This window comes from Marichromatium sp. AB31 (assembly GCF_003718685.1).
In the GTDB taxonomy this organism is placed as follows: Bacteria; Pseudomonadota; Gammaproteobacteria; order Chromatiales; family Chromatiaceae; genus Marichromatium; species Marichromatium gracile.
In genome coordinates this window covers 169,964-508,560 of the sequence record NZ_RHFI01000001.1, presented here as the reverse complement: position 1 = coordinate 508,560, position 338,597 = coordinate 169,964, and the positions used below count along the sequence as shown (strand labels likewise).

The window sequence follows — 338,597 nt, the reverse complement described above, 5'->3', positions numbered from 1 at the left end:
CTATTTTAAAGTAAAAAGTCAGTCTGTCAAGTCCTTTTTTTCGCTGCCGTTTCCGGCTGGTTGCTCGCGATCCGTTGCGAGCCGCTTATTAAACTGGATTCCGTATTCCGTGTCAACCGTCTTTTTTCCGGTCAACCCCGAATCGGTTGGTGATCCGGGCCGCTCTGCCCTGAGCGAGCTGCGCATTTTAGACTCTTCTCGAAAAACGTCAACACTTTTTTTGAAAAAACCTATCCCGGCCTTCCATGGCCCGGGATAGGCCTTCCGGCCATCTTAGGAAACGCGCACGCGCGCGAAGCGCCGCTTGCCCACTTGGTAGACGTGCTCACTGCCCGAGACACAAGCCAGACGCGGATCCTCGATGCGCTCGCCGTCGATGCGCACCGCGCCCTGGCCGATCATGCGGATCGCCTCGGAGGTACTCTTCACCAGCCCGGCCTCCTTGAGCAGGTTGGCGACCGGCAGGACATCATCGTCCTGCGGAGCCACCGTCAGCGATTCGATCTCCTCGGGCATCGCTCCCTTCTGGAAGCGCGCGATGAACTCTTCCTGGGCACGACGCGCCGCTTCCTGGCCATGGAAACGCCCGACCAGCTCGAGCGCGAGCTCGAACTTGATGTCACGCGGATTGGCCCCCTCCTCGACCGCGCGCTGCCACCCCTCGATCTCGGCCATCTCACGCCGACTGAGCAGCACGAAGTAACGCCACATCAGGGTGTCGGACACCGACATGATCTTGCCGAACATCTCTCCCGGCGCATCGGTGATGCCGATGTAGTTGCCGAGCGACTTCGACATCTTCTGCACACCATCGAGCCCCTCGAGGATCGGTACGGTGATCGCCACCTGCGGCTCCTGGCCGAAGCTTTCCTGGAGCTGACGCCCCACCAGCAGGTTGAACTTCTGATCGGTACCGCCGAGCTCGACGTCAGCCTTGAGTTGGCAGGAGTCATAGCCCTGGATCAGCGGATAGAGGAACTCGTGCACGGCGATCGGCTGACCACCCTTGTAGCGCTTGGCGAAGTCATCGCGCTCGAGCATGCGTGCAACGGTGTGCCGCGCGGCGATCTGGATCAGGCCGGCGGCGCCGAGCTCGTCCATCCACTGCGAGTTGAAGACGACCTGGGTGCGCTCGGGGTCGAGGATCTTGAACACCTGCTCGCGATAGGTAGCGGCATTCTCCATGATCTGCTCGCGGGTGAGCGGCGGGCGAGTGGCGCTCTTGCCGCTGGGGTCGCCGATCATGCCGGTGAAGTCGCCGATCAGGAACAGCACCTCGTGGCCGAGATCCTGGAACTGACGCAGCTTGTTGATCAGCACGGTGTGGCCGAGGTGCAGGTCGGGCGCGGTGGGATCGAACCCGGCCTTGATGCGTAGCGACCCTCCACGCGCGAGCTTCTTGCGCAACAGATCCTCGACGAGGATCTCATCGGTACCGCGCTTGATGAGCGCGAGGGCGTGGTCGAGTGCTTCCATCGTTATCGTGTCTTCTCAGCTGTGGCGCGCCCTTGAGGCGCAAAGAGAAGAGCCTACGACGCCACCCAGGGGGACTCAAGCGCAATCGCTACCGACCGGGCACGGGCGCACCCATCCTTGTGAGAAGCCGTTCTTTGGTACTACACTAGGACTCGAAAATAAAGCCCTACATCATTGTAAATAAAAGACATTATGCGCGACTACAAATTCAGGCAGAGCGATATCCCGCTTCGCCCCCGCCGCAGACGCGGACCACGCGTGTTCCCGATCCTGCTGTTGCTCACGGTGGTCGGGGGCGCTGGTTATGGTGCCTACTGGTGGTTCGAGCACATGCCTCAGGGCCAGCCCCAGGCGGTCGACACCGACGCGCGCGTCATCCCGCTGGAGCTGCCGCCGCTGCAGGCCGAGCTGACCGAACTCCCGCAGAGCGGGACGACGACCGCCCCGCGCTGACCGCACTCAGGCCGAGAACGACGACCCGCAGCCGCAGGTGGTTGAGGCATTGGGGTTGCGGATCACGAACTGGGCGCCGTGCAGCCCCTCGGTATAGTCGATCTCGGCCCCCATCAGATATTGCATGCTCATCGGATCGACGAGCAGCTTGACGCCGTCGGTGACGACCTCGGTGTCGCCGTCCTCGGTACGCTCCTCGAAGGCGAAGCCATACTGGAAGCCGGAACAGCCGCCGCCCTGGATATAGACGCGCAGCATCAGCCCCGGGTTGCCCTCCTCGGCGATCAGCTCCGCCACCTTCGAGGCGGCCGACGTGGTGAAGACCAGTGGGGCATCGGTAGCGGCATCGGCGCTCATGACATGGACATCCTCGTGATGATGGTGATGTCTGCCGAGATGCGTCCCGCCGGGAGCAGGTTCAACCACGCGCCGGACACGGCAGCGCCCAGCGCCGGGTCAGTCGATCAGCTCCAGCGGCCAGGGGAAGGAGGCGCTGGTCGCGGCCAGGCGCTCGCCATCCGGCTCGATCTGGATCACCACCAGCTGCGGGGCGAAGCCCTCGGGCAGCATGAACCAGCCCGAGCAGTGCTGATAGTGTTCGAAGTCCATGCCGATCGTCGCCGGCTCGGCAGTCAGCTCATCGAGTCGCAACCGCGCCGGCTCATCGCCGCGCACCCCCTCGATGACCAGCACCACCCGCCCCTCGACCTGCCCCACCCCGTCGACGAGCTGGGTGAGCAGGAAGTCATAGCCATAGCGACGCGGCTGCGATTGCGCCGACAGCCGCAGATCGTGTGCGCGAACCGCCCCCTTGTCACCGGCCTGCAGCAGACGCTTGAGATAGGAGAGTTCGCGCGCCTGCTCGAGCCGCGCATCCTGTGCCGCCTCCAGGCGCGACTGCAGCACCCGCACCGTCTCGCGCTCGATCGTCCGGTCGCGTTCGAGGATCAGCGCCTGCTGGCGTGCCGCATCGAGTTCGCGAGCCAGCGTCTCGCGCTCGACCGCGAGCCTGGCCAGCTCCGGGCCGAGCTCGGTGCGCGCCGGGATGCGACCGAGTTCGTAACCGACGCCGCAGGCGAGCGCGATGAAGAACAGACACGCCAGCAGCGCGAACCCCCGGGCCGAGCGCTCGCCACGGCTCGCCATCGGCTCAGGGCAGCAGCGCCAGGGCATCGAGCCCGAGCGACTCGTCGAGCCCGAGCATCAGGTTCATGTTCTGCACCGCCTGACCGGCCGCGCCCTTGACCAGGTTGTCGATCACCGACTGGACCACGACCACCCCCGAGTCGCCCTGACGGGTGACGGCGATACGGCACAGGTTGGAGCCACGCACGGTACGGGTCTCGGGGTGCGAGCCGGCCGGCATCAGGTCGACGAAGGGCTCGTCGGCATAGCGGCGCGCATAGATCGCCTCGAGATCCCGGCCGGGCTCGAGTTCGCGGGCATAGAGCGTCGCTTCGATACCGCGCACCATCGGCACCAGATGGGGTACGAAGGTGAGGTTGACCGGCGAAGCGGCTGCGGCGTTCAGGTTCTGGGTGATCTCCGGGCCATGGCGATGACCACCGGCGGCATAGGCCTTGAAGCTCTCGCCGACCTCGGCCATCAGCTGACCGACGTTGGCCTTGCGCCCGGCGCCGCTGACCCCCGATTTGCCGTCGGCGATCAGCCACGACGGATCGACCACACCGGCCTCGAGCAGCGGCAGCAGACCCAGCGTCACCGCCGTCGGGTAGCAGCCGGGATTGGCCACCAGACGCGCCTCGCGGATCGCCGCGCGGTTGACCTCGGGCAGACCGTAGACGGCCTCGGCCACCAGCTCGGGACAGGCGTGCGACATGCCGTACCAACGCTCCCACTCGGCGATGTCCTTGATGCGGAAGTCGGCGGCGAGATCGACCACCCGGGTCCCGCGCGCCAGCAGCTCCGGCACCAGCTTCATCGCCGTGCCGTTGGGGGTGGCGAAGAACACCAGATCGCAGCCGCCGAGGGTCTCGGCATCGGGCGCGCTGAAGCACAGGTCGACATGACCGCGCAGATGGGGGAAGAGCTCGGCGACCGGCAGCCCGGCCTCGCCGCGAGAGGTGATGACCGCGATCTCCACCTCGGGGTGACGCGCCAGGATGCGCAGCAGCTCGGCACCGGTGTAACCGGTACCACCAACGATTCCAACCTTAAACATGCTCAAGCCTCCATGCACGGACCAGCGAGGGGCCGCGCACGACGAGAATCCTTATAGAGGACAGCGGGCGGTGACCCACGCCATCGATCCGGCCCGACGGCGGGAAGGACGACGACCGGGGACACCGGACCTCGCCGCATCGATGATCGGGCGAGGACGGAACGCGCGGGGATCGGCGTCACGCCGATCGCGGCAGCGCGACCGACGGACTGGTGACGCACCCGGGGGGTGCTCGCCTGACGGGTTCGGCGCAAAGGCCGCCGGAAGGCGGCCTCGCGAGTGCCGGGCGGGGCCGGCACCAGCGGATCCGGGACGGGATCAGCTGCAACCGCTGCCGGAACCACAGCTGGAGCAACCACCGCCCTGGACCTGGGGGAGGTTGTTGAAGACGAAGGTCGCGGTGCCTTCGCCATCATCGGAGAAGTCGATCTCGACGCCGCGAAGATACTCCAGCGTGCCATCGTCGACCACGACCTTGAAGCCGTCGCACTCGAGCACGCCATCGTTGTCGTTGATGGCATCGGTGAAGGTCATGCCGAAGCTGACGCCGCTGCAACCGCCGGGCGAGGCGAACACGCGAACCCCCTGCACGGTCGCGTCGACCTGTGAGAACAACTCCTGCATCTTCGCCTGGGCCGGTGCCGTCAGGGTCAGCTCCGCGTCGGTGAGCGCTGCGGACATGTGGGGCGAACCTCTTCTTCAGAAAACGGAAAAATAGTTCTTGAGCATAGCAAAAGCACTCAGGGGCATCCAGCAAGCGCGCCCGGCCTCAAGCGATCGGGGGCCCCGCTCAGAGCCGACCGTCGGCGATCAGCATGGAGAGATGACGCTCGGCGTCGAGCAGATGACGCGACCAGTGCAGCTCATAACCCGCGCACCAGGCCGCCAACGCCCACTCCGGGTCCTCGTCGTAGGCACAGAGTCCGGCCTTGAGTTCGCAGTAGATGTCGGTCAGGTCATCGGCGAGGCTGCCGGACATGGCCTCGCGCCCCTCACTGGCGAGATCGAACTCGAGCCAGTAACCGTCAAGATCGGCGAGCAATCGGCGCAGATGGGAGAAGAGCTCGAAGCGGGCATCGAGATCGACCGGCGGCACGTGACCGGCGCCCAGTCCAGCCGCGCTCAACGGGGCGATGAGCGCATGCAGCCTGGGCAGCAGCACCGCCAACTCGGGCAGCCAGTGCAGCCGACCACGGGTCGATGACTCGATCAGGCTGCAGTAACGGCGCACCAGCGAGACGAGCTCGCCGCAGGGCGCTTCGGAGACGGGCGATGGGCGGGTGAGGACTTCCATGCCAAGGAGTGTAGCCGAGAATGCGGCCAAGTGACCCCAACTTGATCCAACCCCTTCGATCAGGACGCGATCCTCACACCTCGACCATCTCGAAATCCTCCTTGCCGGCGCCGCACTCGGGGCAGCGCCAGTCGGCCGGGACATCGGCCCAGCGGGTGCCGGGCGGGATGCCGTCCTCGGGCCAGCCCTCGGCCTCGTCGTAGATCAGTCCACAGACAATACAGAGATAGGTCTTCATCGGGGTGTACGACCTCAGGCTACTCCGCGCACCGAGCGGCCATGGTGTCGACACCCGGCCAGCACGCGCGGTTAAATACTGCCAGACACAATCGGGGGAGACCCCGCGGTTTTCAACGTCGACGACCGTCCCGACGGGTTCGGGACCGTGCCCGCGACGCGCTCGCGATCACCATCGATCGGCGGCTGATCATGCCCCTGATCGCCGCCGGGCGCAGACTTGCCGGGCAATCGTCGTCATCACGCCCGGCGCATCGACACCGGGCCTCTCGCGGAGATATCTCGAATGATCAATGACAGCCCTGAGCGGGCGGTGGTGCTCTGTATCGGCGGCCACGACCCGAGCGGCGGCGCCGGCATCATGGCCGATGCCGAAACGATCGCCGCGCACGGCGGCTTCGCGGTGAGCGCGATCAGCGCGCTGACCGACCAGGACACCTGCGGCGTGCGCGCCATCCACGCCCAGCCGGCCGAGCAGCTCGAGGCCCAGTGCCGCACCCTGATCGCCGACAGCGCGCCGCGCGCGATCAAGGTCGGGCTGCTCGGCAGCTCGCGCGCGGTCCGCGTGATCTCCACCCTCGCCGACGAGCACCCCGAGCTGCCGCTGGTGCTCGACCCGGTGCTCGCGTCGGGGACCGGCCAGCGTGTCGCCGACGCCGCGGTGCTCAACCAGCTGCGCCATAACCTGATCGCACGCAGCACCCTGGTGACCCCCAACCTGCCCGAGGCGCGCACCCTCACCGACCTCCAGGACCCGGCGCGATGCGCCGAACGGCTGCTCGGCAGCGGTGCGCGCTGGGTGTTGATCACCGGCACCCACGACACCACCGAGCATGTCACCAATCGTCTCTACGGTCGCAGCGGCGCGCGTCACCAGTGGGACTGGCCACGCCTCCCCGGCGAATACCACGGCTCCGGCTGCACCCTGGCGAGTGCCATCGCCGTGCGCCTGGCCAGGGGCGAGTCGATGGTCGATGCGGTGACCGCGGCCCAGGAGTACACCTGGAACGCACTCGATCAGGCCTTCCGCACCGGGCGCTGCCAGCTCACCCCCAACCGCTTCTACGCACAGTCGCACCCATGAGCCAGGCGTTGCACGGGCTCTATGCCATCACCCCCACCGCCCCGCACCCGCGCCCGCTCACCGAGCGCGTGGCCGAGGCCATCGCCGGCGGTGCGCGGCTGATCCAGTTTCGCGACAAGGGGACGGATGCGCGGGCGCGCGAGCAGCAGGCCCGCGCCCTGCTCGACTGCTGCCGCGCCGGCGGCGCGCGACTGATCATCAACGACGACCTCGCGCTCGCCGCACGCATCCACGCCGATGGCGTCCATCTCGGGCGCGACGACGGCGACCCGCGCGACGCGCGCGCCTTGCTCGGCGAGGGGGCGATCATCGGCGTCTCCTGCTACGACGCGCTCGAGCGCGCCCGCCGGGCGGCGGCGGCGGGCGCGAGCTATGTCGCCTTCGGCAGCTTCTTCGCCTCGCCGACCAAGCCCGCGGCGGTACGCGCCACCCCCGAACTGCTCGACGCCGCACGGCGCGAGATCCCGCTGCCGCGAGTTGCGATCGGTGGGATCACGCCACAAAATGGCGGTTTGCTGATCGCAGCGGGAGCGGACATGCTCGCCGTCGTCAGCGGAGTCTTCGCGGCGCCCGATGTCGCCGTCGCGGCCCGCGCCTACACCTCACTGTTCCCCAAGGAGTCATCCTGATGAGCCGATCCCATGAACTCTTCGAAGCCGCGCAGCGCCACATCCCCGGCGGCGTCAACTCGCCGGTGCGCGCGTTCCGAGGCGTCGGTGGCGACCCGGTGTTCTTCGAGCGCGCCGAGGGCGCCTACGCCTACGACGCCGACGGCAAGCGCTATGTCGACTATGTCGGCTCCTGGGGCCCGATGATCCTCGGCCACGCCCACCCCGAGGTGCTCGGCGCGGTCGAGGAGCGGATGCGCAAGGGCCTGTCCTTCGGCGCCCCGACCGAGGTCGAGACCCAGATGGCCGACACCGTCTGCGAGCTGGTGCCGAGCATGGAGATGGTGCGCATGGTCAGCTCCGGCACCGAGGCGACGATGAGCGCGCTGCGCCTGGCGCGCGGCTACACCGGTCGCGACAAGGTGGTGAAGTTCGAGGGCTGCTACCACGGTCACGTCGACTCGCTGCTGGTCAAGGCCGGCTCCGGCGCCCTGACCTTCGGTGAGCCCAACTCCCCCGGCGTCCCCGCCGCACTCGCCGAGCTGACCATCACCCTGCCCTACAACGACATCGCGGCGGTGCGCGAGACCTTCGCCGAGATCGGCTCCGAGATCGCCTGCATCATCGTCGAGCCGGTCGCCGGCAACATGAACTGCATCCCGCCGCTGCCGGGCTTCCTCGAGGGTCTGCGCGAGGTCTGCACCGAGCACGGCGCGGTGCTGATCTTCGACGAGGTGATGAGCGGCTTCCGCGTCTCACTCGGCGGCGCCCAGGGTCACTTCGGCGTCACCCCCGACCTCACCACCCTCGGCAAGGTCATCGGCGGCGGCATGCCGGTCGGCGCCTTCGGCGGCAAGCGCGAGATCATGGAGCACGTCTCCCCGGTCGGCCCGGTCTACCAGGCCGGCACCCTCTCGGGTAATCCGATCGCCATGGCCGCGGGCCTCAAGACCCTCGAGCTGATCAGCGAGCCGGGCTTCTACGACCGTCTCACCGCCACCACCAGCGAGCTGCTCGCCGGCCTGCGCGAGCGCGCCGCCGCCGCCGGGGTGCCCTTCACCACCAACCAGGCGGGCGCCATGTTCGGCCTGTTCTTCAGCGCCGAGCCGGTCACCGGCTTCGACCAGGCGACCGCCTGCAACCAGGAGCACTTCAAGGCCTTCTTCCACGGCATGCTCGAGCGCGGTGTCTATCTCGCGCCCTCGGCCTTCGAGGCCGGCTTCGTCTCGATCAAGCACGGCGAGGCCGAGATCCAGGCCACCCTCGACGCCGCCGCCGAGGTGTTCGCCGAGATCGCCGGCTGACCCGGGGCGACCGCCCCCTCACCCGGACGGGCCCCGCCCGTCCGGGTCTTCTCACCGCCAAACCCCACCCGACACCGGCAGCCGAGCCACCGCGCCCCGGCAACTGCCGCGACCGCCACACGCACACGCAACGCAACCGCGCGCACCGAACGAAGCGCGACGCGGACACGAAACGAAAACACCGCGACAGACCTCCCTTCCCGGCCATCAACACGATCCGCTGACAGCGCCTCGAAAAGACCGGCCTCCAGGCGAATGAAACACGCCCTCGAGCCCAGCGCCGACGCACACACCTCAATCCACTCAGGGTGACATGCCGGACGGTCACGGCACGAATCATCACCGCCGCCGCTCACGACAATTCAGCAGCCACCGAAAGCCTTAAAAAATCGCCATAAAAACAGCAATATAAATTCATCGTACAGGCTTTCGCGCGCGATATAACCGGGTCCAGAACAGAGATCAACCCCCTTCGCCCTATACGAAATATTCGCTTTGCTAATTCACTCATCAACGACCTCGACAGCCTCTCGGGCGCGACCTGCAGTCATTGACGGAATGATTGCAAATTCGTTTACACGGCACTAATGTCGCCACGCATCGAGTTCCACGAGGCCTTCCATCGATGTAGTGGAGGCCCAGATCTCAACACAGAGGATAGAGCGATGGACTATCAGAGCGTCTACAAGCATTCGATGAAAGACCCCGAGGCCTTCTGGGCGGAGGCGGCCAGCCTCATCGACTGGGACAAGCCGTGGGACAAGGTGCTCGACGACGCCAACAAGCCCTTCTACCGCTGGTTCAGTGGCGCGATGATGAACACCTGCTACAACGCGGTGGACCGTCATGTGATCGCCGGTCGCGGCGACCAGGCGGCGATCATCCACGACAGCCCGGTGACCGGCAGCAAGCGGGTGATCACCTACGCCGAGCTGCAGCAGCAGGTCGCGAAGATGGCCGGCGCGCTGCAGGCGCAGGGCGTGACCAAGGGCGACCGGGTGATCATCTACATGCCGATGGTGGCCGAGGCGCTGATCGCCATGCTCGGCTGCGCGCGCATCGGCGCCATCCACTCGGTGGTGTTCGGCGGCTTCTCCTCGCACGAGCTGGCCACCCGCATCGATGACGCCAAGCCGAAGATGATCGTCGCCGCCTCCTGCGGCATCGAGCCCAACCGCGTGGTGCACTACAAGCCGCTGCTCGACGAGGCGATCGAACTCTCCACCCACAAGCCCGAGCACTGCCTCGTGCTGCAGCGCCCCGAGGAGCCCGGTACCCTGGTCGAGGGTCGCGACCTCGGCTGGGCCGAGGCGCTCGCCGCCGCCGAGCCGGCCGATTGCGTCTCGGTGGCCGCCACCGATCCGCTCTACATCCTCTACACCTCCGGCACCACCGGCCAGCCCAAGGGCGTGGTGCGCGACAACGGCGGTCACGCCGTAGCGCTGGCCTGGAGCATGGGCAACATCTACGACGTCCAGCCCGGCGAGGTGTTCTGGGCCGCCTCCGACGTCGGCTGGGTGGTGGGTCACTCCTACATCGTCTACGCCCCGCTGCTGCGCGGCTGCACCACCGTGGTCTACGAGGGCAAGCCGGTCGGCACCCCGGATGCCGGCGCCTTCTGGCGGGTGATCGAGGAGCACAAGGTCAAGGTGCTGTTCACCGCGCCGACCGCCTTCCGCGCGATCAAGGGCGCCGACCCCAAGGCCGAGCATCTCGGGCGCTACGACACCAGCTCGCTGAGCGCGCTGTTCCTCGCCGGCGAGCGTTGCGACCCCGACACCCTGCACTGGGCCGAGGACATCCTCAAGCGCCCGGTGATCGACCACTGGTGGCAGACCGAGACCGGTTGGGCGATCGCGGCCAACTGCATCGGCATCGAGCAGCTCCCGGTCAAGGCCGGCTCGCCGACCTGCGCCGTCCCCGGCTACGACATCCAGGTACTCGACGACGAGGGCGAGCCGGTCAAACCGGGCAACATCGGCCGCATCATGGTGAAGCTGCCGCTGCCGCCCGGCTGTCTGTCGACCCTGTGGGGCAACGACACCCGCTACGTCCAGTCCTACCTCTCGGCCGAGCCGGGCTACTACCTCACCGGCGACGCCGGCTATCTCGACGAGGACGGCTACGTCTTCGTGATGAGCCGTATCGACGACATCATCAACGTCGCCGGTCACCGGCTCTCGACCGGCGCGATGGAGGGCGTGCTCGCCTCGCACCCGGACGTCGCCGAGTGCGCGGTGATCGGCGCCGCCGACGAGCTCAAGGGCGAGCTACCGCTCGGCCTGGTGGTGCTCAAGTCCGGGGTCGAGCGCGATCACGACACGATCAAGAAGGAGTTGGTCAAGCTGGTGCGCGAACAGATCGGTCCGGTCGCGGCGTTCAAGACCGTTGCCGTGGTCGAGCGTCTGCCCAAGACCCGCTCGGGCAAGATCCTGCGCGGTACCATGAAGGCGATCGCCGACGGCACCACCTACAAGCAGCCGGCAACCATCGACGACCCCTCGATCCTCGACGAGATCACCAGCTCGCTCAGCGCCATCGGCTACGGCCGTCACGACTGATCCCCCCGCGACGACCGTCCGCACGGACGGTCGCGTGCGCCGCCCGCCCCACCGGGCGGCGCACCCCACGCCACAGCTCCTCCGTCCGCCCCTCCCCAACACCCCCGACAAGATCGACTATCAGCCTGCTCAATCCGCAGCATTGTCGACAATCAGGATTGACATCGATAAAAAACACGCTATCTTCGCTGTCATTCTGTTGAAGTGTCGACAATCCAGATGACAAAGGCCTCCAACGCCTCAACCGAGCCCAGCTCCACCATCGCCGATCGCATCTTCGACCAGATGCGTCAGGCGATCGTCGAGGGCGGCATCCCCGCGGGCAGCAAGATCAGCGAGCCGGTGCTCGCCGCCCGCTACGGGATCAGCCGCGGGCCGCTGCGCGAGGCGCTGCGTCGGCTTGAGTCGATCAAGCTGGTCGAGCGCCGCGCCAACGTCGGCGCCCGGGTGATCCAGCTCAACAGCGACCAGCTGCTCGAGATCTACGACGTGCGCGAGGCGCTCGAGGGCATGGCCGCGCGGATCGCCGCCGAGCGCATGCCGGAGGGCGCGATCGAGGAGCTCAAGGCGCTGCTGGCGCATCATCGCGGCGACATCGCCCGCGACGACTGGCAGACCTACTTCCAGGAGGAGGGCGATCTGGATTTCCACTTCCGCATCGTCCAGGGCGGCGGCAACCGCCGACTGGTCGACATCCTCTGCAACGACCTCTACCACCTGGCGCGGATGTATCGCTGCCAGTTCGGGATGCGGAGCGAGCGGGCGCGGGACGCGCTCAAGGAGCACGAACTCGTCGTCGACGCCATCGCGGCGCGGGACGGCGAGCTGGCGGAGTGGCTGATGCGTCGCCACATCCGCGCCTCGCGCGAGGCCATCGCCCGGCGCCTCGTCCCATAGCGCGGACGACGACCGCGGGCCGGGTCCGCGCATCGAAATCACCACAGTCACGGACGCCGCACGCGTCCGGGCGGTTCAAGGAGACCCAACACCATGAGCGACACCATGACGGCCGGCGCACGACTGCGACTCGCGGTCCAGGAAGAGAACCCCCTGCAGATCATCGGCGCAATCAACGCCTATCACGCGATGATGGCCGAGCGCACCGGCTACCGCGCCATCTATCTCTCCGGCGGCGGTGTCGCCGCGGGCTCCTACGGCCTGCCCGACCTGGGCATGACCAGCCTCGATAACGTCCTCGAGGACGTGCGCCGCATCACCGACGCCACCCAGACCCCGCTGCTGGTCGACGCCGACACCGGCTGGGGCGGCGCCTTCAACATCGCCCGCACCGTGCGCCTGCTCAACCAGGCCGGCGCCGCCGGTTGCCACATCGAGGACCAGGTCGCGGCCAAGCGCTGCGGTCACCGTCCGGGCAAGGCGATCGTCTCGCAGGCCGAGATGGTCGACCGCATCAAGGCCGCGGTCGACGCACGCCGTGACGACTTCGTGATCATGGCGCGCACCGACGCGCTCGCCGTCGAGGGCATGGACGCCGCCATCGAGCGCGCCGTGGCCTGTGTCGAGGCCGGCGCCGACATGATCTTCCCCGAGGCGATGACCGAACTCGAGCAGTACCGTCAGTTCACCGCCGCGGTCAACGTCCCGGTGCTCGCCAACATCACCGAGTTCGGCGCCACCCCGCTGTTCAAGACCACCGAGCTCGCCGAGGTCGGCGTCTCCATGGTGCTCTACCCGCTGTCGGCCTTCCGCGCCATGAACAAGGCCGCGCTCAACGTCTACCAGGCGATCCGCAACGAGGGCACCCAGGCCGGCGTCATCGACACCATGCAGACCCGCATGGAGCTCTACGATTACCTCGGCTACCACGCCTTCGAGCAGAAGCTCGACGCCCTGTTCGAGCAGAACAAACCCGAGTAAATCCCTGACGCAGGAGACGCCCGGCCACGCCTCGGCCAGCGTCTCCCGCCCCGTCGCACGCGCCGCGTCCGGGGCCAACCCGATCCGAGGAGAGAACCATGGCCGAGACCTCGCAGACCCAGCTGCCCAAGCCGAAGAAGTCCGTCGCCCTGTCCGGCACCGCCGCGGGCAACACCGCCATCTGCACCGTTGGCCGCACCGGCAACGACCTGCACTACCGTGGCTACGACATCCTCGACTTCGCCGACCAGGCCGAGTTCGAGGAGATCGCCTACCTGCTCATCCACGGGCGTCTGCCCAACCACGCCGAGCTGGCCGCCTACAAGCGCAAGCTCAAGAGCCTGCGCGGCCTGCCCGCGGCGCTCAAGACCGCGCTCGAGCAGCTGCCGCCCTCGGCCCACCCGATGGACGTGATGCGTACCGGCTGCTCGGTGCTCGGCACCCTCGAGCCGGAGAAGGACGACATGTCGGTGGCCGGCGCACGCGACATCGGCGACCGGCTGCTCGCCAGCTTCGGCTCGATGCTGATGTACTGGTACCACTTCTCGCACAACGGGCGGCGCATCGAGGTCGAGACCGACGATGATTCGATCGGCGGTCACCTGCTCCACCTGCTCCACGGCGAGACCCCCTCGGACGAGTGGGTGCACGCGATGCACACCTCGCTGATCCTCTACGCCGAGCACGAGTTCAACGCCTCGACCTTCACCTCGCGCGTGGTCGCCGGCACCAACTCCGACATCTACTCGGCGATCACCGGCGCCATCGGCGCGCTGCGCGGTCCCAAGCACGGCGGTGCCAACGAGGTCGCCTGCGACATCCAGAACCGCTACGCCACCGCCGACGAGGCCGAGGCCGACATCACCGAGCGGGTCGCACGCAAGGAGATCATCATCGGCTTCGGCCACCCGGTCTACACCATCGCCGATCCGCGCAACAAGGTGATCAAGGCCGTGGCCAAGCGTCTCGCCGAGGGCAATGGCGACATGCGCATGTTCCAGGTCGCCGAGCGTCTGGAGACGGTGATGTGGGACCTCAAGAAGATGTTCCCCAACCTCGACTGGTTCTCGGCCGTGTCCTACGCGCAGATGGGCGTGCCCACCGCGATGTTCACCCCCTTCTTCGTGATCTCGCGGACCACCGGCTGGGTGGCACACGTCATCGAGCAGCGCCAGGACGGCAAGATCATCCGCCCGAGCGCCAACTATGTCGGTCCCGAGGACCTCAACTGGCTGCCGATCAAGCAGCGCTGAGCCAGCTACCAGCTACCAGCTACCAGCTACCAGCTACCAGCTACCAGCTCGAGGCTGGAGCTGGTGGCCGGCGGCTGCAAGCCACCGCATTCCCAACCCACTGGAGACCTCATTCAAATGAGCGCACATATCGCCGACGCCAACGTTCGCCCCGATCCGGACCAGGAACTGGTCGCCATCGCCGACTACGTCTGCAACACCGAGATCGACTCGGCCGAGGCCATCACCACCGCCCGTCACTGCCTGATGGACTCGCTCGGCTGCGCCATGCTCGCGCTGCAGTACCCCGAGTGCACCAAGCACCTCGGCGCCATCGTCCCCGGCACCACCGTGCCCAACGGTTCGCGCGTGCCCGGCACCGCCTTCCAGCTCGACCCGGTCAAGGCCGCCTGGGACATCGGCGCCATGGTCCGCTGGCTCGACTTCAACGACACCTGGCTCGCCGCCGAGTGGGGCCACCCCTCCGACAACCTCGGCGCCATCCTCGGTCTCGGTGACTATCTCTCGCGCAAGGCGGTGGCCGACGGCGCCGCGCCCCTGACCGTGGGCGACGTGCTGCAGTACATGGTCAAGGCACACGAGATCCAGGGCGTGCTCGCCCTCGAGAACAGCTTCAACCGCGTCGGTCTCGACCACGTGCTGCTGGTCAAGGTGGCCTCGGCGGCGGTCTCGGCGCTGATGCTCGGCGCCGATCGCGACCAGGTCATCGACACCCTGTCGCAGGCCTGGGTCGACGGCCAGGCGCTGCGCACCTACCGTCACGCCCCCAACACCGGCTCGCGCAAGTCGTGGGCGGCGGGCGATGCCAGCTCGCGCGCGGTGCGTCTGGCGATGATGGTCGATCGTGGCGAGATGGGCCTGCCCTCGGTGCTGAGCGCGCCGACCTGGGGCTTCTACGACGTGCTGTTCAAGGGCAACAAGTTCGCCTTCCAGCGCGACTACGGCAGCTATGTGATGGAGAACATCCTGTTCAAGATCAGCTTCCCTGCCGAGTTCCACGCCCAGACCGCGGTCGAGTGCGCGATGCGCCTGCACGACCAGGTCAAGGACCGCATCGACGAGATCGAGCGCATCGAGCTGGTCACCCAGGAGTCGGCGATCCGCATCATCAGCAAGGACGGCCCGCTCTACAACCCGGCCGACCGCGACCACTGCCTGCAGTACATGGTCGCCGTGCCGCTGATCCACGGTCGTCTCACCGCCGCCGACTACGAGGACGGCGTCGCCGCCGATCCGCGCATCGATGCGCTGCGTGAAAAGATGGTGGTGCGCGAGGATCCGCGTTACACCGCCGAGTACCTCGATCCCGAGAAGCGCTCGATCGCCAACGCCGTGCAGGTCTTCTTCAAGGACGGCAGCAGCACCGAGCTGGTCGAGGTCGAGTACCCGATCGGTCACCGTCGTCGTCGCGCCGAGGGCATCCCGGTGCTCGAGGCGAAGTTCCTCGCCGCACTCAAGACCCGCTTCCCCAAGGGTCAGGCACAGCGCATCTACGACCTCTGCCAGGACGAGCAGCAGCTGATGCAGACCCCGGTGCACCAGTTCATGGACCTGTTCATGATCTGACCCCGGTCGCGCGCCCCCGCCGGGGCGCGCCCCGAGCGGGGTGGCCGAGGCCACCCCGCGCCCCTCTCTCCACCCCCCGCCGCCCCCCGTCCCACTTGGCGTGCCACCCGCACTGGGCCATGCTTGTTAGAGAGCGCTCCCGTGCACGACCCACTGGCGCCGAATCTCGCCATCGGTCGAGCGGGCCTCGTCCCGGGCCATCGCGCAGCATCTCTATCCATATCGGTCAAGCCGCACCCCGACTGCGGCATCTCGCGGAGGCAGTGGTCAATGCATCCCCCCGGCCCCGACAGCGAGCAACTGCGTATCGAGAACGCCGCGCTGAAGCGCCGTATCAAAGAACTCGAACGAGCGCAGCACAGGACGCGCGGCCCCGACACCGCCGCCCTGCTCGATAACTTCCCCGGCATGGCCTACCGCTGCCAGAACGACAGCAACTGGACCATGGACTACGTCAGCGCCGGCTGCCTGGCGCTCACCGGCCACCCCCCCGAGGCGCTGATGCGCTCGCGGGTCATCTACTCAGACCTGATCCACCCCGAGGATCGCAGCCGGGTGTGGGATCAGGTCCAGCTGGCGCTCGGCGAGCAACGCACCTTCGAGGTCGAGTACCGCATCAACCACATCGACGGCGAGATCCGCTGGGCCTGGGAGCGCGGCTGGGGACTGTGGTCCGATCACGGCGAACTGTTCACCCTCGAGGGCTTCATCACCGACATCTCGGCCTACAAGCGCGCCGAACAAGCACTGCGCGACCATCAGGCGACACTGCGCGCGCTGCTCGATACCCCCGAGGACTCGATGCTGCTGATGGACGCCACCGGCAAGCTGATCGCCTGCAACGACATGACCGCGCGCCAGCTGCGCTGCGACCGCCAACAGCTGATCGGCAGCAGCCTGTTCGCGCGGCTCCCGACCGAGGTCGCCGCCAACCTGCACCGTCAGCTCAGGAAGGTGATCGCCAGCGCCGAGCCGATCCGCTTCCAGGAGCAATATCGCGACCGCTGGTTCGACCACACCCTCTACCCGGTCTGCAACGCGCACCGTCAGGTCTCGCAGCTGGCGCTCTATTCACGCGACATCACCGAGCAGAAACAGCTCGAGCGCACCCTTGAGCAACTGGCCATCTCCGACCCTCTGACCGGCTTGTTCAACCGCCGTCAGTTCTGGTCGCTGGCCGAGCAGAGCCTGGCCCAGGCGGCGCGCAAGCGCACGCCGACCAGCGCGCTGATGATCGACATCGATCACTTCAAGTCGATCAACGACCGTCACGGCCACCTCATCGGCGATCAGGTGCTGCAGACCATCGCCAGCGAACTCAAGCTCAACCTGCGCCACAGCGACATCCTCTGTCGCTACGGCGGCGAGGAGTTCGCCGCGCTGCTCCCCGAGACCGACCTCAGCACCGCCAGCGAGACTGCCGAGCGGTTGCGTCAGTGCATCGCCGACACCCCGATCGAGACCGACCAGGGAGCGCTTTCGCTGACCATCAGCATCGGCGTCGCCGAACTCGTCGGTGGATTCAGGACCAGGGTCTCGACCCTGCTCGAATGCGCCGATCGCAAGCTCTACGCCGCCAAGCAGGCCGGACGCGACCGGATCGCCTGCTGGACCCCCTCGGACGACGAGCTACAGCGCCTCGCCGGCAACGCTCACGGACTCTGAGGCCGACTCAGCGCATCAGCGCCTCGCGCACCCGGGACCAGGGGAAATTGCCCGCGAACCCCGGATAGGCGCCGCCGGGATCGACCTTCGACTTGTAGCGCCGCCCGCCGCAGACGAAGCTGCGGGTATCGAGTTCGCCATGACCACGTATCTGCGCCGGGGTCAGGTCATGGGCGACGAGCAGCGGGCGCAGCAGCGCGATCAGCGCCTGGATCTGGACCTCGGGAAAGGGGTCGCGACCATCGCCGTCGTTGACCAGCTCGATGCCGACCGAGCGGGCATTGTGACCGCGGGCGTGATGGGCGACCTCGGCCACCGGCGTCCCCGTCACCGTGGTGCCGTCGCGACCGATCAGATAGTGATAGCTGATGCCCGGGTTGCGGGCGAAATGACGCCGGTTGGACTCGAGCGTACCGCCCCCGGAGTGCCACAGCCGCCCCGCCTTGCAGCCCGGACCGCCGGTGGCATGGATCACCACCAGATCGATCTCGCGCGCCGGCGTCGCGCCGAGCCCGAGCAGCAAGAGCAGGCCGAGCAGCCAGCGCCCGTATCTCGCCATCCCCCCCATGCCCCACCTCCGGCGGCCTCGGCCGCATCTCGAGCACGCCCACGCAGGCGATCTCGGCTATGCTGGAGGGCTTGAATCCGCCTTGCAGGAGGATCCGGCCATCCTCTCCCTGACCGATCTCGCCACCCTCGTCATCCTCACCGTCGCCGCCTTCGCCCACGGCGCCCTCGGCTTCGGCTTCCCGTTGCTCGCCACCCCGCTGCTGGCGCTGGTGATGGACCTGCGCATGGCGATCCTGCTGACCCTGATCCCGACCATCCTCATCAACCTGGTGAGCATCGCCCACGAGCGACACTGGCGCGAGGCGCTGCGCCGTTTCTGGCCGCTCCCGGTGAGCACCATGATCGGCAGTCTGATCGGCACCCAGTTGCTGCTCAGCATCGACCCGCAGCCCTTCCAGATCCTGCTGGCGCTGGTGCTGGTCGCCTTCCTGCTGCTCGAGCGCCGTCAGGGCAGCGGCCCGGAGCGCCAGGTGCCGCACTGGGCGCTGGCACTGCTCGGACTGAGCATGGGTCTGCTGGCAGGGCTGATCAACATCTTCGCCCCGGTGGTGGTGGCCTTCGCCCTCTACACCCGGATGAACCCGGTGCTGATGGTCGCAACCTTCAACCTCAGCTTCATCACCAGCAAGAGCGGCCAGGTACTCGGCTTCGCCAGTCGCGATGCGCTCGACCCCGCGGTGCTCGGTCTGGCGCTGGTGCTGCTCCCGGCGGTGCTGCTGGCGCTGTGGATCGGCATCCGGGTGCGGCGCCATCATGGTGGGACGAGCTACCGCAACTGGCTGCGCGGCGCGCTCTGGGCGATCGCCGCACTGCTGATCATCGAGGCCTGGTGAGACGGTTCAGTCGGCCTCGGCAAGCGAGTCGAGATCGATCTCCCAGCGCTCGAGGATGCGCCGATAGATCGCCAGCTCGCTGTCGGCGAAATGGCCGTCGGCGCGCGCCACCAGCAGCAGGACTCGCGCGAGCAGACGCCGTCGCGAGACCTCGGTGACCGGGGCGAGCACCGCGTCGATCCACTCCGGGTCGTTCAACCCGACATAGCGCGCGGTGCCGGCATGGGCGATCAGGTCGTCGCAATAGGCATCGAAGACCTCGGCGAAACGGTTGTGGTCGACGCCCAGGGTCTCGAACACCCCGAGATCGTCGAGGATCTCCAGCTCACCGTCGGCGACCTCGCCGTCGCTGACGATGAAGAGGGTGATCACCCGCAGCAGCGCCTCGGCGCTGTTGTCGGGATAGGGAGTGAGTTCGAGCGTCGACATACCTGCTCCAGCTGATGACGAATGGGACTGCCACGATCATCGCACAGACCCCGGATCCGGCACGAGTCATCATCAGTCGCCTTTAGTCTCCAGCCGCCAGCCATCAGCCTCCAGTGGGCGGTCGTCCTCGACCACCGTCGCGGAAGCGAGGCGTCGCGCCCCGCCTTTGCTGGTCGCTGGCTGGCGACTGGCGACTGGCGGCTGATGGCTGATGGCTGGTGGCTGGTAGCTGATGGCTGGCGACTGGTGGCTGGTGGCTGGCGGCTAATGGCTGATGGCTGGCGGCTGGTAGCTGATGACTGGCGACTGGTGGCTGATGGCTGGTGGCTGGCGGCTAATGGCTGATGGCTGGCGGCTAATGGCTGGCGGCTGGCGGCTGGCGGCTGGAGACTGAAGACGGCTGATAGCTGACTCCGCCGATTGCACCTAACCGTCGAGTGGCACCACAATGGGGCGAGCCCAGACGGGTCGCGGCGTGACCTGCATCGCGCCGCCCGCTCCACGCCGACCTTAAGCTTTAGAGGTGACGGAGCGGCCGCTCGACTTGCCGGACCCGTGCAACCGCGATCATCCAGGAGCCCGCATGTCCAGATCCCTGACCTCATTCGCCGCGGTGGCGCTCGCCACCATCGCCACCTCCGCGCTGGCGGCCAATCCCCGTGTCGCGATGGACGTCTCCATCGGCGGCGAGCCGGCCGGCACCGTCACCCTGGAGCTGTTCGCCGACACCACCCCGAAGACCGCGGAGAACTTTCGCGCGCTCTGCACCGGTGAGCGCGGGGACGACCTCGCCTACGCCGGCAGCCCCTTCCACCGCATCATCCCCGGCTTCATGATCCAGGGCGGCGACTTCACCAACGGCAACGGCACCGGTGGCCGCTCGATCTATGGCGAGCGCTTCCCCGACGAGAACTTCGAACGGCGTCACGACCGCCCCGGCATGCTGTCGATGGCCAATGCCGGCCCCGACACCAACGGCTCGCAGTTCTTCATCACCGTCGCTCCCACCCCCTGGCTCGACGGCAAGCACGTGGTCTTCGGCCAGGTCGTCGACGGCATCGAGGTCATCAAGGCGATGGAGGCCGAGGGCTCGCGCTCCGGGCGCACCCGGACAGCGGTGATGCTGGAGGACTGTCGGGCACTGTGACCCCCGGGGGGGGGTGGGCCCTTGGTCTGGTGTCCACCACCCCCACCCTTAACAACAAGCTACCAACCGACGCGAACGAGGACTCAGCCATGCGTATCCCAGACCCTCGCGACACCTTCCTCGACCCACGGCGCCAGCCGCGCGAGCAGGCACCCGAGCGCCAGCCGCGTCTGCAGACCTGGAGCGAACTCGAGACCGTGCACCCGCACGGCGCCGATCGCGAACACCCCCATGCCCGCCAGATCGAGGCGGCGATCCTGCGCACACTGCGCTAGCCTGCGATGGCGCAGGGACGCGCCCCAGCCCCCTCACTCCTCCGCCGTCCGCACCCGCAGATAACGCGCAAAGCGCGGAATGCCGTTACCGGTGTAGCCCTGATACCTGAAGGTCACCCAGCTGCCGATCGGCGGCGGCGCCTGCCGTTCGGCATCGCTCAGACCGCTACCGAGACGAAAGCGCCGCCCCTCGGCATCCTCCACCAGCAGCGCCCCGACCATCCCGCGCAGCCGCCCCTTGCCGGGCAGGTGGGCGATCACCCGCGCCTCGGCGTCGAGATAGGGCTTGAGCTTGAGCAGATCATCGCCGCGCCCCGCCCGATAGGGCGCAGCGGCGCGGTGCAGCATCAGCCCCTCGCCCCCGGCGGCAACCACCCGACGCAACCGCATCATCAAGTGCGCATGATCGCGGCCGCGCCACTGCTCGATCAGCTGCAGCGACGCCGGCTGCGGCACGGCGAAGAGCTGGCGCAGTGCAGCCAAGCGGCCATCGAAATCAAGCCCGCACCCGGGCAGGTCGAACACCATGTAACGCACCGCGCGCCACGCGTCCGGGTCGGGCCGTTGACGACGCACGATCCCGGACAGCCGGTCGAAGGTCCCCCGCCCCATCCACAGCTCACCATCGAGCGCGAGTCGCGGCCAGCCGGCGGTGAACTGCGCCGGCGCGACGATCGCCCGACCGCCGCGACTGACCAGACGCCGCCCGTCCCAGTAGGCGCGCACCCCGTCGAGCTTCTCGCTGACCCAATAATCGGCGACGGGCAGGCCCCGCCGATAGACCCCGGCCAGGGTCAGCGCCGGGGGCGCCTCGCCACCACGCTCACCGATCGGCGCACCGGGCGTGCAGCCGACGGGCCATGCGTCGGTCGTGGCAAGAGCGGAGGCCGGCACGAGCAAGACGGCCAGCAGCAGCGGTCGCAAGAGCATTTTGTCGTCCCCGGTTCGCCCTCATGATGATCCGGACAAGGCTAGTGCAGCGCCGCTTGATACGAGGCCGAATCGGACGGGCGCACGGACACGGGGCGTGCCGCAGATACGCCGTCCACCGGAAAACCGGTAAACTGCCCTCCTCTTTCAGCACCGCATCAACCGGACGCACCTGGGCCAGCACGCAGCAGCCATCCCGCCAGGAGCCTGCCTTGAACACGCAACGCACCCCGCAGAAACGCCGTCTGGCCGAATGGGTCGAGTTGATCCAGCATCACGAGATGCCGATCTTCAACAACACCGTACATCAGGTGTTGCGTGTCTCCGAGGACGAACTGGCGCCCGCCGCCGCCCTGGCCCAGGTGATCATGCAGGATCCCTCGCTCACCACCCGCATCCTCAAGCTCGCCAACTCCGTCCATTACAACCCGGCCGGCGCCAGCACGGGCCACAGCCTGACCACGGTCAACCGCGCCGTGGTGGTGCTCGGCTTCAATGCCGTGAGCAACATGTGCCTGGCCGCGACCCTGGTCGACGACACCATCGAGGGGGCGACCCGCGAGCGTGTCGCGCGCGAACTGGCGCGCGCCCTCCACGCGGCGATCCAGGCCCGTTCGATCGCCACCGCGCGCGAGGACAAGGCCCCCGAGGAGGTCTTCATCGCCGCCCTGCTCCACCGCATCGGCGAGCTGGCCTTCTGGTGCTTCGGCGGCGAGCAGGCCGAGGCGCTCGACCAGCTCTACCGCCAGCAGCCCACCACCCTCCCCGAGCGCGCCCAGGAGCGCATCCTCGGCTTTCGTCTCAACCAGCTCAGCGGCCAGCTGGCAAAGGTATGGAACCTCAACGAGCTGGTGCGCGAGGCGATCGTCACCCCCAGCGTGCTCGACGAGCGGGTCCAGACCGTGGTGCTCGGTCAGCAGATCGCGCTCTGCGCCGAGGACGGCGGCTGGCATACCGAGCCGATGGAGAAACTGGTCAAGCGCGCAGCCAAGATGATCGACCTGGCGATCGGCGAGACCCACAAGATGCTGCAGCACAATGCCAGCGAGGCGGCCGAGGTGGCCGCCGTCATCGGTGCCCAGATCGCTGCCCCGCACATCCCGCAACAGCAGGAGACGTCAGACCAGCCGACGCCCGAGACAGCCACCGAGACAGCAGCAGCGGCGACGACGACGACAGACGCCGAGAGCACCGCCCCCGAACCCGACGCCCAGCTCCAGCTGCGCGTGCTGCGCGAGCTCTCGACGCTGATCGAGAGCGGCACGGCCAGCCTCAATCAGGTGATGACCCTGGCGCTCGAGGGCATCCACCGCGGCGTCGGCATGGATCGGGTGGTGTTCGCCCTGATCACCCCGGACAAGCGTACCCTCAAGGCCAGATACACGCTCGGCAGCGAATCCGAGCGATTGCTCGCCCGCTTCCAGTTCACCCGCCTGCCGGGTCAGAACCATCTGCTGTTCACGGTCATCGAGCGCCAGCAGGCACGCTGCATCCGTGGCGAGGCGCTCGCCGACGTACCGGCCACGGTGATCCAGGCGCTCGGTCGCACCCCCTTCATGATCGCCCCGATCGAGATCGCCGGACAGGGCATCGGGCTGCTCTACGCCGATCGCGCCAGCAGCGCGCGCGCCCTCACCGAGCCATTGTTCGAGGACTTCCAGCACTTCGCCAAGCAGGCCAGCCAGGGGCTGACCCTGGCGGCACGGCGGCGCGCGCGCTGACCCGCGTCGCGGGCGCTGGAATGTATACTAGAGGCCCGACTCAACCCCTTTTCGCGTGAGACGCTCCAATGCTCTGCTGGGCCCGTTATCTGTTCATCGCCATCATCCTGGTGCTCGGGACCGTCAGCATGCTCGGTGCATGCGGCCAGAAGGGCCCGCTCTATCTGCCCGAGCCGGAGCCGGCAACGCCAGCCGCCACCGGCGGAGACCTGCCCGACGTCACCGACGCCGCCGTCCCCGCCGCCGATCAGCCCTAGCCGAGCACCACATCGACGCCGCATGGATCACTTCAACTATCGAGACGACCTGCTCCACGCCGAGTCCGTCCCCCTCACCGAGATCGCCGAACGCTTCGGCACCCCGTGCTACATCTACTCCAGGGCGACCCTGGAGCGTCACTGGCACGCCTTCGACCGCGCCTTCGGCGAGCATCCGCACCTGGTCTGCTTCGCCGTCAAGGCCAACTCCAACCTCGCCGTGCTCGACACCCTGGCGCGGCTCGGCTCGGGCTTCGACATCGTCTCGGTGGGCGAACTCGAACGCGTGCTCGCCGCCGGCGGCGATCCGTCGCGGGTGGTCTTCTCCGGGGTCGGCAAGCGCGCCGACGAGATGCGTCGCGCCCTCGAGGTCGGCATCCGCTGCTTCAACCTCGAGTCCGAGGCCGAACTCGACCGGCTCGATCAGGTCGCCGGCGAACTCGGCGTGATCGCCCCGGTGTCGCTGCGGGTCAACCCCGACGTCGACGCCCGCACCCATCCCTACATCTCCACCGGACTGCGCGAGAACAAGTTCGGCATCGACATCCGCACCGCCGAGGCGGTCTATCGCGACGCCGCCGCGCGGCCCAACCTGCGGGTCACCGGCATCGACTGCCACATCGGCTCGCAGCTCACCGACCTCGCCCCCTTCATCGACGCCCTCGACCGGGTGCTCGCCCTCGCCGACCGTCTCGCCGAGGCCGGTATCGCCATCGAACACCTCGATCTCGGCGGCGGGCTCGGCATCCGCTATCGCGACGAGCTGCCGCCCGATCCGGCCGCCTATGCCGCCGCCATCCGTCACCGCCTCGCCGGCAAGCCCTACGAGATCCTCATCGAGCCTGGGCGCGCCATCGCCGGCAACGCCGGCGTGCTGCTCACCCGCGTCGAGTACCTCAAGCCGACCGAGGCGCGTCACTTCGCCATCGTCGACGGCGCCATGAACGACCTGCTGCGCCCGGCGCTCTATCAGGCCGAGCAGGAGATCGTCCCGGTCCACCTCGACCCCACGCTCGAGACCCAGCGCTACGACCTCGTCGGCCCGGTGTGCGAGACCGGCGACTTCCTCGGCAAGTCGCGCCAGCTCGCCATCCGCCCCGATGATCTGCTGGCGGTGCGCGGCAGCGGCGCCTACGGCTTCACCATGAGCTCGAACTACAACAGCCGGCCCCGCGCCGCCGAGGTCATGGTCGACGGCGATCAGGCCCACCTGGTGCGCGAGCGCGAGTCGATCGAGTCGCTGTTCGCGGGGGAACGGAGACTGCCGTGAAGCGTCGCCCCGAGCCCGAGTTGATGGACACCGAGGAGCAGGCGCAAGCCTATGCCGAGGCCGACTTCTCCGACTCCAACAGCCTGTTCATGCGTCTCCTCGCCCGTCAGGCGCGGGGCGGATTGCCGGGCTCGGCGGCGCTCGACCTCGGCTGCGGCCCGGCCGACATCGTGTTGCGCCTGCTGCGTACCTATCCGCGGCTGCACTGCGACGCGCTCGACGGGGCCGCGACCATGCTCGAACGGGCCCGCGCCACCCTCGAGGACGCCGCCGATCTCGACGGCCGCTGGCAGCTGGTGCACGATCGCCTGCCCTCGAGCCGGCTCGCAGACCGCCGTTACGACCTGATCCTCTCCAACAGCCTGCTCCATCATCTCCACGATCCCCAGGTGCTGTGGCGGACGGTGCGCGCGCACGCCAACCCCGACGCCCTGGTGCTGGTGATGGACCTGCTGCGCCCGCCCTCGGCGGGCTGGGCCGAGGCGCTAGTCGAGACCTATGTCGCCAATGCACCCGAGGTGCTGCGCAGCGACTTCCGCAACTCGCTGTTCGCCGCCTACGAGCCGCGCGAGGTGGTCGAGCAGCTCGCTGAGGCCGGGCTCGAGGGGCTGGAGGTCGGCGTGGTCAGCGACCGGCATCTGGCGATCTGGGGACGCGTGCCGGGATGAGCCCGACGGCGACATGCAGGAGATCGAATCGATGAAGGTCCGCTTCACCAAGATGCACGGGCTCGGCAACGACTTCGTGGTGTTCGACGCGGTGCGCCAACGCATCGCGCTCGACCCCGAGCGGTTGCGCCGGCTCGCCGATCGGCGCTTCGGCGTCGGCTGCGACCAGATCCTGCTGGTCGAGCCGCCACGGCTGCCGGGCACCGAGTTCCACTACCGGATCTTCAACGCCGACGGCTCCGAGGTCGAGCAGTGCGGCAACGGTGCGCGCTGCTTCGCCCGCTTCGTGCGCGAGCAGGGGCTGACCGAGCACGACGAGATCCCGGTCGGCACCGCCGCCGGGGCGATCCGGCTCCATCTCGAGGCCGACGGCCAGGTCCGGGTCAACATGGGTCGGCCGCGGCTGGCGCCGGTCGAGATCCCCTTCCAGGCCGAGCACGAGGCGCCGCTCTACGACCTCGAGGTCGCCGGCGAGCACCACCAGATCGGCGCCGTCTCCATGGGCAACCCGCACGCGGTGCTGCTGGTCGAGGACGTCGAGACCGCGCCGGTGGCGCGCCTCGGGCCGGCGATCGAGCATCACCCGCGCTTCCCGCAGCGGGTCAATGTCGGCTTCATGCAACGGCTCGCCGGCGACGCAATCCGTCTGCGGGTGCACGAGCGCGGCGCCGGCGAGACCCTGGCCTGCGGCACCGGTGCCTGCGCCGCGGTGGTCAGTGGGCGGCTACGCGGTCTGCTCGATGAGCGCGTACGCGTCGACCTGCCGGGCGGAGGGCTTATAATCGACTGGCGCAGCCCGGATGACGTCGTCTGGATGACCGGGCCTGCCGAATCAGTGTTCCACGGGGAGATCGTTCTATGAGGGGTCAATCGTGATCACACAGGCAGAGCAGCCCGGGACCAGGGACGAGGCGCTGGAGGCCACGGTCGCCGCCTATCTGCAGCGCCATCCCGACTTCTTCGAGCACCACCCGGAGATCCTCATCACGCTGCGGATCCCGCATCCCACCGGCGACGCCGTCTCGCTGATCGAGCGCCAGGTGCGGGCGCTGCGCCAGGAGCTCGATACCGAGCGCCAGCGTCTCGGCCAGCTCATCGCCCGCGCCCGCGAGTACGAGTCGCTGTCGACCCGATTGCACGCGCTGGTGCTGCGGCTGATCGCGATCAACGATCCCGACCGGCTGTGCGAGGAGACGCGCGAGACCCTACTGCAGGAATTCCGCGCCGACGCCGTCACCCTCAAGCTGTTCCCGCTCGACCCCGAGACCGCCGCACCAGACCCGCTCACCGCCGCCTTCAAGGACTTCCTTGCACGCAAACACGCGCTCTGTGGGCCACTCGACGCCGACAAGGCCGAGGTACTGTTCGGCGAGGCCGCGGCGAGCGTGCGTACCGCCGCCCTGGTCCCCATCCGCACCGCGGAACGCTCCGGCGTACTCGCCATCGGCAGCAGCGACCCCGAGCGCTTCCGCCCCGAGCTCGGCACCGACCTGCTCGACCGGCTCGGCGAGATCATCGCCCACAAGCTGAGCGCGGTCACCATCGAACGCTGCGGACGGGACTGAGTCGCGCATGGCCGGCGAGACCTCAGCCCAACTGCTCGCGCGCTTTCTCGACCACCTCGCCCACGAGCGTCGGCTGGCGCCGCTGACCGTCGCCAACTATCGCCGCGACCTCGAGCGTCTCCTCGCCTGGCTGCAGGCCCACGCCGAGGTGACGATCGAGACCATCGACGGCGAGACGGTGCAGCGCTATATCGGCGCGCGTCATCGCGAGGGCATCGGCGGGCGCACCCTGCAGCGCGAACTCTCCAGCCTGCGCGCCTTCTATCGCTGGTTGCTGCGCGAGGAGCTGGTCACCGCCAGCCCCGCGCTCGACATCCGCGCCCCCAAGACCCCGCGCAAGCTGCCCAGGACGCTCGAGGCCGATCAGCTCTGCGCGGTACTCGACCGTCCCCGCGAGGAGGTGCTGGAGATCCGCGACGGGGCGATGATCGAGCTCTTCTACTCCGCCGGGCTGCGCCTCGCCGAGCTGGTCGCGCTGGATCTCGCCGAGGTGCCGCTCGATGTCGATGAGCTCGAGGTCGTCGGCAAGGGCGCCAAGACCCGGCGCGTACCGGTCGGGCGCAAGGCGCGCGAGGCGCTGCGCCAGTGGCGACTGCTGCGTCCCTTTGTCGCCGCGCCCGAGGAGCCGGCGCTGTTCGTCAGCCTGCGCGGCACCCGCATCCACCCGCGCACCGTCCAGGCACGGCTGACACAGTGGGCCCAGGTCCAGGGGCTGGCCCAGGGGCTGCATCCGCACATGCTGCGCCACAGCTTCGCCACCCACCTGCTGGAGTCCTCGGCCGATCTGCGCGCCGTCCAGGAGCTGCTCGGCCACGCCGACATCGGCACCACCCAGATCTACACCCACCTCGACTTCCAGCACCTCGCGCAGGTCTACGACCAAGCGCATCCACGCGCCAAGCGCCGGCGCTGAAGCCGGGGATAGAACACCGGCGCCGCGCGCCGCCCGCGCCGGAACCGCTCCACAGCCCCAGAGACCCTCATGCTGCTCTCGCCTCGCTATCGTTTCCTCTTCGTCCACATTGCCAAGACCGGCGGCACCAGCGTGCGCGCCGCACTCCAGGGGCTGCGCTGGCGCGACCCCTGGTACTACCCGATGTTCCTGTGCAGCCGCATGAGCCATCTCAGCGGTCATCGCATCGGCACCAAGCTGCCGCGTCATGCCAAGGCGGTGCTCGCCCAGGAGCTGCTGCCGCGGCCCTTCTACGACTCGCTGTTCAAGTTCGCCTTCGTGCGCAACCCCTGGGACCTGCAGGTCAGCTCCTTCCATCACATCCGTCGCGAGCGCCCGCACTATCTCGGCGGCCACCAGGAGTTCGCCGACTTCCTGCGCTGGAAGCTCGACCCCGAGCGCCCCTACCAGTACCACGTCGACACCTCGATCACCCGCCAGAGCGACTATCTGGTCGACCTCCACGGCGAGGTCATCGTCGACTTCATCGGTCGCTACGAACAGCTCCACGACGACTTCGCCACCGTCTGCGCGCGCATCGGCATCACCCAGCCGGCTCTCCCTCACGCGCGCAAGGCGACCGATCGCAAGCGCGACTACCGCAGCTACTACGACGACGACACCGCCGAGCTGGTGGCGCGCCACTTCGCCCGCGACATCGAGCTGCTCGACTACCGCTTCGACCCCGACTGAGCACCCGGCTCAGTCGCGCGGCACCAGGTCACGATAGGCGTGCCAGGTGGCGTGCCCGAGCAGCGGTACGGCGACGAACAGCCCGAGCTGCAGACTCGCCAGCCCGAGCCCGACGATCACCACGATCAACCCCGCCCACAGCAGCATCGGCGCCCAGTTGACCCGCACCGCGGCGAAGCTGGTGCGCGCCGCGGTGAAGGCATCGACCGGACGGTCGATCAGCATCGGCACCGTCACCGCAGCGATACAGAAGGCCGCGGCCGCGAACACCGCCCCCACCGCGACCAGCACCGCCACCAGCCCGAGATGATCCCCGGAGAGGAAGACCACGGCGACGAAGCGCTCCCAGCTCGGCAACGGATCGGTGAACAGCATGATGAACAGGAACACGGTGGCGAGGATCCACAGCTGCAGGATCATCAGCAGGAAACCGGTGGCGATGCCCAGCTGCCCCTGGTTACGACGAAAGGCCTCGAGCGCCTGACAGCGTTCGAGCGACTCACCGGCCTCGAGGTGCGCGCTCATCTGGTAGAGCCCGATGGCCAACAGCGGCGCGACCAGATAGAAGGCGGCGAGCAGGAAGGGCACCAGGAAGGCGAGGCGCCCGAGCGCCAGCGGCACGGTGATCGCCAGGCTGATCAGCACGATCCCGGCACCGTAGCGCAGGCTGTAGCCGGGGGCGGCGCGCAGATCACGCCAACCGGCGCGCAGCCACTGCAAGGGCTGACCCGGGGCGACCCGGTTGACCCCGGGCGGCGGACGAACGGCGGACTCGGACGAGGTGGACGGCTGCATGCGGGCATTCCTCCGCGCTGGATCGACCCCCGATAGCTGGTGGCGGAAGCGCGAACCGCAACGCCAGCGGCCAGGGGATTGAACTGCAACGTCGAAAAGGACGCGACGGGTAGAGAAGGGCTTTCAGCGGCCGGCCGAATCCCCTGCACGATCAAGCCATTGGCGAGCGCATGGACGAGACCGAGGGGTGTGCCCCGGAACCACCAATGGTCTTGTCCACTGGGGCGTCAAGCGCCCAATCCGCCACAAGTGTCCTAAACTCCTAAGTATGAATCCAACCCCATTGAGGGGCTACCGCCCACACTGCGTCGGAGGCAGTCAGCACCAGACCACCCACAGTCAGCAGACCCGATCCATTAGGCCAAAGGGCGGCATTGCCTCGTTGCGCGGCACCTCATCCACGAGGCGGCATCCCGGTTGACCTGTTCATACTCGTCACATCGCGCAGGAAACCGTCATGGCACTCGTGAAGACCCCTAGCACACCCCGCCCCCAATCGACCGGCGAGACACGCACCAACGCGGCAACCGCCCGCGAGGCAGAGGCACAGCGCAGGCGCGCGCGCACCCTGGCGAAGCAGCAGCAGGCCGCCGAACGCGTCGCCTCGGCGACCGCCCAGCTCTCGTCCGGGATCAACGAGGCAGCCTCCGCGGCCGAAGAGCTCAAGCGCTCCTCCGACCAGATCGCCACCGGTGCCGAGGAGGCGTCCGGAGCGGCGCAGGAATCATTGGCGGCCTTCAAGCAGGTCAGCGCGGCACTCGACCGCCAACTCGACAACGCCAGCCTGTCGCAGACCAAGGTCGAGGCCTCGCAGACGCTGATCACCAAGGTCAGCGCGGACGTCACCGGCATGATCACCAACGTCGGGGTGGCCGCCCAACGCCAGGGCGAGTCGGTCAGGATGGTCGCCGAGCTGGAGCAGCAGGCGGCCAACATCGGCGACATCGTCAAGGCCGTCGCCCGCATCGCCGACCAGACCAACCTGCTCGCACTCAACGCCGCCATCGAGGCGGCGCGCGCCGGCAAGCATGGCAAGGGGTTCGCCGTGGTTGCCGACGAGGTCCGCACGCTCGCCGAGACATCGGAGAAGAGCGCCAAGCAGATCCAGGATCTGGTCGGCCAGATCCAATCCGAGGTCAAGGTCATCTCCGACGGCATCAACGACTCGGCCACCAAGGTACAGGGCGAGGTCGAGAACGGTCGGGCGGTCAACTCGCAGCTCGAGCAGATTCGCGCCGACGCAGTCGAGATCACCCGCGCGGTCCAGGAGATCGCCGCCAGCGCCCAACAATCCAACACTGCTGCGGGTCAGGCACTGAAGGGCGCCGAGGAGATCGCAGCGGCGGCCGAGGAACAGTCGGCGGCCTCGGAGGAGTCGGCCAAGACCGTCGCCGAACAGACCCAGGCGCTGGCCGAGTGCGAGCAGGCCGCGCAGAACCTCTCCGAGCTGGCCGAAGACCTCAAGAACTCCACCGACATCACCAAGAGCGCCGAGGAGGTGGCCTCGGCCGCCGAACAGCTCTCGTCGGCGGTACAGGAGATCAACCGCTCCGGCACCCAGATCATGGCCGCCGTCGAGCAGATCCGTAAGAGCACCCAGGTACAGGCCTCGGCCACCGAGGAATCGGCAACGGCGATCACTCAGATCGAGAAGGGCGTCGACGACTCGCTGCAACGCTCGCGCGCATCCGGCGAGAGGGTCGGCGCCATCAGCGAGTTGCTGACCAATAACAAGAGCAGCATCGACGCGCTCATCGCCGGCGTCGCGGATTCGGTCGAGTCATCGCGCCTGAGCCTGCGTCAGATCAAGGACCTGGAACTGGTCTCGCGACGCATCGACAAGATCGTCGACGCCATCACCACCGTCTCCATCCAGACCAACATGCTGGCGGTCAACGGCTCGATCGAGGCCGCGCGCGCCGGGGAGTTCGGCAAGGGGTTCGTGGTCGTCGCCACCGACATCCGCAACCTCGCTCACGATTCGGCGGAGAACGCCGATCGCATCAAGGACCTGGTGAAGGCGGTGCAGGACCAGATCGGTGTCGTCGGACGCGACCTGGAGGAGATCATCTCGGCGGCGATCAGCGAGGCGGAAAAGGCCAAGTCGATCACCACGGGACTGGAGACCATCGAGACCGATATCGCCGAGGTCAGCCGCTCATCGACGGAGATCGAGGCCGCGGCCAGCGAGATCTCCGCCGCCATCGCACAGGTCAAGGTCGGAGTCGATCAGATCGCATCGGCAGCCCAGGAGGCCGAGAAGGCCTCGACCGAGGCTGCGGCCGCGGCACGCCAGCAATCACAGGGGGCGGAGGAGCTGGCGGCAGCCATCGAGGAGATCGCCTCGCTGGCCGACGAGCTGCAGAGCGCTTGAGGCCCATCGCGGTTACGCGGGAGACAGTCATGACCCAAGACCTGGTCAAATCGTCACCCCCCGCCGCGCCGAGCGGCGAGGATGTGGCCACAGAGGGGCAGGAGCACGACCTGCGTCAGTTCGTCATCTTCGTGTGTGGCAGCGAGGTCTTCGCCGTCGACATGGCGCCGGTGCAGGAGATCATCCGGGTGCCCGAGGTGGTTCGGGTACCGCTCGCGCCCCCCACCCTGGAGGGCCTGGCCAATCTGCGCGGCAAGGTCTTGCCCATCATCAACCTGCGCCGTCTGTTCGGCCTCGAGGAGCGCGACGATGACGACGCCACCCGCGCTCTGGTGATCGATCTCGGTCAGCCACTGGGGTTCGTTGTCGATCGCGTCAGCAGTGTGGTCGGGGTCGAGCCCTCGTGTATCGAGGAGGTTGGATCGCTGGCGGCAACGGTCAAGACCGACCTGCTCTGCGGACTGATCAAGGATGTCGGCGGCTTCCCCATGGTGATGGAACTTGACTTCAAGCGCCTGATCGAAAAAGAGTTCAGCGCGATCACCACCCTGGCGCGGCATGGCGCCGCGGCGCTGGCCGAGACGAGGGATGTCGAGGAGGAGGAGGAAGAGGACGCAGACGAACTCCAGCTGGTCAGCTTCGAGGTCGCCGAACAGGAATACGCCATCCCGATCGAGAACGTGCAGGAGATCGTCCAGTTCCCCGAACAGGCGGTACAGATCCCGCGCACCGAGCCTCACGTGATCGGGCTGATGACACTGCGCAACCGCTTGCTGCCCCTGGTCTCTCTGCGTTGTCTGTTCGGTCTGCCGCCACGCACCGCCGACGAACACAGCCGCATCCTGGTGGTGCAGCTCGGCGAGTGCGCCGTGGGCCTGGCGATGGACAGCGTCAACGAGGTGCTGCGCGTCCCCTGGTCGGCGGTCGACGCCATGCCCAAACTGCTGGCGCAGCATGATGACCTGTCGGACATCGAACAGATCTGCCGGCTCGATGAAGGGCAGCGTCTGGTCTCCATCATCTCGACAGACAGACTCTTTCGTCACTCATCGATCCGGGAGGCCTTGAGCAGCGTGGAAGACATCGACTACGACAACCGGAGCGGTGACGACATCGAGGACGACGAGCAGGACGACGATGAGGAACAGATGGTGGTGTTCCGGCTCGACAAGGAGGAGTTCGGTGTCCCCATCGAAAGCATACAGGAGATCGTCCGTCTCCCCGACGAACTCACCCACGTCCCCAAGGCGCCAGACTTCGTCGAAGGAGTCATCAACCTGCGCGGCTCGGTACTGCCGGTGATTGACCAGCGCCGCCGCTTCGGTCTGGCGACGGTGGCACGTAACGACCGACAGCGCATCATGGTGTTCCTGCTCGATGGCGTACGTACCGGCTTCATCGTCGACTCCGTGGCCGAGGTGCTCAAGATCCCGAGGACGGCGATCGAGCCAGCGCCACAGCTCTCCAGCGAGCAGGCCAGATTGATCGCGCGGGTGGCCAATCTGGAGGGTCAGAAGCGTATGATCCAACTGATCGAACCCTCCCAGCTGATCGCCAAGGAGCAACGCGCCGAGCTGGAAGAGCTAGCCGAAACGTCCGCCTAGGACGTCGCGGCACAGGCCCATCGACCAGGAGCTCACGTGATCAAGCTGTTGATTGTCGACGACTCGGCGCTGATGCGCCGCCAACTCAAGGCACTCTTCCTGGCCGAGGGCGATTTCGAGATCCGCGTCGCCCGCAACGGTCAAGAGGCGGTCGCCGAGAACATCGACTTCGCCCCGGATGTCGTCACACTCGACATCAACATGCCGGAGATGGACGGCCTGACCGCACTGTCGCTGCTGATGGCCGAGCGACCGGTACCGGTGGTGATGGTCTCCTCGCTGACCGAGAAGGGGGCCATCGCCACCTTCGAGGCACTCAACCTCGGCGCCGTGGACTATATCCCCAAGCCCGGCGGCACCATCTCGCTGTCGATGGTCGAGATCGAGTCCGAGATCGTCGCCAAGGTGCGCGCGGCGGCACGCGCACGCATCCGTACCGCCCGCGGGCTGGCCGCACGTATCCGTGGCGACACCCCGTCACGCCCGCAACGTCCCCGAACCGAACCGACCAGGGCTGCGCCCGACGACACACCGGCCAGCGGCAGCGGTGTCGTGGTGATCGGGGTCTCGACCGGCGGTCCACGCACCCTCGAGGACATCCTCCCCCGACTCCCCGCCGACTTTCCCTGGCCGGTCCTGGTGGCGCAGCACATGCCGCCAAGCTTCACCCTCCCCTTCGCCGAACGCATGAACCTGCTCTGCCAGCTCGCCGTCTCCGAGGTCAATCGCCCCACCGCGGTCGCCGCCGGCAACATCTATATCGGCAAGGGCGGCGCCGACATGATCCTGGCACGACGCGGCGGCAGATTGACGGCGCTGGCACGCCCCGAGGACCCGACCAAGCTCTGGCACCCGTCGGTCGAACTGCTGGGGCGCTCGATGCTCGAGCACTGCGACCCGACCCGGGTCATCGCGGTGATGCTGACCGGCATGGGACACGACGGCGCCCAGGCATTCACCGAGCTCAAGCAGCGCGGCGCCCGCACCATCGCCGAATCGGAAGAGAGCGCAGTGGTATTCGGCATGCCGGCCGAACTCATCTCGCGCGGTGGCGCGAGCCTGGTGTTGCCGGTCGAGCGCATCGCCGACCAGCTGCAGATCTGGGTGGAGCGCTGAGCCGATGACGATCATCGGCGCCGTCACGACACCACCCCCGCGAGCGACATCGCGTGACGACGGGAGGTCGGAGCCCCGGCACCCACCTCGGACACGCCCCCCAGACCAACCGAGGAGCACGATGGCATGGCACTCAAGAAACCTGCTCCGGCAGCGCCATCCAGCGATGACGAGCGCCGCCTGGCGCGCGATCTCCCAGGGCTGCTGAGCGCACTCGAGGCGGCCGATCCGCTCGCACGCCGTTGGGCGGCACGCGACCTGGCCGATCACCCGGACGCGTCACGCGCCCTGGTCGAGCGGCTCGGAATCGAGACCGAGCCGAGCGTCAGCCAGGTGATCCTGACGACACTGACCCGACTCGGCGACGAGATCGCGGTCGCCGGCCTCACCGAGTGTCTGCGCAGCGAGGACGCCATGCTGCGCAACGCCGCCATCGAGGCGATGAAGCAGCTCCCCGACGAGGTCGCCCCGGTCATGGAGCAGCTGCTGAAGGATCACGACCCGGACGTGCGCATCTTCGCCGTCGACGTGCTCGAATCGCTGCGCCACCCCCGCGTCGAGGAATGGCTCATCCGGGTCATCGCCGAGGATCCGCACGTCAACGTCTGCGCCACCGCGGTCGACCTGCTCGGTGAGGTCGGCTCCGAGCGCGCGGTGCCGACCCTGCACGCGCTCAAGGCCCGTTTCGTCGACGAACCCTATATCCAGTTCGCCGCCGATCTGGCGCTGAAACGCATTGCACAAGGCTGACCCCGGATGACACAGGCGCGCATGATCAGCGACGAAGATTTCCGCAAGTTCCGGGAGTTCTTCTACCGCAAGACCGGCATGCTGTTCGAGGACAGCAAGCGTTACTTCGTCGACAAGCGTCTGCTCGAACGGATGGATGCCACCGACTCGGAGAGCTTTCGCGCCTACTTCACCATGGTGCGCTTCCAGGCCTCCGGCGAGGAACTGCAGACGCTGATCAACGCGATGACGGTCAACGAGACCTACTTCTTCCGCGAGGAGTACCAGTTCCGCTGTCTGGTCGACTCGATGCTGGAGGAGATCGTCACGCACACGAGGCAAAAACGTGCGCTGCGGATCTGGTCGGTGCCCTCCTCGTCGGGCGAGGAGCCCTATGGCATCGCCATCTATCTGCTCGAACACTGGCCGCGGCTGGACGACTGGGACATCGAGATCGTCTCCTCCGACATCGACACCGAGATCCTCGCGCAGGCCAGGCGCGGTCGTTATACCCACCGCTCGATACAGAACCTGCCACCGTCGCTGCTGGCCAAGTACTTCAGGCGCGACAGGGATCACTACCTGATCGACCAGGAGCTGCGCGAGGCGGTCGACTTCACCCGGGTGAACGTCAGCGACGCCGCGGACATGCGCAGACACCGTCACTTCGACATCATCTTCTGTCGCAACCTGCTGATCTATTTCGACGATCTGTCGCGCAAGCAGACCGCGGAATCCTTCTACGACGCACTCAATCCGGGCGGCTTCGTCTGTCTCGGTCACTCCGAATCGATGAGTCGGATCTCATCGCTGTTCCGGGTACGCAAGTTCCCCGAGGCCATCGTCTATCAGAAACCCTGGGAGGCCCGATGAAGCGGATCCTGGTCATCGATGACGCCGCGACGGTGCGGCTCTATCACCGCAGCATCCTGGAAGAGCTGGGCTTCGAGGTAACCGAGGCGGTCAACGGCCTCGAGGCATTGGAACGGGTGGCCGAGGGCGACTTCGACCTCTATCTGGTCGATATCAACATGCCCAAGCTCGACGGCTACGGCTTCCTGCGCGAGCTGCGCGGCAAGGACATGCCGCAGGCACCGGCGATCATGGTCTCGACCGAGGCCGGCGCCAACGACCAGAAGCTCGCCTTCCTGTCCGGCGCCAACCTCTATATCGTCAAGCCGGTCAGACCCGAACGGCTCGCCTCACACGTATTGACCCTGCTCGGTATGACACCGAACGGCCGGGGAGCGCCGTCATGAACCCACTGCTCGATCAATTCATCACCGAGGGACGAGACATCCTCCAGACCATCGGTGAACGCCTGCTCCAGCTCGAGGACACCCCCGACGACAGCGCCCTGATGGGCGAGCTCTTCCGCCTGGTCCACACCCTCAAGGGCAACAGCGGACTGTTCGACCTGCCGGAGATGACCCGCGTCCTGCATGCCGCCGAGGACCTGATGGACGCGGTACGCGATGGCAGGCGCCCCTTCGACCGTCCGGTGGCCGACAGACTGCTCGAGGCGATGGACTTCGTGCTCGCCCTGATCGACGAGATCGGCGACAGTGCCGAGGCGGCGCCACCGAATACCGCGCGACACGCCAACGACGCACTCGAACTCGCCAACGCGCTGCGGGGCCTGCTCGCCGCTGCCCAGGCCACGACACCAACCGCCGCCGAGACCGAGCCAGCGGCCACGCCAGCGCCTTCCCCTGCGCCCGCGGCGATGCCGCTCGAGGCGCTCCCGAGCAGGATCCAGCAGGAGCTGACCCAGCGCCTCGAGGCCGGCGAACCACTGTGCTGGCTGACCTACGAGCCCGAGGAGGAGTGCTTCTTCAAGGGCGAGGACCCCTTCCACCAGATCCTGCAGCTCGGCGAACCCTGCTGGCGCCGGGTGAGCAGCCGCGAGGACTGGCCGCCCCTGGCCGAGCTCGACGCCTATCGCTGCATCCTGCGCTTCGAGGCGATCCTGAACACCCCGGCCGAGGCGCTGCACGAACACTTCCGCTACATCCCCGAACAGGTACGGATCATCCCGCTGCAACCGCCAGCGCCGACCTCCGCGTCCTCATCCGAGCCACCGCCCGATGCCGAGACCACCTGGTCCTTCAACGTCGTGCTGGAGGCACAGCGCGAGATCCTCGGACTGACCGACAACCCGCCGTGGCTGAGCGGTCGACTGCGTGCCGTCGCCACCACCCTGGAGGCGGCCTTCGCCAGCATCGGCCAGGTGGTGGAGCGCGACGCACTGGAGCAGGCACTGCACTCGGCCGACGCCTCACACTCCTCACAGCCTCTGCTGAATTGGCTCGACGAGCAGCAGCGTCGCGGCGACACCCAGCTCCCGACCGCGGCCTCCCCGCCCGGTGCCCCCGCCGAAGACATCGCCCCTCCCCCGGAGGCGCAAGAACCGCAGGAGCCGATCAAGTTCGGACGACGTGCCGAGGACCGGCTGGCCGGCCACACCCTCAAGGTCGATCAGGCCAAGGTCGACCGACTGATGAACCTGATCGGCGAGATGGTGGTCACCAAGAACGCCCTGCCTTATCTCGCCAACCGCGCCGAAGAGGTGTTCGGAACACGCGAGCTGGCCCGCGAGATCAAGGCACAGTACGGGATCATCAACCGCATCGCCGAGGAGATGCAGGACGCCATCATGCAGATTCGCATGATGCCCGTCTCCTTCGTGCTGCAACGCTTCCCCCGCCTGGTCCGCGACACCGCCCGCAAGCTCGGCAAGGAGGTTCGGCTGGTGATGGAGGGCGAGTCGACCGAGGCCGACAAGAACATCATCGAGGCCCTGGCCGACCCGCTGGTGCACATCGTCCGCAACAGTCTCGACCACGGACTCGAGTCCCCCGCCGAGCGCAGCGCCGCCGGCAAGCCGACTGAAGGACGGCTGACCATCTCCGCCCGCCAGGAGTCCGACCGGGTGGTGATCGAGATCAGCGACGACGGCCGCGGCATCGACCCGGATCGGATTCGGCGCAAGGCATACGAGCGCGGTCTCATCGGCGAGCCCGAGCTGGAACGACTGACCGACCAGGAGGCGATCAATCTGGTGTTCGCGGCGGGCTTCTCCACCGCCGAGCAGGTCTCGGACCTGTCCGGGCGGGGCGTCGGCATGGACGTCGTGCGCAACGCCATCGCCTGCGTCAACGGCGCCGTCGAGCTCCACAGCCAGCTCGGCCAGGGCACCCGGCTGCGACTCTCGCTGCCGCTCTCGATGGCGGTGACCAACGTCATGATCATCGAGTCGGCCGGGCAGCGCTTCGGCGTGCCGATGGACAGGGTCGCAGAGACCGTCAGGGTCGCGCGCAACGACATCCGCACCATCAAGCGCCGTCTCACCACGGTGCTGCGCGGACGCCTGGTACCACTGGTCACGCTCAACGACCTGCTGGCGCTCACCATCGAGCAGATCCCCAACGACGACGACGAGTTCGCCGTGCTGGTGGTCCGCATCGGCGCGGACCATCTCGGCATCATCGTCGACGACTGTCGGGAAACGGTCGACATCATCCTCAAGCCACTCGGCGGGGTCCTGGCCGGGCTGGGCGGCTACGCCGGCTCCGCGCTGCTCGGTGACGGCTCGGTGCTGCTGGTGCTCAACCCGAGGGAGTTGCTCTGATGGCGCTCGAATTCAAGAAGGTGACCGCGGTCGTCAGTGAACAGATGACGGTCGAGGACGCCGAGATCCTGCTCGACTGGCTGATCAAACACCCACGTGGCCGGATCAACCTATCCGCCTGCACCCATCTGCACGCCGCCAACCTCCAGGTCCTGATGGCCGCGCGGCCGAGGATCTCGGCCTGGCCACGCCATGCGCCGCTGGCCGCGTGGATCAAGGCGGCCCTGACCCCATGAGGAGTTCAAGAGCATGTCCAAGACGATACTGGTTGTAGACGATTCGGCAACCATGGTGATGAGCCTCAAGGCCAGCCTGGAGATCGCCGGCTTCACCGTGGAGACCGCGGGCGACGGCGTCCAGGCGATCTCCAAGCTCAAGTCCGGGATCAAGCCGGACCTCATCCTCACCGACATCAACATGCCCAACATGGGCGGCATCGACTTCATCCGCAACGCGCGAGCCCTGCCCGGCATGCGCTTCACCCCCATCCTTGCGCTCACCACCGAGAGCCAACAGGCCAAGCGCGACGAGGCCAAGAAGCTCGGCGCGACCGGCTGGCTGGTCAAGCCCGTGGGTGGGGCCGATCTGATCAAGGTCATCAAACAGGTACTGCCGGGGGCCTGAGGACCTCAGACGATGCCCATCACCAACCAACACCAAGTGGTGATCGATGCGAATCTGGCGCAGGCCCGCATGTTGCGGCGCACCATGGGCTGGATCAACCTGCTCGGCAGCCTCGCCATCACCATCCTGGTGTACCTGACGCACGACTGGTTGAACCTCGGGCTGCAAACGGCCGGCTCCAACGCCGCGCTCATCCATGCCCTGATCTTCGGTGGCGCCGTGCTCGGCACCAACTTCATCGCCGGACTGGTGTTCTTTCGCTTCAGCTTCCGCGTCAACAGCGCCCTGTGCCAGACCTGGGACCGGGTGATCGAGGAGTTTCGCCAGGGCCAGCAACGGATACAGGGGGACAAGGAGGCGCGCGCGCTCACGGTCGAGCAGGACCAGGCCATCGAGCAGCAGCTCGGCGAGACGGTCGCCGAGACCGAGGCCTCCACGCTCGACGTCATCGAGCGCACCACCAAGCTCAATGCCGACGCGGCCCATCTGCTGGACTATCTGAAGAAGTCCACGGGCAATGCCAAGTCGATGGAAGAGGACATCTCCGGCAGGCTCGAGGACATCACCGAGATCGCCCTCCTGGTACAACAACTACCCACGCGCATCCAGGCGGACATGGAGGCCATCGAGAAGGTCCTCAACGACATCCGCCAGCTCGGCGGACTGACCAGCTCGATCAAGCAGATCAGCAAGAAAACGCGACTCCTCGCGCTCAACGCCGCCATCGAGGCGGCGCGGGCGGGCGAGGCCGGACGCGGCTTCGCCGTCGTCGCCGGCGAGGTACAGTCGCTGGCCGACCACGCCACCGAAACGGCCGACACCATCGAGGACGGGCTCAACCGCGCGCTCCAGAACGTCGAGAAAAACCTCCAGTTCACCCTGCTCGAGGGCTCCGAGGAACAGCTGGCGCAGGCGAGCCGGGCAGTGGAATCGATCCATCGTCTCCGCGACAACTACGAGGACATGCGCCAGTTCTACAAGGTGCTGTTCTCGGTCATCACCCATCACAACACCAGCCTGGCCGACCAGATCTCGGACATCCTCGGGCTGTTGCAATACCAGGACGTCACCGGTCAACGACTGGAGCGCATCCGCACCACCCTCAACCACCGCGCCAGTGTCCTGGTGGGCGCCGATGACGATTCCAGACAACTGCCGAGCCAGCTCAGGGCGGTGTTCGACGAGTATCTGCGCAACGAGTCGAGCCATGCACGCTCGCAGACCAGTCACGTGACAGAGGACCCGAGCGAGCCACGGATAGAACTCTTCTAGCAACCGGCCCTGGCGCCAGAGAACCAACCCGCGCGCGACACTGCCAGGCCGAGATAGCGCCGCCGACAAAACGCCCCGGATACCATGACGAACGCACTCGGACACCTCTTACAAGACCAACGCAACACGCTATTCACGGCCTGGTTGGAACAAATCAGGGCAATGCTGCCCTCGTCATCCTCGCTCACCAGCACAGCGCCAACGCCCCCAGGACATCACCTGCGCACCATCTTCGACGGCATCCTCGATACCCTTGAGCAATCACCCTCCGAGGACTTCACCCTCGGCGCCACGGACCCACTGACGGATCATCTACGTCAGCTCGTCAGCGACCAGGCACGCCACGGCGGCAGCGCCAACGAGACGATCGCGATGCTACTCGCGCTCAAGCGGCTGATCACGGCCCGCTCGATCACCTCCGGCACGCCCCCGGAGGTCGACGGCTTGCTGTGGCTCGACCGCGTCTTCGATGGACTGACGCTCAGCACCTTCGACGCCTTCGTCGAGGTCCGCGAACAGATCATCACCCAACAGAGCCTGTCGCTACTGGAGCTCTCGACCCCAGTGCTGCGACTGTGGAACCGCATCCTGCTGCTGCCGCTGGTCGGGGTCATCGACACCATCCGCGCCCGCCAGGTCACCGAGCGACTGCTGGAGGCGATCGCCCATCACGAGGCACGGGTCACCATCATCGACCTCACCGGCGTGCCGATCCTCGACACCAGCGTCGCCCAGCACCTGATGAAGACGATCGACGCCGCGCGCCTGCTCGGCACCCGCATCGTCATGACCGGCATCAGCCCGGAGGGTGCGCAGACCCTCACCAAGCTCGGCATCCGCTTCGACGACGTGCTCAGCCGCGCCACGCTGCGCGCGGGCATCGCCGAGGCGCTGCAGCTGATCGGACTGCGCATCGGCCCGATCGAGGATCGACACCCATGAAGATCCCGATCCTGCGACTGGGACGCACCCTGCTGGTCTCCATCCAGGACGACCTGACCGACAACGACGCCATGCAATTCCAGTCGGACCTGGTCGAACGCGTGGCCGAGATCGAGGCGCTCGGCGTGGCGATCGACATCACCGCACTGGACGTGGTCGATTCCTACATGGCGCGCGTCATCAACGACACCGCCTGCATGGTCGGACTCCTCGGCGCCGAGGTGGTGATCTGCGGCGTTCAGCCGTTCGTGGCGATGACGCTGATCGAGATGGGACGCGACCTGCTCGGCGCCAACTGCGCGTTCAACCTCGAACAGGGTCTGGAGATCCTCAACCGTCGTATCGCTACACGTGGCGACATTCACATCGACGAGGACGAGGATGACTGAGGCCTTTGCCAGCGAATTCATCCCGATCCGCACGCCGACGGATATCGTCACCGCACGGCGTGCCGCCCGGACCCTGTGCGAGCGTCTCGGCTTCGGCAAGGCCGATCAGACACGGCTCGCCACCGCCGTCTCCGAGCTGACCCGCAACGTCATCCAGTACGCCCGCGAGGGCAGTTGCCAGATCAGCGACACCTCGGACGCCGGATACCGGCGCATCCGCGTCCTGGTCGAGGACCACGGCCCGGGGATCCCCGACATCACCCTGGCGCTCACCGACGGCTATAGCACCAGTGGCGGACTCGGTGCCGGCCTGCCCGGCACACGACGTCTGGTCGACGACTTCGGCATCGAATCGGCACCGGGGCTCACCCGGATCACCATCGCCCTGCAGAAGCCGTTGTGATCACCTCACCATGACTCCAGGCGGTGACATGCATCAAGACCGACCCACTCCTCCAGCGCCCGCGCACCCCGGCCCCGGCATCGTCGCCACCAGCATGCGCATCGATACCGAATCCGATGTCGCGGCCGTCTGCCGCGTGGTCCGTGCCCTGGCCGAGCACATGGCATTCAGCCGCAGCGCGGCCTACTCGCTCGCCACCGCCGCGTCCGAGCTGGCGACCAACCTCCTGATCCATGCCGGCGGCGGCCAACTACAGGTCGCCCCGCTCCCCGGCATGCGCGCCGGCATCGAGCTGCTGGCCGAGGACCACGGACCGGGCATCGACGACCTCAGGCTTGCGCTGACCGATGGCTACAGCACCGCCGGCGGTCTCGGCTGCGGCCTGCCGGGTGTCGAGCGGCTGATGGATCTTTGCGACATCGACTCCGTGCCAGGCCACGGTACCCGGGTCAGGGCGGTCAAATGGCGCTGAACCCTCCGCCCCTCCAGCCGTCCGTCGGTCAGGCGCTGCGTTCACACCCGGACGAGCTGCACTGTGGCGATCAACTCGGCTGGTGGACACGACCCGATCGGCTGCGCCTGGCGCTTGCCGACGGTCTGGGCCACGGGCACGAGGCCGAGATCGCGGCCAGCGCGGCCATCGCCCAGGTCGCGGCCATGCCCGAGCATCACCTCGAGGAGATCTTCCTCGCCTGCGATCAGGCCCTGCGGGACACGCGCGGCGCCGCGCTCGCCATCGTCGACATCCACCCCCAGCTCGACCGACTCCGCCATGCCGCCGTCGGCAACATCCGCAGCGTCATCGCCCGCAGCGGCCTCATCAGACGCCTGAGCAGCTCCCGAGGCATCGTCGGCGCGGGCTACAGGGATCTGCGCGCCGAGTCGTTCACCATCACCGCCGGCGACTGGCTGACCCTGTTCACCGACGGGATCCAGGAGAGCGCCGAGGTCCTCAGCGGCCTCGACGATGCCACGGTCTCGGACCGTCTCGCCGAGCAGCTCATCGAGCGCTGGGCCGACGGGCACGACGATGCCGGCATCCTCATCTATCGCCATGCCTGAACCCAGAGCACCACAACACACCGGGGAACTCGGTCAGCGCTACACCGAGTTGTTACGCCGTGCCGTCTTCGCCGAGGACCCACTGGTCTCGGAGGCGGCGCTGGCCGAGGCGGCCGATCTCGGGCGCACCCTGATCGCTCGCGCCGTACCACTCGAGGAGGTCGGAGAACTCCATCACGAGGCACTCATCCACCTCGCCCGCCACCATCCCGACCTGCCATTGAGCCAGGTCGCCGGGCAGATCACGGCGCCGCTGATGGAGGCCTACATGGCCTACAGCCTCGCTTTGCGCGAGCAGCTCGAACGCCGCGCCGAGGCCATCGTGAACGCCCGTCTCGAGCAATCGCGTCGTCTGGAGGCGATCGGCACCCTGGCCGCCGGTATCGCCCACGATTTCAACAACATCCTCGGGGCCATCCTCGGCTTCAGCGAGTTGCTCGGTGACGAACTCCCCGCCGACTCGGCAGGCCGCCATCACCTTGCACACATCCAGCAGGCAAGTTTCCGCGCGCGCGACCTGATCGCCCGCATGCTCACCTTCGCACGGGCGATGGCCGACACCCCGAGCGCCGTCGAACTGGTCTCACTGACCGAGGAAACGCTCAAGCTACTGCGTGTCTCGCTACCGGCGACCATCCAGCTCGCATTCGCGCCGCCCGACCGGGACGCCTGGGTCCTGGCCGAGCCGAGCCAGCTGCAGCAGATCGTGATGAATCTTTGCATCAATGCCGCCGACGCCATCGGCGACCGACCGGGCAATATCCAGGTCACCATCCAGCCCATCGCCACCGCGGCCGGCGCAATGATCAGACTCAGGGTCGAGGACGATGGTGAGGGCATGAACGGCGAGACCCTGGAGCGGGTCTTCGACCCCTTCTTCACCACCAAGGCACCCGGCAAGGGCAGCGGACTGGGGCTATCGGTCGTGCACGGACTGGTCACCAAGCTACAGGGAACGATCGAGGTCGAAAGCACCCTCGGCAGCGGCACCCGCTTTCTCATCGATCTACCTCGCCTTTCCCACCCCGATACCACCGCGCCGCCCACCGCCACAGGAGAAGCGCCATGACCAAGATCCTGATCGTCGACGACGACGACCTCTTTCGCACCATGCTCGTGGAGATGGTGCGTCGCGAGGGCTACGAGGTCAGCGCCGTCAGCAACGGCAAAGAGGCACTCGAGCACATCGAGCACGATCGTCCGCAGCTCATCATCACCGACATCCTGATGCCGGAAATGGATGGCATCGAACTCATCATGGAGCAGAACAGGCGAGGCAACACCATACCGGTCATCGCCATCTCCGGGGGACGGCGCGCCATCAGCCTGGAGTTCAACCTGGAGTCGGCCGAACTCATGGGCGTGCGGGCGACGCTACCCAAGCCCTTCACCCGCGAACAACTCAGGAGCGCCATCACCGAGGCCCTGCAATGAGCCCCGGCGCAAGGCGGCCAGCGGCCAGCGGCCAGCGGCGCTGCACTCAACGATCGATGCCTGGATCGTGCGCCACGGCTGACAGCGGGCGGTGCCGTGGTCGAAAGCGCACACCCGCTGGCGACTGAAGGCCGATCGCCCGAAACTTGAATCTTCGCGCTCTTCGCGGCTTTGCGGTTCAATTCGCTGGTGGCTGGCGGCCAGGACGTTGAACCGCAAAGTCACAAAGCGCGCCAAGGATCTCGAAAGCGGCCTGTCGTCAGTGCTCAATCGATAACGGACACGCACAGGTCGTGAGGTCAAACGGCAAGAGGACACCACAGCACAACTCACCATCGCGTTCTTTGCGGCTTTGCGGTTCAAACGACTGACGACTGACGACTGACGACTGGTGGCTGGCGGCTGGCGGCTGGTCGCTGGTGGCTGCCAACCGACGAAGCCGTTAGACTCGGGCCGCTGAACCCTTGTCAGGATAAGGAACGGAGAGCCCATGTCGCACGCCCCCTTCCAACAGGTCGCCGAGGATGTCTACTGCATCGAGACCGGCCTCTATCGCCACGGACTGGCCGCCTGCTATCTGGTCCGCTCGAACGATCGTCTCGCCTTCATCGACACCGGCACCGATCACACCGTGCCGGCGCTGCTCGAGGTCATCGCCGAGCTGGGGCAGACCCCGGCAGACGTCGACTATGTCATCCCCACCCACGTCCATCTCGATCATGCCGGCGGCAGCGGCTCGCTGATGGCCGCCTGTCCCGAGGCGCGGCTGGTGGTGCACCCGCGCGGCGCCCCTCACCTGATCGACCCCGAGCGGCTGATCGCCGGCGCCACCGCAGTCTACGGCGAGGAGGGCTTCGCCAGCGACTACGGCACCCTGCGCCCGGTGCCCGAGTCACGCGTGATCGCCGCCGAGCACGGCCAGACCTTCCAGCTCGGCGCGCGCACCCTAACCTTCCTCGACACCCCGGGACACGCCAACCACCACGGCTGCATCCTCGACTCGCTCACCCGGGGGATCTTCACCGGCGATACCTTCGGCATCTCCTACCGCGAACTCGACACCGAGGCCGGCCCCTGGCTGTTTGCGCCGACCACCCCGGTCGCCTTCGACCCCGAGTCCTGGTTCGAGACCCTCGACCAGCTGATGGCGCTCGAACCCAAGGCGATGTACCTGACCCACTATGGTCGTGTCGATCGCCCCGCCGAGCTAGTCGGGATGCTGCGCGAGAGCATCCGCGCGCTGGCCGATCTGGCGCTGGCCGAGGAGGGACGCGACGACCCGCAGCGCGGCGAGCGCCTGACCCGGGCGGTCGCCGACTGGCTGATCAGCGGCGCACGCGCGCACGGCGTCGCCCTCGACGAGGCCCGGCTGCGCGAGCTGCTCGCGGTCGATATCGGGCTCAATGCCCAGGGACTGGAGGTGTGGCTGAAGCGGCGCGAGAAGCGGGCCGCGCGTTGACCCCAAGGCGCCCCGCCGCAGGGTTGCAGGCGGGGCGCGGGATCAATCGACGAGCTGATAGCTGGCGCCGCAGTAGGGGCAGGTGACGCGACCGTCCGGGGCATCGGCGATCGGCAGATAGACCCGCGGATGGAGGTCCCATACCGGGGTCTCCGGTCGCGGACAGGCGAGCGGCAGTTCCGCGCGCGTGACCGCGATCGGCGCCTCTTGCTGGGGTTGACGGGTAGCGGGATTGGCCATGGATCGAACCTCCGTGATCGTGGGCGCCGTGCCCTCGACGGACACGGCGCGAGTCGCACTCAGACCAGGGTCAGCCACTCGGCGCGGGCCGCGTCGCGACCGTGGACCAGGTCGAAATAGGCCGACTGCAGCCGCTCGGTGATCGGTCCGCGGGTACCGGCACCGATCGCCCGGCCGTCGACCTCGCGGATCGGGGTGACCTCGGCGGCGGTGCCGGTGAAGAAGGCCTCGTCGGCGATATAGACCTCATCGCGGGTGATGCGCTTCTCCACCACCTCGATGCCGAATTCCTTGGCCAGGGCGATCACGGTGCGACGGGTGATGCCGTCGAGCGCCGAGGTCAGGTCCGGGGTGTAGAGCACGCCGTCGCGGACGATGAAGACGTTCTCGCCGCTGCCTTCCATCACATAGCCCGAGGCGTCGAGCAGCAGCGCCTCGTCATAGCCGTCGCGCTGCGCCTCCTGCAGCGCCAGCATCGAGTTCATGTAGTTGCCGTTGGCCTTGGCGCGGCACATGGTGATGTTGACGTGATGGCGGGTGAAGGAGGAGAACTTCACGCGGATGCCGTTGCGCATGTTCTCCTCGCCCAGGTAGGAACCCCAGGACCAGGCGGCGACCACGCAATGCACCTTGAGGTTGTCGGCGCGCAGGCCCATGCCCTCCGGGCCGTAGAAGCACATCGGGCGCAGATAGGCCGAGTCGAGACCGTTCTCGCGCACCACCGCGCACTGCGCCGCGTTGAGGGTGTCACGATCCCAGGGCATGTCCATGCCGAGGATGTGCGCCGAGTTGAACAGCCGGTCGGTATGTTCCTGGAGCCGGAAGATGGCCGCGCCCCGATCGGTCTGATAGGCGCGAACGCCCTCGAAGACCCCCATGCCGTAGTGCAGGGTATGGGTCAGTACGTGGGTCTGGGCCTCGCGCCAGGGCACCATCTCACCATCCAGCCAGATCAGACCGTCGCGGTCCGCCATCGTCGTCATATTCTGCTCCGTATCTCCCGGGCCCAGGCTCGGGTCCGGTCACCATAATGAGGGCCCGGGGGCCCCGATCGGTCCGCGCAAGGCGGACCCCAGATAACATGTGCGCGGCGATACCCGGCCAGGCCGGGTCGTCTCGACACCCCATTGACTGGCGCGTCTGTCGGTCCTGCGCCCGGCGACGGAACCGAGGCGCGCCCGAAACGATCGGTTCCGCCGCCCGCTCGGGGCGCGACGGACCGCTCGACAGGCCGGCGCCGGAGACGCCGGCCGATCCCCGGCCCACATCGGGACCGGACACAGACACCCGCCCGCCATCCGGTCGCGCCGGGGTCACGGTGGGAGGGGTCTGGAATGCGTGGGCAGCCGCTAGCCGCACTCCTCCATCAGCTCGCACCACAGCGCCCGGACCCGCGCGCGCTCGGCCAGCAACTGGTCGTCGGCGATGGTCTTGGGCTGTTCCTGCAGGGCGCTGCGATGATAGGCGGCACGTAAGACCTTGTAGGCCTCGGCGAGGTTCTCAGCGGTGTCTCCCGGCAGCAGGTCGATGCGTGCCAGGGTATCGAGCAGGCGGACGTTGTCGGTCCAGTCGGCGAGCTCCGGGTGATCGGCAGCCCAGCGCAGTACAGCGTATTGAACCATAAACTCGATATCGGCAATACCACCAGGACCTTGCTTGAGATCAAAGCGCCCGTCGCCGCTGCGATCGAGGTTGGCGCGCATCTTGGCGCGCATCTCGCGCACGTCGCGACGCAGCTGCTCGGGATCGCGGCGACGACAGAGGATCTCGCGGCGCACCTCGGCGAAGCGACGTGCCAGCTCGGGGTCGCCGGCGACCGGACGGGCGCGCACCAGCGCCTGATGCTCCCAGGTCCAGGCGTCCTTGTCCTGATAGGCGGCAAAGGCGCCGATCGAGCGCACCAGCATCCCCTTGCCGCCGTCCGGGCGCAGCCGCATGTCGACCTCGTAGAGCGTTCCCGAGGGGGTGCGGGTGGTCAGCATGTGGATCATCCGCTGACCGAGACGGGCGTAGAACTGCTCGTTGCTGATCTCGCGCTCGCCGTCGGTCATCGCCGTCATCGAGTCGCTGGCATGGACGAACACCAGATCGAGGTCGGAGCCGTAGCCGAGCTCGATGCCGCCGAGCTTGCCGTAGCCGAGCACCAGGAACCCCGAACCCTCGCCGGGGATCGCGGTGGGACGACCATGACGCGCCTGCAGGTGCGTCAGGGTCAGCTCGAGCACCCGCGTCACCGTGGCCTCGGCGATCTCGGTGAGATAATCGCTGACCACCATCAGCGGGATCACCCCGGTGAGATCGGCCGCCGCCACCCGCAGCATGTTGCCCTGGGCGAACTGACGCAGCCGCTCCATCTGCTGCTCGAGGTCCTCGGGGTCGACCGGACCGAGCAACACGTCGAGTTCCTCGTCGAGTCCCTCGCGGCGCAGCGGGTCATAGAGCCGGCGCGGGTCGATCATCTCGTCGAGCAGCAGCGGCTGACGCGACAGCCGGTCGGTGAACCAGGGACTCATCCCCGCCAGTCGCGCCAGCTGCGAGAGGATGCAGGGGTGCTCGACCAGCATCGCCAGATAGGAGGTGCGCCGCGCCACCGCCTCGAGCAGGCGCAGCACCCGCTCGAGGGCGAGATCGGCGTGTTCGCTGGCGGCGACGATCGGCAGCGCCAGCGGCATCAGCTGCGCCAAACGCTCGCTGCCGCGGCGGCTCACCTTGCGCTCGATGGTGTCGCGGAAGGCATCGATGTGCACCAGCGCCGACTCGGGGCTGGCGAAGCCGGACTCGGCGAGCAGCGCAAGCGCCTGCTCGCGCTCGTACTCACCACGCCACAGCGCCGCCAGCTCATCCTCGTGCTCGTGGTCGGCCGGCTCGTCCTCACCGCTCGGCGGCGCGAACACCTCGTCGAAGTGGTGCTGCACCCGTTCGCGGTGCGCGGCGAGCACCGGGGCGAAGCTCGCCCAGTCGGCGAAGCCCATCGCGCGCGCCATCCGCTCGCGCGCCGCCTCGTCCTCGGGCAGGGTGTGGGTCTGGCGATCGCGCCAGGCCTGCAGCCGGTTCTCGACCCGGCGCAGGAAACAATAGGCGTCATCGAGTTCGCGCACCGCCTCGGGCGGCAGCAGCTCGCGCTCACCCAACAGCGCCAGCACCTCGCGGATCGGACGGATCTGCAACTCCGCATCGCGCCCGCCGCGCACCAGCTGGAAGGCCTGACCGATGAACTCGATCTCGCGGATGCCGCCGGGACCGAGCTTGATGTTGGCGTCCATGCCGCGCCGATACAGCTCCTTGGCGATCAGCCGCTTGAGTTCGCGCAGCGACTCGATCGCGCCGAAATCGAGATAGCGCCGGTAGACGAAGGGCCGCAGCATCGCCTCGAGCTGGGCGATGTCCTCGGCGTCACCGCACACCGCGCGCGCCTTGATCATCGCGTAGCGCTCCCACTCGCGCGCCTGCGACTGGTAGTAGTCCTCCATGGCATCGAAGCACATCGCCAGCGGACCCGACTCACCGAAGGGACGCAGCCGGGTGTCGACGCGGAACACGAAGCCGTCGACCGTCTGCTGGCCGAGCGCCTGCACCAGACGCTGACCGAGCCGGGTGAAGAACTGCTCGTTGCTGAGCGCGCGCGGCCCGTCGCGCACCTCGCCGCGCTCGGGGAAGGCGAAGATGAGATCGATGTCGGAGCTGAGATTGAGCTCGCGCGCACCGAGCTTGCCCATCGCCAGCACCACCATCTCCAGGGCGCGCCCCTCGGCATCGCAGGGCACGCCGAGTTCGGCGCGGGTCCAGTCCTGGAGCTTGCCGAGCGCCTGACGGATACAGCAGTCGGCCAGTTCCGAGAGGTCCTCGAGCACCTCCTCGAGCGCGCCCTCGCCGCTGAGATCACGCCACACGATGCGCACCTGCTCGCGGCGCCGGAACAGCCGCAGCGCGCGCGCCAGCGCCTGCTCGTCGTCGACCTCGGCGAGCGCCCGGGTCAGCGCGCGATCGAGATCCCCCGGGCCATAGGCGCGGAAGAGATCGCCGCTGGCCAGCAGCTCGGCGAACATCTCGGGGTGACGCTGTACCTCCAGCGCGACGAACTCGCTGCCGTCCCACACCGCGGCGCGGGCGCGCGCGAAGACGGGGGTATCGGGCACCTCGACACCCGTCTCGGCGGCCCAGGCCAGCCAGTCCTGCCAGTGACTCTCGGTGACGGGTTCGGTGCTCATCGGTTCGTTCATCGGCGCTACAGGGTCTCGATCTGGTAGTCGGCACCGATGCGGCTTGCCGCGCCCGGCGCCAGGTTGAGGGTCTCGGAGGCGGTGTTGACCGTCTCCACGCAGAGGAAGCGGCGCGCGTCCTCGGGCGCGAGGTCGTCGGCAAAACGGTGGATCTCGGTCGCGCCCGGGTTCCACACCACCCAGGTACGGCTGCCGCGCGCGCGCACCCGGATGCGTCGCCCCAGCACCGGGTCGTCGAGCCACAGCGGACCGGGGGCGTCGAGATAGATACGATTGACCTCCTCGCCGCCAGCGCTCACCGGACCTTGCTGCCGACATGGCGCAACCGGCGCGCCCCGTGCCTTGTCCAGATAACACCGACCGTCGAGCCCGTGCAAGCGAACCCGGTCGGACGCGCCGACGCGCAGATAGGTGTGCAGCCCCTGGGTGAGCGTCCAGGGGTGATCGGCCTCGTTACGGGTCTCCAGCGTCAGCCCCAGGGTCGCCCCGACGCGAATCTCCAGCAACAGCGCGCAGGGGTGCGGCCAGGCGGCGAGGGCCCCGGACTCCGGCACCAGACGCAGCCGCACCGCCCCATCGGACTGGGGCGCGCAGTCGAGTAGCCGCCAGTCGGCGGTGCGGGCGAAGCCGTGGATCGGACCGCCGTCCGGGTCGACCCCGAACCAGGGCCAGCACAGCGGGACCCCGCCCATGCGCTCGCGCCCGGGACGGAAGGCGGCGCGACTGCCGACGAACAGCAGGTCCTCGGCGCAACCGCGCGGTCGGTAGGCGAGCACCTGGGCCCGACGGACCGACACCAGCGCCTCGGCCAGCGGCGTCTCGATCCGGGCGAGCAGATCGCCCGCCGCGGTCGCGACCAGCCGCACCCCGGCGCAGACCGCCTCCCCCACCTCACCCATCAGCCCCGCCTCCACACGACGCGGACGAGCACCATCGACAGACGAGGGAAAGCGGGCACGGACATCGCGGAAACCTTCACGAATGCGGATTCGATCGATTATACGCCGCATGACGGGAGCGAGCGGCCAGCGGCCAGCGGCCAGCGGCCAGCGGCCAGCGGCCAGCGGCCAGCGGCCAGGATGTTGAACCGCAAAGCCGCAAAGTACGCAAAGGATCTCGAAAGCAGCCAGTCGTCAGTGGATTACATGCGCTCTGGCTACTTGATCACTGCCATTCAGCAATCTTGGCTTGCCGAGCCGCAGGAGAAGTAAGGAGAAAAAACCCAACTCACCTTCGCGTTTTTCGCGGCTTTGCGGTTCAACCTTCCGTTGGCTGACGGCTGACGGCTGACGGCTGGCGGCTGGTAGCTGGTAGCTGGTAGCTGACGCCTGGTAGCTGAACGCTTCCCTTAGCCCCAAACGAAAAAGGCCCCGCCGAAGCGGGGCCTTTCTTATGGTGCGACGAGCGCGCCGGGCTTACATCATGCCCATGCCGCCCATGCCGCCCATGCCGCCCATGTCAGGTGCGGCCGGAGCGTCGTCCTTCGGCTCATCGGCGACCATCGCCTCGGTGGTGATCATCAGACCGGCCACGGAGGCGGCGTTCTGCAGCGCCGAGCGGGTGACCTTGGTCGGGTCGAGGATACCCATCTCGACCATGTCGCCGTACTCGCCGTTGGCGGCGTTGTAGCCGAAGTTGCCCTCGCCCTCGGCGACCTTGTTGAGGATCACCGACGGCTCCTCACCGGCGTTGGCGACGATCTGACGCAGCGGCTCTTCCATCGAGCGACGGGCGATCTGGATGCCGACGTTGCGATCGTGGTTGTCGTCGGAGAGATCCTTGATCGCGATCAGAGCGCGCACCAGCGCAGTACCACCACCGGGGACGATGCCCTCCTCGACGGCGGCGCGGGTGGCGTGCAGCGCGTCCTCGACGCGTGCCTTCTTCTCCTTCATCTCCATCTCGGTGGCGGCACCGACCTTGATCACGGCCACACCACCGGCGAGCTTCGCCAGACGCTCCTGGAGCTTCTCGCGGTCGTAGTCCGAGGAGGTCTCCTCGACCTGCGCGCGGATCTGCTCGCAACGGTTCTTGATGTCGATCTCGGCGCCGGCGCCGTCGATGATGGTGGTCTCGTCCTTGCCGACCTGGACCTTCTTGGCGGTGCCCAGCTCGTTGAGGGTGGCCTTCTCCAGCGACAGACCGACCTCTTCGGCGATCACGGTGGCGCCGGTGAGGATGGCGATATCCTGCAGCATGGCCTTGCGACGATCACCGAAGCCCGGGGCCTTGACGGCGCAGACCTTGACGATGCCGCGGATGGTGTTGACCACCAGGGTGGCCAGCGCCTCGCCCTCGACGTCCTCGGCGATGATCAGCAGCGGCTTGCCGGCCTTGGCGACGGCCTCGAGCACGGGGAGCAGATCGCGGATGTTCGAGATCTTCTTGTCGAACAGCAGGATGTAGGGGTCGTCCAGCTCGGCGCTCTGGCTCTGCTGGTTGTTGATGAAGTAGGGCGAGAGGTAGCCGCGGTCGAACTGCATGCCCTCGACGACGTCGAGCTCGTTGCTCAGCGAGGTGCCGTCCTCGACGGTGATGACGCCTTCCTTGCCGACCTTCTCCATCGCCTCGGCGATGATCTTGCCGATCGACTCGTCGGAGTTGGCCGAGATGGTGCCGACCTGGGCGATCGACTTGTTCTCGGTGCAGGGCTTGGAGAGGTTACGCAGCTCGGCGGTGGCGGCCTCGACGGCCTTGTCCATGCCGCGCTTGAGGTCCATCGGGTTCATGCCGGCGGCAACCGCCTTCAGACCCTCGCGGACCATCGCCTGAGCGAGCACGGTCGCGGTGGTGGTGCCGTCACCGGCGATGTCGGAGGTCTGCGAGGCAACCTCCTTCACCATCTGCGCGCCCATGTTCTGGAACTTGTCGGTGAGCTCGATCTCCTTGGCCACGGAGACGCCGTCCTTGGTGACGGTCGGTGCGCCGAAGGACTTCTCCAGCACCACGTTGCGGCCCTTCGGACCCAGGGTCACCTTGACCGCGTCGGCGAGGACGTTGACGCCCTCCATCATGCGGGCGCGGGCGTCACCACCGAACTTCACGTCTTTTGCAGTCATTGTCTAGCTTCCTCGAGTATGAATTCTGGTCGTATCGGAATGGATGCGGGGGAGCGCTCGGCTCAACCCTCGACGACACCCATGATGTCGTCCTCGCGCATCACCAGGAACTCCTGGCCGTCGAGCTTGACCTCGGTGCCGGAGTACTTGCCGAACAGCACACGGTCGCCGACCTTGACGTCGAGGCCACGGGCCTCACCGTTGTCGAGGATCTTGCCGTTGCCGACAGCGACCACCTCGCCCTGGATCGGCTTCTCGGTGGCCGAGTCCGGGATCACGATACCGGCGGCGGTGGTGCGCTCTTCCTCCATGCGACGGACAACGACGCGATCATGCAAGGGACGGATGTTCATTCAAGGGCTCCTCGTAACGGTTGAGAAGTGGATCTATCTGTATCTAGAGCGCCACAGCGGTGGTGACCGGAGGTCTGTTAGCACTCACCTGAAACGAGTGCTAATAGTAGAGACAAAATCCATGCTGTCAAGGGTCCGATGACGGGGCGATCTCGACTGCGGAAGGCAGAGACCACAACGCCGGAGCAAGGGCTGGGGGTGGCGGCGGAGAGGCGGGCGGCGAGCGGCGGGCGGCATCGTCACGACCGGAGCCGTGACGATGCGCGAGAGGGGCGCGGATCAGTCCTCGCGACGGTAGTCACCCTCGATGACGCGGGGTTCGTCGGGCGAACGGAAGGGGTCCTGCCCCTGCACCGTGGTCACCGAGATCCCGCGCACGTAGCGCAACACCAGCGCCCGGCGCAGCGGCGGCACCAGCAGCAGGAAGCCGACCACGTCGGTGAGGAATCCGGGCAGCAGCAGGAAGAGTCCGGCGACCAGCAACAGGGCGCCGTCCATCATCTCGAGCGCGGGCACCTCGCCGCGGTCGCTCAGCTCGCGGACCCGCAACAGCACGCCGAAGCCCTGGTGACGGACCAGCCAGGTCCCGATCACCGCGGTGAGGATCGACAGCATGATGGTCGACAGGGCGCCGATCTCGGAACCGACCTCGATCAGCAGATAGATCTCGATCAGCGGCAGCCCGATGAAGAGCACAAGAAAAAGCAGCACGGCGTTAGTCTCGATCAGGGTGGAAGACCAGGATCCCGGGGACCGGGACCGGCGAGCGCCCGCGCCAACCGGGCAGCGGGCATATCGGCCCTCCCGCGACCAGGTATCGGGGAGGCGACTGGAGGAAGGACGGCAGCATAGCCATGCCCTGCAGCATAGTGCATCGCACGCCCCGAATGGAACCGGCGACGGTCAGCGGTGACAAGGCGCCAGTTCCCAGCTCCCAGCTCCCAGCTGCCAGTCGCCAGCTCCCAGCCTCCAGTAAGGAAAGCCAGGAGCTGACAGCTAGGGCTGACGACTGACCGCTGGCGGCTGGCGACTGATGGCTGGCGGCTGGCGGCTGGCGGCTGGCGACTGGCGACTGGCGGCTGGCGGCTGGCGGCTGGAAGCCATATTGACAGCACGCGCCGGCGCCACTCAGGATGCCGCAACACCCCGGCGTGAACCATCGGCGGACGCGGCGCACCAAGAAGGATCAGGCCATACCCGCAAGGAGACCCAGAGCATGCACCCGGACCCCCGCCATCACCTGTTGCTGTGCACCTGTCCCGATGTCGCCCAGGCGACCCGGCTCGCCGAGCAGCTGGTCGAGGAGGAGCTGGCCGCCTGCGTCAATCTGGTCCCCGGCCTGACCTCGATCTATCGCTGGGCGGGCGAGATCGCGCGCGAGCGCGAGGTCCTGCTGCTGATCAAGACCAGCGCCGAGCGCAGCCGGGCGCTCATCGACCGACTCGCCGAACTCCACCCCTACGAGACCCCGGAGGCGATCGCCGTCCCCATCACCGAGGGGCTCGCCGACTATCTGAACTGGATCGACACCGCCACAGGAGCGCACCGCTGATGTCCCGCCTCGCTCACCTGTCACGTCACCTGCCGCTGCTCGTGCTGCTCGCGCTGCTGCTCCCGGGACTCGCGGCCCAGGCCCGCGACGACTTCCTGCTCCCGGATCAAGCCTTCCAGCCCAGCGCCGAGGCCATCGACGCCGACACCCTGAAGGTGCGCTGGCGCATCGCCGAGGGCTACTATCTCTACGCCGCCAAGTTCGCCTTCACCACCGACACCGCCGGCATCACCCTCGGTGAGCCGGTACTGCCCGAGCCCGAGATCAAGCAGGACGAGTTCTTCGGCGAGGTCGGCATCTATCGCGACACGGTCGAGATCACCCTGCCCGTGACGCGCTCCGCCGCGGCCCCCGAGGTGCTCACCCTGGAGACCACCTCACAGGGCTGCGCCGACGCCGGACTCTGCTACCCGCCGCACCGCCAGCGCGTCCAGGTACGCCTGCCCGCGCCGCCGCTCGCCCCACCGGCCCCGGCGATCCCGCTGCCCGGACTCGATGCCGGCGCCAGCATCAGCCGCGCCCTCGGCCTCGACGACGAGATCCTCACCGTCGACCAGGCCTTCGACCTCCAGGTCGAGGTGCTCGGCCCCGAACGGGTGCGGCTGCACTGGGAGATCGCCCCCGGCACCTATCTCTATCGCGACCTGGTCGAGGTCGCGCTCGACGACGCGCGGCTCGCGCTCGAGCAGCCGGCGCTGCCGCCGGGCGAGATCAAGCACGACTCGGTGCTGCCCGACGGCAGCATCGGCGACGTCGCCGTCTATCACGACCGTCTCACCCTCGACCTGAGCCTGCGCCGCGCCACCACCGAGGCGCTCGACACCACCCTGGTGGTCGGCTACCAGGGCTGCGCCGAGCGCGGCATCTGCTACCCGCCGCAGCACCGTCGACTGACCCTCGCCCTCCCCGCCGGCGGCAGTGCCGCGCCCATCGCCGCCGCCCCGGCGCCGGCTGCGCCTGCGCCGAGCGCGGCGCCGGTCTCCGAGCAGGACCGGCTGGCCTCGACCCTGGCCAACGCCAGCCTGTGGACCAGCGTGGCGTTGTTCTTCGGCCTCGGCCTGCTGCTCGCCTTCACCCCCTGCGTGTTCCCGATGATCCCCATCCTCTCCGGGATCATCGCCGGCCAGGGTGCCGGCATCACCACCCGCCGCGCCTTCGTGCTGTCGCTGGTCTACGTGCTGGCGATGGCGCTGACCTACACCGTCGCCGGGGTGCTCGCCGGGCTGTTCGGCGCCAACCTCCAGGCCGCCTTCCAGGACCCCTGGATCCTCGGCGCCTTCGCCCTGGTGTTCGTCGCCCTGGCGCTGTCGATGTTCGGCTTCTACGACCTCCAGCTGCCGGCCAGCCTGCAATCACGCCTGGCCGCGCTCAGCAACCGCCAGCAGGGCGGCACCCTCGCCGGGGTGGCGATCATGGGCCTGCTCTCGGCGCTGATCGTCGGTCCCTGCGTCGCCCCGCCGCTGTTCGGCGCGCTCATCTATATCAGCCAGACCGGCGATGCACTGCTCGGCGGCGTGGCGCTGTTCGCGCTGAGTCTCGGCATGGGCGCACCGCTGATCGTCATCGGCACCTCGGCGGGCAAGCTGCTGCCCCGCGCCGGGGCCTGGATGGAGGCGGTCAAGGCGGTGTTCGGCGTCGCCCTGCTCGCCGTCGCCATCAGCCTGATCGAGCGGGTGATCCCGGCGGCGGTGGCGATGCTGCTGTGGGGCCTGCTGCTGATCTGCTCGGCGGTCTATCTCGGTGCGCTCAGCCCGCTCGGCCACGAGAGCGGCGGCTGGCGCAAGCTGTGGAAGGGGCTAGGGGTGGCGCTGCTGGTCTACGGCGGCCTGATGCTGATCGGCGCCGCCGCCGGCGGCAAGGACACCCTGCAGCCGCTGCGCGGGCTCGGCATCGGCGGCGGCGGCGAGGCGGCCCATGCCGAGTTCACCCGGGTCAAGACGGTCGCCGATCTCGACCGCGAACTGGCCGCCGCCAGCGCCCAGGGCCGCCCGGTGATGCTCGACTTCTATGCCGACTGGTGCGTCGCCTGCAAGGAGATGGAGCGCTACACCTTCAGCGACCCCGCGGTGATCGCAGAGCTCGACCGCTTCGTGCTGCTGCAGGCCGACGTCACCGCCAACGACGCCGCCGATCAGGCGCTGATGCAAGGACGCTTCGGCATCCCCGGACCGCCGGCGATGCTGTTCTTCGGCGCCGACGGCGCCGAGCGCACCGGCTTCCGCCTGGTCGGCTTCACCCCCGCCGAGGCCTTCGCCGATCACCTGCGCCGGGCCGCACCATGAGCCCGGCCAAGGTGGTGCTGGTCACCGCGTTGGCCGGCGGCATCAGCATCGGCGCGGCGGTCCTCGGTCAGCGCTGGCTCGACCAGGGCGCCGACCGCGACCGTCACGCCGGGCTGCGCGGCGGCACACTCGACCAGCTGCCGGACTTCCGCCTCCCCGACCTCGGGGGACGCGAACACACGAGCAACGCCTGGGCCGGCCGCCCGCTGATCCTCAATTTCTGGGCGGTGTGGTGCCCGCCCTGCGCCACCGAGCTGCCGTTGCTCGAGCAGTTCGCCCGCACCCACGCCGAGACCGGGATACGGGTGGTGGCGATCGCCGTCGACCGCCCGGAGACGACCCGCGCCTTCCTCGCCGAACACCCGCTCGATCTCACCGTGCTGCTCGCCGATCTCGAGGCCATCGACCTCGCCCGGCGCCTCGGCAACCGCGTCGAGGGGCTGCCCTTCACCGTCGCCTTCGACGCCCGTGGCCGACGCATCTTCAGCCACACCGGGGCACTCGATCAGGCACAATTCGAGCAACTCGCCGCCCGACTCGCCGACGACCCCGCGAGCGCCCGCTGAGGGGGCGTGAATTCGCCGAACCAGCTGGACATCATCCCGTAAAATACGGACAATTCGCAGCGGTTCACTACTATTCAAAGCCGAAATAGTGGATCCGAAACCGTTGCAACCTTCGGCGAGGCAGCTGGCGACATGGCCGCGATCCTGGTCCTGAACGGACCCAATCTCAACCTCCTCGGAACCCGCGAGCCCGCGCACTACGGCAGCACCACGCTGGCCGACATCGAGCGCGAGCTCCAGCAGATGGCTGCACGGGCGGGACACGACCTCGCCTTCCTGCAGAGCAACGCCGAGCACGTCCTGGTCGACGCAGTCCACCGCGCGGCACACGAGAACGTGCGCTTCATCATCATCAATCCGGCCGCCTTCACCCACACCAGCGTCGCCCTGCGCGATGCGCTGCTGGGGGTCGCGATCCCCTTCATCGAGGTGCACCTGTCGAACGTGCACGCCCGCGAGCCGTTTCGCGCCCACTCCTACTTCTCCGACATCGCGGAGGGAGTGATCTGCGGGCTCGGGGCCGAGGGATACGCACTGGCGCTGCGCGCTGCGCTCACCCGCGTGGCGCAAGACCACACGAACGAGAAACACTGACCATGGACATCCGCAAGGTTAAGAAGCTGATCGAGCTGTTGGAGCAATCCGACGTCGCCGAGATCGAGATCCACGAGGGCGAGGAATCCGTGCGCATCAGCCGCCACGGCAGCACCGCCATGCCGGTCTACACCCCGCAGCAAGCCGCGGCGCCGGCCCCGGCTGCACCCGCGGCGAGCGTTGCCGCGAGCAGCGCCGACGAGGGCGATGACGAGGCCCCGCTCGAACTCCAGGGCGAGGTCGTGCGCTCGCCGATGGTCGGCACCTTCTACCGCGCCCCGGCGCCGGGCGCCAAGTCCTTCGTCGAAGAGGGCCAGTCGGTCAAGACCGGCGAGACCCTGTGCATCATCGAGGCGATGAAGATCCTCAACCAGATCGAGTGCGAGCAGGCGGGCACCATCAAGCGCATCCTGGTGGAGAACGGTCAGCCGGTCGAATACAACCAGCCGCTGTTCGTGATCGAGTGATCGAGTGAGGGGACGCCCCCTCACGCGAGCGTCGACCCTGCGCCACCTCGGTGGCGCAGCCTGGCAACCGCTACAGAAGACACTGCAATCATGGCTGCAATGATCGAGAAGGTTCTGATCGCGAACCGCGGCGAGATCGCGCTCCGGGTGCTGCGCGCCTGCCGCGAGCTCGGCATCAAGACCGTCGCGGTACACTCCGAGGCCGACCGCGACCTCAAACACGTGCTGCTGGCCGACGAGGCCGTGTGCATCGGCCCGGCGTCGTCCCAGCAGAGCTACCTCAACATCCCGGCGCTGATCAGCGCCGCCGAGGTGACCGACACCGTCGCCATCCACCCCGGCTACGGCTTCCTCTCGGAGAACGCCGACTTCGCCGAGCGCGTCGAACACTCCGGGTTCATCTTCATCGGCCCGCGCCCCGAGACCATCCGCCTGATGGGCGACAAGGTCTCGGCGATCGAGGCGATGAAGGCCGCCGGCGTGCCCTGCGTCCCCGGCTCGGGCGGCCCGCTCGACGACAACAAGAAGCGCACCCTGGAGCTGGCGCGCGAGATCGGCTACCCGGTGATCATCAAGGCATCGGGCGGCGGCGGCGGACGCGGCATGCGCGTGGTGCACTCCGAGGCCACCCTGCTCAACGCCATCTCGCTGACCAAGGCCGAGGCCGCCGCGGCCTTCGGCAACGACATGGTCTACATGGAGAAGTACCTGGAGAACCCGCGTCACATCGAGTTCCAGGTACTCGCCGACCAGATGGGCAACGCCATCCATCTCGGTGAACGCGACTGCTCGATGCAGCGCCGCCACCAGAAGGTGGTCGAGGAGGCCCCGGCCCCCGGCATCACCGAGGAGCAGCGCCGCACCATCGGCGAGCGCTGCGCCGAGGCCTGCCGCACCATCGGCTACCGTGGCGCCGGCACCTTCGAGTTCCTCTACGAGAACGGGCAGTTCTACTTCATCGAGATGAACACCCGCGTCCAGGTCGAGCACCCGGTCACCGAGATGGTCACCGGCATCGACATCATCAAGGAACAGATCCTGATCGCCGCCGGCGAACCGCTGCGCTACCGTCAGGAGGACATCGAGATCCGCGGACACGCCATCGAGTGCCGGATCAACGCCGAGAACTCCGAGACCTTCATGCCCAGCCCGGGCAAGATCACCGAGTTCCACGCCCCCGGCGGCCCCGGCGTACGGCTGGAGACGCACATCTATTCCGGCTACACGGTGCCCTGTTACTACGACTCGATGATCGGCAAGCTGATCACCCACGGTGAGGATCGCGACGCCGCCATCGCACGCATGTGCAGCGCGCTGCGCGAGACCATCATCGACGGCATCGACACCAACATCAAACTCCAGCGCACCATCATGCGCGACGGCGCCTTCCTCGCCGGTGGACCCAACATCCACTACCTCGAGAAGATGCTCGGCCTCTGAGCCACCGGGGCGGGCAGCCGCCCGCCCCGCTCGCTCCAGCCTCCAGCCTCCAGCCTCCAGCCTCCAGCCTCCAGCCTCCAGCCTCCAGCCTCCAGCCTCCAGTCAGATTGTGAACCGCCAAGCGCGCGAAGATGAAGAAAGGCTTCCAGCTGCCAGCCTCCAGTGAGGGGCTGGGGTGTCTCGTCGCGTCGCGGTTGATCGCACACCGACACTGGAGACTGTTTACTGAAGGCTGATCGCTTTCTTCGCGTCCTTTGTGTCTTGGCGGTTTGGACCAGCTTCCAGCGATCGGCTTCCAGCCTCCAGTCGGGAAGGCTGGTGTGCATGATCAGCGATTGACGGGCAAGACGGTATCTTGGCGGTTCAATCTCCCGGCGGCTGGCGGCTGACAGCTGGTGGCTGGTCCAAACCGCCAAGACACCAAGGACACGAAGGGTTTTTGGGCGTGGATGACGGTCGATTCCCGGCCAACAGCGACCCGTCCCGTAGGCCGGGCAAAGCGCAGCGTGCCCGGCGCCTGCGTGCGCCTCGATGGGCACGCTGCGCTTTGCCCATCCTACGACGCTGGCAGCAAGTGGCTGGTGGCTGGTAGCTGGCGGCTGGCGGCTGGCGGCTGGCGGCTGGAAGCTGATCGCCACCCGCCCCAGCCTCGCGCGCGGATGCTATGATTTCAGGTTTGTTTCAGAGGACGCTCGCCCCATGCCCTGGCTTCAGCTCAGATTCGATGCCCCCCGCGAACAGGCCGAACGGCTCGCCATCGAGCTGGAGGAGGCCGGCGCGCTGTCGGTGACCTTCGGCGATGCCGGCGACGAGCCGCAGCTCGAGCCGGGGCCGGGCGAGACCCCGCTGTGGACCGAGGTGACGACCACCGCGCTGTTCGAGGACGATGCCGCCAGCCGCGCGCTGGTCGCCGCGCTCGTTGGCGACCTCGGCACCCGTCTGCCGGTCCCGCCCGTGGTCGAGCGGCTGGAGGATCAGGTCTGGGAGCGCGTCTGGCTCGACACCTTCAAACCCACCCGCTTCGGTCAACGGTTGTGGGTCTGTCCGCACGGCCAGTCGCCCGAGGCCGCTGACGCGGTCATCGTCGCGCTCGACCCGGGGCTGGCCTTCGGCACCGGGCACCACGCCACCACCGCGCTCTGTCTGGAGTGGCTCGACGGCGCCGACCTCGCCGGCAAGACGGTGCTCGACTACGGCTGCGGCTCGGGCATCCTCGCCATCGCCGCACTCAAGCTCGGCGCCGCGCGCGCCGTCGCCGTCGACCACGACCCCCAGGCGCTCCAGGCCACCCGTGACAACGCCGCGGCCAACGACGTGGCCGAGCGCATCGAGTGCCATCTGCCCGACGCCCAGCCCGAGGGCGAGGCCGACATCGTGCTGGCCAACATCCTCGCCGGCCCGCTGGTCGAGCTGGCCCCGCGGCTGATCGCAGCGGTTGGCGACGGCGGCGCGCTGGTGCTCTCCGGCGTGCTCGCCGAGCAGGCCGAGACGGTGCGTGCGGCCTATGCCGAGACGATCGCGCTCGATCCCACCTGTCAGCGCGAGGACTGGGTACGGATCAGCGGACGCCGCTCGACATGAGCGCCAGCCCCTTCCGGATCGGCCCGCACCGACTGGAGAACAATCTGGTGCTGGCGCCGATGGCCGGCATCACCGATCGCCCCTTCCGCACCCTCTGCCGCCGTCTCGGCGCGGGGCTCGCGGTCTCGGAGATGATCTCGGCCAACACCGCGCTGTGGGGCACCCGCAAGTCGGTGCGCCGACTCGACTTCGGCGACGAGCACGGACCGGTCTCGGCGCAGATCCTCGGCGCCGACCCCACGGCCATGGCCGAGGCGGCGCGGATCAACGTCGCCCACGGCGCCGACATCATCGACATCAACATGGGCTGCCCGGCGAAGAAGGTGTGCAAGGTCGCCGCCGGCTCGGCGCTGTTGCGCGACGAGTCGCTGGTGGCGGCGATCCTCGAGGCGGTGGTGGCGGCGGTGGAAGTACCGGTCACGCTCAAGATCCGCACCGGCTGGGCGCCGGAGGCGCGCAACGCCCCGCACATCGCCCGCATCGCGCACGAGAGCGGCATCGCCGCGCTCACCGTGCACGGGCGCACCCGCGCCTGCGGCTATGGCGCCCCGGCCGAGTACGACACCATCCGCGCCATCCGCGAGCAGGTGCCGATCACCCTGATCGCCAACGGCGACATCGGCGACGCGCGCTCGGCGCGCGCGGTTCTGGACTACACCGGCGCCGATGCTATCATGATCGGGCGCGCGGCCCAGGGACGCCCCTGGATCTTCCGCGACATCGCCACCGCACTGGCCACGGGCGACACGTCCGACCCGGCCCCGCCCCCCCGAACCTGGATCAGGGACCTCCTGCGCGAACACCTCGAGCAGCTCTACCAGTTCTACGGCGACCACGGCGGGGTGCGCATCGCGCGCAAGCACATCGCATGGTACAGCCGCCACCTCCCCGGTGCGGCGCGCTTTAGAGACCAAATCAACCGGACCGAGACGCCGGCGCAACAACTCGCGCAGGTGCTCGCGTTCTTCGATCAATGCCCCGACACGGAGACAGACGCAGCATGAAGACAGAGGCTGCAGGCAACGCATCGGAGCCGAACTCGACGGGGCTCCGGGTGACGGACGCCAACCACTCCGACCCGCTGAACAAGTGCGTGCGCCTCGCCCTGCGCGCCTATCTCGACAACATGGGCGACCATGACGTGCATGATCTCTACGCCCTGGTGATGGAGGAGGTCGAGCGTCCGCTGTTCGAGACCGTGCTCCAGCACACCGGCGGCAATCTCAGCCAGGCCTCGCGCATGCTCGGCATGACCCGCACCACCCTGCGCAAGCGGCTGAACGACTACGGGGTCGAGCGCGAGCGTTGAGCGCACCCCCGCCGGCGTCGACCGCGACGCCGACCGATTGATTCCCCGCGGGGAATCGATCAGCATCCATCCAGTACCAACCAACCGATCCGGACCTACACCAGATGCAACCCATCAATCGCGCCTTGATCAGCGTTTCCGACAAGACCGGCCTGGTCGACTTCGCCCGGGAGCTGGCGGCCAGAGGCGTCGAAATCCTCTCCACCGGCGGCACCGCGCGACTGCTCACCGAGCAGAACATCGCCGTCACCGAGGTCTCCGACTACACCGGCTTCCCCGAGATGATGGCCGGGCGCGTCAAGACCCTGCACCCGAACATCCACGGCGGCATCCTCGGTCGTCGCGGCACCGATGACCGGGTGATGCGCGAGAACGGGATCAAGCCGATCGATCTGGTGGTGGTCAACCTCTATCCCTTCGAGCAGACCGTGGCGCGTCCCGACTGCGACCTGCCGACGGCGATCGAGAACATCGACATCGGCGGCCCGACCCTGCTGCGCGCAGCGGCCAAGAACCACGCCAACGTCACCGTGGTGGTCGACGCCGCCGACTACGCCCGCGTCGGCGCCGAGCTGGCCGAGCACGGCGGGGTGAGCGACACCACCCGCTTCGACCTCGCCGCCAAGGCCTTCGAGCACACCGCCCGCTACGACGGCGCCATCGCCAACTATCTCGGCGCCCGCGCCGAGGCCCGGAGCGAAGGCGAGGAGGCCCCGGTGGCCCTGCCGCGCACCCTCTCGCTGCAGCTGGTGCGTCACCAGTCGATGCGCTACGGCGAGAACCCGCACCAGAACGCCGCCTTCTATGTCGAGCACCAGCGCGCCGAGGCCGGCATCAGCACCGCCCACCAGCTCCAGGGCAAGGCGCTGTCGTTCAACAACATCGCCGACACCGACGCCGCGCTCGAGTGCGTCAAGCAGTTCGACGAGGCCCCGGCCTGCGTCATCGTCAAGCACGCCAACCCCTGCGGCGTGGCCATCGGCGCGAACATCCGCGAGGCCTACGAGCGCGCCTTCTCGACCGATCCCGAGTCGGCCTTCGGCGGCATCATCGCCTTCAACCGCGAACTCGACGCCGAGACCGCGAAGCTGATCGTCGAGCGTCAGTTCGTCGAGGTGATCATCGCCCCCAGCGTCGCCCCCGAGGCCGCGGTGGCCGTCGCCGCCAAGAAGAACGTGCGTCTGCTCGTCTGCGGCGAGTGGTCGGCCCAGCCCGGCGCCCGGCTCGACTACAAGCGCGTCAACGGCGGCCTGCTGGTGCAGGACGCCGACCTCGCGCTCCACGACGCGCTGCGCACCGTCACCACCCGCGAGCCCAGCGAGCAGGAACTCACCGACCTGCTGTTCGCCTGGCGGGTGGCCAAGTTCGTCAAGTCCAACGCCATCGTCTACGGTCGCGACGGCATGACCATCGGCGTCGGTGCCGGCCAGATGAGCCGCGTCAACTCCGCGCGCATCGCCGCGATCAAGGCCGAGCACGCCAACCTCCAGGTCGCCGGATCGGTGATGGCCTCCGACGCCTTCTTCCCCTTCCGCGACGGCATCGACCAGGCCGCCGAGGCCGGCATCACCGCCGTCATCCAGCCCGGCGGCTCGATGCGCGACGAGGAGACCATCGCCGCCGCCAACGAGCACGGCATGGCCATGGTGTTCACCGGGATGCGCCACTTCCGCCACTAGGCCGGCGCATCAATCTGAACCGCAAAGACGCGAAGCACGCAAAGCGATCTTGAGGGAGGCCCTGGGCGCATCCCGACACCGGGGGCGGCAACAGGCCGCTCCCGGAGAAGAGCCTTGGCGTCCTTTGCGCCTTTGCGGTTCCATCTGCATCGGAGCAGCGGATTCGAACCATGCGCATCCACCCCACCGCCATCATCGAGGACGGGGCCGAGATCGACCCCAGCGTCACCATCGGCCCCTACTCGATCGTCGAGTCCGGCGCCGTGATCGGTCCCGAGTGCCGTATCGAGAGTTGCGCGCGCATCTACGGCAACACCCGCATGGGCGCGCACAACCGCGTCTGTCACGGCGTCACCCTCGGTGCCGAGCCGCAGGATCTGAGCTTCACCCCGGAGCGCGCCACCCCGCTGGTGATCGGCGACCACAACCATTTCAAGGAAGGGGTCAACATCAGCTGCGGGATCAAGTCCGAGCAGGGCACCCGCATCGGCGACCACAACTTCTGGATGGCCTTTTCCCACGCCGGACACGACGCCCAGGTCGGTGATCACAACATCCTCGCCAACGGCGCCACCCTCGCCGGTCATGTCACCGTCGAGGACCACTGCTTCGTCTCCGGTCAGGTGGCGGTCCACCAGTTCGCCCGTATCGGCGCCTACGCGATGATCGCCGGGGTCACCGGGGTGTCGCAGGACGTGCCGCCCTACGCCCTCGCCGACGGCCACCGCGCCCGCTTCGTCGGGCTCAACGTGGTCGGGCTGCGCCGCGGCGGCTTCGATCAGGCGCAGCGCAGCCGCATCAAGGCGGTCTACCGGCTGGTGTTCCGCTCCGGGCTGCGTCTGGCCGAGGCGCTGGTGCGCGCCGAGCGCGAGCACCCCGGCCCCGAGACCGAGCACATCGTGCGCTTCATCCAGTCGAGTCGACGCGGGCTGATCTCGCTCGGCTGAGCCGCGAACCGAACCCAACCCACACAGCCAATCGCGCGGCCAGCGGCCGCGTCTGGAGCAACCCCATGAAGATCCTCATCATCGGTGGCGGCGGGCGCGAACACGCGCTGGCCTGGAAGGCCGCCCAGTCCCCGCTCGCCGAACGCGTCTACGTCGCCCCCGGCAACGGCGGCACCGCGCTCGAACCCAAGATCGAGAACGTGGCGATCGCCGCCGAGGACATCGCCGCGCTGGTCGACTTCGCCCGCGCCCAGCAGATCGGCCTGACCATCGTCGGCCCCGAGGCGCCGCTGGTCGCCGGCGTGGTCGACGCCTTCGCCGAGGCCGGGCTGGCCTGCTTCGGCCCGCGCCGCGACGCCGCCCAGCTGGAGGGCTCCAAGGCCTTCACCAAGGACTTCCTCGCCCGTCACCAGATCCCCACCGCCGCCTACGGCGTGTTCACCGAGATCGAGCCGGCGCTCGCCTATCTGCGCGAGATCGGCGCGCCGATCGTGGTCAAGGCCGACGGCCTGGCCGCCGGCAAGGGCGTGATCCTCGCCGATGATCTGGCCACCGCCGAGGCCGCGGTGCGCGACATGCTCGACGCCGGGCGCTTCGGCAGCGCCGGGGCGCGGGTGGTGATCGAGGAGTTCCTGCGCGGCGAGGAGGCGAGCTTCATCGCCATGGTCGACGGCGAGCACATCCTCCCCTTCGCCACCTCGCAGGACCACAAGGCGCGCGACGACGGCGACCGCGGTCCCAACACCGGCGGCATGGGCGCCTACTCGCCGGCACCGATCGTCACCCCCGAGATCCACGCCCGCATCATGCGCGAGGTGATGGAGCCGACCGTCGCCGGGCTCGCCGCCGAGGGCACGCCCTACACCGGTTTCCTCTACGCCGGGCTGATGATCGACGAGCACGGCACCCCCAAGGTGCTGGAGTTCAACTGCCGTCTCGGCGACCCCGAGACCCAGCCGCTGCTGATGCGTCTCGACTCCGACCTGATCGCGCTGTGTCAGGCCGCGCTCGAGGGTCGGCTCGACCGGATCGAGGCCGCCTGGAACCCCAACCCCGCGCTCGGCGTGGTGATGGCCGCCGGCGGTTATCCGGACGGCTACGAGAAGGGCAAGGAGATCCTCGGTCTGGAGGCCGCCGCGGCCACCGGCGCCAAGGTGTTCCATGCCGGGACCACGCGCGAGGGCGAGCAGGTGCGCACCAGCGGCGGGCGCGTGCTCTGCGTCACCGCCATCGGCGAGAACGTCTCGGCGGCCCAGGCCGCCGCCTATGCCGGGGTCGACCAGATCTGCTGGGACGACTGCTTCTGCCGTCGCGACATCGGCCACCGCGCCATCGCCCGCGAGCGCGCGGACGACTGAGCGCTCGGCCAGCGCGCCGGGCCCGCGCCCGGCGCGACTCAGAGCCCGTCGAGCAACCGCGCCAGCCCGGCCAGCTCGGGATGGCGCGCGGCGACCGTGCGCAGCGCGTCGAGCACCCGTGGCAGGTCGTCGAGATACTGCCGCTTGCCGTCGCGCAGCGCGAGCCGGGCGAAGATCCCGCACACCTTGAGGTGACGCTGCACCCCCATGAGGTCGAACCAGCGCAGGAACTGCGCCGGGTCGCGACCGCCGGCGCTCGCCGCCGGGAGGACGCCGCGCGCCAGCGCGTGCCGGCGGAAGTCGAGCGCCCAACCCTCGACGCGCGCCTCCGGCCAGCTGATATAGGCGTCGCGCAGCAGCGACACCAGGTCATAGGTCAGCGGCCCCAGCACCGCGTCCTGGAAATCGAGGACGCCGGGGTTGTCGGCGGCCAGCCACATCAGGTTGCGCGAGTGATAGTCGCGATGCACGCAGACCTGCGGCTGTTCGAGCGCGCTGTCGATCAGCACCCGGTCGAGCGCATCGAGCAGCGCCGTGGTCGCCGCGTCGGGCGCGCGCCCGAGATGGCGTTCGAGGAACCAGTCGCGGAACAGCCCCAGCTCGCGTCCGAGGAAGGCGGCGTCGTAGCGCGGCAGGTCGTCGGTCGCCACCGCCGTCTGCAGCGTCAGCAGCGCGTCCATCGCCTCACCATAGAGCCGGTCGGCGTTGGTCTCGTCGAGCACCTGCAGATAGGGCCGCTCACCGAGGTCGTCGAGCAGCAGGAAACCCTGCTCGATCGCCGCGGCGTGCACCCCGGGCGCATTGAGCCCGGCCTCGCGCAACCGTCGCGCCAGGCGCGCGAAACGGCCACAGTCCTCGTGCTCGGGCGGGGCGTCCATCGCGATCAGGGTACGATCGTCGAGATGGACCCGCAGATAGCGCCTGAAGCTCGCGTCGGCCGAGGCCGAGGTGAGCAGGAAGGGCGCCCCTTCGAGCACCTGATCGAGCCAGGCGTGGAGCGCTGCGTCGCGGTCGGCCAAGGGGGAACTCCGGTGGGTTGTCGGTGAAAACACAGAGGGAGACGCAATGATCCAGCCACCAGCGCGTGCGCGCAACGCCGGGATCGGCTCCGGGACGGCCCAGCTCGCCGTTCGACGGGGCATGATCGCGATTGATGGTATGGCCCAGATATGACATCGTTGCAGCCTCCAACCGGATCCGTCCACCCGCTCACCAACCAGCCCGTCAGACGCATGGCGACCATGGTCGACTTCAAACAGGGCGTGCGCGCCTCACTGCTGGCGACCCTGCTCGCCGTCTCCGCGCCGGGCGCGGCGAACTGCACCCAGGACTGCCCGGAGTCCGAATCCAGCGATGGCGGCACCCTGGCGACGCTGCGCGCCATGCTCTCGGCGATCCGTCTGCCCGATCTGGTCGCGCTCAGCCCGCTCGCCCCCGATGACAGCCTCCCGGCCGAGCCCGAGGAGCCCGTCCCGCAGCCCGGCGCGGCGCGCGCCAGCGTCGATTATCTGCACCGGGGGCTGGAGTGGGATCAGTGCGGCCCGCGCAAGGGCGCCAACGTCTCCATCCTCGGCAACGAGGACGACACCACCCCCATCGACATCGTCGCCGACCGGGTCGACTACGACCGTCGGGGCGAGCGCATCGAACTGCGCGGCACCGTCGAGATCACCCGCCCGGGCCAGCGTCTCGAGGCCGACCGCGCCACCTACGCGAGCGCCAGCGGCCAGACCGAGGCCAGCGGCGACGTCTTCCTCGACTATCGCGGGCTGCGTCTCCAGGGCGATCGTGCCGACTACAACCTCGACACCCAGACCGGCGAGATCGAGCACGCCCGCTACCGTCTCTCCGGCAGCGCCAACCTGCGCGGCAGCGCCACCCGCGCCGAGCTGCTCGACCCGGCGCGCAGTCGCTACGAGGACATCGTCTACACCACCTGCGCGCCCGGCAACGACGACTGGTCGATCCGCGCCTCCACCCTGGAGCTCGACCGCGACAGCGGCATGGGCGTGGCGCGCAACGCGCGGCTGCGGGTGGCCGACGTGCCGGTGCTCTATACCCCCTATCTGCGCTTCCCGATCGACGATCGGCGGCGCAGCGGCCTGCTGATCCCCTCGTTCGGCTCGTCGAGCGAGACCGGCACCGATATCACCATCCCCTACTACTGGAACATCGCGCCCAACATGGACGCGACCCTGATGCCGCGCTACATGAGCACCCGCGGGCTGATGCTCGGCGGCCAGTTCCGCTATCTCTCGCCCCACCAGCAGATCGAGATCAACGCCGAGCTGCTGCCCGAGGACCGCAAGAACCCCGAGGAAGGGGTGCGCGGCGCGCTGCGCGTGCTGCAGAACGGCTACTACGCCGGCTGGTACAGCTCGATCGACTACGCCTCGGCCTCCGACGACCAGTATCTGGAGGACTTCGGCAACCGACTCGACGTCACCAGCCTGCGCAACCTCTCGCAGCGTGCCGACTTCGGCTATACCGGCGAGGGCTGGCGCACCCTGATCCGGTTGCAGCAGTTCCAGACCGTCGACACCAGCATCACCCCCGAGAACCGTCCCTACGGCCAGCTCCCGCACCTCGAACTCGAACTCGACCCGCAGCGCTGGAACGGCCTGCTCGAGTACCGCTTCCAGGGCCAGTACGACTACTTCGACCACAGCAACGCCGTCCACGGCAGCCGCCTGGTGGCGGTGCCCTCGGTGCGCATCCCGATACGCCGCAGCTTCGGCTATCTCATCCCCCAGGCACGGGTCTACTACACCGGCTACGAGCTGCAGGACCAGCAGGACGGCCTGCCCGAGCGCCCCTCGCACCTCATCCCCAGCTTCGATCTCGACGGCAAGCTGGTCTTCGAGCGCGAGACCAACTGGTTCGGCAGCAGTGCGCTGCAGACCCTGGAGCCGCGCATCTACTACCTGCTCACCGCCTACGAGGACCAGTCGGACACCCCGCGCTTCGACACCACCGCGCTCGACTTCAGCTTCGCCAGCCTGTTCCGCGCCAACCGCTTCACCGGCTACGACCGCATCGGCGACGAGAACCGTCTCACCCTCGGCCTGACCTCGCGCACCATCGCCGACGACAGCGGGCGCGAACTGTTCCGCGCCAGCATCGGCCAGATCTACTACTTCGACTCGCGCCGCGTGCGACTCTACGGCGACGAGGCCGAGGAGGACGTTAGCTCCTCGGTCGCCGGCGAGTTCGCCGCCCGTCTCAGCCAGGACTGGAGCGCACGGGCGAGCGTACAGTGGAACCCCAACGAGACCGAGGACCCGTGGGAGAAGCGGGTGCTGCAGCTGCGCTACGCCCCCGAACCGAACCGTCTGGTCAACCTCAGCTATCGCTACAACCTCGGCAACCAGACCGGATCCGAACGCTACGAGGACGCCGACCTCTCCTTCCAGCTCCCGCTCGGCGACCGCACCCGGCTGGTCGGGCGCTGGCTCTACTCGATGCTCAACGACGAGACCATCGAGGCCTTCGCCGGCATCGAGTACGGACGTTGCTGCTGGCGCCTGCGCCTGCTCGGACAGCACCTCAAGACCAGCTCCGAGCGCGACGGCAGCACCAGCGTCATGTTGCAACTGGAGCTTGCCGGTCTCGGTTCATTCGGCAACCCGATCGACAAGCTCCTGGAAAGAGGAATCTATGGGTACCACACGGACTAACCGGCCCGCCCCCTGGGCCGGCCTGCTCGGCGGCCTCGCGCTCGCCCTGGCGCTCGCGCTCGGCGCGACGCCCGCCACCGCCGCGGTCGAGGCGCTCGACGCCATCGTCGCCGTGGTCAACGACGACGTCATCGTGCAGAGCGAGGTCGAGCGCGAGATCGAACTGGTGCTGCCGCAGATGCAGCGCGCCGGCACCGCCGCGCCGCCGCGTCCGCAGCTCGAGAAACAGGTGCTCGATCGCCTGATCCTCAAGCGGCTGCAGCGCCAGCAGGCCCGCGCGCTCGGCATCGAGGTCGACGAGGCCACCCTCAACGAGGCGCTCGGCGACATCGCCGCGCGCAACGGTCTCACCATCGCCGAGCTGCAGGCCACGCTCGAGACCGGCGGCATCGACTTTGCCGACTTCCGCGAGGACACCCGCGACCAGATCCTCACCAGCCGACTGCAGAACCAGGAGGTGGTGAGCAAGATCCGCATCACCGACCAGGAGATCGACCGCTTCCTCGAGCGCGAGTCGAGCCTGCTGATCGAGCGCGAGCGGGTGCGTCTCCAACACATCCTCATCGCCCTGCCCGAGCAGCCCGACGCCGAGCAGGTCGCACGCGCCGAACGCAAGGCCAAGCAACTGGTGGTCAAGCTACGCGGCGGCGCCGACTTCGCGGCACTCGCGGCACGCGACTCCGACGGGCGCAACGCGCTGCAGGGCGGCGACCTCGGCTGGTTCGAGATCGGCGCCACCCCGACCCTGGTCGCCGACCTGGCGCTGACCCTCAACGAGGGCGAGATCAGCGACCCGATCCGCAGCTCCAGCGGCTATCACATCATCAAGCTCAGCCAGATCGAGGGCGCCAAGCCGGGCAACCTGCAGCAGACCCATGTGCGCCACATCCTCATCCGCACCAACGAGCTGGTCTCCGACGCCGACGCCAAGCGCCGTCTCTCGGTGCTGCGCCAGCGCATCCTCGGCGGCGACGACTTCGCCCTGCTCGCCCGCGCCAACTCCGACGACACCGGCTCGGCGCTGCGCGGCGGCGACCTCGGCTGGGTCAATCCCGGCGACACCGTGCCGGCCTTCGAGGAGGTGATGGACAGGCTCGGGCCGGAGCAGCTCAGCACCCCCTTCCAGAGCCCCTTCGGCTGGCATCTGGTGCAGGTGCTGGAGCGCCGCACCCAGGACTCGGCCGAGGGTGCGATGCGCATCAAGGCACGCGAGGCGCTGCAACAGCGCAAGGCCGAGGAGGCGATCGAGCAGTGGCTGCGCCAGCTGCGCGACGAGGCCTATATCGAGATCAGGCTCGACGACCTCGAGCCCTGAGCGGACGAAGACGGCGCCGCGTGGATGCGGCGCCGGAAGGAGACGGGATCGTGACGGGCGCGCCGCGCGGCGCGCCCGGGGCGAGAGGCAGGTCGCGACTCAGGCGCCGGCCTCGAGCTGGGCGACCTTGTCCATCACCAGCTTCTCCAGGTCGCGCTTGTACTGCGCCACCCGCTCGCGGATCTCGGGGTCGGACGCGCCGAGGATCTGCGCCGCGAGCAGCCCCGCGTTCTTCGCCCCGTTGATCGCCACCGTCGCCACCGGCACCCCGGCGGGCATCTGCACGATCGACAGCAGCGAGTCCTCGCCCGACAGGGTCGAGGTCTTCACCGGCACCCCGATCACCGGCAACGGCGTCAGCGAGGCGGCCATGCCCGGCAGGTGCGCCGCGCCGCCGGCACCGGCGATGATCACCTGCAGCCCGCGCGCGACGGCCTGCTCGGCGTACTCGTAGAGCCGACGCGGGGTGCGGTGGGCCGAGACGATGGTCATCTCGTAGGGGATGCCGAGACCGGCCAGGCTGTTGGCCGCCTCCTGCATCACCGGCAGGTCCGAATCGCTGCCCATGATGATGCCGACTCGCGCGCGCGCGCGTTCCTGAACCTGGCTCATGCCTGCTCCTCCCCGGTGATCTCGATCAGCTCGCGTACCCGCAGCGCCTTCTCGCGCGCCTGTTCGATGTCGGTATCGAGCACGGTGACATGGCCCATCTTGCGAAACGGCGAGGTGGTGGCCTTGCCGTAGAGGTGCACGCACACGCCCGGGATGGCGAGGGCCTCGGCCATCCCCCGGATCACCGGCCGGCCACGATAGCCGGGCGCGCCGAGCAGATTGATCATCGCCGCCGGCACCAGCTGGTCGGTCGAGCCGAGCGGCAGCCCCACCACCGCGCGCAGATGCTGCTCGAACTGGTCGGTGACGCAGGCCTCGATGGTGTGATGGCCGGAGTTGTGGGTGCGCGGCGCCACCTCGTTGACCAGCAGCGAGCCGTCCTCGGCGAGGAACATCTCGACACCGAACACCCCGACGCCGCCGAGCGCCTCGACCGTGCGCACCGCCAGGGCGCGCGCCGCCTCGGCCTCGCTGTCGTCGATCGCCGCCGGGGCGAGCAGCATGTCGAGCACGTTCTCGCCGGCGCGGAAGCACATCTCCACCGGCGGGTAGCAACGGCAGGCGCCGTCGCGCCCACGCGCCACCAGCACCGCGACCTCCTTGCGCGCCGGCACGAAGCGCTCGACCAGCGAGGGCGCCGGCAGGTGACGGTCGAAGTCCTCCGGACGCTTGATGATCGACACCCCGCGCCCGTCGTAACCACCGCGTCGCGCCTTCTGCACCAGCGGATAGCCGAAAGCGGCGAAGGCCTCGGGCGTGGGCTCGGGCATCGGCACGAAGGGCGCGGTGGGAATCCCCGCCGCCTCCAGCGCCTGCTTCTGGGTGAGCTTGTCCTGGATCAGCGCCAGCACCCCCGGCGCCGGATAGATCGCATGCCCCTCCTGCTCGAGTTCGACCAGGGTCTCGGTGCCGATGTCCTCGATGTCGAAGGTGAGCACGTCGCAGGCATCGGCCAGCTCGCGCAGCTTGGCCGGATCATGATAGTGACCGACGATCTGCTGACCGGCGATCTGCGCCGCGGGCGAACCCGGCTGCGGATCGAGCACCACGCAGGTGCAGCCGATCCGCTTGGCGGCCTTGGCCATCATGCGGCCGAGCTGGCCACCACCGATGATGCCGATACGGGCAATGGGTAAGGAAAATCGATCCATAGTGCAATGATCGGGGATGTGGAAGAAATTGGAAAGCCCTAAAGAATACAGGGGAGTAGTCAGGACAGCGCGTGGACGTATCGGCTGGGTCGGGCGACGGTCGCGGGGACGCTGAGACGACATGGTATCGGCTGCGCCCGCGAGTCTCCAGTCTTACCTTCCGTGCAAAACCTCGCGCCCGAGACGTCTGCGGATGCCAACAAGCCTCAATCTCGCCGAAAAACGGGGGGCGACTTGTCGTAACGGCTGGCAGGTCGTCGACAGGGCTTGAGCCCTGCCAACGGGCGCTCGGTGGCGTTGCGATCGCGGGATTTGCGAAACGTCCGCAGGCAGCCAGCCGCAGCGGCGCTTACGCCCTCTTCTTGTCCGCCGCCAGCGCCGAGACGCATGGCACGGACCGGCGTCGAGTCGATCATCCAGGTCTCCCGCCCGATCCCCCGGTCTCGGGTTGCCGGAGGTGCAACCGCTCCAGGCCCTTGGGCAAGGTGTCGCCCCAGGCCAGCCACGCCATGCCGCCACCGGGCACAGCCCCGGAAGAGACCCTTGAGCGAAGAGACCCTTGAGCATCGGGCGAGCGCACCGGCACCGCTGGCTGCAATCAACGCCCAGGGCTTCAAACCTGTGCGATCGAGCCCCCCGTCAGAAACAAGGATCGCCAAACAGACGCAGGACGAAAACCCCTTACTGGACAAGAGACTGGAACTCGCCGCGGGCCTTGAGCTTGGTCATGAACAGCGAAGCGCCAAACTCAGTCCAGTGCAGTTGGTCAAAATACGAAAACTTGTTGTTTTCATAGAATGGACATCCGCCAGCACAGAAAACCTCTTCGGTGTCGATAAAGTCGACACCCAGACGACCTGCCATGCTCCTTGCATAATCCGTTTCTTCCGGTCTCAACCATCTCTTCTCGTTGAGCGATGCGTTCATCAAGGGCAACGATCTTTGCCCCTTGGTGATCGCATTGATGGATAGCCATGTCTCTCCGATCAATGGCTTCGGACCGAAAAAGACAACCTTTATCTCAGGATTGAGAGCCTTTATTTCCGCGACGGCCTGGCGATAGAATGCTTCCGCATCTTCCGGCTCGCCGGCCATTTGCCAATGAGCGGCATAGACAAATATTTCAGCGTCCTGTATCTCCGGCGAGGAGATCATCGTCGCAAAGTTCTGACGACACGACTCCGCGTTCTTTTCAGCCCCCCACTTCGGCATCATGAAGGCGGCGCACTCAAAGCTGGTCTGATAGATCTTCAGACCAAAACGATCGTCGTTCGCCAATGCCTTGTAGATATCGAATGCCTGACTATCCCCGAAGATCAGTATATTCGTCGCATCGTCACGGAAACCGCTGCCCGAAATCTCCGACCAATACTGCTCCCGCTCCTGCTTTATCGCCTGCTCATCCATCGCAAGATTGGAATTCAGCCTGAATCCAAACCCGTTACCCAGATAGGTGGCAAGCCCAACCAGGCCAATGCCCGACATGGCGAAAACCAGCACCAGGATCTTCTTTCCACCGACCCTGGAGCGAACCCTTTTCTCGACGAACTGGTAGGTCAACCATGCCAACAGGAAGGCCCCGGCGACACCGAGCAGCCGGGTCGCCACGGCAGGCGAGCCGTCCTCGAGGATATAACCGAAGGAAAGGATCGGCCAATGCCACAGATAAAGCGGATAGCTGATCAGGCCGACCCACACGAAGAGTCGGCTTGAAAGCACTTTCTCGTTGACCCATGCCTGAGGCCCGGCAGCGATTATCAAGACGGCGCCAAGTACAGGGAACAGCGCCCAATAACCCGGAAACTCGGATCGTTCGTTGATTTGTGTTACGGCAACGATCAAAAACAGCACGCCAACCAAGGAAAAAACATTGGCCTTGTTTAGAAATGCCTTGCCCTTGCCCGTCTCGACGGCACTGCCAACCGGCTCGGCATACAATTTCAGCCAGGCCAGCAGACTCCCGGCAAGCAGCTCCCAGAAGCGGGTCAGCGGAAGGTAAAAAGCGGCTTCCTCGTTGTTTTTTGTCGTGACGATACCGAGAGAGAAAGACACGACAAGCACGCCAACGATCAGCCAGGCAAGGCTTACCCCTTTTCGCCATGCCAGCATGACCAGCAGGGGCCAGAAGATATAGAACTGTTCCTCGACACCCAGACTCCACAAGTGCAGCAAGGGCTTTAGTTCGGCGGCACTATCGAAATATCCCGACTCCGTAAACAGAACGATGTTGGAGATGAAGGCAGCACCAGAGGCAATATGCTTGCCCAGCTGCTCGTACTCGTTCTCCAGCAAGAAATACCAGCCAAAGAGATAACTCGAGAGCAGCACCAGGAAAAGCGCCGGAAAGATCCGCTTCACCCGTCTGCCATAGAAATCGGACAGACTGAAAGCACCGGCATCAACGCTCTTGAATATGATCGAGGAGATAAGAAAACCGGATATCACAAAGAAAACGTCAACGCCAACGAAGCCACCCCTCAAATGGCTGGGAAAGGCGTGAAAAAGAACGACAAAAAGAACGGCGACAGCCCGGAGCCCGTCAATATCTGGACGATATGCGGGATGACAGCCAGAATCTTTACTTGGACGCTTTTCTTTTTCCATCAAAAACAACCTGCCCCCTGCCTGAAAAGCAAGAGGCACAAATCATGAATATTCGAAAAGCGAAAGGATCTTCACTTCCCAACAAGAGGCATGGCCGTCAACGCTCACACGAGCCCTTGAGCCTTTTCAAAAGCCGCAAGGTCTTCCCGAGCCCGCTCCTCAACCACGACGGTAGTCTCGGACTGCTCGCGACCTTGATGAGCGAATACTTGAAAAAGGCATACGCGGCCATTTTATAGGTCGACTGAGGGTTGATGTAGATGGCTTCTTTTGCCAGTTGTCTGGGCCCCGCCTCGAACAGGGCCTGTCCTCTTGCCACCGGCGCCACCGGAAGGAGCCTGTGGTAATCCGCCACCATCCCGTCCAGGGTGCGCGGCGGAGTCTGTTCGAGCCGGCCACGTACCCTGGAGAGAACCTCCCTGTCGTCATCGAGAGCGCGCATCAGTTCGACAACCGCCCCGGCATCCAGGTCACACAGAAAACCGGTTTCACCATGATCGATGCGATCGACAAAACTCCCCACTCGGGTGGCAACGACAGGTATGCCATAGTGCTGCAGCTCGCCAAGCGTGTAGGAAAAGGTTTCCGGGACCAGAGAACAGAGCAAGCCGACATGCGGGCGCAAGGCGGAAAGCTCGGCCTGAATCTCTCCCCGGGCATAGTGCTCGACGAGATGAACGCCGGGAATGCTGGAGAACACATGGCCGCTGACACCACAGCCGATCAGGTAGATGTCGGCGAACCGAGCCAGACGCGGCAGGACCTGCTCGAGCAGCCTCAAGCCCTTCGCCTCACTCAGTTTTCCCGGAATCACAACACGCAACCGCCCCGCATCCTCTCCCGCGAGCGATGGGCTGGGCGACAACCCCAAGCCGTGCGGAATGACATGGGCAGGCAGGGACTCGAGCTGAGGCATCTGGGTACGCCATCGCTCGAGCACGGAACGGACCGGCGTGACCAGCGTGACGGGGTTGTCCTGCAAGACCCCGACAAAGGCTGCGCGCAACGCCTCCCAGTCCTCCGGGGCACGACTGGTAAAGAATTGATGGCCAGGATTATCCTTCATGCACGCCCGAAGCCTTTCGCCATCACAGCGGGCGCAGACATCGTTGAACCGGGAATACAGCGCGATACAGAAAGGATAATGGTCATGAGCAACCAGCAAGGTCGGGAGGCCGGTGCGAAAGACATCGAGCGAGTGACCGATCAGCGAAGAGACGATAACGCCCTGGACCTGATACTCCGAGAGGATCTCGCGCAGAACGGCGCGATAATCCAGATTGGCCAGTGCCGTCTCCGTGATTGGCGTGGTCAGTGACCAGACACGGAGCGGCGGCATCGCACTGTAGCTGCTGTAAAGCTCGAGACGCTGCCCGAACTCACCCCAGGACCCGATCGACTTCAAGACCAGGTTGACGCGACTCGAATCACCGGCGATGAAATCATCCACCCAGTGACCGAGCCCGCCGCCCCAGCTATGAGCGATATGCAGCTGAACCGGCTGCGATGAACGGACTGCTGCGGAATCGATGGCTGGCGCATGCCCCTCGTCAAGCCTGGTGCGCAGCCATCCGAGCAGCTTGCTGGATTTCGACGCAGACTCGATGTAGGCCGAGAGCGCGCTTGACTCACCCAGGCCTCGCTGTTTCGCGGTCAGCAAATTCAGCGCGACCAAGCTGACGAGACCGGCGCGCTCGAGACAAACGACCGGGTCCAGGCCCCTGTCTGCCGCCCGTAGAGCGGACAGCCCTTGCGCGGTCAAGTAGCAGCACTGGGGGAACAGGATGGGAAGCTGTAGGTGTTGCGTTGCGCCGAGCGCCGCAACCAGCCGGTCGTTGTCCAGCCACGCGGTCATGGCGGCCGCATCGACCGCGCCCGTTGAACTCGATCCACGCGCGGAGAGACCAGCGCCGTCATCGAGGGGCGGCACCCCCATGCAAAGCGGAGAAATGCAGCCGATCAGGGCGTCGTCCTTGGCGATGGAGCGCAGCCGTGTATCCCACCCGGGCGGCACCAGGAAACCGGCGCCGACAACCATCACCTCGCTGACCGAGGCCGGCAGCGTGCTCAGGATGTCGGAGAGACCGTTGCTGACCTGCGGGTGGATCTCGATGCGATCATCCCGCGCGAGATCCAGGCCGACCCGGCTGGAAAGCTCGCTGCAAAACGCCTGCTCTTCCCGCTCGCTCATCCCCCGGCTAAACCCAGGCAGATAGAGTCGAATCCCGGTCGCGTAGGCAGTATTCGACAACAGCAGGCGCAGGCTCTCGACCAGACAGTCATCCCGCACCGTCAAGCCTGTTGTCGCAGGGCCCCCATCAAAGCAAAGCACGCGTTCCACGGTAGCATCAGCGCCGGAGCAACCGGGCACCTCGACTCACCAGACGGGCCAGCTTCCAGCTACGTGAATGCTTGATGCGACGCAGCTCATCGAGCGCCTCGCTCAACTGTGCCCGCAGCGCCTCGGCGGGAAGCTCGTCGAAGTCCGTTGGTGCCGGACCATTGACACGGAACCAGTCGTAATAGGACTGATGGAGGTCTGAGGTGTCGAATGGATCGGGGAAGGCGTCCTGCAGATCCTGACGGTTGCGATAGACGATCCTCTGCAGCTTGGTGATCGTCTCCCCGTTGCTGTAGCAGGCAAACTTGCACGGCAGCTTGCCGAGCGCGTCCTGACCGTTCTTGCGACACTCCTCGATATACCAGTCGCGCAGCTTGAAGAGCACCGGGCTGGATTTCCCGTAACGCTTCAGCATGGCCTCCTGGGCGCCGCTGTCGAACCCGGAGAAGTGATAGAAGCTCAAGGGCTGGCCATTGATCTCGATGCCGTTCTCGATCGACCCCGTTGCCTGTCGGTGGCTGATGTTCCAGGTTGCGACATTGTATTGAGGATCACGCAGAATCAGCACGTCCTCGAAGAAGCCGGGCGCCAGATCGACCCACCGCTGATCGGTGAACAGTCCGTTGGGGATATCGTCATAACAGAAGTCCACCAGCCGCGCCGCCCACCAGTCGAGAAAACGCCGTCCCTCGCTGCTGGCGGTGTTGACGCCGACGAACCCCAGATTGTAGATCCCGTGCTTCAGGGCACTGATCTCGTTGTCGAGAATCCCCTGCAGATCCTCCTCCGGGGCGGTCAGGTGAGGCGTCAGGGCGACGCTGTGCCCGGCAAGCTTGCCGCTGAGTTCATCCAGACCACCGAAAACAACCATGTCGGGGTCGAAATAGAAGACCTGCGCCGCATCATGCCGTCGTGCGATCTCCTGTGCCGCCAGGCCTTTCACTGCGGTGCAAAGCTCCACCACGCTGTGCTTGAACACCCAGGCATTGACATCGGCGACCGGCAGATCCTCGATCTGCAGCACACTATCGAACGGCTCCGCCGCCAGATCGAAACCGCTGGGCGGCGTGTCGCTGAGCATCAAGTGGAAACCAGCATCGGGGCAGACCCGCTTGATCGACGAAGCCAGCACACGAGCCTTCGGCAGATAGTTGCTCGTAATGCTGGTAAAGCAGTGAGGCGATGATTTCATTTTTTACGCAGAATCCTCGTATAACGCCAACTACGGCTGGCATGAATGGCGGCCAACTCCGCCTTGTGCGCGGCCAGGGCCGTCTCGCGCTCTGCCAGTTTGGCCTTCAGCAAGGCCACTTCTTGCTGGCGAGTGCTCGACTCCAGGTCGAGCGCATCACGCAGCAGGGCCACGTCAGCCTCGCGATCGCGCACGAAGCGCTCGACGCGTTGCTCACCCAGCTCCCGCCAATGGCGACGCAGATGGCGATGATTGCGGTGCATGGCTGCCAGCAGCGCGCGCGGGACACCGAAGCGCTCGCGGAGTATCCCTCGCTGCATGCGTTCGATCTCCGCGCCACCGCGCAGCGCGCCCGACAAAATCGTATTGGCGCCGTGAAGGCGATAATCGAACAGGGGCTCGTCGATCAGATAGGTGAATCGCTCCGGCGCCTCGAGCGCGGCCCGCAGCGCAAACTCCCAATCGACGACATAGCGATATTCCCTGAGACCGCCGATGCGATCCAGCAGCGCGCGCCTGAAAAAGAAGTTCGAGGTCGAGGCCGTATAGTTGCCGTACAGCAAGCCGGCCACGGGGCCATCGGCCCTCGCGTACTGACGGAACCCTTCGATCATCGTATTGAACCAGTGCCCGGGGTCGCTCACGACGCCCCCGTCCTGGTCGATCAGGCGCAAATCGCTGACCAGGAAGTCGTACCCCTCCCCCGCCACCGCGAGCAGACGCTCGAGACGATCCGGGTGATAGCGGTCGTCGGAATTCAGGATGGCGACCCACTCCCCGCGGGCCATCGACAGCCCGCGGTTGATCGTCGCATGCGAACCGGCGTTGTCCTGGCGCAGCAGCCGGGCGCGCGGATCATTGGCCAGGGCACGCTCGGCAACCGCCGCCGTGTCATCCGGCGAGCCGTCATCGATGACGATCAGCTCGAGGTCATCGAAGCTCTGCCGCAGCACACTGTCGATGGCCTCGGCGATGAACGCCTGATGACGGTAGGCCGGAATCACGACACTGACAGATGGGGTCTTGCTCATGATTCATCTCTGTTGAAAACGGCAGTCATCATCACTCATCCCCCTTTCGCCGCAAGCCGCTCACCCGCCGCACCAGCCGGCGCAGCGGTGCGGTCATGGTCCAGGATCGGGAGGACTGGATGTCCCGCAGTGCGGCCTCGGCCGAGGCATGTCGCGACTGGCTCAGGTCGAGCGCCTGGTTGACCGACGCCAGCTCGGCGCGCTGACGTGCGACAACATCCTGCAGCGTCTCGACGTCGCGCTGGAGCTGGTGACAGATGGCAACATGGCGCTGCCAGAAGAGATCCGTCTCGCCGGTGAGACGCAGATACGCGGAGAGTTCCGGGGCGCCCGCGGCCACGGGCTCGCCGGGCGCAAGCGCCCGATGAAGGATCTCCAGGGCCAGCGCGCGATGAGCCGGCGTCCCGATCGCCAGGGCGGTCCAGGCCAGGCGCAGGCGCGGCGACGGCTCGTCTTGCGGCTGCGCCGGATGCGGCAGCGGAGACACATGACCGTCGAGACCGTCGGTCAGATAGTGACGCAAGACCTGCAACCGCTCCCAGGGCTCGCGAGCAAGCACCTCGGGACGCGCGGCGCTGGCATTGCGCTCGCCGTCGAGGATGCGGAAGTCGACCAGCTGCGCATCGAGGATATGGATCTCGTAATGCGCGCAGAGCCGCACCCACATGTCCAGATCGGGCAACTGGGCCAGACGCGGGTCATAACAGCCGACATGGTCGTAGCATGAGCGCCGGATCAGGACCGAGGGGTGACACAGACAGTTTCCGGCATGAAAGAAGTGATCCAGCCATGCCTGACGAGAACGGTTCGCCTCCTCGAAGATCAGATAGTCCTTGTGTCCCGCGTCGGTGAAGGGCGCGCCGCGTTCGTCGATCAGGCGCGGCTTGGCAAACACCGCGCCGCACTCGGGGTGGCGCTCGAGAAACGCCACCTGAAGCGCCAGCTTGTCCGCTCGCCAGCGATCATCGGAGTTGAGCACGGCGATGAACTCGCCGCGCGCCCGCGCGATGGCATCGTTGACCGCGATGCAGGCCCCCTGATTGACAGCAAAACCGTGAAAGCGGATGCGTCGATCCGAGGCGGCAAGCTCGCGGAGGATATCGGCGGTGCCGTCATGGGAACCGTCGTCGGTGACGACCAGCTCCCAATCGGTGAAGGTCTGGGCCTGCACGCTCTCGATGCATTCACGCACAAAGGCGGCATGGTTATATGCAGCGACAACAACGCTGACTCGTGGACTACTCATGATCGATCCATCTCAGTACTCGGCGCCAAGGCCTGCCCCTATCCTGCCCGCGGCGGCCAGGACTCCATGTCCTATCGCGGCGCGTCCTCGCCAAGCAACGCCGCCTCCAGTCGCAGCAGCTCGCGCGAGCGCTCCTTGACGCGCCGCGCCGGGCGACCGGCATAGACGCCGAACGCCGCGCAGCGCTTGGTGACCAGACTGAGCGCGCCGACCGCCACGCCCTCCTCCAGCGTCACCCCGGGCAGGATCACGCTCCCGGCACCGACGATCGCATGCCGTCCGAGCCTCACCTCGCCGTGGGCAACGGCCCGATAGCAATCGGGCACCGTCGGATTGGTCAGCGCGGCGCCGGAGTAGTCATCGCTGCTCGAATACACCGACACCCGCGAGGACAGACCGCTGAAGTCCTCCAGACTGATCCGCGCCGCGCCGATCAGGGTACAGCCGACGGCAAGATGCACATGGCTGCCGATCTCGATGCCTCCGGCACCCGCCGACACCACGCAGAAGTCATCGATGCGCACCGCATCGCCCAGGGTGATGCGCGATGCGCCATAGAACACCGCACGCTCGGAGATCTCGACGTCACGACCGACGCCGGCGAACCCCAGCGCCTCGACCTCGGCACGCTCAAGCATCGCCATCGCCGGCCTCCCGCAAGACCGCGATCACGCGCGCCTGATCCTCCGCCTCGAGATCCGGGTAGAGCGGCAGACAGAGCACCTGTTCGGCCGCACGCACCGCGTTCGGCAACAGGTCGGGCTGCGCCGATGGCAGCCCCCGGTACATCGGGAACGCCGAGATCAGCGGATAGAAATAACGCCGGGCATGGATGTCTCGCGCCTTGAAGCGCTGGTACAGGGCATCGCGATCGATGGGGTATGCCGACTCCACCATGATCGGGAAATAGGCATGATTCGCCCCCTCCGGCACCGGGTCCGGGTGACAGCGCAGTCCGGGGATCTCGTCGATGGCCGCGCGATAGATCCGCGCCAGCTCCGCGCGACGCGCCAGCGCGGCATCGACGTGCTCGAGCTGCAACAGGCCGAGTGCCGCGCAGAACTCGTTCATCTTGCCGTTGATGCCGGGGGCCACCACCGTCACCTCGTCGACGAAGCCGAAATTCTTCAGCCGATCGATACGCTGCTTGGTGCGCGCGTCCGGGCAGATGATCGCCCCGCCCTCGAAGGTGTTGAAGACCTTGGTGGCGTGGAAGCTCAACACCGACAGGTCGCCATGATCCACCAGACTGCGCCCCCCCACCCTGGCCCCGAAGGCATGCGCGGCATCATAGATCACCCTCAGGTTGTAGGTGTCGGCGATGCGCTCGATCGCATCCAGATCGCACGGATGGCCATAGACGTGCACCGCCAGGATCGCCGTGGTCTGCGGCGTGATCGCCGCCTCGATGCGCGCCGGGTCCAGGTTCAGCGTCACCGGATCGACATCGACGAACACCGGCTTGATCCCGTTCCACAACAGCGAGTGCGCCGTCGCCACGAACGAGTAAGGCGTGGTGATCACCTCCCCGGTGATGCGCAGCGCCTGCAGGGCCGTGATCAGCGCCAGCGTGCCGTTGGCGAACAGCGCCAGATGCTCGACCCCCAGGTACTCGCCCAGCGCGGCCTCGAAGCGCGCGTGGAAGGGACCTGCGTTGGTCAGCATCCGCGCATCCCAGATCTGCTCCAGATAGGGCATGAACTCCCGCAGCGGCGGAAGGGCGGGTTGCGTCACATAGAGGGGTCTGGAGGAGGACATGAGTGCCGATCAGCAGAGGTTAACGGAGAGATCCCGATGTCTCGCAGACGCTGCGGGCGCGCACCAGAGGCCGTCGGCAAGCGGGGCCGCGGCGACCGACGCGCGGTCGCGGCGACAGCCCCGGACAGCGCCCCTACGCCTCGCCCTCGAGCGTGCGGTGTGCCACCTCGTTCTGCCAGTGACAGGCGGCATGCAGCGGCAGGGTCTCCCCCCGCACCACCTTGAACGCCAGCGCGATGGGCACGAAGTCACACACATCGACCTGAGCGATCTCGAGATTCTCCGGGATCGACAGCATCGCGGCGATCGAGTAATCCCCCTCGCGCAAGCGCACGGTAAAGCGCCAATCCGTCTGCACCACCTGGCCGGCGCGCAGATCGGTGATGGGGCGCGACTCGATCTCGGTGTCGGAGTAGATGATGTCATACCCCGTGCGATCGCGCACATGGTAGGCCATGCCGGCCAGCGCGATCGCCTGATTGGCGCGAAACAGCATGCGCAGCACCACCGTCTGGCCGAACTCGACGCACTCCAGCGGCTGGCCGTCGAGATCCGTCAGCCGCACATCGAGAAACTCCGCCTGACCGTTGCGGATGCGCTGAAAGTCCGCGCGCCGCGCGAACTCGGCCTGCGCCTCGAGATCCGCGGGATCGAACAGATCCTGCGCGGGCAGCTCGGGCGAGGCGGCCTCCGGCGCCGGTCTGGCGGCGCGCTCCGCCTGTACGCGCGCGCTGTAATAGGCCTCCACCACCCCGGCGGTCTCGCCCAGCGCCACCGGCTGCCCCCGGTCGAGATAGAGCGCGCGCTGGCACACCGACTTGACCGCGCCCACATCGTGGCTGACGAACAGCAGGCTGACCCCGTCGTCGATCAACCGCTGGATGTGCGCCATGCACTTGGCCTGGAAATACATGTCGCCGACGGCCAGGGCCTCGTCGACCACCAGCACGTCGGCATCGACGTTCACCGCCACCGCAAAGGCCAGACGAACGTACATCCCGCTCGAGTAGGTCTTCACCGGCTGGTCGATGAAGGCGCCGATATCGGCGAAAGCGGCGATGCGCTCGAAACGCGCGTCGACCTCCGCCTGCGTCAGCCCCAGCACGCTGCCGTTGAGATACACGTTCTCGCGCCCGGTGAACTCCGGGTTGAACCCCGCGCCCAGCTCCAGCAGCGCGGCGATCCGCCCCCCGGTCTCCACCCGCCCGGTGGTCGGCGCCAGGGTGCCGCAGAGCATCTGCAGCAGCGTCGACTTGCCCGAGCCGTTGCGCCCGATGACCCCGAGCGTCTCCCCCCGGCGCAGCTCCAGCGACACCTCGCGCAGCGCCCAGAACTCGCGATAATACTGCGGCGGCGGCTGCCCCCGCAGCCCGCGCCAGCGCGCCACAACCGACTGCTTGAGCCGGTCCTCCGGGCGCTCGTACACCCGATAGCACTTACCCAGCCCCTCGGCACGGATCATCATCGGCTCAGACGACATCGGCAAACCCTCGGCGCGCCCGCTGGAACCACCAGAAACCGCCCCAGGCCACCATCACGCTGATGACCGAATAGACCAGCAGACCGCCCCAGTGCGGCAACTGACCAAACAGCAACACCCGCCGGCTCTCCTCGATCACCAGCGTGAGCGGGTTGAGATACAGCAGCGTCTGCCCCAGCTCGGGCAGCGCCGAGAGCGGATAGAAGGTCGGCGACAGAAACAGCATCACCGTGGTCAGCAGACCGATGCTCTGCCCGATGTCGCGCAGATAGACCCCGGTCGCGGCCAGGAACCAGCCGCACCCGAGCGTCACCAGCAACAGCGGAGCGACCACCACCGGCAACAGCAGCGCGGTCCAGGGCAGCGACTGCGTCAGCAACCACTGCCCCGCCAGCAGCACCACCAGACTGATGCCCATGTGGAAGAGCGCCGAGCCCAGCGCCACCCAGGGCAGCACCTCCAGCGGAAACACCACACGCTTCACATAACTGACATTGTCCAGGATCAGCCGCGGCGCGCGATTGGCCACCTCGGAGAACAGCGCATGCACGATCAGCCCGGCGAACAGCACCAGACCGAAGGCCGCATGCCCGTCCTCCACCGGACCGCCCCAACGCGCCTTGAACACCACCGAGAACACGAAGCTGTAGACCAGCAGCATCAGCACCGGGTTGAGCACCGACCAGGCCAGCCCCAGCCACGAGCCGCGGTAGCGACTGCTGATGTCGCGCCGGACCAACTGGAGGACCAGCCCCCGGTTGCGCCACAAACTCGCCGGCAGGGCCGACGGCGCGGTGGTGGATAGATCGGAGTACGGAGAGTCCATCGGCAGCTTTGGGAGGTCGGGTGAGCGGGTGACGGCGGGCCGCGCGGGACACGCCAGGGCAAGTCAAGGGATTCAGTGTAGCGATCCGGGGCGGGCGGGACAATCTTGCGCACCACCAGCGGTCGTCCCGCGTGATGCTAAAAAGAGACACGTTTCAATATAGTGTCAGCCGCGCACTTTAAGGCTTGTTTTATGGAAAAACTTGAGTAGAATTTAGCCGTGCTCGTATCCAATGTTGCTTTTTGGGGACACCAAGATGAGTTCCTGGTACAGGTCGGCACAGCGGAGTCGGGCGCACCAAAGCCTGTTGGCGCCACCGCCCGCGCTGATCCGCTCTGGTACAGCAACTCGACGGCCGAGTGCTTGCGCCATGGCGTGAGTTGCTGATAGCGTCAGGCTGCGTTAGCCTAGCCGAGTTTCGGGCTCACCCACCACCCTAACATCCCACCGTAAAGGACTAAAACTCATGGCTCTCCAGACCTTCGATCAAGAATACTATCTGCAGCAGAACCCCGACGTCCTCCAGGCCATCCTGCAGGGTGCCTTCACCAGTGCCGAGCAGCACTACACCCTCTACGGCGAGGCCGAGGGTCGTCAGCCCAACCCCTACTTCGAGCCGACCGGCTACTACACCCAGAACCCGGACGTGCTCGCCGCCGTGCAGGCCGGCAGCTTCTCCAGCGCGCTGCAGCACTATGAGCTGTACGGTGCCACCGAGGGCCGTCAGCCCGGCGCCGACACCTTCAACGAGGCCACCTACCTCGCGGACAACCCCGATGTCCAGGCCGCCGTCGACGCCGGCACCTTCACCAGCGGTTACCAGCACTTCGTGCTCTTTGGTGCGGCTGAGGGGCGTGCCTCGGGTGGGTCTGAGAGCCCGTCGACTGGGGAGACGTTTACGCTCACTACCGAAGCGGGCGAGATCATCACGGGTACGGCCGGTGATGATACGTTTAATGCGCTTGTCGGTACCGGCGCCACGCTTAATGCATTTGACGCTATTGATGGTCGCGGGGGCAACGACACCGCCAACATCGTTGCTGACGCGTCGGTGACAGCAGCCCAACTGGGGCAGTTCAGCAACGTTGAGACGTATGTCATCAAACAAAGCGGCACGCAGGCCAGCACCGACGTATCCGGTATTTCTAGCCTCAAGTCTCTTGATGTTCAGGGCATCATTACACAGGCTGCACAGTTTACAGTTGGCGAAGGTGTAACCATCAAGCTTGCGGCGGACGCTACCGATAACGACATCGATGTGATTGCTGCTAAGGACGTAACCGCGCTCAACATTATCAGCGGCGACACTGACACGGACGCTGTGGTCACCAGTGAGACCAATGCCAGCGTTAAGACCGTGACAGTATCTGGTGAAACCTCTGGTACTGTTGCAGTCACGGCGACGGCTTCGACCGAAACGCTTAACCTTGACCTGTCTGAGGATGTCGCGCTTACGGTAGCAGGCGGTGCTTTGGAAACGCTGAACATGTCGGCTTCGACCGGCGACATCAGCGTTACGCTTCTGGCGAACATCACCTCTGTCACCGGCGGTTCGGGTAGTGACACGATTACTGATAAGACTGGCGCTTCCACGCTGGCCACAGATCTTGGCGCTGGCAACGATACCTTTGTGATCGCTGCCGGTGATGCAACGGAAACCGTCAGCATTACACTTGGCGCGGGTAACGACACGGTTGATGTCAATGCTCTTGCCAATGCGGACGCAGATGCGCTTGCTGATACCATGATCACGATCACGGACTTCTCAGCTGCGAATGATGTGCTTGATCTGTCTGGTCTTGATGGTGGTGGCACCGCAGTGTACAACTCGCTGAATAATACGCAGCTTGGCAATATTGCTGCTGAAGATAATCTTGAGGATGCTGCAGCAGCAGCTGAGGCACTCCTCGGCGGCGCTGATGGCTTCACTGCCTTCAACTACGGCGGCAATGCGTACATCCTGAAGGGTGACGGCAATGGTGGTCTCGACGATGCCGATGGCATCATCCAACTGACTGGTGTGAGCCTCGACAACTTCGACGGCTCTAACTTCATCACCGCCTAATCCATCCATCTTGGATCACACTATTGGACCGGCCCTTCGGGGCCGGTTCTTCTTTTTCAGGCGGAAGAAAAGGGAAGAAGGGAAAAAAAGGACACCCGGGAAGAAAAGGACACCCACTTACCTTTGACTTCCCTCCCCGCCTCTCCTACCTTCCCTTCATCACCCCTCGCGGAGAGACCTCATGGAAGAAAAGGACACCCACTTACCTTTGACTTCCCTCCCCACCTCTCCTACCTTCCCTTCATCACCCCTCGCGGAGAGACCTCATGACTCGTCCCCGCGCCTCGCTCGTCTCACTCTCTGATACGCTTTGGTACCACCTCGTCACGCGCTGCGTGCGGCGGGCCTATCTCTGTGGCTTCGATCGGTTGACCGGACGGAGCTTCGAGCATCGGCGCGGCTGGGTGGAGTTGCGGTTGCGTCAGCTCGCCGGGGTGTTCGCGATCGATGTCGCGGCCTATGCGGTGATGAGTAATCACGTGCATCTGGTGGTGCGGCTCGATGCGGAGCGTGCTTCTCAGTGGTCGGATGAGGAGGTGTTACGGCGCTGGCGATCTCTGTTCCGCGGGCCGGTGGTGGTGGAGCGCTTCCTGTCGCCTGCGACGCGGGCGGGGATGACCGAGGCGGAGCTGGATGGTGTCGCGGGGCTGGTCGCGACCTATCGGGCGCGGCTGGTGGATCTCTCGTGGTTCATGCGGGTGCTCAACGAATCGATCGCGCGGGCGGCGAATCGGGAGGATGGGGTGCGGGGGCGGTTTTGGGAGGGACGCTTCCGTTCGCAGGCGATCCTCGACGAGACGGCGCTGCTGGCGGTGATGGCCTATGTCGATCTCAACCCGATCCGCGCCGGGATCGCGGAGACGCCGGAGGCGAGCGCGCACACCGGGATCGCGGCGCGGATCGCCGACTTGCAAGGGGATGGGGGTGAAGCAGAAGCGGCACCACAGCCCCGGCAAGGCTCATCGCATCCACCGCCCACCCCAGCGACAGCATCGACGCCGCCAGAGACCGAGGATACGGAGCCCACGGCAGACGCACGTCGCGCTGAATTCTGGGAAGCCGCCCTCAACCGTCTGCCACCTGCCCCACTGATGCCATTCGGCAACCCCGCCGAATGCCCCGCCACCATCCCCTTCACCTTCGACAATTACCTGATCCTGGTCGACTCGCTCGGGCGCGCCCTGCATCCACGCAAGCGTGGCGCGATCCCGGCGGAGTTGCCCGACATCCTCGCCCGACTCGGCATCGCGCCGGAGCGCTTCGTCGAGCACGCGGGTTTCCTGCTCAAGGGTTTCGGCGCGGCGATCGGTGCGCCTGAACGAATGACGGCGCTCGCCGCACAGCGGGAGTGTCGCTATCTGCGAGGCGTGCGACGCGCCAAGCAGTTCTTCACGGCTGCCGCCGCCACGGCCTGACATATCGATCGCCCATCAGCCGGGGTCGTTTCGTGGGCCCAGCCTGACCCCACCCTGGGTCCAACGCGCCCCAACCCCTGGGGTCAGGCTGGCCCCTGAACGGACGAATCCGAAGGCACGAATGATCGCTCCCCCGTGGCCCCCTCGGGGCGGGAGGATGAACGGGCGGAGATACGGCGAATGCGGGAGACGCCAAGGGTTGGCGCGGAGATGGGGAGGCTCGACAAGCCGGACTGGGCGAGGGTAGGATGGCCACCGTCGCGGGGGTGTTGACGCACCTGACCGCGTAAAGCCCCGACTGACACAGAGTCGAGCGCACCAGTGGCCGGCGGTATTCTAGCAAAGTCCCCCAGGGGCTGGCATGTGCCGTACTGCCCGTTCGCGATCCCTCTCAATCCAGTCGGTGGTCTCCGTTTCCGTATGCTGGAGATTGCCGAATGTCCATTCAGTTCGCTACCTCGCCGGTGGAGATCCTGGCCTGGCAGCGCCGCGTGCTGTCCGAGCCGAGGCTGAGCCATACCGCCAGCCGCATCGCCACCAGTCTGTCGCTGCACATCAATTCGCACTCCGGCGTCGCCTGGCCGTCGCTGCGTACGCTCGCGCGGGTGTCGAACACCTCCTACAGCTCGGTCAAGCGCGCCATCCGCCGCATGGTCGAGCTACAGCTGCTGCAGGTCGAGCGCGGCGATGCCAGACGGGCGAATCGTTATCGGGCGATCCTGCGGCGCGACCCACCCCGGCCCGCGCCGCAACGCGCGCCCGACCCTGCGCCCAGACAGCAGGCCGAGCCGCGTCCCGTCGATGACGCCGCCATCGCGCGGGTCGTCGCCCACCTCAACCGCGCGGCCAACGCCTGCTTCCCCGACGCGCCGGGCACCGCGACCTACCGCATCCTGCGCCGCGCGCTGCGACGACACGCCCCGGAGACGCTGTGCGCCGTGGTCGACCTGAAGACCGCCCAGTGGGGCCGCACCGAGCAGGCGCGTTATCTGCGCCCATCGACGCTGTTCACCCCGTCCCGGCTCGAGGGCTATCTCTCCGAGCTGCACCAGCGCGGACGACCGGCCTCGCCCCCTCCCCCACCGTCACCCGAGCCCCCGCGCGACCCCGACCGCACCACGCGCCCGCCGACCGCGCCGGGCAAGGTACGGCGCCATCTCGATGCGATGCGCCATATCCTCGGGCCGAGTCGCTCCTGAAAAGGACACCCACTTACCGGGCTAGGAGGGGCTACGTTTTGTACGAAAACCCTGCTGGAAAGAAGAAAGGGACACCCAGTTAACGGAAGGCTAGTAGAAAGGGACACCCAGTTACCCATGCGCGGATGCTGAAACGACATCACCCCCTTCCCCGGCGAGATCGCACCGCGCACTCGCCCTTGCGTGTCCAACACGCGCCCGAAACAGCGAACAGCACCTCAGGACGACAAGAAATCGTCCACAGTCATTCCCCATCGATCGACATCCGTCATCGGACGTGTTCGACTGGCTCCGGCACTTGCGCCTTTGTGACCGCCCCGATCGACAGGGGTTGGTCGACAACGGCGCATCGGCCCTCGAGCCCGGACGGCTCGATCTCCTCCCCGACCATCACGGCGGGGAGGATTGTCCCGAACCCCGGTGCGCACGATGACGCGCACGATGGAGAGATCGCAGATGGTTAGGTTTTTCGACGAAGACTTTTACTTGCGCAACAACCCGGATGTCGCGGCGAGCGTACAGGCCGGCACCTTCACCGCTGAGGAACATTTCGAGCAATACGGACGTTTCGAGGGACGCAACCCCAACGCCTTCGTCGATCTCGACTTCTATCTGCAGCAGAACCCGGATGTTGCCGAGGCGGTCGCCAATGGCAGCACCACCGCCTACGACCATTTCGTCACCTACGGCGCGCAGGAACAGCGCCAACCCTCGCCGCTGTTCGATCCAGCCTTCTATCTGGAGCAGAACCCGGATGTCGACAGCGCCGTGACGGCGGGCACGCTGACACCCTTCGCGCACTTCTTCGACCACGGCCAGGGCAACGGCGAGCTTCGCGCCCCCGCCCCCGGCATCGATCTGCAGGCCTATGCCCGGGCCAACCCCGATGTGCTGGCGCAGGCCGAGGCCGGACAGATCGGCATCGCCGAGCACCTGTTCACCTACGGCTTCGCGGAAGGGCGTGATCTCGGCAACGGTCTGAATCTCGCGGACTTCGCCAACGACCCCGAATTCCAGGCCGCGGTGGCCTCCGGCAATGCCGCGGCCGCGCTCGCGCGGGTCAACGAGGTCGCGCCCTTCCTGCCCGCGTTCACCCCGCCCGAGGGCTGGACACCTGCCGCCGACACCCCGATCCCGGTCGACTTCATCCCCACCGAGGGCGTCAGGCTAGAGGTCCCCCAGGGCATCGAGATCCCGGACGACATCGAGCTGCCCGACACCTTCGAACAACCCGGCTCGCCGGAGACCCCGGAGGAGCCCGGCAGCGGTGGCGGCACGCCTCCGCCCCCGACGTTCAGCGTCACCGAGAGCGGCACCTCGCCCAACATCTCCCTGACCTTCGCGGGATCGGCGACCGGTGACATCACCGTCACCGAGAACGCGGGCGCACTGACCTTCACCCGCGATGGTCACGAGGCCAGCACCAAGCCCGACCTCACCGACCTCGCCGCCGCCGGCATCACGGGGCCGCTGACGATGAGCGCGGCTACCTTCGCCGTGACCGGCCTGGCAGCCAAACTCGCCGCTGGCGCCACCAAGGTCGACGCCAGCGGCGCCACCGCGGCGCAGCTCACGGCGCTGTCGGACAATGCTGCCAAGCTCGTCGCCGACGGACTCAGCAACCTGACCCTGACCGACACCCAGAGCGCCACCGAGATCGGCAACCTGCTCGGCAAGGCCACGGACGCGCAGGTCACCGCCACCAACATGGACGGCACCGACCTCGCGGCGGTATCCACCAATATCGCCAAGGTCGCCACCAACGGCATCACCGGCACCCTGGCGCTCTCCACCACCGGGCTCGACGAGACCGACATCGACAACCTGCTCGGCACCCAGACGGCCGATGCCGCCACGGTCAACGTCGACGCCGCCAGCATGACCGCCCCCGAACTCGGTGCGCTCAACACCGGCATCGCCAAGGTCGATGCCATCACCAACCTCACCCTGACCGACACCCAGAGCGCCGCCGCGATCGGCAACCTGCTCGGCAAGGCCACGGACGCGCAGGTCACCGCCACCAACATGGACGGCACCGACCTCGCGGCGGTATCCACCAACATCGGCAATGTCGCCAACAACGGCATCACCGGCACCCTGGCGCTCTCCACCACCGGGCTCGACGAAACCGCTATAAGCAACCTGCTCGGCGCCAAGACGGCCGACGCTGCCACGGTCAACGTCGACGCCGCCAGCATGACCGCCCCCGAACTCGGTGCGCTCAACACCGGCATCGCCAAGGTCGATGCCATCACCAACCTCACCCTGACCGACACCCAGAGCGCCGCCGCGATCGGCAACCTGCTCGGCAAGGCCACGGACGCGCAGGTCACCGCCACCAACATGGACGGCACCGACCTCGCGGCGGTATCCACCAACATCGGCAATGTCGCCAACAACGGCATCACCGGCACCCTGGCGCTCTCCACCACCGGGCTCGACGAAACCGCTATAAGCAACCTGCTCGGCGCCAAGACGGCCGACGCTGCCACGGTCAACGTCAACACCGCCAGCGACAGCGGGATGACATCCGCGGAGCTGACCGCGGTCGCTCAGGGTCTCGCCAAGATCGACGCCCTCACCATCGACACCACACACCAGATGCAGGGGCAGGGGCAGGCAGCCGACATCAGCGGCCGGAGCTTCTCGCTGACCGGCACCGACACCACCACCGACTATCTGCAGCTGGGCACGACCTCGGGCGACGACACCATCACGCTGACCAACGCCACCACGACGAGCGCGAGCGTGATCGTACACGCCTCGACCGGCACCGACACCATCGCCTTCGGCACCGGCACCTTCTCCGTACTGTTCGACCACACCGCTGATGGCACCGGCGGCAACTCCATCACCGGGTTCGATGTCGGTGACGGCGGCGATGTGCTGGCCTTCAAAGACAATACCGATCTCGACCTCAGCGGCACGGCCAGCGAGACCTTCGCCAAGGGCAACATCGGCATCCCCAATCAGGTGTCGGGCAATGTCATCGTCGCCACCAACGCGATCACCGGGGCCAGCGACATCGAGACCATGCTGGCCAACCAGAGCGGAGTCACCGGCGGCGCCGTGGTGGTCGCCTACAACACCAGCACCACCCGGACGGAGGTGTACTTCGACAGCGATGGCGCCAACGACGGCAGCGGCGCCGAGGTCACCCTGCTGGGCGTGGTCGACATCACCCAGGCCGACGTCGCCAACCTGACCGCCTACAACTTCCACGTCATCTGACGACAGCCCGCGCCCGCGACGGCGCCCCGAGCTACGGGGCGCCGCGCACGATCCGGCCACCGAAGACGGCGACCGAGCTACACTCCCGAGATGAACCAGGCGCAAGCGCGCGTGGTCATATCGTCCATTCATCCCCGTAGCGAAGCCCCGCCATGGTCAGCACCGTCACCCGCGCGAACGATTCCACTCATCGAGCCGTCCCCGGCCTCGGCTACGACGGCGTGGTCAAGGTCAGCGCCGGCGGCTATTACGGCACCGGCGTACTGTTATCCGACGGGCAGGCGGTGCTCACCGCCGCGCACCTGTTCGATCCCGGCGTGACCTCGGCCAGCGTCACCTTCGAGACCACCGCCGGCAGCGAGACGCTGACGGCGAGCCGGGTGACGCTCCACCCCGACTACGACCCGGTCAACGGCAACCACGATCTGGCGCTGGTCTGGCTCGACCAGTCGGCCCCGGTCACCGCCGAGCGCTACGGGCTCTATCGCAGCCCCGACGAGATCGGGCAGGTGTTGACCCTGGTCGGCTACGGCACCCCCGGCACCGGCGCGAACGGGACCATCGATTCCTATTCCGGCGAGTCGTTGCGATTGATGGCGTTCAACACCTTCGATGCCGGGATCGAGACCCTGGACGCGCGCTTCGGTCGCATCCTCACCTGGGAGCCGGCCAGCGGCACCCAGCTGATCGCCGACTTCGACGACGGCAGCAGCCGACACGACGCGCTCGGTCAGCTGCTCGATCTCGACCATCTCGGCATCGGCGTGAACGAGGGGCTGATCTCGCCCGGCGACAGCGGCGGGCCGGCCTTCGTCGACGGGCGCGTCGCCGGGATCGCCAGCTATACCGCCAGCATCAACACCTGGCTCACCCAGCCCGATGTCGACAACCAGGTCAACAGCAGCTTCGGCGAGATCGCCTCCTGGCAGCGGGTGAGCCACTATCAGCAATGGATCGACCTGAGCCTGCGCGCCAATTACACCGACGCGCCGAGCAACGTGACCGAGGTCTCGCCGATGGTCCAGGAGGGCGACAGCGGTACCAGTCACGCCTATTTCCTGCTGGAGTTCAACGGCACCCGCAGCGGCCCCGAGGCCTGGCTGAGCGTCGACTACGCCACCCGCGACGGCACCGCCGTCGCCGGCCAGGACTATCTGCCGGTGAGCGAGACCCTGGTGCTCTATCCCGGCGAGGATCAGGCGGTGATCGCCGTCGAGGTGATCGGCGACACCACCCCGGAAGAGGCCGAGACCTTCTTTCTCGATGTCTTCAACCCGGTCGGCGCCGACTTCGGCGCCGGCGTCACCCAGCTGAGCGCCACGCGCATCATCGTCGACGACGACTGGTGGGGCTGAGGCCGCGCCGCCGCGCCGACCTGCAGCGATCGCACCATCCGCGTTATCATGATCGCCTGACTCGAACGCCCGTGCGCCAGGACCGACGCGCCGGTCGGCGACGCCCGGGATCGGCGCGTCCGATCCCCGCTCCAGCCGCGCCCTCGGCCACGCGCCACCCAGCCCCCATCTTCATCCGAGGTCGAATCCATGCCCAAGATCGCTGCCTTGTCACGCGAGCGCCACGCCGCTCGGCGCTGGAAACGCTATGACTCCTATGCCTTCGCCCGGGGCGCGGCGCTGGTCGATGTGGTGGCCGCCGAGCTGCCCAAGGCGACCATGAGCCTGCCGCTGGCCTTCGTCCGCCAGGGCGAAGGCTTCGCGCTGAGCGCGGTGCTGGGGCTCGCCCCCGGCCGCAACCTGTGCGTGACCCAGGAGGGCCGCTGGGTCGGCGGCGGCTACATCCCGGCGGCGCTGCGCGGCTACCCCTTCCGCCTGGTGCGCACCGAGGGCGACCAGCTGGTGCTGTGCATCGACGAGGACAGCGGCCTGCTCACCGACGACCCCGAGGACGAGGCGCTGTTCGACGACGAGGGCAAGCCCTCGGCGGCGATCACCAAGGTGCTCGAGTTCCTCCAGCAGGTCGAGACCAACCGCCAGACCACCGCACGCGCCTGCGCCGCGCTGGCCGAGGCCGGGGTGATCGCGCCCTGGCCGATCAAGGTCCAGGGCGACGAGGGTGAGCGCGAGATCGAGGGGTTGTTCCGCGTCGACGAGGCCGCGCTCAATCAGCTCGACGCCGAGACCCTCGCCGGGCTGCGCGCCAGTGGTGCGCTGTCGATGGCCTATTGCCAGCTGCTCTCGATGCAGCACCTGCAACGGCTCGGCCTGCTCGCCAAGGCCCACGCCCAACACGACGAGGCCGCGGCCAGGCAGGCGCGGGCGATGCTCGACCAGCCCGAGGAGGAGAGCTTCGAGTTCGACTGGGACGCGCTGACACGCTGATCCCGACACCGCCAACCGCTTGACCCGACAAGACGATCGCGCGCCGCCCGGCAGGTCCCCGCCGCGGTGGCGCGGACACGGGCGAGGCACGCCCTGTGCTAAAATTGCCCGTTGATCAATCGAGGAATCCCCATGGCCGAACTGCAGCCCGCGAAGACCCTCAAGGAAGCAATGGCGATCTGCCGCAGCTCCTTCTACGGTGCCGGTTTCTTCAGCCTGTTCATCAACTTGCTGATGCTGGTCCCGCCGCTGTACATGCTGCAGATCTACGACCGGGTGCTGGCCTCGTCGAGCGTCTCGACGCTGATGGCGCTGACCGTGCTGGTCGCCTTCCTGATGCTCACCATGGGGCTGCTCGAATGGGTGCGCTCGATGGTGCTGATCCGCGTCGGCGCCCGGCTCGACGGGGTGCTCAGCCAGCGGGTGTTCGACGCCACCATGGATGTCGCCGCGCGCCAGCCCGGCCAGGGCAGCGCCCAGCCGATCAGCGATCTCGGCGGCTTTCGCCAGTTCATGACCGGCAACGGGCTGTTCGGCTTCTTCGACGCGCCCTGGATCCCGGTCTACATGGTGGTCATCTTCATGTTCCACCCGCTGCTCGGGGTGATCGCGCTCGGCGGCGCGCTGATCCTCATCGCGCTGGCCTTCCTCAACGAGTTCCGCACCCGCAAGCCGCTGATGGCCGCCTCCAACCAGGCGATCCGCGAGCAGCACGTGCTCAACGCCAAGCTGCGCAACGTCGAGGTGATCGAGGCGCTGGGGATGCGTCCGCAGATCCAGCAGCGCTGGCACGACCACCACGCCCAGACCATCGGCTGGCAGGCGCGCGCGAGCGAGGAGGCGGCGCTGCTGATGGCCACCAGCAAGTCCTTCCGCATGTTCCTGCAGTCGCTGATCCTCGGCGCCGGCGCCTGGCTGGCGATCCAGCAGTCGATCACCCCCGGCGTGATGATCGCCGCCTCGATCATGATGGGCCGCGCGCTGGCCCCGGTCGACCAGATGATCGGCTCCTGGAAGGGCTTCGTGAACGCCCGCGCCAGCTATGGCCGGCTGCAGAAGCTGCTCACCGAGATCCCGCCGGGCAGCCGTCACATCAGCCTGCCGGCGCCGACCGGCGCGCTCCAGCTCGAGGGCGTGGTGGCCGCGCCCCCCGGCGCGCGCAAGCCGGTGCTGCGCGGGATCTCGCTGGAGATCGCCGCCGGCGACGTGGTCGGCATGATCGGCCCCTCGGCGGCGGGCAAGTCGACCCTGGCGCGGGTGATGCTCGGCATCTGGCCCCTGGCCTCGGGCGCGGTGCGGCTCGACGGCGCCGATCTGGCGCTCTACAACCGTGACGAGCTCGGTCCGCACATCGGCTATCTGCCGCAGGACGTCGAGCTGTTCGACGGCACCGTGGCCGAGAACATCGCCCGCTTCGGCGAGATCGAGGACACCGAGGTGGTGGCCGCGGCGCAACGCGCCGGGGTGCACGAGCTGATCGCGCAACTGCCCAACGGCTACGACACCCGGCTCGGCGGCGGCGGCGTGATGCTCTCCGGCGGTCAGCGCCAGCGCATCGGGCTCGCCCGCGCGCTCTACAAGAACCCCAAGCTGGTGATCCTCGACGAGCCCAACTCCAACCTCGACGACCGCGGCGAGGCGGCGCTGCTCGAGGCGATCGACAACCTGCGCGCCACCCACGCCACCGTGGTACTGATCTCGCATCGCCCGAGCGTGCTCAAGGCGGTCGACAAGGTACTGGTGATCAAGGACGGCCGCATCGAGGCCTATGGTCCGCGCCAGGAGGTGCTCTCGCGCGTGCTCAAGCCACGCTCGGTCCAGCCCGCGTCGCTGGACGCGGCCTCCAGCGCCAGCGCCTGATCCGAGAAACGACCGGCGCGGGCAGCCGCCCGCGCCATGCCCCGCTCTACCCCACCCTCCCACTGACAGGTGACCCGACGTGTCGCAAGCATCCGATTCGACCACCCAGGCCCCGCAGGCCCCGCAGGCCAGCATCCAGGATCAGCGCATACGCTGGTTCGGCATCAGTGTCATCCTCGTGATGTTCGGCGGCTTCGGGAGCTGGTCGGCGATGGCGATGCTCGACAGCGCCGCGGTGGCGCCGGGCGTGGTGACGGTGGAGTCCTACCGTCAGGCGGTGCAGCACCTCGAGGGCGGCATCGTCAGCGAACTGCTGATCACCGAGGGCGATCTGGTCGAGGCCGGCGACCTGCTGGTGCGGCTCGACGACACCCAGTTCTCCTCCCAGCTCGAAGCGGTACGCAGCGAGCTCGGCGCCCTGCTCGCGCTCGAGGCGCGACTGCAGGCCGAGCGCGATCGCAACGAGGCGATCGCCTTCCCCGAAGAGCTGATCGAACAGGCCGAGCACGACTCCCGGCTGCAGGAGTTCATGGAGACCCAGCATCAGGTCTTCATCGCCCGCCGCGACGACCTCGATGGCCGCGTCGGGGTGATGGAGCAGCGCATCGAGCAGCTGCGTGAGCAGGTCAACGGGTTCTCCGAGCAGGAGCGCAAGTTCGAGAAGCGCATGGCGCTCTACGAGGACGAGCTCAAGGGGCTGCGCGCACTCTACAAGGACGGCATGAGCGACAAGGTGCGGATGCTCGCGCTCGAGCGCGATCAGGCCGAGGTCGAGGGCGATCTCGCCGCGGTGCGCTCGCAGCGCGCCAGCGCCACGCTGCAGATCGACGAGACCCAGCTGCAGATCGACCAGGCGTGGCGCGAGTTCCTGCGCGACGTGGTCACCGAGCTGAGCTCGGCGCAGGAGCGCCTGTTCGACGCCCAGCAGCGCCACCGCGCGCTCGCCGACCGGGTGCGCCGCACCCAGATCCGCGCGCCGGTCTCGGGCAAGGTGGTGGGGCTGCAGGTGCACACCCTCGGCGCGGTGATCTCGCCCGGCGAGCGGGTGATGGACATCGTCCCCGACAATGACCTGCTGGTGATCGACGCCCAGGTCACGCCGCAGGACATCGACAAGGTGTTCCCGGGGCTGGAGGCACAGGTGCGCTTCACCGCCTTCAACTTCCGCACCACCCCGACCCTCACCGGGCAGGTGGTCACGGTCTCGGGCGACCGCCTGATCGACGAGCAGAACGGCCATCCCTACTTCCTCGCCCGCATCGAGATCCCCGAGGACCAGAGCCAGCGTCTCGGCGACCTCAAGCTGCTGCCGGGCATGCCCGCCGAGGCGATGATCGTCACCGGCGAGCGCACCTTCCTCGACTATCTGCTGCGCCCGCTCAAGGATGCCCTGGCGCGTTCGATGCGCGAGGAGTGACCCGCAGGGGAATCGACCGCGGGCCGCGGCGCCGGTGGTCGATCCCGTCTCGAGCATCCTCGTACCCGCGACAGGATAAGGCTCGCTCTGGCCGCTGTTCCTGCCTTTTGAGTATCGCCATCCTCTTGTGAAGGCCATCATCACGGTGCGCTCGACTCGGGGCTGCTCGCGATCGCTGTATGGCCGTGCCGACTGGCGTGGCAGTCGTTTTTTCATCCTCGCCGAGGGTGTGTGATCAAGGTCAGGGGCCGATTGCTGGCGTCGGGATGTGACCTCGTCCGCCGTTGGTGACCACCGGCGGCATTGTGCCGCTTCGAAATCCGTGTGCTCGTTGCGCCGGACGATGCCATGACACCTGCCCGGATTCCCGCCAACAGATAAAAACAACATCCATGTAGTTGCCGAGATGCTTTTCAATTCATCTGCGTTCATCTTCGCCTTTCTGCCGATCACCTTCTTCGTCTATTTCGCATTCAACAGTAGGCGCTGGGTGGCCGCGGGACGATTTTGGCTAGTCTTCTGCAGTCTGTTCTTTTACTCCTACTGGAATCCCATCTACTTGCCGTTGATCCTCGCGTCGATGGCGGTCAACTATTTCCTGGGAGGCGCGCTCAAGCCAGGAAAGAGCAACGATTTCGTGTTGCTTCGGCCTTTCTCGGCTGCTCGCAGGAAGCAGGTCATTCTCGGTATCGGCGTCGCTTTCAATCTCTCGGTACTGGGATACTTCAAGTACGCGGATTTCTTTATCTCCAACCTCAACCATCTCGGTGCCGATCTCGATCTGCTCGGGATCGCGCTGCCGCTGGCGATCAGCTTCTTCACCTTCCAGCAGATCGCTTATCTCGTCGACAGCTTCCGTGGCGAGACGCAGGAATATCGCTTCATCAACTATGCGCTGTTCGTGACCTTCTTCCCGCAGTTGATCGCCGGACCAATCGTTCACCACAAGGAGATGATGCCGCAGTTCGCATCGACGCGTCTGCTGGTGATGAACTACAAGAACATCGCCCTGGGACTTTTCATCTTTTCGCTCGGGTTGTTCAAGAAGGTCGTGATCGCCGATTCTTTCGCGGTCTGGGCCGATGCCGGGTTCTCTTCTGCGGTACCCCTGGTCTTTGTCGAGGCCTGGACCACCAGTTTGAGCTACACCTTTCAGCTCTATTTCGACTTCAGTGGTTATACCGATATGGCTATCGGTGCTGCCCTGCTCTTCAATATTCGCCTGCCGATCAATTTCAACTCGCCTTACAAATCCCTTGATATTCAGGATTTCTGGAGACGCTGGCACATCACCCTCGGTCGTTTCCTCAAGGACTATATCTACATCCCGCTCGGTGGCAATCGCAAGGGCAAAACGCGGACTTACATCAACCTGTTTGTGACCTTCCTGCTCGCGGGGCTGTGGCATGGTGCGAGCTGGATGTTTGTGTTGTGGGGGGCGCTCCACGGGATGGCGCTGGTCATCCACCGCTTTTGGAAAGGGCTGGGACTGTCCTTACCGGCTCTGGCTGCGTGGCTGGTGACCTTCAACTTCGTCAATCTTGCCTGGGTATTCTTCAGGGCGCCGGACCTGGCGACAGCGACCAATGTCATCTCCGGCATGTTCGGTCTGAACGGTTTCGGTGGGGTCGGTTATGAGCACTTCACCACCGCACAGTTGGCCTGGCTCGGAACCATCCCCGATGCCCTGAGCGGTACTCAGCTGATATTGCTGACCAATGCCATCCCGCTCTTCGCCAGCGTTCTGGCGTTGGTGCTGATCTTCCAGCGCAATACGATCCAACTTGCCCGGGAACGCTTGACCATGATCCGGATCTCGTTGGCATCGTTGTTTTTCTCCATTGCCGTTATGATGATGGTGAACAGCGTCAGCAATGTCTTCCTGTACTTCAATTTCTGATCAAGATGAAGAAAAAAGTCATCGTTTTCTTGTCGTTGGCGGTATTGCTATTGGCGATTCTTCCCGTGACCAACGTGGTTTATCTGCTGCGTTCCGATCAGGAGGTCAAGAGCAAGTTACTCTATCGTCTCGATCCCATACTGCCTGACCTGAGTGCGGTGATAAGTCGCTTTGGGATCAGCCTGTTCCCTTCCCAGGTCATCATCGGCAAGGATGGCTGGCTCTTTCTGGGCGACAAATACTCAGAGGCCATCACGAAAAAAAGGGTTGGCGCCGAGTCAGAGCACACCGAACGTGCAAGGGTCTCTGGCGCTACCCTGGAGTCGTGGCGGACTCATCTGTTGGCGACGGGGGTGAAGGATGTCGTGCTGATGCTCGCGCCCGACAAGTCGACCATCTATCGCGATTACTTGCCTGAGTGGATGCGTCCGGCCCCGGTGACGCTGGCCGATGTCTTTGTCGGCTCGGTGTCGAGCGATGCCTGTATCGATCTTCGCGGATTCATCGCGGAAAGGTCCCGTCAGGAAGATCGTCTCCTTTACTACAAGACAGACACCCACTGGAACAACCACGGGGCTTGGCTGGGTTACGACTTTTTCATGACCGAGGTGTCGTCCAGGCACCCTGAGATCACATATGACTTGACTGGGCACGTGAGCGATGAAAAGACCATTCCCGGTGGGGATCTTTCACTCTTTCTGAGATTGGGTGACGTGGTTGAAGACGTTTCTCCGGTGCTTCAAGTCGAGCCGGAAAAACAGATCGATGCCAAGCAAATCGATTTTCAATCCAAGGCGGTCAAATCGGCGACAGGGAATCCTCCCGTAGGCGTCCATCTTGAACCTTTGCTGGTCGTTTCCAGTGATGCCGAAAACGATTTGAAGGTTATATGGCTGAGGGATTCTTTCGGGATAGCGCTCTCACCCTATGTCGCGCGATCCTTTCGTGAGGTTTTGCAGGTACATTATTCTGTCATGACACCTGCAAAGCTCGATGCGCTGGTTGAGGTGTTCCGGCCCGACTACATCTTCATCACGGGCGTGGAAAGAGATATCACGACATTTTTCGCCTACTTTGCCGATCATCCGTTCAGATGAGCTCAGCCGAGCTGGACTGCCCCCAGCGGTATTCAATCCATGACTTCGTCGGCTGGGTCGCCGTTTGGCAACCCAGCAAGGCGTCGGTACTGGGGCCACGAGGCGATGGCAAGGTTGGCCCCGTGGCCCAATCGCTATCACCGCATCTCAGTCGCCGAGGTCGTCGAGCCTGATCTCGATATAGGCCTCGTCGCACAGCTGACGCAGCCACAGCAATCGGTGCACAGCGAACTCGGCGCCTTGCTCGCGCTCGAACGTGATCAGGCCGAGGTCGAAGGGGATCTCGTGGCGGTGCGCTCGCAACGCGCCAGTACCGAGCTGCAGATCGATCAGGCGTAGCGCAAGTTCCTGCGTGACGTGGTCACCGAGCTGAACTCGGCGCCCAGCAGCGCCACCGCCCGCTCGCCGACCGGCTGCGCCCGCTCAAGGATGCCCTGGCGCGTTCGATGCGCGAGGAATAATCATCCGCCACCCCGGGCGCGGTCATCGATCGACGCGCCCGGGGGCCGGCACGACGCCTCCCATCGTTCCGCCAGCCCGCTTGGCAGCACCCCGCATCGCCCCAACCCATGCCATAACCATGGGCATCGCCCATGATGGTCATCCGCACAGATCGCAGGGCACCTAGCCCTCAAGGACAGGCACGATGGAGCATCTCTCACGCATCCTCTATGTCAGCCGCACCAGCCAGGGGGTCGGCGAGGCCGAACTCAAACAGATCCTCGAACAGTCGAATCGGCACAACAAGGAGCAGAGGATCTCCGGCATCCTCTGCGCCGGTGGCGGCCACTTCATCCAGGTGCTGGAAGGACCGCAGGAGGCGGTGTTCCGGCTCTATGGCCGTATCCTCGACGATCGTCGTCACTACGACAGCGTGCTGATCGGCGTCGCCCCGATCAAGCAGCGGATGTTCCAGGGGTGGTCGATGGGCTATCTGTCCAACCCGCCGGAGGTGATGGAGGCCAGGCGCAAGCAGCTGCTGGCGATGTGGGAGAGGCGCGCCGAGGCCGACGAGCTGGTGGTGCTGATGCGCAAGTTCCTCGAACAGCTGCGCGGCTGAGGCCTCAGCCCCCGCCCATGCGTCGGGCACGGGCGGGGAGACGGGGAACGCACACGACCGCGCCCGCTCAGGAGTGCTGGGCGGCGGTCTGGGGAACCACGGCGGGGGCCGACCACAGCCGCTCGAGGCTGTAGAAGTCGCGGACCTTTGGCAGCATGACGTGGAGCACGATGCCGTTGAGGTCGACCAGGGCCCACTCGCCCTCGGCCACGCCCTCGGTGCCGAGCGGCGCCTCGCCGGCGTCCTTGGCGCGGAAGGCAACGGTCTCGGCGATTGCCTTGACGTGACGATCCGATGTGCCGGAGGCGATGATCATGAAGTCGGTGACGGCGGTCTTGCCGCGCACGTCGATGACCTCGATGTCATTGGCCTTCATGTCGTTCAGGGTCTCCACGACCAGTTCCCGAAGTTGCTCGAGCTGCATGCGATCTCCTCTGCTTTGAGAGTGTTTGGGGTGCCTGTGCACCGGTCACGACAGGTCGCGATCATCGCGACGCCTGCCCTCCTGGCCCTGGCCGGTCGACGACGTTGCAAGCGTGATCGCCGGCGCCGCGCCATCCCTGGCGCGGCCTTGTCGGACGGGGAACGCCCCATCCCGCGGAAAAAGACTGACTCAGGCGGGCAGCTCGCCCATGCCGCAACCGTCATAGACGCCGGTGCGCGCGATATAGGCGCGCACCGGCTCGGGCAGCAGGTAGCGCGGGCTCTGCCCGGTGGCGAGCAACCGCCGGATACGGGTCGCCGAGATATCGATCTGGGTGACCTCCTGGAAGAGGATGCGCCCACCCGGCGCGCGCGCGAGTTCGGCGCGCGTGTCGCTGCCGCGACGCGCGTACAGCGCCTCCAGCTCGGGATCGACCAGCGCCCGGTGACCGGGACGACGCATCACCACCAGATGCGCCAGCTCCAGGATCTCCTGTGGCCGGTGCCAGCGCAGGAAGGCGGCGAAGGCATCGGCGCCGACCAGCAGACACAACGGCCGCTGCGCGCCGAGCTCGGCGCGCAGCGAGGCCAGGGTGTCGTAGGAGTAGGAGCGTCCGGGACGCTCGAGCTCGCGCGCATCGACCATGAACCTCGGCTCGTCGGCAATGGCCGCCTCCAGCATCGCCAACCGGGCGGCCGGCGAGGCGCAGGGCTGGGGCCGATGCACCGGAACCTTGAGCGGGATGAAGCGCAGCTGCTCCAGATCCAGTCCCTGCAGACACTCCAGTGCGGGTCGAAGATGGCCGAAGTGGACCGGATCGAAGGTACCACCGAAGACGCCGATCATCGCTGCCGCGGTCCTGACGCCAGGGCGACGACGATGACTCGGGGGCGGACGCGACCGACCCCGAGCGGGGCGCGCGCGTGGACCGGGACGGTCACTGACGGACGATGGCGAGCGGCGAAACGGGCCTGTTGCAAGGTCTCCTGTCCAGATCGGTGGGTGATCGATACATGGATCGAACGCTAGCAGAAAGCGCGGCCTTTGTCGCCATCTTCCCCCCGCCAGAGCGCGCACGCCAAGGCACGACTTTTGCCGCCGAGGATCGTTCGGCTACACTCCACCGAGGATCGAGACCACCCGGATGTCGGCAGCCGGCGGCCTGCCGCCTCCCCGACCCGTGTCACCAGGAAGACCATATGTCATGAAAGCCATCCACTCCCTTCTGCTCGCACTCGGCCTGCTGGCGCCGTTGCACGTCGTCGCCGACTCACTCGGCGGCTATCCGGACAACTGCGGCACGGCGAGCGACGAGGCCTACGGCAGCGGCTTCGAGGCCGGCGTCTCGTCCTGCTACTCGGACCCCGGCAGTTGCGGCATCAGCCTCTCATCCTGCCTGCCCGCGCCGAGCTTCGGCGAGACCGAGCCCAACGACAACCTGGTGAGCGCCGACCCGCTCCAGCTCAACGCCAATTTCTGGGGCCAGAGCTACGGCCCGCAGGACCAGGACTGGTACTACACCCAGACCACCAGCCCCAACCAGAACATCATCGTCAACTTCTCCACCCCCGGATCGGCCGATCCCTCGGGCTGGAAGGTGACCATCCGCGATGCCGCCGGCAACATCTTCGCCGAATTCGACACCGGAGTGACCGGCTCTGGCGGCACCGCCGGCGACACCATCGTCTACCGCGCCACCCTCGGGCTGGTCGGCAGCTACTACGTGGTGGTACAGCCCTACGACAGCGCCAAGGTCTACAGCGCCTACCAGCTCGCCGTCTCGCTGCAGGACTCGGGCCTGGGCACCCCCAACTACGTGGTCGGCTTCCACGACGTCGAGACCGAGCCCAACGACTTCCCGAACATCTCCGATCCGCTGGCGACCAGCGTCACCATGTACGGCGTGGTCAACCTGAGCTTCAACGACACCGTCCCACCGAGCGATGGGGAAGACCCGGACGCCACCTACACCTGGGGCCAGGGGGAGGAGGACTGGTTCGTCTATTACAGCCAGGGCAACGAGCTGATCTCGGTGACCTTCTGCGAGCGCGAGGGCTGCGGTCTCGGCGACTGGCAGATGGAGGTCTATAACATGGCCACCGCCACCCAGATCGTGAACGGCGTCCCGCGGACCTCGGTGGTCCCGTTGCTGTCATTCAACACCAAGAACACCGACTCGGACGGCGATGCCGTCGACCCCGAGACCTTCCTGCTCGGGCTCGACCAGCCGGGCTATTACTTCGTCCGGGTCAGTCACAAACGACTGTTCACCGCACCTTGTGAAAACTACAACTTCGTCTCCGACAATATGCCGGGAGGACATGGCGATACTTGTGGTCCATGCGACCCGAGCAACGGCAACAGCTGCTACGTCCCGGTCGACAGCGCAAGCTGCAGCGCTGGCCTGACCTGTCGCAACGAGACGGTCGACGAGTGTGTCCCCGGCATCGAGACCGGGTGCGTCCTGGACGGCGCCTCCGGCTCCTACTACAAGACCACCGCACTCTGCGGCTGCTCGGTCTTCGGCGGCGTGGTCGAGGTCCCCGAAGGGGCCTACACCAGCCCCTACAACTTCACCTGGTTCGCCACCCAGCTGCCGCCGAGCACCATCAACACCGACGCCTATCAGGACTTCATCAACCGGGCCAACCCCTACAACTGAGGCCCTGACGACACGAGGCCGCCCCGGTCCACCGGGGCGGCCTCGTCGTGTCCGCTCAGCCGATCGATCGCCCGGTCGCGCCGCGCGACCGGGTCACGCCGTTCAGCCGCGCACCTGGCCGTCGCCGAGCACCACGAACTTGAGCGAGGTCAGGCCCTCCAGCCCGACCGGGCCACGGGCGTGGAACTTGTCGGTGCTGATACCGATCTCGGCACCGAGCCCGTACTCGAAGCCGTCGGCGAAGCGGGTCGAGGCGTTGACCATCACCGAGCTGGAGTCGACCTCGCGAAGGAAGCGACGCGCGCGGGCGTAGTCCTCGGTGACGATCGACTCGGTGTGCGCCGAGCTGTGCCGGGCGATGTGGTCCATCGCCGCGTCGAGACCGTCGACCACCCGGATCGAGAGGATCGGCGCCAGATATTCGGTATCCCAGTCGGTCTCGCTGGCGGGCAGCGCCGCGGGCAGCTGCTCGCGGGTGCGCGCGCAGCCGCGCAGCTCCACCCCGTGCTCGGCGAAGGCCGCGCCCAGGCGCGGCAGGATCTGCCCGGCGACGGCGGCGTCGACCAGCAGGGTCTCCATGGTGTTGCAGGTGCCGTAACGCTGGGTCTTGGCGTTGAGCGCGATGGCGAAGGCCTTGTCGAGATCGGCGTGGGCGTCGATGTAGACGTGACAGATGCCGTCGAGGTGCTTGATCACCGGCACCCGCGCCTCGCGGCTGATGCGCTCGATCAGCCCGCGGCCACCGCGCGGGATGATGACGTCGATCGACTCGGGCATGGTGATCATCGCCCCGACCGCGGCGCGGTCGGTGGTGGCGATCACCTGCACCGCGTCGGCCGGCAGCCCGGCCTCCTCCAGCCCGGCGTGGATGCAGCCGGCGATCGCCTGGTTGGAGGCGAAGGCCTCGGAGCCGCCGCGCAACACCGTGGCGTTGCCCGACTTGAGACAGAGCGCGGCGGCGTCGGCGGTGACGTTGGGACGCGACTCGTAGATGATCCCGACCACGCCGAGCGGCACCCGCATGCGCCCGACCTGGATGCCGGAGGGACGATAGTCGAGGTCGCTGATGGCGCCGACCGGATCGGGCAGCGCGGCGATCTGGCGCAGCCCCTCGATCATCGCGTCGATCCGCGCCGGGGTCAGTTCGAGCCGATCGAGCAGCGCGGCATCGAGCCCCTTGGCGGCACCGGCCTCGAGGTCGCGACGGTTGGCCGCGGCGAGCTGGTCGCGCGCGGCATCGAGCCGCGCAGCGATGGCGAGCAGGGCGCGGTTCTTCTCGGCGGTGGTGGCACGCGCCAGGGCGCGGGCGGCGGCGCGGGCGCGCACGCCGAGATCACTCATGTAGGCGTCGATGTCGTGGATGCTGGATTCGCTCATGTCGATGACCTTCGATGGATGGAAAAGGCGTTCAGTGCGCGTCGCCCCGGGCGAGATCGTCGGCGATCGCGGCCAGCCGCTGCCAGGGATCGCCCGGAGCAAGCCCCTTGATCGCCAGATCGGCCTCGGCGCAGCGCCGCAACAGACCGTGGAGCTGACCCGACGAGCGCGCACGCAGCGCGCGCTCGACCACCGGCACCCGCGGCCTGGGCACCCGGTGAGCGGCCAGCACCGTCGCCGGCGACTGGTGCCGGGCGACGGCCTCGGCGGCCTCGGCGAGCATCCGCAGCTCACGCGCCAGTACCCACAGCACCAGGCTCTCGGCGCTGCCCTCGGCGCGCAGCACCGCGATGATCCGCTGCACCCGGGCGCGATCGCCGGCGAGCGCGGCGTCGGTGAGGGCGAAGAGGTCGAAACGGGCGCTGTCGGCAAGGGTGCCGAGCAGGTCGTCGAGCCCGAGCGGGCCCGGCTCGCCGAGCAGGCGCAGCTTCTCGATCTCCTGGGAGGCGGCCAGCAGGTTACCCTCGGCGCGCTCGGCAAGCAGCGCGGCAACGCCGCTCGCGGGTGCGAAACCGGCCGCGCGCAACCGCTGCTCGACCCACTGCTCCAGCTCGCGCCCCTTCAGCGGCCACACCTGCAGCACCGCACCGCATTCCTCGACCGCACCGACCCAGCGCGCCTTCAGCTCCTTGCGCTCGAGCCCGGGGGCGAGGATCAGCAACAGGTTGTCGGCACAGGGGCGGGCGCAGTACTCGCGCACCGCCGCGCCGCCCTCCTTGCCGATGCGCGCCCCACCCAGACGCAGCTCGATGAGCTTGCGGGTGGAGAACAGCGACAGCGCATCGGCCGCCGCGCCGAGCGCGTTCCAGTCGAAGCCGCCGTCCTGGTCGAGCACCTCGCGCTCGGCGAACCCGGCCTTGCGCGCCGCGGCACGGATCAGCCGCGCGGCCTCGTCGAGCTGGAAGGGCTCCTCGCCGCAGAGCAGATAGACCGGCGCGAGTCCGCGCGCGAGCTGGGCCTGGAGTTGATTGAAACGCAGACGCATGATTTACCAGGGGTCCGGGACAAGGGGAGAGCGCGCACCGGCTCGGGGCACGGCGCGCGGCGGAGGTCACGCGAGATCAGCGCAGCGCCACCCGCAACCGGGTGAGGATACGATCGGCGGCCTCGATGGCGAAGTCCTCGAAGATCAGGTCCTGCTCGAGCCGCTTGCCGAGGACCTCGACATCGGGGTTGTCGAAGGTGCGCACCAGATCCAGACCCTGCGGCGCGACCAGCTGCACCCCGGCCTCGCCGAGGGCGTCGAACTGCACCATGTAGTGCAGCTCGTAGGCCAGGGTCTTGCCGTTGATATCGACCGCGGCGACCCGCGAGGAGCTGGTCTCGGCAAGGATGCGCAGCACCATCCGCGCCTCGGTGGCGTTGCGGGTCACCTCGACGTCGCTGCCCGCGAGCAGATCGAGCAGGGCGCGCCGCACCGGCGAACCGGCATCGGCCTGGATATAGAGCGGGTTGAGCGTCGGCGGGATCTCGACGCTGCCGCGCAACTGGAAGCCACAGCCGGCGAGCGCCAGCAGCACCGCCGTCAGCAGCACCATCCATGGACCCCGGCCACCGGGCATCGATCGACTCATTCGTTGCTCACTCCGTCTCTCCTCTATCGCGCCGGCCCTCGCCGGAACCCGGCCCCGGCGAGGGCCACGCCTCAGGCGACGATGTTGACCAGCTTCTTCGGTACCACGATCACCTTGCGGATGGTCTTGTCGCCGATGAACTTGCGCGCGTGCTCGTCGGCCAGCGCCGCGGCCTCGATCGTCGCCTTGTCGGCGTCGGCCGCGACCTTGATCTTGGCGCGCACCTTGCCGTTGACCTGCACCACGTACTCGATGCTGTCCTGCACCAGCGCCGACTCGTCGACCTCGGGCCAGGGGGCGGCGAGGATGTCGTCGCCGAAGCCGAGTTCGCGCCACAGATGATGGGTGACGTGCGGCGCGATCGGGCCGAGTAGCCGCAGCACGATGCTCACGCCCTCGCGCAGCACCTGCGCCCGCGCCGCCGACTCCAGCCGGTAGAGGGTGTTGACCATGCTCATGCAGCCCGACACCACGGTGTTGAACTGGTTGCGCTGATAGTCGAACAGGGCCTTCTTGAGTGCGCCGTGGATCTCCAGACGCGCGGCCTTGGCCGCCTCGTCGAGGTCGGCCGGCGCAGCGCCGGCGCGGATCGTCTCGGCCTCGCCGGTGCCGAGCGTCCACAGCCGCTTGATGAAGCGGAAGGCGCCCTCGACGCCCTCGTCGTTCCACTCCAGCGACTGGTCCGGCGGCGAGGTGAACATGGTGTAGAGCCGCACCGTGTCGGCGCCGTAGCGCTCGGTCAGGCTCTGCGGATCGACGCCGTTGTTCTTCGACTTCGACATCTTCTCGATGCCGCCATAGGTCACCGGCTCGCCGTCGGCCTCGAGCACCGCCGAGACCACCCGACCCTTGTCGTCGCGCACCGGCACGACTTCGGCGGGATTGAACCACTGCTTGCGCCCGTCGGCGTCCTCGCGATACCAGGTCTCGGCCACCACCATGCCCTGGGTGAGCAGCTTGGTGAAGGGCTCGTCGCAGTCGACCAGGCCCTCGTCGCGCATCAGCTTGTGGAAGAAGCGGGCATAGAGCAGGTGCAGCACCGCGTGCTCGATGCCGCCGATGTACTGATCGACCGGCAGCCAGTACTTGGCGCGCTCGTCGAGCATGGCGGTGTCGCAGTCCGGCGAGCAGTAACGGGCGTAGTACCAGCTCGACTCGAAGAAGGTATCGAAGGTGTCGGTCTCGCGGGTCTCGCCGTTGCCGAGCTCGGAGAACTCGGGCATGCGCTTGAGCGGCGAGCCCGAGCCGTCGACCACCACGTCCTCGGGCAGACGCACCGGCAGCTCGGTCTCGGGACGCGCCTCGCCGTCGGCGCCGTTGACCACCGGCAGCGGACAGCCCCAGTAGCGCTGGCGCGACACGCCCCAGTCGCGCAGACGGAAGTTGACGGTGCGCTCGCCCTTGCCCTGCTCGCTGAGCCAGGTGGCGATGGCGTCGAAGGCCTGCTCGGAGGTCAGTCCGTCGAACGCGCCGGAGTTGAACAGCACGCCCTTGTCGGTGAAGGCCGCGGCGCTGATGTCGCAGCTCTCGGCATCGGCCGGGCGGATCACCGCGCGCTTGGCGATGCCGTAACGCTCGGCGAACTCCCAGTCGCGCTGATCGTGCGCGGGGACGGCCATCACCGCGCCGGTGCCGTAGCCGATGAGCACGAAGTTGGCGGCATAGATCGGCACCGGCTCGCCGGTGATCGGATGGATGGCGTCGATGCCGAGGGGATATCCCTTCTTCTCCATGGTCTCGATCTCGGCCTCGGAGATCCCGCCCTGGCGACATTCCTCGATGAAGGCGGCGAGCGCCGGATCGGTCTCGGCGGCGCGACGCGCCAGCGGGTGCTCGGCGGCGACGGCGACATAGGTCACGCCCATCACGGTGTCGGGGCGGGTGGTGTAGATGCCCAGCGTCTCGTCGCTGTCGGCCACACCGAAGGTCATGTGCACACCCTCGGAGCGCCCGATCCAGTTGCGCTGCATGGTGCGCACCCGCTCCGGCCAGCCGTCGAGACCGTCGAGCGCGTCGAGCAGCTCCTGGGCGTAGTCGGTGATGCGCACGCACCACTGGGTGATCTCGCGCTTCTCGATCGGCGCGCCGGAGCGCCAGCCGCGCCCGTCGATCACCTGCTCGTTGGCGAGCACGGTCTGGTCGATCGGGTCCCAGTTGACCATCGCCTTGGCACGATAGGCCAGCCCCTTGTCGATCAGTCGGGTGAACAGCCACTGCTCCCAGCGGTAGTAGTCGGGGTCGCAGGTGGCCAGCTCACGGTCCCAGTCGTAGCCGAAACCGAGCTTCTTGAGCTGGTCCTTCATGTAGGCGATGTTCGAGCGCGTCCACTGCGACGGCGGGATGCCGTGGGTGATCGCGGCGTTCTCCGCCGGCAGGCCGAAGGCGTCCCAGCCCATCGGCTGGAGCACGTTCTTGCCGAGCATGCGCTGGTAGCGCGCGATCACGTCGCCGATGGTGTAGTTGCGCACGTGCCCCATGTGCAGCCGCCCCGAGGGATAGGGGAACATGGACAGGCAGTAGAACTTCTCGCGCGAGGTGTCCTCGACGGCCTTGAAGGACTGGTGCTCTTCCCAATAGCGCTGGGCCGCGGCCTCGACGGCGCACGGATCGTAATCGGTCTGCATGGGTCTTCGGTCTTGTGACAACTGGGGTTGGAATGATGACGAAAGCATAACCCAGCTCGATGATGCACGGCGACCGGGGGGAGGTCGTGGGTAGCCACCAGCCGCCAGCTATCAGCCGCCAGCTATCAGCCGCCAGTGGGTGGTATCGCGAGCGCAAGGCGCAGGGCGGCCACGCTCGCGCTTGGCAAGGCTTTCTGGCTGCCCCGCTAATCCGTAAGCACGCCGGCATCATCTCGTCCACTGCCCCCCCCTCGAAGACGTTCCCCTTCGCCTCAAGCATTCTTCATGGCTCGACCCTGCCCCCGTCACCGTTTACGCACCCCATCCGTCCCGCGCGGTCGTTCGCAGCCCCCACCCACTGGCAGCTGGTGGCTGGTGGCTGGCGATCGGCGCCCGCCGAGTCCCGCTAGCGCCCTTTTGCTATGCTGGAGTCGACGCGATCCACACCGGGTGTCGCCCGATGCCCGCTGTCTTCGCCCCGGGCCGATGCCGGCCCAAGATGGTCCGCTGGACCACTGGAGAGACAGATCATGAGCGATCAAGACAGGAACCCGAAGGACGACCGGCTGGTGCGCGCCTACGAGCGCATGCTCGAGGACGCCCACGAGGCGATCGAGCAGGCGCAGAACGAGACGGCACCGCGGTTGCGCGAGGTGCTCGACAAGACCCGCGACAACCTGGTCGAACTCGGCGAACTCAGCCGCGAGGAGGCGCAGCGCGTCGCCGACTACATCCGTCGCGACATCGAGGACGCCGCCGGCTTCGTCGCCGAGACCGGCCAGGACATCCGCGACTGGTGGCGCTTCGATCTGGAGCTGATGGAGCGACGGCTGTTCGAGGCCTTCAGCCAGGTCGCCGACCAGACCCGGCTGCAGCTCGCCCAGATCGCCGAGACGGCGCGCCGGATGAGCCTCTACCAGGCCGGCGAGATCACCGGCCCCGGCACCCTGGTGTGCGACAAGTGCGGCGCCGAGACCCACTTCGTCAAGGCCGGTCGCATCCCGCCCTGCGCCGAGTGCGGCGCCACCAGCTTCCGCCGCAACCCGGTCGGACGCGAGGACCAGCAGGGCTGAACCACCAAGGCGCGCGCGGGTGCGAGCCCGCGCGCGGGGCTGGAAATCGACCGGGGGCGCGCTTATAGTGGCCGCTCGTGTCATGTCCCGCGGGAGAGACCGGCAGCTTCGCCGGCGCCGAAGGCGCAACATCGCCCGGAATCGCTCAGGCAAAAGGACTGCGGGAACGAGGACCGACTCTGGAGAGTGGCCGCCACAGGCGCGGCCCACCGACGGGGCAGCGGCGGAACCACCCGGTCACCGTCAGCAAACTCTCAGGTCTAAGACAGAGGGGCGATGCCGTGGGTCGAACTGACCCGCGGCGTCGTTATCATGGCCGCGCGCGCGGCACCCCGAACAGTCTAGCGGAGAGTCGAATGGGATCACGTACCCCCCTGTTTGCAGAGCACGTGCGTCTGGGCGCGCGCATCGTCCCCTTCGGCGGCTGGGACATGCCGCTGCACTACGGCTCCCAGCTCGAGGAGCACCACGCGGTGCGCCGCGCCGCGGGCATGTTCGACGTCTCCCACATGCGTCCGGTCGACATCGAGGGTGTACAGGCGCGCGACTTCCTCCGCCACCTGCTCGCCAATGACGTCGCCCGTCTCAACCAGCCCGGCAAGGCCCTCTACAGCTGCATGCTCAACCCCGAGGGCGGGGTGATCGACGACCTCATCGTCTATCTGCGCGGCCCCGAGCACTATCGCCTGGTGGTCAACGCCGCCACCGCCGCCAAGGACCTCGACTGGATGGCGCAACAACGCGCCGGCTTCGCGGTCGACATCCGGCCGCGCGAGGACCTGGCGATGATCGCCGTGCAGGGCCCCGAGGCCCGCACCAAGACCCTCCCGCTGCTCGCCGCGCCGCTGGCCGAGCAGGCACAGGCGCTCGCCCCCTTCTTCGCCACAGAACACGAGGACTGGTTCGTCGGGCGCACCGGCTATACCGGCGAGGACGGCTTCGAGATCATGCTCCCGGCCACCGAGGCCGCCACGCTGTGGCAGGCGCTGGAGCAGGCCGGGGTACAGCCCTGCGGCCTGGGCGCGCGCGACACCCTGCGTCTCGAGGCGGGGATGAACCTCTACGGTCAGGACATGGACGAGGAGACCGGCCCGCTCGAGGCCGGGCTCGGCTGGACCGTCGCCTGGGAGCCGACCGAGCGCGATTTCATCGGTCGCGCCGCGCTCAGCGCGCAGCGCGAGCGCGGCGGACTGCGCCGCTTCGTCGGTCTGGTGCTGGAGGGGCGCGGCGTGCTGCGCGGCCACCAGCAGGTGCTGATCGACGGCGAGGTCGCCGGCGAGATCACCTCCGGCGGCTTCGCCCCCACCCTCGGCGGCTCGATCGCGCTGGCGCGCGTCGCCCCGGCGATCGGCGAGCGCTGCGCGGTGCTGATCCGCGACAAGGCCGTCCCCGCGCGCGTGGTCAAACCGCCCTTCGCGCGTCACGGCAAGGCATTGATCGACCTCGCCTGAACCCCGACCCCTATCCGAACCTGCCGGGTCTCTCCCGGCAGCCATGACATCGAGCGTCTGCGTGCAGACCGCAACGGAGAACCCCCAATGAGCGACATCCCCGCCGATCTGAAATACACCAAGAGCCACGAGTGGGTGCGCGACAACGGCGACGGCACCGTCACCGTCGGCATCACCGATCACGCCCAGGAGGCGCTCGGCGACATCGTCTTCGTCGAGACCCCCGAGGTCGGACGCCAGGTCGCCGCCGCAGAGGCCTGCGCCGTGGTCGAGTCGGTGAAGGCCGCCTCCGACATCTACGCCCCGCTCGCCGGCGAGGTGGTCGAGGCCAACGAGGCGCTCGGCGACGCCCCCGAGCTGATCAACGCCAGCGCGCACGCCGAGGGCTGGATCTTCCGTCTCGCGCCGAGCGACGCCGCTGCGCTCGACGCCCTGCTCGACGCCGCGGCCTACGCCAAGGTGCTCGAGGAAGAGGACTGAGCCCAGCCACCGGCCCCGATCGGGGCCGGCACCTCGCCCGGCGCGCGCGGCGCGCGCTGGTCCCGTTCAAGGCAGACGCGCCCGCGCCGCGGGCCCCGGAATCCAGATCATGCCCTTCATCCCCCACACCGACGACGACGTCGCCGCGATGCTCCAGGCCATCGGGGCCCCCTCGATCGAGTCGCTGTTCGACGAGATCCCCGCGGCGCTGCGCAGCGGCGAGCGCGCCGAGATCCCGCCCGCGCTCTCGGAGCAGGAGATCACCCGGCTGATGCGCCTGCGCGCCCAGACCGACGAGCAGCCGGCCTGCTTCATCGGCGCCGGCGCCTATGATCACTACATCCCGGCGGCGGTGTGGCAGATCGCCACCCGTGGCGAGTACTACAGCGCCTACACCCCCTACCAGGCCGAGGCCAGCCAGGGCACGCTGCAGGTGCTCTACGAATTCCAGTCGATGATGACCGCGCTCACCGCGCTGGACGCCTCCAACACCTCGCTCTACGACGGCGCCACCGCGCTCGCCGAGGCGCTGCTGATGGCGGTGCGCGCCAACCGTCGCTGCAAGTCCAGGCGCGTGCTGATCCCGCGCGCGCTGCACCCGCTGTACCGGAGCACGGTACGCACCATCGTCGAGCCGCAGGGGCTGGAGCTGGTCGAGGTCGACTTCGACGCCGCCGGCGGCCAGACCCCGGTGGAGCGCTGCGCCGCGCTCGCCGGCGACCAGGGCGTGGCGGCGGTGGTGATCAACCAGCCCAACTTCTTCGGCGTGCTCGAGACGGTCGACGCCCTCACCGACTGGGCCCACGAGCAGGGCGCCCTGGCCGTGGCGGTGGTCAATCCGCTGGCCCTGGCGCTGCTCACCCCCCCCGGCGAGTGGGGCGCTGCGGGCGCCGACATCGCCTGCGGCGAGGCCCAGCCGTTCGGCATGCCGCTGTCCTCGGGCGGTCCCTACGCCGGCTTCCTCTGCTGCAAGCAGGCGCTGGTGCGCCAGCTGCCGGGACGGATCGTCGGGCGCACCCTCGATGCCGACGGCAAGCCCGGTTTCACCCTCACCCTGCAGGCGCGCGAGCAACACATCCGCCGCAGCAAGGCGACCTCCAACATCTGCACCAACCAGGGGCTGATGGTGACCGCCGCGACCATCCACCTGGCGCTGCTCGGCGCCGAGGGGCTGGAGCAGGTCGCGCGTGCCTGTCACGCCAACACCCTGGGGCTCGTCGAGCGGCTCTGCGCCCTCCCCGGGGTCGAGCCGGCGTTCACCGGCGCAATCTTCCACGAACAGGCGCTGCGCCTGCCGCGCGCGCCGCGCGAGGTGCTCGGACGGCTCGCCGCCGAGGCCGACGTGCTCGGCGGCTTCGCCCTCGGCGCCGACTATCCCGAACTCGACGACGCGCTGCTGGTGTGCGCCACCGAGCAGCGCAGCGAGGAAGAGATGCGTCGCTACGCCAGCGCCCTCGCCGAGATCCTCGAGGCCGGCTGAACGCCCGGCCACGGCTTCCAACCGCAGCGGAGACATCACCCATGGCACAGACCGCACTGCAAGGCTCGCCCGTCACCCTCACCGGCACCCTGCCCGCCGTCGGGCAGCAGGCCCCCGACTTCACCCTGGTCGACAAGGACCTCAACGATCGCACCCTGGCCGACTTCGCCGGGAAGAAGAAGCTGCTCAACATCGTCCCCAGCCTCGACACCCCGGTGTGCGCGCTCTCCACCCAGCGCTTCAACGCCGCCATGGCCGAGCGTGACGACGCCGTGGCGCTGGTGATCTCGGCCGACCTGCCGTTCGCCATGGGCCGCTTCTGCGGCGCCGAGGGCATCGACAACGTGATCCCGCTGTCGCTGATGCGCTCGCAGGCGTTCGCGCGCGACTACGGGGTGCTGATCGCCGACGGTCCGCTGGCCGGGATCTGTGCCCGCGCCGTGGTGGTGCTCGACGCCGAGGACCGGGTGGTTCATTGCCAGCTGGTCCCCGAGATCACCGAGGAACCCGACTACGCGGCCGCCCTCGCCGCGCTCTGAACCGACCCGTGCCGCGCCGCCGAGACGCGGCGCGGTCCCAGCTCCCGGGCCCGCCCGCGCGGGCCGCACCACCCGACGGACCCTATCGCCATGCTGATCCACGACCAATCCCGCCCCGGACGCCGCGCCAACGTCCTGGCCCCGAGCCACACCCCAGAGCCGAGCGACATCCCGCAGGCGCTGCGCCGCCGCGCGCCGCCGCGGCTGCCCGAGGTCTCCGAGCTGCAGGTGGTGCGTCACTACACCCGGCTGTCGCAGCAGAACTTCTCGATCGACACCCACTTCTACCCGCTCGGCTCCTGCACCATGAAATACAACCCGCGAGTGTGCAACAGCCTGGCCGCGCTGCCCGGCTTCGCCGAGCGTCACCCGCTGGCGCCGGTCGAGCACGGTCAGGGGGTGCTGGCCTGTCTCCACGACCTGCAGGAGATCCTCAAGGCGGTGACCGGGATGAGCGCGGTGTCGCTGGCGCCCGCCGCCGGCGCCCAGGGCGAGCTGACCGGGGTGGCGATGATCCGCGCCTATCACCTCGCGCGCGGCGATCACGCCCGTACCGAGATGCTGATCCCCGATGCCGCCCACGGCACCAACCCGGCCTCGGCGGTGATGTGCGGCTACCAGGCGCGCGAGATCCCCACCGGCCCCGACGGCGACGTCGACGTCGAGGCGCTGCGCGCGGCGGTGGGACCGCAGACGGCGGGCATCATGCTCACCAACCCGAGCACCGTCGGGGTGTTCGATCGCAACATCGAGGAGATCGCCCGCATCGTCCACGACGCCGGCGGCCTGCTCTACTACGACGGCGCCAACCTCAACGCCATCCTCGGCAAGGTGCGTCCGGGCGACATGGGCTTCGACGTCATCCACATGAACCTGCACAAGACCTTCTCCACCCCGCACGGCGGCGGTGGTCCGGGCGCGGGTCCGGTGGGCGTCTCGGCGCGGGTCGCGCCCTATCTGCCGGTGCCGCTGGTCGAGCGCGAGGGCGACGACTACCGCTGGCTGACCGAGGCCGACCGCCCCGAGACCATCGGTCGCATGACCGCCTTCGGCGGCAACATGGGCATCCTGCTGCGCGCCTATGTCTACGCGCGGATGCTCGGGCGCGAGGGCATGGCGCGGGTGGCCGACTTCGCCACCCTCAACGCCAACTATCTGATGGCGCGGCTGCAGGCGGCGGGCTTCGAGCTGGCCTACCCGGAGCGGCGCGCCAGCCACGAGTTCATCGTCACCCTCAAGCGCGAGGCCAAGGAGTACGGCGTCACCGCGATGGACTTCGCCAAACGGCTGCTCGACTACGGCTTCCACGCCCCGACCACCTACTTCCCGCTGCTGGTGCCCGAGTGCCTGCTGATCGAGCCGACCGAGACCGAGACCCAGGAGTCGCTCGACGGCTTCGTCGAGGCGATGATCGCGATCCGCCGCGAGGCCCAGGAGGACCCGGAGAAGCTCAAGGGCGCGCCCTACACCATGCCGCGGCGCCGTCTCGACGACGTGCGCGCGGCGCGCCAACTCGACCTCGCCTGGACCCCGCAGCAGGCCGACGGGGGCGGCGATGGCCAATAACGGCGGCAACCTCGGCTGGCGCCGGGTGGTACGCGCCTTCGGCTACTCGATGAAGGGCTTCCGCGCCTGCTACGAGCTGGAGGAGGCGTTCCGCCAGGAGCTGTTTCTGCTGATCCCGCTGGTCCCGCTCGGGCTGTGGCTCGGCGAGACCCCGGTCGAGCGCGCCCTGCTCGTCGGCAGCCTGCTGGTGGTGCCGATCGTCGAGCTGCTCAACTCGGCGATCGAGGCCAACGTCGACCGCATCGGCACGGAGCGCCACGAACTCTCGGGACGCGCCAAGGACATCGCCTCGGCGGCGGTGTTCTCCAGCATCACCCTGTGCGTGGTGATCTGGGCCCTGCTGCTGGTGCCCAAGCTCTTTTGACCGCAGCGGCCAGAGTGACCTAAGCCGCCAGCGGCCAGCTACCAGCCGCCAGCCGCCAGCCGCCAGCCATCGAGACCGGTGGCTGGGAGCTGACGGCTGGCGGATGGTTCAAGCGACGCTCCCCAGCGGACGTCCGCGGGTAGCGACCATGAGCGGCAGCGGACCGCCGCGCCTCACTGGCGGCTGGTGGCTGACGACTGGCGGCTGACGGCTGGCGCAAACGACGCTCGATTGCCTGAAGCGGCCACCCAGCCGAAACATCCTTGCTTCGCGCGCTTGGCGTCTTTGCGGTTCGAATCAGCATCCAGCCGCCAGCGCCCAGCCATCAGCCCCGGCGACTGGCGGCTGGCGGCTGGTAGCTGGCGGCTGGCGGCTGGCGGCTGGTAGCTGACACCCCCTTGCCAGCCCCGCAGCGGGCGGCGATGATGGTTCGACGCGTGGCGTGTACACGCCCGTCTCGGATCACTGAGCCCGCAAGGAGTCCGCATGTCCCAGACGACCGGATCGCCCGAGTTCCTGCCACTGCGCATCGCGCTGATGACCGTCTCCGACAGTCGCGACCTCGCCAGCGACACCTCGGGGGCGCTGCTCGAGGAGGCCGCGCGCACGGCCGGGCACCAGGTGGTGACGCGCTGTGTCGTCGCCGACGACATCTACCGACTGCGCGCCCAGGTCTCGCAGTGGATCGCCGACCCCGCCGTCGATGTCGTGATCAGCACCGGCGGCACCGGGGTGACCGGCCGCGACAGCACCCCGGAGGCGCTGCGCCCACTGCTCGACAAGGAGATCGAGGGCTTCGGCGAGCTGTTCCGTCACTACTCGCTCGCCGAGATCGGCCCCTCCACGCTGCAGTCGCGCGCCTTCGCCGGGCTGGCCAACGCCACCTTCCTGTTCTGCCTGCCGGGCTCGACCGGGGCCTGTCGCACCGCCTGGGAGCGCATCCTCGCCCCCCAGCTCGATCGCCGCACCCGCCCCTGCAACTTCGCCCAGCTGCTGCCCCGTCTCCACGAACGTTGAGGTCCGCGATGTCCGCCAGTTGTCCCGCCTCTCCCCGCGCCCTGTCACTCGACGCCGCGCTCGCGCGGCTGCTCGAACAGGCGCCGACACCCAGCACCAGCGAGCCGGTGGCGCTCGCCGCCGCGCTCGGTCGGGTGCTCGCCGCACCGCTGCGCAGCCCGCTGGCGGTCCCGCACTGGGACCACAGCGCGATGGACGGCTATGCGCTGCGCCATGCCGACCTCGCCGCCGCCGCAGACGGCTGGCTGCCGATCGGCCAGCGCATCACCGCCGGCACGGTCGGCGCGCCGCTCGCGCCGGGCAGCGCGGCGCGGATCTTCACCGGCGCCCCGGTGCCCGAGGGCGCCGACACCGTGGTGATGCAGGAGCAGTGCGAGCGCGACGGCGAGCGGGTGCGCATCCCGCCCGAGTGCAAGGCGGGCGGCAACATCCGCCGCGCCGGCGAGGATTTCACCGCCGGCACCGAGGTGATCGCCGCCGGCACCCGGCTCGGCCCTCAGCACCTCGGGCTCGCCGCCAGTCTGGGGTTGGCCGAACTCATGGTGCGGCCCCGGCTACGGGTGGCGATCTGCGCCAGCGGCGACGAGCTGGTCGCGCCCGGCGCCCCGCTCGGCCCCGGCCAGATCTACGACTCCAACCGTCTCACCCTGGGGGCGATGCTCACCGCGCTCGGCTGTGAGGTGATCGATCTCGGGCGCATCCCCGATGACCTGGAGGCGACCTGCGCGACGCTCGCCCGCGGCGCCGACGCGGCCGATCTGGTGATCGCCAGCGGCGGGGTCTCGGTCGGCGAGGAGGATCATGTACGCCCGGCCGTCGAGCGCATCGGCACGCTCGCGCTGCACCAGGTGGCGATCCGCCCGGGCAAGCCGGTAGCCTTCGGGCGGATCGCCGACACCCCGTTTTTCGGCAGCCCCGGCAACCCGGTCTCGCTGTTCGTCACCTGTGCGCTGCTGGTGCGCCCGCTGGTGCTGCGGATGCAGGGCGTCGGCGGCGACCTCGCGCCGCGTCGGCGACGCCTGCCCGCCGCCTTCGCCTGGCCGCGCCCGGACAAGCGTCGCGAGTTCCACCGTGCCCGGCTGGTCGAGGACGACAGCGGACAGCCCCGGGTCGAGGTCTTCGCCAGCCGCTCCTCGGCCTCGCTGCGCTCGCTGGTGTGGGCCGACGGGCTGGTCGACCTCGCCCCCGGGGTGGCGATCGCCCCGGGCGACCCGGTCGAGTTCATCCCCTTCACCGAGCTGCTGCACTGAGGGCGCGATGATCCACGTCCGCTACTTCGCCAGCCTGCGCGAACGCATCGGTCGCGACGAGGAGCGCATCGAACTCCCCGCCGGGGTCGACACCCTGGGCGCGCTGGTCACGCACCTGAGCGCGCGCGGCGCCCCCTGGCGCGAGGCCCTCGAGGCCACCCCGCGGCTGATGATGGCGCGCAACCACACCCTCGCCCGCGCCGAGACCGAGATCAGCGACGGCGACGAGATCGGGCTCTTCCCGCCGGTGACGGGGGGGTAGCGACCAGCCATCAGCTGCCAGCTTTCAGCCGCCAGCAGGCACCTCACGCGCACATGACCGACGGTTGTTAGCTGGATGCTGGGAGCTGGTCGCTGATGGCACACAACCAGCCCCACCGATCCCGGGATCGACGACGCCGACGGCGAGGTCGGACTCTTCCCCCATTGGAGCAGGTCAGTGAAAGCCACCAGAGGGCATCCTCACTCGGACACCACCAACAACTGGCGGCTGGTAGCTGGTAGCTGGAGGCGGACCGCTGGTTGGGTTGCCGCCCTGGCAACCCAACCGACGTACCGGCAGTTGGCGGGACGATCAGCCGGTGGCGCGGCGGATCCACTCGACGCGCTTGTGCATCACGCCGTAGTAGACCACCGGGATCACCACCAGGGTGAGGACGGTGGAGACGAACAGGCCGAACAGCAGCGACACCCCCAGCCCGGAGAAGATCGGGTCGTCGAGGATGAAGGCCGCGCCGGCCATCGCCGCGACCGCGGTGAGCGCGATCGGTCGGGCACGGACCACCGCCGAGTCGATCACCGCGGTGGCGAACGCCTTGCCCTCGCGCACCTGCTGGTTGATGAAGTCGACCAGCAGGATGGAGTTGCGCACGATGATGCCGGCCAGGGCGATCATGCCGATCATCGAGGTGGCGGTGAACTGGGCGCCGAGCAGGGCGTGCCCGGGCATGATCCCGATGATGGTCAGCGGGATCGGCGCCATGATCACCAGCGGCACCAGATAGCTGCGGAACTGCGCCACCACCAGCAGATAGATCAGGATCAGGCCGACGCCATAGGCCGCGCCCATGTCGCGGAAGGTCTCATAGGTGATCTGCCACTCGCCGTCCCACTTGAGGCTGTACTCGTAGGGGTTGTCCGGCTGCTGCAGGAACCACTGCTCGAGCCCAAGCTCTTCATCGAGGGCCGCGGAGATGGCGAACATGCCGTAGAGCGGGCTGTCGGTGGCCCCGGCGACGTCCGAGGTGACATAGACCACGGGCAGCAGATCCTTGTGGTAGATGCTGTGCTCGCGCTCGGTCTCGACCACCTCGACGATCTCCGAGAGCGGCACCAGCGCCCCACTCTCTGCACGCACCCGCAGCGCCAGCACCTGCTCGACGTCGGCCTTGTCGGCCTCGCTGTACTCGACGCGGATCGGCACCGCGTACTTGACCCCGGCGCCGTGCAGATAGCTCATGTCGTCGCCGTCGAGCACGCTCGCCAGCGCCTGGGCGATGCTCGATTGCGCCACCCCGAGCCGCGCGGCCTTGGCGCGATCGACCACCACCACCAGCTTGGTGGCCGGGTACTCGACCGAGTCGTCGACGTCGACGACGCCCGGGGTCGACTCGAACAGCGCCCGCACCGCCCGCGCGGTCTTGATCTGACCGGCATAGTCGAGCCCGTAGACCTCGGCGACCAGCGGCGAGAGCACCGGCGGACCGGGCGGGATCTCGACGATCTTGGCCACTCCGCCGTGACGTTCGGCGATCTCCTGCAGCGGCGGGCGCAACGCCAGCGCGATCTCGTGGCTCTGGCGATCACGATGGTGCACATCGACCAGGTTGACCTGCAGATCACCGAGATGCGCGCCCTCGCGCAGATAGTACTGACGCACCAGACCGTTGAAGTTGATCGGCGCAGCGGTGCCGGCGTAGGACTGGAAGTCGGTGACCTCCTCGACCCCGGAGAGATAGTCGCCCATCTCCGCGAGCACCTGGGCGGTGTGCTCGAGACTGGTGCCCTCGGGCATGTCGAGCACCACCTGGAACTCGCTCTTGTTGTCGAAGGGCAGCATCTTGAGGATCACGGTGCGGTTGACCGCGAGGCTCACCGAGGCGGCGATCAGCGCAAAGATGCCGAACAGCAGGAACCAGCGGTTGCGCCAGCCGCGCCGGCCCTCGAGGAAGGGCGTCATGATCCAGGTGAAGAAGCGCGCCAGTCGAGCGCCAGCCGCGCCCTCCTCCTGATGACCGGCCGCGGCCTGCGGGTCGGCGTCGTAATGACGCGCGAGCATGGCGTTGGTCATCCACGGGGTGAAGACGAAGGCCACCACCAGCGAGATCAGCATGCCCATCGAGGCATTGATCGGGATCGGGCTCATGTAGGGGCCCATCAGGCCGCTGACGAAGGCCATCGGCAGCAGCGCCGCGATCACCGTGAAGGTGGCGAGGATGGTCGGTCCGCCGACCTCGTCGACCGCGCCCGGGATCAGCTCGAGCAGGCGTCGGCGCGTGCCGCTGACGTGCAGCGCCATGTGACGGTGGATGTTCTCGACCACCACGATGGCGTCGTCGACGAGGATACCGATCGAGAAGATCAGCGCGAACAGCGACACCCGGTTGAGGGTGAAGCCCCAGGCGAGCGAGGCGAACAGGGTCAGCGCCAGGGTGACGATCACCGCCGCGCCGACGATCACCGCCTCGCGCCAACCGATGGTCAGCCACACCAGCAGGATCACCGAGCTGGTGGCGAAGATCAGCTTGGTGATCAGCTTCTTGGCCTTGTAGTCGGCGGTCTGGCCATAGTCGCGGGTGATGGTGAACTCCACCCCGTCGGGGATGAAGATGCCGCGCAGCTGCTCGAGCCGCTCGGTCACCCGCCCGGCGACGTCGACGGCATTGATGCCGGGGAGCTTGGCCACCGCGATGGTCACCGCCGGCACGCTGCCGGCCAGCTCCAGCCCGGTGTGCGTGGCGCCGAGAGCGGCGCCCATACGCACCGAGGTGGTCGGCTGCTGCGGCCCGAGTTCGACCCGGGCGACATCGCGCAGATAGACCGGACGCCCGGCGTGCAGCCCGACCACCAGATCGGCGATCTCCTGCGGGCTGGTGAGGAAGGTGCCGGCCTGCACCAGCAGCTCGCGGTTGTCGGCGGTCACCGTGAGGTTGTCCCTGGTGGTGTTGCCGGCCTGCAGCGAGCGGCGCAGGTCGTCGAGATCGATGTCGTAGCCGGCCAGCGCCTGCGGGTCGAGCAGCACCCGCACCACCTGATCGGCGGCGCCGACGGTGTAGACGTCGCGGGTGCCGGGGACGCGCTTGATCTCCTGCTCGATGGCATGCGCCACCTGCCCGAGTTCGAAGGCGCCGACGGCGGGGTCGTCCGACCACAGGGTGGCGGTGAGGATGGGCACGTCGTCGATGCCCTTGGGCTTGACGATCGCGCTGCCGACGCCGAGGTTCTGCGGCAGCCAGTCCTGGTTCGACAGCACCTTGCTGAACAGCCGCACCACCGCGTCGGTGTTGTCCTCGCCGACCTCGTACTGGACGGTGAGCACCGCCATGCCGGGGCGCGAGACCGAGTAGATGTGCTCGATGCCCTGGATCTCGGCGAGCACCTGCTCGGCCGGACCCGAGACCAGGTGCTCGATCTCGCTGGCCGAGGCACCGGGATAGGGGATGAAGACGTCGGCGAAGGTGACGTCGATCTGCGGTTCTTCCTCGCGCGGGGTCACCAGGATCGCGAACAGCCCGAGCAGCAGCCCGAGCAACGCGAGCAGCGGGGTGATCTCGCTGTTCTGGAAGCGCGCGGCGATGGCGCCCGCGAGCCCCTGTCGCGCCGGCTCAGTCATGGTCGGCCTCCACGGCCGCACGTCGTGCCTCGGCCTGGGCCTTGATCGCAACCCCGGCGGCGATCGGATCGAGGGCGACGCGCTCGCCGGCGTTCAGCCCGGCGAGCACCACCACCACGTCGTCGAGCTCGCGACCGAGCCGGATCTGGCGCAGGATCAGGTGATCGTCGGCGGTCACCACATAGACCCCGGTGACCTCGGAGCGACGCGCCACCGCCGCGCGCGGCACCACCAGCTCGTCCTTCACCCCGACCACGAAACCGGTCTTGACGAACATGCCGGGGAACAGCGACGGCGTGCCCTCGGGCAGCTCGATACGCACCTTGAAGGTATTGGAGCCGAGGTCGGCGAAGGGGAAGACGGTGATGCGATCGGTCTCGACCCGTTCGCCGTCGGGCAGATAGACGCGGGCCTGCGGCTCGCGACGCACCGAGGCGATCGCGCTCTGCGGCACGTCGACGATCACCCGCAGCTGGTCGAGCGAGATGCCGGTCATCACCGGCTGTCCCGGCGACAGGGTCTCGCCGATCTCGACGTGACGGTGGGTGACGATGCCCGAATAGGGGGCGCGGATCTGGGTGTAGTCGAGCTGCTCCTGGGCCTGCTCGAGCCGCGCGGTGGCCGAGTCGAGCTCGGCCTGGGCGGCGGCGAGATCGGCGGTGGCCTTGTCCATCGCCGAGTCGGAGACATTCTTGCGCGCATAGAGGCCCTGGATGCGCTCGAACTCCTCGCGCGCCTGCAGCAGCCGCGCCGAGGCGGACTTGAGGTCGGCGGCGGCCTGGGCGACCTTGGCGCGATGTTCGGTGTCCTTGATACGGGCGACCACGCTGTTCTGCTCGACATAGTCGTCGACGTCGAAGGTGATCTCCTCGACCCGACCCTGGGTCTGAGCCGAGACCGTGGTGCGGTTGACCGCCTCGACGATGCCGTCGAGACGATACTCGCGCGGCAGCGTGCGGTATTCGGCGACCGCGGTCTCGAGAGAGGGGCTATCGGCGGCCTGGAGCAGGCCGGGGGCGAGTGCGGCGAGCGCCGCAATCAATCGGATGGTACGCATGGGGAGTCGGAATCGTCAAAATATTAGAATTTTATTATATTTGCGGCGCAGTTGACCTTTCAACAACTCCCAACACATGACCTCGCCGCAGCCCGCCCCAAGTATGGCGTAATCAGGCGGCGAGACGAGACGATCAGGGGCGCGGAAAGATTGCAAATCGGTGACGGCCTTTATACCGTAGCCCGGCTCGGGTCGAGCAGCTCCGCCCCAAGGGGCGGCAGCGATGCCGACCGCTCGCACGCACCGATCGGTCCACGGGCTCGAGCGCATCCAGACGGACGGTCGACGCCAGACCGTCCGATCCAGACAGCAACACGGCGGAGAGGGCAGTTTCGTGAGCCGATGGTCCGAGGATTTGATCCCGATCGACCGAGCAAGAACCCTGGACGGGCTCTTCCTGCAACGGGTGGCACGCTCACCACAGCGCGTCGCTTACACCCATTTCGAGCGCGCCAGCGGGTGGAAGGATCTGACCTGGGCCGAGGTCGGTGAGGCGACGGCGCGCTGGCGTCAGGCGCTCGCCGACGAGCAGCTCGAGCCCGGCGACCGGGTCGCGATCCTGCTGCGCAACTGTCCCGAGTGGGTGATGTTCGACCAGGCCGCGCTCGGACTCGGTCTGGTCACGGTCCCGCTCTACACCGACGACCGCGCCGACAACGCCGCCTACATCCTCAACGATGCCGCGGTCAAGGTGCTGCTGGTGCAGGATCTCGGTCGCTGGCGTCGTCTGGCCGAGGCCATCGGCGACTCGCCCTGGCCGCTGCGGGTGGTGTTGCTGGAGGCGAGCGATGCCTCGCGCGCCTGCGCCGCGGCCGACCCCCGCGTGGTGGTCGCCGAGGACTGGCTGCCGGCCACGGCCCCGGCGCCGACCCCGCGCGAGGGGGACCCCGACGCGCTGGCGACCATCGTCTACACCTCGGGCACCACGGGTCGTCCCAAGGGGGTGATGCTCAGCCACCGCAACATCCTCAGCAACGCCCACGGCGCGCTGACCCAGATCGATGTCTACGGCGAGGACGTCTTCCTCTCCTTCCTGCCGCTCTCGCACATGCTCGAACGCACCGGCAGCTACTATCTGCCGATGATGGCCGGCTCACGGGTGGCCTATGCGCGCTCGATCGGCCAGCTCGCCGAGGACCTGCAGACCATCCGCCCGACGGCGATGATCGCCGTGCCGCGGGTGTTCGAGCGCGTCTATCAGCGCATCCTCGATCAGCTCGACAAGCGGCCCAAGCCGGTACGCTGGCTGTTCAATGCCGCGGTGGCCGCCGGTTGGCGCGCCTTCGAGCACGAGCAGGGCCGCGCCGGCTGGCACCCCTGGCTGCTCGTCTGGCCGCTGCTGCGACGCAAGGTCGCGCTCCCGGTCCAGCAGCGACTCGGCGGTCGGCTGCGCGCCACCGTCAGCGGCGGGGCGCCGCTGTCGACCGAGGTCGCGCGCACCTTCATCGGTCTCGGCGTGCCGCTGCTGCAGGGCTACGGCCTCACCGAGACCAGCCCGGTGATCAGCTTCAACACCCTGCAGTCGAACATTCCGGCGAGCGTCGGCGTGCCGCTGCGCGGGCTGCAGGTGCGCATCGGCCCGGAGAACGAGCTGCTGGTGCGCGGCGACAACACCATGCTCGGCTACTGGAACAACCACGCCGCCACCGCCAAGATGCTCGCCCAGGACGGCTGGCTGCACACCGGCGACCAGGCGCGCATCGAGGACAACCACATCCATATCACCGGGCGCATCAAGGACATCCTGGTGCTCTCCAACGGCGAGAAGGTGCCGCCCGGCGACATGGAACTGGCCATCGCGCTCGACCCGCTGTTCGATCAGGTGGTGGTACTCGGCGAGGGGCAGTCCTATCTCAGCGCGCTGCTGGTGCTCAACCCCGATCTCTGGCCGGGGCTGGCGCTCGAACTCGGACTCGATCCCGAGGACCCGACGAGCCTCGCCAACGCCAAGCTGCACAAGGAGGCGGTCAAGCGTATCCGCACGGCGCTGCGCGACTTCCCGGGCTACGCCAAGATCCGGCGCGTCACCCTGACCCTGGAGCCCTGGACCATCGAGAACGGGTTGCTCACACCGACCCTCAAGGTCAAGCGCAACAAGGTGATCGAGCGCTACCAGGACGCCATCGAGCACATGTACAAGGACTCGGAGCTTGCCTGAGCGGGACTGAACGCATACAATCGGGGACGAATGCGGGTGTAGTTCAATGGTAGAACCTCAGCTTCCCAAGCTGATGACGTGGGTTCGATTCCCATCACCCGCTCCACCCCCCAGTCCTCTATGCGTCCACTCTATCAAGCAGGCGACCGCATCGAGGCACAGCTCCTCCACGATCTGCTCGATCGCCATCTGATCCGTACCGTCATCCTCGGCGACGCCCTTGCCGGTGCCGCGGGCGAGCTGCCGCTCGACATCCATCCGACCCTCTGGCTCATCGACGACGACGATCGTGAGCGTGCCGAGGCCGTACTCGCGCGTTTCCTGCGCGAGGGACTCGGCGGCCACCCGACCCCGGCCTGGACCTGCCCGCACTGCGGCGAGCAGGTCGAGGCCGGATTCGCCCTGTGTTGGAACTGCGCGACCCCCTACCCCGAATGAGTACACCCGACCTCTTCGCCAGCGAGCCGCCCGCCCCCTGGTCACCCGCCGATTTCGCCGCCGCCGTGCTCGACTGGTTCGACCGGCACGGACGCAAGGACCTGCCCTGGCAGCACGAGCCGACCCGCTACCGGGTGTGGGTCTCGGAGATCATGCTGCAGCAGACCCAGGTGGCGGTGGTGATCCCCTACTTCGCGCGCTTCATGACGCGCTTTCCGGACCTGTCGAGCCTGGCCGCAGCCCCGCTCGACGAGGTGCTGTCGCTGTGGTCCGGGCTCGGCTACTACGCCCGCGCGCGCAACCTGCACCGCGCCGCGCGCACCGTCGTCGAGAGCCACGGCGGGCGCTTCCCCGACACCCTGGCGGCGGTCGAGGCGCTCCCCGGCATCGGTCGCTCCACCGCCGGCGCCATCCTCTCGCTCGCCGACGGCCAGCCCCATCCGATCCTCGACGGCAACGTCAAGCGGGTGCTGGCGCGCTGCTTCGCCGTCGACGGCTGGTCGGGACAGAGCGCGGTGCTCAAGCGGCTGTGGCAACTCAGCGAGCGCTGCACCCCGCACCAGCGCACCGGCGCCTACAACCAGGCGATGATGGACCTCGGCGCCACCCGCTGTACCCGTGCCACCCCGGACTGCGCGCGCTGCCCGCTCGCCGCGCGCTGTCAGGCCCTGCACCAGGGGCGCCAGCGCGAGCTGCCGGCCCCGCGCCCGCGGCGCACGCTGCCCGAACGCCGCACCCGGATGCTGGTGGTCCGCGACGACACCGGCGCCGTCCTGCTCGAGCGCCGTCCCGCGAGCGGTATCTGGGGCGGGCTCTGGAGCCTGCCCGAGACCGACCCCGGGCACGACCCGGCAGATTGGTGCCTGGCGCGCTTCAACAGCACCCCCGACACGGTTGAAACCCTGCGTGGACGCCGTCACACCTTTACTCACTTCGTGCTGGAGATCGAGGTCGTGCAGCTCCGGCTGTCGGCCCCGGCCACGACCGTGAACGAGGCCGATCGCCGCTGGGTCGGTCCCGAGGAGCGCGCCACGCTCGGCCTGCCGGCGCCGGTGGCGAGCATCCTCGACCAAGACTGAACGACGCGCCCTCCGGCACCCGCAGCAACAGGAGCCAAGCATGAGCCGTACCGTGCACTGCGTGAGACTCGGCCAGGAGGCCGAGGGACTCGATCGCCAACCCTACCCGGGCCCGCTCGGCGCACGCATCTTCGAACAGGTCTCGAAACAGGCCTGGCAGGAGTGGCTGCGTCACCAGACCATGCTGATCAACGAGAACCGACTGAGCCCGATGGACCCCAAGGCCCGCCGCTTCCTCGAGACCCAGATGGAACACTTCTTCTTCGGCGACGGCGCCGAACTGCCCGAGGGGTACGTGCCGCCAGGCAGTTGAGCGACCAGCGACCAGCGACCAGCGACCAGCGACCAGGAGATTGAACCGCAAAGCCGCGAAGGACGCGAAGTGATTCAAGCTGCCAGCCACCAGCGGCCAGCCGCCAGTGGAGGGACGCCCTCGACGATAGCGCCACGCTCCATTCACTGTCGGCACACTGGGTGGCGTGCCAACACTCGAAGGCAGACAGCCACTGGCAGCTGGAGGCTGATCGCCGGAAGCTCTTTCCTTCTTCGCGTCCTTCGCGGCTTTGCGGTTCAATCCGCTGGCGGCTGGCGGCTGGCGGCTGGCGGCTGGCGGCTGGCGGCTGAGAGCTTGAAAAAGACTTGACGGACCAAAATTCCGTTGGTTTAATACTGCGCTCAAGCCAAGCAGCATGCTTGCACACGAACTACCTGCCCAGGTAGCTCAGTTGGTAGAGCAGGGGATTGAAAATCCCCGTGTCGGCAGTTCGATTCTGTCCCTGGGCACCATCTTCGAAAGGCCCCGTCGATGTCCGTCGACGGGGCCTTTTTCGTTCTCCCCACCATGAAAAAGGCCCGCACTTGGCGGGCCTCGGTGAGGGCTGCGCGCATCCAGCGCGCCCGGGCTCATCATATCTCCAACTGCAGGCGCAGCTTCTTCATCGCGTTCTTCTCGATCTGGCGGATGCGCTCGGCCGAGACGCCGAACTGTTCGGCCAGCTCGTGCAGGGTCTGCTTGCGCTCGGAGAGCCAGCGCTCGCGCAGGATGGTCTTGCTGCGCTCATCGAGTCCCTGGAGTGCGGCATAGAGACGCTCGCGTTGATTGCGCTCGGAGTCCTCGCGTTCGAGCAACCGGCCCGGCTCCATGCTGTTGTCGGGCAGATAGGTCGAGGGCGCCGAGGGGGCGTCGTCGTCATCGTCGTCGAGACCGTCGAACGACAGGTCCTGGTTGGCCAGACGCGACTCCATCTGCAACACCGTCTCCGGCTTGACCCCGAGATCGGCGGCCACGTCCTCGACCTCCTGACGGGTGAACCAGCCCAGACGCTTCTTGGCACTACGCAGGTTGAAGAACAGCTTGCGCTGAGCCTTGGTGGTGGCGACCTTGACGATGCGCCAGTTGCGCAGGATGTACTCGTGGATCTCGGCGCGGATCCAGTGCACCGCGAAGGAGACCAGACGCACCCCCATGTCGGGCTCGAAGCGACGCACCGCCTTCATCAGGCCCACGGTCCCCTCCTGGATCAGGTCGGGCAACGGCAGACCGTAGCCGAGATAGCCGCGAGCGATGCGGATCACGAAGCGCAGGTGCGAGGTCACCAACCGCTTGGCGGCATGGGCATCCCCATGATCGCGCAGCCGCACGGCCAGGGAGCGCTCTTCCTCTGCGGTCAGGACTGGGATCTGGTACGCGGCGCTGATGTAGGCATCGATGGTGCCAGTAGGCACGAGAGTGAGATCCTTCGCCATAGTCCAATACCTGAGTTGTAAGCTTGGATAATTATCCTAGCAGTACGCTAAGGAATATGCCAGCACTTTTGCCGCGGATTTGGAGACAGGAGCACGACAAAAGTTCAATCAGACTCTAGGCAAGCATCGGCATAGGGACAAGATCCGAGCGGTTAATTAGGGATCGTATCTTTCGATAACAACCATAGGCGAAGCTGATAACTGATTTTTTATTTTTAAAAACAGTTACTTGAACAAATCAACCAAGGGCAACCCAAGTCGCTCCATCGCGAGATGACAGGGTGCCGAGGAGATTCTCAAAGGTTGGACAAAACCTGAACAGTGGTTCTTCGTCGCTAGGCTGCAAACAGCCTCGGGCGAGCCCTGGGCATTGCGCCGCGAGGACGATACTGAAAAGATAGTCGGTCACATCCAGACCGGAGAAAGGATGCGGATGCCAGACAACGAGAGGCCCCCAACCCATGGCATCGGCGTGGCTGCTTGCTGAAGACATGGACCGATCCGCGCCACCCTGCCCGGTGGTCGCTGGCCACCGCCCGAAGATCGCCGTCCACGCCCACACTCAGCCACCAGACGGCTCGCACCCGGTGGTGATGGCCTGCTCGGCGACGCGTCGACAACGGCCAGCGCCGTCAGGCTCGCCGCAAGCGGATACAGCGACCCGCTCCGGACGCCCAGGCGATCGTCGGTCCGGACGCTGAAGACCTCCTCCGAGCGACCGTCCAGCGGAGACTTGCGATGCGGATTCGACAGCAATGGCTCATCGGCCTGATCCTCGCCACCATCCTCGCCCCGGGGAGCGCCGACACCCTCGACGAGGTCCGCGCACGCGGCGAGCTAAGCTGCGGGGTCAATCAGGATGTACCAGGGCTGTCGTACCGCGACGCCGACGGCCACTGGCACGGACTCGACGTCGACTTCTGTCGCGCGGTGGCCGCCGCCACGCTCGGCGATGCCCGGCGCGTGCGCTTCGTCGCCACCTCACCGAACGACCGTCTCGCACGCCTGCGCGACGGCGAGTTCGACCTGTTGGCGCGCAACACCACCTGGACCCTGACGCGCGACACCGAGCCCGGCATCACCTTCGTCGGCATCCTTTATCACGACGGTCAGGGCTTCATGGTCCATGACGACAGCCCCGTCCACAGCGCCCTCGAACTCGACGATCAGTCGATCTGCGTGATTGCCGGGGGCACGGGGCCGGGCAATATCAGGGGCTATCTCGCGCGCCACCGGATGCGCGCGCGGCTCGTCATCAGCGCCGATAGCCGCAGCGCCACCCAGGCCTATCAGGATCACCAGTGCGAGGTCTTGAGCACCGACCAGTCGCAGCTGTTCGCGATACGCTCGATGCTGCCACAGGGCAACAGCGGGCATCGCATTCTCCCCGAGGTGATCTCCAAGGAGCCGCTCTCGCCGGCGGTACGCGACGACGATCGACGCTGGTTCGACATCGTGCGCTGGACGCTGTTCGTGCTGATCGATGCCGAGGAGCAAGGCATCGACAGCCACAGCCTCACCACGCCCACGACGGAGCTGCCTCCGACCATGCCGTCACCGGAAGACGATGCCCGGATCGGCGCCCGACTCGGTCTGACACCGGGCTGGCGCCAGCGCATCATCGTCCAGGTCGGCAACTATGCCGAGCTGTTCGAGCGTAACCTTGGCGCTCACTCGCCGCTTGGGATCAGGCGCGGCCTCAACGCGCTCTGGCGCGACGGCGGCATCCTCTACGCGCCGCCGAGCCGCTGACGAGGCCACCATCCCCCGGACCATCCAACAGCGAGAGCACCCATGCCCCTGATCAAGCCCTTCACCGGCCTGCGTCCGGCACCCGATCGTGCCGAGGCCGTCATCGCCCCGCCCTATGACGTCATCAACGTCGCAGAGGCACGCGAGCTGGTACGCGAGCGCCCCTGGAGCTTCCTGCACATCTCGCGTGCCGAGGTCGACCTGCCGGAGGGCACCGATCCCCATGACCCGAGCGTCTATGCCCGGGCTCGCGCCAACCTCGAGCACATGCTCGCGGCCGGGGTGCTGCGACGCGACCCGAGCCCGAGCTACTACGTCTACCGGCTGACCATGGACGGACACCGCCAGACCGGACTGGTCGCCGCCGCCTCGGTGGCGGCCTATGACGACGGTCGGATCAAGCGCCACGAGTTCACCCGCCCGGCCAAGGAGGACGACCGGGTGCGCCAGATCGAGGCGCTCGACGCCCAGACCGGTCCGGTGTTCCTCGCCTACCGCGCCCAGGCCGCGGTCGACGGCCTGCTCGCCGCGACCACCGAGCAGCCACCCGAGGTCGACGTCACCGCCGCCGACGGCGTGCGCCACGAGCTGTGGCGGCTCGGCGAACCAGCGCAGGTGGCCACAATCGACGCCGCCTTCGCCGCGATCGACGTGCTCTACGTCGCCGACGGCCATCACCGCTCGGCGGCCGCCTCGCGGGTGGCCGCAGCCCGCCGCGAGGCCGGCACCGCGCCGGGCGGCGCGCACGAGTCCTTCCTCGCGGTGATCTTCCCCCACGATCAGCTGCGCATCCTCGACTACAACCGGGTGGTGCGCGATCTCAACGGCCACAGCCCGGAAACGCTGCTCGCGGCCATCGCCGAGCGCTTCGCCGTCGACCCGGCGGACACCCCGGTCGCGCCCGCACGCCCCGGCGAGTTCGGGCTCTATCTCGCCGGACACTGGTATCGGCTGAGACTCGACCCCAGGCTGATCCCTGCCGACGACCCGGTCGCCAGCCTCGATGTCAGCCTGCTCCAGCAACACCTGATCGAGCCACTGCTCGGCATCGACGACCCGCGCCGCGATCCGCGCATCGACTTCGTCGGCGGCATCCGCGGACTCGACGGGCTGCAGCAACGCGTCGACAGCGGCGAGATGGCGCTCGCGCTCGCCCTTCACCCCACTCCCATGGCATCGCTGCTCGCCGTCGCCGACGCCGGCGCGGTGATGCCGCCCAAGTCCACCTGGTTCGAACCCAAGCTCGCCGACGGACTGGTGAGCCACGTCCTGGACTGACACTGCAAGACGACGGAAGACGACAACCGAAGACGATGGTCAGACCCACCTACAACCTGCCCGCCGACCGCGGCGACGACGAACACGCGATCCGCCACTGGCTCGAGAGCCTCGAGGGGCGCTATCAGCCCGCCGGCCTCGAGGCCGTCGCCAGCGCCTGCGCGATGCTCACCCGCATCCACGGCGATCAGCGCATCGAGACCGGCGAGACCCGGGTGCGTCACCTGCTCTCCACCGCCGACATCCTGGTCGGCCTGGAGATGGACGACGAGACCCTGGTGGCGGCGCTGCTCAACGGCAGCCTGGAGGCGCAGGCCACCAGCCTCGCCGACATCGAGCAACGCTTCGGCGCCAATGTCGCGCGCATGGTCGACGACCTGTCGCGGATCGGGCAGCTGGCCAATGTCGATGCCATCATCGCCGCCAAGGACCAGTCGCAGCACGAGGAGAACCTGCGCCGCCTGCTGCTCGGCATCGCCGAGGACGTGCGCGTGGTGCTGGTGGTGCTCGCCGAGCGGGTGCATCTGATGCGCGCGATCAAGGACCTCGAGATCCGCCGTCGCACCCGCATCGCGCGCGACACCGAGCGCGTCTATGCACCGCTGGCCAACCGCCTCGGGGTGTGGCAGCTCAAGTGGGAGCTCGAGGACCTCAGCCTGCGCTATCTCCAGCCCGAGGAGTACAAGCGCATCGCCCGGCTGCTGGCCGAGCGGCGCGAGGAGCGCGAGCACTACATCGCCTCGGTGATGGAGGTCCTCAGCGAGAAGTTCGCCAACAGCGGCATCAGCGCCGAGATCACCGGCCGACCCAAGCACATCTACAGCATCTGGAAGAAGATGCGCCGCAAGGGCGTCGACATCGAGGAGATCTTCGACCTGCGCGCGGTGCGCATCATGGTCGAGACCGTCGCCGACTGCTATGCCGCGCTCGGTATCGTCCACGGGCTCTGGCGCCACATCCCCAAGGAGTTCGACGACTACATCGCCACCCCCAAGGGCAACATGTATCAGTCGTTGCACACCGCGGTGATCGGCCCCGGCGACAAGTCGCTGGAGGTGCAGATCCGCACCTATGAGATGCATCGCCACGCCGAGTTCGGCGTCGCCGCGCACTGGGCCTACAAGGAGGCCAAGGGCCACGACGCGGCCTTCCAGCGTCGCCTGGTATGGATGCGCAACTGGCTCGAACTCAAGGGCGAGCTGGAGGACCCCGGCGAGGTGCTCGAACGCTTCCGCCAGGAGTTCGAGCCGGTGCACATCTATGTGCTCACCCCGCACGCCAAGGTCATCGAGCTGCCCAAGGGAGCGACCCCGCTCGACTTCGCCTACGCCATCCACTCCGAGGTCGGCAACCGTTGCCGGGGGGCGCGCGTCAACGGTCGCATCGTGCCGCTGCACCAGCGGCTCGAGAGCGGCGACACCGTCGAGATCCTCACCCAGAAGAACGCCACCCCCAGCCGCGACTGGCTCAGCCCCCACCACGGCTACCTGACCACGGCGCGCGCGCGCAACCGGGTGCGCCAGTGGTTCAAGCAACAGGACCTGGAGCAGCACGCCCACGAGGGCCGGGGCCTGCTCGAGCGCGAGATCGCCCGTCTGGGGATCGTCGAGAAGCCCCAGCTCGAGGCGCTCGCCGAGCGCTTCAACTTCAAGCGCGGCGAGGATCTGCTGGCCGCCATCGGGCGCGGCGACGTGCCGGTCGGCCAGGTCGCGCGCCAGGTCGGCGAGCCACGCGCCGAGCACAGCAAGGAGTCCGAACACAAGCCGCGTCATCACCCCCAGCGCCAGCGCAGCGAGCCGAGCAGCGCGGTGGTGGTCGAGGGCGTCGATGACCTGATGACGCAGATGGCGCAGTGCTGCAAACCGGTCCCGCACGACCCGATCATCGGTTTCGTCACCCGCGGTCGCGGCGTCACCATCCACCGGCGCGACTGCAGCAACGTCCGCCATCTGCCCCCGGACGAGGCCGAACGGCTGATCTCGGTGCGCTGGGCCGATGCCCCGGTCGAGGCCAGCTACCCGGTCGACCTGCTGGTGATCGCCGCCGATCGCAAGGGGCTGTTGCGCGACGTCTCCTCGGTGTTCGTCGACGACGACCTCGACGTGCTCGGTGTCGAGACCCACTCCGAGCGCACCACCGACACCGCCTCGATGCGCTTCACCATCGAGGTCCGCGACCAGGAGCAGCTCGGCCGGGTGCTGGTCAGGCTGCGCCAGCTCCCCGATGTGCTCGAGGTGCGTCGTGCCGACTGAACCGGTGCGGCTGCACGCGCTGCTCGCCGGTTTCGCCCTCGCCGGCGATCCCGACCGCGCCGCGATCACCCCGCTCGGCGGCGGTCTGATCAACGACAGCTTCGCGGTGCGGCTCGATGAGCGGCGTTACGTGCTGCAACGGATCAATGCCCGGGTCTTTCCCGACCCGGCGCGGGTAATCGCCAACCAGGCCGCGCTCGCCGCGGTCTGGGACGCCCCCGGGCTCGACATCCCGGCCCCCCTGCCAACTCGTGACGGCGGCTTCGCCCTCCACGACGACAGCGGCGCGTGCTGGCGACTGACCCGCTTCATCGCCCCCAGCCGCAGTCTTGCCCGACTCGATCATCCCGCCCAGGCCAGGGCGGTGGGCGAGGCGCTCGGGCGCTTCCATCGCACCCTCGCCCGGCACGCCCCACTGCCGCTGCAGACCGCCCTGCCCGGCTTCCACGACACCCCGGCCTACCTCGCCGGGTTACGACGACTCGACACCCCGACGGCGCGGCGCGATCCGACGCTCGCCGAGTCGCTCGACTTCGTCGCGCAGCGCGCCCCGCTCGCCGCGACGCTCGCCACCGCCCGCGCCGAGGGGCGGATCGGCGAGCACGTCGTCCACGGCGACCCCAAGCTCGACAACCTGCTGTTCTCGACCGATGCGACCCGGGTGGTGGCGCTGATCGACCTCGATACCGTCCAGCCCGGGCTGATCCACCACGACCTCGGCGACTGTCTGCGCTCGTGCTGCAACCGCGCCGGTGAGGGCGGCGCGAGCGCCCGCTTCGACCTCGCCCTCGCCGCCGCCATCCTCGGCGGCTATGCCGCCGCGACCGACGGACTGCTCGATGCCGAGGAGCGCGCACTGATCCCGCAGGCGCTACGGCTGATCCCCTTCGAGCTGGGGATACGCTTCCTCACCGACCACCTCCAGGGCGACCGCTACTTCCGCGTGCGCCGTCATGGCGACAACCTGCGCAAGGCGCGCGTCCAGTTCGCCCTGGTCGCCGACCTCGAGCGCCAGACCGACGAGATCGAGACGCTGGTCGAACGCTGCTTCGCCGAGGCGACCAGCGTCTCTTGAATCGCCCTCGCGACCGGCTAACCTGAGAGCATCCACCCAAGCCCTCCAGTCATGCGCGAGACGCACCGCCCGCCGTCATCCGGAGGACACGACGAACGCGCGGTGCGCTCCCTCGCCAGGCGATCATCATGCCTCGTCGCCCAGGCCACAGCAGCGAACCAGACAGCACCAACCACGGCCCTGCCGCCACGGACAGCAGCAACAGTCTCGAGGCGCAGTGCATGCAGCCGGCCGGCGCCTGGCTGAGGCTCTCGGTCGACGCCGACGGACGCTGGACGCTCTGCCGGCTCTCGCCACCGGACACCAGCGCCCCGAGCCGGGATGGCGACGCGCGCTGGATCGAGGCGGTCATCACCGAGGATCGCGCCGCCCTGCTGCAGCGGCTCGACGGAGCGGGCGGTGGGCGCCAGCCCTGGCAGCAGGATTGTCGTATCCGCGACAGCGCCGGCGCGCTGCGCTGGATCCGGCTCAACGCCCACCCCGGCGCCAACGGCGAGGACTGGGATCTCATCATCACCGAGATCACCGACCTCAAGACCCGCGAGCAACGCCTCCGGTTGAGCGAGACCCGTTATCGCGCCATCGTCGGATTACAGAGCGACCTGGTCTGTCGCTTCCTCCCGGACAACACCATCACCTTCGCCAACGAGGCCTACTGCACCTTCTTCGGATACAGCCGTGCCGAGTTGATCGGCAGAAGCTTCATGACCCTGGTGCCGCAGGAGGAACACGCCCTCGTCGACTCGATGATGAGCCGCTGCAACGCCGACAATCCGGCGATGATCAGCGAGCACTGGGTGGTGCGCGCCGACGGCGAGCGGCGCTGGGTGCAGTGGGTCGACCAGGCCATCTTCGACGCCGGCGGACAGCTGATCGAGATCCAGTCGGTCGGGCGCGACACCACCGAACAGCGCCGCCTCGAGCAGCGCGAGCGGCTGCGCAACCGGGTGCTCGAGCAACTCGTCGCCGGCGCCCCGCTGAGGGCGGTGCTCGAGGTCATCGTCGAGGGCTTCGAACAGGAGAGTTCCGGGCGCTGCAGCATCCTCGAACTCGACCGTGACAGCAAACGTCTCTATACCGCCGCGGCACCGAGCCTGCCACCCGATTACAACCGGGCGATCGACGGGCTCGCGATCGGCCCAGGCATCGGCTCCTGCGGCAGCGCCGCGGCGACCGGCGAGCGGGTAGTGGTCGAGGACATCGCCACCCACCCCTACTGGCGGCCATTTCGTGCGCTGGCGCGACAGGCAGGGGTCGCCGCCTGCTGGTCGGAGCCGATCCGCGCCTCGGACGGACATATCCTCGGCACCTTCGCCATCTATCACGACCACCCTCAGGGGCCCGACAGAGAGGATCTGGAACGCATCGAGCTGGCCACCAATCTCGCCAGCATCGCCATCGAGCGCACCCGCGCCAGCGAGGCGCTACGCATCAGCGAGGAGCGTCTGTCACTGGTGCTGCGCGGTACCGAGGACGGCTGGTGGGACTGGGATCTGAGCAGCGACCGGGTGTCCTACTCGACGCGTTGGTGGGAGATGCTCGGCTATGACGAGGGGGCGCTGGAGACCAACCGCTATCTGTGGCAGCTGCTGATCCACCCCGAGGACCAGGCACGGGTCCAGCAGGTCTTCGATCAGGCCTTCAACGGCACCACCAACGCCTACTCGGTCGAGTTCAGACTGCTGCACCGCGACGGTCACTATGTCCCCGTGCTCTCGCGCGGTTTCATCCAGCGCGATGCCGACGAACACCCGATCCGGGTCGCCGGCGCCAATACCGACCTGACCGAGCGCAAGCGTCTCGAGCAACGACTGCGCGAACTCGCCGAGACCGACGACCTCACCGGCCTGCCCAACCGTCGGCGTTTCTTCGCCGAACTGCAGCGCGAACTCGATCGTATCCGCCGTCACGAAACCCCGGCGGCGGTCCTGATGCTCGATCTCGATCACTTCAAGCGGATCAATGACCACCACGGACACGGCGGCGGCGATGCGGTGCTGCGCGCCTTCACCGAGGTGCTGCGCGCCGAGCTGCGCAGCACCGACTGCGCGGGGCGGCTCGGCGGCGAGGAATTCGCCGTGCTGGTGCCGGGCAGTGATCTCACCGCGGCCTGTCATTTCGCCGAGCGGCTCAGACGTCACGTCGCCGCACTGCGGGTGGAGCACAAGGAGGCGCTCATCACCGTGCGGGTGAGCATCGGCTGCACCCAGATCCGCCACGACGACGACGGCCCCGACGGTATCCTCGCGCGCGCCGACGAGGCGCTCTACCGCGCCAAGCGCAACGGGCGCGATCGCGTCGAGCGCGCCTGAGTCAGAGCCGCCGATAGCTGGTGATATAGGGGTTCTCGCGCCCCTGGATGCGCGCGATCCGGCGCGAGCGCTCGCGCTCCCAGGCATCCGGCGGGTCGGCGTTGTTCCAGGCGGTGTAGAGCTGCTCGTCCTGACGACTCAACCGCAACCCGTAGGTATCGCGCATGTAGAACATGGTACGCGCGATGTCGCCGCGCACCCGCGTCGGCGGCTCCACCCGGCGATGCTCGGCGTCGATACGGATCTCGCAGGTGCCGTAACGCTCCCCGCCACTGACCATCCCCCAGTTGAAGTCCGAACGCTCGCCGTTGATCTGCCCCACCGCCGGGTAGAGGTTGTAGAGATCATTGTGCGCGGCCTCGAACACCGGATCGACGCGCTCGCAGCAGGCCCGCCCGGAGAGCTGGCGGCCACTGCTGGTACGACACTCGGCGAAGCGCTCGGGCTCGCGCCAGCACTGGCGGAAGTTGCCGAACTGCGCGGCCGGGAAGACGTGCTCGGCCTCGACCCGGCGCGCCCGGCGACTGCCGGCCAGGGCATCGAGCCCGCAACTGCCGAGCTCGACCTGGGCCTCGGTGTCATAGCGACAGCCGCAGTAGAAGGTCTCGCGATGATCGGCATAGATATCCTCGTAGAGCCAGCGCTTGGCGGTCGAGAAGCTGCCGGCGACCCGCGGCAGGCTGTCGAGCGCCGGCGGCGCGGGCACCGCCGCCGACTCCGGCCACCAGGCCGGCGGCTCTACCGGCAGACGGTCGACGAGGGCGAGCAGCTGATCGGCGGTCGAGCCGGCGACCACCGCCACCAGCCCACCGGCCCAGCTGCCGGCGTCGGCGACCAGGCCGACGGCGAGCTCGCGGATGTCGACGGTGATCGCCACCGCCTCGCGGGCATGTTCGGGCAACCGCTCGACCCAGGACTGGGGCAGCAGCGAGACGGCGAACACCAGAGCCGTGGCGAGCAGCAGCGTCCGCGCACGGCCACTGAGGCGTCTGAACCGGGCGAGGATCGAGGACCAAGGCGTGGATGAGCGGGTACGGGAGCGGGACCTGGATACGCGACGACGGGACATGGTACAGCACGACAAGAATGGGTACGGAACTGTAACAGATCCGCGCAACCCAAGGGCAAGAGCACCCCGGGCGTTGCCATTCGCGCCCGGCGTCGCCATCTGAGGCCAACCAACACAAACGGGGTTCGCCCCCCACTGCGCTCAAGGAGATCAACGATGGAAGGCAGCTCGCTCGCCGCGCTCGAACTGACACTGTTCCTCGGTCTGGTCGGCTGGCTGGTCTATACCCAGTACCGCAGCCGCAACCGCGACGACCGCAACGACGACGACAAACAGGGCTGAGTGTCGCCGCGCGGACCCGCCCCGGGTCGCGCGCACCGCGACTGAGCCTGATCAACCCCGCAACCGGCCCATCGCGTTATCTTCTGGACTCGGATGCCAACCACGGGCCGCACGATGACCGCCTCCATCGGAAACCGCCATTTCGTGCTGCGCCGGCTGCACTCGCTGCTGGGGCTGCTCCCGGTGGGCGCCTTCCTGATCTTCCATCTGTGGGAGAACTCGCAGTCGCGCTTCGGCGCCGAGCACTACAACCGCGAGGTGGTCGAGGCGCTCCAGGGGTTGAACTATCTGGTGCCGATCGAACTCCTGGTGATCGCGCTGCCGCTGCTGCTGCACGCGGTGATCGGGCTGGCGATCACCCGCGAGATGCGCGCCGAGCCCATCCGCTACCGCTATGCACGCAACTGGGCCTATTGGCTGCAGCGTCTCTCCGGGGTGGTGATCCTCCTCTTCCTCCTCCTCCATGTCGGCATGACCCGCATCCAGGGGCTGTGGACGCCGGCGATCCGCGACGATCTCTACGGCTACATGCAGACCCTGCTCTCCAACCCCGGGTTCTTCGCCCTCTATCTCGTCGGGCTGCTCGCCTCGGTGTTCCACCTCGCCAACGGCCTGTCGACCATGGCCATCGTCTGGGGACTGACCACCTCGGCGGCGGCGCAACGGCGCTTCGCCTGGGCCTGCGCCGGGTTCGGGGTGCTGCTCGCCGCGCTCGGGGTGCACGGCATGCTGGGGTTCCTGTCATGAGCGCACCGGGGGCGATCGTCGTCGGCGGCGGGCTCGGCGGGCTGTGGGCGAGCCTGCGTCTGGCCGAGGCCGGGTTCCCGGTACGGCTGTTCTCGCTGTTCGAGGTCAAGCGCAGCCACTCGGTGTGCGCCCAGGGCGGGATCAACGCGGTGCTCGACACCAAGGGCGAGCGCGACTCGATCGAGCAGCACATCCTCGACACCATCAAGGGCGGCGAGTACCTCGCCAATCAGCCGCCGATCAAGAGTCTGTGCGAGCAGGCCCCGGGGCTGATCGGCACCTTCGCGCGCATGGGCGTGACCTTTTCGCGCACCCCCGAGGGCGGGCTCGACCTGCGTCTGTTCGGCGGCGTCAAGCATCGGCGTACCTGCTTCGCCGGCGCCAGTACCGGCCAGCAACTGCTCTACGGCGTCGACCAGCAGGTGCGCCGGCTCGAGAGTCTGGGACGGGTGGAGAAGTTCGAGTGGTGGGAGTTCCTGTCACTGCTCATCGACGCCGACGGGCGCTGTCGCGGCATCCTCGCGATGGACCTGCGCAGCCTCGAGGTGCGCGCCTTCCCCGCCGAGACCGTGGTGCTCGCCAGCGGCGGCTTCGGCCAGCTCTACGCGCCCAAGACCACCACCTCGACCAACTCCACCGGCGCCGCCGCCAGCCGCGTCTATCAGCAGGGCGCCTGGTTCGCCAACGGCGAGTTCTTCCAGTTCCACCCGACGGCGATGCTCGGGCACGACAAGACCCGGCTGATGAGCGAGGCGGCCCGCGGCGAGGGCGGTCGGGTGTGGGTGCCGCGTACCCCGGGCGACCGCCGTGACCCGACCCGCATCCCCGAGCGCGAACGCTTCTACTTCCTCGAGGAGTTCTTCCCCGCCTACGGCAACACCGTGGCGCGCGACGAGGCCTCACGCGCGATCTGGCGCGTCACCCGCGAACTCGGGCTGGGCATCGGCGGCGGCGACCGGGTCTATCTCGACCTCACCCATCTCGATCGGCGCTTCGTCGCCACCCGCCTCGGCGCCATCCTCGAGATCTATCGCAAGTTCGCCGGCAGCGACCCGCTCGACACCCCGATGGAGATCTTCCCCGCCGCCCACTACGGTATGGGCGGGCTGTGGGTCGACTTCGAGCGCGATGCCGACGGCGGCATGCGCCCGGGCAGCGCACGCAACCATGCCACCAATATCCCCGGGCTCTATGCCTGCGGCGAGTGCGACTACGCCTATCACGGCGCCAACCGGCTCGGCGCCAACTCGCTGCTCTCGGCGAGCTTCTCCGGGCGGGTCGCGGGCGAGGCGGCGGCCAACTATCTGCGAGGGCTCGACCCGGCGCGACCGGCGCTGGCCGAGACGGTGATCGAAGCCGAGCGGCGCCGCCAGGAGACGATCAACCAGCGCCTGCTGGGCGCCGACGGCGAGGAAAACCCCTACACCCTGCACCAGGCGCTGGGGGCGTTGATGACCGAACGGGTCGGGGTGGTGCGCGACAACGCCGGGCTGGAGCAGGCCCTCGACGAACTCGACCGGCTCGAGGCGCGACTGGCGCGGATCGGTCTCGGCGAGGCCAGCCGCTGGGCCAACCAGACCCTGATCTTCACCCGCCAGCTCGCCGACATGATCGTGCTCGCCAAGGCGGTGACGGCCAGCGCCCTGGCCCGCGACGAGTGTCGCGGCGCCCATCACAAACCGGATTTCGAACTCCCCATCCCCGAGGGCAGCTTCCCGGGCGACCCCGAGTTCGAGGACTATCGCGCCCGCTGGCGCGAGAACAACACGCGCTGGCTCAAGACGACCCTGGCCGAGTACGCCGCGCCGCGCCCGCGCATCCACTACCAGGCGGTCGACCTCAGCGTCTGCCCGCCGAGCGAGCCGCGCGACTACCGCTGAGAGTGAGAGTCCCCGTCATGCGCGAAACACCCTCCACCATCGAGCTGCGTATCCGTCGTCAGGACGGCCCCGACACGCCGCCCTACTGGGAGACCTTCGTGCTACCCCACGCGCCCGATCACAACGTGGTCTCGGTGCTGATGGCACTGCGCGAGCACCCGCTCACCCACGACGGGCGGCGGGTCGATCCGGTGTGCTGGGATCACAACTGCATGGAGGAGGTGTGCGGCTCCTGCGCGATGCTGATCAACGGGGTTCCGCGTCCGGCCTGCTCGGCGCTGATCGACCAGCTCGAACAGCCGATCGTGCTCGAACCGTTGCCCAAGTTCCCGGTGGTACGCGACCTGCTCGTCGATCGCAGCGCCATCGACGCCGGGCTACGCAAGGTCCACGCCTGGATCGAGATCGACGGCGCCTGGGACACCCACGAGCCGCCACCGCGCATCGCCCCGCAACAATGGGCCGCCGACTATCTCTACAGCCGCTGCATGAGTTGCGGCTGCTGCATGGCCGCCTGTCCGCAGTTCGGCGCCGGCGCGGACTTTGTCGGCCCGGCGCCGCTGGCGCAGGTGCGACTGATGAACGCCCATCCCACCGGGCGTCATGACAAGACCGAGCGGCTGCACGCGATCATGGCCGAGGGCGGGCTGAGCGACTGCGGCAACGCCCAGAACTGCGTACGGGTCTGCCCCAAGGCGATCCCGCTGACCACCGCGATCGGCGAACTCGGGCGTCAGACCACGATCCAGGCGCTCAAGGACCTGTTCGGGTCGTCCTGACCCGGTCCGTCATCCGTACCGCGCGCTCACCCCAGCTGGAGATTCCGCGACGGCCTGGGGGCGACCGGGTCGTCACCGCCGCAGAGTTGAAAATAGGCACGGGCGAACTCGCGATCGGCGCCGAGGATGTGCGCCAGCAACCACTCACGCACCGTCTCCTGAATCACCGGGGAGAACACCGTCACCCCCTCGGCACGCCATTCACGCAACAGCGCCGTGTATTCGGCCATCATCAGGGCGTGCTCGCGCTGGTGCTCGGGCAGCTCATCGAAGCCGATCGCCCGCATGAACCGCTCCTCGTGCTGGAAGTGGGCGCGCGCCTGCTCGCCGAGCTCGGCGAGCGCCTCGATCAGGGCATGGGCCTCGCCGCTGCGTGTCGGCGTGGCCTCGGGACAGAACCTCAGGCAGAGGTCGGCGAGGCGCTCGATCAGCGCACGATGCTCCTGATCGATGACGTCGATGTTCAACGACCACTCCTCTCGCCACCTGGGTAGCTTGGACATAAGGGCCTCTCGTCATGATTGCGGACGCACCACCGGCGCCCGAGCGGCACTGTGCGATCGCCATACCCTTGACCCGATGCGCGCCGACGACGGCGCACAGCCCCACGAACTGGACAACGAGACGATTCGAACGGGTCCCTTTGCGAGACTCTTGATTGGCGTGACGGGTCTGGCGTGGCACCAACCTCATGCACCGGGGAAGGGCAGCACGGGACAGCGGGTCGCGTGACCTCTGCCGGTCCCCCCGGCCAGGAGCAGCTTTCCCAGCTCCGCGATCAGACGGTGCTGGGTCTGCGCCATGTCCCTGCAATAATAGATAATTTCATAGCCAACGGGGTCGGTGAGCGAGCATCGGCCGGCCAGCGGCCGCCAGGCGACCCGGATGGGACGACCACCAGTCCCGCCACCCTCGTCGTAGCGGCTCTGGACGTCGACGAAGGCGATCTCGGCACGCTCGATCAGGACGAGATATTGCATGGAGCGGATCGGCAGCAGCACCCGATCCATACCGCTGTGCATGCGGCGCAGCTGCAGGGCGTTGTGCAGCGGCGCGGGCAGGGTCGTCGATTCACGCGCGATCACGGTCCCGGGCCGATAAAAGACGAAACCAGGCCCGGAACTGTCCATGTCTCAATCCTCCTCGAGCTGGTCCGGGTCCCAGCCCGCGGCACGCGCCCGGCTCACCGCGACCTCGTAGATCCGGGCATGACGCTCGCGCAGCTCCGCGGGCAGGTTGGAGACCAGATGCCCATAAGGCGCCCAGGCCGCGCTGACCTTGTCATAGAGGTCATCGATCCCCTGAACCGTCCAGCCCTCGCAGGTCTCCTCCTCGGGGATCAGGCCGAACACCCAGGCGTCGCGGATGATGTTGGCCGTCGGCGTCATCCCGCCCTGGAGTTCATTGTGGATACCGGCATAGCGTTTGACAGACATGGCGTGATCCCTTGCTGGATTGAGAATCGGTGGTCAGCGACGATTGAACCGCAAAGGGGCGCCAGTCGCCAGCGGCCAGCGGCCAGCGGCCAGCGGCCAGGAGATTGAACCGCAAAGACCCGAAGGACGCGAAGAAAGCGACCAGCCTCCAGCAAACAGCCTCCGGTGTCGGCGTACGGTCAACCGCGACGCGACGAGACAACCCTGCCCCCCTCGCTGGAGGCTGGCAGCTGGCGGCTGGCGACTGAAGGCTGGCGGCTGAAGGCTAGGCGCTGATCGCCAATCCCACGATGGGCACGCTGCGCTTTGCCCATCCTACGTCGATGACGCCTGGTGTTCGCGGCGACGGTGAGGAAAAACGCCCGCTGGCGGCTGGCGGCTGGCGGCTGGCGGCTGAAGGCTGGAAGCCTTTCCTCATCTTCGCGCGCTTGACGGCTCAATCGGCTGATCGCTGTCAGGTGCCGAGCCGCCAGCCTTCGCCCCTGATGCCATCGCCATGGAGTCGAGCTAGAATTGAGGGCTTTTCCCGCGCGCCCGTTCACCAGCGGCGCGCCCGTCCGTTCCCGAGGAATCCCCAAGCGTGTCCGCAACTCTCATCGACCTGATCCGCCACGGCGAGCCCGTGGGCGGACGGCGCTACCGTGGCTGTGGCGTCGACGACCCCCTGTCCGAGACCGGCTGGCAGCAGATGCGCCACGCCGTCGGCGACGCCGCGCCCTGGACGCGGGTCCTGAGCTCGCCGCTGCAACGTTGTCAGGCCTTCGCCCGCGAACTCGCCGAGCATCATCGCCTGCCGCTGGAGATCGTCCCCGAGTTTGCCGAGGTCGGCATGGGTGCATGGGAAGGACGCGCCCATCACGAGATCGTCGTCAGCGAGCCCGAGCGTCATCGCGCCTACCGCAACGACCCGGTCGGCTGCCGCCCAGAAGGCGCCGAACCCCTGGAGGCCTTCCTCGACCGGGTCGTCAGCGCCTATCGCGCCCGGCTCGAACGCCACCCCGGCGAGCACCTGCTGATCGTCTGCCATTCGGGGACCACCCGCGCCATCCTCGGCGAGGTACTCGGACTCGGTCCGCACGACTGGTATCGCACCAAGACCGACTACGCCGGGATCACCCGTATCCGCCACGGCACCAACGGCCCGGTGCTCGAATGCATGAACCGCCCCACCCTGCCCTGAGCCGCCGCGATCCAGCGACCAGCTGGATCACGGATCCGAACCGCAAAGACACAAAGAGCACAAAGGAAGCGATTAGCTTGAATCGGGCAGCCTGCAGTCGGCGCCTGCAACCACCGCGATCGGAGACAAACGACCGTCTCCACAAGAACTGACAAGCCGACTGTTCGTCCCCTTCCTTAGCGATCTTTGTGTCTTGGCGGTTCAAGAACCCTTGAGACCTGACAGCCGCCTCCTAGACCATCTCCTGCGGGTCGACGTCGAGCGACCAGCGCACCCCCTTGATGCGACGCAGGGCACGCAGCGTCGGGGTCCAGTGGGCGAGGAAGTGTTGCAGCGCCGGACGCTGCGCGCACTGGACCAGCAGCTGGGCGCGATGGCGTCCGGCGCGACGCGACAATGGCGCCGGCACCGGACCGAGCAGCTCCACCTCGGACGAGCACAAGGGCTCGGCGTGTGCGCGCGCCGCGGCGAGGAAGGCGAGCGCGGCCTCCTGCTCCGGGGCCTCGGCGCGCAACAGCGCCAGATAGGTGAAGGGCGGCAACTGCGCCGCCTCGCGTTCGGCGAGCGCGGCGCGGGCGAAGCCGCCATAGCCCTCGCGCAGCAGCGACTGCAGCAGCGGGTGCTCGGGGTGGCGGGTCTGCAGCACCACCTCGCCGGCGCGCTCGGCCCGCCCGGCGCGCCCGGCGACCTGGACGATCAGCTGGGCGGTGCGCTCCGGGGCACGAAAATCGCTGGCATAGAGGGCGTGGTCGAGATCGATCACCCCGGCCAGGGTCACCCCGGGGAAGTCGTGCCCCTTGGCCAGCATCTGGGTGCCGAGCAGGATCTGCACCTCGCCGCGATGCACCGCGGCGAGCAACCGCGTCAGCTCGCCCTTGCGTCTGGTGCTGTCGCGGTCGATGCGCGCGATCCGCACACCGGGGAAGAGCTCGGTCAGCCCCTCCTCGAGCCGCTCGGTGCCGCGCCCGAGCATGCGCAGATCCGGCCCCCCGCACTGCGGACAGTCGCGCGGTACCGATTCGATCCGACCACAGTGATGACACCACAGCCGCCGCTCGCCCAGATGCAGGGTCATGCGCGCGTCGCAATCCGGGCAGACGCCGACCCAACCACAGCTGTGACAGGTCAGCACCGGGGCATAGCCGCGGCGGTTGAGCAGCAGCAACACCTGACCGCCCGTCGCCAGGGCTGCGTGCATGCGCTCGCGCAGCACCGGCGAGAGCCCGGCGCGCAAGGGCTGGTTGCGGATGTCGAGCAGGTTGATGGTGGGCGGTCGCGCACCGCCGGCGCGGCGCGGCAGCGCCAGACGATGGTAGCGACCGGCGATGACGTTGTGCAGGGTCTCGAGCGCCGGCGTGGCGGTGCCGAGCACCACCGGACAGCCGACGAGCTGGGCGCGGCGCACCGCCAGGTCGCGCGCCGAGTAGCGAAACCCCTCCTGCTGCTTGAGCGAGGGGTCGTGCTCCTCGTCGACTACGATCAGCGCCAGCCGCGGCAGCGGCACGAACACCGCCGAACGGGTACCGAGCACCACCGGCGCCTCACCGCTGGCCGCCTGGTGCCAGGCGCGCTCGCGCTCGCCGGCGGCGAGCGCCGAGTGCAACACCGCCAGGGGCCCCGGCAGACGCGTACGGAAGCGCTCGCGCAGCTGCGGCGTGAGTCCGATCTCGGGGACCATCACCAGCGCCTGACCGCCGGCGGCCACCACCTCGGCGATGGCGCGGATATAGACCTCGGTCTTGCCGCTGCCGGTGATGCCGTCGAGCAGGAAGGGGCGGAAGCCGCCGAGCGCCTCGCTCACCGCCGCCAGCGCCGCGGCCTGTTCGGGGTTGAGCTCGGGGGCCGCCAGCACCGCAGACGAGTCCGCCGACGCCACCGCACCCGGCTCCAGCCGACAGGACTCGACCAACCCCTTGGCGCGCAGTGCGCGCAGCGCGCTGGTGATGCCGCCGAGTTCCTCCTCCAGGTTGCGCTGCGCGAGGCCCTCGGGTGACTCGAGCAGACGCGCGAGCAGCGCCTGCTGACGCGGCGCCCGTGCCAGCTCGGCGGGTGTCAGGGCCGCACCAGCGGCAGTGAGACGGATACCGGCGACACCACTCGCGAGCAGCGGACCGGACTCACGCAACCGCGCCGGCAGCGCGGTGAACAGGGCATCGCCGAGCGGGTGACGATAATAACGGGCGGCCCAGCGGATCAGCGTCAGATCGGCTGGCGCGAACAGCGGTCGCGGGTCGAGCGCGCGCTCGACGGACTTGAGCCGACTCGGGTCACAGCCACACTCGGCGGCGTACTCGACCAGGATGCCGACCCGACGTGAACGACCAAAAGGCACCAGCACCCGGGTCCCCGGCTCGGGCTGCCCCATCGCGCCGGGCAGATAGTCGAACAATTCGTCGAGCGGACCGGGCAACGCCACCCGTGCGATCCTCGCCTCGGTCACAACACGACCTCGTCGACCGACTCGTCACCCACATCGATCCGCGTCGCTCCGCAGCCCCGGCACCTGTGGATAAGTCTGGGGACAGACGGCGACGAGCGCCTATCAAACAGCATCACCACGGTGACCCGAGGGTTTTGAACAGATTTTGACCATCAAAAAAACCGTCTTAAAAATCATTGAGTTAAAAATTATTCGTGAATTTTACCGGAAATGAACTCAACCATATCATCAAGACCGACACCAGCCCGCCGCTCTGTGAATGAAGTCTTCTCCCGACGGCGCTAGTGAGCCGCCGCGATGGGTCGGAGAGCATCCCATGACACACTCATTGAGCAACCTCGGTGGCGCCATTCATCCCCAGCACGACAGACGTTTCAATGAGTGCGCACAACGCTCGAGCGCGCCCGAATCATTCGTCCGCCGTGGATCAACGGATGCTTGGCGTCGGCAACCATTCGGTCATCCAGAGGTCATTGAAGATGACCGTCTGTCGGCTCGTCTTCTGGATCCAGCCGGCAATCCACCCAGGAAGAGGTAAAACCTTGCTTGCAGAAAGGATAACGGTCTGCGCGCAATGACTTGCGCAGGACGATCAAGTCTGTATCATGCAGGCAAATTCCGAGCCGCATTCCCGCTATGTTGTCATTGAATCAACAGGTACTGCGAACGGATCTGGCAGGCATGCCACTCGAGTGGATCGACTATCGCGTCGCCGCCCGGCTCTATTATCTCGGGCAGGTCGCCTATGCCTGCGGCCACACCCTGTTCCGGCTCTACGGCGGGGTCAATGCGCATACCCGGTTGCGCAGTCAATTGGTGATCCACTCGATCATCGCCACCTACGGCAATCATCAGGCGATGGTCAAGCAGAAGGACGACTATGTGCCGCCGCTCTCCAATCGCACCCTGTTCCAGCGCGACGACCACATCTGTCTCTACTGCGGCCAGCGCTTCTCGACACGCCATCTCTCGCGCGACCATGTGCGCCCGACCAGCAAGGGCGGCGAGGACCACTGGAACAACGTCGTCACCGCCTGCATGCGCTGCAACAACATCAAGGCCGGGCGCTCGCCCGAGGACGCCGGCATGGAGCTGCTGGCGGTGCCCTTCACCCCCAATCATGCCGAGTACATCTATCTGATGGGCCGTCACGTCCTCGCCGATCAGATGGAGTTCCTGCGCGCCCACTTCCCACGCACCAGCCCGCTGCACCGACGCATCCTCACGCGAGGGACGCAGTGAGCCTGAGCCTGGAGCAGGCGCTGGCCGCGCGCATCGGCGCGGCCAGCGGCCAGCCCTTCCACCCCGAGCGCCGGCGCACCCTGCACGGCGGCTGCATCAATCATGCGCTGGTGCTCGAATCCGGCGCACGCGGTTATTTCGTCAAGCTCAACAGCCCGGAGCGACTGACGATGTTCGAGGCCGAGGCCGAGGGGCTCGAGACCCTGGCCGGAGCCGCGGCGATCCGCGTGCCGCGACCGATCTGCTGCGGTCTGGCCGAGGGGCACAGCTTCCTGGCGATGGAGTACCTCGCGCTCGACGGTCGGCTCGACCCGGTGCGCGCCGCCCACGGGCTGGCGGCGCTGCACCGCACCAGCGCCGAGCGCCACGGCTGGCATCGCGACAACACCATCGGCTCGACCCCGCAGCACAACGCACCCTGCGCCGACTGGGCCGAGTTCTGGCGCGAGCGACGACTGCGCCCGCAACTCGAGCTGGCCGCCGCCCAGGGGCACGGCGGCGCCCTGCAGCGCGCCGGCGAGCGCCTGCTGCTCGGGGTCGACGCCCTGCTCGATCACGCACCGACACCCTCGCTGCTGCACGGCGACCTCTGGGGCGGCAACATCGGCGCCACCGCAGACGGCGCCCCGGTGATCTTCGACCCCGCCGTCTATCACGGCGATCGCGAGACCGACCTGGCGATGACCGAGCTGTTCGGCGGCTTCGGTCCGGCGTTCCACGCCGCCTACCGCGAGGCCTGGCCGCTGGCGCCGGGCTATGCGGTACGCAAGACCCTCTACAACCTCTATCACGTGCTCAACCACCTCAACCTGTTCGGCGGCGGTTATCGCCAGCAGGCCCAGGGGATGATCGAGCAGCTGCTCGCCGAGCTGGGCTGAACGGTCGACGCTTGCGCACACCCTCTGTCGTCGAGATGACGACTGTGTTAAAAGTGCGCCCAAGTCACCGCAGTCTGGCCTGGACCCCGGCTTGAACTATCAAGACGCCTTCCGTACCCCGCGCGAATTGCTGATCCTGCGTCACGCCAAGTCCGACTGGGACGCCGGCGCCGCCACCGACTTCGCCCGCCCCCTGGCCAAGCGCGGACGACGCGACGCGCCGCGGATCGGCGCCTGGCTCTATCGCGAGGGACTGGTCCCCGATCAGGTCCTCAGCTCGCCGGCCGAGCGCGCCCGCCAGACCGCGATCATGGTCTGCAAGCGGCTCGACTTCGACAAGCGTCGCATCCTCTGGCAACCGGGCCTCTACGAGGCCGACCTGCCCGCCCTGCTCGAGATCCTCGCACAGTGTCCGCAAGCGGCCGCTACGGTGCTGCTGGTCGGCCACAACCCCGGCCTCGAGCAGCTGCTCCAGTATCTCGCCGGAGATGATCTCGAGCCGCCGGAACACGGCAAGCTGCTGCCCACCGCGGCACTCGTCCGGCTGGAGATGCCGGCGGATTGGACGCGGCTCGAACCCGGCTGCGCCAATCTGCTCGCGCTCACCCGGCCGCGTCAGCTCGCCGACTGATCTCCGGCCTCCCCGCCCAACGTCGCAGCCCCAGCAACACCGCCACCAGCGCCGTCAGACCGCCGCCGATCCACAGCCCGGCACCGAGCGGATCGCGGGCGAAGGTCGCGGCCTGATAGAAGATCACCGCGACCAGATAGGCGACGCCGGTGGTCCAGGCGGCGACGAAGACTGCCCAGCGCGCCCCGGCCTCGCGCACGATGGCGCCGATGGTGGCGACGCAGGGGAAGTAGAGCAGCACGAACAGCAGATAGGCGAAGGCCCCGGCCTGGCCGTCGAAGCGCTCGATCATGGCCCCGAAGGTCGCATCCCGCACCCCCTGAACGGCGGCCGCCTCGGCGCTGTCGGCCAGCTCGCCGACGTCGAGCCCGAGCGGGTCGAGCACCCGCGCACCGAGCGCGCCGAGGTTGTCGCCGATGCTGGCCACCGCCTCGCCGAGCCGGGCGCCGAGCGCGAAGGTATCATCGTCCGCCGCCGCCGCGGCGCCCTCCTCCTCGGCGAGCCGGCCATAGAGCGAGTCGAGGGTGCCGACGATCACCTCCTTGGCGAGCACCCCGGAGATCACCCCGAGCACCGCCGGCCAGTTGTCCTCCTCGATCCCCAGCGGCGCGAACAACGGGGTGGCGGCACGGCTGGCGGCGGCGAGCACCGACTGGTCGCTGTCCTCGTTGCCGAGGCTGCCGTCGCTGCCGACGCTCGAGAGCAGGTTGAGCGCCAGCACCATCAGCACGATCACCTTGCCCGCCCCGCGCAGGAACAGCCGCACCCGGTCCCAGGTACGCAGCGCCACGCCACGCAGGGTCGGCAGGTGGTAGGGCGGCAGCTCCATCAGCAGCCCGGCACTCTCGCCGCGCAGCAGGCTGTGCTTCATCGCCAGCCCGCTGAGCACCGCCGCGGCGATACCGACGAGATAGAGCGCGAACACCAGGTTCTGCCCCGAGTGCGGGAAGAAGGCGGCGGCGAACAGCGCATAGACCGGCAGCCGCGCACCGCACGACATGAAGGGGTTCATCAGGATGGTGAGCTTGCGCTCGCGCTCGTGCTCCAGGGTGCGGGTGGCCATCACCGCCGGGACGTTGCAGCCGAAGCCGACGATCAACGGTACGAAGGCCTTGCCGGGCAGCCCGATCGAGCGCATGAAGCGATCCATGACGAAGGCCGCGCGCGCCATGTAGCCCGAGTCCTCGAGGATCGAGAGCACGATGTAGAGACTGGCGATGATGGGGATGAAGGTGCCGACCACCTGCAACCCGCCGCCGATGCCCTGGGCGAGTACCAGTTCGAGCCAGCCCGGGGCGCCGAGCGCGCCGAGCAGCGCGGCGGTACCGTCGACGAAGAGTGCACCGCCGGCGAGATCGAAGAAGTCGATGAAGGCACCACCGACGTTCATGGTGAACATGAACATCAGATAGATCATCAACAGGAACAAAGGGATACCGAAGGCGCGGCTGAGCACCACCCGGTCGATGCGATCGGAGAGGTTGCGTGCCGCCGCGCCGCGCGCGCGCGACACCCGCTGCGCCAGGGCGTGGGCATGGCCGAAGCGGGTGTCGGCGATGTGCAGATCGGCCTCGTCGCCGACGCGTTCGGCGATCTCGGCGCGTGCCTGCGCAGCGAGTGCGCGCGCCTCGGGCGTGGCGGCATGTTCGGCATCGGGGTCGGACTCGAGCAGCTTGAGTGCGAGCCAGCGGGCGTTGGCGCGCGGCTGCGCCGGGTCACAGGTCGCCGCCAGACGCTCGATCGCCTCCTCGACGCAGTCACCCTGGGCGAGTGCGTGTCCACCCGGTTCACGCCCCTCGGCCACCGCCAGCACCCGCGCCTGCAGCTCGGTGAGCCCCTCGCGGGTGACCGCCACCACCGGCACCACCGGACAGCCGAGCGCGGCGGCGAGCGCGGCGACATCGATCTCCACCCCGCGCTTGCGCGCCACGTCCATCATGTTGAGCGCGACCACCAGGTCGACGCCCATCTCCAGGAGCTGTACGGTGAGATAGAGATGACGCTCGAGGTTGGCGGCATCGATCACGTTGACGATCAGCCCGGCCTCGCGCGCGAGCAGATAGTCGCGGGTGACCCGCTCGTCGAGCGAGCTGGCATCGAGCGAATAGATCCCCGGCAGGTCGATCACCCGCAACCGCCGACCATCGAGTTCGAGCGCACCCTCCTTGCGCTCGACCGTCACCCCGGGCCAGTTGCCGGTGGTCTGGCGGATCCCGGTCAGGGCATTGAACAGCGCCGACTTGCCGCAGTTGGGGTTGCCGGCCAGGGCAAGGGTCAGCGGGGCCGGACGTTGATCATCGAGAGGGGTAAGGGTCGCCGTCATCGCTTCGATCCTGGTGTTGGGGCTCGCGGGGTGTTGATCGCGCGCTCAGTCGAGGTCGTTGTCGTTGCGGGCCTCGGGGTCGACACACACCCGCACCTTCTCGGCCACCCCGAAGCCCATGGCGATCCGACCACCGCCGGTGGCGAGCACCAGTCCCTGCCCGCGGCGCTGTACCACGCTGAGCTGGCTGCCCTGGCGCAGCCCGAGTGCGAGCAGACGGCGGGTCAGGTGACGTCCACCCTGGATCTCGACGATACGTGCCGGGGTGTCGTGCTGGAGTTCGGACAGGGGGATGGGCGATGCGGTATGCGACATGGCTGATGGGTCTGGACCGATAACGAGGGGCGGCTGCGACTGCGAATCAATCGAGCCGGGTCGATCATCGAAGCATAACCCGAACCGTGCCTGCGCCGCAGTCACGCCGACGCCACCGCCCCGGGGAACCCGGGGCGCAACGGGCTGATCGGAGGGATCAATCGGCCGGCGACGGGCGCGGCGGACAACGCATGCTCGAAAACCCGCCCCGGACGATCCATGTTGATGAACAGGCGAGCGCCGCGACCGGGCCGGTCGCGCCGGGATGCCGCTTGCGGGAGCAGGCGAACTGGCAGAGGATGCGCCACCCCGGCCCCAGCGAGTCGGGCGTTCAACAGTCGATCGAGGTTTCTTTGGGCGGATACAGATGCAGACACAGGTCTTGATGAAACGGGGATTCACCAACGCTCGTCGCACACTGGCGGCCAGTCTCGCCGGCGCCCTGGCGCTGACCATCGCCGGGGCCGGACACGCCGAGACCTATCGGCTCGAACACCCGGGCGACAGCGTCATCGGCTTCCCGTTCTATTTCACCACCCGCGCCGACGACACCCTGCTCGATGTCGCCCGCCAGAACAACCAGGGCTTCGAGGACATGCGCAGCGCCAACCCCGAGGTCGACATGTGGGTCCCGGGCGCGGGCACCGAGGTGATGGTACCGACCTTCTACGTGCTGCCCGATGCGCCGCGCCAGGGCATCGTCATCAACCGCCCCGAGAAACGGCTCTATTTCTATCCCCCGGACGACCCGGAAGAGGTCCGCTCCTACGCCATCAGCGTCGGTCGCGAGGGCATGGACACACCGCTGGGCGGCTTCACCATCATCGAGAAGAAGCGCGACCCGAGCTGGACTCCGGGCCCCAATGTGCGCGCCGCCCACGCCGCCTATGGCGACATCCTGCCGGCGGTGGTGCCGCCCGGACCGGACAACCCGCTGGGACAGTTCGCGATGCGGCTGAGCAACCCGGAGTACCTGATCCACGGCACCAGCAAGCCCTGGGGGCTGGGGATGGAGGTCAGCGCCGGCTGTATCCGGCTCTACCCGGAGGGGATCGAGGAGCTGTTCTCGCTGACCGAGCTGCGCACCCAGGTCACCATCGTCGACCAGCCCTACAAGTTCGGCTGGCGCGGCGACGATCTCTATCTGGAGGTGCACGTCAATCGCGAGGGCAAGCGGGTCACGGCCCGCGAGGCGGTCCCGACTGCGCTCGCCGAGGCCGAGGGGGTGGAGATCGACTGGCGCGAGGTGCAGCGCGCCATCGACGAGAACACCGGTGTCCCACGGGCCGTGGGACACCGGACGCACTCAGATCAAGCGCCTTACTTGCCCATGATCTTCTGATACATGCGATCCAGGCGCTCGGTGTTGGCGTTGCAGCACGCCTGAGCGCTGTTGGCGGTGTCGAGCGCCTGCTGCGCCATGTCGCGAGCGGTCTGGTCGGTCGCGCAACCGCCGAGCAGCGATGCGCCAAGGAGAGCAGCGAGGGACAGGGAAGCGAGCTTGACGGTCTTGGTCATTGGTAATGTCTCCATTGATCGGCTCAAGGCCTTTGTTGGTATAACACATTTACCCGGGACTGACCTCCGCGCGCGGACCGGCCAGTCCCGAGGCCGGGGCTGGCCGAGTTGGCGAAGTGGTCTCTGACCCTTAAGGTCCAGTGTGCCGGCCCCGGTCCCACCATTCCAGAGAGGCGACCGGACGCCGTGCTCTGAGAGTGCGTCAAGCATGACTCAACATCAAGCCCATCACGGCCAAGTTCTGCTATTTTTCTCCGCCACCGCCGTGGCCGGCGACCACAGACCATCCAACCGATCAAGGCAAGCATCCATGTCCGCATCCCCCATCCCCCTCACCGCCCGCCCGTGGCGCGCGTGCTGAGGCCCCGTCCATGCACCGCTATTACGGACTCCCCGACCAGGGCCCGGCACAATCGACCTTCCGCTGCGACGGCTTCCTGCGCAACGGTCAGCTGCGCGCGCCGAACGGCGCCAGCCTCGCGCTCGCCGCACTGCCCCCCTTCCTGCGCGCCCTGCTGGTTACCGACGGTACCGTCACCAAGATCCTCGAGGCCTACTTCTGGGAACCGGTGACGGTCGACACCGTCGAGCAACGCTTCGAGCACGCCGCCGCCACGGTCCCCTGGGTCGAGGTCGCCGAGGGCGATCGCTGCCTGTTGCGCGACGCGCGGCTGCGCGGCGACGACAGCGGTCGCAGCTTCGCCGAGGCCTTCTCGCTGATCCGCACCGACCTGATCCCCGCCGACTTCCGCCAGCGCCTGATCGATCGCGAGATCGGTATCGGCGTGCTGATCCGCGACAGTGGACTGGAGAGCTATCGCGAGGTACTCGACGTCGGTCTGGTCCAGGACGGCGCCGAGCCGAGCGCGGTCTACCGCACCTACCGCATCATCATCGAGCGCCACCCGGTGATCCTGATCACCGAGTACTTCCCCCTCGCGCTCTATCGCTGAGCCGATACGCCCACCGCCACATGGCGACGGGCGTCGCGATGATGCGTGCCGCTCACCGGGCGACGTTTGCAAAGCCCTTGAACAAGTGTTTGAATGAATACACGTTCATGATCCTGCCGACGCTACGCAGATGGGGAGGTCAGGGCGTGGTCACGCACCACCCCGCCAACTCGCAAGCAGCCTAGAGCATACAGACATCGCCCCAGATCAATGCGGTCAGCCGCCCGCGCGACACGCGACGCGATGATGGCTCGCACCCCGGGAAGCACTGGTGTGCTTCTCACGCGCTCCCCCCAGCACACCAGCCCGTGATCGGCGCCCCGAACACCGCCGATACCATCGGTGCCTGACACCGATGCCGTCTCCCGCCCCAGGGTGAGCGGTCGCCCGTGCGCGTCCGCATCATCATCGCCGACCGTCCGTGCGCGACCCGCGCCACCGCAACGCTGACGCCAGCACCCCCATCCGTCGAGCGCGCCCGGAAGGGCCGTGCCCGAGCGCGCCGATACGGCTCGACGACCATATCCAGCGCCCCCGGACAACCGGTGCCGGGGCCGCCTCACCGGCCTCCAGCGCCATCGCGCTGGAGGTCATCACCGTCAACACCACCGGATCATTGCATGGAGACAGCACCGCGCATCGCTCGCCCCACAGGCTCGCACCCTGACGTGTGCCGCACGGTTCCACACCCGGACCAGACCGGCGCGCGCTTCACCTATCAAACACGCATCATCTTTCTGTTGAGGTCATCATGTCCGCCCAGACTCGGAGAGAACGTCAGATCCTGATCTTCTCGATGTTGTCTACCCTCGCCTTTGCCATCATGGGAGTGATCTGGGGTCTCTGGATCAACTCGATGGTGGTCATCTTCGACGGCCTGTACTCCCTGATCGGCCTGTTCATGACCCTGGTGTCATTGCTCGCCCTCTACTACATCCATCGTCAGTCACGACTGCTCAACACCCAGGCCGCGGCCCGTATCGAGCATCGGGTGATCCTGTTCAAGGGTGCAGTCATCATCCTGCTCTGCACCCTGTCGCTGGTGCTCGCAGTGCGCGCCATCCTCGACGGTGGTCGCGACACCGACGGCGATCTCGCCATCCTCTTCGGCCTGATCAACGTGATCGGCTGTACCCTGAGCTGGTGGTACATCACCAAGCACCGCAAGCAGGGCGGCTCCGGGCTGATCAACGCCGAGGAGAAGCAGTGGCTGATGGACACCGTGATCAGCGGCGCGGTGATGTGCGGCTTCGTCATCGCCAAGCTCACCGAGCTGACCCCGATGGCACACCTCGCCCGCTACGCCGACCCGGTGATGGTGCTGGTCGCCTCGATCTGGTTCTTCGGCATCCCGCTGAAGATGGTCAGGCACTCGCTGCGTCAGCTCGCCGAACTCGAACGCGCGCCACAGCGCATCTGATCACGCACCATCGCCCGCCCCGTGCCGCGCGCCTGCGCGGCGCGGGCACCACCGATCCCACCGGCTTGCCCGCGCCGGGCGAATCCCGCATCTTTGTGCCATGGATGCGCCACGCCGGGACATTGCCACGCCACCACCGCCGCTCGACACCCTGCGCCTGCGCGAGACCCCCGAGGGCATCGACCTCGGGCTGCGTGTCGCCGGAGCGGTACCGCGTGCGCTCGCCCTGGCGCTCGACCTGCTGATCCGTCTCGGGCTCTATCTGCTGCTGCTCCCGCTGCTCGCACTCGCCGACCTCGGGGTCGGGTTGGCGCTGCTCGCGGTGTTCGCCATCGAGTGGTTCTATCCGGTGGTGTTCGAGGTCTGGCGCGGCGCCACCCCCGGCAAGCGGGCACTCGGGCTGCGCGTGGTGCACGAGGACGCCACCCCGGTCGGGCTCCCCGCCTCGACCCTGCGCAACCTGCTGCGGACGGTCGACTTCCTCCCCGCCGGCTATGCCCTGGGGCTGGTGGTGAGCCTCGCCGACCCTGACTTCCGCCGCATCGGCGACCTCGCCGCCGCCACCCTGGTGGTGCACGACGACCGCCCGGCGCCACGCCGGGGCCCGGCATCGACCACCGGCCGGCGACCGCCGCCCGAGTTCGACGCCGCCACCCGGGCGGCGATCCTCGCCTTCGCCGAGCGCGCGCCCGCACTCGCCGATGCACGGCGCATCGAACTCGCCGAGGTCCTGACCGCCCCGCGCGGGGTGCGCGGCGGTGCCGCGCCCGCACTGATCACCGCTTGGGCGACCTGGCTCGACCGCGGCGCGCCCGACGGACGTGCGGCATGAGACAACAGCGCTTCGAGCACCAGCACGCCGCCGACTGGGCGCGCTATCGCACGCTGCTCGAGCAGCTCGAGCAGCGCCGGCGCCGCGGCGCCGAGCTCGCCGAGTTCCCCGGCCTGCATCGCCGAGTGTGCGCGCACTATGCGCTGGCCCGAACCCGCGGCTATACCCCCGGGTTGATCGCCGAACTCGAGCAGCTGGTGCGGCGCGGTCACGCCCAGCTCCACCGCCCCACGCTGCGCCTCGGCGCCCGCGCACTGCAGCTGATGGCACGCGATTTCCCGCGCGCGCTGCGCCGTCACGCCGCGCCGCTGTGGCTCGCCGCCGCGCTGCTGTTCGTACCGATGGCGGCGATGGCGCTCGGCGCCTATCACGACCCCGGGCTGATCCTGACGCTGGTCGACGCCGAGCAGCTCGCCGAACTCGAGGCGCTCTACGACCCGGCCCGGGATCATCCCGGCCAGGTGCGCCCGGCCGACAGCGATCTGGCGATGTTCGGCTTCTATGTCCGCAACAACGTCGGCATCGGCTTTCGCAGCTTCGCCGCCGGGGTGCTGTTCGGCATCGGCAGCGTGGTCATCCTGGTGTTCAACGGACTGTTCATCGGCGCCGCCGCCGGTCACCTCAGCGCCATCGGTCACGGCATCACCTTCTGGCCCTTCGTCAGCGGTCACGCCCCCTTCGAACTGAGCGCGATCGCCATCTGCGGCGGCGCCGGACTGCTGCTCGGCAAGGCGCTGTTCGCCCCGGGACGGCTGCCGCGGCTCGCGGCGCTGCGCGTCAATGCCCGCGATGCCCTGGTGCTGGTGGCGGGCGCGGCGCTGATGCTCGTTGGCGCGGCGCTGATCGAGGCCTTCTGGTCGGCCGGCGCGGCGCCGGTGGCGGTGAAATACGCCGTCGGCGCCGCCGGCTGGACCCTCCTCGCGCTCTACATCGCCCTGGCCGGACGTGGCGACGATGCGTCTTGAGCGACTCACCGCCCAGCTGCGCCCCTGCCCCGCCTGGCAGGCGATCGATCTCGGCTTCGCCCTCGCCCGCGCCTGGTTCCCGGCGCTCTGGGCGCTGTGGTGGTGCACCGCGCTACCGCTGACCCTGATCGTGCTGGCGCTGGCCTGGCTCCACAGCGACCTCTGGCTGCTGGCGCTGTGGTGGTGCAAGCCGCTCTACGAGGCCCCGCTGCTGTTGTGGGCGAGCCGCGCGCTGTTCGACGAGCGCCCGCGACGCGGCGCCCTCCCGGGGATGCTCGGCGCCGGACTGCGCCCGCGCCTGTTGCCGCTGCTGTTGTGGCGCCGACTGAGCCCGAGACGCGCGCTCGTGCTCCCGCTGCTGCTGCTCGAAGGGCTGCCGCAACGGGCGCGACGCGCGCGGCTGCGCACCCTCGCCGGGGGCAGCGCCAGCGGATGGCTGACCCTGGTCTGCTATCACCTCGAGGCGATCCTCTGGGGCGGGATGCTGCTCGGGCTCTATCTGCTGATCCCCGAGGGGCTGCCAGGGATCGACCTGATCGCCGCACTCGAGGACAGCGCCGCGCCGGCCTACTGGATCAGCAGCGCCTGCTATCTGCTCGCCTGCTCGTTGATCGCGCCCTTCTACGTCTGCGCCGGGTTCGCGCTCTATCTCAGCCGCCGCACCGAACTCGAGGGCTGGGACATCGAGCTCGCCTTCCGCCGCGCCCCGCCGCCACCGGCCGCCGTGCTCCCGGCGCTGGCGCTGCTCGCGCCGCTGCTGCTCGCGCCGCCACCGGCCGAGGCCGAGACCTGGCCGGCCCCCGAGGCGGCCCGCGCCCGCATCGCCGAGGTGCTCGACTCGCCCGACTTCGGCGCCACCCGCGAGGTCGAGCTGTGGCTGCCGGTGGCCGACCCCGCACAGCGCAGCACCGAGGACGCCGAGGCAACCTGGTCGGCGACCCCGCCCCCCTGGCTCGCCGGCACCATCCAATGGGGACTGGTGACGCTCGGTGCGATCGCCCTGCTGATACTCATCCGCGCACTGTGGCGCGAACGCTCACCACGCCTGCCCAGATCGGCCAGGACGGAGCACGAGGCCGCGCCCGAGCCGCACAGCGCATCGCCCATCGATCACGAGACCGAGATCCGTCGCCTGCTCGCTGCCGACGACCCGGGCGCGGCCATCGGCGCGCTCTATCGCGCCAGCCTGGAGAGACTCGACCGGCTCGGTCTCTCGCTCCCCCCGGGGGCCACCGAGGGGAGCTGCGTGCAGCGGGCGAGCGCCCGGCTGCCACACCGGGTCGGGGTCCCCTTCGCCGCGATCGCCGCGGCGCGCCAGCACGCGGCCTACGGCGATCGGGACCCGAGCGCGGCGCACGTCGAGCGACTGCTGAGCCACTGGCGGCGCTGGCAGGGACGGACCGATGCGCACTGAACAGCGCCTGCTCGCGCTCACCCTCGGCGGCACCGGGCTGGTCCTCGTGGCAGTGCTGGCGAGCTGGTTCCTGACCCACTTCGAGCGCCGGGTCGAACAGGTACCGGTCGGTCCCTCGGCAGCGGCTCGAGCCAACCCGCTGCTCGCCTTCGAGCGCTTCCTCATCGGGCTCGGCATCGCCGTCGAGAGTCGCCCCGATCATGGCCTGCTCGCCGCCCCACCGCCCCCCGGCGACACCCTGGTGGTGCGCGCACCCGGCCCGCTGTCGCCACGCCAACGCGACCGGCTACGCGACTGGATCGCCGCCGGCGGACGGCTGGTGACCACGCCGGGGACGGGGCCGCGCCACGCGCTGCTCGAGACCTTCGGGATCCACCCCGAGAGCTGGACCGAGTCGGGCCCACCGACGCCGGTCCGGCTGCGCCCGACGCCCGGGGCGCCGCCACTCGAGGTCGCTCTCGACCCCGGGCGGACCCTGTGCGTCAGCCATGGCGACAAACAGCGGTGCGGACAACCGCTGACGCATCGGGAGATCGGCGCCGGCCGGCTGAGCGTGCTCGCCGACCTCGACATCCTCACACGCCAGCGCATCGGCGAGCGCGACCACGCCCTGTTCGGCGCCCGTCTGGTCGCCCCCGCACCCGGCGGCACGGTATGGCTGCTGTATGCCGAGACCCCGCCGGGGCTGCTCGCGCGGCTGTGGGCGCAAGCGCCGCTGGCACTGATCGCCGCAGCGCTCACCCTGGCGGTGTGGCTGTGGTCGCTCGGCGCGCGGCTCGGTCCGACGCTCGCCCCGGCTCCGCCACCGGCGCGCGACCGGCTCGTCCATCTCGAGGCCGGGGCGCGCTTTCTGTGGCGCCATCGGCGGATCCGCGCGCTGCTCGCAGCCAGCCGTGCCCGGGTGCTGCGGCTGTGGGCGAGGCGCCTGCCGGGACTCGCGCGCGCACCCCGCCAACAGCGGCTGACCCGACTCGCCGCGGCCAGCGGCGAGTCGCGCGCGCGACTCGCCCAGGCGCTCGAGGAGACACCCCGCAGCGCCCGCGCGCTCATCACCCTCACCCACACCCTGGCGCGACTGGAGCAGCAGGCCCGATCGCCCGGAGGCAACCGCGAGAGCACCGATCCATGACCCAGACCCCACTGCCGCTGACCGAGGCGGTCATCCAGCTCGACCGGCTCGAACAGGACATCGGCCAGGCCGTCAGCGGCCAGCGCCAGGCCATCCGCGAGCTGCTGGTGGCGCTGGTCGCCGCCGGGCACGCGCTGCTCGAGGGCGTGCCCGGGGTGGGCAAGACGCTGCTGGTGCGCGCGCTCGCCGCCGCGGTACAGGGGCGCTACGCGCGTATCCAGTTCACCCCCGACCTGATGCCGAGCGACGTCACCGGGCACGCGGTGTTCGACCTCAAGCGCGAGGCCTTCCGCATCCGCCGCGGACCGATCTTCTGCAACCTGCTGCTCGCCGACGAGATCAACCGCGCCCCGGCCAAGACCCAGGCGGCGATGCTCGAGGCGATGCAGGAGGGACAGGTGACCATCGAGGGCCAGGCGCTGGCGCTGGAACCACCCTTTCTGGTCTTCGCCACCCAGAACCCGATCGAGCAGGAAGGCACCTACCCGCTGCCCCAGGCCCAGCTCGATCGCTTCCTGCTGAAGATCGCGGTGGCGCCGCCGAGCGCCGAGGCCGAGCGCGCGGCGGTGCGCGCCGCCACCAGCGGGCGCATCGGCGACCGGCTCGACACCTCGGCGGTGCGTCCGCTGCTCGATACCGAGACCCTGCAACGCCTGCAGCTGAGCGCCACCACGCTTCGACTCGATGAGCGCGTGCTCGACTACGCGGTGGCGCTGGTGCGCGCCGCGCGCGACTGGCCGGGGGTCGACAGCGGTCCCGGGCCGCGTGCCAGCATCGCGCTGGTGCGCGCGGCGCGGGCGCACGCACTCATCGAGGGGCGCGACTTCACCACCCCGGACGACGTGCGCTGCATGCTCCCGGCGGTACTGCGCCACCGGCTGCGGCTCGGCGCCGAGCTGGAGATCGAGGGGGTGAGCGCCGACGCCCTGCTCGGCGAGCTGGTCGAACGCGTCCCCGCACCGCGCGACTAGCGACGACGGCGCGGACGGAAGCCGCGCAACAGGGCATCGAGCCGCGCCACGGTCCGGGGGTCGGGCGCAGGACCGAAGCGCGCCGGCAGATAGAGCGCGAGGAAGCGCGAGACCGAGGCGGCGAGGTCGGGACGCGCGGCGATCACCCGTCGGCCATGGTCCTGCGGGCCCTCGCCGGGGTGCGGCGCCAGCCCGATACGCGCCAGCCGGCGACAGAAACGGGCATGACGCGCGACCAGCGGATCGGGCTCGCGCGGCGCGCGTACCAGCCCCAGCAGCACCGCGCCCAGGGTCAGCGAGAAGGTCACGACCATCAGCACCGCCAGCCCGTACTCACCCAGCCCACCGAGCCCGAGCCGCTGCAGCAGGCCGAGCTGGTCCTCGGCCGAGAAGTCGAGCACCCACTGCTGCCAGGCCGCATCGATACTGTCGGCGAACTGGCGTGCACCGCGCGCCAGCCGGGCGAGCCACGCATCCTGGGCCAGCTCGAAGCGCACCGGGTTGCCGGCGCCGAGCAGTCGCGAGGCGCTCTGGTTGTCGATCCGCGAGGGGTCCACCGCCGCGGTGGGATCGACCCGCACCCAGCCGCGCCCGGGCAGCAGCACCTCGACCCAGGCATGGGCATCGGACTGCCACACCATGTGATAGCCACCGATGGCGTTGGGCTCGCTGCCGAGATAGCCGAGCACCACCCGCGACGGGATCCCGGCCAGCCGCATCAGCGTCGCGAAACTGCTGGCATAGTGCTCGCAAAAGCCGCGCCGGGTCTCGAACAGGAAGGCATCGACCGGATTCGGCCCGAGCGGCGGCGGCAGCAGGGTGTAGTGGAAGGCCTCGCGGTTGAAGTGGGCGAGCGCGCGTCTCACCACCGTCTGGTCGTCCGCGCCCTCGCCACGCCAGCTCGCCACCAGGGCGCGCATCCGCGGGGTGATGGTGCCGGCCGGCAGGCGCAGGGCATAGTCACGCAGCGCCGCGCTCGGCGCGGGCGTGCGAGCGTCGAGCGCCGAGCGCACCCGATAGCGCAGCGCACTCTCCACCGCGCGGCTGGCACGCAACAGATGATCGGGCGCGAGCACCACCCCCTCGGCCGCGACCGGCAGGTCGAGCGCGAACAGCCAGCGCCGGTCGGTCGGCTCCAGCACCACCTCGTAGTCGAGCCGATCGGCCGCGGCGGCGAGCGCCAGCGAGGCCGGTCCGGTGCGCGGCGGCTCGCCCACCGTCCAGCGCCGCCCATCGGTCTGCCACAACACCAGACCGCGCCAGTAGCGTTGATCGGGCGGCGGCGGGGTGGCATCGAAGCGCACCCGGAAGGCCAGCTCGCCATTGACCACCAGCTCGCTGACCGCACCCGGCTCCATGGTGTCGGAGAAGCCGGTGCGGGCCTGCTCGGCATCGAGCCCGAGGTCCCACAGCGGCGCGCTCAGGCGCGGGAAGAGCAGAAAGAGCACCAGGGTCAGCGGCAGCGCCTGCAGCGCCAGCCGCGTGGTCGTGGTCAGCGCCGGGCGCAGCCGCCCGCCCCCTGTCGTAGCGTTGACGTCGGCCAGCAGCGTGAGCATGGCCCCGACCACCAGCGCCAGATAGAGCGCGAGGCCGAGCGACTGGTCGAAGAGAAACTGCACCACCACCAGGAAGCCGAGCAGGATGGCCGCGATCTGCAGGTCACGCCGCGCGTGCAGCTCCAGCAGCTTGAGCGCGAGCATGGTGAGAAACAGCGCCGCCCCGCCCTGACGCCCGCTGAGACTGCCGTAGACATGGAGACAGTTGGCGATGCCGACGAGGGTGAGCAGCACCAGCAGCCAGCGCCCGGGCTGCACCCCGTGCCAGCGCAGCGCGAGCAGACGCAGCGCGAACAGCGCGCTGGCGAAGGCGCCGATGCGCCAGTCGAGCCGGGGCAGCAACGGCAGGGCGCCGGCGATCACCAGCAGGGTCAACCACAGCCGCTGGAGACGGTCCGGGACGGGCTCGGGCCAGTGTGCGCGCTCAGTGGCCATCGCCGCCCTCCAGGCCGAACAGCGCGAGACGGGTGAGACAGCGCTGCAGCTGCGCCTCGCCGGCGGCCAGCGGCTCCTCCACCCCGGGCAGGCGCAGTCCGAAACGCGCCCCGGCGGCCGCGGCATCGAGCAACTGACGGGCGAGCTCGGCGAGCCGCGTCTCGGGATCGACGGTGGCGAGCGCCGCCCAGTCGATCCACAGCTCATGCCCCTGTTCACCCTCGAACTGCTTGGTCAACAGACCGCGTTCGCGGGCATAGGCCTTCCAGTCGAGATGGCGTGGCGAGTCGCCGTGACGATAGTCGCGCGCGCCGGCATAGTCCTCGAGCCCGGCCCCCGCCCCCCGGGGCAAGGCACGCGCGCCGGCACCGGCGCCGGGCGGCGGCGGCGCGAGGGACGCCGGCGCCGGATAGACCAGCGATGCGGCACGCGGCAGGGTGTGACACCAGGCGCGGAACAGCCCCAGCGGGTGGCAGGTCTCGACCCGCACCTCGCCGAGCGGCTGCCAGCCACGGCGCCTGGTGGTGACGACCAGAGCGCAGCCGCTCTGCTCACCGGCGGGGACGGCGAGCGGCGCGGCGGCATCCTCGGCACCACTCAGACGCAGGTCGGCACGCGTGCGACGACCGCGCCCGCGCACGCTGAGGGTGAAGCGCGCCGACTCGCCGGCGAACACCGCCGCCCCGGGGCGCGCCTGCAGCTCCAGCCCGAGCAGATTGAACCAGGCGTGGTGCATCGCCAGCAGCGCCACCGCGGCGAGGAAGAAGGTGAACAGCAGCCCGAGGTTGTTCTGGTAGTTGAGCGAGCCGAGCAGCATCACCAGCAGCACGGCGCCGAACACCAGCCCGAAGCGGGTGGGCAGGATATAGATCTGGCGCGCGCCGATGCGCACCACGCCGTCGGGATCGCTGCGGGCGCGGCGCAGCATGGCGTCGAAGCGCGCGGCGAGCCAGCCGCGCCAGCGCACGCGTTCAGGGGACCGGGACATGGGCGAGGATCTCGGCGTCGACCCGGGAGGCGTCGAGCACAGCGCCCTCGCCACTGCCGACCAGACGATGGGCGCAACAGGCCGGCAACACCGCCTGCACGTCCTCGGGGAGCACATAGTCGCGCCCGCCGAGCAGCGCCCAGGCCTTGGCCGCACGCACCAGCCCCAGCCCGGCGCGCGGCGAGAGCCCGTAGGCGAAGCGCCCCGAGGCGCGGGTGAAGGCGAGGAGGTCGTGGACGTAGTCGATCACCGCCGGGGCGGCATGCACCGCCACCACCAGCTCCTGCAGGGCGGCGAGCTCGGCGGGGACGAGCACCGGCGCCTGGCGCGCCACCAGCGCGCGACGGTCCTCGCCGGCGAGCAGCCGCTTCTCCTGGTGCGCGGCCGGATAGCCGAGCTCGATACGCATCAGGAAGCGGTCGAGCTGCGACTCGGGCAACGGGAAGGTGCCGATCTGGTGGAGCGGGTTCTGGGTGGCGATGACGAAGAAGGGCTCGGGCAGCGCGCGGGTCTCGCCCTCGACGGTGACCTGACGCTCCTCCATCGCCTCGAGCAGCGCGCTCTGCGCCTTGGGGGTGGCGCGGTTGATCTCGTCGGCGAGCACCAGCTGGGAGAACACCGGACCCGGGTGGAAGCGGAAGGACTCGCTGGCGCGGTCATAGACCGCCACCCCGATGACGTCGGCCGGGAGCAGGTCGCTGGTGAACTGGATGCGCGCGTAGTCCAGCCCGAGCAGTCGCGCCAACAGGTGCGCGAGCGTGGTCTTGCCGACACCGGGCAGGTCCTCGATCAGCAGATGGCCGCGGGCGAGCAGGCAGGTCAGCGCCAGGCGCAACTCGTGCTCCTTGCCGAGGATCACCGCGGCGGCGGCCTCGAGCACCGCGCCGCAGCGATCGACCGGCGACGCGGGGACGGGGCGGGGTTCGGGTCGGTTCATGGCGAGGCTCCCGGCGCCGCCGCGCGCGCGTGGATATGGGTTAAACTGAAGGGCTTCATCGGATCGGGTTCCCTGACATGTTTGCGAGCGATCAGTACGACGTCATCGTGGTTGGAGGCGGTCACGCGGGCACCGAGGCGGCGCTCGCGGCGGCGCGCGCGGGTGCACGCACCCTGCTGCTGACGCAGAACATCGACACCCTCGGCAACATGAGCTGCAACCCCGCCATCGGCGGTATCGGCAAGGGCCATCTGGTGCGCGAGATCGATGCCCTCGGCGGGCTGATGGCACGCGCCACCGACCGCGCCGGGATCCAGTTCCGCACCCTCAACGCCAGCAAGGGTCCGGCAGTGCGCGCCACCCGCGCCCAGGCCGACCGCATCCGCTATCGCACCGTGGTGCGCGCGGCGCTCGAGTCCCAGCCCGGACTGCGGGTGTTCCAGCAGACCGTCGACGACCTCATCGTCGAGGGCGAGCGGGTGGCCGGGGTCAGCACCCAGATGGGGCTGCGCTTTCGCGCCCGGGCGGTGGTGCTCACCGTCGGCACCTTCCTCGGCGGGCGCATCCATATCGGTCTCAGCAACTATGAGGGCGGGCGCGCCGGGGATCCACCGTCCAACGCCCTGGCCGCGCGACTGCGTGAACTGATGCCGCGAATCGAGCGGCTCAAGACCGGCACCCCGCCGCGCATCGACGCGCGCAGCATCGACTACGCGCGGCTCGCCGAGCAGCCCGGCGACGACCCGGTGCCGGTGTTCTCCTTCCTCGGCAGCGCCGCCGAACACCCGCCGCAGGTGAGCTGTCACATCGCCCACACCAATGACCGCACTCACGAGATCATCCGCGCCGGGCTGTCGCGCTCGCCGCTCTACACCGGGGTGATCGACAGCATCGGCCCGCGCTACTGTCCCTCGATCGAGGACAAGATCGTGCGCTTCGCCGACAAGGACTCGCACCAGGTGTTTCTCGAGCCCGAGGGGCTCGACACCCACGAGGTCTATCCCAACGGCATCTCCACCAGCCTGCCCTACGACGTGCAGGAGGCGCTGGTGCGCTCGATCCCGGGGCTGGAGCAGGCCCACATCACCCGCCCCGGCTATGCCATCGAGTACGACTTCTTCGATCCGCGCGACCTCGCCCCGGGGCTGGAGACGCGCCAGCTCCAGGGGCTGTTCCTCGCCGGTCAGATCAACGGCACCACCGGCTACGAGGAGGCCGCCGCCCAGGGGCTGCTCGCCGGCATCAACGCGGTGCGCCGGCTGCGCGAAGAGTCGCCCTGGGTGCCGCGTCGCGACGAGGCCTACATCGGGGTGATGGTCGATGATCTGGTCACCCGCGGCACCAACGAGCCCTATCGCATGTTCACCAGCCGCGCCGAGTACCGGCTGATGCTGCGCGAGGACAACGCCGATCTGCGCCTGACCGAGACCGGGCGCGCGCTCGGGTTGGTCGACGACGAACGCTGGGCGCGCTTCGAGGCCAAGCGCGAGGCGATCGAGCGCGAACGCGAGCGCCTCGCCGCGGCCATCGTCCGTCCCGACCGGGCCGACCCGGCGGCCATGCAGGCGGTGCTCGGCGAGCCGCTGCGGCGCGAGGCGCGCGCGCTCGACCTGCTCGCCCGTCCCGGCGTCGATCACGCCGGGGTCAACGTCCTGATCGATACCGCGGATCACCCGGTCGCTCCCGAGGTCGCCGAGCAGGTCGAGATCCAGACCCGCTATGCCGGCTACATCGCTCGCCAGCGCGACGAGATCGCCCGTCAGCGCGCCCAGGAGGACAAGCCCTTGCCCGAGACCTTCGACTTCGCCGCGGTGCGCGGTCTCTCCGCCGAGGTGCGCGAGAAGCTCTGCCGCACCCGCCCCACCACCGTCGGCCAGGCCGCGCGCATCCCCGGGGTGACCCCGGCGGCGGTGTCGCTGCTGCTGATCCACCTCAAGCGACACCCGGCATGAACACCGCGACCACCGAACTCACCCCGGACCAGCGCACCCATCTCGGCGAGCGGCTGCAGGCCGGCTGCGCGGCGCTGGGGATCGGGCCGACGGCGGCCCAGCACCAGCAACTGATCGACTATCTGCAGCTGCTGCTGCGCTGGAACCGCGCCTACAACCTCACCGCGGTGCGCGACCCCGACGAGATGGTGGTGCGTCACCTGCTCGACAGCCTGGCAATCCACCCCTTCCTGTTCGGCGACACCCTGCTCGACATCGGCACCGGAGCTGGTCTACCGGGGATACCACTGGCGATCATGGAGCCCAGGCGCCGTTTCTGGCTGCTCGACAGCAACGGCAAGAAGGTGCGCTTCGTGCGTCAGGCGGTGCTCGAGCTCGGACTCACCAACGTCGAACCGGTTCAGGCCCGCAGCGACGACTATCGGCCCGGCCACGGCTTCAAAACGATCGTGAGCCGCGCGGTGACGGCTGCAGACGTACTGCTCGCCACGGAGAGATGCCTGCTCGAACAACCCGGACGGATGCTGCTGATGCGCGGACGCCACCCCGAAGAGGCCCCACTCCCGGCCACGCACGCGACCGGAGACAGCCACGTGCATGTCTTGCGCGTCCCCTTCCTCGATGAACCGCGTCACTTGGTCGAGATCCGTAACGATTAATTGAGCGTCCCAGCCAAGACGGCGACCCGCCGCAGACACCGCACAAACAGGCAACGACGCTCGACGATCAACCCACCATCATTCGCCCGCGCCGCCACAAGCCGCAACGCGAGATGCGACGACATGTGCCATGCTGATCTGAGATCAGACGACACGTCGCAGCATGCTCCGCGTCTCGTCACCAAGGAACGCCGATCGACATAACGCGACCGATCCCTTCGATCGAGTACTCCGCCCAATCGGCCACCAAGGATCGATGATGAACATACCCCCCGCAGGAGCACCCCAGACGGCGGACGATCCAGCCGCCCAGTCACCACAACCCGAGGCGGAACAGTCCGCATCGCCCGCGGAGTTGAGCTTTCCGGTCGTCGGCATCGGCGCATCGGCTGGGGGACTGGCGGCATTCGAGGCATTTTTCTCCGCCATTCCACCGGACACACAGACCGGTATGGCCTTCGTACTCGTTCAGCACCTGGACCCCAACCACAAGAGCATCCTCGCCGAACTAATCAAGCGCCACACCTGCATGCAGGTGCATGAAATCGTTGACGGCTTGCGCATCAAGCCCGATTGCGTCTACATCATCCCACCCAATGTCGACATGGCTCTGTTCAATGGCCTCCTCCATTTACTGGAGCCAGCGGCGCCACGCGGACAGCGACTACCGATCGACTTCTTCTTCCGCTCACTGGCGCAGGATCAACACGAGCGGGCTTTGTGTGTGGTGCTCTCTGGCACCGGCAGTGACGGCACGCTCGGTGCCAGAGCGATCAAGGGCGAGGGCGGGATGGTCATGGCCCAGGCGCCCAAGACCGCCGCTTACGACGGCATGCCACGTAGTGCCATCGCCACCGGATTGGTCGATTTCGTGCTCCCACCCGCGGAAATGCCGGCACAGCTCATGGCCTATGTGACCCATGCCTTCGGCAGGGAAGCGCATACCTCTGAGCCTTCATCCAAAAGCGTGGATACGCTGACGAAGATCTGCCTGCTGCTGCGAGACAAGAGCAGCCACGATTTCTCGCAATACAAGCAGAGTACGCTAATACGGCGCATCGAACGGCGCATGGCGTTACACCAGATCGAGCAACAACGCGATTACGTACGATATCTCCAACACAATCCGCTGGAGATCGATGCGCTATTCCATGACCTGCTGATCGGGGTCACCAGCTTCTTCCGTGACCCCGAGGCTTTCGCCATCTTAGAGCGCGAGGTTATCCCTCGGCTGTTCCATGAGAAACCGGCCGGGTCACCAGTCAGGGTATGGATCTGCGGCTGTTCCACCGGCGAAGAGGCCTACTCCATCGCAATCCTGCTCAAGGAGCATCTGGAGACCCTGAAGCAAGACTATCGGCTCCAGATCTTCGCCACCGACATCGACGCCAATGCGATCGAGCGGGCACGTTCCGGTATCTACCCCGCTAATATTGCGACCGATATCTCTCCCGAACGGCTAGCACGCTTCTTTGTCATGAGCCAAGAGCAAGGCTGCTACCGCATCAACAAGGAAATCCGCGATCTACTGGTATTCTCCGAGCAGGATCTGATCAAGGACCCCCCCTTCTCCAGGCTTGACCTGATCAGCTGCAGAAACCTGCTGATTTATCTAAACGGAGATCTACAGCGACGCCTGATACCTCTCTTTCACTATGCACTGAAAAGCAGCGGCTTCCTGTTCCTGGGAAATTCTGAAACCATCGGTGACGCTCATCCACTGTTCACGCCGGTCGACCGCAAATGGAAGCTCTTCGCCACCAAGGAACAGCAAGACGTTACCCTGACGCCCCTGTTGCCTCAGAGGCACATGCTTTCCATCTCCAGCCCCCATACACCCTCCTCCGATCCTGAAAGCATGTCACGCAGCAAAGGCAAGTCCGATCTACGGAAACGAACCGAGCAGGCGCTGCTTCGTCACTATGACCCAACGGCCCTGTTGGTCACCGGGCGCGGCGACATCCGCTATATCTACGGTCGCACAGGGCAATTCCTCGAGCCGGCACCGGGGGATCCAACAATGAATGTCTTCAGCATGGCTCGAGAAGGGTTATGTCATGCCATGAGGAACGCCCTACAGCGCGTCGTCACGACCGGGGATTCAGTACGGTTGAAGGGACTGAGAGTCAAGACAAACGGCGACTTCACCCTGGCCGATCTGAGCGTGCATCCCGAGCAACGGACAGGCCACGTTGATACAGAACCGTTGTATCTTGCGATCCTGGAGATCACAGGCTCCGTCGAGGACGGACCCGGCCAAAACATTGAAAAAAGGTCGAAAACAGGAGAATCCGATTCGCGAATCGCCGAGTTGGAGCAAGAGTTGCGGACCAAGGAGGAATACCTCCAGACCACGCTGGAGGAGATGGAGACATCAAACGAGGAATTGAAGTCGACCAACGAAGAGATGCAGTCGGTCAACGAGGAGTTGCAATCGACCAATGAGGAACTGGAGACGTCAAAAGAAGAGCTGCAATCGGTCAACGAGGAACTGGCAACGGTCAACACGGAGCTTCAAGCCAAGGTGGCCGACCTGTCCCGGGTCAACAACGACATGAACAATCTGCTCGCCGGCACGGGTGTTGCCACCCTGTTCGTCGATCATCAGCTCAGGATCACCCGCTTCACACCGGCAACAACCAGGCTGATCAACCTGATCCAGTCCGATGTTGGGCGACCGGTGGGGGATATTGTCTCCAATCTGACAAACTACGATGATTTGACAGAGGATTTAGCACAGGTCCTCAATACCCTGCAGCCTGCGGAAAAAGAGGTCCGCACCAGGCAGGGAGACTGGTATGTCCTAAGGATCGGTCCATATCGCACTCTTAACAATGTCATCGAGGGGGCAGTTATCACCTTCATGGACATCTCCGCACGCAGAAAAATGGAGGAGAGTCTGAAGGAGGCACGCGCCTTTGCCGAAGGGATCGTAGACGCCGTGCGCGAACCATTACTGGTATTGAGCGGAGACCTTCACGTGATCTCGGCCAATCATGCGTTTCAGCAATTCTTCCAACTGCCCCAGTCCGAGATCATCGATCAACCACTAAGCGACCTTGACGAGCACCGCTGGAACGATCCTGAATTGCGTCGGCAACTCTTGGAGACTATCGCTAAAGGAAAGGCACTAGAAGACCATGTGATTGGTTATGAGTCGGCGGCAACCGGGTCGTGCTCTCTCAGCCTCAACGCTAGACGGATCGTCCATCCAGACGCCGATCACGACAACGTCTTGATCACCATCAAGGACACCTCGCCCCGAGTGGACACGCCCAAATCGCCATAGACAGGAAAGAGTCCGAACGCAGCGACGACAGCTCTCTTGGTCGTGTGCTGAGGGCAGAAGTCAGGCCCGTCTCCATCAAGACCTGGCGCCAACTCACCGCACCATCAAGCACAATCTTATATTTCTAAGCATCAAACACGTAGATAAAAGAGGATTCCAGTCTTTTGCTTAATTCGAGGGAGTTGCATCCATGCCTGATCGAACAGATCGAGAACAGCCGGCGCGCCCTCCACCAGAGGTACCGATTCCCCTCAAAGAGCTGCGTCAACGCGCCGAAGCGCAGCTCTGCGCTATCCGTGACGCAGCACTTGTAACCGACAATCAAAGCAATCACGAGTTACGGGTCCATCAGATCGAACTCGAGCTGCAGAACGAAGAACTGCGACGGACGCAAGAAGCCCTAGAGTTGTCCCGCGCCCGCTACTTCGACCTCTACGACCTCGCCCCCGTCGGCTATCTCACCCTGAGTGAGACAGGTATTATCCAGCAGGCAAACCTTGCCGCAGAAACCCTGCTGGGACTATCACGCGCCGGCTTGGTCGGAAAACCCTTGTCGCAATTCATCCTCCCCGAAGACCAAGACATCCACTATCAGCACCGGCGTGCGCTGTGGTCGACAGGAAGGACTCAGCACTACGAGCTTCGCCTTCGCCCATCAACAGCCACACCGATCATCTGGGTCAGCCTGGATGCGTGCTTGGTGCCAGAGACGACCACCGACACGGCTCATCACGACTGGCGCCTGATCATGACGGACATCACCATCCGCAAGCGTGATGAACAAAAGATCATCGATAGCCAGGCACGGCTGCACTTGGTAGCAACACTCGCCGAGCTGGCGTTCTGGGAATGGACGCCGCACACCAACCAAGTGATATTTCCTTTAGAGTGGCAGCGGCAGATGGGGTACGACCAGGGCGCCTTGCCGAAGAACTTCGACGACTGGGCCGAACTGCTACACCCTGATGATCGCGAGCCCAGCCTTGCAAAGCTGCGTGGCTTCGCTGCCAACCGAGAATCGTGCGAAGTACAATATCGGCTACGCCGCAAGGATGGTGCCTACCGCTGGCTCCAGGCCAGACCCGAGGTCATCCAGGACGCCAACAACACATATCAGCGTATCCTGTTGGCGCAGCAGGACATCACCCGCCGCAAGGAGGCTGAACTACACGCACTCCGCCTGGCCCAGCACGATCCACTGACCGGCCTGCCGACACGTCGACTACTCGACCAATTGGCCAATCAAATGCTAGTGAGCGCAAGGCGCAGCAAGCGCCAACTGGCGGTACTGTTCTTCGACCTAGACGATTTCAAAGCGGTTAACGACATGTACGGTCACGCGGTCGGCGACCTGTTGTTGCAAGCGGTGGCCCAGAGACTGCTGACACTGTTCCGAGCAGAGGATATCGTCGCCCGCCTGGGGGGCGATGAGTTCGTCGCCGTACTAAGCAAGATCGACGACGCCACGGACGTCGCTCGCACAGCGGGCAAGGCCATCGCGACCCTGGCGCCTCCGTATACTATCGGTCAGCTGCAACTACACTGCGCACCCAGCCTCGGTATCAGTCTATATCCACAAGATGGCGAGACGATCGAGCAGCTCATGCAAAGCGCCGATTTGGCCATGTACCACGCAAAACAAATCCGCCCGGGACACTATCAATTCGTCACTGCTGCGCTCAACGAGCAGGTAATGAGCAGTGCCACGCTGGAAAGACAGCTGCGTCAAGGAATCGCCAAGGAAGAGTTTCGTGTCGTCTATCAACCGGTCCTGGACTTGAAGCAAGGGTGTCTGCATGGGGCTGAAGCGCTACTGCGATGGCCGCAGCACGACCAGGAACCAATCCCACCCTCAACCTTTCTACCTGTAGCCGAATCACTCCACCTCACCCATGAGATCGGACTTTGGGTCATCCGGGAAGTGTGCCGACAACATCAGTCATGGCGAGTTGCGGGGTTACCCCCGATACCAATCTCAGTAAATGTTTCGACACGAGAGTTTCTTCATCCGCATTTCATTCAAGGACTATGCGACGCTTGCCGAGACGCGGGGACAGAGCCCTCCGCGCTAGTGCTACACCTAAGTGAATCTACCTTGTTCGATTACCCAGACGGCAGCGCAGATCAACTCGCCGCTCTCAGGGCTCTCGGTGTCAAGCTAGTGATTGACGACTTCGGCCTGGGCTGCTCAAGCCTCAGCAAGCTCGATCAACTACCCTTGACCGGACTCCAGATCAACCAAGCGCTGGTACGACAGCTACACACGGCGCGCGGCATGCCAGCCATCATCGACACCATCATCCAGTTCGGGCGGGCCCTAGGACTCGACGTTACCGTCGTCGGCATCGAGAGCGAGGCCGATCAGCGGTTCTTCCACGCGATGGGTTGCGACCATCTTCAGGGCTTCCGCCTCGGCAAGCCGATGACCGGAGGCGCCTTCGCTGAGTGGTATCGCCAGCATCCCGCCACGGCACCACACTAGGCCGGGCGCCGACACACGAACTCCTAGCCCTCCCCCCTCGGCCAGGCGGCGGAGGTGGCGATGACTTGAAGTGCGTTCCAAGCCCGGATACCGGGCGAGCTGAAAATTCAGTACCATTGCCTCGCATCTACCGCAAACGCGGCACGAGCCTTGATCCGACCGCCACCATGGGGCGCGCACTCATCGCAACGGCTGGCTAACGGATCGAAATTTCGGAGCGACTGAGTCGAGCATGGTCAACATCATCGCCATCGCCAATCAGAAGGGCGGAGTCGGCAAGACGACGACCGCGGTCAACCTCGCCGCCTGTCTGGCGGCGATGAAGCGACGCGTGCTGCTGGTCGATCTCGACCCCCAGGGCAACGCCACCATGGGCTGTGGCGTCGACAAGCACGCGCTCGAGCACTCGAGCTGCGACCTGCTGCTCAGCGACATCCCCATCGCCGACTGTCTGCAGCGCATCACCGAGCCCTCGCCCGGTTTCGACCTGCTGCCGGCCAACGCCGATCTCACCGCCGCCGAGGTCGGGCTGATCGACTCGCCCGACCGCGAGCACCGTCTGGCGCGGGTGCTCGAGCGCGCCGCCCAGGCCTATGAGCTGGTGATCGTCGACTGCCCGCCCTCGCTCAACATGCTCACCGTCAACGCCCTGGTCGCCGCGCGCGGGGTGCTGATCCCGATCCAGTGCGAGTACTACGCCCTCGAGGGGCTCTCGGCGCTGCTCGACACCATCGAGCAGATCCGTGCCAACCGCAACGAGACGCTGCGTGTCGAGGGCATCCTGCGCACCATGCACGACCCGCGCAACAACCTCGCCAACCAGGTCTCGACCCAGCTCATCGCGCACTTCAAGGACAAGGTCTACCGCACCATCATCCCGCGCAACGTGCGCCTCGCCGAGGCCCCCAGCCACGGCATGCCGGCCCAGCTCTATGATCCGTCCTCCAAGGGCGCGATCGCCTACATGGCGCTGGCCAGCGAGGTGCTGCGCCGCCAGCAGAAGGGCCGCAACGCCGCCTGACATGGACCAGGAAACCACCCGACCGAACAAGAAGAAGGGGCTGGGGCGCGGACTCGACGCCCTGCTCGGCGCCACCCGTGGCGGTGCCGAGACCGCCTCCCAGTCCGGGGCCGTCGCCACCGCTCAGCCCGGCGATCGCATCGTGCGCCTGCCGCTCGAGCAGCTGCAGCGCGGGCGCTATCAGCCACGCCGCGACTTCGACCCCGAGGCGCTGCGCGAGCTGGCCGAGTCGATCCGCGCCCAGGGCGTGCTGCAGCCGATCCTGGCGCGACCGCTGGCCGAGGGGCGCTACGAGATCGTCGCCGGCGAGCGGCGCTGGCGCGCCTGTCAGCAGGCCGGCCTCAGCGAGATCCCGGCACTGGTGCGCGAACTCGACGCCACCAGCGCGCTGGCCATCGCGCTGATCGAGAACATCCAGCGCGCCGATCTCAATCCGCTGGAAGAGGCCACCGCGCTGCACCGTCTGGTCGAGGAGTTCGAGCTCACCCATCAGGAGGTGGCCGAGGCGGTCGGCAAGTCGCGCACCACCATCTCCAACCTGCTGCGCCTGCTCGAACTCGAGCCCGAGGTCAAGGACCAGCTCGATCATGGCCGCTTGGAGATGGGCCACGCCCGCGCCCTGCTCGGGGTCAAGGGCCAGATGCAGTGCGCGCTCGCCCGACAGGTGGTCGCCGGCGGTCTCTCGGTGCGCGACACCGAGCGACTGGTGCGACGGCAACAGCAGGGCGAGAGCCCGGTGGCGGCAGCGGATCGGAAGGGAGTGACCGACCCCGACATCCGCCGACTGCAGAACGATCTCACCGACCGGCTCGGCGCCGAGGTGCGGATCCAGCACGGCAGCCGCGGCAGCGGCAAGCTGGTGATCAGCTACACCAGCCTCGACGAGCTCGACGGCATCCTCGGCCATATCCGTTGAGCAGTGTGCCGGGCGAGGCCGCCCCCCCGAGAAGGATGCTGAAACACCGGCTCGATCAAAGGGATCCAGCCCCGGGAACGGGTTCGTCGAGACCTTCGTCATCGGCCCGAAACCCGCGCCGCGCAAGGCTCCGGGCACCCCGCGGTTACATTGACCCGATATTAGCGATCCCCTATACTTCGCGTCCGGTGAGCGACGCGCTCAACCAAACCACGATGATCTGATGCAACAGCCGGATGCGCTTCAGGCCGGGAACGTCCTGAAAATACAGACGATCCTCAGCCTGGTGTCGGTGCTACTCGCCCTGCCGTTCGGTCGCTCCGTTGCACTATCGGTCCTCATAGGTTCTGGATCCTGCCTGCTGGCCAACGCCATGCTCGCGGCCTGGGTCTTTCGCGCCTATCGCGCCCAGGCGCCTGAGCGTTTGGTCATGCGTTTTTATCGTGCCGAAGTCGCAAAGATCGCGTTGGTCCTGGGTTTGTTCGTCGTTGCCTTCGCAACATTCGACGACCTGAACATACCGGCATTGCTGGGGGCCTACTTCCTCATGCAAGTGATGCCGATCCTGATCGCGGCCCAACAGGCCAAACGAAACACGAAGTGAGAATGATCGATGGCTGCTACCGAAACGCTCACCGCTGAACAATACATTCAACACCATCTGACCAACCTCACCTTCGGTCTACACCCCGAGCACGGCTTGGGGCTCGCGCACAACAGCGCGGAGGCCGCGGAGATGGGCTTCTGGGCGATCAATCTGGACACCATGTTCTTTTCGATCCTGCTCGGCGGCCTGTTCCTCTGGTTCTTCAAGGGTGTGGCCGAACGCGTCAGCGCCGGCGTGCCGGGTGCGGCGCAGAACTTCGTCGAGTGGATCGTCGACTTCGTCGAGGACAACGTCCGCGGTTCCTTCAGTGGCAAGAACCCGATGGTCGCCCCGCTGGCGCTGACCATCTTCGCCTGGGTCTTCCTGATGAACCTGATGGACCTGCTGCCGGTCGATCTGGTGCCCTATCTGTTCGGCCAGTTCATGGCCCTGTTCGGCGCCGATCCGCACCATGTCTATCTCAAGATCGTGCCGACCACCGATCCCAACGCCACCTTCGGCATGGCCCTGATGGTCTTCATCATGGTGCTCTACTACAGCGTCAAGATGAAAGGCGTCGGTGGCTTCCTCGGCGAGCTGACCCTGCAGCCGTTCGGCAAGTGGGGCATGCCCGCGAACCTGGTGCTCGAAGGGATCAGTCTGATCTCCAAGCCGATCTCGCTCGCCCTGCGACTGTTCGGCAACATGTACGCCGGCGAGATGATCTTCATCCTGATCGCCTTGCTCTACGGTGGCAGCTTCGTGCTCAACGCCACCGGCGGCGTTCTGCAGTTCGTGTGGGCCGTGTTCCACATCCTGATCATCACGCTGCAGGCGTTCATCTTCATGGTGCTGACCATCGTCTATCTCGACATGGCACACCAGGAGCATCACTAAACCCCGTTTTTCAAGGCTCTGACCTTCAATCAAGGCTCTGACCTTCAATCCTGGAGAGAACTATGGAACTCGAAGTCGCACAAGCATTCGCAGAGGTCATCAAGTACATCGGCGCTGGCCTGATGCTGGGTCTGGGCGCAGTCGGCGCCGGCGTCGGCATCGGCGTCCTCGGCGGTCGCTTCCTGGAGGGCGCTGCCCGTCAGCCCGAGCTCATCCCGATGCTGCGCACCCAGTTCTTCATCGTCATGGGCCTGGTCGACGCACTGCCCGTCATCGCGATCGCCATGGGTCTGTTCCTGATGTTCGCTGCCTAGCGCGCATCCTGCTCCCTCCCGCGGGCCGAGAAGACTCCTCGCCCACATGAGGCTCAGGCAAGAGGCATAGGTATGAATATCAATCTGACTCTGTTTGCCCAGATGATCACCTTCGCGGTGTTCGTCGGGTTCTGTATGAAGTATGTGTGGCCGCCCATCGTCAACGCGTTGGCGGAGCGCAAGGCCAAGATCGCCGAAGGCCTCGCCGCCGCCGAACGTGGCCATCAGGAGCAGGCCCTCGGGGAGCAACGCGCACTCGAGCTGATGAAGGAGGCCAAGGTCTCCGCCGCCGAGATCGTCGGTCAGGCCCAGAAGCGGGCCACCGACATCGTCGAGGAGGCCAAGAGCGACGCCCGGACCGAGGGCGATCGGCTGCTCGCCGCGGCGCGCGCCGAGATCGATCAGGAGACCAACCGCGCACGCGAAGAGCTGCGTGAGCGCGTCTCCACGCTCGCCGTCGCGGCAGCGGAGAAGATCCTCCAGAAGGAGATCAACGTCGACGCCCACAAGTCGATCGTCGACTCGTTCGCAAAGCAGCTCTAGGGAATACCCATGGCCGGAGACATCACCACCATCGCACGGCCTTATGCCGAAGCGGCCTTCGAGCGCGCGAAGGAAACCGGACAGGTCGAGGCATGGTCCGACGCACTCGGGCGGTTGGCCGCGGTGGCCGGCGACCCGCAGATGGTCGCGCTGATCGCCAACCCCAACGTGTCCCGCGAGACCATCCGCGACATCACCCTCGAAGTCTGTGGCGAGGACCTGCCGGAGGAGGTTGCCAACCTGCTCCGGTTGCTCGCCGACAACGCACGCCTGGCGGCCGTCCCCGAGATCGCCCGACTGTTCGAAGTCAGCCGCAGCGCCGACGAGGGCATGCGGCGCGTGACCGTACGCAGTGCGTTCGAGATCGACGAGGCGCAACGCGCGGCGCTCGCCACTGCACTGTCCTCGCGTCTTGGCGGGCAGGTGGAGCTCACGGTCGAGACCGACAGCGCGCTGATTGGTGGGCTGGAGATCCGTGCCGGGGACCTGGTGATCGACGACACGGTCCGCGGCAAGATCGACCGACTCGCCAACGCATTGCAATTCTGAACGGGACACCGCCATGCAACTGAATCCATCCGAGATCAGTGATCTCATCAAGCAGAAGATCGAGAAATACGATCTTCAAACCGAGGCCCGGACCGAGGGCACCATCGTCAGCCTGACCGACGGCATCGTGCGTATCCACGGCCTGTCCGACGCTCAGTACTACGAGATGCTGGAGTTCCCCGGCAACACCTACGGCCTGGCGCTGAACCTCGAGCGCGACTCGGTCGGCGCGGTGGTGCTCGGCGACTACACCAACCTCTCCGAGGGCGACTGGGTGCGCTGCACCGGGCGCGTGCTCGAGGTGCCGGTCGGTGAAGGCCTGCTCGGCCGCGTGGTCGACGCGCTCGGCAACCCGATCGACGGCAAGGGCCCGATCGAGGCCGCAGCCACCTCGCCGATCGAGAAGCAGGCCCCCGGCGTCATCGCCCGTCAGTCGGTCGATGAGCCGATGCAGACCGGTCTCAAGGCGATCGACGCCATGGTGCCGGTCGGTCGTGGCCAGCGTGAGCTGATCATCGGCGACCGCCAGACCGGTAAGACCGCGGTGGCGCTCGACGCGATCATCAACCAGAAGGACACCGGCGTTAAGTGCATCTACGTCGCGGTCGGTCAGAAGAACTCGACCATCGCGGCCCTGGTGCGCAAGCTCGAAGAGCACGGCGCGATGGATCACACCATCATCGTCTCCGCCAGCGCCTCCGACTCGGCCGCGATGCAGTTCATCGCGCCCTATGCCGGCTGCTCGATGGGTGAGTACTTCCGTGACAAGGGCGAGGACGCGCTGATCGTCTACGACGACCTCACCAAGCAGGCCTGGGCCTACCGTCAGGTGTCGCTGCTGCTGCGTCGTCCGCCGGGTCGCGAAGCCTACCCCGGTGACGTCTTCTACCTGCACTCGCGTCTGCTCGAGCGCGCCGCGCGCGTCAATCCCGACTACGTGGAGAAGGCGACCAACGGTGCGGTCAAGGGCAAGACCGGCTCGCTCACCGCGCTGCCGATCATCGAGACCCAGGCCGGTGACGTCTCGGCATTCGTTCCGACCAACGTGATCTCGATCACCGACGGTCAGATCTTCCTCGAGACCGACCTCTTCAACTCGGGTATCCGTCCGGCCATCAACGCCGGTCTATCGGTGTCGCGAGTCGGTGGCGCGGCCCAGACCAAGGCGATCAAGAAGCTCGGCGGTGGTATCCGTCTGGCACTCGCGCAGTATCGTGAGCTGGCAGCCTTCTCGCAGTTCGCCTCCGACCTCGACGAGACCACCCGCAAGCAGCTCGAGCGCGGTGAGCGCGTCACCGAGCTGATGAAGCAGGCGCAGTACTCGCCGATGAGCGTCGGCCAGATGGCCGTCTCGCTGTTCGCCGCCAACGAGGGCTACCTCGACGACGTCGACGTCAAGAAGGTCGTCGACTTCGAGGCGGCGCTGCAGGGCTACATGAAGTCCCAGCAGGCCGAGCTGCTCAGCAAGATCGACTCGACCGGCGGCTTCAACGACGAGATCCAGCAGGGTCTGCACGCGGCGCTCAAGGATTTCAAGGCGAACAATACTTGGTAAGCGCCCGCATCCACATGCGCCCAACCGCCGCCCCGCGGCGGTTGGGCGTTGTCGAGACCTTACAACCGACCCGAATCAAACAGGCGCCGCGACCGACCTTCGAGTCGGGGATCGGGCGCTGGAAGCTGGGAGCTTGATCAAATGGCAGGCGCCAAAGAAATCCGCACCAAGATTGCGAGCATCAAGAGCACGCAGAAGATCACTTCCGCCATGGAGATGGTTGCAGCATCGAAGATGCGCAAGGCGCAGGATCGCATGTCTGCCTCCCGGCCCTACGCGGACAAGATGCTCCAGGTGATCCACCATCTGGCGCAAGCGACGCCCGAGTACCGTCATTCCTTCATGGCCACGGAACGCCCGCGCAAGCGCGTCGGTTATATCGTGGTTTCCTCCGATCGCGGCCTGTGCGGCGGCCTCAACAGCAATCTGTTCCGCCGTCTGAGTGCCGAGATCAAGGAGCAGCAGGCCGCTGGCATCGAGCCGGTCTTCTGCGCCATCGGCAGCAAGGCGCTGGGGTTCTTCAAGCGCTTCGGCGGCAAGGTGCTGGCGCAGGCGACCCATCTTGGTGACACCCCGCACATCGAGGATCTGATCGGCACCGTCAAGGTGATGCTCGACGCCTTCGAGGCTGGCGAGATCGACGCGATCCATGTCGCCAGCAACGAGTTCGTCAACACCATGACGCAGCGCCCGGAGATCCGCCAGCTGGTGCCCATCGCCCCCGCCGAGAAGCAGGAGGAGGCGTTGCCCTACCACTGGGACTATATCTACGAGCCGGATGCGCACACCGTCCTCGACGCCCTGCTCACCCGCTACATCGAGTCGCTGGTCTATCAGAGCGTGGTCGAGAACGTCGCCTGCGAGCAGGCCGCGCGAATGGTCGCGATGAAGGCCGCCTCGGACAACGCCGGCAACCTGATCGACGAACTCCAGCTCGTCTACAACAAGGCGCGCCAGGCCGCTATCACCCAGGAAATCTCCGAGATCGTGAGCGGCGCCGCGGCGGTTTGACCCACCGCCGGCTGACCCCGGCGACCCCGGCCAGGATCAGACCCAGACAGAATCGCTAGACGCCGCAAGGCAGAAGAGGAAAAGACTATGAGTTCCGGTAACGTGGTGGAAATCATCGGCGCGGTGGTGGACGTACAGTTCCCGCGCGGCGAGATGCCCAAGGTCTATGAAGCACTGAAGATCGAGTCCGTCGGCCTCACCCTCGAGGTGCAGCAGCAGCTCGGCGACGGCGTCGTCCGCACCATCGCCATGGGCTCGACCGACGGCCTGCAGCGTGGCCTCGAGGTCGCCGCCACCGGCGCCCCGATCCAGGTCCCGGTGGGCCAGAAGACCCTCGGTCGCATCATGGACGTGCTCGGCAACGCCATCGACGAGCAGGGCGACATCGGCGCCGAGGAAAGCTGGTCGATCCACCGTCCCGCGCCCAAGCTCGAGGACCAGTCGACCACCACCGAGATCCTCGAGACCGGCATCAAGGTCGTCGACCTGATCATGCCGATCGCCAAGGGCGGCAAGGTCGGCCTGTTCGGCGGCGCCGGCGTCGGCAAGACCGTCACCCTGATGGAGCTCATCCGTAACATCGCCGCCGAGCACTCCGGCTTCTCGGTGTTCGCTGGTGTCGGCGAGCGTACCCGTGAGGGTAACGACTTCTATCACGAGATGAAGGAGTCGAACGTCCTCGACAAGGTGGCCCTGGTCTACGGCCAGATGAACGAGCCGCCCGGCAACCGTCTGCGCGTCGCCCTGACCGGCCTGACCATGGCCGAGTACTTCCGCGACGAAGGCCGTGACGTGCTGCTGTTCGTCGACAACATCTACCGTTACACCCTCGCCGGTACCGAGGTCTCGGCACTGCTCGGGCGCATGCCCTCGGCGGTGGGTTATCAGCCGACCCTGGCCTCGGAGATGGGCGCCCTGCAGGAGCGCATCACCTCCACCAAGACCGGCTCGATCACCTCCTTCCAGGCCGTCTACGTGCCTGCCGACGACCTCACCGACCCGTCGCCGGCGACCACCTTCGCGCACCTCGACGCCACCCTGGTGCTGTCGCGTCAGATCGCCGAGCTGGGCATCTACCCCGCCGTCGACCCGCTCGACTCGACCAGCCGTATCCTCGACCCCAACGTCGTCGGCCAGGAGCACTACGAGACCGCGCGTGCGGTGCAGGGCACCCTGCAGCGCTACAAGGAGCTCAAGGACATCATCGCCATCCTCGGCATGGACGAGCTCTCCGACGAGGACAAGCTGACCGTGGCCCGCGCCCGTAAGATCCAGCGCTTCCTGTCGCAGCCGTTCTTCGTCGCCGAGGTCTTCACCGGCGCGCCCGGCAAGTTCGTCTCGGTCAAGGACACCATCGCCGGCTTCAAGGCCATCGTCAACGGCGAGTACGACCACCTGCCCGAGCAGGCCTTCTACATGGTCGGCAGCATCGAGGAAGCGGTGGCCAAGGCCGAAAAGATGGCCAACTAACGGAGACCACCCATGGCAATGACGATCCACGTCGATATCGTGAGCGCAGAGGGCGCCATCCACTCCGGGCAGGCGACCATGGTGTACGCCAGCGCGGAAGTGGGTGAGGTGGGCATCGCGCCCCGCCACACCGCCTTCATCAGCCGTCTCAAGCCCGGCGACGTCCGAGTGGAGAACGAGCAGGGCGAGCAGGAGCACTTCTACGTCTCCGGCGGCATGCTCGAGGTCCAGCCGAACGTGGTCACGGTCCTTGCCGACACCGCGGTCCGGGCCGCGAACCTCGACGAGGCGGCGGCCCAGGACGCCAAGCGTCGCGCCGAGGAGGCACTGGCCGGACAACAGGCCGGGTTCGAGTACGCCAAGGCCCAGGCCGAGCTGGCCGAGGCGATCGCCCAGCTGCGTGCGATCGAGAAGCTGCGCAAGACCAAGCGCGGCTGATTCGCTCGCGCCACGTCCGGCGCGCTGCACGAGGAAAACGCCCCGTCCGCAAGGTCGGGGCGTTTTTTTATCGGCCAAGGGGCCTTATTCTCGCCAACGGTGCGCTTGACGCTGACGAAACGCCCGGCGCATGCTCCCTGCGAGCCATATGGCGATGACACCCAAAGACGACGCGCACACAGCAGTGCTCGCGACACGTGCCCCAGACGGCTAGGATAGCCACCGAGCGCGATGCCCGTGACCGCTCCCGGCGGAGCATCCTCTCCAGGGATGATGGGCGTCTCTCCCTATCGACAACTCCAGCAAGGATCACTCAGGCATGAAGTTAGGCGTCGTGATACTGGCCGCCGGGCTCGGCAAGCGGATGCGTTCGAGACTCCCCAAGGTCCTCCATCCACTGGCCGGCAAGCCACTGCTCGCGCACGTCCTCGAGGCGGCGGAGACGATCGAGCCGACACGAATCGTGGTCGTCCACGGCCATGCCGGCGATCAGGTGCGTGCGGCCCTCGATGGCCATTCCTGCACCTGGGTCGAGCAGACCGAGCAGCGCGGCACCGCGCACGCAGTGATGCAGGCGATGCCCGCACTCGCCGATCTCGACCGCGTGCTGGTGCTCTATGGCGATGTGCCGCTGATCTCGCCGGCCACCCTCGAGCGACTGATCGCCGCGGCCGACGGCAGCCCGCTGGCGCTGCTCACCGCCGAACTCCCCGACCCCACCGGCTATGGCCGAATCCTGCGCGATGCCGAGGGACGCATCGAGCGCATCGTCGAGGAGCGCGACGCCGACGAACAGCAGCGCCGCATCCGCGAGTCGAACACCGGCTTCCTGATCGCCGATCGCGCCCGTCTCGACGACTGGCTCTCGCGCATCGACGACGACAACGCCCAGGGCGAGTACTACCTCACCGACGTCACCGCACTGGCCGCGGCCGACGGCGTGGACGTGGCCAGTGCCCGTCCCGACAGCCTCACCGAGGTCTCCGGGGTCAACGACCGCGTCCAGCTCGCCGCGCTCGAACGCGCCTGGCAGCGCCAGCAGGCCGAGCGACTGATGCGCGCCGGCGTCACCCTGCAGGACCCGGCGCGCTTCGACCTGCGCGGCCGGCTCACCGCCGCGAGCGACTGCACCATCGACGTCAATGTCGTCATCGAGGGTGAGGTCGAGATCGCCGCGGGGGTCCACATCGGCCCCAACTGCGTGCTGCGCGACTGCACCATCGGCGCCAACACCGAGATCCTCGCCAACTGCGTGATCGAGGGCGCCCGGGTCGGCGCCGACGCCCGCATCGGTCCCTTCGCGCGGCTGCGTCCGGGCAGCGAACTGGGCGATGCCACCCATGTCGGCAACTTCGTCGAGACCAAGAACACCCGCCTCGGCGCCGGCAGCAAGGCCAATCATCTGACCTATCTGGGGGACGCCACCATCGGCGCCGGGGTCAACATCGGCGCCGGCACCATCACCTGCAATTACGACGGCGCCAACAAGTCGCGTACCGAGATCGGTGACCGCGCCTTCATCGGCTCGAACAGCGCGCTGGTGGCGCCGGTGAGCATCGGCGAGGGGGCCACCATCGGCGCCGGATCGGTGATCACCCGTACCGCGCCGGCCGAGCAGCTCACCCTCTCGCGTGCCCGCCAGCACAGCGTCAACGGCTGGCAGCGCCCCCAGAAACAGCCGAAACCCTAAGGAGTTCCAGTCTATGTGCGGCATCGTCGGCGCCATCGCCCAACGCCCGGTCGCGGCCATCCTGCTCGAGGGGCTGAAGCGACTCGAATACCGCGGCTACGACTCCGCGGGTATCGCCATCCTCGAGGGCCCGGGGCAGCTCAACCGCTCCCGCACCCTCGGCAAGGTCGCGCGTCTCGCCGAGGAGGTCGACGCACACCCACTGCCCGGGCTGCTCGGCATCGCCCACACCCGCTGGGCGACCCACGGCGAACCGGCCGCCCATAACGCCCACCCGCACGTCTGTCGCGACCGCTGCGCGATCGTGCACAACGGCATCATCGAGAACCACGAGCAACTGCGCGCCGCCCAGCGCGAGGCCGGTCACCGCTTCACCTCCGAGACCGATACCGAGGTGGTGGTGCATGCGATCTATGACCAGCTCGCCGCCGGTCACGGACTGCTCGAAGCGGTGCGCAACACCACCGCCGAGCTGCAGGGCGCCTATGCCCTGGGGGTGATCGACACCCAGGACCCCGAGCGCCTGATCGCCGCGCGCGAGGGCAGCCCGCTGGTGATCGGGATCGGCTTCGGCGAGCACTTCATCGCCTCGGACGTGTTCGCCCTGCTGCCGGTCACCCACCGCTTCATCTTCCTCGAGGAAGGGGATATCGCCGAGCTCACCCGCGAGCGGGTGCGCATCTGGGACCGCGACGGGCGCGAGGTCGAGCGTCCGATCAAGACCTCCAGCCTGGCGCTCGACGCCGCCGAGCGCGGCGAGTACCGCCACTACATGCTCAAGGAGATCTTCGAGCAACCACAGGCGATCGCCGATACCCTCGACGACCGTCTCAGCGGCAACCGACTGCGCCCCGAGTGCTTCGGCAACGAGGCCGAGGCGCTGTTCGCCGAGATCAAGGCGGTCACCATCGTCGCCTGCGGCACCAGCTATCATGCCGCGCAGGTCGCCCGCTACTGGATCGAGGCCCTCGCCGGGCTGCCGTGCAGCGTCGAGGTCGCCAGCGAGTACCGCTACCGCCAGCATGTGGTCCCCGAACAGGCGCTGTTCGTCACCCTCTCGCAGTCGGGCGAGACCGCCGATACCCTGGCCGCGCTGCGCCAGGCCAGGCAGAGCGGCTATCGCGCCACCCTGGCGATCTGCAACGTCCCCGAGAGTTCGCTGGTGCGCGAGTCCGATCTGGTGCTGCTCACCCATGCCGGTCCAGAGATCGGGGTGGCCTCGACCAAGGCCTTCACCACCCAGCTCGTCGCCCTGCTGTTGCTGACCCTGGCGCTCGGGCGCGGACGTGGCATCGACGAGGCCGAGGAGGCACGGCTGGTCGGGCTGTTGCGCTCGCTGCCGCTCAAGATCGAGGAGGTGCTGCGACTCGACGAGCAGATCGCGATGCTCGCCGAGTCCTTCGTCGACAAGCACCACACCCTCTTCCTCGGGCGCGGCGAACAGTACCCGATCGCCATGGAGGGCGCGCTCAAGCTCAAGGAGATCTCCTATATCCATGCCGAGGCCTACCCCGCCGGCGAACTCAAGCACGGCCCACTGGCGCTGATCGACGAGCAGATGCCGGTGGTCGCGGTGGCGCCCAACAACGCCCTGCTCGAGAAGCTCAAGTCCAACCTCGAGGAGGTCCGGGCGCGCGGCGGCCAGCTCTATGTCTTCGCCGACTTCCAGGTCCCGCTCGACGAGACCGATGGGGTTAATGTCATCCGTCTGCCCGAGACCGACGACCTGCTCGACCCGCTGGTCTTCACCATCCCGCTGCAGTTGCTCGCCTATCATGTCGCCGTGCTCAAGGGCACCGACGTCGATCAACCGCGCAACCTGGCCAAGTCGGTGACCGTCGAGTAGACATGTCCCCTTCGCCGCTGTGATCGAGTTGACAGCGGCAAGATCACGTCGGCATATACTCTGCGTAAGAAGGAACAGACCCGGGAGGAGGGGACCGGGTCTGCAGGCCGCGAACTTGAGCCACAGCCGACCGCCTTATCGTCCCCGTCGCTCGGGCGCGCGCGACCGGACGCGCTGCGCCGTCCCTGCCTTCTGGAACCAACCATGGCCGACAGATCCTCATCGAACGTCGTCCCGCTCGCCGGTCGCGGCCTCCCGCCAGAGGCCCCGGCATCGGCCGATCCAGCCACCCTGCTCGCGGCCTGTCGCGACCGCCTCGCGCACGGTCTCGCCACCGTCTTCGCCCAGCATCTCGACAGCGCCAACGACGACTTCCTCGGCATGGCCGATCGCGCCACCAGCCTCGAGCAGCAACAACTCTATTTCGCCGCCATGGACTTCCTCACCGGCCATGGCCAGCTGCTGCTGCAACAGTTCCGCAGCACCTATGTCGCGCAGTTCGAAGCGGCGGTCGCGGCCCTGCGCGGCACCACCGTGGAAGGCGGGCGCGCGAGCCAGGAGCCGCGCGAGCTGAGCCTGATCGACACCGACGACTTCGAGCGCGACCTGGCAATCGCCAAGCTCTCGGCCCGCGCCGCGTGCAACTGCGCGCAGCAGCTCACCGCGCTCGATCGACGCTTTGCCGCACTGCTGCAACTCTCGCGTATCGCTCAGGACGACAACCCGCTGCACCCGCGCGCGCTCTTCACCACGATGCTCGACGCGCTCGGCGCACTCGACGTCGGCGAACAGCTCGGACTGATCCTGCTGCAGGAGTTCGAGCGCCAGACCTCGGCCGAGCTGCCGGGCATCTATGCCGACCTCAACCGCTTTCTCGCCGAGGCCGGCATCCTCCCCAACATCCCGCTCGCCGGCCCCCAGCGCGCACTACGCAGCCAACCACTCGACGCCGCTGACGCTCACCCACCGCTCGATGAGCACCGGCAGACTGCCGCATCGGCGCCGCACCAGGGCGAGCACGGCAACAGCGACGTCTTCGAACAGCTCGCCCAGGCGCTGCAGGCAGCCGCCACCCAGCGCCCAGCGGCCACCGGCCAGTTCCACCAGGGCATGCCACCGACGCCCCGGGCGGCACCATCACAACCGCGCCAGCAGACGCTCGACATCGCCGAGCTGATCCAGGCCCTCACCGGGCTGCAACGCGGCGGCGGCGACGTCCGTCAGCTGCCGGGACTCGGCGCATCCCCCATCGACCCGGCGCAGAACGACGCACTGCAACGAATCCGCGCCACCCCAATGGCCGACTGGTCGCACCCGGTCGACGCGCTCACCATCGACATCGTCTCGATGCTGTTCGACGCCATGTTCAAGGACCCCGAACTCTCGGCGGCGATCCGCGCCGAGCTGGCCAAGCTGCAGATCCCGGTGCTCAAGGTCGCGCTGATCGACAAGCACTTCTTCTCCGAGCGACGCCACCCCGCACGCCGACTGCTCGATCTCATCGCCAGCTCCGGCCTCGGACGCAGCGAGGAGGACGAACCGCGTCTGATCGAGCGAATCCGTGCCATCGTCGATGGCGTGGTCGATGGCTTCGATGACGACGTCGAGGTCTTCACCCGCCAGCTCCAGGCGTTCGAGCAATTCCTCGACGAGGAAGAGACGCGGGCCCGGGGCAAGGCAAGCAAGGTGCTCGGCGAGCTTGCCCGACGCGATCGGCGCGAGGTCGCCGAGCGACGTGTCGAGGCCGTCATCACCGAGCACGCCCACCCGGAGGCCCCGGTACTGATCAGCGACTTCGTCAGCGAACATTGGCGACAGGTGTTGGTCGACGTGTTCATCGACACCGGCGAGGACGGCGAGGACTGGCGGGAAGCGGTGCAGCTGATGGACGACCTGCTGTGGTCGGTCGAGCCCAAGCTCACCCAGGAGGAGCGCGACCGTCTGCTCACCCTGCTCCCGGACCTCATCACCCGGCTGCGCAAGGGGCTCGAGCGTATCGACCAGGAGACCTCCTGGGACAGCTTCTTCGGTCAGCTGATCCGGCTGCACATGGCGGCCCTGCATCGCGAGGGCGTGAACGACTCGCCGCCAGCGCAGGACAACGTCGAGGACACGACCACCGCTCCGGCATCGGCATCGGCATCGGCATCGGCATCGGCATCGGCATCCGATGATGCCGACGACGCAGAGACCGATCACCATCTGCGTCTCGCGCGCGCCCTCGAGGTCGGCGCCTGGGTCGAGTTCAAGAGCGTGCGCGGGACCCGCAAGACGCTGCGACTGAGTTGGGTCAGTGAGTATCGTGGCGTCTATCTGTTCACCAACCGTCAGGGTGACAACGCCCTCACGCTCGCCACCACCAGCCTCGCCAATCATCTGCGCCAGGGCAGCGCCCGACTGCTCAGCCAGGACCCGCTCACCGAGCGTGCGGTCAGTCAGGTCCTGGAGCGCCGTACCGACCCCGAAACCTGACCCAGTTCGCGAAATCGTCGTCTCATGTCGTCACCGCCGACACGCAACGACAGCATCCCTGCCGCCTGCCTCCGCTCGCACCCAACCGGGCGTGCGATGAGTCGGCGGGGGACGAGGCATTTTCCGCCCGGCGGATCGCGACGACTCAGCAGCTGCTGGACTCCTGTGGCGTGACGGCCGCACGACGCGGCACCAACATGAAGCCACACAGCCCGATGGCAAGCAGTGCCAGGGGCGCGGGGGATGGCACCGGTGCAGCCGAGGCGAGGGCGACGGATGAGAAGCTACCCGATTGCAGGAACACGGCCGAGTCGAAGTAACGGTCCCCGGCATCGGCAACCGCCAGCTTGAGGGTGTAGAGGGTACCGACCTCAAGTCCGGTGATGCCGGCGGTGAAGACATCGGTGAAACCGTCATACTCGATGTCGAAGGGCGGCTTGGCAAAGCTGTCCAGATCGTTGTCGTTGAAGTAGGGCGAACCGAGATTGACGGTGTTGACCGCGACCGGATCGCTCGACCCCGGCAACAGCGCGATATTCACCCCATCGATGAAGAAACCGAAGACATCGTTGAAGCTCGACCCCGCATACTCGTTGTACTCCTCCGAGGCGAACACGTAGTTGAAGAACAGGCCACCGGTGGTGGTGCTGAAATCGAGCTGCAGCACGTTCGCGTCATAGGTCGAGACCGAGGAGATCAGGCCGTCCAGGTCCGAGTCACCGCCACTCCCGACCACCTTCGTCTTGCTGTCCGACTGGTTCGGACCGACTGCATTGGTCGCGCGCCCCGTGGTCAGCAGCACCCCGCTGTCGAGACCGATCCCAGCCGACAGACCACCATCGAAAAAGCCCTGCTGATACTTGGCGCCGAGTAGCGATACGCTGGAAATCTTCAGCCCCGAACCCTTGTCCAACAGACGCTCGGCGATGGCCATTTCGTCATCGGTTGACGTCACCACCAACCCGGCAAGGGCAGTGACGGGACACAGCAGAACACCAAGAAGCATGGCGCGCTTGAGACAGGTATTCATCGGCATCGACCTCGGGAGTAGCTGGAGACAGGCTTGTCTACAGAACACAATGCGAGATTCGAGCCATCTTACAAATCAAATAAAAATCAAATAGATAAAAACAAAATGACTGGATGACGACAGAAAATGTCGGTCGTCTCCCGAGGCAACTCGGGAAGCGACTGGCAGAATGCATCGCAAAATCGGAATGAGAGCTGAAGCCACCCGGGCGGGGGTGAGAAATGATGCAGCAATGCTCGCCCGATCCCCATGAGGCCGTCGTCCCCGTCGAACACGGACACCACAGACCTCACGCGACAAGAGCGTTCATACCTGCAGCGCTATCTCCGCACCAAGCCCTCGATCTCCTCATCGAGCCGGAGCCGGGCACGGAACCCCAGCTCGCGCTCGAGCGTGGCCGAGGAGAACCAGGCATCGCCGACGAGCTTGTCGAGCCCTTCCAGGGTCAGGGGCATGCGCCGACCGAGCAGACGCTCGCCGAGCGTGCCGACCCCGGCGGCGGCGCGCAGCGCCCACAGCGGCACCGTCCAGCGCGGCACCGGACGGTCGAGCGCGCGACAGATGCGCTCGTAGATCCAGCGCGTGGAATAGGCGCCGCCATCGGTCACGCAATAGGTGCGCCCGGCGCTCGCCGGGTGGGCGACGGCGAGCAGCACCGCAGCCACCGCATCCTCGACGTGCACCGCCGAGCGGTGGTTGTCGATCCGTGGCCAGGGCGGGAAGCGATGGGCGGCGACGGCGGCGATCATCCGCGCCAGATTGCCCTCCCCCGCCAACCCGTAGACCATCGGCAGGCGCAACACGCAGCCGGGGATGCCGAGCGCGGCGGCGCTCGCCAGCAACTCGCCCTCGGCGACCAGCTTGGCGCGGCCATAGCCGGTCTCGGGCGCGGGTTCGACCTCGTCGGGGCCGGCCGGATGGCCGCGCGCCCCGGTCGCATCCCCCATCGCCTTGACCGTGCTGAGATAGAGCATCCGCCGCAGCGCCCCGGCGCTGCGCGCCTCGGCCATCAGTGCGCGCGTGCCCTCGGCGGTCACCGTCCAGTGTCCCGGGGCCTCGTAGATGTCGGGCTCGTCGGCCGCCGGGGCATAGCTGGCGAGATGGATCAGGGTCTCGATCCCGGCACAGACCCCGGCGAGGGTCTCGGGACGGGCGAGATCGGCGCGACGTGTCTCCACCCCCCGACCCGGCCACAGCCGCTCGACCACCGCCGGTGCGCGGCTGACCACCACCACCCGCTGACCGTGCGCGAGCAGCGCCTCGACCAGCACCCGACCGACCCGGCCGGTAGCGCCGGTGACCAGCACCGGTCCGAGTGCATCCGCGCGCAGGCTCATGTCGCCCGCCCCCGTCGCAGCCACTGACGCGCGACCAGCAGCCCCAGGTGCAGACGGATACCGAGGATCACCAGCCAGCTGAACGGACGCGGATAGCGCCGGTACTGGAACTTGCGATAGAAGCGCTCCATGCCGCGATGCTTGTGGCGCTCGACGGCCAGCGGATCACCACCGCTGCAGGCGCCCTTGTGATGCACCACCTCGACCCCGGGCACCAGCAGCACCCGCCAGCCGGCCTCAGCAAAGCGCACGAACCAGTCGAGGTCCTCGCAGTGCAGGAAATAGCCCTCGTCGAGCGGGCCGACCTGCTCGAGCGCGGCGCGGCGCACGAACATGAACGAGCCCGAGGTCGCCTCGACCGTCATCGGCTCGCGCGGCGGCGGCAGATGACGCTGATCGAGTCCGGCGCCACCGAGCCGCTCCAGTCCGAGCAGACGGCGCAGCGCGATCCAGGGATCGGGGATGGCGCGCCGACAGGCGACCTGCTCGGCGCCGTCCGGATCGCGCACCATGCACCCGGCGATCCCCGCCTCGGGATGGGCCTCGAGCGCCTCGACCATACGCCCGAGGGTATCGGGGGCGACGATGCAGTCGGGGTTGAGGAACAGCAGCCAGGGCGCGCCGGCCAGCGGCAGCGCGCGGTTGTTGCCCGCAGCGAAGCCGAGGTTGGCGCCGTTCTCGACGATCCGCAGCCGCGCATCGGCACCGACCCGCGCGCGCAACCGGGTGAGGCTGTCGTCGACCGAGCCGTTGTCGCTGACGATCACCTCGACGGCGAGCGTCGAGCCGAGCACCGCCGTCACGCACTCGGCGAGCAACGCTCCGGCGTTGTAGTTGACGACGATGACGCTGACCAGCGGCGTGGCGCTCATCGGCTCACCTCCTCGTCGAGCGCGACCCGCACCGCGCGCTCGGCGGCGGCGAAACCGAAGTGGCGCTCCATCACCGCCAGCCCGCCGTCGGAAAGGCGCTGCCAGAGCGCGTCGTCGACACAGACCCGGGCGATGGCGTCAGCCAGCGCGCGGGCGTCCTCGCCGAGCAGCACCGACTCGCCGTCGACCAGATGCATGCCCTCGGCGGCCACCGCGGTGGCCACCACCGGCAGCCCGTGGGCGAGGCTCTGATTGATCTTGCCCTTGACCCCGGCGCCGTAGCGCAGCGGCGCCACCGACGCCCGCGAGCTGGCGAACAGTGGCGCGACATCGGGGACATAGCCGAGGATCTCGATGTCCGGCGCGGCGAGTGCGCGCACCTCCGGCGGCGGCTCGGCGCCGACCACCCGCAGCACCACCCCGGGCAGGCGCTCGCGCAGCAGCGGCATCAGCTCGCGACCGAGGAAGAGCACCGCATCGGTGTTCGGCGGATGGGCGAAGGCGCCAATGAACAGCAGGCCGTGACGCTCGGCGGCGGGACGCGCCGAGCCGAAGATGCGATGGATGTTGGAGACCAGATGCACCTCGACATCGGGCGCCTCGGTGGCAAGCAGCGCGCGCTCGGCCTCGCTCACCACCCAGGTCTGGTCGGCGCGACGCATCAGCGCCAGCTCCTGATCGCGACGCCGCGCGGCGATCCGGCGGGTGGCCGCGTCGCCGCGCAACTCGGCGAGCCGGCGCTCGCGCAGGAAGTGCAGATCGACGGTGTCGAAGACGATCCGCGCCCGCGCGCAGTGACGCCGCGCGGCCTCCATCAGCGCCGCGGCGGCATCGGCGCGGCTGAGCACCACCAGATCGTAGCGCGCGCCTTGGGTGGCCAGATGACGCGCGACCGAGGGCACGTGCGGACGATAGAGCACCTCCACCCCGCGCTGCTGGAGCGCGCCGACATAGGGCTCGGGCGCCTCCAGGTTGGCCGCGGCAAAGGTCACCTGATAGCCGAGCCCGCGCAGGATGGCGAACAGGTTGACCATGCGCAGCGAGCCCGACTCGCGGTCCGGCGTCACCATGTAGTTGTCGACCACCAAGGCACGGCGCGCCAGGGCGGGGTCCTTGACCCGGTCGAGCGCCGCGTCGCGCGCGCCGAACCCGGCGAGCGTCTCGCCCCAGCGCGCGCGGAAGGTCTCGGCGTGGATGCGCTGATAGCGCTTGAGCCCGGTGCTCGCCTCGGGGTCGCGCCCGGCGCTCACCCCCTCGAAGTGCACCACCCAGGCCGCCGGCTGGTAGTAGACCCGGAGCCCGGCGGCGCGCACCCGCATCGCCAGATCGGTGTCCTCGTAATAGGCCGGGGCGAAGGTGCGGTCGAAACCGTCGAGACGCTCGAACAGCGCGCGCGGGATCGCCAGCGCCGCGCCCGAGCAGTAGTCGACGGGGCGCACATAGCCGTACTCGGGACGATGCGGATCGTCGAGATGACCATGGTTCCACGCCGAGCCGTCGGCGAAGAGGATGCCGCCGGCCTCCTGCTGACGACCGTCGGGATAGACCAGCCGGGCACCGACCATGCCCGCGTCCGGATATTCATCGAAGGTCGCCAGCAGGGCGTCGAGCCAGCCCGGCTGCACCTGGGTGTCGTTGTTGAGGAACACCAGCAGCTCGCCGCGCGCAGCCTCGGCGCCACGGTTGCAGGTACCGACGAAACCGAGGTTCTCGGGGTTGCGGATCAGCCGCACCCCGGGATAGGCGGCGAGCCGCGCGGCGCTGTCGTCGGGCGAGCAATCGTCGACCACCACCACCTCGAAGCGCGCCGTGTCGCCGCAGCGCGCGAGCGCGGCCAGACAATGATGGGTGTAGCCGAACTGACCGTGGATCGGGATCACCACCGACACCCGTGGGTGCTCGGGCGCGGGCAGCGCGATCGGCTCGAAAGGTTCGTCGAAGGCGAGCAGGACGGGTGGATCGGGGATGCGCAACGGCGTGGTGCGCAGCCGCCGCGCGAGCTTGCGCGCGAGCACCCGGGGGCCTTCGGTACGCAGCACGTGCAGCGCGCGCGGACCGTAGCGACGAACCAGATCGAGCAGGCGGATAAGCCCCTGCGGCATCGCCATGGTCGCCATCACCAGGCCAGCGCCGCGCGGGCGAGCGCGTCGAGCAACTCGGCGACCTCGCGCATCACCGGGCTTGCGACCTGCAGCTCGGCGGGGACCGCGCGATAGGCGGCATGGACGGTGGCGGGGTCGCCCGGCAGGGTATAGAGACTGACCACGAAGGGGCAGTTGACGATCCGCGTCGGGTCCTCGCGCATCATCTCGCGCGAGAGCACGGCGCTGCAGAACTCGACCGAGCGCGCCTCGCCGTAGACCGGCTCGGTGAAACCGAGGTCCGCGCCGGTGCGGGCGAACATCTCGCCCAGATCGAGGACGTTGTTGATATAGAGACCGCGTTCGAGGATCGCCGCCTGCAGCCCGTCGAGCGCGGCCTCGAGGCTGGTCTCGGCCTGGTGGACGACGGCGCCGCCCGCGGCCAGCGGCGAAGACAGTGGGGCGCAGAGCAGCGCCAGCGCGCAGAGCGCGCGAGTGATCCGTGACATCGGACGCGACCTCCGGTCGATGAAGCCCAGTTGACGAGCCGCATCTTAGCAGCCGCGCCCACCGGGCACAGCGCCGGCCCCGCGGCGACGGGGCCGGTCGCGTCCGACGACCGGGGTCAGTACTGGTTCATCGGGCGGAAGCCGGGCGGCGAGGGCCAGTCACCAGGGGGCGGGGTCTGCCGCGGCGGCTGGGCGCCGCGCTGACGCGCCTCGAGCTCCTCGACCCGACGCTTGAGCGCCTCGATCTCCTCGGCGGTCGCGTCGGGCGCACCAGTCACCGTGGGCGCGACCGGTGACGCCGGCGTGGTCCCCGGCATGCCGGGATAGGCCGGGGCCGGCGCATAGGGCATGCCGTAACCACCATAGGGCGCGCCATATCCCGGACCGCCATAGGGACCATAGGGCGGCGCATAGGGGCCGTAGAGACCGTCGTAATAGTCATCGTCGTAGCGGTCACCGCCCATCCAGCGGCTGGGGTTCATCATGTCGCCGAAGTTGAACGCCGACACCGCCGGCACCTGCGCCAGCAGGGCGAGCAACGCGATCGCGCGCGCGGAACGTCTGGTGAACATTGGGACTGACACGGAGGTTCCTCCTCGTGGCTTGACGGGGTCCGGGACCGGGCAAGGTGTCGACGGGATCAGCCGTGACTCTGCGCGGCTTGATGGAAGTGACCGTGGCCGTGGTGCTCGCCCTCCTGGGCGTCGCCGTGCAACAAGGCGCCGTCGGGCTGGATCAGCGGGTGGATGGTGCGCCCGAGCGCACGTCTGGTGTCCTGCGCCTGCAGCTCGTCGCGCAGCCAGAGCAGCCAGGGTTCGAGCTCGCCGGGTCGACGGGTCGAGACCACGTCGAAGGGCGCCACGCTTGCCAGCGCGCGCAGATGACGCTCGGCGCGCTCGGGGTCGAAGTCCTCGAGCACCGGCAGCAGATCGCCCTTGGTGCAGAGCACCAGATCGGCGGCGCGGAAGATCACCGGGTACTTGGCCGGCTTGTCGTCGCCCTCGGGCACCGACAGCAGGGTGACGTTGCGGTGCTGGCCGAGGTCGAAGCTCGCCGGGCAGACCAGGTTGCCGACGTTCTCGATGAACAGCAGGTCGATGCCGTCGAGATCGATCTGATGCAGCGCCTGATGGACCATGTGGGCATCGAGATGACAGGCGCTGCCGGTGGCGATCTGTACCGCCTGCACGCCCTTGGCGCGGATGCGCTCGGCATCGTTTTCGGTCTCGAGATCGCCCTCGATCACCGCGATCCGGCAACTCGGCCCGAGCACCTCGATGGTCGCCTCGAGCAGGCGGGTCTTGCCCGCGCCCGGCGAGGACATCAGGTTGATCGCCAGCACGCCGTGACGGTCGAAGTGCTCACGGTTGTGACGGGCCTGATGATCGTTCTCCGTGAGCAGGTTGCGCAGCACGCTGACCGCCGCGCGACCGTCCTCGGTCCGGGCGTGACGTCCGCCATCGCGCACCAAGTGCTCGTTGCCGGGGGTGATGTTGCAGCCACAGGTATCGCACATGACGAGATCTCCGCTAGGGATGCGCTGTTGGGACGATGGCGCGACGTCTTGGCAGCGGTCGCGCGAACCCTGTCCGGGTCATCCATCCACCGGATGCTGGCGCCAACGTCTCCTGAATCCAAGCCTTGGCGTGAGTGTATGTCATCGCGACCGTCACCGGTTAGTCAGAATCCGGTCATGACGCCGGGGCGTCGGGGATCGACAGTTCCAGGTTGGCCAGCAACATCTCGTCGCCGCTGATCAGACGGGTGCGATAACCGTCGCACGCCGCACACAGCAACCGGTTGGGCTCGACCGTGCTCTCCGCGCCACAGTCGAGACAGCGCACCCGCACCGGCGCGGACTCGATCGCCAGGGTCGCGCACTCGGCGCGGGTCCCGGCGGCGGCCAGCGGATAGGCGCGCTCGAGCAGGTCGGGCTCGACCCCGGAGAGCGGCCCGATACGCAACAGGATGCGCTCGACCCGGGTGGCGCCGTGCTCGTCGGCGATCCGCTCGACCTGATCGAGCAGCGCCTGACAGATGGAGAGTTCATGCATCCCGCAACCTCCGCGCGTCGCGGCGGGATCAGCCCCCGCCCTCGAAATAGGTGTAGCCGTAGAGCCCGGCCTTGAGCTCGACGAACAGCCGCTCGCGGGTATCGCGATCGAGTCCGGCGGCATCGAGCTTGCGCCGGTAGTGGGCGAGCAGGGTCCGCGGCTCGAAGTGCACGTAGCTCAACAGCTCGTCGGTGGAGTCGCCACGCTCGGCCTCGCACAGCCGATAGCCAGACGGGGCCTCGGGGTCGAGCTCGACGTTGACCGCATCGGTGTCGCCGAACAGGTTGTGGATGTCGCCGAGGATCTCCTGATAGGCGCCGACCATGAAGAACCCGAGCAGATAGGGCGCGCCCTCGGCGGCGTCGGCATGGATCGGCAGACTGGTCTCCACCCCGCTCTCGTCGACATAGTGCTCGATACAGCCGTCGGAGTCGCAGGTGAGATCGTGGACCAGGGCGCGCGCCTCGGGCAACTCGTCGAGACGCTGGATCGGGGCGATGGGGAAGAGCTGATCGAGCGCCCAGACGTCGGGCATCGACTGGAACAGCGAGAAGTTGCAGAACAGCTTGTCGGCGAGTAGCGCGTTGACGGTATCGGCCAACTCGCGGTGACGCCGCACCGCCGGATCGAGCCGCGCCGCCAGGCGTCGACAGACGGCGAAGAACAGCTCCTCGGCACGGGCACGGGTGGCGAGATCGACGGCATCGTCGGCAAAGCCCGCGCGCAGCGCCTCGAGCAGCTCGCGCGACTCGGCATAGATCTCCTGGGGTGCACCGCGCCCGGCCTCGCGCAGCTGCTCGGCGAGCGCATCGAGCAGCGGCTGGCCCTCCTCGGCGCGCGGCTCGACGCCGAGCCCGGCGGCGCGCTCGCGATCGATGACGTTGGTGATCAGCACCGCATGGTGGGCGGTCAGCGCCCGTCCCGACTCGCTCAGCAGGTCGGGCTCGGGCTGGGAGGCGCGACGACACTCGGCGGCCACCGTCTCCACCACCGCGCGGGCATAGCCGGCGAAGCCGTAGTTGACCGAGCAGTAGTTGCGGGTGCGGGTGCCCTCGTAGTCGACCCCCAGCCCGCCGCCGACATCGAGACAGCCGACCGGCGCGCCCAATCGACGCAGCTCGACATAGAAGCGCGTCAGCTCGGCGACGCCGGCGCGGATGTCCTGGACACTGGGGATCTGCGAGCCGAGATGGGCATGCAGCAGCCGCAGCCAGTCGAGCCGACCGGCCTCGCGCAGCGCCTCGACCAGCGCCAGCACCTGATTGGCCGAGAGCCCGAACTTGGCCTTCTCGCCACCGCTGCTCTGCCAGTTGCCGGCGGCCGCCGCGGCCAACCGCACCCGCACCCCGAGCAGCGGCTCGACGCCGAGGCGCTCGGCCTCGTCGAGGATCAGCGCCAGCTCCGAGGGCTTCTCGATCACCAGGTGCACGCGCAGCCCGAGCCGCTGCCCGATCAACGCCAGACGGATGTACTCGCGATCCTTGTAGCCGTTGCAGACCACCAGCCCGCCGGGGGGCGAGAGCGCCAGCACCGCCATCAGCTCGGGCTTGCTGCCGGCCTCAAGCCCTGCCTGGCCGGAGCGCAGGATCTCGCGCACCACCCCGGCCTGCTGATTGACCTTGATCGGATAGACCGGCTGGTAGCCGCCCCGGTAACCGCAGGCGGCACCGGCCGCGGCGAAGGCCGCGGCGAGCGCGGCGACACGATGGCGGAGGATATCGGTGAAGCGCACCAGCACCGGCAGCGACAGCCCCTCGGCGTCGAGCTGCGCGGCGAGCGCGGCGAGATCGATCTCGACCGCGCCCTCGGGATCGGGACGGGCACACAGGTGCCCCGCCCCGTTGATGGTGAAATAGCCCTCGCCCCAACGGTCGATGGCATAGATCTCGTTGCAGCGTCGGGCCGCTTGATCCACCGCGCCTGTCTCCTCGCTCCAGAATGATGATGGCCGACCGCCGGGCCGGAGCCCGGCGGTCGCGGCCCCGGTCAGGGCCAGATGCCGCGCTGCAGGGTCGCCCTGGCGAGTCGATCGAGCGCCTCGACCAGGGCGGCGGTGCGCAGATCGCCGCACAGCCCCTGCTCGGCGCAATCCTGGGGGAAGCCGCGCCAGCGCGCAACCACCCGGTCGGTGGCATCGAACATGCGGGTACGCAGCCGGTTGTTGACCTCCTCGAGCGACCAGCTGTGATGCTCGATGTTCTGCACCCACTCGTAATAGCTCACGGTCACGCCACCGGCGTTGGCGAGGATGTCGGGCAGCACCACGATGCCGCGCGCGGCGAGCACGTCATCGGCCTCCGGGGTGATCGGGCGATTGGCGCCCTCGACCACCAGCCGCGCCGCCACTCGCTCGGCGTTGCCGCTGTGGATCTGACCGCCGAGCGCCGCCGGCACCAGGATGTCGCACTCGAGCGCGAGCAGATCGTCGTTGGTGATGGTGCGACTACCGGGCAGACCGACCACGGTGCCGTGGGTATCCTTGTGGGTGTCGAGCAGATCGAGGTCGAGCGCGGCACCGTTCTCGGCGAGGATCGCGCCGCCGGAGTCGCTCACCGCGCAGACCTGCGCGCCCATCTCCTGGAACAACCGTGCGGCGATGCGACCGACGTTACCGAAGCCCTGGATCACCACCCGCGCGCCTTGCAGGCTGTCGAGCCCGGGCACGCCGCCGAGCGCGATCAGCCGCTCGGCGGTGTAGACGCAGCCGCGGCTGGTCGCCTCGGTGCGACCGGCCGAGCCGCCGAGCTCACGCGGCTTGCCGGTGACCACCGGCAGGTTGTTCTCGCCGGGGTGGAGCTGGTCGTAGGTGTCGTAGATCCAGGCCATGGTCTGGGCGTCGGTATAGACGTCCGGGGCCGGGACATCGGTATAGGGGCCGATGTTGTCGCCGAGCTCGGAGATGAAGCGCCGGGTGATGCGTCGGAGTTCACCCTCGCTGAGTTCCTTGGGATCGCAGGCCACACCGCCCTTGGCACCACCGAAGGGCAGGTGCAGCAGCGCGCACTTCCAGCTCATCAGCGCCGCGAGCACCTTCACCTCGCCCGGACTCACCGCCGGGTGATAGCGGATGCCGCCCTTGCCGGGGCCGAACATGCGGCTGTGCAGCACCCGGTAGCCCTCGAAGTGGCGGATGTGTCCGTCGTCCATCTCCACCGGGACGCTGACGTTGATGGTGCGCCGCGGCAGGCGCAGATAGTCCACCAGCCCCGGCGGCACCTCACTGAGGTGGGTGCGGGCACGATGAAACTGCTCGGTGAGGATGCGCTCGGGATCGAGTTCATCGGCGAGCGGGGTGGACTGCGAGGATTGGGTGTCGGTCATGACGGCTCCAGCGATAACCGCCGAGCCCTACCACAGGGGCGTGCTCGGCACGGGGACAGGACCGCCCCGGACACCCGACCAGCCCCCCGAGGGGGCTGGTCGACGGTGGCCGTGGGGTCGGCCACCGACAAGGTTCCTCGGAAATATCCCCGCTTGCAACACGGAAAACGGCCAGGCCGCTCAGGCGCGCGGTGTGATCGTCTGCAGTCGCCAGATGTCGTGATTGTAATCGCCGATGGTGCGATCGGAAGAAAAGCGGCCACTGTGTGCACTGTTGAGGATACTCATCCGCCACCACCGCTCGGGATCGCGATAGGCCGCCGCGGCCTGCTCCTGGGTGTCGACATAGCTGCGGAAGTCAGCCGCGGTCATCCAGGGGTCGTGCGGGTTGCGGATCGACAGGGTGATGGCGTCGAAGATCCCCGGTTCGAAGCGGTTGAAGTAACCCGATTCGATCAGCGCCATCACCTCGCGCAGCGCCGGATCGGCGGCGATGATGCCGTTGGGATCGTAATGGGCGCGGGCCGCGACGACCTCCTCGGCGGTGAGCCCGAAGAGGAAGAAGTTGTCGGCACCGACCTGCTCGCGGATCTCGATGTTGGCGCCATCGAGGGTGCCGATGGTCACCGCGCCGTTCATCATGAACTTCATGTTGCCGGTGCCCGAGGCCTCCTTGCCCGCCGTCGAGATCTGCTCGGAGAGATCGGTGCCCGGGGCGATCACCTCCATCAGCGAGACCCGGTAGTCGGGCACGAAGGCCACCCGCAACAGGCCGGCGGTATCGGGATCGGCGTTGACCACGGCGGCGACGTTGTTGATGAACTTGATGATCTGCTTGGCCATCACGTAGCCGGGCGCGGCCTTGCCGCCGAGCAGCACGCAGCGCGGGGTCCAGTCCTGGGTGTCGCCCTGCTTGATGCGGTTGTAGAGATGGACGACGTGCAGCACGTTGAGCAACTGGCGCTTGTACTCGTGGATGCGCTTGACCTGGACGTCGAACATCGCCTCGAGCGGGAAGTCGACGTGACAGATCTGCGCCACCACCTCGGCCAGACGACGCTTGTTCTCCTGCTTGATCTCGCGCCAGCGCGCGCGGAAGGCGGCATCCTCGGCCAGCGGTGCGAGCCCCTCGAGACGCTCCAGATCGCACATCCAGTCACCGCCGAGCTCGGCGTCGAGCAACCGCGCCAGCCCCGGGTTGCACATCGCCAGCCAGCGGCGCGGCGTGACGCCGTTGGTCTTGTTGTTGAACTTGTCCGGCCAGAGCTCGTAGAAGTCGTGGAACAGCCCCTGTCTGAGCAGTTCGGAGTGCAGCGCCGCCACCCCGTTGACCGAGAAGCTGCCGACGATCGCCAGATAGGCCATGCGCACCTGCGGCTCGTGCCCCTCCTCGATCAGCGACATCCGCCGCAGCCGCTCGTTGTCGCCCGGCCAGTGCCGCTCGACCTCCATCAGGAAACGGGCGTTGATCTCGTAGATGATCTCGAGGATGCGCGGCAGCAGCTGCTCGAACAGTCGTACCGGCCACCGCTCCAGCGCCTCCGGCAGCAGGGTGTGGTTGGTGTAGGCCATGGTCTCGCGGGTGATGCCCCAGGCGGTGTCCCAGGAGAGCTGGTGCTCGTCGACCAGCTGGCGCATCAGCTCGGCGACCGAGACCGCCGGATGGGTGTCGTTGAGCTGGAAGCAATTGAACTCGGCAAAGCGCGAGAAGTCCTCGCCGTTGAGCCGCACCCAGTCGCGCAACACGTCCTTGATGCTGGCGCTGGCGAGGAAGAACTGCTGGCGCAGGCGCAGTTCCTTGCCGTTCTCGCTGGCATCGTTGGGATAGAGCACCATGGTGATGTGCTCGGCCTGGTTCTTCTGCGCCACCGCCTCGGTGTAGCTGCCGGCGTTGAACTCGTCGAGATTGAAGTCGTCGGTGGCCGCCGCCTTCCACAGCCGCAGGGTGTTGACCGTATCGTTGCGATAACCGGGCACCGGGAGGTCATAGGGCACGGCGAGCACGTCGCAGGTATCGACCCAGCGCACCGCCTCGCGACCTTGATGATCGAGATAGCGTTCGGTGCGCCCGCCGAACTGTACCCGCTGGGTGAACTCGGGGCGCTCCAGCTCCCAGGGGTTGCCGTCGCGCAGCCAGTGATCGGGCTCCTCGACCTGGGCGCCGTGCTCGATCACCTGACGGAACATGCCGTATTCGTAGCGCAGCCCGTAGCCGCGCACCGGCAGCTGCAGGGTGGCGCAGGAGTCGAGGAAGCAGGCCGCCAACCGCCCCAGACCACCGTTGCCGAGCCCGGGGTCGGGCTCGTTCTCGGCCAGCTCCTCGAGCTGGACGCCGAGATCGTGCAGTCCCTTGGTGAGCGCATCCTCGAGCCCGAGGTTGAGCATGGCGTTGGACAGCGCCCGCCCCATCAGGAACTCCAGCGAGAGATAGTAGACGCGGCGGCACTTGTCGCCGTCATAGGCCTGGCGGGTACGCTTCCAGCGCTCCATCAGCCGGTCGCGCAGGGTGATGGCGAGCGCCGCGTAGGGGTAGTAGGCCGCCAGCGAGTCACTGTCGCGTCCCAGGGTATAGCCGTAATAGCGTTGGAAGTCCCGGGCGAGCCCCGCGGCATCCATCGGCAGAGAGGGCAGGTCGAAGAGGTGCTCGCTGAGCGGGTTCTGCAAGAGTGTCTTGTAGGGGGACATGGCGCACATGGGTCCTCAGTCGTGTTTGAAGATCGGCCGTCGGGCAGACCGCGACGCGGCGGCTACCGAACACGACCCGGATCGCGATCGGATCCTCTGAGCAATAGCGTCAGCAAGGCGCGGGCCAGAATGCACGGTCCCACACGCGACTCACCGCAGATCATCATAGCCGCCGGTCGGGTCTGGTTGATGAAGTCGCAACCCGCAGCGCGGCGACCGGCACTCAGTAATACAGTGTGACCAGCCGCCAGCCCGGGCGCTGCAGGCGCAGTCGGAGGTACACCGTCTCGGCGCCGGCGGACACGAGACGCGCGCCGAACTCACGGGGCGCGACGAACCAGGCCCCGGCGAGCTGATCGGTCAGCGCCTCGCCCGGCGGCGTCGCGGCCTGCAACCGCTCGCACACCCAGTCGCGGGTCACCAGCTCGTCGAGCGCGCCGGGACCGTTGCGCCGAATCCCCGCCTCCAGCCACTGGATGAAGGCGTCGGAGAGCTCGCCGATCACGCTCTCGTGCTCCTTGTTGAGCCGGTGGGCGATCTCGGCGCGGATCGCCGGCAGATCGACCAATCCGTCGAGTGCCGAGCAATCGCCTTCGGCCAGGGCGCGATCGATCCGCCACAGGGTCGCATAGGGCCAGACGCAATAGAGCGACAGCAAGGCCAGCAGCGCCAGCAGCAGCGGTCTCAGGGCCGCCCCCAGGCGGCGCCAGCGGGCGGCCGACCAGTGGGCGCGAAAACGGAAGGGATCGGGAAACAGCGGCATCATCGCGCGAGTCCGGCGCTCAACAGGTCTCCTGGAACTGCTCGAGTGCCTCGCAGACATCGAGCCACTCACTCTCGGTCGCCACCAGCTCGGCCTCGAGCCGGCGGTGCTCCTCCATCAGCTCGAGCAACCGCGGCTTGGCCGACTCCTCGTAGAGCGCGGGATCGGCGAGCGTCTGGTCGAGCGTCTCGCGCCGCGTCGCCAGCTGCTCGAGCGCGGCCTCGAGACGCCGCTCGCGCTGGCGCAGCGGCGCCATCGCCTTGCGCTGCTCGGCGGCCTGACGGCGCTGCTCGCGCCGCTCGTTGCCGGCACGCGCCTGGGCCGACTCATCGGCGCCGGTGCCAGCGGCCACCCGTCCGGCGAGCCAGGCGGGATAGTCGTCGAGATCGCCGGCGAAGGGCGCGACCTGGCCGTCGTCGACCAGCAGCAGGGTATCGGTGGTCACCCGCAGCAGGTGACGATCGTGCGAGACCACCACCAGCGCGCCTTCGAAGCCCTGCAGCGCCTCGCTCAGAGCGTGGCGCATCTCCAGGTCGAGATGGTTGGTCGGCTCGTCGAGCAGCAACAGATTGGGACGCTGGTAGATGATCAGCGCCAGCGCCAGGCGCGCCTTCTCGCCGCCGGAGAAGGGCGCCACCGGATCGAGCGCGCGATCGCCCGAAAAACCGAAGCCGCCGAGAAAATCGCGCAACTGCTGCTCGGTGGCCTCGGGGTCGAGTCGGCGCAGGTGCGCGAGCGGGCTGTCCTCGGCCTGCAGCGCCTCGAGCTGGTGCTGGGCGAAATAGCCGACACGCAGCTCCTGGGCGCACTCGCAACGCCCGGCGAGCGGCGCCAGCTCGCCGGCGAGCACCTTGATCAGGGTCGACTTGCCGGCGCCGTTGCGCCCGAGCAGGCCGATGCGGTCGCCCGGCTCGAACCCCAGCCCGACCCCGTCGAGGATCACCCGATCGGCATAACCCGCGCGCAGCGCATCGAGCCGCAACAGCGGGCGCGGCAGGTGTTCCGGAACGGCGAAGGCGAAGCGGAAGGGCGAGTCGACATGGGCCGGGGCGATCAGCTCCATGCGCTCGAGCGCCTTCAGCCGACTCTGCGCCTGACGTGCCTTGGTGGCCTTGGCGCGGAAGCGATCGACGAAGCCGCGCATGTGCGCGATCTCGCGCTGCTGGCGCTCGTGGGCGGCCTGCTGCTGGGCGAGACGCTCGGCGCGCTGACGCTCGTAGGCCGAGTAGTTGCCGGTATAGAGGGTCAGGCGGCGCTGTTCGAGGGCGAGCACCTGACCGACCACCGCATCGAGGAAATCGCGATCGTGCGAGATCAGCACCAGGGTGCCGGGATAGGCCCGCAGCCAGCCCTCCAGCCAGATCACCGCATCGAGGTCGAGATGGTTGGTCGGCTCGTCGAGCAGCAGCAGGTCGGAGCGACACATCAGGGTGCGCGCCAACGCCAGGCGCATGCGCCAGCCGCCGGAGTAGCTGTTGACCGGGCGGCGCTCGTCGCCGGGGGCGAAGCCCAGACCGTGGAGCAACCGCGCCGCGCGGCTCTCGGCGCCATAGCCGTCGATCGCCTCCAGCCGCCCCAGCCACTCGGCGTGGCGCAGCCCGTCGCCGTCGGCCTCGGCGCGGGCCAGCTCGCGCTCGATCTCGCGCAGCTCGCGGTCGCCGTCGAGGACGAATTCGATCGCCGCGCGCTCGGTGTCCGGGGTGTGCTGGGCGACATGGGCGATCACCCAGTCGGGCGGCAGCGAGACGGCGCCGGCGTCGGCGCCGAGTTCGCCGAGCAACAGCGCGAACAGGCTCGACTTGCCACAGCCGTTGGCGCCGACCAGCCCCACCCGCTGACCGGGATAGACGGTGACGTCGGCGCCCTCCAGCAACAGGTTGGGGCCACGGCGCAGGCTGAGCTCTTGAAGTTGCAGCATGATGATCCGGTATCGGTTGCGAACACTGTGGTGCGCGGGCGAGAGGCCCGCGCGATGCGTCTTCAGGGCCGCTCGGCGGCGCGATCGAGACGGCGATAGCCGATCGCCTCGCCGAGATGGGCCGGGGCGATCCGCGTCGCGCCCTCCAGGTCGGCGATGGTGCGCGCCACCTTGAGCACCCGGTGATAGGCGCGCGCCGAGAGCCCCAGCCTGGCCATCGCCTGCTCCATCATCCGTACCCCCGCGGCCTCGAGCGCGCAGTCGCGCTCGAGGCCAGCGGGGTCGAGCGCGGCGTTGGCACACCCGGCGCGGCGCTGCTGGCGCTCACGCGCCGCGCGCACCCGCGCGCGCACCGTCGCCGAGTCCTCGGCCTGCGGGGCCGAGGGCGCGAGCAACGCGCCGAGTTCGACCCGCGGCACCTCGAGCTGCAGGTCGATGCGATCGATCAGCGGTCCCGAGATCCGCGCGCGATAGCGCGCGACCTGCTCGCGACTGCAGTGACAGCGTCCACCGGGGTCGCCGAGATAACCGCAGGGGCAGGGGTTCATCGCCGCCACCAGCTGGAAACGCGCCGGGAAGCGCGCCTGACGCGCCGCCCGCGAGATGTCGATATGACCCGACTCCAGCGGCTCGCGCAGCACCTCCAGCACCCGCCGGTCGAACTCCGGCAGCTCGTCGAGGAACAGCACCCCGTGGTGCGCCAGCGAGATCTCGCCCGGACGCGGATTGCCCCCACCGCCGACCAGGGCCACCGCCGAGGCGGTGTGGTGCGGGGCGCGGAACGGTCGCTCGCGCCAGCGTGCCGGATCGAACGGCGCGTTGGCGCTCACCGAGCGGATCGCCGCGCTCTCCAGCGCCTCGTCCTCGCTCAACGGCGGCAACAGCCCCGGCAGCCGGCTCGCCAGCATCGACTTGCCGCTGCCCGGCGGGCCGATCAGCAGCAGGCTGTGGCCGCCGGCGGCGGCGACCTCGAGCGCCCGCTTGGCCTGCGCCTGACCGCGCACCTCGCGAAGGTCGGCGACAGTCGGCGCGGTGACGACCTCGCTCCCCTGCGGGTGCGGCCTCAGCGCACGCACCCCGGCGAGGTGCTCACAGACCTCGCCGAGATGCTCGGCCGGCAGCAGCTCGAGCCCGCCGACCAGCGCCGCCTCCTCGGCATTGGCGCGCGGCAGGATCAGGGTGCGCCCGGCCGCGCGCGCGGCCAGCGCCGCGGGGATCACCCCGCTGACCGGACGCAGCGCGCCGGAGAGCGCCAGCTCGCCGAGACACTCGCAGTCATCGAGTTCGGCGGCACCGAGCTGTCCCGAGGCGCCGAGGATGCCGAGCGCGATCGGCAGGTCGAAGCGCCCGCCCTCCTTGGGCAGGTCGGCGGGGGCGAGGTTGATGGTCAGACGACCGTCGGGAAAGCGGAAGCGGGCATTGAGCAGCGCCCCGCGCACCCGCTCCTTGCTCTCACGCACCGCCGCCTCGGGGAGCCCCACCAACGACAGCGCCGGCAGCCCGGAGGAGAGATGGACCTCGACGGCCACCGCCGGGGCCGAGATGCCCACGCAGGCGCGGCTGTGCAGGGTGCAGAGCGTCAACGCCGGGTCGCGACCGGGGTCAGTCGGCGTTCGACTGACGCGCGCCGAGCGCCTGCTCGAGCGCCGCGACCTGGGCCTCGAGCGCCACGACCTTCTCGCGGGTGCGGGCGAGCACCGCCGACTGCACGTCGAACTCCTCGCGGGTCACCAGATCGAGCCGCGAGAGGCCGGACTCGAGCGAGGCCTTGACGTTGCGATTGATGTCTTCCTGCAACACCTGCAGCCCCTTGGGCATGTTCGCGGCGAACCGCTGGACCAGATCGTCGAGTTGCTTGGGATCTAACATGATCGATTCCTTCGGCGCGAACCCACCGGCCCGCGCGCTGTGGATGGGGTTGGACGAGGCCGTCGCCCGCTTCCGCGGGACGGCGACAAGAACCGCGCTGAGGCGCCCTTGGGCCCACATTATAGGTGTGTCGCACGGTGCCGTCTGCGCCGATCGACGGTGCTGTGCCGCCTTCTTTTGGTGCGCTAATCTGACCGCCGACACCCTACCGGCACCAATCCGGTGCACTCTTCTGTTGCCACTTTGGCACATGATGCCGAAAAGCGTCTCCAACACGCCCCAAACGGCAACTGGCACGCGATGTGCTGATGTCCACTGAACGTTTTCGCGTCCCCGGCTCAACCCACACAGCCGACTGCGGCGCACATGGACGACAACCGCCACGACCCAACGCAAGCAAACAGAGGTATCAGTCAATGCAGCAAGCACGCATCGGCGCCATCCTGACCGCCACCGCACTGAGCGCGGCATTCATGCCCTGGCAGGGCGCGAGCGCCGAGGGCCCGCACTCGGTGAGCGCCAACATCGGCGTGGTCAGCAACTACATCTGGCGCGGCCAGAGCCAGACCGATGATCAGGCCGCCGTCCAGGGCGGACTCGACTACGCCCACGAGAGCGGCTTCTACGCCGGCACCTGGGCCTCCAACGTCGACTTCGGCGACAACACCAGCTACGAGCTCGACGCCTATCTCGGCTTCGCCGGCAACATCACCGACGAGCTCGGCTACGACCTCGGCGCCATCTACTACGCCTATCCCGACGGTCGCGACAGCGACTTCGCCGAACTCGCCGCCAGCCTCAGCTACCGCTGGCTCACCGCCGGCATCGCCTACACCGTCTACGGCCAGGCCGACGGCGCCCCGGGGGTCAACAACGACGAGGCGCTCTACATCCAGGGCGATCTCTACTACCACGCCAGCCTCGACTTCACCCTGCCCTTCGACCTCGGTCTGACCGTCTACGGCGGCTACACCGATTTCGAGTACAACGACGGCGGCAACGACTACGCCCACTGGGGCGCCTCGATCAGCCGCGAGGCCGGCGACTTCGGCACCTTCAGCCTGAACTACGACCAGGTCGGTCGCGACACCTACGACGACGACCCCAAGGTCTGGGTGGGCTGGAACAAGGAGTTCTGAGCGACATCACGCGCGCCCGCCCCCAACCCCGGACCGGAGCAGGGATTCCGGTCCTCACAGGAGTTCATTCGCGATGAAACTTGTTGCAGCCGTCATCAAACCCTTCAAGCTCGACGACGTGCGCGAGGCGCTCGGCGACATCGGGGTCTCCGGCATCACCGTGATCGAGGTCAAGGGCTTCGGTCGCCAGAAGGGCCACACCGAGCTCTACCGCGGCGCCGAATACGTGGTCGACTTCCTCCCCAAGATCAAGCTCGAGATCGCCGTCGACGACGGCATGGTCGACAAGGTGGTCGAGGCGATCAGCACCGCCGCCCGCACCGGCAAGATCGGCGACGGCAAGATCTTCGTGTTCAACCTCGACCAGGTCACCCGTATCCGTACCGGCGAGACCGGTCCGGACGCGCTTTGAGCCAGGCAGTGCTAGGAGATGTAACGGTGAATCCGATGCGACATTCGACGACCCTGCGCGCGCCCCTGCTGGTCGCGCTGCTGCTCTCGCCCCTGCTCGCCTGGGGCCAGGACGACGCCGCGCTGAGCGCCGGCGACACCGCCTGGATGCTGACCGCCACCGCGCTGGTGCTGTTCATGACCCTGCCCGGCCTGTCGCTGTTCTACGCCGGTCTGGTGCGCGCCAAGAACGTGCTCTCGGTGCTGATGCAGTGCTTCGCCATCGCCTGTCTGATGAGCCTCTTGTGGGCGGTCTACGGCTACAGCCTGGCGTTCACCGACGGCGGTGCCAACAACGCCTGGATCGGCGGCTTCGAGCGGCTGTTTCTCGCCGGACTGCAGGTCGACACCCTCTCCGGGAGCATCCCCGAGTCGCTGTTCATGACCTTCCAGATGACCTTCGCCATCATCACCCCGGCACTGATGGTCGGCGCCTTCGCCGAACGGATGAAGTTCTCGGCGATGCTGATCTTCATGGCGCTGTGGCTGACCCTGGTCTACATCCCCATCGCCCACTGGGTGTGGGGCGGCGGCTGGATCGGCGAGATGGGCGCGCTCGACTTCGCCGGCGGCACCGTGGTGCACATCAATGCCGGTATCGCCGCGCTGGTCGCCGCCATCGTGCTCGGCAAGCGCAAGGGCTACCCGACCACGGCGATGCCGCCGCACAATCTCGGGCTGACGGTGATGGGCGCGGCGATGCTGTGGGTCGGCTGGTTCGGCTTCAACGCCGGCTCCGAACTCGCCGCCGACTCCACCGCGGCGATGGCGCTCACCGTCACCCAGCTGGCCACCGCCACCGCGGCGCTGACCTGGATGTTCGCCGAGTGGATCAGTCACGGCAAACCCTCGGTGCTCGGCATCGCCACCGGCGCGGTCGCCGGTCTGGTGGCCATCACCCCGGCCTCGGGCACCGCCGGCCCGATGGGCGCGATCGTCATCGGCTTCGCCGGCGCGATCTTCGCCTTCATCGCCTCGACCAAGGTCAAGCACTGGCTCGGCTATGACGACTCGCTCGACGTCTGGGGCGTGCACGGCGTCGCCGGTATCGTCGGCGCCCTGCTCACCGGCGTGTTCGCCGCCCCGGCGCTCGGCGGCGCGGGCCTCGCCGACGGCGTCGACGGCATCGGCGCCCAGGTGTGGATCCAGTTCGTCTCGGTGATCGCCACCCTGGTCTACGGCGGCATCGTCAGCCTGCTGCTGCTGCTCGGACTCAAGGCCACCATCGGGCTGCGCGTCGACGAGGAGCAGGAGACCGAGGGGCTCGACCTCTCGCTGCACGACGAGCGCGGCTATATCCTCTGACCCCGCCACCACGGCGAGCGGCTCCGGCCGCTCGCCCCGCTCCCCGCGCGGCGCCCGAGCGCCGCGCCCAGTCCGATTCGGAGGTCCCACCCGTGGAATCCACCACGCAGCTCGTCTATGCCCTGGACACCTTCTACTTCCTCGTCACCGGCGCCCTGGTGATGTGGATGGCCGCCGGCTTCGCCATGCTCGAGGCGGGCCTAGTGCGTGCCAAGAACACCGCCGAGATCCTCACCAAGAACATCGCCCTGTTCGCCATCGCCAGCACCACCTACATGCTGATCGGCTACGACCTCATGTACCCGACGGCGGGCAACGGCTTCGTCCCCGGTCTCGACTGGGGCTTTCTCTTCGGCGGTGACCACGACGCCGCGACCATCACCGCCGAGGGCCTCAACCACGCCCGCATGTCCGACTTCTTCTTCCAGGTGGTGTTCGTCGCCACCGCCATGTCGATCGTCTCGGGCGCGGTGGCCGAGCGCATGAAGCTGTGGTCCTTCCTGCTCTTTGCCACCGTGATGACCGCCGTGATCTATCCCATCCAGGGCTACTGGAAGTGGGGCGGCGGCTGGCTCGATGCGGTCGGCTTCAACGACTTCGCCGGCTCCGGCCTGGTGCACCTGTGCGGCGCCGCGGCCGCGCTCGCCGGGGTGCTGCTGCTCGGCGCGCGCCGCGGCAAGTACGGCAAGGACGGCTCGATCAACGCCATCCCCGGCGCCAACCTGCCGCTGGCCACCCTCGGCACCTTCGTGCTCTGGCTCGGCTGGTTCGGCTTCAACGGCGGCTCCCAGCTCGCCCTCACCGGGTTCGACAACACCAACGCGGTGGCGGCGATCTTCGTCAACACCAACATGGCCGCGGCCGGCGGCACCCTGCTCGGTCTGATCACCGCCCGGCTGCTGTTCGGCAAGGCCGATCTCACCATGGCGCTCAACGGCGCGCTGGCCGGGCTGGTGGCGATCACCGCCGAGCCGCTCACCCCCTCGCCGCTGTTCGCCACCCTGATCGGTGGTGTCGGCGGCGTGCTGGTGGTGTTCTCCATCGTCACCCTCGACCGACTGCGCATCGACGACCCGGTCGGCGCCATCTCGGTGCACGGCGTGGTCGGCATGTGGGGGCTGATGGCGGTGCCGATCACCAACCCCGGCGCGAGCTTCGCCGCCCAGGCGATCGGGCTCGGCGCCATCCTCGGCTGGGTGTTCACCACCTCGCTGCTGGTGTGGCTGCTGATCCGTCTGGTGATGGGGCTGCGCGTCAGCGAGGAGGAGGAATATGCCGGCGTCGACCTCGGCGAGTGCGGTCTCGAGGCCTATCCCGAGTTCACCGCCACGCGTCGCGCCAGCTGACCCTCACCGTCTCTCCCTGTTGTTCCCGCGCTGCTCACTCCTCTGTTGTTGAGCCACTCAGGGCCCCTCACCGGGGCCCTTTTTTTATCACCCGCCCGCGAAACGCACCCGGGTGATCCCGGGCAGCATCCGCCGCACCAGCGGCAGCCGCGCCACCAGCCACGACAGCGGACGCGCCGCCCCGCGCGGGGCGACGAAGTCGAGCGCGCGGATCTCGGCGAGATCCGGCACCCAGCCGCGCAGCGTCGGCGCGACCCGGTGACGGGCGATCCCCCAGGGCATCTCCGGGGTGCGGTAGTGCGGCGTCTTCCACCAGCCGCGCAGGGTGCGCCGCGACAGCCACGCGGGGATGTGATCGAAGGCGAACCAGGCACCGGGCAGACGGGCGGCCATCTCGCGCAACAGCCCGGCCACCGCCTCGGGGTCGAAGTACATCAGCAGGCCCTGGGCGGTGACATAGACGGCTCGACCGGGCGGCACCCGGTCGATCCAGCGGGTGTCGAGCGCGCTCATCGCCAGGTGCAGATGACGCGCGTCCGCGGTGATGAAGCGCTCGCGGATGGCGATCGCCTCGGGCAGATCGACGCTCAGCCACAGCGAGCGCTCCGAGTCGAGACGGAAGCGCTGGGTCTCGAGCCCCTCGCCGAGATTGACGATGATCCCGTCGGGGTGGGCGTCGAGGAAGGCGCGCAGCTCGGCATCGAAGATCGCCGAGCGCACGCCGTGGGAGTAGTCGGCGGGGCCGAAGGCGCGCTCGTAGTCGTAGTCGAGGGTGCGATGGATCCGCAGCGCCAGGGGGTCGCGGATCACCCCGTCGGCGCGCGCGGCCTCGCTGGCGCGGTTGTGCAGCGTCCACAGCATGGTCTCGGGGACGCCGGTGAGGTTGGGGACATGTGAGGTCGTCATCGTGGAGGACTCGCTGGAGCGGCGGCAGGACGCGGATCCCGCCGCCGGGAACGGACGAATGGAGACGGGCGTGCGCCCGCGAGGCGACAGCGGCGCGCCGGATCAGACCGACAACGCCTCCTTCAGGTGCCAGTCCTTGGTCGCCTGCTGGGCGTCCCACATCGCGCGATAGCGCCCGTCGGCGGCGAGCAGCTGCTGATGACGTCCCTGCTCGACCAGCCGCCCCTCGTCGATCACCAGGATGCGGTCGGCGCCGGCGATGGTGGAGAGCCGGTGGGCGATCACGATCACCGTCTTGTCGCGCACCAGGGCGTCGATGGCACGCTGCACCGCCACCTCGCTCTCGGTGTCGAGCGCGGCGGTGGGCTCGTCGAGGATCACGATCGGCGCATCCTTGAGCAGCGCCCGGGCGATCGAGATGCGCTGACGCTCGCCACCGGAGAGCCGCCCGCCGATCTCACCGAGCCGGGTGTCCCAGCCCTGCGGCAGCCGCTCGATGAACGACAGGCACTGGGCGGCGCGCGCCGCGGCCTCGACCTCGGCGTCGCTGGCCGTGGGGCGGGCCATGCGGATATTGGCGCGCACCGTGTCGTCGAACAGATAGACGTCCTGGAACACCGCCGAGATCAGTCCGTTGAGGGTCTTCGGCGGGATCGCGCGCACATCCACCCCGCCGATGGTGATGCGTCCGGCCTGGACGTCGGCATGACGCATCAACAGCCGGGTGAGCGTGGTCTTGCCCGAACCGGAGGGACCGACCAGGGCGGTGAGACTGCACGGCGCCAGCTCGGCATCGATGCCGTCGATCACCGGCGTATCGCTCTGGGCATAGCGAAACGAGACGCCCTCGAAGCGGATGTCGTAGCGATCGGGGGTGCGTTGCGGCTCCTGCTGCGCCAGCGGCGCGATCGCCAGCAGCGCCTCGATGCGCGCGAGCGCCGCCTCGATGATGCCGAGCACCGTGGTGAAGTTGATGAAGTTGGCCAGCGGCTCGGCGAAGCGCACCACCATCACCATCACCGCCGCCAGCACCGCCAGGTCGAGCGATCCCAGCACCACCCAGGTAGTGCCGGCGGCGACCACCAGCAGCAGCCCCAGCTCGACCACGCTGGCGATCAGGATCGCCGGCCTGGCCGCGGCACGCTCGGCCTGCTCCTGGACCTCGCGCAGCTGCGCGAAACCCTGCTGCAGCCGCTCGGCCTTCTCGCCCTCGCAGCAGGCCGCGCGCAGTACCGGCAGCCCCTGGGTGTATTCGAGGATGTCGGCATAGGTGCGGCTGTGGGCGGCGGCGACACGACGCTTGTCGCGATCCTGCAACGGCCGGCGCCAGCGATAGAGCGGTACGATCGCCGGGAACACCAGCAGCAGGATCAGCCCCACCCGCCAGTCCAGCCACAGGGTGACCAGCGCCGCCACCAGGGGGGCGACCACCGCCGCGGCGATCATGTTGAACACCGTCAGCGCATAGTTGAGGTTCTCGTCGACGTTGCCGAGCAGCATCGCGCTGAGCTCACCGGTGCGCTTGTCCTGCAACCGCTCGAGCGGCATCCGCCGCAGCTGCTCGCCGAGTTGTACCCGCAGCGCGTGGGTGGCGCGACACATCCGACCGTCGAAGTCGAAGCCCATGGCACGCCAGCGCGCCACGGTGGCGAGCAGCGCCAGCAGGGTCATCGTCGCCAGCCACACGAACACTGCCGACCACTCCGGCTGCGGACGCAGCAGCGCGATGAACAGCGGCAGGATGCAGGCCAGCGCCAACCCCTGCAGGGCCGCGGCGACCACCAGCCCGAGCAGGCTCGCGCGCAGCCCGCGGGCATGCTCGCCGGCGGTGGTGAGCAACCGTCGATAGGTCTCGCGCCAGGGCACCAGGGTGAGGCGCTCGGTCTGGTCCGGGTTCAGGGTCTCGGCGTTCATGCGGGGATCTCCTCGCTGGCGGTGGGGGCCTGCTCCTCGACGGCGTGCGCGCCCAGCGCCCACTGCTGGGCCTGGGTGTAGCTGCGCCACAGCCGGGCATAGCGACCGTCGTGCTCGAGCAGCTCGTGGTGACGACCACGCTCGACCAGCCGACCGCGGTCGAGCACCAGGATCTGGTCGGCGTCGCGGATGGTGGAGAGACGATGGGCGACCAGGATCACCGTCTTGCCGCGCATCAGGTGCGAGAGCGCGCGCACCAGCGCCGCCTCGTTCTCCGGGTCGGCGAAGGCGGTGGCCTCGTCGAGCACCAGGATCGGCCGGTCCTGGAGGATGGCGCGGGCGATGGTGATGCGCTGGCGCTGCCCGCCGGAGAGGAAGATGCCGCGCTCGCCGACCTGGGTGTCGTAGCCCTGCGGCAGCGCCATGATGAAGTCATGGGCCTGGGCGGCGCGGGCGGCGGCGATCACCGCCGCCATGTCCGTCCCGGGCATGCCGAGGCGGATGTTGTCGGCGATCGAGGTGGCGAACAGGAAGGTGTCCTGGAAGACGAAGGCGACCTGCTGCATCAGCGTCTCGGGACGCATCTCGCGGACATCGACCCCGCCGACGCGGATACGCCCGGCGGTGACGTCCCAGAATCGCGGGATCAGTCGCGCCACCGTGGTCTTGCCCGCGCCCGAGGGCCCGACCAGGGCGGTGACGGTGCCCGGCTCGACGCGGAAGTCGAGCCCGGCGAGCGCCGCCGACTCGCTGCCCTCGTAGCGGAACTCGACCTCCTCGAAGACCACGCTGGTGTCGCCCGGGAGTGGCTCCTTGCCGCGCTGCGCCACCGCCAGTGCCGGCAACCGCTCGATCTGCTCGATGCGGCCGATGCTGAGCTTGGCCTTGTCGATCAGGTGCAGCAGCGACATCAGCGGCATCAGCGCCTCGGCCATGCCGGTGCCGACCAGCAGCACCGCCAGCCAGGTGGAGAAGGCGAGCGCGTCCTGCCAGATCAGCAGAGCGCCGCACCACAGCAGCACCACCAGGGTCGGCAGCGGGTTGAGCACCGCCAGCCCGAGCCGCGCCGACAGCCCGGCCTCGCGATACCAGCGGGTGACGATCTCCAGATACTGCTCCAACGCGCGATGGTAGCGCCCGAAGGTGGCATGACCGCTGTCGAAGGTCCGCACCACCGGCATCGCCTGGACGAACTCGACCACCGCCGCGCCGACCTGCTCGCGCGCCAGGTGATAACGCCGGCTGATCTCGGCGCGGTCGCGCATCGCCAGGTTCATCGCCACGAAGCCGAGCGCCAGCACCGCGAGCGCGCCGAGCGCCAGACGCCAGTCGAGCCACAGCAGCGCCACCAGGGTGAGCAGCGGTGCGACATAGGCGCGGGCATAGAGCGGCGTGCTGTCGGCGACGAACACGTGCAGCTCCTTGACGTCATCCTGCATCACCTTGGCCAGGGCGCCGGCGCCGAGGCGCTGGGCCTCGCCGAGCGAGATCCGCGCCAGGTGCTGACTGAGCCGGGTACGCAGCACCTGCTCGAGCCGGAAGGCCGCCGCGTGCGACTGGGAGAAGGACTGCACCCTGAGCACATAGGCGAGCGCGGTACAGCCGGCGGCGCCGAGCAGCGCCGCCCAGGGCATGGTGCCGGGGTCCTGGATCAGACCGTGCACCAGCCAGGCGAGCAGTCCGAGCGCGGCCAGGGTGGAGAGTGTGGACGCGGCCGACAGCGCCATGGCGACGCCGATCTGGCCACGGACCGGGCGCATCACCGCCCACGGGCTGATATCGGTGGGCGCGGCGCGCGCGGGCTGGTCCGGGTCGGTGTTCATCGATGACCTCCGCAGATGGATGGCTGGACTGGCCGTCCGCGACGCGCATCGCCGGGGACGGCCCTGGGTTCAGAACAGATGGCTCACCCCGAGCCCGAGGACGCGTCCCTGCGCCGGCAGACCGACGGAGATATCGGGCGGGAACCAGTAGGCGTAGTGCTCGTAGTCGGCATCGAGCAGGTTGTCGCCCCAGACATAGAACTCGGTGGCGCCGAACATCAGCCCGAGCCGCAGATCGAGCTTGTGATAGGCATCGAGGTCGATGCGGTTCTGGGGATCGGCCGGGCGCTCGCCGACATAGCGATGGGTGAGCCGGGCATTGAGCAACGGCGCCGCGCCACCGGGGAAGGACTCGAGCGCGTGCTGCCAGGACAGCGACACCAGCCCGCTCCAGCGCGCCACGTCGGGCACCCGGTTGCCGGCGTCGACCCGTCCGCCCTGGACCCCGACGACATCCTCGGTGATGGTCGCGTCGGTATAGCTCAGCCCCGCCGTCAGGCTCAGCCCGGCGCCGATGCGCCAGTTGCCCTCGAGCTCGGCGCCCTGGCTCTCGGTGTCGGCGTTGACCGCCTGGGTGGCCATGGTCAGGTAGTCGAAACCGAGCAGATGGTCATCCGCGACGCGGTTGTAGAAGAGCGCGCCGCTGAGATCGAAGCGCCCGTCGAGCGCATGGTGCTTGAAGCCGATCTCGAGGCTGTCGACGGTGGCCGCGCGATAGGGCTCGCTGTCGGCGATCTGGGTGGCGAAGTCGTTGAAGCCGCCCGACTTGTAGCCGCGCGCGGCGACGGCATAGAGGTTGGTCGACTCGCTGAGCCTGTGCGAGAGCGCCAGGCGACCGGTGTCGTAGCTGTCGCTGAGACGCCGCCGCTCGCTGACCGTCGAGGTCGGACGGTGATAGGTGGCGCCGTAGCGCTTCTCCTCCCAGGTGTGACGCCAGCCGGCGGTGAGCTTCCAGGCGTCGGCGAGCGGATAGGTCAGCTCGCCGTAGATCGCCTCGCCATGGGTATCGAAACGACGCTCGTAGCGCGTCTGCTCCAGGGCGCTTGCCGAGTCCCAGGTCCGCCGCGAGCGCGACAGGTTGAGCCCGGCCACCCAGAACACCTCGGCACCGGGCAGCGAGGACAGTCGCAGGTCCTGGTTGAACACCCGCTCATCGCCGTCATCCGTGGCGATGTACTCGATCGGCATGCCGAAGACCTGCTCGCTGACCCGGGTGCCGTAGGCCTTGGCGACCTCGATGTCGGCGGTGGTCAGCGAGGTGATCGCGGTGAGCTGGCCCCAGCCGAGTCGCTGCCCGAACTCCAGCGAGTGACGCTCGACCACCTTACGGTTGTCGTCGACCGCGCCGGGCGAGAGATCGACCACCGGCGGATCGCCATAGGGTCTGAGCAGGATGCTGGAGACATAGCCGTCCTGCTGCTGGCGCTCGGAGATCAACAGCAGCGAGGTCGCCGCGCTCGGCTCCCAGAGCAGGCTCGCGCGCGCGGCGAGACCGCGCCGATAGGTCAGCGGATCGCCGGTGCGCTGGTTCTCGATCCAGTTGTCGGCGCCCTCGTGACGGATCGCCACCCGCGCCATCCACTGCTCGGAGAGCGCGCCGCCGAAGGCCGCTTCCTGGAGCTGCTGGCCGTCCTCGCCACCTTCGATGCGCACATAGCCCTCGGCCTCTTGGGTCGGGCGACGGCTGCGGACGTTGAGCGCGCCGGCCTCGCTGTTGCGACCGAACAGGGTGCCCTGCGGCCCCTTGAGCACCTCGATGCGCTCGACGTCCAGGGTCGCCATCGCGGCATGGCGGCTCGACATCGGCACGCCGTCGAGATTGACCACCACCGAGGTGTCCTCGGCGCTGACCTGGTAGAGCGAGCCGACACCGCGGATACGGATGTTGGCGTCGTTCGCCCCGCCCCAGGAGTTGACATCAACCCCGGGGGTCTGGCGCAACACCTCCTCGAGATCGAGCAGACGCTGCTCCTCGAGCGTGCCGGCGTCGATCACGTCGACGCTGAAGGGGATCTCGGCGAGCGACTCCTCGCTCAGGCGCGAGGTCACCGTCAGGGTGTCGAGTTGCACCGCGTCACTGTCGGCGGCCAGCCCCTGCAGGGGCAGCGAGACACCGAGGATCGCGCCCGCGATCCGTCGGCGCCGGTTCGAGTACCGCATACGAGTCATCTCCATTGGTCGCCGCGAGCAGCCGGCGGGTCGAGGACCCGGCGCATGACGACCTCGGGCGACCGGCGAGGGACATCGGCAGAGAGATTCAGGGGGTCATGAGCACACGGACCTTGCGGTCTAGATCCCATGGCGCGGAACCGAGATCATCCGGACGGATGCGCATCCGGCGGACCTCGGCCCCTGTCCCGTGCCGATCCTGGCGAGGTGAGATGGACGATCAGCGCCTTATTTCGCGTACATGACAATTATTCTCATTAGCGCATGTGCATGCTGCCCCGATCGGGAGCGCAGCCCCCGAATCGGGACGCGACATGGCACACCCCACAGGGCCCTGTATCGAGAGACGACGGACGAGACGGACGCGCGCCGGGCAACCGGCGCATGGCCCGGGCGGACGCCCGGGCGGCGGGAGGATCAGTCGGTCGCGGCGAGGGCGCGACGCAGGAACTCGGGCTGGGCGAGCGCGCCCTGGTGGATCTCGGCGTTGTAGTAGCGGGTCTCGAAGGGCTTGGCGCGCGCGTCCTCGAGGCGGAAGCGATCGAGCGCCACGCCCTTGCCGGCCATGGTCGCGCTCCACCAGCCGGAGGGATAGATCGGCTGCGGGAAGCACAGCGTCTGGGTGGAGTCGAAGCCGCCCTCACGCAGCGCCTGGTGCATGTCGCGCAGCAACTGGGTGTGATAGAGCGGCGATTCGCTCTGCTGGATGAGGATGCCGCCGGGGGCGAGCACGCGCTCGCAGTCGGCGAAGAAATCGCGGGTGAACAGCCCCTCGGCCGGACCCACCGGATCGGTGCTGTCGACGATGATCAGATCGAGGCTCGCGGGCGCGGCCTCGCGGATCCAGCGCACCCCGTCCTCGAACAGCAGCTGCGCACGCGGATCGGCGTTGGCCTCGGTGAGCTCGGGGAAATAGCGCTCGGCGAGCCGGGTGACGCGCTCGTCGATATCGATCTGCACCGCCGACTCGACGCCGTCGTGACGCAGCACCTCACGCAGGGTACCGCAGTCGCCGCCACCGATGATGCACACCCGCCGCGGCGCGGCATGGGTGAACAGTGCCGGGTGCGACATCATCTCGTGATAGAGGAAGTTGTCCCGGGTCGAGAGCATGGTGCAGCCATCGATCACCATCAGATGGCCGAAGCCCTCGGTGTCGTAGATCTCGATGCGCTGATAGGGGGTCTGCTCCTCGTGCACCCGGGCGCGCATCTTCAACGAGAAGGCGGAACCGTCGGTCGCGACGACCTCGGAGAACCACTGATTGGGATCGAGCATGGACATTCCTCTGCGATATGGGGTCGGGGGTCAGGCCCCCGCGACGGTGGACGTCGACGCGCGGGGCTAGGGCCGGTCGTCGAGGTTGGCCGGACACAACACCTCGCGCATGATGCCGATCAGCTCGAGCAGCTGGGTGTTGCGGATCCGGTAATAGATCCGGTTGGCCTCCTTGCGGGCGACCACGATGTTCTTGTTGCGCAGCTGTTCGAGATGCTGCGAGATGTTGCTCTGCGAGGTGCCGACGCGCTCGACGATCTCGCCGACCGAGAGCTCGCGCCCGCCGAGCGAGCACAGGATCTTCCAGCGCAACGGATGGGCCATCGCCTTGAGGGCGTTGGCGGTGAGGGTGGCGTCTTCCTCGTCACCGGGGCCCGCGGGCAGAACCGGATCGGTCATCGTGCATCCTCCTCAGGACGGTTCCCGCGCCTGCCCCGGCGCGGGCGCGGCATCGTCCGGATCGACCCGGACATAGCCGCTCATGTTCTTGGCAATACAGATGATATCGCTGATCTCGCCCCGGGTATCCCTCACCGCGGTGCGCGAGAACAGGATCGGCACCCGGCGTCCGTCGCTGGCGATGAACCGCGCCTCGATCTTGCTGAGCGCGCCGGTGCGGATCAGCGCCTCGAGCCAGGTCCCCATGAAGGCCCCGGCCTGCTCGTCGGCCTCCTCCTCGAAGACGTCCCCGATCGCCATCCCGCGCAGCGCCGTCTCCTCGTAACCGAGCATGTGGCGCGCCGCCGGGTTGGTGAACTTGATGGTGCCGTCGGGGGCGAGCACCAGCAGCGCCTCGCCCATGTAGGTGAGGATGTTCTCGAGGTACTGGCGCGCCTCGGCCAGCTCGCGGGTACGCTCGGCGACCTGCTGCTCGAGCTGGCGGTTGAGCCCGCGCTCCTTCTCGATCAGGCGGAAATAGGTGCCGATCTTGTTGATCAGCAGATCGTCGTCGATCGGCTTGAGCAGATAGTCGACCGCACCGACGGCGAAGCCGCGCTGCTGGAAGGCCTCGGACTTGAAGGCGGCGGTGAGGAAGATGATCGGGATGTCGCGGGTGCGCTTGCGCAGCTTGAGCATCGAGGCGGTCTCGAAGCCGTCCATCTCCGGCATCTGCACGTCGAGGATGATCAGGTCGATGTCGGCGTGCTCGTGGGTGAGATCGAGCGCCTGCTGCCCGGAGCTGGCCTCGAGCACCGCACAGTCGAGATGACGCTCGATCAGGGTGCGCAGGGTGAAGAGGTTGTGCGCGTGATCGTCGACGATCAGCAGCTTGAATCCGGCATGATGGCTCATCATCGCTCTCCTCGCGCCGCGTCGCCCGATCCGGTGGCGGCACGACCGGCCTGGTGTGCATCCCGCGTCGATGGGGCCCGTGCGCCGCGCACCTCGGCGAGCAGGCGATCGAGCCGATCGTCATCGACGGACTTGGCGAGCAGCGCGAGCACACCGGCCTCGCGACAGGGCCCGGGCGGCGACGCCTCGGCCTCGCCCAGCAGCACCACCGCGGGCGCGGCGCCCCGGCACTGCGCGATCAGGCCGTGGATGCTATCACAGCTCTCACCGGGCGCCCCGGTGAGCGCCAGCAGCACCAGCATGCAGCCCTCGCCCTCCTCGTCCAGGGTCTCGCCCGCCTCCTCGAGATCGGCGGCGGTCTGTACCCGCAACCCGCGCCGCCCCAGCGCCGCGGCCAGTCGCACCAGCAGCGGCACCTCGCGCGCGATCACCAGCACCCACTCGTCTCCGTCCTCGGGCGAGGCGGTCTCCGTCACGGCGACCGGGGCGGCGGTGTCTGGCGTGGTGGCGGGGGGGACCGCGGTCGCCGGCGACGCATCGGGCGCCCCACCCGGCGCCGTGAGCGGCAGCAGCAGGGTGAAGCGCGCCCCGGCCCCGGGCGCGCTCTCGACACTGATGCGCCCGCCGAGCAGCGCGGCCAGCTCGCGGCTGATCGACAGCCCCAGCCCGGTGCCGCCATAACGGCGCCGGGTCGAGCCATCGGCCTGCTGGAAGGCCTCGAAGATCAGTCCCTGCTTGTCCTCGGCGATCCCGATCCCGGTGTCGGCGACGCTCAGCGCCAGCGGCAGCTCGGGGTCGTCGCTCGGCGCGCAACCGAGCAGGATATGACCGCGCTCGGTGAACTTGAGCGCGTTGCTGAGGAAGTTCTTGAGGATCTGGCGCAGCTTGTCGCCGTCGCAGTGGATCTGGCGCGGCGCGCGCGGGTCGATCTCCAGGCTCAAGCGCACCGGCTTGTCGGCGAGCTGCGGCTCGATCAGCGCCACCAGCGACTCGAGCAGCGGGGGCAGCTCGACCCTGTCGAGATCGAGCTCGACCTGGCCGGCCTCGATCCGCGAGATGTCGAGGATGTTGTCGATCATCGCCCGTAGGTCGCGCCCGGCGGCATGGATCACCTGGGCCTGCCGGCGCTGCGCCGGATCGAGCCCGCCACTCTCGGCGGCGAGCATCTTCGACAGCAGCAGGATCGAGTTGAGCGGGGTGCGCAGCTCGTGACTGACGTTGGCGAGAAACTCCGACTTGTAGCGATTGGAGCGCTCCAGCTCGCGGGTCTGGGCCTGCTCGGCGCGCAGGTGCTCGGCATGGGTCTCGGCCAGCGCGGTGAGCTGGGCGCCGAGCGCGCGGATCTCGCGCGGCCCGCGCCAGTGAAAGCGCAGCGCCCGCCCCTCGCGCAGCACCTGGGTCAGCCCGCGGGTGAGCGACTGGCCGAAGCGCTCGAGCCGTCTGGCGATCAGCCGCGCCACCACCATCACCACCACCACCAGCGCGAGCATGATCGAGAGCACCCGCACCATCAGCGCGTCGCGGAAGGCATCGATCGGCGAGGGGTCGACCGCGCGCCCGACCCACAGCGGCGCACCGTCCTCGGTGAGGAACATCGGCACCCACAGCAACTGGCGCCCGGCGCGATCCTTCCACAGCGCCAGGTTGCCTGCGGTGAAGATGGCCTCCAGCCCGGAGAAGTCGACGAAGGCCTCGCCCGAGGCGCCGCCCGGCTGGCCGGGGCGCAGATAGCTGCCGTCGTGGTTGACCCACAGGGTGTCGCGATAGAACTGCGCCAGCCCGCCGACATCGATCGCCATCACCACCGCCCCGCCCTCGTCACCGAGCCGACTGATCAGGCTCAGGGTCATCAGCTGGCGCTGATCGCGCGCGCCGGCCTCCTGGTCGATACGGATGCGACTGACCAGCACCGCCCCCGGCTGCAACGACAACCCGGTGTCGAGGAAACGCGGCTCGGGCAGCAGCGGTGGGCGCTCGGTGGCACGCCATTCATGATCCTGTCGGTCACGCGCGAGCTGGAAGCGCAGCGCCCCGCTGCCGTCGACGAAGAGGATCTGGATGATGTCGCGCTGGTCGACGAGGATCTGGTTGACCCAGCGGGTATAGCGCTCACGCGCCAGCGCCACCTGCCCGGGCTCGCCCTGGAGCCCGAGGATCAGCTCCGGCTCGGGCAACCGCGCGAGCAACCGGATCATCTCGTGTCGACTGGCCAGGTGCTGGTCGAGATCGCGGAAGTCGGCGCGCAGGTTCTGCAGATAGGCGCGCTGATAGAACAGCGCCGTGCGATCGAGCACCAGCGGCAGATTGATCGCCACCGCCAACATCAGCGGGATGACCCCGAAGGCCAGCAGGAACAGCAGGATATAGAGCCTGAGCTTCATCGCACCGACACCGCCGGACCGCCCGTCGAAACCAATAAAGGGATTGAACCGCAAAGACGCCGAAGAGTCACCAGCGGCCAGCCATCAGCCCCCGGCAAGAGGGCATCGATGGCTGGCCGCCGCCGTGATCGACCGATACCTCCACTGGCCGCTGGTAGCTGACGACTGGCGACTGGCGACTGGCGACTGGCGACTGGCGGCTGGTAGCTGGTAGCTGGCCGCTGGTAGCTGGCGGCTGGTAGCTGGCGGCTGGTAGCTGGTAGCTGGTAGCTGGTAGCTGGAGATCGTTTGACAGCCCCCGCGCCCCTTCCTAGGATCGGGCGTTCATCCATCTTGCCGACCCCAGATCATGCCCCGACTCTCCGCCCTGCAGTGGCTGCTGCTCGTCGTCTTCCTCGTCTTCTACGGCTTCGCGGTGTTCGCGATCACCCGCGACTACTATCTGCGCAACCCGATCCAGGTCGCCCAGGCCCCGGTGGCGGCGCCGGATCAGGGCGTGCCCGAGCCGGTCACCGGGAACGACCCCGAGCAGCTCCACCAGCGCGCCGACAGCCTGTTCATGTCGCAGCGCTATGGCGAGGCCGCGCGCTACTACCAGCGCATCCTCGAGCTCCGCCCCGACGACCCCGAGGCCTACAACGACCTCGGCCTGTCGCTGTTCTACACCGGCGACACCGCCGGCGCCCTCAAGGCGCTGCGCGCCGGGCTGGAGATCGCCCCCGAGCTGCAGCGGATGTGGCTGACCTACGGCTTCATCAACCTCCAGATCAGCGACACCGCCACCGCCCGCGCCGCGCTCGAGCGTGCCCGCGACATCGCCCCCGACAACGACATCGGCGGCGAGGCGGTCCGTCTGCTCGGGCTGCTCGAGCAGGCCGGCGGCTGAGGCTCAGCGCTCGGCCATCGCCACGGTATAGTGCGCGCCCTGCTTGAGCTTGTCGTAGTTGCCGAAGACCTCACCGAGGTTGCGCTTCATGTACTGGCGCAACCCGTTGATGGTGACCACATAGAGCCGTCCGCCGGGACGCAGCCGGGCACGGGCGTCGTGCAGCAGGAGCGCGAGCAGCTCCTTGCCGACCTTGGCGGGGATGTTGCTCACCACCAGATCGAAACGCGCGGCCGGGTCGATCTGCGCCAGCCCGTTGCTCAGCTGGGCGCGGGCGTTGCCGAGCCCGTTGCGCGCGGCGTTGGCGTTGGCGTAGTCGACGGCGACGAAGTCCTTGTCGACCATCAGCGTCTGGCCCTGGGGTGCGCGCGCGGCCAGCGACAGGCCGAGCGGGCCGTAGCCGCAACCGATGTCGAGACAATCGGCGTCGGGCGCGACCTCGACGTACTGCAGCAGCAGCCGGGTGCCCTCATCGATCTCGCGCGGCGAGAACAGTCCCCAGGTGGTATGAAAGGTGAGCGGGACACCGCCGGGCTCGGCGGTGAAGACGATGTCGCGGCGCAGGCCGGCGAGCTGTTCGGGAGTGAGCATGGTGCGTGGGTCGTGAGCTGAACGGATGCGACCGGTCACCGCGCGGGGCGCGGCGCCGTCCCGGCGGGGATCGCCGGTGGTCGGCGCATTGTCCGATCCCGGCGCACGTTTGACCAGCAGACAGACGAGCGTGGACGGAGGCTGAGCATGCAGGAACCAGGCGGCAGACTCGGGATCCGGCTGCGGATCGCCCCCGAGACGCGATGCTGCGAGATCCACTCGACCCGGCCGGTGACCGCCAGCCAGGTGTTCATCGGGCGCACGCCGGCGGAGACGGCGCGGGTGTTGCCGCGTCTCTACAGCATCTGCGGCCAGGCCCAGGCGTGTGCCTGCGCCACCGCGCTCGAACACGCCCAGGGACAGGCCGCGCCCACCGCGGTCCGCGCTGATCGCGCCGCGGCGGTGGCGAGCGAGACCCGGCGCGAACACCTCTGGCGCATCCTCATCGACTGGCCGGCGGCGCTCGACGAGCCGGCCGATCACCTGACGCTCGCCCGGGTCCACGGTCTGACCCGCACGCTGCTCGCCGCGCTCGACCCGGAGGCGGACCTCTTCATCCCCCGCGCCCGCCCCGCAACGACCGACCAGCGGGTGCTCGCCGAGACCCGCGACGCCCTCGACACCTTGCTCGAGGCGCGCGTCTTCGGCATGTCCCCGGCGCACTGGCACGCCCGCATCGACACCCCGGAGCGGCTCGCCGACTGGGCGGCGAGCGGCGTCAGTCAGGCGGCGCGACTGCTCCAGCGGGTGATCGTCGACGACCTCGCCGGGCTCGGCGCCACCACCATCGCACCGCTGCCGGCGCTCGACGAGCGGGCGCTCGCCGACCTGCTGCCCCGGCTCGCCGACCCCGGGTTTATCGCCGCCCCGACCTGGGACGGTGCGCCGCGCGAGACCACGCCCCTCACCCGCCAGCATCATCACCCGCTGATCGGCGCGCTCGGCGCCGGGCTGCTGGCGCGGCTCGCCGCGCAGCTCGTCGAGGTCGCCGCCCCGCCGCTGATCGAGCCGCCACCGACCGCCGCGCTAGACGGCGGTCTCGGCGTCGGTCGCGCCGCCGCCGCGCGCGGCGAGCTGATCCATCTGGTCCGGCTCGACGCGCGAGGCCACATCGCCGACTATCGCATCCTCGCCCCCACCGAGTGGAACTTCCACCCGCGCGGGGCGCTCGCGCTGGCGCTCGAGGCGCTCGAACCGGTCCCCGAGACCGAACTGCGCCGGCGCGCCGGGCTGCTGATCGCCGCCCTCGACCCCTGTGTCGCCTTCGACCTGACCCTCACCGGCCCCAGCGAGGTCCCGCCATGTGCCTAGCCATCCCCGCCCGGATCACCGCCATCGACCACGCCAGCGACACCGCCGAGGTCGCACTCGACGGGGTCGCGCGCAGCGTCTCGCTCGCCCTGCTCGACAACGCCGAGGTCGGCGACTACGTGCTGATCCACGTCGGCTACGCGCTCAACCGCATCGACCCCGAGGAGGCCGAACGCACCCTGGAGACGATGCGCGAGGCCGGGCTGCTCGCCCCGGGGGATGCGCCATGAGATATGTCGACGAGTTCCGCGACCACGCCCTCGCCAAGCGGCTCGCCGCGACCATCGCCGCCGAGGTCGACCCCGGGCGCGACTACCGGCTGATGGAGTTCTGCGGCGGTCACACCCACGCCATCTTCCGCTACGGGGTGCAGCAGCTGATGCCGCCGCGGCTGCGCTTCGTCCACGGCCCCGGCTGTCCGGTGTGCGTGCTGCCGATGGCGCGGATCGATCAGGCGATCACGCTGACCGAACGCCACGGGGTGACGCTGTGCACCTACGGCGACCTGATGCGGGTTCCAGGCGGCGACCGTCGCACCCTGTTCCAGGCCCGTGCCGAGGGCGCCGACGTGCGCATGGTCTACTCCACCCAGGATGCGCTGCGCATCGCCCGCGAGCAGCCGGGGCGCGAGGTGGTGTTCTTCGCCATCGGCTTCGAGACCACCACCCCGCCGACCGCGGTGGCGTTGGAGCAGGCGCGCGCCGAGGGACTCGCCAACTTCTCGGTGTTCTGCAACCACGTGCTCACCCCGCCGGCGCTCGCCGCCATCCTCGCCGACGGCGCACGCATCGACGCCATCCTCGGGCCCTCGCACGTCAGCACCCTGATCGGCACCGCCCCCTATGCCTTCGTCCCCGAGCAGCACCGGCTGCCGCTGGTGATCGCCGGCTTCGAGCCGCTCGACGTGATGCAGTCGACGCTGATGCTGGTGCGCCAGATCAACGCCGGCACGGCGCGGGTCGAGAACCAGTACCGTCGCGCGGTCAGCGAGAGCGGCAACCGCAAGGCGCAGGCGCTGATGGCGCGGGTCTTCCGGGTGCGCGAGCGCTTTGCCTGGCGCGGGCTCGGCGAGATCGCGGAGAGCGCGCTGGAACTGGCCCCCGAATTCGCCGCGTTCGACGCCGAGCGCCGCTTCCCGGTCGAGTGCGCGCCCGCGCGCGAGCCCCGTGGCTGCGAGTGCCCGGCGATCCTGCGCGGCGAGAAGCGCCCCACCGAGTGCCGTCTGTTCGGCACCGGCTGTACCCCGGCGCACCCGCTCGGCGCCTGCATGGTCTCCTCCGAGGGCGCCTGTGCCGCCTACTGGAGCTATGGCCGGACCCGCGACCGGGCGGCCGCCGGCTGACCCGCATGCACCCCGGGCGCCGCGCCCGCGATCACCGACGAGAACCGACCCGATGACCAGCCAATCCAGCCCCCACACCCCGCTCGACCTCGACCACGGCCGGGTGGAGATGACCCACGGCGCCGGCGGTCGCGCCATGGACCAGCTCATCGACGGGATCTTCCGCCGTCATCTCGACAACCCGCTGCTCGCCCAGGGCAACGACCAGGCCCGCTTCGCCGTCCCACCCGGCCGACTGGCGATGAGCACCGACGGCCACGTGGTCTCGCCGCTGTTCTTCCCCGGCGGCGACATCGGCGCGTTGGCGGTGCACGGCACCGTCAACGATCTCGCCATGGGCGGCGCGCGACCGCTGCACCTCAGCGCCGGGTTCATCATCGAGGAGGGCTTCGCCCTCGCCGCGCTCGATCGCATCGTCGCCAGCATGGCGCGGGCGGCGCGCGAGGCCGGGGTGACCGTAGTCACCGGCGACACCAAGGTGGTCGAGCGCGGCAAGGGCGACGGGGTGTTCATCACCACCACCGGGCTCGGGGTGGTGCCCGACGGGATCGAGCTCTCCGGCGAGCGCGCCCGCCCGGGCGATGCCATCGTGCTCAGCGGCGGCATCGGCGAGCACGGGGTGGCCATCCTCGCCCAGCGCGAGCACCTCGGCTTTGCCACCGGGGTGCGCTCGGACAGCGCCGCGCTGCACGGGCTGGTCGCCGCGATGCTCGCGGCGGTGCCGGGGCTGCGCTGTCTGCGCGACCCCACCCGCGGCGGGCTGGCGGCCTGTCTCAACGAGCTGGCGCGACAGTCCGGCGTGGGGATGCAGATCCGCGAGGCGGCGATCCCCGTCCACCCCGAGGTCGCCGCCGCCTGCGAACTGCTCGGACTCGACCCGCTGCACATCGCCAACGAGGGCAAGCTGGTGGCGATCTGTCCGCCCGAGCGGGTCGACGACCTGCTCGCGGCGATGCACGCCCACCCGCTCGGCGCCGCCGCCAGCCACATCGGCGAGGTGGTCGAGGACACGCTGCGGCTGGTGCAGATGGAGACCGGGTTCGGCGGCTCGCGGGTGGTCGACTGGCTCACCGGCGAGCAGCTGCCGCGGATCTGCTAGCGGGTCCCGGGCCCGCCCTCGACCACCCGCCCGTGGGCGCTCTCGAGGCGTAGCTCGGGCAGCGTGACCGAGGGCGGTGCAGGATAGCGGCGGATGTCGCCCTCACCGGTGATCACCTCGACCCGCCGCCATTCGTCGGCGACCACGCCGAGCGCGAGCTTGGTGTCGCGCTCGGTGAACAGCCCGCGATGGACGACGTCGTAGCTCAGCACCCCGTCGCGCGCGACCAGCCGGCTCTCCACCCGGCTCCAGGGCAGGCCGAAGCCGCGCGCCTCGAGCCTCAGCTGGGCGCGCCGGTCACGCTCGCCGATCCAGAACAGGACGACGTCCAGGTCGTCGGCCTCGATACGCAACACCTCGGGCGCGGACAGGAACTCGTCGTGGGCGATGCGCTCGTACTCGATCCGCTTGAGCGGGGTCGCGACCAGCACCACCGCGATCATCACCGGCACGGCCAGGGCGTAGCCGAGCGCGGTCAGGCGCGGATGACGCAGCCGACTCGACGACGGCGGCGCGAGCGCGGCGGCACGCTCGCGCCGCGGCACCCGCAGCACGCCGTGATAGAGCAGCAGCGCGGTGCCATAGACGAACACCCAGGCCCAGATCACGTCCGAGGGGAAGTGATCGCCTGCGGCCATGCGACCGATCCCGAGCAGCACGCCGAAGGCCACCGAGCCGGCGAGCGCCATCCAGGCCAGCAGCGGTCGACGCCGACGCCAGATCAGGAAGAAGACGCCGAGCACGAAGCCGACCGAGGCGTGACCACTGGGGAAGGACTTGCCCTCGCCATAATCCCCGATCCGCAACGGCGGCAGATACGGCTGGGTGCCACCGAAGGCCTCGGTCTGGTGTGGCCGGGGACGGTCCCACTGCTCCTTGAACACGCCGTTGACGATCAACCCGGGACCGAGCAGCGCAGTGGCGATCACGAACACCGCATGGATACGCAGCCGCCTGAAGCGCGGCCACAACGCGGCGGCGATCAGCACCAGCAACCCGCCGAGCATCATCAGCCCGGTGAGCAGCGGCGCGGCGACATAGAGCGCCGACCACAGCGGCGCCTGGGCCTCGTACCAGGGATCGTCGGCCCCGGGATGGTAGAACAGCGACACCAGACGGGTGTCGAGGTCGCTGAGCCAGAACGGCAGGGTGCCGAGCAGCGCCACCACGGCCAGGACGATGAGCTGGCCTCGCAGGTCGCGCGCGATCATCAGCGAGTCCGCTGGTGGCTGGACGGAACGACGCGGACTCGATGCATGACGGACTCCTGGTGTGATTTCGGCAATGGGTCGGCGGGGCATTGTCCGGTGACTCGATCACTTTGACCAGTGCGTCGGGGACTGGAACGCACCGCCGGGCTCGGGTATGGTCGGTCCCGCTCGTACACGAAAAAACCACAGACGAGAAAGAGGACCAACCCATGACCCGCACACTGTTCGCAGGCTCGCTCGCACTCGCGCTGCTCACCCCGCAGGTATTCGCCGCGACCCCCGACATGGCCACGCCGGAGGAGGCCAAGGCGCTCTCCGAGCAGGCGCACGAGGCGGTCGAGAGCCAGGGCGCCGAGGCCGCCTTCGCCGCCTTCGCTGCCGAGGACGGGGGCTTCCGCGATCGCGATCTCTATGTGTTCTGCATGGATCTCGAGGGCGAGATGCTCGCGCACCCGCTCAAACCCGAGCTGGTCGGCAAGAACCTGATCGACTTCGACAAGTACGGCGACACCCTGTTCAGGGACATGATCGAGACGGTGAAGGATTCGGGCGAGGGCTGGGTGGACTATCGCTGGCCCTATCCGGGCAGTGACGAGATCCGCGACAAGGCCACCTATGTGATCGGCAACGACGGCGGCTTCTTCTGCGGGGTCGGCGCCTACAAGTAGCGCACCAAGCGGGAAACGCTGAACAAATCAGCGTTTCCCCATTCGACGCCGACGGTGGCGAGACGTAGCGGTCGGGGATACGGGCCAGGACCTGATGGTCATCTCCGCCGACGGGGCGTGTCTCCTGGATCCGGGGAGCCGGGACACGGGGACCGTCAGATGACGGTCTCAGGCGGTGGAGAGCTCGTCCTCGACGAGCGGCGCCTGCTCCTGCTCCTCGGCCGCGGCGGCCTTGGCGGCGACCCCGAACTCCGATTGACGCTCGGCGACCTCGAGGACGGTGGCGCGACCACGCTCGTCGCTGAGCCGGAAGAACTCCACCAGACGCATCTCTTCGGCGTCGAGCGGCCCCTTGTCGTCGAGACAGAGGAGATAGGTGGGGGTCACGGTACGCAGCGCCATGGAGAGCTCGTGGGCCTCTTCGAGTCCCATCCGACGGATCCCCTGCTCATAGTTGCTGATGCGCGACTTCGACAGCGAATTGGTCCGGCTGGACAGGTCGGAAAGACTCAGCTTCTGCTCTTGCCGGGCGGCGCGAAGGCGTTGGCCGATACGTTTGGTCAGGTCCATAGTGATAATGATTCTTTTAACCAGTTTGGTGGTACGAAAAAATGATCGAAGGCCGGCGGTCAAGTTCATCCTTGAGCCGGTTCCGACACACGTCCAAGGTGCATGAGGAACTGAACCGCCGCCGCCCCGGCCCACCGTCCGAGGACGATGGATCAGGGGGCGATCGCGTCTCTTCGAGGGTCGATCAACCCAGGAAGGCGTCTTCCCATTCTGCTTCTCCGACGGTCTGGGGCTGGGGCTCCACGACACGGTCGGCGAAGGCGGAATCGAGGGTCTTGATGAAGCACTTGGTCTGCGGCGAGAGGAACTTGCCGCGTCGCTGCACGATGCCGTAGCTGCGCTTCGGGAAGTAGTGATCGAGCGGGATGGTGCTGAGCTTCTCCTCCCCGGTCAGACAGACATCGGTGACGATGGAGATGCCGAGTCCGAGCTCGACATATTTCTTGATCACCTCCCAGCCACCGGCCTCCAGGGTCACCCGATATCCGAGATTGTGCTGCTTGAACACCAGGTCAACCATGCGCCATGTACTGAGATGGCGCGGCGGCAGGATCAGGCCGTAGGGGGCGATGTCCTCCAGGGTGACCGTCTCGCGACCGGCCAGCGGGTGATCGGCCGGGGTGATCAGCGTCGGGCGGTAGGTGACGAAGGGACGATAGGTGATGTCGTCCGGCACCTCGAGCATCGAGCCCACGGCGAGATCGACCTCGTCGGCGCGCAGCATCGCCAAGCCGTCGCGGCCGGTGACGTTGTGCATCTTGAGCTCGATGCCGGGGTACTGGTCGACGAACTCGCGCACCGGGTCCGGGAGGATGTAGAGGATGGTCGACTCGCCCGCGGCGATGTTGAGCACACCCTGATCGACCCGACCGCACTGGGTGGCGAAGGTCTCGTGGAGCTTGTCCATGCCCTCGACCAGCGGCTCGGCCATCTGGAACAGCAGATCGCCCTCGGGGGTGAGCTTGATCTTGGGGCCTCGGCGCTCGAACAGCACGGTGCCGAACTCGCGCTCGAGGGCCTGGATCTGCAGCGAGACCGTCGGCTGGCTGAGGAAGATCTTCTCCGCCGCGGCGCTGACGCTACCGGTCCGGGCAGCGTGACAGAAGGCGCGCAGCTGCTTGAGCCGGTTCTGCTTGTAATGGATCTGGGATCCGGAACCCATGGCGAACATCCTTCAGTCGACAACAAGCGTCGATATTAGCCGATGAACGCCATTGATAAAAGCAATACCCCTGTTATCCACCAGAAAAGTCTCACGTTTTGACGATCGGCGCACAGCATGTGCACGGCTCAGTCGTCGAGTTGGGCGAGGATATTGCGAGCCACGCGACGCGCATCCTCGTCCCCTTCCTCGAGCACCTCGTACAAAACGTGTCTGGCAGCAATCAGGCTGTCGAGTTCCCGCAGCCGGTTGGCGCGCTTGAGCTTCTCCTCGACCGAGTTGATCCCGCCGCTCACCGGCGCGGAGGCCGGCATCTCGCGCGCGGCCTCCTCGGCGTCGATACGGTCGAGTTCGGCCTCCATCTCGGTCTCGCTCAGCGGCTGCCAGCGCGACGCCTCGTCGAGCGCCGGATCGAGCTCGCCGCCGACCGAGGTCCCCGGGCGCGGATCGCTGCCGGGCGCCGGCGAGCCGCCGGGGCCGTCGGGATCGGTGCCGTCGTCGTCCTCATCCTCGTCGAGCCGGCCCTTGAGCAGGATCCGGGCGAACAGGATACCGAGCTCGAACAGCAACCACATCGGGATCGCCAGCAGGGTCTGGGAGATCACGTCCGGCGGGGTGAGAAACATGCCGACGATGAACACACCGACGATCACATAGGGACGCTTGGCGGCGAGCGCAGCCGGCGTGGTCAGGCGCAGCGCCACCAGCAGGATGGTGGCGATCGGGATCTCGAAGGCCAGACCGAAGGCGAAGAACAGGGTCAGCACGAAGTCGAGATAGGCCGAGATGTCGGTCATCATCGCCACGCCCTCGGGCGTCGAGCCGGCGAGGAAGGCGAACACCAGCGGGAACACCACGTAGTAGGCGAACAGCATGCCGAGATAGAACAGCAGCACGCTGGAGAGCAGCAGCGGCACCGCCAGGCGCCGCTCGTGCTGATAGAGCCCGGGGGCGACGAAGGCCCACAGCTGATAGAACAGGAAGGGCATCGACAGGAACACCGCCGCCACCAGCGCCAACTTGAAGGGCGTGAGGAAGGGCGCGGCCACCTGGGTGGCGATCATGGTGTTGCCGTCGGGCAGCTGCGCCATCAGCGGCGCGGCGATATAGACGTAGAGCTCGTTGGCGAAGGGGAACAGCGCCAGGAACACCACCAGGATGGCGATCACCATCCGGATCAGGCGATCGCGCAGCTCGATCAGGTGGGAGACGAAGGGCTGTTCGGCGCCCGGATCATCGGGTTGCATCGCAGGTGACATGACTGGACTCTATCCGGACGAGAGGGGCCGGGGCCCCGGATGGCGTCGGATCAGGGGTGGATGACGGGGACTAGCCGCGCGGCGGGGTCCGCTCGGCGCCGTCCCGGGTGTCGGAGGCTGCGGCTGGACGCTCGGACTCCTCGAGAATGGTCTCGAGCGGACGCGAGTGGCGCTGCTCGTCGAGCACGCGATTGAGCTCCTCGGTATGGAGTTCGCGGTCGATCTCGTGCTTGACCGAGGCCAGGGTGCGGCGGGCCTTGCCCACCCACATCCCGGCCATGCGCGCCACCCGCGGCAATCGCTCCGGGCCGATCACGACCAGCGCGACCACCGCGATCAGGATGAACTCCCAGAATCCCCAGTCGACCATCTGGTCTCCCCGATCCGGCGCTCAGCTCAGGGCTGACGCTTGTGGCTCTCTGCCGAGGCGTTGGCGGCCTTGGCGTCGGTGCGCTCGGCCTCGCTCAGCTGCTCGGGCGCTGCGTCCTTGCGCTCCTGCTCCTTGTCGGCATCGGACATCGCGCTGCGGAAGCCCTTGATCGCGGTGCCGAGATCGGAGCCGAGGTTCTTCAGCCGTTTGGTGCCGAACAGCAGCAGCACGATCACCAGGATGATCAGAAGCTGCCAGATACTGATACCGCCTGCGCCCATCTTTTCCTCCGGACCACCCCTGTGCGGCGGTCGACTCTAGCCTCAGTGGAAACGCGCCCGACCAGCGGGTGGTCGGCGCGCATCGGGAATTCGTGCCCCGGGTGCGACGCGTGTGCGGGGGCGTCGTTCGACCGCCGCCTTTACCGCCCCCCGGAAAGAACGGGGCCGGTGACTGCCGGACAGGCCGCGCCGAGCGCGCGCTCGGGACACCCAGGGTCGCCGGCAACGCGCAATCATACCGCAATCGCCGCGGCCCCGGCAGCCCCCGGCGCAGCGGCTCAGCCCTTGCGTGCGGCCTTCTCCTCGAGTCCCGAGAGACCGAAGCGGCGCTCGAGCTCGGCGAGCACCTGGTTCGGACCCAGCCCCTGGTGCGAGAGCAGCACCAGGGTGTGGAACCACAGATCGGCGACCTCGTAGACGACCTTCTCGGGCACCCCGTCCTTGGCCGCCATCACCGTCTCGGTGGCCTCTTCGCCGACCTTCTTGAGGATGGCGTCGAGCCCCTTGGCGTGGAGCTTGGCGACATAGGAACTGTCGGGGTCGGCGGCCTTGCGCGCCTCGAGGACCTCGGACAGGCGATCGAGTACATCGTTCATGGAGCGTGAAAAACCCTCTGCAAGTGTGGGGATCAACCCTTGGAATAGATGGCGTCCGGGTCCTTGAGCACCGGCTCGACCGCGCGCCAGCCGCCGTCCTCGTCGAGCGCGCGATAGAAACAGCTGTGGCGCCCGGTGTGACAGGCGATGCCGCCGCGCTGCTCGACCTCGAGCAGCACCACGTCGCCGTCGCAGTCGAGACGGATGTCGTGCACCACCTGCTGATGGCCCGAGGACTCGCCCTTGTGCCACAGCCGCTCGCGCGAGCGCGACCAGTAGACCGCATGCCCGCTCTCGCGGGTCAGGCGCAGCGCCTCGCGGTTCATCCACGCCATCATCAACACCTTGCCGGTACCGCGCTCCTGGGCGATCGCCGCCACCAGACCCTTGGCGTCCCAGGCGACGGCATCGAGCCAGTCGTCGGCGCGCGTCGCTGATTCGCTCATGCCCGCTGCGCCTCCAGCGCGTCGGCCAGCTGCTGACCGGCGGCGAAGTCGAGCGTGCCCTCGTAGATGGCCCGCCCGGTGATCGCGCCGCTGATGCCGCTGGCGGCGGCCTCGGCCAGCACCCGTACGTCATCGAGGGTGGTGATGCCGCCGGAGGCGATCACCGGGATACGGATCGCCTCGGCCAGGGCGCGGGTGGCCTCGACGTTGGGACCGCTGAGCATGCCGTCGCGACCGATGTCGGTGTAGACGATCGCCGAGACGCCATCGTCCTCGAAGCGTCGCGCCAGGTCCTCGACACGGTGCTCGGTGACCTCGGCCCAGCCGTTGATCGCCACCTGACCGTCCTTGGCATCGAGCCCGACCATGACGTGCCCGGGGAAGGCGCGACAGGCGCGGGCGACGAACTCGGGCTCCTTCACCGCCTGGGTGCCGATGATGCAGTAGCTCACCCCGGCGTCGAGATAGGCGGCGATGGTGCGCTCGTCGCGGATACCGCCGCCGACCTGGATCGACAGCTCGGGGTAGCGCGCGGCGATCGCGCGGATCGCCTCGCCGTTGACCGGCTCGCCGGCGAAGGCGCCATTGAGGTCGACCAGATGCAGGCGACGGGTGCCGGCCTCCACCCAGCGGGCGGCGACCTCGACCGGGTCGTCGGAGAACACGGTCTCGTCGTCCATCCGGCCTTGACGCAGCCGCACGCAGCGGCCGTCCTTGAGATCGATTGCGGGGATCAGCAACACGGGGATTGGGTCTCTTGCTGGGGTTCGGAAAACGGTGATCGGGGCGCGAGCGCGCTCACAGCGCACCCTTGGTCGAGGGCGTGATCCCGGCCATCCGCGGATCGGGCTCGACGGCCATGCGCAGCGCCCGCCCGAAGGCCTTGAACACGGTCTCGGCCTGGTGGTGGGCGTTGATGCCGCGCAGATTGTCGATGTGCAGGGTCAGCGCGGCATGGTTGACCAGCCCCTGGAAGAACTCCTGGAACAGATCGACCTCGAAGGCGCCGACCTGGGCGCGGGTGAAGGGCACGGCATAGGTCAGCCCGGGGCGTCCCGAGAGATCCACCACCACCCGCGACAGCGCCTCGTCGAGCGGCACATAGGCATGACCGTAGCGGCGGATGCCGCGCTTGTCGCCGAGCGCCTGGGCCAGCGCCTGACCGAAGGTGATGCCGATGTCCTCGACGGTGTGATGCGCATCGATATGGAGATCGCCCTCGGCCTCGACCTGCAGGTCAATCAGACCGTGACGCGCGATCTGGTCGAGCATGTGCTCGAGGAAGGGGACGCCGGTGCGGAAACTGCCCTGGCCAGTCCCGTCGAGATCGAGCGTGACGCGGATCTGGGTCTCCAGGGTATCGCGCGCGACCTGCGCGCGGCGGTGTGTGGTCTCAGCAGACATGGGATGGTCGCTCGGTGACGCCTGGTATACGGATCAATTCACTAGGATAACAGCCTGCGCCGGGTTCGTGGCTCCTACCAGCGACCAGCGACCAGCGACCAGCGACCAGCGACCAGCGACCAGCGACCAGCGACCAGCGACCAGACGATTGAACCGCGAAGGCGCGAAGGGCGCAAAGGGGAGTAAGCCGCCAGCGATCAGTCGCCAGTGGGTGCGGACCGCCTGCGGCCTCACGCCGACATCACACATCAACTCACTTTGCGTGCTTCGCGGCTTTGCGGTCCAATCCTGGCGGCGGCTGGCGGCTGGCGGCTGGCGGCTGGCGGCTGGCGGCTGGAAAACCGCTCGCCTCATGTCTCCAGCCAGAAGGTCACCGGGCCGTCGTTGACCAACTCGACCTGCATGTCGGCGCCGAAGCGCCCGCACTGCACGGCGGGGTGCGCGGCGCGGGCGCGCTCGAGCAGCAGCTCGAACAGGCGTCGGCCCTCCTCAGGGGGCGCAGCGCTGCTGAAGCCGGGGCGGGTACCCTTGCGGGTGTCGGCGGCGAGGGTGAACTGGGGCACCAGCAGCAATCCGCCGTCGATGTCGCGCAGGCTGAGGTTCATCCGCTCCTCGGCGTCGGGAAAGACGCGATAGCCGAGCAGACGTTCGAGCAACCGCTCGGCACGCGCCTCGGTGTCGCCACGCTGTACCCCGACCAGCACCAGCAGACCGCGATCGATGGCGCCGACCACCTCGTCGCCGACCGTCACCCGCGCCCGGCTCACCCGTTGCAGCAACCCGATCACGCCGCCCCCCCGCCGAGTTCGACGGCGAAGCGATCGGTGGCGGCCACCAGGGCGCGCTGGATCCCCGGCTCGAAGGCCGAGTGACCGGCATCGGGCACCACCTCGAAGCGCGCCCCGGGCCAGGCCTGATGCAACTCCCAGGCCGAGCGCATCGGACAGATGAGATCGTAGCGCCCCTGCACGATCACCCCGGGGATCCCGGCCAGCCGTCCGGCGTCGCGCAACAACTGTTCGGGGGCGAGAAAGGCGTGATTGACGAAGTAGTGACACTCGATCCGCGCCAGACTCAGCGCCAGATGCGGATCGGCGAAGTGATCGCTGACGGTGCGATTGGGATGCAGGGTCGAGCAGCGGCCCTCCCAGATCGACCAGGCCTTGGCCGCAGCCATGCGCGCGACCTCGTCCTCGCCGGTGAGACGACGGTGATAGGCATGCAGCAGATCACCACGCTCGATCTCGGGGATGGGGTCGAGGAAGCCTGCCCAATGATCGGGAAAGACCCAGTTCGCGCCCTCCTGGTAGAACCACTCGATCTCGGCGTCGCGACAGAGAAAGATGCCGCGCACCACCAGCGCCGCGACCCGCTCGGGATGGGTCTCGGCATAGGCCAGCGCCAGGGTCGAGCCCCAGGAGCCGCCGAACACCAGCCAGCGCTCGATGCCGAGGTGCTCGCGGATCCGCTCGATGTCCTCGACCAGATCCCAGGTGGTGTTGGCGCCGAGTTCGGCGTGCGGGCGCGAACGTCCGCAACCCCGCTGGTCGAACAGCACCGCGCGATAGCGCCCGGGGTCGAAGAAACCGCGGTGTGCCGGCTCGCAACCGGCACCGGGACCGCCGTGGAGGAAAACGGCGGGCACACCGTCGCGCCGCCCGCACTCCTCGACATAGAGCTGGTGCCCGTCGCCCACGTCCAACCGGTGGACAGCGAAGGGGTCGGTGATGGGGTGGAGGAATTGCGCTGTGCTCTGCATGGGTCGCTCGGGGTTGCGGTGGACTCGGCACGAGGCCAGGACTCCCCGATGGTACGCAACCACCGTCGATCACGCACCCGCCGCGCCGACGGACGCCATGCTAGCCTTGGGGCGCGGCAGACCGCCGTACACCAAGGACGTCCGTGATGAAGCTCCTCCCCCTGCTACTTGCCGTCGCCCTGCTGCTCGGGCTCGGCTATGTCGCCGCCGGCCCTTACCTGACCGTGGCGCAGATCCGCACCGGTCTCGTCGAGCGCGACCCGGTCATGCTCGAACAGCACGTCGACTTCCCACGGCTGCGCGCCGGGCTCAAGGACCAGCTCAACGTCCGTCTGCTCGAAGAGGCCCAGGACGACGGCGAGACGTCCAACCCGCTCGCGCTGGCGCTGGTGGGCCTGGCCACGCAACTGATCGACAAGGTGGTGGACACCTTCGTCACCCCGGCGGGGCTGGCCAGGATCATGGCCGGCGAGACCCCGGAGCCGGGCGCGGAGCTGCCGTCGGTCCCGGCCGGAGAGGCGGACGCGCCCGACGACGACGGCGGCGAGCGCCGACCCTTCGCCGACGCGCGCTATGTCTACGACGACCTCGACACCTTTTCGGTCTGGGTGCCGACCGAGGACGGGCGTGAACTCCGCTGTGTGCTCGAGCGCGACGGACTGCGCTGGCGGCTGGTCAACATCGTGTTGCCACGGGACTGAGCCCGCGCCAGCCGCCCCGCGCCCGAACCGAATCAGAGACCGCGGCTGGCGCGCTTGCGGTCCTGCTCGGTGAGGTGACGCTTGCGCACGCGGATGGCGTTGGGGGTGATCTCGACCAGCTCATCGTCCTCGATGAACTCCAGCGCCTGCTCCAGGGTGAACTTCACCGGCGGGGTCAGCAGGATGTTCTCGTCCGAACCGGCGGCGCGGATGTTGGTCAGCTGCTTGGCCTTGAGCGGGTTGACGGTGAGGTCGTTGTCGCGCGAGTGGATACCGACCACCTGGCCCTCGTAGATCTCGTCGCCCGGCGAGACCAGCATCCGACCCCGCTCCTGGAGGTTGAACAGCGCGTAGCCGAGCGCCTTGCCGGTGGCGTTGGAGATCAGGGCGCCGTTGCGCCGCTCGGCGATGCCGCCGGTGGTGGCCGGACGGTAGCGCTCGAAGACGTGATACTTGAGGCCGGTGCCCGAGGTCAGCGACATGAACTCGGTCTGGAAACCGATCAGGCCGCGCGAGGGGATCTCGTAGTCGAGCCGCACCCGCCCCTTGCCATCCGGCACCATGTCCTTGAGTTCGGCACGACGCTCGCCGAGCGCCTGCATGATCGCACCCTGGCACTCCTCGTCGACGTCGACGGTGAGCTGCTCGTAGGGCTCACAGATCTCGCCGTCGATCTCGCGGAAGATGACCTCGGGGCGCGAGACGGCCAGCTCGTAGCCCTCGCGACGCATGTTCTCGAGCAGGATCGAGAGGTGCAGCTCGCCACGCCCGGAGACGCGGAACTTCTCCGGATCGTTGCCTTCCTCGACACGCAGCGCGACATTGTGGATCAGCTCGCGCTGGAGCCGGTCCTTGAGCTGGCGCGAGGTCAGGTACTTGCCCTCGCGACCGGCGAAGGGCGAGGTGTTGACCTGGAAGGTCATGGTCACGGTCGGCTCGTCGACGGTCAGCGGCGTCATCGGCTCGACATGATCGGGGTCGCAGAGGGTATCGGAGACGTTCGGCGCCTCGATCCCGGTGAGCGCGACGATGTCGCCGGCGCTGGCCGAGTCGACCTCGTGACGGTCGAGCCCGAGATAGCCGTAGACCAGACCGATCTTGACCTTCTGCCGGGTGCCGTCGCGCTTGACCACGGTCACCTGCTGATTGGGGCGCACGCTGCCCTGGCGAATGCGCCCGACCGCAATGGCGCCGACGAAGGCGTTGTAGTCGAGGGTCGAGACCTGCATCTGGAAGGGCGCCTCGGGCTTGACCTCGGGGGCCGGGCAGTGCTCGACGATGGCCTGGAACAGCGGGCTCATGTCGCCGTCACGCACATCGTCCTCGAGTCCGGCATAGCCATTGAGCGCCGAGGCATAGACGATGGGGAAATCGAGCTGCTCATCGGTTGCGCCGAGACGGTCGAAGAGATCGAAGACCTGGTCGATGACCCAGTCCGGACGCGCGCCCGGACGATCGATCTTGTTGACCACCACGATCGGACGCAGACCGTGGGCGAAGGCCTTGCTGGTGACGAAGCGGGTCTGCGGCATCGGTCCCTCGCGGGCATCGACGAGCAGCAGCACCGAGTCGACCATCGACAGCACGCGCTCGACCTCACCGCCGAAGTCGGCGTGCCCGGGGGTGTCGACGATGTTGATGCGATAGTCGTTCCAGCGGATCGCGGTGTTCTTGGAGAGGATGGTGATGCCGCGCTCCTTCTCCAGCGCGTTGGAGTCCATCACCCGCTCCACCGGCCCGAAGCGCTCGCCGAGCGTGCCCGACTGCTGCAGCAGCTGATCGACCAGGGTGGTCTTGCCGTGGTCGACGTGGGCGATGATGGCGATATTGCGGAGTTTCTCGATTTGGTTGCTTGACAATGCCTTATCACTCGTTGACGAGGCGTCGCGCGCCTCTTTGGGTGTTCACTGGGCCCGGGGATTATGGGGCGGACTCCACACGGCCCGCGCCAGGGGCATCACGGCGAGGGATGCGCCCGAACGGGTCCGATCTCGTCGAATATGGACGCGCGGGATGGTCTTCTTGACCCGTGGTCGCGACCAAGGAGTTGGTCGACAGGCACCCGGACGCGCGCAACCGGCAAAGCTGTCGGTCAGCGGCTCGACGATGGAACGGGTGATCACCAGGCGTGCCAGGGTTGGGAATCCATAAGTATACACCGTACGGGCCAGGGCCCAGCAGGGGCGACGAAAAAAAACCTGTCGGCCCCGTCATCATCGTCGCCACCCTGTGCTTCCACCAGCGCGCGGACCGGATGTCCGACCAAGCCCATCTCGAGCGAATGGCGGGGCACGCCAGCCGCGTCGGCAGCCTCGAGACCTACCGGGCGCGGGCCGACGGCAACGCCGATCTGTTCGAGGGCGTGAACATGACGCCCGCGAGCGGCGCCCGCCCGGAGATCTATCGCGGCCTCGGCAACACCCCCGACCTGCGTGACTGACCGCCCGGCGGCGCCGGGAAACACCACCGCGCACTGTACCGATTGTCACAAAGCCCGCCGACACGGCCTGTTGCGATCCCCACAAGGGTCACCGGTCCAACCATTCGACAGACCAAAAAACAGACGGTTAGCGGGCCCCTCCCAGTCAGGCACGCTGCTTGCTCATGCACGACAGAACCATTGAATCCGCGGGGCCCGACGCCCCGTCAGTCGTGGAGGCCAGACGATGGAGTCGAAGCAAGCGGGTCACGATCGAAAGACCCCCACCTCGGGTTGCGCTGCGGGGGGCTGCGGTGGCGGGAGCGCGCTCGACCGGCTCCCCGCCGCGACCCGCGAGCGGGTGCGCAACCATCCCTGTTTCTCGGAGGACGCCCATCAGCACTACGCGCGGATGCACGTGGCGGTGGCGCCGGCCTGCAACATCCAGTGCCACTACTGCAACCGCAAGTACGACTGTGCCAACGAGTCACGTCCCGGCGTGGTCTCCGAGCTGCTCGAACCGCAGCAGGCGGCGGACAAGGTGGCGGCGGTGGCCACCCACATCCCCCAGCTCTCGGTGGTCGGCATCGCCGGTCCGGGCGATCCGCTGGCCAACCCCGAGCGCACCTTCGCGACCTTCCGACTGATCGCCGAGCGCACCCCGGACCTCAGGCTGTGCGTCTCGACCAACGGCCTGGCGCTGCCCGAGGCGGTCGACACCCTGTGTCGCTACAACATCGAGCACGTCACCATCACCATCAACTGTCTCGACCCCGACATCGGCGCCGAGATCTACCCCTGGGTGTTCTGGAACAACCGCCGCGTGCGCGGTCGCAAGGGCGCCGAGATCCTCATCGAGCAGCAGCAGCTCGGGCTCGAGCGGCTGGTCGAGCGCGGCATGCTGGTCAAGGTCAACTCGGTACTGATCCCCGGGGTCAACGACCAGCACCTCACCGAGGTCAGCCGCGCGGTCAAGGCCAAGGGGGCCTTCCTCCACAACCTGATGCCGCTGATCGCCGAGCCCGAGCACGGCACCTTCTACGGCCTGATGGGCCAGCGCGCGCCGCGCGCCAGCGAACTGCGCGCGCTGCAGACCGAGTGCGCCGGCGACATGGCGATCATGCGTCACTGCAAGCAGTGTCGCGCCGACGCCGTCGGCATGCTCGGTGAGGACCGCAGCGCCGAGTTCACGCTCGAGCGCATCGCCACCCTGGAGATCGACGACGCCGCCGCGCTGGCGCGACGCACCGCCGCACGCGAGGCGATCGAGCAGCGGCGCCGGGGCGTCGCCCCGGCGCTGGTGCCGCTGTCCACGCTGAGCGCCTCCCGCCCCCGCCCCGCCACCCACGCGGCACGCATCGCGGTAGCCAGCAGCGACGGTCGACTGGTCGATCAGCACTTCGGTCATGCCGAGCGCTTCCTCGTCTACGAGGTCGACGAGCAGGGCGAACGGCTGCTCGACGAACGCCCACTCGCGCGCTACTGCAACGGCGCCGAGCACTGCGACGAGGACGACGACGCCCTGGCCCCGGCACTGGCCGCGCTCGCCGACTGCGCCATGGTGCTGTGCTCGCGCATCGGGCTCGCCCCCTGGGAGCGGCTCGAGACGGCAGGCATCCGTCCCAACGGCGAGCTGGCGATGCTGCCGATCGAGCAGGCGCTGCGCGCGGCCCACCGCGAACTCGCCGAGCGGGGCGCCCTGAGCATCGACGAACCCCAGCGCGCCACCCTCAGCGCCTAGCCACGGAGGTCCCCGAGATGGCCCTGAAGATCACCAGCGGATGCGTCAACTGCTGGGCCTGCGAGCCGCTCTGTCCGAGCGCGGCGATCGAGCCCGCCAGCCCACACTTTCGCATCGACCCAGCCGCCTGCAGCGAGTGCGCGGGCGAGTACGCCGACCCGCAGTGCGCGAGCATCTGCCCGATCGAGGGCGCGATCGTCGACGCCAGCGGCGCAGCGCTCAACCCACCGGGTTCGCTCACCGGCATCCCGCCGGGCCTGCTCGAGCAGACACGCGCGCGCATCCAGGCCCGCTGACCCGATCACCGGGTCCGGCAACAGGGACGCCCGCGGACCCGGCACCATCACCAGGAGACCGATGGAGGCGAGACCATGGCCACGCCCTGCCCCGAACGCACCCGCGAGATCCAGCGGATCTTCGTCCGGTTGATGACCCGGGCGATCGGCGCGGGCAACGACCACGCCTTCGCCTGCATGATCGCCAGCCGCGCCAGCGGTCTCGGCGCCCTGCCCCCCTGGCTCGGGCTCGCGCCCGAGGCGTTCAATGCGCTGATGGGCTATCACTTCCCCGGGGTCTCGCCCGAGGTGCTCTCCAGCCTCGAGGGGGTGGCACCCAACCCCGCGCGTGAGGACGAGCGCGCGGAGCTGGTCGCATTGCTCGGCGGCCAGCGCGCCGGGCACACCCACTCGGAGCTGTGGATGGCCGAGGTGGTTGCCGCCGGCTGCCTGGCGACCGATCATCTGTGGCAGGACCTCGGACTGTGGAACCGCCGCGCGCTGAGCGCGCTGATGCGTCGCAACTTCCCGCGCCTGGCCATGGCCAACACCGGCGACATGAAGTGGAAACGCTTTCTCTACAAGCAACTGTGCGAACGCGAGGGCATCTATCTGTGCCGGGCACCATCATGCGAGGAGTGCGCCGACTACCATGTTTGTTTTGGACCTGAGGACTGAGCTCGCCGCCGGCGAGACCACCGCCAATACCATCCACGCCCGCGCCAGCGGCGCCTATCTGGGACTGGCCATCGGCGACGCCCTCGGCGCCACCGTGGAGTTCATGACCCCGACCGAGATCCGCACCCGTCACGGCGTCCACCGCGACCTGGTCGGCGGCGGCTGGCTCAGGCTGCGTCGCGGTCAGGTCACCGACGACACCGCGATGTCGCTGGCACTCGGCCAGGCACTGCTCGACCATGGCCGCGTCGAGGCCGCGCCCATCGCCGAGGCCTTCAGCGCATGGATGCGCACCAAGCCGGTCGACATCGGCCATACCGTGCGCCGGGGCATCTCGCGCTATCGCCGTACCGGCGCCACCGAGGTCCCGGAGAACACCTACGACGCCGGCAACGGCGCCTGCATGCGCACCCTGCCGATCGCGCTCTTCACCCTCGGCGCCGAGGCCGAGGCCGTCGCCGCGGCATGCCGCACCCAGGCCCATGTCACCCATCACAACCCGCTCTCGGACGCCGCCACCCTGACCGTGGTGCGCATGGTGCAGAGCGCCATCCTCGGCGCTACCCGCGAGCACCTGCGCGAGCTGGCCGAGGCACTGATCGCCGAGGAGCCGTGCTTCGCCTTCGATCGCGGCCGGGTCGAGAACCCGAGCGGCTATATCGTCGAGACGATGCGCGCGGTGCTGCAGGCGTTGTTCGCCACCGACGGCCTCGAGGCGGCGCTGATCGACGTGGTCAACCGTGGCGGCGATGCCGACACCACCGGTGCCATCCTCGGCATGATCGTCGGCGCGCTGCACGGTCCCGAGGCCATCCCGCGACGCTGGCTCGACGGACTCGAACACACCAGCGCCACGGCCTGCCGTGAACAGGCTCAGGCGCTGGTGCGTGCCTCGGCGCTGTGCCGAGGCCGCGCTCAGCCGCGATAGAAGTCGAACAGCAGCACGAACACCGCGCTCGCCACCACCAGCCCGGTGAGCATCACCGGGATGCCCACGCGCAGCCAACCGAGCGGGGTGATGCGCGCCTCGGGGATACCGCTGCGCTCGGACTCGGCCACGCAGATGACGTTGGCGGTGGCGCCGATGTGCGAGCCGTTGCCACCGAGCCCGACGCCGATCGCCAGCGCCCACCACAGCGGGGTGATGTTCACCCCCTGCTGCTCGAGCCCGAGCACGATCGGGATCATGGTGACGGTGAAGGGGATGTTGTCGACCACCGCGCTGAGCAGCGCCGCCACCCACATCAGCGCCAGACAGGTGAGCAGCAGCGTCTGCGGGTCCTGCGCCAGCCGCGCCAGCCGGAAGCCGACCCAGTCGAGCAGCCCCGAGGCCTCGACCCCGCCGACGATCACGAACAACCCGGCGAAGAACACCAGCACCGACCACTCGAGCTTGCCGAACAGCGATTCCGGGTCGGGGCGCAGCAGCACCAGTGCCAGCGCCACCGCGATGAAGGCGACATAGGCCGGGAACAGGTGCAGCCGGTGATGGACGAAGAACAGCGCGATCGCCACCCCCAACGCGATCAGCCCGCGCCGCAGCCGCAGCGGATGCTTGATCGCGCGCCGCTCGTCGAGATCGATCTGCGCCCCCGGGCCGCTCGGCGCCAGCTCGCGCCGAAACAGCAACAGGATCAGCACCACCGTGACCGCCCAGGAGACGACGACCAGCGGCGCCATGTGCACCAGGAAGCGGGTGAACTCGATGCCGCCGGCGCTGCCGATCATGATATTGGGCGGGTCGCCGACCAGGGTCGCCGCACCGCCGATGTTCGAGAGCATCGCCTCGGCCATCAGGAAGGGCAGCGGATTGAGCGAGAGGATGCGGGTGATCAGCACCGTCAACGGCGCGAAGATCAACACCGTGGTGACATTGTCGAGGAACATGCTGATCAGGCTCACCGCCAGCGCCAGATAGACCAGCAGCAGCCGGGGGTTGCCGCGCGACCACTTGGCGATGCGGATGGCCAGATAGTCGAAACCGCCGGTGGGCCGCAGCAGCACCACCAGCATCATCATCCCGGCGAGCAGGAACAGGGTGTTGGCGTCGATCGCCATCACCGCCTCGGCCTGGCCGTAGAAGCCGCCGATCATCCCCACCCCGATCATCACCACCGCGCCGATGAGCGCCGCGCTGGTACGGTGGATCACCTCGCCGAAGATCAACACATAGGCGGCGATCATGGTCAGCCCCGCGGCCGCCATCTGGCCGCTGAACTGGGGTGCCATCGCAAGCTCGTTCACGCGCCCTCCTCGTCTCTGGCCAGCATGCAGCCGACGACCGCCATCCGGGTCACCACGCCGCGGTACTCGCCGGCGTCGACCAGGAACAGATAGGAGCTGTTGTAGCGCTCCATGATCGCCAGCCCCTTGATCAGCGGCGAGCCGGCGCTGATCGTCGCCCGGCTCTCGAGCACGTAGCCGCTCGCCTCTTCGGCGAGGATGGCGCGACGCCGCGCCTCGGGCAGGTCGACGTTATCGATGTTGTCGCCCAGATAGTCCGCAGCGCCGACCAGGAAGTCGGGAATGCAGGTGTGTTTGACGATATGACGCAGCGACACCCGGCCACAGATCCGCCCCTCGGCATCGGCATAGGGCAGCCCGCCGACGTTGCAGCGCACGCACTCGCGAAATACCTCGCGCAGGGTCATGCCGGACCTGACCACCAGGGTCGGGACGGCAAGTTCGATCAGCTTCATGGAGATTCAGCCTTCCGCTTCGAGTGACCCCGGATCGCGCGTCGATCCGGGGCTGGACGCGCCCCGCAGGCCCAGGAGCAGGGTCCGTGTCGCGGGGCGCCGCGGCACGAACCGCGCGGCGGAGGCAGGGACGGGGTTGGGCTCACGCCCGTGTCAGCGCCGTGGCGACACCGCCCGTCACCGCAGGTCGTGAGCGGACCCGCCCGTGGCGCCGGGAGCGGCGCCGGGACAGGAGAGGTCGGGGTCGGCTCGGATCGCGCGATCGCGCATGCGGGTCGAGATGTCGCGCGATCAGTCTAGCACCCGAGCGCGCCCGCCGTCGCACAGGCCTCGTCATCGAAATAGGCCAACCCCTCGAGCAGCTCATCCACCCCGGCCTCGACGATGGTGATGCCCTGACGCGCGCAGAAGCGGCGCGCCCTGGGGGTGGGATCGGGGATCAGCGCCCAGCCCGCGGGCGAGCCGGCGGCGTGGATCAGCTCGGTGACCAGCATCCGCTCGGTGTCGCGATCGAGGTTGAGTCCCAGCAGCAGATAGCGCAGCCCGCGCCGACGGGCCTTGACGAACGCGGGGATGGCAAAGCCGCCCATCAGCTCGGTGAGATAGTCGACGAAATCGGCGTCCGAGGCGATATAGGTCGATCCCGGCTCGGGGCTGCCGAGCGGCTTGAACAATACCGGCAACGCCGGATCGACCGCATCCTGATCGACCTCGCGATACCCCGAACCGTCGTGGACATGGATGCGGAAGCGGTAGTCCGTCCCCCCCACCCGGGCGATGCCGCGCACCAGCACGTGCGGGCGCTCGGCATAGAGGTGCTGGAGCTGGAGATCGCGATTGAGATCGATGACATAGCCGGGAGCGGTCCCGGCCAGCCAGGCGTGCAGCGGTGCCTGCGTCCATGGCCGCCCCGCGTAGGTGGCATCGAGGAAGCGCTGCACCGCGCCGCGCCCGCGCTTGAGCTCGACGTTCATCGCCGCGCGCGAGAACTCCCACATCAGCCGCCGCGACATCGGCCGCCCGCCGTTGAGCGCGAGGATCAGCGAATCGCTGTCGGCCGGGATCGGCTCGCCGCGTTCGCGATCGACCACCCCGGCGAGCGCGCCGGGTCCCAGACAGGGCACCAGCTCGCCCCGCGCAAGGGCATCAACGAGAGATTCCAACAGGCTCGACATCCGGACCTCCGTGGCTGCGACGCTGTATTCAGGTGCAAACCATTGCAAACTCCGGACCATGGCAGGCCAGACACCCGCGATCGGCGCCGGAGCGCTGGCGGCGGGCGTGATCGCCACCCCGCCACGCCCGCCCGGCGACGTCCGTGATCCGACGAACCCCGACACAGCGTCGCAAACCCCACAGCCCTCGCTGGCTGGCACGCGCCGGTTTCGGCTAGCATGCCTCGATCGCCCGACAGCCCCTGGACAGCCCGACCGATGACGCCCTCCCCATCCGCCCTCGCCGACCTGCTCGCCGACCGTCTCGCCGCCACCGCCGACCTGCTCGAGCGCACCCGCGCCGATCGCGCACTGCTCGAGGGCTGCGTGCGCGCGGCGACGCGCACCGCCGAGGCGATCGCCGCCGGCGGCACCCTGTTCATCTGCGGCAACGGCGGCAGCGCCGGCGAGGCCACCCATCTCAGCGGCGAGCTGATCGGCCCCTTCGCCGACAAGACCCGCCCGGCGCTGCCGGCGATCGCGCTCGGCTTCGACCCCAGCGCCGCCACCGCGGTGGCCAACGACTTCTCCTTCGACGAGGTCTTCGCCCGCCAGCTCGCCGGACTCGCCCGGCCCGGCGACGTGCTCTGGGCGCTGACCACCAGCGGGCGCTCGCCGAATGTGCTGCGCGCCCTCGAGGTCGCCGCCGAGCGTGGGCTCTACGGCGTACTGCTCACCGGCGCGCTGCCCGCCGAGGCCGCCCCGCGCGGCGCCGATCAGGTGCTCGCGGTACCCTCGACCGAGACCCCGCGGGTGCAGGAGCTGCACCTGATGCTCGGTCACTTCCTCTGCGAGGCGGTCGAGGCGCTCGCCGCCAGCTCCAGGGCATAGAGCCAGGGCCAGCGCTTGCCGGTGACATAGAGCAGGTCCTGCTCGGGGGCATAGGCGATGCCGTTGAGCACGTCGGTCCCGGGGGGACGTTGCGCGCGCGGCCACAGCATGCTCAGGTCCAGGGTCGCGGTCACCGCCCCGCTCACTGGGTCGATGCGCACCAACCGGTCGCTGCGCCAGACATTGGCCCAGACCCCCGTCGGGGTGTACTCCAGCTCGTTGAGCCAGCGCAGCGCACGCCCCCGCTCGCGCACCAGCACGCGGCGCCGGATCACGCGCCGCTCGGGATCCATGAAGCTCAGATAGGCGCTGCCGTCGCTGATGATCCAGTCGCGCCCGTCATGGGTGATGCCCCAGCCCTCGCCGGGGAGGGTGAAGCGATCGACCGGGGTGAGGGTCGCGCGGTCGTAGATCAGCCCGACCCGGGCGCGCCAGGTGAGCTGCACGATCCGATCCTCCCAGGGGGTGATGCCCTCGCCGAAGAGGCGCTCGGGCAGGTCGTGACGCTGCAGCACCCGGCCAGTGGCGAGCGCCACCCGGCGCAGCGACGAGCCGCCATACTCGCCGGTGCCCTCGAACAGCGCGCCGTCGGCGAAGGCCAGCCCCTGGGTGAAGGCCCCGGGGTCGTGGGCGAAGCGCGCCACCACCCGATAGTCGAGCGCGGCGACGGCGCCCCCGTCACCCGAGTCCGCGGCATCACAGCCCGTCACCACCAGGACGAGCAGCAGCAGCCACCCGGTCCTCGCCTCTTGCATCATCGTCACCATGCTCGTCCGGCCATGTCCGGGAGCATGCCCCGCTCGGCGTCCCTCCGGCTAGTCGCCGTCACCGAGACGCTGGTAGTCGCTGCGCGAGCCGGTCAGGTCCCAGGCGAAGGTGCAGTCGAGGTGCGAGAGCACCGCGATCAAGCCGGGTTCGCCATCCTCGAGCATCACCTGCAGCGGCGCGCGGCGTGCGAACTGACGACTGGCGCGGCGCACCCAATGGCGACGCATCTCCGGGCTGCGCGGGAAGCTGGTGCGCAGCGCCGCCTCGATGCGCAGCAGATAGTCGGCGCGACGGGCGGTCTCGGGATGATCGGACAGCGGTACACGCCCCAGCTGGCGAGGTCGGACCCCGGCGGGCAGTTGCAGCAGGGCGGAGATCTCGGCCGCCCCCAGCTGCCAGGAGCCGAGCAGAGCGATGAGATCGCGGGTCTGGTCGAGGCGGGGGTCGGGCATCGGCATCTCCATCGGAGCGGCGGTGGATGGGCGAGACGTTGACGAGACGTGTCTCAGCGGGGAACCGTCCAGCGGACATCATGGATCCGAAAGATGGCGGTCGCGCACGACCAAGACAAGGATGCCCCTCGACCTCGATGGATCGATGTTCAGTTAGCCGTCACTCTTCTTACGTCTTCTCGTCACTCGCTCGCAACCTCGCGTCCGGATTGGGCATTTCCGCATTCGTCGAACTTGTGGATAACTTTGTGCACAAAACTGGCGCAACCGCCGCCGATTCTCACTCAATCACTCTCTACCCCTTGCTCCAAGGGCCCCGGGAAAATAAAAATAATCCAATCAAATCAAAAATATAAAATCAAAAAAAACACTTCCTCGCGCCATCACCCTGAGTGTCCTGGGCTATCGCAAGCGGGGGTTGACAGATGTGAACAACCCACGAAAACGCCCAATCACCCCATCTCCACGCCGCCTCGCGACACCCACCGGAGAACCCGGTCGAGATGACGACGGACGAACGAGACGATCGGCGAACATCGATCTGCCACGGCCCTGATGCCGAATCGTCAGCACGCAGGCAACCGGCCCGGACTTGGAACTCGCGGTCACGATCCGTATATCGTTAAATCGGTATCCCCACTGCCCTCGCCCGAGTCCGCCCGCCGGCGCCCGACACGGCGCCCGGCGATCCATCCACGCCATTCGGACAGGACGCGCACCAGCATGACAGCGAACGCCCCTCTCGAGCCCTTGCGCGCCCACGTCAGCGCGCGCATCGTCGGCCAGCACGCCTTCGTCGACAGCATGCTGATCTGTCTGCTCAGCGACGGCCACCTGCTGGTCGAAGGCATGCCCGGGTTGGCCAAGACCTCGGCGGTCAAGGCGCTCGCCGAGGGGCTCGAGGGCGACTTCCACCGCATCCAGTTCACCCCCGACCTGCTGCCCTCGGACCTGATCGGCACCGACATCTATCGCCACGAGCGCGGCGAGTTCGAGTTCCGTCAGGGACCGCTGTTCCACAACGTGCTGCTCGCCGACGAGATCAACCGCGCCCCGGCCAAGGTGCAGTCGGCGCTGCTCGAGGCGATGGCCGAGCGCCAGATCACCGTCGGCCAGCGCACCTATCCGCTGCCCGGGCTGTTCATGGTGCTGGCGACCCAGAACCCGGTCGAGCAGGAGGGCACCTATCACCTCCCCGAGGCCCAGCTCGACCGTTTTCTGATGCAGGCGGTGGTCGACTACCCCAGCCGCGACGAGGAGCTTGCCATCCTCGCCCTCGACCAGCGCCGCCACACCGAACCCAGCCCACCGCCAGACCAGCTGCTCAGTCAGGCCGAGCTGCAGCACGCCCGCGCCGAGGTCGCCGCGCTGCACCTCGACCCCAGGCTCGAGGGCTATGTCGTCGATCTGGTACAGGCCACCCGCGACCCCGGTCGCTATCACCCCGACCTGGCGCGCTGGTGCCGCTTCGGCGCCTCGCCACGGGCGAGCATCGCCCTGGCCCGCTGTGCCCGCGCCCGCGCCTGGCTCGACGGCGAGCGCTTCGTCGCCCCGCACCACATCCAGGCGGTGGCCCCGGAGATCCTCCGTCACCGCCTCTTGCTCAGCTTCGAGGCCGAGGCCGAGGGGGTGACCACCGACACCCTGATCGAGCGCCTGCTGGCCCTGGTCGCCATCCCCTGAGCGCCGCCATGCAGCAGCCCGGCGTCCGCCTCGACGACCTGCTCGAACTGCGTCACCAGGCCCGCGCCCTGGGCCTGCCCGCGCACCACCTGGTCAACTCGCCCTTCGCCGGACTCTACGCCTCGGTGTTCCGGGGCGCCGGCATCCACTTCGAGGAGGTGCGCGAGTACCGTGCCGGCGACGACATCCGCTACATGGACTGGAAGGTCACCGCGCGCACCGACACCCCGCATCTCAAGCTGTTTCGCGAGGAGCGCGAGCGCGCCGTGCTGCTCTGCGTCGAGCGTGGCGCGCACCTCGAGTTCGGCACCCGCAACATCTTCAAGTCGGTGCAGGCGGCGCGCGCCGCAGCGCTGATCGGCTGGGCCGCGAGCCGACTCCACGACCGCGTCGGCGGACTGGTGTTCGGCACCCCGGCGCCGCAAATGCTGCGCCCGGCACGGGGTCGACGCGCGCTCTGGCAGCTGCTGCGCACGCTCGCCGCGCCGCTCGACCCCGGGTCGCCGACCACGCCGGTGATCGAGACCCTGCGCCGCGCCGCCGCCGGACTGCCGCCGGGCTCGCTGCTGTTCCTGATCGCCGATCTCGACCGCGACCGACCGGGGTTCGAGACCCTGCTCGGCGAGCTGCGTCAGCGCCACACCCTGGTGCTGCTCGCGCTCGACGACCCGGCCGATCGCGAGATCCCGGCGATGGGCCGGGTCGGCTTCGTCGGCCCCGACGGGAGCCGCCACCTGCTCGACACCGATGACCCCGGTGCCCGCAACGCCTATCGCGCGGCCTGGGAGGCGCGACGCGCACGACTGCGCGCCAACGCCCACCGACTCGGACTGATCCTGATCCCGATCGCCACCGACAGCGAGATCCATCTGGCGCTGATCCACGGGCTGGCGCGTCACGCCCGGTCGAGGGCACACCGATGATCGAGCACGGCGGACTGCGCGACATCCACGACATCGACGCCGTCCCCTGGTGGCCGCCGGCCCCCGGCTGGTGGCTGCTCGCGCTCGCCCTCGGGCTCGGCGGTTGGCTGCTGTGGCGCGGGCGCGCGCCGCTCGGTCGCGCGCTCGTCCGGCTCGCGCGCAGCCACAGCGGCTGGCGTGTCGACGCCCGCAGACGACTGCACGCGCTGGCGCGCCGCGAGCGCGACGGCGAGGACCCGGCACGCCTGCTCGCCGAGTTCTCCGAACTGCTGCGCCGCATCGCCATCGCCCGCTGCGGGCGCGACGGCGTCGCCGGGCGCTGCGGCGAGGCCTGGCTGGAATGGCTCGAACGCGCCGACCCGGCGGGCTTCCCCTGGCGCGAGCACGGCCAGGCGCTGATCGGCGCACGCTATGCCCCACCCGGACAGACCCCCATGCCATCACTCGCGCCACTGATCGCGGCGACCCAGTCCTGGACCCGGGCCGCGCCCTACCGGGAGGCCGGCGATGCTTGAGTTCCACTGGCCCTGGGCCGCGCTCGCACTGCCGCTGCCCTGGCTGCTGCCACGGCTGCTGCGGCGCCGGATCGGATCCAGCCCGACGCCACCGCGATCGACCACCCCGGGACTGCGCCACCCCCACCCCGAGCGCTTGCGCGCGGTCTTCGCCGCAGGCGGCGACGGCACCGGCGGCGCGGCGCGCCTCGACCGGCTGCTGTGGCTGCTGCTGTGGCTGGCACTGGTCGCCGCGCTCACCCGCCCGCAGTGGCTCACCCCGCACACCGAGATCAGCACCCCGGGCTACGACCTGATGCTCGCTGTCGACGCCTCGCACTCGATGGCCGCGCTCGACCTCGGCGACGGGCGTCAGCTCGATCGCATGCAGGTGGTGCGCACGGTGATGGATCGTTTCGTCGCCGGGCGCAGCGGCGACCGCGTGGGGTTGATCCTGTTCGGCGCCCAGGCCTTCGTGCTCGCGCCGCTGACCCTCGACCGCACCGCGGTACGCCAGCAGCTCGCCGACCTGGTCCCCGGGATCGCGGGCGCGGCCACCGCGCTGGGCGACGCCATCGCACTCGGCACGCTCAAGCTGCGCGAGCGTCCCGCCGGCTCGCGTGTGCTGCTGCTGATTGCCGACGGCGACAACAACGCCGGCGGCTTCGACCCGCGCGAGGCGGCGCGACTGGCCGCGCACTACGGCATCCGCATCCATGTCATCGGCGTCGGCAGCCAGCAGCAGCGCATCCCGATCCGCGAGGAGGGACAGATCCGCTATCGCGACGACCTCACCATGGACGAGGAGACGCTGCGCGCGATCGCCGCCCTCACCGGCGGCGATTATTTCCGCGCCACCGACGGCGACGCCCTGGCGCGCATCTCGGCGCAGATCGACGGGCTCGAGAAGACCGCGAGCGAGGCGCGCACCCTCTACCTGCCCCAGCCGCTCTACCGCTGGCCGCTGCTGCTCGCGCTGGCGGCCCTGCTCGCGCTGGGGATCCGGGATCGCGGGGTGGCGTCATGAGCGCCGCCGGACCGCACCTGGCCGAACCGCTGTGGCTGCTCGGGCTGCTGGCGATCCCGGCGCTGTGGTGGTGGCGGCGCCGGCGCGCGCCGCTGGCAGGCGCGCCGGAGGCGTTGCGCGCCTATGCCGACGCCCACCTGCTGCCGCACCTGCTGGTCGCGCCGTCGACGCCGGGACGACGGGGCCACCCACTGCGCCGCTGGACACTGCTCTGGACCCTGCTGGTGCTCACCCTCGCCGGGCCGCGCTGGGGCTATCAGGAGGTGCGGCTGTTCCACCCCGGCAATCACCTGCTGGTGCTGCTCGACGTGTCGCGCTCGATGCGCTGCACCGATCTCGCCCCCGACCGGCTCGGGCGCGCCCGTCAGGAACTCGAGGACCTGATCCGCGCCAATCGCCATCACCGGCTCGGGCTGATCGCCTTCGCCTCGGTCCCGCATGTGCTCGCCCCGATCACCGAGGACAGCGCCACCCTGCTCTCGCGCCTGCCCGTGCTCGCCACCGACCTGGCCAGCCCCCAGCTCCAGGGCAGCAACCTCGAGGACGCGCTCGAACGTGCCGCACAGCTGCTCGACCCGCTGCCGGCCGATGGCGCGCGCGCCATCCTGCTGATCTCCGACGGCGACTTCGCCACCCCGCTGCCGCTCGAGCAGGTACGCGCGCTCGCCGCGCGCGGCATCCGTCTGCACGTCCTCGGCGTCGGCACCGAGCAGGGTGCGCTGGTGCCCGCGCCCCAGGGCGGCTGGGTGCGCGACCCCATGGACCCGACCCGTCAACCGGTGCGCTCGACGCTCGAACCCGAACGGCTCGAGGCGCTCGCCGTGGCCGGCGACGGGCGCTACCGCGAAGCGATCCACGGCGAGGCCGACACCCGCGCACTGCTCGACGCCAGTGCCGAGCGGGCGCGATCCGCCGCGGCCGGTGACGAACGGACGCGAATCTGGAACGAGCGCTTCTGGATCCCCCTGATCGTCCTCGCGCTGCTGGTACTGGCCGAGTTCCGCCATCCCTGGCGGCATCCCGGGGGTGGGTCTTGAGCAGGCGCACGATACTCGTGCTGCTGCTCGGTCTCGGTACCGCAGCGGGCGCCGCCGACTGGTTCGAGAACCGTGCCCAGCGCGCCTATGGCGACTATCTCGCCGGCGACTACGCCGCCGCCGCCGAGGGCTTCAGCGATCCCTACCGACGCGGTGTCGCGCTCTATCGCGCCGAGCGCTACCAGGAGGCCGAACGCGCCTTCACCGAGGCCGCCGAGACCGGCGAGCACGGCAGCGCGGCGCACTACAACCAGGGCAACGCCCGCTTCCAGCTCGGCGACTACGCCGGCGCCGCCACCGCCTACGGCGAGGCGCTGCGGCTCGATCCGGAGGACGCCGACGCCGCGCACAACCTCGCCCTCACCCGCGCCCTGCTCGCCCGGCTCGAACCCGAGGAGGAGGAAGAGGACGAGAACCAGGAACAGCAGGAACAGCAGGAACAGCAGGAACAGTCTGAAGCATCGGAGCAGTCGGAGCAGTCGGAGCAGTCGGAGCAGTCGGAGCAGTCGGAGCAGTCGGAGCAGTCGGAGCAGTCTGGTCAGGGTGATCGCTCGGAGGATGCGGGTCGAGCCGAATCGACGACGGGCAACGGGGAGGACGACGGCGAGAGCGGGGCGGCCGACGGGACCGGCGACGGTGCGGACGACGGCGACCGCGAGCACACCGGTCGCGCCGACGAGACCGAGACCGAGACCGAGACCGACCAGGGTGACACGGACGACGCGACACCGGAGACGGGCCGCGAGGACGGTGACGGCGGCGACCAGGGTCCGACCACCCCGGGCACGGCCCCCGCGGACGCGCGAGACCGGGGTAGCGCGGGCGAGCAGGCGCCCGACCGAGGCGCGGGCGAGCAGGGCGAGACCGGCGAGCGCGCCGCACAACCGGACGAGGGCCAGCGGCGCGGCCCGGACGGCGCGCAGCCGGGGCTCGACCTGCCGGGGAGCGGGCCGGACGAGACGGCCCCCGGCGAGGACGCCCCCCCAGCGGAGACCGGCGACCTGCCCGGGCCGCTCGACCCCGACGCAACCCTGGAGCAACGACTCGAGCGCCTCCAGGCCGACCCGGCGCTGCTGATCCGCAACCAGTTCCGGCTCGAGGAGCTGCGCCGGCTGCGCGAACAACCGCTGCGCTATCGGGAGACCCGCCCATGGTGAGGTCGATCGCCCCACTCACCGCCCTCGCCCTGCTCTGGTGCGCTCAGGCCGGCGCCCAGTTCCAGCCGCCCTGGCCGCCACCCTGGCAGGCCGGCCAACGCCCTGCCTGGCCCACCCAGCCACCGACCACCAGCCGTGCCCCCGACTACCGGCTCAGCTGGTCGATCGAGACCTCGAGTCCCTATGTCCATCAGCCGGTGCTGCTGCGGCTGCGCCTGAGCGGCGATGAACAACCGACCCGGATCGGGCTCGAGCCGCCACGCCCCGGGACCGTGCTGCTGCGCCGACTCCACACCGAGCCGCCCAGACGCGCGGGCGACGGCACCACCATCAACACCCTGGTGTTCGCCCTGCTGCCGCTGCGCCCGGGGCGGCTCGACGCCGGCCCCCTGCGGCTCAGCGGCAGCCATGCCGGCGGCACCTTCGAGGTCGGCAGCGAGCGCCCGCTCAGGCTGCGGGTCCGCCCGCCGGCGCCCGGTATCGAGCCCTGGCTACCGGCGCGCGCACTGACCCTCACCTCCAGCCTGACACCCGAGGGTCCGGTGGCCCCGGGCGAGCCGCTGAGACTGCGGCTCGAACTCTCGGCGACCGGCACCAACGGCGAGCAGCTCCCCGTGCTCGCCGACCAGCTCGCCGGGGTCGACGGCATCCGCGTCTATCGCGAGCGCGCACAGGTCGACACCCGTCTCTCGCCCGATGGACGACAGCTCCTCGCCACCCGCATCGAGACCCATACCCTGGTGGCGCAGCACGCCGGTCGGCTGCTGCTCCCCGAGATCCGGGTGGCCTGGTGGGACATCGCGCGCGAGCGCGGCGAGCTGGCGCGCACCCCGCTACGCACCCTGCAGGTGACGAACGGCGCGCCGCCCTCCCGGCCCGCGATCCACTGGCACCCGGCATGGATGGCGGTGAGCGCGGTGCTGCTGGTGCTCGCCGGCTATTGGTGGGCGGTGCTCACCCGCCCCCCAGCTGGACGCTTGACGGGCGCGCTCGAGCGCGTGCGTCTGCGCATCCTCGGCCTCGGCGAGAGGCTATGGGCGGGATTGTGGGCCGGTCTGCCCGGCGGCTGGCGGTTGCGCCTGGGGCTGCTGCGCGCGCGCACCGCCACCACCCCGGAGACCTGGCTGGCACGGCTCGCCCCGGCGCTGCCCGATGGCGGACGGCGCGGTCGACCCGAGGTGGTCGCGGCGCTGCTCGCCACCGCGCCCGGCGCCGATCGCACCGCACTGACGCGGCTGGTGGCGCGACTGGAGGCGGCGCGCTACGGCGCCCAGCGGGTGGTGTTCAGTCGCTGGCAGCGCGCGCTCGCGCGCCGGCTCGCCAGCGGACGACGCGCACACCGCCCGGCTCGCCCGAGGCGGCGCGGCGGGCTGCCGCCGCTCAACCCGCCCGATTGAGGCGTCGACCCAGCCCCTGGCTCAGCCCGGCGAGCAGGATCCAGTACATCAGCCAGTCGTGACGCACCATGCGGTAGTTGGTCAACTCCCACAGCAGCAGATAGCACCAGAGCGCGATCAGCAGTGCGCGCAGCAGGCGATCACCGGCGCAACCGCGCCAGGAGGCGGTCAGCAACGCCAGGGTGAGCAGGGCGCAGCAGAACAGACCGGCGACGCCGAACTGCACCAGCACCTCGAGATAGGTATTGTGCAGATGGCGCAGTGCCACCCCGGCGCCATCGCGCACCCCGGGGTCGCCGCTGAGGTCCATCAACCACTGACTGAGCCCCGGCCCCCAGCCGAACCAGGGATGTTCGAGCCACAGCGAGAGCCCGACCAGTTGAGCGCTCCAGCGCTGGCCGAGCGAGGAGGCGGCGGTGCCCTCGCGCGCGCCGCTGATCCAGGCCAGGTCCTCGCGCATGCGCCACAGCAGGTCGTCGGCCTGGAAGGCGACCAGCACCAGCACCACCGCAGCGAGCACGGCGATCCACAGCGCGCGGCGCAGCACCCGACCATCGAGCCGGGCGCGCGCCGGGGCGGCGAGCACCAGACCGAGCAGCAGCGCCGGCAGCCAGGCGACCCAGCTGCCGCGCGACTGGCTCTGCAGGAAACCGAGGGCGAACAGGCCCAGCAACAGCCCCCAGGCCAGGATCAGCGACCAACGGGGAAACGCTTGGGCGGCACGCGCGAGCAGGCGCTCGCGCATCAGCATCAGCCCGAGCAGGGCCGAGCCGGTATAGAGTCCGGTGGCGATGGCGGTGAAGCCGTACTGGTCGCGCTCACCGAGGAAGGCGCCCGGATCGCTCGCCAGCAGCCCCCAGTCGAGCCGCCACAGCATCCCCAGGGCGAGACCGGCGAGGGCCAGCCCGAGCAGGCGCAGGGCGCGTGGGCGCTCCCCGGCGAGGAAGTGGGCGAAGGGGATGAACAGCAGCAGCTTGCACCAGTCGAGCGCACTCTCCCACAGCAGCCCGTGTGGCACCGACGGGTCGAGCGCGGCGACGGCGGCGCGCGCCACCACCAGCAGACAGAGCGCCACCACCGCCAGGGACGCGGGCGACCAGTGCCAGGGGGCTCGGGGCGCGGGCGGCGCAAGCACGAAGGCCAACGCCAGCCCGGCCATCGCGATCGAGGCGAGCGCGGTGGAGAGGAAGGCACTGGCGGCGAGCAGATAGAGCATCGCCACCCCGGCGCGCTCGGCCAGCGCGCGCGTGGCGATCGGTGTCGGATTGGGCATCGCGTCGGTTCCGGCTAGGGACGGGATCGGCGTCGCCGGCGGGGGTCGGGCGGCGACAAGCGCTCGGCGGCCAAGCATAGCAGGAATCCGGCCAACCCCGGAGCCGATGATGAAAACAGCACTCGCGCAGCGTTCGAGCGATGGTATGCTTGATCGCTGCGATCCGATCAACGCCTCGCATTCTCAATACTCATCATGAACCTGACACTCGTCGTCCTCGTCCCCTTTCTGGGGGCCGCTCTGACCGGGTGGGTCTCTCGTTACGGACGTTTGCGCTCGGCCTGGATGGCCGGGGCGGTAACCGCCCTGGCGCTGGCCTGCCTGCTGCCGAGCCTGCCGGTGCCCTTTGCCGGCGAGATCCTGATTCAACGCCTGCCCTGGATGCCGGGGCTGGGGCTCGACCTGGTATTCCGTCTCGACGGTCTCGGGCTGCTGTTCGCCCTGATGATCCTCGGCATGGGCCTGCTGGTCATCCTCTATGCCCGCTACTATCTCGACGCGGACGACTGCATGGGGCGCTTCTACGCCTATCTGCTGCTGTTCATGGGCTCGATGCTCGGCATCGTGCTGGCCGAGAACCTGATCCTGCTGCTGATGTTCTGGGAGCTGACCAGCCTCTCCTCGTTCCTGCTGATCAGCTATTGGCGCCATCGCCAGGACGCCCGCCAGGGCGCGCGCATGGCGCTCACCGTCACCGGTCTCGGCGGTCTGGCACTGCTCGGTGGCTTCCTGCTGCTCGGCGAGATCGCCGGCAGCTACGAGCTCTCGGTGATCCTCGCCTCGGGTGAAGCGATCCGCGCCCACCCGCTCTACACCCCGATGCTGGTGCTGGTGCTGCTCGGCGCCTTCACCAAGTCGGCGCAGTTCCCCTTCCATTTCTGGCTGCCGCGGGCAATGGCCGCGCCGACCCCGGTGTCGGCCTATCTGCACTCGGCGACCATGGTCAAGGCGGGCATCTTCCTGCTCGCGCGGTTGTTCCCGGCGCTCTCGGGCACGCCGCTGTGGAGCGCGCTGGTGATCGGCGCCGGGCTCACCACCCTGCTGATCGGCGCCGGGATCGCGCTGTTCAAGCACGATCTCAAGGGGCTGCTGGCCTACTCGACGGTCAGCCACCTCGGTCTGATCACCCTGCTGTTCGGCATCGGCACCCCGCTGGCGGCGGTCGCCGGTGTCTTCCACATCATCAACCACGCCACCTTCAAGGCCTCGCTGTTCATGGCCGCCGGCATCATCGATCACGAGTGCGGCACCCGTGACATGCGCCGGATCAACGGGCTGTGGCGCTTCATGCCCTATACCGCCACCCTGGCGATGGTGGCCTCGGCATCGATGGCCGGGGTGCCGCTGTTCAACGGCTTCCTCTCCAAGGAGATGTTCTTCGCCGAGGCGGCCAACTTCTTCGACCAGAGCGCCTGGAGCTGGGTGCTGCCGGTGACCGTGGTGCTCGCCAGCGCGCTGGCGGTGGCCTATTCGCTGCGCTTCATCCACGACGTCTTCTTCAACGGCGAGCCGCACGACCTGCCGCGCACCCCGCACGAGCCACCGCACTGGATGAAGGTGCCGGTGGAGATCCTGGTGGCGATCTGTCTGCTGGTCGGCATCCTCCCGACACTCACCGTCGAACCCTTGCTCGCAATCGCCGCCGACAGCGTGCTGCAGTCCAACTCACCGGCCCATGACCTGGCGATCTGGCACGGCTTCAACTCGGCCTTTGCGATGAGTGTGATCGCGCTGCTCGGTGGCCTGCTGATCTATGCCGCGCGCCGGCCGTTGTTCATGGTCGCCGCTCGTCACGAGGGCCTGATCGATGCCGGGGTGCTGTTCGGATGGACCCAGCGCACGGTGATCGCCGCGGCGCGCGCCGTCACCGCCGCGCTCGACACCGGCTCGCTGCAACGCATGGTGGCGCTGCTGCTGATCAGCGCGCTCAGCCTCGGCGCCGTCGGCATGCTCGGCGTCACCGCCCCGCTCACCGGACCGGCGACCCTGGTCCCGGCCGACGGCATCAGCCTGATCGTCGCCCTCGGACTCGGCGCCGGGGCGATCGCCACCACCGCGCTGCACCGGCAGCGTTTCACCGCGCTGATCGTGATCGGGGTGCTGGGGCTGCTGGTTGCGCTGATCTTCGCCAAGTTCTCGGCCCCGGACCTCGCCCTCACCCAGCTCTCGGTCGAGGTGGTGACCATCGTGCTGCTGTTGCTGGCGCTCTACTTCCTGCCCCAGCACACCCCGGCCGAGTCCTCGCGGGTGCGTCGGGTTCGCGATCTCGCGCTCGCCGCGATCGCCGGTCTCGGCACCGCGGCGCTCGCCTGGGGCATCCTCACCCGTCCCGGCGAGACCATCTCCGGATACTTCCTGGAGCACAGCGTGCCAGGCGGTGGCGGCAGCAACGTGGTCAACGTCATCCTGGTCGACTTCCGCGGCTTCGACACCCTCGGCGAGATCACCGTGCTGGCGCTCGCCGGGCTCGGCATCTACGCCATGCTCAAGGGGCTGCGCCTGCCCGGAATGACGCTCGATCCCCATGGCCGCCCCTGGAACTGGGACCTGCACCCGAGCATCATGGCCGCGCTCACCCGGCTGCTGCTGCCGCTGGCGCTGCTGGTCTCGGCGTTCATCTTCCTGCGCGGTCACAACCAGCCCGGCGGCGGCTTCATCGCCGGACTGATCACCGCCGTGGCGCTGATCATGCAGTACCTGACCAATGGCGTGGAGTGGACCCACCGCCGGCTCAACGGCAACATGCATCCGCTGATCGCCGCCGGCCTGCTGGTGGGCACCCTCACCGGCATGGCGAGCTTCGTCTTCGGCTATCCCTTCCTCACCTCGACCTTCAGCCATGTGCACTGGCCGCTGGTCGGCGACTTCGAGCTGGCCTCGGCGATGGCCTTCGACCTCGGCGTCTATCTGGTGGTGGTCGGCTCGACCCTGCTGATCCTGATCCATCTCGGGCTGATGCGCAGCGCCGCCGCCCAGGAGCGAGACTGACTGATATGGAAGCCCTGATCTCCATCCTCATCGGCCTGCTCACCGCCTGCGGGGTCTATCTGGTGCTGCGCGCCCGGACCTTCCCGGTGGTGATGGGCCTGACCCTGCTCTCCTACGGGGTCAATCTGTTCCTCTTCGCCACCGGCCGACTGACCATCGGTCAGCCGGCGGTGATCGACGCCCAGGCGCCCGGCTATGCCGACCCGCTGCCCCAGGCGCTGGTGCTCACCGCCATCGTCATCAGCTTCGCGATGACCGCCTTCGTGATCATGCTCTCGCTCAAGGCCCGCGCCGAGCTCGGCAACGACCATGTCGACGGTCACGCCGACGAGGAGGGACGCGCGTGAGTCATCTGGTGATCCTCCCGCTGCTGCTGCCGCTGCTCGCCGGTGCCCTGTTGCTGCTGGTGCGCCGCGCCCTGCCGCTGACGGTGCGTCGGCGACTTAACCTGGTGGCGGTACTCGCCCAGGTCGGGGTGGCGCTGGCGCTGCTGCTCGCCGTCGCCGACGGCAGCGTGCTGACCTACCAGCTCGGTGACTGGCCGGCGCCCTATGGCATCGTCCTGGTGGCCGACCGGCTCAGCGCCTGGATGGTGTTGCTGACCGCCTTGCTCGCGCTGTTCGCGCTGCTCTACGCGATCCGCGGCACCGATGCCGGCAGCCGTCACTTCCAGCCGCTGTTCCAGCTGCAGCTGTTCGGACTCTGCGGCGCCTTTCTCACCGGCGACCTGTTCAACCTGTTCGTCTTCTTCGAGGTGCTGCTGCTGGCCTCCTACGGCCTGCTGCTGCACGGCGGCGGTGCCGAGCGGACCCGCGCCGGACTGCACTTCGTGGTGGTCAACCTGGTCGGCTCGACGCTGTTCCTGTTCGCCGCCGGGACCCTCTACGGCGTCACCGGGACGCTCAACATGGCCGATCTGGCCGGCAAGCTCGCCGCCCTCGGCCCCGACGAACTCGGACTGGCTCGGGCCGGCGCGCTGCTGCTGTTCGCGGTGTTCGCGCTCAAGGCCGCACTCTTCCCGCTCTATCTGTGGCTGCCCACGGCCTATGCCGCGACCTCGGCGCCGGTGGCGGCGCTGTTCGCGGTGATGACCAAGGTCGGGATCTACGCCATCCTGCGCATCCAGACGCTGTGGTTCGGTGATGGCGCCGGGGAGTTGGCCGGGCTGCTCGATCCCTGGCTGTTGCCGCTGGCGCTGGTGACCATGGCGCTCGGCAGCCTCGGTGCCCTGGCGAGCACCACGCTGCGGATCCAGATCGGCTATCTGGTGTTGGTCTCGATCGGGGTGCTGCTGACCGCCATCGCACTCGGCGATCGCGACAGCATCGCCGCCGCACTCTACTATCTGGTCCACACCACGCTCGCCACCGGCGCCTTCTATCTGCTCGCCGAGGGCATCGCCCGACGCCGCGGCGCAGCCGGCGACCGCCTGATCGACGCCCCGACGATGCCCCATGCCGGACAGGTCGGCACGCTCTTCTTCATCGCCGCGATCCTGGTGGCGGGGCTACCGCCCTTCTCCGGCTTCCTCGGCAAGCTGATGGTGCTGCGCGCCGCGCTCGACGACCCGGCGATGGCCTGGATCCTCACCGTGGTGCTGACCTCGGGGCTGCTCGGCATCGTCGCCCTGGCGCGCAGCGGCAGCCTGCTGCTGCTGCGCGCCGGTCCCGGCGAGCCGCCAGCAGCCACGCCCGGTCGCGCCGAGCTGCTGCCCGCCACCGCGCTGCTCGCGCTGTGCATCGGGCTGACGCTGGGGGCCGGTCCGCTCAGCGCCTTCACCCAGGCCACCGCCGAGCAGCTGCTCGTGCCCGAACACTATGTCGAGACGGTGCTCGGCGGCGACATGGAGGCCCATGCACGATGAAGCTGCGACTGCTGCCCCATCCATTGCTCACCCCGGCGCTGACGGTGATCTGGCTGCTGCTGGTCAACAGCCTGTCGTTCGGCCACGTGCTGCTCGGCCTGCTGCTCGGCTGGCTGATCCCGATCTTCACCCTGCGCTTCTGGCCCGATCGGGTACGGGTGCACAAGCCGCTGACCCTGCTGCGCTTCGTGCTGGTGCTGCTCTATGACATCCTCGTCGCCAACCTGGGGGTGGCCTGGCTGATCGTGCGCGGCCCGCGCCGGGTGAAACCAGGCTTCGTCGAGGTGCCCTTGGCGCTGCGCTCGGAACTCGGTATCAGCCTGCTGGCCAACACCATCTCGCTGACCCCGGGGACGGTCTCGGCCTGGCTGAGTCCGGATCGCGCCACGCTGGTGGTGCACGCGCTCGACGTCGACGATCCCGAGGCGCTGGTCGCGACCATCAAGCACCGCTATGAAACCCCCTTGCAGGAGGTCTTCGAACCATGCTGAGCACCGCTGTGAGTATCGCCTTCCTGCTGGTGGCCGCGGCCTTCGTGATGGCCCTGCTGCGCCTGCTCTACGGCCCTGACCAGCCGGACCGCATCCTCGCCCTCGACACCCTGTACGTGAACACCGTGGCGTTGCTGGTGCTGCTCGGCATCCATCTCGGCAGCGCGCTCTATTTCGAGGCCGCGCTGCTGATCGCGATGATGGGGTTCGTCGGCACCGTGGCGCTGTGCAAGTATCTGTTGCGCGGCGATATCATCGAGTGAGGCCAAGATGCTCGAAATCATCCTCTCGGCGCTGATCCTGATCGGCGCGCTCTTCACCTTCATCGGCTCGCTCGGACTGGCGCGGCTCGAGGACTTCTACACCCGGCTGCACGGCCCGACCAAGGCCACCACGCTCGGTGTCGGCAGCCTGCTGATCGCCTCGATGGTCTATTTCAGCACCCGCGGCGAGGGGCTGAGCCTGCACGAGCTGCTGGTGACGCTGTTTCTCTTCATCACCGCGCCGGTGAGCGCCCATCTGCTGGCCAAGGCCGCGCTGCACCTGCGGCTGCGCTCGATCGCGCCGGTACCGCAGCGCACCGAGGCCAGCGATCCGCGCCAGGCCAATGCCGCCGAGGACTCAGCCACCCCGCCTCAGGGCTAGCAGGAAGCGCTCGATCGCCGCCCTCTCGAGCGGGCGCGAGAACAGATAGCCCTGCCCGGTATGACAGCCCTCGCGGGTGAGGAAATCCTGCTGTTCGCGCGTCTCCACGCCCTCGGCCAGCACCTCCAGCGAGAGGCTGCTGGCGAGCGCGATGATCGCCTTGGCGATGGCCACGTCGTTGGCGTCGTCGGGGATGTCGGAGACGAAGGACTTGTCGATCTTGAGCTTGGTGAGCGGCAGTCGCTTGAGCTGGATCAGCGAGGAGTAGCCGGTCCCGAAGTCGTCGATGGCGATCTTCACGCCGAGCGCGCGCAGTGCACCGAGCACGTGTCGGGTGCGCTCGATCGAGCGCATCATCGTCGACTCGGTGATCTCCAGCTCGAGTCCCGCCGGGGACAGACCGGTGCGGGTGAGGATACCGCCGACCATCTCGCTGAGCGCGTGCTGATCGAACTGCTTGGGCGAGAGGTTGACGCTGATCAGCACCCCCTCGTCGAGCAGCCCGCCCTGCTGCCAGGCACGCATCTGGGTGCAGGCATGCTCGAGGATCCACTCACCCATGACGATGATGATCCCCGACTCCTCGGCCAGGGGGATGAACTTGCCGGGCGAGACCAGCCCCATCTCGGGATGACGCCAACGCACCAACGCCTCGAGCCCGCGTAGCTCGCCGCTCACCAGGTCGAGCTGCGGCTGGTAGAAGAGTTCGAGCTCATTCCGCTCCAGGGCACGGTGCAGGCTCGATTCGAGCAGCACGCGTTCGAAGGCGCGCGCGGTGAGCTCCTCGGAGTAGTAGCGGAAGCCGTTGCGGCCCTCGTCCTTGGCGCGATACATGGCCGCGTCGGCATTGCGCACCAGGTCCTCGGCGCGCGCGCCGTGCTCGGGATAGAGGCTGATGCCGATGCTCGCGCCGAGAAACACCGAGTGCTCACCGACCTCGAAGGGATCCTTGAACAGTTGCAGGATGGCGCGTGCCACCCGTGCCGCGTCGTCCTGATGGGCGATGCCGTTGAGGATCAGGGTGAACTCGTCGCCGCCCATCCGCGCCAGGGTATCGCCCTCGCGAAACTGCGCCCGCAGCCGCCCCGCCACCACCTTGAGCACCTGATCGCCATAGCTGTGATCAAAGCTGTCGTTGACATGCTTGAAGCCGTCGAGATCGATGAACAGCACCGCCAGCCGGGTGTGCTCGCGGTGCGCCAGTCGGATCGACTGCTCGAGCCGGTCGGCGAACAGCAGCCGGTTGGGCAGCCCGGTGAGCGGGTCGTGATGGGCGAGGTGGGCATAGCTGTTCTCGCGCTCGCGCAATCGATCGAGCAGTTCGAGATGGTCGCTGATGTCGCGCGACACCTCGATGATGCCGATCACCTCGCCGGCGTCGTCGAGCAGCGGACTGGCAGCGACCTCGAACTGACGCACGCCGCCGTCGGGCAACCGATGGTGGCGCAGCATCTTGCACGGCTCACCGCTCTCGAGGATGGCGTGCAATGGGCACAGCGGATCCTCGGGCAGGCAGGGATGGGGGGCGAGCTGGTAGCAGCCGCACTCGTGCAGTTCGGCATCATCGACCGCGGCGAGACGCTGGGCGACGCGATTCATCCGCAGCACGCGGTGATCGGCCCCGATCACCATGATCGGATCGTCGATACCGTCGATCACGTGCTGCAGGAATGCACGCTCCTCGTGCAACGCGCGCTCGGCGAGCCGGCGTTCGGTGACGTCCTCGCCGGATGACAGGGTACCGATCACCGCGCCCTCGGCATCGCGCACCAGGTTGTGGTGCCAGGCGACCAGCCGCTCCTCGCCACGCGTGGTCAGGATCGGACCATCGCTCATGGCGGTCTCCGGGTGGGCGCCGGAGAGCATCTTGCGAAACAGCCCGTGGCGCCGCTCGCGCTCGCCCGGCGGCAGGAAGCGGGCGAACCAGTCGAGTCCGATCAGCTCCGACTCGGGACAACCGAGCAGGGTACAGCCGCGCGGATTGACCGACAGGATGTGGCCGTCGAGATCGAGCGCGAGGAACATCACCCCGGCGATGTCGAGATACTGCTTGGCACGGTTGCGCTCGGTCTCGGCCTGACGCTGTGCCTGCTTGAGCGCGGAGATATCGAGATGGGTGCCGACCATGCGCAGCGCGCGACCGCGCTGGTCGCGTACCAGATAGGCGCGGGACAGGACATCGACCCAATGGCCCTCCTTGTGACGCATCCGCGTCTCGAGGTTGAAGTCGTCGCAGCGTCCATTCATGTAGTCGCGCAGCAGTCGCCAGCAGCGCTCGCGATCCCTGGGATCGACCAGTTGCTCCCAGGTCTCGAGCCGGTCGGGCAGTTCGCGCTCGGCGTAGCCGAGCATCGATTTCCAGCGCGCCGACAGATAGATCTGCCGGGTGCGCAGGTCCCAGTCGAACAGCCCGGCATCGCTGCCGCGCATCGCCAGTGCAAAACGCTCCTCACTGTCGCGCAGCGCACGCTCGTAGCAGTCGCGTTCGGTAATGTCGCGCCCGAGCACGATCAACCCCTTGCGTCGGCCGTCGTCCTCGAACACCGGCACCTTGATCACGTCGTAGACCTTGGTCACCCCGTCCGGTCGGGTGATCCGCTCCTCGGCGCGCGACAGCCGGCCGGCGCACCAGGCGATCTCGTCGCTCGACTCACAGGCGAGGAAGGCGTCGCGGTAGCAGAGATCGGTGAACTCGGCCAGCTCGGCGTCGGTCTTGCCGCGATAGTCGACGGTGGTGAGCGAGAACAGCGCGAGATCGGCGTCGTTGGCCTCCAGCCAGCGTCCCTCGCCGTCCTTGAAGCAGATGATGTCGGGGGTGGCGTTGATCAGCGAGCGCAACCGCTGTTCGCTCTCACGCAGCGCCAGCTCGACCGCGCTGCGAGGAGCAACCTCAAGGGCGAAGGCGCACACCAGGGGCTGACCGTCGCACTCGACCAGAGACAGCGTCACCTCGACGGCACAGTCCTCGCCCTCGACGCGCCGGTGTACGCCCTCACGCCGCTCGTGACGCGCCTGATGCAGACGCGCGACGAGCACCGACCAGGCCGCGGCATCGAGACTCATGTCGATGCTGGCGACCGGCTGGCCGATCAGCCGCTCGCGCCCCACGCCGGTCAACCGCTCGACGGTGGTATTGACCTCGATCAGTCGACCGTCGAGACCGGCCCAGTAGATCTCCAGGGCCGTCTGGTCGATGGCGGCTTGCGCCATGTCTTGTCGCAGCATACCTCGGCTCCGGCGCGCGCGGATGCGCTCAGTGCGTCCCGGATCGACCGTACGCGCAGCGGCTTCGCCTCCAGCCCGTCTGTCTCGACAGCGGGATCGAGCCGGGCACGGCCACCATCCTTGTACGCCGAGGCGAAACGTGCGGAGTGGAGATCCAGACACGCGTGTCAGATAGTGGGCAGAGACGACGGCTGCGCCTCGCCCAAGGGCGCTCACTCCGGGTCGCGGGCCGTCGCCTCGGTCCAGCGCCGCGCCGCGACCTCATCGCTGTCACGGGCCTCGACCCAGCGTTCAGCCGTACCGCTCGTCTCCTTTTTCCACAGCGGGACACGGGTCTTGAGGGCGTCGATCAGGAACTCACAGGCGCGAAAGGCCGCCGCGCGATGCGCGCTGCTCACCCCGACGAAGACGATCGGATCACCCGGGGCGAGCCAACCGACCCGGTGCACCAAGACCAGAGCGGTCAATGGCCAATGCTGCTCGGCCTGCGCGGCGAGCGCATCGAGCGCCTGCTCGGTCATGCCCGGGTAGTGCTCGAGGAACATGCCGTCGACCGCACCCTCGGCGCCGAACTCGCGCATCAGCCCGGTGAAGCTCACCACCGCGCCGACCCGTCCGTCGGTGTCGTTGAACACGGCCTGCTCGGCCAGTGGGTCGAGCGGCTCGTGCTGTACCCTGACCTGTCGCATCGGCGCCTCCGCCTCAACCGATCGGGGCCACTCCCAGCAGCGCCCGATGCAGCCAGAACATGAACGCAAGATAGAGTACCAGACCGCCGACGATGGCGAGCGCATCGTTGACGGGCGAGGCTGGCAGGCCATAAACCTTGGGCGCCGCACGACGCTTGAGCGAGATGCGATCGGCCACCGCCCAGGCGAGAAAGCCGCCAAACAGCAGCACATCGGCCAGGGTACCGTTGGCCAGCAGGTGCGCCAGCGCCCACAGCTTCACCGCAACCAGCATCGGGTGCTTGAGGGTGTGCTGGATGCGACCCGGCAGATAGGCCGCGAGCAGCAGGGTGAACACCGGCAGCATCAGCAGCAGATTGATATGACGCAGCCAGACCGGCGGGTCATAGAGCGGGATCGGCGCCTGACGCGCCAACCCGTAGCCCCACACCAGCACCAGGAAGCCGAACAGCGCAAACAGCGCGTAGAGCGCCTTCCACGGCAACTCACCGATACGCGCCACCGCGCGCGCGCGCCACTCGGGGGCGAAGATGGACACCGAGTGCCCACCGAGAAAGAGGACCAGACCCAGGATCAGGATCGCCATGCGCAACATCTCCTTCGAGCATCAGAAGCGGATGCAGATCCTATGCGATTGTCGGGCGATCGAGAAACCCGTGTGTCGGGGGAGCAGGCGTCAGTCGTCAGCCACCAGCGGTCAGCTTCCAGCCGCCGGTGGGCGCGCATGCTCGACATTTGGTTGGCTAGCTCCCCGCTGGTGGCTAACAACTGACCGCTGGCGGCTGATCGCTGATCGCTGATCGCTGGCGGCTGACGACTGACGGCTGGCGGCTGGCGGCTGGCGACTGGAAGCTGACCGCTGGCGACTGGAAGCTGACCGCTGGCGACTGGAAACTGACCGCTGGCGACTGGAAACTGACCGCTGGCGGCTGGAAGCTGAAACTCAGCCCCGCACCGCGCTGGCGCAGAACATCGAGTAGCGGCGCTCGACCCCGGCGGCATCGGGCTTGACCAGGCGGTGCGCGGTCTCCACCCGGATCCGTTCCAGACCGGTGGCGGCGAGCGTCTCGGCGATCCACTCACGCTCGAAGCCGTGGTGACAGACGCCCTCGTGATCGGCGTGGAAGCTGCCGTCCTCGCAATCGAGGTCGACCAGGAAGAGCGTTCCGCCCGGGACCAGGAGGCCGGCAAGGCGCGCGATCATGGCACCGACGTCGGGCACGTGATGCAGCGCCATCGCCGAGTGGATCAGATCGAAGTCGCTGGCCGGGGCCGGCTCGTCGACCAGATCGACCTGGCGGATGCGGAGGTTGTCGACCCCGGCGGCGCGCCGCTTGGCCTCGAGTTCGGCGAGCATGCCGGGGCTGCTGTCCCAGCCCTCGACCTCGGCCACCTCGGCGGCGAGCGCGAGCGCCGCCAGACCGGTGCCGCAACCGTAGTCGAGCACCCGCATCCCCGGACGCGGCGCGCAATGACCGGCCAGGGCGAGACGGACCGCCCGGGCGAGCTCCCGGATCAACGGGTTGTCGTCCCAGGTCGCGGCGACCTGCTCGAAATCGGTCCGTGGATAGGGGTTGGACATGATGATGATCTCCGGTGGATGAGGACGATCTCCAGACTAGCCGACGACCGTCTCGCCACACCTTCATCACCGACGCAACATCCGTCACCCGTGCCGCAATCGCGCCCGATAGCGACGCGGCGAACAGCCCTCGGCGACACGGAAGCGCGAGGCCAGGTGCGACGGCGAGGCGAAGCCGCACTCGGCGGCGACCTCGGTGATCGAGCGCTCGGTGTGCGCCAGCAGGGCGCGGGCCCGGGCCAGACGCGAACGATAGATCAGCTCGCGCGGACTGCAGCCGAGCCGGGCCCGCAGCAGCCGGTCGAGGGTGGCGCACGAGACCCCGAGATGGGCGGCGATCCGCGCGCGCGAGAGCGGCTCGGCGAGATGGGTCTCGACATAGACCACCGCCTGCTCGACCAGTCGCGCGGTCCGTGCGCTGGCCGGGCGCTCGGCCAGCGCGCGCAGACAGAGACGCGTCAGCTGCTCGGCGAGCAGGCGCAGCATCGCCTCGCGCCCCGGCAACCGACCGAGATGCTCGCGGGCGAGCCGCTCGGCGACCGCGAGCACCTCGTGTCCCTCGATCGGCAGGAGCAGCGGCGCCCGCAGCGCCTCGGGGTCGAGCCCCTGGGTGTCGGCCAGCGCGGCGAGCCAGTCGTCCTCGACCAGCAGTACCAGCTGGGTCGGCACGCCGCACTGCGACAGTGGCCGATGCAACCGCGCCGGTGGCAGCATCAGCAGGCGACCGCGCTCGACGCGCACGCGCCGCCCCTCGACCTCCATCCACTGATCGCCGTCGAGCACCACCAGCAACAGCCATTGCGGATGACGATGCGGCGTCGCCACGGGCGCTCCGGGGTCGACGACGGGCGCGGCATCGGCGATCAGCAGCGACAGCTCGGGACAGTCGAAGGTGCGGCACGCACAGCGTGCCTGGAAGCGATTCGTCGCGCCCTCAGCCGTCGCGAGCGGCGCGGCTGAGCAGGGTGTCGAGGGCATTGGCGAAGGCCTGACGATCGCGCGCATCGAGCGCCGCCGGTCCCCCGGTCTGGACGCCACTGGAGCGCAGCGTCTCCATGAAGTCGCGCATGTTCAACCGCTCACCGATGTTGTGCGCGGTGTAGCGCTCACCACGCGGATCGAGCACCTCGGCGCCCTTGGCGATGGCCTCGGCGGCGAGCGGGATATCGGCGGTGATCACCAGGTCACCGGCGCTGACCCGGCGCACGATCTCGGCATCGGCCTGATCGAACCCGGCGCCGACCCGGATCGAGCGGATCCAGCGCGAGGGCGGCGTGTTCAGCGACTGGTTGGCGACCAGGGTGAGCGCCACCCCACAGCGCTCGGCGGCGCGGTAGAGGATGTCGCGGATCACCCGTGGACAGGCGTCGGCGTCGACCCAGATGTGCATCCCGTCTCCTGTACCAGTACCCAGGGCGCGATCACCAGCGCCCAGACCTCGGTATCGCGCGCGAACCAGTCGCGTGCCTCGGCGTCCGGGATCGGGCCGACCTCGCCGGCCTCGATCGCCGCGCCCAGCGCAGCGGTATCGTCGCGGGCGATACCCAGCGCGGTCTCGATCAGATCCAGCCCGACGGCGACGCGGATCACCTTGCCCTGGGCGAAGAAGCGTTGCAGCGACGACCAGGGCGCGCGGGCCGTTTCCTGGTTGAGCTTGGCGCGGAGCAGCGCATCGTCCTGCTCCAGCGGAGTGCCGTCGACGACGGCGGGGTCTTGCTGTGTCACGCGGGGTCGACCTCGTGGAATGACGTGGGGACGCCGCGCGAGGGGCGGCGTCGTTGCAATGGTTCGGCCCGACGTCGCAACGCCGGACCGAGATGGATCAGGCGGCGCTGACCTCACGGTCGGCGGTATCGCCGCGCGCGCCCGCCTCCGGGGCCTCGGCCCGTGACTCGCGCACCAGGATCAGGCCACCGAGCGGGGGCAAGGCGATCGGGATCGAGTAGGGACGCCCCATCCAGCTTACCGCCTCGGTCTCGACGCCACCCTGGTTGCCGACGTTGCTGCCGCCATAGAGCTCGGCGTCGGAGTTGATCAGCTCGCGATAGAAACCGGCCTCGGGGACGCCGATGCGATAACACTCGCGCGGCACCGGGGTGAAGTTGAACACCCCCACCGCCAGGGTCTCGCCGTTGCGGTCCTTGCGCAGATAGCTCAGCACCGACTGCGAGCTGTCGTGACAGTCGATCCACTCGAAGCCCTCGCTGGCGAAGTCCTGCTGATGGAGCGCCGGCAGCGTGCGATAACAGTGGTTGAGGTCGGTCACCAGACGCTTGATGCCCTGGTGCTGCGGCCGCTCGAGCAGCTCCCAGTCGAGCGCGTCGTCGAAGCGCCACTCGCGCCCCTGGGCGAACTCGCAGCCCTGGAACAACAGCTTCTTGCCCGGATAGCTGAACATCAGGGTATAGAGCAGGCGCAGACTGGCAAACTTCTGCCAGCCGTCGCCCGGCATCTTGTCGATCATCGAGCCCTTGCCGTGCACCACCTCGTCGTGTGAGAAGGGCAGCACGAAGTTCTCGGTGAAGGCATAGAGCAGCCCGAAGGTGAGCAGGTCGTGATGGAAGTGGCGATAGATCGGGTCCTTGGACATGTAGGACAGGGTGTCGTGCATCCACCCCATGTTCCACTTCATGCTGAAGCCGAGCCCGCCGAGATAGGTCGGGCGCGACACCGCCGGCCAGGAGGTCGACTCCTCGGCGATCATCAGGGTGCCGGGATGACGCTCGTGGGCCACCCGGTTGAGCTCGCGCAGGAACTCCACCGCCTCCAGATTCTCGTTGCCGCCGTACTTGTTGGGGATCCACTCGCCGGCGTCGCGCGAGTAGTCGAGATAGAGCATGGAGGCCACGGCATCGACCCGCAGCCCGTCGAGATGGAACTCCTCGAGCCAGTAGAGCGCGCTCGAGAGCAGGAAGTTCTTCACCTCGTTGCGACCGAAGTTGAAGATCAGCGTGCCCCAGTCCTTGTGCTCGCCGAGCCGTGGATCGGCATGCTCGTAGAGCGCGGTGCCGTCAAAGCGCGCCAGGGCGTAGGCGTCCTTGGGGAAGTGCGCCGGCACCCAATCGAGCAGCACGCCGATGCCGCGCTGATGCAGATGATCGACAAAGAAGCGGAAGTCGTCGGGCGAGCCGAAGCGCGAGGTCGGAGCGAAATAGCCGGTGCACTGATAGCCCCAGGAGGCATCGAGCGGGTGCTCGGTGATCGGCAGCAGCTCGACATGGGTGAAACCGAGCGCCTCGACATAGTCGCCGATCTGCTTGGCCAGCACGCGATAGTTGAGAAAACCGCCGTCGGCATCACGTTGCCAGGAACCGAGATGCACCTCGTAGACCGAAAACGGGCGCTGCTGCCAGTCGGCCTCGGCGCGGGCGCGCATCCAGCCGGCGTCACCCCAGCGATAGCGGGTCTCCGGGCAGAGATGGCCGGCGGTCTCGGGCCGCTCCTGGAAGGCCTGGGCATAGGGGTCGATCTTGACCTGGACGTTACCTTGGCGGTCGCGGATCTCGTACTTGTAGAGCCCGCCGGGACCGAGTTCGGGGATGAACAGCTCCCACACCCCGGAGCCACCGCGCACCCGCATCGGATGGGCGCGCCCGTCCCAGGCGTTGAAGTCGCCGACCACGCTCACCCGCGCGGCATTCGGCGCCCACACCGCGAAACGCACCCCGGCGATGCCGTCGACCTGGTGGAGATGCGCGCCGAGAAAACGATAGGCGTGCCAATGACGCCCCTCGCCGAACAGATGAAGGTCGAAGTCGCCGAGCTGCGGCGGGAGGCAGTAGGGGTCGTGGGTGCGATGCACCGCCCCGGAGGCGTCTTCCCACTCGAGCTGATAGCACTCTGGCAACGCCTCGGGCAGGCCACGCCAGATGAACAGGTCGGTACCCTCGATCCGGGTCATCGCGGCAGCGGCCTCGACCAGCCGCACCCGCTCGGCGCGCGGCAGGAAGACACGCACCACCAGATCGCCATCCTCGTCGAGATGGCGACCGAGCACGCTGAAGGGATCGTGATGACGCGCCTCGACGATGCGTTGCAGGGGATCGGGAAGGGCCCGCGCGGCCTGGGTTGCGGTTGCCATATCGCTGATCTTCCTCCGCTGTCTAGCTGTGGTCGGGGTCAGTGACGGGCCCGCCGCCGGGGCCGCTGACCAGTCGAGACTGGGAACGCACGTCACCGCGCGAGCCTCGCCCGATACTCAGCAAAGATCGGGGAAATGGCTCGACGAACACGGCTCGATCCGCTCTGAAGAACGCCCTCGATGGTATCATAAGGGCACTGCTTAACATGCGGTTGCCTCAAGATTTCAGGAGGATTTCATGCCCCACAGCAACCCCCGTTTCATCAGCCGTCTCACCCGCAATACCCTGGCGCTGATCTTGGCTGGCGGACGGGGATCCCGCCTCAAGCAGCTCACCACCTGGCGCTCCAAGCCTGCGGTGCCCTTCGGCGGCAAGTTCCGCATCATCGACTTCCCGCTGTCGAACTGCATCAACTCGGGGATCCGTCGCATCGGCGTGCTCACCCAGTACAAGGCGCATTCGCTGATCCTGCACATCCAGAAGGGCTGGGGCTTCCTGCGTGGCGAGTTCGGCGAGTTCGTCGAGCTGTGGCCGGCGCAGCAGCGCGTGACCGAGAACTCCTGGTACGCCGGCACCGCCGATGCGGTCTACCAGAACCTCGATATCATCCGCGACCACGACCCCGACTATGTGCTGATCCTCGCCGGCGACCACATCTACAAGATGGACTACGGGGCGATGATCGCCTTCCACGTCGAGTCCGGCGCCGACATGACCGTCGGGTGTCTCGAGGTCGACACCGAGCGCGCCCGCGAGTTCGGGGTGATGGAGGTCGACGCCGGCCATCGGGTGCGCGGCTTCGAGGAGAAACCCGCCGAACCCAAGCCGATCCCCGGCGCCCCCGGGCGCTGCTTCGCCTCGATGGGGATCTATGTCTTCAACCGCGACTTCCTCTTCGAGCAGCTGCAGAAGGACGCCGACACCCGCGACTCGAGCCGCGACTTCGGCAAGGACATCATCCCTTCGGTGATCAAGCAGTATCGGGTGATGGCCTACACCTTCCGCGACCCGGTCAGCGGCGAGCAGGCCTACTGGCGCGACGTCGGTACCCTCGATGCCTTCTGGGCCGCCAATCTCGAGCTGATCGGCGTCACCCCACCGCTCAATCTCTACGACAAGGGATGGCCGATCTGGACCTATCAGGAACAATTGCCCCCGGCCAAGTTCGTCTTCGACGACGAGGACCGACGCGGCATGGCGGTCGATTCCATGGTCTCGGGCGGCTGCATCATCTCCGGGGCCAAGGTGAGTCACTCGCTGCTGTTCTCCAACGTGCGAGTGAACTCTTTCGCCTATGTCGAGGACTCAGTGGTGCTGCCCGACGTCGACATCGGTCGCAACTGCACCATCCGCAACGCCATCATCGAACGCTACTGCCAGCTCGAGGAGGGTACCGTGATCGGACTCGACCCCGAGGCCGATCGCCGCGCCGGCTACCAGGTCACCGACAGTGGCATCACCCTGGTGACCCCGGAGATGCTCGGGCAGAACGCCAACCACGTGCGATGAGGAACACAGAGCACATGCAGATCGAGATCAACGGCGACCGCACCGAGGTCGCCGAGGCCATCACCATGGCCGAGCTGCTCGAGCAGCTCGAACTCACCGGCAAGCGTCTCGCCGTCGAGGTCAACGCCGAGCTGGTGCCGCGCAGCCGCTTCGCCGAGCACCGCCTCGCCGCCGACGACCGGGTGGAGATCATCCACGCCGTCGGCGGCGGCTGAACGGCCACGCCGAGCCTGCCCCGGCGCCATCCTTGACTCACAGCTGCGGCCCTTTTGAATTTGCCTGCCACCGGCCGCATGCTGGTTCGTTTTCCACTTCACGCTTCGACACGGACCCTCATGACCACAGCGACCCAGAACCCAGACCGACTCGTCATCGCCGGCAAGGAGTACGGCTCCCGCCTGCTCGTCGGCACCGGTAAATACAAGGACATGGACGAGACCGCGCGCGCCATCGAGGCCAGCGGCGCCGAGATCGTCACGGTCGCGGTGCGTCGCACCAACCTCGGCCAGAACGCCGATGAGCCCAACATCCTCGACGTGCTGCCCCCGGAGCGCTACACCTACCTGCCCAACACCGCCGGTTGCTTCGATGTCGACACCGCGGTGCGCACCTGCCGCCTGGCACGCGAGCTGCTCGACGGCCACAAGCTGGTCAAGCTCGAGGTGCTCGGCGACCAGCAGACCCTGTTCCCCGATGTCATCGCCACCCTCAAGGCCGCCGAGATCCTCGTCGCCGACGGCTTCGACGTGATGGTCTACACCAACGACGACCCGATCGTCGCCCGCGAGCTGGAGGCCATCGGCTGCTGCGCGGTGATGCCGCTGGCCGCGCCGATCGGCTCGGGCCTGGGCATCCGCAACCCGCTCAACATCCGCACCATCGTCGAGAACGCCAAGGTGCCGGTGCTGGTCGACGCCGGCGTGGGCACCGCCTCCGACGCCGCCGAGGCGATGGAACTCGGCTGCGACGGCGTGCTGATGAACACCGCCATCGCCGCGGCCAAGGATCCGGTGCTGATGGCCGGAGCCATGCGCAAGGGCATCGAGGCCGGTCGCGAGGCCTATCTCGCCGGGCGCATGCCGGCCAAGCGCTTCGCCTCGGCCTCCTCGCCGATCGAGGGGCTGTTCTTCTGATCCCCGCCGACGGGCCGAGGCCCGTCGCCAGCGCGCCCGACCGGGCGCGCTGCCCCACCGACCGCCCGGCTCTTGGTATCCTGCGCATCCCGATCGTGCAGCGGAGCTGCGGCGCCATCGCCTCGAACCGCCAGGACGCAACACCCGCCCAGGGATCGCCCCGCCACGATCCATCCGGTCATCAGTCATCAAGCGTCGAGAATCCATCCGTGCAACCAACAGATCCCCGTCATCGTCAGGTGCGCAGCTTCGTGCTGCGCGAGGGCCGACTCACCCCCGGTCAGGAGCGCGCCTTCGCCGAGCTCTGGCCCCGCTTCGGCGTCGACTGGCAGGCACCGGCGCCGCTCGACCTCGGTGCGCTGTTCGGCAACGACCAGCCGGTGACCCTCGAGATCGGCTTCGGCAACGGTGAGTCGCTGGCGCGGATGGCCGCCGACGACCCGGGGCGCAACTGGCTCGGGGTCGAGGTCCATCGCCCCGGGGTCGGGCACCTGCTGCTCGAGATCGAGCGGCTCGGTATCGACAACCTGCGGGTGATGCGTCAGGACGCCGTCGAACTGCTCACCCACGGCATCGCCCCCGGCGCGCTCGACCGGGTGCAGCTGTTCTTCCCCGACCCCTGGCCGAAGAAGCGCCATCACAAGCGCCGCATCCTCAACCCCGGGATGATCGCGCTGCTCGAGCGCGCCATCCGTCCCGGCGGTCACTTCCACGCCGCCACCGACTGGGAGCCCTATGCCGAGCAGATGCTCGAGACCCTGGAGGCGGCCACGGGCTTCGCCAACACCGCCGGCGCCGGTCACTACACCCCGCGCCCCGAGAGCCGTCCGCTGACCAAGTTCGAGCAGCGCGGCGAGCGCCTCGGTCACGTGGTCCACGATCTCGTCTTCCGCCGCTGCTGATGGACGGGCTCAGGGTCCAGGGGCTCGGCAACGCCCTGTTCGGGCCCATCGACCTGGCCGTCGGCGCCGGCGAGCGGGTGTTCCTGTCGGGCCCCTCGGGCTGCGGCAAGAGCCTGCTGCTGCGCGCCATCGCCGACCTCGACCCGCATCAGGGCGAGGTCTGGCTCGACGACACGCCGCGCTCGCGCCTGCCCGCCCCGCTGTGGCGTCGCCGCGTCGGGCTGCTGCCGGCCGAGTCGGCCTGGTGGGGCGAGTCGGTGGGTGAGCACCTGCCCGCCGCACACCCGCCGCTCGATGACTGGCTGAGCGCGCTCGGCTTCGGCCCCGAGGTACTCGACTGGTCGGTCGCCCGGCTCTCCACCGGCGAGCGTCAGCGCCTCGCGCTGCTGCGCCTGCTCGCCCAGTCGCCACGGGCGCTGCTGCTCGACGAGGCCACCGCCAACCTCGACCCGCAGAACTGCGCCCGGGTCGAGGGGCTGATCGAGGACTACCGCATCGCCCACCGCACACCGCTGCTCTGGGTCAGTCACGACCCGGCCCAGCGGCGCCGACTCGGCGATCGCCGGCTGCGCATCCGCGACGGCCGGCTCGAACCCGAGGACATCGACCCGTCATGACGCTGATCTCGCTCACGCCACTCGATCTCTCGCTCGCCGCGGTGCTGATCCTGCTGCTCGCCGGGGTCTCCTGGCGGCTGCGCCTGGGGGTGGAGCGGCGCGTACTCGTCGCCGCGCTGCGCAGCGCCATCCAGCTCAGCCTGATCGGGCTGGTGCTCAAGGTGCTGTTCGCCCAGTCGAGCCTGTCGCTGATCGCCCCGGTGGCGCTGGTGATGCTCGCGGTGGCCGGCTGGGAGGTGATGCAGCGTCAGCGACGCCGCTATCGCGGTCCCTGGGGCTACGGCATCGGCGCGGTGTCGATGTTCCTGTCCTCGTTCGGGGTGACCTTCCTCGCCCTCACCCTGGTGATCGGGGTCGATCCCTGGTACCAGCCGCAGTACCTGATCCCGCTGCTCGGCATGCTGCTCGGCAACACCATGAACGGCATCGCCATCGCCCTCGACAACCTCACCCGCCACGCCTGGGAGGCGCGCGCGCGCATCGAGGCGCGGCTGCTCGCCGGCGCCGACTGGGGCGAGGCGATCGGCGAGGTGCGACGCGAGGCGATCCGCTCCGGGCTGATCCCGATCATCAACTCCATGGCCAGCGCCGGGCTGGTCAGCCTGCCGGGGATGATGACCGGTCAGGTACTGGCCGGCAGCCCGCCGCTGGAGGCGGCCAGGTATCAGATCCTGATCATGTTCCTGATCGCCGGCGGCACCGGACTGGGGTCGATCTTCGCGGTCTGGGCGGGTTCGCGACGGCTGTTCGACGACCGCCAGCGACTGCGTCTGGATCGGCTGAAGGCACGACCGAGAGGGGGCTGAGGGAGGAACCGGCGCACAAATCGTGCTTTTACCCACCGCCGAACCCGCCTCGGCGATGGATTGATCCTCCCCCAATGATCCTGCACGGCGCTCAGCGAGCGCCCCTCCAGGTCGCGCAAGACACTGATCTGAAAGACTTTACATCGAAAGCGGGCAGTTATCCGAGCGACGCTATTGGTATTTACTTAAATCAATGCAAGCAATAAGTTGATTGTAAATATCAATACTATAAATCCGTCCCGCTGCGTTCTTTCCCGGCCCCGCATCCGCTAGTGTGAATCCATACCGCGTCGGGTCTGGCCTGACGCGCCTTCCCGACAGGGATCACAGACGGCAACCCGCGCAGGATCGCCATCGGCTCGGGGCCGAACCACCCTCGAGGCCCCGCTCCCGGACCCAGTGACCACCACCCGTGTCGTCACAGCGACCGGTGCATCCCTGCGCCACGCACAAGGCCGAACCCAGGGGCCTTGCGCCAAGAGCCGGCAACGCCGTTGCGGAGGAGCATGCGCATGAACCCATCAACCCACTACGACGTACTCATCGTCGGCGCCGGTGTCACCGGCACCGCCCTGCTCTACGAACTGGCCAGGTTCACCGATCTCGGCCGGCTGTGTCTGGTGGAGAAGTACGACGACGTCGCCACGGTCAACTCACACGCCCACAGCAACAGCCAGACCATCCACTGCGGCGACATCGAGACCAACTACACCCTGGAAAAGGCGCGTTCGGTCAAGCGTACCGCCTACATGGTGATCAACTACGCCACCAAGCTGCCGCCCGAGGAACGCGACCGCATCATCCAGCGCATGCCCAAGATGGTGCTCGGTGTCGGCGCCGAGGAGTGTCGCTACATCCGCGAGCGCCATACCCGGTTCAAGGACCTCTTCCCGCGCATGGAACTGCTCGAGCGCGAGGCGATCGCCGAGCTCGAACCCAATGTGGCACGAGTCGACGGGCGCTGGCGCGACGAGGAGATCGTCGCCACGGGGACCGCCGACGAGTACTGCGCGGTCGATTTCCAGGCGCTGGCCCAGTCCTTCTCGGACGCCTGCGCACACCTGGACCGCACCACGGGCAAGCAGATCACCCAGCTGTTCTCGACCAAGGTCGAGTCGATCCGCAAGGAGGGCGGGGACTACGTGCTGCGCACCAACCGCGGCCTGCTACAGGCGCGCGCGGTGGTGGTCTGCGCCGGGGGGCACTCGCTGCTGATGGCCCAGGAGATGGGGCTGGGGCTGGAGTATTCCTGTCTGCCGGTGGCCGGCTCCTTCTACTTCGCCCCCGAGGCGCTCAACGGCAAGGTCTACACCGTCCAGAACCCCAATCTGCCCTTCGCCGCGGTGCACGGCGACCACGACGTCAAGGAGCGCGGCAAGACCCGCTTCGGCCCCACCGCGCTGATGCTGCCGATGCTCGAGCGCTACAACCGCGCGAGCATCCGTGAGTTCTTCAAGGTGCAGCGCTTCGACCGCGACGTCGCAGCGGTGGTCTGGGACCTGATGCGGGTGCCCGACATCCGCAACTATGTGCTGCGCAACTTCCTCTACGAGGTGCCCTGGCTCAACCGCCAGCTGTTCGTGCGCGAGATCCGCAAGATCGTCCCCGCGCTCCAGGCCTCGGAGATCAGCTATGCCGAGGGCTTCGGCGGGATCCGCCCACAGCTCATCGACAAGCGCGCACGCAAGCTGCGCATGGGCGAGGCCAAGATCAGCGACGGCGGCGGCATCATCTTCAACATGACCCCCTCGCCCGGCGGCACCAGCTGTCTCGGCGCCGGCGAGGGCGACATGCGTGCCATCGCCGAGTATCTCGGCGCCCGTATCGACGAGCGCGCCTTCGAGCAGGAGCTGCTGATGGGGCACGAGGACACCCGCGACCACGAGGACCGGAACACCGAGGCGCTGGCCACGGCGGTCTGATCCCGCAACCGAGCGCGGAAAAACGGGCCCGACCACGCTGAGGCGCGGTCGGGCCCGTTCATGTCGGCCGGATGACGCCGTCCGAAGACGGCGTGACAGCGACTCAGGCGTGGTAGGGACGGCTCAGCTCGTGCACCGCCTCGATCATCGCGCCGGCATTCTCCGGATTGACGTCCGGGGTGATGCCGTGGCCGAGGTTGAAGACGTGGCCGGGGCCCTTGCCATAGCTCTCCAACACCCGCGCGACCTCCTCGCGGATCCGCTCGGGCGAGGCGTAGAGGGTGCAGGGGTCGAGGTTGCCCTGGAGGGCGACGCGATCGCCGACCATGCGCCGCGCATCGGCCAGATCGGTGGTCCAATCGACACCGAGGGCATCGCAGCCGGTGTCGGCCATGTCGGCGAGCCACTGACCGCCGTTCTTGGTGAACAGGATCACCGGGACGCGGCGGCCCTCGGCCTCGCGGGTCAGGCCGTCCATCACCCGCTTCATGTAGGCCAGCGAGAACTCGCGGTAGTGGGCCGGGGCCAGGGCACCGCCCCAGGTGTCGAAGATCATCGCCGCCTGGGCGCCACGAGCGATCTGGGCATTGAGGTAGGAGGTCACCGAGTCGGCGACCTTGGTCAGCAGGCGGTGCAGCAGGTCGGGACGGTCGAACATCATCGCCTTGGTGTGGGAGAAGTTCTTGGCGCTGCCGCCCTCGACCATGTAGGTGGCCAGGGTCCAGGGGCTGCCGGAGAAGCCGATCAGCGGCACGCGACCGTCGAGCTCGCGGCGGATCACCGACACCGCGTCCATGACGTACTTGAGCTCACCCTCGGGATCGGGGATCGGCAGACGATCGATGTCGGCCTCGGTGCGCACCGGACGCTCGAAGTTCGGACCCTCGCCCTCGGCGAAGTAGAGCCCCAGGCCCATCGCATCGGGCACGGTGAGGATGTCGGAGAACAGGATCGCCGCGTCCAGCGGGAAGCGATCGAGCGGCTGGAGCGTGACCTCGCAGGCGAGCTCCGGGCTCCTGCACAGATCCATGAAACTGCCCGCCTTGGCGCGGGTGGCACGGTACTCGGGGAGATAGCGCCCGGCCTGGCGCATCATCCAAACCGGCGTGTAATCAACGGGTTCGCGCATCAGGGCGCGCAGGAAGGTGTCATTCTTCAGTTGGGTCATGAAGCAGTGCCCGGGCAGTTTGATGTGTTAAGAACGCAGGTTTTGCAGGGCTATTCTACTACGGGTTGACGACCGAACGCCCGACGAGAACGAACGTATCCCGCAGCGACCCTGCACAGCCCTCTCCCGCTCGCCCCGGATCTCCAGCGAGATCGCCAAGACACTGAAAACAAAGGAAACCTTAATAAGCTGTGCGCAACCCTGTGGATAAGTCGGTGGACAAACAGGTGGACAAAATCAGGCCCTGATTCAGACACAAGTTATCCACAGGATATCTCCAGCTTCATCCACTCGCAGGCGCCTTGCAAGCTGCTGATCAACAAGAAGAAAACAGAGTTATCCGGATATCCACAGGAATCAATAATAACTACAGACTTTAAATATCTATATTTTATTTTGATTAGATTTTCGCGAAACGGCGGGGCCGAACGGATCCAGCATACCCTAGATCCGGCCATCCGCGGACCGAAAATGTCAGTGAGATCCTCGTCTTCCGTCGCCCCCGCACTGGGGTAGAATTCCCCGATGAATGCTTCAGCCCTCCTCGACTCGCTCAACCCCGCCCAGCGCGAGGCCGTCTCGGCCCCTCCGGGCAATCTCCTGATCCTTGCTGGCGCCGGCTCGGGCAAGACCCGCGTGCTGGTCCACCGCATCGCCTGGCTGCTCCAGGTCGAGCAGGTCCCGCCCTGGGGGATCCTTGCCGTCACCTTCACCAACAAGGCCGCTCGCGAGATGCGTGGACGCATCGAGACCATGTTCGCGCAGCCGGTCGGCGGGATGTGGGTCGGGACCTTCCACGGCCTGGCCCATCGTCTCCTGCGCGCGCACTGGCAGGAGGCGGGGCTGCCGCAGCACTTCCAGATCCTCGACGCCGACGATCAGCTGCGCATGATCAAGCGCATCGTCAAGGACCTCGGTCTCGACGAGACCCGCTGGGCACCGCGCCAGATCCAGTCCTTCATCAACAAGCACAAGGACGAGGGGTTGAGACCGGCGCACCTCGACTTCTCCGGTGACTTCTTCGGCGAGCGGATGCTCACCGTCTATCGTGAATACGAGCAATTGCGTCAACGTGGTGGTCTGCTCGATTTCGCCGATCTGCTGCTGTGCGCCCATGAGCTGTTGCGTGATCGTGCCGACCTGCTCGAGCATTATCAGCGCCGTTTCCGTCATATCCTGGTCGACGAGTTCCAGGACACCAATGCCATCCAATACGCCTGGCTGCGTCTGCTCGCCGGTGGCGAGGACAAGTTGTTCGCGGTCGGTGACGATGATCAGTCGATCTATGGCTGGCGTGGTGCTCGGGTGGAGAACATCCGTTCCTTTCAGCGCGACTATCCGGAGACCCGTGTCATTCGTCTGGAGCAGAACTATCGCTCCACCGCCACCATTCTCGCCGGCGCCAATGCGCTGATCGCCAACAACCCCTCGCGACTGGGCAAGCAGCTGTGGACCGAGGGTGAGTCCGGCGCACCGATCCGGCGCTATGGTGCATTCAACGAGGTCGATGAGGCCCGCTTCGTCGTCGAGCGTATTCGCCGTCATGCCGAGACGCCGGGTGGGCGTCATGATCAATGCGCCATCCTCTATCGTACTACCGCGCAGTCGCGGCTCTTCGAGGAGGCCCTGATGCGTGCCGCCGTCCCCTATCGGGTCTATGGCGGGCAGCGTTTCTTCGAGCGCGCAGAGATCCGTGACGCCCTCGCCTATCTGCGCATGATCGCCAACCAGGACGATGACGCGGCCTTCGAGCGGGTGGTCAATACGCCCTCGAGGGGGATCGGACTGCGTACCCTCGATCAATTGCGCGATCATGCCCGGGGGCACGGGTTGTCGCTGTGGCGCGCCGGCGCACAGCTGATCGCCGAGCAGGGGCTGGGTGGCCGGGCGGCGAATGCGCTGGGCGCCTTCATGACCTTCATCGAGCAGCAGCGTGCCCGCAGCGCCACCCAACTGCTGCCCGATCTGACCGCCGCGCTGATCGACGAGGCGGGGCTGCCGGCGCACTACGAGAAGCAGAAGGACGGCAAGGGGCGCGATCGCATCGAGAACCTCCAGCAACTGGTCGAGACCGCTGCGCGCTTCGCCCATGAACTCGAGGCGCCGGATGGCGAGGTACTCGGCGCCTTCCTCGCCCATGCCGCGCTCGAGGCCGGCGAGACCCAGGCCGATGCCGAGACCGATGCGGTACAGCTGATGACGCTGCACAGCGCCAAGGGGCTGGAGTTTCCGGTGGTCTTCCTGGTCGGACTCGAGGAGGGCTTGTTCCCGCACGCCATGTCCGCTGACGATCCGGACCGGCTCGAGGAGGAGCGCAGGCTCTGCTACGTCGGCATGACCCGGGCGATGGCCGAGCTTTATCTGACCCATGCCGAGAGTCGGCGGCTCTATGGGCGTCAGGATCTGCCGCCGCCATCGCGCTTTCTGCGCGAGATCCCGGAGCGGCTGATCGAGGACGTGCGCGCTCGCGCCGCGCCCCCCAGACCGTCGCCTGCGTTCAGGCCCTCGCCACCACCCGTTGCCCGTCCTGCCGCGGCGCGTGAGACCGGCGGTTTTCAGGTCGGACAGCGGGTCCGCCACGCCAAGTTCGGCGAGGGCGTGGTACTCGATGGCGAGGGACGGGGCGCCCAGGCGCGTATCCAGGTCAAGTTCCAGGGCAGTGCCGGTACCAAGTGGCTGGTGCTCGCCTATGCCAAACTGGAGGCGGCATAGCCTTGTCGTCGGTGGCCGACCACCCGGGAGGTGGCATGAAGACACTCAACAAACGCGTGCTGGTCACCGGCGGCGCCGGTTTTCTGGGGAGTCATCTCTGTGAGCGTCTGCTCGAGCAGGGTTGCGATGTCCTCTGTGTCGATAATTTCTATACCGCGACCAAGGACAACATCCGCCATCTGCTCGGTCATCCGCACTTCGAGTTGATGCGTCATGATGTCACCTTTCCGCTCTATGTCGAGGTCGATGAGATCTATAACCTCGCCTGTCCGGCCTCGCCGATCCATTATCAATCAGACCCGGTACAGACCACCAAGACCAGCGTCCATGGCGCAATCAACATGCTGGGTCTTGCCAAGCGGACCGGGGCGCGGATCTTTCAGGCCTCGACCAGTGAGGTCTATGGTGATCCCGAGGTCCATCCCCAGGACGAGGGCTATTGGGGACGGGTCAACCCAATCGGTCCACGCGCCTGCTATGACGAGGGCAAGCGATGCGCCGAGACCCTGTTCTTCGATTATCACCGTCAGCACGGACTGCGGATCAAGGTGGCGCGGATCTTCAATACCTATGGCCCGCGGATGCACCCTGACGACGGACGGGTGGTCTCCAACTTCATCATTCAGGCATTGCGCAATGAGCCCATCACCCTCTATGGCGATGGCAGTCAGTCGCGCGCCTTCTGTTATGTCGATGACATGATCGAGGGGATCGTGAGACTGATGGAGAGTCCGGAGGCGGTCACCGGGCCGATCAATCTCGGCAATCCGGTCGAGTTCAGCATGCGTGAACTGGCCGAATGCGTGCGTGAGCTGACCGGCTCGAATGCGCCCTTGATCGAGCGACCGCTGCCCGTCGACGACCCGCGCCAGCGCCGCCCGGACATCCGTCTGGCGCGCGAGCTGCTCGCTTGGGAGCCTCGGGTCCAGCTCGTCGACGGGTTGCGGCGAACGGTGGAGTATTTCGAGGCGCTGCTGCGTCGTGGCCTGGCCTGAGCCGATCTTCGGGCCGGTTGATGAAGGCTTTTTTGTTCAATGGTTTATTTGTTTCTGCCCCGGCGCTCGAGGCGCTAATCTGAGACCGGTGGCAGGCGCTGCGCGGGGGCTCGGTCGTCGTCGAACGGGGATGTCGGTCAGCGTTTCGCCCAGTGCTGTGCTATGGTTCGCGCCGGCGGTAGACGACCCGAGCGGGTTGCGCCCCCGAATCTCCCGGGGATGGCCGCCGTTCATGCCGGTTGCTCGGCCGCTGGGTTCGCGGGCGCCGGAGGATTCGATCCAGCCCCCGGAGAACACCGAACTCGGGGTGTCCATTCCAGAGGCTTGAAGATTTGCGCAGCGTGGTCTATCCCGGGACCTTCGATCCCATCACCAACGGTCATGTCGACCTGATCCTGCGCGCGGCGCGTCTGTTCGATCGGGTCGTGGTCGCCGTTGCCGCCGACACCGGCAAGCAGACCCTGTTCACCACCGAGGAGCGGGTTGCCCTGGTGCGCGAGGCCGTGTCCGATATCCCCAAGGTCGAAACCGTTGATTTCCAAGGGTTGTTAGTGGATTTCACGCGCGAGCTCGGGGTCGATGTGATCATGCGTGGGTTACGCGCGGTGTCCGACTTCGAGTACGAGTTCCAGCTCGCGGGCATGAACCGGCGCATGGCGCCGGACATCGAGACCCTGTTTCTCACGCCAGCCGAGAAATATGCCTACATCTCGTCGTCCCTGGTGCGGGAGATCGCCCGCCTCAAGGGCGACGTGTCGGCCTTCGTCGTCCCGACGGTCGAGGCTGCACTGAAGGCGCGCTTTGGATAAGATCCGCGCGCTTTTTCTCCATCCACTGAAGCTATAGCTCAAGGAGTTCTTCCATGGCGCTGTTGATCACCGACGAATGCATCAACTGTGACGTCTGCGAGCCCGAGTGCCCGAACGGCGCGATCTCGCAGGGTGACGAGACCTACGAGATCGATCCCAACCTCTGCACCGAGTGCGTCGGTCATTACGAAACCGCGCAGTGCGTCGAGGTCTGCCCGGTTGACTGCATCATCAAGGACCCCAATCACGAGGAGTCCGAGGACGCGCTGCGGGCCAAGTTCGAGCGCATCGCCGGCGGTAACTGACCGCGGTCTGCCACGGCAGTGCGGGACAGGCCGGTCTTTTCCGGACGTCCGCTGCTGTGGCTGTCGGCCTCGTCCCGGCGGTGTCGCGTCATGTCGGCACGTGCGCGGGCGACGATCGAACCCCTTCGCCCCGCCCGTGACGTGCTCCGCTCGCCGAAGACACCGCATGGGATGCATGGCGGTTGCCTGGGGTCGTGCATCGGTCACTGATGCCGTCGCGCGCCCCTCCTCCCTGCCGATCCGCGATCTTCCACCGGCCCCGGAAGACGGCACGTCCGGTCTCGAGGCCGGCGGCGGCGCCTCGTTTGTCGCGCCTTGATTTGCATCGATTTCGACAACCTGAAGGAGATCCTCGCTAATGACCGTCAAGACCCTGTTCACGACCGCGCTGGCGCTGGTCGTGGTCGGCTTCATGTCCGTGTCCACGGACGTCGAGGCCAAGCGATTCGGGGGTGGATCCAGCCTCGGCAAGCAGTCGAGCAGCCTCTCCTCGCGCCCGGCGCAGCGTCAGCAGCAGGCGGCGCAGCCACGCAGCTCGACCGCGGCCAACGCCCAGCAGCCGAAGAGCGGCGCGAGTCGCTGGCTCGGTCCGCTCGCCGGTCTGGCCGCCGGTGGTCTGCTCGCCTCGCTGTTCTTCGGCGACGGCTTCGAGGGTTTCCAGTTCATGGACTTCCTGCTGATCGCGCTGCTGGTGTTCGGCGCGGTGATGCTGTTCCGGGCGCTGCGGCGGCGGCAGGCGGCGGGGCCCGTGCCCGTGCCCGCGGCCGCCGGCGCCCATGGTCGGGTGATGCCGGGCCAGCAGCGTCAGGCTCACCCGGGTGCGGCCGGCATGCGTCGCGCTGGCGGGACCCAGCAGCAGCCGTCCTGGTTCAATGCCGCCGGCTTCCTCGAGGACGCCAAGGCGCATTACGTGCGTCTGCAGTCGGCCTGGGACCAGGCTGACATGAACGACATCGCCGAGTACACCACGCCCGAGCTGTTCGCCGAACTCGAGCGCGAGCGCGCCAAGCTCAGCGGTCCCCAGAGCACCGAGGTGGTGCAGCTCAAGACCGAGCTGGTCGGGGTGCAGCGCGATGGCGATCAGGTGGTCGTGAGCATCCTCTTCTCCGGGCTGATCCGTGAGCAGGCTCAGGCACCGGCCGAGCCCTTCCGTGAGGTCTGGCACATCCAGCACGCCTGGGCCAGCCCTGCGGGTGACTGGTACATCGCCGGGATCCAGCAGGTCGAGGGCTGATCCCGAGGTTGCAGCGGGGCGCGTCGGCGCCCTGCTGCAGCGGCTGGTGCGACCGAGTGAGGGACGAGCGGGGCGAGATGCCGCATAATCCGCTCGACGGCGATTGGCCGAACGCCGCCGACCTTCGCCCCACTCGGCCCTGTGGGCGTCGCCCGTTGCTGCCCTAGTCGATCAGCTGGCGGATATCGCTGGTGTTCGTTCACTCCGTGCCCAGTTCATGTTCCATGGTGCCGAGACGGTTGTGGGCGCATCAGGTCCCGTCTCATCGAGTGTTGAGCGCGCCCTGAGTCCGCGCGTGTCTACGGAGAGTCCAGATCATGTCCAGCCCGACACCTCCCCCCTCCAGCTCCACCGGATCAAGCGCGCCCGACGGGATCTATCCCTCCAAGGAGGCGCTCGAACTCGCCTTCAAGGCGGTGCGCAAGGCGGTGGTGCCGCAGATCCCCGATGTGATCCTGGCGCTGCGCAAGGAGCTGAATCGGCCTGAACCCGACCTCCAGGTCGCCGCCGATCTGATCGCTCAGGATCTGGCGCTCTCCGGTCAGGTGCTCAAGACGGTCAACTCGCCCCTGTTCGGCGCGCGGGCCAAGATCTCCAGCGTCCATCAGGCGGTAACCATGATGGGGGTCCGGCGGGTCGCCGCGCTGGCCTCGGCCGATGCCATCGAGCGCGCGCTGCGCCACAGCCAGGGGGGCGCGGCGCGGGTGGTCTGGGAGTCGATCATGGAACAGGCCCATGCCGCGGTCGCGATCGCCAGACAGATCGGCTGCATCGATCCCGAGGAGGCCTATCTGTTCGGCCTGATGCACGATGTCGGCAGTCTCATCTTCGCCGAGCAGCTCAAGGACTATGCCACCGTTTGGATCCTCCACGCCGCCTCGCCGAATGCCCTGATCGAGCACGAGCGCAAGGCGCTCGGGGTCGATCACACCACGGTCGGTTTCCTGCTCGCCGGGACCTGGCAGCTCCCCGGCTACACCACCCTGGCGATCTATCACCATCACGATCCCCAGGCGGTCAAGCTCGCCGATGCGCGGGTGCGCACGCTGATTGCGATCGCCAAGCTCGCCTACTATCTGCGGGCACTGCCGCAGGGCAACCAGGATGCCCCCGAGATGCTCGGTTATCTCGACGACGCCCGTCAGGAGCTCGAGTTCAACGATGAGACCCTGAACGCGCTCTCCGAGGAGGCGATGCGGGGGAGCTGGAGCCAGGGTACAGGCGACGGATGAGGGATTAGTCGCCCCGTCTTGCGCTTTTTCATCGCCCGCCGATGTCCTCGGCGTCGAGACTCGTGTCCTTCGCAGCACGAGGAGAGACGCCGGTGAAGCCTTCCGACCTGACCATCCTGTTCGACAACCATGATCCCGCCGGCGGTCCGCGTACGCTCTGGGGGTTTGCCGCGCTGGTGCGGGTGAACGGTCAGCGGTTGCTGTTCGACACCGGCAGCAACGGCCCGGCGCTGTTGCGCGGGATGCGCGCCCAGGGGGGCGATCCGGCGACCCTCGATCAGGTCTTCCTCTCGCACCAGCACTGGGATCACATCGGCGGTCTGGATGCGGTGCTGGACGCCAATCCGGGTGTGTCCTGCGTGCTCCACGACGGCTTCTCGGCGCATCTGGTCGAGGACATCGACGGGCTCTGTGGCGAGCTGATCGTGGTCGGGGCCGAGCCGCGTGAACTCGCTCCCGGCGTCTCTTCCACCGGCCGACTCGAAGGGCCGCCCGATGAGCAGGCGTTGGTGATCGACACCGGCGCCGGGATCGCCCTAGTCAGTGGCTGCGCCCACCCCGGGATCGAGACGCTGGTGGCACGTGCCCGCGCGCTCGCCGATGCCCCGGTGCGCTGGGTGATCGGCGGGCTGCACCTGATGCGTGCCGAGTCGGTGGAGATCGCGGCGACGGTGACCGCGCTGCGCGACCTCGGGGTCGAATGGGTGCTGCCGACCCACTGCACCGGCGCCGCCGGGGTGGCCGCCTGTCAGCGCCTCTATGGGGGTCATGCGCTCGGCGGCGGGATCGGTGCCAGGGTCGATTTCGCCGCCCTGGGCGCGACTGCTCAGCGCTGACAGCGCGGACAGTAGACGGTCGAGCGCTGGGCGATGCGCAGCTCGCGCAGCGGGGTGGCGCAGTCGCGACAGGGCTGGCCGCCGCGCCCGTAAACCCTGAGCGACTGGGCGAAGTAGCCGGGCTGGCCGTCGTCGCGGAGGAAGTCGCGCAGGGTGGTGCCACCCTGCTCGATCGCCGCCTCCAGCACCGCGCGGATGGTCTCGGCGAGCCGTCGATAGCGGGCCAGCGAGATCCGATTGCTTGGGCGCGTCGGGTGGATCCCGGCAAGGAACAGCGACTCGTTGGCATAGATGTTCCCCACCCCGACCACCACACTGGCGTCCATGATCAGCGACTTGACCGCGATGCGCCGGGTGCGGCCGATGCGGTGGAGATGATCGCCGTCGAACTCGGGGGTGAGCGGCTCCGGGCCGAGATGACGCAGCAGCGGGTGCGTGGCGCGGGCCTCGAGCGGCGTCTGCGGGGTCCACAGAAAGAGCCCGAAGCGTCTGGGGTCGTGCATTCGCAGGCAGGGGCCGCCGGCGCAGACCAGATCGATGTGGTCGTGACGACGCGGCGGCGTTGCCGGGTCGAGGATGCGCAGACTGCCGGACATCCCCAGATGGATCAGCAGGCTGCCCTGCTCGAGTCCGAGCAACAGATACTTACTGCGTCGCTCGAGTCCGAGGATATGGGTGCCGGCGATCCGCTCGGCGGTGTCGGCGGCGACGGGCTGGCGCAGCCGCGGCTCGCGTACCAGCAGCCGCTCGATCCGCCGCCCCTCGAGATGGGGGCGGATGCCGCGCAGGGTGGTCTCGACCTCGGGGAGTTCAGGCATCTTCGGGGCATACTCTCGAACGGGGACGATCGGCCGTGACAGTCGTCATCGTCAGGGCGGATCCGGGGCGAAGGGGTCCTGGCCGAAGCCCTGGGGCGGACGCTTGTAGGGCTCGGCGCCGAAGCCGGCCTCGGGGCTGGGGCGTTCGGGGCCGAGGCGGACCTCCGGTGGCGGTCCGAGCAGGGCATCGCTCGGCAGCACCGGCTCGTCCATCGCGCCGCTCTCCGGGGCGAAGGGATCGGCGCCGATGGGTGCTGGTGGCGCCATCGGTTCGGGCAAGGTCGCCAGCGCCGGATCGGTCGCGAGCCTGGGCGCCGTGGCCAGCAGATAGCGCAACGGCTGATCGAGTCGTCGCCAGCTGCGCTGATCCTCGGAGAGACGGAAGCGCAGCATCCGACCGTCCTCGGCGCGCAGACTGAGGGCGGTGCCGTGTGGTGGCTCGGGGTCGTGCTCGACCCGCTCGGCGCTGAGCGCGGGCAGCGCGGCGAGCGACTCCGGGGTCAGCCCGATACCCTCGAGCGTGCCCTGCACCGGGACGAAGTCGGCCGGCAGCGGGCGCGTCGAGACATAGTCGCGCAGCGGCGCGATCAGCAGGTGGTAGGCGCGATCGTCGATCAGGTGTACCAGGTCCCCGGCGGCGACATAGCGATGCTGCTGGAGCGGATCGGTGGCGCCGAAGGCGAACGCTCGGGCATCGACCCGCAGCTGCACCCGAGGGGGCGACAGCCCCAGGGGAGCGAGTTCGAGCCCGCTGACCGGGAAGCTCTGTTGCACCGGTGTCGCGAGCACCCCGAGCAGGCGTTCGATGCGCTCGACGTCGGCCGGTGCGCGGAAGGGCGCGCGCAGCTCCCAGCCCGCGCCGGCGCGCATGAACTCGAGCGGCGGCTCGCCATCGCGCTCGAGACCGATGCGCTGGATCTGTGTCGGTTCGATCGTCGCCAGCAGCGGGCGCGCATGGTGCTGGTGCAGCTCATCACGGATCGCCAGTGCGAGGCCGAGCAGGAGTATCGCCAGGACCAGATTGATCCGCCAGCGTCGATTCATCGTACCCTCCCGCGCCGCCACTGGATCAGCAGCCAGATGGCGAGCAGCAGTCCGGGGATCACCCCCAGGCTGCCCAGGCCGAGCAGCAGGCGACGCTCGTCGTCGAGTTCGAGTGGCGGATGTCCGGGCGCCGGTGACGGCAACGGGTGCATGCGCGCGCCACTGAGCCAGTCGATCAAGGCGAAGGCGAGCGCCCGGTTGCCCTCGCGGTTGATCCAGGCGTTGCTCATGAAGTCACCGTCACCGACTATCGCGATGCGCTGGTGGCGGTCGCCCTCGGTGCTCGCGCGGGTCAACGCGAGCAGGAGCGCCTGAGGACCGGCCAACTCGCCGACGACCTCGTCGCGGTAGCTCCCGGGTTCGATGCGTCCGACCTCGTTCCAGCTGCGCGGACCGCTGACCAGCGGCTGCGCGAGTGTCCAGCCCGCGGCGCTCTCGGGGGCGAAGACACGCGCCCCGGGGAGCAGCACCGACTGCGACAGCTGGGCGGTCAGCGGGTGGGGGGTGGCGGTTCCCTGTGCGAGGGTCGGGGTGTCGGCGCCCTGCTCCAGGCTCTCGGGGTCGAGCACCACCCCGGGCAGCGGGTGCAGTCCGAGCCGTTCGAGCAGTGGCTCGAGGCCGTTGAGCGGGCCGGGGTCGAGCAGCCACAGCAGGTTGCCGCCACGATCGAGATAGTCGATCAGTCGCTCGACCTCGCCGGGGAAGAGCGCGATCTCGGGCTGGCTGAGGACCACCAGGTGGGTGTTGACCGGCACGTCGCTGACCAGCGCCAGGTCCAGTGGACGGGCGAGAAAGCCCTGGGCCTCGAGTTCGCGCCCGAGCCGACCGAGATCGGTGGCGGCCTCGCCATCGATGTCGCGCTCGCCGTGCCCCTCGATCACCGCGACCCAGGGCCGCCGATCCTCCAGCAGTCGGGCGATGGCGGCGCTGAGATCATGCTCGTCGAGCCGCTCCAGGGTCTCGCGTCGGCCGCGATACTCGACCAGCAACTGGCCATCGACCCGGACCTGGGCGTTACGCGCGCGCTCGGGGAAGCGGCGCGGGTCGACGAACTCGACCCGCATGCCGGGGAGCGCCTGTTGATAGCGGGTGAGAAAACGTCTGATCGACTTGCCGAGCAGCCCGTCGGGGTCGGCGAAGACGGTGATGCGCGGCGGCTGATCGAGTTCGGCGAGCAGCTGCAGAGTCTCGACCGAGAGGCTGTTGTCGCCACTCGAGGTCCAGTCCCAGTAGCGATCGTGACGTGCGCTCAGCCAGCCGGCGGCGATCGCCACGGCGAGCAGCAGCGCGAGGAAGACGCCATCGGCGAGCGGGCGATCGAGTCGTTTGAGCAGGGCGTGGATACGATGCAGTGGCGACATCAGGCGAGCCGTCGGTTGTCGAGGCGGCGCTGGGCGAGCGCGAGGAAGACCGCGCTGAACAGGGCGAAATAGGCGAGATCGCTGAGTCGGACGGCACCGAGCAGGAACCAGAAGAGGTGCTCGTTCCAGGTCAGCCAACCGAACAGTGACAGTGAGCCGTCGACGAACTGCTCGGCGCGACCGATGACCGAGAGCAGCAGCAGCACGGCGAAGGCGGCCAGGGTCGCGCTCGTCGGCTGGGTGCTCAGCGTCGAGGCGTGGATGGCCACCGCCGCGAACAGCCCGGCGACGAGCCACAGCCCCAGGGTGGCGGCGGCGATCTGTCCCGCGTCGAGCGGCGCGGCACCGACGAGGAGCAGCAGGTTGAGTGCCGGCAGCAGACACAGCGGGCTGAGCAGTGCCCACAGCCCGAGATACTTGCCGAGCACGATCTCGCCACTGCCGATCGGCGCGCTGGCGAGCAGCGCGAAGCGCCCGTCGCGCAGCTCCGCGCTGAGCATCCGCGCGCCCATCAGCGGCGCGGCGAACATCAGGATCACCGCGGTGAAGCCGAACAGGTTGAGGGTCAGCTCCAGGGTCAGACTGTGCTGGCGGGTCGCCGCGTCGAGTCCGGCGACCTCCTCGAGCACCTGGAGGAAGATCCAGGCGAGCACGATCTGGGCGCCGCCGAGCAGTACCCAGGGCAAGGGGGTGACGGCGCCGCCGAGCAGCTCACGGGTGAACAGGGTACGGATCATGTCGACTCCTCCGCGCCGGTGAGGTCGAAGAAGACGCGTTCGAGATCGCTGCGCTCGGGATGGAGTTCGTGCAGATCGACCCCGGCGGCGACCAGCTCGCGGGCCAGGTCGGCGGCGCTCGCGCCATCCTTGAGCACGACCCGGTAGCGGGCCTCGGCGAGTGGACTCACCTGATCGAGCGAGTCGAGCGCGTGCAACCGCTCACCCTGCTCCGGGTCGCCGAGCCGGATCCGCCACAGATGCGGATTGTGGTCGGCGGCGGGATAGCCGTCATAGCGAACCCGACCCTGGTGCAGGATCATCACCCGGTCGCACACCGCTTGGACCTCGGGGAGGATGTGGCTCGAGAGGATGATGCCGCACTCGTGCGCGAGATCGCGGATCAGTGCGCGCAGCGCGCGGATCTGGTAAGGGTCGAGTCCCTCGGTCGGCTCGTCGAGGATAAGGACCCGGGGGCGGTGGATGATCGCCTGGGCGATCCCCAGGCGCTGCTGATAGCCCTTGGACAGGGTGCCGACGAGCTGGCGACCCGCCCGGTCGAGTCCGCAGCGATGCTTGGCCGCGTCCAGGCTTGCGTTGATGCGCGCACCTGGGATGCCACGCAGTCGTGCACAGAAGCGCAGATATTCGTCCACCCGCAGCTCGGGGTGGAGCGGCGGGCGTTCGGGAAGGTAACCGATCCGGCGCCTGGCCAGGCGTGGCTGACGGGCGAGATCGGCGCCGAGGATCTCGACCCGGCCGCTGCTCGGTGCGAGCACGCCGGCGAGCAGCCGCAGGCAGGTACTCTTGCCGGCCCCATTGGGGCCGAGCAGACCGAGCACCTGACCGGTATCGAGCGTCAGCTCCACCTCGGAGAGCGCCTGATGGCGTCCGAAGCGGCGGCTCAGGGCGGTTGCGCGCACGAGGGTCTCCATGACAGCGGCAAGATACCCGCTCCTCGGGGGATTGCCAAACACTTCCAGCGATCAGTTGTCAGCGACCAGCGACCAGCGACCAGCTACCAGTCGCCAGCCGCCAGCCGCCAGCCGCCAGCCGCCAGCCGCCAGCCGCCAGGAAGTTTGAACCGCAAAGCCGCAAAGGGTGCGAAGGGATTCAAGCTGCCAGCGATCAGCGGTCAGCCGCCAGTGGAGGGACGCCCTCGACGATAGCGCGCTCCATTCACTGTCGGCCACCGGTTGGCGTGCATTTCCAACCAACACTCGAAGACAGACAGCCACTGGCAGCTGGAGGCTGATCGCTGGAGGCTCTTTCCTTCTTCGCGCCCTTTGCGGCTTTGCGGTTCAATCCCCTGGTCGCTGGTCGCTGGTCGCTGGTCGCTGGTCGCTGGTCGCTGGCGATTGATACCTTGCCATGCCCGGCGGTGGCGGCAAGAATGCGGCGCATGCGTCGTCCTAGCCCGTTGCCGACTTGGTTCCATCCCTCGCTGGAGTGGCTCCGGCTGCGTCTGTCGCGCCCGGAGGCGCTGGTGTGGCACGCCGCCATCGGGTTGTTGACCGGGCTGTTGGCCGGTGCGGTGATCGTCGGTTTCCGGCTCGTGGTCGAGGGTGCCCAGGCGGCCTGGCTGCCCGAGCATGGCGAGAACTACGAGGCGCTCGCCATCTGGGTACGGTTGTTGTTGCCGCTCGCCGGGGCGCTGGTCATCGGGGTGATCTTCCTGCGCTTTGCTCAGGGTATCCAGGTGCTCGGCGTGGCCCGGGTGATGGAGCGCATGGAGTATCACCAGGGCTATCTGACCCTGCGCGGCTTCGTGCTGCAGTTCGTCGGTGCGGCCATCGCCATCGTCAGCGGCCACTCGGTGGGGCGCGAGGGGCCACACGTCCATCTCGGCGCGGCCAGCGGCAGTCTGCTCGGCCAGCTCTTCTCCCTGCCCAACAACAGCATCCGCACCATGGCCGCCTGCGGGACCGCCGCCGGGATCGCCGCCTCCTTCAACACCCCGCTGGCCGGGGTGATCTTTGCCCTGGAGGTGCTGGCGCTGCCCTACAGCATCGGCGGTTTCATCCCGGTCACCCTGGCGGCGGTGAGCGCCAATGCCGTCGCCGTGGCCGTCTTCGGCAGCGCTCCGGTGTTGCTGCTCCCGCCCTTCGTGCTCGGCTCGCTCGCCGATCTGCTGCCGGTGCTGTTGCTGGGGGTGCTTGCCGGCGCGGTCGCGGCGGCCTATATCCAGTCGTTGCAGGGCGCGGCGCGGCTTGCCGGGCGTCTCGGTGGGGTGCGTCGCTACCTGGTTGCGGGGCTTGCCGCCGGGCTCATCGGTGTCCTGGTCCCTGAGGTGATGGGGCTCGGTTATGACACCCAGCAGACGCTGCTCACCGGTCAGGCCGCCTGGGGCTTTCTGGTGGTGCTGCTCGTCGCCAAGCTCGCCGCCACCGCGCTCAGCGTCGGGCTCGGGATCCCCGGGGGCAACATCGGTCCGGCGCTGTTCATGGGGGCGATCGTCGGCAATCTCACCGCGGTGATCAGTGGGTTCTTCGTCCCGCTCGATCCCGCCCATGTCACCTTCTACACCCTGCTCGGCATGGGGGCGATGATGGGGGCGAGCCTGCAGGCGCCGTTGGCCGCGCTCACCGCCATCGTCGAACTCAGCCACAACCCCGGGGTGATGATGCCGGGGATGCTGGCGATCGTGATCGCGGCGCTGACCTGTCGCCAGCTGTTCGGCAAGGACTCGATGTTCCTGACCCTGCTGCGCGCCAAGGGGCTCGATTATCGCGCCAACCCGGTGATCGCGATATTGCGCAGGAGCGGCGTGGCGAGCGTGATGAACACCGGCTTCGTGCGCCAGCAAAGGCTGCTCGATCGCGCCAAGGCCGAACGTCTGGTCGCCGATGCGCCGGATTGGATCATCGTCGACCAGGACGGTGCTCCCAGCGTGTTGATGCCCGGACTGGCGGTTGCCAGCGAGCTTGCGCGTACCCCGGAGACGGTCGAGATCGATCTGCTGGAGATCCCCGCCGAGCGTTTCGAGCTGGCCCCCATCCACCTCCAGGCGACCCTCCAGGAGGCGATCGAGCAGCTCAATGCCCGCGGGGTCGAGGCGCTCTATGTCCAGCGTCCCCTGGCCCCGGGGATCGACCACGTCTACGGCGTCCTCACCCGCGGGCGTATCGAGTCGGCGTATCGATATTGAGCGGCCATCAGCCGCTGGCCATTAGCTACCAGCGGCCAGTCGCCAGCTTCCAGTGGGGACGGCATGGCGCCCCTGGCTGGCGACTGGCAGCTGGCGACTGGTAGCTGAGGTGCGCGATCATGTATCGCGACCTGGAGGGTCGGTTCGTGAGTCGCGCGCCGGATCTTGGTCCCGGGGAAGCCTGCGGGCACTGGCGTGTGACGTTCCTCTTATCTGCAATCAGGAACGGACATGTTGTTGAATACGCTATTTTTCGTGCTGTTCGCGCTGATCATGGTGCCGGCGGTGATCATTCTGCTCGGGGTCACGCGTTGGCAGAGCGTGACCGTGGCGCTGGTCGAGCGGCTCGAGGCGGCCAGGCGTGCGGTGACGCCGCGCACCTTCGAGCGCGATGAGCTGCAGGGGCTGCCGGAGCCGGTGCAGGCCTATTTCCATGCCGTGTTGAGTGCGCGACAGCCGCTGGTGGCCGCCGCCGAGATCGCCCAGGAGGGCAAGATCGATCTCGGTCGCGCCCGCACCCGCTGGGTCCCCTTCCGTGCCCGTCAGCGGGTCTTCGTCGCCCGTCCCGGTTGGTTGTGGGATGCGCGGCTGCGCTGGCTGCCCGGGCTCGGGCTGTTCGCCCATCAGGGCCTGCTCGCCGGGGTTGGAGTGGCCCGCTACAAGCTGTTCGGCCTGATCCCGTTGGTACGCTCGCGCGAGGATGAGGCCGGCGCGAGGAGCGAACTTACCCGTTTTTTTGCCGAGGCGGTGTGGTATCCGACCCGGTTGCTGCCGAGTCAGGGGGTGACCTGGGAGGCAATCGACGACCGGCATGCCCGTGCGACCCTGGAGGACGACGGCGTCGGCGTCGATGCGGTCTTCACCTTCGATGATGGCGGGATGGTGCGCTCGGTGCGGGCGCCGGCGCGTGAGCGGCGGGTCGGTGGCACCCGGATCGAGACCCCCTGGGAGATGCGTTTCTGGGAGTATCGCGAGCATGGCGGGATGCTGATCCCGGCGCAGTACGAGATGGCCTGGGTGTTGCCCCAGGGGCGTCAGGTCTATGCCCAGGGGCGGGTGAGCGAGGCGCGCTACAAGTTCACGCCCTGAGGTTCGCCGACATCACGCCCGCCACAGGGTGGCAGGCGTGATGCCGCGACCGGTCAGGTCAAGGTTTCAGCTTGTCCTTGAGGATGGCGTTGACCTGCTGGGGGTTGGCCTTGCCGGCGCTGGCCTTCATCACCTGACCGACGAAGAAGCCGAACACCTTGTCCTTGCCGGCCCGGTACTGCTCGACCTGTGCGGGGTTGGCGGCGATGATCCCGTCGATCATCGACTCGATCGCCCCCGTGTCGGTGATCTGCTTGAGCCCCTTCTGTTCGATCACCTGATCGGCATCGCCCTCGCCCTGCCACATCGCCTCGAACACCTGCTTGGCGATCTTGCCCGAGATGGTGCCGTCCTTGATCCGGGCGATCAGCCCGGCGAGTCCCTCGGCGCTCACCGGCGATGCCTCGATCTCCAGTCCCGCCTTGTTGAGCGCGGCCATCAGCTCGCCGCTGACCCAGTTGGCGGCGAGCTTGGGCTCGCCGCTGGCGCGTGCCGCGGCCTCGAAGTAGTCGGCCAGCGCGCGGCTGCCCGCGAGCAGGTTGGCGTCGTACTCGGAGAGCCCGAAGTCGTCACGGAAACGGGCACGCTTGGCGTCCGGGAGTTCGGGCAGATCGGCAGCGACGCGCTCGATGAAGGTGGCGTCGATCTCGACCGGCAACAGGTCGGGGTCGGGGAAGTAACGGTAGTCGTTGGCCTCCTCCTTGGTGCGCATCGAGCGGGTCTCGTCGTTGGCCGCGTCGTAGAGCCGGGTCTCCTGGATCACGCTGCCGCCATCCTCGAGCAGGTCGATCTGGCGCTCGACCTCGAAGGCGATGGCGCGTTCGAGGAAGCGGAAGGAGTTGACGTTCTTGATCTCGGTGCGGGTGCCGAAGGTGTCGCTGCCGAGCGGGCGTACCGAGACGTTGGCGTCGACGCGGAACGAGCCCTCCTGCATGTTGCCGTCGCTGATGCCGATGTAACGCACCAGCTGGTGAATCTTGCGCGCGTAGGCGACCGCCTCCTCCGGCGAGCGCATGTCGGGCTCGGAGACGATCTCCAGCAGCGGGGTGCCGGCGCGGTTGAGGTCGACACCGGTGTAGCCGCCACCGAGCAGGCTGTCGTCGTGGAGCGACTTGCCGGCGTCCTCCTCGAGGTGCGCGCGGGTCACGCCGATGGTCTTCACGCTGCCGTCATCGAGCACGATCTCGACCTGGCCGCGACCGACGATCGGCAGCTCGTACTGGCTGATCTGATAGCCCTTGGGCAGGTCCGGGTAGAAGTAGTTCTTGCGCGCGAACACCGAACGCGGGGCGATCTCGGCGCCGATCGCGGTGCCGAAACGGACCGCCAGGCGCACGACCTCGGCGTTGAGCACGGGCAGCACCCCGGGCAGTCCGAGATCGATGGCGCATGCCTGGGTGTTGGGTTCGGCGCCGAAGGCCGTCGGTGCCGCGGAAAAGATCTTGGATTGGGTCGCGAGCTGGGTGTGGATCTCGAGACCGATGACGGTTTCCCATTGCATGGTTGGGCCTGCCTGATTCTCTTGTCGATGCGTCACCAGGCACCCTGGGTGCCTGGGTGTTGAGCGATCCCGGCGCCGAGGACGCCGCTTCAGGGCGACGCCTTCGGCAACCGGGTTCTAGACGTCGAGGTTCTCGACGTTGAGCGCATTGTGCTCGATGAACTGACGGCGCGGCTCGACCTGATCGCCCATCAGGGTGGTGAAGATGCGATCGGCGGCGACCGCATCCTCGATCGAGACCTGGAGCAGACGCCGACCCTCCGGGTTCATGGTGGTCTCCCACAGCTGCTCCGGGTTCATCTCGCCGAGACCCTTGTAGCGCTGGATGCTGTAGCCGCGCTGGGCCTCGGCGAGCAGCCAGCGAACGCCTTCGCCGAGCGAGCTGATCTCGCGGCGGCGCTCGCCACGGGCCATGTAGGCGCCCGGTTCGAGCAGGCCGTCGACCTTGGCGCCGTAGTCGACCAGGCGCTTGTAGTCGGCGGTTTGGAAGAACTCCAGCGGCACGAAGCGGGTGTCGGGAATGCCGTGGATCAGTCTCACCACCTCCAGCCCCGCGGCGCGCTCCTCGGTGGCGGCGACATGGTTGACGCGGTAGTGCAGCGAGGGCGACTGCTCACGGTTGAGCCCGGACTCGAGACGCTGGTGCCACTGCGCGAAGGCCTCGGGGTCTGTGAAGGTCGCGGTCTCGAGCGCGGGCAGCCGGGTGAGCTCCTCGAGGAAGGCCGCGTCATAGCGTGCGGCGAGCCGTTTGACGATGCCGACGAAGACCTGATAGTCACGCGCCAGGGCCTCCAGCGCGGTGTTCGCCAGTGCCATGGCGTCGGGCGAGACGTGCAGCTCGGCGCCGTCGAGCGCGGTCTGCAGCATGGCATTGTTGAGCGCCGGCTCGTCGAGCAGATACTCCTCCTGTTTGCCCTTCTTGATCTTGAACAGTGGCGGCTGGGCGATATAGATGTGGCCGCGCTCGACCAGCTCGGGCATCTGCCGGTAGAAGAAGGTGAGCAACAGGGTGCGGATGTGGGCGCCGTCGACGTCGGCGTCGGTCATGATGATGATGCGGTGATAGCGCAGGTTGTCGGGGTTGTACTCCTCGCGTCCGATGCCGCAGCCGAGCGCGGTGATCAGGGTGCCGACCTCGGCCGAGGAGAGCATCTTGTCGAAGCGCGCCTTCTCGACATTGAGGATCTTGCCCTTGAGCGGGAGGATCGCCTGGAAGCTGCGATCGCGCCCCTGCTTGGCCGAGCCGCCGGCCGAGTCGCCCTCGACCAGATAGAGCTCGGAGAGTGCCGGGTCCTTCTCCTGACAGTCGGCGAGCTTGCCGGGAAGCCCGGCGATGTCGAGCACGCCCTTGCGTCGGGTCATCTCGCGCGCCTTGCGCGCGGCGTCACGCGCGCGCGCCGCCTCGAGCATCTTGTTGGCGATCGACTTGGCCTCGTTCGGGGTCTCCTCGAGGAAGATGCTGAGCTGCTCGGCAACCAGCGACTCGACCACCGACTTGACCTCCGAGGAGACCAGCTTGTCCTTGGTCTGCGAGGAGAACTTGGGGTCCGGTACCTTGACCGAAAGCACCGCGGTGAGACCCTCGCGAGCGTCGTCGCCGATGGCGCGCACCTTCTGGCTGCGGTCCAGCGCCTCTTGCTCGATATAGCTGTTGAGGGTGCGGGTGAGCGCGGCGCGCAGCCCCGCGAGGTGGGTGCCGCCGTCGCGCTGCGGGATGGTGTTGGTGTAGCAGAAGATGGTCTCCTGATACCCACTGTTCCACTGGATCGCCAGTTCGACGGAGATGTCCTGGCGCTCGGCGCTGAAGTGCATCACCGTCGGGTGGATCGGCTCCTTGTTGCTGTTGAGGTGCTCGACGAAGGCGCGGATGCCACCCTGGTACTCGAAGTGGTCGCTGCGCCCCGTCGCCTCCTCGCTGAGGGTGATGCGCACTCCCGAGTTGAGGAAGGAGAGTTCGCGCAGCCGACGAGCCATGATGTCGTAGTGGAAATCGAGGCTGGTGAAGATCTCGGGCGAGGGCTGAAAGCGGATTTCGGTGCCGGTCTGCTCGGTGTCGCCGACGCGCTTGAGCGGATACACGGGCTCGCCCATGCGGTACTCCTGCTCATAGATGTGCCCGCCGCGCTGGATACGCAGCTTGAGCCACTCGGAGAGCGCGTTGACCACCGAGACGCCGACCCCGTGCAGGCCGCCGGAGACCTTGTAGGAGTTGTCGTCGAACTTGCCGCCGGCGTGGAGCACGGTGAGGATGACCTCGGCGGCCGAGCGCTGCTCTTCCTCGTGGATGTCGACGGGGATGCCGCGTCCGTCATCGAATACCGAGACCGAGCCGTCGGCATGCAGGGTTACGCTGATGCTCGAGCAATGACCGGCGAGTGCCTCGTCGATGGAGTTGTCGACCACCTCGAACACCATGTGGTGAAGACCGGTGCCGTCGTCGGTGTCGCCGATGTACATACCCGGACGCTTGCGGACAGCGTCCAATCCGCGGAGTACCTTGATGTTGGAGGAATCGTACGTCATGTGATCTGCTTCGGGCGATGAGTGAGATCCTGTCGTTCGATGCCCGGGGGGCAAAGGGCAAAGGATCGAGGGATACGCGGTTCGGTGTTCGAGCCGAGCGTCGTGTTCTGGGGCGTCGTGCTGAAACGCACAGGGCGTCCTCCGTGCAGGCCTCCGGGCGTCATGACCTGGCGCGGCCCCGGTGGGCGAGGGCCTGCACGGGACGGGGGGCGTGCCCCGCGTCGACGGTGAGCGGCCGATGCCGACACACTACGCGCGCTGCGAGGGTCCAGGGCGGTCGTCTCATCCCCTGATTATACGGGATGCCGCCCTGCTTGGGCGTCGTACAACGATCGTCGGGCCTGTGGCCTGGATTGGGTTTCACGTGGAACACCCTGTTCAGCCTTCTGCCTTGTGCGCCGATGGTTTCACGTGCAACAAGCGGTGCCCGAGGTCCGAGTCGGGAACCGTTCGGCGAGCCCCGGTTCCACGTGGAACAGGCGCATCAGATCAATGCTCGGCGCTCGAGCCTACAGCCCCGTGTTCCACGTGAAACACCCGGGTCGCGTTGGGGCGGGTGCAAGGGCCTGGATCCGGGGCGGTCGCGACCCGGGTGAGGATGCACTGACCGTCGCGCTGGCCGATCAGCCCCCAGAGTCGCTCCAGGGTATGGGCGTCGAGTTCGGCCTCGATGTCGTCGAGCAGCCAGAGTGCCGGCGCCAGCCCCTGATCGCGATGGACCTGCTCGGCGGCGAGCTGCAACAGACAGACCACGACCTTGGCCTGGCCGCGCGAGAGCGCGAGCCGGGCGCCGTCGCGCTCCAGCTGGAATTCGGCTCGTCCGGGACCGATCAGGGTATGCCCTCGGCTGAGTTCTGCGCGCCGCGCGGTGACGATGGCCTCGGCCAGCGACTGTTGCGCCGACCAGCCCCGAGCGAACACCAGATCCGAGGCATCGAGGAAGGGGAAGGTCGCGGCGAGTTCGTGGAAGCGTGTCCGCCAGCGTGTGAAGAACGTCTGACGCTGATGGTCGATACGCTCGCCCAGCTCGCTCAGCGCCCGATCCCAGACCGCGAGTTCTCGCCCACCACCGCGTCGCAGCACGGCGTTGCGTTGTTGCTGGACCCGGGAGAGTTCTCGTCTGAGCGCGCCGAGTCGAGGTTCCACGTGGAACAGGTTCCAGTCGAGAAAGGTTCGGCGCAGTGCCGGGTCGCCTTCGAGCAGCGACTGGGCGTTCTCACCGATCAGCTTGATGCGCAGCGGACGTTGGTCACCCGCTGGCGGCCAGGGCAGACCGTCGAGGCTGTGCTCGCGACCATGATGATCGCGCCGATAACGCAGTAGACGTCCGTCCGGTGCATCGGCCTCGCAACGCCCTTCGACCAGGGTGCCGCGCTCGCCGCGGGTGGTCATCGGACCGGCCTTGCGGCCGCGGAAGCTGCGCCCGCGGGCGAGCAGATAGACCGCCTCGAGCAGCGTGGTCTTGCCCGCGCCGTTGCAGCCGGTGATCACCACCACGGGGGCGGCGGTCTCCAGCGCGACCTCACGACAGCGACGCAGATGGACCACCCGCAGCGTGCGCAGCGGGCAGACGGGAGTGGGCGCGGACATCTCTCCGGGGTGCGACTAGAGGCGCATCGGCATCACCACGTAGGTCTCGGCCTCCGCGTCCCTGCCCCGCCACACCGAACTGCTGTTGCCGTCCTGGAAGCTGACCTCGACCTCGTTGCCATCGAGCACGCCGAGCAGGTCGGTGAGATAGGAGACGTTGAAGCCGATCGCGGTGAACTCGCCCTGGTACTCGATCTCGACCTCCTCCTCGGCCTCCTCCTGCTCCGGGTTGTGGGCCTGGAGCTTGAGCAGCCCGTTGTCGAAGCCCAGACGCACGCCGCGATACTTCTCGTTGGAGAGGATGGCGGTGCGCGAGAGCGCGCGCTTGAGCGGCTCCTTGTCGATCACCGCCGACTTGGCGAGCTGCTGGGGGATGACCCGCTCGTAGTCGGGGTAGCGACCGTCGACGAGCTTCGAGGTCATCATCATGTCGCCGATCACCAGACGGATGCTCTTCTCGCCCAGGCTTACCGAGACCGGGTCGTTGGAGTTGCCGAGCTGGCGGCGCAGTTCGAGCACCGTCTTGCTCGGCAGGATGACCTGGCGACCATCGACCGCCGCGACCCCGAGATCGGTGTTGAACTTGGCCAGTCGATGACCGTCGGTGGCCACCGCGGTCAGCCCATTGGCGTCGAACTCGATCAACAGACCGTTGAGATAATAGCGCACGTCCTGCTGGGCCATGGCGAAGGCGGTCTTCTCCAGCACCCGCTTGAAACCGGCCTCGTCGAGTCCGAACTCGACCCCGCCCTGTTCCTGTTCCATCACCGGGAAGTCGACCGCCGGCAGCACGCCGAGCGAGAAGCGTCCGCGCCCGGCGGTGACCACGCAGCGCTCGTCGCTGATACGGAAGCGGATGTCGGTGCCCTCGCCGAGGTTGCGACAGATGTCGACCAGCTTGCGTGCCGGGACCGTGGTCTCGCCGACCTCCTGGACCGCCGCCTCGCAGCGGGTCTGGACCTCGACCTCGAGGTCGGTGCCGAGGATGGTGAGCTCGCCCTCGCGCGCCGCCAGGCGGAAGTTGCCGAGGATCGGCAGCGTCTGACGGCGTTCGACGACACCGATCACCTTCCCCAGCGCCGGCAACAAGATCTCGCGGTTAACGACGAATTCCATGAATGTCTCCTAAAAATCGTGAATGGGCGGTTGCGGTGTCGTATGTGATGGATACGACCACCGACCGGCGCGACCCTGGACCTGTGCGCGACTCAGGAGGTCAGGATTCGCAGCAGATTCCTGTAGTCCTCCTCGACCCCGGCGTCGCTCTCGCGCAGGCTCTTGATCTTGCGCGTGGCGTGCAGCACGGTGGTGTGATCGCGCCCGCCGAAGGCGTTGCCGATCTCGGGGAGGCTATGCTTGGTCAGGTCCTTGGCCAGGGCCATGGCGATCTGGCGCGGTCGGGCGATCGAGCGACTGCGCTTGGCCGAGAGCATGTCCGAAGCCCGTAGCTTGAAGTACTCGGCCACGGTCTTCTGGATGTTCTCGATGCTGACCTGCTTGTCCTGCGCCGCGAGCATGTCGCGCAGCGCGTGCTTGGCGAAGTCGAGGGTGATCGGCTTGCCGGTGAACTGGGCGTTGGCCACCAGCCGGCGCAGCGCGCCCTCGAGCTCGCGGATGTTCGAGCGGATCCGGCGGCCGACGAAGAAGGCGACGTCCTCGGGCAGGTCGATGCCGAGCAGACTGGCCTTGCTGTGGAGGATGGCGACGCTGGTCTCGAGGTCCGGTGGCTCGATCGAAACCGTCAGCCCCCAACCGAAACGTGAACGCAGCCGCTCCTCGAGTCCGACCACTTCCTTGGGGAAACGATCGCTGGATAACACGATCTGTTGACGAGATTCGAACAGCGCGTTGAAGGTGTGGAAGAACTCCTCCTGCGAGCGTTCCTTGCCGGCGAAGAACTGGACGTCGTCGATCAGCAGCGCGTTGACCGAGCGATAGGTGCGCTTGAACTCGTCGATGCGGTTGTGTTGTAGCGCCTTGATCATCTCGGCGACGAAGCGCTCCGAGTGCAGATAGGCGACCCGGGCACTGGGGTTGGAGGCGAGCACCATGTTGCCCACCGCGTGCATCAGGTGGGTCTTGCCCAGCCCTACTCCTCCATAGATGAACAGCGGATTGTAGGCTGCCCCCGGATTCTGGCCGACCTGGAAGGAGGCGGCGCGGGCGAGCTGGTTGGACTTGCCCTCGACGAAGCTGTCGAAGGTGAAGTCGGGGTTGAGGTTGGCGCTGAGCTGGCGGTCACGGTCGTCACCGCTCGCCGTCGCCACCGCCGGGGCGCTGGCGCGGGGGCGGTTCGGTGCCGGCGTGGGGTCGGGCGTGGCGACGCTCTGGTCGATGCCGCCGACGCTGAAGGTGATCCGCGAGACCTGCCCCTCGCTGTGCAGCGCACACAGTTCGAGCAGTCGCGGCTCATAGTGCTGACGGGTCCAGTCGAGCACGAAACGGTTGGGCGCGAATAAACGCAGCACATCGGCGTCGATGCGCGCCTGGAGCGGCAGGATCCAGGTGTTGTACTCGGCCGAGGTCAATTCTCCCTTCAGCTGCTTGACGCATTTTTCCCACACACCCACAGTTGATCCCGATCCTCGTCTCGTTGCCCGCACCCGTACCGCTCTCGGGCGGTACCCTCGTCGCGGAGTTGGTTGACGAGGCGCACCTCGAACCACTCCGGTGCGCTCGGAGTCTAGCGCTCTCGGCGCGACTTATCCACAGGTTAAGACGAAAACGGGATTGACTTTTCACGCTAGATTGATTAAATTTTCGCGCCTTTTATAAAGGGGTGCCATGCGCCCCGTGCTGCCAATTCCAAACTCCCTGGAGTACCGACCATGAAGCGCACTTTTCAACCGAGCCGCCTGAAGCGCGCTCGTACCCACGGCTTTCGTGCGCGTAGCGCCACCCGTAACGGCCGCAAGGTCCTTGCTGCCCGTCGCGCCAAGGGCCGCGCGCGTCTCGCGCTCTGAACCCCGAGCGCTCCGCCGGTCGCGCCGAGCAAGCCTTTCCGCGCGAGCGAAGGCTGACGTGCGCCACGCAGTATCGACACGTCTTCAGCGATCCCGTCCGCGCTGGACAGCAGGGCTTCGTCGTCCTGTTCCGTCCCAACGGGAGCGGGCGTGCGCGACTCGGGCTGGCAATCTCTAAGAAGTGCGCGCGACGCGCGGTTGACCGCAACCGGCTCAAGCGTCTCGTCCGCGAAAGCTTCCGGAACCACCATCGCACCCTCCCCGGGGTGGATGTCGTGGTCATGTGCGCGCGTGGTGCACCGACGCTGCCCAATCGGCGACTGTTCGACCATCTCGAGCGTGCCTGGGCAACCATCAGGAAGAAACAACCATGCGCCGAATCCTGACCGGTCTGATTCGCGTGTACCAGTACGTCCTGAGTCCCCTTCTCGGACCGCGTTGTCGCTTCTATCCGACCTGTTCCCATTACGCCATCGAGGCCATCGAGTGCCACGGCCCGGTCTACGGCAGCTATCTCGCCGTACGCCGTGTGCTGCGTTGTCACCCCTGGCACCCCGGCGGCGTCGATCCCGTTCCCCCAGCAAGGCAGACATCGACTCATGGATAATGTGCGCCTGATCCTGTTTCTCGCCCTCGCCGCGGTCTCGTTCCTGATCTACGAGGCCTGGATGCAAGACTACGGGCGGCCACAGTCGCCGCAGGTCGCAATGACCGAGTCGGCAGGCGCGCTCCCCGGAGAGGCCGGTTCGGCGCCGGCGGACGTGCCCAGTGTGGCCGTCACCCCGGATGCCGCCACCCCTGGAGTCATGGGCGCCGAGATGCGCGCCGCCGGCGCCGCGCCCGTGGTCGTCGAGACCGACGTGCTGCGTCTCGAGATCTCGCCCCAGGGCGGATCCATCTCCAGCGCCTGGTTGCTTGACTATGCGGTGGTGCCCGAGCGCCCCGAGGACAAGTTCCGGCTGATGAAGCCGGTGCCGCCGAACATGTTCATCGCCCAGTCGGGGCTGCTCGGCCAGCAGGCCGGCACGCTGCCGACCCACGAGGCGCAATTCACCGCCGAGCAGTCCGAGTACCGTCTCGAGGACGGCCAGGACCAGCTCCAGGTGGTGCTGCGCTGGCAGGGCGAGAACGGCGTCGCCGTCGAGCGTGTCTACACCTTCGAGCGTGGCAGCTATGTTATCGACACCGCGCAGCGGGTGACCAACACCACCGATGCGGCGCTGGTGGCGCGTGAGTACAACCAGCTCCAGCGTACCGACTTCTACGATCCCAACGAGCCGAGCTTCGTCCACACCTTCACCGGCGGCGTCTATTACAGCCCCGAAGAGAAGTACAAGAAGGTGTCCTTCGACGACATGCGCGACGACAAGCTCGATCGCAGCGTGACCGATGGCTGGATCGCGATGATCCAGCACTACTTCATGGCCGCGTGGATCCCGCCGCGTCAGGTCCAGGAGACCTTCTATACCAAGGTCGTCGGTGACTCGCGCTACATCATCGGCAAGTACTCGCCGGCGGTGACCATCCCCGCCGGCGCCACCCACAGCTTCGACAATCGGCTGTTCGTCGGTCCCAAGCTGCAGGACGACCTCGCCGCCATCGCCCCCGGGCTCGAGTTGGCAGTCGACTACGGCTGGCTGACGGTGATCGCGCAGCCGATCTTCTGGGTGCTGGAGAAGATCCACGCGCTGGTCGGCAACTGGGGCTGGGCGATCATCGTGCTCACCATCCTGATCAAGCTGGCCTTCTTCAAGCTCTCCGAGACCAGCTATCGCTCGATGGCCAACATGCGCAAGCTCACCCCGCGCCTGCAGGCCATCAAGGATCGCTACGGCGACGACAAGCAGCGCCTCAACCAGGCGATGATGGAGCTCTACAAGACCGAGAAGATCAACCCGCTCGGCGGCTGTCTGCCGATCCTGGTGCAGATCCCGGTGTTCATTTCGCTCTACTGGGTGCTGCTCGAGAGCGTCGAGATGCGTCACGCACCCTTCATCCTCTGGCTCGACAACCTCTCGGCGCCCGATCCCTACTACGTCCTGCCGTTGATCATGGGCGTGTCGATGTTCGTGCAGCAGAAGCTCAACCCGCCGCCGCCGGACCCGATGCAGGCCAAGATCATGATGGCGCTGCCGTTCGTCTTCACCGTGTTCTTCGCCTTCTTCCCGGCGGGTCTGGTGCTCTACTGGACGGTCAACAACATCATCTCGATCGCCCAGCAGTGGCACATCACCCGTCAGATCGAGCAGGGTGCTGGCACGGCCAAGCAGAAGCGCTAGCCCGATGAGTGCCGACACCATCGCCGCCGTCGCCACCCCGCCCGGCGTCGGGGGTGTCGGCATCGTCCGGGTCAGCGGCGCGGGCGTCGCCGCGATCGCCCGCGCCCTGCTCGGCACCCTGCCCGCCCCCCGTCAGGCCCATTTCGGCGTCTTCCGCGACGCCGCGGGCGGCTTCATCGACGCCGGCATCGCGCTGCGCTTCGTCGCCCCGGCCTCCTTCACCGGCGAGGACGTGCTCGAACTCCAGGGGCACGGCGGTCCGGTGGTGATGGATCTGCTGCTGCAGCGCTGTCTCGAACTCGGCGCCCGCCCCGCGCGTCCCGGCGAGTTCACCGAACGCGCCTTCCTCAACGGCAAGCTCGATCTCGCCCAGGCCGAGGCCGTCGCCGATCTCATCGAGAGCGCCTCCGCGCTCGCCGCCCGGCTCGCCGGCAACAGCCTGCAGGGTGCCTTCTCGCGGCGGATCGAGGCGTTGGTCGAGCGGCTGGTGCGGCTGCGCACCTATCTCGAGGCCACGCTCGACTTCAGCGAGGAGGAGATCGATCCTGGCGACGCGTCGCGGATCGCCGCCGATCTCGCCGAGCTGATCGCCATGACCCGCGCGGTGCTCGCCGAGGCGCACCAGGGCTGTCGCATCCGCGAGGGGCTCTCGGTGGTCATCGCCGGCGCCCCCAACGCCGGCAAGTCGAGCCTGCTCAACGCCCTCTCCGGGGCCGATACCGCCATCGTCACCGACATCCCCGGCACCACCCGCGACCTGTTGCACAGCGACATCCAGATCGATGGTCTGCCGCTGCGCATCATCGACACCGCCGGCATCCGCAACAGCGACGACCCGGTCGAGCGCGAGGGGGTGCGTCGTGCCCGCGAGCAGCTCGGGCGCGCCGATCTGGTGCTGTGGGTCTACGACGCCACCCAGGGACCCGACACCGAGACCGCCGCAAGCCTTCCCGAGGGGGTGCGCGTCACCCGGTTGCGCAACAAGATCGACCTGACCGGCGTTGAGCCGGGTATCGACGAGGCTGAGGACGGCACCGAGATCGCGCTGTCGCTGCGCGAGGGGCGCGGGCTCGAGTTGCTGCGCGAACATCTCAAGGCGGTTGCTGGGGTCGGTGCCCACCCCGAGGGGGCCTTCACCGCCCGTCGTCGCCATCTCGACGCCCTGCGCCAGGGACTGTCCGCACTGGAGTCGGCGGCCCGCGCCCAGGCCGCTGGCGTCGGCGCCGAGCTGGTCGCCGAGGAACTCCACCTCGCCCAGCGCGCGCTCGGCGAGATCACCGGCCGCTTCACCTCTGAAGACCTGCTCGGGCGCATCTTCTCCAGCTTCTGTATCGGCAAGTAGGGTTCAGTCGCCAGTCGCCAGTCGCCAGTCGCCAGCAGGCGGAAGGCGGAAGGCGGAAGGCGGAAGGCGGAGGGCGGAAGGCGCCGCCGTCGTCGAGGACGCACACCCACTGGCCGCTGATGGCTGATGGCTGGTGCCTGGCCGCCTGAACCTCGAAGCGGCCGAGTTTCAATCGCGCGACTCTGGGTTATCGTGTCGCCCATGGTTTTCCTGCGGAGTCACGGATGCGTCCGACCCCTGTCCTGTCCTGGTTGTTCGTCGGCTGGACGCTGATCGCTCTGGTGGCGCTCTGGTGGCCGGGTGCCGGCCCCCTGTGGTGGGGGTATGGCGGGCTGCTCGCGGTGATCGTGCTGGGCGATGTGCTGGCGCTGTGGCGGACGCCGGTGCCGCAGGTCGAGCGGACGCTGCCGGGGACCCTGTCGCAGGGCGAGTGGTGCACGGTGGCGCTGCTGGTGCGCTCGCCGGCGCGGCGGCGGTTACGGCTGCTGGTGCATGACCAGCACCCGGCCGCCTTCGAGGTCGCCGGGCTGCCCGCCAGTCTGCTGCTGTCGCCGTTGGGTGAGGCGCGTCTGGACTATCGGCTGCGACCCGGGAGGCGGGGCGATTTCGTCTTCACCGGGGTCGATCTGGCGCTCTACTCGTCGCTCGCGCTGTGGCGCCGTCGTCGCCGGCTCGTCTTGTCGGAGCGGGTGCGGGTGGTGCCGGCACTCGCCGCGCTGCGTCGCGGGATCGCCTTGGCGGCGCAGGACGCGCGACTCGGCGCCGGGGTGCACCCGCACCAGCGACGCGGCAGCGACGGCGACTTCCATCAGCTGCGCGACTATCGTGCCGGCGATCTGCTGCGCCAGATCGACTGGAAGGCGAGCGCTCGCGCGCAGCGCCCGATCTCGCGCGAGTACCGTGAGTCGCGCGATCAGCAACTGGTGTTCCTGCTCGATTGCGGTCGGCACATGCGCCATCTCGGGGACGGGCTCGGTCATCTCGATGCGGCGCTCGCCGCGCTGTTGCTGGTGTCGGGGCTGGCGGTGCGCCAGGGCGATGCGGTGGGGCTGATGAGCTATGGCGGGACGAGTCGCTGGTGTCCCCCGCGCCAGGGGCAGCCGGCGCTGCGCCGCTTGCTCGATGACTGCTACGACCTGCAGCCGACGCTGGAGGCCGCCGACCCACTGCTCGCCGCCGCCACGCTGCAACAACGGCTGCGTCGCCGTGCCCTGGTGGTGTTGATCACCTGCGGGCGCGACGAGGATCAAGAAGGACTGGAGCAGGCGGCACGACTGCTCGGTCGCGACCATCTGTTGCTGCTCGCCGATCTGCGCGAGCGCTCGCTGGACGGGGCGTTGAACCTGCCGTTGCGCGACCTGTCGGATGCACTGCGCTTCCATGCCCTGCGCGACTGGCGCGAGCGGCGGCGGGTGCGCTGCGCGCGGCTGCGTCGGCGCGGGGTCCTGGTGCTCGACCTGCTCCCGGGGCAGCTGCCGGCGGCGCTCGCCGACCGCTATTTGGCCATCAAGCGGGCCGGTATGCTGTAATTCCGGATCGGCCGTGAGGCTTGGCCGGTGAACCCTCTGTCAGGAATCGACCCCATGCGTAAACTGCTCGGCGCGCTCGCGTTGCTCGTCGTCTCGGTCCAGGTGCGGGCCGGGATCCCCGCCACCCCGGTGATGACCCTCTATGCCTTCAATGGCCCTGTCGAGGTGCCCTATTACAGCGCCGAGCGCTTTCGCCCGGGCGACCCCGGGGCGCCGATCGGCACCCTCGCCCAGGGCACCTCGCTGATCCCCTGTCTGGTGATCCGCGACGGGGCACCGCTCACCGATGCCTCGGGCACGCCCTATGTCGGGTTCGAGGTGGTGGTCGATCCCCGTCGTGCCGGTCCCGAGGCGCGCGCGCGCTTCCTCGCGGCGATCGAGCGACGCAAGGGGCTGGAGGTGGAGAACCACCACTGTGAGGCCGGGGTGCGCGGGGTGATCGATGTCCGTCAGCTCTATGCCATGGAGAAGGCGCCCTTCTTCACCCCGCCGCCCGATGGTCGACCGGGTGCGGTGTCCCCGGCCGCGTCGAGTCAGCTCGATCGCATCGTCCGCGACTTCCATGCCTCGTCCGAGTGCGCCCGCGCCAATGCCCGGCTGAGCGGGCGGCGCGGCGCCCTGGAGCGGGCCTGGGAGGATTATCTGGCCAGGCGTCGCGGCGAGCTGCCGCTGACCACCCTGGCGCGCGCCAAGCACCTCGACTACACCCTGCGCACCGCGCTGTTCGAGGGCCATCATGCGCGCGGCTGCAACGCCTATGGCGCCTGTGAGCGCAACATCGTCGCGCTGACCATCCGTAATCGCGCCGTCGGCCAGTGCCCGCGACACATCGGTTGTACCTTCCCCGGCGATTTCCAGGGGGTCGCCTCCAAGGTCTCGCAGTACAACATCTGGGACGAGTTCCTCACCCAGATCTCCGGCCTGACCGCCTGCTATCTGCGCCCGGACCTGGCCGACGAGCCGCGCTTCGCCAAGTTGCAGGCGATGTATGCGCAGAGCGTCGGCGACGTCGAACGCATCCTCTATGGTGACGACGACGACCTGCGCGCGGTCTTCCCCGGCACCGACCTGGCCAAGCTCAAGCGGGTGCGCCACTACTATCACGCCCCGGCGATGGGCAAGTGCTTCCCCGATCATCCGCGCGTCGAGTACATGTCCGGCGCCATCGCCCGCAGCGGCGACGACTTCGCGTTGATCGCCAACACCCGCATCGAGGTCGGCGAGACGGTCGGCACCGGTTATCGCTTCAAGCAGTTCCGTTTCGACGAGTTGGAGGCGCGCGATCGCACCTGGGTCGAGGACCGCTATCCCGGCTTCGTCGTCGACGGGCGCAAGGTCAGCCTGCGTGCCCCGAGCGACTGTCGCCCCTATGGCATCCCCGCCGGTTGTCGGCTTGACGACAGCATCGGGCGCTATCGCAAGATTCCGCACTGGGCCGATGCCGGCGAGCCGCTCGAGATCCGCTGTCGGGTGATCGACCGTGGGAGTGACTGTGATCGCGACGGAGACGGCGTCATCGCTCGGGTCGGCGGGGCCTGCGATCGCGAGATGCGACCGGTGAGCGGGGTGCGTTGAGGGTTAAGGCGCGATTTTTGCCTTATGAGTGATCAGGTGGCTGGCCGCTCCCGTCCGCCTGCGTCGCGGCGGGCCACTGTCCATGATTGCGGCGCGATCATGGCGGCGGGAGCGGTCGTGGCCCGGGTTGAACGATCACCAGAGGTAGAGGGCCTTGAGCGAGACGACGCACACCAACGACAGATATGTGAGTTTCGTCGATATCGACTGTGAGTCGCGGGTCGACGGCTGCATCGAGCGCATCCGCGCCTGTATCGAGCACAACACCAACCCATCACCGCTGCACGACTATGTCGCGACCAAGCTCGCCGAGACCGAGGCGCGCGGTCAGGATGGGTTGTACCTGATCGGCAGTCAGGTCAACGTGTTGCGCGAACTGTTCGAGCATCATCACGACGATGCCGGGTTGCACCTGCTCGAGTGTATCGAGCTCGAGTGCTGCTGAGGCGGTTCAGCGCGCCCAGCGCGGCTCCAGGTCGAACACCCGGGCGAGGGTGTCGACCAGCCGGCCGGCGACATCGGTCACCCCGATCCCGGCGACGAACTCCGAGAGCTGGGTCATCGCCAGCCCGGTGTAGCCGCAGGGATTGATCCGGTCGAAGGGTTCGAGCTCCATGGCGACGTTGAGCGCCAGCCCGTGATAGCTACGTGCATTGCGCACCCTCAGCCCGAGCGAGGCGATCTTGGCGCCCGCGACATAGACCCCGGGGGCGTTGTCGCGGCGTTCGGCATCCACGCCGTAGTCGCGCAACAGCTCGATCACCGTCTGCTCGAGCATGTTGACCAGCCGCTTGACGCCGATCCCGGCGCGTCTCAGATCGAACAGCAGATAGGCGACCAGCTGGCCGGGGCCGTGATAGGTGACCTGACCGCCGCGATCGACCTGTAGCACCGGAATGTCGCCGGTGGCGAGCAGGTGCTCGCGGCGTCCGGCCTGACCGAGGGTGAACACCGGCGGGTGCTCGAGCAGCCACAGCTCGTCGAGCGAGTCCTCGTCGCGGGCGTCGGTGAAGCGACGCATCGCCTCCAGGGTCGCGGCATAGTCCTGCAGCCCCGGCAGACGGCGGATCAGCAGCGTCTGCTGTCGCGCTCCCTCCCCCGCCTCGCTCACAGTGCCCAGACCACGCGCTCGTGCGCGGTCAGCTCGGCATAGATGGCGTCGAGCTGCGCCTTGCTGTGCGCCTCGATGGTGACCGTCACCGCCAGCCACTTGCCGCCGTTGCTGGGGCGGGCGCTGATCGCCGTGGCCTCGACGCCGGGGGCATGACGTTCGACGATGTCGACGACCAGCGTCTGGAAGTCGTCGCTGGCGCGGCCCATCGCCTTGATCGGGAAACGGCAGGGGAATTCGAGCAGGGTTTCTTCAGAATCGGACATGACCGTTGCGTACCTGTGACTTGTAGTCCTGATAGAGGGCGTCCATGCGTCGCCAGAGTGGTCCCGGTCGGCCGTCGCCGACCGGCTGGTCGTCGAGCCGGGTGACCGGCACCAGCTCGCGCGTCGAGCTGCCGAGCCAGATCTCGTCGGCGGTGCGCAGCCGGGCGTCCTCGATCGGTTGTTCGGAGAAGGCGATCTCACCGCTCTCGGCGAGTCGCAGCGCCAGCTCGCGGGTGATCCCGGCGAGCAGACGGTGATCGCAGGGCGGGGTCAGCAGCCGCTGACCCTGGACCACGAAGACGTTGGCCGCGGCGGCCTCGGTGACCCGTCCGTCGCGCAGCATGATGGTCTCGTCGGCACCGGCCGCGCTCGCCTCCTGGCGCATCAGCACCGCCCCGAGCAGCGAGGTCGACTTGATGTCGCAGCGCTGCCAGCGGATGTCGGGCCGGGTGATGCAGCGGATGCCGTCGCGGGCGATCGCCGGGTCGCGTGGGGCGAGCGGCGTGCTCATCGCCAAGACCGTCGGTTTGACCCCCGTCGGGAAGCGGTGATCGCGGGTCGGCGCCGCCCCGCGGGTGATCTGCAGATAAAGGCTCTGATCCGGGGCCGGTGGCTCGCCGACCAGCCGGCGCGCCACCCGTTGCCAACCCTCGGGTCCGAGCGGGTCATCGAGCCCGATCGCCGCGAGACTGCGCCCGAGCCGCGCCAGGTGCTGGTCGAGACGGAGGAAGTGACCGCCGTAGCTGGGCACGACCTCGTAGACGCCGTCGCCGAACAGGAAGCCGCGATCGAGCACGGAGACCTGCGCCGCCTCGGGCGGCAGGAAACGACCGTTGAGATAGAGCTCGTTCATGCGCTCGCTCCGCCGGCTCGGACCGGCATCAGAACATGCGCAGCAGATGGTCCTTCGCCTTGCGCACCAACCCCCCCTCGGGCACCGCCTCGAGCGCGACCAGGGGGACCCGCGTCAGTTCGCGCCCGGCGTTGTCGACCACCAGATCGCCGATCCGGGCGCCGACGGCGATCGGGGCGGTGAGCTCGGCGGTGCGCTCGATACGGGCGCTGAGTTGACCATAGTCGCCGCGCGGGATGGTCGCAAACACATCCGTCGCCGGGCCCACCGACAGCACCTCCTGCTCCCCGTACCACACCCGCAGGTGCTCGACCGGCTGACCGGCCGGATAGAGACGGTGGCTCTCGTAGAAGCGGAAGCCGTAGTTGAGCAGCGCCAGGCTGGAGGTGGCGCGGGCATTGGGGCTGGGCGCGCCCATCAGTACCGAGACCAGTCGCTGGTCGTCACGCTTGGCCGAACCGACCAGACAGTAACCGGCGGCGCGGGTGTAACCGGTCTTGACGCCATCGGCCGAGGGGTCGCGACGCAGCAACGGGTTGCGGTTGGGCTGGGTGATGTCGTTGTAGGTGAAGTCGCGGCTGCTGTACCAGGCGTAGTACTGCGGGAACTCGCGGATGATCGCCATGGTGACGCGGGCGATGTCGCGCGCGGTGGTGTAGAGATCGGGATCGGGCAGGCCGTTGGGGTTGGTGAAGTGACTGTTGGTCATCCCCAGCCGACGGGCATGGGCGTTCATCAGGTTGGCGAAGGCCTCGACGCTGCCGGCGACGTGCTCGGCGAGGGCGACGCTGGCATCGTTGCCCGACTGGATGATCATGCCCTTGAGCAGGTCCTCGACGCTGACCTGGGTGCCGACCTCGATGAACATCCGCGAGCCGCCGGTGCGCCACGCCTTCTCGCTGACCAGCACCTGATCGTCGAGACGGATGTTGCCCTCGGCGAGTTCGCGAAAGACCACGTAGCCGGTCATGATCTTGGTCAGGCTGGCCGGTTCCAGACGCTCGTCGGCATTGATGTCGGCGAGGACCTGGCCGGTGTTGAAGTCGATCAACAGATAGCCCTTGGCGTCGAGCTGCGGCGGTGCCGGGATCTGCGGTGCGGCGCTCGCCAGCACGGGGTACAGGCACAGCAGGACGATCAGGACGAGGGACTGGATACGTGACTTCATGGGGTGTCCGGGTTCGGCGTGGGGGCGTGTCATCACGGGGTATTCTAACCTTGCTGTCGCTGTCTTGGGGATCGCCCGACCGTGACCCCGGTTGCTGGGATCGATGAGGATGGGGTGGTCGGGCACCGGCGGCGTGACGCCGCCGCCGGTTGGGCGGACCCGAGGGTCAGTTCTGCACCAGGCGGGTCTCGGCGATGCCGAGCCCTGCCAGGCGTTCGGTGAGGGCGCTGGCTTCGGTGCGCGAGGCCAGCGGGCCGATGCGGACCCGATAGAGCGCATTGTCGGCGCTACGGGTGTTCTCGACCAGGATCGGGTCGCCGAGTTCCGGACGCAGCCGGGAGCGCAGCCGCTCGGCGTTGCGCGGATCGCCGAAGGCGCCGACCTGGACATAGAGGCCACCGCTGCCGCCATCCGTGGTACGCGCCGCGGTCGTGACCGGCTTGGTCGTCGCCCTGGCGGGCTCGGACGCCGGGGGATTGGTGTCGCGAGCACGCTGCGGCGCGTGCTCGCCGCCCGCCACCAGCGGGCCGGGATCGGCATCCGGTCGTCGTGGGTCGATGGCGCGGACCTCGACCATGGCGGTGCCCTTGCGCGCCATGCCGAGCTTGGTTGCGGCGGTATAGGACAGGTCGATGACGCGCGAGCCGTGGAAGGGACCGCGATCGTTGATCCGCACCACCACGCTGCGGCCGTTCTCGAGATTGGTCACCCGGGCATAGGTCGGCAGCGGCAGGGTCTTATGGGCTGCGGTCATGGCGTGCATGTCATAGGGCTCGCCCGAGCTGGTGCGGCGACCGTGGAAGTCCTTGCCGTACCAGGAGGCCAGGCCCCGCTCGACGTGTCCGCGGCTGCTTGCCTTGGTGTAGTAGCGCTTGCCGAAGACCTCGTAGGACTTGGGGTTGCCGTATCTGGATCTGGGTTCGACCTTGGGGACGGCGTCGGGGATGTCGGCGATCTCCGGCGGGACGTCGTCGAAGGCGTCGAGCTGGTGTTGACCCGGCTGGCTGGCACAGCCGCCGAGCGCGGCTGCACCGATCGCCAGTGCGATCAGCAGCCGACGGTGCGATGGACGAGCGGACGGTATGGACATGCGGATCCTCCCCTGCGACAGCGCCTGTTGATCGACCGCGATGCGGGACGCGCTCATGGCGGCGTCTCCCCGATCGCCTCGCTCAACTGGTGCACGGCCATGGCGTAGAGGTTGCTGTGGTTGTAGCGGGTGATGGCGTAGAAGTTGGCGAAGCTGATCCAGCAGCGCTCGCCTGCCGCGCCGCCATCCAGGCACATCAGGTTGGCCGGCGTCTCCGGCGCGAGCCCGTTTGCGGCCATCGGGTCGATGCCGGCGGCGCGCAGCGCGCCGAGGGTGGTCGCGGGTGCGCGCGGCGCCTTGCGCACCACTGCCGGCATGGTCGCTGGCGGCTGCGCCAGGGGGATCGCCACCGGGCCGCCTGCGCGCCAGCCGTGACGCGCGAGATAGTTGGCGACGCTACCGATGACATCGGCGCTGCTGCGCCACAGGTCGCGCCGCGCGTCGCCGTCGAAGTCGACGGCATAGGCGCGATAGCTCGAGGGGATGAACTGGGGCATGCCGAGTGCGCCGGCGTAGGAGCCGCGTACGACGCTCAGATCGATCCCCTCCTCGGCGCCGAGCAGGATCAGTTGCTCGAGCTCGCGACGGAAGAAGGCGGCGCGTCTGGGGTAGGAGAAGCCGAGCGTGGTCAGCGCGTCGAGCGCGCGATGACGACCGAGCACCTCGCCGTAGCGGGTCTCGATGCCGATGATGGCGACGATCACCGGTGCAGGGATGCCGTAACGCGCCTCGGCCCGCGCGAGCTGCTCGGCATGGGCGGCGTGGAAGGCGCGTCCGCCGGCGATGCGCTCGGGGGTGAGAAAGAGTGCGCGATAGCGGTGCCAGGGCTTGCCCTCGTAGGGCTGCTCCATGGCATCGATGATCTCCTGGCGATACTCGGCCCCGGCGATCAGGGCGGCGAGCCGCTCGGCATCGAGGTCATGGCGCGCGGCCATCTCGGTGACGAAGGTGGCTGCGGCATCCCGATAACTGTCGGGCGCGGCCTCGGCGGTGGCGAGCAGCAGCAGGGCGCTCAACAGGGTGATCAGGGTTCGCATCGGTGCTCGATCGGTCCTGAGTCTCGGTGCGGATCGACGGCAGCTCGATCCTGAAGGTGATGGTGTCGTGCACAAACGCCCGTCGCGCTGCACGCTTTCCTTGACACTCGACCTCCAGTATATGCGCAAAGCGCTTAAATCCGAACCCTTTTTCGATGTGTCTCGATACTCATGATCATCCCGAAGCCGATCATCAGGGTGACCATCGAGGTGCCGCCGTAGCTGATCAGCGGCAGCGGCACGCCGACCACCGGCAGCAGTCCGGTGACCATCCCGGTGTTCACGAAGACATAGACGAAGAACACCATGATCAGGCCGCCGGCGAGCAGCCGACCGTAGTTGTCCTGGGCGCGGCTGGCGATCACCAGCCCGCGCAGGATGATGAACAGATAGAGCGCGAGCAGCGCGAGGATGCCGGCGAAGCCGAACTCCTCGCCGATCACCGCGAAGATGAAGTCGGTGTTGCGCTCGGGCAGGAACTCCAGGTGCGACTGGGTGCCGTTGAGCCAGCCCTTGCCCGAGACCCCGCCGGAGCCGATGGCGATCTGCGACTGGATGATGTGATAGCCCGAACCGAGCGGGTCGGACTGCGGGTTGAGGAAGGTGAGCACGCGCTCGCGCTGGTAGTCGTGCATGCCGAACCACAGCAGTGGCGCGGCGGCGGCGGCGATGAGCGCGAGCGCGCCGATCATCCGCCAGCTCAGCCCGGCGATGAACAGCACCATCACCCCGGCGCTGGCCACCAGCAGCGAGGTGCCGAGATCGGGCTGTTTGGCGATCAGCACCACCGGGATCATGGTGATGAACGCCGCCAGCAGGATGCGGGTGCGCGAGGGCGGCAGCGGCCGGGCGGCGAGGATCCAGGCGACCGCCATGGGCACCGCGAGCTTGAGCAGCTCCGAGGGCTGGAAGCGCACGAAGCCGAGGTCGAGCCAGCGTTGCGCGCCCTTGCCGATCTCGCCGGCCACCAGCACCGCCACCAGCATGATGCAGCCGGCGACGAATAGCGAGGGCGACCAGTTGCGCAGTCGGTTCGGCGGGATCTGCGCCACCGCCAGCATCAGCGCGAAGGCGATGCCGAGTCGGATCAGCTGGCGCTCCACCGCCAGCGGGCTCTGGTCGCTGGCGCTGTAGAGCACCATCAGCCCGAAGCCGCACAGTCCGAGCAGCGCCACCAGCAGCGGCGCGTCGATGTGCAGTCGTCGCAGCGGACCGGGCAGCGGTTCGTCGACCCCACGGTCGAGCTGGGCGGCGCGGGTGTTAGTCGCCATCGGCGCGCTTCTCCTCTTCCTCCGGCGGCAGCGGCTCGCCGCCGAGATAGGCGTCGATCACCCGCCGCGCGATGGGCGCGGCGGTGGCGCTGCCGCTGCCGCCGTTCTCGACCACCACGGCGACGGCGATGCGCGGGTCCTCGACCGGGGCGAAGGCGACGAACAGCGCGTGGTCCTTGAGCCGCTCGGGCACGGTCTCGGCGTCGTAGCGTTCGCTCTGACCGATGGTGAAGACCTGCGCGGTGCCGGTCTTGCCGGCGATGTGGTAATCGGGCGAGCGGATCTTGCGCGCGGTGCCGTGGCGGTCCTCGATCACCGCCACCATGGAGTCGATCACGGTGTCCCAGTGCGCCGGGTTCTCGACCTGGATCTGGTGCTCGACGATCGGCAGGGGTTCCTCTGGGGTCGATCGCGAGGGCTCCGAGGCGCGACTGGCGCGCACCACCCGGGGGGCGATGAAATGACCGTGGTTGGCGAGGGTGGCGGTGGCGGCGGCCAGCTGTAGCGGGGTGGCCAGATAGGCCCCCTGACCGATGCCCATGATCACCGTCTCGCCGGGGAACCAGGGCTGGTTGCGGACCCGCTGCTTCCATTCGCGCGAGGGCAGCAGTCCGCCGAGTTCGCCGGCGAGATCGATCCCGGTGACGGCGCCGAAGCCGAATTCGGCGAGGCGCGCATGCAGCCGGTCGATACCGAGTTTGTGGGCGAGATCGTAGAAATAGACGTCGCAGGACTCGGCCATCGCCGCACGCAGATCGACATGGCCGTGACCGCCGCGGCGCCAGCAACGGAAGCGGTGCGAGTGTCCGGGGAGGGTGAAATAACCGGGGCAATAGGCCTTGCTCTGCGCGGTCACCGTGCCCTCGATCAGCCCGGCGAGCCCGACGAACGGCTTGACCGTCGAGCCCGGCGGGTACTGGCCGCGGATGGCGCGGTTGAACAGCGGCTTGTCCGGCGAGTAGAGCAGTGCGTGATAGTCCTTCTGGCTGATCCCCTCGACGAACAGGTTGGGATCGAAGCTCGGCTGGCTGACCAGCGCCAGTACGCCACCGTTGCGCGGGTCGATGGCGACGATGGCTCCGCGCCGATCGCCGAGGATGTCGGTGGTGGCGCGCTGCAGGTTGATGTCGAGATAAAGGCTGAGATCGCGTCCGGGGAGCGGCGGCTGGCTCTCGAGGGTACGCAGCACCCGACCGCGGGCGTTGACCTCGACCTGCTGGTGACCGACCTCGCCGTGGAGCAGGTCCTCGTGGGCCTTCTCGATCCCGCCCTTGCCGATGAAGTGGGTGCCGGCATAGTTGCGCGCGTCGATGCGCTTGAGCTCGCGCTCGTTGATGCGCCCGACATAGCCGAGCACGTGCGCGGTATAGGGTCCGAGCGGGTAGGCGCGCACCAGCTCGGCACGTACGTCGACGCCGGGGAAGCGATGGCCGTTGACCGAGAAGCGGGCGACCTCCGCCGGGGTCAGGTTGAGCCGGATCGGTACCCCCTGGAAGCGCATCCGCTGGCGCTTGAGTCGGGCGAAGCGGGCGCGATCCTTGTCGTCGATCGGGATGATGCGGGAGAGCGCCGCGATGGTGGCGTCGAGATCGGTCACCTTCTCGATGGTGATCTCGAGCGAGAACGAGGGGTGGTTCTCGGCCAGCAGCACGCCGTTGGCGTCGTAGATCAGTCCGCGGGTCGGCGGGATCGGCTGGATCTTGACCCGGTTGTCCTGCGACAGCACCGAGAAATGATCGTGGCGTTCGACCTGCAGGTGCAGCAGCCGCACCACCAGCAGCGCCAGGGCCAGCATCACCAGCAGTGCGGCGATCGCCGAGCGGGTGGCGATGATCCGCTGTTCGCGCTTGCGATCCTGGAAGCCTGACTCGAGCATCGTCTCAGAGGGTTCCGGCGCGTCGCCCGAGGTCGCCGAGCAGCGCGCTCAGCCAGGGCCAGAAGATCAGTCCGAGGAAGGTCGGGGCCCAGTAGCTCAGCGCCGGCATCGGTTGTCCGGTGGCGCCGAGCACCCACAGGGTGAGCAGCCGTTCGGCGAGCAGCAGGACCCAGACGAACAGGGTCTGCTGCCACATCGGGAAGATGCGGATGCGCTGGTGCAGCTCGACGACCAGATAGGCGAGCAGCGACAGGGTGAGTGCGTGCTGACCGAGCAGGGTGCCGGAGATCACGTCGAGCGCCACCCCGCTGGCGAAGGCCGAGAAGACGCCGATCCGCTCGGGGGTGTGCAGACACCAGAACACCACCACCATCGCCACCCACTGCGGACGCAGCGCCTCGGCCGGCAGCGGCATCGGCAGGATGCTGAGAGAGAAGGCGACGAACAGGCTGAGGCCGATCAGCCAGCCGCCGCGTGGCCTGGTCTCGCTCATGGTCGGGGCGGGGCCTCCGCGCCCTGGGTGTCGGAGAGTGCCTGCTGTTGCAGCACCGGGTCCATGGTCCAGACCAGCAACACCTCACGGCTGCGGTCGAGTGCGGCGGTGGGCTCGGCGAGCACGGTGATGAAGGGATTGTCCGGGTCGTGGCGTACGGTCTTGATACGGGCGACCGGGTAGCCCGGCGGGAAGCGCTCGCCCATCCCCGAGGTCACCAGCAGGTCGCCGACGCGCACGTCGGCGTTCTTGGGGATGTGCAGCAACTGCAGCTCCTGGCTCAGGCCGGTGCCGGCGGCCACCGAGCGCAGACCGTTGCGATTGATCTCCACCGGCAGTGCGTGCTCGGCGTCGGTGATCAGCAACACGGTGGAGGTGAAGGGGTTGGTCTGGATGACCTGGCCCATCACCGCGTTGGCGTCGAGCACCGGCTGGCCGACGAACAGCCCCGAGCGCGAGCCCTTGTTGATCATCACCTGTTGCCGGTAGGGCGCGATGTCGAGCGACATGATCTCGGCGATCAACACCCGTTCGCCGACGCTGAACGAGGAGCCGAGCAGGTCGCGCAATCGCATGTTCTCAGCCTCCAGCGCCTCGAACTGCTGCAGCCTGGCCTTGAGGGTCAGGTTCTCGCGATGCAGCGCGGCGTTGCGCGCGCGCAGCTCGGCGGCGTTGGTGAGGCGCCCCTGGGTGTCACGCATCATGTGCGCCGGAAGGTCGACGACATAGTGCAGCGGATAGGCGACCAGCGAGAGCGCCGAGCGTACCGTACCGAGATGATCGTAGTGGTGGTCGGCGATGATCAGCCCGAGGGACAGAATCACCGCCACGATCATCCTGAGCAGTGGGGATGGGCCGCGGACGAACAGGGGTTTGATGGTCGGCTCCTCGGCAATGACTGGATTGGGGGAGAGCGCGTCTGCTGCGTCGCGCGGGGTGGTTCAAACCCCGTGGACAGGGCTCCGCCCCTGCTGCATCAGGGGCGGCGTGAGCGGGTCATTTTCCGATATTGTGCCGAGCGCGACCAGTCCGCTCGTGTCGGGGCGTTCCCGCAACGGCGGGGCTCACTCGACCGAGAACAGTCCGGTGGCGCGCTCGTCGATCAGCTCCAGTGCCTTGCCGCCGCCGCGCGCCACGCAGGTCAGCGGGTCGTCGGCCATCACCACCGGCAGTCCGGTCTCCTCCTCGATCAGCCGGTCGAAGCCGCGCAGCATCGAGCCGCCGCCGGTGAGCACGATGCCGCGCTCGGCGACATCGGCGCCGAGTTCCGGCGGGGTCTGCTCCAGGGCCATCTTGACCGCACCGACGATGCCCGAGATCGGCTCCTGCAGCGCCTCGAGGATCTCGTTGCTGTTGAGGGTGAAGCTGCGCGGCACGCCCTCGGCGAGATTGCGGCCCTTGACCTCCAGCTCCAGCATCTCGTTGCCGGGGTAGGCCGAGCCGATGTTGTGCTTGATGCGCTCGGCGGTGGTCTCGCCGATCAGGGTGCCGTAGTTGCGCCGGACATAGTTGACGATGGCGTCGTCGAAGGTGTCGCCGCCGATGCGCACCGAGGCGGAGTAGACGATGCCGTTGAGCGAGATCACCGCCACCTCCGAGGTGCCGCCGCCGATGTCGATGACCATGCAGCCGTGGGGCTCGTGCACCGGCAGCCCGGCGCCGATCGCCGCCGACATCGGCTCCTCGATCAGGAAGACCTCGCGCGCGCCGGCGCCGGCGGCCGACTCGCGGATCGCGCGCCGCTCCACCTGGGTCGAGCCGCAGGGCACGCAGATCAGCACCCGCGGGCTGGGACTGATCAGGCGCGACTCGTGCACCTTGTGGATGAAGTACTGCAGCATCTTCTCGGTGACGGTGAAGTCGGCGATCACGCCGTCTTTCATCGGCCGCACCGCGGTGATGCTCTGTGGGGTCCGTCCGAGCATCAGCTTCGCCTCCTCGCCCACTGCCGCGACCGACTTGCCGCCGGTGGCGCGGTCATGACGGATCGCGACCACCGAGGGCTCGTTGAGCACGATGCCTTGTCCGCGGGCAAAGATGAGGGTGTTGGCGGTCCCCAGGTCGATCGACAGATCGTTGGAGAATATCCCGCGAATGCGTCTGAATACCATCAGATACTTACCTTGGAGGAAGAGAGGAGCGCCGGGTCCCGCAGGCGTCCGGTATCGATGTCCGCTGAGGGAATCCTTGAAAAACAGGACGGCTAATCTAGCAATGCAATCAGGGATGGGCAAGGCAGCGGCGCCAGCGACCAGGGGATTGAACCGCGAAGGCACGAAAGGGAATAAGCCGCCAGCGATCAGCCGCCAGTGGGTGCGGACCCGCGCCGCCTGTGGCCTCACGCCGACATCACACACCATGCACTTCGCGTGCAGGGAATAAGCCGCCAGCCGCCAGCGATCAGCCGCCAGTGGGTGCGGATCCGCGCCGCCTGTGGTCTCACGCCGACATCACACACCATGCACTTCACGTGCAGGGAATAAGCCGCCAGCCGCCAGCGATCAGCCGCCAGTGGGTGCGGACCTGTGCCGCCTGTGGTCTCACGCCGACATCACACACCATGCACTTCGCGTGCAGGGAATAAGCCGCCAGCCGCCAGCGATCAGCCGCCAGTGGGTGCGGATCCGCGCCGCCTGTGGTCTCACGCCGACATCACACACCATGCACTTCACGTGCTTCGCGGCTTTGCGGTTCAATCCCCTGGTCGCTGGTCGCTGGTCGCTGGTCGCTGGTCGCTGGTCGCTGGTCGCTGGTCGCTGGTCGCTGGTCGCTGGCGGCCGGTTCCACCGTCCATGGCCGCTATGCTATTTTGACTCCCCATTTTTGTAGGCCCAGCAGGACGGACATGTCACTGGATCGTTCCGACGTCGAAAAGATCGCGCACCTCGCGCGCCTGGCGATCAGCCCGGATCAGACCGAGCGCTATGCCGCCGAACTCTCCAATATTCTCGATCTCGTGGCCCAGATGGACTCGGTGAACACCGACGACGTCGAGCCGATGGCGCACCCGCTGCACATGGCCCAACGGCTGCGGCCCGATCAGGCCACCGAGCCGGACCGCCGCGCCGAGTACCAAGCCGGCGCGCCGCTGAGCGAGGGCGGGCTCTATCTGGTTCCGAAGGTCATCGAATAATGCAGAACAAGTCGATCGCAGAGCTGGCCGCCGATCTGCGGCTGCGCAAATACTCCAGCACCGAGCTGACCCGTCACTATCTCGATCGCATCGCGCGGCTCGATCCCCAGCTCAACAGCTTCATCACCGTCGATGCCGAGGCCGCGCTCGCCGCCGCCGCGCGCGCCGACGAGGCGCTCGCCCGTGACCAGGCCGGCCCGCTCACCGGCATCCCGATCGCGCACAAGGACATCTTCTGCACCAAGGGGGTGCGCACCAGCTGCGCCTCGCGCATGCTCGACAACTTCGTCGCTCCCTATGACGCGACCGTGGTCGAGCGTCTGGGTGGCGCCGGCGCGGTGATGCTCGGCAAGACCAACATGGACGAGTTCGCCATGGGCTCGAGCAACGAGACCAGCTACTACGGCCCCGTCGCCAACCCCTGGGACACCTCGCGGGTGCCGGGCGGCTCCTCCGGCGGCTCGGCCGCGGCGGTGGCCGCGCGTCTGTGCGCGGCGGCCACCGGCACCGATACCGGCGGCTCGATCCGTCAGCCAGCGGCGCTGTGCGGCATCACCGGCATCAAGCCGACCTACGGGCGCTGCTCGCGCTGGGGGATGATCGCCTTCGCCTCCTCGCTCGACCAGGCCGGGGTGATGGCGCGCTCGGCCGCCGACGCCGCCTTCCTGCTCGACGAGATGGCCGGTTTCGACGAGCGCGACTCGACCAGCGCCGACGTGCCGGTGCCGGACTATGTCGACGCCCTCGACAACGACATCAGCGGTCTGCGTATCGGCCTGCCCAAGGAGTTCTTCGGCGAGGGGCTCGACCCGCGTGTCGGCGCCGCGGTCGAGGCGGCGATCCGCGAATACGAGAAGCTCGGTGCCGAGATCCGCGAGATCAGCCTGCCCAACAGCCCGCTGTCGGTACCGGTCTACTACGTGGTGGCGCCTGCGGAGTGCTCGTCGAACCTCGCCCGTTTCGACGGGGTGCGTTACGGACACCGCTGCGCCGATCCCGCCGACCTCGAGGATCTCTACACCCGCAGCCGTGCCGAGGGCTTCGGCGCCGAGGTGCAGCGCCGGGTGATGATCGGCACCTATGTGCTCTCGGCCGGCTATTACGACGCCTACTACCTCAAGGCGCAGAAGATCCGTCAGCTCATCGCCGACGACTTCAAGCGCGCCTTCGAGGAGGTCGACGTGATCATGGGACCGACCACCCCGAGCACCGCCTTCGCCCTCGGCGACAAGATGGACGATCCGGTGGCGATGTATCTCAACGACATCTACACCATCGCCACCAACCTCGCCGGGCTGCCGGGGATGTCGATCCCGGTCGAGCCGGTCGCGGGCATGCCGGTCGGGCTGCAGCTCATCGGCAACTACTTCGACGAGGCGCGGCTGCTCAATGTTGCGCATCGCTACCAGCACCTCACCCACTGGCACCAGGCCGCGCCCGCGGGCTTCGACTGAGCGCCTCCGGGCCGGGCCTGCCCGGCCCGGTGCTCGCCGCCCCCGCTCCCGCGGGTGGCGGCGCCCTACCCTTGTTGCAGCGTGCCGGCCTTGCCCGAGACCGGGCGCGGCAGCGCCTCGACGGTCTCCTCGATCCACTGCTCGACCGCGGCATTGATCTCGGCGGCCTTGCGTCCCTGGGTCTCCATCAGCGGGCCGATCACCAGGTCGATGGTGCCGGCGCGCTTGTGCAGGCTGCGTCGCCCCCAGAACTCGCCGGCGTTGTGCGCCACCGGGAGCACCGGTCGACCGCTGCGCTCGGCCAGCAGCGCACCGCCGATGGCATAGGGCTGACGTGCGCCGGCGGCCACTCGGGTGCCCTCGGGGAAGACCACCACCCAGCGCCCGGCCTTGAGCAGCGCCAGCCCCTCGCGCAGCAGCTGTGCGACCGCGCGGCGTCCGGCCGAGCGGTCGATGGCGATCGGCTGGAAGCGCTTGAGCGCCCAGCCGAAGAAGGGGATACGCATCAGCTCACGCTTGAGCACCCAGGTCTGTTCCAGCGGCAGGATGGCGCGCAGCGCGATGGTCTCCCAGGTCGATTGATGCTTGGCGAGCACGATGGTCGCCTCCTTGGGCAGGTGCTCGAGCCCCTGGATGCGATAGCGCAACCCGCAGATCCAGCCGAGCGCGCGCAGGTTGAGCCGTGCCCAACCCCGCGCCAGCCAGGCCCCGACCTGCCTGGGGGTGACGAGGATCAGCGAGGCGTACAGCACGATGGTGATGTACATGAAGGATTGATAGACGAGCGAGCGGATCAGGGTCATGGGCGTGTGTCGGATGCGAGCAGGGCGTCGGTCGCCGCGCTGAGGTCGGGGAAGATCGGGACGCCGGCCAGAGGGTCGGGCCCCGGATGGTCGGCGCAGGCCGCCAGGGTGCGCTCGCCCTTGCCGGTGCGCACCAGCCAGGGCGCGGCGCCGACGGCGCGCGCGGCCTCCAGATCGCGCAGCGAGTCGCCGATCACCGGCACCCCGCGGAGATCGGCGCCGAGACGTCGGGCGATCTGCTCGAGCAGTCCGGGCAGCGGTTTGCGACAGTCGCAGCCGTGGTCCGGGCCGTGGGGGCAGAAGGCGATCATCTCGACACGGGCGCCATGGTCGGCGAGTTGCTCGCGCAACCGTTGGTGGATGGCGTCGAGGGTGCTCGGGTCGAACAGCCCGCGGGCGATACCGGACTGGTTGGTGGCGATGGCCAGCCGCCAGCCGGCATGGTGGAGCCGGGCCATCGCCTCGAGGCTGCCGGGGATCGGCCGCCACTCCTCGACCGACTTGATATAGGCGTCGGAGTCGTGGTTGACGACCCCGTCGCGGTCGAGGATGACCAGCCGTTCGGTCATGCCGGGTCGGGCGCTCAGTGCTGCAGCCGCGAGATGTCGGCGACCTGCATGAACAGCGCGCCGAGCGACTGCAGCAGACGGATGCGGTTGGCGCGCACCGCCGGGTCCTCGGCCATCACCATCACCTGATCGAAGAAGGCATCGACGTCGCCGCCGAGTTCGGCCAGGGTGGCGAGCACGCGACCATAGTCGCGGCTGGCGACCAGTGGCGCGACCGTCTCGCCGAGCGCGGCGACACGCTCGGCGAGACGCTGCTCGGCCGCATCCTCGAGCAACCCGGTGTCGACCGCCCCGGCCGCGCCGACGGCCGCGGCGTTCTTCGCCAGGATGTTGTGGATGCGCTTGTTGGCCGCGGCCAGCGAGGCGGCCTGGGGCAGTTCGCGGAAGGCCGCGACCGCGGCGATGCGGCGGTCGAGCTCCCAGGGGTTGGCGCCGCCGGCGCCGAGCACCGCCTCGACGATGTCGGCGCCGACGCCCTGCTCCTCGTAGTAGCCGCGCAGCCGCTCGAGCATGTAGTCGCGGACCTCGCCGACCACCTCGGCGCCGAGCAGCCCCTCGGGGTAGCCGGCGGCGGCCTGCTCCAGCAGCGCCTCCAGATCGAGGTCGAGCGGGGTCTCGATGAGGATGCGCAGCACCGCGATCGAGGCCCGTCGCAGCGCGTAGGGGTCCTTGGTGCCGGTCGGGCGCAGCCCGATGCCGAAGATGCCGACCAGGGTGTCGAGCCGGTCGGCGAGCGCCAGGGCGCGGCCGCACAGCCCTTCGGGCAGGGCGTCGCCGGCGAAGCGCGGCAGGTACTGCTGCTCGATGGCGGCGCTGACGCAGGGGTCCTCGCCGGCGCGCTCGGCATAGTAGCGGCCCATGGTGCCCTGCAGGCTGGTGAACTCGTAGACCATGCTGGTGACCAGGTCGCACTTGGCCAACCGCGCGGCACGCTCGATCAGTGCCGGGTCGCCGCCGAGCGGCGCGGCCAGGGAGCGCCCGAGCCGCGCCACGCGCGCGCTCTTCTCGGCCAGGGTGCCGAGCTTGTCCTGGAACACCACCCGTTCGAGCTTGCCGGCGAAGGCCTCGAGCGGCTGCTTGAGGTCCTGCTCCCAGAAAAAGGCGGCGTCGGCGAAGCGCGGCCGGATCACCCGCTCGTTACCGGCACGCACCTTCTCGGGGGTGCGGCTGACGACGTTGGCGACGGTGATGAAGCAGGCCTGCAGACGACCCTCGGCGTCTTCCACCGGGAAGTACTTCTGGTTGCTCTGCATGGTCTCGATCAGCACCTCCGGGGGGATCTCCAGGAAGCGCTCCTCGAAACGACCGAGCACCGGCTGCGGCCACTCGACCAGGGCGCAGACCTCGTCGAGCAGCTCGGGATCGATGCGCGCGCGCAACCCCTCGGCCTCGGCCAGGGCGGTGACGCCGGCGCGCACCTGCTCGCGGCGCTGGGCGAAGTCGGGCTCGACCCGGCCGGTGGTGCGCAGCTGCTCGGCATAGTCGTCGGCGCGCGCGAGGGCGATCGGCTCGGGGTGATGGAAGCGGTGACCGCGGGTGCTGGTGCCGGCCTCGATGCCGAGCACCCGGCCGGCGACCGGCTGCTCACCGAGCAGCAGGCAGACCCAGTGCACCGGGCGCACGAACTCGGCCTCGCCCGCACCCCAGCGCATCCGCCGCGGGATCGGCAGGGTGGCGAGCGCGGCCTCGACGATCTCGGGGATCAGCTCGGCGGTGGCGCGACCGGCGAGGGTCGAGTGATAGACCAGCCAGGTGCCCTTGGGCGTCTCCTCGCGCTCCAGCGCCTCGACCTCGACGCCGCAGGAGCGGGCGAAGCCCTGTGCGGCCTTGGTCGGCGCGCCGCTGTCGTCGAAGGCGGCCCGGAGCGCCGGGCCGCGGCGCACCTGCTGCTGGTCGGGCTGGCGGGTGGCGATGCCGCGCACCAGCATCGCCAGGCGGCGCGGTGCGGCGAAGGGTTCGATGGTGGTGAAGTCGATGCTGCGCTCGCGCAGCTCGCGCGCCACGCCCTCGACGAAGGCCTGCGACAGGCGCGGCAGCGCCAGCGGGGGGAGTTCCTCGGTGCCGATCTCGATCAGCAGATCAGTGGATGCGTCCAATGTTCTCTCCCTCACTGTGCCAGCATCGGGAAGCCAAGCGCCTCCCGGCTCTCGTAATAGGTCTTGGCGACCGCCCGCGACAGCGTGCGCACCCGCAGGATGAAGCGCTGGCGCTCGGTCACCGAGATCGCCCCGCGGGCGTCGAGCAGGTTGAAGGTGTGCGAGGCCTTGAGCATCTGCTCGTAGGCCGGCAGCGGCAGTCCGCGCTCGATGAGTTGGGTGCTGACCCGCTCGCAGGTGTCGAACTGCGCGAACAGCGCGTCGGTGTCGGCGATCTCGAAGTTGTAGGTCGACTGCTCGACCTCGTTCTGGTGGAAGACGTCGCCATAGGTGACGATGCCCGCCGGGGTGCGGCTCCACACCAGGTCGTAGACGCTCTCGACGCCCTGCAGGTACATGGCGATGCGCTCGAGCCCGTAGGTGATCTCGCCGGTGACTGGGCGGCAGTCGAGTCCGCCGACCTGTTGGAAGTAGGTGAACTGGGTCACCTCCATGCCGTTGAGCCAGACCTCCCAGCCGAGTCCCCAGGCGCCGAGCGTGGGCGATTCCCAGTTGTCCTCGACGAAGCGGATGTCGTGCTCCAGCGGGTCGATGCCGAGTCGGCGCAGCGAGTCGAGATAGAGTTCCTGGATGTTCTCCGGCGAGGGCTTGAGCGCGACCTGGAACTGGTAGTAGTGCTGCAGCCGGTTGGGGTTCTCGCCATAGCGCCCGTCGGTGGGGCGACGCGAGGGCTGCACATAGGCGCTGCGCCACGGCTCGGGACCGATCGAGCGGAGGAAGGTGGAGGGGTGGAAGGTGCCCGCGCCCACTTCCATGTCATAGGGTTGGACGACGACGCACCCGAGATCGGCCCAGTAGCGTTCGAGCGCGAAGATCAGGCCCTGGAAGGTCGAGAGGTCCTCGGATTGGAGAGTCAAGGCGGGCTCCTTGGGATCGGGGCGGTTGACGTAAACGCGCAATTATATCGGTTCGGGTCGCTGGCGCGCCAATGGGGTTGGTCGGGGGCAGCGACCAGCCATCAGCCGCCAGCCATCAGCCGCCAGCCATCAGCCATCAGCCATCAGCCATCAGCCGCCAGCCATCAGCCGCCAGCCATCGGTGGCTAGCCGTTAGCTGCTAGGGGCAAGAGCGTGGCCTCCCCGGTGACTCGAACCTGTCCTCCCTGCTGAAGGCCGTGGGTTGGACGCTGATCTGATCGGCCAACCTTGAGTCATGAACGCCATCCCTTCCCGCTGGCGGCTGTCAGCTGGCCGCTGGAAGCTGATGCGACCTGCCGCTGTCGCTTATACTGGAGCGCCGTCGGCCCGGACCCGGTCGGCGCAACCTGCGGAAGCCCTTAGTCGTGACCCTCGATCAACACAGCGCCGATGCCCGTCGCGAGGCCGTGACCCGGACCGCCGTGGTCGGGGCCGTGCTCAATCTGGTGCTGGCGGCGATCAAGATCGTCGCTGGTTGGCTCGGTCATTCGCAGGCGCTGGTCGCCGACGGGCTGCACTCGCTCTCCGACCTGCTCTCCGACGTCCTGGTGCTGATCGCCGGGCGCCAGGCCCATCAGGGACCGGACCAGGAGCATCCCTATGGGCATGCGCGCTACGAGACGGTTGCCACCCTCGCGCTCGGTTTCCTGCTGCTGGCGGTGGCCATCGGCATCGGCTGGGACGCGGTCGAGCGATTGTTCAGCCCCGAGGAGCTGCTGCGCCCCGACCTCATCGCGCTCGGCGCCACCCTGGCCTCGATCCTGGTGAAGGAATGGCTCTACTGGTGGACCCTGGCCCATGCCAAGCGGGTGCGCTCCGACCTGCTGCGTGCCAACGCCTGGCACCATCGCTCCGATTCGGTCTCCTCGGTGGTGGTGCTGGTGGGGATCGCCGGCACCATGGCCGGGCTG

At 68.1% G+C, this 338,597-nt stretch carries 304 protein-coding genes, 2 tRNA genes and 1 riboswitch (1 of these 307 cut by a window edge); of the genes, 178 read left to right on the top strand and 128 right to left on the bottom strand.

Annotation, left to right across the window (positions count from 1 at the left end):
- A partial coding sequence (locus tag EBL84_RS17235) for a hypothetical protein (RefSeq protein WP_223806942.1) occupies window positions 1–259 on the top strand: 259 nt, incomplete at its 5' end.
- Between the two features lie 14 nt (window positions 260–273).
- Here EBL84_RS17235 and tyrS read toward each other — a convergent pair.
- Window positions 274–1,476: a tyrosine--tRNA ligase gene (tyrS, locus tag EBL84_RS02290; protein ID WP_123139320.1), complete on the bottom strand. Its 1,203-nt coding sequence runs from the start codon at window positions 1,474–1,476 to the stop codon at window positions 274–276.
- Between the two features lie 258 nt (window positions 1,477–1,734).
- Here tyrS and EBL84_RS17025 point away from each other — a divergent pair, with 258 nt between their 5' ends.
- Window positions 1,735–1,929, top strand: a complete 195-nt coding sequence (locus tag EBL84_RS17025; protein ID WP_190287863.1) for a hypothetical protein — start codon at window positions 1,735–1,737, stop codon at window positions 1,927–1,929.
- A 6-nt stretch (window positions 1,930–1,935) separates the two neighbouring features.
- On the opposite strand, the gene erpA is transcribed toward EBL84_RS17025, so the two are convergent.
- The 6 genes from erpA to EBL84_RS02255 all read right to left on the bottom strand — a co-directional run bounded on the left by erpA (window position 1,936) and on the right by EBL84_RS02255 (window position 5,643).
- On the bottom strand, window positions 1,936–2,286 hold the full coding sequence (gene erpA / locus EBL84_RS02280; protein WP_123139319.1) for an iron-sulfur cluster insertion protein ErpA: 351 nt from the start codon (window positions 2,284–2,286) through the stop codon (window positions 1,936–1,938).
- A 99-nt stretch (window positions 2,287–2,385) separates the two neighbouring features.
- Window positions 2,386–3,075 (bottom strand): DUF6776 family protein, encoded by a 690-nt coding sequence (locus tag EBL84_RS02275; RefSeq protein WP_123139318.1) that lies wholly within the window; start codon window positions 3,073–3,075, stop codon window positions 2,386–2,388.
- Between the two features lie 4 nt (window positions 3,076–3,079).
- Window positions 3,080–4,111, bottom strand: a complete 1,032-nt coding sequence (gene argC, locus EBL84_RS02270) for an N-acetyl-gamma-glutamyl-phosphate reductase (RefSeq protein WP_123139317.1) — start codon at window positions 4,109–4,111, stop codon at window positions 3,080–3,082.
- A gap of 318 nt (window positions 4,112–4,429) precedes the next feature.
- Window positions 4,430–4,792: an iron-sulfur cluster assembly accessory protein gene (locus tag EBL84_RS02265; protein WP_005221723.1), complete on the bottom strand. Its 363-nt coding sequence runs from the start codon at window positions 4,790–4,792 to the stop codon at window positions 4,430–4,432.
- A 109-nt stretch (window positions 4,793–4,901) separates the two neighbouring features.
- Window positions 4,902–5,405: a DUF5063 domain-containing protein gene (locus EBL84_RS02260; RefSeq protein ID WP_123139316.1), complete on the bottom strand. Its 504-nt coding sequence runs from the start codon at window positions 5,403–5,405 to the stop codon at window positions 4,902–4,904.
- A gap of 73 nt (window positions 5,406–5,478) precedes the next feature.
- Window positions 5,479–5,643, bottom strand: coding sequence for a rubredoxin (locus EBL84_RS02255; protein ID WP_062276931.1), 165 nt, complete (start codon window positions 5,641–5,643; stop codon window positions 5,479–5,481).
- Window positions 5,644–5,928: 285 nt separating this feature from the next.
- Between EBL84_RS02255 and EBL84_RS02250 the strand changes: the two genes are divergently transcribed.
- The 9 genes from EBL84_RS02250 (at window position 5,929) to EBL84_RS02210 (ending at window position 17,561) form a co-directional block, all read left to right on the top strand.
- Window positions 5,929–6,726 carry a hydroxymethylpyrimidine/phosphomethylpyrimidine kinase gene (locus EBL84_RS02250; protein WP_123139315.1) on the top strand — a complete coding sequence of 266 codons (798 nt, stop codon included), beginning with the start codon at window positions 5,929–5,931 and terminating at the stop codon, window positions 6,724–6,726.
- Window positions 6,723–7,355: a thiamine phosphate synthase gene (gene thiE, locus EBL84_RS02245; RefSeq protein ID WP_123139314.1), complete on the top strand. Its 633-nt coding sequence runs from the start codon at window positions 6,723–6,725 to the stop codon at window positions 7,353–7,355. The genes EBL84_RS02250 and thiE overlap by 4 nt, the downstream gene beginning before the upstream one ends.
- Entirely contained in the window at window positions 7,355–8,638 is a 1,284-nt protein-coding gene (gene hemL, locus EBL84_RS02240) for a glutamate-1-semialdehyde 2,1-aminomutase (RefSeq protein ID WP_062276924.1), read from the top strand. Before thiE ends, hemL begins: the two co-directional genes overlap by 1 nt.
- A gap of 665 nt (window positions 8,639–9,303) precedes the next feature.
- A complete protein-coding gene (locus EBL84_RS02235; protein WP_062276921.1) occupies window positions 9,304–11,199 on the top strand; it encodes a propionyl-CoA synthetase in 1,896 nt (631 codons plus the stop codon).
- 219 nt (window positions 11,200–11,418) lie between these two features.
- On the top strand, window positions 11,419–12,096 hold the full coding sequence (locus EBL84_RS02230) for a GntR family transcriptional regulator (protein ID WP_062276918.1): 678 nt from the start codon (window positions 11,419–11,421) through the stop codon (window positions 12,094–12,096).
- A 93-nt stretch (window positions 12,097–12,189) separates the two neighbouring features.
- Window positions 12,190–13,077, top strand: a complete 888-nt coding sequence (prpB, locus tag EBL84_RS02225; protein ID WP_062276915.1) for a methylisocitrate lyase — start codon at window positions 12,190–12,192, stop codon at window positions 13,075–13,077.
- 98 nt (window positions 13,078–13,175) lie between these two features.
- Window positions 13,176–14,330 (top strand): 2-methylcitrate synthase, encoded by a 1,155-nt coding sequence (gene prpC, locus EBL84_RS02220; RefSeq protein ID WP_123139313.1) that lies wholly within the window; start codon window positions 13,176–13,178, stop codon window positions 14,328–14,330.
- Between the two features lie 117 nt (window positions 14,331–14,447).
- Window positions 14,448–15,896, top strand: coding sequence for a bifunctional 2-methylcitrate dehydratase/aconitate hydratase (locus EBL84_RS02215; RefSeq protein WP_123139312.1), 1,449 nt, complete (start codon window positions 14,448–14,450; stop codon window positions 15,894–15,896).
- A 270-nt stretch (window positions 15,897–16,166) separates the two neighbouring features.
- Complete coding sequence (locus EBL84_RS02210; RefSeq protein WP_123139311.1) at window positions 16,167–17,561, top strand: diguanylate cyclase; 1,395 nt, start codon at window positions 16,167–16,169, stop codon at window positions 17,559–17,561.
- A 7-nt stretch (window positions 17,562–17,568) separates the two neighbouring features.
- On the opposite strand, the gene EBL84_RS02205 is transcribed toward EBL84_RS02210, so the two are convergent.
- Complete coding sequence (locus EBL84_RS02205) at window positions 17,569–18,120, bottom strand: N-acetylmuramoyl-L-alanine amidase (RefSeq protein WP_223806120.1); 552 nt, start codon at window positions 18,118–18,120, stop codon at window positions 17,569–17,571.
- A gap of 91 nt (window positions 18,121–18,211) precedes the next feature.
- Here EBL84_RS02205 and EBL84_RS02200 point away from each other — a divergent pair, with 91 nt between their 5' ends.
- Window positions 18,212–18,964, top strand: a complete 753-nt coding sequence (locus EBL84_RS02200; protein WP_123139309.1) for a sulfite exporter TauE/SafE family protein — start codon at window positions 18,212–18,214, stop codon at window positions 18,962–18,964.
- A 6-nt stretch (window positions 18,965–18,970) separates the two neighbouring features.
- Here EBL84_RS02200 and EBL84_RS02195 read toward each other — a convergent pair whose 3' ends face one another.
- Window positions 18,971–19,393, bottom strand: a complete 423-nt coding sequence (locus EBL84_RS02195; protein ID WP_123139308.1) for a TerB family tellurite resistance protein — start codon at window positions 19,391–19,393, stop codon at window positions 18,971–18,973.
- Between the two features lie 583 nt (window positions 19,394–19,976).
- Between EBL84_RS02195 and EBL84_RS02190 the strand changes: the two genes are divergently transcribed.
- Window positions 19,977–20,540: a peptidylprolyl isomerase gene (locus EBL84_RS02190; protein ID WP_190287862.1), complete on the top strand. Its 564-nt coding sequence runs from the start codon at window positions 19,977–19,979 to the stop codon at window positions 20,538–20,540.
- A gap of 89 nt (window positions 20,541–20,629) precedes the next feature.
- Window positions 20,630–20,815, top strand: coding sequence for a hypothetical protein (locus tag EBL84_RS02185; RefSeq protein ID WP_123139307.1), 186 nt, complete (start codon window positions 20,630–20,632; stop codon window positions 20,813–20,815).
- Between the two features lie 33 nt (window positions 20,816–20,848).
- Here the strand turns inward: EBL84_RS02185 and EBL84_RS02180 are convergent, their stop codons facing one another.
- Entirely contained in the window at window positions 20,849–21,745 is an 897-nt protein-coding gene (locus EBL84_RS02180; RefSeq protein ID WP_123139306.1) for a DNA ligase, read from the bottom strand.
- Between the two features lie 212 nt (window positions 21,746–21,957).
- Between EBL84_RS02180 and EBL84_RS02175 the strand changes: the two genes are divergently transcribed.
- The 8 genes from EBL84_RS02175 to EBL84_RS02140 all read left to right on the top strand — a co-directional run bounded on the left by EBL84_RS02175 (window position 21,958) and on the right by EBL84_RS02140 (window position 28,871).
- Window positions 21,958–23,466: an HDOD domain-containing protein gene (locus tag EBL84_RS02175; protein ID WP_223806941.1), complete on the top strand. Its 1,509-nt coding sequence runs from the start codon at window positions 21,958–21,960 to the stop codon at window positions 23,464–23,466.
- 68 nt (window positions 23,467–23,534) lie between these two features.
- Window positions 23,535–23,723 (top strand): lipoprotein, encoded by a 189-nt coding sequence (locus tag EBL84_RS02170; protein ID WP_005221774.1) that lies wholly within the window; start codon window positions 23,535–23,537, stop codon window positions 23,721–23,723.
- Between the two features lie 22 nt (window positions 23,724–23,745).
- Window positions 23,746–24,993, top strand: coding sequence for a diaminopimelate decarboxylase (gene lysA, locus EBL84_RS02165; protein WP_123139305.1), 1,248 nt, complete (start codon window positions 23,746–23,748; stop codon window positions 24,991–24,993).
- Window positions 24,990–25,661 carry a trans-aconitate 2-methyltransferase gene (locus EBL84_RS02160; RefSeq protein ID WP_123139304.1) on the top strand — a complete coding sequence of 224 codons (672 nt, stop codon included), beginning with the start codon at window positions 24,990–24,992 and terminating at the stop codon, window positions 25,659–25,661. Before lysA ends, EBL84_RS02160 begins: the two co-directional genes overlap by 4 nt.
- A 31-nt stretch (window positions 25,662–25,692) precedes the next feature.
- The gene (gene dapF / locus EBL84_RS02155) at window positions 25,693–26,523 is read left to right on the top strand and encodes a diaminopimelate epimerase (RefSeq protein ID WP_123139338.1); all 831 of its coding nucleotides are present in this window, start codon (window positions 25,693–25,695) and stop codon (window positions 26,521–26,523) included.
- 10 nt (window positions 26,524–26,533) lie between these two features.
- Window positions 26,534–27,226 (top strand): DUF484 family protein, encoded by a 693-nt coding sequence (locus EBL84_RS02150; RefSeq protein ID WP_123139303.1) that lies wholly within the window; start codon window positions 26,534–26,536, stop codon window positions 27,224–27,226.
- Between the two features lie 7 nt (window positions 27,227–27,233).
- Complete coding sequence (xerC, locus tag EBL84_RS02145) at window positions 27,234–28,139, top strand: tyrosine recombinase XerC (protein WP_123139302.1); 906 nt, start codon at window positions 27,234–27,236, stop codon at window positions 28,137–28,139.
- A 69-nt stretch (window positions 28,140–28,208) separates the two neighbouring features.
- Entirely contained in the window at window positions 28,209–28,871 is a 663-nt protein-coding gene (locus tag EBL84_RS02140) for a sulfotransferase family 2 domain-containing protein (protein WP_062275743.1), read from the top strand.
- A 9-nt stretch (window positions 28,872–28,880) separates the two neighbouring features.
- Here EBL84_RS02140 and EBL84_RS02135 read toward each other — a convergent pair whose 3' ends face one another.
- Entirely contained in the window at window positions 28,881–29,666 is a 786-nt protein-coding gene (locus EBL84_RS02135) for a DUF2189 domain-containing protein (protein WP_123139301.1), read from the bottom strand.
- Between the two features lie 457 nt (window positions 29,667–30,123).
- Here EBL84_RS02135 and EBL84_RS02130 point away from each other — a divergent pair, with 457 nt between their 5' ends.
- From EBL84_RS02130 to EBL84_RS02045, 18 genes are all read left to right on the top strand, one after another.
- Entirely contained in the window at window positions 30,124–32,040 is a 1,917-nt protein-coding gene (locus tag EBL84_RS02130; protein WP_123139300.1) for a methyl-accepting chemotaxis protein, read from the top strand.
- 29 nt (window positions 32,041–32,069) lie between these two features.
- A complete protein-coding gene (locus EBL84_RS02125; protein ID WP_123139299.1) occupies window positions 32,070–33,644 on the top strand; it encodes a chemotaxis protein CheW in 1,575 nt (524 codons plus the stop codon).
- Window positions 33,645–33,680: 36 nt separating this feature from the next.
- Entirely contained in the window at window positions 33,681–34,760 is a 1,080-nt protein-coding gene (gene cheB, locus EBL84_RS02120) for a chemotaxis-specific protein-glutamate methyltransferase CheB (RefSeq protein ID WP_123139298.1), read from the top strand.
- A 126-nt stretch (window positions 34,761–34,886) separates the two neighbouring features.
- Window positions 34,887–35,510 carry a HEAT repeat domain-containing protein gene (locus EBL84_RS02115; RefSeq protein WP_123139297.1) on the top strand — a complete coding sequence of 208 codons (624 nt, stop codon included), beginning with the start codon at window positions 34,887–34,889 and terminating at the stop codon, window positions 35,508–35,510.
- Between the two features lie 21 nt (window positions 35,511–35,531).
- On the top strand, window positions 35,532–36,362 hold the full coding sequence (locus tag EBL84_RS02110) for a protein-glutamate O-methyltransferase CheR (protein ID WP_223806122.1): 831 nt from the start codon (window positions 35,532–35,534) through the stop codon (window positions 36,360–36,362).
- Window positions 36,359–36,748: a response regulator gene (locus EBL84_RS02105; protein WP_123139295.1), complete on the top strand. Its 390-nt coding sequence runs from the start codon at window positions 36,359–36,361 to the stop codon at window positions 36,746–36,748. Before EBL84_RS02110 ends, EBL84_RS02105 begins: the two co-directional genes overlap by 4 nt.
- On the top strand, window positions 36,745–39,120 hold the full coding sequence (locus EBL84_RS02100; protein ID WP_123139294.1) for a chemotaxis protein CheA: 2,376 nt from the start codon (window positions 36,745–36,747) through the stop codon (window positions 39,118–39,120). The genes EBL84_RS02105 and EBL84_RS02100 overlap by 4 nt, the downstream gene beginning before the upstream one ends.
- Complete coding sequence (locus EBL84_RS02095; RefSeq protein WP_062275762.1) at window positions 39,120–39,356, top strand: hypothetical protein; 237 nt, start codon at window positions 39,120–39,122, stop codon at window positions 39,354–39,356. The genes EBL84_RS02100 and EBL84_RS02095 overlap by 1 nt, the downstream gene beginning before the upstream one ends.
- Window positions 39,357–39,369: 13 nt before the next feature.
- A complete protein-coding gene (locus tag EBL84_RS02090) occupies window positions 39,370–39,744 on the top strand; it encodes a response regulator (RefSeq protein ID WP_062275764.1) in 375 nt (124 codons plus the stop codon).
- A gap of 12 nt (window positions 39,745–39,756) precedes the next feature.
- Window positions 39,757–41,016 carry a methyl-accepting chemotaxis protein gene (locus EBL84_RS02085; protein WP_123139293.1) on the top strand — a complete coding sequence of 420 codons (1,260 nt, stop codon included), beginning with the start codon at window positions 39,757–39,759 and terminating at the stop codon, window positions 41,014–41,016.
- Between the two features lie 84 nt (window positions 41,017–41,100).
- Window positions 41,101–41,958 (top strand): STAS domain-containing protein, encoded by an 858-nt coding sequence (locus EBL84_RS02080; RefSeq protein ID WP_123139292.1) that lies wholly within the window; start codon window positions 41,101–41,103, stop codon window positions 41,956–41,958.
- Complete coding sequence (locus tag EBL84_RS02075; RefSeq protein WP_123139291.1) at window positions 41,955–42,347, top strand: STAS domain-containing protein; 393 nt, start codon at window positions 41,955–41,957, stop codon at window positions 42,345–42,347. Before EBL84_RS02080 ends, EBL84_RS02075 begins: the two co-directional genes overlap by 4 nt.
- Window positions 42,340–42,750: an anti-sigma regulatory factor gene (locus tag EBL84_RS02070; RefSeq protein ID WP_062275772.1), complete on the top strand. Its 411-nt coding sequence runs from the start codon at window positions 42,340–42,342 to the stop codon at window positions 42,748–42,750. The genes EBL84_RS02075 and EBL84_RS02070 overlap by 8 nt, the downstream gene beginning before the upstream one ends.
- 28 nt (window positions 42,751–42,778) lie before the next feature.
- Window positions 42,779–43,222 carry an anti-sigma regulatory factor gene (locus EBL84_RS02065; RefSeq protein ID WP_200189437.1) on the top strand — a complete coding sequence of 148 codons (444 nt, stop codon included), beginning with the start codon at window positions 42,779–42,781 and terminating at the stop codon, window positions 43,220–43,222.
- Complete coding sequence (locus tag EBL84_RS02060; RefSeq protein ID WP_123139289.1) at window positions 43,213–43,812, top strand: SpoIIE family protein phosphatase; 600 nt, start codon at window positions 43,213–43,215, stop codon at window positions 43,810–43,812. Before EBL84_RS02065 ends, EBL84_RS02060 begins: the two co-directional genes overlap by 10 nt.
- A complete protein-coding gene (locus tag EBL84_RS02055; RefSeq protein ID WP_123139288.1) occupies window positions 43,805–44,881 on the top strand; it encodes a sensor histidine kinase in 1,077 nt (358 codons plus the stop codon). The genes EBL84_RS02060 and EBL84_RS02055 overlap by 8 nt, the downstream gene beginning before the upstream one ends.
- Window positions 44,878–45,246: a response regulator gene (locus EBL84_RS02050; protein WP_062275779.1), complete on the top strand. Its 369-nt coding sequence runs from the start codon at window positions 44,878–44,880 to the stop codon at window positions 45,244–45,246. Before EBL84_RS02055 ends, EBL84_RS02050 begins: the two co-directional genes overlap by 4 nt.
- 490 nt (window positions 45,247–45,736) lie before the next feature.
- Window positions 45,737–46,705 carry an MBL fold metallo-hydrolase gene (locus tag EBL84_RS02045; RefSeq protein ID WP_123139287.1) on the top strand — a complete coding sequence of 323 codons (969 nt, stop codon included), beginning with the start codon at window positions 45,737–45,739 and terminating at the stop codon, window positions 46,703–46,705.
- 42 nt (window positions 46,706–46,747) lie between these two features.
- Here EBL84_RS02045 and EBL84_RS02040 read toward each other — a convergent pair whose 3' ends face one another.
- The 7 genes from EBL84_RS02040 to EBL84_RS02010 all read right to left on the bottom strand — a co-directional run bounded on the left by EBL84_RS02040 (window position 46,748) and on the right by EBL84_RS02010 (window position 55,288).
- Window positions 46,748–46,945, bottom strand: a complete 198-nt coding sequence (locus tag EBL84_RS02040) for a zinc-finger domain-containing protein (protein ID WP_062277069.1) — start codon at window positions 46,943–46,945, stop codon at window positions 46,748–46,750.
- Window positions 46,946–47,004: 59 nt separating this feature from the next.
- The gene (locus EBL84_RS02035) at window positions 47,005–47,928 is read right to left on the bottom strand and encodes a branched-chain amino acid transaminase (RefSeq protein WP_123139286.1); all 924 of its coding nucleotides are present in this window, start codon (window positions 47,926–47,928) and stop codon (window positions 47,005–47,007) included.
- 366 nt (window positions 47,929–48,294) lie between these two features.
- Window positions 48,295–51,153, bottom strand: a complete 2,859-nt coding sequence (glnE, locus tag EBL84_RS02030; protein ID WP_369957533.1) for a bifunctional [glutamate--ammonia ligase]-adenylyl-L-tyrosine phosphorylase/[glutamate--ammonia-ligase] adenylyltransferase — start codon at window positions 51,151–51,153, stop codon at window positions 48,295–48,297.
- Between the two features lie 17 nt (window positions 51,154–51,170).
- Complete coding sequence (locus EBL84_RS02025; protein WP_190287861.1) at window positions 51,171–52,064, bottom strand: D-hexose-6-phosphate mutarotase; 894 nt, start codon at window positions 52,062–52,064, stop codon at window positions 51,171–51,173.
- Between the two features lie 516 nt (window positions 52,065–52,580).
- On the bottom strand, window positions 52,581–54,224 hold the full coding sequence (gene groL / locus EBL84_RS02020; RefSeq protein ID WP_123139283.1) for a chaperonin GroEL: 1,644 nt from the start codon (window positions 54,222–54,224) through the stop codon (window positions 52,581–52,583).
- A gap of 62 nt (window positions 54,225–54,286) precedes the next feature.
- Window positions 54,287–54,577: a co-chaperone GroES gene (gene groES, locus EBL84_RS02015; protein ID WP_005221801.1), complete on the bottom strand. Its 291-nt coding sequence runs from the start codon at window positions 54,575–54,577 to the stop codon at window positions 54,287–54,289.
- Between the two features lie 279 nt (window positions 54,578–54,856).
- Window positions 54,857–55,288: an FxsA family protein gene (locus EBL84_RS02010; protein ID WP_123139282.1), complete on the bottom strand. Its 432-nt coding sequence runs from the start codon at window positions 55,286–55,288 to the stop codon at window positions 54,857–54,859.
- Between the two features lie 505 nt (window positions 55,289–55,793).
- Between EBL84_RS02010 and cutA the strand changes: the two genes are divergently transcribed.
- From cutA to purD, 12 genes are all read left to right on the top strand, one after another.
- Window positions 55,794–56,129 carry a divalent-cation tolerance protein CutA gene (cutA, locus tag EBL84_RS02005; RefSeq protein ID WP_123139281.1) on the top strand — a complete coding sequence of 112 codons (336 nt, stop codon included), beginning with the start codon at window positions 55,794–55,796 and terminating at the stop codon, window positions 56,127–56,129.
- The gene (locus EBL84_RS02000; RefSeq protein ID WP_123139280.1) at window positions 56,129–58,411 is read left to right on the top strand and encodes a protein-disulfide reductase DsbD; all 2,283 of its coding nucleotides are present in this window, start codon (window positions 56,129–56,131) and stop codon (window positions 58,409–58,411) included. The genes cutA and EBL84_RS02000 overlap by 1 nt, the downstream gene beginning before the upstream one ends.
- Entirely contained in the window at window positions 58,408–58,977 is a 570-nt protein-coding gene (locus tag EBL84_RS01995) for a TlpA disulfide reductase family protein (protein ID WP_123139279.1), read from the top strand. Before EBL84_RS02000 ends, EBL84_RS01995 begins: the two co-directional genes overlap by 4 nt.
- Before the next feature lie 132 nt (window positions 58,978–59,109).
- Window positions 59,110–59,571 (top strand): type II 3-dehydroquinate dehydratase, encoded by a 462-nt coding sequence (aroQ, locus tag EBL84_RS01990; protein WP_005221810.1) that lies wholly within the window; start codon window positions 59,110–59,112, stop codon window positions 59,569–59,571.
- Window positions 59,572–59,573: 2 nt separating this feature from the next.
- The gene (gene accB, locus EBL84_RS01985) at window positions 59,574–60,038 is read left to right on the top strand and encodes an acetyl-CoA carboxylase biotin carboxyl carrier protein (protein WP_123139278.1); all 465 of its coding nucleotides are present in this window, start codon (window positions 59,574–59,576) and stop codon (window positions 60,036–60,038) included.
- A 99-nt stretch (window positions 60,039–60,137) separates the two neighbouring features.
- Window positions 60,138–61,478 (top strand): acetyl-CoA carboxylase biotin carboxylase subunit, encoded by a 1,341-nt coding sequence (gene accC, locus EBL84_RS01980; protein ID WP_062274983.1) that lies wholly within the window; start codon window positions 60,138–60,140, stop codon window positions 61,476–61,478.
- A 699-nt stretch (window positions 61,479–62,177) separates the two neighbouring features.
- Window positions 62,178–63,059: a 50S ribosomal protein L11 methyltransferase gene (gene prmA / locus EBL84_RS01970; protein ID WP_123139276.1), complete on the top strand. Its 882-nt coding sequence runs from the start codon at window positions 62,178–62,180 to the stop codon at window positions 63,057–63,059.
- Entirely contained in the window at window positions 63,056–64,063 is a 1,008-nt protein-coding gene (dusB, locus tag EBL84_RS01965; RefSeq protein ID WP_123139275.1) for a tRNA dihydrouridine synthase DusB, read from the top strand. Before prmA ends, dusB begins: the two co-directional genes overlap by 4 nt.
- Window positions 64,060–64,368 (top strand): helix-turn-helix domain-containing protein, encoded by a 309-nt coding sequence (locus EBL84_RS01960; protein WP_005221820.1) that lies wholly within the window; start codon window positions 64,060–64,062, stop codon window positions 64,366–64,368. The genes dusB and EBL84_RS01960 overlap by 4 nt, the downstream gene beginning before the upstream one ends.
- Window positions 64,369–64,472: 104 nt before the next feature.
- Window positions 64,473–66,047, top strand: coding sequence for a bifunctional phosphoribosylaminoimidazolecarboxamide formyltransferase/IMP cyclohydrolase (gene purH / locus EBL84_RS01955; RefSeq protein WP_123139274.1), 1,575 nt, complete (start codon window positions 64,473–64,475; stop codon window positions 66,045–66,047).
- A 170-nt stretch (window positions 66,048–66,217) separates the two neighbouring features.
- Window positions 66,218–66,994 (top strand): acyl-ACP--UDP-N-acetylglucosamine O-acyltransferase, encoded by a 777-nt coding sequence (gene lpxA, locus EBL84_RS01950; RefSeq protein WP_123139273.1) that lies wholly within the window; start codon window positions 66,218–66,220, stop codon window positions 66,992–66,994.
- A 65-nt stretch (window positions 66,995–67,059) separates the two neighbouring features.
- Window positions 67,060–68,352, top strand: coding sequence for a phosphoribosylamine--glycine ligase (purD, locus tag EBL84_RS01945; protein ID WP_123139272.1), 1,293 nt, complete (start codon window positions 67,060–67,062; stop codon window positions 68,350–68,352).
- Window positions 68,353–68,390: 38 nt separating this feature from the next.
- Here purD and EBL84_RS01940 read toward each other — a convergent pair whose 3' ends face one another.
- Window positions 68,391–69,371: an aminoglycoside phosphotransferase family protein gene (locus EBL84_RS01940; RefSeq protein ID WP_123139271.1), complete on the bottom strand. Its 981-nt coding sequence runs from the start codon at window positions 69,369–69,371 to the stop codon at window positions 68,391–68,393.
- 213 nt (window positions 69,372–69,584) lie between these two features.
- Here EBL84_RS01940 and EBL84_RS01935 point away from each other — a divergent pair, with 213 nt between their 5' ends.
- On the top strand, window positions 69,585–72,029 hold the full coding sequence (locus EBL84_RS01935) for an LPS-assembly protein LptD (protein WP_123139270.1): 2,445 nt from the start codon (window positions 69,585–69,587) through the stop codon (window positions 72,027–72,029).
- Window positions 72,010–73,344, top strand: a complete 1,335-nt coding sequence (locus tag EBL84_RS01930; RefSeq protein WP_123139269.1) for a peptidylprolyl isomerase — start codon at window positions 72,010–72,012, stop codon at window positions 73,342–73,344. The genes EBL84_RS01935 and EBL84_RS01930 overlap by 20 nt, the downstream gene beginning before the upstream one ends.
- A 99-nt stretch (window positions 73,345–73,443) precedes the next feature.
- On the opposite strand, the gene purE is transcribed toward EBL84_RS01930, so the two are convergent.
- The 11 genes from purE to EBL84_RS01875 form a co-directional block, all read right to left on the bottom strand.
- Window positions 73,444–73,956 carry a 5-(carboxyamino)imidazole ribonucleotide mutase gene (purE, locus tag EBL84_RS01925; RefSeq protein WP_123139268.1) on the bottom strand — a complete coding sequence of 171 codons (513 nt, stop codon included), beginning with the start codon at window positions 73,954–73,956 and terminating at the stop codon, window positions 73,444–73,446.
- A complete protein-coding gene (gene purK, locus EBL84_RS01920) occupies window positions 73,953–75,107 on the bottom strand; it encodes a 5-(carboxyamino)imidazole ribonucleotide synthase (protein ID WP_123139267.1) in 1,155 nt (384 codons plus the stop codon). The genes purE and purK overlap by 4 nt, the downstream gene beginning before the upstream one ends.
- Window positions 75,108–75,788: 681 nt before the next feature.
- Window positions 75,789–77,711, bottom strand: a complete 1,923-nt coding sequence (locus EBL84_RS01915; RefSeq protein ID WP_148040254.1) for an acyltransferase family protein — start codon at window positions 77,709–77,711, stop codon at window positions 75,789–75,791.
- A gap of 97 nt (window positions 77,712–77,808) precedes the next feature.
- Window positions 77,809–80,052 (bottom strand): glycosyltransferase, encoded by a 2,244-nt coding sequence (locus EBL84_RS01910; protein WP_148040253.1) that lies wholly within the window; start codon window positions 80,050–80,052, stop codon window positions 77,809–77,811.
- Between the two features lie 7 nt (window positions 80,053–80,059).
- On the bottom strand, window positions 80,060–81,244 hold the full coding sequence (locus EBL84_RS01905) for a glycosyl transferase (RefSeq protein ID WP_123139264.1): 1,185 nt from the start codon (window positions 81,242–81,244) through the stop codon (window positions 80,060–80,062).
- A complete protein-coding gene (locus tag EBL84_RS01900; RefSeq protein ID WP_123139263.1) occupies window positions 81,241–82,275 on the bottom strand; it encodes a glycosyltransferase in 1,035 nt (344 codons plus the stop codon). The genes EBL84_RS01905 and EBL84_RS01900 overlap by 4 nt, the downstream gene beginning before the upstream one ends.
- Before the next feature lie 31 nt (window positions 82,276–82,306).
- Window positions 82,307–83,521: a glycosyltransferase gene (locus tag EBL84_RS01895; RefSeq protein WP_123139262.1), complete on the bottom strand. Its 1,215-nt coding sequence runs from the start codon at window positions 83,519–83,521 to the stop codon at window positions 82,307–82,309.
- Between the two features lie 71 nt (window positions 83,522–83,592).
- On the bottom strand, window positions 83,593–84,165 hold the full coding sequence (locus tag EBL84_RS01890; RefSeq protein ID WP_123139261.1) for an acyltransferase: 573 nt from the start codon (window positions 84,163–84,165) through the stop codon (window positions 83,593–83,595).
- Window positions 84,152–85,279, bottom strand: a complete 1,128-nt coding sequence (locus EBL84_RS01885; RefSeq protein WP_062274952.1) for a DegT/DnrJ/EryC1/StrS aminotransferase family protein — start codon at window positions 85,277–85,279, stop codon at window positions 84,152–84,154. The genes EBL84_RS01890 and EBL84_RS01885 overlap by 14 nt, the downstream gene beginning before the upstream one ends.
- Before the next feature lie 133 nt (window positions 85,280–85,412).
- The gene (locus EBL84_RS01880; RefSeq protein WP_062274950.1) at window positions 85,413–86,759 is read right to left on the bottom strand and encodes an ABC transporter ATP-binding protein; all 1,347 of its coding nucleotides are present in this window, start codon (window positions 86,757–86,759) and stop codon (window positions 85,413–85,415) included.
- On the bottom strand, window positions 86,749–87,585 hold the full coding sequence (locus EBL84_RS01875) for an ABC transporter permease (protein ID WP_123139260.1): 837 nt from the start codon (window positions 87,583–87,585) through the stop codon (window positions 86,749–86,751). The genes EBL84_RS01880 and EBL84_RS01875 overlap by 11 nt, the downstream gene beginning before the upstream one ends.
- A 466-nt stretch (window positions 87,586–88,051) precedes the next feature.
- Between EBL84_RS01875 and EBL84_RS01870 the strand changes: the two genes are divergently transcribed.
- The 10 genes from EBL84_RS01870 (at window position 88,052) to EBL84_RS01825 (ending at window position 104,108) form a co-directional block, all read left to right on the top strand.
- Window positions 88,052–89,650 carry a hypothetical protein gene (locus EBL84_RS01870; protein WP_123139259.1) on the top strand — a complete coding sequence of 533 codons (1,599 nt, stop codon included), beginning with the start codon at window positions 88,052–88,054 and terminating at the stop codon, window positions 89,648–89,650.
- 266 nt (window positions 89,651–89,916) lie between these two features.
- On the top strand, window positions 89,917–91,065 hold the full coding sequence (locus EBL84_RS01865; protein ID WP_123139258.1) for a transposase: 1,149 nt from the start codon (window positions 89,917–89,919) through the stop codon (window positions 91,063–91,065).
- Window positions 91,066–91,502: 437 nt separating this feature from the next.
- Entirely contained in the window at window positions 91,503–92,264 is a 762-nt protein-coding gene (locus EBL84_RS01860) for a conserved phage C-terminal domain-containing protein (protein ID WP_123139257.1), read from the top strand.
- Between the two features lie 456 nt (window positions 92,265–92,720).
- Window positions 92,721–95,495: a hypothetical protein gene (locus EBL84_RS01855; protein ID WP_148040252.1), complete on the top strand. Its 2,775-nt coding sequence runs from the start codon at window positions 92,721–92,723 to the stop codon at window positions 95,493–95,495.
- A 152-nt stretch (window positions 95,496–95,647) separates the two neighbouring features.
- Window positions 95,648–96,850, top strand: a complete 1,203-nt coding sequence (locus EBL84_RS01850; RefSeq protein ID WP_123139255.1) for a trypsin-like serine protease — start codon at window positions 95,648–95,650, stop codon at window positions 96,848–96,850.
- 189 nt (window positions 96,851–97,039) lie between these two features.
- Window positions 97,040–97,834 carry a SapC family protein gene (locus EBL84_RS01845; RefSeq protein WP_123139254.1) on the top strand — a complete coding sequence of 265 codons (795 nt, stop codon included), beginning with the start codon at window positions 97,040–97,042 and terminating at the stop codon, window positions 97,832–97,834.
- Window positions 97,835–97,966: 132 nt separating this feature from the next.
- Entirely contained in the window at window positions 97,967–99,694 is a 1,728-nt protein-coding gene (locus EBL84_RS01840; protein WP_123139253.1) for a type I secretion system permease/ATPase, read from the top strand.
- A 79-nt stretch (window positions 99,695–99,773) separates the two neighbouring features.
- Window positions 99,774–101,111, top strand: coding sequence for an HlyD family type I secretion periplasmic adaptor subunit (locus EBL84_RS01835; protein ID WP_123139252.1), 1,338 nt, complete (start codon window positions 99,774–99,776; stop codon window positions 101,109–101,111).
- A gap of 406 nt (window positions 101,112–101,517) precedes the next feature.
- A complete protein-coding gene (locus EBL84_RS01830) occupies window positions 101,518–103,011 on the top strand; it encodes an MBOAT family protein (RefSeq protein ID WP_123139251.1) in 1,494 nt (497 codons plus the stop codon).
- A gap of 5 nt (window positions 103,012–103,016) precedes the next feature.
- On the top strand, window positions 103,017–104,108 hold the full coding sequence (locus EBL84_RS01825; protein WP_123139250.1) for a hypothetical protein: 1,092 nt from the start codon (window positions 103,017–103,019) through the stop codon (window positions 104,106–104,108).
- A gap of 147 nt (window positions 104,109–104,255) precedes the next feature.
- Here the strand turns inward: EBL84_RS01825 and EBL84_RS17020 are convergent, their stop codons facing one another.
- Window positions 104,256–104,411, bottom strand: coding sequence for a hypothetical protein (locus EBL84_RS17020; RefSeq protein WP_165913401.1), 156 nt, complete (start codon window positions 104,409–104,411; stop codon window positions 104,256–104,258).
- 343 nt (window positions 104,412–104,754) lie between these two features.
- On the opposite strand from EBL84_RS17020, the gene EBL84_RS01820 reads away from it, so the two are divergent.
- Window positions 104,755–105,168, top strand: a complete 414-nt coding sequence (locus EBL84_RS01820; protein WP_123139249.1) for a BLUF domain-containing protein — start codon at window positions 104,755–104,757, stop codon at window positions 105,166–105,168.
- A gap of 67 nt (window positions 105,169–105,235) precedes the next feature.
- Here the strand turns inward: EBL84_RS01820 and rsfS are convergent, their stop codons facing one another.
- A complete protein-coding gene (gene rsfS / locus EBL84_RS01815) occupies window positions 105,236–105,592 on the bottom strand; it encodes a ribosome silencing factor (RefSeq protein ID WP_005221898.1) in 357 nt (118 codons plus the stop codon).
- Window positions 105,593–105,781: 189 nt separating this feature from the next.
- Window positions 105,782–106,438, bottom strand: a complete 657-nt coding sequence (gene nadD / locus EBL84_RS01810; RefSeq protein ID WP_123139248.1) for a nicotinate-nucleotide adenylyltransferase — start codon at window positions 106,436–106,438, stop codon at window positions 105,782–105,784.
- Window positions 106,439–106,796: 358 nt separating this feature from the next.
- Here nadD and EBL84_RS01805 point away from each other — a divergent pair, with 358 nt between their 5' ends.
- Window positions 106,797–108,254, top strand: a complete 1,458-nt coding sequence (locus tag EBL84_RS01805) for a hypothetical protein (RefSeq protein ID WP_123139247.1) — start codon at window positions 106,797–106,799, stop codon at window positions 108,252–108,254.
- Between the two features lie 102 nt (window positions 108,255–108,356).
- On the opposite strand, the gene EBL84_RS01800 is transcribed toward EBL84_RS01805, so the two are convergent.
- The 4 genes from EBL84_RS01800 to leuS all read right to left on the bottom strand — a co-directional run bounded on the left by EBL84_RS01800 (window position 108,357) and on the right by leuS (window position 113,889).
- Window positions 108,357–109,631 carry a glutamate-5-semialdehyde dehydrogenase gene (locus EBL84_RS01800; protein ID WP_123139246.1) on the bottom strand — a complete coding sequence of 425 codons (1,275 nt, stop codon included), beginning with the start codon at window positions 109,629–109,631 and terminating at the stop codon, window positions 108,357–108,359.
- 31 nt (window positions 109,632–109,662) lie between these two features.
- Window positions 109,663–110,676 (bottom strand): DNA polymerase III subunit delta, encoded by a 1,014-nt coding sequence (gene holA / locus EBL84_RS01795; protein WP_123139245.1) that lies wholly within the window; start codon window positions 110,674–110,676, stop codon window positions 109,663–109,665.
- A 76-nt stretch (window positions 110,677–110,752) separates the two neighbouring features.
- Window positions 110,753–111,265, bottom strand: coding sequence for an LPS assembly lipoprotein LptE (gene lptE / locus EBL84_RS01790; protein ID WP_123139244.1), 513 nt, complete (start codon window positions 111,263–111,265; stop codon window positions 110,753–110,755).
- A gap of 71 nt (window positions 111,266–111,336) precedes the next feature.
- Window positions 111,337–113,889: a leucine--tRNA ligase gene (leuS, locus tag EBL84_RS01785; RefSeq protein WP_123139243.1), complete on the bottom strand. Its 2,553-nt coding sequence runs from the start codon at window positions 113,887–113,889 to the stop codon at window positions 111,337–111,339.
- A 530-nt stretch (window positions 113,890–114,419) separates the two neighbouring features.
- On the opposite strand from leuS, the gene EBL84_RS01780 reads away from it, so the two are divergent.
- From EBL84_RS01780 to moaD, 10 genes are all read left to right on the top strand, one after another.
- A complete protein-coding gene (locus EBL84_RS01780; RefSeq protein ID WP_005221914.1) occupies window positions 114,420–114,962 on the top strand; it encodes a zinc ribbon-containing protein in 543 nt (180 codons plus the stop codon).
- Between the two features lie 80 nt (window positions 114,963–115,042).
- A riboswitch (glycine riboswitch) is annotated at window positions 115,043–115,133 on the top strand.
- 185 nt (window positions 115,134–115,318) lie between these two features.
- The gene (gene gcvT / locus EBL84_RS01775) at window positions 115,319–116,413 is read left to right on the top strand and encodes a glycine cleavage system aminomethyltransferase GcvT (RefSeq protein WP_123139242.1); all 1,095 of its coding nucleotides are present in this window, start codon (window positions 115,319–115,321) and stop codon (window positions 116,411–116,413) included.
- Between the two features lie 87 nt (window positions 116,414–116,500).
- Window positions 116,501–116,893 (top strand): glycine cleavage system protein GcvH, encoded by a 393-nt coding sequence (gcvH, locus tag EBL84_RS01770; protein ID WP_123139241.1) that lies wholly within the window; start codon window positions 116,501–116,503, stop codon window positions 116,891–116,893.
- A 109-nt stretch (window positions 116,894–117,002) separates the two neighbouring features.
- Window positions 117,003–118,373: an aminomethyl-transferring glycine dehydrogenase subunit GcvPA gene (gene gcvPA, locus EBL84_RS01765; protein WP_123139240.1), complete on the top strand. Its 1,371-nt coding sequence runs from the start codon at window positions 117,003–117,005 to the stop codon at window positions 118,371–118,373.
- Window positions 118,374–118,414: 41 nt separating this feature from the next.
- Entirely contained in the window at window positions 118,415–118,912 is a 498-nt protein-coding gene (tpx, locus tag EBL84_RS01760) for a thiol peroxidase (protein WP_123139239.1), read from the top strand.
- Window positions 118,913–119,002: 90 nt separating this feature from the next.
- Window positions 119,003–120,478 (top strand): aminomethyl-transferring glycine dehydrogenase subunit GcvPB, encoded by a 1,476-nt coding sequence (gcvPB, locus tag EBL84_RS01755; protein WP_123139238.1) that lies wholly within the window; start codon window positions 119,003–119,005, stop codon window positions 120,476–120,478.
- Entirely contained in the window at window positions 120,468–120,842 is a 375-nt protein-coding gene (locus EBL84_RS01750; RefSeq protein ID WP_123139237.1) for a diacylglycerol kinase, read from the top strand. Before gcvPB ends, EBL84_RS01750 begins: the two co-directional genes overlap by 11 nt.
- Before the next feature lie 486 nt (window positions 120,843–121,328).
- Complete coding sequence (moaB, locus tag EBL84_RS01745; RefSeq protein ID WP_005221921.1) at window positions 121,329–121,859, top strand: molybdenum cofactor biosynthesis protein B; 531 nt, start codon at window positions 121,329–121,331, stop codon at window positions 121,857–121,859.
- An 8-nt stretch (window positions 121,860–121,867) separates the two neighbouring features.
- Window positions 121,868–123,109: a gephyrin-like molybdotransferase Glp gene (gene glp, locus EBL84_RS01740; RefSeq protein WP_123139236.1), complete on the top strand. Its 1,242-nt coding sequence runs from the start codon at window positions 121,868–121,870 to the stop codon at window positions 123,107–123,109.
- 7 nt (window positions 123,110–123,116) lie between these two features.
- Window positions 123,117–123,371 carry a molybdopterin converting factor subunit 1 gene (gene moaD / locus EBL84_RS01735; RefSeq protein ID WP_123139235.1) on the top strand — a complete coding sequence of 85 codons (255 nt, stop codon included), beginning with the start codon at window positions 123,117–123,119 and terminating at the stop codon, window positions 123,369–123,371.
- A gap of 312 nt (window positions 123,372–123,683) precedes the next feature.
- On the opposite strand, the gene EBL84_RS01730 is transcribed toward moaD, so the two are convergent.
- On the bottom strand, window positions 123,684–126,941 hold the full coding sequence (locus tag EBL84_RS01730; protein ID WP_123139234.1) for an efflux RND transporter permease subunit: 3,258 nt from the start codon (window positions 126,939–126,941) through the stop codon (window positions 123,684–123,686).
- Complete coding sequence (locus tag EBL84_RS01725) at window positions 126,934–127,998, bottom strand: efflux RND transporter periplasmic adaptor subunit (RefSeq protein WP_123139233.1); 1,065 nt, start codon at window positions 127,996–127,998, stop codon at window positions 126,934–126,936. Before EBL84_RS01725 ends, EBL84_RS01730 begins: the two co-directional genes overlap by 8 nt.
- A 334-nt stretch (window positions 127,999–128,332) precedes the next feature.
- Here EBL84_RS01725 and EBL84_RS01720 point away from each other — a divergent pair, with 334 nt between their 5' ends.
- From EBL84_RS01720 to EBL84_RS01695, 6 genes are all read left to right on the top strand, one after another.
- On the top strand, window positions 128,333–130,156 hold the full coding sequence (locus EBL84_RS01720) for a long-chain fatty acid--CoA ligase (RefSeq protein ID WP_123139232.1): 1,824 nt from the start codon (window positions 128,333–128,335) through the stop codon (window positions 130,154–130,156).
- A 32-nt stretch (window positions 130,157–130,188) separates the two neighbouring features.
- Window positions 130,189–130,262 (top strand) — tRNA-Gly (locus EBL84_RS01715).
- Between the two features lie 14 nt (window positions 130,263–130,276).
- The gene (locus tag EBL84_RS01710) at window positions 130,277–130,594 is read left to right on the top strand and encodes a putative signal transducing protein (protein ID WP_123139231.1); all 318 of its coding nucleotides are present in this window, start codon (window positions 130,277–130,279) and stop codon (window positions 130,592–130,594) included.
- A complete protein-coding gene (gene mutY, locus EBL84_RS01705; RefSeq protein ID WP_123139230.1) occupies window positions 130,591–131,673 on the top strand; it encodes an A/G-specific adenine glycosylase in 1,083 nt (360 codons plus the stop codon). The genes EBL84_RS01710 and mutY overlap by 4 nt, the downstream gene beginning before the upstream one ends.
- A 40-nt stretch (window positions 131,674–131,713) precedes the next feature.
- Window positions 131,714–131,986: an oxidative damage protection protein gene (locus EBL84_RS01700; RefSeq protein ID WP_123139229.1), complete on the top strand. Its 273-nt coding sequence runs from the start codon at window positions 131,714–131,716 to the stop codon at window positions 131,984–131,986.
- 397 nt (window positions 131,987–132,383) lie between these two features.
- A tRNA-Phe gene (locus EBL84_RS01695) sits at window positions 132,384–132,459 on the top strand.
- 120 nt (window positions 132,460–132,579) lie between these two features.
- On the opposite strand, the gene rpoH is transcribed toward EBL84_RS01695, so the two are convergent.
- Window positions 132,580–133,419, bottom strand: coding sequence for an RNA polymerase sigma factor RpoH (rpoH, locus tag EBL84_RS01690; RefSeq protein ID WP_123139228.1), 840 nt, complete (start codon window positions 133,417–133,419; stop codon window positions 132,580–132,582).
- Window positions 133,420–134,157: 738 nt separating this feature from the next.
- Here rpoH and EBL84_RS01685 point away from each other — a divergent pair.
- From EBL84_RS01685 to EBL84_RS01665, 5 genes are all read left to right on the top strand, one after another.
- A complete protein-coding gene (locus EBL84_RS01685; protein WP_123139227.1) occupies window positions 134,158–135,171 on the top strand; it encodes an amino acid ABC transporter substrate-binding protein in 1,014 nt (337 codons plus the stop codon).
- A 42-nt stretch (window positions 135,172–135,213) separates the two neighbouring features.
- The gene (locus EBL84_RS01680) at window positions 135,214–136,449 is read left to right on the top strand and encodes a DUF1015 domain-containing protein (protein WP_123139226.1); all 1,236 of its coding nucleotides are present in this window, start codon (window positions 135,214–135,216) and stop codon (window positions 136,447–136,449) included.
- A 35-nt stretch (window positions 136,450–136,484) separates the two neighbouring features.
- Window positions 136,485–138,701, top strand: coding sequence for a bifunctional (p)ppGpp synthetase/guanosine-3',5'-bis(diphosphate) 3'-pyrophosphohydrolase (locus EBL84_RS01675; protein ID WP_123139225.1), 2,217 nt, complete (start codon window positions 136,485–136,487; stop codon window positions 138,699–138,701).
- On the top strand, window positions 138,691–139,776 hold the full coding sequence (locus EBL84_RS01670; RefSeq protein ID WP_190287860.1) for a phosphotransferase enzyme family protein: 1,086 nt from the start codon (window positions 138,691–138,693) through the stop codon (window positions 139,774–139,776). Before EBL84_RS01675 ends, EBL84_RS01670 begins: the two co-directional genes overlap by 11 nt.
- A 128-nt stretch (window positions 139,777–139,904) precedes the next feature.
- Complete coding sequence (locus tag EBL84_RS01665; RefSeq protein WP_123139223.1) at window positions 139,905–142,088, top strand: diguanylate cyclase; 2,184 nt, start codon at window positions 139,905–139,907, stop codon at window positions 142,086–142,088.
- Between the two features lies 1 nt (window position 142,089).
- On the opposite strand, the gene EBL84_RS01660 is transcribed toward EBL84_RS01665, so the two are convergent.
- On the bottom strand, window positions 142,090–143,157 hold the full coding sequence (locus EBL84_RS01660) for an endonuclease (RefSeq protein ID WP_223806940.1): 1,068 nt from the start codon (window positions 143,155–143,157) through the stop codon (window positions 142,090–142,092).
- Window positions 143,158–143,313: 156 nt separating this feature from the next.
- Here EBL84_RS01660 and EBL84_RS17460 point away from each other — a divergent pair, with 156 nt between their 5' ends.
- The 4 genes from EBL84_RS17460 (at window position 143,314) to sdhB (ending at window position 146,845) form a co-directional block, all read left to right on the top strand.
- The gene (locus EBL84_RS17460) at window positions 143,314–143,439 is read left to right on the top strand and encodes a hypothetical protein (RefSeq protein WP_255419372.1); all 126 of its coding nucleotides are present in this window, start codon (window positions 143,314–143,316) and stop codon (window positions 143,437–143,439) included.
- 114 nt (window positions 143,440–143,553) lie between these two features.
- Complete coding sequence (locus tag EBL84_RS01655; RefSeq protein ID WP_123139222.1) at window positions 143,554–144,186, top strand: succinate dehydrogenase; 633 nt, start codon at window positions 143,554–143,556, stop codon at window positions 144,184–144,186.
- Window positions 144,183–146,066, top strand: coding sequence for a succinate dehydrogenase (quinone) flavoprotein subunit (sdhA, locus tag EBL84_RS01650; RefSeq protein WP_123139221.1), 1,884 nt, complete (start codon window positions 144,183–144,185; stop codon window positions 146,064–146,066). Before EBL84_RS01655 ends, sdhA begins: the two co-directional genes overlap by 4 nt.
- A 17-nt stretch (window positions 146,067–146,083) precedes the next feature.
- Window positions 146,084–146,845, top strand: a complete 762-nt coding sequence (gene sdhB, locus EBL84_RS01645) for a succinate dehydrogenase iron-sulfur subunit (protein ID WP_123139220.1) — start codon at window positions 146,084–146,086, stop codon at window positions 146,843–146,845.
- Window positions 146,846–146,871: 26 nt separating this feature from the next.
- On the opposite strand, the gene EBL84_RS01640 is transcribed toward sdhB, so the two are convergent.
- The 3 genes from EBL84_RS01640 to EBL84_RS01630 form a co-directional block, all read right to left on the bottom strand.
- Window positions 146,872–147,348 carry a bacteriohemerythrin gene (locus EBL84_RS01640; RefSeq protein WP_123139219.1) on the bottom strand — a complete coding sequence of 159 codons (477 nt, stop codon included), beginning with the start codon at window positions 147,346–147,348 and terminating at the stop codon, window positions 146,872–146,874.
- Between the two features lie 186 nt (window positions 147,349–147,534).
- Window positions 147,535–147,975 carry a hypothetical protein gene (locus EBL84_RS01635; RefSeq protein ID WP_123139218.1) on the bottom strand — a complete coding sequence of 147 codons (441 nt, stop codon included), beginning with the start codon at window positions 147,973–147,975 and terminating at the stop codon, window positions 147,535–147,537.
- A gap of 3 nt (window positions 147,976–147,978) precedes the next feature.
- Window positions 147,979–148,281, bottom strand: a complete 303-nt coding sequence (locus EBL84_RS01630) for a hypothetical protein (protein ID WP_123139217.1) — start codon at window positions 148,279–148,281, stop codon at window positions 147,979–147,981.
- Between the two features lie 580 nt (window positions 148,282–148,861).
- On the opposite strand from EBL84_RS01630, the gene EBL84_RS01625 reads away from it, so the two are divergent.
- Window positions 148,862–149,461 carry a histidine phosphatase family protein gene (locus EBL84_RS01625; protein ID WP_123139216.1) on the top strand — a complete coding sequence of 200 codons (600 nt, stop codon included), beginning with the start codon at window positions 148,862–148,864 and terminating at the stop codon, window positions 149,459–149,461.
- A 232-nt stretch (window positions 149,462–149,693) separates the two neighbouring features.
- On the opposite strand, the gene EBL84_RS01620 is transcribed toward EBL84_RS01625, so the two are convergent.
- Window positions 149,694–151,901, bottom strand: a complete 2,208-nt coding sequence (locus EBL84_RS01620) for a primosomal protein N' (protein WP_123139215.1) — start codon at window positions 151,899–151,901, stop codon at window positions 149,694–149,696.
- A 636-nt stretch (window positions 151,902–152,537) separates the two neighbouring features.
- Between EBL84_RS01620 and EBL84_RS01615 the strand changes: the two genes are divergently transcribed.
- The 3 genes from EBL84_RS01615 to EBL84_RS01605 all read left to right on the top strand — a co-directional run bounded on the left by EBL84_RS01615 (window position 152,538) and on the right by EBL84_RS01605 (window position 154,652).
- Window positions 152,538–153,143, top strand: a complete 606-nt coding sequence (locus tag EBL84_RS01615; RefSeq protein ID WP_123139214.1) for an HNH endonuclease — start codon at window positions 152,538–152,540, stop codon at window positions 153,141–153,143.
- Complete coding sequence (locus EBL84_RS01610) at window positions 153,140–154,021, top strand: fructosamine kinase family protein (RefSeq protein ID WP_123139213.1); 882 nt, start codon at window positions 153,140–153,142, stop codon at window positions 154,019–154,021. Before EBL84_RS01615 ends, EBL84_RS01610 begins: the two co-directional genes overlap by 4 nt.
- Window positions 154,022–154,112: 91 nt before the next feature.
- The gene (locus EBL84_RS01605; RefSeq protein ID WP_123139212.1) at window positions 154,113–154,652 is read left to right on the top strand and encodes a histidine phosphatase family protein; all 540 of its coding nucleotides are present in this window, start codon (window positions 154,113–154,115) and stop codon (window positions 154,650–154,652) included.
- On the opposite strand, the gene feoB is transcribed toward EBL84_RS01605, so the two are convergent.
- A complete protein-coding gene (gene feoB, locus EBL84_RS01600) occupies window positions 154,624–156,975 on the bottom strand; it encodes a Fe(2+) transporter permease subunit FeoB (protein ID WP_123139211.1) in 2,352 nt (783 codons plus the stop codon). The two genes, EBL84_RS01605 and feoB, sit on opposite strands and share 29 nt — an antisense overlap.
- Window positions 156,976–157,020: 45 nt before the next feature.
- On the bottom strand, window positions 157,021–157,290 hold the full coding sequence (locus tag EBL84_RS01595; RefSeq protein WP_123139210.1) for a ferrous iron transport protein A: 270 nt from the start codon (window positions 157,288–157,290) through the stop codon (window positions 157,021–157,023).
- A gap of 367 nt (window positions 157,291–157,657) precedes the next feature.
- On the opposite strand from EBL84_RS01595, the gene EBL84_RS01590 reads away from it, so the two are divergent.
- A complete protein-coding gene (locus EBL84_RS01590) occupies window positions 157,658–158,632 on the top strand; it encodes a L,D-transpeptidase family protein (protein ID WP_123139209.1) in 975 nt (324 codons plus the stop codon).
- Here EBL84_RS01590 and EBL84_RS01585 read toward each other — a convergent pair.
- The gene (locus tag EBL84_RS01585) at window positions 158,611–158,808 is read right to left on the bottom strand and encodes an alanine-zipper protein (protein WP_005221977.1); all 198 of its coding nucleotides are present in this window, start codon (window positions 158,806–158,808) and stop codon (window positions 158,611–158,613) included. The genes EBL84_RS01590 and EBL84_RS01585 overlap by 22 nt on opposite strands.
- A gap of 371 nt (window positions 158,809–159,179) precedes the next feature.
- Here EBL84_RS01585 and EBL84_RS01580 point away from each other — a divergent pair, with 371 nt between their 5' ends.
- From EBL84_RS01580 to EBL84_RS01550, 7 genes are all read left to right on the top strand, one after another.
- Window positions 159,180–159,761 carry a chorismate pyruvate-lyase family protein gene (locus EBL84_RS01580; RefSeq protein WP_123139208.1) on the top strand — a complete coding sequence of 194 codons (582 nt, stop codon included), beginning with the start codon at window positions 159,180–159,182 and terminating at the stop codon, window positions 159,759–159,761.
- A 751-nt stretch (window positions 159,762–160,512) separates the two neighbouring features.
- Window positions 160,513–161,181: a cation transporter gene (locus EBL84_RS01575; RefSeq protein WP_123139207.1), complete on the top strand. Its 669-nt coding sequence runs from the start codon at window positions 160,513–160,515 to the stop codon at window positions 161,179–161,181.
- Between the two features lie 100 nt (window positions 161,182–161,281).
- Entirely contained in the window at window positions 161,282–162,013 is a 732-nt protein-coding gene (locus EBL84_RS01570; RefSeq protein WP_123139206.1) for an RDD family protein, read from the top strand.
- The gene (locus EBL84_RS01565; protein ID WP_123139205.1) at window positions 162,010–162,978 is read left to right on the top strand and encodes a stage II sporulation protein M; all 969 of its coding nucleotides are present in this window, start codon (window positions 162,010–162,012) and stop codon (window positions 162,976–162,978) included. The genes EBL84_RS01570 and EBL84_RS01565 overlap by 4 nt, the downstream gene beginning before the upstream one ends.
- Window positions 162,968–164,392 carry a DUF4129 domain-containing protein gene (locus EBL84_RS01560; RefSeq protein WP_123139204.1) on the top strand — a complete coding sequence of 475 codons (1,425 nt, stop codon included), beginning with the start codon at window positions 162,968–162,970 and terminating at the stop codon, window positions 164,390–164,392. Before EBL84_RS01565 ends, EBL84_RS01560 begins: the two co-directional genes overlap by 11 nt.
- On the top strand, window positions 164,382–165,521 hold the full coding sequence (locus tag EBL84_RS01555) for a DUF4350 domain-containing protein (RefSeq protein WP_123139203.1): 1,140 nt from the start codon (window positions 164,382–164,384) through the stop codon (window positions 165,519–165,521). The genes EBL84_RS01560 and EBL84_RS01555 overlap by 11 nt, the downstream gene beginning before the upstream one ends.
- Window positions 165,518–166,492 (top strand): MoxR family ATPase, encoded by a 975-nt coding sequence (locus EBL84_RS01550; protein WP_123139202.1) that lies wholly within the window; start codon window positions 165,518–165,520, stop codon window positions 166,490–166,492. The genes EBL84_RS01555 and EBL84_RS01550 overlap by 4 nt, the downstream gene beginning before the upstream one ends.
- Here the strand turns inward: EBL84_RS01550 and EBL84_RS01545 are convergent.
- Genes EBL84_RS01545 through EBL84_RS01535 form a run of 3 tightly spaced genes read right to left on the bottom strand, consistent with a single transcriptional unit; the run spans window position 166,489 to window position 170,408 of the window.
- Complete coding sequence (locus EBL84_RS01545; protein ID WP_123139201.1) at window positions 166,489–168,483, bottom strand: DUF3488 and transglutaminase-like domain-containing protein; 1,995 nt, start codon at window positions 168,481–168,483, stop codon at window positions 166,489–166,491. The two genes, EBL84_RS01550 and EBL84_RS01545, sit on opposite strands and share 4 nt — an antisense overlap.
- Window positions 168,473–169,471 carry a DUF58 domain-containing protein gene (locus EBL84_RS01540; RefSeq protein ID WP_123139200.1) on the bottom strand — a complete coding sequence of 333 codons (999 nt, stop codon included), beginning with the start codon at window positions 169,469–169,471 and terminating at the stop codon, window positions 168,473–168,475. The genes EBL84_RS01545 and EBL84_RS01540 overlap by 11 nt, the downstream gene beginning before the upstream one ends.
- Window positions 169,455–170,408 (bottom strand): MoxR family ATPase, encoded by a 954-nt coding sequence (locus EBL84_RS01535; protein ID WP_123139199.1) that lies wholly within the window; start codon window positions 170,406–170,408, stop codon window positions 169,455–169,457. The genes EBL84_RS01540 and EBL84_RS01535 overlap by 17 nt, the downstream gene beginning before the upstream one ends.
- Window positions 170,409–170,485: 77 nt before the next feature.
- On the opposite strand from EBL84_RS01535, the gene mnmG reads away from it, so the two are divergent.
- From mnmG to EBL84_RS01445, 18 genes are all read left to right on the top strand, one after another.
- Window positions 170,486–172,360 carry a tRNA uridine-5-carboxymethylaminomethyl(34) synthesis enzyme MnmG gene (mnmG, locus tag EBL84_RS01530; protein ID WP_123139198.1) on the top strand — a complete coding sequence of 625 codons (1,875 nt, stop codon included), beginning with the start codon at window positions 170,486–170,488 and terminating at the stop codon, window positions 172,358–172,360.
- Complete coding sequence (gene rsmG / locus EBL84_RS01525) at window positions 172,357–173,019, top strand: 16S rRNA (guanine(527)-N(7))-methyltransferase RsmG (protein WP_123139197.1); 663 nt, start codon at window positions 172,357–172,359, stop codon at window positions 173,017–173,019. The genes mnmG and rsmG overlap by 4 nt, the downstream gene beginning before the upstream one ends.
- A 259-nt stretch (window positions 173,020–173,278) precedes the next feature.
- A complete protein-coding gene (locus EBL84_RS01520; RefSeq protein ID WP_223806939.1) occupies window positions 173,279–176,308 on the top strand; it encodes a chemotaxis protein CheB in 3,030 nt (1,009 codons plus the stop codon).
- 190 nt (window positions 176,309–176,498) lie between these two features.
- Window positions 176,499–178,790: a bifunctional diguanylate cyclase/phosphodiesterase gene (locus EBL84_RS01515; RefSeq protein ID WP_123139195.1), complete on the top strand. Its 2,292-nt coding sequence runs from the start codon at window positions 176,499–176,501 to the stop codon at window positions 178,788–178,790.
- A 232-nt stretch (window positions 178,791–179,022) separates the two neighbouring features.
- On the top strand, window positions 179,023–179,811 hold the full coding sequence (locus EBL84_RS01510) for a ParA family protein (RefSeq protein ID WP_123139194.1): 789 nt from the start codon (window positions 179,023–179,025) through the stop codon (window positions 179,809–179,811).
- A 1-nt stretch (window position 179,812) separates the two neighbouring features.
- Complete coding sequence (locus tag EBL84_RS01505; protein ID WP_123139193.1) at window positions 179,813–180,727, top strand: ParB/RepB/Spo0J family partition protein; 915 nt, start codon at window positions 179,813–179,815, stop codon at window positions 180,725–180,727.
- Window positions 180,728–180,950: 223 nt separating this feature from the next.
- Window positions 180,951–181,331 carry an ATP synthase subunit I gene (locus EBL84_RS01500; RefSeq protein WP_123139192.1) on the top strand — a complete coding sequence of 127 codons (381 nt, stop codon included), beginning with the start codon at window positions 180,951–180,953 and terminating at the stop codon, window positions 181,329–181,331.
- A gap of 9 nt (window positions 181,332–181,340) precedes the next feature.
- Window positions 181,341–182,210: a F0F1 ATP synthase subunit A gene (gene atpB, locus EBL84_RS01495; protein WP_062272106.1), complete on the top strand. Its 870-nt coding sequence runs from the start codon at window positions 181,341–181,343 to the stop codon at window positions 182,208–182,210.
- Window positions 182,211–182,272: 62 nt separating this feature from the next.
- Window positions 182,273–182,524: a F0F1 ATP synthase subunit C gene (gene atpE, locus EBL84_RS01490; RefSeq protein WP_005222005.1), complete on the top strand. Its 252-nt coding sequence runs from the start codon at window positions 182,273–182,275 to the stop codon at window positions 182,522–182,524.
- A 72-nt stretch (window positions 182,525–182,596) separates the two neighbouring features.
- On the top strand, window positions 182,597–183,067 hold the full coding sequence (locus tag EBL84_RS01485; RefSeq protein WP_005222006.1) for a F0F1 ATP synthase subunit B: 471 nt from the start codon (window positions 182,597–182,599) through the stop codon (window positions 183,065–183,067).
- A 9-nt stretch (window positions 183,068–183,076) separates the two neighbouring features.
- On the top strand, window positions 183,077–183,616 hold the full coding sequence (locus tag EBL84_RS01480) for a F0F1 ATP synthase subunit delta (RefSeq protein WP_062272110.1): 540 nt from the start codon (window positions 183,077–183,079) through the stop codon (window positions 183,614–183,616).
- A 13-nt stretch (window positions 183,617–183,629) separates the two neighbouring features.
- Window positions 183,630–185,171, top strand: a complete 1,542-nt coding sequence (atpA, locus tag EBL84_RS01475) for a F0F1 ATP synthase subunit alpha (protein WP_123139191.1) — start codon at window positions 183,630–183,632, stop codon at window positions 185,169–185,171.
- Between the two features lie 141 nt (window positions 185,172–185,312).
- Window positions 185,313–186,182, top strand: coding sequence for a F0F1 ATP synthase subunit gamma (atpG, locus tag EBL84_RS01470; RefSeq protein ID WP_123139190.1), 870 nt, complete (start codon window positions 185,313–185,315; stop codon window positions 186,180–186,182).
- A gap of 87 nt (window positions 186,183–186,269) precedes the next feature.
- The gene (gene atpD / locus EBL84_RS01465) at window positions 186,270–187,652 is read left to right on the top strand and encodes a F0F1 ATP synthase subunit beta (protein ID WP_062272116.1); all 1,383 of its coding nucleotides are present in this window, start codon (window positions 186,270–186,272) and stop codon (window positions 187,650–187,652) included.
- Window positions 187,653–187,664: 12 nt separating this feature from the next.
- Window positions 187,665–188,090: a F0F1 ATP synthase subunit epsilon gene (locus EBL84_RS01460; protein WP_123139189.1), complete on the top strand. Its 426-nt coding sequence runs from the start codon at window positions 187,665–187,667 to the stop codon at window positions 188,088–188,090.
- Window positions 188,091–188,409: 319 nt separating this feature from the next.
- Complete coding sequence (gene glmU, locus EBL84_RS01455) at window positions 188,410–189,780, top strand: bifunctional UDP-N-acetylglucosamine diphosphorylase/glucosamine-1-phosphate N-acetyltransferase GlmU (RefSeq protein ID WP_123139188.1); 1,371 nt, start codon at window positions 188,410–188,412, stop codon at window positions 189,778–189,780.
- 13 nt (window positions 189,781–189,793) lie between these two features.
- Window positions 189,794–191,626, top strand: a complete 1,833-nt coding sequence (glmS, locus tag EBL84_RS01450; RefSeq protein WP_123139187.1) for a glutamine--fructose-6-phosphate transaminase (isomerizing) — start codon at window positions 189,794–189,796, stop codon at window positions 191,624–191,626.
- Window positions 191,627–191,830: 204 nt separating this feature from the next.
- Entirely contained in the window at window positions 191,831–194,098 is a 2,268-nt protein-coding gene (locus tag EBL84_RS01445; protein ID WP_123139186.1) for a DUF1631 domain-containing protein, read from the top strand.
- Window positions 194,099–194,243: 145 nt separating this feature from the next.
- Here the strand turns inward: EBL84_RS01445 and EBL84_RS01440 are convergent, their stop codons facing one another.
- The 15 genes from EBL84_RS01440 to EBL84_RS01370 all read right to left on the bottom strand — a co-directional run bounded on the left by EBL84_RS01440 (window position 194,244) and on the right by EBL84_RS01370 (window position 212,537).
- Complete coding sequence (locus EBL84_RS01440; RefSeq protein ID WP_123139185.1) at window positions 194,244–195,128, bottom strand: choice-of-anchor L domain-containing protein; 885 nt, start codon at window positions 195,126–195,128, stop codon at window positions 194,244–194,246.
- Window positions 195,129–195,448: 320 nt separating this feature from the next.
- The gene (locus tag EBL84_RS01435) at window positions 195,449–196,465 is read right to left on the bottom strand and encodes an NAD-dependent epimerase/dehydratase family protein (protein ID WP_123139184.1); all 1,017 of its coding nucleotides are present in this window, start codon (window positions 196,463–196,465) and stop codon (window positions 195,449–195,451) included.
- Window positions 196,462–197,337, bottom strand: a complete 876-nt coding sequence (locus EBL84_RS01430; protein ID WP_123139183.1) for a glycosyltransferase family 2 protein — start codon at window positions 197,335–197,337, stop codon at window positions 196,462–196,464. The genes EBL84_RS01435 and EBL84_RS01430 overlap by 4 nt, the downstream gene beginning before the upstream one ends.
- Window positions 197,334–199,445, bottom strand: coding sequence for a glycosyltransferase (locus EBL84_RS01425; RefSeq protein WP_223806938.1), 2,112 nt, complete (start codon window positions 199,443–199,445; stop codon window positions 197,334–197,336). The genes EBL84_RS01430 and EBL84_RS01425 overlap by 4 nt, the downstream gene beginning before the upstream one ends.
- 8 nt (window positions 199,446–199,453) lie before the next feature.
- Complete coding sequence (locus EBL84_RS01420; RefSeq protein WP_123139181.1) at window positions 199,454–199,927, bottom strand: DUF302 domain-containing protein; 474 nt, start codon at window positions 199,925–199,927, stop codon at window positions 199,454–199,456.
- 116 nt (window positions 199,928–200,043) lie between these two features.
- Window positions 200,044–200,511, bottom strand: coding sequence for a hypothetical protein (locus EBL84_RS01415; RefSeq protein WP_123139180.1), 468 nt, complete (start codon window positions 200,509–200,511; stop codon window positions 200,044–200,046).
- A gap of 56 nt (window positions 200,512–200,567) precedes the next feature.
- On the bottom strand, window positions 200,568–201,443 hold the full coding sequence (gene hypB / locus EBL84_RS01410; protein ID WP_123139179.1) for a hydrogenase nickel incorporation protein HypB: 876 nt from the start codon (window positions 201,441–201,443) through the stop codon (window positions 200,568–200,570).
- Between the two features lie 175 nt (window positions 201,444–201,618).
- Entirely contained in the window at window positions 201,619–201,981 is a 363-nt protein-coding gene (locus EBL84_RS01405) for a hydrogenase maturation nickel metallochaperone HypA (RefSeq protein WP_123139178.1), read from the bottom strand.
- 28 nt (window positions 201,982–202,009) lie between these two features.
- Window positions 202,010–203,896 carry a biosynthetic arginine decarboxylase gene (speA, locus tag EBL84_RS01400; protein WP_123139177.1) on the bottom strand — a complete coding sequence of 629 codons (1,887 nt, stop codon included), beginning with the start codon at window positions 203,894–203,896 and terminating at the stop codon, window positions 202,010–202,012.
- A 71-nt stretch (window positions 203,897–203,967) separates the two neighbouring features.
- On the bottom strand, window positions 203,968–205,302 hold the full coding sequence (locus EBL84_RS01395; RefSeq protein ID WP_123139176.1) for a Glu/Leu/Phe/Val dehydrogenase: 1,335 nt from the start codon (window positions 205,300–205,302) through the stop codon (window positions 203,968–203,970).
- A gap of 180 nt (window positions 205,303–205,482) precedes the next feature.
- The gene (locus EBL84_RS01390; RefSeq protein WP_123139336.1) at window positions 205,483–207,987 is read right to left on the bottom strand and encodes a glycogen/starch/alpha-glucan phosphorylase; all 2,505 of its coding nucleotides are present in this window, start codon (window positions 207,985–207,987) and stop codon (window positions 205,483–205,485) included.
- Window positions 207,988–208,210: 223 nt separating this feature from the next.
- Window positions 208,211–208,753 carry a DUF2939 domain-containing protein gene (locus tag EBL84_RS01385; RefSeq protein ID WP_165913403.1) on the bottom strand — a complete coding sequence of 181 codons (543 nt, stop codon included), beginning with the start codon at window positions 208,751–208,753 and terminating at the stop codon, window positions 208,211–208,213.
- A 16-nt stretch (window positions 208,754–208,769) separates the two neighbouring features.
- The gene (locus EBL84_RS01380; RefSeq protein WP_123139174.1) at window positions 208,770–210,668 is read right to left on the bottom strand and encodes an ATP-binding cassette domain-containing protein; all 1,899 of its coding nucleotides are present in this window, start codon (window positions 210,666–210,668) and stop codon (window positions 208,770–208,772) included.
- Window positions 210,669–210,730: 62 nt separating this feature from the next.
- Window positions 210,731–212,251, bottom strand: a complete 1,521-nt coding sequence (locus tag EBL84_RS01375; RefSeq protein WP_123139173.1) for a YifB family Mg chelatase-like AAA ATPase — start codon at window positions 212,249–212,251, stop codon at window positions 210,731–210,733.
- Between the two features lie 19 nt (window positions 212,252–212,270).
- Window positions 212,271–212,537 (bottom strand): accessory factor UbiK family protein, encoded by a 267-nt coding sequence (locus EBL84_RS01370; protein WP_062272149.1) that lies wholly within the window; start codon window positions 212,535–212,537, stop codon window positions 212,271–212,273.
- A 416-nt stretch (window positions 212,538–212,953) separates the two neighbouring features.
- Here EBL84_RS01370 and EBL84_RS01365 point away from each other — a divergent pair, with 416 nt between their 5' ends.
- The 4 genes from EBL84_RS01365 to EBL84_RS01350 all read left to right on the top strand — a co-directional run bounded on the left by EBL84_RS01365 (window position 212,954) and on the right by EBL84_RS01350 (window position 216,777).
- On the top strand, window positions 212,954–213,676 hold the full coding sequence (locus tag EBL84_RS01365) for a TorF family putative porin (RefSeq protein ID WP_123139172.1): 723 nt from the start codon (window positions 212,954–212,956) through the stop codon (window positions 213,674–213,676).
- A gap of 73 nt (window positions 213,677–213,749) precedes the next feature.
- A complete protein-coding gene (locus EBL84_RS01360) occupies window positions 213,750–214,088 on the top strand; it encodes a P-II family nitrogen regulator (protein WP_123139171.1) in 339 nt (112 codons plus the stop codon).
- Between the two features lie 35 nt (window positions 214,089–214,123).
- Window positions 214,124–215,431, top strand: coding sequence for an ammonium transporter (locus EBL84_RS01355; RefSeq protein WP_123139170.1), 1,308 nt, complete (start codon window positions 214,124–214,126; stop codon window positions 215,429–215,431).
- Between the two features lie 92 nt (window positions 215,432–215,523).
- Complete coding sequence (locus tag EBL84_RS01350) at window positions 215,524–216,777, top strand: ammonium transporter (RefSeq protein WP_123139169.1); 1,254 nt, start codon at window positions 215,524–215,526, stop codon at window positions 216,775–216,777.
- An 87-nt stretch (window positions 216,778–216,864) separates the two neighbouring features.
- Here EBL84_RS01350 and EBL84_RS01345 read toward each other — a convergent pair whose 3' ends face one another.
- The 8 genes from EBL84_RS01345 to EBL84_RS01310 all read right to left on the bottom strand — a co-directional run bounded on the left by EBL84_RS01345 (window position 216,865) and on the right by EBL84_RS01310 (window position 228,541).
- Window positions 216,865–217,683, bottom strand: coding sequence for a class I SAM-dependent methyltransferase (locus EBL84_RS01345; RefSeq protein WP_123139168.1), 819 nt, complete (start codon window positions 217,681–217,683; stop codon window positions 216,865–216,867).
- Between the two features lie 102 nt (window positions 217,684–217,785).
- A complete protein-coding gene (locus EBL84_RS01340; protein ID WP_123139167.1) occupies window positions 217,786–219,597 on the bottom strand; it encodes an ABC transporter ATP-binding protein in 1,812 nt (603 codons plus the stop codon).
- Window positions 219,594–221,420, bottom strand: a complete 1,827-nt coding sequence (locus EBL84_RS01335) for an ABC transporter ATP-binding protein (RefSeq protein WP_123139166.1) — start codon at window positions 221,418–221,420, stop codon at window positions 219,594–219,596. The genes EBL84_RS01340 and EBL84_RS01335 overlap by 4 nt, the downstream gene beginning before the upstream one ends.
- Window positions 221,421–221,489: 69 nt before the next feature.
- The gene (locus tag EBL84_RS01330) at window positions 221,490–223,580 is read right to left on the bottom strand and encodes a TonB-dependent receptor (RefSeq protein ID WP_123139165.1); all 2,091 of its coding nucleotides are present in this window, start codon (window positions 223,578–223,580) and stop codon (window positions 221,490–221,492) included.
- A 426-nt stretch (window positions 223,581–224,006) separates the two neighbouring features.
- Entirely contained in the window at window positions 224,007–224,867 is an 861-nt protein-coding gene (gene speE, locus EBL84_RS01325) for a polyamine aminopropyltransferase (RefSeq protein WP_123139335.1), read from the bottom strand.
- A 66-nt stretch (window positions 224,868–224,933) separates the two neighbouring features.
- Window positions 224,934–225,266, bottom strand: a complete 333-nt coding sequence (locus tag EBL84_RS01320; protein WP_123139164.1) for a metalloregulator ArsR/SmtB family transcription factor — start codon at window positions 225,264–225,266, stop codon at window positions 224,934–224,936.
- A gap of 12 nt (window positions 225,267–225,278) precedes the next feature.
- A complete protein-coding gene (locus tag EBL84_RS01315; RefSeq protein ID WP_123139163.1) occupies window positions 225,279–226,160 on the bottom strand; it encodes a response regulator in 882 nt (293 codons plus the stop codon).
- On the bottom strand, window positions 226,160–228,541 hold the full coding sequence (locus tag EBL84_RS01310; protein WP_123139162.1) for an ATP-binding protein: 2,382 nt from the start codon (window positions 228,539–228,541) through the stop codon (window positions 226,160–226,162). Before EBL84_RS01310 ends, EBL84_RS01315 begins: the two co-directional genes overlap by 1 nt.
- A gap of 349 nt (window positions 228,542–228,890) precedes the next feature.
- On the opposite strand from EBL84_RS01310, the gene EBL84_RS01305 reads away from it, so the two are divergent.
- Window positions 228,891–229,427: a tetratricopeptide repeat protein gene (locus tag EBL84_RS01305; protein ID WP_062276974.1), complete on the top strand. Its 537-nt coding sequence runs from the start codon at window positions 228,891–228,893 to the stop codon at window positions 229,425–229,427.
- A gap of 3 nt (window positions 229,428–229,430) precedes the next feature.
- On the opposite strand, the gene EBL84_RS01300 is transcribed toward EBL84_RS01305, so the two are convergent.
- A complete protein-coding gene (locus tag EBL84_RS01300) occupies window positions 229,431–230,018 on the bottom strand; it encodes a class I SAM-dependent methyltransferase (protein ID WP_062276976.1) in 588 nt (195 codons plus the stop codon).
- Window positions 230,019–230,165: 147 nt separating this feature from the next.
- Between EBL84_RS01300 and EBL84_RS01295 the strand changes: the two genes are divergently transcribed.
- The 4 genes from EBL84_RS01295 to hypE are packed head-to-tail and all read left to right on the top strand — an operon-like array spanning window position 230,166 to window position 233,770.
- Window positions 230,166–231,329 (top strand): Ni,Fe-hydrogenase I large subunit, encoded by a 1,164-nt coding sequence (locus EBL84_RS01295; RefSeq protein ID WP_123139161.1) that lies wholly within the window; start codon window positions 230,166–230,168, stop codon window positions 231,327–231,329.
- Window positions 231,320–231,559, top strand: a complete 240-nt coding sequence (locus tag EBL84_RS01290) for a HypC/HybG/HupF family hydrogenase formation chaperone (RefSeq protein WP_123139160.1) — start codon at window positions 231,320–231,322, stop codon at window positions 231,557–231,559. The genes EBL84_RS01295 and EBL84_RS01290 overlap by 10 nt, the downstream gene beginning before the upstream one ends.
- A complete protein-coding gene (hypD, locus tag EBL84_RS01285) occupies window positions 231,556–232,671 on the top strand; it encodes a hydrogenase formation protein HypD (RefSeq protein ID WP_123139159.1) in 1,116 nt (371 codons plus the stop codon). Before EBL84_RS01290 ends, hypD begins: the two co-directional genes overlap by 4 nt.
- Window positions 232,672–232,723: 52 nt before the next feature.
- Window positions 232,724–233,770: a hydrogenase expression/formation protein HypE gene (gene hypE / locus EBL84_RS01280; protein ID WP_123139158.1), complete on the top strand. Its 1,047-nt coding sequence runs from the start codon at window positions 232,724–232,726 to the stop codon at window positions 233,768–233,770.
- On the opposite strand, the gene EBL84_RS01275 is transcribed toward hypE, so the two are convergent.
- On the bottom strand, window positions 233,767–234,981 hold the full coding sequence (locus EBL84_RS01275) for a phosphatase PAP2 family protein (RefSeq protein ID WP_123139157.1): 1,215 nt from the start codon (window positions 234,979–234,981) through the stop codon (window positions 233,767–233,769). The two genes, hypE and EBL84_RS01275, sit on opposite strands and share 4 nt — an antisense overlap.
- Window positions 234,982–235,190: 209 nt before the next feature.
- Here EBL84_RS01275 and EBL84_RS01270 point away from each other — a divergent pair, with 209 nt between their 5' ends.
- Window positions 235,191–235,649, top strand: a complete 459-nt coding sequence (locus EBL84_RS01270) for a cache domain-containing protein (RefSeq protein ID WP_062276993.1) — start codon at window positions 235,191–235,193, stop codon at window positions 235,647–235,649.
- Window positions 235,650–235,817: 168 nt separating this feature from the next.
- Here EBL84_RS01270 and EBL84_RS01265 read toward each other — a convergent pair whose 3' ends face one another.
- The 11 genes from EBL84_RS01265 to pip form a co-directional block, all read right to left on the bottom strand.
- The gene (locus tag EBL84_RS01265) at window positions 235,818–236,219 is read right to left on the bottom strand and encodes a helix-turn-helix domain-containing protein (protein WP_062276996.1); all 402 of its coding nucleotides are present in this window, start codon (window positions 236,217–236,219) and stop codon (window positions 235,818–235,820) included.
- 184 nt (window positions 236,220–236,403) lie between these two features.
- Window positions 236,404–237,381 (bottom strand): LysR family transcriptional regulator, encoded by a 978-nt coding sequence (locus EBL84_RS01260; protein WP_062276999.1) that lies wholly within the window; start codon window positions 237,379–237,381, stop codon window positions 236,404–236,406.
- A 128-nt stretch (window positions 237,382–237,509) separates the two neighbouring features.
- Window positions 237,510–238,640 carry a twin-arginine translocase subunit TatC gene (gene tatC, locus EBL84_RS01255; RefSeq protein WP_190287859.1) on the bottom strand — a complete coding sequence of 377 codons (1,131 nt, stop codon included), beginning with the start codon at window positions 238,638–238,640 and terminating at the stop codon, window positions 237,510–237,512.
- Window positions 238,641–238,710: 70 nt separating this feature from the next.
- Entirely contained in the window at window positions 238,711–239,010 is a 300-nt protein-coding gene (gene tatB / locus EBL84_RS01250) for a Sec-independent protein translocase protein TatB (RefSeq protein WP_123139155.1), read from the bottom strand.
- A 26-nt stretch (window positions 239,011–239,036) separates the two neighbouring features.
- On the bottom strand, window positions 239,037–239,291 hold the full coding sequence (gene tatA, locus EBL84_RS01245) for a twin-arginine translocase TatA/TatE family subunit (protein WP_123139154.1): 255 nt from the start codon (window positions 239,289–239,291) through the stop codon (window positions 239,037–239,039).
- A gap of 278 nt (window positions 239,292–239,569) precedes the next feature.
- Complete coding sequence (locus EBL84_RS01240) at window positions 239,570–239,887, bottom strand: phosphoribosyl-ATP diphosphatase (RefSeq protein WP_005222120.1); 318 nt, start codon at window positions 239,885–239,887, stop codon at window positions 239,570–239,572.
- A gap of 32 nt (window positions 239,888–239,919) precedes the next feature.
- The gene (gene hisI, locus EBL84_RS01235) at window positions 239,920–240,333 is read right to left on the bottom strand and encodes a phosphoribosyl-AMP cyclohydrolase (RefSeq protein WP_123139153.1); all 414 of its coding nucleotides are present in this window, start codon (window positions 240,331–240,333) and stop codon (window positions 239,920–239,922) included.
- Window positions 240,330–241,076, bottom strand: a complete 747-nt coding sequence (gene hisA, locus EBL84_RS01230) for a 1-(5-phosphoribosyl)-5-[(5-phosphoribosylamino)methylideneamino]imidazole-4-carboxamide isomerase (RefSeq protein ID WP_005222124.1) — start codon at window positions 241,074–241,076, stop codon at window positions 240,330–240,332. The genes hisI and hisA overlap by 4 nt, the downstream gene beginning before the upstream one ends.
- A gap of 55 nt (window positions 241,077–241,131) precedes the next feature.
- Window positions 241,132–241,737, bottom strand: coding sequence for an imidazoleglycerol-phosphate dehydratase HisB (gene hisB / locus EBL84_RS01225; protein WP_123139152.1), 606 nt, complete (start codon window positions 241,735–241,737; stop codon window positions 241,132–241,134).
- Window positions 241,738–242,087: 350 nt separating this feature from the next.
- Window positions 242,088–242,525, bottom strand: coding sequence for a D-aminoacyl-tRNA deacylase (gene dtd / locus EBL84_RS01215; RefSeq protein ID WP_005222128.1), 438 nt, complete (start codon window positions 242,523–242,525; stop codon window positions 242,088–242,090).
- Window positions 242,522–243,496 carry a prolyl aminopeptidase gene (gene pip / locus EBL84_RS01210; RefSeq protein ID WP_123139150.1) on the bottom strand — a complete coding sequence of 325 codons (975 nt, stop codon included), beginning with the start codon at window positions 243,494–243,496 and terminating at the stop codon, window positions 242,522–242,524. Before pip ends, dtd begins: the two co-directional genes overlap by 4 nt.
- Before the next feature lie 146 nt (window positions 243,497–243,642).
- Here pip and EBL84_RS01205 point away from each other — a divergent pair, with 146 nt between their 5' ends.
- The gene (locus EBL84_RS01205) at window positions 243,643–244,197 is read left to right on the top strand and encodes a DUF2939 domain-containing protein (protein WP_123139149.1); all 555 of its coding nucleotides are present in this window, start codon (window positions 243,643–243,645) and stop codon (window positions 244,195–244,197) included.
- A 32-nt stretch (window positions 244,198–244,229) separates the two neighbouring features.
- Here the strand turns inward: EBL84_RS01205 and typA are convergent, their stop codons facing one another.
- Window positions 244,230–246,056, bottom strand: a complete 1,827-nt coding sequence (gene typA / locus EBL84_RS01200) for a translational GTPase TypA (RefSeq protein WP_190287858.1) — start codon at window positions 246,054–246,056, stop codon at window positions 244,230–244,232.
- 395 nt (window positions 246,057–246,451) lie between these two features.
- Between typA and EBL84_RS16845 the strand changes: the two genes are divergently transcribed.
- The 5 genes from EBL84_RS16845 to draG all read left to right on the top strand — a co-directional run bounded on the left by EBL84_RS16845 (window position 246,452) and on the right by draG (window position 250,238).
- The gene (locus EBL84_RS16845; RefSeq protein ID WP_148040250.1) at window positions 246,452–246,637 is read left to right on the top strand and encodes a hypothetical protein; all 186 of its coding nucleotides are present in this window, start codon (window positions 246,452–246,454) and stop codon (window positions 246,635–246,637) included.
- Window positions 246,638–246,863: 226 nt separating this feature from the next.
- Window positions 246,864–248,357 (top strand): nitrogenase cofactor biosynthesis protein NifB, encoded by a 1,494-nt coding sequence (gene nifB / locus EBL84_RS01195; RefSeq protein WP_123139148.1) that lies wholly within the window; start codon window positions 246,864–246,866, stop codon window positions 248,355–248,357.
- Between the two features lie 17 nt (window positions 248,358–248,374).
- Window positions 248,375–248,653 carry a ferredoxin gene (locus EBL84_RS01190; protein WP_123139147.1) on the top strand — a complete coding sequence of 93 codons (279 nt, stop codon included), beginning with the start codon at window positions 248,375–248,377 and terminating at the stop codon, window positions 248,651–248,653.
- 75 nt (window positions 248,654–248,728) lie between these two features.
- Window positions 248,729–249,310 carry a nitrogen fixation protein NifQ gene (locus EBL84_RS01185; protein WP_123139146.1) on the top strand — a complete coding sequence of 194 codons (582 nt, stop codon included), beginning with the start codon at window positions 248,729–248,731 and terminating at the stop codon, window positions 249,308–249,310.
- Entirely contained in the window at window positions 249,285–250,238 is a 954-nt protein-coding gene (gene draG / locus EBL84_RS01180) for an ADP-ribosyl-[dinitrogen reductase] hydrolase (RefSeq protein ID WP_123139145.1), read from the top strand. The genes EBL84_RS01185 and draG overlap by 26 nt, the downstream gene beginning before the upstream one ends.
- Here draG and EBL84_RS01175 read toward each other — a convergent pair.
- The 3 genes from EBL84_RS01175 to EBL84_RS01165 all read right to left on the bottom strand — a co-directional run bounded on the left by EBL84_RS01175 (window position 250,226) and on the right by EBL84_RS01165 (window position 253,184).
- Window positions 250,226–251,554 carry an SLC13 family permease gene (locus EBL84_RS01175; RefSeq protein WP_123139144.1) on the bottom strand — a complete coding sequence of 443 codons (1,329 nt, stop codon included), beginning with the start codon at window positions 251,552–251,554 and terminating at the stop codon, window positions 250,226–250,228. The genes draG and EBL84_RS01175 overlap by 13 nt on opposite strands.
- Window positions 251,551–252,009: a CBS domain-containing protein gene (locus EBL84_RS01170; protein ID WP_123139143.1), complete on the bottom strand. Its 459-nt coding sequence runs from the start codon at window positions 252,007–252,009 to the stop codon at window positions 251,551–251,553. The genes EBL84_RS01175 and EBL84_RS01170 overlap by 4 nt, the downstream gene beginning before the upstream one ends.
- 296 nt (window positions 252,010–252,305) lie before the next feature.
- Window positions 252,306–253,184: an SIR2 family protein gene (locus tag EBL84_RS01165; protein WP_123139142.1), complete on the bottom strand. Its 879-nt coding sequence runs from the start codon at window positions 253,182–253,184 to the stop codon at window positions 252,306–252,308.
- 258 nt (window positions 253,185–253,442) lie between these two features.
- Here EBL84_RS01165 and EBL84_RS01160 point away from each other — a divergent pair, with 258 nt between their 5' ends.
- Window positions 253,443–254,054: an SIS domain-containing protein gene (locus EBL84_RS01160; RefSeq protein WP_123139141.1), complete on the top strand. Its 612-nt coding sequence runs from the start codon at window positions 253,443–253,445 to the stop codon at window positions 254,052–254,054.
- On the opposite strand, the gene EBL84_RS01155 is transcribed toward EBL84_RS01160, so the two are convergent.
- Window positions 254,003–254,812 carry a glutaminyl-peptide cyclotransferase gene (locus EBL84_RS01155; RefSeq protein WP_223806937.1) on the bottom strand — a complete coding sequence of 270 codons (810 nt, stop codon included), beginning with the start codon at window positions 254,810–254,812 and terminating at the stop codon, window positions 254,003–254,005. The genes EBL84_RS01160 and EBL84_RS01155 overlap by 52 nt on opposite strands.
- A 57-nt stretch (window positions 254,813–254,869) precedes the next feature.
- Window positions 254,870–255,274, bottom strand: a complete 405-nt coding sequence (locus EBL84_RS01150; RefSeq protein WP_123139333.1) for an antitoxin Xre/MbcA/ParS toxin-binding domain-containing protein — start codon at window positions 255,272–255,274, stop codon at window positions 254,870–254,872.
- A 723-nt stretch (window positions 255,275–255,997) separates the two neighbouring features.
- Here EBL84_RS01150 and EBL84_RS01145 point away from each other — a divergent pair.
- Genes EBL84_RS01145 through EBL84_RS01115 form a run of 7 tightly spaced genes read left to right on the top strand, consistent with a single transcriptional unit; the run spans window position 255,998 to window position 262,992 of the window.
- Window positions 255,998–256,957 carry a MoxR family ATPase gene (locus tag EBL84_RS01145; RefSeq protein ID WP_123139139.1) on the top strand — a complete coding sequence of 320 codons (960 nt, stop codon included), beginning with the start codon at window positions 255,998–256,000 and terminating at the stop codon, window positions 256,955–256,957.
- A gap of 8 nt (window positions 256,958–256,965) precedes the next feature.
- Window positions 256,966–257,880, top strand: coding sequence for a DUF58 domain-containing protein (locus EBL84_RS01140; protein ID WP_123139138.1), 915 nt, complete (start codon window positions 256,966–256,968; stop codon window positions 257,878–257,880).
- A complete protein-coding gene (locus EBL84_RS01135) occupies window positions 257,877–258,395 on the top strand; it encodes a DUF4381 domain-containing protein (RefSeq protein WP_123139137.1) in 519 nt (172 codons plus the stop codon). Before EBL84_RS01140 ends, EBL84_RS01135 begins: the two co-directional genes overlap by 4 nt.
- The gene (locus EBL84_RS01130) at window positions 258,388–259,401 is read left to right on the top strand and encodes a VWA domain-containing protein (protein ID WP_123139136.1); all 1,014 of its coding nucleotides are present in this window, start codon (window positions 258,388–258,390) and stop codon (window positions 259,399–259,401) included. The genes EBL84_RS01135 and EBL84_RS01130 overlap by 8 nt, the downstream gene beginning before the upstream one ends.
- Window positions 259,398–260,438 carry a VWA domain-containing protein gene (locus EBL84_RS01125; RefSeq protein WP_123139135.1) on the top strand — a complete coding sequence of 347 codons (1,041 nt, stop codon included), beginning with the start codon at window positions 259,398–259,400 and terminating at the stop codon, window positions 260,436–260,438. Before EBL84_RS01130 ends, EBL84_RS01125 begins: the two co-directional genes overlap by 4 nt.
- On the top strand, window positions 260,435–261,595 hold the full coding sequence (locus tag EBL84_RS17015; RefSeq protein ID WP_190287857.1) for a tetratricopeptide repeat protein: 1,161 nt from the start codon (window positions 260,435–260,437) through the stop codon (window positions 261,593–261,595). Before EBL84_RS01125 ends, EBL84_RS17015 begins: the two co-directional genes overlap by 4 nt.
- Window positions 261,589–262,992, top strand: coding sequence for a BatD family protein (locus EBL84_RS01115; RefSeq protein WP_123139134.1), 1,404 nt, complete (start codon window positions 261,589–261,591; stop codon window positions 262,990–262,992). Before EBL84_RS17015 ends, EBL84_RS01115 begins: the two co-directional genes overlap by 7 nt.
- Here the strand turns inward: EBL84_RS01115 and EBL84_RS01110 are convergent.
- Window positions 262,976–264,265, bottom strand: coding sequence for an O-antigen ligase (locus EBL84_RS01110; protein ID WP_190287856.1), 1,290 nt, complete (start codon window positions 264,263–264,265; stop codon window positions 262,976–262,978). The genes EBL84_RS01115 and EBL84_RS01110 overlap by 17 nt on opposite strands.
- Window positions 264,266–264,460: 195 nt before the next feature.
- Here EBL84_RS01110 and EBL84_RS01105 point away from each other — a divergent pair, with 195 nt between their 5' ends.
- From EBL84_RS01105 to EBL84_RS01080, 6 genes are read left to right on the top strand one after another with little or no spacing between them, the layout of a single operon-like run.
- Entirely contained in the window at window positions 264,461–267,253 is a 2,793-nt protein-coding gene (locus EBL84_RS01105) for a monovalent cation/H+ antiporter subunit A (RefSeq protein ID WP_123139132.1), read from the top strand.
- A 5-nt stretch (window positions 267,254–267,258) separates the two neighbouring features.
- Entirely contained in the window at window positions 267,259–267,600 is a 342-nt protein-coding gene (locus EBL84_RS01100) for a Na+/H+ antiporter subunit C (RefSeq protein WP_123139131.1), read from the top strand.
- Window positions 267,597–269,117, top strand: a complete 1,521-nt coding sequence (locus tag EBL84_RS01095) for a monovalent cation/H+ antiporter subunit D (protein WP_123139130.1) — start codon at window positions 267,597–267,599, stop codon at window positions 269,115–269,117. The genes EBL84_RS01100 and EBL84_RS01095 overlap by 4 nt, the downstream gene beginning before the upstream one ends.
- On the top strand, window positions 269,114–269,608 hold the full coding sequence (locus EBL84_RS01090; protein ID WP_123139129.1) for a Na+/H+ antiporter subunit E: 495 nt from the start codon (window positions 269,114–269,116) through the stop codon (window positions 269,606–269,608). The genes EBL84_RS01095 and EBL84_RS01090 overlap by 4 nt, the downstream gene beginning before the upstream one ends.
- Window positions 269,602–269,871 (top strand): K+/H+ antiporter subunit F, encoded by a 270-nt coding sequence (locus tag EBL84_RS01085; protein ID WP_005222186.1) that lies wholly within the window; start codon window positions 269,602–269,604, stop codon window positions 269,869–269,871. The genes EBL84_RS01090 and EBL84_RS01085 overlap by 7 nt, the downstream gene beginning before the upstream one ends.
- A gap of 7 nt (window positions 269,872–269,878) precedes the next feature.
- Window positions 269,879–270,253 (top strand): Na+/H+ antiporter subunit G, encoded by a 375-nt coding sequence (locus EBL84_RS01080; protein WP_123139128.1) that lies wholly within the window; start codon window positions 269,879–269,881, stop codon window positions 270,251–270,253.
- On the opposite strand, the gene EBL84_RS01075 is transcribed toward EBL84_RS01080, so the two are convergent.
- The 8 genes from EBL84_RS01075 to glgB form a co-directional block, all read right to left on the bottom strand.
- Window positions 270,230–273,478, bottom strand: coding sequence for an EAL domain-containing protein (locus tag EBL84_RS01075; RefSeq protein ID WP_123139127.1), 3,249 nt, complete (start codon window positions 273,476–273,478; stop codon window positions 270,230–270,232). The two genes, EBL84_RS01080 and EBL84_RS01075, sit on opposite strands and share 24 nt — an antisense overlap.
- A 212-nt stretch (window positions 273,479–273,690) precedes the next feature.
- Entirely contained in the window at window positions 273,691–274,167 is a 477-nt protein-coding gene (locus tag EBL84_RS01070) for a molybdenum cofactor biosynthesis protein MoaE (RefSeq protein ID WP_123139126.1), read from the bottom strand.
- A 13-nt stretch (window positions 274,168–274,180) separates the two neighbouring features.
- The gene (locus EBL84_RS01065; RefSeq protein WP_123139125.1) at window positions 274,181–274,753 is read right to left on the bottom strand and encodes an NnrU family protein; all 573 of its coding nucleotides are present in this window, start codon (window positions 274,751–274,753) and stop codon (window positions 274,181–274,183) included.
- Between the two features lie 357 nt (window positions 274,754–275,110).
- The gene (locus EBL84_RS01055) at window positions 275,111–275,749 is read right to left on the bottom strand and encodes a class I SAM-dependent methyltransferase (protein WP_123139124.1); all 639 of its coding nucleotides are present in this window, start codon (window positions 275,747–275,749) and stop codon (window positions 275,111–275,113) included.
- An 84-nt stretch (window positions 275,750–275,833) separates the two neighbouring features.
- The gene (locus tag EBL84_RS01050) at window positions 275,834–276,727 is read right to left on the bottom strand and encodes an AraC family transcriptional regulator (RefSeq protein WP_190287855.1); all 894 of its coding nucleotides are present in this window, start codon (window positions 276,725–276,727) and stop codon (window positions 275,834–275,836) included.
- A complete protein-coding gene (locus tag EBL84_RS01045; RefSeq protein WP_123139122.1) occupies window positions 276,684–277,139 on the bottom strand; it encodes a YaiI/YqxD family protein in 456 nt (151 codons plus the stop codon). The genes EBL84_RS01050 and EBL84_RS01045 overlap by 44 nt, the downstream gene beginning before the upstream one ends.
- A complete protein-coding gene (locus EBL84_RS01040; RefSeq protein ID WP_123139121.1) occupies window positions 277,100–277,474 on the bottom strand; it encodes a DUF2288 domain-containing protein in 375 nt (124 codons plus the stop codon). Before EBL84_RS01040 ends, EBL84_RS01045 begins: the two co-directional genes overlap by 40 nt.
- Before the next feature lie 97 nt (window positions 277,475–277,571).
- A complete protein-coding gene (gene glgB / locus EBL84_RS01035) occupies window positions 277,572–279,830 on the bottom strand; it encodes a 1,4-alpha-glucan branching protein GlgB (protein WP_123139120.1) in 2,259 nt (752 codons plus the stop codon).
- Window positions 279,831–280,068: 238 nt separating this feature from the next.
- On the opposite strand from glgB, the gene glgC reads away from it, so the two are divergent.
- The 7 genes from glgC (at window position 280,069) to EBL84_RS01000 (ending at window position 286,720) form a co-directional block, all read left to right on the top strand.
- Entirely contained in the window at window positions 280,069–281,340 is a 1,272-nt protein-coding gene (gene glgC / locus EBL84_RS01030) for a glucose-1-phosphate adenylyltransferase (protein WP_123139119.1), read from the top strand.
- A 14-nt stretch (window positions 281,341–281,354) separates the two neighbouring features.
- Complete coding sequence (gene thiS, locus EBL84_RS01025) at window positions 281,355–281,555, top strand: sulfur carrier protein ThiS (protein ID WP_123139118.1); 201 nt, start codon at window positions 281,355–281,357, stop codon at window positions 281,553–281,555.
- Between the two features lie 120 nt (window positions 281,556–281,675).
- Window positions 281,676–282,473 carry a thiazole synthase gene (locus EBL84_RS01020; protein ID WP_123139117.1) on the top strand — a complete coding sequence of 266 codons (798 nt, stop codon included), beginning with the start codon at window positions 281,676–281,678 and terminating at the stop codon, window positions 282,471–282,473.
- A gap of 209 nt (window positions 282,474–282,682) precedes the next feature.
- The gene (trmB, locus tag EBL84_RS01015) at window positions 282,683–283,375 is read left to right on the top strand and encodes a tRNA (guanosine(46)-N7)-methyltransferase TrmB (protein ID WP_123139116.1); all 693 of its coding nucleotides are present in this window, start codon (window positions 282,683–282,685) and stop codon (window positions 283,373–283,375) included.
- Window positions 283,375–283,992: an ATP-binding cassette domain-containing protein gene (locus EBL84_RS01010; RefSeq protein ID WP_123139115.1), complete on the top strand. Its 618-nt coding sequence runs from the start codon at window positions 283,375–283,377 to the stop codon at window positions 283,990–283,992. Before trmB ends, EBL84_RS01010 begins: the two co-directional genes overlap by 1 nt.
- On the top strand, window positions 283,989–284,798 hold the full coding sequence (gene fetB / locus EBL84_RS01005) for an iron export ABC transporter permease subunit FetB (protein ID WP_123139114.1): 810 nt from the start codon (window positions 283,989–283,991) through the stop codon (window positions 284,796–284,798). Before EBL84_RS01010 ends, fetB begins: the two co-directional genes overlap by 4 nt.
- Before the next feature lie 512 nt (window positions 284,799–285,310).
- A complete protein-coding gene (locus EBL84_RS01000; protein WP_123139113.1) occupies window positions 285,311–286,720 on the top strand; it encodes an FAD-dependent oxidoreductase in 1,410 nt (469 codons plus the stop codon).
- A gap of 103 nt (window positions 286,721–286,823) precedes the next feature.
- Here EBL84_RS01000 and hemE read toward each other — a convergent pair whose 3' ends face one another.
- Window positions 286,824–287,888 (bottom strand): uroporphyrinogen decarboxylase, encoded by a 1,065-nt coding sequence (gene hemE, locus EBL84_RS00995; protein WP_005222211.1) that lies wholly within the window; start codon window positions 287,886–287,888, stop codon window positions 286,824–286,826.
- 525 nt (window positions 287,889–288,413) lie between these two features.
- Here hemE and uvrD point away from each other — a divergent pair.
- From uvrD to EBL84_RS00960, 7 genes are all read left to right on the top strand, one after another.
- Window positions 288,414–290,600, top strand: a complete 2,187-nt coding sequence (uvrD, locus tag EBL84_RS00990) for a DNA helicase II (RefSeq protein ID WP_123139112.1) — start codon at window positions 288,414–288,416, stop codon at window positions 290,598–290,600.
- A 35-nt stretch (window positions 290,601–290,635) separates the two neighbouring features.
- Window positions 290,636–291,595, top strand: a complete 960-nt coding sequence (locus EBL84_RS00985; RefSeq protein WP_123139111.1) for a UDP-glucuronic acid decarboxylase family protein — start codon at window positions 290,636–290,638, stop codon at window positions 291,593–291,595.
- Between the two features lie 332 nt (window positions 291,596–291,927).
- Complete coding sequence (gene coaD, locus EBL84_RS00980) at window positions 291,928–292,404, top strand: pantetheine-phosphate adenylyltransferase (protein WP_062274882.1); 477 nt, start codon at window positions 291,928–291,930, stop codon at window positions 292,402–292,404.
- Window positions 292,405–292,457: 53 nt separating this feature from the next.
- Window positions 292,458–292,709 (top strand): YfhL family 4Fe-4S dicluster ferredoxin, encoded by a 252-nt coding sequence (locus EBL84_RS00975; protein WP_062274879.1) that lies wholly within the window; start codon window positions 292,458–292,460, stop codon window positions 292,707–292,709.
- A 358-nt stretch (window positions 292,710–293,067) separates the two neighbouring features.
- Window positions 293,068–293,943 carry a Tim44 domain-containing protein gene (locus EBL84_RS00970; protein ID WP_123139110.1) on the top strand — a complete coding sequence of 292 codons (876 nt, stop codon included), beginning with the start codon at window positions 293,068–293,070 and terminating at the stop codon, window positions 293,941–293,943.
- Window positions 293,944–294,260: 317 nt separating this feature from the next.
- Window positions 294,261–295,175, top strand: a complete 915-nt coding sequence (locus EBL84_RS00965; RefSeq protein WP_123139109.1) for an HDOD domain-containing protein — start codon at window positions 294,261–294,263, stop codon at window positions 295,173–295,175.
- Between the two features lie 92 nt (window positions 295,176–295,267).
- Window positions 295,268–296,011, top strand: a complete 744-nt coding sequence (locus tag EBL84_RS00960) for an MBL fold metallo-hydrolase (protein ID WP_123139108.1) — start codon at window positions 295,268–295,270, stop codon at window positions 296,009–296,011.
- On the opposite strand, the gene mutM is transcribed toward EBL84_RS00960, so the two are convergent.
- The 5 genes from mutM to EBL84_RS00935 are packed head-to-tail and all read right to left on the bottom strand — an operon-like array spanning window position 296,002 to window position 300,873.
- Window positions 296,002–296,829, bottom strand: coding sequence for a bifunctional DNA-formamidopyrimidine glycosylase/DNA-(apurinic or apyrimidinic site) lyase (gene mutM / locus EBL84_RS00955; RefSeq protein WP_123139107.1), 828 nt, complete (start codon window positions 296,827–296,829; stop codon window positions 296,002–296,004). The two genes, EBL84_RS00960 and mutM, sit on opposite strands and share 10 nt — an antisense overlap.
- A 51-nt stretch (window positions 296,830–296,880) precedes the next feature.
- On the bottom strand, window positions 296,881–297,873 hold the full coding sequence (locus EBL84_RS00950; protein ID WP_123139106.1) for a hypothetical protein: 993 nt from the start codon (window positions 297,871–297,873) through the stop codon (window positions 296,881–296,883).
- Window positions 297,870–299,234 (bottom strand): GldG family protein, encoded by a 1,365-nt coding sequence (locus EBL84_RS00945; protein ID WP_123139105.1) that lies wholly within the window; start codon window positions 299,232–299,234, stop codon window positions 297,870–297,872. The genes EBL84_RS00950 and EBL84_RS00945 overlap by 4 nt, the downstream gene beginning before the upstream one ends.
- Entirely contained in the window at window positions 299,234–299,971 is a 738-nt protein-coding gene (locus tag EBL84_RS00940; protein WP_123139104.1) for an ABC transporter permease, read from the bottom strand. The genes EBL84_RS00945 and EBL84_RS00940 overlap by 1 nt, the downstream gene beginning before the upstream one ends.
- Entirely contained in the window at window positions 299,968–300,873 is a 906-nt protein-coding gene (locus EBL84_RS00935; RefSeq protein WP_123139331.1) for an ABC transporter ATP-binding protein, read from the bottom strand. Before EBL84_RS00935 ends, EBL84_RS00940 begins: the two co-directional genes overlap by 4 nt.
- Before the next feature lie 479 nt (window positions 300,874–301,352).
- Between EBL84_RS00935 and EBL84_RS00930 the strand changes: the two genes are divergently transcribed.
- Window positions 301,353–303,098: a chloride channel protein gene (locus tag EBL84_RS00930; protein ID WP_223806936.1), complete on the top strand. Its 1,746-nt coding sequence runs from the start codon at window positions 301,353–301,355 to the stop codon at window positions 303,096–303,098.
- Between the two features lie 231 nt (window positions 303,099–303,329).
- The gene (locus EBL84_RS00925) at window positions 303,330–304,187 is read left to right on the top strand and encodes a DUF6544 family protein (protein WP_148040249.1); all 858 of its coding nucleotides are present in this window, start codon (window positions 303,330–303,332) and stop codon (window positions 304,185–304,187) included.
- Window positions 304,188–304,245: 58 nt separating this feature from the next.
- On the opposite strand, the gene gatB is transcribed toward EBL84_RS00925, so the two are convergent.
- The 5 genes from gatB to dnaA all read right to left on the bottom strand — a co-directional run bounded on the left by gatB (window position 304,246) and on the right by dnaA (window position 312,371).
- Window positions 304,246–305,688, bottom strand: a complete 1,443-nt coding sequence (gene gatB / locus EBL84_RS00920; RefSeq protein ID WP_123139101.1) for an Asp-tRNA(Asn)/Glu-tRNA(Gln) amidotransferase subunit GatB — start codon at window positions 305,686–305,688, stop codon at window positions 304,246–304,248.
- Window positions 305,689–305,805: 117 nt separating this feature from the next.
- Window positions 305,806–308,211: a DNA topoisomerase (ATP-hydrolyzing) subunit B gene (gene gyrB / locus EBL84_RS00915; RefSeq protein WP_123139100.1), complete on the bottom strand. Its 2,406-nt coding sequence runs from the start codon at window positions 308,209–308,211 to the stop codon at window positions 305,806–305,808.
- Between the two features lie 489 nt (window positions 308,212–308,700).
- Window positions 308,701–309,801 carry a DNA replication/repair protein RecF gene (locus EBL84_RS00910; protein ID WP_123139099.1) on the bottom strand — a complete coding sequence of 367 codons (1,101 nt, stop codon included), beginning with the start codon at window positions 309,799–309,801 and terminating at the stop codon, window positions 308,701–308,703.
- Between the two features lie 15 nt (window positions 309,802–309,816).
- On the bottom strand, window positions 309,817–310,917 hold the full coding sequence (gene dnaN / locus EBL84_RS00905) for a DNA polymerase III subunit beta (RefSeq protein WP_123139098.1): 1,101 nt from the start codon (window positions 310,915–310,917) through the stop codon (window positions 309,817–309,819).
- A 92-nt stretch (window positions 310,918–311,009) separates the two neighbouring features.
- Window positions 311,010–312,371: a chromosomal replication initiator protein DnaA gene (dnaA, locus tag EBL84_RS00900; RefSeq protein ID WP_123139097.1), complete on the bottom strand. Its 1,362-nt coding sequence runs from the start codon at window positions 312,369–312,371 to the stop codon at window positions 311,010–311,012.
- A 258-nt stretch (window positions 312,372–312,629) separates the two neighbouring features.
- Here dnaA and rpmH point away from each other — a divergent pair, with 258 nt between their 5' ends.
- From rpmH to cowN, 8 genes are all read left to right on the top strand, one after another.
- Window positions 312,630–312,764 (top strand): 50S ribosomal protein L34, encoded by a 135-nt coding sequence (gene rpmH, locus EBL84_RS00895; protein ID WP_005222248.1) that lies wholly within the window; start codon window positions 312,630–312,632, stop codon window positions 312,762–312,764.
- Window positions 312,761–313,150, top strand: a complete 390-nt coding sequence (rnpA, locus tag EBL84_RS00890; protein ID WP_123139096.1) for a ribonuclease P protein component — start codon at window positions 312,761–312,763, stop codon at window positions 313,148–313,150. The genes rpmH and rnpA overlap by 4 nt, the downstream gene beginning before the upstream one ends.
- Window positions 313,135–313,371 (top strand): membrane protein insertion efficiency factor YidD, encoded by a 237-nt coding sequence (gene yidD / locus EBL84_RS00885; RefSeq protein WP_005222249.1) that lies wholly within the window; start codon window positions 313,135–313,137, stop codon window positions 313,369–313,371. Before rnpA ends, yidD begins: the two co-directional genes overlap by 16 nt.
- Window positions 313,364–315,043: a membrane protein insertase YidC gene (gene yidC, locus EBL84_RS00880; protein ID WP_123139095.1), complete on the top strand. Its 1,680-nt coding sequence runs from the start codon at window positions 313,364–313,366 to the stop codon at window positions 315,041–315,043. The genes yidD and yidC overlap by 8 nt, the downstream gene beginning before the upstream one ends.
- A 4-nt stretch (window positions 315,044–315,047) precedes the next feature.
- Window positions 315,048–316,385: a tRNA uridine-5-carboxymethylaminomethyl(34) synthesis GTPase MnmE gene (mnmE, locus tag EBL84_RS00875; RefSeq protein ID WP_123139094.1), complete on the top strand. Its 1,338-nt coding sequence runs from the start codon at window positions 315,048–315,050 to the stop codon at window positions 316,383–316,385.
- A 224-nt stretch (window positions 316,386–316,609) separates the two neighbouring features.
- Window positions 316,610–317,914 carry a DUF58 domain-containing protein gene (locus tag EBL84_RS00870; protein ID WP_123139093.1) on the top strand — a complete coding sequence of 435 codons (1,305 nt, stop codon included), beginning with the start codon at window positions 316,610–316,612 and terminating at the stop codon, window positions 317,912–317,914.
- Between the two features lie 54 nt (window positions 317,915–317,968).
- On the top strand, window positions 317,969–319,489 hold the full coding sequence (locus EBL84_RS00865) for a hypothetical protein (RefSeq protein WP_123139092.1): 1,521 nt from the start codon (window positions 317,969–317,971) through the stop codon (window positions 319,487–319,489).
- A 154-nt stretch (window positions 319,490–319,643) separates the two neighbouring features.
- Window positions 319,644–319,934 carry a N(2)-fixation sustaining protein CowN gene (gene cowN, locus EBL84_RS00860; RefSeq protein ID WP_123139091.1) on the top strand — a complete coding sequence of 97 codons (291 nt, stop codon included), beginning with the start codon at window positions 319,644–319,646 and terminating at the stop codon, window positions 319,932–319,934.
- A gap of 6 nt (window positions 319,935–319,940) precedes the next feature.
- Here cowN and lipB read toward each other — a convergent pair whose 3' ends face one another.
- The 11 genes from lipB to EBL84_RS00805 form a co-directional block, all read right to left on the bottom strand.
- Window positions 319,941–320,600 (bottom strand): lipoyl(octanoyl) transferase LipB, encoded by a 660-nt coding sequence (gene lipB / locus EBL84_RS00855; RefSeq protein WP_123139090.1) that lies wholly within the window; start codon window positions 320,598–320,600, stop codon window positions 319,941–319,943.
- Window positions 320,597–320,866 carry a YbeD family protein gene (locus EBL84_RS00850; RefSeq protein ID WP_123139089.1) on the bottom strand — a complete coding sequence of 90 codons (270 nt, stop codon included), beginning with the start codon at window positions 320,864–320,866 and terminating at the stop codon, window positions 320,597–320,599. Before EBL84_RS00850 ends, lipB begins: the two co-directional genes overlap by 4 nt.
- On the bottom strand, window positions 320,853–321,719 hold the full coding sequence (locus EBL84_RS00845; RefSeq protein WP_123139088.1) for a D-amino acid aminotransferase: 867 nt from the start codon (window positions 321,717–321,719) through the stop codon (window positions 320,853–320,855). The genes EBL84_RS00850 and EBL84_RS00845 overlap by 14 nt, the downstream gene beginning before the upstream one ends.
- A 28-nt stretch (window positions 321,720–321,747) precedes the next feature.
- Window positions 321,748–322,887, bottom strand: a complete 1,140-nt coding sequence (locus EBL84_RS00840) for a D-alanyl-D-alanine carboxypeptidase family protein (RefSeq protein ID WP_123139087.1) — start codon at window positions 322,885–322,887, stop codon at window positions 321,748–321,750.
- Window positions 322,888–323,053: 166 nt separating this feature from the next.
- On the bottom strand, window positions 323,054–323,977 hold the full coding sequence (locus EBL84_RS00835) for a septal ring lytic transglycosylase RlpA family protein (RefSeq protein ID WP_223806935.1): 924 nt from the start codon (window positions 323,975–323,977) through the stop codon (window positions 323,054–323,056).
- A 53-nt stretch (window positions 323,978–324,030) separates the two neighbouring features.
- Window positions 324,031–325,014, bottom strand: a complete 984-nt coding sequence (mltB, locus tag EBL84_RS00830) for a lytic murein transglycosylase B (RefSeq protein WP_123139085.1) — start codon at window positions 325,012–325,014, stop codon at window positions 324,031–324,033.
- A 134-nt stretch (window positions 325,015–325,148) separates the two neighbouring features.
- Window positions 325,149–326,285 (bottom strand): rod shape-determining protein RodA, encoded by a 1,137-nt coding sequence (rodA, locus tag EBL84_RS00825; RefSeq protein ID WP_123139084.1) that lies wholly within the window; start codon window positions 326,283–326,285, stop codon window positions 325,149–325,151.
- Window positions 326,275–328,161, bottom strand: a complete 1,887-nt coding sequence (mrdA, locus tag EBL84_RS00820) for a penicillin-binding protein 2 (RefSeq protein ID WP_123139083.1) — start codon at window positions 328,159–328,161, stop codon at window positions 326,275–326,277. The genes rodA and mrdA overlap by 11 nt, the downstream gene beginning before the upstream one ends.
- 4 nt (window positions 328,162–328,165) lie before the next feature.
- Window positions 328,166–328,654, bottom strand: coding sequence for a rod shape-determining protein MreD (mreD, locus tag EBL84_RS00815; RefSeq protein ID WP_123139082.1), 489 nt, complete (start codon window positions 328,652–328,654; stop codon window positions 328,166–328,168).
- Window positions 328,651–329,478, bottom strand: coding sequence for a rod shape-determining protein MreC (gene mreC / locus EBL84_RS00810; protein ID WP_243695628.1), 828 nt, complete (start codon window positions 329,476–329,478; stop codon window positions 328,651–328,653). The genes mreD and mreC overlap by 4 nt, the downstream gene beginning before the upstream one ends.
- A 240-nt stretch (window positions 329,479–329,718) precedes the next feature.
- Entirely contained in the window at window positions 329,719–330,765 is a 1,047-nt protein-coding gene (locus EBL84_RS00805) for a rod shape-determining protein (RefSeq protein WP_123139080.1), read from the bottom strand.
- Between the two features lie 734 nt (window positions 330,766–331,499).
- Between EBL84_RS00805 and gatC the strand changes: the two genes are divergently transcribed.
- Together gatC and gatA are read left to right on the top strand one after the other, a co-directional pair.
- Complete coding sequence (gene gatC / locus EBL84_RS00800; protein WP_005222284.1) at window positions 331,500–331,787, top strand: Asp-tRNA(Asn)/Glu-tRNA(Gln) amidotransferase subunit GatC; 288 nt, start codon at window positions 331,500–331,502, stop codon at window positions 331,785–331,787.
- The gene (gatA, locus tag EBL84_RS00795; RefSeq protein WP_123139079.1) at window positions 331,787–333,241 is read left to right on the top strand and encodes an Asp-tRNA(Asn)/Glu-tRNA(Gln) amidotransferase subunit GatA; all 1,455 of its coding nucleotides are present in this window, start codon (window positions 331,787–331,789) and stop codon (window positions 333,239–333,241) included. Before gatC ends, gatA begins: the two co-directional genes overlap by 1 nt.
- 65 nt (window positions 333,242–333,306) lie before the next feature.
- On the opposite strand, the gene EBL84_RS00790 is transcribed toward gatA, so the two are convergent.
- The 4 genes from EBL84_RS00790 to glyQ are packed head-to-tail and all read right to left on the bottom strand — an operon-like array spanning window position 333,307 to window position 337,626.
- Window positions 333,307–334,044: a 1-acyl-sn-glycerol-3-phosphate acyltransferase gene (locus tag EBL84_RS00790; RefSeq protein ID WP_123139078.1), complete on the bottom strand. Its 738-nt coding sequence runs from the start codon at window positions 334,042–334,044 to the stop codon at window positions 333,307–333,309.
- Window positions 334,041–334,613: a D-glycero-beta-D-manno-heptose 1,7-bisphosphate 7-phosphatase gene (gene gmhB / locus EBL84_RS00785; protein ID WP_123139077.1), complete on the bottom strand. Its 573-nt coding sequence runs from the start codon at window positions 334,611–334,613 to the stop codon at window positions 334,041–334,043. The genes EBL84_RS00790 and gmhB overlap by 4 nt, the downstream gene beginning before the upstream one ends.
- A 14-nt stretch (window positions 334,614–334,627) precedes the next feature.
- Complete coding sequence (glyS, locus tag EBL84_RS00780) at window positions 334,628–336,709, bottom strand: glycine--tRNA ligase subunit beta (protein ID WP_123139076.1); 2,082 nt, start codon at window positions 336,707–336,709, stop codon at window positions 334,628–334,630.
- 11 nt (window positions 336,710–336,720) lie between these two features.
- A complete protein-coding gene (gene glyQ / locus EBL84_RS00775) occupies window positions 336,721–337,626 on the bottom strand; it encodes a glycine--tRNA ligase subunit alpha (protein ID WP_123139075.1) in 906 nt (301 codons plus the stop codon).
- 425 nt (window positions 337,627–338,051) lie between these two features.
- Here glyQ and EBL84_RS00770 point away from each other — a divergent pair, with 425 nt between their 5' ends.
- Window positions 338,052–338,597, top strand: partial view of a cation diffusion facilitator family transporter gene (locus EBL84_RS00770; RefSeq protein WP_123139074.1) — the 5' end (the start) only. It continues 612 nt past the right edge of the window; the window shows 546 of its 1,158 coding nt (coding positions 1–546); its start codon is at window positions 338,052–338,054; the stop codon falls past the right edge of the window.

Excerpts from the sequence above, each read along its gene's own strand:
- tyrS (WP_123139320.1), bottom strand. The coding sequence starts at position 1,476 with ATGGAAGCACTCGACCACGCCCTCGCGCTCATCAAGCGCGGTACCGAT.
- erpA (WP_123139319.1), bottom strand. The coding sequence starts at position 2,286 with ATGAGCGCCGATGCCGCTACCGATGCCCCACTGGTCTTCACCACGTCG.
- EBL84_RS02275 (WP_123139318.1), bottom strand. The coding sequence starts at position 3,075 with ATGGCGAGCCGTGGCGAGCGCTCGGCCCGGGGGTTCGCGCTGCTGGCG.
- argC (WP_123139317.1), bottom strand. The coding sequence starts at position 4,111 with ATGTTTAAGGTTGGAATCGTTGGTGGTACCGGTTACACCGGTGCCGAG.
- EBL84_RS02265 (WP_005221723.1), bottom strand. The coding sequence starts at position 4,792 with ATGTCCGCAGCGCTCACCGACGCGGAGCTGACCCTGACGGCACCGGCC.
- EBL84_RS02260 (WP_123139316.1), bottom strand. The coding sequence starts at position 5,405 with ATGGAAGTCCTCACCCGCCCATCGCCCGTCTCCGAAGCGCCCTGCGGC.
- EBL84_RS02255 (WP_062276931.1), bottom strand. The coding sequence starts at position 5,643 with ATGAAGACCTATCTCTGTATTGTCTGTGGACTGATCTACGACGAGGCC.
- EBL84_RS02250 (WP_123139315.1), top strand. The coding sequence starts at position 5,929 with ATGATCAATGACAGCCCTGAGCGGGCGGTGGTGCTCTGTATCGGCGGC.
- thiE (WP_123139314.1), top strand. The coding sequence starts at position 6,723 with ATGAGCCAGGCGTTGCACGGGCTCTATGCCATCACCCCCACCGCCCCG.
- hemL (WP_062276924.1), top strand. The coding sequence starts at position 7,355 with ATGAGCCGATCCCATGAACTCTTCGAAGCCGCGCAGCGCCACATCCCC.
- EBL84_RS02235 (WP_062276921.1), top strand. The coding sequence starts at position 9,304 with ATGGACTATCAGAGCGTCTACAAGCATTCGATGAAAGACCCCGAGGCC.
- EBL84_RS02230 (WP_062276918.1), top strand. The coding sequence starts at position 11,419 with ATGACAAAGGCCTCCAACGCCTCAACCGAGCCCAGCTCCACCATCGCC.
- prpB (WP_062276915.1), top strand. The coding sequence starts at position 12,190 with ATGAGCGACACCATGACGGCCGGCGCACGACTGCGACTCGCGGTCCAG.
- prpC (WP_123139313.1), top strand. The coding sequence starts at position 13,176 with ATGGCCGAGACCTCGCAGACCCAGCTGCCCAAGCCGAAGAAGTCCGTC.
- EBL84_RS02215 (WP_123139312.1), top strand. The coding sequence starts at position 14,448 with ATGAGCGCACATATCGCCGACGCCAACGTTCGCCCCGATCCGGACCAG.
- EBL84_RS02210 (WP_123139311.1), top strand. The coding sequence starts at position 16,167 with ATGCATCCCCCCGGCCCCGACAGCGAGCAACTGCGTATCGAGAACGCC.
- EBL84_RS02205 (WP_223806120.1), bottom strand. The coding sequence starts at position 18,120 with ATGGCGAGATACGGGCGCTGGCTGCTCGGCCTGCTCTTGCTGCTCGGG.
- EBL84_RS02195 (WP_123139308.1), bottom strand. The coding sequence starts at position 19,393 with ATGTCGACGCTCGAACTCACTCCCTATCCCGACAACAGCGCCGAGGCG.
- EBL84_RS02190 (WP_190287862.1), top strand. The coding sequence starts at position 19,977 with ATGTCCAGATCCCTGACCTCATTCGCCGCGGTGGCGCTCGCCACCATC.
- EBL84_RS02185 (WP_123139307.1), top strand. The coding sequence starts at position 20,630 with ATGCGTATCCCAGACCCTCGCGACACCTTCCTCGACCCACGGCGCCAG.
- EBL84_RS02180 (WP_123139306.1), bottom strand. The coding sequence starts at position 21,745 with ATGCTCTTGCGACCGCTGCTGCTGGCCGTCTTGCTCGTGCCGGCCTCC.
- EBL84_RS02170 (WP_005221774.1), top strand. The coding sequence starts at position 23,535 with ATGCTCTGCTGGGCCCGTTATCTGTTCATCGCCATCATCCTGGTGCTC.
- lysA (WP_123139305.1), top strand. The coding sequence starts at position 23,746 with ATGGATCACTTCAACTATCGAGACGACCTGCTCCACGCCGAGTCCGTC.
- dapF (WP_123139338.1), top strand. The coding sequence starts at position 25,693 with ATGAAGGTCCGCTTCACCAAGATGCACGGGCTCGGCAACGACTTCGTG.
- xerC (WP_123139302.1), top strand. The coding sequence starts at position 27,234 with ATGGCCGGCGAGACCTCAGCCCAACTGCTCGCGCGCTTTCTCGACCAC.
- EBL84_RS02140 (WP_062275743.1), top strand. The coding sequence starts at position 28,209 with ATGCTGCTCTCGCCTCGCTATCGTTTCCTCTTCGTCCACATTGCCAAG.
- EBL84_RS02135 (WP_123139301.1), bottom strand. The coding sequence starts at position 29,666 with ATGCAGCCGTCCACCTCGTCCGAGTCCGCCGTTCGTCCGCCGCCCGGG.
- EBL84_RS02130 (WP_123139300.1), top strand. The coding sequence starts at position 30,124 with ATGGCACTCGTGAAGACCCCTAGCACACCCCGCCCCCAATCGACCGGC.
- EBL84_RS02125 (WP_123139299.1), top strand. The coding sequence starts at position 32,070 with ATGACCCAAGACCTGGTCAAATCGTCACCCCCCGCCGCGCCGAGCGGC.
- EBL84_RS02115 (WP_123139297.1), top strand. The coding sequence starts at position 34,887 with ATGGCACTCAAGAAACCTGCTCCGGCAGCGCCATCCAGCGATGACGAG.
- EBL84_RS02110 (WP_223806122.1), top strand. The coding sequence starts at position 35,532 with ATGATCAGCGACGAAGATTTCCGCAAGTTCCGGGAGTTCTTCTACCGC.
- EBL84_RS02105 (WP_123139295.1), top strand. The coding sequence starts at position 36,359 with ATGAAGCGGATCCTGGTCATCGATGACGCCGCGACGGTGCGGCTCTAT.
- EBL84_RS02100 (WP_123139294.1), top strand. The coding sequence starts at position 36,745 with ATGAACCCACTGCTCGATCAATTCATCACCGAGGGACGAGACATCCTC.
- EBL84_RS02095 (WP_062275762.1), top strand. The coding sequence starts at position 39,120 with ATGGCGCTCGAATTCAAGAAGGTGACCGCGGTCGTCAGTGAACAGATG.
- EBL84_RS02090 (WP_062275764.1), top strand. The coding sequence starts at position 39,370 with ATGTCCAAGACGATACTGGTTGTAGACGATTCGGCAACCATGGTGATG.
- EBL84_RS02085 (WP_123139293.1), top strand. The coding sequence starts at position 39,757 with ATGCCCATCACCAACCAACACCAAGTGGTGATCGATGCGAATCTGGCG.
- EBL84_RS02080 (WP_123139292.1), top strand. The coding sequence starts at position 41,101 with ATGACGAACGCACTCGGACACCTCTTACAAGACCAACGCAACACGCTA.
- EBL84_RS02075 (WP_123139291.1), top strand. The coding sequence starts at position 41,955 with ATGAAGATCCCGATCCTGCGACTGGGACGCACCCTGCTGGTCTCCATC.
- EBL84_RS02070 (WP_062275772.1), top strand. The coding sequence starts at position 42,340 with ATGACTGAGGCCTTTGCCAGCGAATTCATCCCGATCCGCACGCCGACG.
- EBL84_RS02065 (WP_200189437.1), top strand. The coding sequence starts at position 42,779 with ATGCATCAAGACCGACCCACTCCTCCAGCGCCCGCGCACCCCGGCCCC.
- EBL84_RS02060 (WP_123139289.1), top strand. The coding sequence starts at position 43,213 with ATGGCGCTGAACCCTCCGCCCCTCCAGCCGTCCGTCGGTCAGGCGCTG.
- EBL84_RS02055 (WP_123139288.1), top strand. The coding sequence starts at position 43,805 with ATGCCTGAACCCAGAGCACCACAACACACCGGGGAACTCGGTCAGCGC.
- EBL84_RS02050 (WP_062275779.1), top strand. The coding sequence starts at position 44,878 with ATGACCAAGATCCTGATCGTCGACGACGACGACCTCTTTCGCACCATG.
- EBL84_RS02045 (WP_123139287.1), top strand. The coding sequence starts at position 45,737 with ATGTCGCACGCCCCCTTCCAACAGGTCGCCGAGGATGTCTACTGCATC.
- EBL84_RS02040 (WP_062277069.1), bottom strand. The coding sequence starts at position 46,945 with ATGGCCAATCCCGCTACCCGTCAACCCCAGCAAGAGGCGCCGATCGCG.
- EBL84_RS02035 (WP_123139286.1), bottom strand. The coding sequence starts at position 47,928 with ATGACGACGATGGCGGACCGCGACGGTCTGATCTGGCTGGATGGTGAG.
- glnE (WP_369957533.1), bottom strand. The coding sequence starts at position 51,153 with ATGAGCACCGAACCCGTCACCGAGAGTCACTGGCAGGACTGGCTGGCC.
- EBL84_RS02025 (WP_190287861.1), bottom strand. The coding sequence starts at position 52,064 with ATGGGTGAGGTGGGGGAGGCGGTCTGCGCCGGGGTGCGGCTGGTCGCG.
- groL (WP_123139283.1), bottom strand. The coding sequence starts at position 54,224 with ATGACTGCAAAAGACGTGAAGTTCGGTGGTGACGCCCGCGCCCGCATG.
- groES (WP_005221801.1), bottom strand. The coding sequence starts at position 54,577 with ATGAACATCCGTCCCTTGCATGATCGCGTCGTTGTCCGTCGCATGGAG.
- cutA (WP_123139281.1), top strand. The coding sequence starts at position 55,794 with ATGCACCCGGACCCCCGCCATCACCTGTTGCTGTGCACCTGTCCCGAT.
- EBL84_RS02000 (WP_123139280.1), top strand. The coding sequence starts at position 56,129 with ATGTCCCGCCTCGCTCACCTGTCACGTCACCTGCCGCTGCTCGTGCTG.
- EBL84_RS01995 (WP_123139279.1), top strand. The coding sequence starts at position 58,408 with ATGAGCCCGGCCAAGGTGGTGCTGGTCACCGCGTTGGCCGGCGGCATC.
- aroQ (WP_005221810.1), top strand. The coding sequence starts at position 59,110 with ATGGCCGCGATCCTGGTCCTGAACGGACCCAATCTCAACCTCCTCGGA.
- accB (WP_123139278.1), top strand. The coding sequence starts at position 59,574 with ATGGACATCCGCAAGGTTAAGAAGCTGATCGAGCTGTTGGAGCAATCC.
- accC (WP_062274983.1), top strand. The coding sequence starts at position 60,138 with ATGATCGAGAAGGTTCTGATCGCGAACCGCGGCGAGATCGCGCTCCGG.
- prmA (WP_123139276.1), top strand. The coding sequence starts at position 62,178 with ATGCCCTGGCTTCAGCTCAGATTCGATGCCCCCCGCGAACAGGCCGAA.
- dusB (WP_123139275.1), top strand. The coding sequence starts at position 63,056 with ATGAGCGCCAGCCCCTTCCGGATCGGCCCGCACCGACTGGAGAACAAT.
- EBL84_RS01960 (WP_005221820.1), top strand. The coding sequence starts at position 64,060 with ATGAAGACAGAGGCTGCAGGCAACGCATCGGAGCCGAACTCGACGGGG.
- purH (WP_123139274.1), top strand. The coding sequence starts at position 64,473 with ATGCAACCCATCAATCGCGCCTTGATCAGCGTTTCCGACAAGACCGGC.
- lpxA (WP_123139273.1), top strand. The coding sequence starts at position 66,218 with ATGCGCATCCACCCCACCGCCATCATCGAGGACGGGGCCGAGATCGAC.
- purD (WP_123139272.1), top strand. The coding sequence starts at position 67,060 with ATGAAGATCCTCATCATCGGTGGCGGCGGGCGCGAACACGCGCTGGCC.
- EBL84_RS01935 (WP_123139270.1), top strand. The coding sequence starts at position 69,585 with ATGGCGACCATGGTCGACTTCAAACAGGGCGTGCGCGCCTCACTGCTG.
- EBL84_RS01930 (WP_123139269.1), top strand. The coding sequence starts at position 72,010 with ATGGGTACCACACGGACTAACCGGCCCGCCCCCTGGGCCGGCCTGCTC.
- purE (WP_123139268.1), bottom strand. The coding sequence starts at position 73,956 with ATGAGCCAGGTTCAGGAACGCGCGCGCGCGCGAGTCGGCATCATCATG.
- purK (WP_123139267.1), bottom strand. The coding sequence starts at position 75,107 with ATGGATCGATTTTCCTTACCCATTGCCCGTATCGGCATCATCGGTGGT.
- EBL84_RS01915 (WP_148040254.1), bottom strand. The coding sequence starts at position 77,711 with ATGGAAAAAGAAAAGCGTCCAAGTAAAGATTCTGGCTGTCATCCCGCA.
- EBL84_RS01905 (WP_123139264.1), bottom strand. The coding sequence starts at position 81,244 with ATGAAATCATCGCCTCACTGCTTTACCAGCATTACGAGCAACTATCTG.
- EBL84_RS01900 (WP_123139263.1), bottom strand. The coding sequence starts at position 82,275 with ATGAGCAAGACCCCATCTGTCAGTGTCGTGATTCCGGCCTACCGTCAT.
- EBL84_RS01895 (WP_123139262.1), bottom strand. The coding sequence starts at position 83,521 with ATGAGTAGTCCACGAGTCAGCGTTGTTGTCGCTGCATATAACCATGCC.
- EBL84_RS01890 (WP_123139261.1), bottom strand. The coding sequence starts at position 84,165 with ATGGCGATGCTTGAGCGTGCCGAGGTCGAGGCGCTGGGGTTCGCCGGC.
- EBL84_RS01885 (WP_062274952.1), bottom strand. The coding sequence starts at position 85,279 with ATGTCCTCCTCCAGACCCCTCTATGTGACGCAACCCGCCCTTCCGCCG.
- EBL84_RS01880 (WP_062274950.1), bottom strand. The coding sequence starts at position 86,759 with ATGTCGTCTGAGCCGATGATGATCCGTGCCGAGGGGCTGGGTAAGTGC.
- EBL84_RS01875 (WP_123139260.1), bottom strand. The coding sequence starts at position 87,585 with ATGGACTCTCCGTACTCCGATCTATCCACCACCGCGCCGTCGGCCCTG.
- EBL84_RS01870 (WP_123139259.1), top strand. The coding sequence starts at position 88,052 with ATGGCTCTCCAGACCTTCGATCAAGAATACTATCTGCAGCAGAACCCC.
- EBL84_RS01865 (WP_123139258.1), top strand. The coding sequence starts at position 89,917 with ATGACTCGTCCCCGCGCCTCGCTCGTCTCACTCTCTGATACGCTTTGG.
- EBL84_RS01860 (WP_123139257.1), top strand. The coding sequence starts at position 91,503 with ATGTCCATTCAGTTCGCTACCTCGCCGGTGGAGATCCTGGCCTGGCAG.
- EBL84_RS01855 (WP_148040252.1), top strand. The coding sequence starts at position 92,721 with ATGGTTAGGTTTTTCGACGAAGACTTTTACTTGCGCAACAACCCGGAT.
- EBL84_RS01850 (WP_123139255.1), top strand. The coding sequence starts at position 95,648 with ATGGTCAGCACCGTCACCCGCGCGAACGATTCCACTCATCGAGCCGTC.
- EBL84_RS01845 (WP_123139254.1), top strand. The coding sequence starts at position 97,040 with ATGCCCAAGATCGCTGCCTTGTCACGCGAGCGCCACGCCGCTCGGCGC.
- EBL84_RS01840 (WP_123139253.1), top strand. The coding sequence starts at position 97,967 with ATGGCCGAACTGCAGCCCGCGAAGACCCTCAAGGAAGCAATGGCGATC.
- EBL84_RS01830 (WP_123139251.1), top strand. The coding sequence starts at position 101,518 with ATGCTTTTCAATTCATCTGCGTTCATCTTCGCCTTTCTGCCGATCACC.
- EBL84_RS01825 (WP_123139250.1), top strand. The coding sequence starts at position 103,017 with ATGAAGAAAAAAGTCATCGTTTTCTTGTCGTTGGCGGTATTGCTATTG.
- EBL84_RS01820 (WP_123139249.1), top strand. The coding sequence starts at position 104,755 with ATGGAGCATCTCTCACGCATCCTCTATGTCAGCCGCACCAGCCAGGGG.
- rsfS (WP_005221898.1), bottom strand. The coding sequence starts at position 105,592 with ATGCAGCTCGAGCAACTTCGGGAACTGGTCGTGGAGACCCTGAACGAC.
- nadD (WP_123139248.1), bottom strand. The coding sequence starts at position 106,438 with ATGATCGGCGTCTTCGGTGGTACCTTCGATCCGGTCCACTTCGGCCAT.
- EBL84_RS01805 (WP_123139247.1), top strand. The coding sequence starts at position 106,797 with ATGAAAGCCATCCACTCCCTTCTGCTCGCACTCGGCCTGCTGGCGCCG.
- EBL84_RS01800 (WP_123139246.1), bottom strand. The coding sequence starts at position 109,631 with ATGAGCGAATCCAGCATCCACGACATCGACGCCTACATGAGTGATCTC.
- holA (WP_123139245.1), bottom strand. The coding sequence starts at position 110,676 with ATGCGTCTGCGTTTCAATCAACTCCAGGCCCAGCTCGCGCGCGGACTC.
- lptE (WP_123139244.1), bottom strand. The coding sequence starts at position 111,265 with ATGAGTCGATCGATGCCCGGTGGCCGGGGTCCATGGATGGTGCTGCTG.
- leuS (WP_123139243.1), bottom strand. The coding sequence starts at position 113,889 with ATGCAGACCGATTACGATCCGTGCGCCGTCGAGGCCGCGGCCCAGCGC.
- EBL84_RS01780 (WP_005221914.1), top strand. The coding sequence starts at position 114,420 with ATGAGCGATCAAGACAGGAACCCGAAGGACGACCGGCTGGTGCGCGCC.
- gcvT (WP_123139242.1), top strand. The coding sequence starts at position 115,319 with ATGGGATCACGTACCCCCCTGTTTGCAGAGCACGTGCGTCTGGGCGCG.
- gcvH (WP_123139241.1), top strand. The coding sequence starts at position 116,501 with ATGAGCGACATCCCCGCCGATCTGAAATACACCAAGAGCCACGAGTGG.
- gcvPA (WP_123139240.1), top strand. The coding sequence starts at position 117,003 with ATGCCCTTCATCCCCCACACCGACGACGACGTCGCCGCGATGCTCCAG.
- tpx (WP_123139239.1), top strand. The coding sequence starts at position 118,415 with ATGGCACAGACCGCACTGCAAGGCTCGCCCGTCACCCTCACCGGCACC.
- gcvPB (WP_123139238.1), top strand. The coding sequence starts at position 119,003 with ATGCTGATCCACGACCAATCCCGCCCCGGACGCCGCGCCAACGTCCTG.
- EBL84_RS01750 (WP_123139237.1), top strand. The coding sequence starts at position 120,468 with ATGGCCAATAACGGCGGCAACCTCGGCTGGCGCCGGGTGGTACGCGCC.
- moaB (WP_005221921.1), top strand. The coding sequence starts at position 121,329 with ATGTCCCAGACGACCGGATCGCCCGAGTTCCTGCCACTGCGCATCGCG.
- glp (WP_123139236.1), top strand. The coding sequence starts at position 121,868 with ATGTCCGCCAGTTGTCCCGCCTCTCCCCGCGCCCTGTCACTCGACGCC.
- moaD (WP_123139235.1), top strand. The coding sequence starts at position 123,117 with ATGATCCACGTCCGCTACTTCGCCAGCCTGCGCGAACGCATCGGTCGC.
- EBL84_RS01730 (WP_123139234.1), bottom strand. The coding sequence starts at position 126,941 with ATGACTGAGCCGGCGCGACAGGGGCTCGCGGGCGCCATCGCCGCGCGC.
- EBL84_RS01725 (WP_123139233.1), bottom strand. The coding sequence starts at position 127,998 with ATGCGTACCATCCGATTGATTGCGGCGCTCGCCGCACTCGCCCCCGGC.
- EBL84_RS01710 (WP_123139231.1), top strand. The coding sequence starts at position 130,277 with ATGCGTCCACTCTATCAAGCAGGCGACCGCATCGAGGCACAGCTCCTC.
- mutY (WP_123139230.1), top strand. The coding sequence starts at position 130,591 with ATGAGTACACCCGACCTCTTCGCCAGCGAGCCGCCCGCCCCCTGGTCA.
- EBL84_RS01700 (WP_123139229.1), top strand. The coding sequence starts at position 131,714 with ATGAGCCGTACCGTGCACTGCGTGAGACTCGGCCAGGAGGCCGAGGGA.
- rpoH (WP_123139228.1), bottom strand. The coding sequence starts at position 133,419 with ATGGCGAAGGATCTCACTCTCGTGCCTACTGGCACCATCGATGCCTAC.
- EBL84_RS01685 (WP_123139227.1), top strand. The coding sequence starts at position 134,158 with ATGCGGATTCGACAGCAATGGCTCATCGGCCTGATCCTCGCCACCATC.
- EBL84_RS01680 (WP_123139226.1), top strand. The coding sequence starts at position 135,214 with ATGCCCCTGATCAAGCCCTTCACCGGCCTGCGTCCGGCACCCGATCGT.
- EBL84_RS01675 (WP_123139225.1), top strand. The coding sequence starts at position 136,485 with ATGGTCAGACCCACCTACAACCTGCCCGCCGACCGCGGCGACGACGAA.
- EBL84_RS01665 (WP_123139223.1), top strand. The coding sequence starts at position 139,905 with ATGCCTCGTCGCCCAGGCCACAGCAGCGAACCAGACAGCACCAACCAC.
- EBL84_RS01660 (WP_223806940.1), bottom strand. The coding sequence starts at position 143,157 with ATGTCCCGTCGTCGCGTATCCAGGTCCCGCTCCCGTACCCGCTCATCC.
- EBL84_RS17460 (WP_255419372.1), top strand. The coding sequence starts at position 143,314 with ATGGAAGGCAGCTCGCTCGCCGCGCTCGAACTGACACTGTTCCTCGGT.
- EBL84_RS01655 (WP_123139222.1), top strand. The coding sequence starts at position 143,554 with ATGACCGCCTCCATCGGAAACCGCCATTTCGTGCTGCGCCGGCTGCAC.
- sdhA (WP_123139221.1), top strand. The coding sequence starts at position 144,183 with ATGAGCGCACCGGGGGCGATCGTCGTCGGCGGCGGGCTCGGCGGGCTG.
- sdhB (WP_123139220.1), top strand. The coding sequence starts at position 146,084 with ATGCGCGAAACACCCTCCACCATCGAGCTGCGTATCCGTCGTCAGGAC.
- EBL84_RS01640 (WP_123139219.1), bottom strand. The coding sequence starts at position 147,348 with ATGTCCAAGCTACCCAGGTGGCGAGAGGAGTGGTCGTTGAACATCGAC.
- EBL84_RS01635 (WP_123139218.1), bottom strand. The coding sequence starts at position 147,975 with ATGGACAGTTCCGGGCCTGGTTTCGTCTTTTATCGGCCCGGGACCGTG.
- EBL84_RS01630 (WP_123139217.1), bottom strand. The coding sequence starts at position 148,281 with ATGTCTGTCAAACGCTATGCCGGTATCCACAATGAACTCCAGGGCGGG.
- EBL84_RS01615 (WP_123139214.1), top strand. The coding sequence starts at position 152,538 with ATGTTGTCATTGAATCAACAGGTACTGCGAACGGATCTGGCAGGCATG.
- feoB (WP_123139211.1), bottom strand. The coding sequence starts at position 156,975 with ATGACGGCGACCCTTACCCCTCTCGATGATCAACGTCCGGCCCCGCTG.
- EBL84_RS01595 (WP_123139210.1), bottom strand. The coding sequence starts at position 157,290 with ATGTCGCATACCGCATCGCCCATCCCCCTGTCCGAACTCCAGCACGAC.
- EBL84_RS01590 (WP_123139209.1), top strand. The coding sequence starts at position 157,658 with ATGCAGACACAGGTCTTGATGAAACGGGGATTCACCAACGCTCGTCGC.
- EBL84_RS01585 (WP_005221977.1), bottom strand. The coding sequence starts at position 158,808 with ATGACCAAGACCGTCAAGCTCGCTTCCCTGTCCCTCGCTGCTCTCCTT.
- EBL84_RS01580 (WP_123139208.1), top strand. The coding sequence starts at position 159,180 with ATGCACCGCTATTACGGACTCCCCGACCAGGGCCCGGCACAATCGACC.
- EBL84_RS01575 (WP_123139207.1), top strand. The coding sequence starts at position 160,513 with ATGTCCGCCCAGACTCGGAGAGAACGTCAGATCCTGATCTTCTCGATG.
- EBL84_RS01570 (WP_123139206.1), top strand. The coding sequence starts at position 161,282 with ATGGATGCGCCACGCCGGGACATTGCCACGCCACCACCGCCGCTCGAC.
- EBL84_RS01565 (WP_123139205.1), top strand. The coding sequence starts at position 162,010 with ATGAGACAACAGCGCTTCGAGCACCAGCACGCCGCCGACTGGGCGCGC.
- EBL84_RS01560 (WP_123139204.1), top strand. The coding sequence starts at position 162,968 with ATGCGTCTTGAGCGACTCACCGCCCAGCTGCGCCCCTGCCCCGCCTGG.
- EBL84_RS01555 (WP_123139203.1), top strand. The coding sequence starts at position 164,382 with ATGCGCACTGAACAGCGCCTGCTCGCGCTCACCCTCGGCGGCACCGGG.
- EBL84_RS01550 (WP_123139202.1), top strand. The coding sequence starts at position 165,518 with ATGACCCAGACCCCACTGCCGCTGACCGAGGCGGTCATCCAGCTCGAC.
- EBL84_RS01545 (WP_123139201.1), bottom strand. The coding sequence starts at position 168,483 with ATGGCCACTGAGCGCGCACACTGGCCCGAGCCCGTCCCGGACCGTCTC.
- EBL84_RS01540 (WP_123139200.1), bottom strand. The coding sequence starts at position 169,471 with ATGTCCCGGTCCCCTGAACGCGTGCGCTGGCGCGGCTGGCTCGCCGCG.
- EBL84_RS01535 (WP_123139199.1), bottom strand. The coding sequence starts at position 170,408 with ATGAACCGACCCGAACCCCGCCCCGTCCCCGCGTCGCCGGTCGATCGC.
- mnmG (WP_123139198.1), top strand. The coding sequence starts at position 170,486 with ATGTTTGCGAGCGATCAGTACGACGTCATCGTGGTTGGAGGCGGTCAC.
- rsmG (WP_123139197.1), top strand. The coding sequence starts at position 172,357 with ATGAACACCGCGACCACCGAACTCACCCCGGACCAGCGCACCCATCTC.
- EBL84_RS01520 (WP_223806939.1), top strand. The coding sequence starts at position 173,279 with ATGAACATACCCCCCGCAGGAGCACCCCAGACGGCGGACGATCCAGCC.
- EBL84_RS01515 (WP_123139195.1), top strand. The coding sequence starts at position 176,499 with ATGCCTGATCGAACAGATCGAGAACAGCCGGCGCGCCCTCCACCAGAG.
- EBL84_RS01510 (WP_123139194.1), top strand. The coding sequence starts at position 179,023 with ATGGTCAACATCATCGCCATCGCCAATCAGAAGGGCGGAGTCGGCAAG.
- EBL84_RS01505 (WP_123139193.1), top strand. The coding sequence starts at position 179,813 with ATGGACCAGGAAACCACCCGACCGAACAAGAAGAAGGGGCTGGGGCGC.
- EBL84_RS01500 (WP_123139192.1), top strand. The coding sequence starts at position 180,951 with ATGCAACAGCCGGATGCGCTTCAGGCCGGGAACGTCCTGAAAATACAG.
- atpB (WP_062272106.1), top strand. The coding sequence starts at position 181,341 with ATGGCTGCTACCGAAACGCTCACCGCTGAACAATACATTCAACACCAT.
- atpE (WP_005222005.1), top strand. The coding sequence starts at position 182,273 with ATGGAACTCGAAGTCGCACAAGCATTCGCAGAGGTCATCAAGTACATC.
- EBL84_RS01485 (WP_005222006.1), top strand. The coding sequence starts at position 182,597 with ATGAATATCAATCTGACTCTGTTTGCCCAGATGATCACCTTCGCGGTG.
- EBL84_RS01480 (WP_062272110.1), top strand. The coding sequence starts at position 183,077 with ATGGCCGGAGACATCACCACCATCGCACGGCCTTATGCCGAAGCGGCC.
- atpA (WP_123139191.1), top strand. The coding sequence starts at position 183,630 with ATGCAACTGAATCCATCCGAGATCAGTGATCTCATCAAGCAGAAGATC.
- atpG (WP_123139190.1), top strand. The coding sequence starts at position 185,313 with ATGGCAGGCGCCAAAGAAATCCGCACCAAGATTGCGAGCATCAAGAGC.
- atpD (WP_062272116.1), top strand. The coding sequence starts at position 186,270 with ATGAGTTCCGGTAACGTGGTGGAAATCATCGGCGCGGTGGTGGACGTA.
- EBL84_RS01460 (WP_123139189.1), top strand. The coding sequence starts at position 187,665 with ATGGCAATGACGATCCACGTCGATATCGTGAGCGCAGAGGGCGCCATC.
- glmU (WP_123139188.1), top strand. The coding sequence starts at position 188,410 with ATGAAGTTAGGCGTCGTGATACTGGCCGCCGGGCTCGGCAAGCGGATG.
- glmS (WP_123139187.1), top strand. The coding sequence starts at position 189,794 with ATGTGCGGCATCGTCGGCGCCATCGCCCAACGCCCGGTCGCGGCCATC.
- EBL84_RS01445 (WP_123139186.1), top strand. The coding sequence starts at position 191,831 with ATGGCCGACAGATCCTCATCGAACGTCGTCCCGCTCGCCGGTCGCGGC.
- EBL84_RS01440 (WP_123139185.1), bottom strand. The coding sequence starts at position 195,128 with ATGAATACCTGTCTCAAGCGCGCCATGCTTCTTGGTGTTCTGCTGTGT.
- EBL84_RS01435 (WP_123139184.1), bottom strand. The coding sequence starts at position 196,465 with ATGAGCCTGCGCGCGGATGCACTCGGACCGGTGCTGGTCACCGGCGCT.
- EBL84_RS01430 (WP_123139183.1), bottom strand. The coding sequence starts at position 197,337 with ATGAGCGCCACGCCGCTGGTCAGCGTCATCGTCGTCAACTACAACGCC.
- EBL84_RS01425 (WP_223806938.1), bottom strand. The coding sequence starts at position 199,445 with ATGGCGATGCCGCAGGGGCTTATCCGCCTGCTCGATCTGGTTCGTCGC.
- EBL84_RS01420 (WP_123139181.1), bottom strand. The coding sequence starts at position 199,927 with ATGTCACGGATCACTCGCGCGCTCTGCGCGCTGGCGCTGCTCTGCGCC.
- hypB (WP_123139179.1), bottom strand. The coding sequence starts at position 201,443 with ATGTGCGATACCTGTGGCTGCAACATCACCCCCGGCAACGAGCACTTG.
- EBL84_RS01405 (WP_123139178.1), bottom strand. The coding sequence starts at position 201,981 with ATGCATGAACTCTCCATCTGTCAGGCGCTGCTCGATCAGGTCGAGCGG.
- EBL84_RS01395 (WP_123139176.1), bottom strand. The coding sequence starts at position 205,302 with ATGACCGACACCCAATCCTCGCAGTCCACCCCGCTCGCCGATGAACTC.
- EBL84_RS01390 (WP_123139336.1), bottom strand. The coding sequence starts at position 207,987 with ATGTCCCCCTACAAGACACTCTTGCAGAACCCGCTCAGCGAGCACCTC.
- EBL84_RS01385 (WP_165913403.1), bottom strand. The coding sequence starts at position 208,753 with ATGATGCCGCTGTTTCCCGATCCCTTCCGTTTTCGCGCCCACTGGTCG.
- EBL84_RS01380 (WP_123139174.1), bottom strand. The coding sequence starts at position 210,668 with ATGCTGCAACTTCAAGAGCTCAGCCTGCGCCGTGGCCCCAACCTGTTG.
- EBL84_RS01370 (WP_062272149.1), bottom strand. The coding sequence starts at position 212,537 with ATGTTAGATCCCAAGCAACTCGACGATCTGGTCCAGCGGTTCGCCGCG.
- EBL84_RS01365 (WP_123139172.1), top strand. The coding sequence starts at position 212,954 with ATGCAGCAAGCACGCATCGGCGCCATCCTGACCGCCACCGCACTGAGC.
- EBL84_RS01360 (WP_123139171.1), top strand. The coding sequence starts at position 213,750 with ATGAAACTTGTTGCAGCCGTCATCAAACCCTTCAAGCTCGACGACGTG.
- EBL84_RS01355 (WP_123139170.1), top strand. The coding sequence starts at position 214,124 with ATGCGACATTCGACGACCCTGCGCGCGCCCCTGCTGGTCGCGCTGCTG.
- EBL84_RS01345 (WP_123139168.1), bottom strand. The coding sequence starts at position 217,683 with ATGACGACCTCACATGTCCCCAACCTCACCGGCGTCCCCGAGACCATG.
- EBL84_RS01340 (WP_123139167.1), bottom strand. The coding sequence starts at position 219,597 with ATGAACGCCGAGACCCTGAACCCGGACCAGACCGAGCGCCTCACCCTG.
- EBL84_RS01335 (WP_123139166.1), bottom strand. The coding sequence starts at position 221,420 with ATGAACACCGACCCGGACCAGCCCGCGCGCGCCGCGCCCACCGATATC.
- EBL84_RS01330 (WP_123139165.1), bottom strand. The coding sequence starts at position 223,580 with ATGCGGTACTCGAACCGGCGCCGACGGATCGCGGGCGCGATCCTCGGT.
- speE (WP_123139335.1), bottom strand. The coding sequence starts at position 224,867 with ATGCTCGATCCCAATCAGTGGTTCTCCGAGGTCGTCGCGACCGACGGT.
- EBL84_RS01320 (WP_123139164.1), bottom strand. The coding sequence starts at position 225,266 with ATGACCGATCCGGTTCTGCCCGCGGGCCCCGGTGACGAGGAAGACGCC.
- EBL84_RS01315 (WP_123139163.1), bottom strand. The coding sequence starts at position 226,160 with ATGAGCCATCATGCCGGATTCAAGCTGCTGATCGTCGACGATCACGCG.
- EBL84_RS01310 (WP_123139162.1), bottom strand. The coding sequence starts at position 228,541 with ATGAAGCTCAGGCTCTATATCCTGCTGTTCCTGCTGGCCTTCGGGGTC.
- EBL84_RS01305 (WP_062276974.1), top strand. The coding sequence starts at position 228,891 with ATGCCCCGACTCTCCGCCCTGCAGTGGCTGCTGCTCGTCGTCTTCCTC.
- EBL84_RS01300 (WP_062276976.1), bottom strand. The coding sequence starts at position 230,018 with ATGCTCACTCCCGAACAGCTCGCCGGCCTGCGCCGCGACATCGTCTTC.
- EBL84_RS01295 (WP_123139161.1), top strand. The coding sequence starts at position 230,166 with ATGCAGGAACCAGGCGGCAGACTCGGGATCCGGCTGCGGATCGCCCCC.
- EBL84_RS01290 (WP_123139160.1), top strand. The coding sequence starts at position 231,320 with ATGTGCCTAGCCATCCCCGCCCGGATCACCGCCATCGACCACGCCAGC.
- hypD (WP_123139159.1), top strand. The coding sequence starts at position 231,556 with ATGAGATATGTCGACGAGTTCCGCGACCACGCCCTCGCCAAGCGGCTC.
- hypE (WP_123139158.1), top strand. The coding sequence starts at position 232,724 with ATGACCAGCCAATCCAGCCCCCACACCCCGCTCGACCTCGACCACGGC.
- EBL84_RS01275 (WP_123139157.1), bottom strand. The coding sequence starts at position 234,981 with ATGATCGCGCGCGACCTGCGAGGCCAGCTCATCGTCCTGGCCGTGGTG.
- EBL84_RS01270 (WP_062276993.1), top strand. The coding sequence starts at position 235,191 with ATGACCCGCACACTGTTCGCAGGCTCGCTCGCACTCGCGCTGCTCACC.
- EBL84_RS01265 (WP_062276996.1), bottom strand. The coding sequence starts at position 236,219 with ATGGACCTGACCAAACGTATCGGCCAACGCCTTCGCGCCGCCCGGCAA.
- EBL84_RS01260 (WP_062276999.1), bottom strand. The coding sequence starts at position 237,381 with ATGGGTTCCGGATCCCAGATCCATTACAAGCAGAACCGGCTCAAGCAG.
- tatC (WP_190287859.1), bottom strand. The coding sequence starts at position 238,640 with ATGTCACCTGCGATGCAACCCGATGATCCGGGCGCCGAACAGCCCTTC.
- tatB (WP_123139155.1), bottom strand. The coding sequence starts at position 239,010 with ATGGTCGACTGGGGATTCTGGGAGTTCATCCTGATCGCGGTGGTCGCG.
- tatA (WP_123139154.1), bottom strand. The coding sequence starts at position 239,291 with ATGGGCGCAGGCGGTATCAGTATCTGGCAGCTTCTGATCATCCTGGTG.
- EBL84_RS01240 (WP_005222120.1), bottom strand. The coding sequence starts at position 239,887 with ATGAACGATGTACTCGATCGCCTGTCCGAGGTCCTCGAGGCGCGCAAG.
- hisI (WP_123139153.1), bottom strand. The coding sequence starts at position 240,333 with ATGAGCGAATCAGCGACGCGCGCCGACGACTGGCTCGATGCCGTCGCC.
- hisB (WP_123139152.1), bottom strand. The coding sequence starts at position 241,737 with ATGTCTGCTGAGACCACACACCGCCGCGCGCAGGTCGCGCGCGATACC.
- pip (WP_123139150.1), bottom strand. The coding sequence starts at position 243,496 with ATGCAGAGCACAGCGCAATTCCTCCACCCCATCACCGACCCCTTCGCT.
- EBL84_RS01205 (WP_123139149.1), top strand. The coding sequence starts at position 243,643 with ATGAAGCTCCTCCCCCTGCTACTTGCCGTCGCCCTGCTGCTCGGGCTC.
- EBL84_RS16845 (WP_148040250.1), top strand. The coding sequence starts at position 246,452 with ATGTCCGACCAAGCCCATCTCGAGCGAATGGCGGGGCACGCCAGCCGC.
- nifB (WP_123139148.1), top strand. The coding sequence starts at position 246,864 with ATGGAGTCGAAGCAAGCGGGTCACGATCGAAAGACCCCCACCTCGGGT.
- EBL84_RS01190 (WP_123139147.1), top strand. The coding sequence starts at position 248,375 with ATGGCCCTGAAGATCACCAGCGGATGCGTCAACTGCTGGGCCTGCGAG.
- EBL84_RS01185 (WP_123139146.1), top strand. The coding sequence starts at position 248,729 with ATGGCCACGCCCTGCCCCGAACGCACCCGCGAGATCCAGCGGATCTTC.
- draG (WP_123139145.1), top strand. The coding sequence starts at position 249,285 with ATGTTTGTTTTGGACCTGAGGACTGAGCTCGCCGCCGGCGAGACCACC.
- EBL84_RS01170 (WP_123139143.1), bottom strand. The coding sequence starts at position 252,009 with ATGAAGCTGATCGAACTTGCCGTCCCGACCCTGGTGGTCAGGTCCGGC.
- EBL84_RS01165 (WP_123139142.1), bottom strand. The coding sequence starts at position 253,184 with ATGTCGAGCCTGTTGGAATCTCTCGTTGATGCCCTTGCGCGGGGCGAG.
- EBL84_RS01160 (WP_123139141.1), top strand. The coding sequence starts at position 253,443 with ATGACGCCCTCCCCATCCGCCCTCGCCGACCTGCTCGCCGACCGTCTC.
- EBL84_RS01155 (WP_223806937.1), bottom strand. The coding sequence starts at position 254,812 with ATGATGCAAGAGGCGAGGACCGGGTGGCTGCTGCTGCTCGTCCTGGTG.
- EBL84_RS01150 (WP_123139333.1), bottom strand. The coding sequence starts at position 255,274 with ATGCCCGACCCCCGCCTCGACCAGACCCGCGATCTCATCGCTCTGCTC.
- EBL84_RS01145 (WP_123139139.1), top strand. The coding sequence starts at position 255,998 with ATGACAGCGAACGCCCCTCTCGAGCCCTTGCGCGCCCACGTCAGCGCG.
- EBL84_RS01140 (WP_123139138.1), top strand. The coding sequence starts at position 256,966 with ATGCAGCAGCCCGGCGTCCGCCTCGACGACCTGCTCGAACTGCGTCAC.
- EBL84_RS01135 (WP_123139137.1), top strand. The coding sequence starts at position 257,877 with ATGATCGAGCACGGCGGACTGCGCGACATCCACGACATCGACGCCGTC.
- EBL84_RS01130 (WP_123139136.1), top strand. The coding sequence starts at position 258,388 with ATGCTTGAGTTCCACTGGCCCTGGGCCGCGCTCGCACTGCCGCTGCCC.
- EBL84_RS01125 (WP_123139135.1), top strand. The coding sequence starts at position 259,398 with ATGAGCGCCGCCGGACCGCACCTGGCCGAACCGCTGTGGCTGCTCGGG.
- EBL84_RS01115 (WP_123139134.1), top strand. The coding sequence starts at position 261,589 with ATGGTGAGGTCGATCGCCCCACTCACCGCCCTCGCCCTGCTCTGGTGC.
- EBL84_RS01110 (WP_190287856.1), bottom strand. The coding sequence starts at position 264,265 with ATGCCCAATCCGACACCGATCGCCACGCGCGCGCTGGCCGAGCGCGCC.
- EBL84_RS01105 (WP_123139132.1), top strand. The coding sequence starts at position 264,461 with ATGAACCTGACACTCGTCGTCCTCGTCCCCTTTCTGGGGGCCGCTCTG.
- EBL84_RS01100 (WP_123139131.1), top strand. The coding sequence starts at position 267,259 with ATGGAAGCCCTGATCTCCATCCTCATCGGCCTGCTCACCGCCTGCGGG.
- EBL84_RS01090 (WP_123139129.1), top strand. The coding sequence starts at position 269,114 with ATGAAGCTGCGACTGCTGCCCCATCCATTGCTCACCCCGGCGCTGACG.
- EBL84_RS01085 (WP_005222186.1), top strand. The coding sequence starts at position 269,602 with ATGCTGAGCACCGCTGTGAGTATCGCCTTCCTGCTGGTGGCCGCGGCC.
- EBL84_RS01080 (WP_123139128.1), top strand. The coding sequence starts at position 269,879 with ATGCTCGAAATCATCCTCTCGGCGCTGATCCTGATCGGCGCGCTCTTC.
- EBL84_RS01075 (WP_123139127.1), bottom strand. The coding sequence starts at position 273,478 with ATGCTGCGACAAGACATGGCGCAAGCCGCCATCGACCAGACGGCCCTG.
- EBL84_RS01070 (WP_123139126.1), bottom strand. The coding sequence starts at position 274,167 with ATGCGACAGGTCAGGGTACAGCACGAGCCGCTCGACCCACTGGCCGAG.
- EBL84_RS01065 (WP_123139125.1), bottom strand. The coding sequence starts at position 274,753 with ATGGCGATCCTGATCCTGGGTCTGGTCCTCTTTCTCGGTGGGCACTCG.
- EBL84_RS01055 (WP_123139124.1), bottom strand. The coding sequence starts at position 275,749 with ATGTCCAACCCCTATCCACGGACCGATTTCGAGCAGGTCGCCGCGACC.
- EBL84_RS01050 (WP_190287855.1), bottom strand. The coding sequence starts at position 276,727 with ATGCCCTCGACACCCTGCTCAGCCGCGCCGCTCGCGACGGCTGAGGGC.
- EBL84_RS01045 (WP_123139122.1), bottom strand. The coding sequence starts at position 277,139 with ATGCACATCTGGGTCGACGCCGACGCCTGTCCACGGGTGATCCGCGAC.
- glgB (WP_123139120.1), bottom strand. The coding sequence starts at position 279,830 with ATGGCAACCGCAACCCAGGCCGCGCGGGCCCTTCCCGATCCCCTGCAA.
- glgC (WP_123139119.1), top strand. The coding sequence starts at position 280,069 with ATGCCCCACAGCAACCCCCGTTTCATCAGCCGTCTCACCCGCAATACC.
- thiS (WP_123139118.1), top strand. The coding sequence starts at position 281,355 with ATGCAGATCGAGATCAACGGCGACCGCACCGAGGTCGCCGAGGCCATC.
- EBL84_RS01020 (WP_123139117.1), top strand. The coding sequence starts at position 281,676 with ATGACCACAGCGACCCAGAACCCAGACCGACTCGTCATCGCCGGCAAG.
- EBL84_RS01010 (WP_123139115.1), top strand. The coding sequence starts at position 283,375 with ATGGACGGGCTCAGGGTCCAGGGGCTCGGCAACGCCCTGTTCGGGCCC.
- fetB (WP_123139114.1), top strand. The coding sequence starts at position 283,989 with ATGACGCTGATCTCGCTCACGCCACTCGATCTCTCGCTCGCCGCGGTG.
- EBL84_RS01000 (WP_123139113.1), top strand. The coding sequence starts at position 285,311 with ATGAACCCATCAACCCACTACGACGTACTCATCGTCGGCGCCGGTGTC.
- hemE (WP_005222211.1), bottom strand. The coding sequence starts at position 287,888 with ATGACCCAACTGAAGAATGACACCTTCCTGCGCGCCCTGATGCGCGAA.
- uvrD (WP_123139112.1), top strand. The coding sequence starts at position 288,414 with ATGAATGCTTCAGCCCTCCTCGACTCGCTCAACCCCGCCCAGCGCGAG.
- EBL84_RS00985 (WP_123139111.1), top strand. The coding sequence starts at position 290,636 with ATGAAGACACTCAACAAACGCGTGCTGGTCACCGGCGGCGCCGGTTTT.
- EBL84_RS00975 (WP_062274879.1), top strand. The coding sequence starts at position 292,458 with ATGGCGCTGTTGATCACCGACGAATGCATCAACTGTGACGTCTGCGAG.
- EBL84_RS00970 (WP_123139110.1), top strand. The coding sequence starts at position 293,068 with ATGACCGTCAAGACCCTGTTCACGACCGCGCTGGCGCTGGTCGTGGTC.
- EBL84_RS00965 (WP_123139109.1), top strand. The coding sequence starts at position 294,261 with ATGTCCAGCCCGACACCTCCCCCCTCCAGCTCCACCGGATCAAGCGCG.
- mutM (WP_123139107.1), bottom strand. The coding sequence starts at position 296,829 with ATGCCTGAACTCCCCGAGGTCGAGACCACCCTGCGCGGCATCCGCCCC.
- EBL84_RS00950 (WP_123139106.1), bottom strand. The coding sequence starts at position 297,873 with ATGAATCGACGCTGGCGGATCAATCTGGTCCTGGCGATACTCCTGCTC.
- EBL84_RS00945 (WP_123139105.1), bottom strand. The coding sequence starts at position 299,234 with ATGTCGCCACTGCATCGTATCCACGCCCTGCTCAAACGACTCGATCGC.
- EBL84_RS00940 (WP_123139104.1), bottom strand. The coding sequence starts at position 299,971 with ATGATCCGTACCCTGTTCACCCGTGAGCTGCTCGGCGGCGCCGTCACC.
- EBL84_RS00930 (WP_223806936.1), top strand. The coding sequence starts at position 301,353 with ATGCGTCGTCCTAGCCCGTTGCCGACTTGGTTCCATCCCTCGCTGGAG.
- EBL84_RS00925 (WP_148040249.1), top strand. The coding sequence starts at position 303,330 with ATGTTGTTGAATACGCTATTTTTCGTGCTGTTCGCGCTGATCATGGTG.
- gatB (WP_123139101.1), bottom strand. The coding sequence starts at position 305,688 with ATGCAATGGGAAACCGTCATCGGTCTCGAGATCCACACCCAGCTCGCG.
- gyrB (WP_123139100.1), bottom strand. The coding sequence starts at position 308,211 with ATGACGTACGATTCCTCCAACATCAAGGTACTCCGCGGATTGGACGCT.
- EBL84_RS00910 (WP_123139099.1), bottom strand. The coding sequence starts at position 309,801 with ATGTCCGCGCCCACTCCCGTCTGCCCGCTGCGCACGCTGCGGGTGGTC.
- dnaN (WP_123139098.1), bottom strand. The coding sequence starts at position 310,917 with ATGGAATTCGTCGTTAACCGCGAGATCTTGTTGCCGGCGCTGGGGAAG.
- rpmH (WP_005222248.1), top strand. The coding sequence starts at position 312,630 with ATGAAGCGCACTTTTCAACCGAGCCGCCTGAAGCGCGCTCGTACCCAC.
- yidD (WP_005222249.1), top strand. The coding sequence starts at position 313,135 with ATGCGCCGAATCCTGACCGGTCTGATTCGCGTGTACCAGTACGTCCTG.
- yidC (WP_123139095.1), top strand. The coding sequence starts at position 313,364 with ATGGATAATGTGCGCCTGATCCTGTTTCTCGCCCTCGCCGCGGTCTCG.
- mnmE (WP_123139094.1), top strand. The coding sequence starts at position 315,048 with ATGAGTGCCGACACCATCGCCGCCGTCGCCACCCCGCCCGGCGTCGGG.
- EBL84_RS00870 (WP_123139093.1), top strand. The coding sequence starts at position 316,610 with ATGCGTCCGACCCCTGTCCTGTCCTGGTTGTTCGTCGGCTGGACGCTG.
- EBL84_RS00865 (WP_123139092.1), top strand. The coding sequence starts at position 317,969 with ATGCGTAAACTGCTCGGCGCGCTCGCGTTGCTCGTCGTCTCGGTCCAG.
- EBL84_RS00850 (WP_123139089.1), bottom strand. The coding sequence starts at position 320,866 with ATGTCCGATTCTGAAGAAACCCTGCTCGAATTCCCCTGCCGTTTCCCG.
- EBL84_RS00845 (WP_123139088.1), bottom strand. The coding sequence starts at position 321,719 with ATGAACGAGCTCTATCTCAACGGTCGTTTCCTGCCGCCCGAGGCGGCG.
- EBL84_RS00840 (WP_123139087.1), bottom strand. The coding sequence starts at position 322,887 with ATGAAGTCACGTATCCAGTCCCTCGTCCTGATCGTCCTGCTGTGCCTG.
- EBL84_RS00835 (WP_223806935.1), bottom strand. The coding sequence starts at position 323,977 with ATGTCCATACCGTCCGCTCGTCCATCGCACCGTCGGCTGCTGATCGCA.
- mltB (WP_123139085.1), bottom strand. The coding sequence starts at position 325,014 with ATGCGAACCCTGATCACCCTGTTGAGCGCCCTGCTGCTGCTCGCCACC.
- rodA (WP_123139084.1), bottom strand. The coding sequence starts at position 326,285 with ATGGCGACTAACACCCGCGCCGCCCAGCTCGACCGTGGGGTCGACGAA.
- mrdA (WP_123139083.1), bottom strand. The coding sequence starts at position 328,161 with ATGCTCGAGTCAGGCTTCCAGGATCGCAAGCGCGAACAGCGGATCATC.
- mreD (WP_123139082.1), bottom strand. The coding sequence starts at position 328,654 with ATGAGCGAGACCAGGCCACGCGGCGGCTGGCTGATCGGCCTCAGCCTG.
- EBL84_RS00805 (WP_123139080.1), bottom strand. The coding sequence starts at position 330,765 with ATGGTATTCAGACGCATTCGCGGGATATTCTCCAACGATCTGTCGATC.
- gatC (WP_005222284.1), top strand. The coding sequence starts at position 331,500 with ATGTCACTGGATCGTTCCGACGTCGAAAAGATCGCGCACCTCGCGCGC.
- gatA (WP_123139079.1), top strand. The coding sequence starts at position 331,787 with ATGCAGAACAAGTCGATCGCAGAGCTGGCCGCCGATCTGCGGCTGCGC.
- EBL84_RS00790 (WP_123139078.1), bottom strand. The coding sequence starts at position 334,044 with ATGACCCTGATCCGCTCGCTCGTCTATCAATCCTTCATGTACATCACC.
- gmhB (WP_123139077.1), bottom strand. The coding sequence starts at position 334,613 with ATGACCGAACGGCTGGTCATCCTCGACCGCGACGGGGTCGTCAACCAC.